391 protein-coding genes, 3 tRNA genes, 1 other RNA gene, 3 pseudogenes and 1 riboswitch (2 of these 399 cut by a window edge) are annotated in these 461373 nt (G+C 47.3%); of the genes and pseudogenes, 176 read left to right on the forward strand and 222 right to left on the reverse strand.

Features of this window, described 5'->3' with window-relative positions:
* The 26 genes from OCV29_RS10995 to OCV29_RS11120 form a co-directional block, all read right to left on the reverse strand.
* Positions 1 to 436: the 5' portion of a phage major tail tube protein gene (locus OCV29_RS10995; protein ID WP_245796960.1), read on the reverse strand. The gene continues 98 nt to the left of window position 1, outside the view; only the first 436 of its 534 coding nucleotides appear in the window; the start codon lies at positions 434 to 436; the stop codon falls past the left edge of the window.
* Between the two features lies 1 nt (position 437).
* On the reverse strand, positions 438 to 1613 hold the full coding sequence (locus OCV29_RS11000) for a phage tail sheath protein (RefSeq protein ID WP_073605355.1): 1176 nt from the start codon (positions 1611 to 1613) through the stop codon (positions 438 to 440).
* Between the two features lie 255 nt (positions 1614 to 1868).
* Positions 1869 to 2438 carry a hypothetical protein gene (locus OCV29_RS11005; protein ID WP_073605354.1) on the reverse strand — a complete coding sequence of 190 codons (570 nt, stop codon included), beginning with the start codon at positions 2436 to 2438 and terminating at the stop codon, positions 1869 to 1871.
* A 17-nt stretch (positions 2439 to 2455) separates the two neighbouring features.
* Positions 2456 to 3862, reverse strand: a complete 1407-nt coding sequence (locus tag OCV29_RS11010) for a hypothetical protein (RefSeq protein WP_073605353.1) — start codon at positions 3860 to 3862, stop codon at positions 2456 to 2458.
* Between the two features lie 66 nt (positions 3863 to 3928).
* Positions 3929 to 4480 (reverse strand): hypothetical protein, encoded by a 552-nt coding sequence (locus tag OCV29_RS11015; protein WP_073605352.1) that lies wholly within the window; start codon positions 4478 to 4480, stop codon positions 3929 to 3931.
* A gap of 17 nt (positions 4481 to 4497) precedes the next feature.
* Positions 4498 to 5877, reverse strand: coding sequence for a hypothetical protein (locus OCV29_RS11020; RefSeq protein ID WP_073605351.1), 1380 nt, complete (start codon positions 5875 to 5877; stop codon positions 4498 to 4500).
* A 77-nt stretch (positions 5878 to 5954) separates the two neighbouring features.
* Positions 5955 to 6143, reverse strand: a complete 189-nt coding sequence (locus OCV29_RS11025) for a restriction endonuclease subunit S domain-containing protein (protein WP_073605350.1) — start codon at positions 6141 to 6143, stop codon at positions 5955 to 5957.
* A gap of 13 nt (positions 6144 to 6156) precedes the next feature.
* Positions 6157 to 7350, reverse strand: a complete 1194-nt coding sequence (locus tag OCV29_RS11030; protein WP_073605349.1) for a hypothetical protein — start codon at positions 7348 to 7350, stop codon at positions 6157 to 6159.
* Entirely contained in the window at positions 7347 to 9413 is a 2067-nt protein-coding gene (locus OCV29_RS11035) for a DUF4815 domain-containing protein (protein WP_073605348.1), read from the reverse strand. Before OCV29_RS11035 ends, OCV29_RS11030 begins: the two co-directional genes overlap by 4 nt.
* Positions 9414 to 9424: 11 nt before the next feature.
* Positions 9425 to 9907: a hypothetical protein gene (locus OCV29_RS11040; RefSeq protein WP_073605347.1), complete on the reverse strand. Its 483-nt coding sequence runs from the start codon at positions 9905 to 9907 to the stop codon at positions 9425 to 9427.
* Between the two features lie 135 nt (positions 9908 to 10042).
* Positions 10043 to 11203: a phage tail protein gene (locus OCV29_RS11045; RefSeq protein WP_073605346.1), complete on the reverse strand. Its 1161-nt coding sequence runs from the start codon at positions 11201 to 11203 to the stop codon at positions 10043 to 10045.
* Positions 11203 to 12048, reverse strand: coding sequence for a baseplate assembly protein (locus OCV29_RS11050; RefSeq protein WP_073605345.1), 846 nt, complete (start codon positions 12046 to 12048; stop codon positions 11203 to 11205). The genes OCV29_RS11045 and OCV29_RS11050 overlap by 1 nt, the downstream gene beginning before the upstream one ends.
* Positions 12045 to 12386 (reverse strand): GPW/gp25 family protein, encoded by a 342-nt coding sequence (locus OCV29_RS11055; protein ID WP_073605344.1) that lies wholly within the window; start codon positions 12384 to 12386, stop codon positions 12045 to 12047. The genes OCV29_RS11050 and OCV29_RS11055 overlap by 4 nt, the downstream gene beginning before the upstream one ends.
* 7 nt (positions 12387 to 12393) lie before the next feature.
* Positions 12394 to 12579 (reverse strand): hypothetical protein, encoded by a 186-nt coding sequence (locus OCV29_RS11060; RefSeq protein WP_073605343.1) that lies wholly within the window; start codon positions 12577 to 12579, stop codon positions 12394 to 12396.
* 1 nt (position 12580) lies between these two features.
* The gene (locus OCV29_RS11065; RefSeq protein WP_073605342.1) at positions 12581 to 13183 is read right to left on the reverse strand and encodes a phage baseplate assembly protein V; all 603 of its coding nucleotides are present in this window, start codon (positions 13181 to 13183) and stop codon (positions 12581 to 12583) included.
* Positions 13161 to 13703, reverse strand: coding sequence for a hypothetical protein (locus OCV29_RS11070; protein ID WP_073605341.1), 543 nt, complete (start codon positions 13701 to 13703; stop codon positions 13161 to 13163). Before OCV29_RS11070 ends, OCV29_RS11065 begins: the two co-directional genes overlap by 23 nt.
* An 83-nt stretch (positions 13704 to 13786) precedes the next feature.
* Positions 13787 to 14023 carry a hypothetical protein gene (locus OCV29_RS11075; protein ID WP_073605340.1) on the reverse strand — a complete coding sequence of 79 codons (237 nt, stop codon included), beginning with the start codon at positions 14021 to 14023 and terminating at the stop codon, positions 13787 to 13789.
* Positions 13993 to 14196, reverse strand: a complete 204-nt coding sequence (gene lysC, locus OCV29_RS11080) for an Rz1-like lysis system protein LysC (protein WP_139281674.1) — start codon at positions 14194 to 14196, stop codon at positions 13993 to 13995. The genes OCV29_RS11075 and lysC overlap by 31 nt, the downstream gene beginning before the upstream one ends.
* A complete protein-coding gene (locus tag OCV29_RS11085; protein ID WP_139281673.1) occupies positions 14180 to 14581 on the reverse strand; it encodes a hypothetical protein in 402 nt (133 codons plus the stop codon). Before OCV29_RS11085 ends, lysC begins: the two co-directional genes overlap by 17 nt.
* 17 nt (positions 14582 to 14598) lie before the next feature.
* Entirely contained in the window at positions 14599 to 15156 is a 558-nt protein-coding gene (locus OCV29_RS11090; protein ID WP_084193468.1) for a transglycosylase SLT domain-containing protein, read from the reverse strand.
* On the reverse strand, positions 15080 to 15301 hold the full coding sequence (locus OCV29_RS11095; protein WP_139281672.1) for a hypothetical protein: 222 nt from the start codon (positions 15299 to 15301) through the stop codon (positions 15080 to 15082). Before OCV29_RS11095 ends, OCV29_RS11090 begins: the two co-directional genes overlap by 77 nt.
* A gap of 106 nt (positions 15302 to 15407) precedes the next feature.
* Entirely contained in the window at positions 15408 to 16094 is a 687-nt protein-coding gene (locus OCV29_RS11100; protein WP_073605338.1) for a hypothetical protein, read from the reverse strand.
* Between the two features lie 231 nt (positions 16095 to 16325).
* Entirely contained in the window at positions 16326 to 16541 is a 216-nt protein-coding gene (locus OCV29_RS11105; RefSeq protein WP_073605337.1) for a hypothetical protein, read from the reverse strand.
* Positions 16531 to 17256, reverse strand: a complete 726-nt coding sequence (locus OCV29_RS11110; protein ID WP_073605336.1) for a replication protein P — start codon at positions 17254 to 17256, stop codon at positions 16531 to 16533. The genes OCV29_RS11105 and OCV29_RS11110 overlap by 11 nt, the downstream gene beginning before the upstream one ends.
* Positions 17256 to 18059, reverse strand: coding sequence for a helix-turn-helix domain-containing protein (locus OCV29_RS11115; protein WP_073605335.1), 804 nt, complete (start codon positions 18057 to 18059; stop codon positions 17256 to 17258). Before OCV29_RS11115 ends, OCV29_RS11110 begins: the two co-directional genes overlap by 1 nt.
* 154 nt (positions 18060 to 18213) lie before the next feature.
* Entirely contained in the window at positions 18214 to 18492 is a 279-nt protein-coding gene (locus OCV29_RS11120; RefSeq protein ID WP_073605334.1) for a helix-turn-helix transcriptional regulator, read from the reverse strand.
* Positions 18493 to 18594: 102 nt separating this feature from the next.
* Between OCV29_RS11120 and OCV29_RS11125 the strand changes: the two genes are divergently transcribed.
* Positions 18595 to 19332: an XRE family transcriptional regulator gene (locus tag OCV29_RS11125; RefSeq protein ID WP_306345610.1), complete on the forward strand. Its 738-nt coding sequence runs from the start codon at positions 18595 to 18597 to the stop codon at positions 19330 to 19332.
* A gap of 781 nt (positions 19333 to 20113) precedes the next feature.
* Positions 20114 to 20713: a cob(I)yrinic acid a,c-diamide adenosyltransferase gene (gene cobO, locus OCV29_RS11130; RefSeq protein WP_073605333.1), complete on the forward strand. Its 600-nt coding sequence runs from the start codon at positions 20114 to 20116 to the stop codon at positions 20711 to 20713.
* Positions 20714 to 20884: 171 nt separating this feature from the next.
* On the opposite strand, the gene OCV29_RS11135 is transcribed toward cobO, so the two are convergent.
* The 6 genes from OCV29_RS11135 to OCV29_RS11160 form a co-directional block, all read right to left on the reverse strand.
* Entirely contained in the window at positions 20885 to 22828 is a 1944-nt protein-coding gene (locus OCV29_RS11135) for an AsmA family protein (protein ID WP_073605332.1), read from the reverse strand.
* 174 nt (positions 22829 to 23002) lie between these two features.
* Positions 23003 to 24154 carry a response regulator gene (locus tag OCV29_RS11140; RefSeq protein ID WP_073605331.1) on the reverse strand — a complete coding sequence of 384 codons (1152 nt, stop codon included), beginning with the start codon at positions 24152 to 24154 and terminating at the stop codon, positions 23003 to 23005.
* 55 nt (positions 24155 to 24209) lie between these two features.
* A complete protein-coding gene (locus tag OCV29_RS11145) occupies positions 24210 to 28982 on the reverse strand; it encodes a PAS domain S-box protein (protein WP_073605330.1) in 4773 nt (1590 codons plus the stop codon).
* A 31-nt stretch (positions 28983 to 29013) separates the two neighbouring features.
* On the reverse strand, positions 29014 to 30222 hold the full coding sequence (locus tag OCV29_RS11150) for an EAL domain-containing response regulator (RefSeq protein WP_084193467.1): 1209 nt from the start codon (positions 30220 to 30222) through the stop codon (positions 29014 to 29016).
* A gap of 365 nt (positions 30223 to 30587) precedes the next feature.
* On the reverse strand, positions 30588 to 31229 hold the full coding sequence (gene udk, locus OCV29_RS11155; protein WP_073605329.1) for a uridine kinase: 642 nt from the start codon (positions 31227 to 31229) through the stop codon (positions 30588 to 30590).
* Between the two features lie 202 nt (positions 31230 to 31431).
* The gene (locus OCV29_RS11160; protein ID WP_175561596.1) at positions 31432 to 31593 is read right to left on the reverse strand and encodes a hypothetical protein; all 162 of its coding nucleotides are present in this window, start codon (positions 31591 to 31593) and stop codon (positions 31432 to 31434) included.
* 148 nt (positions 31594 to 31741) lie between these two features.
* On the opposite strand from OCV29_RS11160, the gene OCV29_RS11165 reads away from it, so the two are divergent.
* From OCV29_RS11165 to OCV29_RS11185, 5 genes are all read left to right on the forward strand, one after another.
* Positions 31742 to 32407, forward strand: coding sequence for a Crp/Fnr family transcriptional regulator (locus OCV29_RS11165; protein ID WP_073605328.1), 666 nt, complete (start codon positions 31742 to 31744; stop codon positions 32405 to 32407).
* Positions 32408 to 33089: 682 nt separating this feature from the next.
* Complete coding sequence (locus OCV29_RS11170) at positions 33090 to 35051, forward strand: S8 family serine peptidase (RefSeq protein ID WP_073605327.1); 1962 nt, start codon at positions 33090 to 33092, stop codon at positions 35049 to 35051.
* Positions 35052 to 35304: 253 nt separating this feature from the next.
* Positions 35305 to 35685 carry a hypothetical protein gene (locus tag OCV29_RS11175; protein WP_073605326.1) on the forward strand — a complete coding sequence of 127 codons (381 nt, stop codon included), beginning with the start codon at positions 35305 to 35307 and terminating at the stop codon, positions 35683 to 35685.
* Between the two features lie 649 nt (positions 35686 to 36334).
* On the forward strand, positions 36335 to 37147 hold the full coding sequence (locus OCV29_RS11180) for an NPP1 family protein (protein WP_084193470.1): 813 nt from the start codon (positions 36335 to 36337) through the stop codon (positions 37145 to 37147).
* A gap of 224 nt (positions 37148 to 37371) precedes the next feature.
* Positions 37372 to 38370: a hypothetical protein gene (locus OCV29_RS11185; protein WP_073605325.1), complete on the forward strand. Its 999-nt coding sequence runs from the start codon at positions 37372 to 37374 to the stop codon at positions 38368 to 38370.
* Between the two features lie 604 nt (positions 38371 to 38974).
* Here OCV29_RS11185 and OCV29_RS11190 read toward each other — a convergent pair.
* The 4 genes from OCV29_RS11190 to OCV29_RS11205 all read right to left on the reverse strand — a co-directional run bounded on the left by OCV29_RS11190 (position 38975) and on the right by OCV29_RS11205 (position 44956).
* Positions 38975 to 39487 (reverse strand): hypothetical protein, encoded by a 513-nt coding sequence (locus OCV29_RS11190; RefSeq protein WP_139281671.1) that lies wholly within the window; start codon positions 39485 to 39487, stop codon positions 38975 to 38977.
* Positions 39488 to 39502: 15 nt separating this feature from the next.
* A complete protein-coding gene (locus OCV29_RS11195) occupies positions 39503 to 39937 on the reverse strand; it encodes a hypothetical protein (RefSeq protein WP_084193466.1) in 435 nt (144 codons plus the stop codon).
* Positions 39930 to 41741, reverse strand: a complete 1812-nt coding sequence (locus OCV29_RS11200) for an S-type pyocin domain-containing protein (RefSeq protein ID WP_073605321.1) — start codon at positions 41739 to 41741, stop codon at positions 39930 to 39932. Before OCV29_RS11200 ends, OCV29_RS11195 begins: the two co-directional genes overlap by 8 nt.
* 950 nt (positions 41742 to 42691) lie before the next feature.
* Entirely contained in the window at positions 42692 to 44956 is a 2265-nt protein-coding gene (locus tag OCV29_RS11205; protein ID WP_073605319.1) for a pyridoxal-dependent decarboxylase, read from the reverse strand.
* Between the two features lie 374 nt (positions 44957 to 45330).
* Between OCV29_RS11205 and OCV29_RS11210 the strand changes: the two genes are divergently transcribed.
* The 3 genes from OCV29_RS11210 to OCV29_RS11220 all read left to right on the forward strand — a co-directional run bounded on the left by OCV29_RS11210 (position 45331) and on the right by OCV29_RS11220 (position 47091).
* Positions 45331 to 46032, forward strand: a complete 702-nt coding sequence (locus OCV29_RS11210) for an SDR family NAD(P)-dependent oxidoreductase (protein ID WP_073605318.1) — start codon at positions 45331 to 45333, stop codon at positions 46030 to 46032.
* A 130-nt stretch (positions 46033 to 46162) separates the two neighbouring features.
* Positions 46163 to 46609: an MbcA/ParS/Xre antitoxin family protein gene (locus tag OCV29_RS11215; protein WP_084193465.1), complete on the forward strand. Its 447-nt coding sequence runs from the start codon at positions 46163 to 46165 to the stop codon at positions 46607 to 46609.
* Positions 46609 to 47091 (forward strand): RES family NAD+ phosphorylase, encoded by a 483-nt coding sequence (locus OCV29_RS11220; protein ID WP_073605317.1) that lies wholly within the window; start codon positions 46609 to 46611, stop codon positions 47089 to 47091. The genes OCV29_RS11215 and OCV29_RS11220 overlap by 1 nt, the downstream gene beginning before the upstream one ends.
* A 98-nt stretch (positions 47092 to 47189) precedes the next feature.
* Here the strand turns inward: OCV29_RS11220 and apbC are convergent, their stop codons facing one another.
* Positions 47190 to 48254 (reverse strand): iron-sulfur cluster carrier protein ApbC, encoded by a 1065-nt coding sequence (gene apbC, locus OCV29_RS11225; RefSeq protein ID WP_073605364.1) that lies wholly within the window; start codon positions 48252 to 48254, stop codon positions 47190 to 47192.
* 349 nt (positions 48255 to 48603) lie between these two features.
* On the opposite strand from apbC, the gene metG reads away from it, so the two are divergent.
* The 3 genes from metG to OCV29_RS11240 all read left to right on the forward strand — a co-directional run bounded on the left by metG (position 48604) and on the right by OCV29_RS11240 (position 51855).
* Positions 48604 to 50655, forward strand: a complete 2052-nt coding sequence (gene metG / locus OCV29_RS11230; RefSeq protein ID WP_073605363.1) for a methionine--tRNA ligase — start codon at positions 48604 to 48606, stop codon at positions 50653 to 50655.
* Positions 50656 to 50716: 61 nt separating this feature from the next.
* A complete protein-coding gene (locus OCV29_RS11235; RefSeq protein ID WP_261887322.1) occupies positions 50717 to 50842 on the forward strand; it encodes a hypothetical protein in 126 nt (41 codons plus the stop codon).
* Between the two features lie 206 nt (positions 50843 to 51048).
* A complete protein-coding gene (locus OCV29_RS11240; RefSeq protein WP_073605362.1) occupies positions 51049 to 51855 on the forward strand; it encodes a hypothetical protein in 807 nt (268 codons plus the stop codon).
* A 29-nt stretch (positions 51856 to 51884) separates the two neighbouring features.
* On the opposite strand, the gene udp is transcribed toward OCV29_RS11240, so the two are convergent.
* From udp to moaA, 7 genes are all read right to left on the reverse strand, one after another.
* Entirely contained in the window at positions 51885 to 52640 is a 756-nt protein-coding gene (gene udp / locus OCV29_RS11245) for a uridine phosphorylase (RefSeq protein WP_073605316.1), read from the reverse strand.
* A gap of 291 nt (positions 52641 to 52931) precedes the next feature.
* A complete protein-coding gene (locus tag OCV29_RS11250; RefSeq protein WP_073605315.1) occupies positions 52932 to 53354 on the reverse strand; it encodes a CBS domain-containing protein in 423 nt (140 codons plus the stop codon).
* Positions 53355 to 53560: 206 nt separating this feature from the next.
* On the reverse strand, positions 53561 to 54019 hold the full coding sequence (gene moaE / locus OCV29_RS11255) for a molybdopterin synthase catalytic subunit MoaE (protein WP_073605314.1): 459 nt from the start codon (positions 54017 to 54019) through the stop codon (positions 53561 to 53563).
* Between the two features lies 1 nt (position 54020).
* The gene (gene moaD / locus OCV29_RS11260) at positions 54021 to 54266 is read right to left on the reverse strand and encodes a molybdopterin synthase sulfur carrier subunit (protein ID WP_073605313.1); all 246 of its coding nucleotides are present in this window, start codon (positions 54264 to 54266) and stop codon (positions 54021 to 54023) included.
* A complete protein-coding gene (moaC, locus tag OCV29_RS11265) occupies positions 54263 to 54742 on the reverse strand; it encodes a cyclic pyranopterin monophosphate synthase MoaC (protein ID WP_073605312.1) in 480 nt (159 codons plus the stop codon). The genes moaD and moaC overlap by 4 nt, the downstream gene beginning before the upstream one ends.
* A 4-nt stretch (positions 54743 to 54746) precedes the next feature.
* Positions 54747 to 55259 carry a molybdenum cofactor biosynthesis protein B gene (gene moaB, locus OCV29_RS11270; protein ID WP_073605311.1) on the reverse strand — a complete coding sequence of 171 codons (513 nt, stop codon included), beginning with the start codon at positions 55257 to 55259 and terminating at the stop codon, positions 54747 to 54749.
* Positions 55260 to 55362: 103 nt separating this feature from the next.
* Positions 55363 to 56349 (reverse strand): GTP 3',8-cyclase MoaA, encoded by a 987-nt coding sequence (moaA, locus tag OCV29_RS11275; RefSeq protein ID WP_073605310.1) that lies wholly within the window; start codon positions 56347 to 56349, stop codon positions 55363 to 55365.
* Positions 56338 to 56525: riboswitch (molybdenum cofactor riboswitch) on the reverse strand. (Overlaps the previous gene by 12 nt.)
* Positions 56526 to 56794: 269 nt before the next feature.
* Here moaA and yvcK point away from each other — a divergent pair.
* Positions 56795 to 57694: a uridine diphosphate-N-acetylglucosamine-binding protein YvcK gene (gene yvcK, locus OCV29_RS11280; protein WP_073605361.1), complete on the forward strand. Its 900-nt coding sequence runs from the start codon at positions 56795 to 56797 to the stop codon at positions 57692 to 57694.
* Between the two features lie 127 nt (positions 57695 to 57821).
* Here yvcK and luxU read toward each other — a convergent pair whose 3' ends face one another.
* From luxU to uvrB, 3 genes are all read right to left on the reverse strand, one after another.
* On the reverse strand, positions 57822 to 58178 hold the full coding sequence (gene luxU / locus OCV29_RS11285; RefSeq protein WP_175561598.1) for a quorum-sensing phosphorelay protein LuxU: 357 nt from the start codon (positions 58176 to 58178) through the stop codon (positions 57822 to 57824).
* A 5-nt stretch (positions 58179 to 58183) separates the two neighbouring features.
* Positions 58184 to 59584: a quorum-sensing sigma-54 dependent transcriptional regulator LuxO gene (luxO, locus tag OCV29_RS11290; protein ID WP_073605359.1), complete on the reverse strand. Its 1401-nt coding sequence runs from the start codon at positions 59582 to 59584 to the stop codon at positions 58184 to 58186.
* A gap of 355 nt (positions 59585 to 59939) precedes the next feature.
* Positions 59940 to 61970, reverse strand: coding sequence for an excinuclease ABC subunit UvrB (gene uvrB, locus OCV29_RS11295; RefSeq protein WP_073605358.1), 2031 nt, complete (start codon positions 61968 to 61970; stop codon positions 59940 to 59942).
* A gap of 265 nt (positions 61971 to 62235) precedes the next feature.
* Here uvrB and OCV29_RS11300 point away from each other — a divergent pair, with 265 nt between their 5' ends.
* Complete coding sequence (locus OCV29_RS11300) at positions 62236 to 63351, forward strand: hypothetical protein (RefSeq protein ID WP_073605357.1); 1116 nt, start codon at positions 62236 to 62238, stop codon at positions 63349 to 63351.
* Between the two features lie 69 nt (positions 63352 to 63420).
* Here OCV29_RS11300 and OCV29_RS11305 read toward each other — a convergent pair whose 3' ends face one another.
* The gene (locus OCV29_RS11305) at positions 63421 to 64554 is read right to left on the reverse strand and encodes an ATP-binding protein (protein ID WP_073605309.1); all 1134 of its coding nucleotides are present in this window, start codon (positions 64552 to 64554) and stop codon (positions 63421 to 63423) included.
* Between the two features lie 362 nt (positions 64555 to 64916).
* Here OCV29_RS11305 and OCV29_RS11310 point away from each other — a divergent pair, with 362 nt between their 5' ends.
* From OCV29_RS11310 to OCV29_RS11320, 3 genes are all read left to right on the forward strand, one after another.
* Positions 64917 to 65366 (forward strand): hypothetical protein, encoded by a 450-nt coding sequence (locus OCV29_RS11310; protein ID WP_073605308.1) that lies wholly within the window; start codon positions 64917 to 64919, stop codon positions 65364 to 65366.
* A 78-nt stretch (positions 65367 to 65444) separates the two neighbouring features.
* A complete protein-coding gene (locus OCV29_RS11315) occupies positions 65445 to 66023 on the forward strand; it encodes a hypothetical protein (RefSeq protein ID WP_073605307.1) in 579 nt (192 codons plus the stop codon).
* A 352-nt stretch (positions 66024 to 66375) separates the two neighbouring features.
* Entirely contained in the window at positions 66376 to 66828 is a 453-nt protein-coding gene (locus tag OCV29_RS11320) for a hypothetical protein (RefSeq protein WP_073605306.1), read from the forward strand.
* Positions 66829 to 66900: 72 nt separating this feature from the next.
* On the opposite strand, the gene OCV29_RS11325 is transcribed toward OCV29_RS11320, so the two are convergent.
* Entirely contained in the window at positions 66901 to 67284 is a 384-nt protein-coding gene (locus OCV29_RS11325; RefSeq protein ID WP_073605305.1) for a DUF4405 domain-containing protein, read from the reverse strand.
* Positions 67285 to 67957: 673 nt separating this feature from the next.
* Here OCV29_RS11325 and OCV29_RS11330 point away from each other — a divergent pair.
* The 8 genes from OCV29_RS11330 to nth all read left to right on the forward strand — a co-directional run bounded on the left by OCV29_RS11330 (position 67958) and on the right by nth (position 74943).
* A tRNA-Asn gene (locus OCV29_RS11330) sits at positions 67958 to 68033 on the forward strand.
* Positions 68034 to 68214: 181 nt separating this feature from the next.
* Positions 68215 to 68796 (forward strand): electron transport complex subunit RsxA, encoded by a 582-nt coding sequence (rsxA, locus tag OCV29_RS11335; RefSeq protein ID WP_073584425.1) that lies wholly within the window; start codon positions 68215 to 68217, stop codon positions 68794 to 68796.
* Entirely contained in the window at positions 68796 to 69383 is a 588-nt protein-coding gene (gene rsxB, locus OCV29_RS11340) for an electron transport complex subunit RsxB (RefSeq protein ID WP_073605304.1), read from the forward strand. Before rsxA ends, rsxB begins: the two co-directional genes overlap by 1 nt.
* A gap of 8 nt (positions 69384 to 69391) precedes the next feature.
* Complete coding sequence (gene rsxC, locus OCV29_RS11345; protein WP_073605303.1) at positions 69392 to 71782, forward strand: electron transport complex subunit RsxC; 2391 nt, start codon at positions 69392 to 69394, stop codon at positions 71780 to 71782.
* The gene (rsxD, locus tag OCV29_RS11350) at positions 71782 to 72828 is read left to right on the forward strand and encodes an electron transport complex subunit RsxD (RefSeq protein WP_073605302.1); all 1047 of its coding nucleotides are present in this window, start codon (positions 71782 to 71784) and stop codon (positions 72826 to 72828) included. Before rsxC ends, rsxD begins: the two co-directional genes overlap by 1 nt.
* 11 nt (positions 72829 to 72839) lie before the next feature.
* The gene (gene rsxG / locus OCV29_RS11355; RefSeq protein ID WP_073605301.1) at positions 72840 to 73475 is read left to right on the forward strand and encodes an electron transport complex subunit RsxG; all 636 of its coding nucleotides are present in this window, start codon (positions 72840 to 72842) and stop codon (positions 73473 to 73475) included.
* On the forward strand, positions 73472 to 74185 hold the full coding sequence (locus tag OCV29_RS11360) for an electron transport complex subunit E (RefSeq protein ID WP_073605300.1): 714 nt from the start codon (positions 73472 to 73474) through the stop codon (positions 74183 to 74185). Before rsxG ends, OCV29_RS11360 begins: the two co-directional genes overlap by 4 nt.
* A 122-nt stretch (positions 74186 to 74307) precedes the next feature.
* A complete protein-coding gene (gene nth / locus OCV29_RS11365) occupies positions 74308 to 74943 on the forward strand; it encodes an endonuclease III (RefSeq protein WP_073605299.1) in 636 nt (211 codons plus the stop codon).
* 128 nt (positions 74944 to 75071) lie between these two features.
* Here the strand turns inward: nth and OCV29_RS11370 are convergent, their stop codons facing one another.
* The 4 genes from OCV29_RS11370 to OCV29_RS11385 are packed head-to-tail and all read right to left on the reverse strand — an operon-like array spanning position 75072 to position 79018.
* Complete coding sequence (locus OCV29_RS11370; protein WP_073605298.1) at positions 75072 to 75635, reverse strand: uracil phosphoribosyltransferase; 564 nt, start codon at positions 75633 to 75635, stop codon at positions 75072 to 75074.
* A gap of 13 nt (positions 75636 to 75648) precedes the next feature.
* The gene (locus tag OCV29_RS11375; RefSeq protein WP_073605297.1) at positions 75649 to 76899 is read right to left on the reverse strand and encodes a haloacid dehalogenase-like hydrolase; all 1251 of its coding nucleotides are present in this window, start codon (positions 76897 to 76899) and stop codon (positions 75649 to 75651) included.
* Positions 76896 to 77804 carry a radical SAM protein gene (locus tag OCV29_RS11380; RefSeq protein WP_073605296.1) on the reverse strand — a complete coding sequence of 303 codons (909 nt, stop codon included), beginning with the start codon at positions 77802 to 77804 and terminating at the stop codon, positions 76896 to 76898. The genes OCV29_RS11375 and OCV29_RS11380 overlap by 4 nt, the downstream gene beginning before the upstream one ends.
* Positions 77801 to 79018: an ankyrin repeat domain-containing protein gene (locus tag OCV29_RS11385; RefSeq protein ID WP_073605295.1), complete on the reverse strand. Its 1218-nt coding sequence runs from the start codon at positions 79016 to 79018 to the stop codon at positions 77801 to 77803. The genes OCV29_RS11380 and OCV29_RS11385 overlap by 4 nt, the downstream gene beginning before the upstream one ends.
* A gap of 495 nt (positions 79019 to 79513) precedes the next feature.
* Here OCV29_RS11385 and OCV29_RS11390 point away from each other — a divergent pair, with 495 nt between their 5' ends.
* Together OCV29_RS11390 and OCV29_RS11395 are read left to right on the forward strand one after the other, a co-directional pair.
* Positions 79514 to 80059: a pesticin C-terminus-like muramidase gene (locus OCV29_RS11390; RefSeq protein ID WP_073605294.1), complete on the forward strand. Its 546-nt coding sequence runs from the start codon at positions 79514 to 79516 to the stop codon at positions 80057 to 80059.
* 252 nt (positions 80060 to 80311) lie between these two features.
* A complete protein-coding gene (locus OCV29_RS11395; RefSeq protein ID WP_073605293.1) occupies positions 80312 to 81031 on the forward strand; it encodes an ester cyclase in 720 nt (239 codons plus the stop codon).
* A gap of 43 nt (positions 81032 to 81074) precedes the next feature.
* Here the strand turns inward: OCV29_RS11395 and OCV29_RS11400 are convergent, their stop codons facing one another.
* The 3 genes from OCV29_RS11400 to OCV29_RS11410 all read right to left on the reverse strand — a co-directional run bounded on the left by OCV29_RS11400 (position 81075) and on the right by OCV29_RS11410 (position 84355).
* On the reverse strand, positions 81075 to 81851 hold the full coding sequence (locus OCV29_RS11400) for a class I SAM-dependent methyltransferase (RefSeq protein WP_073605292.1): 777 nt from the start codon (positions 81849 to 81851) through the stop codon (positions 81075 to 81077).
* Between the two features lie 357 nt (positions 81852 to 82208).
* Complete coding sequence (locus tag OCV29_RS11405) at positions 82209 to 83636, reverse strand: sensor histidine kinase (protein ID WP_073605291.1); 1428 nt, start codon at positions 83634 to 83636, stop codon at positions 82209 to 82211.
* On the reverse strand, positions 83633 to 84355 hold the full coding sequence (locus OCV29_RS11410) for a response regulator (RefSeq protein ID WP_073605290.1): 723 nt from the start codon (positions 84353 to 84355) through the stop codon (positions 83633 to 83635). The genes OCV29_RS11405 and OCV29_RS11410 overlap by 4 nt, the downstream gene beginning before the upstream one ends.
* A 190-nt stretch (positions 84356 to 84545) precedes the next feature.
* On the opposite strand from OCV29_RS11410, the gene OCV29_RS11415 reads away from it, so the two are divergent.
* Positions 84546 to 85001: a hypothetical protein gene (locus OCV29_RS11415; RefSeq protein ID WP_073605289.1), complete on the forward strand. Its 456-nt coding sequence runs from the start codon at positions 84546 to 84548 to the stop codon at positions 84999 to 85001.
* Between the two features lie 111 nt (positions 85002 to 85112).
* Here the strand turns inward: OCV29_RS11415 and OCV29_RS11420 are convergent, their stop codons facing one another.
* From OCV29_RS11420 to OCV29_RS11435, 4 genes are all read right to left on the reverse strand, one after another.
* Positions 85113 to 85730, reverse strand: coding sequence for an outer membrane beta-barrel protein (locus tag OCV29_RS11420; protein ID WP_175561595.1), 618 nt, complete (start codon positions 85728 to 85730; stop codon positions 85113 to 85115).
* A gap of 124 nt (positions 85731 to 85854) precedes the next feature.
* A complete protein-coding gene (locus OCV29_RS11425; RefSeq protein ID WP_073605287.1) occupies positions 85855 to 86274 on the reverse strand; it encodes a TonB family protein in 420 nt (139 codons plus the stop codon).
* A gap of 352 nt (positions 86275 to 86626) precedes the next feature.
* Entirely contained in the window at positions 86627 to 87952 is a 1326-nt protein-coding gene (locus tag OCV29_RS11430; protein WP_261887323.1) for an IS4 family transposase, read from the reverse strand.
* 170 nt (positions 87953 to 88122) lie between these two features.
* Positions 88123 to 90402 (reverse strand): right-handed parallel beta-helix repeat-containing protein, encoded by a 2280-nt coding sequence (locus tag OCV29_RS11435; RefSeq protein ID WP_261887324.1) that lies wholly within the window; start codon positions 90400 to 90402, stop codon positions 88123 to 88125.
* Between the two features lie 661 nt (positions 90403 to 91063).
* Between OCV29_RS11435 and OCV29_RS11440 the strand changes: the two genes are divergently transcribed.
* Both OCV29_RS11440 and OCV29_RS11445 read left to right on the forward strand, forming a co-directional pair.
* Positions 91064 to 92983 (forward strand): methyl-accepting chemotaxis protein, encoded by a 1920-nt coding sequence (locus OCV29_RS11440; RefSeq protein WP_073604576.1) that lies wholly within the window; start codon positions 91064 to 91066, stop codon positions 92981 to 92983.
* A gap of 233 nt (positions 92984 to 93216) precedes the next feature.
* Positions 93217 to 93444, forward strand: a complete 228-nt coding sequence (locus OCV29_RS11445) for a SymE family type I addiction module toxin (protein ID WP_073604577.1) — start codon at positions 93217 to 93219, stop codon at positions 93442 to 93444.
* Between the two features lie 113 nt (positions 93445 to 93557).
* Here the strand turns inward: OCV29_RS11445 and OCV29_RS11450 are convergent, their stop codons facing one another.
* Positions 93558 to 95120, reverse strand: coding sequence for a pectate lyase family protein (locus OCV29_RS11450; protein ID WP_073604578.1), 1563 nt, complete (start codon positions 95118 to 95120; stop codon positions 93558 to 93560).
* Positions 95121 to 96128: 1008 nt separating this feature from the next.
* Between OCV29_RS11450 and pelA the strand changes: the two genes are divergently transcribed.
* Entirely contained in the window at positions 96129 to 97511 is a 1383-nt protein-coding gene (pelA, locus tag OCV29_RS11455) for a pectate lyase (protein ID WP_073604579.1), read from the forward strand.
* A gap of 115 nt (positions 97512 to 97626) precedes the next feature.
* On the opposite strand, the gene OCV29_RS11460 is transcribed toward pelA, so the two are convergent.
* Positions 97627 to 99048 carry a glycoside hydrolase family 5 protein gene (locus OCV29_RS11460; protein WP_073604580.1) on the reverse strand — a complete coding sequence of 474 codons (1422 nt, stop codon included), beginning with the start codon at positions 99046 to 99048 and terminating at the stop codon, positions 97627 to 97629.
* Positions 99049 to 99560: 512 nt separating this feature from the next.
* Here OCV29_RS11460 and OCV29_RS11465 point away from each other — a divergent pair.
* Together OCV29_RS11465 and OCV29_RS11470 are read left to right on the forward strand one after the other, a co-directional pair.
* On the forward strand, positions 99561 to 100922 hold the full coding sequence (locus OCV29_RS11465; RefSeq protein WP_217653310.1) for an MFS transporter: 1362 nt from the start codon (positions 99561 to 99563) through the stop codon (positions 100920 to 100922).
* Positions 100903 to 102237: an apiosidase-like domain-containing protein gene (locus OCV29_RS11470; RefSeq protein WP_073604582.1), complete on the forward strand. Its 1335-nt coding sequence runs from the start codon at positions 100903 to 100905 to the stop codon at positions 102235 to 102237. Before OCV29_RS11465 ends, OCV29_RS11470 begins: the two co-directional genes overlap by 20 nt.
* A 228-nt stretch (positions 102238 to 102465) precedes the next feature.
* On the opposite strand, the gene OCV29_RS11475 is transcribed toward OCV29_RS11470, so the two are convergent.
* Positions 102466 to 104085, reverse strand: a complete 1620-nt coding sequence (locus tag OCV29_RS11475) for a methyl-accepting chemotaxis protein (RefSeq protein ID WP_073604583.1) — start codon at positions 104083 to 104085, stop codon at positions 102466 to 102468.
* 664 nt (positions 104086 to 104749) lie between these two features.
* Between OCV29_RS11475 and OCV29_RS11480 the strand changes: the two genes are divergently transcribed.
* Complete coding sequence (locus OCV29_RS11480; protein WP_073604584.1) at positions 104750 to 105445, forward strand: helix-turn-helix domain-containing protein; 696 nt, start codon at positions 104750 to 104752, stop codon at positions 105443 to 105445.
* 133 nt (positions 105446 to 105578) lie between these two features.
* Here OCV29_RS11480 and OCV29_RS11485 read toward each other — a convergent pair whose 3' ends face one another.
* The 7 genes from OCV29_RS11485 to OCV29_RS11515 form a co-directional block, all read right to left on the reverse strand.
* Positions 105579 to 106394 carry a phosphodiesterase gene (locus tag OCV29_RS11485; protein ID WP_073604621.1) on the reverse strand — a complete coding sequence of 272 codons (816 nt, stop codon included), beginning with the start codon at positions 106392 to 106394 and terminating at the stop codon, positions 105579 to 105581.
* A 19-nt stretch (positions 106395 to 106413) separates the two neighbouring features.
* Positions 106414 to 107520, reverse strand: a complete 1107-nt coding sequence (locus OCV29_RS11490; RefSeq protein WP_073604585.1) for an ABC transporter ATP-binding protein — start codon at positions 107518 to 107520, stop codon at positions 106414 to 106416.
* A gap of 36 nt (positions 107521 to 107556) precedes the next feature.
* Positions 107557 to 108336: an ABC transporter permease gene (locus tag OCV29_RS11495; protein ID WP_073604586.1), complete on the reverse strand. Its 780-nt coding sequence runs from the start codon at positions 108334 to 108336 to the stop codon at positions 107557 to 107559.
* 4 nt (positions 108337 to 108340) lie between these two features.
* Positions 108341 to 109225 carry an ABC transporter permease gene (locus OCV29_RS11500; RefSeq protein WP_073604622.1) on the reverse strand — a complete coding sequence of 295 codons (885 nt, stop codon included), beginning with the start codon at positions 109223 to 109225 and terminating at the stop codon, positions 108341 to 108343.
* A gap of 84 nt (positions 109226 to 109309) precedes the next feature.
* Complete coding sequence (locus OCV29_RS11505) at positions 109310 to 110314, reverse strand: ABC transporter substrate-binding protein (protein WP_073604623.1); 1005 nt, start codon at positions 110312 to 110314, stop codon at positions 109310 to 109312.
* A 24-nt stretch (positions 110315 to 110338) separates the two neighbouring features.
* Complete coding sequence (locus OCV29_RS11510; RefSeq protein WP_073604587.1) at positions 110339 to 111349, reverse strand: substrate-binding domain-containing protein; 1011 nt, start codon at positions 111347 to 111349, stop codon at positions 110339 to 110341.
* Between the two features lie 600 nt (positions 111350 to 111949).
* On the reverse strand, positions 111950 to 112879 hold the full coding sequence (locus OCV29_RS11515; RefSeq protein ID WP_073604588.1) for a dioxygenase family protein: 930 nt from the start codon (positions 112877 to 112879) through the stop codon (positions 111950 to 111952).
* Positions 112880 to 113202: 323 nt separating this feature from the next.
* On the opposite strand from OCV29_RS11515, the gene OCV29_RS11520 reads away from it, so the two are divergent.
* The 5 genes from OCV29_RS11520 to pta all read left to right on the forward strand — a co-directional run bounded on the left by OCV29_RS11520 (position 113203) and on the right by pta (position 120224).
* Entirely contained in the window at positions 113203 to 113436 is a 234-nt protein-coding gene (locus OCV29_RS11520; protein ID WP_073604589.1) for a hypothetical protein, read from the forward strand.
* Between the two features lie 434 nt (positions 113437 to 113870).
* Complete coding sequence (locus OCV29_RS11525; RefSeq protein ID WP_073604590.1) at positions 113871 to 115244, forward strand: acetaldehyde dehydrogenase (acetylating); 1374 nt, start codon at positions 113871 to 113873, stop codon at positions 115242 to 115244.
* Between the two features lie 323 nt (positions 115245 to 115567).
* Complete coding sequence (gene yiaY / locus OCV29_RS11530; RefSeq protein WP_073604591.1) at positions 115568 to 116719, forward strand: L-threonine dehydrogenase; 1152 nt, start codon at positions 115568 to 115570, stop codon at positions 116717 to 116719.
* A gap of 75 nt (positions 116720 to 116794) precedes the next feature.
* A complete protein-coding gene (locus tag OCV29_RS11535; protein ID WP_073604592.1) occupies positions 116795 to 118021 on the forward strand; it encodes an acetate kinase in 1227 nt (408 codons plus the stop codon).
* 28 nt (positions 118022 to 118049) lie between these two features.
* Entirely contained in the window at positions 118050 to 120224 is a 2175-nt protein-coding gene (pta, locus tag OCV29_RS11540) for a phosphate acetyltransferase (protein WP_139281624.1), read from the forward strand.
* A 95-nt stretch (positions 120225 to 120319) separates the two neighbouring features.
* Here the strand turns inward: pta and OCV29_RS11545 are convergent, their stop codons facing one another.
* The 5 genes from OCV29_RS11545 to OCV29_RS11565 all read right to left on the reverse strand — a co-directional run bounded on the left by OCV29_RS11545 (position 120320) and on the right by OCV29_RS11565 (position 124407).
* Complete coding sequence (locus tag OCV29_RS11545; RefSeq protein ID WP_073604593.1) at positions 120320 to 120781, reverse strand: RES family NAD+ phosphorylase; 462 nt, start codon at positions 120779 to 120781, stop codon at positions 120320 to 120322.
* Positions 120781 to 121203 (reverse strand): antitoxin Xre-like helix-turn-helix domain-containing protein, encoded by a 423-nt coding sequence (locus OCV29_RS11550; RefSeq protein ID WP_073604594.1) that lies wholly within the window; start codon positions 121201 to 121203, stop codon positions 120781 to 120783. Before OCV29_RS11550 ends, OCV29_RS11545 begins: the two co-directional genes overlap by 1 nt.
* Before the next feature lie 266 nt (positions 121204 to 121469).
* Entirely contained in the window at positions 121470 to 122246 is a 777-nt protein-coding gene (locus OCV29_RS11555) for a complement resistance protein TraT (protein WP_073604595.1), read from the reverse strand.
* Positions 122247 to 122642: 396 nt separating this feature from the next.
* Entirely contained in the window at positions 122643 to 123779 is a 1137-nt protein-coding gene (locus OCV29_RS11560) for a helix-turn-helix transcriptional regulator (RefSeq protein WP_073604596.1), read from the reverse strand.
* A 43-nt stretch (positions 123780 to 123822) separates the two neighbouring features.
* Positions 123823 to 124407 carry a hypothetical protein gene (locus OCV29_RS11565; protein ID WP_073604597.1) on the reverse strand — a complete coding sequence of 195 codons (585 nt, stop codon included), beginning with the start codon at positions 124405 to 124407 and terminating at the stop codon, positions 123823 to 123825.
* A 222-nt stretch (positions 124408 to 124629) separates the two neighbouring features.
* On the opposite strand from OCV29_RS11565, the gene OCV29_RS11570 reads away from it, so the two are divergent.
* Complete coding sequence (locus tag OCV29_RS11570; RefSeq protein WP_073604598.1) at positions 124630 to 125682, forward strand: hypothetical protein; 1053 nt, start codon at positions 124630 to 124632, stop codon at positions 125680 to 125682.
* 111 nt (positions 125683 to 125793) lie between these two features.
* Here the strand turns inward: OCV29_RS11570 and OCV29_RS11575 are convergent, their stop codons facing one another.
* From OCV29_RS11575 to citC, 16 genes are all read right to left on the reverse strand, one after another.
* Entirely contained in the window at positions 125794 to 127212 is a 1419-nt protein-coding gene (locus OCV29_RS11575; RefSeq protein ID WP_139281622.1) for a hypothetical protein, read from the reverse strand.
* Between the two features lie 414 nt (positions 127213 to 127626).
* The gene (locus OCV29_RS11580) at positions 127627 to 129261 is read right to left on the reverse strand and encodes a phosphoethanolamine transferase (RefSeq protein ID WP_073604600.1); all 1635 of its coding nucleotides are present in this window, start codon (positions 129259 to 129261) and stop codon (positions 127627 to 127629) included.
* The gene (locus OCV29_RS11585) at positions 129258 to 129614 is read right to left on the reverse strand and encodes a diacylglycerol kinase (RefSeq protein ID WP_073604601.1); all 357 of its coding nucleotides are present in this window, start codon (positions 129612 to 129614) and stop codon (positions 129258 to 129260) included. Before OCV29_RS11585 ends, OCV29_RS11580 begins: the two co-directional genes overlap by 4 nt.
* Positions 129615 to 129747: 133 nt before the next feature.
* The gene (gene fhuB, locus OCV29_RS11590; protein ID WP_073604602.1) at positions 129748 to 131733 is read right to left on the reverse strand and encodes a Fe(3+)-hydroxamate ABC transporter permease FhuB; all 1986 of its coding nucleotides are present in this window, start codon (positions 131731 to 131733) and stop codon (positions 129748 to 129750) included.
* Positions 131730 to 132791 (reverse strand): iron-siderophore ABC transporter substrate-binding protein, encoded by a 1062-nt coding sequence (locus OCV29_RS11595; protein WP_245796911.1) that lies wholly within the window; start codon positions 132789 to 132791, stop codon positions 131730 to 131732. Before OCV29_RS11595 ends, fhuB begins: the two co-directional genes overlap by 4 nt.
* A complete protein-coding gene (locus tag OCV29_RS11600; protein WP_073604603.1) occupies positions 132782 to 133597 on the reverse strand; it encodes an ABC transporter ATP-binding protein in 816 nt (271 codons plus the stop codon). The genes OCV29_RS11595 and OCV29_RS11600 overlap by 10 nt, the downstream gene beginning before the upstream one ends.
* Before the next feature lie 276 nt (positions 133598 to 133873).
* On the reverse strand, positions 133874 to 134728 hold the full coding sequence (locus OCV29_RS11605; RefSeq protein WP_073604626.1) for a helix-turn-helix domain-containing protein: 855 nt from the start codon (positions 134726 to 134728) through the stop codon (positions 133874 to 133876).
* A 319-nt stretch (positions 134729 to 135047) separates the two neighbouring features.
* On the reverse strand, positions 135048 to 137042 hold the full coding sequence (locus OCV29_RS11610) for a methyl-accepting chemotaxis protein (RefSeq protein ID WP_073604604.1): 1995 nt from the start codon (positions 137040 to 137042) through the stop codon (positions 135048 to 135050).
* A gap of 253 nt (positions 137043 to 137295) precedes the next feature.
* Positions 137296 to 138936, reverse strand: a complete 1641-nt coding sequence (locus OCV29_RS11615) for a methyl-accepting chemotaxis protein (protein ID WP_073604605.1) — start codon at positions 138934 to 138936, stop codon at positions 137296 to 137298.
* Positions 138937 to 139299: 363 nt separating this feature from the next.
* On the reverse strand, positions 139300 to 140940 hold the full coding sequence (locus tag OCV29_RS11620) for a methyl-accepting chemotaxis protein (RefSeq protein WP_073604607.1): 1641 nt from the start codon (positions 140938 to 140940) through the stop codon (positions 139300 to 139302).
* A 257-nt stretch (positions 140941 to 141197) separates the two neighbouring features.
* Positions 141198 to 142160: a triphosphoribosyl-dephospho-CoA synthase CitG gene (citG, locus tag OCV29_RS11625; RefSeq protein ID WP_084193395.1), complete on the reverse strand. Its 963-nt coding sequence runs from the start codon at positions 142158 to 142160 to the stop codon at positions 141198 to 141200.
* On the reverse strand, positions 142141 to 142749 hold the full coding sequence (citX, locus tag OCV29_RS11630) for a citrate lyase holo-[acyl-carrier protein] synthase (protein ID WP_084193391.1): 609 nt from the start codon (positions 142747 to 142749) through the stop codon (positions 142141 to 142143). The genes citG and citX overlap by 20 nt, the downstream gene beginning before the upstream one ends.
* Positions 142746 to 144188, reverse strand: coding sequence for a citrate lyase subunit alpha (gene citF / locus OCV29_RS11635; RefSeq protein WP_073604629.1), 1443 nt, complete (start codon positions 144186 to 144188; stop codon positions 142746 to 142748). Before citF ends, citX begins: the two co-directional genes overlap by 4 nt.
* Before the next feature lie 109 nt (positions 144189 to 144297).
* Entirely contained in the window at positions 144298 to 145173 is an 876-nt protein-coding gene (citE, locus tag OCV29_RS11640; RefSeq protein ID WP_073604608.1) for a citrate (pro-3S)-lyase subunit beta, read from the reverse strand.
* Complete coding sequence (citD, locus tag OCV29_RS11645) at positions 145170 to 145466, reverse strand: citrate lyase acyl carrier protein (protein ID WP_073604609.1); 297 nt, start codon at positions 145464 to 145466, stop codon at positions 145170 to 145172. Before citD ends, citE begins: the two co-directional genes overlap by 4 nt.
* Positions 145467 to 145541: 75 nt before the next feature.
* On the reverse strand, positions 145542 to 146624 hold the full coding sequence (citC, locus tag OCV29_RS11650; protein WP_073604610.1) for a [citrate (pro-3S)-lyase] ligase: 1083 nt from the start codon (positions 146622 to 146624) through the stop codon (positions 145542 to 145544).
* A 246-nt stretch (positions 146625 to 146870) separates the two neighbouring features.
* Between citC and citS the strand changes: the two genes are divergently transcribed.
* The 6 genes from citS to OCV29_RS11680 all read left to right on the forward strand — a co-directional run bounded on the left by citS (position 146871) and on the right by OCV29_RS11680 (position 154213).
* On the forward strand, positions 146871 to 148214 hold the full coding sequence (gene citS / locus OCV29_RS11655) for a citrate/sodium symporter CitS (RefSeq protein ID WP_073604611.1): 1344 nt from the start codon (positions 146871 to 146873) through the stop codon (positions 148212 to 148214).
* Between the two features lie 73 nt (positions 148215 to 148287).
* Positions 148288 to 148536, forward strand: coding sequence for an OadG family protein (locus OCV29_RS11660; protein ID WP_073604612.1), 249 nt, complete (start codon positions 148288 to 148290; stop codon positions 148534 to 148536).
* Positions 148537 to 148574: 38 nt separating this feature from the next.
* Positions 148575 to 150395: a sodium-extruding oxaloacetate decarboxylase subunit alpha gene (gene oadA, locus OCV29_RS11665; protein WP_073604613.1), complete on the forward strand. Its 1821-nt coding sequence runs from the start codon at positions 148575 to 148577 to the stop codon at positions 150393 to 150395.
* 14 nt (positions 150396 to 150409) lie between these two features.
* Entirely contained in the window at positions 150410 to 151711 is a 1302-nt protein-coding gene (locus OCV29_RS11670) for a sodium ion-translocating decarboxylase subunit beta (protein ID WP_073604614.1), read from the forward strand.
* A 132-nt stretch (positions 151712 to 151843) separates the two neighbouring features.
* Entirely contained in the window at positions 151844 to 153496 is a 1653-nt protein-coding gene (locus OCV29_RS11675) for an ATP-binding protein (protein ID WP_073604615.1), read from the forward strand.
* A 39-nt stretch (positions 153497 to 153535) separates the two neighbouring features.
* On the forward strand, positions 153536 to 154213 hold the full coding sequence (locus OCV29_RS11680) for a response regulator (RefSeq protein ID WP_073604616.1): 678 nt from the start codon (positions 153536 to 153538) through the stop codon (positions 154211 to 154213).
* Between the two features lie 296 nt (positions 154214 to 154509).
* On the opposite strand, the gene OCV29_RS11685 is transcribed toward OCV29_RS11680, so the two are convergent.
* On the reverse strand, positions 154510 to 154788 hold the full coding sequence (locus OCV29_RS11685) for a hypothetical protein (protein WP_073604617.1): 279 nt from the start codon (positions 154786 to 154788) through the stop codon (positions 154510 to 154512).
* Positions 154789 to 155405: 617 nt separating this feature from the next.
* Here OCV29_RS11685 and OCV29_RS11690 point away from each other — a divergent pair.
* Positions 155406 to 157358, forward strand: coding sequence for a HAMP domain-containing methyl-accepting chemotaxis protein (locus tag OCV29_RS11690; RefSeq protein WP_073604619.1), 1953 nt, complete (start codon positions 155406 to 155408; stop codon positions 157356 to 157358).
* A gap of 184 nt (positions 157359 to 157542) precedes the next feature.
* Here the strand turns inward: OCV29_RS11690 and OCV29_RS11695 are convergent, their stop codons facing one another.
* Positions 157543 to 158373, reverse strand: coding sequence for a S1 family peptidase (locus OCV29_RS11695; RefSeq protein ID WP_073604620.1), 831 nt, complete (start codon positions 158371 to 158373; stop codon positions 157543 to 157545).
* Between the two features lie 945 nt (positions 158374 to 159318).
* On the opposite strand from OCV29_RS11695, the gene OCV29_RS11700 reads away from it, so the two are divergent.
* Entirely contained in the window at positions 159319 to 160464 is a 1146-nt protein-coding gene (locus OCV29_RS11700) for a 5-methyltetrahydropteroyltriglutamate--homocysteine S-methyltransferase (protein WP_261887325.1), read from the forward strand.
* Between the two features lie 70 nt (positions 160465 to 160534).
* On the opposite strand, the gene OCV29_RS11705 is transcribed toward OCV29_RS11700, so the two are convergent.
* A complete protein-coding gene (locus tag OCV29_RS11705; protein WP_073606014.1) occupies positions 160535 to 161020 on the reverse strand; it encodes a GNAT family N-acetyltransferase in 486 nt (161 codons plus the stop codon).
* Between the two features lie 202 nt (positions 161021 to 161222).
* Positions 161223 to 161837 carry a superoxide dismutase gene (locus OCV29_RS11710; protein ID WP_073606015.1) on the reverse strand — a complete coding sequence of 205 codons (615 nt, stop codon included), beginning with the start codon at positions 161835 to 161837 and terminating at the stop codon, positions 161223 to 161225.
* Positions 161838 to 162227: 390 nt separating this feature from the next.
* On the opposite strand from OCV29_RS11710, the gene OCV29_RS11715 reads away from it, so the two are divergent.
* Genes OCV29_RS11715 through OCV29_RS11725 form a run of 3 tightly spaced genes read left to right on the forward strand, consistent with a single transcriptional unit; the run spans position 162228 to position 164351 of the window.
* On the forward strand, positions 162228 to 162998 hold the full coding sequence (locus OCV29_RS11715) for a polysaccharide lyase (protein ID WP_073606016.1): 771 nt from the start codon (positions 162228 to 162230) through the stop codon (positions 162996 to 162998).
* Complete coding sequence (locus tag OCV29_RS11720) at positions 162999 to 163460, forward strand: DUF523 domain-containing protein (RefSeq protein ID WP_073606017.1); 462 nt, start codon at positions 162999 to 163001, stop codon at positions 163458 to 163460.
* Between the two features lie 9 nt (positions 163461 to 163469).
* Positions 163470 to 164351, forward strand: coding sequence for an AEC family transporter (locus tag OCV29_RS11725; RefSeq protein ID WP_073606018.1), 882 nt, complete (start codon positions 163470 to 163472; stop codon positions 164349 to 164351).
* Between the two features lies 1 nt (position 164352).
* On the opposite strand, the gene OCV29_RS11730 is transcribed toward OCV29_RS11725, so the two are convergent.
* The 3 genes from OCV29_RS11730 to OCV29_RS11740 all read right to left on the reverse strand — a co-directional run bounded on the left by OCV29_RS11730 (position 164353) and on the right by OCV29_RS11740 (position 166608).
* Positions 164353 to 165354, reverse strand: coding sequence for a Gfo/Idh/MocA family protein (locus OCV29_RS11730; RefSeq protein WP_073606019.1), 1002 nt, complete (start codon positions 165352 to 165354; stop codon positions 164353 to 164355).
* Positions 165355 to 165541: 187 nt separating this feature from the next.
* The gene (locus tag OCV29_RS11735; RefSeq protein ID WP_073606020.1) at positions 165542 to 166222 is read right to left on the reverse strand and encodes a hypothetical protein; all 681 of its coding nucleotides are present in this window, start codon (positions 166220 to 166222) and stop codon (positions 165542 to 165544) included.
* Positions 166223 to 166410: 188 nt separating this feature from the next.
* Positions 166411 to 166608 (reverse strand): hypothetical protein, encoded by a 198-nt coding sequence (locus tag OCV29_RS11740; protein ID WP_073606021.1) that lies wholly within the window; start codon positions 166606 to 166608, stop codon positions 166411 to 166413.
* Between the two features lie 540 nt (positions 166609 to 167148).
* Here OCV29_RS11740 and OCV29_RS11745 point away from each other — a divergent pair.
* On the forward strand, positions 167149 to 167370 hold the full coding sequence (locus OCV29_RS11745; RefSeq protein WP_073606022.1) for a hypothetical protein: 222 nt from the start codon (positions 167149 to 167151) through the stop codon (positions 167368 to 167370).
* Positions 167371 to 167467: 97 nt separating this feature from the next.
* Here the strand turns inward: OCV29_RS11745 and OCV29_RS11750 are convergent, their stop codons facing one another.
* Positions 167468 to 168058 carry a serine O-acetyltransferase gene (locus OCV29_RS11750; RefSeq protein ID WP_073606023.1) on the reverse strand — a complete coding sequence of 197 codons (591 nt, stop codon included), beginning with the start codon at positions 168056 to 168058 and terminating at the stop codon, positions 167468 to 167470.
* A 343-nt stretch (positions 168059 to 168401) separates the two neighbouring features.
* On the opposite strand from OCV29_RS11750, the gene norR reads away from it, so the two are divergent.
* On the forward strand, positions 168402 to 169913 hold the full coding sequence (norR, locus tag OCV29_RS11755) for a nitric oxide reductase transcriptional regulator NorR (protein ID WP_073606024.1): 1512 nt from the start codon (positions 168402 to 168404) through the stop codon (positions 169911 to 169913).
* 16 nt (positions 169914 to 169929) lie between these two features.
* Here the strand turns inward: norR and OCV29_RS11760 are convergent, their stop codons facing one another.
* Entirely contained in the window at positions 169930 to 170796 is an 867-nt protein-coding gene (locus tag OCV29_RS11760; RefSeq protein ID WP_073606044.1) for an AraC family transcriptional regulator, read from the reverse strand.
* A gap of 104 nt (positions 170797 to 170900) precedes the next feature.
* On the opposite strand from OCV29_RS11760, the gene OCV29_RS11765 reads away from it, so the two are divergent.
* Together OCV29_RS11765 and OCV29_RS11770 are read left to right on the forward strand one after the other, a co-directional pair.
* On the forward strand, positions 170901 to 172061 hold the full coding sequence (locus OCV29_RS11765) for an aminotransferase-like domain-containing protein (RefSeq protein ID WP_073606025.1): 1161 nt from the start codon (positions 170901 to 170903) through the stop codon (positions 172059 to 172061).
* Positions 172062 to 172267: 206 nt separating this feature from the next.
* Complete coding sequence (locus tag OCV29_RS11770; protein ID WP_073606026.1) at positions 172268 to 174148, forward strand: methyl-accepting chemotaxis protein; 1881 nt, start codon at positions 172268 to 172270, stop codon at positions 174146 to 174148.
* A 143-nt stretch (positions 174149 to 174291) separates the two neighbouring features.
* Here the strand turns inward: OCV29_RS11770 and OCV29_RS11775 are convergent, their stop codons facing one another.
* Positions 174292 to 174510: a VF530 family protein gene (locus tag OCV29_RS11775; RefSeq protein ID WP_073606027.1), complete on the reverse strand. Its 219-nt coding sequence runs from the start codon at positions 174508 to 174510 to the stop codon at positions 174292 to 174294.
* Between the two features lie 24 nt (positions 174511 to 174534).
* Entirely contained in the window at positions 174535 to 174915 is a 381-nt protein-coding gene (locus OCV29_RS11780; RefSeq protein WP_073606028.1) for a nuclear transport factor 2 family protein, read from the reverse strand.
* Between the two features lie 213 nt (positions 174916 to 175128).
* Here OCV29_RS11780 and hcp point away from each other — a divergent pair, with 213 nt between their 5' ends.
* Together hcp and OCV29_RS11790 are read left to right on the forward strand one after the other, a co-directional pair.
* Positions 175129 to 176790, forward strand: a complete 1662-nt coding sequence (gene hcp / locus OCV29_RS11785) for a hydroxylamine reductase (protein WP_073606029.1) — start codon at positions 175129 to 175131, stop codon at positions 176788 to 176790.
* Between the two features lie 303 nt (positions 176791 to 177093).
* The gene (locus OCV29_RS11790) at positions 177094 to 177927 is read left to right on the forward strand and encodes an NAD(P)-dependent oxidoreductase (RefSeq protein ID WP_073606030.1); all 834 of its coding nucleotides are present in this window, start codon (positions 177094 to 177096) and stop codon (positions 177925 to 177927) included.
* Between the two features lie 307 nt (positions 177928 to 178234).
* On the opposite strand, the gene OCV29_RS11795 is transcribed toward OCV29_RS11790, so the two are convergent.
* Both OCV29_RS11795 and OCV29_RS11800 read right to left on the reverse strand, forming a co-directional pair.
* A complete protein-coding gene (locus OCV29_RS11795) occupies positions 178235 to 178879 on the reverse strand; it encodes a TetR/AcrR family transcriptional regulator (protein WP_073606031.1) in 645 nt (214 codons plus the stop codon).
* 250 nt (positions 178880 to 179129) lie between these two features.
* On the reverse strand, positions 179130 to 179768 hold the full coding sequence (locus OCV29_RS11800) for a cache domain-containing protein (protein WP_073606032.1): 639 nt from the start codon (positions 179766 to 179768) through the stop codon (positions 179130 to 179132).
* A gap of 131 nt (positions 179769 to 179899) precedes the next feature.
* Between OCV29_RS11800 and OCV29_RS11805 the strand changes: the two genes are divergently transcribed.
* Together OCV29_RS11805 and OCV29_RS11810 are read left to right on the forward strand one after the other, a co-directional pair.
* A complete protein-coding gene (locus tag OCV29_RS11805; protein ID WP_073606033.1) occupies positions 179900 to 180274 on the forward strand; it encodes a hypothetical protein in 375 nt (124 codons plus the stop codon).
* Between the two features lie 57 nt (positions 180275 to 180331).
* Complete coding sequence (locus OCV29_RS11810) at positions 180332 to 181717, forward strand: class II fumarate hydratase (protein WP_073606034.1); 1386 nt, start codon at positions 180332 to 180334, stop codon at positions 181715 to 181717.
* Positions 181718 to 181759: 42 nt separating this feature from the next.
* Here the strand turns inward: OCV29_RS11810 and OCV29_RS11815 are convergent, their stop codons facing one another.
* A complete protein-coding gene (locus OCV29_RS11815) occupies positions 181760 to 182977 on the reverse strand; it encodes an MFS transporter (RefSeq protein ID WP_261887326.1) in 1218 nt (405 codons plus the stop codon).
* Between the two features lie 216 nt (positions 182978 to 183193).
* Between OCV29_RS11815 and OCV29_RS11820 the strand changes: the two genes are divergently transcribed.
* Entirely contained in the window at positions 183194 to 183889 is a 696-nt protein-coding gene (locus tag OCV29_RS11820; RefSeq protein ID WP_073606035.1) for a TetR/AcrR family transcriptional regulator, read from the forward strand.
* 194 nt (positions 183890 to 184083) lie between these two features.
* Here the strand turns inward: OCV29_RS11820 and OCV29_RS11825 are convergent, their stop codons facing one another.
* Complete coding sequence (locus OCV29_RS11825) at positions 184084 to 184701, reverse strand: HAD family hydrolase (protein WP_073606036.1); 618 nt, start codon at positions 184699 to 184701, stop codon at positions 184084 to 184086.
* 269 nt (positions 184702 to 184970) lie between these two features.
* Positions 184971 to 185696 (reverse strand): SDR family oxidoreductase, encoded by a 726-nt coding sequence (locus OCV29_RS11830; protein WP_073606037.1) that lies wholly within the window; start codon positions 185694 to 185696, stop codon positions 184971 to 184973.
* Between the two features lie 117 nt (positions 185697 to 185813).
* Between OCV29_RS11830 and OCV29_RS11835 the strand changes: the two genes are divergently transcribed.
* Positions 185814 to 186719 carry a LysR family transcriptional regulator gene (locus OCV29_RS11835; RefSeq protein WP_073606038.1) on the forward strand — a complete coding sequence of 302 codons (906 nt, stop codon included), beginning with the start codon at positions 185814 to 185816 and terminating at the stop codon, positions 186717 to 186719.
* A gap of 95 nt (positions 186720 to 186814) precedes the next feature.
* On the opposite strand, the gene OCV29_RS11840 is transcribed toward OCV29_RS11835, so the two are convergent.
* From OCV29_RS11840 to OCV29_RS11850, 3 genes are all read right to left on the reverse strand, one after another.
* Positions 186815 to 187537 (reverse strand): DJ-1/PfpI family protein, encoded by a 723-nt coding sequence (locus OCV29_RS11840; RefSeq protein WP_217653342.1) that lies wholly within the window; start codon positions 187535 to 187537, stop codon positions 186815 to 186817.
* Positions 187538 to 187562: 25 nt separating this feature from the next.
* Positions 187563 to 189494 carry an AGE family epimerase/isomerase gene (locus tag OCV29_RS11845; protein WP_217653343.1) on the reverse strand — a complete coding sequence of 644 codons (1932 nt, stop codon included), beginning with the start codon at positions 189492 to 189494 and terminating at the stop codon, positions 187563 to 187565.
* A 384-nt stretch (positions 189495 to 189878) separates the two neighbouring features.
* The gene (locus OCV29_RS11850) at positions 189879 to 190775 is read right to left on the reverse strand and encodes a LysR family transcriptional regulator (RefSeq protein WP_073606039.1); all 897 of its coding nucleotides are present in this window, start codon (positions 190773 to 190775) and stop codon (positions 189879 to 189881) included.
* A 161-nt stretch (positions 190776 to 190936) separates the two neighbouring features.
* Between OCV29_RS11850 and OCV29_RS11855 the strand changes: the two genes are divergently transcribed.
* Positions 190937 to 191455 (forward strand): lactoylglutathione lyase family protein, encoded by a 519-nt coding sequence (locus tag OCV29_RS11855; protein ID WP_073606040.1) that lies wholly within the window; start codon positions 190937 to 190939, stop codon positions 191453 to 191455.
* Between the two features lie 18 nt (positions 191456 to 191473).
* A complete protein-coding gene (locus OCV29_RS11860; protein ID WP_073606041.1) occupies positions 191474 to 192583 on the forward strand; it encodes an alkene reductase in 1110 nt (369 codons plus the stop codon).
* Positions 192584 to 192616: 33 nt separating this feature from the next.
* Here OCV29_RS11860 and OCV29_RS11865 read toward each other — a convergent pair whose 3' ends face one another.
* Complete coding sequence (locus OCV29_RS11865) at positions 192617 to 193003, reverse strand: MmcQ/YjbR family DNA-binding protein (RefSeq protein WP_073606042.1); 387 nt, start codon at positions 193001 to 193003, stop codon at positions 192617 to 192619.
* 227 nt (positions 193004 to 193230) lie between these two features.
* On the opposite strand from OCV29_RS11865, the gene ompW reads away from it, so the two are divergent.
* Complete coding sequence (gene ompW, locus OCV29_RS11870) at positions 193231 to 193887, forward strand: outer membrane protein OmpW (protein ID WP_073606043.1); 657 nt, start codon at positions 193231 to 193233, stop codon at positions 193885 to 193887.
* Between the two features lie 275 nt (positions 193888 to 194162).
* The gene (locus OCV29_RS11875; protein ID WP_261887323.1) at positions 194163 to 195488 is read left to right on the forward strand and encodes an IS4 family transposase; all 1326 of its coding nucleotides are present in this window, start codon (positions 194163 to 194165) and stop codon (positions 195486 to 195488) included.
* A gap of 208 nt (positions 195489 to 195696) precedes the next feature.
* On the opposite strand, the gene OCV29_RS11880 is transcribed toward OCV29_RS11875, so the two are convergent.
* The 3 genes from OCV29_RS11880 to OCV29_RS11890 form a co-directional block, all read right to left on the reverse strand.
* A complete protein-coding gene (locus OCV29_RS11880) occupies positions 195697 to 196062 on the reverse strand; it encodes a hypothetical protein (RefSeq protein ID WP_073603241.1) in 366 nt (121 codons plus the stop codon).
* A gap of 312 nt (positions 196063 to 196374) precedes the next feature.
* On the reverse strand, positions 196375 to 197064 hold the full coding sequence (locus tag OCV29_RS11885; protein WP_073603240.1) for a response regulator: 690 nt from the start codon (positions 197062 to 197064) through the stop codon (positions 196375 to 196377).
* A complete protein-coding gene (locus OCV29_RS11890) occupies positions 197057 to 198784 on the reverse strand; it encodes an ATP-binding protein (RefSeq protein ID WP_084193286.1) in 1728 nt (575 codons plus the stop codon). The genes OCV29_RS11885 and OCV29_RS11890 overlap by 8 nt, the downstream gene beginning before the upstream one ends.
* Positions 198785 to 199226: 442 nt before the next feature.
* Here OCV29_RS11890 and OCV29_RS11895 point away from each other — a divergent pair, with 442 nt between their 5' ends.
* The 24 genes from OCV29_RS11895 to OCV29_RS12010 all read left to right on the forward strand — a co-directional run bounded on the left by OCV29_RS11895 (position 199227) and on the right by OCV29_RS12010 (position 229161).
* Positions 199227 to 200216: a tripartite tricarboxylate transporter substrate binding protein gene (locus OCV29_RS11895; RefSeq protein ID WP_073603238.1), complete on the forward strand. Its 990-nt coding sequence runs from the start codon at positions 199227 to 199229 to the stop codon at positions 200214 to 200216.
* Positions 200217 to 200349: 133 nt separating this feature from the next.
* On the forward strand, positions 200350 to 200829 hold the full coding sequence (locus OCV29_RS11900) for a tripartite tricarboxylate transporter TctB family protein (protein ID WP_073603237.1): 480 nt from the start codon (positions 200350 to 200352) through the stop codon (positions 200827 to 200829).
* Positions 200829 to 202349: a tripartite tricarboxylate transporter permease gene (locus OCV29_RS11905; protein ID WP_073603236.1), complete on the forward strand. Its 1521-nt coding sequence runs from the start codon at positions 200829 to 200831 to the stop codon at positions 202347 to 202349. The genes OCV29_RS11900 and OCV29_RS11905 overlap by 1 nt, the downstream gene beginning before the upstream one ends.
* 273 nt (positions 202350 to 202622) lie before the next feature.
* Positions 202623 to 203117 carry an Hcp family type VI secretion system effector gene (locus OCV29_RS11910; protein WP_073603235.1) on the forward strand — a complete coding sequence of 165 codons (495 nt, stop codon included), beginning with the start codon at positions 202623 to 202625 and terminating at the stop codon, positions 203115 to 203117.
* A gap of 36 nt (positions 203118 to 203153) precedes the next feature.
* Complete coding sequence (locus OCV29_RS11915; RefSeq protein ID WP_073603234.1) at positions 203154 to 203837, forward strand: polymorphic toxin type 44 domain-containing protein; 684 nt, start codon at positions 203154 to 203156, stop codon at positions 203835 to 203837.
* On the forward strand, positions 203837 to 204310 hold the full coding sequence (locus OCV29_RS11920; protein ID WP_073603233.1) for a hypothetical protein: 474 nt from the start codon (positions 203837 to 203839) through the stop codon (positions 204308 to 204310). The genes OCV29_RS11915 and OCV29_RS11920 overlap by 1 nt, the downstream gene beginning before the upstream one ends.
* A 21-nt stretch (positions 204311 to 204331) precedes the next feature.
* The gene (locus OCV29_RS11925) at positions 204332 to 204799 is read left to right on the forward strand and encodes a hypothetical protein (protein WP_139281551.1); all 468 of its coding nucleotides are present in this window, start codon (positions 204332 to 204334) and stop codon (positions 204797 to 204799) included.
* A gap of 307 nt (positions 204800 to 205106) precedes the next feature.
* Entirely contained in the window at positions 205107 to 205448 is a 342-nt protein-coding gene (locus tag OCV29_RS11930) for a hypothetical protein (RefSeq protein ID WP_073603231.1), read from the forward strand.
* Positions 205414 to 205902 carry a hypothetical protein gene (locus OCV29_RS11935; RefSeq protein ID WP_073603230.1) on the forward strand — a complete coding sequence of 163 codons (489 nt, stop codon included), beginning with the start codon at positions 205414 to 205416 and terminating at the stop codon, positions 205900 to 205902. Before OCV29_RS11930 ends, OCV29_RS11935 begins: the two co-directional genes overlap by 35 nt.
* A gap of 239 nt (positions 205903 to 206141) precedes the next feature.
* Positions 206142 to 206726, forward strand: coding sequence for a DUF4255 domain-containing protein (locus OCV29_RS11940; RefSeq protein WP_073603229.1), 585 nt, complete (start codon positions 206142 to 206144; stop codon positions 206724 to 206726).
* Complete coding sequence (locus tag OCV29_RS11945; protein ID WP_073603228.1) at positions 206726 to 207529, forward strand: hypothetical protein; 804 nt, start codon at positions 206726 to 206728, stop codon at positions 207527 to 207529. Before OCV29_RS11940 ends, OCV29_RS11945 begins: the two co-directional genes overlap by 1 nt.
* A gap of 355 nt (positions 207530 to 207884) precedes the next feature.
* Positions 207885 to 209438, forward strand: a complete 1554-nt coding sequence (locus OCV29_RS11950) for a phage tail sheath family protein (RefSeq protein ID WP_073603227.1) — start codon at positions 207885 to 207887, stop codon at positions 209436 to 209438.
* A 63-nt stretch (positions 209439 to 209501) separates the two neighbouring features.
* Positions 209502 to 209972: a phage tail protein gene (locus OCV29_RS11955; RefSeq protein WP_073579661.1), complete on the forward strand. Its 471-nt coding sequence runs from the start codon at positions 209502 to 209504 to the stop codon at positions 209970 to 209972.
* Positions 209973 to 210127: 155 nt separating this feature from the next.
* Positions 210128 to 210571, forward strand: a complete 444-nt coding sequence (locus OCV29_RS11960; protein ID WP_073603226.1) for a phage tail protein — start codon at positions 210128 to 210130, stop codon at positions 210569 to 210571.
* Positions 210572 to 210712: 141 nt separating this feature from the next.
* On the forward strand, positions 210713 to 210907 hold the full coding sequence (locus OCV29_RS11965) for a hypothetical protein (protein ID WP_073603225.1): 195 nt from the start codon (positions 210713 to 210715) through the stop codon (positions 210905 to 210907).
* A 2-nt stretch (positions 210908 to 210909) separates the two neighbouring features.
* Positions 210910 to 211575, forward strand: coding sequence for a CIS tube protein (locus OCV29_RS11970; protein WP_073603224.1), 666 nt, complete (start codon positions 210910 to 210912; stop codon positions 211573 to 211575).
* Between the two features lie 9 nt (positions 211576 to 211584).
* A complete protein-coding gene (vgrG, locus tag OCV29_RS11975) occupies positions 211585 to 213378 on the forward strand; it encodes a type VI secretion system tip protein VgrG (protein WP_073603223.1) in 1794 nt (597 codons plus the stop codon).
* Between the two features lie 27 nt (positions 213379 to 213405).
* A complete protein-coding gene (locus OCV29_RS11980) occupies positions 213406 to 213705 on the forward strand; it encodes a PAAR domain-containing protein (RefSeq protein WP_073603222.1) in 300 nt (99 codons plus the stop codon).
* A gap of 66 nt (positions 213706 to 213771) precedes the next feature.
* Positions 213772 to 214218 carry a GPW/gp25 family protein gene (locus OCV29_RS11985; RefSeq protein WP_261887327.1) on the forward strand — a complete coding sequence of 149 codons (447 nt, stop codon included), beginning with the start codon at positions 213772 to 213774 and terminating at the stop codon, positions 214216 to 214218.
* Positions 214219 to 214221: 3 nt separating this feature from the next.
* Entirely contained in the window at positions 214222 to 218310 is a 4089-nt protein-coding gene (locus OCV29_RS11990; RefSeq protein ID WP_073603221.1) for a baseplate J/gp47 family protein, read from the forward strand.
* A 2-nt stretch (positions 218311 to 218312) separates the two neighbouring features.
* Entirely contained in the window at positions 218313 to 219254 is a 942-nt protein-coding gene (locus tag OCV29_RS11995; protein ID WP_073603220.1) for a hypothetical protein, read from the forward strand.
* A gap of 2 nt (positions 219255 to 219256) precedes the next feature.
* Entirely contained in the window at positions 219257 to 221689 is a 2433-nt protein-coding gene (locus tag OCV29_RS12000; RefSeq protein WP_073603219.1) for a hypothetical protein, read from the forward strand.
* A complete protein-coding gene (locus tag OCV29_RS12005) occupies positions 221686 to 226497 on the forward strand; it encodes a contractile injection system tape measure protein (protein ID WP_073603218.1) in 4812 nt (1603 codons plus the stop codon). Before OCV29_RS12000 ends, OCV29_RS12005 begins: the two co-directional genes overlap by 4 nt.
* Positions 226498 to 226509: 12 nt before the next feature.
* Positions 226510 to 229161: a hypothetical protein gene (locus OCV29_RS12010; RefSeq protein ID WP_073603217.1), complete on the forward strand. Its 2652-nt coding sequence runs from the start codon at positions 226510 to 226512 to the stop codon at positions 229159 to 229161.
* Positions 229162 to 229270: 109 nt separating this feature from the next.
* Here OCV29_RS12010 and OCV29_RS12015 read toward each other — a convergent pair whose 3' ends face one another.
* Both OCV29_RS12015 and ercA read right to left on the reverse strand, forming a co-directional pair.
* On the reverse strand, positions 229271 to 231433 hold the full coding sequence (locus tag OCV29_RS12015) for a putative bifunctional diguanylate cyclase/phosphodiesterase (protein WP_073603216.1): 2163 nt from the start codon (positions 231431 to 231433) through the stop codon (positions 229271 to 229273).
* 66 nt (positions 231434 to 231499) lie between these two features.
* Positions 231500 to 232657, reverse strand: coding sequence for an alcohol dehydrogenase-like regulatory protein ErcA (gene ercA / locus OCV29_RS12020; RefSeq protein ID WP_073603215.1), 1158 nt, complete (start codon positions 232655 to 232657; stop codon positions 231500 to 231502).
* Between the two features lie 226 nt (positions 232658 to 232883).
* Between ercA and OCV29_RS12025 the strand changes: the two genes are divergently transcribed.
* The 4 genes from OCV29_RS12025 to OCV29_RS12040 all read left to right on the forward strand — a co-directional run bounded on the left by OCV29_RS12025 (position 232884) and on the right by OCV29_RS12040 (position 237204).
* Complete coding sequence (locus OCV29_RS12025) at positions 232884 to 234293, forward strand: glycoside hydrolase family 140 protein (protein ID WP_084193284.1); 1410 nt, start codon at positions 232884 to 232886, stop codon at positions 234291 to 234293.
* 451 nt (positions 234294 to 234744) lie between these two features.
* Positions 234745 to 235122 (forward strand): thiol-disulfide oxidoreductase DCC family protein, encoded by a 378-nt coding sequence (locus OCV29_RS12030; protein WP_073603214.1) that lies wholly within the window; start codon positions 234745 to 234747, stop codon positions 235120 to 235122.
* Positions 235122 to 235880: an SDR family NAD(P)-dependent oxidoreductase gene (locus OCV29_RS12035; RefSeq protein WP_073603213.1), complete on the forward strand. Its 759-nt coding sequence runs from the start codon at positions 235122 to 235124 to the stop codon at positions 235878 to 235880. The genes OCV29_RS12030 and OCV29_RS12035 overlap by 1 nt, the downstream gene beginning before the upstream one ends.
* Before the next feature lie 370 nt (positions 235881 to 236250).
* Positions 236251 to 237204 (forward strand): transposase, encoded by a 954-nt coding sequence (locus OCV29_RS12040; protein ID WP_073603212.1) that lies wholly within the window; start codon positions 236251 to 236253, stop codon positions 237202 to 237204.
* Between the two features lie 234 nt (positions 237205 to 237438).
* Here OCV29_RS12040 and OCV29_RS12045 read toward each other — a convergent pair whose 3' ends face one another.
* The 6 genes from OCV29_RS12045 to OCV29_RS12070 all read right to left on the reverse strand — a co-directional run bounded on the left by OCV29_RS12045 (position 237439) and on the right by OCV29_RS12070 (position 243438).
* Complete coding sequence (locus OCV29_RS12045) at positions 237439 to 238608, reverse strand: hypothetical protein (protein ID WP_073603211.1); 1170 nt, start codon at positions 238606 to 238608, stop codon at positions 237439 to 237441.
* Positions 238609 to 238660: 52 nt separating this feature from the next.
* On the reverse strand, positions 238661 to 239104 hold the full coding sequence (locus tag OCV29_RS12050) for an eCIS core domain-containing protein (protein WP_073603210.1): 444 nt from the start codon (positions 239102 to 239104) through the stop codon (positions 238661 to 238663).
* 30 nt (positions 239105 to 239134) lie between these two features.
* Positions 239135 to 240583, reverse strand: a complete 1449-nt coding sequence (locus OCV29_RS12055; RefSeq protein WP_084193283.1) for an ATP-binding protein — start codon at positions 240581 to 240583, stop codon at positions 239135 to 239137.
* A 192-nt stretch (positions 240584 to 240775) separates the two neighbouring features.
* Positions 240776 to 241054 carry a helix-turn-helix domain-containing protein gene (locus tag OCV29_RS12060; protein WP_073603209.1) on the reverse strand — a complete coding sequence of 93 codons (279 nt, stop codon included), beginning with the start codon at positions 241052 to 241054 and terminating at the stop codon, positions 240776 to 240778.
* Positions 241051 to 241371, reverse strand: a complete 321-nt coding sequence (locus OCV29_RS12065) for a type II toxin-antitoxin system RelE/ParE family toxin (protein ID WP_073603208.1) — start codon at positions 241369 to 241371, stop codon at positions 241051 to 241053. Before OCV29_RS12065 ends, OCV29_RS12060 begins: the two co-directional genes overlap by 4 nt.
* Before the next feature lie 249 nt (positions 241372 to 241620).
* Positions 241621 to 243438, reverse strand: coding sequence for a sigma-54-dependent Fis family transcriptional regulator (locus tag OCV29_RS12070; RefSeq protein WP_073603207.1), 1818 nt, complete (start codon positions 243436 to 243438; stop codon positions 241621 to 241623).
* 291 nt (positions 243439 to 243729) lie between these two features.
* On the opposite strand from OCV29_RS12070, the gene exaC reads away from it, so the two are divergent.
* Complete coding sequence (gene exaC / locus OCV29_RS12075; protein WP_073603206.1) at positions 243730 to 245250, forward strand: acetaldehyde dehydrogenase ExaC; 1521 nt, start codon at positions 243730 to 243732, stop codon at positions 245248 to 245250.
* Positions 245251 to 245585: 335 nt separating this feature from the next.
* Here the strand turns inward: exaC and OCV29_RS12080 are convergent, their stop codons facing one another.
* The 3 genes from OCV29_RS12080 to OCV29_RS12090 form a co-directional block, all read right to left on the reverse strand.
* Positions 245586 to 246059: a peroxiredoxin gene (locus OCV29_RS12080; protein WP_073603205.1), complete on the reverse strand. Its 474-nt coding sequence runs from the start codon at positions 246057 to 246059 to the stop codon at positions 245586 to 245588.
* A 247-nt stretch (positions 246060 to 246306) separates the two neighbouring features.
* Positions 246307 to 249333, reverse strand: a complete 3027-nt coding sequence (locus tag OCV29_RS12085; protein ID WP_073603203.1) for a pyruvate formate lyase family protein — start codon at positions 249331 to 249333, stop codon at positions 246307 to 246309.
* A 79-nt stretch (positions 249334 to 249412) separates the two neighbouring features.
* Positions 249413 to 250528, reverse strand: coding sequence for a glycyl-radical enzyme activating protein (locus OCV29_RS12090; protein ID WP_084193281.1), 1116 nt, complete (start codon positions 250526 to 250528; stop codon positions 249413 to 249415).
* Between the two features lie 291 nt (positions 250529 to 250819).
* On the opposite strand from OCV29_RS12090, the gene OCV29_RS12095 reads away from it, so the two are divergent.
* Complete coding sequence (locus tag OCV29_RS12095) at positions 250820 to 251563, forward strand: methyltransferase domain-containing protein (RefSeq protein WP_073603202.1); 744 nt, start codon at positions 250820 to 250822, stop codon at positions 251561 to 251563.
* 185 nt (positions 251564 to 251748) lie between these two features.
* A complete protein-coding gene (locus OCV29_RS12100; RefSeq protein WP_073603201.1) occupies positions 251749 to 252630 on the forward strand; it encodes a LysR family transcriptional regulator in 882 nt (293 codons plus the stop codon).
* Here OCV29_RS12100 and OCV29_RS12105 read toward each other — a convergent pair.
* A complete protein-coding gene (locus OCV29_RS12105; protein WP_073603200.1) occupies positions 252627 to 254408 on the reverse strand; it encodes an FAD-binding protein in 1782 nt (593 codons plus the stop codon). The genes OCV29_RS12100 and OCV29_RS12105 overlap by 4 nt on opposite strands.
* The gene (locus tag OCV29_RS12110) at positions 254408 to 254674 is read right to left on the reverse strand and encodes a 4Fe-4S dicluster domain-containing protein (protein ID WP_073603199.1); all 267 of its coding nucleotides are present in this window, start codon (positions 254672 to 254674) and stop codon (positions 254408 to 254410) included. The genes OCV29_RS12105 and OCV29_RS12110 overlap by 1 nt, the downstream gene beginning before the upstream one ends.
* A gap of 294 nt (positions 254675 to 254968) precedes the next feature.
* Here OCV29_RS12110 and OCV29_RS12115 point away from each other — a divergent pair, with 294 nt between their 5' ends.
* Complete coding sequence (locus OCV29_RS12115; RefSeq protein WP_084193280.1) at positions 254969 to 255718, forward strand: 5'-nucleotidase, lipoprotein e(P4) family; 750 nt, start codon at positions 254969 to 254971, stop codon at positions 255716 to 255718.
* A 139-nt stretch (positions 255719 to 255857) separates the two neighbouring features.
* Here the strand turns inward: OCV29_RS12115 and OCV29_RS12120 are convergent, their stop codons facing one another.
* Positions 255858 to 256445: a CGNR zinc finger domain-containing protein gene (locus tag OCV29_RS12120; protein ID WP_073603253.1), complete on the reverse strand. Its 588-nt coding sequence runs from the start codon at positions 256443 to 256445 to the stop codon at positions 255858 to 255860.
* A 114-nt stretch (positions 256446 to 256559) separates the two neighbouring features.
* Here OCV29_RS12120 and OCV29_RS12125 point away from each other — a divergent pair, with 114 nt between their 5' ends.
* Positions 256560 to 257441 carry an alpha/beta fold hydrolase gene (locus OCV29_RS12125; protein WP_073603198.1) on the forward strand — a complete coding sequence of 294 codons (882 nt, stop codon included), beginning with the start codon at positions 256560 to 256562 and terminating at the stop codon, positions 257439 to 257441.
* A gap of 875 nt (positions 257442 to 258316) precedes the next feature.
* On the opposite strand, the gene OCV29_RS12130 is transcribed toward OCV29_RS12125, so the two are convergent.
* Positions 258317 to 258718 carry a hypothetical protein gene (locus OCV29_RS12130; protein ID WP_073603197.1) on the reverse strand — a complete coding sequence of 134 codons (402 nt, stop codon included), beginning with the start codon at positions 258716 to 258718 and terminating at the stop codon, positions 258317 to 258319.
* A 13-nt stretch (positions 258719 to 258731) separates the two neighbouring features.
* The gene (locus tag OCV29_RS12135) at positions 258732 to 259280 is read right to left on the reverse strand and encodes a carboxymuconolactone decarboxylase family protein (RefSeq protein WP_084193278.1); all 549 of its coding nucleotides are present in this window, start codon (positions 259278 to 259280) and stop codon (positions 258732 to 258734) included.
* A 74-nt stretch (positions 259281 to 259354) separates the two neighbouring features.
* On the opposite strand from OCV29_RS12135, the gene OCV29_RS12140 reads away from it, so the two are divergent.
* Together OCV29_RS12140 and OCV29_RS12145 are read left to right on the forward strand one after the other, a co-directional pair.
* Positions 259355 to 260221 carry an AraC family transcriptional regulator gene (locus OCV29_RS12140; protein ID WP_139281548.1) on the forward strand — a complete coding sequence of 289 codons (867 nt, stop codon included), beginning with the start codon at positions 259355 to 259357 and terminating at the stop codon, positions 260219 to 260221.
* Positions 260222 to 260524: 303 nt separating this feature from the next.
* Positions 260525 to 262522, forward strand: a complete 1998-nt coding sequence (locus OCV29_RS12145; protein WP_073603252.1) for a peptidase U32 family protein — start codon at positions 260525 to 260527, stop codon at positions 262520 to 262522.
* Between the two features lie 106 nt (positions 262523 to 262628).
* On the opposite strand, the gene OCV29_RS12150 is transcribed toward OCV29_RS12145, so the two are convergent.
* Positions 262629 to 263807, reverse strand: a complete 1179-nt coding sequence (locus OCV29_RS12150; RefSeq protein ID WP_073603194.1) for an ABC transporter substrate-binding protein — start codon at positions 263805 to 263807, stop codon at positions 262629 to 262631.
* Between the two features lie 435 nt (positions 263808 to 264242).
* Positions 264243 to 264974: a hypothetical protein gene (locus OCV29_RS12155; protein WP_139281547.1), complete on the reverse strand. Its 732-nt coding sequence runs from the start codon at positions 264972 to 264974 to the stop codon at positions 264243 to 264245.
* A gap of 399 nt (positions 264975 to 265373) precedes the next feature.
* On the opposite strand from OCV29_RS12155, the gene lepB reads away from it, so the two are divergent.
* Entirely contained in the window at positions 265374 to 266111 is a 738-nt protein-coding gene (gene lepB, locus OCV29_RS12160) for a signal peptidase I (protein WP_073603192.1), read from the forward strand.
* Positions 266112 to 266229: 118 nt separating this feature from the next.
* Here lepB and OCV29_RS12165 read toward each other — a convergent pair whose 3' ends face one another.
* Complete coding sequence (locus tag OCV29_RS12165; protein WP_073603191.1) at positions 266230 to 266865, reverse strand: TIGR04219 family outer membrane beta-barrel protein; 636 nt, start codon at positions 266863 to 266865, stop codon at positions 266230 to 266232.
* Between the two features lie 390 nt (positions 266866 to 267255).
* Here OCV29_RS12165 and OCV29_RS12170 point away from each other — a divergent pair, with 390 nt between their 5' ends.
* The 3 genes from OCV29_RS12170 (at position 267256) to OCV29_RS12180 (ending at position 270878) form a co-directional block, all read left to right on the forward strand.
* Positions 267256 to 269169: a M6 family metalloprotease domain-containing protein gene (locus tag OCV29_RS12170; RefSeq protein ID WP_084193276.1), complete on the forward strand. Its 1914-nt coding sequence runs from the start codon at positions 267256 to 267258 to the stop codon at positions 269167 to 269169.
* Positions 269170 to 269412: 243 nt separating this feature from the next.
* Positions 269413 to 269802: a hypothetical protein gene (locus OCV29_RS12175; RefSeq protein WP_073603190.1), complete on the forward strand. Its 390-nt coding sequence runs from the start codon at positions 269413 to 269415 to the stop codon at positions 269800 to 269802.
* Positions 269803 to 270062: 260 nt separating this feature from the next.
* A complete protein-coding gene (locus tag OCV29_RS12180) occupies positions 270063 to 270878 on the forward strand; it encodes a DAPG hydrolase family protein (RefSeq protein ID WP_217653292.1) in 816 nt (271 codons plus the stop codon).
* On the opposite strand, the gene OCV29_RS12185 is transcribed toward OCV29_RS12180, so the two are convergent.
* Positions 270860 to 270997 carry a hypothetical protein gene (locus OCV29_RS12185; protein WP_175561526.1) on the reverse strand — a complete coding sequence of 46 codons (138 nt, stop codon included), beginning with the start codon at positions 270995 to 270997 and terminating at the stop codon, positions 270860 to 270862. The two genes, OCV29_RS12180 and OCV29_RS12185, sit on opposite strands and share 19 nt — an antisense overlap.
* Before the next feature lie 171 nt (positions 270998 to 271168).
* On the opposite strand from OCV29_RS12185, the gene OCV29_RS12190 reads away from it, so the two are divergent.
* Positions 271169 to 271765 carry an ATP-dependent Clp protease proteolytic subunit gene (locus OCV29_RS12190; RefSeq protein ID WP_073603249.1) on the forward strand — a complete coding sequence of 199 codons (597 nt, stop codon included), beginning with the start codon at positions 271169 to 271171 and terminating at the stop codon, positions 271763 to 271765.
* Positions 271766 to 272179: 414 nt separating this feature from the next.
* Here OCV29_RS12190 and OCV29_RS12195 read toward each other — a convergent pair whose 3' ends face one another.
* From OCV29_RS12195 to OCV29_RS12205, 3 genes are read right to left on the reverse strand one after another with little or no spacing between them, the layout of a single operon-like run.
* Positions 272180 to 276088 carry a hypothetical protein gene (locus tag OCV29_RS12195; protein WP_073603189.1) on the reverse strand — a complete coding sequence of 1303 codons (3909 nt, stop codon included), beginning with the start codon at positions 276086 to 276088 and terminating at the stop codon, positions 272180 to 272182.
* The gene (locus tag OCV29_RS12200) at positions 276081 to 276890 is read right to left on the reverse strand and encodes a DUF4123 domain-containing protein (protein WP_073603188.1); all 810 of its coding nucleotides are present in this window, start codon (positions 276888 to 276890) and stop codon (positions 276081 to 276083) included. Before OCV29_RS12200 ends, OCV29_RS12195 begins: the two co-directional genes overlap by 8 nt.
* On the reverse strand, positions 276887 to 279040 hold the full coding sequence (locus OCV29_RS12205) for a type VI secretion system Vgr family protein (RefSeq protein ID WP_073603187.1): 2154 nt from the start codon (positions 279038 to 279040) through the stop codon (positions 276887 to 276889). The genes OCV29_RS12200 and OCV29_RS12205 overlap by 4 nt, the downstream gene beginning before the upstream one ends.
* A gap of 565 nt (positions 279041 to 279605) precedes the next feature.
* Between OCV29_RS12205 and OCV29_RS12210 the strand changes: the two genes are divergently transcribed.
* Entirely contained in the window at positions 279606 to 280433 is an 828-nt protein-coding gene (locus OCV29_RS12210; protein WP_073603186.1) for a mechanosensitive ion channel family protein, read from the forward strand.
* A 61-nt stretch (positions 280434 to 280494) separates the two neighbouring features.
* Here OCV29_RS12210 and OCV29_RS12215 read toward each other — a convergent pair whose 3' ends face one another.
* From OCV29_RS12215 to rimK, 4 genes are read right to left on the reverse strand one after another with little or no spacing between them, the layout of a single operon-like run.
* Positions 280495 to 281883: a magnesium transporter gene (locus tag OCV29_RS12215; RefSeq protein ID WP_084193275.1), complete on the reverse strand. Its 1389-nt coding sequence runs from the start codon at positions 281881 to 281883 to the stop codon at positions 280495 to 280497.
* Positions 281870 to 282340, reverse strand: a complete 471-nt coding sequence (locus OCV29_RS12220; protein WP_073603185.1) for an ATP-dependent zinc protease family protein — start codon at positions 282338 to 282340, stop codon at positions 281870 to 281872. The genes OCV29_RS12215 and OCV29_RS12220 overlap by 14 nt, the downstream gene beginning before the upstream one ends.
* The gene (locus OCV29_RS12225) at positions 282341 to 283363 is read right to left on the reverse strand and encodes a succinylglutamate desuccinylase/aspartoacylase family protein (protein WP_073603184.1); all 1023 of its coding nucleotides are present in this window, start codon (positions 283361 to 283363) and stop codon (positions 282341 to 282343) included. It lies immediately after the preceding gene.
* Positions 283363 to 284268: a 30S ribosomal protein S6--L-glutamate ligase gene (rimK, locus tag OCV29_RS12230; RefSeq protein WP_073603183.1), complete on the reverse strand. Its 906-nt coding sequence runs from the start codon at positions 284266 to 284268 to the stop codon at positions 283363 to 283365. Before rimK ends, OCV29_RS12225 begins: the two co-directional genes overlap by 1 nt.
* A 311-nt stretch (positions 284269 to 284579) precedes the next feature.
* On the opposite strand from rimK, the gene OCV29_RS12235 reads away from it, so the two are divergent.
* Positions 284580 to 285767: a type III PLP-dependent enzyme gene (locus OCV29_RS12235; protein ID WP_073603182.1), complete on the forward strand. Its 1188-nt coding sequence runs from the start codon at positions 284580 to 284582 to the stop codon at positions 285765 to 285767.
* A 118-nt stretch (positions 285768 to 285885) separates the two neighbouring features.
* On the opposite strand, the gene OCV29_RS12240 is transcribed toward OCV29_RS12235, so the two are convergent.
* Positions 285886 to 286773, reverse strand: coding sequence for an AraC family transcriptional regulator (locus OCV29_RS12240; protein ID WP_073603181.1), 888 nt, complete (start codon positions 286771 to 286773; stop codon positions 285886 to 285888).
* A 122-nt stretch (positions 286774 to 286895) separates the two neighbouring features.
* On the opposite strand from OCV29_RS12240, the gene OCV29_RS12245 reads away from it, so the two are divergent.
* From OCV29_RS12245 to OCV29_RS12255, 3 genes are all read left to right on the forward strand, one after another.
* A complete protein-coding gene (locus OCV29_RS12245) occupies positions 286896 to 288041 on the forward strand; it encodes an iron-containing alcohol dehydrogenase (protein WP_073603180.1) in 1146 nt (381 codons plus the stop codon).
* A gap of 69 nt (positions 288042 to 288110) precedes the next feature.
* A complete protein-coding gene (locus OCV29_RS12250; RefSeq protein ID WP_073603179.1) occupies positions 288111 to 288914 on the forward strand; it encodes a sterol desaturase family protein in 804 nt (267 codons plus the stop codon).
* 151 nt (positions 288915 to 289065) lie between these two features.
* Entirely contained in the window at positions 289066 to 289452 is a 387-nt protein-coding gene (locus OCV29_RS12255; protein WP_073603178.1) for a DUF2061 domain-containing protein, read from the forward strand.
* An 83-nt stretch (positions 289453 to 289535) separates the two neighbouring features.
* Here OCV29_RS12255 and OCV29_RS12260 read toward each other — a convergent pair whose 3' ends face one another.
* Together OCV29_RS12260 and OCV29_RS12265 are read right to left on the reverse strand one after the other, a co-directional pair.
* On the reverse strand, positions 289536 to 291176 hold the full coding sequence (locus OCV29_RS12260; RefSeq protein WP_261887328.1) for an FMN-binding glutamate synthase family protein: 1641 nt from the start codon (positions 291174 to 291176) through the stop codon (positions 289536 to 289538).
* Positions 291177 to 291426: 250 nt separating this feature from the next.
* Positions 291427 to 292302, reverse strand: coding sequence for a LysR family transcriptional regulator (locus tag OCV29_RS12265; RefSeq protein ID WP_073603176.1), 876 nt, complete (start codon positions 292300 to 292302; stop codon positions 291427 to 291429).
* A gap of 208 nt (positions 292303 to 292510) precedes the next feature.
* Here OCV29_RS12265 and OCV29_RS12270 point away from each other — a divergent pair, with 208 nt between their 5' ends.
* From OCV29_RS12270 to OCV29_RS12300, 7 genes are all read left to right on the forward strand, one after another.
* A complete protein-coding gene (locus OCV29_RS12270) occupies positions 292511 to 293308 on the forward strand; it encodes a DODA-type extradiol aromatic ring-opening family dioxygenase (RefSeq protein ID WP_073603175.1) in 798 nt (265 codons plus the stop codon).
* A 305-nt stretch (positions 293309 to 293613) separates the two neighbouring features.
* Positions 293614 to 293844 (forward strand): TA system antitoxin ParD family protein, encoded by a 231-nt coding sequence (locus OCV29_RS12275; RefSeq protein ID WP_073603174.1) that lies wholly within the window; start codon positions 293614 to 293616, stop codon positions 293842 to 293844.
* Positions 293819 to 294148 carry a type II toxin-antitoxin system RelE/ParE family toxin gene (locus OCV29_RS12280; RefSeq protein WP_073603173.1) on the forward strand — a complete coding sequence of 110 codons (330 nt, stop codon included), beginning with the start codon at positions 293819 to 293821 and terminating at the stop codon, positions 294146 to 294148. The genes OCV29_RS12275 and OCV29_RS12280 overlap by 26 nt, the downstream gene beginning before the upstream one ends.
* Positions 294149 to 294313: 165 nt before the next feature.
* Positions 294314 to 298480 (forward strand): protein kinase domain-containing protein, encoded by a 4167-nt coding sequence (locus tag OCV29_RS12285; RefSeq protein ID WP_073603172.1) that lies wholly within the window; start codon positions 294314 to 294316, stop codon positions 298478 to 298480.
* A 16-nt stretch (positions 298481 to 298496) separates the two neighbouring features.
* Positions 298497 to 299540 carry a hypothetical protein gene (locus OCV29_RS12290; protein WP_073603171.1) on the forward strand — a complete coding sequence of 348 codons (1044 nt, stop codon included), beginning with the start codon at positions 298497 to 298499 and terminating at the stop codon, positions 299538 to 299540.
* 10 nt (positions 299541 to 299550) lie between these two features.
* On the forward strand, positions 299551 to 300837 hold the full coding sequence (locus OCV29_RS12295) for a YcaO-like family protein (RefSeq protein ID WP_073603170.1): 1287 nt from the start codon (positions 299551 to 299553) through the stop codon (positions 300835 to 300837).
* Entirely contained in the window at positions 300834 to 302240 is a 1407-nt protein-coding gene (locus OCV29_RS12300; RefSeq protein ID WP_073603169.1) for a TfuA-like protein, read from the forward strand. Before OCV29_RS12295 ends, OCV29_RS12300 begins: the two co-directional genes overlap by 4 nt.
* 94 nt (positions 302241 to 302334) lie before the next feature.
* Here OCV29_RS12300 and OCV29_RS12305 read toward each other — a convergent pair whose 3' ends face one another.
* A complete protein-coding gene (locus OCV29_RS12305; RefSeq protein ID WP_073603168.1) occupies positions 302335 to 303795 on the reverse strand; it encodes a DUF3360 family protein in 1461 nt (486 codons plus the stop codon).
* A gap of 371 nt (positions 303796 to 304166) precedes the next feature.
* On the opposite strand from OCV29_RS12305, the gene OCV29_RS12310 reads away from it, so the two are divergent.
* From OCV29_RS12310 to OCV29_RS12320, 3 genes are all read left to right on the forward strand, one after another.
* Positions 304167 to 306749, forward strand: coding sequence for a DUF294 nucleotidyltransferase-like domain-containing protein (locus tag OCV29_RS12310; RefSeq protein WP_073603167.1), 2583 nt, complete (start codon positions 304167 to 304169; stop codon positions 306747 to 306749).
* A 248-nt stretch (positions 306750 to 306997) separates the two neighbouring features.
* Positions 306998 to 307957 (forward strand): transposase, encoded by a 960-nt coding sequence (locus OCV29_RS12315; RefSeq protein ID WP_073603247.1) that lies wholly within the window; start codon positions 306998 to 307000, stop codon positions 307955 to 307957.
* A 459-nt stretch (positions 307958 to 308416) separates the two neighbouring features.
* Complete coding sequence (locus tag OCV29_RS12320) at positions 308417 to 309988, forward strand: BCCT family transporter (RefSeq protein WP_073603166.1); 1572 nt, start codon at positions 308417 to 308419, stop codon at positions 309986 to 309988.
* A gap of 147 nt (positions 309989 to 310135) precedes the next feature.
* Here the strand turns inward: OCV29_RS12320 and OCV29_RS12325 are convergent, their stop codons facing one another.
* The 4 genes from OCV29_RS12325 to OCV29_RS12340 all read right to left on the reverse strand — a co-directional run bounded on the left by OCV29_RS12325 (position 310136) and on the right by OCV29_RS12340 (position 314830).
* The gene (locus OCV29_RS12325) at positions 310136 to 310855 is read right to left on the reverse strand and encodes a 3'-5' exonuclease (RefSeq protein WP_073603165.1); all 720 of its coding nucleotides are present in this window, start codon (positions 310853 to 310855) and stop codon (positions 310136 to 310138) included.
* A gap of 7 nt (positions 310856 to 310862) precedes the next feature.
* A complete protein-coding gene (locus OCV29_RS12330; protein WP_073603246.1) occupies positions 310863 to 312752 on the reverse strand; it encodes a DUF294 nucleotidyltransferase-like domain-containing protein in 1890 nt (629 codons plus the stop codon).
* Positions 312753 to 312851: 99 nt separating this feature from the next.
* Positions 312852 to 314147 (reverse strand): sensor histidine kinase, encoded by a 1296-nt coding sequence (locus tag OCV29_RS12335; protein WP_084193274.1) that lies wholly within the window; start codon positions 314145 to 314147, stop codon positions 312852 to 312854.
* Complete coding sequence (locus tag OCV29_RS12340) at positions 314132 to 314830, reverse strand: response regulator transcription factor (protein ID WP_073603163.1); 699 nt, start codon at positions 314828 to 314830, stop codon at positions 314132 to 314134. The genes OCV29_RS12335 and OCV29_RS12340 overlap by 16 nt, the downstream gene beginning before the upstream one ends.
* Before the next feature lie 292 nt (positions 314831 to 315122).
* On the opposite strand from OCV29_RS12340, the gene OCV29_RS12345 reads away from it, so the two are divergent.
* The gene (locus OCV29_RS12345) at positions 315123 to 316565 is read left to right on the forward strand and encodes a S41 family peptidase (protein WP_073603162.1); all 1443 of its coding nucleotides are present in this window, start codon (positions 315123 to 315125) and stop codon (positions 316563 to 316565) included.
* Between the two features lie 350 nt (positions 316566 to 316915).
* Here OCV29_RS12345 and OCV29_RS12350 read toward each other — a convergent pair whose 3' ends face one another.
* Complete coding sequence (locus tag OCV29_RS12350; RefSeq protein ID WP_073603161.1) at positions 316916 to 317761, reverse strand: carbon-nitrogen hydrolase family protein; 846 nt, start codon at positions 317759 to 317761, stop codon at positions 316916 to 316918.
* Between the two features lie 94 nt (positions 317762 to 317855).
* Here OCV29_RS12350 and OCV29_RS12355 point away from each other — a divergent pair, with 94 nt between their 5' ends.
* Together OCV29_RS12355 and OCV29_RS12360 are read left to right on the forward strand one after the other, a co-directional pair.
* Complete coding sequence (locus OCV29_RS12355) at positions 317856 to 318413, forward strand: GNAT family N-acetyltransferase (protein WP_245796793.1); 558 nt, start codon at positions 317856 to 317858, stop codon at positions 318411 to 318413.
* 92 nt (positions 318414 to 318505) lie between these two features.
* On the forward strand, positions 318506 to 319363 hold the full coding sequence (locus tag OCV29_RS12360) for an MmyB family transcriptional regulator (protein ID WP_073603160.1): 858 nt from the start codon (positions 318506 to 318508) through the stop codon (positions 319361 to 319363).
* Positions 319364 to 319409: 46 nt separating this feature from the next.
* Here the strand turns inward: OCV29_RS12360 and OCV29_RS12365 are convergent, their stop codons facing one another.
* Positions 319410 to 320612 carry a multidrug effflux MFS transporter gene (locus OCV29_RS12365; protein WP_073603159.1) on the reverse strand — a complete coding sequence of 401 codons (1203 nt, stop codon included), beginning with the start codon at positions 320610 to 320612 and terminating at the stop codon, positions 319410 to 319412.
* A 194-nt stretch (positions 320613 to 320806) separates the two neighbouring features.
* A complete protein-coding gene (locus OCV29_RS12370) occupies positions 320807 to 320965 on the reverse strand; it encodes a hypothetical protein (RefSeq protein ID WP_175561525.1) in 159 nt (52 codons plus the stop codon).
* A 324-nt stretch (positions 320966 to 321289) separates the two neighbouring features.
* Between OCV29_RS12370 and cspE the strand changes: the two genes are divergently transcribed.
* Both cspE and OCV29_RS12380 read left to right on the forward strand, forming a co-directional pair.
* Complete coding sequence (cspE, locus tag OCV29_RS12375; protein WP_073603244.1) at positions 321290 to 321502, forward strand: transcription antiterminator/RNA stability regulator CspE; 213 nt, start codon at positions 321290 to 321292, stop codon at positions 321500 to 321502.
* 379 nt (positions 321503 to 321881) lie between these two features.
* Positions 321882 to 322097 (forward strand): hypothetical protein, encoded by a 216-nt coding sequence (locus tag OCV29_RS12380; protein ID WP_073603158.1) that lies wholly within the window; start codon positions 321882 to 321884, stop codon positions 322095 to 322097.
* A gap of 260 nt (positions 322098 to 322357) precedes the next feature.
* Here the strand turns inward: OCV29_RS12380 and OCV29_RS12385 are convergent, their stop codons facing one another.
* The 3 genes from OCV29_RS12385 to OCV29_RS12395 all read right to left on the reverse strand — a co-directional run bounded on the left by OCV29_RS12385 (position 322358) and on the right by OCV29_RS12395 (position 324460).
* Positions 322358 to 323068: a hypothetical protein gene (locus tag OCV29_RS12385; protein ID WP_139281546.1), complete on the reverse strand. Its 711-nt coding sequence runs from the start codon at positions 323066 to 323068 to the stop codon at positions 322358 to 322360.
* Between the two features lie 162 nt (positions 323069 to 323230).
* Positions 323231 to 323327: signal recognition particle sRNA small type (gene ffs / locus OCV29_RS12390), an RNA gene on the reverse strand.
* A gap of 140 nt (positions 323328 to 323467) precedes the next feature.
* Positions 323468 to 324460 (reverse strand): glycosyl transferase family protein, encoded by a 993-nt coding sequence (locus OCV29_RS12395; RefSeq protein WP_073603156.1) that lies wholly within the window; start codon positions 324458 to 324460, stop codon positions 323468 to 323470.
* A gap of 132 nt (positions 324461 to 324592) precedes the next feature.
* On the opposite strand from OCV29_RS12395, the gene OCV29_RS12400 reads away from it, so the two are divergent.
* Both OCV29_RS12400 and tesB read left to right on the forward strand, forming a co-directional pair.
* A complete protein-coding gene (locus tag OCV29_RS12400) occupies positions 324593 to 324925 on the forward strand; it encodes an MGMT family protein (protein WP_261887329.1) in 333 nt (110 codons plus the stop codon).
* Positions 324926 to 325069: 144 nt separating this feature from the next.
* Complete coding sequence (gene tesB, locus OCV29_RS12405) at positions 325070 to 325945, forward strand: acyl-CoA thioesterase II (RefSeq protein WP_073603154.1); 876 nt, start codon at positions 325070 to 325072, stop codon at positions 325943 to 325945.
* A gap of 186 nt (positions 325946 to 326131) precedes the next feature.
* Here the strand turns inward: tesB and OCV29_RS12410 are convergent, their stop codons facing one another.
* Positions 326132 to 326590: an Lrp/AsnC family transcriptional regulator gene (locus OCV29_RS12410; RefSeq protein WP_073603153.1), complete on the reverse strand. Its 459-nt coding sequence runs from the start codon at positions 326588 to 326590 to the stop codon at positions 326132 to 326134.
* Between the two features lie 231 nt (positions 326591 to 326821).
* Positions 326822 to 327682 carry a Tim44 domain-containing protein gene (locus OCV29_RS12415; RefSeq protein WP_073603151.1) on the reverse strand — a complete coding sequence of 287 codons (861 nt, stop codon included), beginning with the start codon at positions 327680 to 327682 and terminating at the stop codon, positions 326822 to 326824.
* A 169-nt stretch (positions 327683 to 327851) separates the two neighbouring features.
* On the opposite strand from OCV29_RS12415, the gene OCV29_RS12420 reads away from it, so the two are divergent.
* The 3 genes and pseudogenes from OCV29_RS12420 to OCV29_RS12430 form a co-directional block, all read left to right on the forward strand.
* A complete protein-coding gene (locus tag OCV29_RS12420; protein WP_073603150.1) occupies positions 327852 to 328442 on the forward strand; it encodes a TetR/AcrR family transcriptional regulator in 591 nt (196 codons plus the stop codon).
* Between the two features lie 21 nt (positions 328443 to 328463).
* The gene (locus OCV29_RS12425) at positions 328464 to 330344 is read left to right on the forward strand and encodes an MFS transporter (RefSeq protein ID WP_073603149.1); all 1881 of its coding nucleotides are present in this window, start codon (positions 328464 to 328466) and stop codon (positions 330342 to 330344) included.
* A pseudogene (locus OCV29_RS12430) lies at positions 330345 to 330545 on the forward strand (putative sulfate exporter family transporter); the annotation flags it as partial.
* A 4-nt stretch (positions 330546 to 330549) separates the two neighbouring features.
* On the opposite strand, the gene menE reads toward OCV29_RS12430, so the two are convergent.
* From menE to OCV29_RS23585, 6 genes are all read right to left on the reverse strand, one after another.
* Positions 330550 to 332100, reverse strand: a complete 1551-nt coding sequence (menE, locus tag OCV29_RS12435) for an o-succinylbenzoate--CoA ligase (RefSeq protein ID WP_245796791.1) — start codon at positions 332098 to 332100, stop codon at positions 330550 to 330552.
* Positions 332088 to 333074, reverse strand: coding sequence for an o-succinylbenzoate synthase (menC, locus tag OCV29_RS12440; RefSeq protein WP_073603147.1), 987 nt, complete (start codon positions 333072 to 333074; stop codon positions 332088 to 332090). The genes menE and menC overlap by 13 nt, the downstream gene beginning before the upstream one ends.
* A gap of 134 nt (positions 333075 to 333208) precedes the next feature.
* Complete coding sequence (gene menB, locus OCV29_RS12445) at positions 333209 to 334075, reverse strand: 1,4-dihydroxy-2-naphthoyl-CoA synthase (protein ID WP_073603146.1); 867 nt, start codon at positions 334073 to 334075, stop codon at positions 333209 to 333211.
* Between the two features lie 16 nt (positions 334076 to 334091).
* Positions 334092 to 334931 carry a 2-succinyl-6-hydroxy-2,4-cyclohexadiene-1-carboxylate synthase gene (gene menH / locus OCV29_RS12450; protein ID WP_073603145.1) on the reverse strand — a complete coding sequence of 280 codons (840 nt, stop codon included), beginning with the start codon at positions 334929 to 334931 and terminating at the stop codon, positions 334092 to 334094.
* Positions 334915 to 336603, reverse strand: a complete 1689-nt coding sequence (menD, locus tag OCV29_RS12455; RefSeq protein WP_073603144.1) for a 2-succinyl-5-enolpyruvyl-6-hydroxy-3-cyclohexene-1-carboxylic-acid synthase — start codon at positions 336601 to 336603, stop codon at positions 334915 to 334917. Before menD ends, menH begins: the two co-directional genes overlap by 17 nt.
* Positions 336604 to 336658: 55 nt before the next feature.
* Complete coding sequence (locus OCV29_RS23585) at positions 336659 to 337936, reverse strand: isochorismate synthase (RefSeq protein ID WP_370737182.1); 1278 nt, start codon at positions 337934 to 337936, stop codon at positions 336659 to 336661.
* A gap of 1280 nt (positions 337937 to 339216) precedes the next feature.
* On the opposite strand from OCV29_RS23585, the gene OCV29_RS12465 reads away from it, so the two are divergent.
* From OCV29_RS12465 to OCV29_RS12480, 4 genes are all read left to right on the forward strand, one after another.
* Complete coding sequence (locus OCV29_RS12465; protein WP_073603140.1) at positions 339217 to 341010, forward strand: ABC transporter substrate-binding protein; 1794 nt, start codon at positions 339217 to 339219, stop codon at positions 341008 to 341010.
* Between the two features lie 92 nt (positions 341011 to 341102).
* The gene (locus OCV29_RS12470; protein ID WP_073603139.1) at positions 341103 to 342041 is read left to right on the forward strand and encodes an ABC transporter permease; all 939 of its coding nucleotides are present in this window, start codon (positions 341103 to 341105) and stop codon (positions 342039 to 342041) included.
* Between the two features lie 12 nt (positions 342042 to 342053).
* Entirely contained in the window at positions 342054 to 343118 is a 1065-nt protein-coding gene (locus OCV29_RS12475; RefSeq protein WP_084193273.1) for an ABC transporter permease, read from the forward strand.
* 13 nt (positions 343119 to 343131) lie between these two features.
* Positions 343132 to 344832 (forward strand): ABC transporter ATP-binding protein, encoded by a 1701-nt coding sequence (locus OCV29_RS12480; protein WP_073603138.1) that lies wholly within the window; start codon positions 343132 to 343134, stop codon positions 344830 to 344832.
* Between the two features lie 179 nt (positions 344833 to 345011).
* Here the strand turns inward: OCV29_RS12480 and OCV29_RS12485 are convergent, their stop codons facing one another.
* The gene (locus OCV29_RS12485) at positions 345012 to 345983 is read right to left on the reverse strand and encodes a GlxA family transcriptional regulator (protein WP_073603137.1); all 972 of its coding nucleotides are present in this window, start codon (positions 345981 to 345983) and stop codon (positions 345012 to 345014) included.
* Between the two features lie 149 nt (positions 345984 to 346132).
* Between OCV29_RS12485 and OCV29_RS12490 the strand changes: the two genes are divergently transcribed.
* Positions 346133 to 346603 carry a nuclear transport factor 2 family protein gene (locus OCV29_RS12490; protein WP_073603136.1) on the forward strand — a complete coding sequence of 157 codons (471 nt, stop codon included), beginning with the start codon at positions 346133 to 346135 and terminating at the stop codon, positions 346601 to 346603.
* Between the two features lie 61 nt (positions 346604 to 346664).
* Here the strand turns inward: OCV29_RS12490 and OCV29_RS12495 are convergent, their stop codons facing one another.
* Both OCV29_RS12495 and OCV29_RS12500 read right to left on the reverse strand, forming a co-directional pair.
* Positions 346665 to 347018 (reverse strand): hypothetical protein, encoded by a 354-nt coding sequence (locus OCV29_RS12495; protein WP_073603135.1) that lies wholly within the window; start codon positions 347016 to 347018, stop codon positions 346665 to 346667.
* Between the two features lie 137 nt (positions 347019 to 347155).
* Positions 347156 to 347875 (reverse strand): carbonic anhydrase, encoded by a 720-nt coding sequence (locus OCV29_RS12500; RefSeq protein ID WP_073603134.1) that lies wholly within the window; start codon positions 347873 to 347875, stop codon positions 347156 to 347158.
* A 751-nt stretch (positions 347876 to 348626) separates the two neighbouring features.
* On the opposite strand from OCV29_RS12500, the gene OCV29_RS12505 reads away from it, so the two are divergent.
* Positions 348627 to 349028, forward strand: a complete 402-nt coding sequence (locus OCV29_RS12505) for a C-GCAxxG-C-C family (seleno)protein (RefSeq protein WP_073603133.1) — start codon at positions 348627 to 348629, stop codon at positions 349026 to 349028.
* 39 nt (positions 349029 to 349067) lie between these two features.
* Complete coding sequence (locus tag OCV29_RS12510; protein WP_073603132.1) at positions 349068 to 349391, forward strand: hypothetical protein; 324 nt, start codon at positions 349068 to 349070, stop codon at positions 349389 to 349391.
* Positions 349392 to 349891: 500 nt separating this feature from the next.
* On the opposite strand, the gene OCV29_RS12515 is transcribed toward OCV29_RS12510, so the two are convergent.
* Together OCV29_RS12515 and OCV29_RS12520 are read right to left on the reverse strand one after the other, a co-directional pair.
* On the reverse strand, positions 349892 to 350893 hold the full coding sequence (locus OCV29_RS12515) for a hypothetical protein (RefSeq protein ID WP_073603131.1): 1002 nt from the start codon (positions 350891 to 350893) through the stop codon (positions 349892 to 349894).
* Positions 350894 to 351152: 259 nt separating this feature from the next.
* Complete coding sequence (locus OCV29_RS12520) at positions 351153 to 352139, reverse strand: hypothetical protein (protein ID WP_139281545.1); 987 nt, start codon at positions 352137 to 352139, stop codon at positions 351153 to 351155.
* A 736-nt stretch (positions 352140 to 352875) separates the two neighbouring features.
* Between OCV29_RS12520 and OCV29_RS12525 the strand changes: the two genes are divergently transcribed.
* Positions 352876 to 353076 (forward strand): hypothetical protein, encoded by a 201-nt coding sequence (locus OCV29_RS12525; RefSeq protein ID WP_139281544.1) that lies wholly within the window; start codon positions 352876 to 352878, stop codon positions 353074 to 353076.
* Between the two features lie 66 nt (positions 353077 to 353142).
* On the opposite strand, the gene OCV29_RS12530 is transcribed toward OCV29_RS12525, so the two are convergent.
* The 9 genes and pseudogenes from OCV29_RS12530 to OCV29_RS12570 all read right to left on the reverse strand — a co-directional run.
* Positions 353143 to 353319 carry a hypothetical protein gene (locus tag OCV29_RS12530; protein ID WP_175561524.1) on the reverse strand — a complete coding sequence of 59 codons (177 nt, stop codon included), beginning with the start codon at positions 353317 to 353319 and terminating at the stop codon, positions 353143 to 353145.
* A 180-nt stretch (positions 353320 to 353499) separates the two neighbouring features.
* Positions 353500 to 353862, reverse strand: coding sequence for a hypothetical protein (locus OCV29_RS12535; RefSeq protein WP_073603128.1), 363 nt, complete (start codon positions 353860 to 353862; stop codon positions 353500 to 353502).
* Positions 353863 to 353866: 4 nt separating this feature from the next.
* A complete protein-coding gene (locus OCV29_RS12540) occupies positions 353867 to 354991 on the reverse strand; it encodes a tetratricopeptide repeat protein (RefSeq protein WP_139281543.1) in 1125 nt (374 codons plus the stop codon).
* A gap of 95 nt (positions 354992 to 355086) precedes the next feature.
* A complete protein-coding gene (locus OCV29_RS12545) occupies positions 355087 to 356232 on the reverse strand; it encodes a tetratricopeptide repeat protein (RefSeq protein WP_073603126.1) in 1146 nt (381 codons plus the stop codon).
* Positions 356233 to 356301: 69 nt separating this feature from the next.
* Positions 356302 to 357456 carry a tetratricopeptide repeat protein gene (locus OCV29_RS12550; RefSeq protein ID WP_073603125.1) on the reverse strand — a complete coding sequence of 385 codons (1155 nt, stop codon included), beginning with the start codon at positions 357454 to 357456 and terminating at the stop codon, positions 356302 to 356304.
* Positions 357457 to 357554: 98 nt separating this feature from the next.
* On the reverse strand, positions 357555 to 358712 hold the full coding sequence (locus OCV29_RS12555; RefSeq protein WP_073603124.1) for a tetratricopeptide repeat protein: 1158 nt from the start codon (positions 358710 to 358712) through the stop codon (positions 357555 to 357557).
* The gene (locus tag OCV29_RS12560; protein ID WP_139281542.1) at positions 358709 to 362578 is read right to left on the reverse strand and encodes a LysM peptidoglycan-binding domain-containing protein; all 3870 of its coding nucleotides are present in this window, start codon (positions 362576 to 362578) and stop codon (positions 358709 to 358711) included. Before OCV29_RS12560 ends, OCV29_RS12555 begins: the two co-directional genes overlap by 4 nt.
* 4 nt (positions 362579 to 362582) lie before the next feature.
* Positions 362583 to 363137: a DUF4123 domain-containing protein gene (locus OCV29_RS12565; protein WP_073603122.1), complete on the reverse strand. Its 555-nt coding sequence runs from the start codon at positions 363135 to 363137 to the stop codon at positions 362583 to 362585.
* Positions 363134 to 364309: pseudogene (locus OCV29_RS12570) on the reverse strand (type VI secretion system Vgr family protein); the annotation flags it as partial. The gene OCV29_RS12565 and the pseudogene OCV29_RS12570, both read right to left, overlap by 4 nt.
* A 549-nt stretch (positions 364310 to 364858) precedes the next feature.
* On the opposite strand from OCV29_RS12570, the gene OCV29_RS12575 reads away from it, so the two are divergent.
* Entirely contained in the window at positions 364859 to 365059 is a 201-nt protein-coding gene (locus OCV29_RS12575) for a hypothetical protein (RefSeq protein WP_139281541.1), read from the forward strand.
* Between the two features lie 75 nt (positions 365060 to 365134).
* Here the strand turns inward: OCV29_RS12575 and OCV29_RS12580 are convergent, their stop codons facing one another.
* The 5 genes and pseudogenes from OCV29_RS12580 to OCV29_RS12600 all read right to left on the reverse strand — a co-directional run.
* Entirely contained in the window at positions 365135 to 366136 is a 1002-nt protein-coding gene (locus OCV29_RS12580) for a hypothetical protein (RefSeq protein WP_073603119.1), read from the reverse strand.
* Between the two features lie 259 nt (positions 366137 to 366395).
* Positions 366396 to 367397: a hypothetical protein gene (locus tag OCV29_RS12585; protein ID WP_073603118.1), complete on the reverse strand. Its 1002-nt coding sequence runs from the start codon at positions 367395 to 367397 to the stop codon at positions 366396 to 366398.
* Between the two features lie 4 nt (positions 367398 to 367401).
* On the reverse strand, positions 367402 to 370992 hold the full coding sequence (locus tag OCV29_RS12590) for a toxin VasX (RefSeq protein ID WP_073603117.1): 3591 nt from the start codon (positions 370990 to 370992) through the stop codon (positions 367402 to 367404).
* Positions 370989 to 371795: a DUF4123 domain-containing protein gene (locus OCV29_RS12595; RefSeq protein ID WP_073603116.1), complete on the reverse strand. Its 807-nt coding sequence runs from the start codon at positions 371793 to 371795 to the stop codon at positions 370989 to 370991. Before OCV29_RS12595 ends, OCV29_RS12590 begins: the two co-directional genes overlap by 4 nt.
* A pseudogene (locus OCV29_RS12600) lies at positions 371795 to 373006 on the reverse strand (type VI secretion system Vgr family protein); the annotation flags it as partial. The gene OCV29_RS12595 and the pseudogene OCV29_RS12600, both read right to left, overlap by 1 nt.
* Before the next feature lie 536 nt (positions 373007 to 373542).
* Between OCV29_RS12600 and OCV29_RS12605 the strand changes: the two are divergent.
* Positions 373543 to 373743: a hypothetical protein gene (locus tag OCV29_RS12605; protein WP_139281540.1), complete on the forward strand. Its 201-nt coding sequence runs from the start codon at positions 373543 to 373545 to the stop codon at positions 373741 to 373743.
* 78 nt (positions 373744 to 373821) lie between these two features.
* Here the strand turns inward: OCV29_RS12605 and OCV29_RS12610 are convergent, their stop codons facing one another.
* From OCV29_RS12610 to OCV29_RS12635, 6 genes are all read right to left on the reverse strand, one after another.
* Positions 373822 to 374946, reverse strand: a complete 1125-nt coding sequence (locus OCV29_RS12610; RefSeq protein WP_073603113.1) for a hypothetical protein — start codon at positions 374944 to 374946, stop codon at positions 373822 to 373824.
* 138 nt (positions 374947 to 375084) lie between these two features.
* The gene (locus OCV29_RS12615) at positions 375085 to 376203 is read right to left on the reverse strand and encodes a hypothetical protein (protein ID WP_261887330.1); all 1119 of its coding nucleotides are present in this window, start codon (positions 376201 to 376203) and stop codon (positions 375085 to 375087) included.
* A 141-nt stretch (positions 376204 to 376344) separates the two neighbouring features.
* A complete protein-coding gene (locus OCV29_RS12620; RefSeq protein ID WP_073606198.1) occupies positions 376345 to 377463 on the reverse strand; it encodes a hypothetical protein in 1119 nt (372 codons plus the stop codon).
* Positions 377463 to 380969, reverse strand: a complete 3507-nt coding sequence (locus OCV29_RS12625; protein ID WP_073606199.1) for a toxin VasX — start codon at positions 380967 to 380969, stop codon at positions 377463 to 377465. The genes OCV29_RS12620 and OCV29_RS12625 overlap by 1 nt, the downstream gene beginning before the upstream one ends.
* On the reverse strand, positions 380966 to 381841 hold the full coding sequence (locus OCV29_RS12630; protein WP_084193522.1) for a DUF4123 domain-containing protein: 876 nt from the start codon (positions 381839 to 381841) through the stop codon (positions 380966 to 380968). The genes OCV29_RS12625 and OCV29_RS12630 overlap by 4 nt, the downstream gene beginning before the upstream one ends.
* A complete protein-coding gene (locus OCV29_RS12635) occupies positions 381838 to 383991 on the reverse strand; it encodes a type VI secretion system Vgr family protein (RefSeq protein WP_261887331.1) in 2154 nt (717 codons plus the stop codon). The genes OCV29_RS12630 and OCV29_RS12635 overlap by 4 nt, the downstream gene beginning before the upstream one ends.
* Positions 383992 to 384590: 599 nt before the next feature.
* Between OCV29_RS12635 and OCV29_RS12640 the strand changes: the two genes are divergently transcribed.
* From OCV29_RS12640 to OCV29_RS12650, 3 genes are all read left to right on the forward strand, one after another.
* The gene (locus tag OCV29_RS12640; RefSeq protein ID WP_073605976.1) at positions 384591 to 385805 is read left to right on the forward strand and encodes a pyridoxal phosphate-dependent aminotransferase; all 1215 of its coding nucleotides are present in this window, start codon (positions 384591 to 384593) and stop codon (positions 385803 to 385805) included.
* A 182-nt stretch (positions 385806 to 385987) separates the two neighbouring features.
* Complete coding sequence (locus OCV29_RS12645) at positions 385988 to 386779, forward strand: SDR family NAD(P)-dependent oxidoreductase (RefSeq protein ID WP_073605786.1); 792 nt, start codon at positions 385988 to 385990, stop codon at positions 386777 to 386779.
* Between the two features lie 248 nt (positions 386780 to 387027).
* Positions 387028 to 387855, forward strand: a complete 828-nt coding sequence (locus tag OCV29_RS12650) for a S1 family peptidase (RefSeq protein ID WP_175561605.1) — start codon at positions 387028 to 387030, stop codon at positions 387853 to 387855.
* A gap of 178 nt (positions 387856 to 388033) precedes the next feature.
* Here OCV29_RS12650 and OCV29_RS12655 read toward each other — a convergent pair whose 3' ends face one another.
* From OCV29_RS12655 to OCV29_RS12670, 4 genes are read right to left on the reverse strand one after another with little or no spacing between them, the layout of a single operon-like run.
* Complete coding sequence (locus OCV29_RS12655) at positions 388034 to 389473, reverse strand: ABC transporter ATP-binding protein (RefSeq protein ID WP_073605784.1); 1440 nt, start codon at positions 389471 to 389473, stop codon at positions 388034 to 388036.
* Entirely contained in the window at positions 389470 to 390294 is an 825-nt protein-coding gene (locus tag OCV29_RS12660; protein ID WP_073605783.1) for an ABC transporter permease, read from the reverse strand. Before OCV29_RS12660 ends, OCV29_RS12655 begins: the two co-directional genes overlap by 4 nt.
* The gene (locus OCV29_RS12665; protein ID WP_073605782.1) at positions 390291 to 391241 is read right to left on the reverse strand and encodes an ABC transporter permease; all 951 of its coding nucleotides are present in this window, start codon (positions 391239 to 391241) and stop codon (positions 390291 to 390293) included. The genes OCV29_RS12660 and OCV29_RS12665 overlap by 4 nt, the downstream gene beginning before the upstream one ends.
* The gene (locus OCV29_RS12670) at positions 391234 to 392769 is read right to left on the reverse strand and encodes an ABC transporter substrate-binding protein (protein ID WP_073605781.1); all 1536 of its coding nucleotides are present in this window, start codon (positions 392767 to 392769) and stop codon (positions 391234 to 391236) included. Before OCV29_RS12670 ends, OCV29_RS12665 begins: the two co-directional genes overlap by 8 nt.
* A 356-nt stretch (positions 392770 to 393125) precedes the next feature.
* Between OCV29_RS12670 and yfbR the strand changes: the two genes are divergently transcribed.
* On the forward strand, positions 393126 to 393710 hold the full coding sequence (gene yfbR / locus OCV29_RS12675; RefSeq protein WP_073605780.1) for a 5'-deoxynucleotidase: 585 nt from the start codon (positions 393126 to 393128) through the stop codon (positions 393708 to 393710).
* A gap of 90 nt (positions 393711 to 393800) precedes the next feature.
* On the opposite strand, the gene OCV29_RS12680 is transcribed toward yfbR, so the two are convergent.
* Positions 393801 to 394409 carry a tRNA-uridine aminocarboxypropyltransferase gene (locus tag OCV29_RS12680; protein ID WP_073605779.1) on the reverse strand — a complete coding sequence of 203 codons (609 nt, stop codon included), beginning with the start codon at positions 394407 to 394409 and terminating at the stop codon, positions 393801 to 393803.
* On the opposite strand from OCV29_RS12680, the gene rrtA reads away from it, so the two are divergent.
* Positions 394371 to 394973: a rhombosortase gene (gene rrtA / locus OCV29_RS12685; protein WP_073605975.1), complete on the forward strand. Its 603-nt coding sequence runs from the start codon at positions 394371 to 394373 to the stop codon at positions 394971 to 394973. The two genes, OCV29_RS12680 and rrtA, sit on opposite strands and share 39 nt — an antisense overlap.
* Positions 394974 to 395031: 58 nt before the next feature.
* On the opposite strand, the gene OCV29_RS12690 is transcribed toward rrtA, so the two are convergent.
* The gene (locus OCV29_RS12690; RefSeq protein WP_073605778.1) at positions 395032 to 395496 is read right to left on the reverse strand and encodes a GyrI-like domain-containing protein; all 465 of its coding nucleotides are present in this window, start codon (positions 395494 to 395496) and stop codon (positions 395032 to 395034) included.
* Positions 395497 to 395577: 81 nt separating this feature from the next.
* On the reverse strand, positions 395578 to 396633 hold the full coding sequence (gene sohB, locus OCV29_RS12695) for a protease SohB (protein WP_073605777.1): 1056 nt from the start codon (positions 396631 to 396633) through the stop codon (positions 395578 to 395580).
* Positions 396634 to 396712: 79 nt separating this feature from the next.
* Here sohB and OCV29_RS12700 point away from each other — a divergent pair, with 79 nt between their 5' ends.
* Complete coding sequence (locus OCV29_RS12700; RefSeq protein WP_073605776.1) at positions 396713 to 397465, forward strand: YciK family oxidoreductase; 753 nt, start codon at positions 396713 to 396715, stop codon at positions 397463 to 397465.
* 165 nt (positions 397466 to 397630) lie between these two features.
* On the opposite strand, the gene OCV29_RS12705 is transcribed toward OCV29_RS12700, so the two are convergent.
* Positions 397631 to 398587: a chemotaxis protein CheV gene (locus tag OCV29_RS12705; protein ID WP_073605775.1), complete on the reverse strand. Its 957-nt coding sequence runs from the start codon at positions 398585 to 398587 to the stop codon at positions 397631 to 397633.
* Between the two features lie 63 nt (positions 398588 to 398650).
* Here OCV29_RS12705 and OCV29_RS12710 point away from each other — a divergent pair, with 63 nt between their 5' ends.
* Positions 398651 to 398860, forward strand: a complete 210-nt coding sequence (locus tag OCV29_RS12710) for a hypothetical protein (RefSeq protein WP_073605774.1) — start codon at positions 398651 to 398653, stop codon at positions 398858 to 398860.
* Between the two features lie 57 nt (positions 398861 to 398917).
* Here the strand turns inward: OCV29_RS12710 and mlc are convergent, their stop codons facing one another.
* Positions 398918 to 400135: a sugar metabolism global transcriptional regulator Mlc gene (gene mlc / locus OCV29_RS12715; protein WP_073605773.1), complete on the reverse strand. Its 1218-nt coding sequence runs from the start codon at positions 400133 to 400135 to the stop codon at positions 398918 to 398920.
* A 405-nt stretch (positions 400136 to 400540) separates the two neighbouring features.
* Here mlc and pyk point away from each other — a divergent pair, with 405 nt between their 5' ends.
* Positions 400541 to 401986 carry a pyruvate kinase gene (gene pyk, locus OCV29_RS12720; protein WP_073605772.1) on the forward strand — a complete coding sequence of 482 codons (1446 nt, stop codon included), beginning with the start codon at positions 400541 to 400543 and terminating at the stop codon, positions 401984 to 401986.
* A gap of 147 nt (positions 401987 to 402133) precedes the next feature.
* On the opposite strand, the gene OCV29_RS12725 is transcribed toward pyk, so the two are convergent.
* Both OCV29_RS12725 and cydH read right to left on the reverse strand, forming a co-directional pair.
* A complete protein-coding gene (locus tag OCV29_RS12725; protein ID WP_073605771.1) occupies positions 402134 to 403282 on the reverse strand; it encodes a patatin-like phospholipase family protein in 1149 nt (382 codons plus the stop codon).
* 62 nt (positions 403283 to 403344) lie between these two features.
* Positions 403345 to 403434: a cytochrome bd-I oxidase subunit CydH gene (cydH, locus tag OCV29_RS23670; RefSeq protein ID WP_139281695.1), complete on the reverse strand. Its 90-nt coding sequence runs from the start codon at positions 403432 to 403434 to the stop codon at positions 403345 to 403347.
* Positions 403435 to 404036: 602 nt separating this feature from the next.
* Between cydH and OCV29_RS12730 the strand changes: the two genes are divergently transcribed.
* A complete protein-coding gene (locus tag OCV29_RS12730; protein ID WP_073605770.1) occupies positions 404037 to 405497 on the forward strand; it encodes a sodium-dependent transporter in 1461 nt (486 codons plus the stop codon).
* 1 nt (position 405498) lies between these two features.
* Entirely contained in the window at positions 405499 to 405597 is a 99-nt protein-coding gene (locus OCV29_RS12735) for a MetS family NSS transporter small subunit (RefSeq protein WP_139281694.1), read from the forward strand.
* 395 nt (positions 405598 to 405992) lie between these two features.
* On the opposite strand, the gene ptsG is transcribed toward OCV29_RS12735, so the two are convergent.
* The 14 genes from ptsG to yceD all read right to left on the reverse strand — a co-directional run bounded on the left by ptsG (position 405993) and on the right by yceD (position 418419).
* Positions 405993 to 407423 carry a PTS glucose transporter subunit IIBC gene (gene ptsG, locus OCV29_RS12740; RefSeq protein ID WP_073605769.1) on the reverse strand — a complete coding sequence of 477 codons (1431 nt, stop codon included), beginning with the start codon at positions 407421 to 407423 and terminating at the stop codon, positions 405993 to 405995.
* Between the two features lie 452 nt (positions 407424 to 407875).
* A complete protein-coding gene (locus OCV29_RS12745; protein ID WP_073605768.1) occupies positions 407876 to 408643 on the reverse strand; it encodes a TatD family hydrolase in 768 nt (255 codons plus the stop codon).
* Positions 408616 to 409596, reverse strand: a complete 981-nt coding sequence (holB, locus tag OCV29_RS12750; RefSeq protein ID WP_073605767.1) for a DNA polymerase III subunit delta' — start codon at positions 409594 to 409596, stop codon at positions 408616 to 408618. The genes OCV29_RS12745 and holB overlap by 28 nt, the downstream gene beginning before the upstream one ends.
* Before the next feature lie 21 nt (positions 409597 to 409617).
* On the reverse strand, positions 409618 to 410247 hold the full coding sequence (gene tmk, locus OCV29_RS12755; RefSeq protein ID WP_073605766.1) for a dTMP kinase: 630 nt from the start codon (positions 410245 to 410247) through the stop codon (positions 409618 to 409620).
* Complete coding sequence (gene mltG, locus OCV29_RS12760; protein WP_073605765.1) at positions 410247 to 411260, reverse strand: endolytic transglycosylase MltG; 1014 nt, start codon at positions 411258 to 411260, stop codon at positions 410247 to 410249. The genes tmk and mltG overlap by 1 nt, the downstream gene beginning before the upstream one ends.
* Positions 411254 to 412060 carry an aminodeoxychorismate lyase gene (gene pabC / locus OCV29_RS12765; protein ID WP_073605764.1) on the reverse strand — a complete coding sequence of 269 codons (807 nt, stop codon included), beginning with the start codon at positions 412058 to 412060 and terminating at the stop codon, positions 411254 to 411256. Before pabC ends, mltG begins: the two co-directional genes overlap by 7 nt.
* An 83-nt stretch (positions 412061 to 412143) precedes the next feature.
* On the reverse strand, positions 412144 to 413388 hold the full coding sequence (gene fabF, locus OCV29_RS12770; protein ID WP_073605974.1) for a beta-ketoacyl-ACP synthase II: 1245 nt from the start codon (positions 413386 to 413388) through the stop codon (positions 412144 to 412146).
* A 93-nt stretch (positions 413389 to 413481) separates the two neighbouring features.
* Entirely contained in the window at positions 413482 to 413715 is a 234-nt protein-coding gene (acpP, locus tag OCV29_RS12775; RefSeq protein ID WP_073581537.1) for an acyl carrier protein, read from the reverse strand.
* 227 nt (positions 413716 to 413942) lie between these two features.
* Complete coding sequence (gene fabG, locus OCV29_RS12780) at positions 413943 to 414677, reverse strand: 3-oxoacyl-ACP reductase FabG (RefSeq protein ID WP_073605763.1); 735 nt, start codon at positions 414675 to 414677, stop codon at positions 413943 to 413945.
* Positions 414678 to 414700: 23 nt separating this feature from the next.
* On the reverse strand, positions 414701 to 415630 hold the full coding sequence (gene fabD, locus OCV29_RS12785) for an ACP S-malonyltransferase (protein WP_073605762.1): 930 nt from the start codon (positions 415628 to 415630) through the stop codon (positions 414701 to 414703).
* 71 nt (positions 415631 to 415701) lie between these two features.
* On the reverse strand, positions 415702 to 416652 hold the full coding sequence (locus tag OCV29_RS12790; protein ID WP_073605761.1) for a beta-ketoacyl-ACP synthase III: 951 nt from the start codon (positions 416650 to 416652) through the stop codon (positions 415702 to 415704).
* Positions 416653 to 416657: 5 nt separating this feature from the next.
* Positions 416658 to 417683, reverse strand: coding sequence for a phosphate acyltransferase PlsX (gene plsX / locus OCV29_RS12795; protein WP_073605760.1), 1026 nt, complete (start codon positions 417681 to 417683; stop codon positions 416658 to 416660).
* A 9-nt stretch (positions 417684 to 417692) separates the two neighbouring features.
* A complete protein-coding gene (gene rpmF, locus OCV29_RS12800; protein WP_021019534.1) occupies positions 417693 to 417863 on the reverse strand; it encodes a 50S ribosomal protein L32 in 171 nt (56 codons plus the stop codon).
* A gap of 37 nt (positions 417864 to 417900) precedes the next feature.
* Entirely contained in the window at positions 417901 to 418419 is a 519-nt protein-coding gene (gene yceD / locus OCV29_RS12805) for a 23S rRNA accumulation protein YceD (protein WP_073605759.1), read from the reverse strand.
* Between the two features lie 154 nt (positions 418420 to 418573).
* Between yceD and OCV29_RS12810 the strand changes: the two genes are divergently transcribed.
* Entirely contained in the window at positions 418574 to 419155 is a 582-nt protein-coding gene (locus OCV29_RS12810) for a Maf family protein (protein ID WP_073605758.1), read from the forward strand.
* A 2-nt stretch (positions 419156 to 419157) separates the two neighbouring features.
* On the opposite strand, the gene rluC is transcribed toward OCV29_RS12810, so the two are convergent.
* A complete protein-coding gene (gene rluC, locus OCV29_RS12815; RefSeq protein ID WP_073605757.1) occupies positions 419158 to 420111 on the reverse strand; it encodes a 23S rRNA pseudouridine(955/2504/2580) synthase RluC in 954 nt (317 codons plus the stop codon).
* Positions 420112 to 420735: 624 nt separating this feature from the next.
* On the opposite strand from rluC, the gene rne reads away from it, so the two are divergent.
* Both rne and OCV29_RS12825 read left to right on the forward strand, forming a co-directional pair.
* Positions 420736 to 423723, forward strand: coding sequence for a ribonuclease E (rne, locus tag OCV29_RS12820; protein WP_073605756.1), 2988 nt, complete (start codon positions 420736 to 420738; stop codon positions 423721 to 423723).
* 246 nt (positions 423724 to 423969) lie between these two features.
* A complete protein-coding gene (locus OCV29_RS12825) occupies positions 423970 to 425529 on the forward strand; it encodes a SulP family inorganic anion transporter (RefSeq protein ID WP_073605755.1) in 1560 nt (519 codons plus the stop codon).
* A 101-nt stretch (positions 425530 to 425630) separates the two neighbouring features.
* Here the strand turns inward: OCV29_RS12825 and adhE are convergent, their stop codons facing one another.
* Positions 425631 to 428336: a bifunctional acetaldehyde-CoA/alcohol dehydrogenase gene (gene adhE / locus OCV29_RS12830; protein ID WP_073605754.1), complete on the reverse strand. Its 2706-nt coding sequence runs from the start codon at positions 428334 to 428336 to the stop codon at positions 425631 to 425633.
* Between the two features lie 593 nt (positions 428337 to 428929).
* Here adhE and OCV29_RS12835 point away from each other — a divergent pair.
* Positions 428930 to 429784 carry an ion transporter gene (locus OCV29_RS12835; protein ID WP_073605753.1) on the forward strand — a complete coding sequence of 285 codons (855 nt, stop codon included), beginning with the start codon at positions 428930 to 428932 and terminating at the stop codon, positions 429782 to 429784.
* 102 nt (positions 429785 to 429886) lie between these two features.
* On the opposite strand, the gene asd is transcribed toward OCV29_RS12835, so the two are convergent.
* Both asd and yejK read right to left on the reverse strand, forming a co-directional pair.
* Positions 429887 to 430996, reverse strand: coding sequence for an aspartate-semialdehyde dehydrogenase (gene asd, locus OCV29_RS12840; protein ID WP_073605752.1), 1110 nt, complete (start codon positions 430994 to 430996; stop codon positions 429887 to 429889).
* Positions 430997 to 431205: 209 nt separating this feature from the next.
* On the reverse strand, positions 431206 to 432207 hold the full coding sequence (gene yejK, locus OCV29_RS12845) for a nucleoid-associated protein YejK (RefSeq protein ID WP_073605751.1): 1002 nt from the start codon (positions 432205 to 432207) through the stop codon (positions 431206 to 431208).
* 83 nt (positions 432208 to 432290) lie between these two features.
* On the opposite strand from yejK, the gene OCV29_RS12850 reads away from it, so the two are divergent.
* From OCV29_RS12850 to OCV29_RS12875, 6 genes are all read left to right on the forward strand, one after another.
* On the forward strand, positions 432291 to 432515 hold the full coding sequence (locus tag OCV29_RS12850; RefSeq protein WP_073605750.1) for a YejL family protein: 225 nt from the start codon (positions 432291 to 432293) through the stop codon (positions 432513 to 432515).
* 28 nt (positions 432516 to 432543) lie between these two features.
* Positions 432544 to 434349 (forward strand): DUF3413 domain-containing protein, encoded by a 1806-nt coding sequence (locus OCV29_RS12855; RefSeq protein WP_073605749.1) that lies wholly within the window; start codon positions 432544 to 432546, stop codon positions 434347 to 434349.
* A 50-nt stretch (positions 434350 to 434399) separates the two neighbouring features.
* Positions 434400 to 434476 (forward strand) — tRNA-Pro (locus tag OCV29_RS12860).
* A gap of 165 nt (positions 434477 to 434641) precedes the next feature.
* Positions 434642 to 434732 (forward strand) — tRNA-Ser (locus OCV29_RS12865).
* Between the two features lie 493 nt (positions 434733 to 435225).
* Positions 435226 to 435942: a tRNA-dependent cyclodipeptide synthase gene (locus OCV29_RS12870; protein WP_073605747.1), complete on the forward strand. Its 717-nt coding sequence runs from the start codon at positions 435226 to 435228 to the stop codon at positions 435940 to 435942.
* Between the two features lie 346 nt (positions 435943 to 436288).
* Positions 436289 to 436864, forward strand: a complete 576-nt coding sequence (locus OCV29_RS12875) for an RBBP9/YdeN family alpha/beta hydrolase (RefSeq protein ID WP_073605746.1) — start codon at positions 436289 to 436291, stop codon at positions 436862 to 436864.
* A 94-nt stretch (positions 436865 to 436958) separates the two neighbouring features.
* Here OCV29_RS12875 and OCV29_RS12880 read toward each other — a convergent pair whose 3' ends face one another.
* Positions 436959 to 437831 (reverse strand): GNAT family N-acetyltransferase, encoded by an 873-nt coding sequence (locus tag OCV29_RS12880; RefSeq protein ID WP_073605745.1) that lies wholly within the window; start codon positions 437829 to 437831, stop codon positions 436959 to 436961.
* A gap of 235 nt (positions 437832 to 438066) precedes the next feature.
* On the opposite strand from OCV29_RS12880, the gene OCV29_RS12885 reads away from it, so the two are divergent.
* The 15 genes from OCV29_RS12885 to OCV29_RS12955 all read left to right on the forward strand — a co-directional run bounded on the left by OCV29_RS12885 (position 438067) and on the right by OCV29_RS12955 (position 455932).
* On the forward strand, positions 438067 to 439533 hold the full coding sequence (locus OCV29_RS12885) for an aldehyde dehydrogenase family protein (protein WP_073605744.1): 1467 nt from the start codon (positions 438067 to 438069) through the stop codon (positions 439531 to 439533).
* A gap of 526 nt (positions 439534 to 440059) precedes the next feature.
* The gene (locus OCV29_RS12890; RefSeq protein ID WP_073605743.1) at positions 440060 to 440734 is read left to right on the forward strand and encodes a haloacid dehalogenase type II; all 675 of its coding nucleotides are present in this window, start codon (positions 440060 to 440062) and stop codon (positions 440732 to 440734) included.
* A 24-nt stretch (positions 440735 to 440758) separates the two neighbouring features.
* Entirely contained in the window at positions 440759 to 442033 is a 1275-nt protein-coding gene (locus OCV29_RS12895; RefSeq protein ID WP_073605742.1) for an NAD(P)/FAD-dependent oxidoreductase, read from the forward strand.
* A gap of 45 nt (positions 442034 to 442078) precedes the next feature.
* On the forward strand, positions 442079 to 443710 hold the full coding sequence (locus tag OCV29_RS12900; RefSeq protein ID WP_073605741.1) for an ABC transporter substrate-binding protein: 1632 nt from the start codon (positions 442079 to 442081) through the stop codon (positions 443708 to 443710).
* Between the two features lie 113 nt (positions 443711 to 443823).
* The gene (locus OCV29_RS12905; RefSeq protein WP_073605740.1) at positions 443824 to 444783 is read left to right on the forward strand and encodes an ABC transporter permease; all 960 of its coding nucleotides are present in this window, start codon (positions 443824 to 443826) and stop codon (positions 444781 to 444783) included.
* Positions 444780 to 445607, forward strand: a complete 828-nt coding sequence (locus tag OCV29_RS12910) for an ABC transporter permease (RefSeq protein WP_073605739.1) — start codon at positions 444780 to 444782, stop codon at positions 445605 to 445607. Before OCV29_RS12905 ends, OCV29_RS12910 begins: the two co-directional genes overlap by 4 nt.
* Before the next feature lie 9 nt (positions 445608 to 445616).
* Positions 445617 to 447530 (forward strand): ABC transporter ATP-binding protein, encoded by a 1914-nt coding sequence (locus OCV29_RS12915; RefSeq protein ID WP_073605738.1) that lies wholly within the window; start codon positions 445617 to 445619, stop codon positions 447528 to 447530.
* The gene (locus tag OCV29_RS12920) at positions 447527 to 447844 is read left to right on the forward strand and encodes a (2Fe-2S)-binding protein (protein ID WP_073605737.1); all 318 of its coding nucleotides are present in this window, start codon (positions 447527 to 447529) and stop codon (positions 447842 to 447844) included. The genes OCV29_RS12915 and OCV29_RS12920 overlap by 4 nt, the downstream gene beginning before the upstream one ends.
* A complete protein-coding gene (locus tag OCV29_RS12925) occupies positions 447817 to 449244 on the forward strand; it encodes an FAD/NAD(P)-dependent oxidoreductase (protein ID WP_073605736.1) in 1428 nt (475 codons plus the stop codon). Before OCV29_RS12920 ends, OCV29_RS12925 begins: the two co-directional genes overlap by 28 nt.
* Entirely contained in the window at positions 449241 to 450407 is a 1167-nt protein-coding gene (locus OCV29_RS12930; protein ID WP_073605735.1) for an NAD(P)/FAD-dependent oxidoreductase, read from the forward strand. Before OCV29_RS12925 ends, OCV29_RS12930 begins: the two co-directional genes overlap by 4 nt.
* On the forward strand, positions 450407 to 451582 hold the full coding sequence (argE, locus tag OCV29_RS12935) for an acetylornithine deacetylase (protein ID WP_073605734.1): 1176 nt from the start codon (positions 450407 to 450409) through the stop codon (positions 451580 to 451582). Before OCV29_RS12930 ends, argE begins: the two co-directional genes overlap by 1 nt.
* On the forward strand, positions 451575 to 453044 hold the full coding sequence (locus OCV29_RS12940; protein ID WP_073605733.1) for an NAD-dependent succinate-semialdehyde dehydrogenase: 1470 nt from the start codon (positions 451575 to 451577) through the stop codon (positions 453042 to 453044). The genes argE and OCV29_RS12940 overlap by 8 nt, the downstream gene beginning before the upstream one ends.
* Positions 453045 to 453313: 269 nt before the next feature.
* Complete coding sequence (locus OCV29_RS12945) at positions 453314 to 454609, forward strand: aspartate aminotransferase family protein (protein WP_073605732.1); 1296 nt, start codon at positions 453314 to 453316, stop codon at positions 454607 to 454609.
* A 104-nt stretch (positions 454610 to 454713) separates the two neighbouring features.
* Positions 454714 to 455373, forward strand: coding sequence for a hypothetical protein (locus OCV29_RS12950; RefSeq protein ID WP_073605731.1), 660 nt, complete (start codon positions 454714 to 454716; stop codon positions 455371 to 455373).
* Between the two features lie 49 nt (positions 455374 to 455422).
* Entirely contained in the window at positions 455423 to 455932 is a 510-nt protein-coding gene (locus OCV29_RS12955; protein WP_217653341.1) for an Lrp/AsnC family transcriptional regulator, read from the forward strand.
* A 61-nt stretch (positions 455933 to 455993) separates the two neighbouring features.
* Here the strand turns inward: OCV29_RS12955 and OCV29_RS12960 are convergent, their stop codons facing one another.
* The 4 genes in view from OCV29_RS12960 to OCV29_RS12975 are tightly spaced (each overlapping or abutting the next) and all read right to left on the reverse strand, a layout consistent with a single transcriptional unit that may run on beyond the window.
* Positions 455994 to 458615 carry a hypothetical protein gene (locus OCV29_RS12960; RefSeq protein WP_139281693.1) on the reverse strand — a complete coding sequence of 874 codons (2622 nt, stop codon included), beginning with the start codon at positions 458613 to 458615 and terminating at the stop codon, positions 455994 to 455996.
* Entirely contained in the window at positions 458602 to 459411 is an 810-nt protein-coding gene (locus tag OCV29_RS12965) for a glycosyltransferase family 2 protein (protein WP_073605728.1), read from the reverse strand. Before OCV29_RS12965 ends, OCV29_RS12960 begins: the two co-directional genes overlap by 14 nt.
* On the reverse strand, positions 459408 to 460412 hold the full coding sequence (locus OCV29_RS12970) for a glycosyltransferase (protein ID WP_073605727.1): 1005 nt from the start codon (positions 460410 to 460412) through the stop codon (positions 459408 to 459410). The genes OCV29_RS12965 and OCV29_RS12970 overlap by 4 nt, the downstream gene beginning before the upstream one ends.
* A protein-coding gene (locus tag OCV29_RS12975; RefSeq protein ID WP_073605973.1) for an FAD-dependent oxidoreductase crosses the window boundary here: on the reverse strand, positions 460412 to 461373 show its 3' portion. 163 nt of this gene lie beyond the right edge of the window; only the last 962 of its 1125 coding nucleotides appear in the window; the start codon falls outside the window, past its right edge; its stop codon occupies positions 460412 to 460414. Before OCV29_RS12975 ends, OCV29_RS12970 begins: the two co-directional genes overlap by 1 nt.

Below are 461373 nucleotides of genomic sequence, written 5' to 3' on the forward strand. Positions count from 1 at the left end.
TGTCACCAATGGTCAGCTTGTAATATTTGAGCGCAATCGCAACTTTCATCTGAACTTTCTGCCCTGATTTCCAGCTGCCAAAATCGACTTCTTTCCAGCTGCCGGTCATGGTCATTGCGACCGGAACCGTGGTGCCATTTTCTTCAATCGCACCACGTAAGGTACAAGTCACCATTTCGCCGGGAACCAGACCGTAAGCTTTAAACAGCGTCGGATCATAGTTTGCGATCGTGAAACTGCATTCGAGTTTGTTCATGCCCAGGTCGATCTCAAGCGGGGCATCCATGCCACCGGCCCTGAACTCCTCGGTTTTAATTGTCAGTTTCGGTGGTGTGACTTCTTCAACCACTCCGGCATAACCGCGGTTATTTGTTGTCGTACCAAGAAACAGGCTCATCGCCCGAATCGTTTGAGGCATCAGTGCTGTCTCTGCCATATTATAAAATCTCCGTTAAGTAACCATTTACCATGTGGCTGCGGAATGTAATATGTTCCGCTGGCGCATAGGCGCTGAAGTCAAAGTCAAAATAAATTTTACCGGCCTGAATCTGATCTGCGCTATTGAGCTCCGGATCCACCCAGCATTCGCCACCGGCAATCGCACCGATATATTTCAGATGGCGCAGGTAGTTGTTCACACCTTCAGTCACATCTTCAACATAAGTGGCGGTGATGTTACGGTCCATCGCCCAGAAGTGGTTTTTAATCAGGCTGTCTGAAATCATGTCGTTGGTAATCACGACGTTTTTAAATGCCCATTTGGCATCATCAGCACAAGTCCGGTCACCCCAGATACGGAAGCCGTTATGCTGAATCGTCGTCGTAACCTGCTTCGCATTCAGCAGGTTCGCACGACAGTTCGGATCGTCGAGTTTAAAATCAACCGGACGACACAGGCCCTGAATGCCGTTAATCGTCTGATTGGAGTTCGACCACCAGAAGCCCAGCGTATTGTGTACACGCGACATCACACCGGCATGGCGTGCTGATGGTGGCTGAATCACTTGTGTACTGGTCGTTGTATCCCAGACGGTATACCATGGGTCAACCACTTCACAACGGCGCTTATTGTAAAGTCCGCGATAAGCCTTCGCTGCTTCATCGGTGGTATTCGGGCCATCCAGAATTGCATAACCGCGCAGCTTCTCAGCGACTTCAGCTAATTTATCCCCGACGGCTTTATGGCAGGAATATCCTGGCGCAATTAAAATACGGGGCTGGACTTTCACCACCTGATTAGCACTCAATAGTGCTGCAATGCCCTGATAATGACCTGTCTCATCGACAGTATCACTTGCGATGTTCGACATCGTCTTCGCCTGATCCACGTAGCCATCTGTCATGACTTCTTCTACGCGAACCACCACCACCACGGCACCTGTCTGGTCAAAAATACCGTCAATCGCCTGAGGAAGTGTCCCTCTCGCTCCGAGCTTGGCAGCCTCACGGCGGCTCGCTGCAATCAGGACGGGTTTATTCAGCGGAAACTTAGCTGGGTCCGCATCCGGTGCCGTTCCCACAACACCAATTACGCCACTTTTTACAGTAGTAATCGGACGGGAACCATCATCAATTTCCACGACCTCAGCGCCGTGCATATAGTTTTCTGCCATATCGATATTACTCTCTCGGTTTATGCAAAAAAGGGCGCCTCAGATGAGGAGCCCCGATGGATTAAATAGATTAAGGAAGGACTAACTGACGGAAACGGTTTCTGTCTTCGTGGTCAGCCCGGTTAATGTGTCGTTGTCGTAAGTCAGTGTGGTGGTCTCGCAACTGCCACGGAAAACCACGTCAACCTGTGTGAGTTTGTGGGTCTCTGAATCGTATTGATACTGAGTGATGCGCTCAAGAAGGAAGCGGTGGAATTAACTGTCTGAAGCGGTCGTATCAGAAGCCGTGGTGTTTCGCATCACGTAAACCACCAGCGGTTTGGAGGTAAAGCGTGGCGTTGCCAGCTCTGCGTTGAGCAGATCGGTGTTGACTTCATAGCGGCCCGAGTCGCGAAAATTCAGCGTGGCCGAGAACTCACCATCCTTCACCTGTGCATTGAAATACACGATGTTCCCACTCTCCTGACGAAAAGGCACAATAAAAACTTCATCGTCAGTATCCAGCGTGCCTTTTAAAGTCATGTCCGTGTCTTCCATCACCGTAATCCGCACCACATCCTGCGCAGCAATATCTTCCGGCTTGCGCACGGTGCCGTTTATTTCAGTGACTGTGATGGCTTGGCGGGTATCTTCCGCTTCAGCGGTTTGTTCTGTTGTATCAGCCACCGGCTCGGGTTGGTTGGCCGGGTTCTCTTCGGCGGTTTCCCACCAGGCAAGCGCTTCGGCTTCGTTTTTCCACGGTTGCAAAGTTTCCGGAATCGCGACCAGATAACCGCCACCAATATCAATCCCGTTGAATTCAGGATTCCATGTACCTGTTGTCATTAGAAATTACCTCCTGATTAAAATGCCCGGACGACGGTTTTTTGTGAGTAATAACTGGTAGTACTAGTGTAATAATTACAATTCCCTAAAGACAGTATTGCTAAGCGATGATAAGGGGATACGGCAACAAGAACAGGCGTATAAATTGGCCTCATCGATGATTTATTACCATATAACCTTTGAGCCGCTCCGAACTGGCTATTAAATGATAAACACCTTGTATTTTGTGAATCCTCGTAATAGGCACTACACTGAAACACATGTGGAGCCGGAAAAGGCCGGGTACTTCCGTCAGTATTAGAATAAAAACTATTATTACTGGGCCCCCAGGCAATTACTTCTGCCGTTGTGCTTCCAACTTTACCTGAAACATATCGATTATTTATCAAGATTCGGTGACATGCGTCAGAAATGTAATTTGAGGAAAAAGGCTCTTCACTTCCACCATGAGGTGCTGATTTCAATGACTCCTGACCAGATTTTCCGCTGCATCCACCTCCCTGCAAGAAAAGAATAAAGTTTTGCTGTTCAGCCCAATCATTAAAATTCGCTTCTACCAGAAAATTCTTATCGGTATCAGGTTTTGTCAGATACTGTTTAGCTTCATCATCCCAGACCGTATGCTGAGCATGACCCTGAGAATAACTCCAGAAATTCAGTGTATCCGGCTCCTGATATATACGTCCACCAGAAAGAGGGATGCTCCCGTCAGCAAGAGTCAGTAAAGGCATCACATCAAAAAATTTCAGTGAGGTTGAGGTCATCTTCGCTAATCGAACACCAGCATATGTTTTCATGAATTGAAAAGACTCACTGGCATTTCCGGAGATTCGTTTCTTAGTTGCTTTAATACCGGAGCGATTACCCTGAGCATCAACTTTTACTGTGCAATCATGACTCAAGTAATCCGTACCTGAACCAAAACCGATATAAGCATAGAAACACTTTTCATCGTCATCAAACAATGAAACTACAGTTTGAGGCAATGACTGGCTTATGCCTTTAGTATCTGTTCTGCCGCCCTTAGTCAAATAAAACAAATCAGCTCCGTTCCAGTTAAACGCCAGTGCTGGCGTTGCCGGTGCCCCTTCCCGCATGACTGCCGGGAGATTCCCTAAGGTATTATCCAGCCCGGTTTTAATGTTGCCAAACGAAGTTTTAATCTCATTAATCTGCGGCAGCAGCTTGAGATAATCGGCATTCTCCTGCAATGAGACTTTGGCGCTATCCAGTGCGGATGTTGCGGTACCGAGATGTTTTTCGGCGACGGCGATCAGTGCCGTTTCCAGCTTGGTGCTTTTCGATAACAGCGCAATGGCTTCAGCCACCATGGATTGCTCTTCTGCGGTCAATGGCGCATCGCTGGCCATTTTAGCCACCAGATCATCGACCATGACCTGTACGGCATTTGAAATAGTTGACATAATATCTTTGAATACCTCTATCACCGCTGAATGTATAGATTCAGCCGTTCATCGTAGATATGAAAATTAACTGACAGACGCCGTTTGACGCATCACGTAAACCACCAACGGTTTGGAAGTAAAGCGTGGCGTTGCCAGCTCTGCGTTGAGCAGATCGGTGTTGACTTCATAGCGGCCCGAATCGCGGAAATTCAGCGTGGCCGAAAACTCGCCATCCTTCACCTGCGCATTGAAATATACCAAAGGTCCGCCATCCTGACGAAAAGGCACAATAAAGGCTTCATCATCAATATCCAGCGTACCTTTTAAAGTGATATCTGTGTCTTCCACCGCTGTAATCCGCACCACATCCTGCACAGCAATATCTTCCGGCTTGCGCACGGTGCCGTTTATTTCAGTGACTGTGATAGCTTTGCGGGTATCTTCCGCTTCAGCGGTTTCTTCTGTTGTATCAGCCACCGGCTCGGGTTGGTTAGCCGGGTTCTCTTCGGCAGTTTCCCACCAGGCGAGCGCTTCGGCTTCATTTTTCCACGGTTGCAGTGTTTCCGGGCTTGCGACCAGATAACCGCCACCAATATCAATCCCGTTGACTTCAGGATGCCATGTTCCAGTTGTCATTGATTATTTCCTCCTGATTAGAATGCCCGGACGACGGTTTTTTGGTTGCAAGATGACCCATTTCTACTCCCAAGGGATAAAAAGGCCACCCGGTGATATGGTGAAACAGCAATCAGTGCTGGCAAATAAATATCGACCATTGTAGTGCCATTCAAACCTTGAGCTGGTCCTATTTGACCAGAAAACGACATATAAGCACCGCTGGCACTATCCAGATAATGACTACTGCACTGCGCAATATGTGCCCTCGGATAATTAAATTTGGTAGAAGAACCTGCACCAATATTTATTACATTACTATTCCCTACCCCAAAAGAAATGGCTTCTCCGGATGTAATGCTTAACTGGTTAAATTGATACTGCCCATTCATTAAAGTCATGTGTTTATGGAACAGTGGCCTTGAGAACCCGTAGACGGACGATTGATTAAGAGCACCTAAGTGGGTTGAAGAGCTCCCATGACTCCCATAACTCACCGTGAACTGGGTATAACCTTGTTCTCCGGCCCATTGGTTAAACACCCCTTCATTCAGAAAGTCTTTACTGGTATCTGGTTTAGTCAGATAAACTTGTGCTTGCGCATCCCAGGTCGTATGTTGCGCGTGCCCCTGAGAATAACTCCAAAAGCTTAATGTATCCGGCTCCTGATAAATTTTTCCGCCGGTGAGCGGGATGCTCGCTGATTCTTCTGCCAGCGAAGGCATCACACCAAAAAACGTCAGTGCAGTATTGGTCATTTTAGCCAACTGCACACCCCGAATTGTTTTGATTAGCAGAAAGTATTCAGAGGAACTGGCAGAAATACGCTTCGATCCGGCATTCGCACTGGTGATATTGCCTTTGGCATCGACTTTTACAGCAAAATCTTTGCTGTAATACTTTGTTCCGTTGCCAAAACCAGCGTAAACATAAAAACACTTTTCAGCATCATCAAACAAAGACGTCACAGTCACAGGTGATGATTCCAGTAGTGAAGTATTTGCAGAATTAGAGGCATTTGTCAGCGTGGCAATCTCCGCTCCGTTCCAGTTAAACGCCAGTGCTGGCGTTGCTGGTGCGCCTTCCCGCATGACTGCCGGGAAATTCCCTAAGGTATTATCCAGCCCGGTTTTAATGTTGCCAAACGAAGTTTTAATCTCATTAATCTGCGGCAGCAGTTTGAGATAATCGGCATTCTCCTGCAATGAGACTTTAGCGCTATCCAGTGCGGATGTTGCGGTATCGAGATGTTTTTCGGCGACGGCGATCAGTGCCGTTTCCAGCGTGGTACTTTTTGACAAAAGCGCAACCGATTCTGCCACCATCGATTGCTCTTCCGGCGTCAACGGTGTATTGCTGGCCATTTTAGCCACCAGATTATCGACCATGACCTGCACGGCATTTGAAATAGTTGACATAATTTCCTCTGATGTACCCGTCACAGCTGAAGCAATCGCCTCAGCCGTCCCGGATATCCATTGAAAAGAAAAAAGAATTAACCCAGCAGCGCATCGAGACGCAGGCGTCTCACACGGTGCTTAAGCTTGTGAAGTTGCTGTTGGTGCTGGTCAACATCGGCATCGACGTCGGTGATGGCCTGAGCGATCCGCCCAACGTCATCCTGCAAAAAATTGTCCGGCACTGGCACCGGATAATTCCGGTGCGGGGTGCGTGAGTCTTGCATTGCTCACCTCAGTTTATTTGGTGGTGATCATCCGCAGAGAGCGGACTCTTGGCCGGTTTGCAGCATTGCCTTTCAGCACCAGTTTGGTGCGAATCGTCGGGCTGGTGACACCTTCCAAAATATACTGATGTGCCTGAAAACCATCATCTGCCGCGCTTGTGGCATGCAAGTCAACCTTTTGCCATTCACCATTGACTTCAATGTAAGTGTCCACGTCAGCATCCCCGGTAAGTAAGGCTTCAAAGGTGACAATCGCTTTGACATCCGTACCGCCGGGAATCGCGCGTGAAATATAGTCTGCTGTTTGCTGAACCGTTGCTGTCACGGCCTGGACATTTTCATACAGCACCGGGCTGCGCAACGCGGTACCCGATAGTTTTGCCTGTAATTTAATTTTTCCGGTTTGTTCAGATGCCAGACTCATTGACTCGCCTTCAAGCAATTGGTAAGTCACACCATTTGTATCTGTCATATTCAGAGAAAGATCAGTATCACTTGCCGGACGTTCAACCACAGAAATAGCTTTAAATTCCGTCATATTAGTGACATCAAATTCTCCCAGCTCAACGGTTTTGTCTGTTTCGGTGAATCTCGCACCTAATAAACGAAAAGTCAGATCTTTATTCTGATGTGACGTCCAGGTACTCGCGTTACTGGACGAGAGCAAAACACCGACCTGATAAGGCTGGCTGGTGACCCAGCTCTGATTGACTTTATCAAATTTGCCTAATTCGGAAATAGCCACTTCGTGGTCAGCGCCATCAGTCAATACCACAATGGCATATTCCTGATCAGCATCCAGATACACCGGCGTAAATGTAAATCGTGTTGCACTACCGTTTGTCAGAATGTCATCGCTGCTCATAATAGATTCAGCAACGACTGTCTGAGTCGGTAATCCGGTTGCTGTTTCACGAATTTGTACCCGGACTTCTTCCGGCCCCTTATTTTTGAACCAGAGGTCAACACCACCTATATGACGGGCAGTACTCAGGGTAAACGTTTGTGCCAGTGGATCAACGCGATAAGTGTAGTAGTTATAAACTCTGCGCAGCGTTTTGTATTCAATTGTGCCGGAGCCAGTGTATGTGGCACTGGCTGAACTACCACCTTTTCCTTTAAATTCAACCAGCTTAGTCCCGACTGGCACATTAGCCGGGATATAAAATCTGCCTGTAACTTTACCGTTACTGTCTGCCTTTATCATTTCAATACTCCAATTGCCGCCCCGTCAAAATAGACATGCTCAAGTTCTTCTCCCGGCCCAAACCCAGAGAGTTCGAACCGGACATAGCGTTGTCTCAAATATTGGCTACTAACTTTTTCATCGGATAAGACCTGGGTATATGAGGACGTCCAACCATTTCTCCAGCCACCAAACCACCGGCCCCGGTACCATCTCCAACCCCAGCCATTGCGCCAGAATCTGGACAGATAAACCCAGCGGGAAACGGAACTCTTCCATATATATTTCTTTTCAACCCAGTAATCGACACTTGGCGTCAGCTTCGCTTTCGCCGGAATTGGTTCAAATGCCTGATATGGGTTCACTTTCATCTGACCGGTTTGTATGATTTGCTCGATAACCGGCTCTAATTCATAGTCCAGTGTCAGAGCTGACTGACTTTCTGGCAGTACGAAGTCAAATACATTGACATTGTCAACTGGCAGAATCAGCTCGCCATCAATAATGGCTGCAGTCTGTGATTCGCCCTGATCCCTTAAATCATCATCAAGGAAAGGGTCAACAAATACACCGTATTTCGATGCGGACTCTTCTGCCGTTGCATTGTTACGTAAGCGTTCAAGTGCCAATAATTGATATAAATCGTCAATTTGTGACTGCATGTCGCCTAATTTTGCCATGGACACTGACCGGACAGCCTGATCAGTCACCGAAACATCCGTATTCGTATCTGTAGCTGTCGTCCAATTCTGTGTCACATGAGCCAACAGCAGCTGATTATCCGGAATCGCTGGTGCAGAGGGCGTGTAGGCATTTGGAATTCCCTTCACCCGGAGAATTGTGCCTGAACGATCCAAAGTCAATGCATCAATCCGCGGCATTTTCCACTGATAATTAACCCTGACAAGGGAATCAGACACCAGACCACTCACAGTAAAACCTGTATCATCAGCCGTTACAGGAATAGATTTTTCATATTGATAGACAACAGTATAGGTCGAACCTGTAGCTGGCTCAGAGCCTGGGCGGCTCCAGTCAATTTGATTACCTAACAAGGCAAAATCACCCGAGGTATCGGTTGGTTTTCCTTGGGTATATACCGTATCCCCTTGTTTTACTGATATTACTTTCAGTACGGAAGTGTTGCCTAATGCATCTCTCACCCCGACTGTTGTTCCATGTTTCACAGTTTCAGAAATTTCAACCGTTCCATAGACTTTATCAATGCTGTAAATAGGGCTCAGCGCGGTGTTAATCCGCATTTTGCCTTCCGGGTCAGGTGAAAAAATATGCGGTTCAGATTCTATGGTCTGCAAATCCGGATCAACCGGGAAGGTTTTTCGGATCGCTGTTGGGTATTCGATCTCATATCCGAGAATATGCGCTTTCCCTTCCGCAATACTGAAGACCTGTTTCTTACCGGCATCACCGAGATCTTCCTCGGTCCGGTAGGAAGCATACATTCCATCCACGACATAGTTACCACCGTTGGATTCACGGTCATAGCGTGCCAGCGCCACATTCACGCTATCGAGTTGCGGCGGTGTGGTGTTGACAACCAGTGCACCATTATCCACTTTATATACCGGGTAGAAGTTGCCTTCATTGCTGTCAGCCGCTAAACCCCAGGTACAGGTGACTTTCAATCGCGCTGAACCGGCTTCACCGTAGTTATGTGTGCCTTGTGCCGGGTCTCGCAATGCGGGGGCTTCGAGCTCCGTCACTACAGTTTCAGTGAACCGGGCGCCAATATCCAGAATCTGATCGACCGGAATGGTTAATGTTGCTGGTTGCAGGGTGCGAACCTGACCACGGAGATAGATCTTGGCTGCACCCAGCGTCACCTTGCCGTCTTCTCCGACGATGATTTCACCACCGGAAACCACATCGCCATCTTTTAAAATCGCGTCTGCCACGCCCTGGACATGGCTAAACACTTGCGCCTGCATGTCATTCAGCTCTGCAGACTGCAGGCCCTTCCCGGCCCGGAATAATAGTTTCTCGTAACCATCATCCGCGTCAAAGCGCCCATAATAATCCTGCAGGTAATCTGCCGGATTTAATCGTTCATTCTTATCTTGCATGTTCGCTCCCATCAGAACGTAATCACAAATTCAAAGGTTTCACGGACACCGATATCGCGGTACAGCGGTTTCCGGTATTCCAGCAATAACAAAGTGCCGTCTTTGTCCAGTTCTTCCGGTTTGAAATAAAACTGTCCGGCCGGGGTATCAGCCTTCGGCGTAGTTCCCACCATCACACCAACTTCGCGCAGCGTTTCACCCTGTGCGTCTTCAAAATCGAAACGGAATTCACAGAACAGGTGATTGGTTGGTGTATCCGAGAGTTTGAACCGGCCAGAGGTCACAACAATTTCTCCGTCCGGATCCGGTTCACAAAATAAAACCCGGGATGATTTCCGGAAGCCGACGGTATCAACAAGTGCCGTACTGGTTACCGGTTCTGATGGCGGGGTTTCTTCCCACGCGGATTCACCGCGTCCCCATGCCATGAATACAGGCTGAGCTGCAATTGACTGTGCAATCGCAGTCCGGCCTGATTTAGTTAAAATGGCCACTGTAATTTACTCCTATGGTTTCATCTTAAATACAGGTCAGGATTGACCGGATGGAAGCGAATGACCGGCATAAAAAAACCGCCGGATGGCGGTTGGTTTCATTTGTTTGGTTCAAAAACATTCACACCACTCATATTAATCTGATTTATTTTCATGACTGTAATTCACACCAACAAGCACATATCCGGCATTGGACCAGGTCCGTTGATCCCAGCGTCCAATCCAGCTCATGCCAGATAACTCTGGTGTTTTTAACGTAATCCGTGTCCGGCCCTGTTCAATGCTGAAGTCAGTGCTCAGACATACATTTTCCAGGCGGTTCTCAGCAACACTGGCGGTGACTGGCAAGGTTGCATTCAATTCACCCGGATGATTTTCCAGCTGCAGTGTGTGCACCGGCTGCCATTCAAATCTCCAGGCATCATCCAGCTTATCTTCTGACAGCATAATCGTGCCGCCTACTTCAATCTGCCGGCGTGCACCCAATAAGGAATGCAAGCTGCCCAAGGCTTCACTGTCTGACAACACCATCGCCGCCTGAGAGAAGCGATGCTGGTCTTGAATCACCGGTTGTGCATCATAAAACAGACCTTCAGACACCAGGCGCCCATGATGGACATAAATGCCAAAATCAAATTTATCATCCAGATGCATGTAGCTGAGCAATGGCCGGTCTTCGTAGGTTGCATTGTCAACCACGGTCCGGAAATGACTGCTTTCAATCCCCGGTTGTCCTATCGCGAGTTCACTTTGATAATCGCGGCGGAAAGAGAGTTTGGTTCCCTGATGGTCGACCCCCGAATAATCTGACAACAATTGTCCGAAATGACCTTCAGACAAAATCAGCGTCCGGACATCATAGCCATGATACATCCTGGATAAGCGGGAGCGGACCGGCGCAGAAAGCGCAGCGACACCAAACAAACGGGCGCGTTCTTCCTGCGTGGGGATTTTGCCGGGATCGACCTGATATTCATAAAAATGACGGCCGGGACTGTTTTCTTCGATGGTAATGTTATCCATCCCAATCCAGCCCAGTGCAATTTTCAGGCTTTCCGGGGTTCCCCGTAAACGCTGCCAGATCAAGCCTTCTTTGATCACTTTCCTCAAGTCAGGCACATAAAGCAGGACGTCTTCAAGACCGTATTCCCAGATCAGCCAGTACAGCAGGTTATCTGCCGGTTCCTGCTTAAATGTTTTCAGCTGCTGAACCGCCAGATTGACATCGTGATGAAGCCGGTTCGCCGTTTCGAGATCATACTGGAGCCTGGATGCATTTACGGGTAACAGTGTCATCAATACCCCCTGCCGTTCAGGCTGATATCCAGTTTTTCAATCACAGCATGCTGGTTTGCTCCAACCTGAATCACTTGTGTCGGTTCAAGGATATTGACTTCATACACACCACTTTTTTGCAGCTGCGCACTAATCCAGCTGGGCGTCACATCCCAGCCAAGACCAGCCTGCTGTTCCCACTGTTTCACCAGCCCTGATTTCAGCTCATCAATCACCGCTTCCGGCGTGGTATTCTGCAATACAATGGTCGCCGCAACCGGCACCTGAATCGTCTCGGCGGACACCACATTCACGGTATCAGTCAGCACTCTGACCTCGTCAGAATTTACCGCCTGTTCAACCTTTGCCAGCGTTTCATCCAAATCGAAACCATGACGAACCAGAACCGAAACCCGGACCAATCCACCTTCCGGTGAGTCAATACGCACATCACGAATAGCCAGCGGCGCCGCTTCAATTGCACGGCTCCGGTAATGGGCGATACTGCCTGCGGTACTCGACGCTTTGGTCCGCTCCCGGATGCGCTGACGATAGCTTTCATCATCTTCACCATCTGCACGGGGCAATCCGTAAAAATCGCCTAAATGATCGAGATCACCGCCAGTTGCAAAGGCGAGTAAGTTGGCTTTAACGCTTTCATTGATCCGCAGCCGGAGTAATGCTTCCCGGTAAGCTTCCGCTTCAATATTGATATTCAGCGGCTCACTTTCCAGCGCAAGCACATCCTGATAATCAGGGTTCAGCTCAATCAGCTTCTGCCGCCGGGCTTCGATAAGTTGCTCAGCATCAAGCTGTTCAATAATATCCGGATCAGGCAGGTTCAGCGTCTGGTTAATTTCACTCATATCGTTACCTGTATCCCATCCATGGTGATCGACTGACCATTGATCAGCATTTCACCATCAATATAAAGATTAATCTTTCCTGCATCGCCCCGTTCAGCCGTTAAATCTTTCAGACGAAACCGGGGTTCCCATTTCTCCAGCGCTTCCAGCGTGGCGGCATAAACATCCAGAAACCAGGCTTCATTGGTTGGATGATCAATCAGGTTAAATAAGTCAGACCCAAAATCACGCCGGAGAACCCTGCTGCCAACAGGCGTAGTCAGAATGGTAATGATGGACTGACGAACATGATCAGGGCCGGATAATGTCCGGCCGGTTTGTGCATTCATTCCCTTCATGATGCACCTACCTGACGGGGTAAGGCACAGAGTCAACAATCACAACCGCATTTTCCTGAATATGTAACACGATGGCTTTGGCAATGGCGTCGGCCAGTTCTGTCACTTGTGAATGCGTATTACTGGTGTTAAAACCTGCATTGTCTAAGTTCTCGACAATTAATTGTTCAAGCAAATCAGCATTAAGTGCCATGTTATTTCCCCGCTGTAACTGTCCGGGAACCATCACCATGTGGTTTCCCGGTAAAATGACAAATGTGTGCAGTCGTGACACAAGGCGAGCCACCGTTCAAAGCAATCTTCGAAGCGGAAACATTGACATGACCCTGTGCAGAAACTTTGGCATCGGCCGACGTCTGCACCTGAATATTTTTGCTGGTTTTTATGTTCAGTGTTCCGGCTGAAACCACGTCTACCGTCGCATCAGCACCTTTGATATCAATCAGATACTGGTGCGCGTTCCGGTCATAGCTGATCACAGAACCATCTTTAAAGACTTTGGATTCTAATTCTTTGTTACTGCTGGGTGCCGGATGTTTCTCCTGATACAGGCTGGCAATAATGATACCCAGCGTCAGGTCACCCGACGGACATAAGACCACCACCTGTTCGCCAACATCCAGCGGGTGCCACGAGCGGTTATCACCAGCACGGTCAACCGCTCTGTCCAGCCAGGTACTGTTGAGCTCACCATCCTGCACCTTCACCTGCCCGTTATCGCCCAGCTCAGTCACGGTACAGAGACGAATCAGGCCATGCAGCTGACGCTCCAGCTCAGAAATCCGGTAACTCTCCATCTCTCATCCTCATATATGATTCGATTGGGGGTGTTTCTCTTCCCGGTGCATAGCCCAGATAGGCTTCTTTGACCACAATGCCCTCTTTCACCGGTTTTGGCTCACCCAGATAAATCGTCTGCCGCCAGCTCACCACACGGGATTCATAATCAACCTGATCCTGATATCTGGGTTTATCTGCATGGGCTTTAAGCGTATGCGGCCGTTCCATCACGCCACCACTGACCCAGAAACCGTTGCTGTAAATCAGTTGCGCAACAGAAGCGGCCATCTCCCATAATTCAACCAATGGCTGATCTTTTTTCGTCACACAGTGAATCGTGAAACAGCAATCCGCCGGATAACGATAATCACCGGCATCTTTTGCCAGCGGAAAGGAATTCAGCTCCACCAACAGGGCGGGCGCTTTGGCCGCAAAATCAGTCGTCGGCGAATACGTTTCCACAGTTATTCCGGTAAATGCATCTTTCAGGCGATCGACAATCCCCTGATGCACTTCCGTCAGTGTTGTTTGAGTCATAAGCTTGATCTGTCTGGTATGAGTAGAAAATTCAGCAGCCGAAAAGGCTTACCATTGAAATTGTTGAATCGCTTTGGCACCGGTCAGTTGACTGACCGCCGTTTCTCCAGCCGGGTGAGTACAAAGTTACTCATCACAATGGCAGAGCAAGCCAGTGTGACCACATCAGACAACTGCCAGTGAAAATGCCCGCTCAAGACCTGCTCAAACGACGCACTCAGCAGCGACTGAGCAAAAGAGCTTTGTGTCACACCGCTGGTAATCGCAACGGTTGCAGCCGTATTGCTGACTATGGTGGTGGTTGAGTGTGGTTCTGCCATTGGCGAATACTCTTTTTATCGATGTTACAGTTGTTGAGTGCGTTTTCCATGCTGGCCATATACTCCACCAGCTGTGCATTTGTCGCACCTTGCTGCGGAATATTAGGAACAGCAGTATCCCGGATCAGAAATACCGGAATCACTTGTTTTTGATATTCAGTCTTGACGATCACCCTTGGCTCGGGTGTTGCGGAGCAGCCGGATAACAGCATCAGGGACATGAGCGTCAGACCACAATTTATATTCTTCATCAGTTTTTCTCAGCCCTCGCAGTTGTTCCGACAGCTCCGCCAGCTCTTTACGGCTGCGGGTAATCGCAGCATCCCGGCGTGCCAGTACGGCTTCCTGTTGTTTCAATTCTCTTGCCAGTGCCTGTTTCGACGCTTCTGAGTCTTTCAGTTCGAGTGCTAACTCGTCCCGGTTGTTTCTCAAAAACTCGGCTTTACGGTTTGCCAGCATGAGTTTGGATTCCAGAGAATGAATGGCGAAGCGTTGCCAGCCAAACAAACCTGCCATAAGTATGCTGACAACAATACCAATCATGATGCGGTTCATCATTCATTCCATTCTGTGGATTATTGATAAGTTAAACGTTGGTAGATACGCCGGATTCGCGGCGCGTAGTTAATCGTTTCAGTGGCGTATTTGCCTGTCACGAAAGGTAAACAAGCCATGATCGGCTTGTAGCGTGAAGGATTACCACAAAGCTTTTGGGCTTTGAGAATATTGCCACATCCTGCGTTATAGCAGGCTAATGCTAAGTTGTGCCTGTCCTCTTCGGGCCGCGGCCATTTCCAGACCCGGCGTAACTTCGCCATATAATAAGCACCAGCCGGAATGGCCAGTGACGGGTCTGTGCGTTTTCCGGATAAGTCCAGTTCCTGTGAGATTTGATGCCAGGTGCCGGGCATAAACTGCGCCAGCCCGGCAGCCCCGACCGGGCTGACAGCCTGCGGGTTTAATGCCGACTCCTGAATCAATTGTGCTTTATAGAGCTTCCAGGGAACAACCGGTAAATAGTGCCGGGCCGCCTTACGGATTTGCCAGTCGTATTGATTATGCCATGCAAATACTGAAGGCGAGGAAGACAGCAAAACAGCGAGCAGATAAATAAATCGCTTTCGAATGGCCATCGAGTTCACTCCACCATGTTTTGAAAACAAATCCCATCCGGTAGTCCAGCCAACGTAGTGTGAACCACGCTAAAGCCACTACAACAAATGAGCGGAACAGTGAGATCAGGAAACCAAACACAGCGACAAAGTTAATGTCTGTCATGATGTTTGCCTTGATTAAGATTCAGTGAAAGATGAATCATCGGAATTTCAGGTATAAAAAAACCGCCTGAGCGGCGGTTTTTATGTCCTAGGCGTAATTTACCAACCTAGTGATACGAAGTATATATTGCCCCGTTTTTATTTGCAAGCTCTTTTTTAAAAATTTTTCTCGCCGTCAAATCATAATTCATCAACAGGGTTCTCAGCGTTTCAACATGCGCTGCCCAGTCAGCCCAGTGATTCTGATAATAACGCTTCCGTTTATTCCGGAATGCATCACTGTCTTCTTCTTTTTCTTCACAGTCCACATCAACCAGGACATGAATCAAAAATGCTTTAGTGGATACCGGCTTATAACGCACTTCGCCGTCAATCACTTCGACACCGGCACCACGGGACTGTTCCAGTGCCAGTGCACCGGCGATCACTTCGATTAATGCTTTGATGCGCTTGAATGTCCGGTGTTGGATGAGCTTACCCTTTTCTGATTCAGCAATCACCCAGTCATTCAGCACATGCTCAAACAACCGCTCTTTATTACGGGCCGCATTCCACATCGGTGCCGCATAAGCAAACAAACTCCAGTCCGCCAGATGTGGCGCCTTTTCAGCCATCCGGTCAACAGCAGCCAGTATTTTCCCGCTATCCAGCTTCGCACCAATTTCTATATCTGAAGCGCCGTGACTCCGGCCGGTATTCACACCGGCGTCATTGCTCTTCCCGCGGACACCTTCTGTGGCTCTGCCTAATGCAAATGGTAATTCCCAACGCTCAAAGTTTGTGACTAATCCCATATTTGTTTCCTCGCAAATTTCATCACAATACTGTAATTATATACAGTATTTTTATTTCAAATCATAGAGCACCCAAACCGTTTTCTGGCCGGAAAACGATGCGCACATGATTTTTGTTGTTCAATGATTAAAAGATATTCTTAATTTATTCTGAAAAATGAGTGATCCAGAAGAGTGCCATACAGCATGTGATACCCAGCCAGAATCCCCAGTCTGGTTGTAAAAGTTCTGTCATGCCGGCAATCCAATCTCATCAAGTAAAATTTTACTGGTATTCGCGGTGTGCTCGCCTTGTTCGACTCTGATTTGCACCCCTTTCTTTCTCGCTTTCGCGACCAGACGAACCAGTTCGACGATATGAACATTGAGTGCTTCACATAATTCAGCCGGTGACCAGACCCGCGGCCGGGCAGTCATCAGTTGGTGTAGATCTTTTTCAGTTGCCATGGACGTTTCCTCCAAAATATTGTTGTTTTAATTGTTGAATTTTTGATAATCCCGCTTTTCTGCGGCGTTCTTTCTCTTCAAGTGTCAGCGTTCTTTCCCCCGGTTCAGGCAGCAGCACCGGACACAGCTGACTGATGTCCTCCCCGATGGCGACCTTGCGGATCAACCCGTCGTAATGGGACTGGAAGACCGGAAACAGCTTTTGCTGACTCAGATGGGTTAAATCCCAGTGACCAATCTGATGAAATGCAGCCTGTACCACCATCGGTAAATGCTGTCTGGTTTCTTCGTAGCGAAAATCACCAATCATCGCAAAGGCCTGTTCTGCCGTTGGCAAATTCAGCGCTTCACAGGTCGGCACACACCAGCGGATAAACTGCCCCACACTCGGAACATGCGGGGATCCAGACTGACGCGCCTTCTGCAAGCCCAGTTCAATCTGCCGGGTGTGATAGATCCGGCTTTCAAACAGGGCAATCGTCCAGGTCCGTTTGGCATTATTGAGTGACGATTTATCCGGGAAAGCCACCCGCCAGGCAGGAAAGATCACCTGCAACTCCGTAAAAATATGATTGACCAACCGGGCCGTCTGTGTGGAAACCACCGGCTGTCTGGTATTGGACTGCTGAGACTGTCCCGCCTGAGGCTGGTCGTAAGTCCCTGTAATTTCAGTCTGACGAACCTGTTGTGCCAGTTCAGCGATATTTCTCATCATCAGACTCCCAAAACCAGCCCGTCTGCCCAGCTGGTATCGCCACTATGAAAATCCGGCTGCTCTGCGCGCAGAGGTGCTTTGCGGCCCGGCACCTGAGACACTGAGTTTTGCAGCCACAACGCTTTAAAACTCCGCCAGCCACGGTATTCCCACTCATCCAGACAATCCTGCAAACTCAGTCCTGACTGCTGTCCGGCAAGGGCAAACTCTTTTGCCAGCATGCTCAACACTTTCTGTGTCACCGGTGCTTTACCTGCATTGGTTTTACGAATACGCAAAATATCTTTCACCTGCTGCTCAGAAATCTCCCCAAACACTGAAAAGTCCAGTGGCTGTCTGCGCGTTGTTATTTGATCATTTGATGGATCATTTAATGGATCCCTTGATGGTTTATCGCCGGATTCCGCCCTACCCCTGGCCGGGATCTGACTAACCCCGGCCAGTTGTTTGGTCTGGTCCGGATTTGAACAGTCGAAATTCGCCTGTTCATTGTCCAGTTGATCATTGACCATTTTTCTCAACCGCATCACCGGCAGCTGATATTGGTTACTTGCCCGTACCAGCTTGCCACTGTCAGCTTTTCTGAACTGGTTTTTCCGGGTAAGCCAGCCCGCCGTTTCCAGTTTTTTCAGGGTGGTTTTGACAGTCGTCGCCGATACACCCGACTTCCGGGCAATCGTATCAATGGACGGCCAGCAAAAACCGCTGTCATCGGCATGATCAGCCAGACACAGCATCACCAGCTTGTCGGATCCTCTGAATACCTGAATATCCCATACATAACTCATTACTTTGACAGACATCTTTTCCCCTTTTTCTGACGTTGACATACAGCTTTAATTGTTTGGAAAACCAAATCAGAACGGTTCTCTTGTTTTGCTTGTAGTGTTATTCTTGTCACTGGCCACTCCTTGTGGTTAGTGATTTTTCCTCGCAAGATTGATCACATGGCTTCAGTCAGTGGCCGCTGCCTGAAGCCGACTCATGTTCGATAGCCTGACCGGCCATCTCTGTGAAAACAGAATGCTTTGGCTGAGGTTCCGGAAACACATCTTCCAGTGAGCAATAAATTCCCCAGCGTTTAAATGCGCCGACAATTTTCCAGCACATGGTCAGACTGATATTGCGAATGCCTGACTCATAATTGCCGATTGTGGATGGCATCACGCCAACCGCTTTTGCCAGAATGGCCTGACTTACCTTTGCCTGACGTCGGTACTTTGCAATTTTATTCATTGTTTTCTCCTTGTTGGTGAGCAATATACACAAAACGTGTTTGCATGTAAACACAAAAAGTGTCTATACTTCACACACAGATCGTGTTAGATTCGGAACATTATGAGTATGACTAAAAAGAAAGAAGTCGGATCGCGACTAAAACGATTCCGTGAAGCAGCAGGATTAAGTCAACGCGCCCTCGCCGAAAAATGTGGCTGGGGAGCATCGCGTATCGGTAACTACGAAGCCGGTGTCCGGAGTATTGATCTTGATGATGCAGAAATCATTGCCACGGCACTTCATGTCAAAGCTCACCAGCTGTTCTTTGATGATATTGCCCCTCAGTCGCCTGAACCGCAGCATAAAGAAGGCAATGCGGAAGTGCTGGGAAATATGCAGGCCTGGGATAGCCAGACGCCTTTATCCGAGGATGAAGTCTCTATCGCCTTTTTGTCTGAAATCAACTTATCAGCCGGTAATGGTTTAATGTGTGATCAGGAACAGGACAACGGTTTTCGTCTGCGTTTTGCTAAATCAACCCTCAGGCGCTATAACGTTGCACCGGAAAATGCGGTCTGTGTTTCCGTGAAGGGAGACAGTATGGAGCCTGTCCTTCCTGATGGCTCAACGGTTGGCATTGATTGCGGCAACCGGAAGCTGGTAGACGGAAAAATATACGCGATTAACCACAATGGCGATTTGTTTATTAAGCGATTGTATAAACTTCCCGGCGGCGGTTTAAGAATTTACAGCTTCAATGAAATTGAATATCCGCCAAGAGAATATGAAGAACAGCAAGTCATTGACCAGAAAATCACCATCATCGGCCGTGTTTTCTGGTATTCCGTGCTTTTATAAATCTTCACCGGATACCCAAATGACCTGAAGGTGCTGTGTTCAGGTTGTGTGGGTATACAAGAAACCACTCACATTCCTGAATCACCAAAAACCCTGTCACCGCCATACATTCAATACGATGGCGGTTCCTGGCGCTTTCTCACCGGTCACATCAATCAGGCTGCAACCACAAATTGTATATCCCCAGACCAGATTCAGATGCTGGATTCAGCCATATAAACACATTTTGTGATTGGAAATAAAAACACAAATAGTGTATAATTACCCCTTCAGGCATTCACTTTTCGTGTACACAAATACGGCATGCAGTCATTGGTCAAAGCCCGGGGCGTGTTCGAAATCAAGAGGAACATTCATTCATTTGCGGCAGAAATAGACCAAAAGATCATAGCTGAAAATGAATCATGTCGCTTAAAATGAAACAATGAGCATATTTGCATGTCTATTATCAAAGGCGTGTTTATCTGAGGAGATATTTATGAAAATGCTGGCGCTTTACCTTGGCCTGTGCGGATTATTTCTGCTTGTTTACTGGATTTACAATCTGTACAAAGACAGAGACGGATAAGTTTCGTCTTCATTCTTCATCCGATGAACGTTACATATGTGACGCGGTCACAAAAATCACCCATGTGCCTCAAACCAACTCTGAGCTTAAAGCCTTAATCTTTTAGGTATTTTTACTGTGTGCTTCTTACACTATGATAAGAGCAGGCAGAAGCAAAGCCGACAAAACCTGAAATATTCATCCTCTACTGATAAAAACCAGGACCGTATTGACATGACAGAAGATAAGAAAAACCGTTACCAGGCACGCCAGCAACGGGTCAAAGAGAAAGTGGACAGCCGCATCGAAGCCGCACAGGAAGAAAAAGGTATTTTGCTGGTCATCACCGGTAACGGTAAAGGAAAAACAACGTCTGGCTTCGGTACGGTCGCCAGAGCCGTTGGTCACGGGCTAAAATGTGGTGTTGCCCAGTTCATCAAAGGCAACTGGGACAATGGCGAGCGCAACCTGCTTGAACAGCATGGCGTTCAGTTTCATGTCATGGCGACCGGATTTACCTGGGAAACCCAGAATAAAGAAACCGATACGATAGCCGCTCAGGGTGTGTGGCAACACTGTTTGCAGATGCTGCAGGATGAGTCTTTAAATCTGGTCTTACTCGATGAACTGACTTACATGATTACCTATGGATATATCGAACTGGACGAGGTTCTGGAGGCATTGAGCCGCCGTCCGGCCATGCAGACGGTTATCATCACCGGCCGGGCCGCACACCGTGAATTAATTGCAGCCGCAGACACCGTCTCTGAAGTCAAAAATGTTAAACATGCCTTCGAAGCTGGCATTAAAGCACAGCGGGGCGTGGACTGGTAATCCCCATGTCACTGATGGTCTGATCAGAAACCGGATGCGATTCGTATCAAATCCGGGACAGATAAACCGACAGACAATGAATGTGCCTGACCGGCAGAAGCCCCGGTCAGGCACATATTGACCATTTTGGTCTGTTGACCAGAAAAAGCCGGGTGAAAACACAAAACGAGATTAGAACAATTTTTTGAGAAGATTGTTCACCGCTTCGCGCGTTTTCTCATCTTTGATTTTTTCATCCAGCTTTTTCAGGCCACGGTTCAGTTCCTTCTTCGCTTTTTGTTTCAGCACATCATCAAAAACAACTTTATAATGTGGCTTCTGCCAGTTGCCGGTTACCTTCAGCGGTATTGTGATATCGCGCAATTCATCGATATCCTTGCCCCCTTGTCCCTGTAACGATCCGACAAACGATGTCCGCACCAGCATATCCTGGCTCTGATTCAGATAGTTCACCTGCCCTTCGCCATGCACACGCAGTAATGGCGACATCATGGATAAATCACGGGTTGCTGCAATCCCCTGCTTCAGATTAAATGTGCCGCTGAGTGCACTAAAGTCGGTTTTCTGCACGGCATTGTCCGGCAGTGAGCGACCTTTTATTTTGGCATAGCCACGACGAATCAGCTGAGCAATATTAATCCCGTTGATCGCACCATCGGCCAGCTCAACCCGAACCGTCCCATACAAGTTTTTCTTCAGCCGCGTCCCGCTCAATCCTTTTCCGGCCACGTTAACTTTCACTGTGCCTGTACCTTCAAACTGATCATTCTCCGCCAGCGCCTTCAACAGCGGCTGAATTTGCACGCCGGTCATTTGCTGATTCACCTGATAGGTCGCCGGTACCTGGCGACCATTCAGCTGAATATCTGCTTTTATTTTTCCCTGATAAAGCCCGGCATCAGTCACGATCAAACGGGCAATCCCTTGCTGAACGGAAGTTTTCAGCGCCACATCAGTCAGGACGACCTGCTTCACCTTCAGCCGGTCTATCCGGAGATCTCCGGACACGTCCAGTGTTTTCAGCCCGGTTAAATCCGGCTCCTGTGAAGATACCGTCTGTGCGGCTTGAGTTGACTGAACATTTTTATTTGATTGAAGACTTTGATTTACCTGAGCATCCGGATTTGCCGGTGATTTCGCGGCAGAAGCCGGTAACAGGCGGTCCAGATCAATATCCGGACTATGCAGGCTGAAGCGCACCTGAGGCATCGGTTTGTTCAGGGTAATCGTGGATTGACCGTCAATTTGCACATCATTGAACTTCAGATCCAGCCCTGTCAGCTGGATCACTTTCGCTACCAAATCCATGTCCATCTGACCTTTAAGCGCGATCTTGAGCGGATTCAGCGGCAATGACTCCCCATTCACGCTGGCCTGCAGATCCAGATCTTTGAGACTGAATTTCCCATAATCTGCTGCCAGCTGAAAATTGCCCAGCCCCTGCACCGAGAAAGAGCGTGAGTCCTGCCGGCCCTGACCAGAGAGCTCAAACCCGGTCCACTGACCCGGTAAAAACTCAGAAATATTCAGGTTTAAATCACTGAGAATTGTCTGTTTTCCGGCCGCCGCATCGCGGATTTCTGCGTGAGCATGGGTCACTGCAATACCCGCGACTGTCACCTGCCAGCCGTGGCCAGACGACTCACCTGCCGTATCAGATGACGATGAGGATGCCACTGCTGGTGCCTGCGTGGCCGGTTTGGATTGCGGCTCTGACACCTTGTTTTTCTTCAGTGAATCAAGATTCGAGACACCATCTTTGCGGGTTTCGATATCCAGCCGCATCCCGTCAAGGCGGATCTGGCCGATATGTAGTTGCTGGCTGAACAGCGGCATCACCGAGACATCCGCAGCCGCTTCTTTGACTTCCAGCAGGTTATCACGCTCAAATCCCGGTGGATTCTTCAGTGCAACCTGCCCGACATGAAGACCGACTGACGGGAAAAACTGCCATTTCAGATCACCCGTTACCACAAGGTCTAAGCCGGTTGCCCGCTTCGTCTGCTCAACAATCAGCGGCTTGTACTGATTCGGGTCAACCAGCGTCACCAGCAATATCATCGCCCCGATAACAACGACAAGCAGCCCCACAATCACATAAAGCAGTTTTTTCATTATTCTTCAGCCTCCGGTACATAAAATTTACCTGAGCCACCTCATGCCTTAACACCTGCATTCTCAGGTCACTCAGGCTTGTCAAAGTAGCATATCAGAACGGGGGAATAAAACCTCACATCCGGCTCTTTTCCGCCAACATCTGCGCTCATTATCCCCGGAACACTGCGCCACTTAAGCCTCCTCTTTTATCATGAGTTTCTGAATTTTTTTCACCAGAATGTCACCTTTGGTTGGTTTCACGATGTAATCTTTCGCGCCACACTGGATACATTTTTGAAAGATGGATTTATCAGTAAAACTGGTCAGCATAATCACAGCGACATGTTCCAGCTCCGGCAACGCCTGTAATGCTTTCAGTGTCCGGAAACCATCCATCACCGGCATATCGATATCCAGCAAAATCACATGTGGTATCATCACCTTCGCCTTGAGCAGGGCTTCGGCACCATTGCTGGCGGTTTCCACTTTAAATCCGCGGGGCTCCAGAATGGTGGATATAATTTTCAGCATCACCGGCTGATCATCTGCCGCCAGAATCAGTGGTGTGACTTCTTTTTTTACATCTTTATGCTGCACTTCCCGAATCGCAAAGCTCATTTCATCCATAAACTCGTCATGCAGGGTATGCAAGTCATGCAGATTCTTTTTCAGTGTGGACAATTGTACGCCCGATGCATCCGGATGGGCGTTGATCATCCGGCTCATCACCCGTTTCCACTCACCAGCCGGAATCTGTTCCAGAACCTGCTCCAGCGGCTTAATGACCTGCTTTAACGCTGTACTTTGTCGCTGTTTCTCCTGTTCTATCTTTGTTTCAATCACATCAAGTGCTTCATAGCTGGCGTTCAGTTCATCAGACATCTGATGGATACTCTGCGCCTCATCGTGCAGCTGAATCTGCGTCAGAATAAAGTCCTTTAACTGATACAGGGTCAGCTGGAATCTGAAAATGTCGTAAACAGGTTTAATCGTTTCATACGTGTAAAACTGATGATTCTCGCACAACAGATATGCTGATTTTCTGTGTTGTTTGTCGCAAACCAACATGGAAATACCGGGGATGGTTCTCAGCTTTTCCAGTTCAGGATAATGATCCAGCTGCTGTTTCAGCCTGAGAGAATCTCCCGGCTGATCAAAAGCAAAAATACATAAAATGCCGTGAAATTCTTTTTGCTGTAAATGGCGGATCAGTTCCTGTTCACTCTCAACCCCGAAACTATAAATCTGACTGAAACATGGCATCACAATATCTCTGACCTGATCTAACACTTCCAGTGAATCATAAAAAATGAAGACACTGACCGGAATCTCCTGCCCTTGCATTTTGTGTCACTCCCCATGTTGTTCTGGCTCAGCCAACAGTTTTCCAGCAACGGATTCAGATAATACCGTCGGCTTCCAGACTCTCTTTCAGGTAATTCATCTCTGACTTAATGTCCTGAATCAGAGTGCTCACCATCTCGATGTTATTACAATTCGCTTCGACTTGTTTGAAGTGACGACTGAGCGCCATCGCTCCGCTGGAAGCCGCTGCCCCTTTCGCGCCATGTGCTTTGCTGCGGATCAGTTCACTGTTTTGTTCTGCCAGTGCGGCTTCCAGCGCCGATAAATCTTTCGAGACACTTTCCCAGAACATCGCCAGTACCGCCCGTACCAGCGATTGGTCATCGGTGCCAATCACACTGCTCAGTTGTTCATAATCAATCCCCTGAATCTGCGATGAGCTGACGGATTCCTGCGGCAATCCCGTCACGGCAGATTGCAGGGAAATGCTCTTCATGCGCAGTGAAAGAATTTTCTTCAGCTTGCTCAGCTCAACCGGTTTGGCAATATAGTCATCCATTCCGGCTTTCAGACAATGCTCTGACTCACCGGCCATTGCATTGGCGGTTAATGCAATGACAACCGTGCGCTCGCGTCCTTCCTGCTCTTCGATCTGACGAATCTCAGAAGTCAGCTCATAACCGTCCATCTCTGGCATGTGGCAATCTGTCAGTACCAGACCAAACCGGCCGGAACGCCACATATCCAGTGCAATTTTCCCGTTATCAGCCATCTCATAAGCGTAGCCGAGCTTTTCCAGTTGCCGGGAGATCACCAGCTGATTCACCGGCTGATCTTCCGCACATAAAATCAAAGTACCGGCGGCAATCGCCGTCGTTTTATCCGGCACAATCACCTGATCCGGTTCACTGACTGAAGAGAAATCCCAGTCAATATCCGGGCTCTCCAGCCCACAGGAGACCGCCAGCCCGAAGATAAACTCGGTGGGTTTGAGCGGATGTGCGCCGACGACGTAAGATTGTTGCGATATGTAGCCCTGAGTACAAACAGGATCGCGGGTCAGGGATACCACCACGCTAAAGGCTTCCATGGCTTGACTGACTTCCTCATCCGTCACCGTGACCGGCAAATAACCATCGGGTATCACCTCCGGCTGCTGGTAGTAAACCTTTGCAAAATCAAGCTGCTCAATAATATTCAGACAAGCTTGTCTGAGCAGGACATCACTGACCCTGAGGACCAGCACATGCTGTGAAAAACGATAATCCGGCAGACTGACAGAGGCGTTTGGTGCAGCATCTGCCGGCACTTTGATGGTGAATGTACTGCCTTTTCCTTTCTGGCTTTCTGCCTGAATCGTGCCCCCCATCATGTCAACAAATGATTTGGTAATGCTCAGGCCAAGCCCGGTGCCACCATATTTCCGGGTCGTTGATGAATCCGCCTGAGAAAATGGCCGGAATAGCTTGCCAAGCTGTGCTTCACTCATGCCAATGCCATTATCTTCCACGCTGAGCGTCAGCGTCCCGGCGTCATAACTGATATGGATGATCACAAAACCCGGCCGGCCATTTCCACCGGTAAATTTAATCGAATTCCCCAGCAGGTTCAGGATAATCTGGCGGATACGGACGGAGTCCAGCAACAGCGGGTCCGGCGTCATAAAGTGATAATAAATAAAGATATCCACCCCTTTGTTACCGGCATTCACCCAAAGCGCTTCCGTGGTTTTTTCAATCAGTGTCAGCAGTGAGGTTTCCGTATATTCCAGTGCCATCTGCCCGGCCTCAATTTTTGAGAAATCCAGAATATCGTTAATAATTTCCAGCAACGAAAATGCAGAGTCCCGTACCGTATTCGCCATGCGTTTCTGATCCCGGGTCAGCGAGGTGTCCCGCAGCAGGTCAATCATACCGATCACCCCATTCATCGGCGTCCGGATTTCATGGCTCATGGTGGCCAGAAACCGCGACTTCGACTCACTGGCCTGACGGGCGGCAAAGGTCTCTTTCTCCAGCCTTATCTGCGCCTGACGCTCTTCGGTAATATCCAGATTGATACCGAACATCATTTCGGCAAAGTCATTTTCCCCGGCAATGACGTCCGCCGCTGCTTTGACCCAGTGCACCTGCTGCGTCTTCTCATTAATAATCCGGAACTCACAGTTAAAGGGTTTGAGGTTGTCAATACAGTCACGGAAGATAGCTTCAGCCATCCCGATATCTTCCGGATGAAGCCGGTTACGCCAACTCTCATAGACCAGAGCTTCATCTTCCGGCACGCCGTACAATGCGTACATATTGTCATCCCACTTCAGCGCACCGGTGCTGAGGTTGATTGACCAGTTACACACACCACCCGCTTCGGATGCCAGTGCCCGTCCTTTGAGCAGTTCGTCACGCTGTGCTTTCGACTCTCTCAGCGCTTCTTCAAATGCTTTGCGTTCAGAAATATCTTCAACCACAGAAATAAAATACTTCGGCGAATCATCCGGGTTACGGACCAGTGAAACAGACACCGTTGCCCACAGCACTTCACCATTTTTGCGCACATAACGCTTATCGATAGTAAATTCCTTACGGCGTCCGGCCTTCACATCCTCAATCAGCTGTACACCCCGGGCTGCATCATCACTGAACGTAATATCGGTGAAAGAAAGCTGGAGCAGCTCCGCTTCCGTATAACCAAAATCACTACACATCCGGTGATTGACTTCGAGAAACCGGCCTTCAGGCGATAATCTTGCAATCCCGACGGCCGCATTACTGAAGGCGGCCCGGTAAATGATTTCCCGCTCAGTCAACTCGTCTTTCAGTGCCTGCTCCCGCAGCCAGTTTTCCACCTGCATGGTAATATCCCGCACCACCCCGACAAATGCAGGGCGATTATCCAGCCAGGTTTCACCGATGGAAATTTCGACCGGAAAAATCCGCCCGGATGCATGAATCCCCGCCATTTTTCCGGGAGCTCCGACCCGGTTCCGGCAACTGACCAGTAAAGACTGAAGTGTTAACCCTTCCGGCAAATCGCCATCCTCCGGTTTCATCAGTTCAATCAGCGGCTTATCCAGCAATACTTTTTTGCTCTGGCCGAAAATCGTTTCAAAAGCGTAATTCACATCCAGAATGATCCCTTCATCATTCAAGACAACAATCCCGTCCAGTGCGGTGTTAAATATTGCTCTCAGCCGGTTTTCGGACTCTTTAAAATCGCGGTTCTGCGCTTCGATCTCTTTCTCCAGTTCAACCCGGTCCAGCGCCCGCTGGTGTTCCTGTTCTGTGACATCGGTTAACAACGCCAGATAATGGCTGAGCGCCCCCTGCTCCGTAAATACCGGGTCCAGCCTCAGATGATTCATAAACGAGACACCACTTTTCTTAAAGCTTTTCACCGTCACCGAGCAAGATCGGTGTGTCCGCATTTCATGGTGGAGCTGTTCCCACACCTGCTGCACACTTTCCGGATCCTGTAAAAACTTCAGATTTTTCCCCAGCGCTTCCATCGAGGTGTATCCGGTCAGGTGTTCAAATGCAGGATTGACATAAATAACCGGCGTTTCCTCCTGCGTCATGTCGATCACCGCGATGCCCGTGGTCATGGCATGAATGGACCGGTGGGGAATATCCATTGTCTGTAATTTAGCGTGATCATCACGCAGCTGCAGATGATGCGCATTGAGTGTGTCACGCAATTGGTTGACTGCACCCGCCATCCGGCCTATTTCATCTTTGCGTGCCTCCGGCAACAGCGGGACATCGGTATGACCGCGGGACAGTTGCCACAAAGCATCATGGATACTTCGGATTGGCTTTATCATTCTCATCGCATGATAAAACCCGACACACCAGATCAACAGAATAAACCCGGTCAGCAGAAGCGACTGACTCATATAACCCGGCAGCAGCAGCGCCTGTTCTGCCGGCACCCGGATGAGTACCGACCAGCCCAGCCCCGGGTAAGTGCTGGTGCCCTGTGAATGGGTATACCCGCTGATGAGTTGCTGCTGCGTGGCTTTATCGGTAAAAATACCGGCTCCGGTCAGGCCGGCGATCGCACGTTTTGCATCCTCAAAACCAGATTTCGCCAGATTCAGCTTTCCCAGTTTGCTGAAATTTCTCTGGTAATTCGCAGCGCTTTGCACCAGCGGATTCATATCAATGATGACATGACCCGCTTCATCGAGCAGCAAAATTTCTGCCTGATGCTGCTGGTGCGTACCTGCCTGCATTTCGTAAGCATCTCTGACCATCTGTTCCACAACCTGAAAATCGATCAGATTGACCCAGACTCCGGCAATCGCTCCGGTTTCATCCCGGATCAGCTTCGCCAGCAGCAAATCATAAGCATTGGCTTCCCCACTGAGAATGCCGCGCACCGGCCCTTCAATATAAACACCTTCAGGGCGCTCCGGTGTGAGTGTCTCTCCCGACAATACGTTGTGGAACCAGTGTGACAACCTGATCTTGCCGGCATCCACCATCACGTTAGCGACCGTTTTACCAAAGCTATTTTGGCTGTTCGCCGCCAGCACCTCACCATTCGTGTCAAAAATAATAATCCGCCGGTAAATCTGATAGGTGCGGACAAAGTCATTCAGCCGGTCAGTCAGCTCGCTGCCAGCCGTAATATATGCCAACTGTCCCTCACCAACATGACCCAGCACCAGCGGAAACAGCTGTGTATCATTGTATCGCTCAGCCAAATGCTCATCGATATGGCGACTGAGTATCGTCGCTTCCCGTCTGATATGGTTTAACGTATTTTTTTCCAGCAAACTGTTTTCCCGCAGGGAGAACAAAAATACAGATGAAATAATCAGTAATCCGGTCAGTAAAAAAAGCCAGATCAGTTTGGCAGAAAGCTTCATCGCTATCCCCTTTTATTCCCGAGTTGCAAACTCAGTTTTCTGAGCAATCCGGCAGACAGCGCCGCATTGAAATATGAATGGCTTTGGCGAGCGATTCCCGCGCGACGGCTTCTGAATACAAAAAGCCCTGACAGATATCACAACCCAGATCATCGAGATACCGTTCCACTGCCTTATTCTCAACCCCTTCAGCAACTACGGTTAAATTCATCGCCTTGGCCATATTCAGCGTTTGTTCCACCACAGCCTTGGACTTTAAGTTGGTCAGACAATCACGGATAAAGGTTTTATCAATTTTCAGCTCATTAAAAGGTAAAGCATGTAGCTGTTCTATCGAGGCATAACCCGTTCCGAAATCATCAATCGATAAATAAAAGCGCATCATACGTAACCGCAGCATGGAGGTGGTAATCGAGTACGGTTCATCACTGAGTATGGTCTCCGTCAGTTCACAAATGATGGATTCAGGATCGACCTGAGCATTGCGGCACTGATGCTGAAACCAGGCAGGAAATTCATTGTCTTTCATCATCCGGCCCGACACATTGACAGACAACGTCAGCCCCGGCGCTTTAGCCTGCAAAGTTGTAAATTTTTTCAACGCATCCTGAATGGTTGTTTTGGTCAACAGCTCAATCAGCTCATCCGAGCTTTCTGCCAGGGTAATAAAGCGGTCAGGGTAAATCAGGCCGCCATCCGGTGCGACAATCCGTGCCAGCGCCTCAAATCCTTTGACAGCGTAGGGATGCATTGAAATCTGCGGCTGGAAATAGGTAATCAGCCGCCCCTGATCAATCGCCTGCCTGAATTCCGCTTCCGTTAACGGCACACGCAGTGGCGCTTCCGGTTGAATACGATGCCGGGCGTCATCCAGAAATGAGGCGGCAATATCAACACTGATGGGCTTGCGGGCCACGCCCAGAATGGTGAGGTTATACTGATTCGCCAGCAGGGAACTGGTTCGGAGAATTTCTTCTTCCTCTGCACTAATCAGGACAATGGGATGACGGAATTTTAAACCAGCCAGATACTGCAGCACTGCCAGTCCATCTTCAACCGGCATGTTCAGATCGCAAAAAATCAGGTCAATCCGCTCCTGATTGAGAATCTTCCTTGCTTCAGCGCCATTTGCTGCTTCAAACACCTGATAATCACCCAGTTGGGAAAGACAGGTCCGCAACGTAAAGCGGATAATGTCCTGATCGTCCACAACCAGTATGTTATGAATTGTTTCTGCCACAATGAAACTCCCGACCTTCCTGTTCTTTCATCCAAACTGGCACTAGAGCGTGTTTATCTTTCATCACACGTAATTTGTTTCACACTCTGTAATCATAGTGCAAGTTGTCTCTGTGCAGCGCGAATTATCCGTGATCCTTCCGGTGGAAAGCGGGGATTTCATAAAATATTGAGAGAAACACCAGATTTATGAAAAATTATTGTGCAATTTTATGATTTAGCCGATAAGACAATTTTTCTTTTTGATTGACGGACTTGATACCCAAATCACCCGATAACTCCGGTGATTTGAGCAGATTTGAATACCAGGCAAGCAGAAGGAACGAAGCCAGGTGAGCAGAAAAGCCGGACTCAGGTCATCCGGACTCAGGCATTTAACAAACGTGCGATATGGGCTTTCAGTACATCAATCGCAATCCGGTTTTTACCGCCACGCGGCACAATAATATCCGCATATTGTTTGGAAGGCTCAATGAACTGCAAAAACATCGGACGCACTGTGTTCTGATACTGCTTGAGAACTGATTCCAGCGTCCGGCCCCGCTCTTCGACATCCCGGCGGATACGACGCATCAAACACACATCCAGCGGTGTATCCATAAAGATAGTGGCATGCATCAGTTCACGCAGGCGGGGATCCGTCAGCAGCAAAATTCCCTCTAAAATAATCACCTTCTTGGGTGTCATGCTGGTGGTATTGTTGGTCCGGGTATGTTCCGAATAACTATATTCAGGCACATCAACGGCATTGCCCAGGGTCAGCTGCTGCAGATGCTCGCACAGGAGATCATGGTCCAGTGCATTCGGGTGATCATAGTTGGTTTTCACCCGCTGCTCCATATTCAGATGGCTCTGATCTTTGTAGTAACAATCTTCGGTAATCACCCCAATCTGGTGGTCCCCCACCTTGGCCCGCAACTCCTGATAAATGGTGGTCGCAATAAGACTTTTACCTGAAGCAGAAGCGCCCGCGATTCCGATGATGACACAATGACTATGATCAGACATATTTGAAGTACCCGATAACAAACGATGGTAAAGAAATGACTAGCGGCGTGATTATAGAGATAAGCCGCCTGAGATACCAGCACGGATTCCGGAAAAGTTGAACAACTTCAGTCAATAGCATTGACAGGATGAATAATTCAGCTTATCAGCAAAGACAAATGATTCCTTGACAGAGACATTTACAAAATTACTGACAGGTCAGTCAGTTGTCTCCATCCATATCATCTGCATCGTCGCAGAGGCGATTCAAATCGTTAGGGCACGAACGATCCGGCCAGACAGCAGCCCGGACTTTCTGCGATCTTTCCCCGTGTTTTTTTGTTTCCCGGAACATCGCTCTGTAAAACACCTCAAAACCCGCCATATCTGGCTTGCGGGCGAATTGACGGCGATTTCTTCCGCTTTTACAGGTGATATTTTCAGCAATTTACTAATAATTTTGTTAAATAAGTCGATTCTATCTGTATAATAAGCGGCGTGAATTTATTTATATATGAAATGAAAGGTCAGCTGTGCATAGTTTTTTTAATGAATCATCGCCTTTTCACGGTATCTCAGAGAGAGCGGAAAACTTTTTACTGATTAATGGCACTTACCGGTCACTTGAGCCCGGTGAATGTCTTTATCAGGCAGGACAGTTTTTAGACGGATACTATGTGATTGCAGAAGGCGCGATTCATCTGAAACGTAAAACCGGCAATCACAGCCAGCATATTTTACTCCGCAGCACCGATGAGTGGCTGGGTTATGTGCATTACTTTGCGGGTTTACCGGCATCAGCGAATGCGATTGCACATAAAAGGACCAAGATATTTCATATCTCCGGTGCATTATCAGAACGCTTTTTCGACAGATATCCGATGTTTTATCAACGAATGCTGAAAGATATCACCAGAGAATACGTCGACTTTGCAGAACACCACTTGTGTGAAGTGAGCTGCGATCTTCAGTTTCGCATCGCCCGGCAACTGCTGATGAAAGCGATTAAATCCAGTACCCATGAAATCTCGCTGACTCAGGCCGATTTGGCAGGCGTGATTGGCGCACCTCAGGAAGATGTCGACACACAACTGAGAGTCATGGAAAAGCTTGGGCTGATTCAAACCCGCTACAGTAAAATCATCATCAAAAACACCGATCAAATTAACACCATGGTCTTTGGTGCTGCCGGGTCTTAAAGCCGGCTTTCTGCCGTCCGCAATTTTTTCTTCAGTTTATGCCTTCCCGTGTTATTCCTTCCCGTGGTTTCACTCCCCAGCGCGGTTATGCTCAAATGACTTCAGATACTGATGATAATACCATTAATATAATCAAATTATATTGGGGTTAATCTCTTATTATTATATCACCGGCTAGTCACAGAATGAATATACAATAAAACATATCACAATAAATAACTGACAAATAATAATCCTATGAAAGTAAAAGCAAATATTTAATTCAATTGATTTATTCAAATTAATTCTTGCAAATCATAATATTTGTAATTATATTCTGACTTGTCTTTACATGTACATTAGCGAATCATTACTCAATATTTATGAGTGAAACGATCAGTTTTTTGGTGTTATTAAACAATTTTGAAATAAAAATTTAAATAAAAAATCACAATAAAATCAATAAATTACTCCAATGATACCGCTTTCATTAAATATAATACAATTTTGAATGATGATGACACAAATAAAAATATTATCAGGATTAATATTTTTATAATTAATAATCATAAGCGTTTAAATGAAGTATTTTGATGTCATTTATAACTAGAGTAATCATTCAAAAATAAGATAACGTCAAATAAAACAACGTGATAATAATAAAACCCTTTAACTTAAATTATCCCCCTAATGAGGTTAAAAAATGAAAAACAACATCAGTAAGCCATTATTCTGGTCAAATACGTTTTTAGCATGTGTATTTAGTCTGCATTTACCCGCGGTTCATGCCAGTGAAACCAATCAGGCTGTTTTACCAGCTCCGCTTGTGAGCCCAAAACAAGACAGCAAACTGGATATGAAAATTCAGAATGCTCTGAATCAAAATACGAACGGTGTCCGATCACTACTTTCAGTGACTGCGAATATCCAGCTGAGCAGTGTTCCGGACGATTTAAAGCAGCAACTGGAAGCCATGCATGTTGAAGTCCTGCAAATCTCAAAGCAGTATCATCTGGTCACCGTCCGGTTAACCCCAAAGTCTGACCTGGAGGCATTAAAAAAACTCTCGGTTGTTCTGTATGTTTCTCAGGCTTCACCGTCGAGTCATTATGTCGGTAAAGCGACCGACCACAGTGTCAGCGCACTGAATGTCGATCAGGTGCAAAAAACGCTGCCCGGTCTGACTGGTAAAGGCGTGCGTGTCGGCATCATTTCAGACAGTTTCGCCCATTCTTCCGGTGTGCGCGGTGATAAAACCACACCAGCCCTGAGAAAAGCCGGCATCCTGAAAAATGCCAAAAACCAGATTTCCGGAGATTTACCCGCATCCGTTGAATTACGCGATGATGCCAATACCTACAGTGATACAGACGAAGGCGCAGCCATGGCTGAAAATATCCATGACATCGCACCGGATGCAGATATCTCTTTCTATTCAGATCAGGCCTCAATGCTTGGTTTCGTGGCCGCGGTCAAAGACCTGTGTAAACCCCGTTCAGAAGGCGGTGCAGGTGCTGATATCATCGTCGACGATACCATGTATTCCTCGGCTCCGTTTTATCAGCCGGGCATCATTAATGAAGCGATTAAGGAATGTGTGGCAAGCGGTGTGATGTTCTTCACGATCGCCGGAAATGACAGCGAACGCAGCTATGAATTCACTTATCAGGATATCGATACCAGCACTTACGATAATCACTCATCATCGTCTGATGGCAAAGTCGCGTATGGTTATGACTTCCATAAATGGCCAAACGGCAGTGCATATTTGCCGGTGACGATTCCTGCCGGCAGTCATTTCCGGGCCGTTCTGAACTGGAACCAGCCTTATATCAGTTATCAGGAAAACAAAATCAACTTCCCGCTGATTGATTTTGATATGTACCTGCTTGAAAAAGACTCAAATAACAATGTCAGTGTTGTCTACTCCAGTTTATCCGAGCAGGGTGACAAGAAGTACAACGACCCGTATGAGCAAATCTGGTATACCAATAACTCCGGCTCGTCCAAAACATTTTATCTGGCCGTCAATCACTGGTCAGGAAATACGGATGTCATTCCGCAAAATCTCAATGTGCCGGTAAAACTGAACCTTCGCTTCCCGATGTCCAGTGACAATATCAAAGTAGGTGTGGATTATAACAGCTCGATGATGTACGGACACGCGTACTCGGAAGGCGCGATTACGGTCGCTGCCATGCCGTGGTACGGCAGCCACCCTTATGTCAACAGTGACGCGGATATTTTTGTTGAATCCCAAAGTTCGAAAGGATCAGCCAGCCACCCTTTCTATTTTGATATCGACGGAAATTATGCTTATTCAACCATGAAAAGACCGTCAATCACGTCAACAGATGGTGGAGACACCTCATTCTTCGGCAGTGATATTCCTTCTTCATGGAATGTGATCAATGAGCCGGATGGCCTGCCAAACTTCTTTGGTACATCTTCAGCTGCACCAACGCTGGCTGGTGTTGCCGCACTGCTAAAACAGTATGCTGGCTCAGATGCTTCCGGCGAAATGATTAAGGAAGCCCTGCTGTCTACCGCTCGTGATATCAAAACCGACCGTGGCAGTGAAGGCTGGGATCCGGTGACGGGCGCTGGTGAAGCCGATGCTCAGGCAGCCCTGAATTATCTGAAAAAGATGATTGGCAAAGACTGAGCATTTTGCGGTGAATTTCTTTCTTTGAGCTAAATAACTGCCGCCTCTATGTGACGGGCGGCAGTCTCATTTCTCTAACCGGGTCAGAATAAATCCACAGAGGCAACCCAACATTCATGAAGTGCGTGCGACTTCAAAGATCCAAGCCAAAGATGATACAAGGTGCACATAAAGATGTCTTGCATATTTACAATAACAAGAAACTAAGATAGATCATCAGGCAATAAAAGCAGCGACTAACCCACATATTAATATGGATTGCAGAATACCCATTACCCCGTTTATTACCTCATTTGCTATTGTGATTTCTTGTTTTATTTATTGTATTCATTCTGAAAATCATCTGTACACTGCCAATAGCATTGAAGATTTTCTGTTCACCCCCGGTGAAATGATGCAACTGGAAAAACTCTGTCAGACCATGCCCAAGCTTTCTTATCACTCTGCAACGGCAACTAAACCTGTGGTGATTCATCTGCACTGTCAAATTCCCCGGACTGAGATGAATGACTTCCTGTTCCGCCACCAGTTCCAGCCCATTGATCAAGGCATTTATCAAAAAAGGACGATCCAGCTCCGGTTATCTGATGCCCGGCACGATGTCATTCCATCCGTAGAATTAATCCAGTATTGATCAAAAACGTCTTTTCAGACTCAAACAGTTTTATGGTGCAGGTTTCGGATTTCGCTGATACCTGCATCAGCTGTGACAGAGCAACACGCCGGACTGCCGCCATTTAACCATATTCATCACGCGATACTGATTCAGGTATTTCTGACATCACTCTCAAAATATAAACGATATTTCATATAAATAAAAATAATATTTTAATTCTGTTTAAATTTTTTGATTAAGAAAACATCATTTATTTAAATTTTCCTGAAAAATCAAGATAAAGTTAATAACCTCTTGATGATTAACTTTATTTAAAACAGACAGAAACACTGAAAACCTCAAATAAAAACCAATAATTTCATTTAGTTACAGAAAATCACCAGATATATCAGAGAACAAAACCAATCTGATAACCTTTGAGTTTTTACTTTAAATACTGCATTTAAAATTCCATCAAAATATATTTACCAACTGTAAAGTAATGTAAATTCATTAATTAACAATTAAGTAAAGAATATGAAATATTACGAAAATAGAATGCAGCCCAGTAAATTAAATATCTATTGGTAAGTAATTTACGCATTAGCGAGTCAGGGATTTGTCGCAATGGACGAATGACAACCCACTCATATTTTTGGTGTTTTTTATTTTATATTTTGGGATATATATGAACAGGAAAAGTACCCCGTCATTCTGGGGCGTGATCGCCCTGCTGTTTGGAATGACTGTTTTTTCAATCAATGCACATGCGCATTTTTTCAAGCGTCTGAATGAAGCGAAACCGCGGTACGCAAAGGCCGTCTGGTTTGCACCTGATTTCGACTTTGATAAAGATGGCTGCCTGCCGGATGCAGGTATTTCACGGAAAGGACAGCAGAATGGTGGTCTGAAGCCATCAGGTTCACTCGGTGGCCACTGCCGTCACGGTGGTTTTATGGGGCTGTCTAATACCTATCACCGCTACGTGTGTAAAAAAAGCGGTCGTAATAACTATTGTGCACACGTTTATGCGCTGTACTTTCAGAAAGACATGGCAGCACAGGGCGGTATTGGCGGTTTCGGACACCGTCATGACTGGGAAAATGTGGTTGTCTGGACCCGGAATGGCCGCCCGACGCACAGTAGTGTCAGTGCGCACGGTAAGCTGAGCACCCGCGCATGGCGTGACACCAACAAGTGGGGTAATCACCCGCATGTTGTGTATCACAAAGGCGTTGCAACACACTCTTTCCGGATGGCGAAATCCGGCGAATGGACCGCTGAAAACCCAACACACAAATGGGTTCGTCCTGCGCTTGCCAGCTGGTACACCATGAAAGGCGATGTCAGCAATGCAACCCTGACCAATAACCTGCATCGCTTCAACTACGGCAACGCTAACCTGCCGGTCAAGCATGAAAGAATGCTCCGTGATGTCAACCGCTTCAAACCTTCCGGTTATCCAAGTTATTCAAGCCAGGACATGTGGCGTACAAAATAATGTCATCATTGTCATTCACAATGGCATACAAACCTGAGCGGCTTGCGCCGCTCTTTTTCAGGCCCGGCTTTTCGGGCCCGACAGACCAGATCCGGTGTTTTCAAACTCTCGTCGTCTGTTTCCGGATTGGATGAAAACCGAACACGCTGTTATGGCGCGGTTCATACCAGACAACGCTCTGATATTTATCAAGGTATCAGACAGATATCAGACAAGGTATCCGTATGTATAGAAAATTGATTTTGCTTGTTGGCGGCGCAGCTGTTGCGTCATATGGACTGATGACATGGCTGCAACCCGAAACGCATTCAGCCACGCTCTCACTCCGGTGGTCAAAAGCCGACACGCATCATGCAGCTGAAACGCCAGCCAGTGCTCAGCCAGCAGTGGCGCTGAAACGCCAGTCCACACCGGACACTTCAGGTTCAGCCATGACCCCGAACACGCAACTGGATATCACGGCTACGGCAATCAACCCGGACATGCCGGTCATGTTATCGATTCAGGATCTGTTTGCCAGAATTGACGCATCAGGCCGGGTGCCCGATGACCTGTTTCAGGCATTACAGAAAAGACTTGAGACGGATGATCATGCGTTGAATGACATCATGACCATGATTGAATCAACCGATTTGGGCTACGAAGAAAAATATCTGCTGGCCGAGCTGCTCTCAACCCGCAAAGACAGCGCCCCGATTGATTTCACCCTGTCGCTGATGCAGAGCGCTTCGGCGCAATCCCTGTCAGTCGGCGCGGAACTCGCGACCAGTCTGATGATGAACGGCCGGCCTGCCGATATTCTGGCCCCACTCGTTCAGGGCAGTTACTCACAGGATGCACAGGCGCAGATCGATCAGGTCATCAGCCGGGTCCCGAATGCTTCAATGGATGAGACACAACGCACGGAAGTTGAGCATTTACTGACCGGTTATATTGATAGCACCAGCGGAAAAATGAAATCTGTCGCGATTGAAAGCTTAGCCGGAGTCGTCGCCGGTGATGCACAGAAGCTGAAATCGCTGTTTCATGAGTACGCAGATGATGGCAATGACGCCGTCAGATACAGCGCTATAGAAGCCTTATACCAACTGGAACCGGCACAGTTTGATTCCGGTATCGCAAAGGACTTGCAGACCATTGCCAACAACAGCAGTGAGTCGATGTCTGTCCGCGCCAGTGCCATGGAACTGCTGGCCAGTTATCAGGAAAGTCCCGGCAGTTGATTGTTATCAATCAAAGCGATGTAAGGGAATCACATTACAGTGACCTGTTTGGTGCGCTGTTGAGATAATCGAAATTGAATTGTTCCCACGCTCCTGCGTGGGAATACATATCAGACTCAACACCATCACAGCGATGTAAGTGGTCACATCATCGGAAGCTTTCTGCTTCAGTGACCTGTTTGGTGCGCTATTGAGTCCATCGATCCAAGCGGCTTTGGGTGCCTGCGCCCCAGACGGTTTTTGAAAGACCAAAAACCGCCGAAAAAGTCTTTTTATCTTTGGCTTAAACGCGCGCCGGACAGGACCAATTTTTATCGCCATCCGTGGCGAGAAAAATTTTGAACAGACATCGTGTCTGTTCATCCTTTGGTTGTTCGTTGATTTGAGCTCATCGGGATTGATTGTTCCCACGCTCCCGCGTGGGAATACATATCAGACTCAACACAATCACAGCGATGTAAGTGGTCACATCATCGGAAGTTTTCTGCATCAGTGGCCTGTTTGGTGCGCTGTTGGATTCATCGGTCCAAGCGGCTTTGGGTGCCGCGCCCCAGACGGTTTTTGAAAGACCAAAAACCGCCGAAAAAGTCTTTTTATCTTTGACTTAAACGCGCGCGGGACAGGACCAGTTTTTATCGCCATCCGTGGCGATAAAAATTTTGAACAGACGTCGTGTCTGCTCATCCTTTGGTTGTTCGTTGATTTGAGATGTTTTATACGACGACGAATTGTTCCCACGCTCCCGCGTGGGAATACATACCAGACTCGATACAATCACAGCGATGTAAGAGGTCACATTACCGGAAGCTTTCCGCTTCTGTGACCTGTTTGGTGCACTATTGAATCCATCGATCCAAGCGGCTTTGAGTGCCTGCGCCCCAGACGGTTTTTGAAAGACCAAAAACCGCCGAAAAAGTCTTTTTATCTTTGGCTTAAACGCGCGCGGGACAGGACCAATTTTTATCGCCATCCGTGGCGAGAAAAATTTTGAACAGACGTCGTGTCTGTTCATCCTTTGATTGGTCGTTGATTTGAAATTTTTTGAATTGTTCCCACGCTCCTGCGTGGGAATACATACCAGACTCGACACCATCACAGCGATGTAGCTGTATTTCATGCACTTCGCTGCTCTTCATACTCGAAAACGGATATCTGCAATTATGTCTGAATCAAGGTTATCAATGGAAAAAGTAACTTTGTATGTTTCCCGGTTGTATCTTATCCAGCCTTTTTGGACCAATCCGGGAAGCTTTCTGGCTTCTCCCTTTTCATCGGGATCACCAAGAATTTTGATTACATCAGAAATAGATAAAGGTTGCTTAAAAAAATCTAACTCCATCGCAATATAGCGTTTACTTAAAGAGCTATGCGGGGACAAAAAAATAATATTTCTCAATCGATAATCTTCAAATATCAAATTAACCTGATCATCACAGCAAATAATATCATGCCGTCCGGATAAATCTTTATCAAATTGTGGAACATTCCCACCGATGAAAGAAGCGAAAGAAGAGTCCTTAATCAGGTCTTGGTATTTTTTTTGTAGCCATTCGGTAGGTTTACTCATATAACCCCCCATCTCTGTTTAGTTTATTTAATCTATCAAAAGCATCATTGATATCTTTGTTACTATAACCATGTTCTTTCAGGCAACCACGGATTACACTCATATCTTTCTTAGCTGCTGATTCTAAATCCATCGAATCGATAGTACTTTGCCGATCAGAGTTTCTTCCTCCATAAGTCCGGGAGCACTTTCTGTGAACTTCTGTAGGAATAGCTAACCCATTAGTTGCATTTTTTAAAGCTTTTATTTCCTCTGAAGTCAAATCTTCTCCATTTGATGCCCATTTTTCTATTGCTTTAAACGAAGGAATATGATCAATATCCATCCCATCTTTTACACTTCGGGGAGCTAAATCGCCATAAGTCCCGACTTCCAACGGCCTGACTTTCGGCTTTTTGGTTTGGTTATACACCACATAAAGCGGCTTCAGCCCCGTCTCAGCCGGGAAGACCAGAATATAATCACTCAGTTCTGACTCTGCAATTGGAGTGATATAAGTATTGTCGAATTCTCTGCCCTGCCCGGCCTGTGGATGAATCCAGATATCGTGGGTTTCCAGATCCGGAACTGGATTGACCAGAATCGGTTGACCGCCAAAATCGCCGGTGATCGGGATCCATTCAATCGTTAAACCTTCTTCAAGCGTCACTTCGAACTTGTTGCCATTTTGTGTCACTGTGCGCCTGGGAATGGCATCACCATCCACACGATAACCGTAGAGCTGGCCGGACTCGTCAACCCGTAAACGGATATTGGTTTCGACCATGTCACGTTGACGAATATCATCTTCACTGTAAAGCGTGCCGTCGCTCATTTGAGTTGGGGCAAATGCGGCCAGTATGCCGACCCGGCCAATGATTTTCATCGCCATACCGGGAAGCTCTGCCAGTGCCTGACCGGCGATTCTGGATAACATCAGCTCATCACTTCCCTGTGCAATGGCTGCCGCGTAAGCACCATACTGACCGAGAGAAGATAAAGATTCACACTGTGTTCCCATCTCGCAGGTACCAGCCGGAACCTGAGCGGATTTGGCAAAGATTTGTGGAACCGTTTTTTCTTCCGGTTGCTCTTCCGTTTGTTCTGCTTCGGCTTGTTTAGCGGCTGCTTTTTCTGCGGCTTCACGGGCCAGCACTGTCGCGAATGCCTGATCAGATTCACGCAGATTCTGTTTTCTCTGTTTGGCAAGCTTTTCTTTCACCGTCAGTGGCCTTGCTTCCGGTGCGGGTTTGGGTTGCGGGGATGCTTCCGGTTGTGGCGCTGCGGCAGATGATAACCCGCCACCACCAGAGCCGCCGCCACTTGTCCGGCGCTGACTGTGTTGCAGTTCATCGACATAAATTTCTGCCACATGTCTGAGTAACAGATTTTTCCGGGCATGTGGCGCATATTGCCAGCGTGTGATTTCTGCCCGGTGGCTGAGTTGTGGTTTTTCTTTACTGTGAGCGTAGCGATATACCGAGGCTCTGCTGAAACTGCCGCTACCGTGGTGATGTTGCATCATCAGCGTGATGGTTTCAGGACCAAAACGGGTGACTAAATCTGCCTGTTGTCTGAGTTCCCACTCAAGCTGTGACAAGGTGTTCATCGTGGTTTCAAAGCTGGCGCTGCCCTGTTGATATTGCCGGTAAATCTTACCGGACATCTCACCAGCTTCTCTTGCAAACCGCAATGAAGCCCTATTTGAAAACGAAGAAGCAGAAGAAAAACACCGGGAAGCCATGATTGACACGGAGGCAGAAAAGCGCTGCATAGCACTGTCGACCTCCCAGCTTTGATACAGTTCGGGACGTTGTTTGTTCATTGTGATATGACTTTGCGTTAAATAAATTCAATAGAGATTAAAATTAACCTCAAAAACGCATTTTATGGTTTTTACACAGCAAAATATACACTTGATTGCATTTTATTGTGCGCAGGGTGGATGATCAGAGGGCATATGGATTTGAGAATTGTTCAGCACGAGAGGTTCAGAATTTGAATTGTTCCCACGCTCCCGCGTGGGAATACATACCAGACTCGATACAACCACAGCGATGTAAGAGGTCACATCATCGGAAGTTTTCTGCATCAGTGGACTATTTGGTGCGCTATTGGATTCATCGATCCAAGCGGCTTTGGGTGCCTGCGCCCCAGACGGTTTTTGAAAGACCAAAAACCGCCGAAAAAGTCTTTTTATCTTTGGCTTAAACGCGCGCCGGACAGGACCAATTTTTATCGCCATCCGTGGCGAGAAAAATTTTGAACAGACGTCGTGTCTGTTCATCCTTGGATTTTCTTTTAATTGAACGTTTTTGTGGTGAAAAATCAGGGTTCATCCCCGTACATACGGGGAACACTGAGTGGTAATACAAATATCATTTCAGTTGATCGGTTCATCCCCGTACATACGGGGAACACTCTAATTGTAGATCACTGATTTCAATAAAGAAAATCAGCACTGCAAAATCTACCAACTTTTTTACACCCAAATACAGCCACTTTTTACCACCAATATTCATCCGCAAAAGCCAAATAATCCAATATCCTGCGGATAAAAAACCCGGACGGTTTTTTAAGGATTTCTGAGCAGGATGCGAATAAATCCGTTCCGCATAACGCGCACAAAAGTCTGACTAAAAAAGGATTTTGGGATACTTTTCATCCCTGAAAAGTATCTGGGGCGCGTGCACCAAATGCCGCTTGAATCAACCAAACGAATCAGCGCACCAAATATTCCACCAAAGCCAAAATCTGCCAGATGAGTGAACCCAGTCACCCGACACACAATCCATTCACCGCATCCCGCAGTTTCGGGAAGAAAATATCCGTGAAGAAGTTAAACGGGCTGGTTTGACCGGGGGTATGTGTGTAGATCGCCCACGGGTCGAGAATCACAGAACGGATACACGGCACCGCATCGACAGAGACGCCCGCAGGATAAACCCGGTTCGCCAGCGAATCGATAAAGGTATTACCATAGTCCGACCGGTGGAAAGTGGTCATAGAAACAAAGATCTGATCCGCGCCTACTTCCACGCCCGGCTGAACACTCAGTTGTTCAAACAACTGAGTGTTCAGTGCTAACGTTCTGGCTTCTGAGTCATCCTGCTTGTCGATAAATACATAATCGACAATGTTTTGATCGCCGGAGATTGCCCGCAGGCATTCAATCACTTCTGCCGAATTCATCAACATCTCTTTGCCGGCCTGTGCTTCCCACAGCAAGCGGATCAGTTCGGACTTATGTTCTTCCGGCACCTGCGGCAACGGATGCAACAGCTCAACGCGGAACTTATCATCAGGGAAAACACTGCCCAGCGTTGCCATATAAAGGTAGAACAGCTTCGAGTTCAGCATGCTCTGATTAATCAAATCTCCATAACCCCGCTGATCCGGACGAATCACCTGATGGCTGAGAAAGACCGCCGAAGCGGCCGCGCCGGGTTTGGATCCTTCAATGCCGGAATCCCCGATATTGCGGGTGCTGATGCCTTTCTCCTGACCTCCGGATGAAATATACGGCGCGGTAAATCCAAGCAGATTAATCACATTTTCATTGCGGTAAGTCAGGCTGCCTGCCGGATAAGGGATATAACCCATTTTATGCGGGTCGATGGTCACGCTGTCACACTGGTGAATCCGGCACATGCTCTGATAAACACTGTCACGGAACCAGCTGCTCTGATTGGTGAACATCTCTGTGGGCTGTGTCGCTTCATTCATCTCAAACGGCCTGCGGATACAGGCCATAAAGTAACCGCCCCACGCCGCATCGGTATGAATCGCATATTCAAACGGAGATGTCGTGTCCTGACGATACGCTTCACGGATTGCCAGCAAACTTTCCACCGGATCGACCGCCCCTTCTTCCGTACTCCCGACAACTGCAACATTCAGCAAGATCGGTTTTTTATGCGCCTTACAGGTATCCAGTACCCGCTGTAAGAGCGTTGTATCCACCCGGCCTTCGTGATCGACATAAATATTAAGCAACGCATCATCCTGAATCACATTGATATCGGTGAGCTGGGCTTCACTCAGCCCGGACTGCCCGCCCCCCATGCCAAGCAATGAGGTAGATTTGACCCACGAATAATGTTTACTCGATGGCACCACAATCGCTGGCGTATGAATCTTTTCCGGTTGCAGATACTGATGACTGAAGAAACTCATTCCTTTGGCATTGAGTGAATACTTACTGCCCAACAGTTTCCAGACGGCACTTTCTTCCTCACCGGTAAGCTGCGCTATTTGGCCCGGCAGTGCCAGACTTTCGTCCTGAGTCAGATTCATCAGCTGCCATGCGCTCGCCCGTGCCAGTAACTGACCATCTTTCAGCTTTAGTTTGCCACTCAGAGGCTGCCACGCCGGATTCACACCTAACGCATATTTGATGCCCAGCGGCATATATTTCAGCTCCCGCGCCGCCCAGACACTTTCGATGTTTGCCACCGTTCCGTCACAGGTGATATGGCTCCAGGCATGTAACTGGTCATCGTCGTTTTCCTCCGTCAAAGGGCGAATCGAAAAACCCGCCATCTGCGCGATATCGTTGGCTGCCAGAATCTCCAGCAAGGTGGTCGCTGGTGCAGCCTGTGGCGTCACATTATTCTGATTTTGCAGCATCCCCGCCAGATAACCGAGCACAGAAGGTAAAGTCACATCCCAGGTCATATGCCCCTGATAACGCAGGCTGGAAAATGGCACTGAATAGCGGGTCAGAATATCCAGTAAGCTGTTACTTTTTTCAGCAATATCCAGTTTCGCCTGCTGATAAGGTGCCGAAGCTTTCACTTCCTGCGTAATATAAGCCGGGTCACCGGGAAACAGCTCAGCCCGGCTGTATAAGGTCTCTTCAATCACCCGGGTGACCAGATTTTTCACCATATCCAGATTTTCGCCTTTCGTGCCCATAAACCAGGCGGCAATGGCTCTGTCATCCTGAACCTGCACTTTGTCCAGCCCCTGGCTGAGAAACTGTTTTAACTCAGACAATACGCTGCCTGAAACCACAGGGCGGCCGATGGTTTTCTCCATGAGAGTTCTCCTCATTCGATCACTGTTATCCATGGCCGGAATAAAACAGGTACTTCCTTAAAATGACACCCAACCAAACGGTGGAAGACCTGAACATCTGGCCGTACAGATACATCACGCCTGCCTGACGGACAACCGGCGAATCCCCGGTAAGAATAGTACATAAATGAAACCAGATGACTATTTATACCTGAAGTTATACCTGAACCTATACCTGTACTTATTCCTGAACGACCGGACGTTTGGGTGTATGCTGGGGGCCCTGCCCTCCCAGGCACGGAAGGTCTGCTTCCCGATATCTGCCCCGTGACCAAAAGTGGCGTATATTTACATATGGGTTCAATTCAGAAAACATCGTATAAAGGACACATACCATGAAAAGATCAGTGCTGATCACCGGTGGAAACAAAGGAATCGGGCTTGAAGTCACCCGGCTGTTTTTGAAGCAGAGTTATCAGGTGCATGTGCTGGCGCGTGATTTCAGCAATTTTGAATTCTCTGGCGTACCCGATGTGCACGAGATTGAGTTCGACTTAGCCGAAACCAATGAGATTGCGGATGTGGTGGAAGAGATAGGTGATATCGATGTTCTGATTAACAATGCCGGTATGATGTTAACCCGCACTTATGATGATTACCCTGATGAAGCCATCAGCCAGACCATGAAAGTGAATCTGGAAGCACCGGTGAAGCTGATGACGGAAGTGTCCAAATCGATGATCAAAAATCAGTACGGCAGAATCGTCAACAATGCCTCTGTGGCAGGTCAGATCGGGCACCCTGACGTGTGGTATGGTATCACCAAAGCCGGGCTGATCAACGCAACCAAGAGCTTTGCTAAACTGCTCGGGCCGCAGGGAATTCTCGTTAACTGCGTCGCACCCAGCCCGGTCGAAACGGACATGCTGCACTGCATTCCCGAAGCCCGTCAGGCACAATTTAAGTCCGGCACCATTCTCAACCGGTTTGCCACCGACACCGAAGTCGCAGAAGCGATTCGCTGGCTGGGAATCGACGCACCGGACTACATGAACGGCATGTGTCTTGATATTAATAACGGGTCTTACATGCGCTGATGAACATACAAGCCTGCACTCTGAGTTTCGCCTGAGAAAATCGTCACACGAACGAGTTAATCTCGTCATATTGACGTAATACAGGCGGATAGATTACACTCAATCTAAGCAGAACAAGCGGAGATGCAGAATGATGAATCATGTGGCTCACCGGTCCGAACACAAGGCTTCCGACCAGCTTAATGCTATTTTCCCGGATGTTGATTTACTGACAACCTCCGGGTATTTCAAAGCGGTTTCCAACGGCGTGAGCGGCACCAATCTGAAAGACATTATTGCCGTGATTTCTGACCGGGATATTTTTGCCCGGGTGATGGGCAAAGATAAGTCCAACCTGAGCAAGAGCTACCGGCTGGTCAAACTCCCGGCTTTGGTTGGCGATAATGTGATTGATACGGTGCGGGTGTATATGCAGGCCAGCGACGTTTATGGCTCATTAGCGCTGGCAAAAGAGTGGCTGAACACACCGATTCCGGCACTGGGCGGTGAAGTGCCGCTGGATATAATGGACACGCCCGCCGGACGCGAACTGGTACGACAAATATTACGTAAGATCGAATACGGCGAATATTCATAATGAAGCTCTACCGGGTCACAAACAAGTGCTTTGCCGATGTTTACTCTGGCCGCGGAGCCAGTTTTGATGATGGTGCCCGCTGGAACAGCGCCGGTCATCCGGTGATCTATTTCGCGCTGGATATGGGCACCGCGCTGGTAGAAGCCGCGAATTATCACCCCACCCCACGGCTGGTGCCCGCATCGCACTGCAAAGCGATTTACAACGTCTCACCGGAGATCGCCATCAAACGGCTGGATCAGCAACAACTGCCCGAAGACTGGCAAACCATGCCTTACCCGCAAAGCACCCAACAGATTGGCGATGAATTTTTACAATCGCAGCAAGCCCTGCTGTTGTTGGTGCCGAGCGTTGCGGTTGGCATCGGTGAACTCTCCGTTGCCGTCGCCAACCCGCTCCATCCGCAAATCAGTCACATCACACTGGAAGAGATCATTCAGCCGGTGTATTCACCGCGGATGTTCAGCGGGCTCAGATCTTAAGCTTCTGTCGCCTGACTTTGTGATCTGCCGGGCGTTATCTCATTCTTTTTTCATACTTGTTTTAACCTGAAGCCTGTTAATCTGAAGGCTATTGGCAATCACCCAACAACCGCAATATCAATACTTTCCGGCTTCACTTTTCCGGTCCAGTACATCCGGCTGGCGATTTGCTCTGCCAGTTGCAGATAAAGTTGTGTGTGCTCGCTATCCGGCCTTGCGACAACAGTCGGGCGACCGGCGTCGATGTCTTCCCGCACATGCAGGTGCAGCGGAATTTGTGCCAGCAGCGATAAACCATAGGTTTGCGCCATCTTCTCTGCGCCGCCGGTACCGAAGATATATTCTTTATGACCGCAGGCACTGCAACGGTGATAACTCATATTTTCCACCAGCCCGACCACCGGAACTTCCACCTGATTGAACATGGTCACCCCTTTGCGGGCATCGGCCAGCGCTAAATCCTGCGGCGTGGTCACCACAATTGCGCCGGTCACCGGAATCTGCTGTGACAGCGTCAGCTGAATATCACCGGTGCCTGGTGGCATGTCGATCACCAGATAATCCAGGTCCGGCCATAAGGTGTCATTGACCAGCTGACCCAACGCTTTGGAAGCCATCGGCCCACGCCAGATCGCCGCATCATTTTTATCGATCAAATAACCAATCGAGTGATTATAAAGACCGTGTGCTTCCACCGGCAGCATCCACTTACCATCTTTGACAGAAATATCCGCATCCATCGTGCCCAGCATCATTGGCACTGACGGCCCGTAAATATCCGCATCCAGTAATCCGGTTTTCGCCCCGGATGCTGCCAGTGCCAGCGCCAGGTTCACCGCCGTGGTCGATTTCCCGACCCCGCCTTTGGCTGAGGTGACCGCAATAATGTTTTTCACCCCTTTCAGCGGCTGCTCAACATGCGTCACCAGAGCTTTGGGTGCCACATGAACATTGATTTCATACTGCGCAGGTGGCTGATTGACCGCCAGCCACTGACGCAGTTCCTGTTGCAGGGATGTCGCCGCAAACGGCAGGTCAATATGAAAAACAGTCTCGCTTTGAGCACGAATGATACCGGGCTGTGAGGCCCAGTCTGCAATGAGGCTTGTATGGGAAAATTGATTGAGCCAGGCCACCAGCTCGCCCGGAATGGGATACGCCATAAATATATCTCCCGAAAAGATTTTTGGCATATGCTACCACTCTGCTACCTGAAGCTAAAGTCTGAAAGCCATACGTCAGGCTATCTTTCAAGCTATTTTTCAATCTATCTATCAAACTATCTTTCAAATTATCCGGGGCAAACAACCGGAAAAAGTGGTGATGAATCCAGATGACTCTTTGCGTAATCCCTGACATCAGGTACTATTAACGGCTATTGATTTTGTGTGGTTTTTCACATATCTCATCAATATCCAAGATTCCTTTAAAATTTTTGTATCACCGCAGGCAGCAGGTAAAGGATTTTCCGGCTGTAACGGGGATATTTCAGACAGAGCGAAGAAATTGAGTATGGCAACTGAACCGAGAAAAATTCTGGTAACCTGCGCCCTTCCATATGCTAACGGTCCGATTCATTTAGGCCACATGTTAGAGCATATTCAGGCGGATATCTGGGTACGTTACCAGCGCCTGAAAGGCAATGAGATCCATTTTATTTGTGCGGATGATGCTCACGGCACGCCGATTATGCTCAGAGCACAACAAATGGGAATCACGCCTGAAGCGATGATTGCATCGGCCAGTGAAGAGCACCAGAAAGATTTCGCCGGATTTAACATCAGCTATGATAATTATCACAGCACCCACAGCGAAGAGAACCGCGAAATCTCTTCTTATATTTACCAGCAGTTAAAAGCCAATGGCTTTATCTCCAGCCGGACGATTTCTCAGCTGTATGATCCGGAAAAAGAGATGTTTCTGCCGGACCGTTTTGTCAAGGGCACCTGTCCGAAATGTAAGTCAGAAGATCAATACGGCGATAACTGCGATGCCTGTGGTGAAACTTACAGCCCGACTGATCTGATTAATCCGAAATCTGCCGTTTCCGGCGCGACGCCGGTGATGAAAGATTCCGAACACTTCTTCTTTGATTTACCACAGTTTGAAAGCATGCTCAAAGAATGGACCCGCTCCGGCTCACTGCAAACCGAAACCGCCAACAAAATGCAGGAATGGTTTGAATCCGGCCTGCAGCAGTGGGATATCTCCCGCGATGCACCTTATTTCGGCTTTGAAATTCCGGGTGAAGAAGGCAAATATTTCTATGTTTGGCTGGATGCCCCGATTGGTTACATGGGCTCATTTAAAAACCTGTGTGACAAACGCGGCGATTTAAACTTTGACGAGTACTGGAATAAAGACAGCAAAACAGAGCTGTATCATTTCATCGGTAAAGACATCGTTTACTTCCACAGCCTGTTCTGGCCTGCAATGCTGGAAGGTTCAGGCTTCCGCAAGCCTGACAATGTGTTTGTTCACGGCTATGTCACGGTCAACGGCGCGAAAATGTCGAAGTCCAAAGGGACATTCGTCAAAGCGGCGACGTATCTGAATCATATGGATCCCGAGTGTCTGCGCTATTACTATGCTGCCAAACTGAACAGCCGCATTGATGATCTGGATCTGAATCTGGAAGACTTCAGTCAGCGGGTGAACTCAGATATCGTCAACAAGATTGTCAATCTGGCATCGAGAAACGCAGGTTTTATCACCAAACGTTTTGGCGGTCAGCTTTCTGCCAATGTTGCCGAACCTGCCCTGTATCAATCATTCATCGATACCGCAGAAAAAATCGGTGAATATTTTGAAACCCGTGAGTTTGGCCGGGCCATCCGTGAAATTACGGCTCTGGCAGATAAAGCCAACCAGTATGTCGATGAAAAAGCGCCGTGGGTGATTGCCAAAGAAGCAGGCAAAGATCAGGAATTGCAGGATATCTGCTCAATGGGCATCAACCTGTTCCGTGTGCTCATCACTTATCTGAAACCGGTGATGCCAGAACTGGCGGCCCGTAGTGAAGCCTTCCTCAATGAAACGCTGGACTGGAATGTGATTGCCAAACCACTGGTCAGCCATGAAATCAGCAAGTTCAAAGCGCTGTTCAGCCGGATCGAGCCAAAGACAATCGAAGCCATGATTGAAGCCTCGAAAGAAGATGCGGCGGCAGAAAAAGCCATCACTCAAAAAAAACCGGCAGCAGAAGCGGAAACAGAGCTGTCCAAAGACCCGATCGCGGATGAAATCGAATTTGATGATTTTGCCAAAGTTGATCTGCGGATTGCGAAAATCATTTCCTGCGAAGAAGTGCCAAAAGCCAACAAGCTGCTGAAACTGGAACTGGATATCGGTGGTGAAACCCGTCAGGTATTCTCCGGCATCAAATCGGCTTATAAAGCCGAAGAGCTGGTGGGCAAATATACCGTGATGGTGGCCAACCTGAAGCCGCGTAAAATGAAATTCGGCATGTCTGAAGGCATGGTTTTAGCCGCTGGCCCTGGTGGCAGTGATATCTGGCTGCTTGAACCTCATGAAGGTGCGCAGCCGGGTATGCGCGTGATGTAAGACAACCGGAATTTTCAATCTCCGTGTCAGCTTCAAATCCCGGTCTCAGCCGGGATTTTTATTGGCTTTCACCCCTGAAGGGACAATTTCTCCAAAACGCTTTTCTCCGGCGACGTTTCCTGAAACAGTTTCCGTCCCCTCCCCAAAACAACAACAAACGCATCATATTGGTGCACTGCAAATGTAAAATATTTGTTAAGCCAATGATTTTCATCATAAAAAAAACTGGCACTATCTCTGCTTTGATCAGAAAAAGAAATCCAGATGCGTGTTCAGACACAACCTGCGGAGTATATTCAGCTTCTCGTCATTCCTTCCTGCCGCATAAGTCAACCCATCCGGTATCAGCGCAATAAATGGATTGTTGCGCCATCACTTCAGAGGAGTTTGGTTATGTTCGTCGTGATTTCAATGATCATTTCTGTAGGGATTCTCGGACTGATGTTCTGGCTCGCCAGACAGCGTGAATCGGGCCTGAAACACAAATATGCCTTACTGAGCGACCTCCGGCAGGTACTGTATACTTGTCGGCAACACCGCCATATCACCCACATGGCATTGATGTCGGGTGAAATTCGCCGGACTGAAAGCGCTCCCCTGTCAGATCTGCTTATCAAGAAATCACAGCACTTAATCACGATTGCCCGGTCAGACAACAAACCTATGTATCGGGTGCTGCAGATGAAACTGCGCGGCTTAATCAAAAACTGGCCGGATTATTCAGTCGCCCGCAACCAGATGGTGCACGGAAAAGCCATCCGACATTGTATGTTTCTGATGGATGAGATCATTTTGTCCTGGCTGGTGGAAGTGAACCGGGAAGATTTAACAACGGAATATCACATGAACTGGCAACAGATTGTTGATGCCATGGATGCCCTGACGCAGCTCAGGATTTGTATTCAGGATATGGAGAAAGAAGACGGGAAAATCCGGATTCAACACAGTGCGGATATGGTGTGCAGAAAAATCAATCAGCTGGCCGTCATCAGCCCGCTGTCGGTGGCAGCTCCGGATTGTGTTCGCTCATTACAACAGCTGGAGAAAATCAGTCAGGGGGAAGAATATCAACTGGATGCAGAAGCGATGTATCAACTGACCGCAGACGTGTCACTGAATATTTCGCATGTTTATGACCAAATGCTGGGAGAGCTGACTGAAAGTCTGTATGTGCCTCTCCCAAAGTCACTACCGGCCTGACGGATAAAGACTCCTGACCGATAAAAAAATCAGAGTAAGCGACGGGCCGCACCAACGACAGCACGAATCGATCTGGCTTCAATATCCTTGATGATGGCGTGATCAGGAATTTCTTTTTGTGTCCGGTTAATAATCACACCGGCAATACATCCACCTCGCAGACCTGAACTGCTGCACATGGTAAACAGGGTGGCAGCTTCCATTTCAAAGTTCAGCACTCCCATTGACTGCCACTCAGCCACTGAGCCCTGAAAGCGTTTGACAACCCGGCCTGAGAATGTGTCATAGCGCTCCTGTCCCGGATAGAAAGTATCACTGGACGCTGTGATCCCGGTATGAACCGTCCCTTCTTCTTCAGCCGCTGCTTTAAGAGCAACCATGGCATCAAAGTCGGCAACCGCCGGAAATTCCATCGGCGCAAAATGCTGGCTGGCACCATCCAGACGCACCGCACCGGTGGTCACAATCAGGTCACCTACATTCACATCAGGCTGAATCGCCCCGGTTGTGCCGACCCGCAGAAAAGTTCTGACACCAAGCTGAGCCAGCTCTTCCACAGCAATAGATGTCGATGGTCCACCAATCCCGGTTGAGCAAACGATCACCGGCTTATTATCAATCAGGGCCCGGTAAATCGTAAATTCACGATGGCTGGCCAGAAAGACCGGTTCATCCATCTGATCCGCAATTTTCTTTACCCGCTCCGGATCACCCGGCAAAATTGCGACTGTTGCGCCACCCAGATCGGCTTGCGTCACTCCAAGATGAAAAACAGCATCAGACATGATTTATTTCCTCGTTTCTTTATTGGTTCGGTAATGTCGGTTAAACAGACCCAAGTCATCTCAGGCTTAACCTGATTTGACAACTTTAACGAAGACCGGCGTTCAAGTTCAGATTGCAGATCACAAAAATCATATGTTTGTTTTATTGTTTTTCATGAAAATAAAATATTGATCACAATTGAGATGAAGTAATGCTTAAACCGATCACATTTCGTCATTCATAAAAAAGCCCCGTCAATTCAGACAGGGCCGAAAATCAGTCCAGGTTCCCCCCTGAAGGGCGAACCACAGCTAAACCTGATGTTGAAAACAGGCAACGAGAGATTTTTCAATCGCTTTGAGCACAGAGCGACGGGTGATAAGTCCGACCAGACGGTTGTCTTCTTCTTCAATCACCGGATACACTTTTGGCCGGCCCACTTTCATCATATGTGCCAGTTCAATAATCGATAACTCAGGAGAGACAGCACACACTTCCCGATTCATACAATCACCAACCACATGGGTATCCTGACAGTGATAACCCACTTTCACCAGTTTATCCAGCAAGTCCTGCTCAGACAGGAAGCCAATCACCTTACCGGATTCATCCACAACCGGACCGCCAAAGTGTTCGGAGTGAATCACTTTTTCCAGTGCAATAGACAACGTCATTCCGGAATCAAACGTCACCGGGTGACGCGTCATATAATCTTTAACTTTCAGTGAGTCCATCGCAATCTCCCTCAGATATCACTTTTCATCCGTTCAGGATACTTTTCATCCATTCAGGAAACTTTTTATCCGTTCAGGATAAGTGTCGTCTAATTTCTGATAATTGCTAAATGAATCTGACCAAATTTATTGATTAAATCTATATATTGATTGAATAATATATATACCCAAGCAACCGGAATCATTTCTCTTCTGACAGATCGGGCTCAGTTTTCTTCCCACCGCTGTGCCGCCTGATGATCGCTCTCCCGCGAATCCAGCCAGCGGTCACCGGTATCAGCCCACTCTTTTTTCCAGAAGGGTACTTTGGTTTTCAGAATATCCATAATGAACTCACAGGCAGCAAATGCAGCGTTGCGGTGCGCACTACTGACACCGACAAAAACAATTTGCTCTCCGGTCCGGATGCGTCCTACCCGGTGAATCACACAAATTTGCAGCAGAGGCCATTTACTGGCCGCCTGATCACAGATGTCCTCCAGCACTTTTTCGGTCATGCCGGGATAATGCTCAAGCGCCAGACCTGACACTGGCTCACCCAGATTGTGATTACGGACTTTTCCGACAAAAGTGGCGACAGCCCCGGCTGCCGGATCCTGAGATAATCGCTCATATTCTTCACCAACAGAGAAATCTTCCTGCTGAACCCGGATTATATGCGCCATTTCAACCTCCTGTGACCGGCGGAAAGAAAGCAACTTCATCCCCGTCAGCCACTGAAGCTTCAGGCTGTACAATCGTCTGGTTCACTGCCATCAAAAGTCTCTCGGGTTCCATCGCCAGTGCCCATTTATCTGACCGTGTTGCCAGTGAGTCCCGCAGCGCCTGAACTGTTGCAAAATGTCCTTCCACTTCAATTTCATCCAGACCCAGTATTTCTCTGGTCTGCGCAAAGAATAAAACTTTAATCATAATGCCACCTTAAAATCACCTGATTTCCCGCCGGATTTTTCCAGCAAACGAACCTGACTGATCACCATATCTTTCTGGATGGCTTTACACATGTCGTAAACGGTTAATGCGGCGACCGATGCCGCAGTCAGCGCTTCCATTTCCACGCCGGTTTTTCCTGTCAGGCGACATACAGATTCGATCCGCACCGCTGATTTTTCTTCACAGGCTTCCAGCCGGACTTCTGCTTTAGACAGCAACAGCGGATGGCACAAAGGGATCAAATCCCACGTGCGTTTTGCGGCCTGAATACCGGCAATCCGTGCGGTGGCGAACACGTCCCCTTTATGATGGCCACCGGAAATAATCAGTGTCAGCGTTTCTGCAGACATATGTACCCAGGCTTCAGCTCTGGCTTCCCTGACGGTTTCAGCTTTCGCAGAAACATCGACCATGTTGGCTTCACCGGCAGTATTGACATGAGTCAGTTCAGACATGTGTTTATTTCCCCAGATGCGGCATAAAGTTACACGGACGATGAGAGGCATCCATCTGCTGTTCAATCACTCTTGTCCAGGCCGTTTTACAGGCATTGGTTGAACCCGGCATCGCAAATATGACGGTATGGTTGGCAAACCCGGCAAATGCCCGCGACTGAATGGTTGATGTACCAATTTCTTCATAAGACACCATCCGGAACAATTCACCAAACCCTTCCACTTCTTTATCAAACAGTGGCAATACAGCTTCCGGTGTACTGTCGCGGCTGGTGAAGCCGGTACCACCGGTGATCAGAACAGCCTGAACATTGTCATCGGCAATCCAGTTTGAAATGACTGCGCGGATTTTATATTTATCGTCAATCACAATTTGCTTGTCTGCCAGTTGATGTCCGGCATCTTTCAGCGCTTGTGCCAGATACTGCCCTGAAGTATCGTTTTCTTCGGTGCGTGTGTCAGAAACGGTTAATACCGCAATTTTTGCTGGTTTGAACTCTGATTGTGCATGACCCATGATATTCACCTGTCATTAGAGGGTTGAAAACCGGTTAAACCGGGATAATGAAATAGTTGGGAGAATGGCTCTGCTCCGCCTGAAACCGGCAGGAATGCCGCCATTATCCTCCGATAGATGCAAGATGAGGCGTCGCGCCCGTATCACCCTGATGTAAAAAGTGTCCGGATGCTTTCTGCCCGAGACCTGACTGAATCCGCGCCATTAACGCCGCTTGCTGATTGTCCTGCTGAAGCAGATCGCGCAGATCGACACCGGATTCACCAAACAGACACAAATGCAATTTGCCGGTTGCCGAAACACGCAGCCGGTTGCAGGTCTCACAAAAGCCGTCTTCGTAGGGCATGATCAGGCCAATTTCACCCTGATAATCCGGATGCCAGAACACCTTGGCCGGGCCATCATTACTGGCGCGGACTTTTCTTTGCCAGCCCTGCTCCTGCAGCGCACGACACAGCACCTGACCTGAAGAATGATAGCGATCAAAGTAGTGGTCCATTGCTCCGGTCTGCATCAGTTCAATAAACCGAAGCTGAACCGGACGATGTTTAATCCACTCTAAAAAAGCCGGTAGCTGGTGGTCATTCTGGCCCTTCAGCAAAACGGCATTGACTTTCACCTGAGTAAAACCGACTTCCAGTGCCCGTTCAATGCCACGCATCACCTGATCAAATTTGTTCTCACCGGTGATTTGATGAAACATTCTCGGATCAAGGCTGTCCAGGCTGACGTTAATATTGGTCAGTCCGGCCTGTTGCCACTGTGCAACGGATTTTTCCATCCGGAAGCCATTGGTTGTCATCGCCACTTTTTCGATTCCCGGCGTCGCCGCAACCTGCCGGATGATTTCGGTAAAATCACGCCGTAAGCTGGGCTCTCCACCGGTCAGGCGAACTTTTGTCGTGCCACAAAGGGCAAATGCCTGAACCACCCGGCGAATTTCGGGCAATGAGAGGAAACAGGGACGTTCTTTCCCTGCCTGATACCCATCGGGTAAACAATAGGTACACTTAAAATTACAGACGTCCGTCAGCGACAGACGTAAATAGTAGAATTTACGCTGAAAATTATCTTCAAATTGTAGAGCCATGGAACACCTTTCCAAACACGGGAGGCAAGATCATTTCCAACCTTACCCTTGGGCCAAAATTCGGCCACTGGTCTGAAGTGCCTATCTTCTTCCGCTCTGTTCTTGTGCCGAACACACCTGAACGGCACCGGCAGAGTGAGTGACTTAGCTCATCAGACTCGGAGCTATGGCAATCATAAAAACAGTCTTATATCAACCAGATGCATTCACCGGGATATTAAAACATTCTCACAATCAACATCGGTTCACATGTTTACAAATTTTTTTGAATCGATCTAGCGATCAATGACAAAAAAATAGCTAAAAGTTATAAAATCTCTGAAAAATTTTATTTATTATCAATAATTTTTATTAATGAATTATAATTATTTAGTTGTAGTTATATATACCGAAGCGATATGTTGCAGATGCTTGGGTATATACACATGCGATTGAACGAGACATGATGGATATTCATAAAGAAAAAAAAGTTGTCGCCATTGGTGGCGGACATGGTCTTGGGCGTGTTTTAGCCGCATTACGTCATTTTGAAGAGAATGCGACTGGCATTGTGACAACCACAGACAACGGTGGTTCCACCGGCCGGATCCGGTTATGCCAGGGCGGTATTGCCTGGGGCGACATGCGAAACTGTATCAATCAGTTGATCACCACCCCTTCGATTGCATCCATGATGTTTGAGCACCGCTTTCGCGGTCAGGGAGAGCTGGACGGACACAATCTGGGGAACCTGATGCTGACAGCACTCGATAATCTGTCTGTTCGTCCTTTAGATGCAATCCAGCTGATCCGGACGATGCTGGATGTGTCGGTCAATATTGTACCAATGTCTGAATATCCAGCAGATCTGAGTGCACTGACGACCGAAGGCGAGGTTGTTACAGGAGAAACCAGTGTTGATAAAATGGATGCAGAACTGACGCGGATCGATATCTCACCGCAAGTCCCTGCCACGCACGAAGCGATCAGCGCGATCCGGGCAACAGATGCGATTATTCTTGGCCCCGGTAGTTTTCTGACCAGTGTCATGCCCCCGCTGCTGCTGTCTGAAATCGGTAATGCGATTGCCAAAAATACCGCCGCAAAACTTATCTATATTGAAAACTTATCTCCGGAGTTCGGCCCGGCCAGTAAAATGGATTTAAATCAGAAGCTCGAATGGTGTGAAAGGGCTTGCGAAGGACGGCCGGTCGACGTTGTGCTCTGCCATCAACAGCTCGAACACTTCAGCCACCGGCAAACCCGGCTGGTGATTCGCGATCTGGCCTCGCCGAATAAAGAGTGGCGTCATGAGCGGGAAAAACTCAGAATGGCGCTGGAAGAACAGCTGACAGATGATCAGTAAATTCGCCGCTTCCCGGCCGGGAAATGGTGACAGGAGTGTGCTGAGAGCACCCTACAGGAGCGTTTGACAGATTCCGGCGCATTGGTCGCCGGAACCATGCTGAAAAATGCGCCAGTGAAAGAAAAAGTCAGACGGTGACAGATTCAGGACTGAAAGCCGCATATGTTTCATGCGTTTCATGCAGCATTTCCATAAAGATTTGCGTCTCCTGATCAATCTCTCCCAGCTGTTGTTGTTTAGCCCGCATATCAATATCGATTGCCAGTGCACACAGCCTGTCCGCACCGAAGCTGGCTGCGCTGCTTTTGAGCGCGTGACTGATTTCTTTTAAATGATCCACCCGTGCCGGTGTATCTGCTGCAGATAACGTTTCCTGATACGTTGTCAGTTCATTCAAAAAAATATCCAGCAGGACAGGAACATTTTCCTGACCGATTTCCTTTGCCAGTGTTGCAATTTTTTCCTTATTGAGTAAATCCATCATCATATCTAAGCTTTCTCTTCTGCATTCCAGGACTGAAGTTTCCGGTAAATTGTTGAAGGACTGACTTCAAGATGGCCAGCCGCTTTGGGAATATTGCCTTCACAGGCTTCAATCGCCCTTTCTATCGCCATTTTCTCTGTCATCCATAACGGATAAATATCCTGTACCGACAGTTTGTTGTCTTCTTCCTGCGGATGAATTAAGCGCAAATGTGTTTCTTTTGGTTTGTTCAGTGGCGGGGGCAACATATTCAGCGTAATTTCCCGGCCGGCATTGAGCACGACGACATTACGCAAAACATTCTGTAACTGGCGGACATTGCCCGGCCATTCATAATGGATAAACCGTTCTGTCACTTCTGATGACAACCGGACGAAATCCTTTCCTTCTTCCTTGGACATATAGCCCAGAAGTGAGTAAGCAATTTCAATCACATCATTTTCCCGCTCACGTAGTGGTGGCAGATGTAGCGGAATCACATATAACCGGTAGTATAAATCTTCCCGGAACCGGCCTTCCTGCACTTCTTTCCACGGGTCACGGTTGGTGGCGCAGACAAACCGGACATCCACGCTTTTCATACGTGAAGAGCCGACTTTCTGGAAAGTACCGGTCTGAATAAACCGTAACAGTTTTGTTTGCAGGTCAAGATCCATTTCACAGAGTTCGTCCAGAAACAGCGTGCCGCCATCGGCAAGCTCAGCGGCACCCTGCCGATCGGTTGCTGCGCCGGTAAACGCACCTTTCACATGACCAAACAGTTCACTCTCAATTAAATCTTTCGGGATTGCTGCACAGTTAATCGCGATAAAAGGTTTATCACCCCGTTTACTGGCAGCATGAATCGCTTCAGCGCACACCTCTTTACCGGTGCCGCTTTCGCCGGTAATAAAAATACTGGCTTTACTGGATGCTGCTGAATCGATAGTCCGGTAAACATCCTGCATCATCTGGCTGCTGCCGATGAACCCCTGATAATTTTGGCTTGTCGCATCAGGCGTTGCTTTAATTTTGCTGGCTTTGCGAATCGCATTATTGACCGTGACACGAAGCCGGTTCGCTTCACATGGCTTAATCAAAAAGTCCTGCGCACCATGACGCATCGCCTCCACGGCTGTTTCAATTGAACCATGCGCCGTCATGAAAATCACCGGTACGTCCGGATAGATAACTTTCACTTCTCGCAAAACATCCATTCCGGTCATATCCGGTAAACGGAGATCCAGCAGAATTAAATCCGGCTCCCGTTTTTGCAAACTATCCAGAGCTTCTTTCCCTGTGCCCACGATGGTGATGTCGATATCATCCAGCGGCATCAGATAAGAACGGTAAAGTACAGCAACAGATGCCGTATCTTCAACCATCAGCAGATATCTGCTTTTTTGTGTCGGTTTTACTGATTGCATATCCCAGCCAGGTCCATTGATTTTTCTTTGCATTTTGCATTATTTTTGCATTTGAAATTGCAAAATGCAAATCAGTTTTCACCGATTCTCTGTCTTTTGTTAAGAAAGTGCTCTCAAGACACAAAATCACCGGATTTTATTCTGGCACAAATACTGCAAAAGATTATTATGACCCATTTGGGTCACCTAGCCAACTGACGTTGTTAGTGAATATCATATTCACATTCTGACAGCCAATAGACTCAATGCTATTGGCTTTTTTTTATCTGTTACCTGATGCGGTATACATGTCAGTTTTTTTACCTTTCGGGTTCTGCGCCACCGTGAACGAATTTTTTACAACTGTGCTTTTAGTTTAGCTGTTTACAATGAATTGCTGGCGTAGTTTTTCAATTTCATCGCGTTTTTTGGCAGCCTCCTCAAATTCCAGATTCTGGGCATACTGATACATCTGTGATTCGAGCTTTTTAATCTCTTTCTCAAGCTGCTGTGGTGACAACGCGGCATAACCAGCATCAGACTCAGCCACTTCAGACAATTTCACTTGTGGGCGTTTGCGCTGATTTCGGGTTTTGGCAATATCACCAATTTCCATAATATCTTTCACGTCACGGTGCAATGCCTGCGGCTGAATACCCAGTTTCTCGTTATGGGCCTGCTGTTTTTCACGACGCCGGTTGGTTTCATCCATCGCCCGCTTCATCGACCCCGTCACTTTGTCTGCGTACAGAATCGCCTTGCCCTGAATATTCCGGGCCGCCCGGCCAATGGTCTGAATCAGTGATCGCTCTGAGCGCAGGAAGCCTTCTTTATCTGCATCCAGAATCGCCACCAGCGAGACTTCAGGCATATCGAGTCCTTCCCGAAGCAGGTTGATTCCAACCAGCACATCGAATTCGCCCAAACGGAGATCGCGGATAATTTCAACCCGTTCCACTGTATCAATATCCGAGTGAAGATAACGCACCCGCACACCGTGCTCATGCAGATATTCCGTTAAATCTTCGGCCATTCGTTTGGTCAGCGTCGTCACCAGCACCCGTTCATCTTTCTTCGCCCGGATACGCACTTCTGACAGCAAATCATCCACCTGCGTTGCAACCGGACGCACTTCCAGCTCCGGATCCAGCAAACCGGTCGGCCTGACGACCTGTTCAACCACCTCACCGGCTGATTTTTCCATTTCATAAGCGCCCGGAGTTGCCGAAATAAAGATCGTCTGCGGCGCCAGCGATTCGAACTCATCAAATTTCAGCGGGCGGTTATCCAGTGCCGAAGGCAGGCGGAATCCGAATTCAACCAGTGTCTCTTTTCGCGAGCGGTCACCTTTATACATCGCGCCAATTTGAGGCACGGTCACATGGGATTCATCGATAATCAAAATGCCATCATGCGGCAGATAGTCGAACAGGGTCGGCGGCGGCTCGCCAGGATTTCGTCCACTCAGATATCGGGAGTAGTTTTCAATTCCGGAGCAAAAACCCAGCTCATTCATCATTTCAATATCAAACTGAGTCCGCTGACTGATCCGCTGCTCTTCCAGAAGCTTATTTTCTTTAGTAAACCAGCCCTGACGTTCTTTCAGCTCAGCTTTAATCTCCTCAATCGCATCAAGAATCCGCTCACGGGGCGTCACATAGTGCGTTTTGGGATACACGGTAAACCGGGGCAAATCACGCTGAACAATCGCACCGGTCAGCGGGTCGAACAGACTGATGACTTCAATCTCATCATCAAACATTTCCACCCGGACCGCTTCCTGCTCTGACTCTGCCGGAAAAATATCAATCACTTCACCACGGACCCGGAACTGACCCCGTTCAAAACCCACATCATTGCGGGTATATTGCAGCTCGGCCAGCCTTCTGAGCATTGCCCGTTGATCAGCGACATCACCACGGCGCAGATGCAACATCATTTTGAGATAGGAATCGGGATCCCCCAAACCATATATTGCGGATACAGACGCCACAATGACCGCATCTTTACGCTCCAGTAGTGCTTTGGTGGCGGAAAGACGCATCTGCTCGATATGTGCGTTCACCGAAGCGTCTTTCTCGATAAAGGTGTCCGTTGTCGGCACATAAGCTTCAGGCTGATAGTAATCATAATAAGAGACGAAATACTCGACGGCATTGTTCGGGAAAAACGATTTCATTTCACCATAAAGCTGCGCCGCCAGGGTTTTATTCGGTGCCAGCAAAATCGCCGGTCTTTTTGCCTGAGCGATCACATTGGCCATGGTGAATGTTTTACCGGAACCCGTTACCCCCAGCAGTGTCTGGTGTGCCAGACCAGAATCCAGCCCGTCAAGCAATTTGTCAATCGCCTCTGGCTGGTCCCCGGATGGCTGATAAGCGGAAACCAGTTCGAACGCTTTACTCATGTTTATCCTCTGAATGTTCACCTCATCTGAATCACAATTTACCTGAATGGTCAGGATAAACAAGGCAGCACACCCTTGATTGATGCACTTTCCTGAATACATCCTGTTCCTGATGAAATTCCAGATATGAGTATGATGATGAACATAAATCACTTATATTACAAAAATTAAATGATTCATTTATAAAATGTCACACAACTATCTGAAAATAGTCTATTTTTTAATATGCCACTCTCTGCATTGACATAAAAAGGAGCAACGCTTGGTGTTTGAGAACAAAAATATTATTGTGGGTAAGTCCAATCATGTTTTTACAAATCTGTATATTGATATGCTCATTCACAACTGTCATATCCACCCGGACAACCTTGGCTTAATCACTTTAGACGATGAGAAAAATACCTGTCTGCCCGCTGAACATGATATTTTTATTGATTATTATAAAAATTATCAACTACAAGAACTTTCAACAGCCAAAACTATCACCTTTATTTCCTTAAATGCCTATAACAGCTTTTTGATTCAGGCATTACTGGATTTCTCCGGTGTGAATGCTGATAAAATATATATCCATTTAACTGAAGATGAGCTGAGCCGATGGAAAGAAACCCATGAGCAGTATGGTGAAATTCGGGAGACAAAAAAGAATAGTGTCAGTTCTTGCTGCCTTTCTGTATTACCACGGATCAAACATTTCATCGCATCAGAGCAAGCATTCAGGCCGGAAATGGAAATCCTTCTCAAACGAACTGATTTTACTATTGTTGATGCCAGGGACGCTTTTTCTGTGATGCCGGTACAACTACTTAACAAATTCAGGGAATTATACTCTGAACAAACCCAGCATACCCAACCGGAAAATAAAATTCTGATTGGTGCTAAACGCGGTGTTTTCAAATATCTTGAAATCATTTCTTTTTTGCGGGCATTAGACAAGGCGGGAATCCTGCGGGATTATAAATATATGATCTTCACTTATGAAAAAAGAAAGTTTTTCAGAGTGATGATCGATCTTTATTGCCTTTATTTAAGACATATCAGAAAAACAATCATTGATATCAGCTATCCGACAGTAACCAACAGCGTCACATATAATGCATTGCTCGTCTCATGTTCTCATATCATTTTACAGCCAAGAGGCAGTATGACCAGTGTCAAAGAGTTCATTAAAATGGGACGGGGCGTGGTTCACGTTGAAAAAGATACCCGTAATCATCTGGAGTTAACATTAAGTGTAGGTGTGGACGTTGCAGCATACTCTGACCCGGCAGAGCTGGCCGAAAATATCAAGAATAACCACATTGATATTCATGCAAATCAACTTAAAGTCACCCAACGATTTAAAGATAGCTTTGCAAAACTAAACGCACTTTATAAATAAGGCTCCTGACTAACTGACCGCAATTCACGACGTCCTCATGTGATTTGCGGCTATTCTGAAGTAAAAAAATTATTCCTCCCCAAGAAAAGACGGCAAGCCGGGGATTTCATTAAAATAGGAATGTCCGGCTTTGGTCAGCAGCCTTTTATTCAGCAATTTCGTCACCGATTTCTGGACGGCACTTTTCGTCACCCGCTTGCGGCCGGTGAGCTGGACTGCCTGTTCAAAAAAGCTTTGTGTATATACCGGCAGGTTATTACACAGCCGCAGATACACCTGAACATCCAGCGGCCTGAGCTGCCGGGCGATGCCATCAAAATCGCCATCCAGCTTCATCCGCTCCTGCACAATCTCCAAAGCTGCAAACGGGTGAAGCCGCAGGGTAATCAGCTCCGCCATCACCATCCGGAACCAGAACGGTGATTCACCGACTTTACGGAAAACATAAGAAAGCTCAGCCTGCGGATAATCAAGGGCAAATTCGGCAATCAGCAGCGCATAAAAATGATGCACGAAGTCTTCATCCAGCAGCGGAAAATCAATCAACATTGCCGATTGAAAAAACGGCATCGGTTTAATTATACTGCCGCACAGTGATTCCTGCGTATTAAACATCGCGTTGATCCCCCCCCGGCTGCTGCCGGCGAAAATCACACAGGTCTGCGGAAACGAATCAAACTGAGTCCGGAGTGTGCCCTGTATATCCCAAAAACTATCGGCTGTATTCAGATGCTGTACTTCATCAATGACGATCAAAGGACGAAAACCAGCCTGACCCGCTCTGGAGACCAGTTTGCGAAATAAGCTACTGATTTTTTTCAAAGAGGCAGGGCTGACAGACGCAACACTACCGGTTTCAACCGCGCTGTGCAGAATACCAAAGTTAATATCCAGCTTCGTGATTTCCGAAGACAACAATTCCTGAACCGCTTCAATCCCCTTATCATCCAGCGCAGTGAGATAGCGTTGCAGCGTCTCCGTAATCACTTCCTGAGGCGCTTGCGGGTTCTCCCATAAATTGAGATAAACCGGCATGAATTTCAGTTCAACCGCATGAGCACACACATCATGCAACAGAAACGCCGTTTTACCGATCCGCCGGGCGCCGAGCAATACCAGCCGGGAAACCGGGCCGCGGCCCACAGTGGTCAGGTAATGACGAGCCAGCTCAGTGCGTGGATAATGCCAGTTAATGGGTTTCATCGACGGGTATCCTCTGTTGTTTTTTTGTCCTGATTAATAAGCATAGGATAAAAGTATCCATTCGTATACTTTTTGTGGATACTTTTTACACAAAATGAAGCTTCCTGATAAACCTCAATCGCACATAAGCAACCCTGCGATATCAAACAAAATTTTTTAGTGTATAGGATTATCATTATCATTCACAAGGTTTGTATCGTGATTTAATGAACGATATTCAATTTATAAGCATTCATTTCTGTATAGTACTATTTTGTCTTTTTTATGACATATATATCTTATAGATTAGTGCGGCTTTTAAATAAGCATTCGTAAATTTAAAATAAATGAAAAAATAAAATATTTTCAAGGAATATGACCAAATGAAATTCATTCAATTCGCGGCACCGTTATTGTTGTTACCCTCTTTGGCTTTCGCAAACTCATCCACCAGTGTGACAGTTGGCCTTCCGGATACCAATTGTATAAATGAAGCTATAACTTTGGCTACTATCAGGCTCAGTCTGAACCTGACTGATCTTAACGGCAGCTCGGCCAACACGAATACGATCGGTATCTCTGCTTATGACCAGTACGGTCACACCCTAAAAGGCTATGGTTCCATCAGTATTAATGGTAAGTACACAAAGACATTTGAGAAAAATTTCGAATTTGCAAGTTGCGATGAGGTACCCAAATATCTGGTGATCAAAAATGCCCAAGGAGCCACTCATCCTGTTCTGGCGACTGGATATATAACTGTGCGCGAAGAAAGTAACGGTATGGATTTCTACCCCGTCCCACTAAATATCAATCAGGGAAATGCATTCTAAGCTGAATATTGAATAATTATATTAAACAACAATTGTGGTGCTGTTTTTTCAGCACCACTTTTATGAGGGTACCATCAGATGAAATTAACTCACATCGCCGCATCTCTGTTATTATTACCAGCGTTGTCATCGTTTGCTTCTACAGAAACACAATATCTCGATTTATCGGCGAACATCGCAATTCCCAAACCTTACTGTAGCAGTACAACAAAAGCTTTCATTCAGCTTAATTTCCGTAATTCATCAACGATTCCTGCCCATATGGCCCTTCAGTTTACGAATCAAAATGGAGAGCCATATACCTTGATGTTAAAAGATGCACCTGAAGGTATTCAGGATATTCAGCTTGACTCTGAAACGGTGTTACCCATCAATTCAAAGCTCAAAACACTGAGAATGGTATTTTCGGATCAGAACGGAGATAGCTATAATAAATGTAGTGAAATACCATCCATCATTACCGTGATTCATAAAAGTGACGGCGCCCCCCGTGAAGATAATATAGACCCTGTCACGGGTGTCCCATATGCATTTAGCGAAATTAATATCACCGGGTATGTCTCCACGATTTCCCAGGATGCGATCATTCCACTCGAAACAAATTCAGCGAATTTAGTGTTCGATCAATGGAACTACATATGGCCACCACAGTATTGATTTTATCCTGAGTAGCACCAACAAAATACTGAGCTAATCACCGGTATAGTATTCAATTCTCCCGGCACCCGCCGGGAGTTTTTTGCTTAAAATTTGATCTGAAAATCAGAATAAAATACATTGATTACAAGAAAAACCTCTCAGTATATAAAACTATCATTACGTTTCATATAACCCCGAAGCACTTTCATTCACTTGCATTTCAATAATGGAATCAATCAGTTAAATAAAATCAAATTCGCTTTTCCCTGACACATTCCCACAGTAAATTAAAACGGCTTTTAATCCGGTGATTTTAAATCACCACCCATTTTAAAATTGATAAATAAGTTGACTGTAAGGAACCCGTCAGATGAAATTCACTAAATTTGTGGCACCATTATTGTTATTACCTTCTTTGGCTTTTGCGCATTCGACTGAGATGATGTTTAGTGTGCCAGTCCCTGAATGTGGGAGTACTACTGCTAGATTTGACCTTAATCTGTCAAATCTAAGTGATCATGCCGCTAATGTGAAAGTAGAATTTTATAGCAGAAGTGGACAATCAGTAACTCCGGACATTGTTTTAAATAGTAATTACAAAGATTTTATTCCTGGGGAAGAAGTCAGCATTCCAGCAAATAATACCTTTGCCTACCAAGGAAGTTTTTATAATTTAAATAGTTCTCACAACAAGTGCAGTGAATTCCCTGCAATCGTAAAGATCATTAAAGATAAAAACAGTGAAATCATGGCAAATGGCTGGTCTACTCTGGACTCAGGCAACATAATGGCTTATCACGTCAACCAAGGCAAAGCATTCTAAGCCAACTCAACAGCAAACATTCCAGCTCCCGGTACCCGCCGGGAGTTTTTCGTCCTAAGGACAGACTGAACTTCACAATTCAACGCCCACACTTAACGCCAGCCAGACGACCACAACCACACCAACCACCGACCAGATCGCCGGATGACGCCACAGCTGATGGCGCTGATTTTTCAGATAAACAGATAATGGCCTGAGATTCAGGTAGCCGTGCAGCAGTATCAGCGCTACCGCAAAAAAACCAAGATATAAGTGAATATCCTTCAGTTCATGTTTGGTCAGCCCCAGCCACTGCCAATAACCGGAGCCCGGCCCATGCGGTGCCAGAAACAGCACAAAACCGGTGATCGCAATCAATATAAATGACAACAGCAGCATCAACGTCGTATAAGGGCGAAATTTATTGGGATTCATCACCACCTCCATCCGGGCTAACCGGGCTAACGATCCAGCCATATCAATTGATTATATTATAAGCAACTCATTGATAAGAGTGACCCCGGATACAAAACACGATTGACGCATGCTGATTTTTCAAAAATGAAAGCATAAAATCTTCTTTCCTCAAATAAACAGAAGATTAGCGGTTATTCACTGTGTATCACAGCTCATCCGGTGCCAAAATCTCCGCTGAATCACAGAAAAAGTTACGGGATTTTTTTGCTTTCTCAAACGGGCTGTCTATACTCAAAATCTCGCTTGAATGAATGTCATGTTTTTTGCTATATTACTGCCCCTCCTTTGTGCTTTTCCTGTTTTTTTGCAAAAAAATAATCCACTGCTTTTCCCCAAAATCACTCTAAAACAGACCATTTATTGAGCAGACTAATAGTTGAGCTATTTTATCCCTGCTTCACAAATAAATCACAATCCCTTTCAATTCATACAGATAAACTAACAACCAACGTTTCATCACCCAAGTTATCCCCATATTCATTCTATCATTAATTTTTAATCAGATTTCACTCACACACTTATCCACAAATTTAGTGGATAAGTAAATACAGCGCACAAACGGCAAGGGCTACAGAAAAGTAAAGTTTTTTTTATGCTTTTTTTATGCTTTTTTTACGGCGAAAAGATTGACACCGGATAGACAGCCAGTTACTATGCGCCCCGCTTTAGCGATTCCCCCTTAGTTCAGTTGGTAGAACGGCGGACTGTTAATCCGTATGTCGCAGGTTCGAGTCCCGCAGGGGGAGCCATATTTGAGAAAACCGCACTGATTTCAGTGCGGTTTTTTTCGTTTCAGGCGCAACAGATTTTTCTGCCCATCTCCGGCTTTTTCTGGCCATAAAGCATAAAAACCGCATGTTCTGCCGGTTGTTATTCAGCTCACAAATCAGGATAATAACCAGATCATCATAAATATAAGTAGTGTGAGTCATGACCGAATATATTCTGTTGTTAATCGGCACAGTATTGGTCAACAATTTTGTTCTGGTTAAATTTCTTGGATTATGTCCGTTTATGGGTGTATCCAAAAAACTGGAAACGGCCATTGGTATGGGGCTGGCAACCACATTTGTCCTAACCCTTGCTTCTGTGTGTTCCTATCTGGTTGAAAGTTATATTCTGCGGCCCTTTGGCATCGACTATCTGCGTACCATGAGTTTCATCCTGGTGATCGCAGTCGTCGTACAGTTCACTGAAATGGTGGTGCATAAAACCAGCCCGACCCTGTACCGCTTGCTGGGAATCTTCCTGCCCTTAATCACCACCAACTGCGCCGTATTGGGGGTTGCGCTGCTGAACATTAATGAGAACCATAATTTCATCGAGTCGGTGATCTATGGCTTCGGGGCTGCCGTCGGTTTTGCGCTGGTCCTGATCTTGTTTGCATCAATCAGAGAACGAATTCACGTTGCGGATGTGCCCGCTCCGTTTAAAGGCGCATCGATTGCAATGATCACGGCTGGCCTGATGTCGCTGGCTTTCATGGGTTTCACCGGACTGGTTAAAATATAATGAGCGCCATCCTAATCGCAATTATCGCGCTGGTGGCGCTTGCTGCCGTTTTTGGCGCTATCCTTGGGTTTGCATCGGTACGCTTTAAAGTCGAAGGCGACCCGATTGTGGAACAAATCGATGCTATTCTGCCACAAACCCAGTGTGGGCAGTGTGGTTACCCCGGTTGCCGCCCGTATGCGGAAGCCATCGCAAACGGGGACGAAATTAATAAATGCCCGCCCGGTGGTCAGCCCACCATCGAAAAGCTGGCGGACCTGATGGGCGTTGATGTGCCGGAACCGGCGCATGACCTGTCGGATAAAGTCAAACGCGTCGCGTTCATTCACGAAGATATGTGTATCGGTTGCACCAAATGTATTCAGGCTTGTCCGGTCGATGCCATTGTTGGCGGCACCAAAGCGCTGCATACCGTGATTAAAGATGAATGTACCGGTTGCGATCTGTGTGTTGCACCCTGTCCGACGGACTGTATTGAAATGATCCCGGTCACGGCCACACCAGACACCTGGAAGTGGCAGATGAACGCCATTCCGGTGACCAACATCCCGTCAGACACGGCTTTATCCAACCACGGAGCGGATTAAGAACAGAGATGCATTCACTTATCGAACAAATCAAATCAGGCCATATCTGGGATTTTCCCGGCGGGATTCATCCGCCGGAAAATAAAGTCCAGTCGAATAAATGTTCTCCGGCAATGTCACCAATTCCTGCTGAGCTGGTGATTCCGCTGAAACAGCACATTGGAAAACCGGGCGACCTGCTGGTCAAACCGGGGGATACGGTACTGAAAGGTCAGCAGCTGACACAAACCGCATCGCCGGTGATGCTGCCGGTTCATGCTCCGACATCCGGTACTGTCAAGGCCATCGAACAACGCACCATCGCCCATCCCTCCGGACTGACAGAACTCTGTGTGGTGATAACGCCCGATCATCGCGGCAAATGGTGTGACCGAATCGTGATCGAAGATTTTAAAACCTGCCAGCCGGAGCACCTGATTGAAGTCATCCGTCAGGCCGGCATTTCCGGTATGGGCGGCGCCGGGTTCCCGACAGCGAGAAAAATACAGGCCGGGCTGGCCCGGACCGAAGTACTGATGATTAATGCGGCCGAATGTGAGCCCTACATCACTGCCGATGATGTGCTGATGCAGTATTACGCAGAAGAAATTATTCAGGGGATTGAAATTACTGAGCACATTCTCAAGCCTCAGACGGTCATTATCGGTATTGAAGACAACAAACCAGAAGCTATACGGGCTCTGGAAAAAGCGGCTGTGGACAAAGACTATATTATCCGGGTGATCCCAACCAAATACCCTTCCGGTGGTGAAAAACAGCTGATTAAAGTCCTGACGAACAAAGAAGTTCCCGCGGGCAAAATCCCGGCAGATATTGGTATCTCGGTGCAAAACGTCGGCACCATGTATGCAATCCAGCAAGCCATCATCAAAGGCCAGCCACTGATTCATCGTCTGGTGACGCTGACGGGAAATACCTTCCAGCAACCACGCAACGTCTGGGCGCTTATCGGTACGCCGGTTGCGCATCTGCTGAAAGAGTTTGATTACACCGCAGATAAAAAACAGCCCCGCTTAATCATGGGCGGTCCGATGATGGGTTTTACCCTGCCCCATGCGCAGGTGCCGGTGACCAAAACCACCAACTGTATTCTGGCCCCTTCGGTCAAAGAAATTGCGCCACAACAACATGAATTATCCTGTATCCGCTGTGGTCAGTGCGCCGAAGTTTGCCCGGTCTCTTTACTGCCGCAACAACTCTACTGGCACAGTAAAGCCGAAGAATACGATAAATGTCAGGAACTGAATTTAAAAGACTGTATTGAGTGTGGCGCGTGCGCCTATGTTTGTCCCAGCCACATTCCGCTGGTGCAGTACTACCGTCAGGCAAAAGCTGAAATCAAAACACGTGATAATGATGCCGCGGCGGCTGAACGGGCACGTCTCCGGTTTGAAGCCAAACAAGCCCGGCATGAGCGGGAGAAACAGGAAAGAGAGCAACGCTTTAAAAAAGCTGCGGATAACCGCCGTCAGGAAATGGTCAGGCAGCAAGGGGGGCAGGATGCAATTCAGGCCGCCATTGAACGGGTGAAAGCTCAAAAACAACCGGAGCAACCAGACAGTCAGGCAGTCAAACCTGCTGTTGCCGCTGCGATTGCCCGCGCCAAAGCGAAGCAGGAAGCAGCCCGCCAGGCGGGTGCATCTGAGCCGGATAATCAGGAAATGATGCGCCTGCGTGAAGAACGCAAGCAGCAGGCCCGGGAAAGAAAAGCCGCCAGAACCGGGGCCGAAGCCACAGCAACCACCGCATCTCAGGCCGCCCCTGAAGATAAAAAAGCCGCCGTCGCTGCCGCCATTGCCCGCGCCAAAGCGCGCAAGGCGCAGCAACAAGCTGAAACTCAGAACACCGCCGCAGACACACCGGCAGCACCCGTGCAAGCAAACGCTAAAAGCGATGCTGCAATTGACGCTGAAACCGGCGCTGAAACCAAAGCCGATGCGCAAGACCCGAAAAAAGCCGCCGTCGCTGCTGCGATTGCCCGCGCCAAAGCGCGCAAGGCCCAGCAACAGGCTGAAGCTCAGGACACCGCCGCGGACACACCGGCAGCACCCGCGCAAACAGACGCTGAAAGCGATGCTGCAATTGACGCTGAAACCGCCCCTGAAAACAAAGCCGATGCGCAAGACCCGAAAAAAGCCGCCGTCGCGGCTGCGATTGCCCGCGCCAAAGCGCGCAAGGCGCAGCAACAGGCTGAAGCTCAGGACACCGCCGCGGACACACCGGCAGCACCCGCGCAAACAGACGCTGCAACCAATGCTGCAATTGACGCTGAAACTGCCCCTGAAAGCAAAGCCGATGCGCAAGACCCGAAAAAAGCCGCCGTCGCGGCTGCGATTGCCCGCGCCAAAGCGCGCAAGGCGCAGCAACAGGCTGAAGCAGAACGCAAGGAGAAACCATAGTGGCCTTTTTTATTGCCAGTTCACCCCATGTCCATCAGAAACGCAGTACCTCTGATTTGATGAAGTGGGTGATGATTGCGGCCTGCCCCGGATTGATAGCTCAAATCTGGTTTTTCGGCTGGGGAACACTCATTCAGCTTGTACTGGGCCTGTTACTGGCCGTCCTGCTGGAAGGCGTGGTCATGAAGCTGCGCAAGCGCCCGGTGGGTGCTGCAATTGACGACTACAGCGGTCTGGTTACCGCCTGGCTGCTGGCGGTCGCAATTCCGCCGCTGGCGCCCTGGTGGGTTCTGTTCACCGGCATGTTCTTTGCGATTATTATTGCCAAACAGCTTTACGGTGGGATGGGACAAAATCCGTTCAACCCGGCGATGATTGGCTATGTCGTGCTGTTGATCTCTTTCCCGCTGCAAATGACCAGCTGGATGCCACCCCATTCACTGATGGGTGACCCACAGTCATTCCGCGATGCGTTGCATGTCATTTTTACCGGCTTTAACACACACGGCCAGTCGCTGCAACAGGTCCGGGACAGCATTGACGGCGTCACCATGGCGACGCCGCTGGATGCGGTAAAAACCACGATTCGGGCAGGAGGCACCGCCGCTGAAGCTGTGCGGCAAAAACAGTTCGGACTGGTCGCCGGCCTCGGCTGGGAAATGATCAACCTGGCTTATCTGCTGGGCGGATTACTGCTGATCAGGCTTCGCATTATCCAGTGGTATATTCCGGTTGCATTTTTAGGCGGTCTGCTGGTGATGAGTCTTACCGGACGTCTGATTTCTCCGGAAACCGTCGCGTCTCCGCTGATGCATCTGTTTTCCGGGGCGACCATGCTGGGGGCATTCTTCATTGCGACCGATCCGGTCAGTGCATCCACAACAGTCAAGGGCCGCTTGATCTTCGGTGCCTTCATTGGGGTGATGGTGGTGATTATCCGTACCTGGGGCGGCTATCCGGATGGTGTGGCATTTGCTGTCCTGCTTGCCAATATGTGCGTACCGCTGATTGATTATTACACCAAGCCCCGAACTTACGGTCATTAAGGAGTGTTCTCATGTTGACGGCTATCCGTAATAACGGCCTTATTCTTGCTGTGTTTGCCTGTTTGTCTACCGGGCTGGTTGCACTGACTTACGCACTGACTGCGTCACGGATTCAGGTGCAGGAAGACGCGCAGCTGATGTCGGTGCTCAATCAGGTCATTCCGCCCACAGCGCATGATAACGATTTACACAAAGCCTGTGTGCTGGTCACGCAGCCCTGGCTGACCAATCAGCCGCCATTCCATGCTTATGTTGCAAAAAAACAGGGCAAACCCAACGGGCTGGCGATTGAAACCGTTGCACCAGATGGCTATAACGGCGCGATCAAACTGATTGCCGGTATCGATAATCAGGGTGTCATCACAGGTGTCCGGGTGCTGGCGCATCATGAAACACCCGGCCTCGGTGACCGGATTGACTTACGGATCACTGACTGGATTCTCGGCTTTACCGGTAAACAGGTCACGCCTGAAAACGAATCAAACTGGCAGGTCCGAAAAGATGGTGGCGGGTTTGACCAGTTTACCGGCGCGACGATCACCCCGCGGGCGGTTGTGAAAGCCGTGAAGAAAATCACGCAGTTTGTTGATCAAAACCGCGAAGCCATTTATCGTCAACCTTACCAATGTCAGGGAGAATCGAGATGAATCCGGAAACCAAAGCCCTAAACCGAAAGCTGATGAAAGACGGTTTGTGGTCAAATAACCCGGCACTGGTTCAGTTGCTGGGGCTGTGCCCGCTTCTGGCCGTGTCTTCGACCATCACCAATGCACTCGGATTAGGCATTGCCACCATGATGGTACTGATTGGCTCAAATGTTACAGTCTCTCTGGTACGGGATTATGTACCGAAGGAAGTGCGGATCCCGGTATTTGTGATGATTATTGCAGCACTGGTCACCTGTGTTCAGCTGTTGATGAATGCTTTTGCCTACGGTTTATATCTGTCACTGGGCATTTTTATTCCGTTGATTGTCACGAACTGTATCATCATTGGCCGTGCAGAAGCGTTTGCTTCAAAAAACCAGGTGGTCCCCGCCATGCTGGACGGGATCTGGATGGGCATGGGTATGACCAGTGCACTGACCGTTTTAGGCGCAATCCGTGAATTACTCGGTAAAGGGACGCTGTTTGACGGCGCGGATTTGCTGCTGGGTGAGTGGGCGAAAGTGCTGCGGATTGAAGTGGTCCATATTGATAACAGCTTCCTGCTGGCACTGCTGCCACCGGGCGCATTTATCTGTGTCGGGTTCCTGATCGCACTGAAATATGTGATCGATCGCTTTATTGCTGCACGGCAGCCGGAACCAGACAAACCCGTCATTGAACGGGCGCGGGTGACCAAAGTTTCCCAGTAAAAAAAGTTTCTCAGTAAAAAATAGAAAATGAAGCGTAAACCAGAACCAGAACAACAAAAATAACATAGGCCCGACTCTCAGTCAGGGCCTGCAGAAGCAAACATTGAGCAGCCGGAAGTCTTATGAACAATCAAAAACGTGTCGAAATTTTAACGCGCCTGCGGGAACAGAACCCGCATCCGCAAACTGAACTGGAATGGCGCAGTCCGTTTGAGCTGCTTATTTCTGTCCTTCTGTCTGCGCAGGCAACCGATGTCAGTGTCAATAAAGCCACGGCGAAGCTGTATCCGGTCGCCAACACCCCACAGGCGATATTGGATCTGGGCGTTGAAGGCGTAAAAGAATATATCAAAACCATTGGCCTGTTTAATTCCAAAGCAGAAAATGTCATCAAAACCTGCCGGATACTGATTGAGAAGCATAATGGTGAAGTACCGGAAGACAGAGCGGCTCTGGAGGCACTGCCCGGTGTCGGCAGAAAAACCGCCAACGTCGTGCTCAACACCGCATTCGGCTGGCCAACGATAGCCGTCGATACCCATATTTTCCGTGTCTCGAACCGCACCAAATTTGCGATGGGAAAAAATGTCGATGAAGTCGAGCAGAAGCTGCTCAAAGTCGTCCCCAAAGAATTCAAAGTTGATGTGCACCACTGGCTGATTCTGCATGGCCGCTACACCTGCGTGGCCCGTAAACCGCGCTGCGGCAGCTGCATTATTGAAGATTTATGTGAATTTAAAGAGAAACTCAGTGATTAAGAAATCTTGCTCTCATTGTATCCGGGTAGCCTGACGATTCAGGTTACCCGGTTCGAGACCGTTCATATTTCTGTGTTGCGATCATTTTCACAAATCCAGATGCTTATTCAGCCGGGCTGGTAAATATCTCAGTTATATGTATTAAACAGTCTATCACCTGTATCTGGTCCCATTCCAGCTGAAATGAATTGCACCTTTGCTCCTTCATACTTGTTATTTGATACTCGTACAGTGTATAAATCGTAGCCCTCAAATAGCTCAGTCGAAGAACTTGGGATCACTGTTGTAGCAAGTTTTATAGAGTTAACGTCTGGGATTTGGTCTATCAGACCAAAAACACTTTTACCAGAATTTATTACTGCATCAACAATGATGACATCTTTGTCCTTAGTAAGCTCGAGGTCTTCGCTAGAAACCTTATCATCATTGACGAAAATTATTGAGACATTGCTTCCTAGCTGTTCAAGCTTGTCTGCAATGCCAATACCAAAACATAAACCTGCCCGCATTAAAATCAGTACAGCATAGTTTTTTTGTTGATTTGAAGATTTTGATATTGGCTCTGCGATGATCTCTCCTAACTGACAATGTGCAGTTCGAAGTTTATAGCCCATCGACATTGAACTGCTTTTACAAATCTCAATCAGTTGTTCGACTTCATGGTTTTGGCAGTTTTTATTTAATATATACATAATTATACTTCTTCTAGTTCATAGAATTTTTAAGGTTATAAGACACTCCAACATCAAAAATTTGTTTAATATTTGTACACACCACTCCAGCTAAATAAGATTCCACAGCTTTGTTTAATTTTTCGTGGGCAATCAAATACCCTTGATTTGCTGCTTCTAACATTGGAATGTCAATCATCGAATCACCAATCGCAACTACGTGTTTGCCTTTTTCTCTTAGTAAATTCGCTATTTCTTTCTTGAACAATGGAGTGACAAGATATTCAATTTCTGAGTTACATGTATTGCCTAACAAAACATCAAAAATTTCATATTCTTCATTAACTAAACTCCAAATATCGAATACACCTGACGTAATACCTACAACAGCAGAGTCTTTCTGATTCGCTAAATAGTCAAATACACTCTGGCTCAGGTTTATCTTTTGCAAAGTTTGAGTAGCTGATTCTCCCACTTTTATAGGATTTTGTTTTTTGTATAGATTCCATACCTTAAAAAATTGATATGAGGTATACCTGTCATTTCGAAATACAGATTTTAACTCTTCTTTTTTTATCCCTAAATATCTACAAAAATCATAAGTCCCATCATTAATTGAAACTGTCTTATCACAGTCAACAAGGATAACCTTATTTGATTTTTCCAGTAAACTTTTATGTTTGTTATAAAAATTTAGCGCTAAGGTTTGATTACAAAGCTTTGAGGAATAAAATTCAAACCAGAAATAAATAAATTTAATACTAGACTTAGTATCTTCATCTAAGATCACTAGTTCTTTTCTGTGATTTTTACATATTTTATCTAATTCACATTTTTCATAATTTTTCCAATTTCGAACTTGTTCTACAGTAATATTTAAATTTCTTTTATCTCTTGTGCTTTTTTTTGAAAAATCCACAATCATTTCTGATGGAGTATCCAAATAGAAGAAGTGGTCGTAAACATTTTCATCCTGTTCAGTGAAGACTACTTTGTGAGAATAACCATCTATAAAAGAATAATGACCATCTACTAGCACGAGATCGTATTCCGAATCTTTTTCACTCACGATCTCTGTAAATTTTTCTCGTAATACTTTTTTTCTTGATTCTTCGAGACTTTTAAAGGATTGCTGGAACATATCTTGAGCAAGAGTATTTAATGTCTTTGAACCCTCAATATGAATAACAGTTAACAGCGTTGTTTCCTTTAAATAGGCTATTACATTTTTGATTAAATAATCTTTACCAGATCTAGATACCCCATAGATAGCTAACTTCATCATCTAATCTCAACATATTTGTCGTAGTAACATTCACCGTCCTCTAGAGACTTCATTTTACCCATTTGAAACTCTAAATTTTCAAGATCCATATCGAATGCACCATAATTGTAATTTTCATTTCCATAAAACCTGCCACACGGATAAATACCACGTTTAGTGATAAAAATATTGGTTCGACCAACTCCGCAGAGTGTGCCATACATCGTACAGTCATATTTCTTTTTGTTATTTTCATCAAGTTGACGTACTTCGAACTGGCTACCTCTAAAATATTCAAGCAAAGATTGATATTGGTCCTTTGATATTGTCATACTTAGATCATGAGAATCAAAAAGACGTGAGAACGTGACATCCTTAAAATTGTTATCTTCAAGGTATGCTCTGAGTTTAGTTTTATTCAAAATGGTTTGGCTATGCACTGTACAGTTTATAGGTGGCTTATATCCAAATTTAGACTCATACTCTTTCACTCCATTAAAAACGACATTATATTTCTCTCGACCTAAATTATGAAGCTCTTCATAACCATCCAATGAGAAGCACATTTTTATCGCATTTTTGTGCTCCAAGAAAAAATTTAACATTTTATCTTTTAATATAGTTCCATTTGTAATGGTATAAAATGCTAATCGATCTAGATTATTATTCTTTACATACTCGATAAGGCCAACAATTTTTCTATATTGTAATGTAGGCTCACCAGAACCAACTATCCCAATTTTGAAAATACTTAAATTATTAGTTTTTGCATAATCATTTAGGTTTTTTGCTATTTTTATTAATTCATCAGTAGTAAATTCTTGTGGTATTCCACTTAACTTGCCATTGTTTTCATTATGAAAATGGCAGTAAGCACATTTTAAGTTACATTTCTCTCCAAGAGATATACAAGCTCGATCAATCACTTCAACTTTCCTTTGAACAGTTCAAATATCTCACTACTTTTCGGATTGTTAGCATCTAAATAGTCAATTGCTGTTTTGTTATTTCTACACCGAATCATCAAATCAGTTCTTTCAATTAGCACTCTGACCATTTTTATATCGTGCTTAATACACGCTTTCATCAAAGGTGTGCAACCGTTATTATCTTGTTGATTTGTAGACAAAAAGTAATCTGCCGCTTGTAGAAACCCGCTCCACGCAGCAATCATTAGAGGTGTATTGCCAACATTCTTACCTCCACTCCCATAGTCAAGATCGGCGCCGTTTTCGCCCAACAGCTTTATTATTTCCAATTTTTTAATCTGTGTTGCGTGATGGATAGCTGAGAATCGGTATTTGTGTTTATCCCTTACATCAAGGTTGATTTCTTTTAATGTGAGAAGGTATTTGAGCATCGGTAGGTCACGATTTCTTACAGCACAAATCAATGGTGTTAAGCCACTATCAGGACTATGAAAATTGACATCAACGCCCCGCATATCAAAATCCATAGCTTGTTGAAGTTTCATTGATTTGACTAAAGAGCCAAACTCTATAGAGCGCACAACATCATAATCGTTGTCTGAGGTATGGAACTTCTCTATGTAAATCTTGGGAGTTATTGCTGTGAGATTTCTTGGTTCTCTGGTCAAGAACTGAAAGTAGATATCATCACTTAGTAAATATACATCATCGTAAGGGCAAGCTTTCGCTCGCTTGATTGCTACATCAGCGATCTTTTCATCATTGTTTCCATCTGTTTTGATGCTTTTTTCTATACAAAATTTTACTTGCTTCTCAGTAATGGATTTCATTATCAACCAAGCTTTTTGTTTTGCAGAAGAGTTGCCTCGGTCTTTCAGATTATTCAATTCCGAAACGACTACTTCTGGAATCACGATTTCTTCAAAGAATTCTTCAAGTTCATCAATGATCGATGGTCTTTTGATCAACGCCGAGGTATCAACAACGATAACCTTTCTCTTGATTGAAGTATTACCGACTAACTCATCAGTCGAAGTTTTGAATATTTTCGATAGTTTTAGTAGTTGAGACGAAGACGGCTCGTTTTTCCCGTTTTCCCAATTTGATATCACTGGTCTGGTAACGTTAAGTTGCTCAGCAAGTTCTTTTTGAGACAGCTTTTGTTCATCTCTAAATGTTTTGATGTTCTTTCCGATTAGCTCTGTCAGCATAATTTACACTCATATCCTTTTATTATGCAATCACAATCTCATGTGTATTGAAACATATCAGGACGTTAACGGAGACACAAGAAACAGGTTACTAATGTATAAATACTTTACAGCGCGTAACGATACGTAACACTCATTCTGTGTGAGCTATCTATGGTGATTTCTGGGGGGTGAGTAAGAGATCTTGCTCTCATTGCATCCGGGTAGCCTGACGATTCAGGTTACCCGGTTCTGTACTTAACGTTTAGGCGCAGGAAAATGATAAATCAGGCCGACAAACCGACTTTCACCTGCAACCTGAGCGCTCCGGATATTTCATGTGTGTTCAATCACATATAGATACATTCGCAACATTTTCTTTACACAACAAACTACACTAAAACATATATGCAGCACGTTTATGCCAATAAGAAAGATATTCGTATCCGGAGAACCTTCGGGTTCAGTCTTTACCGGGGTAATCAATGAACAAAGTCAGCAGGAAAGGTAAACGATATGATTGATTTCAACTTTATCGAACAATGTGAAGGCTTACATTGTCAGGGCTATATACCAGAACATCACCATGAAGCAGGCGTCCATATTGCCTGTGGTCTGGATCTGAGTGTCTACAGAAAGCATGATTTACTCACCCACGGACTGCCGGAAATACTGGTTGCAAAGTTATCCCCCTATCTGGGACTGAAAAACCATGCTGCTGCTGAAGCGCTGCGAAATAAACCGCTGCACATCAGCGAGAAAGAGGCTCAGTTAATCAACCAGTTATTCCATCATCAGGTATCATCGCGGCTGAAAAGACAATGGCCGAAATCATACCGCACAGTGCCTTTTGAAAATCTTCCCGATGCATGTCAGACCGTTGTCGCTTCCGTTGCCCACCAGTACGGGAATCTGTCGACACGCACACCTCACTTCTGGCATCAGTGCACGACCGGTGACTGGCATGATGTTTATAATAATCTGATGCACTTTGGAGATCATTATCCGGAACGCAGACAGCGTGAAGCCCGTTTGCTGAGCCAATGCCTCGATAATCAGTGATCTGTTGATCCTGAATCCACAGCGGGAAGACAGCTATCATGACGGCATCTTCCCGCTCTCACCTGCTGTGCCACAGCCTTTACTCACCGCATAAATCACTGAGTTACCGGTCATAAAAATGCATTGTCATTGAATTCATATGCATATAAACTGATTTTTCGGACCATGACCGCCAGAGCCGGTTGAACGATATACACAAGTGAACTCAAAATACGCTCTAACCTGACTCACCGGTAACGGAGGGAAAATCACATGAAGCACCGGGATAAAAATATCGCATTCGTCCAGCGCTTTATGCACCATGTCTGGCAGGATAAAAGATACCACGAAGTCGGAGAGTTCCTGAGCCCGCAACTGATTGTTGAGTCGCCACTGAGAACCTGTGTTGGCTCGCAAAATCTCTCCAATGCCTTTTCTGTCTGGTTACAGGCTTTTCCTGATTTGCAATACCATGAGCAAGATGTCAGCTTATACGGCGACTGGGTCAAGATTAACTGGATGTGTGACGGAGACCATCTCGGAGAGTTTTTCGGCCTGTCGGCCACCGGTAAAAAAATCACTTATTGCGGTTCAACGATGGTGCTGATGTCAGATGGGATCATCCATTCATACCGTGCCGATGTATCTCTTCCGGATGTGCTTGAGCGCATCTCAGGTGTACCGCAAAACGGGCCATCTATGGCATCACAGCCCTCAGACGATATGTTTGCTCACTTCAACCGAATCACCGGCGCTCAGCTCAGCCGCAGACAAATCGAATGTCTGTCACTGGTTTGCCTTGGTAACAACAACAAAACCATTGCCGCCATGCTGGGCATTCAATACAGTACCTTCAGAACACATATAGAAAGAGCCCTGCCGCTGCTTGGTCTTTCATCACCCAAACAGGTCTTTGACTGGGCTTTTTCCACACATGTTTTAGAGCTGTTAATTCATATTGGCTTGCGCCGGATCCGGCCGGTTCATCCCTGAGCATTCACAGCAATACCAGAGGGCTTTGCGGGTTAAAGTTTGCTCACTCTGAACACACATCGGTCGCAGTACAGGACGCTGTGAAATAGATAATGTCATACGCCATGGTTATCGTCTCACTCTCCGTCTGATCAGTCAGCACCATATAACGCGCGAGCCAGTCGTCAATAAAAGAGGCCTGATAATGGGCACAATGGGGTAACCAGCCAGCGATATAGTTTTTGAACTGTTCCCGGCTGGCAAAGGTGGCTTGCTTGGATTCCTGCCAAAGCATCGTCTGAGCAAAACCAGCCTGAATTAACCTCTCTTCAAATATATCACGGGTATAAAAATGATACGGGTTCGAAAATGTCGCTGAGCCGGTCTGATAGGCTGGCAGTGTTTCAACCCATGTTGCTGCATCCCACAAGTCATGGCACCTTGGATAAATCAGGCCAAAAAATATACCATCTGTCTTCAGTCTGTTTCTGGCCGCCGCAAGCGCGGTATCAATTCCTTTCACCCAGTGCAGGCAATTAAAACTGGTTATCACATCAAAACGGCCGCGGATCTCAGCCAGCCGCTCTGCGGCTAAATGCTGAAAGCGGCACTCCGGGAAATGTTGCCGGGCAAAAGCAATCATCTCCTCTGATACATCAATCCCATAAACTGCCGCGCCCTGTGCAGACATCGCGGCAGAAATTTTTCCGTCGCCACACCCGACATCAAGCAGTTTTTTATATTTTAAATCCAGATTGAGTCTTTTGATAAGATAATCAGCTTCAGTCGTCTGAACTGATGAATTATTATTATAGTGACACGCATCACGAAAAATTGTCATTCGTTCCTCTTTTGTCCTCATTTTTTGCCGACACCTCTCAGGTGCAGCCATATTATGATGTCTGTATTGTATTTCACTGTTGCATATTGTTGTCAACAGACCGGATAAAGCAAAAGAGAGAACAACCAATACGTTAAATTTTTATTTTAGCTAACGGCAGGTGTCATGGTTTTCCCCTCATGCAAGCATGACACCTTCCGCTAAGCTCAGGGCTGTGAACAAGTTCTGTACACGGATTTGATCAGAACCGGCCCTTTTTCTTTTATACCTTCATACCTTCATACCTTCATACCTTCATACCTTCATGTTTTGACAACGCAGACAACGCAACTCATCAGTGAATGTCCCTGATTGGTTTTATTTTTCCCGGCCAATTAAAACCGTAAATGTTGCTTTCAGGCCGTGAGGCTGGTTGGTTGTCAGGCGTAGTGTCCCACCATGTGCAACCGCCAGAGAACGGGTAATAGAAAGGCCTAATCCGACACTGGCACTTTCGGTATCCCGCGCCTGATTCAGACGGGTAAACGGCTTCATCATATCGTCAAACTTTGCGGCATCGATGCCCGGGCCGTTATCCGCCACAGTAACAGACAGGTATTGATTTTCCCGGCGGACTTCCAGAGAAATATGACATCCCTGACCGCCGTATTGGATCGCGTTATTCACAAGGTTTTCGGTCATACGCCGGATACTCAGCGGCGGTACAGACCAAATACCCAAATCCCCCGGCTGATAATCAATGACAATCTGTTTTTCTGCATATTCATCGACAATTGTTTGCATCAGCGTATCAACCGCCGTCGGGCAACGTGGTTCAGGTTCAACATCATCGCGGGAAAAACGCATCGTCGCCTGAAGCATATTTTCCATCACAGTCAGTGTGCGCAGCATCTGTTGTTTATCTTCACCCTCTTCAATAAATTCCAGCCGGAGCCGCAAGCTGGTCAGCGGGGTCCGTAAGTCATGGGAAATTGCGGCCAGCAATTTGGTGCGATCATCAATATACCCGGTCAGCCGGACCTGCATCTCATTAAACGCCTGAATGGTCGGATATAAATCCTGCGGACAATCCGTGCTGATCTGTGTTACCGATTTATGTGTGGCAAAATCTTCAGCGGCTTTTTCAAGTGCCCTGACCGGCCTGAGTGCATTGCGGATAATCAGCAAACAAATCAGAATGGTCCCTGCCACCACCAGCGACAAGGAGATCAGCACACCCGCCGACCAGTGCGTTATCTCCGGGTTGACGCCGGATGAAAAATTGAGCCAGCCACCATCGGGCAACCGGACCGACCCAGCCATGGTCGCCACAAATCTCAATCTGCGGTTACGGTACTCTTTGTTACTGAACTCTTTGCTGCGGCCATTCCCGGCCATCATACCGTGATGCATCTCAGGCAGCGGCTGCTCCTGTTGCATCCGGGGTGTCAGAGTTAAATAGGCTTCGCTGATCCCGGCCGCTGCAATCCGGTTAAGTAACAGGGTTGATTCGCTGCTGACCGGCCGGGTTTCCTCAATCTGCGGCGTCGCAGAAACAGACAGGTGAAGGTCTGAACTATTACTGGCCTGAATCATCGCCAAATGCAACGATGGTGGCGTTTGAGCAAGAATACTGACGACAGAAATGACCCGCTGCACCGCACCAGACACGGATAAACGGTTCAGCCGCTCCGCCTTTTCTGCGGATAACAAGTAAAAAGAGAGTAAAAAACTGATGCAAAACCCAGCCAGAACCACCACAGCAATCTGATGAATTAACTTTTGATGGCGAAACCAGCGAATCATGTCGATACCTCACAACTGAACTGATAACCGCCACCCCAGATTGTTTTAATCAGGCGGGGAGATTTCGGGTCGGATTCAATCTTTTTCCGCAACCGGCTGATGAGTGTGTCGACTGCCCGGTCATACACATCCGCGCCCCGCCCTTGCACCAACCGGAGCAAGTCTTCTCTGGACAACACCACACCGGGATGAGACAAAAATGCAACCAGTAACTCAAACTCTGTCGAGGTCAGCGCAATTAAGGTTCCCTGTGGATCTTTCAGTTCGCGGGAAGCCGAATCAAGCGTCCAGCCATCAAACTGATACACAAAGTGCTGCCCGGCAAGCTGATCATGCACCTGAGGGATGGTGAAATGTCGTCTCAGGACAGCCCGGATTCGTGCCAGCAGTTCTCTGGGATTAAATGGCTTGGGCATATAATCATCGGCTCCGACTTCAAGCCCGACGATTTTATCGATCTCTTCTCCCAGAGCGGTCAGCATAATCACCGGAATATCCGATTTGGCGCGGATTTCCCGGCAAAGCGTCACGCCGTCTTTTCCCGGCAGCATCAGATCTAAAATCAGTAAATCAAAGTGACTGTGATTCATCTGCTGTACCATCTCTTCCCCATCGGCAGCCACGGCAACCACCATACCATGCTGCATGAGAAAACGTTTCAGCAGCTCTCTGATATCACGGTGATCATCCACCACAAGGATTCTGTAAGATTTATCCATCGGCTTTTCCGTTTTGTATGAAGTCTTTACATCATTCACTATATACCGCCGATCACGGAATGTGTGACAAAGTTTGTCAATCCCGGCGGTTTGTCATTCATTGTCAGAAACAAAAGGGTTTGCGACACACATTCATGTCCGTTTGCTGATGTAATTAAGATGAATCACAAATCATGCGAAGGAGCACATTATGAACACATTCACAAAAACCTTATTGATCATCATGGGTGTTTCACTGTCGGCCGGCGTTCTGGCTCACTATAATGGTCAGGGAAATAATGGTCAGGGACAGCAGCAGGGAAAAGGGCATTATGGCTGGATGTCACAACAAAACATGCAGGGACAAAACATGCAGCAGCGAATGAATCAAATGCAGCGCAACAGTCAGGGACAACAACAGGCTGCGGGTCATGCTCAAGGCCGTGGTCAGTGGATGCATATGAATCATGCCCGCCGCCATGCAAACGGCAACCCGGATTGCCCCTATTTCCGCAATCAGACGAATCAGAAAAACCAGCCCGGACTACAAAATAATTCAGGTAAAAACCAGCAGGGACAACCAATGAAAAACGGGGCTTTGCGCCGGGGGAACGGCAATCAGTCCGGACAAAACAGCCCTGTAATCCCTAATAACAGTAAACAGTAACCAATAGCCAGAACTAAATCCCTGTTCCTGATTGCAGGTGACTCAGGCAAATATCGGACACAGATACGTATGAAAAGCCGCACGATTGCTGCGGCTTCATCAGGTATTTAGTTAATGCCCCGGCGACGGGAAATGATAAATCAGATTCAGGTGAAAAGTACCGACGGTATCTTTACCATGATAAGTTGTTCCGGAAACCACCTGAGAAAAGTTGTGATCATAAATCCGCATCCACTCAACTTCCAGTTCTACCGGATTGCCGTTATTGACCGCAAAACCAATTCCGTAAATAAAATCATTCTCCGTGTTGGCAAGTCCGCCAACCGAAAACTTTGTCCGGCCGGCTCCGGCAATGATATAAGGCCTGAACGATTCATCCAGTGGAATAATCCCTTTTGCTAACAGCGCGTAATGCCGGTCAACAGAGACTGAAATACCAGCCAGCGCATCGTCTTCAGCATTACCATATCCACGCGCTTCAACCGCAAAATTCTCATGGAACTGATATCCGAGATGCACGCCAATCAGAATATTGTCAAAACTCGCTTCTCCGACCCCGGATACTTTTTCTTTCATATCTGCCAGTGCAAATCCCATCCCCATGTACATGTGCCGCTGATAACCATCAGAAAACGAGTTATCCTGCTGCTCTTCTGCGGCCAGCACAGTGCCTGCCATCAGGAAGAGCAATAAACCGGTGATTAACCGCCGGCAGTGATATCCCTTCATTGAAACCTCTCTGTTTATACCCATATGCATCAAGATACATTTAAGTATAGGCAAATATCACCCGGTCACCGGATAAAGATCCGAAGCACACCAATCAGGCACAGTTCAATGAAGAAGACAGCCATTATTCCGGCTTAATCATCACATTCAGGTTGGTAAAATGCTGATAGGTTTGTTTATCCAGACGCAACAAATCCGCCATCGGAAAACTTTGTCTGACCGCGCGAATCGCTGCCTGATCAAACTGCTTTTCCCCGCTGCTTTGTACCAGCCGGACAGCAATCACTTCTGCTTTATCATTCAGCTGAAAGTTCACCTTGGCTAACAGCTTTTTATCATAGGGCCCTTGTGTGACATGATCGGCAATCCGGGCCCGAATCTTCAGGGCACAGGTATAGAGCGTATGGCAGGTGTCAGCCGGCGCAGAGACCGTCGGCATCGGCACCGAAGAGGCGAGTTCGCCCCCCGGCTGACGCGGTTTCACCGGCACCATACAGCCGCTGAGAAAAAACAGAGACATCAAAACAATCAGCACATATTTCATAGCATGGATTTTTCCTGTAAACCCTTTTCTGTGGCGCTTTTTCTGCTGACTTTTTTCTGTAAAGGAAGAATAAAGAAAACGAACAACAGCAGCACCCGATAAAATACAAATTTCCCTTGTTTATCTCAAGCACTGATCTGAAAAAGGCAGGTTTCCCCGCCTCAGACAAATCACGCTCAATCCTCTGTCTTTTTCTGAGATCCGTCAGACAAGCGGGCACTGATTGATATTGATTTTTTGCAATCTGTTATTTTCCGGCCTGACTTTTCCCTGATACCAATCTGGAAAATAAACTGATCATCCGGATGTGTCTGGTGGAGCAAGCATACAAGGGCATGGATGCTAATGCCGTTCACTTAACGTGAGCGGCCCTGCTTTTTCTGGGATATTTACATGGCTTGGGCTTAACAACTCTGGGGAAGGATCTCTGTCTTCGGGGCTCCAGGATTAAGCTTTCACATATTGAGTAGAAGTTTTTCAACTGCCCCGGGATAGCGCCTGGAGATGAATAAGGGAGCCCAACTAATAAGCGCATTATATGGGCTAAAGCGCCGTTGAAGCTCAACTGATAAGGTAAGTAGTCTCCTTTCAGATTCATGCACATTTGCACCATTTGGTATCTCACGAGATTGTAAGTCAGCAGAATACCCCATAGCTCTTGCCTAACGAGTTCGGGCAACCGACTGCGAAGCGTGAGTCTGTTACCCAGCATATATTGCTTTTGCTCCCGGTAGCCAAGCTCTATTTCCCATCGGTATTCATACAGACCAACAATATCTGATTTTGGGTATAACATTGGATCCGTCATGGAGGTTAAGACATCATATTGCTTACCGTCTTTTACTCTCGTGATTAAACGGACGGTGACCTCATGTGCAAGCTCAGGCCAGAGCTTACGGGATTTTGGGTTACTTTTCAGTTTAACCAGTTTATCGTGTCGGCCTAAAGACTGAGCAACTTGATACTTAAGCCCTTTTTTTAAAGGGATAAGCCAGTGCCTGTTTGTTCCTGTGGCATTCCATTGATGTAACAGACCAAGAGAGTGAAAGCCTTTATCGAAGAGCGTTAAGCTGTTGTCCGGTGTGCTTTCGATTAACTGCTCAGCCAGCTTCATTTCATTGACAGCATAAGAGTCGAAGGCACTCCCTGTAATCAGATGACTGCTGAGCTCCATCTGACAGACCATGCGAACCTGAGGATATTGCATTTCCTGTCCATCCCGGTAAGTCGGCTTGGCAAAAGCCTGAGCGTTTTCTTCAGAATCCTCCGTTCGCCATATTACACCGTCCACCCCTAAAAGGGTCAGACCATTCCAGTCAGGAAAGTTAGCGCAGTCAGTCCAGTGTTTTTGAGTACATTCAAACAGAGCTTTGGCGGCAGATTCTCCAAGATCTTTTCTTCTCCTCGTTAATGCACTGGGGGCAACAAAGGGTTTACCGGTTCGATCAACAATGTCGAGCATATTGACGATGTCAGCCATCGACTTATCATTATATATTGCCATCCCAACGAGCAGCCATGCCATTGACTCCAGAGTGAGTTTTCGTTTTCTGAGGGTAACTGTATCGGTGAGTTGGTAAGCCTCTTCAATGAGTTCTGTTGGCAGTAAGTCAGCCAGAGTTTCTACTTGGTTGGGTTTCCAGTGATTGATGATGTCGAGCGCTTGAGAAACGTGCATAAAAGAATCCGGTAAACAGTGTCTACCGGATTTTTACATACTGTCAGGATCATTCAACTGATCGACGATTAAAGTCTAAAGTGATCGGCATTAGGGCATGGATGCCCTTGTTTAAGCGCCCATGGAGGGCTTGAGCGGTTTGCGGAACCAGATATATTCAGATCAGACAATTACTTAGAATGGTATGAGTTATTTCTGGCATCATTCAGCGCCTTCAGTGCCAGTGCTGCCTGACGCTGCCCTTCGGCTGTACCGTCATCATGCGCCACGGCCGCCTGAATCTCTGCTGCCAGCGCCTGATCCAACCCTTCACCACTATCACTGAGGGATTGACCATCTTCCATCAACCAGTTATCACTGGTGTGGTGCGCATAGACCACATCGTTGTAGCTGCTGCTCCGGTTCACCCGTGCCGACACGTTATGTTCAAAGGTTCGCTCACTCGCTGCACTGTCATCGTACGGACTTTTACGGATTAAGAAATTAAACCGCGCATTATCCACAGACAACACATGCTGAATCTTCAGGGAACCAGAGTTAAAGTTATCCGTGACCCCATCCATATTGTTGTTATAGGAAACATTATTTTCCAGGACATGGGCAACCGGTAATCCTTCCCCACCAAGTTTAAAACCATTACCGATGGTATTACCGTTGTTATCATCATCCAGCGTGCGCCCGTTGCTGTATGACACAGAGTCTTTAATGGTCACCACGCCGTCTTCCCCGTCTTCAACCTTATTAAACAGATCCCAGCCATCATCAATGTTGTGGTGAGAAATACAGTTGATGAACGTATTCCCGTCCCCGACCCGCATTTTGGCGGCAAAGCCGTCGGCATTAATTCGTGAACTGTCCATATTGTTATAGCTTTCAACATTGATCACCTGGTTATCACTGGCCCAAAGCGCCCGCCCGCTGTCACCGGAGCTGATCTGGAATCCGGTATCCGGAGAATCATGCACTTTCATATCTTCAAAGATGTTGTGACTGCCTTTAATACGCAAGCGCGCTTGTGCCACTTCCATTCCTTTAAAATGCCAGTAATTTGCGTCCATCGACACCCGGCTGGTGAATACCACATCATCGCCGTCAGCCACCAGACTTTTCAGCGCACCTTCCGAACCACTGACTGACTGCGACAGCGAGACGGAAGCATACTCACCATCCAGCAGATGGATCGTGCCACCCGGTGCGACAAGCTGAAGCGCTTCTTTCAGTGTCAGCGGGTCTGATGCTGTGCCTTGTGCCGTGCTGCTGCCTTCGGGCGAGACATAAATTGCTGCCGGGTCGGCGACAGTATGCCGCGTCACGGTGAAAGATTTGCTGCTGGTCCCGGTCATTCCGCTTTCGGTGCCGGTATAACTCACAACAAAATCGCTGCTGTCACCACTGATGGTGGTTTTCACCGCCAGCAGATCGCCCGCAGCGACTGCTTTATTCACGGCAATTTGCTGGTCATCCTGAATCACCGAAAACACCCCGCTGTAATTGGCCCGGGCCTGCACGGTATATTCATTTTGTGCGGTTTTTGTGGGTGATGACATCTCAACCCGCAATGTCGCTGGTGTGGCGACAAAACGTGGCGCATCGACGGTTTGTGCTGCTTCGGCATCAATGTCCAGTGTTGCATTGGTCACATGCATCTTCACATTCCGCGCTGCCGCAAAACCAACATACTGATAATCCGGCTCGATCATCTGTACGATATTCGCATAAGCACCATCGATGTCCCGGACGATTTCACCATCTGCCGTCGTGACAGAGACCTGAAAACCGCTGTTATTACGGCTCAGCGTCATATGGTACTGGCTGCCCACCAGCAGATGATCGGCATACGATTTAACCGTCCGCTTATTCCCCGCTGTCCCCCACGGCTCATAAATCCCTTCCCGATAGCTGGTGGACATCTGAATTTCCGTCTCATCGCTGCCTTTGTAGGTCCGGATCTGGTTAAACGCCATATTCGATGCCGCAGGAAATTCCTCATGGCCTTCAGGTTGCGGATTTTGCCGGGCGGTGCCAATCACATCACGAACCATCAATCCGGCCCCTTCCTGCAAATTCGGCGAGGCATCGGTTTCCGGACCGATCTGCTCAACCACGACATCAGCACTCAAAGTGAAGTTTTTGCCGGTACTGAGTTTGGTATAATAAAAGGTGATGCCATCATGGGAATTGGCCAGTTTTCCCCCGCGGCTTTCGATGGTAAAGTCCTGTGCCAGCGCACCCGGCTGGACTGGCAGACCATTGACTAACACTTCATTGGTGCCGACCTTCTGTGGCAAAATGGTGGATGCAAAGTTCAGATCGGTGGACTGACCGAAGGTGATCGCCTGCCAGATCACTGTCTCCGAATCCGCCTGCCCGTCTCCTGAGCGGCATCCGGCAACTGCCAGAACGCCGATAGATAAACCAACTGCAACCCATGGTTTGGCATAGTAAGACACATTGTTCTCCTCTTGTTGTTTATTTCGTCATTTCGATCGCATTTTTGTTACTTTTTGTATTGAATATTGATGTGTGCGATTGGCCTGACCGGTCATTACCCTGAATCATCACTTGATATGAATTCAGTTTTGATCTGAATTCAATGGAGGGAACTTTATCGGCTAACTGTATCTTTGTTTTCAGTAACGATCACAAACTGAAACAATGTATCTTAATTTTTAAAATACTATTACATAAATCACATCAGCATATGAATATATTCCGGACAAAAAACAAAAGTAACATAAATATTTCAACATACTGATTTTTATCATTTATTTTTCAAACACAAATATCCAAAAGACATAAAAAACCGATTGTATTTCTCTGAGTGAAATAAAAACACAGAGAATAAAATCCGCATATAATCCGGTATCAGCGATTTCTCATCAGAATAATTCATCACTCATGTGTTTACGCATTCAGCAGAAATATTGCACCGGAAAATTTAAATGAATAACAACATGATGAATCTGCACCACTGAGCGGATGAAAAACAGCCCATCAAAAAGCAATCAGTCTCATATTGATTTCTCTGTCAGTTGTATTCAGAATGCGCAGGTTCAACGGAATGACATCACTTTCAAACCCCGCAGTAATCTTGAATAAAAGGCACATATCATGTCGAAATTTAGTTCATTCAGTATCAGAAAAAAGATGGTACTTGGATTGACCTTTGCCGTTCTTGCATCAACGATGATCGTTGGCGCCATCACACAATATCAGTCCAGAGAAGCGCTCAGGCACCGCCTTGTGGATATCGAATTTCCGTCATTCCTCGATCAAATCCGTCAACAGGTGGATCATCAGGTCCAGACTTTATTACAGGCTGCCAGACAGATTGCCCACAATGAATTTGTGAAATCAGCCATCAGCAAAAATCCGATTGATGCTGACAGCGAGCGCATGCTGGTCCGTCAGCTGAACAACCTCAAACAGCAATACCACTTAAACGATGCTTCTGTCGCCAATAAAGAAACGGCCCACTACTGGAATCAAAATGGTTTTCTGCGCCAGCTGAAACCCGGTGACGCCTCCTGGTTCTTTGATTTTATTGCGTCCGGTAAACCAACGATGATCAGCCTGTATCAGGAGAAGAACGGTGACATCAAGATGTTTGCCAATTATCAGGATACCGGTGGTTTCACGCTGTCCGGCATGTCTAAATCACTCGATGATATGGTCAGCCTGCTGAACAGCTTTAAGATTGAAGAATCTGGTTTTGTCTTCTTAACCGATGCCAAAGGGCAAATCAAAATCCACAAAGACAAGCAGGATTCGGGCAAGAGTCTGACGGCACTGTTTGGTCAAAAGGCGGCCGGTACATTACTGGATCAGTCCGGTTTCCATCTGACTGAAGCAGAATACCACGGCGAGAAAGTCTTTCTTGCCAGTGAATATATTGCGTCCATGGACTGGTTTATTGTCGCCGCCGTACCGGAAAGCGAAGTTTACGCCGATCTGGATCAGCAGGCCGTCATGATGATGGTCTGGACGACGGTGATCGCTGCTGTCTTTATTCTGCTGAGTGTCTGGCTGGCGGGTGGCATCACCCGGCCTATCCGTCAGATTGCAGAAAGATTCGAGCAACTTGGTCAGGGCAACGGTGATTTGTCACAGCGGATTGAGGTCAATGGTCAGGATGAAATCGCCCGCTTATCGTGCGGATTTAATGCGTTTATTGAAACCATTCATCAGTCAATGATCGAAGTCTCTTCAACCAGCCGGACACTGGCTGAAGAAGCACAGCTTGTCTCGGAAAAAGCCCACCACACCCATAATAACAGTCAGGACCAACGCGACCAGACCATTCAGGTGGTGACGGCAATGAATGAAATGGGCGCGACCATTCACGAAATTGCATCGAATGCCGGCATGGCAGCTCAAACCGCAACCGACGCCAGCGCGCTGAGCGATGTGGGTTACGATGTTGTGAATCAAACCCGCAGCGCTATCAATCTGCTGGCAGAAGATATGGCGAACAATGCCAAAGCAATTGAAAAACTGGCGACCACAACACAGGATATCGGCTCGATTCTGAATGTGATCCGCGATATTTCAGAGCAGACGAACCTGCTGGCACTGAATGCAGCGATTGAAGCCGCCCGTGCCGGAGATCAGGGCCGCGGTTTTGCCGTTGTCGCGGATGAAGTGCGTCAGCTCGCTGGCCGCACAGCATCATCGACCGATGAAATTCAGACCATCATCAGTCAGTTACAAAATGATGCGCAACTCGCGGTTACAGCGATTGAGAATGGCCGTCAGGTCACTCAGCACGGTGTCGAATTGTCTGAAAGTGCCGCCACACAGCTGAGTCAGATCACCGAAAGTATTCATGAAATTTCTGACCGGAACACACAAGTGGCAACCGCAACCGAAGAGCAGTCCACCACGGTCCAGAGCATTAATCAGAATATCGAAGAGATTAATACGATTAATGAAACCACCACAGCCACAGCGCAGGAGCTTGCGACAGCCAGTATCGATTTGAAACAGCTTTCTGAGCGTTTGGATCAGCTGGTGGGTCAGTTTAAGCTGTAACGGGTTGAACCAGCGATACACCGGCTGCTTCTCTGCCAGAGCAGGAGCCGGTGCGATCAACATCTCAGAAGCAACGACTCACTGCTTCGCTGAATCATGACAGCTTTATCACTTAAATCTCAAATTCATATGTTTTTGCTTGAAATTCAACATCTCACCCATTAACCTTCTTTCTGATTAACTCCTTTTTGTGAAAGCAGTTTGGCACAGGTTTATCCGGGAGCGGAAACATAATGACAATAAACCATAATTATAATACAGGGACGCATACGCGTTATATCCACGTCCATTCGCATGATGGCAACGACGGACCGGATTCAATTCCTCAACTGAGTTTAACCGGTGGCTGGTTAAATCAATTCGGCTTTGAAATTGGACAACGTTTGAAAATGACACTTTGTGAAGGGAAAATGGTGCTTGAAGTCGAAACAAAAAAAGATGACAGCGCTTCACTTCTGTAAACACAAGTGACAATGAAATATCTCTGGTTGTAAAACATCCCCGTTTTTATTGACACCAGTCATAAAGAAGAGCCTCTGCTGAGGCTCTTGGTTTATGTCTCAGTGACTTGTGATTATTGATACACTTCAAACTCAGCGATTTTCGGCGTATCCGCAGCGGAAACGACTTCAAAATCTACTTTACCCAGTGAGACCGGTGAGAATGAGATCACACCCGGCGCTGAAGAACCGGAAGCCAGTGTATCCCCGGTGTCATGGTTGACGACTTTCCAGCTGGTAATAGTGCCTTCCGTGCCCGGTAATTCAACAATTTTCACGGTACTGATGGTCGTGTTCAGTTTCTTGACGCTGAGACGGCCGGTTGTTCCTTTCGGTGACCAGTACGTGCTGGTATCGCCGTCAATCGCCTTGCCGTAGCTGGTGTTGCTGTCAGCTTTTGAACTGCCGTCAGCCGATGCACTCAACGCCAGATTTGTTCCTGAAGTATCACCGGAGTTATCGTTGCCGCTGTTATCTGAACCGCTATCTGAGCCGCTACCTGTGTCGTCAGAACCATTGTCATCAGAACCATTGTCATCAGAACCACCACTGGTCGTCCCGCAGCTGCCATCAGAAACAGCCAGACCTTTATTTGCACCTGCCGTTGCCAGCACGATGGAAGGAATACAGCTGGCGTCATCTGCTGTATAGCTGTACGGAATGCTGATCGACGTGGTTGATGTCGGGTTTGGCCCGGCCGGGTGCGACTTGGAAGCGTCTGAAGACCAGGTAATATTATCCCAGATATTACCACTGACATCCCAGTAGCCCATATCATTGGTATAAAAAGTTCCCAAAGGATCTTTTGAGTCTTTCACGTAGTTGTTTTCAGCTTTGATTTTACCGCCGATACGTGGGTTCATGCCGGATGAAATCAAACCATTGTAATAGTTGTTGTACGAGTGTGCAGTTGCGTGACGCAGCAGCGGTGTACGGGAATTGATGTTCAGATAGTAGTTATGGTGGAATGTTACTGGTCCGTTTGCATCATCGGAATCACTGGAACCCACCAGACCACCCCGGCCTGAATTTTTCAGAATACTGTAAGACAACGTCACATATTTCGTGTTGTTTTTCATATCAAACAACGCATCATAACCGTCTTTTTCACCGCCACTGGCTTCCAGTGTGACGTGGTCAACCCAGATGTTGTGCACATCTTTTTCCATGCCAATCGCATCACCACCGTTGGAGGTTGGCGAACCGGATTTTTTCACATTACGCACATGAACGTTACGGATAATGATGTTTGAAGAACTGCGGATATGAATGCCCAGTTCATCAAATAATGCGCCGCCACCCACACCAATCAGTGTGACGTTGCTGACATCTTTCAGCTCGATTTTATCATCAGCGGTGTTACAGCTGTCGCCCGACACCTTGCTGGTATTGCCATGATTAATCGTTCCTTCCACCTGAATAATAATCGGTGTATCACTTGAGGCCCGGCTGCAAAGCGCCTCATGAATTTGTGTGCCTGTGGTCGCTTTCACCACCTGACCACCCTGACCGCCGGTTGTACCGCCGTTCTGTGTGTGGAAGCCGGAAGCCAGCGCAGGCGCTGAACAAAGTGCTAACAGCACCGCTGACGTTAATAAGCGCACTTTGTTACGCTTATTATTAGTAAGATTTATCATAATATAATTCCCTGACATCTTCTGCCCGAAAGATAAAACAACAGACAGAAAGACTTATTTAAATAATGAACATACCCATTCTTTATCTGAGTCAGATATTTATAAAACACCCTGCAATTTAACAATATCAGGATTCAACACAATAACTGACTGAAACAAATATAAATAAAAATATAAACAGCATTTCATTTAAGAGAAAACACCATATCGAATTCTCATTTACATTTTGGACAATAGTATCGATCAAATTCAAGTCAAGAATAAAAAACATGGGAAATATATCACAGTTCAATAACAAAAATGACGCAAAAGGACAAAACTATCAATTTAAATATATGAATTAATTAAGTTTTATTGAAATCCATCAAATTATTAAAACTTTACAAGATTTTACAATTTAAGAATAATCTGATGACGAACTCTCTCTTACGGTATGGTATTCCAGAATGGAGATTTAATTCATTAAATGCACAACCATAAATTTTATAATTATCTGACATTTATCGAATAAATTGCGGTTAAATTAAATCAATCTTTGATAAAAATGATGAGGCTATAATAATATCAGCCAGATAAGTGAAGGAAAAATATATCAATCCGTCAAGAATGACATGGGATATAATATACCCGACACCTTCTGTAATAACAGAATAAGCCGGAGGAGTTTTATATTGATTATATTTTCAGATTGATACCTGAAAGGTTTCAATCAATTACACAAGACGACATAAAAAAGGTGTCTGAATCACAGTTTGGCCATATTTGCAACTCAGCTCATAGATTCAGAAAATGACAATATTGATTCACAAATATCTATGGTAAACATAAAAAACCTGATTCATATACCATCCTAATCATTGGTGAAATGATTAATTGGTGAAATGCCTGGCAAAATAACCGGCATGTCATTCAGGTTTTTTTATTGTGTTCAGGTCACGGCGATCAGGTCGCTGTGAACAGGAAATGATACAAAACTTCTGATTAAAAAAATAAATAGTTGGTTAACTTATGAAAAAGACAAGAAATACCTTAGCTTTTGCCGTTGCCCTGTGCTGCGGTTCTCTGGCTTCCGCATCATCGATGGCAGCCTCATGCAGCGTTTCCTCCAATGTCTGGAGTAATGGATATACGCTGACTGTGACTGTTGACAGCGAAACCGCAGCTGTAGACAGCTGGCAGGCACAGTTAAAATTTGCGCAAACGCCGGATATCACCAACAGCTGGAATGCTGAGATTCAGTCATCCGGTAAAACTGTGACCGCATCGTCACTGGACTGGAACAGCCATATCGAAGCCGGTAACAACGTCACTTTTGGATTACAGGGCTCTTATGATGGCAGCTTTACCGCCCCTGACTGTGTGCTGGCCAGCAGCGGCAGCTCATCATCCGGTAATGACACCGGCAACACTGGCGGTGATTCATCAGACTCGTCTGCCACAGTCCTGTCTCAGGATGGTAACCCGGTGCACCAGCGTTATAAATCCCAGAGAACAGAATGGAGCCAGAGCAAAGCAGATATTGTGCTTTCCTATCAGTATGACAATGGCGGCTGGCCAAAGAATCAGAAGTATGACAGTAAAGGCAGTGGCGGCAGTGGTAAAGGCACCTTTGATAACGGTGCGACCACAACAGAAATGATTTATCTGGCTCAGGTTTACCGTGATGGTAAAAATACCAAATACCGTGACGCCGTCCGCAAAGGGATGGATTATACTCTGGAAGCTCAGTACAGCAGCGGTGGCTGGCCTCAGTTTTACCCACTCAAAGGCGGCTACCATGATCATGTGACGTATAACGATAATGCCATGAGCAGCGTCCTGACCATGCTTTATCATGCCAGCCGTAAAGATGCGCCTTTTGATACCGATATTTTCTCTGACAGTGACCGGGAAAAAATGAAAAAAGCCATCACGAAAGGCGTGGAATATATCCTCAAGTCGCAGTGGAAACAGAATGGTCAGCTGACCGTCTGGTGTGCTCAGCACGGCAAAGACGACTATCAACCGAAAAAAGCCCGTGCATACGAGCTGAAATCGCTCAGCGGCAGTGAATCGGTTGAAGTGCTTGGCTTTTTGATGACCCAGCCTCAGACCGATGAAGTGAAAAAAGCCGTCAAAGCAGGTCTGGCCTGGTTCAGCAGCCCAAATACTTATCTGGCCGATCATACGTATGATAAGTCTGTCGAAGAGAAAATTGTCTATAAAAAAGGCAGCCGGATGTGGTATCGCTTCTATGATCTGGACACCAACAAAGGCTTCTTCAGTGACCGGGATGGTAAAAAATATTATGACCTGATGGATATTTCTTCCGAGCGTCGCAACGGCTACAGCTGGGGCGGTAGCTATGGCGAGAAGATCATCTCTTATGCGAAAAAAGTCGGTTATTTATAATGGCATTCAGCGTCTGTTGAACTCGTTCAAATCCTTCAGGGGCACATCATGTGCCCCTTTTTTAGATGGATAAGCATTGTTTTACCGACATGGGCTTTTAACCCATATAAAAATGCTATACATGGCGTCCCGGAGTGGATGACGGATTGTCCAGCATATGTAAATCCTTACCCGGATCGATGACCGAGTTTTGTGGTTCAGAGTAGCCTTTTCTGAGCAGCAGCCGCTCCTCAATGATACCACCCGATTTCGTCAGTACATCACCCGTCCACGGCACGTTGAGCGGGGTATCGTGAACAAACATAGCTGAAGACTCTTCTTTATCACTGATCGCCCAGTGGCACATCGATAATCCAAGCCGGTCGACAATCTCATACCAGTCTTCGTTATTCTCCCCACATACTTCACCATCACCACTCGGCTCTGAATGGCCGTATTCAGAAATAAAGATCGGCACATCCTGCGCCCACGTTTCTAGTTTCGCTTTCAGATGATCGTGGCAGTTGGTTGGATCGGAGCATGAACCATAATAGTGGAAAACATACATCACATTAAATGCATTCTCCCCTTCCAGTGGCTGATCAACGGCTTCATCGACTTCCTGAGAATAATAGCCGGTCCCCACCAGAATCAGGGCATTTTCATCATTGTTCCGGATAACCGGAATAACTTCTTCGGCATAGGCTTTGATGGTGTCCCATGACTGATCAACCGGTTCATTAAAAATTTCGTAAATCACATTGGTATGGCCACTGTATTTCTCTGACACATCGCCGAAAAATGTTTTCGCTTCTTCAAGATATTCATTGGCATCATGGGAATGGAAATCAATCACCACATATTGTCCTTTAGCGGTGGCAGCCTGCACAATTTTATCTACCTGATTCATACACAACGCCGGATTATCATAGTATGAATTCTCATAATTCCAGGTTTCTGTATTATCGGCAGCTATCGCCGCACGAATAATCGGGGCTTCCAGCTCAGTCGCAACTTTGTCACAAACATCAATACCTGCAACACCTTCAGTATCCCAGTAGTCGGATAAATCGACCTGACTATAGCTATGATTGGACCAAAACAAGCTTAGGCCACAGAGTTGGATTTGCTCATCATGCTGGTTATAAATCATTCGTGGGTTCTCTTCGTGGCTGGCATCTCCCAAACGTAATGCACCATGATACGCATGCGGTGTTTCCCCGGTTGAGCCACCACTCAACGGCTCGCCATTGAAGTAAATTTCAACCGGCTCACCCTCAAATGAGGCTGCAATGATTTCACTGGGGTCCATACTGAGCGTCGAAAGCGTGAAACCAAAATCTCGTTCGGAAGTCGGAATACCGACCAGTTCATGAATAATCGTTTTATCATCATCTTCCAGATCGACATTCACCCAGCCACCTTCAATGGTTACGGAGGTTTCTGTTCTTAAACTGCCTTCAGTTACACTCGTATCAAAAGCGGTATATTCAATCAAAACCGAGTAATCTTCATCCGTGACATAATTTACTTTACCAACATAATTTGTTTTCTTCATACCTTGTCTCCAACAGACGTTCAGTTAAGCGGTTACAAGGGATCCCATGCACCAAAAAAACGGCAATGTGGAGAAACAGAACGGGATCCCAAGCGGTACATCGTCATCATCGACAACCACACCTTCAAAGAAAGCGCAGAATCCGGATATTGCCCAATCTGTTTGACATAAAACCCAATCTATTTGACATAAAAAAAGCACCTTTGTGAGACAAAAACCGAAAACCGGCATCATTATTGTGCTGATTGTCACTGCGAATGACGTACAGCGAAGCCCGGAAAAATTCCAGCAAACGGTGGACAACATTGATTCAAATCAATTTTCAGGCTCTAAATATCCCTGCAAATTTTTGGCTTTGTTCACAAATTGACCTCATCACAAGTGATGATTCTCGCATTTGATGCCCCTCTGTATCGCCACATGTCCCCCGGAAGAGATAAAATACATCCTGAATATTGTTTCATCGATGAATATATATTCAAAACAATCATCATCTGACGAGGATAATAAAAATGAACCCTACACATGGAATGACACTCAGAGAAAAATTTTCCTACGGATTAGGTGATACATCGGCCAATATTTTTATGGGCATGACCATGATGTTCCTGACCATCTATTATACCGATGTCTTCAAACTCAATCCCGCCACGATGGGAACCCTGTTCCTGATCACCCGTATTATTGATGCGGTTTCAGATCCGTTAATCGGCATGATTGCTGATAAAACCAAACATAAATACGGCCGTTACCGCCCCTGGCTGCTCTGGTTCGCGGTTCCGTATGGCTTGTCCTGCGCGGCCGTGTTTTTTACACCCGATCTGTCTGAATCCATGAAGACGGTCTATGCTTATGTCACTTATATCAGCCTGGTACTGACCTTCTCTTTTGTGGTTGTTCCCTATGTTTCATTGTTGGGGGCAATCTCCAATGACCATGATGAACGCATCGCGATCAATGCCATCCGTTTTTCTCTGGCAAAATGTGCTTATGTCATCTGTGCCTTGTTTGTTCCGACGCTTCTCGCACTGTTTGATAATAAAGTGGTGGGTTACCGGTTCATCATGTGTGGAATTGGTTTACTGTGTACCGTGCTTGTCCTGATCTGCTTTTTTAATACCGAAGAACGCTATACCCCGGCGCAGGAGGATATCCCCTTTCCGGATCAACTCCGCGCATTAATCAAAAATGATCAGGCATTGTGTATTTTCAGTGCGCAGGTTTTCAATATGATCATGAATACCCTGAAGTTCGGCGCGCTGGCCTATTATGTCAAATACGCTTTAGGCGGTTCTGACGGCAATGTTTCTTTTCTTCTGACCGCAGCATCCATCTGTGGCATTCTGGCACCGCAACTGACCAACTATCTTCTGAAAAACCGGATTATCGGACGATTGCGCTTATTGGTCTGGAGTCAGGTCATTGGTGGTGCCATCCTGCTGGCCGGACTCTCCGGCAAGGATTCATTTGCTTTCATTTGTGTCGTATTCCTGATCTCAACCGTCTGCGTTGAATTAATTGCAGCCATTGTCTGGGCCACCATTCCCGACTGTGCCGATTATGGGTATCAAAAGGATAAAGTACACATCAGCGGCATTATCGGCGGCGGATTGCTGTTCTCAACCAAACTCGGCATGGCCATCGGTGGTGCGCTGATGGGGTATGTGCTGGCTTTCTATCATTACGATCCGGCCACAGCCACCCACTCCACTCCGGAGCAGGTTTTTGGCTTTGAGCTTCTATTTATCTGGTTACCGGCCATATCCATGATGATATCCGGTGCCATCTTCCGTTTTTATCACCTGGACGAGCATTCAAGTGAACAATTCAAGTCAGAGCTAAGCGAGATACATCATGAAAAAACTGTTGGTTAAAAAACGTCAATTCATCACCGAAGATCAGGAGCCGTTCTTTTTTACTGCCTGCACCGCATGGGAGTTATTCCATAAGCTGACTTTTGCAGAAGCGAAGCGTTATCTTGATAACCGGGCGGCGAAAGGATTTAACGTGATTCAGGCAGTGGCTGTCGCCGAGCTTGACGGGCTGAATACACCCAGCTACGAAGGGCAGCACGTCCCTTTTCACTGCATTGAAACCCTTTCAGTCAATGAGGCTTATTTTGATCATGTGGTCAATGTAGTGAACTACGCCAACTCAAAAGGACTCTACGTGGCACTGGTGCCGATGTGGGGGTCCTATATTGTCCCGACAGCGCAATGGGGCAATGATGTGCAGCCGATCTTTCATCAGGATAATGTGGTGCCATTTATCTCATATCTTGCAGACAAAATGCAAAATTGTGATGTGATTTGGATGATCGGGGGCGACCGGAGCTATCTCAAAGCAGAGCACAGAAAAGTGATGCGGCTGATGGCAGACAGTATCCGGGCAGTCTGCGGGACTTCACAGCTGATTACGGCTCACACTCAGGGCGGCAGAAGCCTCTACGACATGCTTGAACAACCGGACTGGCTTGACTTTCTCACCTGGCAAACCGGCCATATGGGTGCGGCTTATCCGTCATGGTATCCGGTTGAACATGACTATAACCGGCATGACATGCCCATCATCAATGCCGAGCCCTGCTATGAAGCACACCCGATCATGAATGAGTATACGTTTACCCGCTCGGATGGCGCATCACGGCATACCGATGCACAAATACGGCGGGCATCCTACTGGAGTGTGTTTGCCGGCAGTGCCGGGATCACCTATGGCTGTTATTCCCTGTGGCAGATGCGCCGTGAAGAAGATGATGCGATTGAGGTGCCGGAAAGTGCCGCCGTCGCTTACCGGGGAGATACCATTCCATACTGGCATCAGGTACTCGATTATCCCGGTGCTTTTCAGATCGGTATCCTGCGGCGTTTTATCGACGGGTTGTATCAGCCAGAAAAACGGGTGCCGGCCAATGAACTGCTGCTCAGTGATAACCCGGCGGGTGAATCTCATGTCAGGGTGATGAAGCATGAAGCGGGAGAATGGGTAGCAGCCTATATTCCTGAAAACCAGAAAATCATCCTTGATGTCTCAGAATTTGGTGTGAACGGGTTTGAAATTTACTGGTTTAATCCGATTTACGGCATTACCAATAAAATGAGTGACGATATTACTGAAAGCCTGATCCTCAATATCACGACACCACTGAACCAGCATGACTGGGTGTTACTGCTTCAGGCCAAACCCTGAAATCACTTTTTTTAAAATAGAATGCTATGAAATAGAGCGCTCTAAAATAGAATATTGTGAAAAAGAACGCTCTTAAAGAGAAGGTGCAAAAAAGCAGGTTCTGAATCTACCCGAATACCTGAAGATCAATCATTCAGGTATTCGGGTTTATATCACATGGTCAAAGCTGCACAGTAAAAGCGATAGGTTAAAAACTACACCGTAAAAGCTACACCGTAAAATAAGCAACTACACGGTAAAATAAGCAAGCAGCTTTCTTTGCTCATCGGCTTCGGATTCCAGATCATGACTAATCTTGGTGCCATCCTGAATCGCGGTGACATTCTGATTAATCATGTCTACAGACATCGCAATATTTCTCGAAATTTCATCCGTGACACTGGTTTGTTCATCGGAAGCCGCAGCAACCTGAGTATTAAAATCAGAGATTTGGCTCATGCCGGACTTAATTTTTTCAAAGGCATCCATCACCTGCTCTGAAGTCTGCTCCGATTCCTGCACCAGCTCTAAATTCGCATTCATGAACTGATCCGCCTGTTCCGCCTGGGTTTGCAGCTTCAGGATAATTTCCTGAATATCGACCGTTGAATCCTTGGTTTTGGTGGCCAGATTACGGACTTCATCTGCAACAACAGCGAATCCGCGTCCCTGCTCTCCGGCACGGGCGGCTTCAATCGCCGCATTCAGTGCCAGCAGATTGGTCTGCTCTGAGATCCCATGGATCACTTCAATCACAGTACCAATATCTGTCGAGTAATTTTTCAGCTGATTCACAATATCAGCCGATTCAGTCACGGACTCAGTGATCCGCTCTGAAATCGTTTTTGCCTGAATCAGGGCCAGATTTCCCTCGTCCACATAAGCTGTCGCCTGACCGGCAAAGTCTTTTGCCTGCGATGCATTCTGGCTGATTTCCTGCGCCGCACTTGCCATTTCGGTACTGGCTGTCGCGATCATTTCCGCCTGACTGAGGATATGTTCCGCATTATCACGGGACTGTGTCATGTTCGCAGCCGGAGATTCGGAGTTGTGACTGACCAGATTGGCGACCTGAGTCAGTTTTGTCGTCATGGTATTAAACTGATCCGAAGAACGGTTCAGGCTATCAGCCAGCACACCAAGTTCATTGCTGCCCATCTCATCAACCTGCGTGGTTAAATCACCATCGGCCATCCGGGTAATGGCTTCTTTCAGCTGATAGATGGTCCGGGTCATATAACGTGAAATCATCAGTGCAATCACCGCCATGACCAGCGCCGCAATCACCAGTGTCAGAATCAGCATTTTAATCGCCCGGCTGTGGATAACGTCAGCATATTCGCTGGCTTTTTCCGCCGATGCCTTTTCCAGCTCAGACAAATGAGTTAACAGGCCGGAATAATGCACGTAAGCCTGCAGAGAATCCCCGATAAAACGTTGTTTGGCTTGATCATGTTGCCCTGATGAAGACAGCTTTAACAGTTCGTCCTGCACCACCAGATAATCCTGATAACGATGCTCAAATTCTGTCATCAGTTTTTCTTCTTCCTCGTCTGTACTGAATTGTTTGTATTCCTCCAGTGTGTCTGTGATTTGCTGCTTCTTCTGTGCAAGCAGCTCATCAGCCTTCCTGACTTCTTTGGGATCAGTCAGTATCATATGAACAGCTTCCAGATTTCTCAGATCTGCCGCCAGGCTTTTTAAACGCTCAACATTCTGAACGGCCGGCAACCAGTTGTCAGAAATGACCGTTGACTGCTGATTGATGGTACTCATCTGGGAGAGGGAAATGAGGGTAATGATAATGAAAACCACAACAGGTACAGAGAACCCGGCGGTGAGTAAGTGGCTGATTTTTATATTCTTCATGCGTAAATCCATCCTTCCAATGTGTCATATTCCACGGCTGGCGGGGAACATAAACAGGCTTCATCCTGAATTATTGTGTGCAGCAGTGCTGCGTATTGTAGACCGAAGCCCTTTCCATTTAAAACAGTGTTGCGCTCTATGTGACAGAATTTATTAATATTTATTAGAATTTATGATTATCAACTGACGGATTTATCAAATCGCGGGTTATTTTAACCTTATATGCGTCCTTTTTCGAACCATGATAAAGTAAAATTATTGTTTGTTGGAACCCTTCTCTCATTTATAACCATTTTCTGCTTTCCGGGTACCTGCTAAAAAACATACAAATTTCATACCGGCAGACTGAATAAAAAACATGACATTTTTATGATGGAAATACTGCAAACAACGGTCCGGTAAGAGGACCGGATAAAGCTTTGCAGCGGGTCAAAAACCGTTTGCCGGCGCATCATCCCATGCATCATCCTATGCAACTTCCATGGCAGACTCATATGTGAGACACTTATTCGAATCTGGTGTATTGACATCGGATAAAATGCATATATACAAATTAATACCACACGCAAGAATCATAATAAAAGCACGCACTTTGCTCCAATATGCGTGCTTTTGTTTTCTTTCGTCTGGTCTGCTGTTAATGAGTATTAAATTGAGTAACTCCATGGATACAAATCAAGAGATAACGCCGCTTTTGCTGACGTACAGAGAACAAATTGATCAGTTTAAAGATCGGTTAAAAGCAGTGATGGGAAATGAATCCGTGCGCTCTTTTTCAAAGCGGTGCGGTATTTCAGAAAGCGTGATCAGAAAATATTTAAAAGGCTCTTACCCGGTCATGGACAAACTGCCCAAAATTGCGGTCGCCACCGGCATGAGCATGGGCTGGTTAATCTCCGGTTGCGAATCCGACTGTATTGCCGAAACATCCGGCGCAGGTCAGTTGTTGCCGCAGCGACTCAGGGCCCTGATGGGAAACCGGGATTTAAAAACGACAGCATCAGACTGGGATATCAGTGTCTCCACACTGCAAGCCTGTCTCGATGGTGCCGTTCCCAGCTTATATATCGCCAGCCGGATTGCCGCCGCAGAGCGAATTTCTCTGCAGTGGCTGGCGACAGATAATGACGACACAAATCCCCTGTCTGCCGCTGTCACGACTGAGCAGACAGCTCAGGCCGTCAATACCACCGTGCTGTCCCGCGCCATCACGAAAGTGGATTGTCTGTGTCAACAGCACCATTTCACGCTGGAACAGGAGAAAAAAGCTCAGGTCATCGCTCTGGTATACCAAATGCTGCTGAACCCGGAAAAAATTGATGAATCGGTCTATTTTGAAATCATAAAACTGGCATCCTGACAAAAATCAGCGCCACACAACGGGAACCGGCTTGTCCTGCCACCCGGTGCACATCTTTTTCTCTTCCGGGCGACGCTGTATCGCACCTCTTTAATGTACACTGTTCTGTAAACGAATACATTGTTCCTCACCATCAACAAATCAACTGATGGTGCTCATCAAAGAAAGGAAAGGGTCCTTCACTGGCGTGAATATAGCTGAGATGACTGACGACAGAGTCAGGTGTCAGCGTCAGCAACTGAATGGCTTCAGGCTCCAGAGAAAAAGAAGAAGGGGCCCGCGGGTCCAAATCCAGTGTCACAGCATGGCTGTGGGACGGCCCGACCCAGACTGGTATATCATGCCAGAGCGCAAACACCGGCCGGTGTAAATGGCCGGTGACAATCCCTTTAACATGCTTATATCCCAATAATACCTCATGCAGCTGGTCATCATTTTGTAGTTTTTGAATATCCATATGATGTAACCCAACAGCCAGCGGCGGATGGTGCATAAACAGCAGTACAGGCCGGTCCGTGTTGCTTTTCAGCACATCATCCAGCCAGCGCAATGTCTCTTCTGTCAGATATCCATGTGGCTCGCCAATCACGGAGGTATCCAGACCAATCAATACATACGCACCACATTCGCGAATGAAATGGCAATAGTGCGGGTGATCAAATGTCGTCAGCGTTGCCAGCGATTCCCGCAGACATCCCCGGTGATCATGATTGCCCGGTATCACCTGAACCGGTGGCAGTAGCCGATTCAGTTCCGGCAAAACGACCGCATACTCTTCCGGCGTGCCGTAATCTCCCAGATCGCCGGTGATGACGACCAGATCGGGGCGAGGTATTAATCCGTTAATATGGTTGACTGCCGCACGCAGGCAGGCCAGTGTATCCACCTGACGATAAGCGGGTTGCCCGCCCTCCCGGATATGTAAATCAGTCAGTTGTGCGATTAACATTGCATTTTCCACAAGGCAGTTACTCCTTTTCAGCGTTGAGCCAGATGAGCCGGGATGCATCGGGGATAATAAAAACAGTCTGTCCGGGACCATAAATCCGGCGGGAAAAACAATCGATACAAATGTGCGGGTGACCACCGCCGATATCGACAATCACCCGGGTCCGGTCGCCGAGAAAAACATCCGAGACCACTGTTGCCGGAATCGCTGTATTATCCGCAGTTTCAGTCGCCAGCCGGATATCCTCCGGACGAATCATCAACGTCACCTCCCCCGCCTGTGGCCAGGCATCAGGTAAACGACATTCAGGGAGTTCCCACACACTGCCCCCCGGCAGACGCAGCACCGGCGGATGGGATGAACCGGCTTTGATATGCACATGAAGATAATTCATCCGTCCGATAAAATCGGCCACAAACCGGCTTTCCGGGTTCAGATAAATCGCTTCAGCCGTGCCGGTTTGTGCGATCTGGCCCTGTTCAAGCACCACGATCCGGTCCCCCATTTCCATCGCTTCTTCCTGATCATGCGTCACATAAACCGCCGTAATCCCCAGACTTTTCAGCAAGAGATGGATTTCTCCCCGCAACCTTTTTTTCAGTTGAGCATCCAGTGCAGACAGTGGCTCATCCAGCAGCAATACCTGAGGCCGGGTAATAATCGCCCGTGCAAGCGCAACCCGCTGACGCTGTCCGCCGGACAACTGATCCACAGGCCGGTGCGCGCAGGCCTGCAAATCAAACATCGTCAGCATTTCATCCACTTTCTGCTTTCGCTGTGCAGGTTTTTCGCCTCTGACCCGCAGCCCGTAGCCGATGTTTTCAGCCACATTCATGTTCGGAAACAGCGCATAAGACTGAAACACCATGCCGACATTGCGTTTTTCGATGGGTAACGCCGTCACATCCTGCGAACCGAAACTGATGTGACCGCCCGGATCGGCAAACTCCAGCCCGGCAATCAGGCGCAGTGTTGTGGTTTTTCCGCAACCGGAAGGACCAAGCAACACCAGAATTTCTCCGGCGTGAATCTCTAAATCCAGCGGTTTCAGCGCCAGAGTGCCATCGGCAAAGGTTTTCTGAATCTGTTTCAGGTGAATTGATACACTTGAATCTGATAATTTCATCTCTTTTCCACTTCACAATCATCGGTCAGACACGGGTTATACCGGTCTGCGGTTCAGCCACTGTGCCATGATCAACAGCGGTAAAATCAGGCACAGAAAAATCAGCGTATAAGCAGAGCTGATCTCCAGCCGCATGGATGCATAAGCATCGGCCAGCCCAACCGGTAAGGTTTTGGTCAGCGGCGTGTGCAGCATCCAGGTCAGATTGAATTCCCCGACCGACAACGTCAGAGTCATCAGCATCCCGTTCATGATGCCGGTTTTGCAGTTCGGCACAATGACATCCATAAAACGTTGCCGGAACGAAGCACCCAGACTGGCAGCACCTTCCTCCAGTACCCGGAAGTTGATGCTGTTGAGCACAGCCAGTACCGCTTTGACCATAAATGGCAGGGTAAAAATGACATGCCCGGTCAGAATAAACAGCCAGCTTGACCGGAAAGCGGTCAGGTCACCATAAACAGACAGCAGCCCCAGCGCAATCGCCATACCGGGAATCGCCACGGGCAGTGTCAGGCATTCTTCAAACCCTACGGCAAAGCGCGATGGATACCGGGCCAGATAATACGCACACGGCACACCGGCCAGCACATTGATCACCGTGGTCGTCAGTGCAATTTGTAAAGTCAGCCACACCGTATCTGCGTACATATCCCAGACTTCCGCGACCCAACGCAGCGTGAAACCACTGCGGATACCGGTAAAATAATTCACCGTCAAACCAGCGGTGACTGACATCAGCACCGGCACAATTAAAAAAGCACACACCAGCAATGTAAAAGCGAGCTGAAGATAAAAGAAACCATCTCTTTTCACTGGCTTATCCTCCCATATTCACTGAACCTGCCCCTTTCATCCGTGCCATCACCAGACACAGCCAGGTGATCCCACCAAGCACAAGGCTCAGGGTTGCGGCCATCGCAAAATTAGCATTCAGGGTAAATTCGGTATAAATCGTCATGGGTAACACGTCGATTTGTGTAGCCAGCGTGAAGGCCGTACCAAATGCGCCCATGGACGTCGCAAAGCAGACCGACCCCGAAGAGATCAGGCCCGGCATCAATGCCGGTAGCGTAATATCGCGTAAAATCTGCCAGCGACTGGCTCCGAGAGAGCGCCCGGCTTCCGGTAAACCGGGATCAAGTTTCTCAGCCGCTCCCATCACCGTCAGGACGACTCTGGGAATCGAAAAGTACAGATAACCCAAAAACAGCCCGGCTATCGAGTAAGCAAACACCCAGCGCTCTCCGCTCAGCGCTAAACTCAGCTGAGCCACCAGCCCTTGTCTGCCACCGAGCATAATGATGAAAAAGCCAATCACCACACCGGGAAAAGCCAGCGGAAAACTCAGCATCGCAATCAGCAGGGTTTTCCCCCGAAACGCCTTCCCCTGAGACGGTTTACCCTGAGACAGTTGGCCCTGAGACGATTTCCCTTGAGACGATTGCCCCTCAAGCCGGGAATCCGTGAGAAAGAGTCCGGTCACCGTGGCAATCACCAGACTGATCACAGTCACCGTCACCGATAAAACCACGGTAGAGAGCAGGCTCCGGTAATAGACAGGGTCGGTGATAATCGCCAGATATCCGGCTCCGCCCCCGGAAGCTGACAACCAAACCAGCCGGGTCAGCGGTAACAGAAAAAACGCCAGACAGATGATACCGGCAGGCAAAATCAACAGCCGGTGATTGAATCGAACATTCATAGCAACTTCATCCGGAAAATAATGAGACGAAAGCACAGGATAAATCCGGCGGTATCCGCCGCCGGAGCTTACGGCCTGTAAAGATCAATTCACATGCTGACGATAATTTTGTGTAAACGCTTGCTGCACCCCGGCCATTTTTCCGAAGTCAACGGTTCCTGCCCGTTGATATTCAGAAGCAGGCAGGAACTTCGCCTTCGCCTGCGGGCTCATTGCAGACGCAATCACAGGCCTTAAATAAGCGTCCGCCCACAAGCGCTGTCCTTTGTCAGATAAGACAAAATCGAGAATTTTATGCCCATTACGCGGATGCGGTGCACCTTTGACACTACTCATCACATAAGGCACCACAATCGTCCCTTCCTGCGGAATCACAAACCGGACATTGGCTTTATCTTTGTACTTTGCCCGGTAAGCATTGAAGTCATAATCGAGCAGAATCGGGATTTCTCCGGAAATCACTCTGGCATAAGAGGTTTGTTTGGGGACGACCGGTTTGTTTTTCGCCAGCTGCTGAAAATAATGGATTGCCGGTGAGAAATCGTCCAGATTTCCGCCCATCGCCTGATTCACTGCAACGGCACTGGCATAACCGACAAATGCACTGGTCGGATCAAGATAGCCAACCATGCCCCGGTATTCAGGCTTGAGTAAGTCCTGCCATGACTGCGGCACCGGTTTACCATCGAGTGCATCCACATTGACGAAAAAACCAATCGTGCCGGAATGAATCGCGAACCAGTATCCCTGCGGGTCTTTCAGTCCGGCCGGAATTTTATCCCAGTTCTTCGGCTTATAAGCTTCCGTCACACCTTGTTTCTTCGCATTGATACCAAACGACACCCCATAATAGACAACATCCGCCACCGGGTTATTTTTCTCGGCCACCAGTTGCGACAGAGACTGACCCGAGTTTTTATTATCCATCGGCACACGAATGCCCAACTCATGTTTGATCTGTTTCAGTTGCCCGCCCCAGTTCGCCCATTCCGGCGGACAGTTATAACAAATTGCATCTGCAGCCTGCGCCACAGAAACCATCATTCCGGCACTGATAACTGCCAGTTTTGCCCAGTGTTTTAACTTCATTCTCAACATAACTTTCTACCTGTATCAGGAACAATATAAAGGTGATTGACGTTTCATGACTGAACCACGCAGGCTCATTTCATAATCCAGTTGTCGTTGCAGGGTTAACCCGGTCTGATGCCGGGAGTTAAACAATAAATCCACCGCACAATTTCCCATTGTCCGGTGCGGCACCCGGACGGTTGCTAAGGGCGGAGAAACCAGCTGCCCGAAAGACATGCCATCAAATCCAACCACAGATACCGCTTCAGGCACCCGGATGCCGCGGCGGGAAAAGTAATGCATCAGCTTCATCGCCAGCAAATCGTTGCTGCAAAACCATGCGGTGACCTGACGGTGCATGGTCAGCAGACAACTGTGATCAAAAGGCGCATCGTCACACGGGTCGACTTCGATCAGTGCTTCAGACAGCGCTGAATCATCCGCATCAATCCGGCTCAGAAATCCCGCATACCGCTGTCTGGCCCGGTCTGAAACCTGAAACTGCCCGGCCACCATGCCCAGCCGGGTGTGGCCTGATGCAATCAGTTGCGAGGCCACATCATGACCGGCCTGATAGTTATCGACAAAGACAGATGGCTCATTTCCCTCTGAGCGGTTATGGACCAGACAAAAAGGAAAACGGAATTCCCGGAGCAGCGACAGCGCTTCGTTGTTTTCCACGCTGGCCACCGTCAAAATGACGCCTGCGACCCGCTGACGAATCAGGTCGACCACGGCCTGACGCTCGCGTTCCCGTTCATAACCGGTATCGGCAATCATGACCGAGAAGCCAAAATGTCTGGCCCGTGCCTGAATGCCGGAGACAATCTCCGAAAAAACCGGATTCAGCAGGCTCGGAATGACCACCCCAATTGTCGGATTGTGGTTCACTTCAATGCGTCCTGATTTCCGGCCGGGGTCATAGTCGGTGGTTTGAATCACTTTTTCGATCCGTTCACGGGCAACGGCACTGACCCTGCCGGTCTGATTCAGTAACCGGGAGACGGTGGCCGGAGAGACACCGGCAAGGGCTGCAACATCCCGAATATTCATGGCTGACCTCTCTATCCGCTTTCCCGGCAGTCCGGTGATGAAAAACTGAACCCAGCATAGGCAGATGAAATGAAGGTTTTGTGACAGGTTTTTGGAACGTTACTGAGAATTGAGCGCAATTTATCTCAAGATAACCACAAGATACCGGAAGATAGCACGATGAAACATTTTTGTTTCATGCAGATACACACTAAAGCTGATGTTTTTTTAAACAAAAAATCGTGATAAATATCACATAAAATAGTTAGGTCGTGAAAGAAAGAGGGATTATCACCGATGGGCAAAGGATGGACATATGGACAAAGGACAGAAGAGAAGCGGGCGTGATTTTAAGAGATCTGATGCATTTAAATCAAGCACAGTAACCGGACATGCATTTCAATATACATCATGACTATCAATTGCTTATCGCTGTTTTTTTATTACAGTTTTTTATTGCATAAACCGGATTTATTCTCATAAATGAGACAGCATAACCCCGGAGTTTAAGCTTTAATAGTTAGTGAGATTCATCTTCATTGTAAACCTTAATAAGCAAGGTCCCGGCGCTCTCCTGCCGGGACCTGTTTTATTTTTCAGATTAGTATTAGCGGATATTGCTTAACTAATAATAATGCGTTTATAAGCAACCAGCGATCCATCATCGTTCTGCTGTGTATTGAAAATATATCCACTGGCGCCGCTGCTGAAGACCGTATCTGAGGCAATCAGAGTATCCGGTGCCCCACGGCTGGCATAATCTGTGTGCGTCGTGCATATTTCAGTACAAAAATCATCGGTAAAGGTAAACTGAGAAATAACTTCGTCACTATTGTTATTGCGCACCCGGAAGTGAATATGGATCACCCGGCTTGAATACCAGCCCGGAAAACAGGATTTAAAGTTCACCCGGCCGCTGCTGTCGGTCACCTGAATCCCCCGGAACCAACGGGAAGCAAGCGCTTCACTGTCATTGTCGGTACAAAAACCACTGCTGAACCCGCTGGTGTCACTGCTGCCGGTTGTGTCACCGGAATAGAGGCCATCGACGTTACAGTGCCACACTTCAATCTCATAACCAGATAATGGCTCACAATTCTGGTCGATCAACTGTAAACACAGCATCATTGGCAAACCAGTCTGCGCTTCTGAAATATCTTCCAGATAATCCCCGTCAAAGTAGCACGGTCCTTCGGTCAGTGCGCCTGTCAGCGAGACAGCACAAGTCCCTGCGGTTTCAAACAGGCTGTCCTCCGGGAAGTTAGCCGTCATATTTTTCGTCCCGCCCGATGCCCAGCTCACCTCAGATGAATCGGTTGAATCGCTTGAATCCGTGCTCCCGTCTGTCCCTGTATCGGTGTCGCTATCCGTGGTCGAGCTATCCGTTGTTGAACTATCTGTCGTTGAACTGTCTGTCGTTGAGCTTCCGGAAGCCGCTGTGGTTGATCCCTCACTGTTACACCCGGCAGCAACAGCGGCAACTGCAACAGACAGGATGGACTTTAATACCTTTCTCCGGTTGGTATCTGACTCTTGCTTATTACTTTCCATGATTCATATTTCCTGTATATTTTCTGTTTATTTTTTACGTTGAGATCATTGATTATATAAATGCAAATCTGTGTATAAAGCCGATTTACTCAGGTTTACATTGGTGAAACCCCTGTTGAGGATGAAATACAGACTTCAATCATCATTTTAGTGCTCTGATGGCGCTTCTTTAGAACATTTAATTATTTATCGACGATTCAGGCAGATAGCACTGCAATTCATCAAATACCGGCGATGTATCGGTTTTCAGGTTCATACAACCAGAAGGCACATTTGACGGCCTGTTTGCCTATTCGTGCATCGTTGATGATGTCGATACCGAAATGTTAGCCTTTGGCTCCTGTACCGGTATGGTGACAGGTCTGGATGATGCCATTATGGATGCCGTCAATGCACAACTGGCCGATCTGGTTGAAGATCCTGAAAACTATGCTTATGAAGACTATTCTCTGACCGGCGTAGGGATTAAAGCCATGAACCCCGGAACCGGAGCAAAAAAACAAAATTACCCTAAAACCAATATTTGTGATGTGCCAGAACCTGATCCGGAAGTTTAATCATTCACATCGTGAACTTCTGTTCAGTGTAAACAACGCCGGTCTGTAAATTTATATACCGGCGTTTTATCGTCAGAATAATATTAAATTTAAATCGATTCAGTCACATCCGGTTATTTTATTATTTCAGATAAACCTACCGTCACTCAAATCTATATGTATGACCAACATCTGACGACGCATTGATTATATGTACGTTGCTCTAAATATCGGCAAATTTAAAAACATAGCAAAAATGTGACCTCAGATACTGTTATTTCAGCCCCTGATTTAAAAAAGAGCTATTTTTTTAAAAGCTGAATTAGTTGTCGATCCCGCCTGTTGATATGCTACATCCCATAGAGAGCTCATTACCCTTAACGTTCAAATATGAACATCCCCCCAACCGGAAATCCCCGGCAGTGCGGGATAAAACAACAAACCAGGAGGTTCCAATGAGACGTGAAACCCTACACAATGAATCCGTCGCAGAAGCGATCGATTTGATTCAGCAAGCGAAAGCCGCACAAAGCCAGTTAAAAACTTTTTCACAGGAAAAAATCGATGCGATCGTGTTAAGCATGGTTGAAGCCGCGCAACGTGAATCAGCCCGTCTGGCAAAAATGGCCGTATTCGAAACCGGTTTTGGTAATATTGAAGATAAAATCACGAAAAATGATTTTGCCACCAATGACCTGTACCGTTACATCAAAGATCAAAAAACAGTCGGAATTTTACGTAAAGACACCGAAACACGGACACTGGATATCGCCGTACCCATGGGCGTACTGGGCGCGTTAATTCCGTCAACCAATCCGACTTCCACGACCATTTACAAAACCCTGATTGCGGTGAAATCCGGTAACGGTATTGTGATTTCGCCTCATCCTTCGGCGAAAAACTGTATTCTGGAAACAGCCCGGATCGTCCTTGAAGCCGCAGTCGCAGCCGGCGCACCACAAGGCATTATCGGCTGTATGACCCAGCTGTCGCTGGAAGGTACACAAGCGCTGATGCACAACCCGGACACGGCACTGATTCTGGCAACCGGTGGTGAAGCGATGGTCAGAGCAGCTTACAGTTCAGGCAATCCCGCCATTGGCGTTGGCCCAGGTAACTGTCCGGCCTTTATCGAAAAAACAGCCAATGTGAAAGAAGCGGTCAAGAAAGTCGTGCTGAGTAAAACCTTCGACAACGGTGTGATTTGTGCGTCCGAGCAGTCACTGGTCGTGGAACGGACCATTGAAGCTCAGGTGAAAAAAGAAATTGCACAGCAAGGTGGCTACATTTTGTCGGCGGAAGAGTCTGAACAGCTCAGCAAAGTGATTTTGCGCGAAAATGGCACCATGAATCCGAAAATCGTTGGAAAACCAGCCAGTTATGTGGCTGACATGGCAGGTCTGAGTGTACCGGATGATGTGAAGGTATTGGTGTCACAGCAGTATTCCGTGTCTAAAACCAACCCTTATTCGCGGGAAAAACTCACGCCAATTCTGGCACTGTATGTCGAAAAAGACAGTAAAGCGGCCATCGATCGTTGCGTGGAACTTCTGGAAAACGAAGGCAGCGGCCATACGGCTTCAATACACTCTGATGATGATCAGGTCATTCAGGATTTTTCTCTGCGCGTACCGGTCTCACGCTGTCTCGTGAACACGCCAAGTGCGCTGGGCGCGATTGGTGCGACCACAGAACTGATTCCCTCTCTGACCTTAGGCTGCGGTGCCATCGGTGGCAGTTCTGTTTCAGATAATGTCGGTCCGGAGCATTTAATTAATATCAAGAAAGTTGTGTATGACTTTGATTGCTGTGTTAGTAAGGCGGCTTAATTAAGCAAGAAGCAGAAAAATATAAGCAAATCCTGTGATTTAATATGCACTAAACTTCGCTCTTCGAATAGCCATGAAAATAGTCTGAAACATGATTTAAACAATAAGTTTAATATTATTATTTATATTCAAATCTTTTCAGAAACATATTTAATGCAGCGATTTGCTTATTTCAACTTAATTATTTCTGTTTGCTAATTTCGGCTTACTTATAAAAACAAACATCAATATAAGAGAGAAAATAAAAATAGCCATCAGGCAGGTTAAGTTTATATATGAATATAAAAAAATAATCAACATTAATTCAATTTTGGAGTTTTATTATGTCGAGTGCGTTTTTTATTCCTTCGGTGAATCTCATGGGTGCTGGTTGTCTGGCGGATGCAGTCAATCAGATCAAATCATCCGGTTTTAAAAGAAGTCTGATCGTCACGGATGCCGTACTCAGTCAAATTGGTGTCGTCGGAAAAATTCAGACCCTGCTGAAAGAAGCCGGTCTGGAGGTGGTCGTTTACGATCAAACCAAACCGAATCCAACGACAGAAAATGTCAAAGATGGTCTGGCCCTGTTGCAACAGTCAGCATGTGACTGTGTGATCTCGCTGGGTGGTGGTTCACCCCATGACTGTGCTAAAGGCATTGCTCTGCTGGCGACCAACGGCGGCCACATTGCTGATTATGAAGGCGTTGATCAGTCCGGCAAGCCTCAGTTACCGCTGATTGCCATTAATACCACGGCGGGCACCGCATCGGAAATGACCCGCTTCTGCATCATCACCGATGAAGCCCGTCATATTAAAATGGCGATTGTTGACAAACACGTCACGCCGCTGATGTCGGTCAATGATCCGGAGCTGATGCTGGGTAAACCGGCTTCGCTGACAGCAGCAACCGGTATGGACGCACTCACTCACGCCATTGAAGCTTATGTTTCCACGGCAGCAACACCGGTCACCGATGCACTGGCCATCAAAGCCATTGAACTGATCCATCAGAACCTGCGAACTGCCGTTCATCAGGGCGATAACCTCACGGCACGGGAAAACATGGCCAATGCCCAGTTTATGGCGGGCATGGCATTTAATAACGCGTCACTGGGCTATGTGCACGCTATCGCACACCAGTTGGGCGGTTTTTATGACCTGCCGCATGGTGTCTGTAACGCGGTGTTACTGCCGCACGTCCAGCAGTTCAATGCCCATGTCTCGGCAGAGCGCTTATCTGATGTCGCCAAAGCAATGGGCGTCGATATCTCCGGGCTGAATACCGCCGAACAGGCGGCACAGGCAGCACTGGATGCGATTCGCCAGCTCTCGCAGGACGTGAATATTCCCGCCGGATTGTCTGATTTAGGTGTCAAAGCCTCCGACTTTGATTTGCTGGCTGAAAATGCACTCGAAGATGCATGCGGGCTGACCAATCCAAGACCGGCAACGCACGGACAGATTGTCGATATTCTGGTTGCAGCCATGTAATCCCGTGCATCAGGTCGCCGGTCATCGGGGGGCCTGATTCCTTTCTCTTAATTTTTATAATGAGGTGGTCTCGTTATGGCAAAGTTTGTTCTTATTCTCAACTGCGGCAGCTCTTCTCTCAAATTCGCCGTGGTTGATCCGACATCCGGAAGGTCTTATCTGACAGGGCTGGCAGAGTGTCTGTCCCTGCCGGAAGCACGTATCAGCTGGCATCTGGATGGCAGTCAGTACAGTGCCCCGCTGTGTCACTGCGCCGATCATGAGAAAGCACTGACTTTCATGGCTGAGACCATCCTCGCCTCAACCCGGGAAATTGCACAAAGCATCGCTGCAATTGGTCACCGTGTCGTCCATGGCGGGGAGCAGTTTACCGACTCAGTTTTGATTGATGACGAGGTGCTCAAAGGAATTGAAGGCTGCGCAACCCTCGCCCCCCTGCACAACCCGGCGGCAATCACCGGAATTCATGCCGCCCGCAAAGCATTTCCCGGCCTGAGCAACGTGGCGGTATTCGATACCGCCTTCCATCAGACGATGCCGGAAGCGGCCTATTTGTATGCTTTGCCTTATTCACTGTATCAACAACATGGCATCCGGCGATACGGAATGCACGGCACTTCTCACCGTTACATTACCCGCCGGACTGCCACCTTACTCAATCTCCCGCTGCATCAGATCAATCTGATCAGCTGCCACCTTGGTAATGGTGCATCTGTTTGTGCGGTGAAACAGGGCTGTTCAGTCGATACCTCGATGGGCCTGACACCGCTGGAAGGATTAGTCATGGGCACCCGCTGCGGCGATATCGACCCGGCGATTATTTTTCACCTGCATGACAGCCTCGGTTATTCCATTGCACAGATAAATACCCTGCTGACCAAAGAATCCGGCCTTGCAGGACTGACAGAAGAAACCTCTGACTGCCGGTTTGTGACCGATCACTATGGCAGCAACGACAAAGCAACCCGTGCGATGGATGTGTTCTGTCACCGGCTGGCAAAGTACATCGCCGGATATATCACAACACTGGAAAGCCATCCGGATGCCATTGTCTTCACCGGCGGTATCGGTGAAAACGCCGCCCTGATCCGTGAAAAAGTCATTCAACGCCTGACATTTCTGGGCATGAATGTCAGTCAGGAGGCCAATGCAGCCGCCTGTGGCGGAGCGGAAGCTGTCATCACCACACCGGGCAGCCGGGTGCAGGCCTGGGTGATTCCAACCAACGAAGAACTGGTCATTGCAGAAGACACTGCGCGGCTGACAACACTTGAACCGGCCCTTGTCGCAGACCTGTTTTAAAACGCTGAAGTAAGCGGAGGAATGAATGATGTCCAGAATAATCATGCTGATCCCTGTCGGTACCGATGTGGGCTTAACCAGCGTCAGCCTTGGCGTTTTAAGAGCCATGGAACATAAAAGAATCAATGTCTCCTTTTTTAAACCGATTGCCCAGCCACGGCAGGACAATCAGCAGCAGGACCTGACCACGGCGATTCTGCAAGCCAGCAGCACGCCGCAAATTCCCGAACCTTTGTCGATCAACGAAGCAGAAGCCCTGATCTGTCAGGGTCAGGAAGACACGCTGCTGGAACAGGTCGTCGCCCGAAGCAAAGCAGTCACCGCGGGTGCAGAAGTCACTTTGATTGAAGGGCTGGTGCCGACCCGTCAGCACCCGTTTGCCGATCAGCTTAATGCGCGGATTGCCGACACGCTGGATGCTGAAATCATCTTTGTCATTGCCGCGTGCAATGATTCTCCCACACATCTGAAAGAACGGATTGAAGTCGCCTGTGCCGGCTATGGTGGTGTCACGAATCCACAGATTTCCGGCGTCGTGATCAATAAAGTCAACGCACCGGTCGATGCGCAGGGACGAACCCGGCCTGATTTGTCAGATTTATTTGAACATCAGGGAGAAACCAGTCAGCCGCGGATGGAACGGTTGCAGGCACTCAATGCCAGCCCGATCCGGGTGTTGGGCTGCGTGCCATGGCATGAAGAGATGATTGCAACCCGTGTTGCTGATGTCGCAACTCACCTGAAAGCCAGCATCATTAACGAAGGCGATCTGCAAACCCGTCGCATCCGTAAAATTGTATTCTGTGCCCGCAGTGTGCCCAATATGGTTGAGCATTTTCGTCCGGGGGCGCTGCTGGTCACCACGGCGGACCGGCCGGATATGATTGTGTCGGCCTGTCTGGCAGCCATGAACGGGATTGAAATCGGCGCACTGCTGCTGACAGGCAATGGCGATCTGCCGTTATCTGTCGCGGGTTTGTGTCAACAGGCGCTGGATAGCGGTCTGCCGATACTCAGTGTGCCCGGTAACACCTGGCAAACTTCCCTGAATCTGCAAAATTTCGGTCTGGAAACGCCTGCAGATGATGCGCCACGCATCGAGCTGGTGAGTGAGTATATTGCCACACATATTGATAAAGCATGGGCAGAATCACTGACTCAGGGAATAAGCCGCAAACGCCGGATGAGTCCGCCCGCTTTCCGCTATGAACTGACAGAACTGGCACGCAAAGCCGCGAAGAAGATCATCCTGCCAGAAGGGGATGAACCGCGAACAATCAAAGCGGCGGCAATATGCGCTGAACGGCGGATTGCAGAGTGTGTGCTGCTGGGCGATCAGGAGAAGATTCTGCGGGTGGCTGAGCAACAGGGCGTCACCCTGGGTGCGGGTGTCACGATTCTCGATGCCGACACGGTACGGGAAGATTATGTCGCCCGGCTGGTGGCGCTGCGCAAAGACAAAGGTATGACCGATATCATCGCCCGCGAAAAACTTCAGGACAGCGTATGGCTTGGCACCATGATGCTGGAAAATGATGAAGTGGACGGGCTGGTTTCCGGCGCCGTACACACCACGGCCAATACGATTGTTCCGCCGTTTCAGGTCATCAAAACGGCACCGGATGTTTCTATTGTTTCTTCCGTATTTTTCATGCTCCTGCCGGATCAGGTGCTGGTGTACGGTGATTGTGCGATCAACCCGGATCCGACGGCTGAGCAGCTGGCTGAAATTGCGATTCAGTCCGCTGATTCTGCACAAGCCTTCGGCATCGAGCCACGGGTCGCCATGATCTCGTATTCAACCGGCACCTCCGGTCAGGGTGCTGATGTAGAGAAAGTCCGCGAAGCCACCCGGCTGGCCAAAGAAAAACGCCCGGACTTAATCATCGATGGGCCGCTGCAATATGATGCGGCCATTATGGAAAATGTGGCTGCGTCCAAAGCACCCGACTCGCCGGTTGCCGGGAAAGCCACGGTGTTTATCTTCCCGGATTTAAACACCGGTAACACCACTTATAAAGCAGTCCAGCGTTCTGCTGATTTGGTATCCATCGGCCCGATGCTTCAGGGCATGCGTAAACCGGTGAATGATTTGTCACGCGGCGCACTCGTAGACGACATCGTGTATACCATCGCTCTGACAGCCATTCAGGCAAAACAGGCTGACGATACCACCCGGCTGACACATCCGGCAGCAGCATAAATCAATGTGTCCGGGTCTGTTGGTTGGCCCGAAGCAATCCTCCGGCCAATTCCCCCGGCCGGGGGATTTGTTTATTCGGGTTTGTTCGTTCGGGTTTAGCGCATCATTGTCTGCAGACGTGAATCGTAATAATACGGGCTGGTTTCAACGATTTGAATCTTGCCTGAGTCAGGATGTTGTGGATTAATCATATAATTAAATTCATCCCGGACAATGACACTCGGCACCTGAAGTAACAGCGCCTGATTCTCCTCCAGAAAGGCTTGCCCAACGGCTCTGGCCGTTCCGTTCTCCGGCATGGCGTCCCAGCCTGCGGGAAGCTGTTGGACTGACCGGCGAAGAACAGAGACATCATCCGGTATCCAGATTGTCATCATCATCAATGAAGGCATATCCGCCATGGATTCATGCACCAGCCGCTCCAGTACACACAGTGATCTTGAAGACGCGGTATAACAGATCAGGCTCCCTTTCTCATGCCACCGCCCGGCACCGTATAGCCCACCCCGCCCGGATAAATCAACATAATCAGTGTGAGATAACCTGAATAACTCCATTACGCCGTCAGACCATATTTGAGCTTATTGATCTCTTCCATCGCCAGATGAATCCCGGTGTAAGTATCACAAACAGAAAGTGGCGAGACATTCCCCAAAGCAACAACAGGCTGATTTAACCAGCGCAGTGTCGCTTTACGTTGTGCAAAATAACCATCCGCGACTCTGACCAACTCTGCCAGCAGCAACGCATGTTCGCTCGCTGCCGGGCTCAGACAGCCGCTCGTCTGTTGTTTGCGTTGCAAACTCCGCAAATTCACCCCGATCAAGCGGGCATATTCTGTTTTCGTCACACCAAGCAGCCGGGTACCATGCTCTAACGCAGACACCGGTAATCCGTTGCGGATCAGCGCAATACTTTTTTCTACGGTCGCCATCTCTGATTGTTCTCCACCTAACATTTGATAAGCACTTGCATACATGTCGAACCTCCGGTTGTTATTTTTCTTACCATAGGCGACAAAATGCAAATTTACAAGCGACAAATGACATCAACATCATCTCACTGAGTTTACTTTACGCAAAAAATGCAGAATAAAAGTATGACTTTTGTATGAGAGATTGTGAGCGGTGTTGCGAATTGGCTTACTTTATACGAAAGCGTGACAAATCCAGGCTTAAAAAGACCCCCCAATCGTGACGTCATACGATTGAGGGGTTCACTTGAATTTAAAGTTCAGATACAAACCTACATCATCATTTCAACCAAGGTTTCTGCGGTCTTTTTCTCCACCTCAGGAATCGCTTCTTGAATTTCTAAATTCATTTTATTCGCGGTGGTCACAATCCGGGTTTCGTAAACGATCCAGTTGTATTTGTCACCACGCTTCACAGAACTTTTTTTCGCCACACCCATCCGGGTATGCCTGTCCCCTGTTGTGCGCAGACTGCCGCTTTTTGACTCATTGACAAACTGGTCGCCTTCCATCGGTCTCTCTCTGAGTTCAACATCCATCACAAAGGTGTAGTACACATCATCCACCAGTGTATCAGCTAAAAATCCGGCAGCAGCACCAAGTAGTCCTGCCGTGACCGTTTGTCTGCCATCTGAACCACTTACAGCAGCGATACCAGCCGCGGCTACACCGCCTTCAACGCCACCTTTATAACCGGATGACAAATATTTATTGGCATCGTCTTCTGTCATTTTATCCGCGGAAATAATTGATGCAGTTACCATCAAGTTGGCTTTTTTAGGATTTCTGGTCACCTGAAAGCCTTCCTGACGAAACAACTGTTCGATCTGTTTTTGCATCTCTTTGCGCATTGAGTTACCACTCAGATCTCTGACTTTTGCGTAAACAATTCGCTCAGAAGGTGCAACCGGCTCTAAAACAACGGCATAAGAGGTTTTAGACTCAACTGTTAAGTCTCTTTTTTTAATCATCGTCTGAGCGGCAGAACACCCAAGTAATATTGTGGATACCACCACAACCAACATGATTTTTATTTTTGTAAAATTCATTTTCATTTCCTTTTTTTATCCATACCCAAATGACAGGACTATCCACAAATAATGATGACGTATTGAACGAGCATCATATTAAATCAATATAAAAGGAACTGACGGAGCGGATAAATAGTAACTTGTTACTATATTCATCCGAATATAAATCAAATGTTTTATAAGGTGATAAAAATAATACAGGGATTAATAAACCTCTGTGTTTTTATTTACATAAAACTCAACTAAACACAGATAGTTTCAAGAGAATAACTTTAGTTCCTAATTGCTGGTCACTCAGGCAGATATTGAACACAGACACGCATGAACCCATCTTTGGGGATCTGCCACGCCCTCCCTGATGCGGAAGGTCTGCTTATCGATATCTGCCTCGTGACAAAAAGTGGCGCATATTATTTAGCGGCGATCAAGAAATCGCTGATGGCAGGCAACGATTTCAGACCGATCTTTAACTTTCAGTTTCTTTTTCACATGGCTCCAGTGTGTATGAGAAGTACTTTTTGCCATATGATATTTCTTCATGAAATCAACGACCCGGCCTCCGGTCGCCAGTATTTCAACCAGCTCTTTCTCTCGCCGGGTCAGTCCAGGGGTTTCCCATATCGGATAGGGCGAAGGTTTCGTCCTGATATTATTGGGCTGAATTGAGATAAACCGGACTGCGGTATCCAGCCCGACAACATCCCGCCCATGCCCCAGCAAGACACAGGTCAACACCAGCTCATCCAATTCAATCTGAACTTCGGGCATTTGATTATTCTCTGCAAATCTATCTGCGACTACGACTATTTTCTGTTTCAACTCCGCCATTTTCTGCTTGTTGGCGACCAATAAAATATTATTTTTAATCATGATTCCATATTTATTCAGGCGAAAGAAAGACGCAGCACTCTGATTCATTGCCAATAGATTTAACTGACGGTCAACCAGCAAAGACGGGCTTTTTTGTTGCTCCAGAAAATAGCGAAAACTCTCCGGAGCATGTGCGAGAGCCCTGAATTGCTGACCCAGTTTCCAATAATCACCCAACAGATCCTGATACTCCTTCAGGAACTCAACACATGCATTTTTCACTTTGCCATTGATATCGCAATAAAATAAAAGATTTATAGATATCCAGCTATCAGGCGCACTGAAGATTTCGACCACAGCAGAATCATTGATTTGAAGCGGCTCGAGCCAATGCCAAAATGCTGTTTGCCGAAGCTCTTCAACCGGCAAATAGGAAGACATCGCATAAGGAATGACAGGATGATATTGACGCTCAATCTCGGTCCAGGGATCCTGTTGATAATAGTGAGTGAGATAATCGTCTATTTCATCCACTGAAAATCCACATAGCATCGGACTTTTTAATTCCGCGTAGAGATCATTGGGGATATATAATTGCGCTGAATATTTGTCTCTCAGCATAATCATCCCTTTCTTTGCACCGGTACAATGAATAATATGCTGTAAAACATCATGCCATAAACTGACATCAGTAATTGTTTTTTTCAGTAACTGCTCAAATTTTAAAGTATGTTTCATCATTCAGGCTCAGGCCGGAATCCATGCCGGCCTGCCATTTTAATTTTCAACGTTTTACAATGAATGCGCCATAATCAAGACTATCCTGACAAGGGAAATAATCTTCAATTTCAAATAAAAGCTCAAAGCCATGTTTTTGATATAACATTAATTCCGGATCAACAGAAAAACCATCTTGTCTTCTTGACCGAATATATTCCGTGATATTTCCTCCGGTTTTGTGCTTCCATGACGCAAACCCCGGAACCCGGCTGCCTAAAACCAGCATATAACACAGACCGGATGCGATAAATTTCTGGTAGACATAGTCAATAATCAGGTCTGAGACACCGTAGCTGTCGCCTGACATACCTATCCCGTAAAGTATATGTCCTTTTTCATCATGTGTATGCGTAATATAGCCGTTATCTGTTTGAATAAACCAACTATCATTACTGGCACGGGTTACCCGCTGCACAGCTGCATACCCGACAATCTGCCCGTCATCGTTTGTAACAACCACACTTCCTTCGGGAAAAATTTGATGTCGTGAGCGGATAATCTCATAACCGGCACCTTCTCTTCCCCACACTTTCTGCTCCAGTTCAACCACACTTTCATAGTCACTTTTTATCATGTCACGTACTTTCATTGTTTTCTCCGTTTATTGTGTTAATGACAAGATTCACTATGATTCAACCGGAAAAGAAAAACAGGATAAACCATTGTTATAAATGGAATTTTATCCTTTTATTATCCTTGTTTTATCCTTTTATACTTCTTTGATTACCTTTGAATTACCCGCGATTTACCCCGACTTTTTGCCTGCCCTGCCGGACAATAATGACAGGTTAAACAAAAAGGAGTTCATCCCATGACACAGCTTATTTGCGGGTATCCATGTCATACAGGTAACGACATCAGGTATTCTTTTTCCCTCGGCAAACAAATTGTTCAGCAAACCCTTGTTATTCCCGGTGGCGGCTGCAGTTATTACCGGTCAAAAAAAGGCAAAGCCTGCACATTCTGCGCTTTTCCGGGACTGACCCGGGCCGTGACCAAAGGCAATGGACACGAGGATTTTTTTGGGAGCTGGCGGCTGGAAACAAAGATTTATCAAATGATGTTTGACACGCTGACAAGAGGGACAAAACAGGTGGACAGACTGGCTATTTTTAACGGGGGCAGCTTTTTCCCTAAAGCAGAGATCCCGGATGATTTTCAGCAATATGTTTGTCGTCAGGTTGCCCGGCGATCTGATATCCGGCAATTGCTGGTTGAGTGTTACCCACGCTTTATCACCCGGCATAAATTACTACAAACTTTGGACTGGCTGGCAGGGAAACAGCTTGTTGTGGCTGTCGGGCTCGAAAGCCGCGACGATCGGGTTCGTAATCAACTTCTCAATAAAGGGATAGATATCCGCATTTTTGAGCAGAAGGTCAAAATGATGCAGGCCATGGGGGTGAAAGTTGCCGTTTATGTCTTTCTTAAGGCTCCGCAACTCACGGAGAAAGAAGCATTTGATGATGTGATGAACACCCTGAGTTATCTGCACCAGCTTGGTGTAGATGAAATGATGCTCTCCTGCGCTTTTGTTCAGGAAAATACACCACTTGAATCTATGTACAAAGCGGGAACATTTCGTCCGCCCTGGTTGTGGACGATTCTGCATATTATCCGCGAAGCACAGGAGAAAAGCTGGCCGCTGATTGTGGGTGGTTTTAACGATACACCACCGCCGGTGGCCGGGCCATCCAATTGCACCCATTGCGACCAAATCCTGCTTGATATGATCGAATCCAGTCGCAGAAATGGCGTCTTACCGGAAGTGATGCCACCAATGTGTGACTGTTTTAATGAGTGGGACAAATTGATGGGCGAATCACAACCCGGCGGCCAGAAGACAGAATGTTTATCCGTTTGACATGAATCTCACGTCAGATAAAGAAAGGAACAATGCCTTTCTTTATCTGAATATACCCACATATGGGTATATACTATCTGCCTGAAAAACAGATGAACAAATTCAGAAGAACTATGGTGAATAAAACAGCTGATCCGCATTGAGTAAAGCTGCTTTTGATTCGCTCAGCTTACGCACTTTGACGGCAACCGTCGTCTTTTGATAAATATGTTTCACATTCCACAGAGGTAAATTCAGCAGATGGTTACAACTGAACCACAGGCTGAAATCATTTAAGCCCCCCTTTACACTGGTGGTAAACACACCTTTTCCATGCTGACTCAGCAGCAGACGAACGGTATCATTCAGCCTTTCTCTATGGTTGAAGTTCAACGTCACTCTGCATTTTTTTGTGGCCTGCATGACCCCCGGTTCACCCGAATTAAAGTCCAGACTGAATACATACATTCCCGGAGAAGAAAAGAAAATATAACCATGATAGTACAGCCCGGAATCCCGGCCTGATGTGGCCTGATACACCCCCGGATTCAACGTATGGTCCGCATAAGTAAACAGCCCGCCTTTATGATAAGTCAGGCTACCCACCAGATATTTATCAAAGGAATACATCAAATCTCTGTTTTTTCCTTTAAATACATACACATCCAGCTTTAGCCCTTGTTTTAAATCAACATAGGAAGAAGGCTCAAAGGTCTCTTCATCTTCCTGCGGAGCATTTTTGACTTTTTCCGGGGTTGCATGCGCTTTTTCTGCAGCAGGCAAACTCTGCGAAGAAACAGGGGGAAAAGCCGGCGAAGATGTTGAGGGATGAACCGGTGTGACGTGGGGTGATACAACAGATCGGCTGGCCGGAAAAACCGTTTTTTGAGGCTGGAGATACGGCTCAGATACAGGAGTATGCTGAAAGTCCGCACTTTCATCCTGGCCCATATTTAATGTATTGGTTTGTTGGTTCTGCTGATTGTCCAGATGAATATTATTATTGATAATCACCGGCTTGTTCTCACCCAAAAAACTGGACGTAAAAAGAATAATAAAGATGAAAAACAGGCCAATGATCAAATGAAACTGATGCGTGACACACCACTCATAAAGTGGTGCCCTGCTGAAAAGTACTGATTTAGAACCGGATGAATCATCCGTCATCGCAGACTCATCCGCATTGGTGCTTTCAGGGGATTCATCAGCTTTGCTGGTTTTCCTGCTCTGCCGGCGCCTGTTTGCTTTCTGATCTAAATTTTCCAGCTCAAACTGACGATATTTATCACACCAGGCTTTAGCGATTTCTTCTGTTTCACAGACCTGACTGAAAATATACAAAATCGTTCTTTTTGCACCCGGATTTGGAAACGACCCCTTATTGATCCAGGATTTTAAATTTCTGTCATCAAAGGGATGAAAGCCTCTTTGTTCGGATAACTGGCAAAACTGAGATTGCGTCAAATTACCCAGCTTCATAAACTGCCGAAGCAATGCAGGAAAAGTTTCCGCTTCCGGTAATACAGAGATTTTGTCGAATAGAACAGGCAATGAAAATATCCCCTGCGATGCAATTTTTTGACTGTATGTATCATTATATCCAGCGCTGGCGGCTAAAAAAATTAACATATATCATATTAAGCACATATTTGTTCAGTCCGAATGGAAACACAATCGTGGTGGTAGCTGGCGTTGTGGGCATTATATGGGGGACAGACGCCTCAAATATTCCATAGCCTGCAACATTATTGGTGACAGAAACAAAAATGGGATGCCGTCGCACCAGACGATCGCCTCGATTAAAAATTCCCACGAAGCCGGATTGAGACACATTTCAGGTAAGCGATATACCCTCAGCATCATCAAGATCTGACGCTGCCGAGGGTGTACCGGACAGTAAACTATGGGTAACTCATAAACTATAGGTCACTCATAAACTATTGGTAGTTCATAAACTATAGTTGGCTAAGAATGCCGGCAGGCTGCAAAGATATCCATCGGCTTCCGGTAAAGGCGGGTGGAAATATCCAGCATGCCCAGCATGGAATCGAACAGGTTATCATGGGAAAAATGCCCCTGCTTCGCTTCTGATTTCAGGCAGGTTTCGTCAATCTGCTTATCTGCTTTGAAATCATCAGACAACCACATCATCAACGGTACTTTCTTTTGATAATCCGGGGCCAGCGAGTAAGGCATACCATGCAGGTAGAGTCCGCTTTCACCTAATGATTCACCGTGATCCGACAGATAAACCAGCGCAGTATCATACTGTTTTTCAAGTTTTTTCAGTTGATTGATGGTCTGCGACACCACGTAATCTGTATAGCGAATTGTATTATCATAAGAATTCACCAACTGTTCATGGGTGCAGTTCTCGATATCCGCCCGCGGACAATCCGGAGTGAAGAAATTGAATTTCTCCGGATAACGCCGGTAATAAGTCGGACCATGGCTGCCAATCAAATGTAATACCACCAGTTTGTTACCCGACAAGTCATGTACATTCTCAGAAAAACCATCCAGTAAAGCCATATCCAGACAGCTCTGATGATCACACATCGGATGTTTCGGGCTGCGCTCCAGATTCTGATATTTCACATGATCCGGCACCCCTTTGGGTGCGCCATCATTTTCCCGCCACAACACATCAACACCGGCACGTTGAATCACATCCAGCAGGTTATCCTGATGATAAGCACGCTGCTGGTCATAATCACGCCGATCCAGCCGGGAGAACATACACGGTAAAGACACCGCTGTAGCCGTGCCACAAGAGTGAACATCCTGAAATGAAATCACATCCTGCTGACGGGTATAAGGATTGGTGGGACGTGCATAGCCATTGCTCTGATAATTCTGACTTCTCGCCGTTTCTCCCACGATGAGCACCACCAGCGACGGCTTCTTTGCACTGCCAGGTTTTTGTGTCGCATCTGTCCCGATATGGGTAAAAGGCATCGGTTTGGAAAAATAAGTCTGCCGGACAAATTTATCCACACTGTGCACATAATAAGTCGGGATCAGAATCTTTCTCAGATAACTATTGTTGCGCCCGACAGACACATAATCCTGAAACCAGAAGGAACCAATCACAACCAGTCCGGCGGCAGCAAGTATCATCAGTCCGCCTTTCTTTAATACAAACGGCAGCACAGATTCAGATTTCAGGGGCACCATCACCAGTAAAATCGCGGGAAAAATACCCAGCCCGGTGACCCAGAGAACCGATGCGATACTCAGGTACGAACTTGCTTCACCGGGATTGGTTCCCACCAGATTGCGGATCATGTCCACATCAAAAATCGCCCCGTAATTATAGGTCGCGTAACAAACAACCGCAGAGCTGATCAGCAATACAGAAAAGAAGACTTTGGTTATTTTCGGCCAGCTAAACAGGCTGAAAAGGCAAATAAATGCGAAGAAAAAGGCAAAAGGAATGGAAATAATAAATCCGGTGTCGACGGCTGACATGCCGGAAAAAATATGTTTCAGGTCTTTATACAGTGGCAGGTTCAGTACCAAAGCATAGTATGCTGCCAATAGCAGCGTTACCGAATGAAAGGACAGACGGATGGATTTGAATTGGCTGATTAATTTCATAGTAATACCCAGCTCCAGATGAATACAGCAAGAAAAATGGAGACAAGGACAGCCGCCGAACCAATATCTTTGGCTCTGCCGCTTAATTCATGCAGCTCATCACTGATTCTGTCAACCACCGCTTCGATCGATGAATTAAACAGCTCAGTAATCAACACCAGAAACAGTGAGGACACTAAAAAAAGCTGCTCAATGGCAGAGACAGGCAGCAGCAGTGCGGTAATAAACAAAGGAACCACAATACAAACTTCCTGACGAAATGCCGCTTCGTTGCGCCACGCAGCTTTCAGCCCTTTTGCCGAGTAAATTCCTGCATAGTAGAGTCTTTTCAGACCCGTTCTTCCCGGTTTCATGGTGAATCAAGTCTCCTGTAATCAAATCTGGTCTGACTATAAAAGCCAAGACTTAAGACTTTCTTAAGAAGTGAGAACTTACTGAATAAGCAGCATGATTCGGGTCGGTCGCAGGAAAAAACCCACCCGATAGCTAAACCAGCCCGGAGCGCTGTGTCATCCGGTTATAGATCAGCAAACCGAGGAAATAGAGCGCTCCCAGAATCGCCACCAGCGTTCCGGCAGCGATTTGCGCCGGGTAGACCAGTACCTGCCCGAGCCAGTTCGCCCATACCATGGCAACCCCGCCAATCAGGCTGCCCAGCAGGAGTTGTTGTTTCACCCGGTGCGCTCCCAGCAAACCGGCCAGATGCGGCGCAATTAAACCAACAAAGGCGACCGGTCCCATGGTCGCAGTTGTCACGGCACACAACATGGCGACCAGTGAGAGCAGCAGCAGCGACATCAACGCTGTGTTCAGCCCGCGGGCCTGGGCAAATCCCCGGCTGACCGTCAGTAATGTCAGTCCGCGTGATGAGGCCAGGCTGAGGATCAACATCAGTGAAACCAGCGCACATAACCACAATGCCTGTTCAGGCTGTACCCGGTAAGTCGAACCCGCCAGCCACTGCAAAATGCTGTAACTGTCCTGATTACCGCCCGCGAGACAAAACTGCACGAATGCCTGAAGCAACGCACTGAGTGCAATCCCGGTCAGAATCACACCTGACGGTGCAAAATGATGTTTTTTGCTGAAGATGATTAACAGGCCCAGCACAATCAGGCTGCCGGTCATCGCGGTTCCCCACTGCCCGGCCAGTAGTGACTGCCCCATAAACAGGCTGGCAAACACCAGCGCGAATGTTGCCCCGGCAGAGACCCCCAGAATATCCGGGCTGGCCAGTGGATTATTGATCATCCGTTGCAAGATCACACCAGCCAGCGCCAGTCCTGTCCCGGTCGATAATGCGGTCAGTACGCGCGGCCAGCGCAACAGCCACTGATAGTGATCCGGCATTGCCAGATGCAGTCCGGGTTGGTCTGGCTGTGAAAAAAAGCTGACCATAATGCCCAGCCCCAACAGGAAAATCAGAACCGTCACCGCAGACAAACCAACCGAGTGACGCGAACCGGGCAGCCGGACAGCGAGATTGTCCTGCGCTTTCAGACGGCGGCGGCTGAACCCGATCAGTGCCGGAGCACCGATCGCAGCGGCGGTCACGCCGGAAGGCACCACCTGCCCAAACCACACGGTGAGCACTTGTGCCAGCATATCGGTCAGCAACAGCAATAATGCGCCAAATACCAGACTGGCCAGTAACTCTGTGCGTGGTGTTCTTGCTCCCAGCGCCCGGACAATATTGGGCGTCAGTAAGCCGATAAACCCAATCAGTCCGACCATCGTCACGGCAGCCGACACCAGCCAGATGGTCAGCGTCATCAGAAAGAAGAAAGCGGGAATCACTGACAGCCCGCGGGCCTGGGCGTTTTCATGTCCCAGCCGGAACAGGGTTAAAATCCGGGGTGCGACAACTAAAATCAGCACCACCGGGGACAGACGCGGCAAGAGCCACTGCACCTGCTCCCAGCCATTTTGTGCCAGCGAGCCCGCCCCCCAAATGAACACATTTTGTGCATAATCCTGATGCAGTAAGATCATTGCCCCGGCAACGGCGCCGAGCAAGATATTCACCACCATCCCGGAAATCACAACCGGCATTCCCGTCATGTGGTTCAGCCCGGCGATGAACAAAATCAGGGCAAATGCGCCCAATGCACCTCCCATCGCAGCAAGCGCACTGTAATCGGCGATCGCATCCGGCCACCAGAGGCTCATCACCACCAGCGCCAGCCAGGCGCCGGATGAGGTGCCCATCGTCAGCGGAGAAGTCAGCGGATTTTGGGTCAGCTGCTGCATCAGGCTGCCGGACAGCCCGAGCATCGCTCCCACGACCAGCGTCATCACCAGACGCGGTAACTGCGCATAGGCGAAATTGAATGCATCAAACGACTCCGCCAGCTGTGGATGAAAAATCAAATGCCACTGCGCAGTCAGTGTCAAAGGCTGCTGAAACTGCAGACTGGCCAAAGCGGCCACACCCAGCAAACCCAGCGCTGAAATCAGGGTTGTCCGTGTCATGATGCAGGAGCAACCTCAAGCAGACTCTGTGTAATCGCTTCCGCCATATACCGAAGTGACATCGCACCGCCATAAGTCCAGACAGGTGCCACTGAGTTGACCCGGTGATGACGCACAAAAGGCATCGCCTGCCACAACACCGAGCGTTGTAATTTTTTCTCTTCGTAGAGTGGCAGAAGATACAGCACATATCCCTCACGGATATTTTTCAGGGTTGTGATGGGCCGGCGAACAATGCCCCACTTTGCTGGCGGTGCTGAAAATCCGGGCTTCAGGCCAAGTTGATGCAGAACGTAGTCAGCCATTGAGTCGCGCGTGTAAAGGAAGGTTGATGTGGTATCGGCAAAGCGCATCACAACCGCTTCCGGCAGCGGTGTTCCGAAACTGGCCTGAAGCTGCTGCTTGAGTTCGGTAAAACGTTGTGTCATCTGCTTTAGCTTCTCTCTGGCCACCTGCGTTTTACCAAACACCTGCGCCAGTTGCTGAAATTCGCGAATCGCGACTTCAGCCTGCTTATCCGTGGCACGGAAGTTGGTATAGAGTAAAACCGGCGCAATTTGTGTCAGACGGGGAATTAAATCCTGCTGCGTTTCAGTGATCAGAATCAGGTCCGGATGAAGCGCCGCTATTTTTTCCAGATTAGGTTCGCCACGGGTGCCGACATTCTGTGTACCGGGTGGAATGGCCGGTTTGACCACCCATTCCCGGTAAGCCGGTGCATCTGTAATGGTCAGCGGCTTAACGCCTAATTCAACCACCTGCTCAAACAGATTCCAGTCCAGAACCGCTGGCCGGACAGGAATACCCGGTAAAGTGTGCTCTCCGCGGGAGTCAGTTACAACCCGCCCTTCACCTGCCGTCTTGATTGTTGTATCTGAAGACGAGAGGGCTGTATCTGAAGATGTGATGGCAGTGTCTGAAGACGAGATGGCAGTGTCTGAAGACGTGATTGAGGTCGCTGAAAATGCCGGAACAGCCATCCACAGACTGCCCTGAACCAGTATCAGCGTCAGGCAGTACATGATCATTTGGCAAACGTTTTTTTTATCTATACACATACAACAGCAACCTTATGGGCAGTCAGGTCTCCGGAAACCGCGTGATGGCCCGGGTATTCAGGAATCTCCTGAGGATGGTCAATCAGCCGGATAGGGGTTTGATACAACTCAGACAGGCGTCTTTCATCAGCCAGAACCGACACCGGACCATCAAATGCGATCTGCCCTTGTTTGAGCGCCACAATATGTGTGGCATAACGTAACGCCAGATTCAGATCATGCAGGATAACAATGGCTCCGCACCCCGCCTCGCTGGTCAGTTCTGATAACAGCGCCATCAGCTGATACTGATGCTGCACATCCAGTGCAGAGGTTGGTTCATCCAAAATCAGTACCGGTGATTCCTGCGCCAGAAGCATGGCGACCCACGCCCGCTGACGTTCACCGCCGGAGAGTTCATCAACATACGCCTCTGCCAGCGCGCTGATGCCGGTTTTTTCCATCGCAGTGGCAATGATGTCTGAATCCTGTCGCTGCCAGAGCCCCAGTGCGCCCCGCCACGGGTAACGCCCGAGTCGCACCAGCTCGCGGACGGTCAGACCGGCGCTGGCCGGCAGTTTTTGCGGCAGAAAGGCAACAGATTTTGCCAGTGTCCGGGCGCTGAGCTGATGAATATCACGCTGATTCAGCCGCACCGCACCGCGGTCCGGTGCCTGTTGTCCGGATAACAGACTCACCAGCGTTGATTTCCCGGAACCATTATGACCAAGAATCACGGTCAACTGGTCTGTCGGTACTGAAAGCTCAGCCACGGAGAGTATCTTCCGCCCGGCACGGATCATCTCAATGTCGGATAACGTAAACATGAATGGGACTCCGGTTTGTATCATCACCCCGATTCAATCGAATGGGGATAATAGTGAGAATTATTTTAATTATCATTATTAACTGAGCGCACTATTGTACTGATAATTCCTGACATGAAAATAAGCAACTGATTGGATTTGGCAGATTTCGCAACAGGACTGAATCATGGTTGAATAAAAAACAACCACAAGCAGGATGGCTCTGGTGCTGAGCCTCTTTCAATCCGGGATGAGGATTGCGTGCCGTGTTTTACCTCATTGATTGATCTGACTGATTTATCTGACTGATTTACCTAACTGATATTGCTTCGGGGTCACACCGTACTCTTTTCTGAACAGACGGATGTAGTGAGAGATATTCTCAAATCCAACTTCATAAGCGGTATCAGTCACCGACAGGTTTCTCAGATGCTGTTTCGATTTTTTCAGCCGCAGGCGGGTCAGATAATCTTTCGGGCTCTGATCGGTAATCAGTTTGAATTTCTGACTGAAGCCCGACAGCGACATATGCACTTCTTCCGCAATATGAGAAATCGTCATCGCATGACCATCAGGCGAGTTCATCATCCGGATCGCCTGATTAATCGGGTGATTCTGATGGTGATAAATAATGTCGTAACAGCCCTTAATTTTCATCAGCTCATAAATAATTTCCTGACAGGTTAAATCCAGCAGAAAATGAATATTGGCATCTTCCTCGACAATAATTTCCTGAATCCGGCGATGAAGTGTGCCTAACCGGTCAGGAATCCGCTCACGTAAAAAGGTCGAATATTCGATATCTTTAGCGACCGTAATCTGTAAATGCTCCGAGACTTTCTGGCTGACTTTGTCAATCAGACAATCACTGAACTCATACACCAGTGCTTTGGTATATTCCGTCATTGACATGTACACATTGGAATGCGGCGGCAGCAGAACAAAATCATTGCAGTTATACACAAACCGCTCAGACTGATTAATGCTGACTTCTTTAACACCTTCAATAATTGTGCACAGACGTGGGGAGTCATAAGAACGGTAATCATCACTGAAATGTTTTGGCAAATCGTAATACAACAAATTAATGTTGTCGGTCGGCAAGGAATATTCTGTCTCATCCACCCGGCTGAAATTCTGAATTTTATACATTTGCTGCCTCAGCTGACTCAATTGCGGAACACCAGAAATGGTCAATTAATAGACTTATTGACAGTTATATTACCAACCTTCACCAGAACAAGTTTGATCTCAGCCATGAAGCTATTATTTTTTAAATCAATTCGGTTTTTTTGTTGGTATTTTGCAAAATAAAGTGACTTCAGGGTTAACAGCCTGTCATTCAAATCACCTCAATTTCTGTTTCAGCGACGAGTTATGCCTGTTCGGGTATAAAAATCCCGCATGACTGAAATGAAAAATCTCTCCGGTGCAGACCAGAGAGATCCTGTTCGTCCGGCAGGTCTGCCCGTTATCCGGCCAGATGATAGGTCGCAATTTCTCCCAATACCCCACTGACATGCTCATGGGCAATCTTCGCCCGGTTATCCGTCTCTGAGACGGAATCAAGCACGTGCCGGGCCTGGTCGTTCACATCCTGAATATTACGGTTTATTTCTTCAGAGACCTGAGATTGCTCCTCAGCAGCCGTTGCGACCCGTTCAATAGTCTGATTAATCCGTTCAACAGAGGAGAACAGCGTTTCCATCATCCCGACATTTTCTTTCACGATACCGCTTGTGGTGGCTGTCTTGCCGGAGCAGGATTCCATGGAATGTAGCGCAGACTGACTGGCACTGATTAAAGACTCAATCATGGTGCGGATATTTTCCGTGGATCCCTGAGTCCGCTGTGCGAGACTCCGGACCTCATCGGCGACAACGGCAAATCCGCGCCCCTGCTCGCCAGCTCTGGCAGCTTCTATCGCGGCATTCAGCGCCAGCAGATTCGTCTGTTCAGCGATAGACTCAATTTCCTGTAATATCGAACTAATCAGCGCTGTCTGGTCCGTCATCTGTTTTACTGCGCTAAATCCCAGCCCGACCTCGTGATCCAGCTCAGAAATAGAGTTCAGAATATGGTTCATCCGCTGACGTCCCTGTTCCCCCCGCTGCTGCATCGTTTCTGTTTCATGGGAGGCCGTCTGCATATCACCGGAAATATTGTGGCTGGTCAGCGACATCTGCTCGACGGCACTGGCAATTTGCTCCAGCTTATCAAACTGAATCTGTGTCGACCGGAGTGCACTCTGGACTTTCCGGAATAATTCATCCATACCGGACTTCGACTCACCAGACTTATCCGCCAGAATCGTAAAAGATTCCGACAAATGTTGCAGATGCATGTTGAGTGCACCAATGATTTCTCCCAGTTCATCCTCTGCATGTTCCGGAATCCGTATGGAGATGTCCCGCTCCCGCGAGACCATATCCAGCGTCTGATGAATCATACTCACCCGGCTGGAAACAGAACGAATCACCAGCCTGATGAGCCAGAGCACCGGCAAAGTCACAAACAGAAACACACCGGCAAGGCCCATCAGATGCTGTTGGCTCACAGCAGACCGCTGATCAGCCATCACATGAATCTGCTGACTGATATTATCCGCCAGTCCTTTCACCTGCATAATTTTGTGCGTGGCCAGCTGAAACCAGTTCTCAGGCCCCTGAACAGACTGTAAGTCTCTGAGCTGCACAAATGCTTTGGTATATCTTTCGACATTTTGCCAGTTCTGTGACAAACGGGCATGGTTGAACTGTGCTTTCAATGCCGGAGAAGCCAGCGCATGAAACTCCTTTTCCCAGTGTGCTTCATCACTGATAAATCCAATAATTTCAGCCTGACGTTTGCCGGTCGTCTTCCCGGCAGCAAAAACGCCATTTAAAGCACCCCGGTATTGTCCGATGCGTTCCTTCATCCAGAGCAGACTCAGGCGCGAACCCAGCATTTTAGTTAATTCATGATCATCGATTTCAAACACTAAGAACCGGACTTCATCCAGCGCCGCTGTATTTAACGCTGAATAAAAGGCAAATGCGCCGTTATCCGGTGCCAGCGAGTCAACCTGACGGCGAATCCGGGTTTTATCCGCCATCTTACTGAACACATCGGCAGTCATCACCCGCAGCTGTTCTGGTGTAATTTCCTGAAAGTCATCAGCACTTAACCGGCGTAATGCGCTTTCCGCCTGATCCGCAATCTGCCGCTGCCTGAGCATCTCAGCCTGCCCCCTGGTCCCTTTGGCGCCAAGGAAGCCCGCTGTCAGGCCCCGCTCGACAGCAAACTGATGCGCGACGTCATCCAGTGCATCAGAAAGCCGGGTAATATCCTGAATCATTCTTCCCTGATGCCACTCCTTTAAAACGCCGTTTGCCAGCAGACAAACCGATATAAAGAAAAAAGCCACAGGCAACAAGCCAACCACACCGATCGCATGTGATACTTTCAGTTTTTTTAATAAAGACATTTTGGTTCTCCATGCCAACTGAGAATACTATGCTTCAGTTATCTAACGCCGATGTACCCGAACAACCCGAAAAATCCCTGTTCTGTTGATTTGGGTACTGTCATTTATATTTTTATTTATATGAAAGCGTAGCAGCTGTGTCCGGAATGTATAAATCTGAAGGGCTGGCATCTTGCGGGTATCAATCCTCTTATACAAAAATCCCCGGCCATCGGTCCGGGGATTTGTCAGCCAAAAGACGTCTCATGCGACATTACAGCTGAAATGTACTGACCAGTTTTTTCAGCTCAGAAGATAAGGATTGTAGCCGGGAGCTGTCCTCGCTCATTTTCCGGGCAATATCGGTTGTTTCTGACGTGAACTCATTGATTTCGGTTGCATTGCGGTTAATATCTTCAACCACAGTGGACTGCTCCTCTGTCGCGACCGCAATCTGGGTATTCTGATCGCTGAGATGATCAATATGCTGGTTAATCTGTTCCAGCGCGCCCTGCACGACACCGGCATTACTGACCACTTCTTCATTCAGGGATTGTCCGGACTGCATGCTGGTCACCGCTTTGTGAGATTCAGTTTGCAGCCGGTCAATGATTGCCTGAATTTCTTCAGTAGAAGCAGATGAACTGTTCGCCAGTTTGCGGACTTCATCAGCAACCACGGCGAATCCGCGTCCCTGTTCTCCGGCCCGTGCCGCTTCAATTGCTGCATTGAGTGCCAGTAAATTGGTCTGCTCTGAGATTCCCCGAATCGTATTCAGCGTTTCACTGATTTCTTCCACCTGACTGGCCAGTGTGCTCACAATGCCGGAGGTTTGGGTCAGCTCATTAGACAATTCACCAATTTGCCCCTGAGCAGAATGCACCATCTGACTCCCGTTACCAGATAATTCAGCCGCCTCTTTGGCTACGCTCGCAGCATTCGCTGCGTTGGAGGCAATTTCAGAAACTGTTGCCCCTAATTCATTGATCGCCGTGGCCACCTGTACTGTGCGATCCTGCTGCTCAGAACAGTTCGACTGGGTTTGCCGGGCGCGCTGTGCGGTCTGGTCAGCCACCGTAGCCAGCTCCTGCGCATCCTGTGCGACCCGCATAATGGCTTCATGAACCCGGCCGATGAACTGGTTAAAACTATCCCCGATGTCGGTCAGCTCATCTTTACCATCCAGCTTGACCCGCAACACCAGTGACATCGACTGCGCCGACTCTCTCATTGTTGTTTGTAATGCCTGCACCCGTTTTCGCATATTGGCAATAATCAGCCATGCGATACCGGCTGAAATTACCAGCGCCAGCGCAATCACAATCAGCTGATTCTGACGCCCGGATTCATATTTTACCTTACTGGTATGGTTATATTGATCAGCTTGTTTTAACAGATCATCCAGAATTTTATTGGTCTCTTTACGCATTTTTCCGTATGTTTTGGCATATTGATGACGGTAGATATGCTTAGCCGTATCAATATCACCGCTGTCAAATGCTTTCAGCATTGGCTCAAGCTCTTCTCTGACCATACGTTCAAATTCATCCAGTACGCCCTGAGCCTGCCTTTTCATTTCAGGATCAATCTGCGCAGCAACCGCATCTTTCATTGCTTTACGCATTTCAGGAATGTCTTCATTCCGGGCTTCCTGCACACGCGTTTTCACCCCTTTTTGATCCCGCAGAGAGGTTTCCTGAAGCAGCATCATGTCAATTCCGACACGCATCCGGGGTATCCGTGATAAAGCCTCCGCAACGGATCGCATCGGGGCCGCGGTATTGACATAAAGTTGTGACGCCTGAGTCTGCATCGAAGATGTGGTAGAAAGACTAAACAACCCCACAGCAATCAAAGCAATACACGGGATAAGAACGGCCAGAATCAACCGGCTTTTTAATGTCAGGTTATTCATGACAAAACTAACTCCTAATCATAAGGTATAAAGCCATTTATTTGAGGACAACTCATCGATCCTTTCATCCAAAAAGCTGAACATTCCATGGATTCCCGGCATCAGTTCCATCAAAGTCCCACAGCAAAAACGATATGTGAGCAACCGGGCATACTTTATTATCATGCACACAGCGAATAATTACAAAAATATCATCAGGATATTTTTGGTATCAGGGGATTTACAGAGAAAACTTCGGGGCTGGACAAAATTTGCACCCGAAAAGTCATCACGGCCGGATAAAAAAATCCCCGGTCAAACCGGGGTTCTTTATTATCAAAGAAAAGGGTAATCAAACTTTTTAAAATCAACCGTCAAAAATCACTACAACCGGAACACGCCCACCAGCATTTTGAGCTCAGCGGATAACGCCTGCAGGCGCACACTGTCTTCATTCAGCAGTTTGGCGATTTGTGTGGTTTGCGCGGTAAAGTGGTTAATTTCTGTCGCATTGCGGTTGATATCCTCAACCACGGTTGACTGTTCTTCAGTAGCCACAGCAATCTGAACGCTCTGTTCACTGAGATAATCAATATGCTCATTCATCTGAACCAGAGCGTCATTGGTGCTGCCGGCATGACTCACCACCTGCGCATTCAGAGCCTGGCCGGATGCCATGCTCGATACCGCTTTGCGCGACTCAGCCTGTAACCGGTCAATCACCACCTGAATTTCTTCGGTTGAAGTCGATGAATGATTCGCCAGCTGGCGGACTTCATCGGCAACCACAGCAAATCCGCGGCCCTGATTACCGGCCCGTGCCGCTTCAATTGCCGCATTCAGTGCCAGCAGATTTGTCTGCTCTGAAATACTACGAATGGTATCCAGCGTTGAACTGATTTCGTCAACCTGAGTCGCCAGCGAAGAGACCACATCTGAGCTTTTGGTCAGCTCATCCGATAACTCGCCGACATGTACCTGAGCTGCACTGACGATCTGCCGGCCATTGCCTGACAAACTGGCAGCTTCTTTAGCGACATCAGCAGCTCTGGCTGCATTCGATGCAATCTCGCCCACGGTTGCTCCCAGCTGGTTGATCGCTGTTGCGACCTGTACTGTCCGGTCCTGCTGCTCGGTACAATTCGTTTGTGTCTGTTGTGCCCGTTGTGCGGTTTCAGCTGCAACGACAGCCAGCTCCTGAGCATCCTGTGTCACCTGCTGAATAGATTCATGCACACTGCCGATAAACTGATTGAAGCTTTCCCCGATTTGGGTCAGCTCATCTTTTCCTTCAAGACGGACTCTCAGGAACAGCGATTTTGACTGTGCCGCCTCCTGCATTGTTGACTGAAGAACATTCACACGCTGACGCAGGCGGGCAATAATTAACCAGGAAATGGCCGTGCAAATGACGAGCGCCAGAACAATCATCAGCCACTGATTACGCCAGCCCGACTGGTAATTTTCCTGACTGTGCTGATAATGCTCACTGGCCTGGCGTAACAAATCATCCATCATACTGTTCGCTTCTTTACGCATCCTGCCATAGGTTTTTGCGTAGTGCTGACGATAGATTTGTTTCGCCGTATCAATATCGTTCTGCTCAAAAGCACGCAGCATCGGGGTCAGCTCTTCACTGACCATACGCTCAAAATCATCCTGCAGACGGGTAGCACGCTGCCGGAGTGCCGGATTTGTTTGTGCCGAGACCACGGCCTGCATCGCTTTACGCATTTCCGGAATATCTTCTTTTCTGGCTTCCCGGACGCGGGTTTGGACCCCTTTTTCATCCCGTAATGAGGTTTCCTGAAGCAGCATCATGTCGATACCGACCCGCATGCGGGGAATACGGGATAATACCTCGGCCACAGACCGCATTGGTGCAGCCGTATTGACATATAAACGAGTCGCCTGATCCTGCATGAAAGACATACTTACCAGGCTGGAGATACCAATGATAATCAGGGCAAGACATGGCACTAAAACGGCAATAATCAGCCGGGTTCTTAACGTCAGGTTATTCATCACTAAAATGCACTCCTTTTACAGGTCTGTATTTGCTACAGCCCTCTTTCAGCCCATACTTACAAAGCCGTTTTCCAGACTAATATTTGGTCAAACCAAAATTTGCTATCATTTTTATTCACTTAAATGAATATACGCCGTGTTTTATACGCTTTTTGTGCTGACAGAGCAATCATTTACACAAAACGTCATGATCAGAAATGGAACGATTCTCACCTTATGAGAAAACGGAACAGAAAAACGCCAGTCAATACGGATTAATATGTACCGGTTCTGTCCAGAATATCGATCTGTGACAATAACCAGGTCATGGCCAGTAAGTCCGCGCTGCCGCCGGGACTTAATCGCTTCTCAGTAAAGATTTTATCTAACTGAATGAGTGAAGCTTCCAAGTCCGGGGAAGCACACCCGCCCTGAGACAACAGGGATTGCGCTGCCGTTCTGACAAACCGCAACCCGTGCATCCCGCCACGCGAGACCACATTGGTATCTTCATTGTTTGCCATCAGGACCAGCATTGTTTGCCACAATGCCTGCTCAACGGAATAACCGTCAGCAATCGCCTGTTCATAAGCCGGGAGGCTGTGACTGATAATGGTATGATAACCGGATGCAGCTTCACCACGGGCACCGGTCAGGCCATATTCGCGGTAAAGAAATTCGCCATGCGTTTCCGCAGCGGCAGGCTTGTTTGTGGATTGATGACAACGACGTTTCAACTCGTCCATCACCAGACAGTCGCAACAACGCTTGATGGTGCGGCTGATATAAAGCGCATTCACCGTTAACCCTTTGCCCCGTAACCAGCCAATAGCACCACAAATCAGGCCGAGACCAAAAATCATGCCTTTGTGTGTATTCACGCCATTTGTCGCAGCAAACATCGCCTGTTCAGCCTCAAGTCCGACAGGACGAAGCACGCTCAGCAAACCATCTGCTGCCTGAGAGGAAAATTGTAAACCGGCATCCAGAAACCTCATCAGATAAGGCCGGATAGCTGTTGCGCTGGCTTCAAACAACGGCACGTCCATATCGTTATGTGCGCCATTGGTCAACAGATCAACTAACCCCGGCTTGGGTGTCAGATGAACTTCAACGAACATGGCATGATAAGCCAGCTCAGCAACCAGTGAAAAGTATCTGTCACCCGCAGCATCCACCGGTACAGACTGTCCGGATACAGCCGGATTTGTTAACAGATTAACCGCAACACTGCTCATCATTGACTATCTCTTTAATCCGCAGCATTAACTCATCCAGCGGGTGTTTTCGGGAGCGGGCGCAAACAACCGCATCGTCATCACAGATCAGGCACTTACGTCGTGGCATCTGTTGCCCTTTACGGGAAATAATTTTGCCGGATTCATCCAGTACATCCAGATCCATCAGGCGGCCCAGCGGGTGACTTCTTTCAATCGTGATCATCAGCTTCTTCAGCATCATGGCGCTGCGGCAATCAATCGCAAAAATGCCTTCCGGCCCTGTTTCCTGCAACAGAATCTGTTCACCGGCAACCAGCCAACCCTGTTCTTTACAGGATGATTCAATCGCTTTGACACCTTGCTGAAAAACCTGTTTGGAAATACCGGTCATCTTTTCCGGACCCGGCATATTCACAGAAAATGAAACCAACGGCAGACCATGACGTTTCAGCCAGTCCCGTTGTCGTTTCACTCTGGCTTCTTTATTCGCCAGCACTGCTTCAAGCCCGACGACCGGCCCGTGATCACGGGCCGGTGTAGCGAGGCTGGCAGTGGCATGATCGTCAGCCTTCAGGCTGACGGTCTGTTCATTGCGAGCATCTGTCATTCTTTCACCTTTTTAATCACATCAATGACCGAGCCATCGCGGTAACGTACATAGGCGACAATCTGATCATCAAATTCAATCGGCGCTGGTTTTCCGGTCAGCATCGTTGCACGCTCTGCCAGAGCTTCGATATCAAAGACAGGCAGACCCGCTTTTTCCAGAAGCGCTTTCACTTCAGGACGATTCGGGTTCACAGCAATGCCATGGTCTGTAACCAGTACATCAACGGACTGGCCCGGAGTCACAACATTCAGGACTTTGTCAACGACCGTCGGAATCCGTCCGCGAACCAGTGGTGCAACAATGATTGCCAGGTTTGCACCAGCAGCTGTGTCACAGTGGCCGCCAGAAGCACCACGAATCACACCGTCAGAGCCGGTGATAACGTTGACGTTAAACTGGGTATCAATTTCCAGTGCACTGAGGATGACCACATCCAGACGATCAACGGCCACACCTTTTGACGATGGGTTCGCATATTCATTGGCAGAAATTTCAATATGATTCGGATTGCGTGACAGTGAATCCACTGCGCCGCCATCAAAACACTGCACATCAAGCAGATTTTTAATTAACCCTTTTTCGTGAAGTGCAACCATGGTTGAAGTGATACCGCCCAGGCCAAATTCTGCTGTAATGCCCTGACGTACCATTTCATCTTCAAGGAAACGGGTCACGGCAAGAGACGCACCGCCTGAACCGGTCTGCAGTGTGAAATCCTGTTTGAAGAAACCGGAGTTGATAATCACATCCGCTGCTCTTCTGGCAATCAGCAGTTCACGCGGATTAGATGTCAGACGAGTTTCACCGCCACCAATCTTCGCCGGATCACCCACTTCTTCAACCTGAACAACTGCATCCACATAATCCTGAGTAATCGACGCAGGATGATTCGGATAAGCCGCCAGTGATTCAGTCAGCATCACAACGTGCTTCGCGTGCTGTGCATCGACTTTGGCATAACCCAGAGAACCACAACGTGATTTACCCTGAGTGCCATTCGCATTACCGAACTCATCGCAGCAAGGCACACCGATAAACGCAACATCAATGCTCAGTTCACCACTTTGGACCAGATGAACCCGGCCACCGTGAGAGTGAATATGAGCCGGCTCTTTCAGTAAACCGGCTGAAATGGCTTCACCCAGTTCGCCACGAATACCAGAAGTATAAATTTTACCAACCACACCATTTTTAATATGACCGACGATGGGCGAGTGGATTGAAGTCAGCGAACTGGATGCCAGCGTCAGGTTTTTAATCCCCATCTCTGCAATCACATCCATGACCATGTTGATCACTTTATCACCGCCACGGAACGAGTGGTGGAAAGAGACCGTCATCCCATCTTTCAGACCCGCATCGATGATGGCCTGCTTCAGGGTTGGTTTCAGTTTACGCTGAAGCTTTTGCTCTGCATCAGCTAAGTGAGGTGTCATGGCATTCGCATCGCTGAAAGGACGTAATGATGCAGGAAGCACACAATGAAGATGCGCTGCATGACCTGTTTTTTGCTCTGATTCAAATTCTTTCATGTGAGAGACTGCCTTATTGCTTAATTCCAGTTTTTGCTTTCTCAAGTGTCCAGCGTGCCCGTTCAATGACCGGTGTATCAATCATCTTACCGTTCAGCGAAGCCACACCAAGCCCCTGTTCCAGTGCTTCGTCAGCCGCTTCAATCACGCGTTTGGCAAAATCAACTTCTTTTTGAGTCGGTGCAAAAACGTTATGAATCATTTCAATCTGGCGCGGGTTAATCAGTGATTTACCATCAAAACCAAGTTGCTTGATATGCTCAGCTTCACGCAGGAAGCCTTCTTCATTATTTGCATCAGAATAAACGGTATCAAATGCCATAATGCCAGCACCACGGGCTGCCTGAAGAATTGTGCAGCGGGCAAAGAGTAATTCAGTGCCTTCCGGTGAGCGCTGTGTGCGCAGGTTACGTACGTAATCTTCTGCACCCAGAGCAATCCCGATCAGACGCGGACAACAGCCAGCAATCTCAACGGCGTTGTTCACACCCATTGCACTTTCAATCGCAGCCATCATTTTGGTACTGCCCACTTCACGGCCACAGGCACGCTCGATATCACGGATATGACGTTCCATTTCCAGCACGTCTTCTGCCGTATCGGTTTTTGGCAAACGTACAACGTCTACCCCGGCACGAACGACTGCGCGTAAATCATGCAAACCAAATTCAGATTCCAGCGGGTTCACCCGGACAACGGTTTCAACAGACTGATAAAGCGGATGCTGAAGAGCATGAAAAACTAAAAGACGGGCCGTATCTTTTTCACGCAAAGATACCGAGTCTTCAAGGTCAAACATAATTGCATCAGGTTTGTAGATAAAAGTGTTGCTGAGCATCGCTGCATTCGCGCCCGGAACAAACAGCATGCTACGACGTAATTGACTCATGATAATGTACTCCACTGAATATCATTGCTGTCTGCTGCACGCATAATGGCAGCCTGCACCCTGGCTTTGATCACACAATCCAAAGCACCTTTATCTTCTACTTCCAGAGTCGCAGCACTGACACCCATATGGCTCAGCACTTCACGGATAACACGTTCGATTTCTGCACCAAACTGCTTCTGTACTGTGCTGTCTAAAGAGATCTCAATATCTCCTTCAGGGTTCGGCGTAATCCGGACCTGTAAATCACTGGACTCCAGTGTCCCGGCATAGGCGGGTCGTATTATCTTCATTGAAAAACCTTTTCTTCACTCATTTGTTTCAGAACAAACTGAACTTGTTTCAGAACAGCCCGGGGTTATCCGGCCTCAGGCTGCTACAATTGCACCACGACGATGTATCTTCTGAGGAAGATTTTCGCGGATGTAATCAATCGACGTCCGGGGTAAAAATGAGGCAAGACCATCATTATCCCCCTTATCCAATAATTTGCGCACGGTGGAAGCAGAGATCGGCTGGTCGTTGACAGAACGGCGCAAAATTTCAACCACATCAATCTGCGGCGCGCTGATCTCAGTGCAGAATAACCAGTGTTTCATCTGCTGATTGTAATGACGGGTCACCACACATTCAGGTTCCGTACCCACATAGCGATGTGTAATACCCAGTGCAGGTGCGATATATTTCCGGAATATTTGTAAATCGATAGCTGTATAACAAAAATCAATCAAACCCTGAGACTTAATAAAGTAAGTCGGGAATGTTGCTTTTGAAATAATATAATTCGAACCAGGATGAATCGTAATATTTGGAATATGTGCTGTTCCCTGTTTAATCATTTCTAAACGATCTGAATAGGAAAATTCACAATCTTCTTTTACAACGAATAAATGCAACCAGTCACAATCACCTGCAGCCTGTTCAATTAAATATTGATGGCCCAATGTAAATGGATTGGCATTCATCACAATGCTGCCTATTTTATTCCCACTTACTTTTTTCTGATTTAATTTTCGACAGTAATTTTTCAGACTACATTGACTGTTTTCTAATAAAACCAGTTTATCATCAGCTTGCTCAACAGGAAAAAAGCCGGACTGACGAAACAACTTCACATTCTGAGGCTTGGTAAACAGGAACAAATGGTAACGTCCCATCTCATAAGCAAGACTCGTCAGCTCAGTCATTAACGTCAGTGAAAAACCCGTGCCATGCAATTCGGGGGAGATGGCAATGGATTTCAGAATATTACCGGCAATACCACCACAAGCGACAATTTTATCCTTTGAACCAGCAGATTCTCCGGCATATGTAGTGTCTCTGGAATAAGCAACAACAAAAAACTCAACATCCTTGTCGATAAGGAGATCAAAGCCATCCAGAAAGTCGGCTATCTCCGACAACTTATCCTGTTGTCTGTTGTTGACCCTACTAAGAAGTAAGTCAGGCATCAAACTATCTCCGTCTCTCAATGAGTGCATAATGAGTCAAACAAGGATGAAATGTAATGATCAATGTCAACTATTTTTTCTCACTAAAAAACCTTTATGAATTTAATGTTTTTAACTCTGGACAATTAAATTCATTAAGTTCATAAATCTATTTTTATTCCACAAATTTCGATGATCACACTCACAGTAGGGATATTTTTAAAATTATAAATTAGGTCTGGTTACATCAACTTGGAAATAAATACGATGAATCAAAAAACGCTAACGATGAACGAAGGTCAAAATGCCGGTTCTAATAGTCTGTTAAATATTAAAATATTCGGACTTTCATTACCTGTATTTTTCTTCCTGCTTTTAATCACATTTATTGTACATATTACTGACACCCTGCCTAAAAATATTGTCGGTGGTTTTGGTTTTATGTTTGTAATTGGTGCTCTGTTTGGTGAAATAGGAAAACGTTTACCGATATTTAATAAATATATCGGTGGTGCACCTGTGATGATCTTTTTAGTCGCTGCCTGGTTTGTTCACGCAGGCTTATTGACACAACGAGAAATATCTACCGTAAGTTCTGTGATGAAGAAAACAGATTTTCTGGATCTTTTCATTGCGGTTCTGATTACAGGTTCTATACTGGCGGTCAACCGTAAATTACTGCTGAAATCTCTGGTTGGTTATATTCCAACGATTCTGGCCGCTGTTGCAGGTGCGTCAATTCTGGGGATTATCGGCGGCATGATTTTCGGCATTCCGTTGGATCGCATCATGATGCTGTATGTACTGCCTATTATGGGTGGCGGTAACGGTGCCGGTGCAATTCCACTGTCTGAAATCTACGAAGCGGTGACAGGCGGTTCGAAAGAACAGTATTACTCAATTGCTATTGCAATTCTGACCATTGCTAACATTGTCGCGATTGTTGCAGCTGCCGTTCTGAACGGTATCGGCGATAAGATGCCTGCACTGACAGGTAACGGTGAGCTTCTGCGTAAATCATCTTTTGATGTGGAAGAGCATGAAACGCCTAAAATCACGCCTCGTGAAATTGCAATTGGCCTGATGCTGACAGCTTCTGTCTATAGCCTGGCTTACGCACTGTCAAAACACATTCTGCCTGGCTTCGGCAACGTGAAGATTCACACATTCGCTTACATGGTGATTCTGATTGCTATCATCAACGCAAGTGGCATCTGTACTGAAGAAATGAAAGAAGGCGCAAAACGTCTGGCAAACTTCTTCTCTAAACAGATGTTGTGGATGCTGATGGTGGGTGTAGGGATTGCTTATACCGATTTGGGTGAAATCATTAATGCACTGAATTTCACCAACCTGATCATTGCGTCTCTGATTGTTTGTGGTGCAATTTTCGGTGCGGCACTTGGTGGCTGGGTGATGGGCTTCTACCCGATTGAATCTTCAATCACCGCGGGTCTGTGTATGGCAAACCGTGGCGGTTCTGGTGACCTTGAAGTACTGGCTGCTTCAAACCGGATGAGCCTGCTGTCTTATGCACAAATCTCATCCCGTTTGGGTGGCGGTATTGTTTTGGTTATCGCAAGTATCGTATTCGGTATGTTAGGCGGTTAAACCACTTTTATTTGACGGAGAGCAGAACCTCTGGGGGCTGCTCTCTTTTGGCTTTTATCTACGGGAGAATTCAATGAATACCAATTTATTCGCTGAAGGACTGAACCTGCTCGTACTTGGGATGGGGTTTGTTTTTACTTTTCTGGTCTTTCTGGTTTTTGCTATGAGAGGGATGTCTGGCGTGCTGGCCAGGTTTGAGCCTGCTCCGACACCGCCGCCTGCATCTGCTGGCTCCCGGCAAAAAGCACAACCTAAAGCCAACGATGAACAGCTGGTTGCTGTGATTGCTGCTGCGGTCCATCACAAAAAAATGACTTCATAAGAAATTCGAAAAATTTGCTGTAAAAGGAAAAAGAATTCATGTCTGAATCAGTAAAAAAAATTGGCATTACCGACGTCGTATTACGTGATGCACACCAATCTTTATTTGCCACCCGTTTGCGCATCGACGATATGCTGCCAATCGCAGAACAACTGGATAACATCGGTTACTGGTCGCTGGAATGTTGGGGTGGCGCAACATTTGACAGCTGCATCCGCTTTTTGGGTGAAGACCCATGGGAAAGACTGCGTCTGCTGAAACAAGCGATGCCAAAAACACCACTGCAAATGTTATTACGTGGTCAGAACCTGCTGGGTTACCGTCACTATGCTGACGATGTGGTCGATAGTTTTGTAGAGCGTGCCGTCGCAAACGGAATGGATGTATTCCGGGTATTCGATGCGATGAACGACCCCCGCAACATGCAACAGGCAATTGCCGCAGTGAAAAAACAGGGCGCACATGCACAGGGAACCCTGTGTTACACCACCAGCCCGGTACACGACCTGAACACCTGGATTGACGTGGCTCAGCAACTGGCTGAACTGGGCGTTGACTCTATTGCAATAAAAGATATGGCCGGAATCCTGACGCCGTATCAAGCCTCTGAACTGGTTTCTACCCTGAAGAAACAAGTCGATGTTGACCTGCACCTGCACTGCCACTCAACAGCTGGCATGGCAGATATGACAATTCTGAAAGCGATTGAAGCCGGTGTTGACCGGGTCGACACAGCGATTTCTTCCATGAGTGGCACTTACGGTCACCCGGCGACTGAATCGATTGTTGCAACGCTGAAAGAAACACCTTATGACACCGGATTAAATATCACTGCGCTGGAATCAATTGCAGCTTATTTCCGTGAAGTCCGTAAAAAATACGCTGCTTTCGAAGGTCAGCTCAAAGGTTCCGATTCCCGCATTATCGTCGCTCAGGTTCCGGGTGGCATGCTGACCAATATGGAAAGCCAGCTGAAGCAGCAAAATGCAGCCGATAAACTGGACGAAGTTTTACTGGAAATCCCACGGGTGCGTGAAGAACTGGGGAACTTACCTCTGGTCACACCCACCTCACAAATTGTCGGCACTCAGGCCGTTGTGAACGTGCTGATGGGTGAGCGTTACAAGACCATCACCAAAGAAACCGCGGGTGTTCTGAAAGGTGAATACGGCCGCACACCTGCGCCGGTCAATCAGGCATTGCAGGAACGCGTTCTGGAAGGTGCAGAAGCCATTACCTGTCGTCCGGCAGATCTGATTGCGCCGGAAATGGAACAATTAATCACTCAGGTGACTGAAGAAGCGGCTCAGAAGCAGGTCAAACTGGCTAAAGATCAAATTGATGACGTGCTGACCGTTGCCCTGTTCCCACAGGTCGGCTGGAAGTTCCTTGAAAATCGTGGCAACCCGGATGCATTTGAGCCGGTACCGCAAGCTGAATCAGCAAATTCACAGTCAAAAACTAACAAGAAATCAGAGAAAAAACAGATGAATACAGAAAACGCAACTTACACCATCACAGTCAATAACCAGAGCTATGTTGTTCAGGTCAGCGAAGGCGGTGACGTCACACAGGTTGCTCCACAGGCTGCTGCCGGCTCCTCCTCTCTGCCGGCAGCGCCTACCCCTGCGCCAGCTGCAGCTGATGCTGAAACTATGAGTGCGCCACTGGCCGGTAACATCTGGAAAGTCCATGCAAAACCAGGCGAAGCCGTTGAAGAAGGCGATGTGCTTCTGATTCTGGAAGCGATGAAAATGGAAACTGAAATCCGTGCACCACGTGCAGGAACTATTGCAGGTATTGATGTCTCTGAAGGCGATGCGGTTGAAGTTGGCGCACCATTACTTCAACTGGCATAAGGAACACATGGGACATGGATAAAATTACTGCATTAATCAATGACTTTGGCTTGTTCCACCTCCAGTGGGGACAAGCGATTATGCTCATTGTCGGCCTGATTCTGCTGTATCTGGCCATTGTCAAACAATTCGAACCTTTGCTGCTTGTGCCAATTGGTTTTGGTGGTATTCTTGCGAACCTGCCGGATGCAGGACTGGCACTGTCTGCGGTCGAAAGTGCCCTGCATGCTGCAAAACCGGAAGTGATGAGTGCTTTTGCAAATGTGCTGCAAATTGACACCACATCGGCACTGGATATCAAACATGCACTTGCACTGGCGACGCCAACGCAGCTGGCCAATATTCACCTGCTGGCTGAACAGTATCAGTACACTGATGGCATGATGTATCAGTTCTACAGCGTGGTTATTGCATCGGGTGCGGGTCCGCTGGTGATCTTTATGGGTGTTGGCGCAATGACGGACTTCGGACCGTTGCTGGCAAACCCGAAAACCCTGCTGTTGGGTGCAGCGGCTCAGTTTGGTATCTTTGCAACCGTTCTGGGTGCGCTCGGCCTGAGCTCCATGGGTTTGATGGACTTCAGCGTGGCTCAGGCTGCTGCCGTAGGTATCATCGGGGGTGCTGACGGCCCGACTGCAATTTACGTGTCCAGCCTGCTGGCACCTGAATTGCTGGGCGCAATCGCTGTTGCAGCATACTCTTACATGGCGCTGGTTCCGTTGATTCAGCCACCGATTATGCGTGCGTTAACCACTGAAAGTGAACGTCAGATTACCATGCAGCAACTGCGTAAAGTCAGCAAACTGGAAAAGGTCTGCTTCCCGTTGATGCTCTTGCTGTTGATCGCGATGTTACTGCCTTCAGCAACACCATTGCTGGGCATGTTCTGCTTCGGTAACCTGATGCGTGAATGTGGTGTGGTTGAGCGTCTTTCTGACACAGCACAGAATGGATTGATCAACATTGTGACAATTTTCCTCGGCATGTCGGTTGGCTCCAAGCTGGTCGCAGATAAATTCCTGCAACCACAAACCATCGGAATTCTGGCACTGGGCATTGTCGCATTCTGTATCGGTACAGCGGCTGGTGTATTGATGGCCAAACTGATGAACCGCTTCAGTACACAGAAAGTGAATCCGCTGATTGGTTCGGCGGGTGTATCAGCCGTACCCATGGCGGCACGGGTCTCGAATAAGATCGGTCTGGAAGCAAACTCACAAAACTTCCTGCTGATGCATGCGATGGGACCAAATGTTGCCGGTGTTATCGGTTCAGCTGTCGCAGCCGGTGTTATGATTAAATACGTACTCGGCTAATGAAAATGAAGGAAGAAACTGAAAACGGCAAACGGAATAGATCCGGATCAGTGTTCTTCCTTCATATTTTTGATAGTTTTATCAGGCAATGTGTAATATTTAAGAAAACTCAGGGACGTCGTGTTTTATCCAATGTCATTAGTAATCCATCGAATCTGTCATAACCTCTCCTTCCGCCAGCGTGTCTGGGCGTTGCTTTTTATCGTCGTTACTTTTCAACTTCTTCTGATTGCCGGTTTTTTCCACTTTATTCTCTCTGACACACTGAATCATCAGGTCAGCACCCGGGCCGTGATTCAGGCCAGGGAAATTGCCAGTGATCCACAATTGATTGAATCCATCAGCAAACATGATATTCCGTCAATTCAACGGGAAATTAAACGCCTGCAAAAAATCTCTGATGCCAGTTTTATTGTCGTCGGAGACAAAAAAGGCATTCGCCTCGCCCACCCGGATGCATCCAAAATCGGTCTTCCGATGCAGGGCGGTGACAGTGCCAAAGCCCTGAAGCAGGGATTACATTATTATTCGATTCAAAAAGGCAGCCTTGGCTTCTCTATCCGGGGTAAATCGCCGGTCTTTGCCGCTAACGGAGATATTATCGGGGTCATTTCCGTCGGTTATCTGCTGGAAACCGTCAGTAACTGGCTGCTGTTGTATTCTTACCCCTTCTTTTTTGCGCTGCTGATTATTTTTTGTTTTTCATCACTCGGTGCCTGGGTCTTTTCCCGTCATATCAAAAGTCAGATGTATGGGATGGAACCAGAAGAAATCGCCCTGTCACTCCGGGTGCAAAATTCTGTATTTGAAGCGGTGTATGAGGGCATCCTTGCCGTGGATAAGCGTGGACGCATTTTGTCTGCCAACCAGCAGGCACTGAAAATTCTCGGCATTGCCCGTCATGTTGACAACCTGCGGGGTCAGCTGATCAATCAGTACATCACCCCATCCGGTTTTTTTGTCGGCCGTAAGGTGAATGGCGATGCAGACCCGGAAGAGCGGCGTCATGAAGTGATTACCTGTAATGGTGAAACGCTGGTCGCGACCCGTGTGCAAATCTGGGAAAATACCGAACACGCAGGTTGGGTGGTCAGTTTCCGGCGACGTAACGATCTCAATACGCTGACCTCACAACTGGCTCAGGAGCGCTATCAAACCGATAACCTGCGGGTACTGAGTCACGAATATGCCAATAAGCTTTCAACAGTCAGCGGACTGATTCAGATTGGCGCGTACGATCAGGCACTACAAGCCATTCGTAAAGAGACAGAAACACACCAGAAGCTGATCGATTTTATCTCCCGAACATTCAATTCAAGGGTGATCGCCGGTTTATTACTGGGAAAATACAGCCGCGCCAGAGAACTCGGGCTGACACTGGTATTTGACCCTTATTGCTGTTTGCACCAGCCGCCCGTGCAGCTTTCAGAAGATGAACTGGCCGCGATTCTCGGCAACCTGCTTGATAATGCCTATGAAGCGACGCTGAAAAATCCTGACAGTAATAAATCGGTCTCAATTCTCATTTCAGATGATAATCCGGAAGAGCTCGTCGTTGAAGTTGCCGATAATGGTAACGGGATTCCTCCGGAAATAGCGGACTCTCTGTTCCATAAAGGGAGCAGTAGTAAAACACAGCCAGGACATGGTATCGGCCTGTGGCTGGTGCATCAGTTTGTCACCCGTATCGGTGGAGAAATACTCATCGATGAAGCGGAACCGGCCGGCACTATTTTTTCGCTGTTTATTCCGAATAAGAGATTCCAAACAGAAGATTCCGAATAAGAGATTCCAAATAAGTTATTCCAGACAAGGGTTTGAACCATGGAAAATTATGATGTACTGATTGTTGAAGATGAAGCGAATATTGCTGAGTTTCATACAGATTATCTTCAGCAAACACAACGATTCAGGCCAATCGGTATTGCAAGAACACTGGCTGAAACACGGAAGATGATTCAACTGCTGAAGCCCAGACTTATTTTGCTGGACAACTATCTTCCGGATGGTAAAGGCATCGATTTGCTCAAAGAAATGGCTACCAACAAAAATGCACCGGATGTCATTTTTATCACTGCAGCCAATGATATGGAAACCGTACGTGAAGGCATGCGATGCGGTGTTTTCGATTATTTGCTGAAGCCAATTTCCTATGATCGCCTGTCCGACTCTCTGGAACGCTATCTGAAATACACCAGCTCATTGAAAGCGAACGATAGCATCAGTCAGCGGCATGTCGATGAACTGTTTAACTTTCAGTCCAAGTCTGCTCATTTGCAACAACTGCCAAAAGGCATTGATGAACTGACTCTGGATAAGGTCACGTTTGCTTTTAGCACGAAAGAAATTATTTATACCGCAGAAACACTGGGCAAAGAGATCGGCATCAGTAAAACAACCGCCCGCCGCTATCTGGAATTTCTCACCGCGAAAGGCTTTTTACATGCTGTGATTCAGCATGGACGGGTCGGCAGACCTGAACGTGTTTACCAGAAAAAGTAGCCAAAAGTGACGGGAAAAACCGCAACGAATGAATCAGAGAATGACAAGAAATGCGGTTAAACCGCTGTCGTATGCTGCTAAAACAGCTTCAATTTAATTAAAACGGATAAACGTAGTTAAAGCCGGTAATACGTATTTAAAACCGATAAAAAGCAGGAAAGAGATTCGAAAAATTAAATTTGCAAAAAGAAAACAGCGGTCAGGCAGGTTCTGCACTGCTGTCAGATGAAAGTTTGCTGCCAGGAAAAACTGAGAACGCTTCGTCATCCCTCCCGAAAGCGTTCTTTTCCTTCGGACTATAGCGTCAGATTCGCCGGAATCACTTCTGTGCTATCTTCAATTTCCAGTTGACGTTTGAAGTTGTCACTGTGCGCTTTGCACAATGGCACAACAAAAATCTGTGTATTATCCGGGCTGGAAGATTTGTTAATCAGGACGCCATGTTCATGGTTTTCAATACAGTTCACTTCACTACAAAACTTATTCTTGTTGGTACTAAAGTGCATCCAGTATGCAAGCCATTCTCTTTTGGACTTCTCACTGATAAGTTCATCAGAAACGTTATTGACTATCATGATATTACCTGTGTTGTGGAATCATTATCCCCGGACAACAGAAGAGGAATGACTCACATCGTCAGGGGATACAGTGATTAAATACGATTCTGACCCGTTAAATTCCGTCTCAAATCATAAAAAAATATATTTTTTATACCCTATTTGCGGTTAATGGTTTTTATTTGAAAATGAGCCGGAATTTGCACACAAATCACTATAATTCAGCCACTTCTGCTCATAAAACAACCAGACTATACCATACGGGAAACCGTTTAGATGAATATTCACCCATTTGTATGTCAGGAATTTCACATCAACATCGACTAGATTTACAGATATATCCAAACAATCTGGTTGAAATGGCATGACCCGGATTGTCAGGATACATACCGGTGAAGACATAACCCTGCTTATCTCAGGGTGCATTGATGTATGAACCCCGGACGTTGCAATAAATAGCTGACGTTGCAATAAACAGCTGACAATGCAACAGCCAGGCTGGTGTAATGGCTGAGACTTCAGATATACCGGGGAAAATGCTGCGGACAACACATGCCCGATAACTCAGGCACAAGTCAGGTTATGAAAACGGTTCATCTCCCCCTGTCAGACAGTCAACTCAGATAGGTGACACTATGTTAAAGGATATGAGACTTGGATTAAAAATCGGCGCAGGATTCGGCATTATCCTGATTCTTCTGTCAATCACACTGGGTGCAGGTATTTACGCACTCAGATACACAAACGACGGCATTGCCCAATACCGGGAACTTGCCAAAGAAACCATTCTGGCCAGCAGATTACAGGCAAATATGCTGATGGTCAGGATGAATGTGAAAGACTACATCAACAACAAAAATCCACAAAACCTGACGGATTATAATCAATATTTATCCTCGATGATGGATGAACTGAATCAGTCAAGACAGCAGATCTCCCATCCGGAACGGGCATCGCTGGCGAACCAGATTAATACTGAAGTAACCAACTATCGCAGTGCTTTCGATCAGGTCATCCGGCTGATGGAAAAAAGAGAAACCGTCGGTGAACAACAGCTGACACCCAACGGGCAAAAAATGGATGAAACCATCTCTAAAATCATCAGCAGGGCCCGTGAAGATAATCAGCAGACTCTGATTTATTATGCCAGTCAGGTTCAGGAAAAGATGCTCACAGGTCGTTTATTCGTCCTCAAGTTTCTTCAGTCAAACAGCAGTAAAGATTTTAATATTGCCCTCAAGAATATGGGGCAATCCCTGATGAGTGATATCGAGCTGATGGACCGCTATATCCAAACGGACCAGTCCCGGCGTCTGTTCTCTGTGTTTAAAACTGCACATACAGATTATCTCCGGGATATGCAAAATATCTATCAGATTATCGGACAGAGAAACGACATTATTCATGGCACACTGAACAAAATCGGCCCGGTCATTGCCGCTGATGCTGAGAAAATCAAGTCATCTGTCATGAGCGAGCAGGAAATACTGGGGCCCGCACTAAAAAATAACACCACTAAAAGTATCAGAATCACCGTGCTTTTATCCGTGATTGCCGTTGTACTTGGCGTGGCCGCAGCTTACCTGCTGACAGTGACCATAACCAAACCGATTCACCGGGCCGTGGATGCAGCCAATCAGCTGGCGCAAGGCGACTTAACGATTCAGATTGGTCAAACCAGCCGTGATGAAACCGGCCTGTTACTGAATGCCGTGCAGAATACCGCCAACCATCTGAAGCAGATGATGTCGACGATATCCGGAGCCAGTGCAGAGCTGGCCTCCGCATCAGAAGAGCTGGCCGCCGTGACCGAACAGACGTCTAAAGGCATCGTCCAGCAGGAATCAGAAACTGAGATGGTTGCAACAGCCATGAATGAAATGACAGCCACCGTCCATGATGTTGCGGATAATGCAGCCAAAGCGGCCGATGCGGCCAGAGACGCAGATCAGGAGGCAAAATCCGGTGCCAGCGTGGTTGGCAGAACAATCGAATCAATTAATGCGCTTTCTGAAAACGTGAATCATTCTTCTCAGAAACTTCATGAAGTCGAGCAGGAAGTGCTGAATATCAGCAAAATTCTCGATGTGATTCGTGAAATAGCCGATCAAACCAACCTGCTGGCTCTGAATGCTGCCATTGAAGCTGCCCGTGCCGGTGAACAGGGCCGGGGCTTTGCCGTCGTAGCCGATGAAGTCCGGAGTCTGGCCTCGCGCACGCAGGACTCAACCTGTGAAATACAAAATATTATTGAAGAACTGCAATCCGGCACCAAGGGGACGGTTGAAGCGATGAGTCAGGGAAAAGAACAAGCGAAACTCTGTGTGGAACAAGCCGCGGAAACCACAGAATCTCTTCATACCATCATTCATGCTATCAGTGTGATTAATGACATGAACATTCAGATTGCCAGTGCCGCAGAAGAGCAGAGTTCGGTCGCTGAAAGCATCAATGAGAATGTCGTCAATGTAAAACAAATTGCCGAAGAGAACGCCGTTGCGTCCAATCAGACGCAAAGCTCAAGCAATGAAATTGCCCGTCTCGCCGACCAGCTCCATCAGCTCGTCGCTCAGTTTAAGGTCGCCTGATTCACCTCATCTTTTCAGGATGAATGGCACGCCTCATCACAGAACAGAAAAAAGGCATCCACCAGCGCAGATGCCTTTTTCTTGCTTAAGTTCTTGTTTGCGAATGTACCAATTCCACTCATTGTCTGATGTTCAGGTAAGGAATGGGGTTGGTATGACACATTTTTATCTTAAGTGCCCCGGATTAATAGAGATCTAAACCCGGTGTATGTTTTTCAATCCAGCCGGTTGAATCAAAGTAACCGACATTTGAGTAAACACCATAAGCGTTTGGCTGTGCACAACCAATCCCCCAGCTGACCACACCAAACTGTTTGTAAACACCATCGACTTTACGAACCAGCGGACCGCCGCTGTCACCCTGACAGGAGTCTTTGCCACCCTGTTTCAGGCCTGCACAGATGTTGTCATATGAGACATTATCGTATTCATCGCCCGGGCTTTGACAGGTCCCCATTTCAACAAACGGCACAGTCACCTGATAAAGCGCATCAGGGAATGAGCTCCCGCTGGTTGACTGGTTTCCCCACCCCATCACGATCATATTATCACCCGCGGACAATGCTGCAGCTTCAGAAGCCGAAGCCAGTTTCACCGGTGTGGCATCCACATCTTTTTTCAGCTTCAGGATGGCCATATCATTACGCATTGTACTTGAATTGTAGCCACTGTGGACTGCGATAGACTTCACGCCAACCCGCACCCCTTCACTACTTTCCTTACTCAGATGGTTCAGCCCAATCACAACTTCAATTCTGCTGGCCGTTGTATCAACCACACAGTGTGCGGCGGTTAAGACATACCCGCCACCAAGATAACTTGCACCACAGAACTGGCCGTAATAAGCACTGCTGCCTTTAGATACAACAGCAGTCATGAAAGGCCACTGGCCCTGTGGCGATTTAGTTCCGTTAATAATTTTAGAGACATCTGACGAAGCTGCGCTGGCAAGCGGATATGCGGCAATCGCGGATAACGCAAGACAGGCAGAAATTTTTTTTATATTCAGTTGCATTTGAACGTCCTTTGTTTGGAATCGATAATCAATGAACAAGTGCATTTTATTTCATATGCACTATCTATAATTATCATCAAGTTCAAGATGTGTAAAATATTAATTAAACATTTTTTAAATGGATTTTCTGAATGATGAATATTAAAAAGAGGATTATGGTAAAAAAAAACAATACAAAAACAGATTTAGTTAAATATAAAACAAATTAACACATGTAAACAAAATGTAAATAAATGTCAATAAAAATCATCGAAATTCATCGTATGAATGATTTTGCCCAACAGATCTGAACAAAATTTGTACTGAAAAAGTCAGCTCAATGCACTCATACCCATCTGGAAATTCACTGATCATCTGGATGTGTCTGGTGGAGCAAACAGATAAGGGATGGATGGCTCGAGCGGTTTGAGGAACCAGATATATTCAGATCAGAAGTTGATTCAGGAAGAACTTGTGGCAGCCAAGAGAGAAAGTTAAGGGGTAAACCGAAGATCATAGTTTTGCGCACTTCGGAACCGGTTTACCCCTTGGGGGTCAAAAACGCTGAATCAGCGTTCATTCCTGGGACAAATTTATCAGAAAACCTATGCATGAAACAACGTTTTTTTATGAATTTAACAAAGTAAACAGAAACGGCGTTTTATTTTTATATATAAAACAAAATAATATGATGTTAAATACATTAATAACAACTTTATTCATATCTCAATGGGACAAAAATAATACACGCTTGAGACGAAATAGTTGTTCCTGAATATGGCTACTTTTAGGCAGATATCACAGTCACAGGATAAATGTGAACATAAATCATTTTGCCACAACACATGATAGTGCAGAAATCATGAATTAATTTCATGATCAAGATGAAATTAATCTTATTATCAGATCTCCGGACATCCCATAAGATAACCGCTTAATATTATATGTGTTCATAAGAGGTTTTCCATGGCAACTCATGCTCCATTTCATGCTGATATTGTTGGCAGCTATCTTCGTCCCGCTTTTCTTCATCAGGCCCGCCGTGAATTTGCATCAGGAAAACTGACCCAGGCAGAGTTAACCGAAATTGAAAATCAGGCGATTACTCAACTGGTCAGACAGCAAAAAGCAGCCGGACTCAAAGTCATCACCGATGGTGAATTCCGCCGCGGCTTCTGGCATCTCGATTTTCTGGAAAACCTCAATGGTGTGGAAGGTTATGTGCCGGAAACCGGCTACAATCAACACTTTCACGGCAAAGCAGCACCGGCATACAATATCCGGGTGATCGACCATATTTCCTTTGACAGCACTCATCCATTCATTGAGCACTTTGTTTTTCTGAAAAATCTGGCTGAAACCGGGGATGGCTGTGTTGCCAAAGCCACGATTCCCAGCCCGACGATGATCCTGCGTCAGGAAATCCTGGCAGATAACGGGAGTTCCGGATTAGCCACCATTTATCCTTCTCCGGATGACTTTTACCGCGACCTGTCGCGGACCTACCGTGATGCGATTCAGGCCTTTTATGCAGCGGGGTGTCGCTATCTTCAGTTTGATGATACGAACTGGGCGTTTTTAATTGATTCAGGGAAAAGAGAGCAACTCAGAGAGAGGGGCATTGATCCGGATGAAATTGCTGCAATCTGTACCCGGATTCTCAACGCATCGCTGGAAGGAAAACCGGAGGATATGGTGATCACAACACATATCTGTCGCGGTAATCATGCGTCTTCATGGTTATTCTCGGGTGGTTACGAGCCGGTGGCTGAAGCACTGTTCGCAACCCGCTTTGATGGTTTTTTCCTTGAATACGATAATGACCGGGCCGGAGATTTTTCCCCGCTGCGTCACTGGCAAAACAATGGCAATCCTCAAAGTAAAATTGTACTTGGCCTGATTACCTCCAAATTCCCTGAGCCGGAAGCGCCGGAGGCGATCAAAGCACGGATTCAGGAAGCAACTGAATATGTGCCGCTGGAGCTGCTGTGTCTCAGCCCGCAGTGCGGATTTGCTTCCACGGAAGAAGGCAATAAACTGACTGAAGCAGAACAGTGGCAAAAAATCCGCTTAGTCTGTGACGTAGCAACGCAGGTATGGGGGCGTGATTAGTAGGGCGCGTGATTGTTAGGGCGAGTGATTGATATAACGCCCCATTCAACCGCTTAAGTCAGTGGCAAATTTAGGTCAGTAGCAGATTTTTTGCCCGGATTTCTGATTGTGGCCGGTAACCGAGCCGGTCATAGAAAGATTTAGCCGACGCATTGAAGCTCATCACTTCAAGGCGGATCTGAAAAGCATTGTGTGATTGTGCCCACTGTTCACAGTCAAGGATCAGCGCCCGGCCAATCCCCATCTGGCGACATGCTTCATCGACCACAATGGTCCCTATCCGGCAAAGAGGTGAACGGGTGATAAAAGGAATGGTTTCATTGACGTCGATTCTTGCCGTAATCAACCCGGCTATTTTTTCTTTCCCCTGTTCCTGAATCACAGCAACACGAAATAGCCGGCCTTCCTCTTCCAACGCTTTAAGCCAGAATGCTTTATGGTCACCTGAAGGTGCCGTAAAGACCAAAGGCTCATGTTCATGGTGCAATTGTCCGATTTGATTGAGCAACCGGATTAAACTATCAATATCCTCTTGAGTCGCTGGTCTGATTTTCATATTTTCTCCCTGACAGCCATTCCCGGTTGAGAGTCAGTGACTGATATCTCATTAACATCTGAATTTCAGAACACCATAAACAACCGGGAACGACCTGTCTATCACAACATCAGCCTGTTACTGCGTTTGTATGTGACAACATTGGCCTGTGATAACAGCGACAAACGCAGGTGAAACAGCGGCAGTGCGTTGCACAATTCAATCAGTTTGCTGACTGAGCCGCTGCGAAATGCTCACCGACGGCTTTCCAGTCGACCACATGCCACCAGGCTTCAATATAGTCCGGACGACGATTCTGGTAACTGATATAGTAGGCATGTTCCCAGACATCCAAAGCCAGAATGGGCTGGCCCTGCACCGCAGCAACATCCATCAGCGGGTTATCCTGATTGCTGGTGGATGTGATTTGCAACCCGCCATCTTTCACCACCAGCCAGACGAACCCTGAGCCAAAAGTGTTCACTGCCGCCTGAGAAAATTCCTCTTTAAACGCTTCCAGGCTGCCAAATGTGGCATCGATGGCTTCGGCAAGCGCACCATCCGGCTCAGCCTGTGCATCTTTCGCCATACAATTCCAGTACAGGATATGATTGTAATAGCCACCACCATTGTTTCTGATCGCAGATGACAGTGTTGAAATGCTGGCAAAGATGGCTTCAAGTGATTCATCTTCAAGCTTACTGCCGGCAATTGCCGCACAGAATTTGTCGTAATAAGTCCGGTGGTGCTTGCTGTAATGCACCTCCATCGTTTTGGCGTCGATATAGGGCTCTAATGCATCATAGGCATAAGGTAATTCAGGGAATTGATGGGACATGACTTTTCTCCTCGTTATTAAATTTATAATGCGAATCATTATCATTTTTATTTAATAACCATTGGCAGGTCAACCTTTTTCTTACCTGTCCCCGGCCCTCTCAGACAATATCAATTTAAATAATTTGGTTGTGCATGTCCCGATAACCTACCGTTACTGATTTTCAACGTAGAATAACTATGTTTTCCCTCTTTCGTTATAAAGAAGGAGTGCCTTGTTTCAAGCCCGAACAAATCTCACTGAACAGAGCATCTTCAGGTTGCTTGGGTATAGCGTGTCTGTGTTCGGTATCTGTCTGAGTGAACTGCAATCAGGAACAAGTATTTAAAGTGACCACAAAACACACATGTTGAGGTATAATCCTGCTTTCTATACAAAAGATTAAAAATCATGTTTTTGTATCCCCGAAATGCCATCCTGTTCATTGCGTGTGTGCTGATTATCAGCGCCTGTGCCGTCTCAGGCATTGAGCGCGGCAACTTCGGCCACTTTAAGCGTTCTCTCAATACCACAGACTATGGTTATCAGGTAATCCCCGATCCAACGGGCCTCGCCCCGGTCAGCCAGGCAGAAAAATTTGAGGTCCGGCCCGGTGATTGTGGTGAAAGCACACACTGGAGCGACTGTGCAAATGACCGGGAACGGAGTGAATTATCTGAATATGGCAAAGACAATTACCCCGGCGATGAATACTGGTATGGCTGGTCTGTGTATCTTCCGGCGGATTATCCGAATGTCTTCCCGACTAAAACTGCACTGGGGCAATTCCACCAGAAAAACTCGCATCCGGTCTGGATGTTTCATCACGTCAAAGCCGGTTTGGTGCTTGACGATCATGTTTTTGGCAGAAGCCGTCACGACTATCCGCTGATCTCCGAAGCTGCACTGAGGGGAAAATGGCACCGGATTGAAGTGCATGCCAAATGGAGCAAAGACCCCGGCGGCTTTTTTCAGGTATGGGTGAACGGGCAACAGAAAGTGAATTACCACGGGCAAACGATGGACGCACAGCAGGTCTATTTTAAATATGGGATTTACCGTGCTTTTGTCTCCCGCTATCAGCGCCAGTACAATGAAAACGAAGTTCCCCCGCAAACGGTTTACTATGCCAATGTAAAGCGGGGACTAACCCGGGAAGATTTACAGCCGGAGCAGCCCTGAATGGAAAAAATATTGATCAGTGCATGTTTGTATGGTGAAGCAGTCCGGTATGACGGGCACCATAACCAGCTCACCCATCCGGTTCTGAAACAGTGGCAGGCACAAAACCGGCTGATCGTTTTCTGTCCCGAAGTCAGTGCCGGTTTACCCACACCGCGCGCCCCTGCTGAAATTCAGCCGGAGGGTCGCATCACAGACAGTACCGGAGCTGATGTAACAGCCGCTTTTGAGACAGGCTCGGCTCAGGCGCTGGCATTATGTCAACACCATCAGATTCAGCTGGCGTTACTGAAAGAAGGCAGCCCATCCTGCGGTAGTCAGCTGATTTATAATGGCCGGTTTGAAGGGAAGAAGATTCCCGGACAAGGCCAGACAACCGCAGTCTTGCGGGCACATGGCATCCGGGTTTTCAGTGAAAACCAGATAGATCAACTCGTCGCCCACATCGTTGCGACACAATAAAGGTTCAATATGTCAGAACAAGTTGTCGGGATTCTTTTCCCTATGTTTGCCATTGCACTGGTGGGCTATATTGTTGGCCGCTGGATTAAAACCGATTTTCGTCCGGTGAACCGCCTGAATATGGATGTGTTTGCGCCGGCACTGGTTTTTTCATCTCTGGCAACCATGCCGCTGGGAACCGCACAATTACCCTTGCTGGGCGCTGCGGCGATCGCCGTCCTGCTGCCCGGTTTACTGATGCTGCCGGTTTGTTACCTGTTCAGGCTCAATTATCAGACCTGGGCGCCTTCCACCATGTTCCGTAACAGTGGTAATCTCGCCATTCCGCTGTTCACGTATACCTTTGGCCAGACAGCGATGGCTCCCGCCGTGTTGCTGTTTGTATTCTCATCCTGCGCACAGGTCAGTATTGGTCTGGCGATGCTCAGTAAAGGCAATCCGCTCAAGGTGATGCTGCGAATGCCGGTCTTTTTGGCCAGCGTGCTGGCACTGATGATGAATCTGTGTCATCTCCCGGTCTGGAAGCCACTGCTGGATGCCACCAGTCTGCTCGGTCAACCGGCTGTACCGGTGATGTTACTGTCGCTGGGCGCCCAAATGTGTCACATCCGGCTGGACGGGCTGAAAACCGGTGTTTTATGCACCTTGCTTTCTCTGCTCACCGGTGCGATTTGCTTTACCGTGATCCATCTGTTCATCCCACTGCCCGCAATGCAGCTACAAATGATGGTGCTGTTTACTATGTTGCCCCCGGCGGTGATGAATTATCTGTTTGCCGAGCGGTTTAATACAGAGCCACAGAAAGTCGCATCCATGGTCTTGTTCAGCAACTTTTTCACGGTATTTACCCTGCCGTTGTTGCTGACTTTTGCATTATCGGTGATATCTTAATTCAGCTCGCCGGACGGGTCAGATGCCCAAAGCCATTCTCTGCTAAACAAGATTCCATGATTGAAATGACTTTTCGGCTGGTTCCGGCAGGAATGACATCTGACAGAGATTTCTGATTAAGAATCAATTCGGAAACATGTGCAATCTCGTATTCAAATCCACCGCCTTTCACCGTTGAGTTGATGGTATGGTTTTCGCCCTGATAAAAAATATCGATGGCTGCCGGATTCCACCACTTTTCATGGATGATGATCTCAAGGTCCGGTCCTCTGATCACCGCTTCACGTACCAAATGACGCGTCACAGAAGCGCGGATGGTACCGGAAATCTCTCCCTCAAAAACAAATTCAACATTTTCATCCACTTCAGATTCAGCATGATCGTTAACACAGGTGACCAAGGGCCTGGGGACCATACTTTTCGTGAGCTGACATAAGTCAACATACAACCATAAACCGTAGACTCCGACATCTAAAGTCGCACCACCACATAAATCAGGGTTAAAGATTTGCTGGCTGGGGTCAAACTCATGCCAGTTACCAAAAGCCGCTTCCACTGAGTCAATTTTCACATTGCTGTCTTGAATAAACCGTCTTAATGCCTGATAAGCCGGAAAAGCGACTGACTTCATGGCCTCGGCCAAAAGTAACCCTTGCGCTTCAGCCAGCAAGGACATGGCATCCCAGTCTTTGGTGTTGGTAAAAGCAGGCTTTTCAACCAAAACATGTTTACCGTGTTGTAAAAACAGTTCCACCATGCTTTTGTGAAAAGGGTGGATGGTTGCAATATAGACCGCGTCAACATTGGGATCTTGTGCCATTGCCAGATATGAACCATAACTTCGACAGCAGTATGTGTCAGCAAACAGATCAGCCCGTGCCTGATCTCTTGCAGCGACTGCGTATAACACCCCATTGTCAACCTGCGTCGTTAGATCCTTTACAAACCGATGGGCAATTTTCCCCAACCCAGCGATTCCCCAGCATACTTTCCGATGATTCATATGGATACCTGATGAATTTAAAAAACAGTACTATCATAAACCTTTCACTCAGAAAATCAGTGAAGTGACAATTGTCGTGAATGTTAAATCAATCTGGAAAATTAACTGATGTCTGGTGAAGCAAACATACAAGGACATTGATACCTGTGTTTTGAAGCTTTTTTGAATCTGAAAAATATAGCCTCAGTTAACGCTTCTCCAACTGAATTTTGAGTATATTTGCATCCGTTGCGAGTGTGGCTTTACAACCAAACTGAGTAAACAGATAAAGTGCAATATCTGTTTCATTCTTTCCCTTCAATTCATCAGGGATTCTGTAAGGCCACACCCGGCCAAGGACATGTGTTAACATCATTGAATGGATATTTTGCGCATGCAACTCGCCTGACCCCGGATTGGCAGTAACAATGCGGTCAAAGATTAACTCATTGCCCATGTTTTGATAATGGACTTTATATACCAGCTCAGATGTCCAGCTTCTGACAAAATAAAACCACGCCCCATAAGCATAGATATCCCACTTCACATCCATGGAATCTGACTTAAAAACAACGCCTTCCAGCGTAGCACCATTATGCGGATAGTGAATATCGCAGGGGAACGCTGTCGCTTCATCAATTTCGCTGTCCGTATACTTTTCTCCATTATCACTGCGGCTTTGGGTAAAGTTTTCAGAAATCCACTTCTCCTTTGTCGTAGCCATCATATTTAGCGTAATCGTTCGAATATCCAATATACGTTCGTTGAAGGGGTTCCCGACTCCAGCCTCATACCATTGTGGTTCATTCAAACCTTCAGCACTGACCTGTTCTGCTTCATCTTTTTCAGCAGGCTTGTTTTGGTTTTTCTTCTTAAAAATGCCAAACATGTTATTGCTCTCTACATACTTTAAAAATTGAGGCGATCTGAAATACGCTGTCTTCTGAGAGTTGCTCAACAATACTCTCAGATTAGGTATATTTTTTACTCAAAAGGAAAATAACGCCTCAGTTACCGGTAAAAAAGAGCCACTTTCGCAAAAGTGACTCCGGTCAGACTTAATTTTGAACAAAGGTTTTATTTTGCAGTATCAACTTTCATCGTAGTTACTTTACTAATAGAAGCATGAATAGTAATCAACTTATTCAGGTAAAGTAACACATCACGAACCTCCTGATTGTTTTGGTTCATCTCACCGAGATGCTCCTCAAGCTGAATCAGATATTCGCGGGATTGTTGTGAAAGATTTGGATCGTAAACGATTGTTGCAGGCATAAGTGCCTCCGTGTGAAAGTAAAAAGAAAATCCACCACCCAGAGGTCTCAGGAATGGGTGGTGAACCGGACAAGGTTGAGACTACCGCACACACGGACACGGCCTGACCGAAGTCAGCCTTATCCAGCTCACCATGAACTGATGCAGTTTCGTTTATAAATTCAACAAAATCACAAAATTCAGGTGCGAAGGAGCGCCATATAAAAAAACCAGCAAAAGCTGGCATCTATATGCCGTGTGTCATGAACGGGGTCTCAAACCCGTCACCGGATTTTACCGGTGAGCGGGTAGCATAATGTTGGCGTAAGTTGGTGTCAATTGTTGGTAGCCACCGGCTTCTTCGTCCTGAAGAGCAACAGATGGATCAGGACAAACGTAATAGCTCAGACCTGGTTACCTGAAATGTAAACAACGCCACTTGTCAAATCAAGGCTATACTTCAGGTGATTAACTACCTGCCTGAAATCTTACTGAAACCGGCATTCGGTGATAGAATAGACGCTTTGAGTCCGGGCCAGATAATCTCAGGGAGCTGTGAAAATGAGCCGCTTTATAAAAATATTCTTGATTGTGTTGTTTGCTGTTTCCGGGATTTCATCGGTCGTGGTGATGGCAAAACTGATGCTGAATGTTGCGGATCCCCGTGAAAAAATTGAGCACCAACAGCAAATGAAACAAGCACAGGCGGTTCGTCAAGAGATATCCCCGGAGACGATTCAGCCCGATAAGGCTCAACCATCTGAGCCCTCAGCAGAAAATTGATTTCGTATAAGTATAATTCGTATAAGTATAAATAGCCGGGCGCAGAGGTTACGCCCGGAATATCAGCGGAACTGCCCGCTGTTTAACGGTGTTCCTTCTAAGGTGCCGGGTTAAAGACATCCGGGATACAATTTTCACGGACGATCCGGGCCGGATTTCCCATGACCGTTGAATACGGAGGAACATCATCAAGCACCAGAGAACCACCGGCAATACGACTGCCTTTACCAATGGAAACCCCGCCAACGATGACAGAATTCGGCCCAATCCACACCTCATCTTCGATGGTAGGATAAGTCGATGTTCGTTCATTATCCGGTGATATTTTATCCCGGCGGCCCAGCGTCACCCCCTGCATGATTGTGACATTCTTACCAATCTTTGCGCCTTCATTGATCACCATCCCCCAGCCATGTGTGATGGCAAAACCGGCCCCAACATCGGTTTTCCAGTGGCAATCAACCCCGGCCAGACCCGTCGATATTTTGTGCATCACCTTAAACAGTGGCAACAACAATCTGACCGGCGTGCGGCTCCCGGCTACCATCTGACAAAGTCTCATCGTCACAACGACCCTGAAAGTTCTGCTCAGGATAGATCTTTTCACTAACCCCAAAAAACTGAAACAACCGAGCTGACGATATGTATCACCTTTCAGTGCCTTCCAATGCTGATATTTTGTTGCCATATATATCCTATAATCAATGAGTTATGTGTATAACATCATCGCTGCTCAGATAAATTCAAGCCATGTCACGCGCACAGAATGACTGGTGAATTTCAACTGTCATTGCTGCTGATGATGTTGAATCACTCATTATAATGCATAAGCATCCTGTAGACCAAAGCCTGTTCACCTGTCAACTCAAAACTGTAACGGCAGACAAAAAATCCGGAGTTCTGGCTTAAGGAACAGAAATAAAAAATACCAAACCTGACCTGAATCAATGAAACCCGACTCCCGGATTGCCCGGCTTACCAGATGATGTAAATATGACATCATCTTGTATCTGTACCGGGATTCACTTTTCATGTCTCAGGCAATTGACCACCTGCTGCTCGAAATATCACTGATGCTCAGCCAGGCGCTGACCAGCGATATCCACCACCAAAAGCTGATTGAATCTATCCAGCGTGTTTTTCCGTGTGATGCCTGCGCGCTGTTTATCTTCAATGAAAAACAAGCACTGGTGCCGGTTGCGGTCAGCGGACTGTCCCCACAGCTCACCAGCCGCCGCTTTAACGTGGCCGAACATCCCCGTTTGCAAGCGATTCTCGCCAGCCGCCAGTGTGTGCGGTTTGCAGCCGACTGCGAACTGCCGGACCCGTTTGATGGCTTATTGCTCAGCGCTGGTCAGCAGGATCATGTTCACTCCTGCATGGGATGCAGCCTGTATGTGGAGCAAACCCTGGTCGGTGCGCTGACGCTGGATGCCAGTGAACCCGGCCGGTTTGATGGCATCAGCGATGTGACTGTTGAAACCGTTGCCGCGCTCGCCGCAGCAACACTGCGTAACCGCCAGCAATGGGAACAGCTGCAACAGGCCAACTCACATCAGCGCAAACTGACAAAAATGCTGCTCAAAGAAGCACAGGCTCAAACGCCGCGGATGACTGGACAAAGTCCGGCTATCTGTGAACTCAAAGCCAATATCGATCTGGTGGCGATGAGCGATCTCACGGTATTGATCAGCGGTGAAACCGGCACCGGGAAAGAACTGGTCGCCAACCGGATTCATGAAAAATCACAGCGTAATGATCACCCGATGATTCGCGTCAACTGTGCTGCCCTGCCGGAACATCTGGCAGAGAGTGAACTGTTCGGCCATGTGAAAGGGGCATTTACCGGGGCAACATCAGAACGCAGCGGTAAATTTGAGCTGGCCGATCAGGGCACGCTGTTTTTAGATGAAATCGGCGAGCTGCCGCTCAGTTTACAAGCCAAACTCCTGCGCGTGATTCAGCAGGGAGAATTACAACGCGTTGGCAGCGATCGCAGTAAAATTGTCAATGTCCGCCTGATTGCAGCAACCAACCGAAACCTGCAACAAGCCGTGGAAACCGGTCAGTTCCGGGCCGACTTATTCCACCGGCTGAACATATTCCCGCTGCATGTTCCGCCCCTGCGGGACAGAAAAGGCGATACAGAACTGCTATGTCATCACTTTCTTACTCTCCTGAGTCAGCAGTTTCACAGCCCGGCCCTGCAGTTATCGGCAGAAGCACTGGCGGTACTGAACCAATACCACTGGCCGGGGAATATCCGCCAGCTGGAACATACTTTAACCCGCGCAGCTCTCAAAACTGTCGGCCGGAGCCAAAGTATGATTACGCTGTCTGAGCTGGATGAAAGCCTGCATGTGCAGATTGAAAATCACACGGATGATTCACCGTCGTTAAATGATGCGATGAACCGTTATCAGAAACAGCTGATTCAGCAGGCACTGGCGGAAAATCAGGGCGTTTGGGCACAAGCGGCCCGCAGTCTCAAGGTCGACCGGGGCAATCTGTACCGTCTGGGGAAAAAGCTGGGACTGACCTGAGCAGGTCAACCGGAATTCAAAACTGCAACGGCAGACAAAAATCCAGTTCAAACAGTTCATCTGCGGCCAGAAAATGGTTTTGCAGATAATGCACATAAGCCGGGGTTGCGGCCATTTTCAGCCCGGATGCCGGCAGCCACTGTTCCAGAATCAAACTGATTTGTGGCAGTAATTCTCCGTACCGGCCATGCAAACGAAACACCGCATGGGGGCCACCGGGAATGGTCAGCTGGTTCACGACACTCCGGCACTGTACCGGCCGGTCGATTTCAATACAGGCCACGTAGCGGCATTTCTCCAGTGCCACCCAGGCCGGGTTGGAATGGTGCAGGCCATACTGCACCGAAAAACTCCGCTGCTCAGCATTCGCCCATGTTTTGAGCAGCAGCCAGGCATTTTTTATTGAACGGTCATATCCGGTATGGCGAACATAAGCCACCTGCCTCGGCTGAAGATCAAGCACTTTGGGAGACGGAATGCCCCGTTTTGCCACACGGGTATAACCCTCCGCAATTTCGGCATTCTTCAGATAAGGCCTCTGATTGTGCTGAATATCATGTTTGCGCCACGCTCCCGGCGACATACCAAAAGTCGCCTTAAATGCACGGCTGAACGAAGACAGAGAGTTAAATCCACACTGGTGCCCAATGTCCAGCACCGGGGACGTGATATCAAACATCAGCTGGTTAGCGGCATATTCCATCCGTGTACGGCGAATATACTGATGGACGGACTCCCCCACCGTCTGTTTAAAAATCCGGTGAAAATGCTGCTCAGAATAAGCGGCTATTTCAGCCAGTTTTGCTGCGGGCAGCTCACGGCTGATATCCTGATGGATATAAAAGATCACATCGTTAATCCGTGAAGTATGCTGTGAGTTCATGAGCGAAAAAGCATAAATGGACAATTTTATCAGCATAAACGGACAAACATTTTCATGCAACCCGCGATATGCTCGTATGAATACATCAAACAAACGAGCACAACATGAAAACCGCAACTTCGCTTCAACAAATGCAGTCCTCTTACATCCGGGAAATACTCAGCGCTGCCAGTGACAGCAATGTCATTTCACTGGCGGGTGGTTTGCCTGATCAGGCAACCTTTCCGATCGATTTAATGCAACCGACCCTGATCAAGCTGGCAGAGATGCCCGAAGTATTTCAGTATGAACAAACCGCCGGTTATGCGCCGCTGCTGACGTTTTTATCCGGCTATTTTTCTCTTCCGGAAAATCATGACGCACTGGTCTGCACCGGCTCTCAGCAAGGGCTGGATCTACTGGCACGGGCGTATATCAACCCCGGCGATTCAATTGTGATGGAATCACCCGGCTATCTGGGTGCCATGCAGGTGTTCGGGCTGGTACAGGCCAATATTCTGACCGTCAGCCAGACAAAAAACGGGCCGGATCTGGAAGCACTCGAACATCACTTTGCCACGCAATCACCCAAACTGTTTTACGCCGTGCCGGATTTTCATAATCCAACCGGGGTTTGCTGGTCTCTGGAAACCCGGAAGAAAGTTGCAGCGCTGTGTCTCCAATATCAGGTCACGCTGGTTGAAGACGCACCTTACCGCGAGCTCCGCTTCAGCGGGGACACACAGCCTTACGTGTCTCAGTTCTGCCCGGACTGCTCGATTGTGCTGCGTTCTTTTTCCAAAATCGCCTCGCCGGGCATGCGCCTTGGCGTTGTCACCGGTCAAAGTCAATTCATCCAGCCGATGATCAAAGTCAAACAGGGGGCCGACCTGCATACCAGTGTACCAATGCAGGTATTGCTCCTTGGCCTGTTGCAACATGAGGGGTTCGCGAAACATCTGGCGCGGATGCGTCAGCTCTATCAGTCCCGCTATGAGGTTTTATATACACAGTTACGGGAACAACTGCCGGCAGGCTGCACGGTCAGCCCCGTCAATGGCGGCATGTTCGTCTGGGTCACGCTACCGGCATGCGACCCGTTTGCGCTGGCAGCGCAAATGCTCGCCCATGGTGTCGCCGTGGTCCCAAGCCCGGTGTTTTATCCGGCGAATTCAGATCAGATCCAACCGGGCCTGCGGCTGAATTTCACCAATTCAACTGAAGAAGCGCTAATCCGCGCGGTTAGTTGCCTGTCCCAAACACTGAAAGCATTTTTAACCGTATAAACAAAACCACGTCCTGTTTATTCCCATGTGAAGCATGGGAATAAGTTCCAAAGTCCGGATCTTTTTCATCGAAATAAAGGGATTCCGGCAGTGATCCCACCTATTACCGGAAAACGATCAGTGAAAAGCTTAAGCAAACAATAGTCACAACCAGTTGAGTTCCCCGTCAGGATCAAAAACTCAACCACTTTTCGGGAAGGTGTAAGATGAACAAATTTAAATTTCAGGTCGCCGGGATGATGAGCGCAGTGATTGTCATCGTTGTCGCCCTTTTAACGGTATTTAATTATCAGGACTACCAATCCAACAGTGTCAGGCTGAATAAAGCCATTTTGAGACAGCAAAATGAGCTGATTGATATCCGGTTAACGGCAAGGCTGGAAGAGATTAAAAGTCAGTTGTCTGCAGTCGATATTCACCTGAATGATATCCGGGACGGCCAGCTTTCTGCACGTGCAACCGAGCAGCTGAATGTACTCTATCGCGAACAACATGGCACAGCAGATACCATTGGCCTGTTTACCGAAGATGGCTCTTTTTATGCGCAGAACGGAAAAAAAATACCGGCCAATGTCAGATTGCTCGGGCGCGGGTATTACAAGGCACTGTATGAAGACGGCCAGCCTTATTTTATCAGTCCTCCGTTTAGCTCATCCCGCAGCGGTAAACAGGTGATTGCCGTTGCCTACCGGCTCAATCCACACATTGCGGTGCTGACCGCCGTTTATGCTTACGCCATACTGGGAGAGATTTCAAAAAATGAGAATCAGTTTGTGTACACACAAACCGGCACCATTCTGGCTTCCCCTTACCCTGAGTATACCGGTAAAAATATGTTCGAAGTGCGCCCGTTTTACCGCAACTTCAGTCAGGATAAACCGGAGATGTCTTATACCATCGATATCAGCGGTCAACCGGTAGATTTTACCGCCTTTTGGGGCAAGCTGCATATCGCACAATGGAATTACGTTTCTTTTATCTACGATGAAGACATCTATAAAGATGCCAACCGACAGTTGATCAGTTCAATGACTATCGGCCTGAGCGCTGTGATCATTTCTATCATGCTGATGCTATATACCCTGCAAAAAACAGTACTTCATCCGGTTGGTGGTGCACCGAAAGATATTGCAGCTTATATGGAAATCATGGCGCAGGGGGATCTGAGACAAGCGTTTCCCGGCACCAGTCATGCCACAGGTATTTACAGCTCGCTGACCAATCTATCCCGGCATATCCGCAGCCTGATTCAAAACTCATATGTCATCTCTGAACAGGTGGCAAGCTCCTCTGCCCAACTCAATCAGGTGATTGCCAACACGCAGGAAAATGCCCGCGCTGAGCTGGTTCAGGTCGAGCAGATTTCCACGGCCATTAATCAGCTGTCATCCACATCTCAGGAGGTCAGCCAGCAAGCGAGTGCTGCAGAAATTGAGGCGAAAAAAGCCCTCGGCTATGTGGCCCACGGGCAGAAAATGCTGGCACAGAATATCGAAATGAATCATCAGGTGAATCGCTCAGCGACTGAAACCGCGCAGCTGATGGAAGAACTGAAGCAGTTTGCCGGTGAGATCGGTTCGATTACCGATGTGATTAATAAAATTTCAGAACAGACGAATTTGCTGGCACTAAACGCGGCGATTGAAGCTGCCCGCGCAGGGGAACAAGGCCGCGGATTTGCCGTGGTCGCCGATGAAGTCAGAGACCTTGCGTCCAAGACACAGGCGTCAACAGATGATATCCGCCACCTGATTGAGAAGTTACAGCATCAGTCGGGTCAGGCCTGTCAGAATATGGCGCAAAATGTTGCCCTGATTCAAAAGTCGGTCGACATCGTGGATCAGGTCAAAGCATCATTCAGTGATATTTCCGATGTGGTACATTCCATGTCAGATATTAATACGATCATGGCCACCGCCGCACTGGAGCAGGTCAGTGTGACCAATGATATTTCACATGTGACGGAAGCGACCTTCATATCGGTGAATGAAAATGTGGATGCGATGAAAGAAACACTGGCGGCAGCGACCGATTTGTCTGCAATGGCAAGTCAGCAGCGCCAGGAACTGGCAGTGTTTCAGTTATAATTTTTCACTATTCATATAACTGTTCGCTGTTTATATAGCGTCTCACTATTAATATAGCTTTTCGCTGTTTATATAGCTTTTCGCTATTGATATAACCTTTCGCGGTTAAAGCAGCGAGACCCACGCTGAGCGGGATCCGGTATTCAGCAAAACGTCTGAATATACAGGGATTCAACCTGATCCCGCGCCCATTGAGTTCTGCGCAGGAACTTTAAAGATGATTTAATCGAAGGATGATTCCCGAAGCAGTTAACCCGGATCTCCTCATATAAACCGGACCAGCTATAGTGCTCTACTAAACGGGTCAGAATTTTTTCAAGCGTCAGGCCATGTAACGGGTTATTCGGCTGCTCTTGGCTCATGCAACGGTTTCCTTCATCAAATGCTCAATCATGACAAACTTTCACCCATTTGGCTCTCCAGTCAGGTGCTGTAAAATCGTCCGGCCAGAACTCTTTTTGCCGGCGAATCAGGCCATTTTCTACGGTATGGAAGGTGATTGCACGCGCTTTTTGCACGCCATCGGTCACAGAGACATCGGTCACAACCGTTGAGCCCTCACAAACGATTGAATTGATATCAAATATCCATGTGCCATGGGCCGGATAAAATGCATTGATAGCAGTAAAGTTATCCCGCCCGATCGTCAGTTCACCTGACTGTGGCCAGAATCCTTCAAAGTCAGGACTCAGCCACTGCGCCGCTGCTGCAAAATCATTGGTTTTCATGGCGTCCCAAAACGCCAGCACAATGTCCTTTGGTGTCATGATTTCTCCTTGGTTCAATGATGTCATTTGTACATCACAGTGATGTACAAATGACATCACTCTATCGGTCAAACAGAATTAAAACCATTATAAATCAGTCAGATATAAAATGGCACAAATCCTGTAACTCAGCATGTCAATGTATTCGACACCGCCGTCGTCACAACCGCCGATGAGCGGACAACCGTTCAACAAAAAACCAGGGAGTACTCAATGTTTTGTGCACAATGTGAACAAACAATCCGCAGACCAGATGCCAATGGCTGTGCTTATGCCGCAGGTCTGTGCGGAAAAACGGCTGAAGTTTCTGATTTGCAGGATGTATTGGTCTTTTTACTGGAAGGTTTATCGTTCTGGGCCACTCAGGGCCGTCGCTATCAGATAATTGATGATGAAATAGACCAGTGGGCACCGAAGGCGTTCTTCTCCACCCTGACCAATGTCAACTTTGATCCGGCCCGGATTCTTGAATTTGCCCGTCAGACTCAGGCTTATCGTGACCGGCTGGCCTGCGCGGTTGAAAAAGCCGCAACGGCCCGTGGCGAGCTCATTGAAACCGTCAGCAAAGCCGCCCTGTTCCGTCTGCCGGATAACTATCAGGACATTTTGCGCATTGCAGAGCAAACCGCGGTCAACCGGGGCAAGCAGACCGTCAGTGAAGACACCATCGGCCTGCGCCTGCTGTGTCTTTATGGTATCAAAGGGGTTGCAGCTTATATGGAACATGCCCGTGTACTGGGCCAGACCGATCGGGAAATCTATCATGAATATCATCAAATCATGGCCTGGCTCGGCACAGATCCAAAAGACAATGACCGGCTGTTTGAAACGGCCATGCAGATCGGCCAGCTAAACTTTAAAATTATGGTACTGCTGGATAAAGGAGAAACTGAAACGTTCGGCCATCCACAACCGACTCAGGTGAACGTCAACCCCATCGCCGGAAAATGTATTCTGGTGTCAGGCCATGACCTGCATGACCTGCAAAAGATTCTCGAACAGACGCAGGGCAGCGGCATTCACGTTTACACCAATGGTGAAATGCTGCCTGCACATGCTTATCCCGAACTGAAAAAATACCCGCATCTGGCGGGGAATTACGGCGGTGCATGGCAAAACCAGCAGGAAGAGTTTGCACAGTTCCCCGGTGCGATTGTGATGACATCCAATTGCCTGCTCGATCCAAATACCGGCGAATATGCTGACCGTCTTTTTACCCGCAGCATCGTTGGCTGGCCGGGTGTCCAACATATTGAGGGCGATGATTTCAGTGCGGTGATCGCATGTGCGCTGCAACAACCGGGCTTTACTGCGGATGAACCGGAGCATCTGATCACCACCGGCTTCGGCCATGATGCACTGATGCAGGCAGCCCCGGCAGTGATTGAACAGATTCAGGCGGGTAATATCCGTCATTTCTTCCTGATCGGCGGCTGTGACGGAGACAAATCAGAGCGCAGTTACTGCACCGATTTTGCCCGTCAGGCACCGGATGATTCCGTGATTCTGACGCTGGCCTGCGGGAAGTATCGCTTTAATAAATTTGATTTCGGTGACATTCACGGTATTCCGCGCCTGCTGGATGTGGGTCAGTGTAACGACGCTTATTCAGCCATCCGGCTCGCACTGGCACTGGCAGAAACTTTCGACTGTGGGGTAAACGATCTGCCACTGACACTGGTCCTGTCGTGGTTTGAACAGAAAGCGATTGCGATTCTGCTGACGCTGTTTTCGCTGGATATCCGCGGCATTTATGCCGGTCCGACCGCCCCGCCATTCTTAACCGATAACCTGCTGCAGGCACTGCAGGACCGGTTTGATTTACGCTTGATTGGTGATGTGCAAACCGACATGGAGACAATGCTCTCCGCCTGATTGAAATACAGAAAACAGGCAGTGACGCCCCTGTCACTGCCTGAAAATCAATGTCAACCGCTTCTCCATTGCCCGCCCGTCAGGTTCTGAAATCACTTCCCGGTTTATCCCGCTCAACAAATGAGTTTGCTTTGCAAATCAAACTCCCCGGTACTTTTTATTGACTTTTACCCGCTGATCCCTGACAATTTAAATAATGATACCCATTGGTACTATTATTAACAAAATCCATAATAAAAAGATAGTTGCTTAAAAAGTTCAGTCTTTCATCTTCGATCTGACAATAAAAAACGGCAGTAAGTGATGGCTAAAAAAAATATGAAAGTCGCTGTGATCGGACACAGCGGAATGGGTGGACAGGCAGTCGTTGAGCAGTTACTTCAACGTGGTCACGCTGTCACAGGTATTTCAATCGACGCAGATAAAGTGCCGGCTCAGTCTGGGCTGAGCAATGTTCAGCTCGATATTTTACACACGTCAGAATTAACCAATGTACTTCAGGGACACGATGTCGTGGTCTCTGTTTTTTCCGGCGGACATGCCGTTGATCTCAGTGTCTATTATCTGCAAATTGAAGGCACGCGCTCGATGATTAAAGCCGTGCGCGACGCTGAAGTGCCTTACTTCATCTATGTCGGCGGCGCAGCCAGCCTGTATGTCAAACCGGGCTTACAAATGTTTGATGATCCCCGTTTCCCGACCTGGTATTTCGGCGTTCAGCCGCCAGCACATTTACGCTGGCTGGGCGAGATTACCGGTGAAACTTTCTTCTTTGAAGCCGCAGACAGAAAAGAAAACGGAAGTATTGCTCCCGGAGCAAGTGACCCGTTTCTGGAAGAATGTATCAAAGACTGGCGCAAGGTTCCCTTACTGGAGGGTTGCCGGATTGCTCTGGAACTGTTTGAAGATAAGAGCAGTTTTCAGTGGAGCTTTCTTTCACCACCATGGATGTATCGTCCGGGGCCGGGAACCGGTCAGTATGAGCTCGGTGTCGATTTTATGATCTTCAAAAACGGGATTCCGTCCGGGATTGACCTGCCAGATTTAGCACTGGCAATCGTCGATGAAACGGAAAACCAGCGGCTGATCCACAAACACTGGACCGTCTCAGGCGAGCAAAATAACTACGGCGTTTGAGGTAAAAGTCCCTTCGAGGTAAAAGTATCGCCGAGATCGTGATCAGTTGGTCGATACTGCCACCTGCTTTTCAGGGCTGATTCAACTTTTGTATCCCCCCCGGTATAATGACTGAATCAGCCCTGACTCTTACATGACGCAGGCCGGTGAATCTTTTCCCTGCAGTGAACATTTTATATCCGGTGCATCTTTTATAGCCATTTCACCTTTTATAAATCGATGGCACCCAAAGTGAACACAACATACCAACGCACCTTTTAGCCTATATACCTCTGTAACCATATACCGCCGCAAAAATAAACACGCCCTAGCCAACAGAGGTATAAACCGAGGTGAAGATATCAATCGCATGATTTAAACGGGTGTGAATTTCCTCCTCAGAGAAAATAAAATCCGGTCTCAGATTTGCCTTAAGCAGTGGTGTTCCGATACACATGGAGATAAAAAAGTCAGCGGCCTGAACGGAATTGTCGGCGGTAAAATCTTGATTGTCACTGAGTACAGCCGCAAGTGCATACACCGTATATTTAGGTCCGGCCTGCCAAAAGTTTTCTGCCAGTTCCGGAAAAGAAGATGCTTCTGAAATCACGACCTTAAATAAGGATCGCAGTTCCAGACTAAACACGGTTTCAAACAAGCTCAGACCAAAACTTTTGAGCATAACAGGAATAGACTGACTGGAAGATAAACTGTCGGCCATTTGCTGATCGAGCTGTGTGATTTTTCTTGAAATAACGGCTTCAAACAGTGCTTTTTTGGTTGGATACCGGGAATAGATCGAACTCTTCGACGCCCCGGCCCGCCGGACAATATCGGCAACCTTTGCCCGTTCAAATCCGGACTCAAGAAACACTTCAGTGGCAACATCCAGCAATTTTTCTGCCCGGGCCTGAACTTCATCCGCTCTCGGACGGCCTTTAGGTGCCCTCTTGGTGCAATTTTTGACACTCATATAACGATGGGTATGTAAAAGAAAGAGGACACTAATATATCATTTCTCCTATATTGGCTAAAGGCTGAACAAGTCAATATTTCCCGAAATAACATAAAGATGCGACTTTCAGTGAGATTTGTCCGGCGCACAAACAGCGCAGTATGCATTGTCGCATCATCAAATCACCTTAGCAGTTACAAAGTGACTGACCATGCTGAATGAACATAAAATTAAAATTGAAAAAATCCATCATGACTGGTCAGAGATTTCAGTCAGTGAGACTGTCATCCCGTTTACGAAATAACCACCAGAACATCAGAATTAACGCAAAAATAACACCAGCAAATGCAAGAATAATCCGTCCGGCATGATGCCAGTACCCGGTGTTGAATTCGTCCATATAAATGCCAAACCCCACGGTCCAGTTCCAGACAGGGATTCGGGTGACCCCGTTAATTTTAAGCACACGCACATCATCACCCGGCTTAACGTTTGTCGTCACAATAAAAACCGGGTCCTGTTCCTGTAGTAAAGACATATCCCTTGTGTAAGATTTTTGAAACCGCCCCAAAACATGTGGCCTGACATGCACACGGGCAAACGCATTGCCGTCATTTGCCCACACATATCTGGATTTTCCGTCACGGAGCCCGGATAAAAAATCAACCAGCTGTTGTTCGGCTTCTTCAAGAGTCAGCTCTCCGGCCTGCTCCTGACTGATCACCCCTGCACTGTAGTGTTTTGCCATTGACAACACGGTATTCACTTCATGTTTTCTGGCTTCAATCAGCGAAACACGCAATATATGCAAGGTATAAAAGCAGACCAACATCAACAAAAGAACCAGAGAAATGGCGAATAACGGGGTCGTTTTGGGGAGATGATTCCATTGCAATCGATTGACCATATCAGCACATCTCTGTTGAAATCAGATACATTGATGATAGGCGGTATTTCGCAATATGCGAGTTGAATAAATTGTAAATGATAATGATTTTCATTATTATCCTAATCAGGATTTTACAGAGAGTGCGCGCCATGTCTGACCAAACCTCACTTTACAATGCCTTCTTTAAGTCGCAGTCCCGCTTTTTGCAACAGCGGTGTCCAGAGGGCTACGAAGCCGATATCGTGAGCGATTATGCGCATTGGGGAAAACAGCTTGCAAATTATCATGATCAGGATTCCTTTGCAGAAAACACACTGTTATGTGAACTGTTTTTAAAGCAGGTCTATCTGCACATGATCAGCGCGATTTCTGACCCGGACAGAAGCCCGGTCTTTCGTCAGGCCTGCCTTGACACCATCTATATTCCTCTTTCCGGTTTACAACGCTTTTATATCGGGTTTGAACATGGCATGGATAAGTATTTCGCCCTGAAAAGAATCCTGCAATCCTGCCAGCTTCCATAAATCCAACTTTTTACCTGAATAACAAAAACAGCTGATAAGAAACAAAAGGACAATACCATGACTCAATCATACAGAACCGAAACCGATAGTATGGGCACCATTCAGGTCCCTGAAGACGCGCTGTATCAGGCACAAACACAACGGGCAGCCGATAATTTTCATCTCAGTCATCATGTGATGCCCGAAGATTTTATACAGGCATTGGCCCTGATTAAGCAGGCGGCAGCAACAACCAATACACAACTTGGGTTATTAGAGGGGGATATTGCCGTCGCTATCTGTGACGCCGCACAGGAAATTATCGATGGCAGGCACCTGAGTCATTTCCCGGTCAGTGTTTTTCAGACCGGTTCAGGCACCAGCTCAAACATGAATATGAATGAAGTACTGGCTACACTCGCGAGCCGCGCATCAGGCGCCACGGTCAGTCCCAATGATCATGTCAACATGGGACAGAGCAGTAATGATGTCATCCCCACGGCAATTCAGGTCAGCGCAACATTATCTGTTGAACAACAGTTACTACCGGCATTGCAACACCTGAGTGAAATCATCGGAGCCAAACAGCGAACACTCACATCTGTGATCAAAACCGGCAGAACACACCTGATGGATGCCATGCCTATCAGCTTTGCCCAGGAACTCAGCGGATGGCAACATCAAATTGACCACGCAGCACAGGCTATCCGTCAGCAATTACCTGCTATCAAAGCGCTGGCTCAGGGGGGGACTGCCGTTGGTACCGGCATTAATGCCCATCCGGAATTTGCCGGTCAGTTTGCCAGCCAGTTATCACAAATCACCGGCACAGATTTTACCACCAGCAATAACTACTTTTTTAATCTCAGTAGTCAGGACACCACAGTCGCCCTGTCCGGACAATTAAAAACCACGGCTGTTGCCATGATGAAAATCGCAAACGATCTGCGCTGGATGAATTCCGGACCACTGGCCGGATTAGGAGAGATAGAGTTGCAGGCTCTACAGCCCGGCTCTTCCATCATGCCGGGGAAAGTGAACCCGGTGATTCCTGAAGCTGTTGCGATGGCGGCAGCACAGGTGATCGGCAATGACACCACGGTCACCATCGCCGGACAATCCGGAAACTTTCAGCTGAACGTGATGCTGCCGGTCATCGCGTACAATATTTCTGAGAGCATTCATTTGTTAAGCCAGAGTGCAATCGCGCTGGCAGATCAGGCGATTGCCACTTTTCAGGTCAGGCATGAACAGGTTGAAGCGCCTCTGAAAAAAAATCCGATACTGGTCACCGCACTGAACCCGGTGATTGGTTATCTGAAAGCGGCTGCTATTGCGAAAAAAGCCTATCAGGAAGGCCGGGCGATTCTCGATGTTGCGGAAGAAGAGACCGATCTGCCAAGAGAGACACTCGAAGCACTACTGGATCCGGAAAAACTGACTCACGGTGGTCTGGCTGAATAAAACGGCTTGGTTCTTTCTCTCCGGGGAAGGCTCTTGATCCATTCAAAGGGCCTTTTCCGTCAATTTTCGTTCCTGACGCATCAGCAGCAACACAGTCAGAATCAGGGTAGCACCACCGGATAACATGAGATAACCCGTGGTGAGGGATGTTTGTTCAATCAGGGCCCCCAGAAGGACGGGGGAAAGAAACTGCCCGAGAAACATGCAGGTACTGAACACCGCCATGGCCCGGCCCAACACTTTTTCCGGCACGAAATCCGCGACCATCACCGAGGTAGTGGAAAAAGCCAGTGCATTACTGATCCCAGTGATGGCACTACCCACCGCAAGCAGCCATAAATCACCGGATAAACCCAGCAGCAGAAATGCCCCAACCCACGCGACAGCAGTCCAACGCAATAAAGCCAGATAAGACCAGCGTTGCCGCAACCTGCCAAAATAAGCACCGATGACACTCGACGTGCCAGACATCAGCGCCATATAAAGAGAAGCGACAACAGGCATCTGATAACCGAGCTCTGCCAGACGCTGCGGCAGAAAAACGGCCAGTGCATACAACATGACAGCCTGAACAATCACCAAAAAGAAAATGCCGGTCAATGCCGGTTGTCGTAACAGAGTTAGCATGGCGTCACCCTGTTGACGGGTACTTTTCTGCGCTTTCTCCTGAGAAGCCGGCATCATCGCCAGCACCGCAATCCCAATCGGCAAACCGATCAGGTAAACACCAAAGGCAGCATGCCATGACATTAAGGTCGCCAGCCCGCCGCCAATCAACGGAAAAATCACCCCGCCAATACTGGTTGCGGTGGTTCGCCATCCCATCACACGATCCCGCAGTGTCCCCCGGTAAAGCGCCAGCATCGCGACCGTGGTCCCGGTGAAAACCAGTGCCGCACCCAGGCCAAAGATGATCCGGCTGGCAATCAATGCCTGATAACTTTCAGCAAACACCCCAGCCCCTCCGGCAAGACCATACATCACCAACCCGGCTGCCAGCGGAACACACCTCCCCCACCGATCAATCAGCCAGCCTGCCAGTGGGCTGCTGACCGCAATAACCAAACCATGCATCGTCAGAATCAGCCCGGCAGCCGTCCCGTCGATTTTAAGATCACCCCGCATCACTTCCACGACTGGCGTAATGATTGCGCCAGCCATAACGGTGAGCATGGAAGCGAGTAACAGCAATACCAGCACAGTGCGATAAGGCAACGGCCCTTTATCGCAGCTGGTTTCATTAACAATTATTTTTGACACGACATCTCTCCCGGAAATACAAACACGGGAAACAGTGTATATGGATAGCTCACAAAATGTCAATTAGTGGCATTTTTCATTTAGAGGCTATTTTCACTTGGAGTTGTTTTCATTTAAGAGCAAGTCCCACGTGAAGACACATTACATCTGATGTCACTTCATTCCAGGATATTTAATGCTATCATTGCGCTTCTGATCCTGAACTTGTGATGAAATATGTCGCCTGAAGCTAAACACTCCGCAGATAAGCAATCCACAGATAAGCAATCCACAGATTTGCTGCCACTCAGAGAAAGAAAAAAACAGAGAACTCAGCGCGCCCTTGCGGATGCCGCACTACAACTGTTTTCTGAAAAGGGCTATTCAGCCACGACACTGGATGAACTAGTCGATCAGGTTGAGGTTTCCAAACGAACATTTTTCCGCTACTTCGCTTCGAAAGAGGACGTGGCGATTGCTGCCGAAACAGAGCTTTGGCTGACTTATATCGCACAGGTTGAAGCTCTGGATATTCAGGGCAATCTGCTGACTTTTCTCCGGGAAACACTGATCACTTCACTGCACCATATGCCGCCGGACTGGACAGCAAGGTATCTGCTCACCCGCTATGTGGTCGCACATGCCGGCGGCTCTGTATTGTACGATCATTCCGAAGCTGCATCACTCAAAGCACAGCGTCAACTGCTCGAAACGCTGAGCGAAAAACTGGTCCGGGACTGCCGGGAAGATGTGCGTTTCCGGATGCTGGGGGAGTTGGTCCTCAGTGCCTGGCGGTGTGGTGCCAGCAACTGGGTCGCAGGCAGAGGAGCAGGCAAAGATGCAGACCGTGGTGAGGGTGGTCTGGAAAGGCTGATCATTCGGATTGAGGAAGCGTTTGATGCGATTCCGTCAAGTTTGGCGTTGGCGGTTTAGCGCTGGCAGCTGAGAACAGCATTTGTCGTAACCAGAGATGACCGGGATCGCGGTTTGAACGGGCATGCCAGTCAGCTGAAAGAGAAAATGCAGGTTGCTCATCCGCGCCTTTGGCATCAATGGCAAAGACTTTGCCGCCTTGCCAGAGTAAAAAATAGCCTCCAGCAGGAACGGCGATGAAAAATAAACACGTTCTAGAAAGACAGCCCGAGCATCTTTAAGTCTTGCTCACACTGAGTAGCATTTTCAAACTGAATTGCTGAAATTCCAGCAGCTCTGGCACCGGCAACGTTGTGTGGCATATCATCAATAAATACCGTTTCAGCTGCAACCAGGCCATACTGTGACAGCAGCAACTGATAGATTTCAGGCTGAGGCTTCAAAAGCCCGACACTGGCAGACACCGTTGTACCGTCAAACAGTTCCCAAAAGTCATATGTCATTTTCAGGTAACTGACAATTTCTTTCACATTATCGGTCAGTGCGTAAACGCCATATCCGGCATTTTTCACACGTTTAAGTAAGTCTGTGGAACCGTAGATCAGCAGTTGGGTATGCTTCACATAGTAAAACAGCCGCTCACACTCTTCAGCCGACAAGTAATGCGCCTGCTGATACTGAAGTTTTGCTTCTGTTTCAGAAATAAGCCCCTTGTTCAGGTTTAACCAGACAGGGCTTTGAAATATGGATTGAGCCATTGATTCAGGAGATACGGCAGACCCAAATGTCAGCCGGATGATCTCAACCGGAGACCAGCGGACAATAACATTACCGATATCAAACACAACATTCTTAATCTGCTCTGACGCCATCACAACTCCTTACCCGCCACAGTAATCTGACAAAAACCTATCGTTCAAGTCTCTGACGATAAGTCAAAATATCAACAAAAACTCATACATATGTATAAAAACCAAGATGTAGCTGAATTGCCAGAGCAGACGCAAAATACAGCTGAATTATCGGACACCCATTAATATCAGCCAGACAAGAGAGAACCGCGCGCTGATATTGATGGGTTATAGCGCCAGCTGTTCTCTCATTGACTGTCCTGTGTCGTACCCTTTACGACAAGCGAATCTTACAAAACGTATCCGCCATCGACCTGAATCACTGCATGACGCATTGCAATGGATGCATCTGAAAGCAGATATGAAATCGTACCGGCATGGTCGCTGGCCGTCAGCACCCGGCCTAATGCCATCGTTTCCATGTGATTAAATAAGGCTTGTTTGTCGGAATCACTGATACCGGCCTTGTCCTGAATCGGTGTGGCCGTCACCCCCGGACGCAACACATTTATCCGGATACCACGGGGAGCGAGTTCAATATTCGCCACCCGGACAAATGCTTCGGCAGCGGCTTTGCTGGCCGCATAACTGGCGCATCCCGTAAATCCTTTATCCACCGCAATCGTCGAGACAAACACCACTGCACAAGGATTTTCAAGACAAGGAAGCAGCGCCTGCAAGGTAAAAAATGGCCCCTTGGTATTCACTGCAAATGTCTCGTCATAACTGGCTTCGGTTGTCTCTTCAAAACCAGCCGGGATAAATACGCCAGCATTTAACACCAAACCGTTTAAGCGAATATTGTCGTCACGGAGCTGCTTTGCCAGTGCTCTGACTGAATCTGTATCACCACTATTTGCCACCACTCCCATACAACCCAGCTTTTCAGCAGCGGCTTCCAGCCGGGCGCGATTCTGTCCGGTAATAATGACCTGACGGCCTTCCTCAATCAGTTTTTCTGCGGCAGCAAAGCCAATACCGCTGGTTCCGCCTGTCACCAATGTATACGCATTCATGATTAATACTCCGTTTCTGATGCATGTTTCTTTTGAACACAGACAGATTAGCGCGATTTTTTACTTTCAATTAGTCTACAATAAGTGAATTTATTGTTTCCAAAAGAGAACCAATTAATGAACCCGGTTTATCAGTCATTACCACAGATTCAGATTTTTCTGGTTGTGGTTGAAAAAGGCAGTTTTCAGGCAGCGGCCAGTCAGCTCAACCTGCCGAGATCCTCTGTCAGCAAGAAAATTCAGCAACTCGAAGAAACCTTAGGTCAGGCATTATTTAAGCGCTCGACCCGCCGGTTGACCATCACAGAATTCGGGTTAGCACTGGCAGAACAGACCCGCACACTGCCGGACATCGTAACCCGTGTGGACCGCCTGAAAGAACAGGTGCATGCCCAGCCCGCCGGTAAAGTCCGGATCAGCACCGGCATCATGCTGGGACAATCCTGCCTGGTGCCACTACTGGCGGAAATTCGCCTGCGCATGCCAGCCATTGAACTGGACATCAGCTTCAATGACGAACCAGTGGATATGCTGGCTGAAGGCGTGGATATCGCATTAAGGACAGGCACTCTGCCTGACTCCTCACTGATCGCGAAACAGATCGGTCAAATTACGTGGTGCTGGTATGCCTCACCGGAATACCTGACGCGTTATGGTCAGCCGAAAACACCGGATGATTTGAGTCAGCACCAATGTCTGGCTTTTAAAAACAGCCACATAGCCGGTCATCACTGGGCCTTTTATCAACCGGAAAAAGAGACATACTCAGTTCAGGTCAAAGCTGCAATTACCACGGATAACAGCCGGGCTCTGACGGATATGGCATGTGCCGGTTTAGGGATCATGATGATCACGCCACAGGTTGTCCGGGAAGAAATTGCATCGGGCCGTTTGGTTCAGGTACTGACGGACTGGCAGCACCCGGATAGTGCACCGATTCATCTGATCGGTTTCAGAAAATCACAACGCAGCCGGGCTGTCGAAAGTGTCTGGCAATATTTGGTCAAACATCTGAAGGCATAAATCAGTTGCTGTACACTTCTGCAGAAGCTGTGACACAGGTATCCTCAGCAAAGGATACCTTTATACAATGGTGAATTACCGCTTCAACGACTGAATCAATGGCGACGATTTAATTCATTCAAAAATGTGGTCATAAACAAATTTAACACTGCCGGATGTTTTGCAGAAATTAAATTGCCATCCACATAAATATCTACCGGCTGGTGATCATGAACCTGCAATACCCCCCCGGCATTCCGGACATCAGATACAATATTCAAGGCTGATGTCACCTTTTTCCCTTTCAGTAAATCTGGCGCGGCCGTAAACAGCCATAAAGAGTGACAAATGGTACCGATTTTAATTCTGTCTGTTTGCACAACCTGTCGTAAAAACCGGACTGCGGGTGCCGTTGAACGGCCATCATCATCCAGATGAGTTTCATATCTCAACCGGTCCATTGCATATCCACCAATCAGGATAATTCCGTCATATTCATCCAGATTAATTTTTGTAATATCCGTACTCACAATGACCTGAGCCCGGTGATCATTCCCGGTAAATGTGAGTTTATCGTGCCCCCATAAATAAGAAATAAACTCAACCTGATAACCATTTTCAGGAAAAAACTGCTGAAATCCGGCCAGTTCAGCTTCATCGAAATGTTCTTCGATCAATACACCGATTTTCCCTTTGACCATACCCTGTACGCCCGGAACATTCTCCGTGACGGTTATTTCACCAGCCGGATCAACACATTTCTGAGCAATAGCACGGCTCTGGGTGAGACAGAAACCAAACAGCAGACAGCTACATAATAAAAACGATAATTTATTCATGATATAGACTCTGAGTTATTGTGATTTAAATATTAGTGGGAACAAGTCTTACTTTGACCTGAATATCATGCAGTCCCTGAGGAAGGCTGACCGTTAGCTGGGTTGGATTGAAATCATGATAAGGCACACCATTGAGCCAGACATTTTCTATTTTCACACGATCCTTGGGTAATATATCTGGCTGAACACGGAGCAGAGCATGATTTAAACCATCAGACTGTGGTTTAAAATATAAATCCATTGGTTGTTTTAATATCAGTAATTTATTATATACAGCAGAAAGATATGCCAATTCAAAGGCATGATAACCAGACATAGAATGGCTACCTTTATTCCGCTCAGCACCTAAAAGATAAGGGTTTCCGTCCGCCAGAACATTAAAATAAACACCCCCATTTTCTTTATCCAGGAACCAGGCATTATAAAAAGATAAGGACTCACGGGCTAATTTTAAATAATCAGAACTTCCGGTCGTTCCGGCTAAAATTAAATAAGCCAGGATCCCCTGCTCTTGCTGCCACCATGCTTTTCTGTCATGAAATGCAAAACGGTGAAATTTTTCTTGCCCCTTCAGTTCTCTGTCAATCACATCGTACCAGCCACCCCGTAGTTTATCTAATCCATATACCGGCATTTTGTCTGCGATATTTTCAGCCAGACGTTTATATTCTGGTTTAGCATTTAAAGAGTTCATCCGCATTAAATTCCAGGCTATTTTTAAATTATGCCCGACCACAGCTGAGTCTTTTTGCCATTTATACGTTTTATCAACATGCCAGTCTTCATCAAACCGTTCATTCACAAACGGACTCTGGGTATTCGATGGAAAATGTTTAACAATGGTATCGAACGTATCTTCCAGCATATCCGCGTATTTTTTCTCTCCGGTAGCAAGCCAGAGGTTAATCAGATATGCAGGTGCATGATCACCGACTGAATTCCAGTTTTTCTTATTTTGGTTATCGCCAAGAGACTTCGCATGCGGACTGAAAGTCTGTGAATCAATATGAGAAAAATAACCGCCTTTCTGGCTATGATCTTTGAATTTTTGATCAAATAATTCCAGTGTCTCTTTTACATCCTGCAGAATAGCCGGATCGCCACTAATACGGTATGTCTGAACTAAACCGGCTAAATCATAAATCTGTTCATATGCAGGAATGGCATCATAATCATCAGAAAAAGCTGAACTCACCATTTTTTGGTGCTGGTTCACATCGATGGCATGATACCAAAAGGTATTGCCATTCTTTTCAGATTTAAAGTGCTGCCTCAGATAGAGGCTTCCTTTCTTCGCCGCCTGCCAGTATTTATCGTGACCTGTCATCATATATGCGGTAGCAAAACCATAAACTAACCGGGATAATGTCGCGGCTTCCTGAATACCATCGCCTTTTTTTCTGCCTTCAAGAGATAGATTCGTCCGGTACTTACTGTAATCAATGACGCCGTTAGCAAATTGAGCGTCAAGATAGAAGTCAGCCAACTGACTGATTTGATGTTGCCACCAGTCCGGACGTTCAAAGACATATTGATTATCTTGATCGGCTGAAAAAACGATATGTTTGGCTGCTAAATTATATCTCTTACCTTGTGGATAACATATTCCGTAAGCATACATAAACCGGCCATTTGTCAACATTTTTTCCAAATATGGTGTTGCATTATTAAATTTATCCCCGAGATTATGCACTATTTCTGCATACGCATTTTCATCAATTAAAACTTTATAGACTATCCCCTGTTCAGTTTGAATCGATATAATTTTATTACTTTGATCATAATGTGTAATATATCCTGAAATTAATTCAGAGAAAGCCGAATACTGATGAATCTCCGGTTGATGAATTGTATATCCAGAAGAATGATTCGTTAATTTTTCATGAGGACTATCAGCTAAACTCAGAGAAGAAAATGAAATAGCCATAAAAAATAAAGAAATTTTATTCCTTAACATTCGTAAATTTCCTTTAAATATATTAATTAAATATAGAATAATGATAAACTTCTATATTCTCTGGATAAAATGACCCCACACATATTACAGACATGTCAATATCAACATATTTCAGAATCAGAAAAATACAACTGAATAACATCCAGATAATTTAAGAAGCCAGAAATGAAAAAATTCAGCCACTAAAAAATAAAACAACTCAGATGATTTTTATAATTATCATCTCACGCTAAGTAATTTTATTTAATGTAACCGGCACAATAATAAATTACACAATTTAAATATTAAAATAATTATTTATTATTATGATGATAATTAATTTTTATAACATCAACAGATTGATACTGAACAACCTGTTGAGGCATGATTTAAGATTGTTGGCGTCTATTCTTCTGTTGCCAGAATCCGGGAAAATAATTCATAGATTGTTTGATAGCGGCGAGGTAAATTCCGGTTACGCAGATGGACCAGATAAAGTGTTTCCAGAACTGGTTTTCTGGTTGAAACCACGTAAATTTCATCTTTCCCCGGAAAATTTTCTACCGCGCTTTGCGGTAAAACCGTAAACCCGAGTCCTTTAGCCACTGGCAACAATATCTGATTCAGTTGGTTAATATAACCCGACTTCAGCAGCATTTCGGGGTTAATCTCTGCCAGTTCCGGTTCTCCGCACATATCAAGAAAAACTGTCAGATAATGCATGGCATCCGGGTGATCAATCAAACCACAACGGCATAAGATTTCAGCCGTCAACGGCTGCCCCTGATAACATCTGGGTAAAACAAGACAGAGAGCGTCTTCGCCTATCAGCTCACTTTGAAAAAAGCTGCTGTTCGGCATATATGTCACCACACCCAGATCAGTGATACCGGCTTGAATATCGTGCAAAATTTTATGGTTTGGTGCGGCTTCAAGATAGATCTGTAACTCCGGAGAATGCTGCTGCATTGCGAGGAGATGCGGATACAGAGACAGCACCAGAGAGCCGGAACAGGATAAAATACACTTTCCGGCTGTAGGATTATCAAAACTCAGACACTCAATCAAATCTGCCTCATCCCGGGCCGTTTTTAACGCATATTCGTAGACCATTCGTCCCTGCTCAGTCAGTTCAAAGCTCTTATTTTCCCGACGGATTAATGAATGACCACATGCACTTTCCAGTTTCTTCACATGCTGACTCACACCGGGCTGAGTCATATGGAGTTTTTTTGCAGTTTGAGTGAAGTGACCTGTTTCTATCAAGGTCTTGAATGTATGGAGCCAGAGCGGATTCAACATGGCAGATGATACTTTTCATAACAAAAAATTATCATAATGAGAAATAATGATAATTTCAAGCACATCAAAGACTCCCTTATGATAGCTCCGTTTCCGGGCTTGCCGTCTGATGTGACTTTTATGACCCGGAAGAAAGATGTATTTCAACCAGAAGGACAACCATGATGGTCACTGTATCTGAAACATACCCAAAAACCTTTTCTCATATTGGTATCTCGGTTCCGGATCTTGATGCAGCTGTTAAGTTTTATACGAAAGTGCTTGGCTGGTATTTAATTATGCCAGCGACAGAAATCACTGAAGACAATTCAGCAATTGGCGAGATGTGCTCCGATGTATTCGGAGTAAACTGGAGAAAATTTCGTATCGCCCATTTATCAACCGGCGATCGGATCGGGATTGAACTGTTTGAGTTCAACAATCAGCAACAACCCGAAAATAATTTTGAATACTGGAAAACCGGCGTCTTTCACTTCTCTGTTCAGGATCCGAATCTGGAAGAACTGGCAGAAAAAATTGTTGCCGCTGGCGGGAAAAAGCGGATGAAAGCCCCCCGCTATTATTACCCCGGAGAAAAGCCATACCGTATGATTTATATGGAAGACCCATTTGGTAATATCATAGAGATATACAGCCACAGCTACGAGCTTCATTATTCCAGCGGTGCATATGGCGCCTGATTTTCAGAGGAAAAACTTATGACACATGCGCTTTTTCAACCCATTCAACTGGGCCATGTTACACTCAAAAACCGGATAGTCATGCCGCCGATGACACGGTCGCGGGCCTCACAACCCGGAAATATAGCCAATGACATGATGGCAAAATATTATGCACAACGAGCCAGCGCCGGATTAATTATTGCCGAAGGCACTCAGATTTCCGCCCTTGGTCAGGGGTATGCGTGGACACCCGGAATCTATACTGCACAACAGATTGAGGGATGGAAAAAGGTGACCAAAGCCGTTCATGACAAAGGTGGGGTTATCTTCGCTCAGCTCTGGCATGTTGGCCGCGTTACTCATCCGGATAATACCGGTGGTGAACAACCCATTTCGGCTTCTGCTATCAAGGCAGAAAATGTTCAGGTCTTTGTCGACAACGGCACTCAAGCCCCCGGTTTTGTGGACGTCGTGACGCCGAGAGAAATGAAAAAAAATGATATAAAGCAAGTCATTGAAGAGTATAGGCAAGCCGCCCTTAATGCAGTGGATGCAGGCTTTGATGGCATAGAATTGCACGCCGCCAATGGCTATCTGATTAATCAGTTCATCGACTCAGGTTCCAATCAGCGTCATGATGAATATGGCGGCTCACTGGAAAACCGGCTGCGCTTTCTGGCGGAAGTTGTGACCGCCGTAACCCGTGCGATTGGTGCTGACAGGGTTGGTGTTCGCCTGGCTCCGTTTACCTCTCTGAATGGCACGATTGACAGTAATCCCGCGCTGACATATACAGAGGCTGCGAAACTGATGAACACCTGTCAGATTGCTTATCTTCATATTGCGGAAGTTGATTGGGATGATGCACCGGAAACACCATTGTCATTCAGGATCGCTGTCAGGGACGCTTATGAAGGCACTTTAATTTATGCGGGCCGTTATACTGCGGAAAAAGCAGAAGCGACGCTCAAAGCAGGGCATGCCGATATGATTGGCTTCGGACGTCCGTTTATTGCCAATCCGGACTTACCAGACCGGCTTAAACACAACTTTCCGTTAGCTACCCACGATGCCGGGACACTCTTCGGTGGCGGAGAACATGGTCTGACTGATTATCCACCGTACAATCCGTCACACAACATGTAATACGATGAGCCCGGGTTCAGGAGGGTAAACAAATTATCCCCGAACGTCTGAAGCAGACACCTGAAATACGCCCAGCGCCCGCTGTTTTGTTTTCGACAACCCGGACGCAACAATACGGTAAGACTCGCGCAGATAATAGCGGAGTTCTTCATCGTACGCTGCGTTGCCGTCAGGCTGCTGAATCCACTTCATTCCCCGGCTGGCAAAATATGGAGCCGGGCGATACCCTTCATGGTCACTTAAAAACTCAAAATTTAAGCCGGACGCTTTAAAGGTTACCGCAGGTAAACCTTCCGGCCCCTGAGCGCCAATGGCGAAGACTTTCCCGCCGATTTTCCAGACATGGGCACCCCGCCATTGCACCACATGCGTGGTTGCCGGGAGTTCACTGCAAAACTGATTGAATTCGTCGTAGGTCATCTGGCTTCCCTTGAGTGACATCTGGTGTGACAAAATTCACATATTTTCTGATACATCCACACCATATTACATTCAAATTACAAAAAATAATGATTCTAATTAAAGTTTAAGATCAATTATTTAACTATTTTTTTCAAATTGATTTCCATCAAAACTATGGGGTTTTTATGTGTTACATTCCGTGACCAGTAAAGTAGCTTATTCGCCCCAAAAAAAGGAAATCTATAATGAAAAAAACACTTTACGGTCTTACACTCCTTGCCTCGCTCATCTCTGCAAATGTCATGGCACATCAGGAAGGTGATTTCTTTATGCGAGCAGGACTCGCTTCAGTTATTCCCAATGACAGCAGTGACAAAATTCTCGGGTCAGATAAGGAACTTCAGGTCAATACAAATACTCAGCTGGGTCTGACCTTCGGTTATATGGTCACGGATAACATCAGTGTGGAACTCCTTGCAGCAACCCCTTTCTCCCATGATGTGTCCACCAATCTTGCAGGTCTGGGAGATATTGGCAAAACCAAGCATCTGCCACCCACGCTGATGGCTGAATACTATTTTGGCGAACCTGATGCAACATTTCGTCCTTACGCCGGCCTCGGTCTGAATTATACCGTATTCTTTGACGAAAAATTCAACGGAACGGGATCTGCGGCAGGGTTATCTGATTTGTCTCTGGATGATTCACTGGGACTGGCTGCAAACATTGGTTTCGACTACCAGCTGGATGAAACCTGGTCTGTCAATGCGTCACTCTGGTATGCAGATATTGATACCACCGCGACTTATAAATTCACTTCGGGCGGTGTCACCACAAGTCATTCCACTGATATCAGCATTGATCCCGTGGTCCTGATGGTTTCTGTCGGATATAAGTTCTGATGTTTCCGCAATCAGATTGTCTGACTTCTGATGATTTTACTGACTTCTGATGATAAAAAAGCAAAGGCCACCGATTTTCAGTGGCCTTTCTCAATATTCAAAAGCAGACTTTATACCAATCTGGAAAATAAACTGATCATCTGGATGTATCTGGTGGAGCAAACATACAAGGGCATGGATGCTAATGCCGATCACTTTAGACTTTAATCGTCGATCAGTTGAATGATCCTGACAGTATGTAAAAATCCGGTAGACACTGTTTACCGGATTCTTTTATGCACGTTTCTCAAGCGCTCGACATCATCAATCACTGGAAACCCAACCAAGTAGAAACTCTGGCTGACTTACTGCCAACAGAACTCATTGAAGAGGCTTACCAACTCACCGATACAGTTACCCTCAGAAAACGAAAACTCACTCTGGAGTCAATGGCATGGCTGCTCGTTGGGATGGCAATATATAATGATAAGTCGATGGCTGACATCGTCAATATGCTCGACATTGTTGATCGAACCGGTAAACCCTTTGTTGCCCCCAGTGCATTAACGAGGAGAAGAAAAGATCTTGGAGAATCTGCCGCCAAAGCTCTGTTTGAATGTACTCAAAAACACTGGACTGACTGCGCTAACTTTCCTGACTGGAATGGTCTGACCCTTTTAGGGGTGGACGGTGTAATATGGCGAACGGAGGATTCTGAAGAAAACGCTCAGGCTTTTGCCAAGCCGACTTACCGGGATGGACAGGAAATGCAATATCCTCAGGTTCGCATGGTCTGTCAGATGGAGCTCAGCAGTCATCTGATTACAGGGAGTGCCTTCGACTCTTATGCTGTCAATGAAATGAAGCTGGCTGAGCAGTTAATCGAAAGCACACCGGACAACAGCTTAACGCTCTTCGATAAAGGCTTTCACTCTCTTGGTCTGTTACATCAATGGAATGCCACAGGAACAAACAGGCACTGGCTTATCCCTTTAAAAAAAGGGCTTAAGTATCAAGTTGCTCAGTCTTTAGGCCGACACGATAAACTGGTTAAACTGAAAAGTAACCCAAAATCCCGTAAGCTCTGGCCTGAGCTTGCACATGAGGTCACCGTCCGTTTAATCACGAGAGTAAAAGACGGTAAGCAATATGATGTCTTAACCTCCATGACGGATCCAATGTTATACCCAAAATCAGATATTGTTGGTCTGTATGAATACCGATGGGAAATAGAGCTTGGCTACCGGGAGCAAAAGCAATATATGCTGGGTAACAGACTCACGCTTCGCAGTCGGTTGCCCGAACTCGTTAGGCAAGAGCTATGGGGTATTCTGCTGACTTACAATCTCGTGAGATACCAAATGGTGCAAATGTGCATGAATCTGAAAGGAGACTACTTACCTTATCAGTTGAGCTTCAACGGCGCTTTAGCCCATATAATGCGCTTATTAGTTGGGCTCCCTTATTCATCTCCAGGCGCTATCCCGGGGCAGTTGAAAAACTTCTACTCAATATGTGAAAGCTTAATCCTGGAGCCCCGAAGACAGAGATCCTTCCCCAGAGTTGTTAAGCCCAAGCCATGTAAATATCCCAGAAAAAGCAGGGCCGCTCACGTTAAGTGAACGGCATTAGGGCATGGATGCCCTTGTTTAAACGTCCATGGATGGCTTGAGCGGTTTGCGGAACCAGATATATCCAGATCAGAAAATGACTTAGAATGGTATTCAAAAACAGGCCAGTTCAAAAACATACTTTCAGAATTCATCCCGCCAAAAGAAAGATTTCAAACATTTGGTTCCGGAACATAAATAATGCCGGATGACGGGCCGGTTAAACTTCCACAAAGCTTGTTTTTTTCGGGAACAGACCCGGATGATTCTGACGCAGGAAGCGCTGTTCTTCAATCATCTGTTTGAAAGTCGGCCCTTCACTGAGCACGAAAACCATTTCGTTCTTTTCCTGACGAAGAATATGACCTTTGATGTAAATTTTACCTGTGGTATGAAGTTCGATATAGCCGGTAATTGTCCGCTGCGCTGTAATCGCTGATTCTCCCATCAGCACACGAATACCACCTTCTGAGAGTTCACTCACTCTGAAGACTTTGCCAAACATATACAAATCCGGCATCAGTTCTTTCACACCGTACCTCAGGCGAAAGTACTTTCTCTTCTGCTGAGACTCCTGATCACTCATTATTAATTACTCCACTTTTTCAAACTGTGAAATTCCCTCTTCGAAGTCATTGTATTTACTGTTATTGCAGACTTGAAGACAGCATGGCGTAAGTTCATTCTGAGATTAAGCGACTCCATCAGATTATGGAAGGAATGTCGCAAAAATACTGTACAAACTTTAGACAATACAACACTAACCGGGACACAAATCAACTCGCGGCAGTATATCGAAAAGCACGGATACCAACAATAGTTGCCAAGTAACATAATGTTAAGGCGGCCTGTCATACCATGGTGTCTTCTGTCCAGTTCAGCTTATGCTGCATGGAATTTACGCCCCATTTAACTTGCGTAAGTATTGACGCTCGGGTCGACCGACACTGCCGTAAGAGACTTCTGCATGCACTTCACCGGTCGACACCAGATGCTCCAGATACCGTCTTGCTGTGGTCCGGCTGGCACCAATCCGCTGCCCCAGCGCTTCAGCCGTAATCTGATGATCCCACGAGGTGAGCACCTGTCTGATTTTATCCAGCGTCAACCCGTCAATGCCTTTCGGCAAACGGGACACTGAGGTCTGCGCGCTTCCGCTTGCCGGATGAAATAGTCCATCGACATCACTTTGCATCAGAGCCGTCATCTGTTGCAGCTTGTCATGGTGAGCCGAATAACCTTCCAGCGCTCGTTTTAACCGCTCAAATACCAGTGGTTTGAGAATATAGTCAAACACCCCACAGGCCATCGCGGACTTCAGGGTACTGACTTCCGTTGACGCCGTAATCATAATGATGTCGGTACGGATATCCTGCGCCCGCCAGGACTTCAGCAGTTCTATCCCGGTCCCTGTCGGAAAGTGATTGTCCAGCAAAACCAGATCCGGCTGAAACACGTCCATTAAATCGTGTAATTCATCCAGACTGTGGGCCACGCCACGGGTTTCAAAACCATCGACACGCTCGACAAAGCGTCGCTGAATCTCCGCATTTTGTTGATCATCATCTGCGATAAGTAATTCAATCATGAGGGTTCTCCCTGGATGTATTCTGTTGCCGGGGATTCCCGGATAACGGTTTTTCTGCAAAATCGTGACAGGTTGATTCATCGCCGTCTTTAGGTAAATAAACCGTAAACCGGCTGCCCTGGCCGTCCCCGACCGGAGACTCAATCGTAATCAGTCCCTGAAAACGGGTGACCAGTGTTTTCACCAGATGCAGGCCAATCCCGTGGCCGGGCTGATGTTTCGTGGTGTAACCATGGTCAAAAATACGTTGCTGCTGCGAATCACTGATGCCCGGCCCTTCATCTTCCACTTCCAGAATCAGTTCGTGCCCTAAATCTGTCATACTGAGTCGCACCTCTCCCTGCTCTCCCCGGTGATGAAATGTGGCTTCGAAAGCATTATCGATAAGATTACTGACAATACTGATGAGCTGACCACGGGGAATCGCAGCCGGAATATCATGGCACTGGCTGTCCGGGTCTATCACCAGCCGCAGGCCCAGTTCCCGTGCCCGGTTAAATTTTCCTAACAGACAGCCCGCCAGCATTTTGTCATCCGTCAGTGCCATGACCTGATGAATAAAACTCTGGTGCAGCTGGGTTTCATGACCAATCAGCGCTAATGCCTTGTCGTAAGACTGAATCTGAATTAATCCGGCAATGGTATTGAGCTTATTGTTATATTCGTGCGACTGGCTTCTCAGCGTTTCGGCGTACTGGCGGATCCGGGTCAGCTTGCGGCTGACCAAATCCACTTCATTCTTCAGGCGAAAGCTGGAAACCACCCCCATGACCTGCCCGTTTTGGCGGAGCGGAATCCGGTTGACTATCAGGTGATGATCGGCCAGCCAGATCTCTTCATCATAATGCGGCTCTCCGGATTGCAGCACATCCAGCATCTCACTGTGCGGGATCACATCCAGAATATGCCGGCCCTGATAACTGACATTTTCATCCAGCTGCAATGCCCGCAAAGCCGCAGAATTAATCAACGAGACTTCCCCTTTTTGATTCACGGCAACGATGCCTTCCCGCATGGTTTCAAGAATGATTTTCTGCTCATGAAACATCCGGCCAATTTGCTCGGGTTCGAGATGAAAAATCGCTTTTTTGAAATGATGGCTGAAACCAAGTGCTGTCAGCACACTGAAAATAAAAAACAGCCCGATGGCCACAAACATGCTGCTCTGATAGGTTTGTACAGTCTGATGAACGGTATCGAGTAAATAGCCAACCGAAACAATACCGGTCACCTGTCCCTGTACATTTTTCACCGGTGCTTTGCCGCGTACAGATAAACCGAGGCTCCCTTCAACCCTTGAAACCGACGGCTGTCCCTGCTGCAACACCAGATCATCGGTCTCACCATCATCATCCCACATTGGATGGCCGACTTTGGCCGCGTTCGGGTGCGCTAAACGAATCCCATGCTGGTCCCCAATCACCACAAAACTCACCTTCGCAACGTCTGCCAGTTCAAGGCTGAACGGCTGCAACTGGTCTGGTTCACCTCCGGCAACGGCCTCACGAATCAGCGGCATATGCGCAATCGTCTGCGCCAGCTGAACCGCCTGACGCCCCATCTGCTCATTAAGCGCCTGATCCAGATAATGCAGGGCAAAATAGCCAAGTCCCACCGTCTGAATCAGAGTAATCGCCCCGAGAATCATAATCATCCGGGTTTTAAATCTGAGCTGACGCAGAGAAAAATGGCGGGGTAAGGCGCGAAAAAACGAAACCATCAACGCAAAATCCATTATCAAAAATGTAACACAAATATTACAAAAACCCGCTTCATCACACTGTGAGCCAGTGAAAGATTCCGCCTGCTTTTTCCGGGGAAAATCCGATCAATCACACACTCTGCTCAATCCCGCCACATTCAACCACTGATACCGGGTGGTGCCTGTCCCTACTATCCCGTTCGGTGTCTGTCCTCAGTATCCATCCACACTATCTCGTCTGTCCCGACAACTCTCTCCGGTGTCTGTCCTCAGTATCTTTATCTCCGGTGCCTGTCCTCACTATCTCTTTTCTTTCACGGTTCAATCTGTGCCGTGAACAATATGAACAAAATACGCAATATCTTTTTTATTCACTTTAGATTTACAAACTATTCACATTCCAAATCTCAAGCTAACTTGTCAGATGAAAACTAAAACAAAGCTGAACAAGGAAGAATGTATGTTGAATCAACTCCGGAGAAAGACCCGTGCCGTGATGTATACGGCCGCTTTATGCTGTGGTGCAATGTCTGCTGCGCATGCCGCGACACACACCATTGATGATGTTCACTTTCTGATCCCGGGCGGCGCTGGCGGCGGATGGGACAGCACCGCGCGCGGGCTGGGTGAAGCCCTGATGAAATCGAAGATTGCCCACACCGTCTCTTTCGAAAATATGTCCGGTGGTGGCGGTGGTAAAGCCATTGCGCACCTGATCAAAGCCGGTAAGCAGGCAGAAGATACCCTGATGATCAACTCAACACCGATCATTATCCGCGCGTTATCCAAAGTTTTTCCGCAATCTTTTCATGATTTAACCCCGGTTGCTGCGGTTGTCGGTGATTACGCTGCATTTGTTGTTTCTAAAAATTCACCCTATCAAAACTTTCAGCAAGTTGTGGAAGCCTACCTGAAAAACCCCCGTTCGGTGACGATTGGCGGCGGTTCTGCCAAAGGCAGCATGGACCATCTGGTGGCGGCAATGGCATTTCAGGCGGCTGGCGGCGATCCGCGCCGGGTGAAGTACATTCCGTATGATGCCGGTGGTAAAGCGATGGCGGCCCTGCTGTCCGGAGAAACGCAGGTGCTCTCAACCGGCCTCAGCGAAGCAATCAATCTGGCTCAGGCAGGCGAAGTCCGCATTCTGGCGATGACCGGTGACACGCGTTCAGCCGTCGCTTCAGAGGTACCAACACTGAAAGAACTCGGTTACGACGCCACTTTTGTCAACTGGCGGGGTGTTTTTGGTCCGCCGGGACTCAGTGACGCTCAGGTGAAACATTATGATGATGCCCTTGCAGCGATGTTTCAAACCCCGGAATGGAAAACCGTCCGTGATCGTTATGGCTGGGTAGACCTGTACAAACCCGGCCCGGAATTTCTGGCGTTCCTCAATGAGCAGGAAACTCAGATTGGTCAGCTGATGAAAACACTGGGCTTCCTGCGTTAACAGGCAGTCCGGCCTTCACTGACCAGGTGTCCGGGGCGGTTGTCAAACAACCCCGGTCACCCCGTTTTACTTTTCCTGTTTTACCGCCTGTCTGGTCCGGAGACGCCCGGACAGGCATGATGAGGAGTCTCATATGACAATCACAAAAGATCATGCAGGCGGACTGTTGTTTCTCTGCTTTTCCCTGTTATACGGATACTACACCCGTGAAATTGCGCTTTTTCCCGGCGATGAATTCGAACCTTTTACCGCACGTTCAATGCCGACGGTGCTTGCCGGACTCGGCATCGTGCTCTCTTTCTTACAACTCATCACGGTGAAGCGTCAGCCTCAGTCCGGTCAGAATCCATGGGCAGGTATTCAGTACACCCAGGCGGTACAGTTACTGGTCCTGATGCTGGTCTTTTCACTGGCACTGCCCTGGGTTGGTTTCCTGATTGCCACCATTGGTTTTCTGATCGCCGGTTACCGGATACTGGGCGAACGTCGTCCCCGGATATTACTGATCGCGTCTGTCCCCTTTGCACTCGGCTTCTGGGTCCTGCTGACTCAGCTGCTGGATATTTATCTTGCACCGGGATGGCTGGCTGAACAATTCATGGGAGGTGTGTGATGTTTGAAGGATTATCCATTGGTTTATCCACGGCCGTGATGCCATTTAATCTGTTAATGGTGGTCATCGGATGTTTTGCCGGAACCTTCATCGGTATGTTACCGGGGCTCGGTCCAATCTCTGCCATCGCACTGATGGTGCCAATCACATATGGCCTCGAACCTTCTTCCGGCATCATTTTGATGGCTGGTGTTTACTACGGGGCCATTTTCGGTGGTTCCACCTCTTCGATTCTGATCAACGCACCGGGTTGTGCGAGTACCGTCGTGACTGCTTTTGACGGCTATCCGATGACCCGCAACAATCAGGCGGGTAAAGCACTGGCACTGGCGGCTTATTCGTCTTTTACCGGCGGTACTGTCGGTGCCATTGTCTTGCTGTTTGCTGCGCCGGCTCTGGCTCAGGTGTCTCTCAGTTTTCAGTCCAGTGACTATTTTGCCCTGATGGTGCTGGGCCTGACCGCAGTCGCCGCATTTTCCGGTAAAGGACAGGTGATCAAAGCCCTGATGATGACGGTGTTTGGTCTGATGATTTCAACCGTCGGTAACGATGTGATGACCGGCATTCCGCGCTTCACCTTCGGCCAGACAGACCTGATTGACGGCATCAGCTTCCTGCTGCTGGCGATGGCTACTTTTGCACTGACTGAAGTCATTTTAGCCGTGATGCGCGGTGAACACCGGCAGAAAGATACGCAAATCAAAATGAGCGATCTGGGCAGTATGAAGCTGTCCAAAGATGAGATCAAACAGGTGATACCGACCATTTCCCGCTCTTCTGTGTTTGGCTTTTTAATCGGTGTTCTGCCCGGAGCGGGCGCAACCATCGCCTCTTTCCTGAGTTACGGTATGGAAAGACACTTCGCCTCAGACAAAGAGAAAGAAAAATTTGGTCATGGCTCACTGCGCGGTCTGGCAGCACCGGAGTCGGCGAATAACGCCGCGTCAACCGGGTCGTTCGTGCCGCTGCTGACGCTGGGTATCCCCGGTTCAGGTACAACTGCGGTGATGCTGGGAGCCCTGATTGCATATGGTATTCAGCCGGGGCCACGTCTGTTTGCCGATAACCCGGATGTATTCTGGTCAGTGATTGTCTCTATGTATTTCGGCAATCTGGTCCTGCTGATTCTGAACCTCCCGCTGATTCCGTATATTGCGAGACTGCTGGTCATTCCAAGACCGATTCTGATTCCGCTGATCCTGTTCTTCTCGATCACCGGCGTCTATCTGGTCAGCTTCAATACGTTCGATATCCAGATGATGGTCCTGATCACGGCGGTAGCGATGCTGTTGCGGTTACTTAATTTCCCGATGGCGCCGATGCTGCTGGGTTTTGTACTCGGAGATATTATGGAGAAAAACCTCAGCCGGGCTTTATCACTGCACGACGGTGGTGTCAGCTTCCTCTGGGAACGCCCGTTAACACTGGCGATCATCTCTCTGGCTGTCGTTGCACTGCTTTATCCGCTGGTCAAACATCTGCTCTCATTCCGGCGGGCGAAGTTGTCGTCCGCGCATTAACTCCCCCTCGGGTCTGCGCAACCGCAGGCCCACCATGCCTGCCCGCCACTCCTGACGGGCGGGCGCTCTCAGCAAAAGAAACCAGCCACATTCATATTCCGTCTGACAATCAAACCACCGGCAGAAACACATCAAACTAATATGCAGTCTGACAATAAAACAACCGTTATTCTGGCTGAATCTCCGTTTTATGCGCAATATATTTTTATGCAATAGACAGCAAATCAAATGAGCAATAAAATATTCTCATTTGAGCGATAAGGAAGATATCAGATGGCACATGTGGCATATATAACAATAAACGGCGAGAAACAAGGGATGATCTCAAGTGGTTGTAATACCAAGGATTCAATGGGTAATAAATTTCAGGAAACCCACACCGATGAAATCACGGTGTTAGCCTGTAAACACCATATGGCCAAGAGCCCTGCACAGCATGGCAAAAGTCATCAGCCAATCATGATTATCAAAAATATCGACAAAGCCAGCCCACTCCTTGCCACAGCATTCGCGAAGCAAGAGCACCTTGACTGCACCATCAATTTCTACCGTACCAATGAACAAGGCTACAACGAAAAATTTTATTCTATTGAACTGAAAAAAGCGCTGATTTCCGGCCTGACTTTTTCTCTGCCCCACACCGTTCAGGCTCATGATCAGGAAATGAATGAAATACTTGAACTGAGTTATAAAGAAATTATCTGGAATCACAATGTATCCGGCACCATGGGCTACGATAACTGGGATCAGGCCGGCTGGCTCGAATAATCCGTTTCCACAGAAAGATTTCAGTCAGGAGGAATCATGTCCGACCCATTTGCCAATATGCAGGAAAATTTTCCATTTTTTCAAAAAATGAATACCAGCCTCGGAACCTGTTCACACCCGGACCGCGCACTTGATGTTGCCAAATATATAATTGGAGAAATGCAGCGAAATGTGAAAAGTACTCAGGCTTACTCGATTAAATTGAGCAATATAGAAGCTACATTTTTACCAGCAGCAAAAATTGCAGCTTATGCTATATGGGCCGAGCGTGTCGGTCCTGGCCAACCATGGGATCACAAGAATAAAATTTCTGGTAATCATGATCTTGATACACATGGTGAATCTACACAGTTTCATCATAAGTATAGAGAGTTTGAATACTTCTATGATATCTGGTCCAATATTCACTATGGCTATGTCGGCAAAGCCTGCCGGTTTTCTGATGCCGAATTACTGGATGGCGCCGGGCTTGCTCAGTTACTCGATGATGCAGTCAAAAAAAATAAATCTATTCAATACAGCCCGTCAATTCCCGGTTTTGGATTCAGAAAATTTGACGACATCACCGACTCGATTTCAGTCAGACTCGGGATTGCGTTATTTCATGACTACCCCGACCCAAACCAAATTACACCGGATATATTGATGAGCTATATTGAAAAAGCCCCTTACCCAATTCGAAAATATTCAAAACTACCCCACCAGTGTAAGGGTCAATAATGAAAAAATATCTGTTACTGATTCTTTGTACCGGATTGCTTTGGGTTTATTACTTTTTTCCGGCTCCCCCTCAGCCGGGCACGAAATTGCCTGAATCATTACTGAACTTAAATAAACAAATGCTCGTTCAGGCAGAAAATACATCTTTAACATTTGGTGATTATTGGATCAATGACCTTAGAAATAAGAAATCTCTGACAAATAATGAAAGACAAATAATTAAGTTGGCCAATCATGCAAATGTTCGTCAGATCATTTTTGATTTCAGGGATCCGATTAGATTCTCTTATTATCCTGATTACTACTATTTTCTGACCGACAAGTTCTATATTTATGCAGCCGATGACTATACCGAAGAAACACAGGTCCCATCGATTAAACAGGCAATAGAGCAATTACAGGATAAAAGTATTTACCATTTCTGTGAACCCGCGGATCATCCGCATTGGTTCCTTTGTGTCAGGCAAGACTAATACACCTCAGTGATGATTTATATGAAGAAAAAAAAGCTGTTACTGATTGCCGGTGCTTTCATACTGTGGGCTTATTATTTTTTTCCGGTTCCTGAACCAAATCCAGAGTTGCCAAAACCACTGCTCAAACTCAATCAGCTACTGTTAAATAAAATAGCAAATTCACCAAAAGCATATGAAGATTATTGGATCAATGATCTCAGTCGTAAAAGAAAGCTGACAGATGTTGAATTTAAAATGATTGAGTTGGCTGATCAGGCTGATATTCATCGGATCCTTTTGTCATCTGCCTCAGCCGTATATTTCACTGATTATTTCTACTACTACTTTACTAACCGTTACTATGTCTATTCCGCTAACGACTATACCGAAGCAACACAGGTTCCATCGATTGATCAAGCCATTGAACAACTGGAAGATAAAAGCATTTACCATTTCTGTGAACCCGCAGATCATCCGCACTGGTTTGTATGTGTCAGTGAGGATTAAGTTGTCTGATTTTACGCAGGTTACCACCCGATGAAAAAATATCTGTTACTGATTCTTACACATTTCTGAAAGCAATAATCATTGGGGGTTGATCACAATTTAATTATATGAAAAGAAATTTCCGAAATATATACCAAGATATTTTCGAGTAATTCAAACATAAAATGTCATGGACTGATTCAGTAAGCTATCAGGTAATTTTTACCTATCAGTGACATTCATCCCAAAAAATACGTGTAGTTTGATAGCAATAAGTTGATCATGGCATTATATATGAGACTAATTTTACTAAAATGAGTGTTGTTACATGAAGTATGACTTTTGTGCGATTCGGGATTATCGTCCTTCAACAAGGACGATTGCTGCAATCAAAGAAATAAATAATACCGTTAAAATGTCTAAATATTTAGCTGGAGTAATTTCTATTACTCCTGTATTTGCCATTTTTGCAGGCCGTGGGCCTATAGAAGCAGGTGCAATATCCAGTGGTTATAATTTATACAACTATAACTGGAATGATTTCAGTGATGCCCTCTCAGGTATTCCTGATATCGAAAGAAGAACGATTGAAACCATTGCTTTAAACGAATCTATGTATCAAATGGGTAAAGACTATGAATTTTGGAAATGCGTCTATAACGCTCTTTAAAATACTCATATTACTGGCTGTTTCCGGGACATCTTTTGCTGATATTATTCAGACAAAAGAGAGCTTAGAGTCCCGGTTACAACAGCAATATGGGATTTTAAACGCAAAAATAAAAGTATGCCGCACCTACCAGTCAAGACAAATCAAAATCACGGACAAATGGTTGCTTGCGCAGACAAAACAGGTTCAGCGCGTTGTGATTGGTGAACTCTATAAACACGCAATGAACCAATGTTCCCGCGAAGAAGAACGGGATTACGTCAACACCCTGATTCAATTAGCCGCAATTGGTGAAAAAGAACCACTGGATCAATACATTATGCTGAAAGGTAAGGACACGACAGATAGCCGTGGATTAGAACTATTCCGTCAACAACATGTGAATCTGAAAGAGATCGACAGGCTTGCAACCCTTCCAAAATATCAGATCCCTTTTTATCCATTACCCGATTAATTCATTGTCCTGAATTCTGGATGAAAAATCAGCCGGGTTCTGCCCGGCTTTCACTTTTCCTGGCCAATTCCGGGCTATTTATATCCCGGACAACCTGACTTCCCTTCCTCACACAAATCAATACAAAACCAGATGCACTGCATGTGAATCTTGAGATAGCTCAGGTATGGATATATCTTTAATAATCACAGGGTGTTGAAACCCACCTGAAACCCCATTCACCATGACCGGAGGAAAGCATGCTTGATCACTGCCTGAATTACCTCTGTGAACGAATGAATCAATCACTCAGACCCGCCTTTGATCTGACAGAAGATATGGTGGTGGTCTCGCCCCCCGCAGACAAGGAAACCAACGGCCAGCTCACGACGGAAAACCGGGTGCTGGTCTTTCTCAGTAATCTGGAGCGGGATCCGTTTTCCAAACCGGGGGGAATACCGGGCGGCGGCCATCAACAGCGTGTCGCCCTGACCAATAAACCCTTGTATCTGACGCTGTCTGTCGTGATTGCCGCAAATTTTTCCGGTGCAGGCTATACGGACGGGCTGAAGATTTTGTCTCATTTGTTTGCCTTCTTTCACCGCAATCCGGTCCTGAATCATCAGAATGCGCCCGATCTGCCGGCACACATCGAACAAATTGCCATGGAAATGGAAAGCATTCCCGGTAACGAACTCAGCCATATGTGGAGCATGCTCGGCTCGAAGTATCTGCCCTCCGCTGTCTACCGGGTGCGGCTGGTAGTTCCGGACAGCGAAACCATTCTGACTCAAACCGGTCGTCTGGGCACCACAGACCCGACACTCAACAGAAAGGACGGATAATGGCCTTCTATCAACCTTACTTATCCATCATGGTCGCGCACAGTTATTTTGCCTCCGGGATTGCCCAGCCAGTCACGGTCACACCCACCGAAGCGACACTGAAATGGCTGGATCAACATCAGATGTGTCTGAAAGCGGCGCCTGGCGGGCTGAATATCTTTGCAGACAGAGGCACGCTGGCCGATGTACCGCCACCACGTGCAGCGGTGCCACTGCAGTTCAAACTGTTCAGCAGCGATCCCTATTTTCGCCATTACACCGATATGCCGTTGTCCTTATCACTTGCCGCCGCGCAGTTTGAGGCAGTGATCGCCGATCAGGAACCGCTGTTTCTCACGCCACAGCAGTGGCTGTCACCGGAACAAATGCAGCAACCGGAAGCACTGGTCAGGGTCAGCCAGCAGGATCTCAGCCAGCACTTAACCGGGCTGGTCAGCCTGCAAATACCACCGGCACAGTTCGCTGAGCCGGGCAAAGAAGTCACCCTCACCTTCACGCATTGTGAGGCGTACTGGAAATACTATTTTCTGTCGCTGCAATCCAGCGCAAAGCCGGAAGTTTTCGACCAGAAGCAGATCTTCCTGTTTGAAGCACCGGCCCCGACACAACTCAATCACCGCCCGGTGATGACGTGTCTCTCTCAGACACCGGTGCCGGTATTACAACATTCTCCGTTTACCTTTCAGCTGAAAAGCCAGCATCAGACCATTTACCGGCGGCTTCCTGCGGCAGATCCGCATCAGCTTGAAATCATCCATCAGGGGGAAACAGCGCAGCGACTTTGTCACCTGTATGTGAGCTGAACCGGCTTTTCGGACCTGAATCACATTCCTGAATACAATTCACACCCAGGGAAAACTCATCGCCTTCCCGCTGCCGCACCGCACCAGAGAAGGTGTGATGGTGCCCCATGGGCAGCGCATGCGTGACGGTGCATGATTTCTTCCCTAATCACCTATGAAAAACAAGGACTTGGCGCTGGCAGCCTTTCTTGACACAAAAAGTAGTAACAACTATACCTTAACTAAATACCTGCATGAATGCATAGCAACCAGTTTTATTCATGCAATTTATCTTGCTTTGAGAACGACGTGAATATCGTTTCTCACGATGTAAGGCATGAGGCAGCAATTCATCTCAGACCAAAAGGATTTTATTATGGGTGTCATGAAAACCCCCGGCGTGTATATCGTCGAAAAAAATGCCTTTCCCAATTCAGTTGTCGAGGTTGCCACTGCGGTTCCCGCATTTATCGGGTATACACAAAAAGCAGACAATGGCGGGAAATCCCTTCTCAACCAACCGTGGCGGATTACATCGATGTCCGAGTTCCGCCAGTATTTTGGTGGCCCGCCACAACATCAGTATGAGCTGAGTGAGGTCGGTGACGACGCTGCCGCCCGGCCAGTCTTCAAACAGGGCGAGACCAGCTACCAAATCAAGCAGCCCGATATCCGTCATCTGCTGTACTACAGCATGATGTTCTTCTTCCAGAACGGCGGAGGACCCTGCTATATCGTCTCTGTCGGGGACTATACAAAAGCGCCGGATGCGGGTGAGCTGAAAGGCGGTATTACCCCGCTGATCAAAGAGCAGGAACCCACCATGCTGGTGATTCCGGATGTGGTTCTGCTGGCAGAAGATGACTGCATTAACGTTCAGCAGGCCATGCTGCAACATTGTGGCGGCAAGATGAAAAACCGGGTCGCTATTTTAGACGTCTGGGAAGGTTTTAAAGACCGCCAGCACCCGGATGGCGACTGCGTTGAAAATTTCCGCTCCAAGCTGGGTATCAACTACCTCGACTTCTCTGCTGCCTATTATCCGTGGCTGAACACATCGATTGTTCAGGACAGTGACCTCGACTTCCACAACATCAGCAACCCGGACAAACTGACCGAACTGCTGACAGCCGAAGTCAACAGTGCGTTTAAAGATCTGGAAGGCTTATCTGAAGACGAGCTGAACACCGGCAGCAACAAACTCAGGGCAACCCGCAAACAACAGATGCTGGATGAAATCGCCAAGCTGGGCGGTGACCTGCCGGATCAGGAACAGGTCCTGCTCAATAAAGTCCTGCTCACCATGAGCCCGCTGTATCAGGCCATCATGGAAGATATCAAACTTCAGCACAATATTTTACCACCGGCTGCTGCGATGGCTGGCGTGTATACCATGGTTGATAATGCCCGCGGCGTCTGGAAAGCACCGGCCAATGTCAGCCTGAATGCCGTGGTTTCACCGACCGTCAATATCAGTGATGACGAACAGGAAGACCTGAACGTCACCACACAAGGGAAATCTATCAACGCCATCCGGCCTTTTGTCGGCGAAGGCACGCTGGTCTGGGGTGCGCGGACACTGGACGGCAACAGTCTTGACTGGCGCTATGTCAACGTGCGCCGCACCATGATCATGCTGGAAGAATCCATCCGGCTGGCTTCCAAAGCCTATGTGTTTGAGCCCAATGTCGCCAATACCTGGGTCTCGATGGAAAGTATGATTGGTAACTTCCTCTATGGCATCTGGAAACGTGGCGGACTGGCCGGTTCATCACCGGATGAAGCCTACAGCGTCAGCGTCGGGCTGGGGAAAACCATGACACCGGAAGATATTCTGGAAGGCATTCTGAGAATCACCGTTCTGGTTGCGGTCAGCCGTCCGGCTGAGTTTATCGAAATTACCTTCCAGCAAAAAATGCAGGAATCCTAGATTTTGCCAGACCTGCTCAGCTGAGAAAGGCAAAACAAGACAGACTATGAAAAGGAGAATCCCATGGCAGATGATGGCTCAGCACAATCCCAAACCGTCTGGCCTATGCCTAAGTTCCACTTCGAAGTGAAGTGGGATGGTGGAGCCGGTGCGGATATGGTGGCTGCATTTCAGGAAATATCCGGGCTCGATACCGAGGCACAACCGATTGAATACCGTGCGGGCAATAGCCCGGTATTTTCGACGATAAAAATGCCGGGTATCGTCAAAACCAGTAACGTCACGCTGAAGAAAGGCATCTTCAAAAGTGATAACAAATTCTATGACTGGTACTCAAAAATCAAGATGAATACCATCGCCCGGACGGCAGTCACCATCAACTTACTGGACGAATCCGGTGCGCCGGTCATGAGCTGGAAACTCAAAAATGCCTGGCCGACCAAAGTCACCGGCACCGACCTGAAGTCGGATGGCAATGAAGTCGCTGTCGAGACGATTGAGCTGGCCCATGAAGGGCTGGAAATTTCAGTCTGATCGTTGCCGGTATCAGCCACACACCGGCGGTGTGGATGGAACGCCCGCCGCGGATGACTGATACCGGCTGATATCAATCACAAACCCGGTTTGCGGAGCCAGATATATCCAGATCAGAAAGTTACTCAGAATGGTATAAACAGGGCGGAACCAATATGGCAGAACAGTGGCCGCTTCCGGCATTTTATTTCACGGTGGTGATTGATAACAACACCGACGATTCAGCCTTTCAGGAGGTCTCTGGTATCGAATCTCAGATCGAAACGGAGGAATATCGCGAAGGCGGGAATAACCTGGTGTATTACCTGCCTAAAGCGATTAAACACAGCAATCTTTCACTCAAGCGCGGGATTGCCGGCGCTGACTCAGCTTTGGTGAAGTGGTGTCAGGGCATCATGGAATCACAGCTGTCGAAACCGGTTCAGCCCAAAACCGTTTCTGTCCGGCTGCTGAACGAAAAGGGCGCACCGTGTTGTGTGTGGGTGTTTTATAACGCCTACCCGATCAAATGGAAAGTGGATGGCTTTCAGGCCACGAAAAACGAAGTCGCCATCGAAGAAGTTGAGCTGTGTTACAGCAGAGCACGACGGGCGAAATAGGCCACATAACGAAATCATGGCGTTCAAAGACATTCAATCACAGCAATATTCAAAGACACAACAATAAGATTCAATGACAAAACAACAAGATTCAAAGACAAAATAACAAGATTCAACCACAACAACGCAGAGCAGAAAACGATGCCAATAGAAGTCAAACAGATGACCATTCAGTCCAGTGTCACCTCCGCACAGAGTGACCAGCCGAAGCAGGAAGCTGCCAGACCATCGTGTCAAAACAATGGTTTCTCTCACCTTTCTCCCCATGAAGGTGAAGACTATCAGGCGATAAAAACCATGTTTCATAAGCTCGAACAGGACCGACGGGAGCGCTGAGTATGGTCGATAAACTCAAAATTTCATCGATTGCAGAATCGGGCAATGCATCTGCAACCTTTCAGGCGTTGCTCAATCCGGAGTCGCTGTCCCATGAAGTCGGCATCACCTATACCGATGACCCGTGCAAGAATCAGCAGACTCAGGGCAACAATGGCAAAAAAGTTGAATTAAGCGGCTATGAAAGTGAAACGCTTAAATTTGATATTCTCATGGACGCCACCGGCGTCGTTGAACAGAAAAAAGCCAAATCCATTGGCGACCAGCTCAAATCACTCAAAAAGGTGACTTACGATTACAGTGGCAAGCAGCACGAACCCAATAAAGTCAAAATCTTCTGGGGAACGCTGACCTTTCAGGGGCGTCTGTCCTCAATGAGTGTCAGCTACACCCTGTTTGACACCTCCGGCACGCCGCTCCGGGCCAAAGTAAACTTAAGCTTTAAAGGCTATCTTTCAGAAGAAGAAAGAGAAGCACAGGCGAAAAAATCCTCGCCGGACCTGACACATCTGGTTGAATTTAAGGCCGGAGACACGCTGCCGCAGCTGTGCGAAAAAATTTACCGGGACAGTCGCTACTACCCGGACGTGGCGCGGGTCAATAAACTGGCAAGTGTACGCCATATCCGGCCGGGAACCCGGCTGTATTTTCCGCCACTGGTCAGGTGAGGCAAGCATATGGCTGAATCTCCGGAAAAAAACAGTTCGGGTGTCACATCCCTGACCATCAAAGCCGATGGCAACACCATTGACAGTACAACCGGTATCATCGCCGTTCATATCTATTATCAGGTCAATCAGGTTGCTTCTGCCGAACTGACCCTCAGCGACGGCAATGTGGCTGAGCAGACCTTTGAAGTCAGTCAGGGTGACGCCTTTAAACCCGGCGCAAAAATCACCATCAGTGCCGGTTATGCCGGTGACGAAGAAACGATTTTTGAAGGCATTGTGATAACCCATGCCATCCGGATCACGGGCAATAATCAGTCCAGTCTGCATGTCACCTGTAAAGATCAGGCACTCGGCATGACGATTGCCCGGCGCAGTCAGAGTTTTCTGAAACAATCGGACAGTGACATTATCAGCACCCTGATTGGCAACTGTGCCGGTGTGAGTGCTGAAAAAGTTGAAAGTATTGCAGAAAAGCATGATGAACTGGTTCAGTTTCACTGCAGCGACTGGGATTTTATGCTCACCCGCGCAGAAGCCAACGGCTTTGTGGTGTGTAATCAGTCGGGAAAAATCTCTGTCGCCCCGCCGGGCGTCGATAAATCACCAGTGCTCGAAGTCACCTACGGGACCGACTTAATCGATCTCTCGGCTGCCATCGATGCCCGTCATCAGCTCAAACAGGTCACCGGCACCGGCTGGGATCCCGGCCAGCAAAAAATGCTGACCGGCCAGACCGCTGCCCAGTCAATTGCCGATCAGGGCAATCTGAGCGACAGCGAGTTGGCCAGCGTACTCGGCATCGGGGATTTTCGCCTGCAAACCTCCGCCACACTCACGCAAGACATGCTGACCAGCTGGGCCAAAGGACAGCGGGTAAAATCCATGCTGGCAAAAGTTCGCGGCTCAGTGACTTTTCAGGGCACTGCCGATGCAAAAATCGACACATTAATTCAGCTGACAGGTGTTGGTGAACGCTTTAACGGCAGCCACTATATCGGCGGCGTGCATCACCGTATCGAAAACGGACAGTGGCTGACCACCGTTGATTTGGGGCTCTCTCCCATGTGGTCGGCAGAACACCGGGATCTGGGCGCACCGCAGGCGGCTGGCTGGCTGCCACCGGTGGACGGGCTGCAAATCGGGCTGGTAACCAAACTGGATGAAGACCCGGCATCACAAAACCGGATTCAGGTTCAGATGCCGGCACTCGGCGATGACAACAATCTGGTGTGGGCCCGGCTGAGCAGTTACTACGCCACCCAGACCAGCGGCAACTTTTTTATTCCGGAAGCCGGCGACGAAGTGGTTCTGGGCTATATCAATCAGGATCCGGGCCAGCCGATTGTTCTGGGCAGTCTCTACAGCAGCCAGCATACGCCGCCCTACTCACTGACTGCTGAAAATAATACCAAGGCGATTGTGACCAAAAGCCAGTTAAAAATTGAGTTTAATGAAGAAGATAAAGTCACCACAATTCTTACTCCCGGCGGTCAAAGCATTACCCTCAGCGATAAGGAAAAATCAATCACACTCGCTGATCAGAACAGCAATACCGTGACACTGAACGACAGTGGTATTTCGCTGGAAAGCCCGAAAGATATCAAGCTCTCAGCCAAAGGAGAAATCTCTCTCGAATCGACCAACAACTCCAGTATCAAGGCTCAGATGGACGTGAAGATTCAGGGCATGAACGTTGATGTACAAGCGCAAACCGGACTGACAGCCAAAGGTTCGGCCACCGCAGAGCTTTCAGCCTCCGGCATGACCACGATTAAAGGCGGACTGGTCAAAATCAATTAACCCGGCAACAGAGAAGGAAAGAAAACCATGCCATTTGCTGCACGAATTACAGACATGCATGTTTGCCCGATGACCACTCCCGGTCTGCCACCGGTGCCGCATGTGGGCGGTCCGGTGATTGGTCCGGGCGTCCCGACAGTGCTCATCGGCAGCATTCCGGCTGCTGTTGTCGGCGATATGTGTACCTGCGTCGGCCCGCCCTCCACGATTGTACAGGGCTCGGCAACGGTCATGATCGGCGGTAAACCCGCAGCCAGAATGGGCGACACCACCAACCACGGCGGTAATGTTGCCATCGGCTGCCCGACCGTATTGATCGGTGGTTAGGGTCTGTTGATCAAACATAAACCGATAGTTCCGGTGTGAACAAAAATAAATAAAAAGGAATCAACCATGAGCGAACACAACGCATTTCTCGGCACCGGCTGGGCTTTCCCCCCGGATTTTGCCCCGGCCAGCCAGACAGTGACACTCAGCCGCGATGAGCAGGATATTCACCAGAGCCTGACGATTCTTCTCTCCACCTCGCCCGGAGAACGTATCATGCATCCGCACTATGGCTGCCGGCTCAACCGGTATATGTTTGCCGAGCTGACCCAAACCACGCTCACCGAAGTTGAGTATGAAATCCGTCAGGCGATCTTATTTTTTGAATCACGCATTGATCTGCTGGCTGTTAACTTTATCCCGGAACCGATGCAGGGCAAGCTGATGGTCGAGCTGGAATACCGGATTGTCACCACCAACACCCGTGGCAATATGGTTTACCCGTTTTATCTGCAGGAAGGGACGCTCGTCGATCCGGCGCTGCTGCCCGCCTGTGAGATTCAGGACGGCTAAAAGATGACAACGCGTCAGGAGAGAGCCATTCCAGCCCTGTCCCCCGGCTTTTTTCAGCTGCATGAACTCAGCTTTGAGCAGTTGTTAGTCTGGGCCAGACAGTTTGCCCGGATGCTGCCCTATCGTGACTCAGACGATCAGGAAGCAGGCAACTGGGAAGGCATGTTCGCACAAAGTGAACTGGTGGTTTGTGCCACCATTCTCAGCATTGACCTGCATGACTGTCAGCATCATTTCAGGCAGGCAAAACAGCTGGGCGCACAACCGGCACTGACGTATCTGCTTCATCTCTGCCAGCAAATGAACCAATGGTATACCTGGCTGCCGGATGCTCCGGCGCTGGCTTTTGAACTGAAATCAGTCTTGTTACACAGCTATCAGACCCGGCTGACAACCCCGCTTCAGCAGCTGATCGGCAGCCTGCCAGCGGAAACCTGCCCGGATTTAAGCCGGTTTGATCCCCTCTGGGGGCTGACAGAAGTCGCTGCAACCGCAGGTCAGGCCGATCACCTGCAACACTGCTTTTCCAGAGTAATACTGACGCTTGCCGCGCTGCAACAAGAGTGCAGGGATTTACTCAAACGGGCTCAGACACATGGCGAAACACCGCCTCAGCTGGCGCTTTATGCCAGTTTTCTCAAACTGTTTCAGCGCGCTCAGCAGAAAATTAACCAACTGACGCAAAACCACCTGACCTTCTATTACCGGGATGTCCTGAAACAGGCAGCGAAACCCGCACCCGGTGATCGGGTCTGGCTTAAATTATCACTGCCTTCCAACCGTCATACACCGATCGGTGTGGAACCGGGAGATATTTTCAGTCCGGGACTGGATGCACAGTTCCACCGGATTGATTATCAGGCAACCCAGCCACTGCTGGTGACAAATGCAGAAGTCACCCAGGCCTTTCATCTGACGTTCAGGCGCGATCCACTGGTGTCCCCGGAACGGGTCACCGGATTTGTATGCGGGGTTCACGGAAGCCGGACAACCATCAATCCGGCTTCAACAGGGGCGGCGTTGCCCCAAACACAGGCTTTCCCGTTGTTTAGCAGTGATCAACAAGCGCCCCGGCATTCAGGCGTTCATCAGGAGGTGACCAGCCAACAGGATGCGCCCCGTCAAAATGCTGTGCTCAGTCAGGATGAGAGCGGGCTGCAAACCATGGGACTGGTGATTGCCGATCCGGTGTTTTTAATGGCCGAAGGAGAGCGACAGGTCACGCTGCACTTTCGCCTGCACGAAATCCGCAGCAATCTGATTGTTCAGCTGGTACAGATGCTTGGTCACGAACCGGGCAACACAGCGCCAGACGAAGCCGTAATCCGCCACACCCTGACCCTGATTTTTGAGCAGTTGCTCCTCACCCACGGGCACCTGCTGGGCGATGAACGCAGGCACATCGATCCTGTCCGGCTGGTGGCGCTGCTCAGCCATGATGACATCAATGCCCTGTACCGGCATTCCCCTGCTGAGCAGTTTGATGATGTTTACCGCTGTTTTTTTCTTACCCTGCTTTACCAGACCCGCGATCAGGAGACGTTCTTCCGCTTGTTTGGTCAGCTTATCTGCCGCCATACCCTGAGCAGCCGTCACTGGCTGAGCCGTCAGGAAAAACGGCTCATCTGGAGAAAAGCCAAAACACTGCACAGAACTGCGCGTATCGATACCATTGCCCTTGAAACACTTCAGGGACTGCTGCGCCATGCCAAAGTCACGGTGTTTTATCAGCTGTTCAGCAAGATTTTTGACTTTCAGATCACCACGACCGAAGGTTGGGAAACTATCAAAGATACTCAGATTCACCCGCTCAAAAGCAGCCTGTCCCGGCAGAAAGGATTCGTGTTGACCTTCAATCTCAGTCCCGGCTTTTCAGCCACTATCCCGCCGGAACCCGCATTGCATGGTGCACACTGGCACCTGAAGCATCCGGCACTGAAACTGACCCTCAAAGCACAGGCAAACTGTTTTCCCTACTCGATCTTCCGGGATTTTGAACTGGCAACCGTCAACATCACCAGCGAGGTGCAGGGGGTGGCCCGGTTTAAATTATTTAATCCCGACGGTCAGGCCGACCCCGGCCAGCCATTTTTCATGTTCGGCGTCCAGCCGACTGATGAATCAGCGCTGGTTATCGCCAGCGAAGAGCTGGCGCGCAAACAGCTTCAGGCGCTCACTTTTCATCTGAACTGGTCAGGTCTGCCCCGCGGCAGCGATGGATTCAGACAGCATTATCACGGTTACCCGTTTGCTTACCACAACCATAGTTTTCAGGTTGCAACCGAAGTGTTAAGCAACGGACGCTGGCAACCTCTCGGTCAGCATCGCCAGCCCCTGTTCGGGCCAGCCCGTGGCCAGCTAAACAAAGCGACGCAATTACACATTGCCACCATGCAACAGGCATTTACGCCGGTGACTCACGCCTGGCCACAGGCACCATTCAGTCACCAGAGCGGTTTGCGTAACGGACTGTTTAAAATCCGGCTGATTCAACCACAGACGGCTTTCGGTCATCATCTCTATGGCCCGCTGTTCAGTCAGGTTCTGACTGACAATGCCCGGCGGAAAAAATGGCTGCCCGAAAAAGCGTTATCCGGCAAGGTACTGCCCGGCACTTTATTGGTAAACACAGTATTGCCTGTCCCCAATGCACCTTACACACCGGTCGTCAACCAGCTGAGTATTGACTACCGTGCGCATAGCCGGGTTGATCTGACCAGCCTGCACCGCCACCATCCGGCGCAGGTAATTCATCTGCATCCTTTCGGACAGGAACAGGTTTACCCGCCGGCCGACCCGCAACGTTATCAACCTCCCAGACTGCTGCCGGATTATCAGCATGACAGTCACCTGTTTATCGGCATTGATGCCACTGAGCTGTCCGGTTATCTGAACCTGTATTTTCTGCTTGGTGATCAATCCGGGCTGCTGACTCCCTTTGCGTCCACCTGTTACCACTGGCAATATCTGGTGGGAGATGAATGGCGCACCCTCCCGGCCAAACATATGATTGAAGATACCACGCAGGGCTTTCTGACCAGCGGACTGATCACGCTGGATATTCCGGATGCAATCAATACCACACACCGGGTGATGCCCGATGGCCATTTCTGGCTGCGCGTCAGTACCAGCGACGGGATTGGCTTGTATCCCCGCTGCCGCCATATTGCCACGCACGTGATCGCGGTCGACGGTACCTGTGAGCCCCGGCGGGAAAACCTGTTCAGTGACTGGCAGCGCTTCCCCGGCCAGTCCGGGACAGGCCCTCTGATTCAGCTCACCCCAATGGGACAGTTACCGGCACAGGAAACCCGCCCGCAGTGGATCACCCGCGTCAGCGAACAACTGCGCCATAAAGGACAGGCCATCACCCCATGGGATTACGAACATCTGGTGCTGGAAGCATTTGACACCATCGGCGCAGCAGACTGTTTTCCCCACAGCCGGTTTGACAGCCACCAGCCGCAGGCAGGCCATGTGCTGATGATTGTCCGCCCGGCAAAAACAGCGTGTGACCATATGCCATGCCAGCCCAAAGTACTCGATGCAGCCACTTTACTGGCTATCCGCGATTACCTGCGTTCCGTCAGCCGGCCTGGCTGTCAGATTGAGGTTCGTAATCCCGGTTTTGAAACCATTCAGGTCCGCTGTTTTGTCTGTTTTCATTCTGGTGTTCATCACGGACTGGCACAGCGCGAGCTCAATCACAAGCTAAACCATACGCTTTGCCCATGGCACACAGACAGTATGAACACCGGACTGGGCTGGCAGCTGTCACTGAACAAACTGGCCGCTTTTATCGGTCAGCAACCCGATGTTGCCAGTGTCAGCGGTGTCTCTGTACTCAAAATCAGCCAACAGCAACAAACCGGGTACACCTTGCAGGACAGTGCGGTGACTCAGCAGCCGGTGACGGCCGGATATCCGTGGAATCTGCTGATTCCTGCTGCCCATCATTCCCTGCAGATTATCAGCAAACCGGCCCAACACGCACCACAACCGGCAGGTATCGGGGAACTGGTGATTGGTGAGCAACTGATTATTGATTCATCCGTACATCCATTCCGGGGAACAACGAAGGGAGCAGACTAGTTATGCCAAAACGCAACCGGAGTACACTGAAAAATTATTTTCGTCAGGGGATGATGCCGTCTGCAGAGCACTTTGGCGATCTAATCGATTCATGTGTTAACGAAGTCGATGAAGGTTTTTCCAAACCACCGGCCAGCGGACTCCAGCTGACGGCGCTCGACCAGCAACACCTGCTGAGCTTTTATCAGAAAAGTCAGCCAAACACGCCGCTGTGGCATGTCCGCTTTACCAACCAGTCTGCCACCGCTCACGCACCTCATCTCAGCATGCCCGCTCATGATACGGCCGAACCATCCCGGCCGGCGTTAAATCCCCCCCTGAATACGTTCAGTCCCCCCAAAGATAACGGGGACCAACCCGGTGTCAGCCCACAGGCCGGGCTGCAGTTCGTCGCCGGAGAAGGCGAAACCATTCGCCCGCATGTCACCTTCACCGCCACGGGTCAGGTCGGTATTCAAACCGAAACACCCCAGCATACTCTGGATGTCCGGGGCACCATCGCATCCAGAAGCCGTCAGGGCTATCAGCCCGTATCTGATGCAATTCCGGCTGATGGCGAATGGCACGATATTACCGGCAGACTGGAAGGATGTCAGATGTTTGAAGTGGTCGCCGGGATCGGGATCCGTCACAGCGGGCGTTATGCTCTGCTGCATGCGATTGCGACCAATACCTGCGCACCGGTGCACTGGTGGTGGCAGTTCTGGCGGCGGAAAAACCCGATCAAAACCCAGCATGCTTATTTTGGGTCGATGGCGGACAGGCTGGCATTGCGCTGGAAGCAAACCACCGAACAGGGTGCAATTCGCCCCTATGTACTGCAAATCCGTACCAATACCAGTTATGGCGCCAATCAGTTTATCCGCTATCACCTCACGCAACTCTGGGATGACGCGTACATGGTACGTTGTGAAAATAAACCTCAGACCACACAGGACAGCTGACGATGCCGGTGACTATCTCAAAACGCGGTAACCGCGACAATCCGGATAGTTTTGAGCAACTGTTTCAGTTGGGGCTGACGTATATTCAGCAGCTCAGTGGTCATATCTGGACGGACTACAACACGCACGATCCGGGCGTGACGATACTGGAGCAGGTCTGCTTCGCCCTGACCGACCTGATTTACCGCAGTGACTTTACGGTCGCTGACTATCTGACCGGGCCGGATGGCACCATTGATTACCCCCGGCAAGGGCTGGCGCACCCGGCGGAGATTTTACCGGCCATGCCGCAACAGGGCGAAGATTACCGGCGCTGGCTGCTGGCTGCCCTGCCAGAGCTGGCACACATCTCGGTACAGCCCGATCCGGCACAAAACGGCATCTGGCATATCAACGCGCGGCTCAATCCGGTTCATCAGCAAAACCTCAGTGACACTGAGCGCGCGGCTCAGGCAGCAACCGCCATTGCCGCGGCTTATCAGCAGGTCAGGCAGACCGGAGAAGATCTCGGACAAATTCAGATCATCACAGACATCCCGCTGACCCTGAATGCAACCATCGACATCAGTGATGAGATTCATGATCCGAACGCTCTGGCTGCAATGATTTATCATCAGGCCAGCCAATGGCTGCTCAAGGATGCTCAGGCAGCTCACCTGACGGCCCTGAGCGCCCGCTTACTGGCGATGACAGACATTCACCACATCACAGATTTTTCACTGTCTGCTGCAGAAAATCACCCGGCTCAACCCAACAGCGCTGAGAATGAAAACCAGACCTTACCTGAACATGCCTGCCTGTTCATTCCGGAGCACCCCTCAGACCTGAAACTGACCCTGCGGCAACACGGTAATGCAGTAATGCTTGATACCGCCGACATTCGTCTGTATTACCAGCAACTGGAGGACAAAACACGCCCTGCGGCGCAAAATGATGCGATGCAAACGCTGCCTGCGGGCACTTTTTATGACCTTGCACAGTATGAATCGGTACAAGATTTATTTCCGCGCACTTATCACCTGTCTGCGGGTCATCCGGTTCGCTATCATCCCCGGCAACAGGCAGAACGGCACCAGCTGCGCAGTTATCTGCTGTTATTCGATCAGCTGATGGCAAATTTCTGCGCCGATCTCAGCCAGATTCGTGACCTGTTTTCCACACAAATCAACACCACACACAGCTATCAGACACAATTGCTGAACGACCAGCAGTTCAGCCATATCACACAGCACTACCCGACCGATATCCGCCAGCGGCTGCGCCGGTTACAGGACCAGTTCGATGACTATCCGGAACGCAAAGGACGGATTTTTGATTATCTGCTGGCGCTGTACGGTGAATCTTATCCGGATGCATTTCATCAACAGTTCAATATTTACGGTTCAGCCAAAACGCTTCAATGGCAGCTGCTTCACCATAAACAGAAGTTTCTTTGTCAGATAGTCCCGCTGACCGCCAGACGCGGCCAGGGACCAAACCTGCACCAACCGCACGATCCGGGCGGCTATGCCCGGCGGCTGTCTCTGCTGCTGGGCCTGAGAGCCGATGAAAAAGAGACTTACAGCCGGACCATTACCCAGTATTTACTGAACGTCGTCAGTGATGAACATTATGCAGACAGCCCGGCAGGGAAAAAAATGCTGTTTCAGTTACAGGAACCGCTGTTATCCGCCATGACACCTTTACCGGAACGTCCGGACAATCTCCGGCTAACCGGACAGCAAACCCGGCAAATCCGCGCGTCAGTGATGGCATTTGGTGATCAAACGATTGCCGAGACTTTGCTGCGTAAAGGGATCACGCACCATGAATACCGGATTTTGCAGCGCACCCAGAACGGCGAATATCAGCTGTTCCTGCATTTTTCCGGGACGCAATGGCTGTACATCGGCCGCCAGCGGAAGAAAAGCAAACTGATTGAGTTTTGTCATTATCTGCAACAGTGGCTGATGCGCCTCAACCGGGAAAGTGAAGGCCTGTATGTCGTGGAACATCTGTTACTTCGTCCCGCCGACACCACAGATCCGGGCCCTTATGCCCATCAGATCAGTGTCGTGCTGCCCGGTTTCACCGCCCGTCACCAGCAGCCCCTTTTCCGGCAACAGGCCGAAGCTCTGATTCGCAGCAACAGCCCGGCACATTTGCTGATACATGTTCACTGGCTGTCATTTTATCCTTTTAAAGCCTTTGAAGCCCTGTATCTCGAATGGCGGACGCACAAAGCCCGGTGCAGCGGTCAATCTCAGGGCGGCGATCCGTTTCCTCAAGGACAGCAGTCTCCTCAAGGACAACAGTCTCCTCAAGGACGGCAGTCTGCTCAGGCACCTCAATCTGACGCCGCGCAGCAAGAACAATCTTACTGTGATGCGCTGGCAAAACGTTTGCTTGAATGTCTTCATCAGCCGGACAGTGAGGAAGGAGGACTGATCTTATGACAGCATCCCGGCCTCATCAGATCCGCCATGCCCGGCTTGCCCTGAATTTTGATTCTGCGCCAGTGGCCGAAGCTTTTGAACAGCAGGCGCATCAATGGGTCATGCAACGGTTATTACCCCATATCGAACACCTGTTTGACCAGCTCTGCCCGCCCGGAGAAGTGATCACGATTGATCAGCTGCTGCTGGATACCGGCACCATCCCGGCGGACACCATGTATGAGGCACTGCTGGCCGCCATCGAAACACAACTCATTGACCAGCTCCGGCCTCATTTGCAACCAGCCGGGAGACAGCAGCCACATGTGCAACACAGCGGGCCGGAACAAGAAAAATTAAACGGATTCACGGAAGTCACAGGACTCAAGGGACTGACCCGCCGGACATCCGCTGAGGATGCGTGGGCGCAGGCACGCTGCTTTCTCGAAACAGGACAGTTACACTGGTCAGCCGATTTGCAAGATCCCACCACAATGGACCATCTGGTCCGGACATGGCAACAGCACCCGGCACAGCTCACTCAACTGCTCACCCATAGTGCAGAGTCAACACAGCTGCTGAATCGTCTGCTCGAACAAACACCGGAGGAATCTCTGGCTGATTTGCTGGCGACTCTGCCACCCGCGATACAACACCGGGCGATGCAGAGATTAACCCGTCATCCCAAACGCCATCATCCGCGTCTGCAAAACGCACTGAATCAATTCTGGCAAAACCGGCTGACAGAGGCCTTCAGCCACCATCAGCTTAACGGGATTTTGCCAGACTGGGACCTGTTAACACAGGCATATCAAACGCCACTTCTGACGGCACTCCGGCGCCATGCTCAGGACAGTGCGCTTCCTTTTGTGCTGATCAGTGCGCTCCGGGAAACACACCGTTTGTCGCTGCTCGCGTGTCTGGAACCGGCAGAATATCCGTTCCTGTGCCGGATACTGAAAGCGCCATCCCTGTGGCAGAACAGTATGCCTTCAGCCGCAGAGAAGACAGAGACAGACAACATCACTCGTCTGTCCTCACAGAACATCACGCATCTGTCCTCACAACGTGCGGAACGGCGTCTGTCCCTGCAAAACCGCCACTTACATCACCGGGGAGAGAGAGGGGAAAGGTGTCTCTCCTCACAAAATCTGTCGCGTCTGTCCTTACAAAATCAGTCCACACAAAATAAAGCTTTGTCCCCTGATTTATTTTCAGAAAAAACATTACCTTCTTCCCCCCGGCCTCAGCCCACACAGGTTTCCCGGCCAGTGCCCCACCTGTCACAACAGCTCTGGTGCTTCACTCTGCATTATCTGCTGACAGAACGCGGCAGCCAGTTTAACCGCCGGCAATTTCTGATGATGCTGATCGTCCGGATGGCCGCCGCAAATAACCAGAAACCGGCCGACCTGTTAAGTGGCCTGCAAGATGGCCTGAACACACAAACGTCAGACACCACACTTCAGGCACAGATGCGTCAGTTACTGACAACCATCGCCCGACAATGGGCAAAACCAGAAACGCTTCAGCCTCAACCCGGTCTGAACCCGCCGAAATCCGGGTCATCTGCATGGCAACAACCGGCGCCACAAGCGATGTCCGTTTCCTGGCTTGAAGCTGCTGCGCAAGTCGCCGGGCAATCCGCGCAAACGGCAAGTCAATCCGGAGTAACCCCGGTAAAAATTCCGGTGAACACAGTCAGTGCGCTGACGCCGGCAGAAAAGGTCAACCAGACCCCGGCTGATGATATCCATGCCTTGCTTGAAGCCCTGAAATACGGCAGTGAAGCCACGCTGAAGCGCTTATGGCCGGATCACCCGGACATACTGACAGCACTGCTGCGACAGGCCGGACAGCTGGCGGCCGTCCGCCAGCACTGGGCCGAACATTTTACCGACCCGACCCTGCTGGATTTCTCCGGACTGATTGCGCCGGATGCCCGCGGATTTATCCGGCATGTCATCGAAAACCGGCGGATTTTTATGGCGTTTGTCCCTGCTAAGATTGTTGCGCCTGTCCCTGCAAAATCCGGGAATGCATCTGAAGTGTCTGTCCCCATAAAAGCGTCTGTCCCCATAAAATCCACGAAAGCATCTGAAGTGCCTGTCCCCACAAAAGCGTCTGTCCCTGACACATCCTCCACCACGTCAACGGTCATGACCGGAGAAACACTGCGGATTAGCCTGTGGCAATTTACACTGGGTTATCTGCTGACCGAACGAGGCAGTGAATTTAACCGTCGCAGCTATCTGCAATCTCTTGTGCGTCAGATGGCGGCCCGGCGGAATATCAGCCAGAGCGCGCTGATTCAGGCCATGATTGCCGTTCTGACTGGTGAGCCACCTCATGAGCTGCTGACCCTGTTACTGAGCCTGCAACATAACCCGCCGTCTCAAATGACGGCACCAGCCAGTGAAGCGGCCACGGATGCCCTGATGAAAATCGCCGGCTGGTGGCAACACCCGTCCGACATGCCGGAACTTGCCGGGGACACAGGCCCGCGCATGCATATCCGCCAGCTGATTCAGGTATTGCTGCATCCGGCCCCGGACCAGTGGCGCACTCTCCCGGCGGCATTGCTGGACACACATCAGACGCAGATACAATCACTATTACATCAGCTGGGCAGCAGTGCCGCTGTGCGCCAGCAGTGGGCGGAACGGTTCGATCTCCCGTCCCGGCTGGCACTGGTTACACTCATCGATCCCGCGGCAGCGCCTGTCCTAACAACGCTTGTTCACGCCATACCGGCTCTGTCACGCAAGCTGGCAGTCACGCCACCACTTCAGGAACAACCGCTGCAAACCAGCCTCTGGACGATCAGCCTGACCTATTTGCTGGTGGAACGAGGCAGTGAATTTAACCGCCGGAGTTATCTGTCCTCGCTGATGACTCAGTTAGCCGCACGACATAATCTGGATTTGCGTCAGCTGATTGAGACATTGCGAAGTCTCGACCCTGCACCCGTCCGGTTTCAGGATGATTTGACCTGGATGCTCAGTCAACTCGATCCCGCTGGCGGTTTAACCGCCAGCCAGTGGCTGAATCAGCTGAACGGGCATCCACAGCACATCATGCTCACTGAATCACAGCAGCGCCATTTTCGCCGGTTTCTCTGTCACCTTAACCCCACCGATGCAGCACACTATGCGATCGGACAGTTTGCCCCGGATGCTCAGCAGCAACTGATCACAACACTGGCACCGTCAGTGTGGCAGGATGTGGGCCCGCTATTACCGGTGCTGACAGTGCTGTTTCAGGTCAGCACACTGCCCGCATATTTGTTTTACCGGCTTCTCTTCAGCGCCGGAACGCCCAAAACGATCGCCGACTGGAGCCATGTACTACTTCGGGAACTACAAAAAATTAATACCGCACAATCGATGGCTGAGATCAGCGAACATCTGCAACAACAGCTCAAACAAGCGTTCAGCAAAAACACGTTTTCCCGCACACAACAGTCAGCGTGGCTATCAGCTTTGCAGGAACCCGTCAGACTGACGCAATGGCTGAACAGCGATACACGCTCACGGCCTGAAGCCATCTCAGCAACCATTCCTGAACAGCTGACCCATAGTGCAGCCCGATCTCTCATTGCTCATCAGCATGCGTCCCTCTGGCGGCAGCTCACTCAGGTATTGCAATCCCGGCAACAATGTAATCACTGGATTACCCGGCTGGACGATGCGTCTCACATGGCACTGTTCGCGACACAGTATCCGCAGCGGCAGCCTTATCTCATCACGCTTTATCACACGCTGATGCTGCTTACCGGCGGCGCGATGCCGGTTCGTCAGGCGTTCTGGCAAATCATCTATCACCGTTGGTTAATCACTGACGTTCAAGGCCCCCTCAACGCCCTTTTCAGCCAGCTACTGGCCGAACTGATGGCTGACGTCCGGATTCAATCCTGTCTGAATCTGCAACCACAGAAAGACAGGCGGTCTCAGGAGGAGACGAATGAGGACAGACACCATCTCCTCATTCGGCAACTGGCACAACAACTGCCCGTGGAAGCGGCATGGCTGAAAGCGCTGGCGGATCAATTCAAAGCTTGCGATGCGCAGACCCAACCGGATAAGGCAGTCAATGAAGCTCAAACAAGAAAAGAGAAAGAAACAGAAAGCGTAGAAACAGAAAGGACAGACACTCTGGGTGATCTTGCGGGGACAGGCACCCCTGCCCCTGCTGCGCTTACCAAACATCTTACAGGGACAGACGCCCATCTTACAGGGACAGACGCCCCGCTTCAGGCTGAACATCCGGCGAGCGACCCTGTGTTATGGCAGGCACAGGATGCTCAGGATGAGAATGAAGCCACCGGAGAACCCATTCAGATCATCAATGCCGGACTGGTGCTGGCTTCAACCTACATTCCCATGCTGTTGCAACGGCTTGAACTGACCGACGGGCAACAGTTCATCAGTCCCCAAACCCGTCAACAGGCGGTTTTTTGTCTGCAATGGCTGACCCATGGCACCGATGAAGCGCCGGAATATTTGCTGCCCCTGAATAAAGTGCTGTGTGGTATGCCGCTGCATGAGCCGGTGCCTTTCAAGACACCGCTGCCACAAGGCGCAATCGCACTGACTGAAGGTTTGCTTCAGGCCATCATCGATCACTGGAAAGCATTGGGCGCGACTTCGGTCGCCGGATTACAGACCACCTTTTTGCAGCGCGGCGGCAACCTGACTGAAACAGAAAAACAGTGGCAACTGGCAGTATTTCCCGGTCCGTTTGATATGTTACTCGACCAGCTGCCCTGGACTTTTCAAACCATCAAATACCCATGGATGGACAAACCCTTGTTTGTCTCCTGGCGTTAAGGAAGGTACATCATGATCCAATTCCTGTTCCGATGTCTGAAAAACCGGTCTTCAGGCCCGGTTTCATTACTTCCGTGGTTGTTATTTTTCGTCCTGATTGTGTGGGGATTTATCCTGTCTGTCCCTGCAACACCCGCGACGGCTCAGGAAGCCCCCACCAGCCAGTCTGCAGCCGGCCCGGTCCTGAGCAGCAGCAACTATCAAACATGCAATCTGCGGTTAAGAGACGGCAAAGCACCTGGTGATATCCGGACCATTCAATATCAACTCAATGCGCTGTATCAGGATAATTCTCAGTTCCCGCAGGATGATAAATACCTCAATGATGGTCGCTGGGGCCCGGTCACCCGTCGCTGGCTGGCTTATTTCTGTGCTGAATTTGATGTTGTTCAGCCAGCCGCTTATCAGGCATTTATGGAATCCATTCTGATTGATTTAGACCGGGCAACTTACTTAAATGCCTTATATCCAAACTGGCGTGGCTACATTGCGCCAAAAAACTTGCTGCATCTGAAAAACAGCGATATCGCCAATAAGATCATTGCCGGCATTGTGGAGAAAACCTCACAACCAGCCCTCCAGACAGAGGTCAATACTCCAGATTCAACGGACTATTATCAGCTCACGACAGCCGATTTCACACAACTCAGCCAGCGTCAGTCTACGCTGGCCGCACTCAAAAAACTGGCGTCACAACAGTTTGAACAACGCAGTGAATTGTATAATTCACTGCGGGCTGCGTTTACCAAACTGGGAAAAAGCGTCGATATCGACGCCCTGATCACCTCTCAAATTCTGAACTTACCCGCAGCACCGGCCCAGAGCCTGAATATTCAATCCGGTGATTCAGCCAACAGCACCAGGAGTCAGGCTGACAGTGGTCAGGCAAAAAACAGCGACCAACAAACCACCATCAAATTTCAGTCAGCCACACCGCAACAAATCAGCTGGCAAATGAAGCCGGGCGCGTTACAGGATACCCTGAATCAGGAAAATCTCGTGCCGGTCGACAAAGCACTGCTGAAAAAGCTGGCACCACTGCAAAATCAGGTATTTGCCAGTGACTTACTCATCGCCATGGCGTTTAAACTGGCCGGACTGCCCACCTCCGGTGAAGCAGTGGAAAGTATTCTGAATCTGGCTAAAAAAACCGGCGACATGCCCCAAAGTGATTCACCGATGTTGTGGCAGGCACCGGATAATTGTGGCTGTCAGGACAGTAAGCCAGCAATTCAGAGTGATGGCACATTTTATGGTTTTGCGCCTTACTGGTCTTTGGCAGGCCAACATAAGAAAAAAGACCAACCCGCTTATGAGACGATTCGCTTCAGTCAGCTGGACCGGATTGGTTACACAGCCGCCGTCATCAAACCAGACGGTGACGATATTGCGCTGATACTTCCCCCGAACTGGCAAAACCGGACTGAATATACCCGGTTTATTCAAATGGCTGAACGTTACCGCAGTGCCGTGGATTTGGTGGTCACGACCCCCAAACATATGACGAAGTCACAGCTGATTCAGATACTGACAAAAAGGACAGGCAAAACCGATGATCTGGTCTCAATGCTGGTGGCAGCGGTCAAACAACCACTCGATAAACGTTTCGTCAACCGGATGAAACCCATCCTCTCTTTCGGTCTGTCCCCGGTACCGACAATGGGGGATGGCGTGACATTGTATCTGGATTTATCCCCGCTCAACGATGAGGCCAGCCAGCAGGTTTTTGTTGATTTTATCCGTCGTCTGAAGGCCGCACTGCAAGGTGTGCCTGTCTCTGAACAGCTCACGGCAACGCCCGGCGACCGGTACTTTCTGAACCTTGTGATTCCGGTCAGGACCATCACCAGTCACACGTATGGCGATCCGCAAAATATCTATCGGCTGGGTAACCTGAAGCAGTTAGCCCGGCTGACCAATCTGATCATTACCCTGCCCGGCGATCCAGCCAGCAACCCGCCGTCACATGTTGCTGACAATTCTCAAACATCCAGTTCTCAAACACCTGGTTCTCAAACAACCAGTTCTCAAAAAACTAAGCAGAACACCGCATCTGACAATGGGTATGAGCTGGATGAAATCAGTCAAATCAGAGAATTACAGGCGTGGCTTGGCGGTCAGCCGGATCAGGAAACGGTCGCCAGAATATTTCCGGATATTGTGCCGGTACTGGTCACGGCAGACAGCCGGGAACAGCAAACCGCGCTTAACCGGCTGGTCCGGTTATCAAGCTGGAATTTTGCTGGTGCCGCATATTGGCCGGTGCCTTTAAGTGAAGCCAACCAAACTCTGGTCAGTGAGACCTTTTTTCCTGAAACGCCGTCAGTTTATCCACTGATGAGCGAGCTCAGGCAATCATTCTCCCGGCTGATGAATGTTGTCTGTCCAAACCGCTGGTTGCTGCGGGTGGCACTGGCCGGTGTTTTCACCATTCTTATCGTTCTGCTGGTCAGCAGTGTGTGGATTTATCCGCTGCGTCGCCACCTGAACAGTCTGCCGTTTGTTGCTGTGTGTTGTGCAGCCGTCCTGTCACTGATGCTGGTGTTCATTGCCGATCCGTTTTTCATGCATTATAAGATTGAAATTGTTTTCGCATTTATGCTGCTGACGGGGCTGATTCTGGCAACCGCCTGGCTGGTCAACCGCGAGGGGGAAAAGCCTTAAATCAGGCAGGCATGTCGTTCTCAAGGGTCTGTTGAGCCTGATAAACCGGCTATATACCCATATATGGGTATAAACACGAACAAATTGCGGCAAAAATGAACATGAATGGTCACGAACCAAAACACTGCTTCAGATATGCCAGAAACCCGGCGGCTGGCATCGGACGACCGGTGAAATACCCCTGTGCTTCGTCGCACTGGTAGACTTTGAGCAGTTCCAGAACCTCTTCGGTTTCAATTCCCTCGGCAATGGTTTTCAGGCCCAGGCTTTTTGCCATGTGAATCACGGTCCGCACGATCACCGCATCATCGGGGTTCTGTGTCAGTTCCTGAATAAACACCTGATCAATTTTTAATTTATCGACTGCAAAACGTTTGAGGTAAGCCAGGCTGGAATAACCAGTTCCGAAATCATCAATCGACAGTTTGCATCCCATCAGTTTCAGGCGTTTTACCGTCGCCAGCACATTGTCTGTATCACGCAGCATGATCGATTCCGTCAGCTCCAGTTCCAGCATTTCCGGGAAGATGCCGGAAGATTTGATCGCCCGGTAAACCGCGTCTTCAATATTTCCCTGCGCAAACTGAACCGCGGACAGGTTGACGGCAACAACAGAATGATCAAAACCATGCTGACGCCAGCTGTCTGCTGCATGGCAGGCTTGCTGCAAGACCCATTCACCAATGGGTACAATCAGGCCGGTTTCTTCAGCAACCGGAATAAACTGGCCCGGAGAAACCAAACCCAGCGTCGGGTGATGCCAGCGGATCAGCGCTTCAGCACCAATCAGCCGCCCGGTTGCGATATCAATCTGAGGCTGGTAATAAAGCTCGAACTGATCCAGCTCCAGTGCTTTTCGTAAGTCAAAGGCAATGGTCAGCTGCTGACTGGCCAGCTCATTCATTTCTGCACTGAAAAACCGATAGGTATTTCTGCCGGCATCTTTGGCCTGATACATCGCCATATCCGCTTTACTGAGTAACTCCTCAAAGCTCTCACCATCCTGCGGGTAAAAAGCGACGCCCAGCGAACAGCTTAATAACAACTCATGTTCATTGACGATAAATTCTTGTTCAAATTCAACAAAAATCTGGCTTAATACCGGGAAACAGCCATCCGTGTCAGATAACTCAGGCAGCAGTATCAAAAATTCATCCCCACCCTGCCGGAAGAGCGTGCCCTGTCCCCCGAGACAGGATGACAGCCGCTTTGCCACCTGAACCAGTAGCTGATTGCTGTCATGATAGCCCAGCAGTTCATTAATGTGCTTGAATCTGTCCAGATCTAAATTAATCAGCCCGACAACTTTCCCTTTCTGAGCAGCCGCAGTGACGGCCTGATTCAGCCGGTCTTCCAGCAAACGGTGATTCGGCAGCTGTGTCAGCGCATCATGATGAGAAAGAAATACCGCCTTCTCCTGAGTCAGCCTCAGCTGGTGAATATCTGAAATAATCCACACACTGCCATTTTCCTGATGACAGGCATCAATTGAATTGCCGGTTAATTCACACCAGATAGGTTTGCCGTTAGCCCGACAGAGCTGCGTGGCACCGGTAAAGGCTTCGCCACTTGACAGCGCCCGGTAAGCATCTGTCCCGAAGTCACTGAAAGTCTCATCGCTTTCATACAGAATCCGGGTCGATTTCCCCACCATCGACCCAGGCGCATAGCCCAGCATCTCTTCAAGACGCCGGTTGCAGGCAATGATCATCCGGTCACGAACCCAGGCAAGACCTACAATCGCGTTATCTAATATCGCTTCTTTCTCTGCCAGCAAACGCTCCAGCAGCTCATGCTGATGCTTGCGTTCGGTAATATCACGCCCCACCATCACGGCATAATACTGTCTTTCGAGCCGGGCAACCCGATAGGAAAGATCTAACCATACCGGGCGCTGCTCCCGGATTAACTTCAGCTCAGAGAAATGTGTTTCGATCGAGGCCTGCTTTTTTGCCCTCAACAGATCACTTTTTAACGTCGTGACCATGGCATCAATATCATCCAGGGGAAGTGAATTCAGTGAATGCCCTGTCAAACGGCCCGGTCTGGCATCAAATAACAGCTCTGTCGCGCGATTTACATCCGTAATCAGTAAATCCGGCAGGGAGACTAGCATGACAAAGTCAGACGTCTGATCAAGCAGGGTTTTAAATCGTTCGAGACGCTCGGTATTGCGCTTAAACTGCGGATAATAACTTTTACGGAAAGAGCGCTCACCCAACCCGATGATCTGCTCACGCTGCTTACTTCTCTCGTCTTTGTCATCTGTCATCTTGGTCACATAGCTTCTTGATCATGGTTTTCTTGATCACGGTTTTCTTGATCACAGTTTTCTTGATCACATAGCTTCACCATAAATCGTCTTGATATCCGCAATGGATGCCTGTCTCGGGTTGGTAATAATACATGCGTCATGAAAGGCATGTTTCGCCAGCTCCGGGATATCTGATGAGTGCACCCCTACCCGCGACAGCTGGCTCATGATATGAACGCGTTCCCGCATTTCCCCGATCGAGAGCGCCACTTTTTCCGTACAGTCCTGCAGGGTCATCCCTTTGGTTCTGATACCAATCGCCTCCGCGATTTGCTGATATTTATCACTGCTCTTATTCATGTTGAAGCGAATCACATGGTCAAGCAGCATGGCATTACACTCGCCATGGGGCAGATCCAGATAACCACCGAGTGCGTGTGCCATCGCGTGTACCGCCCCCAGACTGGCATTAGAAAAAGCCAGACCAGCCTGCAGCGATCCCAGCATCATATTTTCTCTGGCCTCGATTTGGTCCGGATGCGTCACGGCCAGTTCAAGATTGTTCCAGATGAGTTTCATGGCTGTGATTGCATGTACATCGACAATCGGAGAACTTGCCGTCGACACATAGGCTTCAATGGCATGCGTGAGCGCATCGATACCTGTTGCGGCGGTTAATCCCGGATCGACCGTGGTGGTGGTCACCGGATCAACCAGCGCCACATCCGGCACCACACTTTTACTGATAATCGCCATTTTGTATCGTTCCGGTGAATTCAGAATGATACAAAACTGGGAAATATCAGCCGCAGTACCTGCGGTGGTCGGAATACAGATCAGCGGAGGCCCCGGCACTTCAATCCGGTCCACGCCTTCATAGTCCCGGATATCCCGGCCATTGGTATGCACAATGCCTATCGCCTTCGCGCAGTCCATCACACTGCCGCCACCGACGGCGACAATCACATCACATTCATTTTCCCGGTAAACTGTCACACCGGCCATCACTTCATGATCTTTGGGATTTGAGGTTAAACCGTGGAAAACGACGGATTCGATACCGGACTCGGTTAAATCGTCCCGAGCCTGCTGCGTCCAGCCAGCATTCATCACCCCGGCATCAGAGACAATCAACACCCGCCGGGCAGCCATGTTACGGGCATAAAAACCCACCCGGTGACGTGCGCCAACGCCAAAGATAAATTCAGGAGCAACAAATTTCCTCATCTCATAAAGCGCCATGGCGACTTCTCCATTACAACCAGTAACTCATCATTAAAACAGATCAAAAATAACAAAAACATTCATTTTAATTATATCTATATCTAAAGGTTTAGTTCATATTGATCACCGGAGCAATCCGGCAGATGATCCGCGATGTCCTTTTGATCCGCAATGTGCCTTTGATCATAGAATCTCATACCTTTATGATTGATGATGCATATAAATCAATCATCATGGATTTCTTATGAAAATAATCAAAACCACTTTCATGCTGACAGTCACGCTCGGGCTGCTTACCAGTACTCTTACATCATTTGCATCAGGTTGTGTACCTCAGCGGCTGAAAATATCTGATAACCATCGTTTTTTACAATATGAATACGGACAACCCTTCTTCTGGCTGGCAGATACCGGCTGGTTATTGTTCAGTAAACTCAGCCGGGAAGAAGCGGCAGAATATTTACAGAACCGTCATGACAAAGGATTTAATGTCATACAGGTGATGGTTGTTCATGATCTGGCGGAAAAAAATTATTACGGTGATACGCCGTTTGCCAACGAAGATCCGACCCAGCCAGCAGTCACACCGGGTCATTCACCGGATGATGCACAAGCCTATGACTACTGGGATCATGTTGATTACATCGTCAGTCTGGCTGCGGAAAAAGGGATATATATGGCGATGGTTCCGGTATGGGGAAGTGCCGCCGGGCAGGTGAAAACTCAGGGGAATTGGGCGAAGACCTATGCCACCTGGCTGGCACGGCGCTACCAGCAAAACCGCAATATTATCTGGATGAATGGCGGGGATAAGAAAGGCACATATCTGCCACAGGTCTGGCAACAAATCGGACAGGCGCTGGATAAAGAAACCCCGGATAATCTGATTACTTTTCATCCGTTTGGCGGCACTCAGTCCTCGACCTGGTTCCATCAGGCTTCGTGGCTGGATTTTAATATGTTTCAGTCCGGACATCGTCGCTACGATCAAAAACGGGATGATGTGCCCGCCGCAGAATGGAAAGGGGAAGACAACTGGCGCTATGTTGAGGAAGATTATGCGCGAACACCTGTCAAACCAACGCTTGACGGTGAACCCTCCTATGAAAATATTCCGCAGGGTTTACATGACTCAAATCAGCCTTACTGGAAAGCTGCCGATGTCAGACGTTATGCTTACTGGTCTGTATTCGCTGGCGCGTTTGGTCATACTTATGGTAACAATGCCGTGATGCAGATGCATAAGCCTGATTCTGGAGAAGGTTCTTACGGCGTTCGTGATTACTGGGATCATGCGATGAACGATGAAGGTGCCGGGGAAATGAAATATCTCAAGCAGCTGATGCTTTCCCGGCCTTTCTTCGAACGGCGGCCGGATCAGTCACTACTGGCGGGTGACAATGGCCTGAAATACAATTATGTGATTGCGACCCGCGGAAATAACTATGCTTTTTTCTATACCTATACCGGCCGTTCGTTTGACGTCAATCTGAGCAAAATGCCGGGAGAAAAAGTTAAAGCCAGCTGGTACAGTCCGCGCAACGGCACCAGTCGTCCGGCAGGTGTGTATGATACATCCGGAACGCAGGCTTTTCAGCCACCGGGAAGTGAAGCTCCGGGCAATGACTGGGTGCTGATTCTTGATCGCATCTGATCAGGTGATTGCTCGTTTTCAGCAAGACTGTCCGGGACCGGTTTTCTTTGGTTCATTATAAGGTCAATAGTCGTCAATGATGTAAACTGACGGCCTTAGCACTCATCCAACACGCCGGGCTGATGGCACTTTACCGCACATTCAGTACGCGAATCTGAAATCCGGCAGTGATTTAATCGATGCCGGAACTTATGTGGGCTATCAATATCACGGCGCATCACCCGATCTGGGTGCTTTCGAGTCAAAGTAACCGGTTGAATTCCCGATCTTTTCAGCTTCGGATATGGTCCGTTTTAATCTGTTTCACACAACAGGAAAACGGACCAGACACCACAGACAATGAGGTAACGCAAAGCCGGAGGCCGCATTGAAATAAAAATCACCGCCACACTGATCCAAAACAGCAGTTTCACCGTAAATATCTCAGTTGAAAAAAATCAGGAGAAACCGAATGATTACCGTTTGGTATGACGCACAGTGCGGGTTATGTTCCAGAGAAATCAATCACTACCGTCGCATTGCACCCGCAGGTATTTTTCACTGGCGGGATGTGATGGCTTCAGAAACGGAGCTGCAACAACACGGCATCACGGTGGCTCAGGGGTTACTGGCCTTACATGCAAGGGATGACGCCGGCACAATTCATCAGGGCGTGGATGCATTTATTTTAATCTGGCGACAACTCAAACGATGGCGTCTGCTGGCCGTTTTGATCGCATTACCGGGCATTCGTCAGGCAGCTGGTCTCGCCTATCGGTTTTTTGCCAACTGGCGATTTCAGAAACTGACACACTGTCAGGTGGCTGCACAACAGGAGAAATGTGATTGATGACACCGGATTTTCACAGGCCTCATTCCTTTCAGCATGTGGCGGTGTTTGGCAGCTCTGGTGCCATCGGTCAAGCGCTGATTAAGAAGTTGCTTCAATCACATCCGGACGTGCACATTCATTGCTTCTCGCGGCGTTCGTCGCAGGTTTCCCTGATGCAAGCGTCTTTATCTAATGTCACCTGCTATCAACTCGCAGGTTATGATGAGGACGATATCGCTCAGGCAGCAAAGCAAACGGGTGATACTCACTTTGATTTGATCGTCATTGCAACCGGTATGCTTCATGATGAACACATCCGGCCGGAGAAATCACTACGCGAGGTCTCTGCGGATAAATTTCATCAGCTATTTACTGTCAATACGATTATTCCGGCAATGATCGCCAAACATTTTTTGCCGCGTTTACACAGAAAAAAACCAGCAGTTTTTGCTGTCTTGTCCGCCCGTGTCGGCAGTATTACCGATAACCGGCTCGGGGGCTGGTATGCTTACCGGGCATCAAAAGCAGCCCTGAATATGGTGATAAAAAATGCAGCGATAGAGACCGGCAGAACCCATCAACAGGCTATCGTCGCAGGGCTACATCCGGGTACGGTGGACAGTCAATTGTCCAAGCCATTTCAGGACAATGTTCCTCCGGGTCAGTTGTTTAGCCCTGAGCAGTCGGCCGGACATCTGTTATCTGTGATTGACCGGCTTACCCCGGAAGACAGCGGTAAGTGCTTTGCGTGGGATGGCAAAGAAATTGCGCCCTGAGGCAAGCCTGACTGAATGGGCCAGGTCTCTTTGGTCTCTCGCCTGTCCTTGGTACTTTGTCCTTATAAACTGTCTTTTGTAGAGCTCCCTTTTTCTGGTGACTGTCCTTAATCGCATTAATCGCATCTTTCTGGTGAATGTCCTCGCATCTATAAACTGTCTGTCCTTATAAACTTAAATAACTTAAATGACTGTCCTTATAAACTAAACTGCGCCCAAACACCCAAATGTCTGTCCTCATAAACGTTAGTCTTTTATCAACATCATATTTCACGGTAAATGTTTCCTGACCCGCACATCAAACAGCTGCACTTTTCATCCTCCCAAATTTATTGCATTCTCTGCTTATTCAGTCTTTGCCTTAACTGTTATGACCATACCACGCGCCCAACAAATCGATCTTGCGATCACACCTTATTATCACTGTGTCTCCCGCTGTGTCAGACGGTCGTTTTTGTGTGGTGAGGATGAAATATCCGGGCGCTCTTACGAACACCGGCGGGGCTGGCTGGAGAAACGGATCCTCAAATTAGCTGGTATATATTGTATTGATATCTGCGCTTATGCAGTCATGCCCAATCACTATCATTTAGTTGTCCATATCAACCGCCCGAAAGCCGAATGTCTGACTAACGCTCAGGTCATTGAACGCTGGCAGAAAGAACATCAACTACCTTTATTGCTTCAGCAATATATGAAACGTCAGCTGACCTGCAAAGCTGAATTTAAACGCTGCGAATTAATCATTCAGCAATGGCGGGAGCGACTTTACTCTTTAAGCTGGATGATGAAAGAGCTGAATTTCGATATCGCTCTTCAAGCCAATCGGGAAGATGGCTGCACTGGTCATTTCTGGGAGTCCCGATTTAAGTCACAAGCACTGCTGGATGAAGCTGCTCTGCTGGCCGCAATGGCCTATACCGATCTCAACCCTGTACGCGCCAACACGGCTAAAACACTGGAAGATTCGGCATATACATCTCTCAAAAAACGGCTGGAAGCATTGGAACAAGGCCAGCCAACGCCACACAAATTATTCCCTTTTACCGGCTATGAGCAGCAATATCAGCCAGATGGTATTCCATTCCGGTTAATGGATTATATAGCGTGGGTCGACTATGTTGGCAGACAAATCCGGGCTGGCAAACGCGGATTTATCGATGACCGCCAACCCGAAATACTTACCCGCTTGTCACTGAACCAAACCGAATGCCTGAAGCTCGTAACACATCTGGAGCGAAGGCGATACCTGTGGGTTGGGCGCGCCGGACCACTCTCGGTAGTCAAACAATATTTCAACAAATCACGCATTGATGGGGTTTAGATTGAAAGCTCAGGATTCGTTTGCCTGAAAAATGGTTTTTCCCGGTCAGCCCTTCTCTTTTAGTTCAATATCTCCCCTTCTCTGGTTATTTTTCCAAACAATTAAATAAATATCAGGATGAGTTGATGGAGATTTGTGGCTTTCTTTTTGGTCGTGACTGTCCTTGGTCTATTTTGGTCCTTGGTCTATTATCAATACGCCTGTCCTCTCAGTTCTCTTTTTATTGTTCTACATTTATAGAATCTGATTGTTTCGCTCTGCTTTTAAATTGGTAACTTGCGGAGCGATTTTATTATTTATGGTATTGGTAAGGGCATGACTTAAAGCAAGCTCTGTATTTGCCACAGTTATTCCGGCTTCAGTAAGTTTATCCCGGCATTGTTGATTAAAAGTCGGCTGATCACCATTAGATGCATTAGAAGGCATTTTGAGGCCTTCACCTTTAAAGAAATGAGGGTTTTTGGGATCATTTTTACCAAAGAGTTCCAGAGTGGTATGAGCTCCCATCCAGCCAACTGAATCAGGGAACAACTTGTTAATTACTGCATTATTATGTTCATCTATAGTAGCCACTCCATTCACGTTATCTTTGTGATTGGTAAAGTGAATTGGAAATCCGCCATGATTACCCGCACTAATAATAATAATATGTGATCCGGAATCTTCAGTATCAATGGCTTTCATCCAACCTTTAAGGCCAGGGCGTTTGAAAGAATGAATTCTGTCTGTCACGTGTTGTGCAACATCGTCTCTGTCTATGGGCTGGTTATTAAAACTCAGCACTCTTGTCGCCAGATCCGAGTCAGCTAAAACTCTCGTGGTGAAGGTTGTCATTCTTCTTACCTGCGTACGTAAGAAGTCATTCACATCTCTGTTTACAAATTCCATCCAAAGCGCATTAATATCAAGTTTGTAACCAATTAATCTATTCTCTAAAAACTCCAACCGTCTTGCATTACCGCTATTGAAATGATTATCTGTAGAAAAATGATCTTGATTGGTTTCTGTCAGATAACGACCAATATGAATACCTACCTGAGTAATTTTAGTTTGGTGACGAAGATTCAGATATGTCTTTCTGAAGTCATCCATATCTCTTAGTTCGTTTAAACGAAGCTGAATTTCAGGAATTAATTTTCGGATCCATTTGACATGAGATTTACATTTATTTCCGTTTTGGTCTAAGTTAAATTGGACTACAGGTTGTCTTTGAAGAAGACTATCAGTCTGTTCTCCCTGTGTAACACAATTGAAAATATTGTTTTGCAATTTCCTCTGCTCAACCATTTCCCTCCGATTATCCACAAGACCAACACCCTGTTTCCTATTACTTTTTTTCTGAACAACAGAACTGATGGCCATCCGGTTTTTATTCTCTTTTGATTTCTCTGTTTGAGTATACATAGTGCCAACCTTTTCAAATTGAACCTGAAGCTACACTAATAGTTTTTTCTTATCAGCTATCCGATCTCATCTGCATCGCCCTTGCCCCCATCGCCGTCGCCTCACTTTCAAGTGCCGGATTATCATTCACCGCCATGCCGCTCACAGATGTCGTTGGCTGCACTCTTCCCTGCATTTGCTGCACCACATGACCCAGTTCATGGGGAAGATGTTTTTCCTGTCCGGAAGCAAGATGGATGTCGCTGCCCTGCGCATAAGCGTGGGCCTGCACGGCGGCGGGTTTAGCAGAGTGATAATGCACTTTGACGTGATCAAGGCTCATTCCGCTGAGGTTTTCCATTCCGCTTTTGAGGTTATCCGGTAAGCCGGTGTTGTTCGGTTGCCGCTGGACCGGCGTGCGGTTATCCTCAAGCACCATGCCATCACCTTGTCCGGTGTGACGTTGCACCGGGGCTTGCTGCCGGTGGCTGGTTTTATCTTTTAAGTCCGCATACATGATCTTTTCTCCTGACCCTGCTCACTGGTTTCAGACAATCAACTTATTCTCTTTACGAAATTCCTGACGAATACTGTCCAGAATATCGTCCTGATACACCACACGTTCACCCCGGCGAATCGCCGTCAATGCACACTGGCGCAATACATTAATGATCTGCCCGCCTGCCATTTCAAACTTCTCCGCAACCTCAGTGAAATCTACCGACGCATCCAGTTCACACACACCCCGGAATGCGTTGTGCCACAGTTGTAACCGCTCCTCCGGGCCGGGTATGGTGAACTGCACCATGCTTTGAAACCGACGGGTGAAGGCTTCATCCATATTGCTTTTTAAGTTAGTCGCGATGATCACGGTGCCGGGAAAGTCTTCGATTTTTTGCAATAAATAACCGGTCAGCTGATTGGCGTGGCGATCATTCGACGAGCTGGCTTCAGTACGCTTACCGAATAGCGCATCGCCTTCATCAAAAAATAAAATCCACTCCTTGTAGCTGGCGGCATCAAACAACCGGGAGAGATTTTTCTCGGTTTCCCCGATATATTTGGAGACCACCATCGATAGATCCACCCGGTACACGTCGCGTCCGGTCGATTTTCCCAACAGAGCGGCGGTCAGCGTCTTGCCTGTCCCCGGTGGGCCGGAAAACACCGCACGATAGCCGGGTTTCACCTTGTGACTGAGCTGCCACTCCTCCATCAGCGTCTTGCCGTGCGCCAGCCAGGCGCGGATCTCTTCGATTTTGTCCATCACACGATAATCAAGCACCAGCTCCTCCCAGCTCAAAGGCGTTTCCAGCAAATGGGCTGGAAAGCTGGTACTGTGTTCCGGCCTTTTCCGTTCGCCGGTAATGAAGTAATTCAGCCATTGATCACTCAGCTGATAGACGCCGGACCAGCGTGGCAAACCAGCCTCCACCGGCAGCAGTTCGGTCACCTGTTCAGCCATCAGACGGTGTTTTGAACAGAGAATATTACGGGTATGAAGATGCCATTCGGGATTATTGGCACTGAGCAAAAAATTGAGGGTTTGTCCGGTGGGAAGAAAACCACCAAAGGCTTTATCCGTCACACCACCAAACTCGGTAAATGGCCGGTCAATCATCCCGTTCAGACCAAAGAAATAATCCAGCGCATCGGGCCGAATCGTTGGGGCAATGACAAGCGCCAGCGCCAGCCGTTCAAAGGTGTTCAACTGCCACTCGATCAAACAATCAGCATACAGGCTGCTGCCGGGCTCAAGAGATGGCGGCTCAATCTCCAGCCAGTGATGTTCGTGTCCTTCCTGCTTCAGGTAACTGCAGATGACCTGGCTGATCACTTGCATCAGCCACCCAGTTTCCAGATACAATGCCAGGATGTTTTGTTCTGCGGAGGAACAGCCTGACGGATCGCTCGTCGGCCGCAAATCTGCGACAACATGACTCTCATTCAGAACATGACTCTCAGTCAGAGCATTGCTTTCAGCCAGACCCCGCATACCGATTCCTTATACCAGTCATACAAATATGCACTTAATTGATATAAATAAGTGTAGTCGGCTATTTCAGGAACAGTTGATTTGTGGTGAAATTTTGCATGTTCGGTGAGAATAAACGGAAACCGGCACGAATACAGACATAAAAGTACCAAGTACCGGCATGAATACATCGATTAAAATACCTGTCTCGCTTCAGAGACGCCTGAACATAAACTCCAGCTCACATCCACAGGCATGAGCGTATTTCGCCAGCGTCTTCAGGGTCGGGTTGCCATTACCTTTCTCAAGCCTTGATATATTTGCTTCTTTCGTACCCATCCGTTCTGCAACCTGCAATTGAGTCAGACCAGCGGTTTCACGCATGGCAAGCAGAGTTTTGATTAATCTGAATTCAGGCGCTAAAGCATCATATTCAGCCTTCACCGCCGGATCTGAAAGCGCTTTGTTTTTTAACGACCGTAACGGGTTCATTGGGTTACCTCTCTCATCCGTTGATAAGCCAGTTGAATTTCTTTTTTGGGGACTTTTTGACTTTTCTTAACAAAAGTATGAAGCACAATGATATTGGTTCCCCTCAGATAGCAAAACAGTACACGCCCAATTCCTTCTCTGGCTTTTGCACGAATTTCAAACAACCCATTACCCATAGCTTTAGTATGAGGCTCTCCAAGATGTGCACCATATTGCTCAATCAACTCCAGTAACCTGATTATTCTGGCCTGAAGCTTTGGTGGCATCCCCAGAATGGTTTCCTCAACGCCATCATAAAACTCAATATTCCAACTCATCAGTTTGATTATCTCATAAAACTTATCTTATATGATAAGTTCAGATTGTCCAATATTTGCCATCATTCATTATCAATAAGATGCAAACACCAATATTCAGGCAACCAGCAAGGTCATCTGGATCATTCTGACAAACACTTCAGAGAAAAAAATGAGTTAAAAAGTTTTCAGGATTTAACGTCACTCAATATCACACTCGTACAACATGATTTTTCATAAACGGATCAGTTCAGGTGCAATGACATCACCTCAGTTCATCACCCCCAATGCTTTGAGTTTCCGGTACACGGTGTTTCTGCTGATGCCCAGCAATCTTGAGGTCTGGCTGATATTTCCCTGTGTGGCCTGATACGTTTGCACCAGCTGATTATCCAGCATTGTTTTGAGGTCAGACGGATTTTTGCCAGAGCCGGACATCGCTTTGTCGGACACATCTTTGTCGGGCATAGATTTTTCAGATATCGCTTTGAGCACAGACACCGGTTTAGCAATCAGGGAGCGGAGGATATGATCAGGTATATGTCCAAGCTGCAACATTTGTTCATCACCGGCCAGTAAACAGGAAACTTTCAGCACATTATCCAGTTCTCTGAGATTGCCGGGCCAGTGGTAATCTTGCAGAATCCGCTTCAGATTCACTTCGAGAGACTGATGATTCCGGCTGTACTTTTGATGTATTTGCTCGATCAGAGCAGCTTTATCCTGACGTTGACGCAGTGGCGGCAATTCAATGACCAGTCCGTTGAGCCGGTAATACAGATCCTGCCGGAATGCGCCGGTTTCAACCAACCGGGCAATATTCTTATGGGTCGCAGCAATGACCTGAATGTCTACCTGATGGCTTTGGTTTGAGCCGACGGGAATCACTTCCCGCTCTTGCAATACGTGTAGTAAACGACATTGTGCTTCTGTCGGCATATCCGCAATTTCATCAAGGAATAAGATCCCGCCACTGGCCTGACGGATTTTGCCCTGATAACCTTTCGCGCCCGCACCGGTAAAAGCACCGGGCGCATAGCCAAACAGCTCAGATTCAATTAAATCTTTGGGAATGGCACCACAGTTCACCACCACCAGCGGATGCTGACTGCGGTGACTTTGCTGATGCAGTAATTTGACGAATTCATTTTTGCCGACCCCGGTCTCTCCGCTGATAAACATGGGGACATCCTGATGAATGACTTTCATAGCCTGCTGCCAGGCTTTTTCAATGCTTGTGTCTCCCAAATGCAGATGACCTCCGCCAGAAGCCGGGCGCGAGTAACGTCGTCTGGCAGAAAATTGTTTCAGCCGGTTTTTTTCATGGACCAGATTATTCGCCTCAAGCAGTAATGGCTCAGCCAAAAGGCCAACCATGTCTGTCCGGTGAAGTAACTGAGCAGCAATCTGATTATGTGCCAGAATATGGCCCTGTTTATCAGTCACTAACACGCCCTGCCAGCCACTGTGTAACAGCTTCTGTTCACAGGCCAGATGAATTTTGACCTCGCTGCGTGGCAGACTGCATAACAGATGGTTTTCGATCATCTGCACCATACTCTGGAGCAGCATCTGAGTTGGCATATCATGGTGTTGCTGTTCACTGGAAATGTCCAGAATACCGATGAGCTCGCCATCCGGGCTCATCACCGGACTGGCAGAGCAGCTGATAAACTGATGCTGGTGGATGTAATGTTGCTTTCCGTTGATCGTCAAAGGCTTGGCTTCAATAATCGCCGTTCCGATGGCATTCGTTCCCTTCAGGGTTTCCTGCCAGCAAACGCCGGTACTCAAGGCGATTTGATTCAAACGTTCCCGGAACCGGGGTTGTCCCCAGGTGGCAAGAATAACACCCTCTTTATCCGTCAGCACCAGACGACTGTCACTGGAAGCGAACATCTGATTAAACAGCGGCAGCGCATCCGTTTCAATCGCCTGTATCAAATGAGAAACCATCCAGCGGCGCTCTTTTAATTCCGCTGAAGGTAATGTTACATGCTCAGGAAGGCGGCGTTGTTTTAAGCCTGCCTGAGAACACCGATCCCAGGATAAGGTCAGCCAGTCATTGTGTGGATATTGTATATGCATCAGCTATGTCACTTCTCTACGTCGACTGTGTCACTTTGTAACACCAACCATGTGTCAAATTGAAACACATGAACAGTTCACTTTTCTCAGCACTGCATACCGCAGACAGACATTCAATCGTCTTGTAACCATTCTTTAATCATATGTTTACATTTAAACAACACAAGATTTTCGCTTCTGGCCTGTGATTTGCGTATCACAGTCTGTGAGCCAGGGAAAATAAATCCGCGGACCACAATACACAAAAATTCTAAAAAAATGAAACAAAGGTCATATCAAGAGGAACGTATTATGATTTATGCCCAACCCGGAACGAAAGATGCCATTGTTCAGTTTAAATCGCACTACGAAAACTTTATCGGCGGCGAATGGATCAAGCCCGTCGATGGTCAATACTTTGATAATGTGTCCCCGGTGAACGGGAAAAGCTATTGTAAAGTCGCCCGATCAGGGGAAAAAGATATTGAGCTTGCACTGGATGCAGCCCATGCCATCAGGGCCGAATGGGCAGCAACCAGCGTGACCGAACGCTCGAATATACTACTCAGGATTGCTTCACGGATTGAGGAAAATCTGGAACAGCTGGCGGTCGTGGAATCATGGGAAAATGGTAAGCCGGTGCGTGAAACACTGGGGGCCGATCTGCCGCTGGTGGTCGATCATTTCAGATACTTTGCCGGATGTATCCGGGCACAGGAAGGTAGTGCTGCAGAACTCGACAGCACGACGGTCAGTTACCATTTTCCGGAGCCTCTCGGCGTTGTCGGACAAATTATCCCGTGGAATTTTCCGATGCTGATGGCCGCCTGGAAGCTGGCGCCAGCATTGGCTGCCGGATGTTGTGTAGTAATGAAACCCGCAGAGCAGACCCCCGTGTCTATTCTGGTTTTAATGGAAAAAATCAGTGACTTACTTCCACCCGGTGTGATTAATATCGTCAACGGCTATGGTCAGGAAGCCGGACAAGCGCTGGCGACCAGCAACCGGATCGCCAAGCTCGCATTTACCGGTTCAACACAGGTCGGTACACACATTCTTAAATGTGCCGCCGACAACCTGATCCCGTCGACAGTGGAGCTTGGCGGGAAGTCTCCGAATGTTTATTTTCCTGATATTTTTGATCACGAAGATGACTATCTTGATAAATGTATTGAAGGCGTATTACTGGGCTTTTTCAATCAGGGGGAAGTCTGTACCTGTCCTTCCCGCGTGCTGGTTCATGAGTCGATTTACGATCGGTTTGTCGAAGAAGTGGTGAAACGAGCCAGCCAGATTCAGCAGGGAAATCCGCTGGATACTGAAACGCAGGTCGGCGCACAGGCCTCGATGGAGCAGTTTAACAAGATACTGAGCTATCTTGATATCGGCAAAGAAGAAGGAGCACAAATCCTCTTTGGTGGAGAAGCCGCCATCCAGCAGGGTGAAATTCACAGCGGTTATTACATTCAGCCGACGATGATGTTTGGTCACAACAAAATGCGGGTATTCCAGGAAGAAATCTTTGGCCCGGTAATTGCTATTACTACCTTTAAAGATGAGGCTGAAGCGCTGGAAATCGCCAATGACACCGAATACGGTTTAGGTGCCGGGGTTTGGACAAGGGATATGAATCAGGCCTACCGGATGTCACGCAATATTGAAGCCGGTCGGGTCTGGGTGAATTGTTATCATGCTTACCCGGCTCATGCAGCATTTGGCGGGTATAAAAAGTCCGGTATTGGCCGGGAAACCCATAAAATGATGCTCAGCCATTATCAAAATACCAAGAACATGCTGGTCAGTTACAGTACGAACCCATTAGGTTTCTTCTGACAACAGGTATCCCCCTTCCCCCCTTCACATGCATATGCGGCCGGCTGGCTGCTATGCATGTGACCCCCTTGTGGGGACAGACACCAAAAAGCAGTCACCTTGCAGGGACAGACACTAAAAAACATGTCACACCCTTGTAGGGACAGGCACCCAAAAAACATGTCACTCCCTTGCAGGGACAGGCACCCAAAAAACATGTCACTCCCTTGCAGGGACAGGCACCCAAAAAACATATCACGCCCTTATAGGGACAGACACACAAAATACAAAACGCCGGACATAAAAAACGGAAGCACCAGCTTCCGTCGATTGTTTTCAATGCTCAGGCGATTGGTTTACAACAGCGCCAGAATCGTTTCTGCCTTACTGGCTTCAAACGATTTCCCTTCTTCAACATTCAGCGTTGTGACCACACCATTTTCAATAATCATCGCGTACCGCTGTGAACGGATGCCACCGAATGTGGCCGTATCCATTTCCAGTCCCAGCGCTTTGGTAAAGCTGCCGTCACCATCGGCCAGCATCATCAGCTCAGAAGCATTCTGTGTTTCTCCCCAGGCTTTCATCACAAAAGCATCATTGACCGCAACACAGGCAATCAGGTCCACGCCTTTCGCTTTGATCTGATCAGCAAGTACCACATAGCCGGGCAAATGCGCTTCTGAGCAGGTCGGTGTGAAGGCGCCTGGTACGGCAAACAGAACGACTTTTTTGCCTGCAAATAATTCAGAAACCTGGTGCTGTTGCATGCCATCAGCCGTGAGCTGGCTGAGTGTGGCTTCAGGAAGTGAGTTTCCTTGTTCGATCATGACTTTTCTCCGGTTTTTTATAATGATAAATATGCCTGTGTATCCATCTTTGCAAATACACAGGATATCTGACAGCTTAATCCGGAATTTATTCAATGAAAACTATTTAGAGCGTGTTTATCTTTCGGGTACAAATTTTGTTCAATTTAAAAGCATTTTGAGCAAGGCAGCGAAAATGAACCCCGGGCTGACCGGGATTCATCAACAGTAAACGACTCAGGCTTTGCCGCCTGAAGCTGTTTCATATTTACTCGGTCTCCTCACCGGACACTTCAGTTTCCGCTTTAATGGGCCGGTCGATGTAATTTTCCATATGCGAGACGGGCAACGTGATAAACGGTGTTTGCCAGCCACCAATCCGTACATTGACCCCGGCATATTTCTTCAGCAGTTTTTCCGTTTCTTCACGGGGTTTTTCCTGCGCATAATGAACTTCCTCATAAATCCGGGTATACAGGCTTTTATCGCCAATCGTTAACGTCATCATCGGCATTTTCTCCCGGATAAAACATTCCAGCACCGCTAACAACTCATTTTCACGATCGGTCGGCGGTTCAATACACACATCGGTAATCACCCCGCCTGCAAACCGGTGTAACGCCAGTTTACTCATGGTGCCGGCAATCCCGGCAAAGCCGTTTTTGACTGTTCCCGGCATGGGTGAAAAATTCGGGATTAACGGCGCCCCTTTTGCTCTGCCCGCAGATGCCGCATTATTCTGACCAGACCAGTTATACTGCTCAAAAGTGCCCAGTCCGGCAGAGATCATCATATTGAAATAGCCAAACCGTTCTTCAAGAGATTTACCGTAAAATCCGGCGATACATCGCAGTTCTCTTTTCTTCATCTCTTCTTCTTTGGTCACTGGCTGTTTCTGGAAGGTATCGATGGCAAACGTTGCGGCACGTTGCATCGATGCTTCATACGCATCAAGGACCTTGATACAGATTGCATCCACATCCACGCCGTCCCGGTCGCCGCTGTTGTTGCCGAACGTGGGCGAATTGGTATTAAAATCTGTCTTGATTTGGTTATATAACGACTGCACCGGGTCATTTGGATTATCCGGACTGGCCGATTTAAAATCTTTTGCCAGCGCTTCAATCACCACATCATAATCGTATTTCTGCTGCTTGAGTTCACCCCGGCTGAATGCTTCCCGGTCATCCTCAAAAATCACCCATTTTTTAAACGCTGCCAGTGTATTCACCACATCCGGCACACCCGACATAATCACGCCGCCAATATTGTATTCAGCACCCGCCCAGGATTTGTCCCGGCCATATTTCATACAGCCGTCCAGATAGGCGGACAGTAACGGAGACGGCGTCGAAAACTCGTCAATCAGATAATACCGGAACAGGGACGTCACCGACTGATGAATAAAGAAATCCAGATGCTCTGCAAACGTCGACAACAGGGCTGAAAAATTCTTTGGTTTGGCACTTCTGGGCGCCACTTTTGACCCGATTAATAATTCCGGGTTATCAGAAAGTAATGCCCCCTGATTGAGCGCACATTCCATCGGAGTTAATGCGCAGAACATAGCGAAGGTCCAGTCACTGCAACCATTTAAGATCGGCTCCCAGCACCCGTCCACACAGTAATCATTGGCCAGCGCATCTATTTTTTTCTGATAGAACCGGCTGATCATCTCATGTGGATTATGACCTAATACTTTCTCTAAACCATCAAGCGCTTTTTCCCGGAGCGGACCTTTCAGTGCTGCGGGTGCCCCGGCAGCGTGGTCAACATCCTCAATGAGGCTTTCCAGCACATGGAAAAGATGATTCTGCTCCGCTACGGTTAAGTTTCTGACACTGCGCTCCGCCAGCCGGATCAGGTAATCCTGTGTCACTTTCAGCCCGTTTTCCAGCGTGCGTTTCATCGCCGGAATCATGACTTCATCATTAATGATGGCCGGGTTGTTCCGGGTCGCATCCCAAACGGAGGCTATCGCCTCTTCCAGCCCTTCCGGTGTATGGCGGCCAACCCGGATATAAAGCCCCGGTGTGGACAAATTCACCTGAGCATAAGCTTTGAGAATCAGATACGTACAGTCATTGGTCGCATCACTGCCATCAGGTTTGACCCCGCCGATAATGATGTTTTGCAGGAAGTTATTAATCCCGGCCTTCTGATCAATCAGATAAGGATTAATGCCCAGCACGGTGTTGTTATCCACATGATCCTGCTTATTAATATTGGCCGGGGTCAGGTCAAGGTTCAGACGCCAGGCCGCTTTGATCATAAAACATTCAAAGATTTCCAGACAGCGGGGATACTGGTCTTTTCCGGCTTTGATTAAAAACGGATTGAGCACCTGATCCAGCCGGCCAAGAGAGATAAAGTTCATCCCGGTATGCAGCGCCAGATGGAAGAACCAGATACTTTGCATCGCTTCATGAAAAGTGTCTGCTTTCTGGCCGGGCACCTTACGGGCAATGCGGGCCATTTCAACCAGCTCGGCTTTTCTCTGTACAGAAATATCCGGACGGGAAGCCTCTTGCTCCGCAATCACCGCAAAGCGTCCGGCATAATCAATCACCGCCTGACAGGCAATTCTGACTGACTTATAAAAATCTTTCTGCTGGCCAAGTTCCGCATCCTTACGATGATATTTGTCCAGCAAAACCGCAACCTCATCCATCATACCGGAGACTGACTGAGATTCAGGCACAGACGATTCTTTCAACGCCGCACGCCTGTCCTGACTCTGCGTTATTTCTGTCTGTACCTCGCGGATATGCGCATCACACGCTTCAATCACGGCTTTCAGGCCCTTGTTAACCAGATCTTCATAGTTAATCGTGTTATGACCAAATAAAGACAGCGATCCGCGATTGGTGGCTGAACCCGCTTTTTGCTCCGCTTCAGTCAGATAGGACGGGAAAACTTTTCCCAGACCATTCGACCCCATAGTCATATTTCCCAACAGTAATTCACCGTCGTGGATCCGGTCCGTGTAGCGGTGTTGGGCTAACGTTTCATCGGTCAGTGCATGCATCATCGCATCGATCGCTTTTGCACGGCGAAGAATCACACTGTCGTTTGCATATTTGCCCACAATGTCGAATTTCTGGTCCAGTTCCTGTTGGTCAAACCACTCTCCAGAGCGATCCGTTAACGCCAGATCAATCAAGGTTTGATGCAGGTTTTTTATCCGCTCTGAGGCTTCTTCCTGCGCCAGCCCCTGCTGCTTCCATACCGAACTAAAAAGCACGCGGTCCTGTTTCTGCTGCTGTTTCTCTTTGATGCTATATTCGTCTGACATTGTTCTTCTCCTTGCCATCTGTTTGTTGTCTGTACAAAGCAGATATGACGTTGATGAAAACGGTGCTTGCCGGGTGAAATCAGCAGGTGGAGATATCTGCGATTTCTATCTGATGATGCTGAAAAAAGTCCCGGATTTTTTGCTCACTTTGACGACACTGTTCCGCATCCGGCAGGGGCATTTTTTCCCGGATACCGGAAGCCTGATAATAATGACTGGTGTGGACATTCCACGGGCTGAGAAATATCCGCTCACTTTGATATTGAGTTAACAACCCCAGACATTTGTTCAGATACCAGTCGGTGTCCGTGTGACCGGGCACCACAGGTATCCGGTACAGAATGTCAGTGTGATATTTCGCAATTTCAGCCATCGAACGCTCAATCAGCCGGGTATGGTCTTTGTGCGGATAGTTGGTAGTAAACCGCATACCGTACAGCCAGCAATCCACCAGCTCATCCAGATCCCGGTATAACTTCGCCGGTAGTAAACCTGAAGTTTCGATGGCGGTATGAATCCCGGCAGCTTTACACAAAGACAATAACTGAATCGCCGCTTTTTTCTGCAATAAAGCTTCTCCGCCACTCAGGGTGATACCGCCAAATCGTTTGATCATATTCAGATGCGGAGAAATATTCTGAAACAGCAAGCCAACCGGCATTTGGGTTGTTGGCAGAGATAAAGTACTGACAGACTGATAGGCTGAAGATTGGGGGCAAGCCTCAATACACTGGCCGCACTGAATGCAATTCTCCCGGTTTAACACATGCCTGTTCTCCTGAAACTTGTGCACATAACCGGGACAGACCGCTTCGCACCGGCGGCATGACGTGCAGCGCTGCTCAAAAAACAACACCGGCGATGACGCTGGCCGCGCATGGGGAGAATGGCACCAGACACAGTCGGCATGACATCCCTGCATAAACACCACCACCCGAACACCAGGACCGTCGTATACCGACTGAAAAGAAAGATCAAAGTAAGAAATGATTTCATCACTCTCATGGCGGAGGGTTGCCAGAATCACCTCATCACGGGTGCTGGTTTTATCTGGTGACAGCAGCCCGGCTCCGGAATAGTTATCGGTTTCTTCGGCCAGACACTCCTCTGAGCAGACACCCTGAGAAAATTCACGACGCTTGTTTTCAATATCGCTCACCGGAAGCGCCACATCAGTTTGGGACAAACGGCACATACATTCCACAAATATGCAATTGATAGATATTAACAAGTGTAATGAGTCTTTTCAGATCGTGTTGATTATTCCTCCACAATGGAGAGAATTTGTGAGGACAGGCGATAATTTATCAGAAATTTATCAGGACAGGCACGCCTGACTTGTTTTACTGCTTCCATATTTCCGGATTTTAATCTCCCCGGAGTCAACCATGATGAATTTTCCGTCATGCAGACTGTCTCTATATCCGAACCACCTGAAGATGGTTTGAGTACAGTCTCATTCAGTTGAAATTATGAGGAAATACCGATGACCGAACATATCACTGACTACGACGCCCTGTCCGCAGAAATGTATGATATTTTGAGCGAAGCGCACTGGCAGCAAAGGCAACCATCATTTACAGAGACCCTCCGGCAGATGAACGCCCCGAGCGGAAACTGGCTGAATATCGGGACCGGAACCGGACTGGAACTGAGCATGATAGCCAAAACCATACCAGACATTCATCTGTTTGCCATCGAACCTTCTGCAGCAATGCGGGTCGGGCTGATGACCCGGCTAATGATGCAACCAGAAATTCAGCACAGAGTCACCGTTATTGCCGATAGCTTTCAGGATGCTGATCTTCCCTCTTCATTCTCAGCTGCGACGGTCTGCGGTTGCATCGGATTTTTTGATGAAACGGACAGAGCTGCGCTCTGGCAGCGACTTGCCCGCAATATTTGTCATGACGGCGCCATTCTGGTTGATACCATGATGGTCGATCATCCTCAGCGGGTAGAAACCATGAAAGTTGGCAGCAAACAGATTGGTCAGCAGACTTATGAAGTCTATTTGCAGGGTGAACCGGGCAGTCAAACGATGATGCACTGGACAATGACGTATAAAGTCATCCGCAATCATCAGGTTCAGCGCGAGTTTAAAATTGAGAGAGACTGGCGCGCCTTTGGCATCGGACAGGTCATCGATGAAGCCGCACGGGAAGGCTTCTCCGGGGAGATCATTCCTTCAAGCCCGGTGCCAACAGCAATTCTTCGCTATTCGTCCTGAAAGCCTGGAAAAATCTTTGGTTGCTTCTGGTTCTTCGCCGCTTCTGGTTTTTAGCCAGATCTGGTCTTTCAGGTCGAGATTGCTCTTCGGGAAACCAAAGTCTTCGGGAAACCAAAGGATACCGGGTATTCAATCCATTGAGTATAGGTATAGAATAGGCTGATGTCGCCTATGGAGCCCTGCTTATGTATCTGCGCTATCTCCAATATTTTATTACTGTGGCTGAATACCGGAATTTTTCCAGAGCCGCACAACAGCTCAACACCGTTCAGCCTTCAATCAGCCGTCAAATTAAACGGCTGGAAAGTATCGTCGGCACCCGGTTGCTGAACCGCTCGCCGCATGAGCTGGCACTGACACCTGCGGGGGAAGTGTTTCTGATCCATGCAAAAATTATCCTTGAAGAATTTGAACGTGCCAAATCACTGGCATTAAAAGCGGCCTCAATCACAGAGAATGAACTGAGCGCCGGGCTGGTCTTTGGTTCTGAGCCACCTTTTTTCGATAAAGTGCTCAAACCAGCCAAAGCCAGATACCCGGACTTAACCATCAGTCTGACATCCGGTAAAGAGTGCGAATTAGTCAAAGGGGTAAAAGATGGCAGCTTAGATGCCGGGTTTCTGATCGGCCCGGTTGAAGACCCGGATCTGGATACTTATCCGGTCAGCCGGCAACGGATTATGGTTGCTATTTCAAAACACACACCACTGGCCGACAAATCCAGTCTGCGCCTTTGTGATCTGGCGGGTTTTCCGCTCTGCCTGCCGAAAAAAACTGACTCCCCTTTTTATCAGGCAGCCATCAGACAATTACTGGACCAGTCAGAGACTGAGCTCATGACCGCCGCTATCTGCTGTGATAATGTCATGTCAGCCATCCAGTCTGTATCCATCGGTGGCGGCTGCTGTTTCATCTCTGATTTTCAATCTGAACTGGTACCCGGACATGTCGTCATCAAACCACTGGAACCGGATATGAATTGTGAGCTGGTCTTGATCACATCCCGTCATCATCCTTCACCAGCAACACAAAAACTGACCCGTATTTTTACCGCCAAAAACGGCTAACCGGACAGCATCGGTGAGCTTTTTATCGTCCTGTCGCCGGGATGATAGCGATACTCATGCAATGGCAACTGTTCAAAACTCACTGACATCTCACCGGACCGGTGCTGCAACACCACCCATTGACAAAAGGCCTGATCGTCCCGGTCCGGATAATCTTCACGGATAAACCAGCCCCGGCTCTCTTTTCTTGCCAGTGCCGCCCGGAAAAACATTTCAGAACACAGCACCATACTGGTCACTTCATTCGCTGCTGACAAATAATGTGCGTCTTCAACCTTCATCTCCGGTAGTTTTTCTTTCAGCGCCAGCACTTCAGCTAACGCACGATTCATCCGGCTTTCATGTTTCCATGCGGATAAATCAATCGCACTCATGATATGTTGCAGTGGTTTTAAAATCTCATCCACCGTAATGCCGTCTGTCCTTACAAGCGGCGCCATAAAGCGGGCTTTCAATGCACTGGCCTGATTGTAATCAACCGCACAGTGCCGGGAAGTGGCAGCAGCAAAATCAGCCGCTGATTCACCGGCCCGCAGTCCCATAAACCACGACCACATCAGCCCCGTGCCACGGTTACGCCCCGGTGGGGATGGGACTGCACCTGTCGCTGCATTACCGCAGGCACAAATATCACCGGCAGCGTACAAGCCTTTCATGCTGGTTGCCATATCCCGGCCTACATACACCGGACTACACTCACCGATAAATCCCGGTACAATTTCTTTCATCACTTGATTGTCCCGGTAACCCTGTATTTTTTTCTGATACAGCCCATGCCAGAACTTATGCGCAACCGGCCGATACCAACCGGGATCGGCCTGCCCGACCTCCGGTGCCAGATTCCGCCCGGCCGGAGAAACCACAAATCCATTTTCACGACTGTTCTGATAAATCGGGCCATTGCCTTTTTTGACTTCCCAATGCATTAACAAAGCATGATTGCCGCCCAGATCGATACCGCCCAGAGTACCGAGATTCGGATTGTCTTTGAGAAACGGACGGGCAAATTCAGAGATGCTCTCGCCTCTGGCGTTATATAAGGCATCCTCAGCACCATATGCCATATGTCCATGGTCAACACTGGTCATGCCAACGAATGAGCCAAACTCGGCATTGCGCATTTTCGCTCCGGCCCGGTAAGCCGCAGCAATACCATCTCCCCGGCCACTGGCCCACATCCGCATAATCCGCCAGTTTTGATTACCATTCGCCAAAATGACCGCTTTAGCCCTGATAAGAATCGTTTCACCGGTCAACAGGCTAAATCCTATCGCCCCCACCACCCGGTTCCCGTTGGTCAGCAGATCGACAATTGAGACTTTTTCCAGAAATTTCACGCCCGCAGCTTTGGCCCTTCTGGCCAGACGCTGCATAAAATCGAGATCGACCGTCATCACTTTCCACGGAATCACCGGATGCCCGCTGAACGGTTTTTTCTGACCGTAGAACTGTACACCGTACGTCATCATCCGGTTGATCACCTGTCGGGTCGCATTGGCATAATCCCGCAACAAGTGCTGCTCACTGAGATAATCGCCCAGATTGCGCACCTGATATTCAACATAAGCTTCTTCCCCGCCTTCAGGGATAAAGGCGCAGTGACCACCGCCTTTATTCGCTTTGCCACCAAAGCCGGGACAGGCTTTATCAGCCGCCAGCACCGCCAGCCGGGGATGCGCATCTTTTGCTGCCAGCGCAGCCGCCAGCCCCGCTGAGCCGTACCCCACCACCAGGATATCCGTTTGATACATGTTGTCATCTGAAGCGATTGTCTTCATCACTGCACCGCCTTTGTGACAACACCAGACTGAGTCAGATAGCGCGACTGATAAATATCCGGCCAGTCACGATCAAAAGACGGAACCACCTCAATGGCCTGTGGAAAGCAGTTAATTTCACACAACCCACATTCGACGCAATCTTCCGGGTATGCGATCAAAGGACAGTCGTTTTCCTCATCCCAGCGAATGACATCGACCCAACAAGCCCGGTAGCAAGACTTGCATCCGGTACACCGTACTTTATCAATTTTTATGACATTCACTCTGCTTACTCCCTGATGCTTCCGCTGTGTCAGACGGCTTATCCGCCCGCACTCAATGGCGGCCTGTGGATGAAGGTATTGATGAAATTAAGCGCTAATCACTTTTTTGGGAAATACTTTATATCACCGGTGCAATACCTGAGAGGTATTGTCCCCCGACAGGATCAGCAACCACCCCAGGCAATTAACAGAAATATCAATGTAACCTAAGTGTGTTAATCTCTTTCGCCGAAAGCTCAACCTGAGTGCCATACTCAATTTTCTCATTGATTTTTAAATAAAAAGTAATTACTTATGAAAAAAATATACACTTTATGTGGTCTGGCGTTCCTGTCCGGACTCACCAGCCAGCCATCTTTTGCCGCAAATTCAGAGCAACTTTGTCAGCCCAAAGCTTATGAAATGGCACTACGTTATCAACAACGTTCCGCTGAAATCAAAGCGCTTCAGCGCCAGACTTATCAGCTGGCACAACTTCGTTTCGGGCAGCTCGTTCAAGAAAATCAATCACAGAAAAAGCCGCTGGCAGTTGTCTTCGATCTGGATGAAACCGTGCTGGATAATACACCGATGATGGTTCGTGACATGAACAACTGTCTGGACTACACCACTTGGGATCACTGGAAAGACTGGGAAAGACAGGGCCACCCGACATTAATTCCCGGCGCAAAACAGTTCCTTGATACAGTTGACCAGAAAAAAATCAGCATTTATTACGTGTCTAACCGATATGATGAAACCAAAGCTTCAACAATCAAGACATTAAAAGCACTCGGACTGCCACAGGTCAGCCCCCAAACCGTGTTACTCTACAAAGATTCCAAAGAAGCACGCCGTCAGCACATTCGCCAGACACACCACATCATCATGTTGCTTGGGGATTCACTGCCTGATTTTGCTCCACAGTATAAGAACAAAAAACCGGTCGGATATAACCAGAAACTGGTTGAAAAAGATGCCGCTCACTTTGGCTATGACTGGATTGTCTTCCCGAACGCCGCTTATGGTTCATGGACAAAAGCATCGCTGAACAGCTGGAAGTAATCTTTCAGGTGACGGCTTCATCCCGAACAGTCATTCAGGGATAATAACCTGTGTCACGGCAAAACAGAGTCTGATGATTTGGGGTGAGGATTTTTGCAGTGGCGGTATCAACCGCCACTGCCATCTGAGAGTACGGCACTCATAATTTTTGCTTTTGTCTGAATTTTGCCACTTTATGCCGGTTCCCGCAGAGCTTCATGCTGCACCACCTTCTCCTGTGGGATTTGGTTTTATCGAAAAACCAAAGAATACAGTCACTGTGCTCACATTGTTTTACCTTGCTGAAATCAACTTCCGCGACCAAATGTGCTGCCGCTTCAGAAATGGGAGCCAGTATTTGTTTTGGCGACTGACGGCCATAGTGTTTTATCAGTGACCAGTCACCAGAATCCTGTTCAACCAACCCCGTCCAGCTGATACCTTCAAGTAAAAACGTTTGCAACGCTGATACATCATTCAGGCAATCATTTTTTTTCTCAGTGACCAGCTTGCCAATCACCTGCCGCAATTGTCTGGCTTCCTGAAGTAAAACGCCGGGTTCGTCACAGGGTGTCCCTGTATCATCCTCATTGATACCTTGCTGTCTCAACCAGGCAAGCACATCTTCATCCGTATGAAAGTAATCAATCAAACTGCCATCAATCATCGCTTTCGTATTCAGAAAGTTAAGAGCTAAATGGTCACCTGACATCAGAACTTCAACCGGGAAACGGGGGGAATCAGTCATAACGGTCTCACTCATCATAGAAGGCGAAAAATTGTAACCTTTAAAAATAACTTTGACAAGTTACAAGCACACTGCTAGTTTGTAACCTTTAAAAATACAAATAAAAGGTTACACATGACAATCAATCAACATTACCCGGTCAGGCATCAATTTGTTTCCGTTGAAAATACAGATGTTTTTTACAGGGAAGCAGGCCCTGCTGACGCGCCGGTTATCCTGTTGCTGCACGGATTCCCCAGTGCCAGCCACATGTTTCGTGATTTAATCCCGTTACTTGCAGATCGCTACCGGTTAATCGCTCCGGATTTGCCCGGCTTTGGTCAAACAAAAGCACCATCGCGCACAGTGTTCAGCTACACTTTTGACAATCTGGCGAATGTGCTTGAGAAACTGACTCAAAAGCTGGCACTGGATAGCTACGCACTTTATATCTTTGATTACGGTGCCCCGGTCGGGCTCAGGCTGGCGATGCGTCATCCTGAAAAAGTAACGGCTATCATCTCTCAAAATGGCAATGCATACCTTGATGGTTTCAGTGAGGATGGCTGGACTCCATGGCAGGCTTACTGGGTTGATGAAAGTGAAGAGAACCGGGAAGCCTGCCGGGAAACACTGGCTCCGGAAGTGATTCGCGACTGGCAATACGGAACAGGCGTCAATCCTGCTCAGTTATCACCAGACGGCTATGAACTCGATATTGCTTATATGTCCCGGCCTGAAGCGGAAGACATCCAGCTCGACTTAATTCTGGATTATCGCAGCAACGTGCAGCGCTATCCGGAATTCCAGGCATACTTCCGCACTCAACAGCCTCCTCTTCTGGCGACCTGGGGAAAATTTGACCCGGCATTTATTCCCGCCGGAGCAAAAGCCTATCAACGGGATCTGCCAAACGCAGAAATTCATCTGCTGGAAACAGGCCACTTCGCGCTGGAAACACATTGTGGTGAAATTGCCGCACTCATGCGGGATTTCCTGACAAGAGTTTTGGATTAAGCGTTACGTCTTCGTTTTTTCTCCGGCAGGAACAGGCGTTTCTCCCGACGTCTGTCCCTGCAAATTTTATTTCACTAACTGAGTGAGGTTTCGAAGAGACAGGAGAGACAGGTGCCTGTCCCCATAAAATTCTGAAGACAGTTTATTCAAAGAAATAATGCACATAAAAAATAAATGACAGCCCTCGCACTCTTCAAAACCAGAGAAATCCAATACCCTGCGGATAAAAACCCCGGATGGGTTTTTAAGGATTTTTGAGCAGGACGCGAATAAATCCGTTCCGCATTACCCCACAAAAGTCTGACCCAAAAGGAGTTTTGGTGACTTTTCCTCCGTGAAAAGTCACTGGGGCGCAAGCAAAACAGCTGCTTGGAGCAACAAAACAAACCAGCGCACCAAACCACCACCACAGCCAAAATCTTCCAGGGACAGGCGCCTGTCCCCATAAAATTGCCATAAATTTCTGACGACAATTTATTCAAAGGAATAATGCACATAAAAAATAAAGGACAGCCCTCACACTCTTCAAAGCCAGAGAAATCCAATACCCTGCGGATAAAAACCCCGGATGGGTTTTTAAGGATTTTTGAGCAGGACGCGAATAAATCCGTTCCGCATTACCCCACAATAGTCTGACCCAAAAGGAGTTTTGGTGACTTTTCCTCCGTGAAAAGTCACTGGGGCGCAAGCAAAGCAGCCGCTTGGTTCAACAAAACAAACCAGCGCACCAAACCCCCACACAGCCAAAATCTTCCCGGCTAAAAAGGGACTGACTTGGTGTCTGTTTCCACAAGACCAGGTCAAGTTCAAAACATCCGATGCCTGTCCCCACAAAATGCCAGACGGGGCATCACCCTCAGCCCCGTCTGCTGAAGCTAAGCCTCCAGCCTGGTCTTCAGTGTTTTCAACTCCTGCGCCAGAATCTCCGACTGTGCCGACAATGCACCTTCCAGTGCTTCCAGCGGTACCGGTGGTGGGGTCAGGGTAAAGCTGTAAGCACAGGTTTCACCGGTCAGCGCCACCAGCCGGGAATAAGCCGTGCCCACACTGTCATCCGGAAAATACATCTTCCAGTCAACCGTACCGGCATCCGGATCGGCGATTACTTCCAGAAAAATCTCCACTTCACCCTCTGGCGTTGCCAATGTGGCATGGCCATCGCTGTCAGTGCGGGCAAAAGCATTGGTCCATTCCGGCAGTGTTAGCGGGTCCGCAATATAACTAAATGCCTGCGCAAAGGGGACATTCAGACCAATATGTTTCACGTCATAAAGCATGATTATTCTCCTGTTATTGATTCAGCAATGCCTGTAGTTCCGGGTTTACTTCCGGTTTCGTCAGGTGATTACTGTAGTTGGACAGGGTTTTGATCGCGGCAATCAAAATAATTTCGAACACATGTTTTTGTTCAAATCCGGCAGCAAAAAATGCATCTAAGTCCTGCGCATCAAGCCAGCCTCGCTTTTCAATCAGTTGCCGTGAGAACTGAACCAACGCCCGATCTTTCTCATCGGTCACGGTTTCGCCATTCACAATTTCGCTGGCGGTTTGCGGCGACATGCCTTTCATTTTGCCAATGGCATGATGAGCGACGGTACAAAAATCGCAACCATTGGCCTGACTGATCGCCAGCAGCGCCGTTTGGGACTGAGCCGGTGTCAGCGATAAGCTTTCAAGCAGTTTGGTTAAACTCAGATAGGCCTGAACCGTCACCGGAGATTCGGCCATATAAGCGAACAGATTCGGGACAAAGCCATAGTTGTTCTGCACCTGCGTCAGAATTGCTTTCCCTGCCTCAGATGAATCGGTTGGGGTATGAAATTTAAAATCGGTCATCATGTACTCCTGAACTCTTACTATAAAAAAGACAGGTACACTTTATAACCCGTAGCTTGTATGATGAATGCTTAATCGTGCCAATTATCTGCTCAATCGTACATATGGAAGCTTTCTCAGAACTTATCCAACAATTTCAGTTTCATACCGAGGTGTATCACAATGCCCGCTTGTGCGGAAACTGGAAACTTGAACAGACACAAACCGGAAAAACCTGTTTTCATCTGGTCACCGGCGGTCAGTGCCACTTATCCATTCCGGACTACGGTGACACTGTGCTCGGCTATGGTGATCTGATCCTGTTCCCCAAAGAACTGCATCATGCCATGGCGTCATCTGCATCATCCCGGCCAGACACCATGACAGATACAGACCTGCTGTGTGCCAAAGTAGACTTCGGCCACGCGGGTGTTGATATGCTGCTGAAATCGCTGCCGGAGGTGCTGATTCTGAAAAATGAACAAACCGGTATCTGGCTTGAGCCCTTGCTGAAGCTGATCGTGACGGAGAATGCCACACACCGGAGCGGCACCAGTGCAATTCTTGACCGGCTTTCGGAGCTGATATTTATCTATGCACTGCGACATTTTCTTGAACACCATCCGGCCCGGACATCTTTGCTGGCACTGTATGCCGATGCCCGTCTGTCTGCGGCGATGAATGCGATGCATACCAACCCGGAACAACCCTGGACCATTGAACAACTGGCACGGATCAGTGCGATGTCCCGGACCAGCTTTGCCAGTCACTTCAAGGCGACCAGCGGCTGGACCGTGATGCAATATCTGACCTGGTGGCGAATGCAGATGGCCCTGGGGCTGTTGAAAAAGGGCCAAAGTGTCAGCGCTGTCTCTTATCGGGTCGGCTATCAGTCAGAATCGGCATTTTCACGGGTATTTATGAAACATTTTGGTTTTAATCCGGGCAAAACGAATCAGCAGTGATCATCAGGGACAGCCGCTCATGCCTGTCCCGACAAATATCAACGATGAATGAGCCCCGATAGTGATGTCCGATGTGATGTCTGTCCTCTCAAGTATCATATAATTGTGCCTGTCCCCATAAACGTGTCGATAGTTATGTCTGTCCCCACAAAACATGTCTGTCCCCACAAAACATAAATGGTGTCTGTCCCCATAAACGCCTCCCCATAAAAGATAAGCGTCAGCCCTCCGGAAACAAACTCGATCAATATGACCGGGGTCGTTATAATCCCCGGCTACGATTCAAAATACAGGGTGGAAGGTTTGGGGTTTCAAAAAAAGCAATTTGAATTACTGGCACCGGGCGGAGATTTGGATTCAATTAAAGCTGCTATTGCTGCAGGTGCCGATGCGGTTTACTGTGGACTGGACCGGTTTAATGCCCGAAACCGGGCGGCCAACATTACTTTTGATGTTCTGGATGGCGTATTAAAGCTGGCTCACCAGCATGATTGCAAAATATTTTTAACCCTGAATATTGTCGTGCTGGAAAATGAAATCCCGGCCATCATCCGGCTGTTGAAACAACTGACCGAAACAGCCATCGATGGTGTGATTGTGCAGGATCTGGGGCTGGCTTACCTGATCAAGCATCACTTCCCGCAATCAGAGATGCACGCTTCAACCCAGATGAACACCCATAATGAAGGTCAGATACTGTTATTGAGCCGGTTGGGTGCCGGTCGGGTCAACTTGTCACGGGAACTGAACCTGGAAGAAATCACCCAGTTGGCCCAATTTGGCCGCCGGCACAACGTCCTGACGGAAGTCTTCGTCCACGGCTCCTATTGCATTGGATTTTCCGGGGTATGTTATTTCAGCTCGGTGCGCAATGGCGCTTCGGGTAACCGCGGACGATGCAGTCAGCCCTGCAGGGATCAGTATCAAACGACCGATGCCGGGAAAAACTATCCGCTGAACCTGAAAGACAACGCCGCATTTTCTGATATAGAAGCGCTGGCAAACGCCGGGGTGTATTCACTCAAAGTAGAAGGCCGGATCAAAAAACCGCATTACGTTTATACCGTGGTGGATAACTGGCGTCAGCAGATTGACCACTTCTGCTCCACCGGCGAAATGCTGACGGATATGACCGAACTCTATTCCGTCTTTAACCGTGATTTTTCCAATGGCTATTTGCGCGGCGACATTCACCGAAATATGTATATTGATAATCCGCGCAACCACGCTGCGACACATTTTACTGAAGTATATCAATGTCATACACCTGAAGAAGCCCGACAGGTAAAACAGTCTTTATATGACAAGACCACCCGTATCATGAACCATGTGGAAAAGATCACACAAGCCATGCCGGTTGAGGTCAGCACCGGCCGAAGCCTGAAAAACAATGGCCGGGCGATTGATATTCCGCTCCCGCAAGCATCACCTGAATCATCCGCCAATGGTTGTCCCAAACTGTCTGTTCTGATCGCTGAGCACAAGGATCTCAACCTGTTGAATGATTACCCGGAAGCCGGTTTTTTCTGGCAAATCCCGGATGCCCTGAGTTATCAGATGGATGAGATGGTCGCATTGTTTCAGCATCATCCGGCGCTGAGTCCATTTTTCCCGGCCATTATGATCGGAGAGCACTATCAGGCAGCACAGGAACTCTTGACGCAAACCCGACCTCCCATGCTGATCACCAATAATCTCGGCATTGCAGAACTGGCCAATACACTGAATATACCCTGGGTTGCCGGGCCACAACTCAATATCACCAATTCGCTTGCTGTAAAATGCCTCGCTGATGAACTCAGCAGCAGCGGCGCATTTATTTCCGGTGAACTTAATGCGCTGCAAATGAGAAAAATCGTGAGACCGGAACAATTCCGGCTGTTTTACAGCCTGTATCATCCGGTTGAGCTGCTCATCAGCCGTCAGTGCCTGTTCATTCAAAGCATCGGCTGCCGGAAGCAACGCATGAACACCGGATGCATGAAACGATGTGAAAAAACGGCTTCAATTATTAACCTGAAAGACACCCCCTTTGTCATCAATAAACAGAGAGGCAGCCATAATCGTTTATACAGTGAGGTGAATTTCTTCAATCCCTCGCTGCTTCATGATTTGCCGGCTTTATATACGGATATCATGATTGATCTGCGCCATATCCCGACCCAAACCCGGATACATGTGGAAAAACCAGCGTTGGTTGGTCTGTTTTTGCAAATGATTCAGGGAAATGATGATGCGATGCGTGAGCTGACTGCATCGGTGATGAATACGACCGATCGGCAATACCGGAAAGGATTATAAACACCCGGTATACCCGCATGAATCCCGATACTGTCCGGTCGTCATAAACCGACACCGGCTGCAAACCAGAAATGGTTTGCAGCCGGGCTGAATCAACGTTTGGTTATCAGGCGCCCGGATGTAATCCAAGCCATCCCGGAGACGGATCACCAGTCACTTCACCAAAATAGAGCGAGAAGGTTTGCCGCCAAAGCTCGACTTCCATCCGGTTTCTCATAAATTCAGGAAACTGCGGGAAGTTCGCATTCGGATATTCCCAGATATGCTTCAAACCGCCACGGGGTGAGATATCCTGACGGATAGTCCATCCGGAGAAAGTGAAACTCTGCACTTCATCAGAAATCACCCAGTTCATGTATAGCTTCGCCGCTTCAGGGTGGCTGGCATCTTTCATGATCCCTGCCCGTTGGCCCCATGCCATAAACGGTTCACTTTCCGGCAGCACCCATTGAGTGGTACTTCCTTCCGCCGTTACAGCAGAGCCACCCACACCCAGTGCGATCGGTTTTTCTTTATTTGCCAAAGCTTCAGAGGCAGAGTTCGTACCGCGTTTGAACTGGAGATCCTGCTCGGCCAGCGCTGCCAGCCAGTCCCAGCCATATGCTTCGGTATACATTTTGAATAAGAATTCAACAGCATCATCATCATTCGGATAAGAAGAGGCAATTTGTCCCTTCCATTCACTATTGATCAAATCCTTCGGGCTCATCGGTGCATTGTCACCCAGAACTTCCAGATCAACGGCAAAACTGAACGGAATAATACCAACAGCACACCAGGCACCATCGCGATCACGCAGGCCGGGATAGACATTTTCAAAGTCCAGCGGCTTGTAATTCAGCAACCGGTTATCGCACTTCCAGCGTTCAAAATCCTGTAATGTTTGCAACTGAACCACATCCGGAACCAGCGTATTGGTCTCTAGCTGATTGTCCACCCGGACATCATGGTATTTACTGTAATCCACCACAATTTCCAGCTCAATTTCCGGGAAACGGGCCTGAAAAGCCTGCCGGACCGGATCCTGCTGGCTGTCGATGTCTCCACCGGCATAGATCACCAGTTTGCCACCTTCAGCAATCGCTGCCTGATAGATTTCATCCAGCGTCCGGCTTTCCTGTTCAAAATCCTGACTGACAAAATTATTTGAGTTATAAGAATGATGATGCCCGCCAAATGCATTCGCACCAAATGCACTTGAAGCACCAAATGCGACCGATGCACTGGCAGAAGACAGTAAAAACTGCCGGCGGCTGGGCTTAAATGCTGACTTACCTTTTTTCATGTTGACCTCATTGTTATTATCACTGGTGTTGTACTGCAAAGCGCAAATATCAACAGTTCCAGGTTAATATTTGCTCGTATTCTGTCTTACCGGCATGATTTGAAATGCGTATTATTCAGGCCATTGATTTTTCTTTACAAATATGTAAATGGAATTAATTGAATTGTTCAACCGAAATAATTGACGCTATTCATCGAAATAACTGACTAAGTTATATACAGTGATTTTTATGACAGAATGTTTGTTCCGGGCAGGAAAGAATTACGGCTGAAACCGTGACAGCGCAGGGAATGAATACAGGAACAGGCAATCCGTATGCATAAAGCAGCAAGACAAAAAACAGGATGTGCCTGTCCCTGTAAATAATGAGTCAGGATTTATCTGGCATCACTGAAGTGATGTTGATAACTCCTCATGTTGTAATACTGACAGGAACTATTCCTTATCAGAATCAATCTTTGATAAAGTCACCGGAATAACACAAGACAACATTTGCCCTTCCCAGATCACCGGCGGCTTTTTATTATCTGAAGTCACATGATTAACACCGAATTTTTTCAGGTCATCAAGTGTATATGTCCACCCTTGTAATTCTTTTCTCTGGTGTGCTTTGATACACCCATCCGTTGTCTGAAGAAGTGAAAAATCATCCAGCTGACCATAATCAGTAATTCTTTGGTTTACCCCGATATCCCTGAAAAATACTTTCTCCATATCAATCGAATGTTGGAAATACGGAATATCGGCCAGAGACAGAGCTTCTCCCCTGAGTGTTGCACCACCATGCCAGTAGACAATTGCATTTTTGTTGATGTGAACGGATTGAGCAGCAGTCAGCAGGTAATTTGCACAAGATGACATGCAAAACCGATCTATTGTCAGGTCAATATGATTGTCAAATACCCATCTGCCTAATTTCATTGCGGACTGAACTTCTCCCCCCGTGCTGTTGACTGTCATTTTGTGCACTGGCTCCTGATAATCTTTAACCGCTGCGAATATCTGACGGACAGATAACTCAGTAATTTCCCCCCTGAAATAGAGACGGCCATGATCAAGATGAATATATGTCTCTTCGGTATCGGTATCAGTCCCACTATTTAAACTACAAGCCTGTAACAGAACCAAACAAACCCAAAATACGAATAACCACCGCTTTATTTTCACTTTATAAAACCTATGAATATTTTGTAGTGGGCTATATTACGTATTATGGACAGAATGTTCCATCATCTTTCTTAATTCATTCGCCTTGTTTATTTTTCTTTCATTTAACATTAATTATATAAATAATAAAATCATTTACAAAGAAATAATATGACGACTCATCATAAAAAATTAATATTTAATCAGATAAGTATCATTGTAAGTAAGTGTAAATTAATGTAATTTATTTCTAATCATAAATACTTAATAAAATATTACTACAAAAGGTTTAACCATATTAAAACCATCGAGAAAGCGCTGTGTTGTAAACAATAATAACCAACAGATATGGTGAAACCATGACTTCAGTTATTAACAGAAGTCCTTCATTTTTTCATTCAGATTAACCAGGATGCCCCCTTGAACTTCAAAAATATCTTACGCGCTTTTATCAACCTCTTTACACTGGGATTCGCTGATGCGATTCAATCGAAACCTGTTGCCCTGTTATGGTGTATTCCACCACTTTTTTTTACAGTCAGTAGTCTTAATAATGATTTCTTATCACCAGCTATTTTCGAAATGAAGTACTGGCTGTTTTTTGTTCTTTTTATTGCGCTTCTTGGTTCATCATTTTTCTCTCATTATTCAAAGAAAATAAGCTATCTTATCCTGGTTCCATTGCTGATAGCATCTTATGTCAGTGCTTACTATGTTCCCAAAAAATTAGGTATAACCTTAGGAATAGGAACGAGTATGCTCCCTACAATAAAATCGGGAGAATTTGTAATCTACAAGGATATTGATGCTCAAGAACCAATCGACCGGGGAGATATCATCCTATTCAAACTGAAAAGTAAAAATATCGAAGTAGAAAAAAGGGTATTTGCGCTTGGTGGTAGCACCGTCTATGCCAAAGATAAACAATATTGTATTGCAGTTAAAAATATATGTATCAAAGATAACTTGTTATCAGATGACTATATCCGTATTTTTAACATCCCCAAAAATACTTTTTTTGTATTAGGAGATAATATTCCCCTCTCTTCGGACTCCAGACACTGGAAAAATCCTTATGTGAAGCGACAGGATATCTACGGTAAATATATAGGCAAATCATATATTCTGAATCGATTCATGCATTATTTCTTTGATTAAGAATTATAAAATTAACTGTGCATTAACCAGTTGGGTTGGTTAAAATTTTTACAGTGATAAAAAACAGCCAAAGTTAAATCTGGCTGTTTTCTTTACTCTCAATAAAGCCTCACTGACATCACAGGTCAATATTTACACCTGCATAATAACCGGATGCATCGGCATCCAGTGTTGTGGGCAGGTCATCAAAACTTTTTAAATTAAATGACTGCGTCCGGTAGCCGACCTGTAACTCGAGATCGAAAATCCCCATACCAATCGAATATTGAATCCCTGCTGACGCATCAAACATCTTATAATCGGAATATGAAATGCCGGAGCCCTTGCCAAAGATAAACAGTGGCGTGCCCGGAATTCCTATTTCAGCCGCAGCATAAGCATTCGGGACATAACCTTCAAAGGACTGACCATCGAGTTCACCGTCTGACAGATAGGTCAAACCAGCCCCGACATCAAAAGAAACCAGATCATTATCCAGTATTTCATAATAAAGTGTGACGTCCTGCTTGGTATATTTAAAACTATCTGCATCAACCGATGAATGCGCATATCTGATATTGGGAATCAAAGGAACCGGATGCTCAATTGACGCTTCCAGCGTATAACTGACATCATCACCATCGCCCTGCCCGTCACGTTCATAATCCTGACTCCAGGCATTGACTTCAATATCTCCGCCCAAAAGTACATCGGCATTCGCAGAACATACCGGCAGTGCAGCGAGTAAAAGACATAGTTGGGTGTGTTTCATCATCGTTTTCTAATTCCGGATCAGTATAAAGATAAGTTCTTTATAACATACAGAGTCAGATGATGCTTGTTCTTGTCCTTTTCTTTCGGATAATTCGGATCAGGTGCCACACTATTTTTGAAATTCACAGCATTGAAATCCGGGCAGGAAGATCACGATCATATTCACCCCAGATTTTTTGACTTTAAATATAAAATTTATTGATGATTCATCCATTTTTGATCATAAAAAATTATTATTTATACACAAAAGTCAACAATATATGTCTATTTTTGAAACATTGCTTCCTGAAAAAATAATCAATAATAGATCTCCATTCAATAATTTGTCATTTTGCGCCCCACATTGCAGTGCAATGTGTTTTTTAATTTCGAATAATAATTGGATAAAAGAATGAAAATAAAAGCAGGAAAGTTATTGATTGGTGTAGGGTTCGGCATTTTATGCCATACGTCACAGGCAGCAATACCATTTCACAACACAACCTATCAGTACACACAACCGAATGGTGACGAGATCACGTTAACCTTAGACGGAAACAACTATTACGCGGAGCAACGGACAGAAAATGGCCGCCTGGTGATTTACGATGAACAACTCAAAGGGATGGCATACGCCAGAGTTGCTGACGATGGATCACAGCTGGAGTCAACGGGAAAACTCGTGACCCGGACCAGTATTCAGACATTTGCCAACACAGCAGCCAAAAGCAAACCGGAAGCAGGGTTAGCGCGTGGGGCAAAAGCAAAACTGGCCAAAGAAATGCATGATCGCTTAATGCATATTGAAACCAGTGAGGCGGATCAAAAAATGCGTGCAGCCAAGGCACGTACAACAAAGCCTGCACCGGCCCAGCATGTCAAACTTTCCGGCAGTATGAAGGGATTAACGGTGTTAATCCAGTTTCCGGACGACAAAGGAACAATCTCCATTGATCAGGTTAACCGATTCCTGAACGATTTAAATTATCATGAGTTTGGAAACTTCCAGTCCATCCGTGGATACTGGCGCAGTGTTTCAGGAGGCAAACTCGACTACACCAATGAAGTCACCCCTTACTACACAGCGAAGCACAACAAGTCTTATTACACCGATACATCTGTTCAGTTTGGCGTTCGTGCACAGGAACTGATTCACGAAGCTTTAAACTGGCTCGAACAACAAAGAGGATATGACTTCTCCCGGTTAACCACCAATGGAAACAGAGAAATTCGTGGTCTGAACTTCTTTTACGCCGGTAAAGCGGACAGTCCATGGTCGAAAGGCCTGTGGCCACATATGGGTGGTGTGAACCCACGTTTTTGTGCTGACGGCGTTTGTACCAATGCGATGCAAATGTCTGATATGGGCAGCGAACTGGCCATCGGTACTTTTGCCCATGAGTCTGGTCATCTGATTGCTGACTGGCCTGATTTGTATGACTACGATGGTAGCTCAGCGGGATCCGTGGCTGCTTTTGGTTTGATGGGATATGGTGCCGTGGGTACGAATTCAGGACACCGGCCTGTCCCGCCCGTTGCACCACTGCGCGATTTGGTTGGATGGGAAACCGTGACAGAACTCAACCCGGATGTAAACTCAGGTGCACCAAGCGGACGCTTATCCAATACATCCGGTGACAATAAAGTTTACAAATGGTCCAATCCGAAGAACACCAGCGAAGCATTTTACATTGAAACCATCCATCAATCAGGTCAAAACACCTACCAGCCCGATTCAGGCCTTGCGATCTGGCACGTTGATCCAAGCGGCAATAATTCTGATGAATGGCACCCGTATATTCAGATGGAACATGCAGATGGCAAACGTGACCCGGAAAATAACCGCAATGGTGGCGATGATAAAGATTTGTATGATCAATATGGTGAATTTACAGCAACACTACCCAATGCATTGACGTCAAAAGGAACCAATTCGCTGTGGTGGAATGGTTCGCAATCCGGTCTGAGCATCACAGACGTATCACAGCCAGCCCAAACCGTCTCATTTACCGTTCCGGCAAGTAAGACGGTAGGCTATTATCATGGGTCGATTAAGCAGGGAGAAACAAAAATTGAGCCCAATGACAAGTTCTTTAATTATAAAGGCGGGACAATAGACATTTGGCTGGATGGTCCTAAAGGAACAGATTTCAATATGACATTGTTCAAATTTGACTGGAATAAAGATGACTGGGTCAAGGTTGCGGCCTCAACATACAGTGGTTCCGAAGAGTTTATCCGTTATCAGGCGGATGAAGCCTACTACTATGTCGAAGTCAGCGCGAAGACTGGCTCCGGAAATTACGAACTGATCATCCGTAAGTAATCACTCTGGTGTACTACAGTAGCGGGATACCAGAAAATTCCGCATGAAAGCACCCCGTGAAACGGGGTGTTTTTTTATGGCACAGATCTCTTATTCAACCCCTGAAGCCAGATAAGTTTCACCACAACAAAACACTATTCACATAACTATCAATATTTGCAAAATATGCAACCAGATTAATTAAAATCATGACTAAATTATGAATGAAGCATGTGCTTCATTCACTAACAAAGGAACGTCACTATGAAAGTTTCAATGATAAAGTCAGTTGCTTTAGTTTGTTCTCTGGTTATTGCCGGTATGGTATCAGCGGCCGTTCCGACCGTCGGTACCTATTCACTGAATTATGACTGGGGATGTGATGGCAGCTATAGTACATCCAGCATTACACTAAGCGCTGACGGCACATTTAATACATCCAGTTACTCCGGCACCTGGACTGAAAATAACCAGACCCTGACTTTCGTATTTCAATCCGGCACCTATTATACCGGCTATCACACCAGCAAAGCGGTGGTCGGTGTACAGAAAGCCAATAGTCTGGACGGCTGCTTTTATATGCTTCAAACCAGCACAACCACACTGAAACAGGCTCAGGAATCACTTGATGCTGATGGTATGAAAGCGGAATAATCCTCTCTGTCCGGGTGCAGTCTGTCCGGGCGCAATCTGTCCGGACGAAAAAAACAAAGTGAGCCCTTTCCAAAAGACAACAGCCGGAGAAGCGGCTCCGGCTGTTTTTATCCCATAAATCATCTCAACCGGAGCGGTAAATTTTTACAGACTTATATGCATTTTGTGACATTACCAAAGGATATAACCGGCAGCAGACAGGTAGGATGAAGATGTCGCTCTGACAGATGTGGAGTGACTGAATTGACAGAGGTTATGCCATGAAAAATCAAAATGAAATCCTGAATAAAGAAGCTGTTGATCCTCACATGATTCCGGATCAGAAAACAAATCCCGGTGAATGGACTGCCCCGCCAACCCTGACACCACAAGAAGCGCAGCTGTCTTATGCCAGTTATTTCAACCGAACAATGATAAAACCGGATCAAGCGCTGGTTTCGCGGGTCGAAGCCGGACCACTTGACCCGGATATCGCTTTAAAAAATGAACACTTAAATGACCTGCTCAAACCCGGATATCTGGCCTCTGAATGCGGCTACACACAGATGACCGATGGCACCGGTTATGTCTCTTCTATCGTGCAGATGCCGGACGTCACGGCAGAAATGCTGGACTGGTGGTTTGCGTGGCATCCGCTTGAGCCCGTCCGCTATAAAATCTGGGATCCGCTGGCACATTATTCCGTATCCGTCTCCCCACAAGACAGAAGACGACTGACAAACCCCGCCATTCCCTGCAATGAGAGACTTTGGGGAACCACACATCACGTGGTTGAAGATGTCGGCTCGGGTATCGAAGAAATCGCGATCAGCTTCGTCTCACCGGCAGAGTTCGGATTCGACATGCAGCAATATGAAGCATCCGGCACCGGTACGGCGATTTGTGCCAAAGGATTTGCCAATATGGTTCATATTTTCCGTCCCACAGCAACCGGCGCAGAGCTGAGAACACGCTTCTGGTTTACTCCCAAAGCCCGGGTGCCTCTGGCTTTCCTGAAGGGACTCAACCTGCATGCACTGGAAGAATATTCAAATTTAGCTGGTTTTTTACCTGAGCTTTATGCTGAATTTTCCTGAACAGACTTTTTCCGGACAGGCTTTCCCTGAACTCTTTTGATAAACAGCTTTCCCTGAACAGAAAGCCACTGAACAGAAAGCCCCTCCGGAAACCAACCCGGCACCATCAGTCCGGTCATTTGGGCACAGTAAAAATGTATGATACGATTTGATTAATTGCATATAAGAAACATATGCTTTACTTCACAATACAGATTTTTCAAATCAAAAGCAGATATGTCCGGTCAAGGCCTGTTTTACCGACAGACCGACATGATAATTTCTCTGAGAATATTAAGGATATCATTGTTATGTATCAAAACGACAAACAAGACGATACTGAACATCAAAAAGATACAGCCAAGGGCGCGGCTCTGGAAGAAAAACTGATCAAAACCCGTTCTATATTTATCTCTGGTGAAGTCAATCAGGAGTTAGCACAAAGAGTGTCAACGCAACTGCTGGTTTTACAGGAAATCAATGATGATCCGATTTATCTGTACATTAACAGTCAGGGTGGCCATGTTGAAGCCGGCGATACAATCCATGACATGATCAAATTTGTCAGGCCGGAAGTTGTTGTGATTGGCACCGGCTGGGTCGCCAGTGCTGGTGTGACGATTTATATCGCGGCTGAAAAAGAAAATCGTTTTTGTCTGCCAAATACCCGCTTTATGATTCACCAGCCACTGGGTCAGGTGAACGGTAAAGCATCAAGCATCGAAATTGAGGCAAATGAACTGCTGCGAATCCGCTCACGGGTCAATAAGCTGATCAGTGACGCGACAGGAAAACCTCTGGAACAGGTTGAGAAAGATACAGACAATAATTATTGGATGGACCCGAATCAGGCCATTGAGTACGGGCTGGTGAACAAAGTCATCTCAAAGATCACCGATATCCGTTAAGCGCTGATCAAATCATCTATACACTAGAGCATGTTTCATCTGTAAAACGGACTGAATCAAAGGCCAGACAAATCGCCCTCGTTCAGTCCGTTTTTTTAGGGTCTGTTGATCTTTTGAGTACGAATTTTGTTCAATCTAAAAGTATTTTGAGCAAGGCATGAGAAGAGAAGCATAGTGATTCTATGCGAACGACGAATAACGCAGCGCAAGATACTTTTAGATGAACCCAAAGGGCAGCATTTGTTCGGGCTTTCTACGGCGTTATCGCCTGCTTATGTAGAATAACTACACCGCACAGGCTCTGCCTTGTATAAAGCCCGAACAAATTGCTGCAAAAATGTACTCAACAGGTCAACAGACCCTAGCAACGACATCATGACAGTCTTCTGAATATAATCACTTTGATGAACGGCACTAATCGATTTGATCTGTCGATATTTTCCAGTAATAGTTCTCTTTGCATCCCTCTTGAAAAACCGGAGACATATGACATGAATTCAGTACGGCATCTTTTTCTTCAATGAGTTCTTCCATTTGATCCAAAGAGGGCTGAGGAAATATATAGTCCCCCCACCGTACCTGAGCAAATGACCAGATGATATGCTGGTGCTCAATCTTTGTTTGATCCGGGAAGCGACCTTTGTAGAAAGTCCTGGCTGAGTGTTTATACCGAAAATGTTTTTCTTTGAAAAAATATAACCTGCCTTTTCCCTGAGACAAGTTAATCTCATGATCCGGCATTATTCTGTGTCCTTTTATTATATTATCTGAGCGATAAAAATCTTTCGTTTTGATTTCCCTGACAGCCTCAACAAAATAAATGCTTAATTTTAACTCATCATCACCCGGATTCAAAAGCTGTGCAATCCCGGAAGATACATACACGTAATGTGAGTATTTTTGACTCATTAACGCGATGACATCGTCATAGGGCAAAAGGTCAGACTGAATAACGTCGGGAGTGGTTGGGTTACGCCAAACCACTCTGGGTAATAGGTTTTGTATGTTACCTGCTTTGATATTAATTGAAGCAAACAAACTCAGTAACTGGAGGTAAGCATCATCAGGAGAAGTTCTTAAAAAAGCATAGTCGTTTGGGTCATCTCTGGTAAATGGCCCATGTTTAATCCAGATCTCAATCGGTTCATCTTTAAAACAGACGTAGATAATAAATCCGATTAATACCACTAAACCGGTAATCCACCCAACCGGCCCCAGTCCGAGGAAAGTAGCCGATGTTTCTATCAGCATACCGCCGACCGCCCCAGCCAGCGTACCGAGCGCCATAATACCACAGCCAATTGCAGCATCGTAATCCATACGGGACCACATATGACAGGCATCCCACGCTAATAGTCCTGCAGTGACAATACCCGCAAGGCAAGATAGTGCTCCCATCACTGTTATTTGGTTGACTAACCGGAATGACACCAGTTTGGAGCATGAAAAGCGTTGAATTGCTGCTTTAGAAAACGTACAAACACTCTTTTCAGACATGTTGTACAACATCCCTGTATTTGAACATAAACGGTTAATATGATTCACCCCGGCCAGAGAAATATCCAATGTTGCACTGAATACATTCGTCAGAGCATAAGCTGTATCTTTTTTATAATTGTTAATCAGATAACTATATGCATAAAAACAATTGATAGCTTCTATTGCCATAAAAAAGGCCGGTAAACCAATATGCTGCCACTTTTTCGGATTGATCGCCTTCTTATTTCCATTCATATAACGTGTGACAGTGCTTTTATGATCTGTGAGCATCCTGGCAACCTCTGCATCTTTCGCCATCACAACTTCAACGTTATTGAAATGTTGTTTACCGGCAGAAGCCCGCTTTCCGTTTTTCTGAATCTGTATGGTTTCATTCACTTTGCTTTTTGCTGTTGCTGCAAGTACATCCCCTGCTTCATTTTCAAAATGACCATGTGCTCTGAGGACTTTCGGGTCAGCACCACCATATTTGGTGGGTTCAATATCAAAATCAATCCCTTCCATCTTGCCATTAATACCTATGCCTATTACGTGACATTCAAAGCCGGCTATATTTTTATTGGCTGGTCGGAAGTGCATAGATTTCGTTGCGTCTCTGCCAAAAAATTTCATGTTCACAAATGATTTAGCATGCAATTTATTGAATTTTAATTTAACAATATGGTTCGATGTATTTTGCATCACATGATGTAATGTTTGAGCAGTATTAAATAAGCATCCTATCGCTGAGTCGATCAAATTAATCATTCTACGCGCCTGAGGAAACAGATCCGGACTCTCTCCCTGATTATTGTTCATTAAATGTAGTAAGGCCGTTTCAGGGACTTTCAGTTTTTCGGGGGCTAAGTGGCTGATTTCCTGCCAGGTCATTTCATCGATATTGAGAATACCCGAACCATTATTTTCTCTTGATATTTCCTGATTCACCGGTATAGCAGTCTTGTGTTTATCGGTTTCAAATTGATGCATTGCCTGCATTAAAGAATTCCCGGTTTGTTTACTACCACACAATGCTTCAAACAAAGATCCGGGACTATCGTCCAAACATAGATTTGCGACTTCAAGAATCACATCATCATTCTTAATACAGTAATCATGCTTTGGTAATAATTTATCAGCTATATCCGGGCAAAGAAGCAAATTATTAATGCAGTTATTGACCAGAATATATCCACCATAGCGGTTGGTATCGTCGAGGCTGAGAATATCTTTCAGTGCATGGGTGAACTCAGGCTCTTTTAACAAAGCCAGTACTTTTTTCTGAAGTGAGAACATTGCACTGCGGGTTTGCTTGCGGGGATTGAGCCGCAAGGTTTTAGCAAAAACACCATAGGGACTTAGATCAACCAAATCTTTGTGCTCATAAGCCGGGTTTTCCATATCTCCTAACTCAGGCGAAAAAACCATGATTTGCAACAAATGAGCACTCTTATAAAACGGCTGATTCATTGCATCCATCTGCAATTGATTCAGATAATTAGAACAAGACTGAAGCACAGTCGCCTGATGCCTTAAGTTATAGAGAGGATCAGGCAGAATAACCCCTGTTAATTTGCGTGTCCTGGCATCCGCAAAATAGTCCGGCAACGCTGATGCCTGCCATTCTCCCGGTGCATCATAGGATACAACTTTCCCCGGAAAACCTTTTTCCTTATCTAACCGGTACTTCTCTCCAAGAACCGCGCATCGCGCACAATATTCATACTGGTTCAATTGAGGAGAGTATTTATCAAAAATACAGAAATTAAATAGTTCCCACTTCGCTTCATTAAACACCTGCTCCAGGATTTTTCCGGAAAGATCCCGGCTGAGCATGACCGGTTCACAAAGCTGCAATTCCAGTTCAGGCTCACGGGCACGAACGGCGGGCATCTCATCGATTTTCCGAATTTGGTCCAGAGGCGAAATCATCCTTTTCTTCATTTCATCCAGGTTACCTTCCAGAAAATTCAACCTGGAACCACTCCACTGAACTTCAGAAAATGCAATTAAAACATTAGTTTGAGCTCCATTCTCTCGGGATGGATACCAAATCTCCTGCAGCTTACTCCCCGTAGCTTTCCGGTCGACATTTGTTTGAAATCTATCCTTATTGCCTCTGTAGGCAAATAAATTTATATCACGAAAACAAGGTGCCCCCTCTTCTGAAGTCACCTCAAGCTCACGCCAGATTCTGTTTTTGTAAGCAATATAAACGTAACCATTACGTACCGGTACGGTACGGTTTTCCTCCTCATTCATATTGATACTCTGATTCTCTGAATCCATATCATTTGGCTCCCCAAATGCATCATATGCGAAGCCATCCACGCTCGTATTGTCATTGACAACAATCGGAAGGGTTCCGTCGGAGTTTTTCCACGGCAGGATGACCGTCCCCTTTTCTGAAGGCAAAACAGAGAGCGGGATAAATGACTGCATTTGATACAGTTGTTCTTCAACCTGACGTTCGGTAGCCGACACATGGCCAAACAATGGCAGACGAATGGGTTCTCCTGATTCAGTATCGACTTTCAGCCATACATTGCGTGCTTCTGATTCTTCACGCCAGTCCCAGCTGTAAATGGTATGATTCAACAACTTCTTATCGGTCTTTTTTTTCTGTTCCAATGGCAAATGCCGGAGTTCTTCAACAGGTTCAAAAGTCCATGAACAACTCATTTGTTGTTCAGTATGACGCAAGTGACACCCCAGATATTCCTGCTCATACATATTATCCAGGCTGTAAAACAGAAAATCCTGGGTTGTCGGATGATCAAATCCGGTCACACCGATAAAAAACATTTTGCCATCACAGGCCGGAGCAGAAGCATATTTAATCATGTTGATGTTCTCTCAAAATCATTGACTCAATGTGGCTGACTTTCGCATCCATTGTCAGGCGGGCAAATTTTTCCGGGTCATACTGATGCAGTGATAGCGGCTGACCCGTCTTGTCAGCCAGATCGCGCAGCCGGTCAATGAGAAGTTGTTGGTCTATCTTCCAGTCGGCACAAAACCGGGTCACCGCTATCTGCACTGACCAGTCCGGGACGGTTTGATTCGCTTGAGCCCATGCCAGAACTTCCCGTTCCTCATAGAAGCGGTTCAGGGCTTCTTCCTGCGAAGAATGCAGGTGCCAGACAGACATATCCGGTGTACTGGTGAAATCTCCGGTCTCTGTCCAGCAGGCGGGCTCTCTCAGGGACTGACGCAAAAAAACGACAGAACAAAAAATGCCCAGCCATTGACTGGTTACTTCCTGATCTGCTGCGGAAAAAAAGCAGGAAGCGACCTGTGGATGATAATAATGCAGTAACCCACGTAATTTTCCGGAGAAGTACACCAGCATTCTCCAGCGAAGCTGAGTACTCACCTGTTGAAAATCCACAGTAGCGGGCGCAGAGAAAAACAGCGTGCGTTCAGGCGGTAAACGCGCCATGAGGGAATCATCACTGCCATATTTCAGTGCAATCAGCAAAGGGCTTTGCGCCAGAAGCGACTCCAGTGGCGATGTCAGATATAGAGGCTCACACTGATGTCCATCCAGCCACTGGTATACCTGTTCCCGCATTTCCGGTGCATAACTGACTAATGCATACCAGGCAAGCCCGGTTCCCTGATATTGGTTTTTCAGTTTGATCATGACTGACTCCCCTTACACGGACAGTCATCCCCTAACAGACAAATGTCTCCTGTCTTCTGACAGGTTTGTGTAATCGCCATCCCTTCCTGAATATCTGTCAGGGCCTGCTGAATCACCGGCAATGTGACCGGAAAAAGCTCAGGCGTCATGGTTTCCATACCGGCAGTCATTTCAGGAGAAACGATCGCTTCCGGCACCTTCACAGATTCAGGCGTTTTGGGCATACCCGGCTCCTGACCACACCAGCCGGAACCACTGCCCGCACTTCCCCCGGAGTTGAGATTGATCGCCGGACCAACGACATGAACACCGGCCGGGTCGAGCTTGAGAAAGGTTCCCCCAACTTTGACCGTCAGTTCTGATCCAGCCTGAAGAACAACTGAGCTACCGCCTTTCAGGTGCACTTCCGAACCCGATTCAAGCGTTTGTTTCCCTTTTACTTTTTGATGAAATTCCTGCCCGGCAATCATCACCCGGTTTTTACTGATTTTGCTGCACTGAATGCCTTCAATCATTTGATGATCGATCTTTCCGACAGATGTAAACCGATCATTTTCAATCGTTTCATGGCGATGATGCCCAATCTCAGTGATAGCATTGTTTTCAATCAGGGTTTCATAATCTCTCTGTGCATGCAGATAAATTTTCTCAGTGCCGGCCTGATCCTCAAAACTCAGTTCGTTATATCCCTGCCCCTGATGCGTCTGGCTTCTGAGAACGGTTTTTGTTTTGTGTGCCGGCAACGAATAAGGTGGCGTATTGCTGATATCAAAAGTTCTGCCGGTCACAATGGGCTGATCCGGATCGCCATGCAAGAAGGAAACAATCACTTCATTTCCGACCCGCGGAACGGTCACCATACCTTGCTGAGCGCCCGCCCATCCCTGTGAAACACGCACCCAGCAAGAACTTTTATCATCCTGATGGCTATACCGATCCCAGAAAAAATGCAGTTTTACCCGGCCGGACTCATCCATAAAAATTTCCCCGTTTTCAGGCCCTGTCACCCTGGCGATGACCGGCCCGTCGACCCGGGGTTTTGTCAGAGTCTCAGCTCGCCAGACCTGGTCTCCGGGAATGAAAGTAAACTCATTCCTGTAATCCGTACTGCCACCGGTTCCTTCTTCTTCCAGTGCCCGTGGCTGGGAACCCGTGTGCCTGACTTTGACTGCCAGCCATAACCGGTTGAGACGCTCGTCATGATGATCCGTCACCTCACATTTCAGCCCTGCCTGAATCTGGGTTGCATTACTTTTTCCCTGAGCGGTGTGCGCCTCACGCCGAAAATACTCAAGACGAATCCGGGCGAAAGCCTTTCCGGCAGCTGCATCTTTGTAACGTCCGGGAAACTCAAAATACTCAGGAAACGTTTCCTGATAACCGGTATCCACACCATCAGAACACTGAGAAAAATCGTAGTCAGGTTTTTTGAAACTGTAGTCCCGCATCTCAATGGTAGTCATTTCTGACTGCTGCCTTTCGGTCATTGACGCAATATAACGCTCCGGAGCACTCCCGCCAGACAGCGCGTTATACGGAATTTGACCTTCCAGAACCGGAAAACCCCGTTCATGATCGGTGATGACGAGTCCATGTTTATCCGCTTCATGGATGAACATGTACATGAGTCCCTCTTCAGCAGCGAGCCGGTGAAAGAAAGTCAGATCACTTTCCCGGTATTGAACACAATATTCACGCACCGCCAGCGTGCGCCGGATATCAAAACAGAAGTCCGTGATTCCAGCTTCTTCAAGCAGTATCATCAGAATATCCTGTGCGCTCTTGTGCTGAAAAATACGGCAGTTTACCCGGAGAGATAAGCGCTCCAGTGAAGGCACCAGTGTGATGGTGTAAAAGGTATGATGGTGACCGGTGTCACCTCTGGTAAATGACCGTATCACTCCATGGACTTTCCGGATCACTTTTCCATGATTGACGATTTCCAGCAATGCTTTGCTGTCGAGCACTTTTTCAACCGGAAGGGAGAAACGGCTCCGACTGGCTAACTGAATGGTGTACCGATAGCCTAAAAGTGGTTGATCATCGCTGTCAGTTGCATCTGAAACAGATTCATCACCATCAAAGCTGGTGACAACCAGAGTCTCATCATTCACGCCATCGATAGTCAGCTGAAAATTGATATTTTTCATTATTAAGCCTGTAATTATGTGGACTTCACAGCGCTTTAAATTAAGTCAAAATACTTGTTTCTCAGACAATGGCTTTATTTTTTAAGCTCCGTTTGTAAACCACACATCCATTATGCGTAAAAATTTATATAAAAAAATATCATATAAATATATCGATACAGGTTTTATTTACTGAACAAGCATCACATTCATCAATAATATTCATGAAATTTAATATTTAATAAATATATTCATTTTATATATAAAACAAATGCCTTAATGAACCTCAGATTTGAAATTTCAGTCTGAATTCAGAAGACAAGATTTGCACCCGAAAGGTCAACAGATCCTAATCACCATGCGGATTGGTATCGCCGACACAAAATATCATATGCCTGATGATTGATATCCCCACCCCCCAAAAAAGCACCGGAGAAACAGAGCAGGATGAAGCTCCCCATCATTTGTCGTCACCATAAAAAAAATCTTTGTTCTGCTGTCATTTTCTGTAATGACAGGAGACTATATTTATATATAATCGCCGATTCTTTATACGCATTGACGACACACGCAAGAGCAGCCTGACATGTTAATTTACGATGTTTTTATTCCACCAAAAGTGTTGATTACTCTGGCCCTTTTCTTTGGGATCTGGGTCATCCGTTTTTTGTGGCTCTCAGCCCTGAAAAGAACCAGCCGCCGGTTTGAAGAAAAGCAGAAAAACTGGATCAGCGTGGTCAAAAATCTGAGTAATCTGGCACTGCTGATCGGGATTGCAGTCATCTGGCTTTCCGAGTTACAGAACTTTGCGATTTCTGTAGCGGCTTTTACGGTAGCAATAGTGCTGGCAACCAAAGAGGTATTGCAGTGCTTCCTCGGTTTTTTTACCTGGTTCATGAACCGCCCGTTCCGGGTCGGGGACTGGATTCAGATTAATGACCAATACGGAGAAGTTGCAGATATTGACTGGATTAAGTTCCGGATGCTGGAAGTCGACTTTGAAAATGGTTACACCTATACCGGCCGCTCAATTACGGTGATGAATAGTGTTTTGTTAACACAGCATGTCATCAGCCTGAATTTCATGCGTCGTTATGTGATGCATAAATTCTCCATTTACAGAGATGATAGTGTGAATTTATTTGAGCTGCGCGAACCGATTGCAGATGTGATTAATGAACTGATCCTGCCTTTTCAGGAAGTGGCATCACGCTACTCCAGCCTGATCAGTAAACGACTGGAAATAGAAGCTACATCGATTGAGCCATTTATTGATATTCACACCACGGATCAAACGCATCAGGTGATTTCTGTTACGATTTTCTGCCCGACAGAAGAAGCGCATGAACTGGAGCAGAAAATCACTGAGCGCTTTATGGCTCTCTGGTATGCACAAAAGAAAAAAACAAATTGAGGAATCACTTCCTGACGAACCTTGCAGGTTCGTCAGGAATTCAAAATGGTGTCAAAAAATTTCAAATCAGAAACAAAGCCCCCAGCCCTAAAAAGACCAGAAAGCCAACCACATCCGTCACCGTCGTCAATACCACAGCACCGGCAACGGCCGGGTCAATATTAAATTTTTTCAGCGTGAACGGAATCAATGTACCGGATAACGCTGCAGCCAGGCTGTTGACACCGATTGCACAGCAGATAATCAGCCCGAGTGCGAGGGAATCAAACACATACCACACAATCGCAGCAATCGCGCCGCCCATCACAAAACCGTTAATCGCTGCAATTTTCAGCTCTTTGTGCACCAGCAGTTTCAGGTTACTCTGATGCAGGTGATTCAACGCAATCCCGCGCAGCGACACCGCCAGCGTCTGGCTGCCGGCAATCCCGCCCATACTGGCCACCACCGGCATTAAAACTGCCAGAGCAACGACCTGTTGTACCACGTTATCAAACAGACCAATAATCGCGGAAGCAGCAAAGGCGGTCATCAGATTAATGACCAGCCAGACGCCTCTGAGACGGGTAGCCACTTTGAGCGGGGTAAACAAATCCTCTTCACTTTTCACATTCTCAGGCACAATCGTTTTCAGGCTCAGTTCCCGAAGCGTCACTGCAATCGTGGTTAACGACATAATCCCCATCACTTTTTCCCCGCAAAGTACCGGGAAAAAATGTGCGTTACCATCCAGAGGAATTTGATTGCTTATCTCGTAAATATCCTGCGTATCATTCAGGACAGGCGTGGATACAGCGAGCGAACCAAGCTTGACATTGTTTTCATGATTCAGCAGTTTTTCTGGCGCAACGGTCCCGACAATCCCGGCCGCATCACGGACAATCACCAACCGGACAGGTATCTCTGCCCGCTTCAGAATCTCATTTCTGATCCGGCCAACACTGTTTTTAGCATTCGCGACCAGAAAAGCGGGTTCGGCATAACGGCCCGCTTTGTGATCCTCATAAGACAGAGCCTGCTGGATATGGGCAACCGTCTCGGCACTCTGCGATAACAGGAACTCTTCGACAAAATCTGCCGGAAGAAAATCGGCAAAAGTGATAATGTCACCTTCAGCAATCTGCGCCAGTCGCTCTGTGGCTAAGGCTTCTGATAAGCTGGTATGGATATTTTTTGCAGTTTCATATTGCAGCAGATTCAGCACCTGCCAGTATTGCTTTGCAGGCAGGCTGGTAATCACTGACAGCCGGCGCGGCACATCGACAGATTCCAGCAAATGGGCAATTTCAATATCCTGCCGTTCACGAAGGAATCCCAAATCTTCACTGGTTTCAATCGCCTGAAAGACGTTCGCCAGCAACTCCGGACTGTTTTCAGTCACCGTATTTTCGGTCACCGTATTTCCAGTTACAGTCTTTCCGGTTACAGATTGTGTCTCAGGTTCTGTCATCCTTTCTGTCTCCTTCATTCGCTCCTGAAGATTCATTCACCAGCTTAAATGCTTTACATGGGTCAATATACACCCGGTCACCCATTCCTTCTCTGCCCAGCAGCATCATATAACTCATATCTTTGCGGTTCGTCAGGGTAATTTCGATCGGCCAGCCCTGACCGCCAATTTCAAACTGCGTCTGAATCACATATCGTTGCTCCGACTCACCGTTGGATGACTTAATCTTTCTGGAATCAACCACGGGGGCTGCACACTTCACGGTTTGCTCCAGATTATAAATATCCGGGTGAAGGTCAAATTCAACATACAATTTGCCTTTTTTCCTGAAACGGCGAATATTATCGACATGCAGGGAAGAAGTTTTTGCGCCGGTATCGACACGGACTTCCAGATCATAAATCCCCAAATCCGGTAAATTGCACAATTCCAGATTACCAATAATCAACCGATCCATTCAGCCCCCAGTCAAATTTGTTATCACCGATTCATGCATCAGACCAATATGCTCTGCCACATCATCTTCATCTTTGCCAAAATAAGCAATGTGAAACATTGCATCTCCTTCCTGAACCAGCGGGATATTTTGCTTGCCAATCACAATACCGGACCGGGTCGACACGACTTTCTGAATCAACTCTCCCAGAGGCGAATTAATATCAGCCAGTGCCTGTCCTTTTTCGACCTGTTCACCCAGTTTGACGTACTCGTGAACAAAACCACTGCCTGCTGCACGAATCCAGTCACTCCGGTTGGCGACAAAAGGTTCAATCCTGCGTTTGCTGCTCCGCCGTTTCCGCAGCAACCCCAGCGCCCTTAAGACATTTTTCACGCCTTTCAGCCCGGCCTGAATCGATAGTTCATCAAATCGCAGTGCCTCACCCGCCTCATAAAGTAAAATCCGGGTGTCGTTTTCTGTGGCCGCTTCACGCAGTGAACCATCGCGGAGGTTCGCATTCAGCAAAACCGGCACCCCGAATGCTTCTGCCAGCATCCGGGTTTCATCATCACTTAAATCAGCTCTGATTTGCGGTAAATTTGAGCGATGGATGGCACCGGTATGCAAGTCAATCCCATAGTCACAATGCTGAACGATATTGTGCATAAAATTATGTGCCAGCCGTGCAGCCAGAGAGCCTTTGGCCGAACCGGGAAAACTCCGGTTCAGATCTCTGCGGTCCGGCAGATAACGGCTCTGATTCAGCACACCATACACATTGACCATCGGCACCAAAATCAATGTTCCTCTGATGAGTTGCAAATCTGAATCAATCAAGCGCCGGATGATTTCGATCCCGTTCAGTTCATCTCCGTGAACCGCAGCACTGACAAAGATAGTCGGCCCACGCCTGAGTGCCCTTTCCACATGAACCGGAATTGATAGTTCAGTGTCGGTATAGAGCCGGGCAACCGGGATATCAAGCTGACATTTTTCTCCGGGCATAATCTCATGACCGGCAATCAACAATGCCCGTGTCATCAGCCTTTCCCCCGCGTCCGGTTCGCGTGTGGCCGGGCTGATTTCTCAATAAAATCATAAATCATTCCTGCCACATCTTTTCCTGTGGCCGTTTCTATTCCTTCCAGACCGGGCGATGAATTGACTTCCATCACCACTGGTCCCCGGTTGGACTGCAAAATATCCACGCCACAGAGATTTAATCCCATCGCCTTCGCTGCATTCACGGCAGTCAGGCGTTCTTCTTTGGTTAAACGAACCAGTGTTGCACTGCCACCCCGGTGCAGATTCGAGCGGAACTCGCCTTCTTCTGCCTGACGTTTCATGGCGGCAATGACTTTATTGCCCACCACAAAACAGCGGATATCTGCCCCACCGGCTTCCTTAATAAACTCCTGCACCAAAATATTGGCTTTGAGCCCCATAAAAGCTTCGATGACACTCTCAGCGGCTTTACTGGTTTCCGCCAGCACAACACCAATGCCCTGAGTCCCTTCAAGCAGTTTAATCACCACAGGGGCACCACCGACATTCTTAATTAAGTCCCGGATATTATCCGGCTTACTGGCGAACCCGGTCCGGGGCAGACCAATCCCTTTACGGGACAATAACTGCAAAGATCTCAGCTTGTCACGCGAACGGCTGATCGCAATCGACTCATTGACGCAAAAGGTGCCCATCATTTCAAACTGCCGGACGACCGCTGTTCCGTAGAATGTAATCGATGAACCGATTCTTGGAATCACCGCATCATATTGGGGTAACTCTTCCCCACGATACCGGACTCTGGGATTACTGCTGGTGATATCCATATAGCAATGCAGGGTATCAATGATATCGACCTGATGCCCTTTGGCTTCTCCGGCTTCTTTCAGACGGCGGGTTGAATACAGTGATTCATTACGGGATAAGATGGCAATACGCATAGTTTTTTCTCAACAATGTATGAGGCTCATATCGCGCGAACTTAAATGCTTTGGACTGCTTTTAAAAACAAATAATATTTATCCGGACGATTAAAACTTTTTGATTGTACAAATATATATCCGGAACTAATATTTTTCCGCTTCTTGATGATAGCCAATCCGAGTACATCACAGCTTTTGATAAGGCAATAAGGTCTGTGACAAGGCGATAGAGCAACTATCCAAGAGTGACTTTGACTGCGGAAATCCGCACTTATTGGCGCTCAACTTTTCAAAATTCCCTGAAAAGTGGCCTGTTACGGAGATTGGTTATGAAAGCAATATCAAATATTTCCTCTGTGTCTGCTTCAGCACTGTGTATTGAAGAAATCCAGCAAATTGAATCATCTGTGGCTCAGTTTGGCTCCCCTTTACTCATGCTCGACTGTGATATCGTCAGACAGCAATATCAATCACTTCAGGCTGCTTTGCCGGGTGTGATTCTGCACTTTGCACTCAAGCCTCTGCCTCATCCGGATGTCGTCACCACATTACTGGCTGAAGGGGCCTGTTTTGATCTGGCAACCTCCGGCGAAGTTGATTTGGTCGCATCTCAGGGCGTACCGGCAGATCAAACGATTTATACCCATCCGATCAAGCGTGATCAGGATATCCGGGATGCGCTCGATTATGGCTGTACTGTGTTTGTCGTTGATAACCTCAACGAACTCAATAAATTCATCCCATACAAAGACCGTGCAGAAATTTTAGTGCGCCTGAGTTTCAGAAATGCCGAAGCCTTTGCGGACTTGTCCAAAAAATTCGGCTGTAGCCCTGAAGCCGCAATTGAGATCATCGCCTGTGCGCAAGAAGCTGGTATTTATGTGAAAGGGCTGTCATTCCATGTCGGTTCTCAAACGATGAACCCACAAAAATATGTCGATGCGATTGATGTCTGCAATCAATTAATGCGGGATGTAGTTGCGCTGGGATTGCCTGCACTGAGTACGCTGGATATCGGGGGCGGTTTCCCTGTCAGCTACTCACATACCGTGATGCCAATCGACCAATTTTGTGAGCCTGTGAATGCGGCTTTAGCAAAATTACCGGACACCACAACTGTACTGGCAGAACCGGGACGCTTTATCGTGGCACCCGCGGTGACCAGCGTTGCTTCGGTGATGGGACAAGCCGAACGGGACGGTCAAATCTGGTATTACCTCGATGATGGGATCTACGGTTCATTCAGTGGTCTGATGTTTGATGAAGCGCACTATCCGCTGACTCCGCTCCGGCAGGACAATCAGTGCTATCCGAGTGTGTTAGCCGGACCAACCTGTGACAGTATTGATGTGATTGCGCAAAATATCCTGTTACCCAAACTGGAAAACGGTGATCTGATTGTGGCTAAAATGATGGGCGCTTATACCAGTGCCACAGCGACCGACTTTAACTTCTTTAAGCGGGCAACCACCATCGTAATGAATCAGCATATCAGCGATGAGCTGCGGGTGGTGTAAGGCGACATGTCCGTATAAATAAGCCACATAACCCGGCTGAAAGACAACTCAGCCGGTATCAATTGTTTTAAGGAATAGTTTTAAGGAATGGTTTTCAGGCGAACTGGCCATGATCAGATCAAGGCACATACTTATCCTCTCCCGGTGTTTCCTGAAACAGACGTTTATACTCCCGGTGAAACTGAGAAGCACTGCTGTAACCCACCATCCGGGCTGCCTCATTGACTTTTCGGCCGTCGAGATGAATTAATTCCCTGGCGCGGCTGAGCCTGACTTTCTTGATATACTGCACCGGCGATTCCAGCGTGACACTGCGAAATGCATTGTAAAACGCAGACACACTCATATTTGCTTCGCTGGCTAAATCGTTCACACTTAAATGCTGGCTGTAATCCCGGTGAACCCGGTTCAGCACCGCAGCGACCCGTGAGTAATATCCCTCTTTATGTGCCAGTTCAAACAATACCCGGCCCTCATCGTTAATTAACACCCGGTAAATCAGCTCTTCCAGAATAGATTGACCAATCACTTTTGTATCCAGTTCATCACACAAGGCTTTGACCAGCCGGATACAGGTCTCTTCCATCACCGCGTTCATCGCCACAGAGCGGATACCACAGGTTTCTTTACAAGCTTTCTGCCCGGCACGATAACCGGCAGATTCGATCCGGTGAACCAGTTTTTGCAGCACTCCCGGAGCAATGCGGATCGAAATACCTAAAATCGGCTTTCCCGGTTCAGCAATCGCTTCACATTCCAGAGGCAAAGGCACACCAACCACCAGATAATCATTCGGGCCATACAACACCTGATTTTGATTGAGATGTATACGTTTCTTCCCCTGCGCTAAAATCAGAATCCCGGACTGATACAACATCGGCTGCCTTGGGTTACCGGACTGGCTCCGGAAAAACCAAACACCGGAAATGGCGGTCTCCACCGCACCATCCAAATCCTGAAGATCCTGCTGAGCCACATATTGGTTTAACCACTGTATTAACGACATATCACCTCACAGAAAAATAGAATCAGGCACTATTTATAGAGAAATTGCTCTATATTAAGGGAAGCTTCAGTACTAATATGCACATCACACAGAAGCAAATCAAGTCAGAGAGAGGGAATACAATGCAATTTACTTATTCAAATCCGACCACTATTTTCTTTGGTCAGGGACAAATTGCTGCAATAAAAAATGCCATTCCGGCTGATAAAAAAGTCCTGATGATTTATGGCGGTGGCTCAATTAAGAAAAATGGGGTTTATGAGCAGACAAAAACGGCTCTGGACGCACACACATGGCTCGAATTCTCCGGTGTCGAACCGAATCCGACCAAAGAAACACTGGATAAAGCAGTCGCTATCGTGAAAGCTGAAAATATCGACTTTATCCTTGCTGTCGGCGGTGGCTCCGTGATTGATGGCTCTAAATATGTTGCAGCCGCCGCAAAATATGACGGTGATGGCTGGGATATTATGACCAGAAAACACACAGTGACAGATGCCGTGCCTCTTGGTGCGGTGCTGACCCTGCCAGCAACCGGTTCTGAGTCAAATTCAGGCGCCGTCATCACCAAAGCAGAAACTCATGACAAACTGGCCTTTATGACCCCGCATGTTCATCCGCGCTTTGCCGTGATGGACCCGGATGTGATGAAAACCCTGCCGGAACATCAGCTGCTCAATGGCTTAGTTGATGCATGGGTGCATACCTGTGAGCAATATATCACCCGCAATACCAACGCTTATGTTCAGGACGCCTACGCAGAAGGCCTGCTTCGCAGCCTGAAAACGCTGGGTGAACAGTTCGCCAGCCGGGACAATGACGAATGGCGCGCGAACCTGATGTGGTCAGCAAATCAGGCGCTCAACGGCCTGATTGGTGTCGGTGTGCCACAAGACTGGGCGACGCATATGCTGGGTCATGAATTCACCGCTTTATGGGGTGTGGCTCATGCCCGTTCACTGGCAATCGTTCAGCCATCACTGCTGAGAAACCAGATTGAAGCCAAGCGTGAAAAACTGGAACAGATGGGCAAAAACGTATTTTTCCTTGGGGAAAACGCCACTGCTGAAGCCACCATTGATGCGATTGAAGCGTTTTATCATCAGCTGGGTGTTGAGACTCACTTCAGTGAATATGAAAACACCAAAGCAGACGCTGTCAGTGCCGTTGTGAAGCAACTGGACAAACATGGCATGACAGCACTGGGTGAAAACGGCGCGATTACGCTGGAAGCATCTGAAAAGATTCTTGAGAGTGCGATTCAGTAACCCTTCATCTCCGGCCCAACACCCACGCGCCTGCGTGGGTGTAAGCTATTTTGTGCCGGAGCTTGCCCAATGACAGATTTTTCAATCCGGATGGGTGTTTTTCTTGGCGCTTTTCTCCTGTTGCTCTGGTGGCAAAAGCAAAAGCCATACAGAAAGCATTCCCCCTCACATAGCCGGATATGGCACAATTTGCTGCTGTTTATCTCTGGCGCTGGTGTCGTCCGGCTGCTTCAGCCCCTGTTTCTTGCAGTGATCAGCTTTCATTCAGAACAGGGTTTATTACAGATGACCTGGCTGCCTGATGTAGTGGTTATCACCCTCAGTCTGGTCATCCTTGATGGTGTCATTTACTGGCAACACCGACTGTTTCATACCCTGCCATGGCTATGGCGGCTACACCGTGTTCACCACTCCGATCCGGCGCTGGACACGACATCAGCCCTGCGCTTTCATCCGGTTGAGATTTTACTGTCCCTGACGGTGAAATCGACAGTGATTTTGCTGTGCGGTATACCGTTTGAAGCCGTTCTGCTGTTTGATATTCTCCTCAATACCAGTGCTATGTTTAATCACACCAATGTCCGGATTCCGGAACCATTTGAAAGTACACTGCGTCTGATCATCGTTACACCCGACTATCACCGGATTCATCATTCACGTACCACCACAGAAGCAAACAGTAATTACGGATTCTGTTTGAGTCTCTGGGATCGGCTCTTTGGCAGTTATACCCGCCAGCCACATTCAGGGGATGCAGCGCTGACCATCGGGCTGCCGGGAACCCGGCGTTATATGCCCGCCGGTATAGTGACATTACTGACCATGCCTTTCTGGTCAAAGCGCAAAGAAAAACGAGAATTCGGTTCATCGTGAGCATGATCATTGGCTGATACCTATCGATTAGCTGATACCTATCGATTGGCTGATGCCTATCGCACCCATAGAAAATAACGCCTTTCATGAATGGTAATAATTCTCAATAATATTTCCATACAGACAGAACACAGTTCACGGGGAAAGCACGATGATCAAGACCATGACTTTTGCAGCGATTCACTTTTCTATTGCCACTTTAGTTGCATTTGCGCTGACAGGCGATTTTTTACTGGGCAGCTTAATTGCCATGATTGAACCTTCAATCAATACAGGGGCCTTTTACGCGCACGAAAAAATCTGGCAAAACATCCCGTTTCTGAAACGTCATGAAGCAAAGACACAAGTGAAAACCGCCAGTTTTGCCATGATTCATTTCAGCGTAGCATTCACTGTGACTTACCTGCTGACCGGCGATGCATTCATTGGGGGACTGATGGCAACGATTGAACCCGCGATTAACTCTGTTGCTTATTTCTTCCACGAAAAAGTATGGCTAAGAAAAACCAAAGAGACCGGCAATTTAGCTTACGCATAATCCAGCTCAAGTTAGTTTTCTCCCGGACATTTTAGTTTTCTCCCCTCACACAAAGCAGGCACCAGCCTGCTTTTTCATTTTCTTTAACCACAATCTGCCGGCGGCAAAATATAAATATCACCGGTTTCTGCATACTGCTCTGCACTGCTCTTTTGCCACCATGTGCGCCATTCAGGACTTAATAACGAAGCATCGTTAATCAGCGCCCCCGGTGCGAGTGATGTCAGATTAGTCACGATCGATTTCAGCTCACCATTCCCGGCACACTGTTTGAGCATATGCGGCTTCAGCTGACACGGTGAATTCAGCCCCATGCTGCCCACCAGCTCATAAAAACTTTCCAGCGTGTTGTGGTGGAAGTTTTTCACCCGTTCGCTCTTTTTCTCCACATCAACCGCTTTCGAACGGGTTGGATCCTGTGTGGCAATGCCCGTCGGACAGTTGTTGGTATTACAGTGACGCGACTGAATACACCCCAGAGCAAACATCATGGTTCGTGCAGCATTCACTGTATCTGCACCCATGGCGATTTTGGACAATAATTCAAAACTTGATGCGGTTTTGCCCGAAGCAATGATCCGCACCTGGTCACGCAGGCCAATACCGGTCAGCGCATTATGAACAAAAGCCACGCCTTCCAGACACAGCATTCCCAGCCGGTTACTGAATTCGACCGGCGCGGCACCGGTGCCGCCTTCTGCGCCATCAACTGTAATAAAATCTGGCGTGATACCGGTTTGCAGCATGGCCTTACAAATTCCCAAAAACTCGACCGGATTGCCAAGACAAAGTTTGAAGCCGACCGGCTTGCCGCCACTCAGCTCACGCAACTTTTGTACAAATGACAGCAGAGCCAGCGGCGTGGTGCATTCAGGATTGACAGCCGGGGAGACGCAGTCCCTGTCCATTGGCACCTGACGGATTTGGGCGATTTCCTGAGTAATTTTTGACTTGGGCAGCACACCGCCATGGCCCGGTTTGGCCCCCTGGCTGAGTTTAATCTCAATCATTTTGATCTGCTCCCGGCCTGCCGTTGCCTGAAACGCGGCTTCATCAAAGTTGCCATCCTGATCGCGGCAGCCAAATAAGCCCGAGCCTATCTGCCAGACTAAATCACCACCATGCTTCACATGATATGGGCTGACTCCTCCTTCACCGGTATTATGAAAACAACCTGCTTTTTTTGCGCCGAGATTGAGCGCTTCAATCGCATTCTGACTCAGCGCACCAAAACTCATCGCTGAGATATTCAGATAAGATGCCTCGTAAGGCTGCCGGCAATCCGGACCACCAATGCTAACCCGTTTCTCTGTTGCCTGTACTTTTTGGGGAGCCAGTGAATGCCACAGGCTCAGATAATTTTCTTCCAGCAGATTACGTTGTGTGCCGAAAGCAATAGTATCGCGGACATTCTTCGCCCGCTGATACACCAAAGAGCGCTGTTCACGGTTAAATGGTCGCTCTTCGGTATCGCTGGCAATGAAGTATTGCTGAATTTCAACCCGGAATGACTCAAGAAAATAGCGAAGATAAGCCACCACAGGATAAAGACGGTTCAGGCTGTGATGGCCAAAAAAGAGATCATAAAATCCAACCAGTGTATACGTCAGTGTGATACACGCCAGTGTCAGGGCAAACAGGCTGTCAGTCAGAAAATAAAGGGAAAAGAAAACCAGGTTTCCCAGCGTTGCAATGAGCCAGTAAACCTTTTGCATGATGGTCATAGCATGTCCTTTCAGTCATTCGGGCAAGTGAGAATCATTCGTGTAACACGCCGGTAAAAAGACAAACCGGCATTTTGCAAAGTGTGACCGAACGATCGTTAAAAGTCTATGACATAAAAGTGAATGGAATGTTCCAAAGGGTTGAATAAACAGGTCTCGGATACGCCGGAAAAAACCGACGTGATATTACCTGTTCTGCTCAATCTCTGTTCTGCCCAATCCCTGTTCTGCCCAATCCCTGTTCTGCCAATCAATCAGACAGAGCTAAATCAATGAACTTGCGAACCGTTTGCGGCACAAACTGTTGAGAAGGCCAGACAAAGTAAACACTAAAAGTGTCACTGACCAGTTCAGGCAGGACACGCACCAGTGTCGGGCTCATTCCGGCATTCTGACCAATAAAGTCGGGTAAAAAGCCAATACCAGCCCCGCTTTCAATAAATTTCCGGCAATTTTGCACATCATCCGTGATCACCGCCCCGGACAAACGAATATCAACCGCTCTTCCGGACGGATGATAGAGTGTCAGGTCTCTGCCGACAGGCAACAGCTGAATCATCTGGTGATCCGCAAGGTCGTCTTCATGGTCTGGTGTACCATACTTTTCCAGATAAGCTGACGAAGCCCATAAGCCGACTCTGGAATCTATATATTTCCGGGCAATCATTGCTGAATCAGACAATGGACCAATCCGCACTGCCAGATCAACATTCTCACCAATCAGGTCAACCTGCCGGTTGGTGACCATCAGCTCAATCTGCACGGCCGTATAGGTTTGTGTATACGTATGGATCAAAGGTACCAGCAGTGAATCAGCAATATCCGCAGGCGCAGTAATCACCAGTTTACCGGACGGTTGCTGTGTGATCGACGATAACTCCTGCTCGGCAGAAGCCACTTCAGACAGTGCCCGTACACAATGTTCATAGTAACGACGGCCCGCGGCTGTCACGCTCAGCTGACGGGTGGTTCGCTGAATCAGCGTGACGCCCAGCCGCTGTTCGAGACGCGCAATTCTGGCACTGACCGTCGAGGTGGGCATCCCCAGCCGGGCTGCCGCCCGTGTAAAGCTTTGTGCATCGACAACTTCGACAAACACATCAATATGTTCCAGGTTCACAGCCATTCTCTCCGTTTATTATCCATAAATCAGGATAGTTAATTCAGTTTTTACAGTCTAGTGAATAAATCACTTTTGCCGTAGGATTACCCTCATCAACTGACTGGTATCGCCGTTTTGCTATCGCAACCGGCATCAATGAAAACCATCAGCAAGAATGAACGCATCAGCGAACAAACACTTTATATTCTGCGAAGCATTTCAGGAGGCGAGCATGAAAAAATTTCCGACTTACTTTATCTCACACGGTGGCGGCCCATGGCCCTGGATTCCTGATATGCGCGCGGCTTTTTCGAATCTGGAAACGTCCTTAAAAGAGATGGTTGCAGCGTGGGACACACCACCCAAAGCGATTTTGATGATTTCCGGTCACTGGGAAGAAAAAAGTGTTGCGATCATGGCTTCTCCAAAGCCCCCGATGGTTTATGACTATTACGGTTTCCCGGCTGAGACTTATCAAATCAGTTATCCGGCACCCGGTGCGCCCGAACTGGCAGAAAAGACACTGTCACTACTGACCGAAGCAGGTATTCCGGCTCATCTGGATCACAAACGGGGATTTGACCACGGCACATTTGCCCCGCTGGCGGTGATGTATCCTGAAGCCAATATTCCGGTATTTCAGATCTCACTGATGAAATCTTATGATCCGGCAATCCATATGGCGATCGGTCGTGCACTGGCATCACTGAGAGAAGAAGGTGTGGCGATCATCGGCTCCGGACTGAGTTATCACAACCTGAGACTATTCGGACCACAGGCAAAAGAGCCTTCAACTGTATTCGACCACTGGCTGAATGACACACTGACTCAGGCACCAGAAAGCCGGACACCTTCCGTCATCGACTGGACCAGCGCGCCTTACGCCCGGATTTGTCATCAGCATGAAGATCATCTGATGCCTCTGTTCGTCGCACTGGGTGCTGCTGAGGAAGATACGGCGACCCGGATTTATCATGATGAAGGATTATTCGGCGGAGTGACGGCTTCGAGCTACCAGTTTGGGTCATAGTACGATGAAAGCGCGTTGTTAACTTAACCGTCCCGGATTTGATAAATCCGGGACGGATTGTTTCTTACCTGCAAACGAGCCACTTTATCGGTTTGTCATCCTTCCCTGACATCAAAATTTCACTTTTTTATGTGGTAACCCGCATAACAAACGTCCGGGCTTTACTGAGACCCAAATACCGGTTTACCGGGCTTTATTCACTGGATACGATAACCCGGAGTAAATGAGATTACAGGTTGCAAAAAGCAACAAATTGTCGCATTGTTTGATTATAAGGTCATGAAATATGAAAAAGGTGAACTCTTATGGCAACCAGTGTCCGGCTGGATGATGCATTCGTCAAACATGTCAAAATCCATGCTGAAGCAGAAAGCCGCTCTGTCCCCAAACAGATAGAGTATTGGGCAAAAATCGGACAGATTATGATTGATAATCCTGACTTACCTTACGAGTTTGTCCGGGAAGCGCTGCTGGCTTCTGAGGAAGTGAAATCAGGAAACATGACGCGTTATGAGCGAAAAACAAAAAGAAAATAAACTCTCCGTCTATCAAACAAACCGCTTTGAAAAACAACTGAAAAGGCTTTCTGAAACACAACTTCAGCGGATTGAAGATGAAATTGATTTAATCATTGAAAACCCCAAACTGGGGACACGCAAGAAAGGAGATTTATCTCATCTTTGGGTACATAAATTTAATTTGGAAAGAAAACAGATACTTTTGGGGTATTCATGGGTTGAAGACCGCCTTGAGCTCTATCTGCTGAACATCGGACCGCACGAAAATTATTACGAAACCATGAAAAAAAGTCGCAGGCTGGATCTGAAGACGATTGGATAGATAATTCAGTTCCGGATTTGATAAATCCGGGAGAATAACCCTTCATCCGTTGGATAAAAATCCATCTTCACTACTTTACAAACCGGTCATCATAAACAATATTTTAATATAAAATATGTTGAATATTAAGTTTCAGAACATTCTCTGATTCCCCCGGGTAAATACATGGAGCATGAAATATCTGATGTCGTCGCACCAGATGTGCGCTTTCGATCTTCTGAGTACCAGCTACTCGAAAAAATTGGTGAAGGCGGTTTCGGACAAGTTTTTAAAGCCATTCATAACCGTACCCGGAAAAACGTCGCCATCAAATTTCTGACGTTCAATTCAAAAGAACCGGCAGAAAAGCGACAACGGAATATTGCCCGCTTTCACCGCGAGTGTGACCTGATTCGCCGCCTGAATCATCCCAACATTGTCTCGTTGATTGATAAAGGTCAGCAAGGCAGCGATCTGCTCTACGCGGTTTATGAATTTGTCGATGGCGTCACCCTGAAAGACTACCTTGCCAGCCACGGTCCGATACCGCCAACCGAAGCGGCTGAAATCATGGCCTGTGTACTGGATGCGCTGGCACACGCCCATGAGCAGGGGGTGATTCACCGGGATATCAAACCGGCCAATATCATGCTCTATCACGTGGGTGCCAAACGCCACGTCAAAGTGCTGGATTTCGGAATCGGCACGTTCAGGCTTGACGCCCGGCAAGAAAATTATCAAACCCTGACCCTGACACAGGAAACGCTTGGCACGCCCACCTATAGTGCCCCGGAACAACTACGGGGAGAACCGGCCCTGCCCCAGACCGATCTCTATATCTGGGGACTGGTGTTTCTGGAATGCTTAACCGGCGTCCCCACGATTCAGGGCCGGAGTGTCGCCGCGGTGTTTCATCAACAGTTAAGTACCGCAAATGTACCACTGGGGCCACTGGCCGGTCATCACTCTGCGCTGTTCTTCCGGCGTATTCTCAATAAAAAACCACTGGAGCGCCCCGGTAATACGGTGGAAGTCTATCAGGAGTTTTGTCAGCTTCATTTCGCAGATTTAGAGCCCGGCCATACGGTTTCGCGCCCTGCAGACATCAGCCAGGAGATGACGGAGATCAACCCGGTTCAGCGATCCTATTCTCAGCTCACAGAAAGAAAACAGATCGCCGTGCTGAGTATCATTTTAACCCATCACCGGATTAAATCGCCTGAAGTCAGTGACTTATCACCAGCCTCACTGGACATTCCGGACATGATGCATACCGATCAAATGCATCAGTGTATTGATATTGCCGTCCGTTACGGCGCCACCCATGTTGGCACATTAGGTGATACCCTGCTGTTTTACTTTGGTTATCCGGTTGCAGGAGACAATGACAGCCGGCTTTGTGCCCGTGCAGCTCTGGATTTGCTATCAAACCTGAATGCAAAGCAGGCGCAGCTCTCGGCCCGGCATGGTCTGATCTGTGAGATCAAAAGCGGACTTCATACCGGCATGATGTGCAGTATTGATGGCGGATTACCTGAAGGTCATGTGGCCAGCCATGCGATGCATCTCGCCCGTAGCGCCGCACCCGGCAAGATTGTGTGTTCAAAACAGATACAGGTGTTACTGGAAAACCAGCTGATTTTTGAACCACTCTCTGCCAGCCCCGCGCCAGAAACTTCGCCTCTGTATTTATTACAGGGAGAGCAGCTATCGGAAGCGTTTGGTTTTCTGCGCAGCACCCACAGACACCGGGCTTTCTTTGGCCGGGAAACGCTCCTCAGCCAGCTGATCGCATCTGTTGAGGCCGTTGACCAGCCGTGTACTACCCAACAGCGGCTTATCCATCTTCGTGGTGAAGCCGGGATTGGTAAATCCCGGTTGCTGTCTGAACTCAACGAAAGACGACCTGACCAGACACAACTGATCCTGCAATGCCTGCCTGAATATCAAAATAATTCACTGTATCCGGTACTGAACCTGCTGATCTTTCGTTATCAGCTGGATAGCCCGGATGGTTACCAACGGCTGTGCCGGGCGATCGAAACATTGCCCTTCGAACCTGACAGCAAACGTCAGAGTCTGGCGGTGCTCTGGATCTGGTGTCATCCGCAATCGCACGCTTTAGCCGCAATCAGCCTCACCGATGAAAAGCAGCATCGTCAGCAACTGGCTTCTATGCCACTCCAGCAACAGCGGGCATGTTTATTTTTGTCTCTCGGTCATCTTTTGTGTCCGTCAACGCGCCGGTCCTCTTCTTCCGGACAGCAACACTGCCTGTTTATCTGTGAAGATTTACACTGGGCAGACCCAGCCACAATTGCATTTATCCGGGATTTCACAGAATCAGCCCCCTTTATTGAAGGACATTGTTGCTGGATCAACACCTCCAGAGAAACGATACCGCCCGTATTAGACGGTCAGTCAACCACGACACTGACACTGGACAAACTCAGCCATCAGGAATGCCGGCATTTTATTGATTACCTGTTTGACGGTCAGCCGGTCAGTGACAAAGTAATTGCGTTGCTTATCGGACGCAGCGACGGCAACCCATTGTTTTTAGAAGAACTCATCAGTTACATCCGTCACCGGGAGCTGGTTCGTCAGGTCAATGGCCGGATTGAATTTGTTGTGAATGATCCGGGCATTCATGTACCGGAAACCTTAAGGGAATCATTACAATATCAACTCGATCAGCTGACCTTTGCCAAAGATACCGCATTACTGGGCGCTGCGATTGGCCGCTCTTTCAGTAAATCCCTGCTCTTTTGCGCTTCCGGTAAAGAAAAAACCCAGATTCAGGCTGATCTGGACGAACTGCAACGGGCAGAACTGATCTTGATTCAGCGCAACGTGGACGACAATCAGTACGTATTTCAGCATGCATTAATCCGGGATGCGATTTATGAAAGTGCGCCCCGTCATCAGGCGGTTCACCGGCAAATTGCCCGGGCACTTGAATCGATGGCAACTGACGCCACAATGGCGCCGCAGGCCGCGCTGCTGGCGCACCATTGGGCGCTCACTGAAACACCGGAGCAGGCCATTCCCTATTATCTTCAGGCGGGAGAAGTCTCTTCCGGCGCTTTTGCTGTCGATGACGCAATTCATTATTTCAGTCAGGCTCTGGCGCTGATACAGACGATAAATAAGGCCGACCCCCAAACAGAAACCGCCGGTAAAAGCGCGTGTTTCAGCCAGCAACCGTTTGTCAGTAAGCAACCATGTATCAGCAAGCAAAAATGCAGCGCCGATACCGGACTGGCGGACAACTACATCAAACTGGGCCGCCATGAACAGGCAAGGCAACATTACCGGTCCGCGATTCAGGAAGCAGAAAAGTATGACCCGCTGACCTGTGCGAAACTCTGTATCAAATACGGCAAGTCGTGGGAAACACTGCACGATCATACTCAGGCACTGGCAGCACATGATCAGGCTGAGCAGCAGCTCAACCGCCAGACACAACATGGCCGGGAATGGTGGCAGGTCTGGCTTCATCTTCAGGTTGCCCGGCTGGATGTCTATTACTGGCGAAATGATGTTGCAGCAATGCGGCGGCTGACGGAGGTCATAGCGCCGGAAATCGAACACATCAATGACCCCCTGTCCAAAGCCTTTTTTTATGATGCGCAGTTGCAGCTTCAGTTCAGACAAACCCGTTACAAAATGACAGAGGATGATGTTGAGATCGCGCAGAAGGCTTATCAAACCTCGCTCGAAACCAGCCATAACGGGCAACAGATCCACAGTCTGTTCAGCCTCGGCGTCTGTTGCCTGTTCAGTCAGCACTATGATGAAGCCGATATCTATCTCCATCAGGCATTAACGCGGGCGAATAAAGAATCAGATGCCACTCAAAAAACCCGCTGTCTGTCCTATCTGGCATTGCTGTGCCGGATAAACGGCAACTGCGAAGCCACCAGAGATTTTGCCACTCAGGCGCTGACCTGTGCAGAAAAGTCTGACATGCAGGATTATATCGCGCTGGCCAGTGCCAATCTGGCATGGGTCGCTTACAAACACCAGGCGTATTCACAGGCCCGGACACTGCTGCAAACCAGCCATCACATCTGGCAGGCTTTATCCGGTGAATTCCCGTTCCCGCTGCAATGGGTCGCGCTGCTGGTTGAACTGGATCTGCTGATGATTTCAGGCGATCCCGCTACGGCGCCCCCGGAATCACGTGTTGATGAAATCGTGGCGATGCTGACCGATGTCAGTCAGCACGACTTACCCGATCTCATCATCGCACCACTGAAAACTGCCCTCAGGCAAACACAACACTCCCCGCATAACGCTCCGTTCGTTCATCAGGCCTTAGATGGGGCAAAAAAGCTGGGTTATCTTTAATAGTTAAGGAAAAATCATGAAAGTAACCAGTTCAGATTACGAACCCTATGTAGGTCCAGACGGCCATTTAACCGAGCGTTCACAGGAGTTATTCATCATTCGCAAGAATGGTCAGGGTGCGGTTTTACTCAGATATAATGATTATGTCAACAAAGAGCAAGTTCATGATCGAAAGTACGGAAAAGAGGATAAGCAAGTTTCAACAACAGAAGGAAACAATGAATCTGGCGCTCAACTGATCGAATGGTGCTACAACGAGTCCAACCATCACTTTTTCTTTGAAACAGAGTTACAACTTCATCCGATAAATCTGACCGGCCCGGCCCTGACAAAAGTCACTCAGTGGAATCTGGACAATGCCATTTACCCGGAAGGGGTTTCCCCGCAAGCGCTGAATCTCCAGCCCGGATACCTGCTTGACCTGCGTATCCTGCAGATGAACCGGATTCTCCTGCCCACACAGGAACAGGAGACAAAGCAACAGGAAACGGACGATCATTATCTCGATACACCGATTGAAATAATAGAGCTGAGTGAAAAAGAGAAAGGAAGAGGATTCCGGTATGGTATCTCATTTCCACCTGCCGATATTAAGCCGCAGCTGACGGATACTCATATCAATGAAAATCTGTACATTGTGTCGTTTGCCAATCCGCTGAAAGGCCGGGAAGCACATAAGTTTTACCCATATCACATCCACTATGTCAGCGCCGAACAGCTTGATAAACCGGATGTGATTGACTTTGAAGAAGACCAAGAGACCGATCTGAATACCTTACTTCCGTCCCTTTCAAAAGAGAAAAAGCACTGGACTAAAGACGAGGTCATCATTAATACCAAAAGAGTCGCAGCGCAAACACTCGCCCGTTATTACCGGGATGCCGGTGTTCAGACGGGTGCAATCAATCCGCTGGATGTCAAAGGAGAGAAAACGCCAGACTCTGATTCTGGTTTGAAATCATACATATCCCTGGTTGACACGACCGGTGACTCTGACATTGACAGAAGCCGCAATGGCACCATCTGTATGATTGCGAATTTGCATAGCTTCCTGAAATAAAGGGAACCTGATGACACGCAAAACCTACCAGCGGGGAACCCACCGGGCCTGTTCCCCGCAGGCAACCTATGAAAAAATCGCCCCATGGCTTCTGGATATGGGCATTACCCGTGTCGCCAATATCACTGGCCTTGACCGGATTGGCGTGCCTGTAGTGACGGTCTGCCGGCCGGATTCCTGTGCTATTTCCGTGGCGCAGGGCAAAGGGCTGGACCTGATTTCTGCCAAAGTGTCCGGCATCATGGAGGCCATCGAAAGCTATCACGGTGAACATATTGACCTGCCATTAAGACGGGCCAGCTATCATGAGTTGCGCCAGAAACAGGCGGTGGTTGATGTGGATACGCTGCCAAAACTCGCCTTCAGTCAGTTCAGTGAGCACGCCCGGATACTCTGGGTGGAAGGTCAGGATCTGCAAACCAGCCAGCCGTTGTATGTCCCCTATGAAATCGTCCATTGTGATTACACGCTCCCCCTGCCCACCGGCAGTGGCGCACTGGTGATGAGCACCAATGGACTGGCTTCCGGCAATACGGTTGAAGAAGCCATTGTCCACGGTTTATGTGAAGTGATTGAGCGCGATGCGCTCACCCTCTGGGCGATTGAACAGCAGTGGCTGGCAGACCGGCAGAAAACATCAGCGATGCATACACGCCGGCTGGATCCTGCTTCTGTCGATGATATCGCCTGCCGTCAGGTGCTTGACCAGCTCTTTCAGGCAGAGATGCAGGTACAGGTGTGGGATATTCGCGCGGATACCGGGCTGCCGACCTTCTTCTGCCGCATTGCCCCAGGCGATAGCCGTGACACAAAAAACCATCTCCGGCCCGGTCCGGCCTTTTCGTCTTCGGGCTCCGGCACACATCCCTGCAAAGGCATTGCATTACTGAGAGCCTTAACCGAAGCGGCACAAACCCGGCTCACCATGATATCCGGTTCAAGAGACGACATCGAAGCCAATGATTACCGGCACGGTGAACCCGAATACCTGCCAGATTCCCCCATAGATGGCTGCTGTAGTTTTACGGACATTCCTTCCTGGTCACTCGGCAGCTTTGAGGATGATATCGCCCTGATTCTTGACAAACTCAACCAGATTGGCATCCCGCAGACAGCTGTAATCAATCTGGAAAAAGCACCCTATCATATTCCGGTAGTCAGGGTGGTCGTGCCGGGGCTGGAAGGTATTCATGGCACGCCCGGTTATGTGATGGGCAAACGGGCAATCGCTTACAGAAACACACTGGAAAGCTCCCGGAATCAGGGTCATATGGTCACAGGAGACGAACACCGATGAGTATCATTGTATTTAGCGGTCCAACCCTTTCTCCGCAGGAAGCCAGGCCGATACTTCAGGCGGATTATCGCCCGCCCGCCAAACAGGGTGATATTTATCTCGCCACTCTGGAACGGCCCACCATCATCGTGTTGATTGATGGCTATTTTGAAAGCGTGCCCGCGGTATGGCACAAAGAAATTCTTTATGCCATGTCAGAAGGTATTCATGTTTACGGATGCGCAAGTATGGGCGCGCTGCGGGCAGCTGAGCTGGCACACTTTGGCATGAATGGGTTCGGCTCTGTATTTGAGCTCTATCAGCAGCAGGTGCTGGAAGATGATGATGAAGTGGCGCTGGTGCACGGCCCGGCTGCACTGGGATATCCGGCCGCCTCGGAACCGATGGTCAACATCAGGGCAACACTGAACAATGCGGTCACCCGCGAGGTCATCACCCCGGACACTGCCTCGCAGTTAATCATCCTCCTCAAACAGTTGTGGTATCCGGATCGCAGCTATGCCAGGCTGCTTGCCTGTGCAGAGCCACTGTTAGATCCGCTGGCATGGCAACAACTCAAGCAGCTGACCGAATCAGAGACCATTGATGTGAAAAAGCAGGATGCCCGGCAGTTACTGGCACAATTGGCTCTGATTCCGGATCCCGCTCAGCTCCCGGCCAAACAGGTGACTTATCATTTTTCCCCGACCGATGCCTGGGAAAGGCTAACGGCAGAGCTCAATCACAAGCGAAAAATGCAACAGCATGCGTTCAGTGCAGCAGAACTGTGGCGGGAACTCAAACTTGACGGCTGTTTCTATCAACGCAGACAACAGGCACTCTGTCGCAAATCTACCCTGCGGGCTGCACAACGGTATCACCCGGTGCTGGAAGGATCTCCCAAACAAACGGCATTGCTTGAGCTGGCTTGTCAGCAGTCTGCCTGTTGCGGAGGTGAAGTCGATTTCAACCAGCTCAGCCAGTGGCTGCAAACCCAGCAAATCGGGCTTTCAGAATTCGATACACTGGTCCATCAACAGGCGCTGTTCACCTGGCTGTATCAGATCGATCATCAAATAGAAGAAGAGATGCTCGACATACTTAAACTGGAACAATCTTTTGCAGATTATCACGCCAGAATTCTCAGTAAACAAGAGGCACCAGCGGCCTCACTTTCAGCATTGGGCCTCAATGAGAAGGAGTTATGGCAGTGGTTCTTTACGGTTCGTCATTCACAACATCATCAGCAAACACATCATCAGTATAATCAGGACAGTCCCCAAAATACGAACAGCATCAGTCCCGAACAAAATAACAGGGACAGTCCCGAAAACTGTTGGGCGGCATTTGGCTTTGCTTCTCAGGAAGAGATGAAAGCAGCGGTGCTGCAAGACTATCAGTATCATCACTGCCGGAAATCATGAAATCAAAAAAACAGAGGGTCATCGGCTTTACCCTGAAAGCAAATGACCCTCACGCACATTCAAACCAGCCGGAATGAGTGCAGTTCAGCCTGTCTTACTGGCCGATCAAGGCTGGAATCCCCGGCAACTGCCCCACCGCTGCCAGTGAGCCGACACAAACTACAAATGCAATGCCCGGAATCAGGTATTTGTCTTTCGCTGAAAGCGATTCAGCACGCTCACGATCGCCAATCAACCCCATATTATCGAGCAGCATCGTGGTCGCCCAGCCAAATACCGGATTGACGAATGCGCAGGCAAAAATACAGATACCGGCACTCAGTGAATCTTTATGCTTGTGAATCATTTGCATCCCGGCTTCCAGCAAAGGCAGGAATACGCCAACAATCAACGCAACACGCAGGACCGGCTCCCACATTGCCAAATCCATCGGATAGCCTAAAACCGATGCCAGAATACACATCACCCCGGTCAGAATCGCTCCGCCGGGAATCGGCCGTTTGGCAATCGCCGCCGGGATCATATAGGTTCCCCAGGAAGACGCTAAGTTGCCGCCCCCCAGCAAAGAGCCCACGCCCTGCCGAACCGAAGCACCAACCATGGTGTCATCGACATCCATCAGCACGCCTTTCGCTTCTTTCGGATAATTGAGTTCCTGAAAGACCCGGTGGCCGAGATAATCCGGTGACCACATCGCCACAGCCAGCAGTGCAAACGGTATCACCGCGATAAAATGCGCCATATTTGGCCAGCCTAACTGCCAGCCGGTCTCTTCTCCCCACCAGTAAAACGGACTGAAATGCGGCAGACCCGGCCCGGTGGTAAACGCAAAATCAGCGCCCATGATATAAGCAACAATCCCGGCAATGGCCGAGCACAGAGGAATCGCCAGCCAGCGCTTATTGACCTTGGCCAGATAAGCATAAACCAACACGGTCACACCTATCACCGCAAACGAAATATAAGCATGATCACTGCCCGCAGCCCAGGCCTCTGTTTTATTGATCTGACCAATCAGCCCGACGGCCCCTAAATAGATGAGCAACCCGCCCCGCACCCCGACGCCGGTGAGCGTCATCAGCTTTGATCCGCCTTTGGTGAAGGCCAGTATTAACCCGAACACACACACCATCAGCCCCAGAGCCAGCGGGTGTCCGCCCGCCGCTGCGATCAGCGGAATCAGCGGAATCATCGGCCCGTGCGTTCCGGCCAGATTCGCGTTTGGATTTAAGATAGCGGAGAACAGAATGACAAACAGCGCCCCCGCAATCAGTAATTCATACCGGACATTTTCTGCGACAAATTCCGGGGACAGACCAAACTGTGCTGCAAATGCAGCAACCATGGCCGTCACCATCACCACTTTACCAATCGTGGCAGCCAGTGCCGGTACCCAGTCTTCAATTTCGATGCTGTAATCACGGAACGGCAAGTGAACACCCCAGCGCCGGAAACTCATGATCTTCAGATCATGATTTAAAAACTCCTCCCGGTTTTCAAACTCCTGCGCCTTGCGACGCATATCTTTATAAAACGTCTTGCTTTTTTTAGACATGTAGTCCTTCCTTATTGGAGATCGGGTTTTGCCAGGTTCAGTCTGGTTCCGCTTACTGCCTGGTATACCGGCCTTCGACCAGTACAAGACGCCATCCCAGACGCTACCTACATCTCTATTGTAGTAATAAAGAGGGAAAAAAGACTGCGGCCTGACCCGATGATGAGTCACCGAAAGGCAAATACCTTCCGGACAGAACAAAATGACAACACCTGACCGAGTCTAGAAAAATCATTCACATGAATTATTGATTTAAATTAATTCATACGCCCAACTTCGGTTGTAGGGTGATATTTTCAAACAGACTTGTAATGACGCGCACAGTTTTTGAGTAATTTATCAATAGTTACAACCAATCTGGTGATAACCGAATGAAACTATCTGAACATGCTGACCATACGGAACAACTCTTTGGCATTCGCGCAGAAGAGATTCATCAGTGGATTGACGAATTTTTTGATCACAATGGCCAGGATCATTTCCGGACAATGGCAGGCAAGCTGGACTATAACCCTTACGATCACCGCCGTTTCCGCCATTGTAAAGAAGCACTGGCTGAAGCCATTCAAACCTTTGGTGACCGGTATACTCACCAACAAATCAAAGACGTGTTTGAAACTCATATCCGGGATGATTACGACGGCTATCTGCCCTCACGCTCAGACTTCAGGAATGATACTTTTCTTGCCCGGTTTCATGATGAGGCAGACAAAGGGACGCCGGACGAGGTACTGGATGCCAGCGAATTAGCAGACTATTTTGAAGGATTACATGATACAGATCCGGACCATGCCCCGTCTCTGAACCGTTTCAGTTTGCGCATCGTCCTGCCTACCGTTGCCGCCATTGTGCTGTTTATCACCGCCATTATCTATGTGATTGTGCCACTCGCCGAAGACGCCATGCTGGGGCAAAAACGCCAGATGCTGAAAGCACTGACCTCAACAGCGGTGAGTATCGTCACGAACTATGTGGCACTGGAACAGCAAGGCATTTTGAGCACGGAAAAAGCACAACAACAGGCCGCCGCAGAAATTCAGGCTATGCGCTACGGTCCGGACAACAAGGATTACTTTTTCATTACGGACATGCACCCGAGAATGGTCATGCATCCTTACCGCAGCGATCTGAAAGGTAAAGATCTCACCCATTATACCGACAGTAAAAACACCAGCGGCGTGCCGGTGTTTACCGAGATCACCCGGCTGGTCAAAGCTTCACAGCACGGATTTCTCGAATATCAGTGGCAATGGAAAGACGATCCAACAGTGACCGCAGCCAAAATGACATATGTGGAAGGTGTCACAGCGTGGCACTGGATTATAGGGACAGGCGTCTATCTGGATGATGTTCAACAAGAAATCGACCGGCTTGAAAACACCCTCTACCGGGTATTTCTTGCCATTACACTCGGGCTGACCGGTATCATGGGGTATGTGATATCCCAGTCCAAGGTGATTGAAAACCGTAAAAAGCGGGCAGAAATGGCACTGCACGAAGCAAAAAATCGTTATCGTGCTTTGGTTGAGTCTTCGAATGAGGGGTATATTCTTGAAGCTGACGGGCAGATCCTGTTTTCCAACTCGCGGTTGCATCAGTTACTCGGCTATACCGACACTGAACTCAAATCTCAGTCAATCTGGGAAGCTTTATTTCCCGACAGCCCTCAAAACAGCAAGGCGTTGACCCATCTGTTACAACTATTTGAACAGGCTACCGAACCCGGAGAGTTTGAGGCCCGGCTTCAAGCCAAAAGCGGCCAGCAAATCGACATCATTTTAAGTACATCCAGAATCTTTTTGTCCGAAAAGCCCGGACATGTTATCTCATTCCGGCCCATCATCCGCAAAATTTATGGCGGGCGTTTCGGCACAATCAAACGTGGCACGGATTATCAGAGAATCAGTGCCGGTATCGTGACAGACATCGAGCAGGGGAAAAGCCACGGGAATGTCGTCGAGTCTCTGAACCAGCTCCCGGATTTGATCCGGGAAATGATTGAAACCGGTGCCCGGCCGGACTACTTGCGTCGCCTGATCGGCAGTACGTATGATGCCGCCATCTGCCGGTTTATTGAACTGACGATTGAGGATATTGGTCAGCCACCGGTCCCCTTTTCGTTTATCTCTTTTGGCAGCAATGCCCGACATGATATGACACTATTCTCTGATCAGGATAATGCGATTGTGTTTGCAACCCCGGAAGATTCTGATCTGAAGTCGATCCGGCGCTATTTTCTGCATCTGGCAGAAAAGGTATGCGCCATGCTTGATCAGGCCGGTTACAGTTATTGTGAGGGGTTAATCATGGCTTCGAATCATCAGTGGTGCCTGAGCCAGAAAGAGTGGGAAGCCAATTTCAGCCACTGGATCGCACAGGCGTCACCGGCATCGATTCTGGAGCTCAATGTATTTTTCGATATCCGTTCGACTTACGGGGAAGCATCGCTGGTTGACGGGATTCAGTCTCACATTCAGCACCTGCTGCACCAGCATCCGGAATTTTTGCCGATCTATGCACAGAACTGCCTGTCTTACGAAGTTCCGCTGAATACCGCCGATGAGATCAAAACAGAAAACTATGAAGGAAAAGCCTCGCTGAACTTAAAAGACTGTTTAAGGCCAATGGAAATCTTCTGCCGGATTTATGCACTGAAACATGATATCCGTGAAAGTAACACGATGGCACGACTAAAACAGTTACATGCAGCTGCAGAGCTTGATAGTAAAACATTCCGGGAAATGGTGTATATCTTCGATCATATCTGGCATCTGCGCTTTATGAATCAGATCATCGAATATACGGATCTGCGTCAGGTCAATGATGTTTTGGCTATCAATGATTTGACCTGGCTTGAACAGGAGAATCTGAAAAATGTGCTGAGCCGGATTTCATTTTTGCATGAGAAAGCAGAGCGGGACTTTTTGCAGGCCGGAGGACAGAACTTTCTGTAAGCAGGCTCTTTTTTACCTCTGGTAGTGTCTGTCCTTACAAAATTAATAGAAAATTAATAGGGACAGGCACTGAAAAACTTAATTATTGATTTGATCATGTATTGACTCCTGTCACAAAATTTAAGTTTCATTTTACATGAATTTTGCAGTTTCAATGCCAAATCAGTCGCAACCTGAATACTATGACTTTTCATCTATATTTATTTGCTGCAAGCTCTTGCTATTCATCCACAATTTCACCGGATCAGATGACCATAGCCCGCTCACAACTGATATCTCTCGATGTCACGCCTTATTATCACTGCGTGTCCCGCTGTGTCCGGCGTTCATTTCTATGTGGAGAAGATTCTGTCACTGGAAAATCTTATGAACATCGCCGGGACTGGCTGGAAAGCCGGATTTTAAAACTGGCGACCATCTACTGCATTGATATTTGTGCCTATGCTGTCATGACAAATCACTATCACTTAGTCGCGCATGTGAACCGCTCAAAAGCGGAGTCTTTGAGTACATTTGAAGTGATCGAACGCTGGCAACAGGAGCATCATTTACCCTGGTTAATTCAGCGGTTTGTGAAACGACAGCTCTCCTGCAAAGCAGAAATCAAACGCTGTCATCAAATCATTCAGCAATGGCGGGAAAGGTTATATTCTCTGAGCTGGATGATGAAGGAGCTCAATTTTAACATCGCATTACAAGCCAACCGGGAAGACCACTGCACCGGGCACTTCTGGGAAGGACGGTTCAAATCTTATGCGCTTTTAGATGAAGCGGCCTTACTCGCGGCGATGACGTACACAGATCTCAATCCTGTCCGGGCAAAAATAGCTGAGACGCCGGAAACATCACAATACACATCACTAAAAAAGCGACTGGATGCGCTGGAAGAACATCAACCAACACCACACGGCTTGTATCCATTTATTGGAGATAGACACCCGGAGCAGCCAGCAGGTATCCCTTTCCGGCTCTCCGATTATATTGAATGGGTTGATTTCACCGGACGACAGCTCCGTCAAGACAAATGTGGATATATCAGCCAAGATCAACCCGCCATTCTCACCCGTTTGTCACTCAGTCAAACCAAAGCGCTGGAACTCGTCACTCATCTTGAACGAAGAAGAAAACGATGGATTGGCAGCCCCGGGCATCTGCTCCTTGCAAAACAACGCCTGAATAAAAAACGAATCGATGGGTTAGCAATATAATCCATCAATATTTCATGCCAGACAACCTGACATTTCTGTTGACCTTCAATGAAGGCACTTCAATCTTCGTTTAAAATAGCGGATTTTTATCACCAAACCTATAAACCGGATAAAACTGAATTGCATGTGTCAGCATTTCTGATCATCAGGTATGTCCTTTTTATCTTCTTTTCGGGTCTGTCCCTTTTATCTTCCCTCTGTCTTCTATGAACAGTCCTCTATGAACAAGGTCTGTCCCTATTCATAAAGGACTGTCCCCATTCATTTCTATTCCTTTCCTAAGCAATGCCGGAAAATTACGCTCAAAATAATCATATCACTGAAATATCATCGTGAGTTGGGTACAATTATGTAACATATATTCAATTGCTATTGATCAAACAGATTGAATAATGGCTGGCAGTTTTGGACAAACAGCCAGTGAACAACCCAATAGGTTCAAAAACAACGAGAGGAATGATGACTAAAGGTATAGATAAGTACAGTATTGACAGTACTGACTACACCATCGGCCAGGATAATGTGCAGAAGTGGGGATTTGATGTACACAATCCGGTGTTTGGTATCAGTGCAGGTTTAATTATTTTATTTCTGGTCGCGGTGTTGGTTGTCGATCCCGCATCCGCCAAAGCGGCTTTAGATGGCGTGAAATGGCAAATTATCGGCAGTTTTGACTGGCTGTTCATCTGGTCCGGTAACATTTTCGTTATTTTCTGTCTGGGACTGATTATCTCGCCACTGGGAAAAATCCGCCTTGGCGGGACTGATGCAACAGCCGATTACTCTTATATTTCCTGGCTTTCAATGCTGTTTGCTGCCGGCATGGGGATTGGCCTGATGTTCTGGAGTGTCGCAGAACCAGTTGCCTATTATACCGGCTGGTATAAAACGCCGCTGAACGTTGCTGCGCATACACCAGAAGCAGCAAAGCTGGCGCTTGGTGCCACTATGTATCACTGGGGGCTGCACCCATGGGCAATTTATGGCGTCGTCGCACTGTCACTCGCTTTCTTTGCATACAACAAAGGTCTGCCACTTTCCATGCGCTCTATTTTCTACCCGATTCTGGGGGATCGCGCCTGGGGATGGGCCGGAAATATTGTTGATACTCTTGCCGTTGTTGCAACATTATTTGGTCTGGCGACCTCTCTCGGGCTTGGCGCACAGCAAGCTGCCAGCGGGATTCATCATGTATTCGGACTCGATTCAGGGATTGGGCTGCAAATCACCGTAATTATTGGTGTTACATTACTGGCGACGGTTTCAGTCGTCCGCGGGATTGATGGTGGTGTCAAAACCATCAGTAACATCAACATGGTGATTGCTTTTCTGCTGCTGATTCTGGTCGCACTGATCGGTTATGCGATTGTACTGGGTAATATCGGCACTACAATCTCAGCTTATATTGAAAACTTTATTCCGCTCAGCAACCCTCATGGCCGGGAAGACGAAGCATGGTTCCAGGGCTGGACTGTTTTCTACTGGGCATGGTGGATTTCCTGGTCACCATTTGTCGGCATGTTCATTGCGCGTGTTTCGAAGGGACGTACCGTTCGTGAGTTTATGACCGCCGTCTTACTGGTTCCAACCGCTGTCACTGTCGTGTGGATGTCCACTTTTGGTGGGATGGCGATTGATCAGGTGGTTCATCATATTGGTGAGCTGGGTAATCAGGGACTGACCGATGTGTCTCTGGCCATGTTCCAGATGTTTGATGTACTTTCCTATGGATCAGTTTTATCCATCATCGCCGTTGTGCTGGTGCTGGTTTTCTTTATTACTTCGTCAGATTCCGGCTCTCTGGTTATCGACAGTATTACTGCAGGCGGGAAAATGGATGCACCGGTTGCCCAGCGTATTTTTTGGGCATTAATGGAAGGTGCCATTGCCATGACGCTGTTGTGGGTCGGTGGCACTGAGTCGGTTCAGGCACTTCAGGCCGGAGCCATCTCAACAGCCCTGCCATTTACGTTTGTTCTGCTGCTGATGTGTGTCAGCCTGCTGATGGGCATGCGGACAGAGCGTCGTTAACCTGTTCATATAGCGTTTTCACTGAATCAAATCCCCTTCCCTGACGGTGGGGGATTTTTATACAGGATCAAAAGTTTCAACTGGATCTGAAAAATTAATCCGGCGGTCCGGGCTATCATTATCACAGGCTATTATTCTCACAGGCTATCATTCCCAAAACTGCCGGATCGGGATTGTGCGATCATAATGATGTGCAATCTGCGCCTGAAACAATTCTGCTGTTGCCACAGCATCGGTAAGCGCATGGTGTGGGGTATACAGTGGCAGGCCATAACGGGAACGACTGAGCCCCAGCCTGACAGATTCGGGTTTATACCCCCGAAGCCGCTTAAGAATGCCACCATTCCGTTTTTGCTGAATTTGGGTTTCTACCCGCATCGTGTCAATCAGCGGGAACTCAATACCTTCAGCAATACGGAGTTGCAAAGCCCGGTCAAAGAATTCCCGTTCGATTTTCTGATAATGCACCACCATAATTTTTCCAGCCATCTGCGCCAACACCTCCTGATAAACCAGCGATAAATCGGGCGCATGCAGAATATCAGAATGTGTAATCCCATGAATGACAACAGACTCTTCCTCAAGCTGCTTGCGGGGATTCACGATCCACTGCTTTGCCTGACCGATCCATATCCGGTTGAGATTAAATGGCACCGTTCCGATCGTGATAATGTCGTTGTCCTGCGGGTCCAGACCTGTGGTTTCAAAATCCATCGCCAGAAACGTCACATCTTCAACCGGAGTGTCCGGTTCAGGAATACCCGCCGCGTAATAGCGTTTTAAAGCCTCATTTTGAACCAATTCGAGCCTGCGCCTGAACTTGGATTGCCAGTCAATTGCCGGCGGAGACATAATTTTACTGAGCATAAATGCCTCATGTGAGATTCTTGTTGGCTACATAACGGAATTTCAGGAAATTCTGCGCATTACTCAAAATCTGAAATGCATCTTTGAGGTTCCGCCGTTCGAAATCAGACAGCTTTTCAGGCTCGATATTGTTGTCCGGTTCAATACCATTTTCGACATCATCTGCCTGATGACGGATACGAACCATAGAAATAAATTCAAGCGCATCACGCAGATCCCGTGCTTTTCCTCCGGGTAAAATACCTGCCTCATGAATGTCATCCAGTCGTTCAAATGAGTTTTTCGAACGCGACCCAACCGCAAGCGCATGCACCCGGATCAAATCTGCCAGCGGTGCCGTACCGCGACGTTTCAGGTTGATGGAGTTCTTATGTTGCCCATCTTTTTCCACCACAAAATCCTTGAAAAAACCCAGAGGTGGCGTCCTGTTGATCGCGTTACGGGCCAGACAGGCCAGAAAACGGTTATTCTTCCGTGCACGCCGGACAATAAACCCGTTCAGCTGTTCCGCCCATTTCAGTCGCCCGTAAACCCCGTCAAGGTCAAAGAAGATCGAAGCATTCAGCAAGGCTTTCGGATTCGGATCATCGATCCAATCGGCAAAACATGCTTCCCATTCCGCTCTGGTCATCCGCCAGTCCGGATTGGTTGCCATGATGTCCCCGGTGCAATATGCGTAACCACACTGATCAAGGCCATCACACACACGCTTTGCCAGTTCAGCAAAGTAGCGGTCATGTTTTTCCCGGTTAAACGTATTATCCACAATAATGGCGTTATCCTGATCGGTCACAAGAATCTGTTCATCGCGTCCCATCGAGCCTAAAGCAACAAAGCAGTAAGGCACCGGCGGCTCACCCAGCGCTTCTTCAGCCAGTTCAATAATCCGCTGTTTAAAACTCCGTCCAATCACAGACATCGCACTACCAACCATATGAGAGTTGGCATCTTCATTCACCAGACGTACAAAACTGTCTTTCACCTGCCCGGCGAGGGCAGCCAGTTCTTCAATGCTTTGCTGCTGGAAAATACGGCTGACCAGCAACAATGAGTTCTGGGATTCATAACGAACGATATCTGTCGCTTCAATAATGCCGATCGGCTGTTTATTTTTCAGCACCGGCAGGTGGTGCACGTTATATCGCAGCATCGTCAGCATCGCTTCATACACATAGGCGTTATGATCGAGTGAAATCACTTCGGTTGTCATCACCGCAGCGACTTCAGTTTCCGGGCTCACCCCGGCAGCCAGCACACGGGTACACAGATCCCGGTCCGTAATAATACCGACCAGCGGATTCGTCTCATCGTCATCATCTGCTGTGATTTCCGGATCAACCACCAACAATGCAGAAATATTCTCTTCCGCCATTTTGATCGCAACTTGCTGTACCGGCTCAGTTTTCGCGACAAAAGGTGCGGTACTGGTCAGCAGCGTCCGGAGTTTAGATGTGGTCAAATCATTTTGTTCGTGACTGATTGATACTGCCTGACGCAAGCGGGCGGTATCTTCGAGTTCAACAAAATCTGCGAAACTTTCATGATGATCATAGAGCTGTTGAAACACGGTTTCGGGAATACAGTAAAGCAACGTGTCTCTTACTGCTTTAGCGGGAAAGCGGACTTTATTATTGGTTAATAATCCCATCTGGCCGAAGAGTGCGCCTTCACCAAGGCGATTGTATAGTTCACCTTTACGGCGATAAATTTCCACGACACCACTTCGCACCACGTACAGATCACGGATGACATCACCAAAATGAATAATCGGCGTATCTTCGCGATAATAAGAAATTTCAATATGCCGGGTGATGTCCTGCAGTACATCATCTTCCAGCTCATCAAATGGCGGGTATTGGGCAAGAAAGTTTTTAATTTCCAGTAACTCTGCTTCCATGAAAAATCCGGGGCCGGGTAAACGGTGAAACATCATCGCACGGGCGTCTTCTGGCTTCAACACACGAAAGCCCGACCTGATGTGCAGTCCGTGCGTATTTTAAGAAAGACATGCCGGCAATACCAGCCGGGCAATCATTCCGCCATGATTTTCTTCAATATCCAGTTGCCAGCCTAACCTTTTACAAACCTGCTGAGTCAGGTCCAGTCCAAAACCAAAACTGATCGCCTGTTGCTGAGTTTCCGTACCGGTATCACAATTATGAATCACAACAGCACGATGATCGGCAGAACAATGTATCCAGCCTTCCTGCGTATACTGGAAAGCATTTCGAATCAAATTACTCAGAACGATATGAAAAGGCATCACAGGTAACTCAATTTCAATGTCGGCATCACATTTGAGAGTCACCTCAACATCATTTTCATGAGTTAAATAATCCAGGTCAGACATGATTCCGGCAACAACTTGTCTGAGATTGAATCTTTCCAACGCAGGGTCTTGTGCATTTTTCCGGTTCAGCCATAGCAAAGTTTCGATAATCAATTGCATCTTTTCCCCGGACATATCCAGTCTTTCTATCACATCATGAGAGAGAGCCGGCAATGGAAGACGTTTCAGGTATTCTACATTGACACGCATGACGGCAAGCGGGGTCCTCAATTCATGACTAGCGTGAGACAAAAAGGCCTTTTCCCGCTCCACCAATGCAGCATTCTGCCGAAGCGAACCGGCCATACTATCAGCCACCAATTCGAATTCCCGGTAAACGAACCCCGGTCTCTTTTCATTCAGATTTTCGACGGTCAAACGACTGACCCATTCAGATAATTTCTGGGTCAGGCCTCCCAGTCGCCAGGAATAAAGGCCAAATCCGGCCAGAATCAAAAACAGATAACCCATCCCGGCATAAAACATCTGTTTTTCTGTATCCGCCAGATCCGCGTAATCTTCAGGCTGACTCAATTCTGAATCAAAATTAGAAACCACATACAGTTTTCTGCCATCATGCAACACCAAGTGGTAAATCACATAGTAATAACTGCCATCATCATCCGGGGGCTCAAAAAAAGCGTATTCTCCGGGCTTAAGGTCGGTTCCGGCAAACAGATCACCATACTTGTTTCTGGTTTGTTCAAGGCTATCGAAGTAAAAGTCAGTCAGAAACGAAGACGGCTGAACATCAGGATTCTTTTCGTATTCATGAGCAAATTTCCGGGCATTCAGCACCATGGAAAAATTAATGGCAGTATCCACTCCCCGATCAAAAAAAGTCACCAGCAAAGTGCTATAAAACACAACCGAGAACAAGGCAACCAGCATAAAACAAATTGCTAATTCCCTTTTCAGTGAGTAGCCGGCTCCTTTCCGGAACATCTTTATTCTGCCGGACATGATGCTCCATCCCCTATTCTGACCCCCAGCTTTTGCACCGTATGAATTAACGGCACAGCAAAAGGCTTATCGATTTGTTGCCTTAACTGATATACCTGCACCCGGAGATTACTTGTTTCAGGCAATTCATCAGGCCATAAAATGTTTTCCAGCGCTTCCCGGCTGACAACAGCGGGACTTTTTCGCATCAGTGCTTCTAACAATAACTGGTTAGCAGGCGTCAGGCGGATCAATTGCCCGGACCGGGTAATCCGTTTTGCTTTGACATCATAAATCAGGTCAGCGACGACCAGCTTGTGTGTTTGTCCGCTCTTGCGCCGGGATAATGATTTGGTTCGCACCACCAACTCTTTCATGGCAAAGGGTTTTACCAGATAATCATCGGTACCGGCATCAAATCCGGCTACTTTATCATCCAGCGTATCTTTCGCGGTCAGCATCAGAATGGGTGTGTCATTTCCATGGGATCTGAGTTGCTGACAAACATTCAGACCATTCACGCGCGGAAGCATCAAATCAAGCAAAATCACGTCATAGTGATTGGATTTTGCCAGATTGAGCCCGGTATGACCGTTGTAAGCAAAGTCACAAATGATATCATCGAGCTTCAAATAATCGGCAATCGATTGTGAAAGATGTCTGTCATCCTCAATCAGCAGGACATGAATCTGCTTTTCTTTCATCACTCTGTCTCCGGGCTGCCTATATCGTCATTATCCGTCAACAAGATAGCATTTCCAACCCTGAAGGATTTATATGACAAAGCGTCATTGTGACCGGCCAGTCGTGAATAAAGCGTGAATTAACGCCAGACTCAAAACATTTCAATACATCGTCATCAACCCAAAATCCATGTATCCGACATCAGATGACAATAAATTCACTTCCCCATCGTTTTTACGCTTCTTTCACATCGTCTGGTTTAACTTACGCCACACCTTATCAACATGTGATGAAAATTTATCGGAGTGAAATATGCGGTCTCACCCAAAATGTCTGCGCTGGCTGCTCTGCGCCTCAGTGTCAATCTCAGTCTCTGCCTGTGGAGACAACAATTCAGAAACAAGCAATAGCTATTACTATGGCCTGTGGCAACATACCGGTTATGGCGATATCTACCGGCTGAATGAAAACAAAGCCCAAATTTACCAGTTCAATAGTGAAGGCTGTCTGATCGCTGAATCCATGTCCCCTGAAACAATGAAGCAGAAATATTTTCCCGGTGCCACACTGTCATCCGACAATATGACCATCACCTCACAGGGGGCGGGTCATCCTTTCACCAGCACATATGAGCGGTTATTCTTCCTGCCCGACATTTGTCAGTCCCAAAACTTACTGGACAAGAGCAGTTCGCCGGTCCGTGTTTACAACTTTTTCTGGGCCAATATGAATGATTACTATGCTTTCTTTTCGGAGCGCGGAGTCGACTGGAATGAAGTTTATCAGCAAGCCCAGACCAGACTGAGCGACGACATGACAGACGAAGCGCTGTTTGAGGTCATACAAACATCTCTCAGTGGTTTCTCGGATGATCATATTTTTCTGTCTTCCGGTGACGACAGTTTCTCTCCGGCCGCGCCCAAAGGGGTGCTACAGGTTCTGATACAAGGGTTTCTCAACCAAACCCAGTTCACAACGGTTGAAGCTTACGCAGCAGATGCGCTGACGAAAATCACGGCAATTCAACAGCAAATGATGGATTCAGGCAGTGTTCATGTCATCCATGGGGCCACCACCGATCCCATCTACGGCACCGAACGCATGGTCTGGGGCACATTCAATCAGGGAAGTATCGGCTATTTTCGCCCAAATGTGATGCAGCTGGAACTTAGTGAAACCGACACAGACTCAGAACAGCTGGTGAATCATGTGGTTTCGGCGATGGATCAGGTCATGCAGGATCTGACCGACACCGACGCCATCATCATTGATATGCGATTCAATGGTGGCGGTGAAGATGGTGCCTCGCAGGAAATCGCCAGCCGGTTTAATGCTGCCAAACAGCAGGTTCTGGGCCGGTTTACCCGAACAATCACCGGAGAAGGTGACTTGTACTGGATTGATCTGCCCGAATCATCCCGAACAACCGCCTATACCAAACCCGTGATGATTCTCACCAGCGGCAGCACCGTCAGTGCTGGTGAAACTTTCATGATCATGATGAAGTCTCTGCCCCAGGTCACCATCATGGGCGAATCAACCAGTGGATCTCTGTCTGATGCACTGCATAAAACACTGCCCAATGGCTGGGAAATGAGTCTGTCAAATGAAGTCTATATCGACCCTCAATATCAGGCTTATGAAGTTACCGGTGTCCCGCCGGATATTGCAATCGTGCCATTCCGTCTGAGCGATATCACCGAAAATAAAGACACAGCGTTAAGTGCAGCGATTGTGCGGGCTGAAGCGATGTAATGCTTTTATCATAAGTTGTAATTCTCTTATCACAAATAATGACACGACAACTGAAAAAGCGGACAAAAAGAAATATTAAATACACTGTCATTTGAATTGAATAGTTTTATGTTTATACCTGCAAATACGGGGAACACAGTGTCCTGAAACCGTATCACCTTATTTAGCTGACTTCATCAAGGATGAGGGTGTGGCGCAGCTTAAGTTCTGCTGAAGTCAGCTATCTTCGAAACATGTCCTGTTCAATTTAACCAGCCAACGCATGTGAATGAGGACAGGCGAATGTGAATGAGGACAGGCACAAGTTCTTTGCTCAAGTTCCTTTTTATATTTCAGTTCCGCACTGATGATCAATAATCCCCACCGGCTCCCAAACAAGCATACCGGACTTTAAAATCACTCAGCATGGATTCTTTAGAGCGGATCTGTTGCAAGACGACTGGATCAAGTTCCGCCGTCACAACATCCGGCTTATTTTCTGCTGCCTCAGTGAGCAAATGACCATCAGGCCCCCAGATACCGCTGGCCCCGCACGCCAGCCAGCCGCCGGTTGTCCCAACATGATTCGACATCAAAACATACATCGTATTATCCAGTGCCCGTGCCGGCATCCAGATACGGGATTCGTGGAAACCATTTCCCCGGCTAAACATGGCACTGACTAAATAAGCATCGCACCCGGCAACAGCCGCTGAACGCGCGTGTTCGCCAAACCCGGAGTCATAGCAAATAGCCAGACCGAATTTCCAGCCATCGACATCAAAGCTGCCGGATGTTGAGCCGGGCGTAAACAAACCGGTTTCTGTACAGAAAAGAGCACGTTTATGATAGGTCATAAAGTGCTCACCCTGATCGTTAAAGCACAGTGAACTGATATAAATGTGCTCTCCTTCGCTGGTTGCAGCGCCTACCACCGCATAAATGCCCAGCTCACGGCAAACCTCAGCAACAGGTGCGAGCCTGTCGTCACCACAATGAATGGTATATTCTGCCGGATCAGATTGAATTAAATCCGGCTCGTAGCCACTGAGAAATTTCTCTGGCAGCACAACAACTCTGGCACCTTGCTCAGCAGCCTGACGGATCAACGCCACAGACTGACGGACATTAGCGGCAATATCTCCGGCGACCGGCTGTGCCTGCGCAGCTGCGACACGTAATATTTGACCGGGGCCATCTTTCAATTCAGATGTCATATTTTTATTCCTGTCTGGTCATCACAATCCGGTCTCTGAAGATACCGGATTTCTGAATTGAACGCTTTATATAAAACATGTATCGTCGTATTTCTTGCGTCATATATACCGATACCGGAATGGTCCGGATGACAAGCTGATTCAGTATGGCGATAATCTGGCACAAATGATTGAGCACAGAAAACAGATGAAAATTTCGTTATTAGCCGACTGCCCGGCAGCCACACCGCAGCTGGCTCAATGGTACTTTGATGAATGGGCACACAAAGACCCGGAGACGACACTGGCGAGTGTGACGGAAAAAGTCGCATTAGGTGCGCTCAACAGAGACCAGCTTCCTGTTGCTTTTGTGGTCCAGCTGGAGAATCAACCCGTCGGCGCGGGGGAACTGAAATACCGGGAATTAGCCGAATATCCGGGAATGCATGACTGGCTGGATGGTATTTATGTCCCGGCGGCACATCGCGGCAAAGGCATCTCAACCCTGTTAATTGAGTTTGCCAAACAAAAAGCGACTGAACTTGCCCTGCCCGCTCTGTATCTGCGCTGTGAAGCTCATAATGTCAAACTTTATGAAAAACATGGTTTTCATATCATTTGTGCCAGGCAGCATAAATTGATTATGGGCTGTGAATTAGCGGACCAGTATTGAAAAAACGTCCGTTTAGGTATGTCGGTCCAGGTAAGATTCAATGATATAAGCAATGATTTAAACATCGGTCAGTTGTATAGGATAACTCATCAATGCATCAGGATAACCTCAAGTTATTAGGCGATTTCTTACGGGCTAAGAGAGAAAGTATTCAGCCTGAAACGATTGGTCTGCCAAAGCCATCAAGATCAAGAACCAGAGGATTAAGAAGAGATGATGTCGCATATAACTCCGGCATCAGTACCATTTGGTACAGTAAGATTGAACGGGGTCAGGTAACAGGAATTTCACCCCAGGTGCTGACTGCAATCTCAGACACACTCAAGTTAACCAAATCAGAGTATGAGTATATCTGTAATTTAGTTTCCCTCCGGATAAGCGCCACCAATGATCCATGTAGTACGATTTCTGATCATACGTCTCATCTGCTTTCTCAGCTGAATCCATTTCCTGCACTGGTGATGAATGACTACCTGAATATTGTCTCATGTAACGAAGCCTTTAATCTGATGATAGGTTTTTCTTTTGACTCTCTGATTCCGGAAGAAAAAAACTACTTACATTTAACGATTAAAAATTCTCAGTGGCAAAAATTTCTGCATATTGAAGATCAGGAAAAATTAACAACACAAATTACCCGGATGGCTGGCTTTCTCCGTAATGCCCTGGCAAAACGTCCTCATGATTTAATTCTAAATCAAAAAATAGATAGTTTTATCGAGCTTTCGCCTGCATTTGAGCAAGCCTGGCTGGATAATACGGTTTTGAAGCCGGAAGAACTCTCATATATCTATAAACATGCTTTGCTTGGCTCCATAACATTAGATAAGCAGTTATGGTGGAATATGCATGGAGACTCAAGCAGCAGGATTAATATCTATCACCCACAAAATGATGCAGATAAAAAGCGATTGACAGACATCCTGAAAAATATGAATGAATCAGAATAAAAAAATGCCTTTTTCTGGCGGCCTTTTCACCTGTGACAGTGAGTCTTCAAAGGCCGGAATGGGCAGCCTCACCGGCACTCGTTGATTTAGCGCGATACAGAAGCATGACAACACTTGCAAAAGCGAAAACTAACATGATCCACGCCATCGTCCACGGTGTACCATCGCGAAAAAACGCCAGTAACAGTGAAGAGACAATGCCACTGCCATACTGCAACGAACCAATCAGCGCCGACGCGGATCCCGCCATCGAGGGAGCGGCTTCCATTGCTGCAGTCGTTGAGTTTGCAGCAATAATGCCATTCATTGAAAAGAACATAAATATGCTCACCACAACAGCAACAACCCCACCAACCTGCATTTTCACCACCAAAGCCAGTATCAGTGTGGCAAATGCCGCCACGCCCACGGCAATTTTCAGCAAGCTCTCCAGTGAATAATGCAACACCAGACGCCGGTTCAACAGACTCATCACCATCACCCCAACAATATTGAGGGCAAACAGCCAACCGAAGTACTGCGGGTCAACACCAAAAAAGCTGATATAAACAAACGGCGATCCGGTCATAAAGGCGTACGCAGCAACATAGAAAAAAGTCAGACATAGCGTGTAACGCATAAACTCCCGGTTGCTGAGCAGCATGAAGTAATTCCGGAATGCCCCCGATAATGAGACTTTCACGCGTTTTTCCGGTGGCAATGTTTCCGGCAGGATAAACAGTGAAAGAAACATCAGCCCGCCAATCACCACCAACAACCAAAACACAGCATGCCAGCTGGTCACCCTGATGATTTGTCCGCCAGCCAACGGCCCTGCAATCGGGGCAATCGCCATAATAAAGAGCAAAGTCGAAAGCATTTGCGCCGCGCGGGTGCGGGTGAAAGAATCACGGATCATCGCCCTTGCCAACATCGGCCCGGTACAGGCACCAAATGCCTGAAACACCCGCCAGAAAACGATTTGCTGAATATCCGTTGACAATGCACACCCGGCCGAGCCAATCGTAAACATCACCATACCAATAAACAGGGGGAGGCGGCGGCCCAGTGCATCACTGATCGGCCCCCAAACCAGTTGTGCTAATGCAAAACCAATGAGAAAACCGGTGACTGTCAGTTCTGCATCACCTTGTAAATCTTTTGCCATCACAGGCATCGCAGGTAAATATATATCCGTTGATAAAGATGCGAACGCCATCAACGTACTGAGGATCGCCAAAAATAGCGGCCCATGTAGCTTATTGTTCATAATCTGATAAAACCCGAATGTGATTGTTTTAGTTTCTGAAGGCCGTCATGAAATGCATGTCCTTATGCAACAATCGTCCTTATGCAATCATAAGATTTTAACGTGTGTGTCATACCTAACAAGGAAGTATTTAAACACGTATAAATTGTATACTTAACCTCAAGATGCGGATTCAGACATCAATCTCATCATGCTTATTCAGGTATTGAACGATGCATCACCGTACCCGCTTTAATTTGAAAAACTGCATCATTTTTCGCAATGACGAACCGTTCTGCCGGTCCGGATTCATTGCACCCACACAAAAAGAAAAGCACAAGATGACAACAGGCTTTGACCATTTTATTACCCATAGATTCTCCATATTTCAGCCGTTACGGGCTCTTAAAGCCACAGGCAAACGCCTCTCTTCAGCTAAGAAGATAAACACGCAATTCAATTTAACCATCTGTTTTATATATAAAATAAAAATAAAATCAAAAATAGCTATCTATCTTGCGAGCATCATGTATAGTGGTCCCGGCTCAAACAATCGAGCTATTAATAAAACATTTAGTTCAAGATTTTCTCAGTTTCTTTTCGAATTCATTCGACATGTACATCCTGCGATAGCTTTTTCTTAATACCCAATGTTAGTAGCTTCGGTGTTGACTTTTTCAATAATTATCGAGGTATATATGTCTAATAAAACAACTGGTTCAGTAAAATGGTTTAACGAAACAAAAGGTTTCGGTTTTATCACTCCGGATAACGGCGGCGCAGATGTCTTCGTTCACTTTAATGCGATTGCTGCAGACGGTTTCAAAACTCTTGCAGAAGGCCAACAAGTGAGCTTTGACGTCGAGCAAGGTGCCAAAGGCCCTCAAGCTGCGAACGTGACTCCCGTTTAATTGCGGTTCCCGGAGATGGATGATTCGTCCGTCTCCTTTTCATAACGATGAGACACTGTATGGCCCAAAAAACGAGCCGACGATTATTCTGGTATCACCTGCTTCGGGATCAAAAGCATTCAAAAGGAAAGCCGCCATTTGTTCATAATCAACAATAATCAAGACTTTAACGACAGTTCATTGTCCACCACCATTTATCAACTCAACAGCGACGTAATAAAACGCCACCAGCAGTTCAAAGCTATCTCTATCCGTCTGGTACTGAAACCCAACCGGTATCGTTGAATCACCCTCAGTTAATGATATGAACTCAATCTGTTTAGAATTCACACACCATCTATAACTTTACACACTATCTATAAAAAGCCGGGGAAATGACATGAAAAAATCACGGACAAATATTAAGAAAAAAACACCCAAAACCAACGCCAACTATGAAGCAAAATTCGAACAAATGGTGGGTGAATATCATGCAGCTAAAGCGTTACTTGATTCAATGACAGCAGGTACGCCCGAACACAGCCAGCAGAAAAAACACTGTGATTCACTTTTTGCAAGTGCAGAGCGTTTCTTTAACAGAAATAACAGCCAATGACGCTCAGTGTCGTGGTCACATAAAAATGACTACAACCCTGTATCGATTCCGCAGTTTCATACCGAAAAAATACCATGTTTCAGACATTAATCATGTCATTGAGCAAATGCCTTGTGTATGAAAACAAACGTTAAAACCATTATCAGTGACTTGTCATTCTTTTGAGCGGGATGTACTCATTGCAGGAGCAAACTTATTTCAGTATAGAAGCAAAGATCGCACTCCTGCTCTTACGGCTGTGTTCCGGAAAGAGTGACAGCTCAAAAGATATCGCTCAATTCAAAATGATACAGATAAGACAGTTGGAGCGTCATCTCATCAAGTGCCGGGTTCACCTCAAGCACCGGATAATAAGCATTTAAAGAAAAAGAGTGATTTCCTTTATTCAGCTCAATAAATACATTGGAAGAAACCCCCACCTCACTGATTTTTACTTCCTTCACTTCAGAAAAATCCGGTTGTGACTCTCTGGTTACTTTGTAATTCCCTTTTGCATAAAGATAGCCAACACCAAGACCACCCCCGATTTTTGTGTTCCACTCATCTGGATGATGTCGGTTGAAATGATAAATAAACGCAGGTACCGCAGACACATTATAACCGGAGATTGAAGTCCCTAAATCACTGATACTATCTAAGTTTGTCGGGTCATCATAAAGCTCTCCCTGTTTATCCAGCTTTAAACGGCTCCAGCGTAATTGTAGCTGAACGCCATAATGACTTTCTTCACCAAAATAGTATGCATCAGAGACGATAGAAAGGGTCGGATTCAGGCTGAAATCACTCACCATTTGTGCCACAGTCGTATGACTGTCTTTGGCATCATAAATATTGATATAGTGATTAGACAGTTCGACACCTACCGCCAGTTCAAGAGCTGAACTATGCAGGGGGAAAATCAGACTGGCAGAGAGAGCAGGTATTCTGACAAGAGATTTCATTGACTGGAGTGTAGTGAAGCTATAATACATTTCCCCATCTTATCTTAAAAGCACACAAAAACAACCGGTTGTATAATTAAAACCGTAGCAAGCCTGTGCAGATGGTGACTATTGAAGTCAGTGAACTATCTGATTTTTAAGAATTCCAGACACAAAAAAGCCGCTGTTCAAGCGGCTTTTTTTAATGGGCGGAGACCCCAGCCGCATCCCGGCACACGCGTCGCCTGCTGTGGCTGCTACCTTCCGGTCCTGACCAAGTTCACAAGTTAGCGTTGCGGGAGGACCAAGGCCTCCATAGATTCTGTGGTTTCAGCGTTGGCTGAAAGCGGGGGTGATTATTCATCATCAGCACCAACATTGCAAGTGCCATGATGTGAAAACGCAGTCTGCTCCCTTCAACCGTACAGGGTTTATACAATTTTTCGTGATTTAGTCCAGTTGCGGCCAGTCACGAATCCGGTTTTCCCAAACCTGTTGCGCTTTCCTGAGCGACTCCGGAACCGATAATTGCTCTGTCAACCGTAACATCACGGCGATTGTACCTGTCACAGCAGCCTCACCATATTGATTTTCTGCCTCACCGCGCCAAACCGGTCTCATCTCTTGCGGCTCAAGCGCTCTGGGTTTGACTTGTGTCCGCGACAGAAGTGCCGGAAATTCATCCGTCACCAGCTGGCCATCAAAACAGCTGTACAGCTCAAATCCCCGTTCAGGGTTGACTTCCACCTCCCCGCCATCACCACGAAAACAAGCGACACCAGAATCTCCGGTCAGTTGTGCGACTTCAGCATGCCGGGCATCAAATTCCCGGTGAAACACACCATGCAAACTATAAGGTGCACCTGCCGGATTCAGCATCCGGCTCAGGGTATTAGCGCAGGAGCGTAAACCAAACAACCGCCGGAGCTGAATTAAGTCATAGAGAGCCGGGTGAATGTGGTGTAAATCCATGTAGCAGAAACCACGCTCAGCCAGTTGTTGATTCGCCTGACTGACAGAAGTGGCCACCGACCATCCAAAAGCCTGCCAGACTTCACTCAGGTATAACCGCTGCGACTGTGGCTCCTGCGTGCCGTGCAAAAAGATTTTATACCCTTGCTGCGCCAGTGCCATTACCGCCAGAACCAGCCACGGTAAATGTCGCCGTTTACCAGCGTAGCAGCCTAAATCCAGATCAACATGACTGATGGAGTCAAACTCTGGTATCACATGCTCCCGGCAGGCGGCGAGAAAACCTGCCAGCTCTTCTGATGATTCTTCCCGAACCCGCAACAGCATCAAAAATGCGCCAGTCTGTTCGGGTGTCACTTCACCATTCAAGACCTGACTCATGGCTTGCCGGGCTTGTTCCCTGGTTAGATATTGTCCGGCTTTTTTGCCTTTGCCGATCAATTGAATGATTTCACTGAAGGTTGCAGACATGTCTCTGAACTCATTTCAACAAGATAATTCGTTTATGTTCCGGAGATACACATCCGGAGTCAACTTCGTTATTTGAATAAGACATGTTTTTTTGTAGTATTTCAGGCGTGTTCGCCACAGGAAACCTTCAATATGGATGCATTTCTGACACAAATTTATACAGTTATCCGGCAAATCCCGGCACGAAAAGTCAGCACTTACGGTGATATTGCCCGTATGGCAGGTTACCCCGGTTATGCCCGCCATGTTGGTAAAGCGCTTGGTCATTTACCCAAAGGCTCAAACCTGCCCTGGTTCAGAGTGATAAACAGCAAAGGGGAAATCTCTTTAACCGGCCCCGATTATGAGCGCCAGCGTCAGAACTTACTGACCGATGGCGTTGAGTTTACTGCTGGCGGAAAAATTTCACTTCGGCGTTATCGCTGGCATCCGGAGCTGGATCCAAGCCCGCAACCACCAAAATAATCGCGTCTGTCCGGCTTAGGATATTGCTTCTGCGGGATAAAACATATTATCCTCGTTGACTGCGACTTCTTGTCCGGCAAGCTCGTCATTCATCCAGCCGTCAGCAGATAACAGCGACCGGCACCCATCTTAGTGAGGTCTCACATGACTCAGGCACTCGATAATCTGTTAACACTTCTTGAACTCACTCCGCTACAGGATGGCCGGTATCAGGGCGAATGCGAACACCTTGGGCTTCCTCAGGTCTATGGCGGTCAGGTGATTGGACAGGCACTTTCAGCAGCACGGTACACCGTGCCTAATGACCGGATAGTCCATTCATTTCACAGCTATTTTTTATATCCGGGAGATTCTGACCAGCCCATTATTTATGATATCGAAAACTTAAGGGACGGGAAAAGTTTCAGTACCCGCCGGGTAAAAGCTATACAAAATGGCCGGCCAATATTCTTCCTGACCGCATCTTACCAACAGTGTGATGACCCGGGGTTTGAACATCAAAACACCATGCCTGACATTCCGGGGCCGGAGAATTATCTGTCTGAATCAGCATTGTTCGCAAAATTTGCCGATAAAATGCCACCTGCTGCTCAAAAACTGTTTGGCGGGGAAAAACCGATAGAAATACGCCCGGTTCATGTCATTAACCCTCTCAAACCGGAAAAAATGGCACCCAGACAATACCTGTGGATACGTTCGAACGGTCAGCTGCCGGATAATCAGTTATTGCATCAGTATTTACTCGGCTATGCATCTGACTGGGGATTTATTACGACCGCGCTTCAACCTCATGGTGTCACGCTGATGACCCCCGGTTTTCAGGTCGCGACGATTGATCACTCCATCTGGTTTCATCGTCCGGTCAAAATGGATGAATGGTTATTGTTTGCGACCGAAAGTCCGAATGCAACCAATGGCCGCGGACTGGTCCGTGGAGAAATCTACAATCAAAAAGGCGAGTTGATTGCCAGTGCGATGCAGGAAGGCGTGATGCGATTCAGTAAAAAAAGTAAAGAATAAGCTTTACCTTTCCCCAGGGGAAGGCCTTATCGTTTCCTGAATGTTGAACCAAGGCATACAGAAAAGGAAATGATCAATGGGATGTTGCAACCAGCCACCACCCGGTGGCACTAAAAATCTGGGGCTCCTGCTCAAATATCTGGGTGTATTTCTGGCGATTATTTTGCTTATTGCCTTCTTTTTTGGTTAAAGCGGCAATTCTGTCGTGTATTTGAGCGATTCCATCGCAAAAGTCGATGTAACATCGGTGAGCCCTTCAATCCGGTTCACCAGTTCTTTATAGAATGTATCGAAGCTGCGCATATCCTGCACCAGTACTTTTAACATGTAATCGTACTCTCCAGCCATACGGTAAAATTCCATTACCTGGGGAAAGTCGGCAACGATATCAACGAACCGGATATACCATTCATGAGAGTGATCGCTGATCTTTATCATCATAAAAGCTGTAAAACTCAGACCCACTTTTTCCGGATCCAGCAGTGCCACCTTCTTTTTGATAACACCGGACTCTTCAAGCTTTTTCAAACGCTTCCAACATGGCGTTGTCGTCAGATGAACCGTTTCTGCCAGTTCATTCAGTGACAAACCGGCATCCTGTTGTAATAAATGCAATAACTGGCGGTCGGTTTTATCTAATTCCATAGTGCCTCCGGCTTACTGTTTATCCTATGGCTGCACACGCTCAAACGTGAAAAAATTTTCTCTATAAAGACACATTCAGGAGAAAAAATCAAAATACTTTCATCGCAGTTATATAAATCATTTTCCTGCGGCAGAAAAAAACCCGGTATTAAACCGGGTTTCAGACAGTCTGATAAATCATGGCCAACGTCACCGATATCTGTACCGGAAACCATGACCCTGAATTACAGATTAGCCCTGAATTCCAATAATCAGCCATGGCGCACCCTGCCGGGTTAAATCACGCTCCAGATGCCAGATATCATGAATCTCTTCTTCAATGCCCTCTCGCTCATCACGATAACGGCCAGAGAATTGTAAGCTCAATTGTGCCCGGTTCTCATCATAATCCGCCCGGACAATTTCAGCGTCCACATACATCACATCAGTGTGCTGCTCTGTGGATAATTTTTCCCGCTCGGCTTTCAGGTCCTGATATAAATCTTCAGATACATATTCACGAATCGTTTCCAGCTCATTATGATTCCAGGCCCCCTGCAAAATCCGGTAATGCTCGCGTGACCCGGAGATAAAAGCAGCCTGATCGAACCCCGGCGGATAACGATGCGGTACATCACTTCCGGCAGCGCCGAAACCCGAAGCCGGCTGTGGTTGTTCAAAATTATGTGTTTGTGTCTGTTCAAAATTCTGACGATTTGAATAGTCACCCCCATATGCGGGCTGCTGTGAAGCCATCGACTGTTGTTTTGCCATCAGTAATCCGCGAATCAACCTGAATCCGATAAACAACAAAACTCCCATGATCAGAATGTCGAAAAACTGGATGCCTTCAAATGCACCTCCGAACATAGCTGCAATGAGTCCCCCGGCAAGCAATCCGCCTAATAGCCCGCCCATCAGACCTCTTTTCGCAGGTGTCGTCGTCCCGTTTTTATTCAGCGTCGAAGTATCTTTCATTTGCTGTTTCGGAGCCGGAGCTGTTTTAAAGCTTTTTCCGAAGGAGCGACCACCGCCAAACTTTTTTGCATCTGCAACAGGTACAATAGCTACAGAGACAAAGAAGATTGTCAGCAATGTAAAGAGACGTTTCATATTTACACCCTCAATGTTTCGACATGTGATTAATTATCATATTGATAGTTTAACAGAAAAAAAACTGGTGCTGACCTCAAACATGTATCAGAATATTGCGAACAAGCATTGACGCTAAAGCGACGAACTCATAGTATATTGAACGTTGTACAGGACTGGTTAGGAAATTATGGCAAGAAGAAATGATCACACGCGGGAAGAATTAATTCAGCTGACTTTGGAACAGGTAAAGGAATTCTTAAATCACCGGCCCCACCACGATCTGAGCCTGAGAAAGATCGCCACCATGATTGGCTATGTCCCCAGTACTCTGGTCAACATCTTTGGCAGTTATAATATATTGCTGCTTCACGCCGTGTCACAGACCCTCGATGAACTCGCGGCTGAATCATCTGAAGTCATTGAAAAAAGTGAAAATACCAGAGAATCACTATTTCAGCTGGCTTATTGCTATCATGATTTTGCTCAAAAGCACCCTTTTCGCTGGCAGCTGATTTTTCAGCACAACATGCATGGCGATCCATTACCTGAATGGCATGCAAAACGAATTGAAGGCATGACAAGTATGCTCGAGTCAATTCTCCAAACACTTGCCCCCCAACGTTCCCGTGACGAAATACTTAGAATCAGCCGGGTATTATGGGCTGGAGTACACGGTATCACTTTATTAAGTGTCGATGATAAATTCTTCACAGAACAACCCATCGATGGCAAAGATTTAATAGATAACCTGATTAACCAGTATCTTCGTGACTGGTAAAATGCAGGTAAGGATTTAATCATGCCGAATCCGGTTGCGTCACTGCTTTCCAGTCGGCGATTTTTTCCTTACTTCATGACCCAGTTTTTTGGTGCCTTTAATGATAACGTGTTTAAAAACACGTTACTTTTATTGGTTGCTTACGCAGGTACAGATGAACTGGCAATTTCCAGTTCGCTCTTTATCAACCTTGCTGCCGGATTATTTATCCTGCCCTTTTTTCTCTTTTCTGCCTCTTCCGGCGTTCTGGCCGATCAACTCGAAAAGAGTGCCCTGATTCGCAAAATCAAATTACTTGAAATTCTGATTATGGTCATGGCTGCCATTGGTTTTATGACTCAGAGTTACTTTGTCCTGCTCCTGTTGTTATTTTTGATGGGAACCCAGTCTGCACTGTTTGGCCCGGTCAAATACGCGTTATTACCGCAACAACTTCGCTCTGAAGAGCTGGTCACCGGTAATGCACTGGTCGAAACAGGCACCTTTCTGGCTATTTTGCTGGGAACATTATTATCCGGGCTTATCGCTTCGGCCGATCAGGCCCGGTTGATTGCTGCTGCATGCGTGCTGTCTTTTGCTCTGTTCGGATATGTTGCCAGCCGCTATATTCCCAGAGCAGAATCCTCTTTGAAAGCACCGGATGCATTTCGCTGGCGTCCGGTCAGGCAAACCCGGCACACCCTGTCAATTGCAGGCAAAGATCCGGTGATCTGGCTGACTATCCTGACGATCAGCTGGTTCTGGTTTCTGGGAGCCACTTACCTGACGCAATTTCCAAATTTCACCAGGGAATATTTACATGGCAGCGAAAGTGCCGTGTCTTTCCTGCTCGCCCTGTTTTCGGTTGGTATTGCTCTGGGCTCCATGCTGTGTGAACGTCTCTCCCGTTACCGGCTGGAACTTGGCATTGTGCCTGTCGGATGTCTGGGAATTTCCATCTTTGGTTTTGGGTTCAGTACACTCATCCCGGCACAACTCCCCCGGTTTGAAACACTGACAGCATTTGTCTCTGCCTCTGAATTATGGCCTCTGTTTATTCACCTGCTGTTGTTAGGCGCCAGTGGCGGCGTGTTTATCGTGCCGCTGTATACCCTGCTGCAACGCCGGGCAAAACCTGAAGAACGGGCGCAGGTGATTGCTGCCCTGAACATCTACAATGCCTTACTGATGGTTTGTAGCGCTATCACCGGTATCGTCTGTCTGACGATATTTCATTTTTCGATTCCGCAACTCTTTATGCTGTTGTCCATCGTGAATACCGTCATCTTCATCTACCTGACCTGGAAAATCCCGGTGTACGTGATCCGTTTTCTGCTGACAATCGTTCTGCGGTTATGCTACAGAATCCGTTTTAAAAACCTCAGTCACATCCCGAATCAGGGCGGGGCTTTGATTGTGTGTAACCATGTCAGTTATATCGATGCTCTGCTGCTCATTATTGCTTCACCACGTTTGATCCGGTTTGTGATGGAATCAGACTATGCGAAATTTCCGGCCATCCGTCCGCTGATGAAACGTGCTGGCGTCATTCCGATAGATGGCAGGCGTCCCTCAGAGATGAAAAACGCTTTTACTCAGATTCAGGATGCGTTAGATATGGGCGATTTGGTGTGCATATTTCCGGAAGGCCGGTTGACCTCTGACGGCAAAATCGGCTCGTTTATGCGGGGAATTAACCTGATTCTCTATCGTGCCCCTGAAGTCCCCGTCATCCCTGTTGCACTGAAAGGTTTATGGGGCAGTTTTTTCAGCAGATATCATCAAGGCAGGGCCTGCAGCCGCTTTCCACGCCGTTTTTTCAGCCGGGTTGAACTGGAAGCAGGTGAAGCCATTCCAGCCAAAGAAGTCAATCACCAGATTCTGGCAAACAAAGTTGCAGCACTCAGAGGAGACACACTGTAAATGTCACAGGTATTGAAGAACCTGCCTTTTTTTGCCGGTATTGCGTTGTGTGCAACACCTTATATTTCATCTCCGACTGCCCTGGTGATCGGTTTTTTTCTGGCCAGCCTCGGGGCTGTCCCACACGCCTTTCCCTTAGCGAAAATCACGAAAAAACTACTCTCGTATTCGATTATCGGCCTTGGATTCGAAATTCAGTTTTGGACTATCTCATAACCGTCCGTTGTGGATCGTATCCGGTCAGCCATTGTTTGATTTCAAAACGGGACACCTTAATACCCGTGCTCATCAATTCCTCTGGCATCAGGTACCACGCCAGCGGCCATTTGAATTTTTCCAGCCGGTTTTGCAGCCATATGTCCAGGCTGTCAGCGTCCGGCAGCTCACCTGAGTTCGTTGACACCACAGCGACAGGCCGTGCACCGTAGGTCTCATCTTTCACCGGAATCACAACCGCCTGTTCAATCTGCGGATGCATTAGCAGCACCTGCTCAATTTCTTCACAGTGAATATTCTCTCCACCAGAAATAAACTGATTATCCGCCCGACCGTTTATATGCAGCCCGCCTTCTGTCCAGTATCCAAGATCTTTGGTATCAAACCAGCCCTCGTCATCAGTCACAGCACGCAACAACCCTTGATGATAATATCCGGCGGCAAGCGTTTCTCCCCGTATATAAATCCGTTGCTCTCTCAGCAAAACTTCACGGCCGGGTAAGGTATGGCCGCACCCGCTTTGACCATCCGTCAGCTTTGCCGTTACCGTTGATGCCGCCTCTGTCATCCCATATCCGACCCAGGTCTGAATTCCCCGCTCACTGGCCTGCTGTGTCAGCGGAAGCGGAATATCGCCCCCACCCAGAAGAACATGAGTCAGATCCAACGTCACTTGCGGGTTATCCAGCAGCCGCTGCAATTGTACCGGTACCAGAGAAGCGTGTGAGACCCCCTGAATCGACGTGGCCAGCTCATCCCCCATTTTCAGCTGACCGCCACCCAGTAACCAGCGATAAATGACAGACAACCCTGAAACATGATAAAGCGGGAGACTGAGCAGCCAGCAGTCCTGCTCACCGAAAGGCAAAAATGACAGTAATCCGCGGGCTGAAGCCAGATGTTGACAGCTGGTATGTGCGACGGCTTTGGGTATACCGGTTGAACCTGAAGTGAAAATCAGTGAACTGATATGATCCGGATGATAAAGCGTGACATCAGGATCAGACCTTTGTTTATCAGCTGAAGGTTTATCAGGCATAGATTCATCATGCACAGCTTCATCTGATACAGGTTCACATGATAGTGGTTTATCCGATAACGGTTGATCTGATAAAGGCCCGTCAGCCTGGAGGACTTCTCTGAACCAGCGGATACCGGTTTGAGATTCACTGAACATCTGGATTTCGGGTGATGCCTCTGCAATCAGCCAGACCGGATTTCCGGGCGCATAGATAGTCTGCAGCTTCTGCCGGAGTTTTTCTAAAGGCTGTGGGGCCAGAAAAGCCGTGGTGATACCCGCAGCCATTGCCCCTAAAAAGCACCAAATCCATTCAGGCCGGTTCCTGCCAGCCAGTGTAATCACTTCTCCCGGCTGTATCCCCTGCTGACGGAACCAATCCGCGTAGCGGCTGGCCTGACGGCTGACATCCTGCCAGGTGTATGTCTGTTGCTCAGTGATGAATGCAACAGCACCGGGCTGTTTAAAAGCCCGGTGCTGCCAGAGTGGTGTCTTCATACCGGTTAAATTTATGCCGACCAAATCAGCTCCTGAGTCTCTAAACCAACCACAGGTAAATCGCATCCCGGCCATGAGACTTCCAGCTGTTGCTGATATAAACCGATGGTATCGAGTCCCGGTACTTCATCCGGCAGCCATAATTTTGCCAGACGCGCCAGCTGACACAAACCCAGACTCGATTCAATACCGGAGCTAATCACCGGCTGCATCCCGAGTGACTTTGCTTTCTCAACCAGATAACGGCAGCGTTCCACCGAACCAATCATTGTCGGCTTAATAATCAAAGCCTTCACACCCGTCAGCTCTTCCAGACGAAAATCAGGATTATCCAGTGACTGCTGCAACGTTTCATCCCACGCAACAGCAATACCGGTTTCAATCGCAAACACAATACTGTCACTGGGCTCTGCACACGGTTCTTCAACGTAAGCAATCCGCTGACGGTATGAAGGCTGGATTTTACGGCCAAACGCCATCGCCTGTTCCAGATTCCATACCCGGTTCACATCCAGCCTTAAAGACAATTCCGGAATACTCTCCAGCAACAGATTCACCAGTAAACCATCTCTGATCGGTTCATATAAACCGACCTTGATTTTTGCGACTTTTTTACCGGGCAGGGTTTGCAGCCGCTCAATCAACGCATCCGGATCGCCGTATCCCAGCGGTGCAGCAAAATAATTACCCTCAGCAGGAAAATCTCCGGAACGTTCAAATTCAGCAGCAGAAAGGCCAAAGGCAACAGAAGGATAGAGCGAATTGTAATCGATTTCACCACCGTTACACCACAACGCTAACTGCTGCTGAACCTGTACACCAGCCTGCTCTGTGGATTCTTCATTGAATTTGATCAACGGGGCAACTTCTCCACGTCCCGTCTTGCCGTTCTCTGTCATCTCGACAATGAAACCAACACGTTCAGATAACTTTTCATCCCGGAGTATCACTCCGCTGTCCATTGGTAACCGATACCGGTACAGTTTTGCACTACGCATCCTGATTCACCTTTCTCTGAGCCATCTCTTCATCCGGTGAAGAGATGATAAAATACAAATCATACAACAATGATCTTGTTGTCCTGTCCCCATGGTGATCTGATTCACCGGCAATGACCCGGTGAATTCAATGTTTATGGGTTACGGGGGAACTTTTTAAAGTCCGGACGGCGTTTCTCATTGAACGCATTCCGTCCTTCCTGACCTTCATCAGTCATGTAAAACATCATAGTGGCGTTACCGGCAAGTTCCTGTAATCCGGCCTGTCCGTCACAATCTGCATTCAATGCAGCTTTCAGGCAACGCAAAGCCATCGGGCTATGCTGCAAGACTTCACGACACCAGCGAATCGTTTCTTTTTCCAGATCAGCCAAAGGAACAACTGTATTCACCAGCCCCATGTCAGACGCTTCCTGAGCATCATAAAAACGGCAAAGAAACCAGATTTCACGGGCTTTTTTCTGCCCCACAATCCGGGACATATACGAAGCGCCCCACCCCCCGTCAAACGAACCGACTTTTGGCCCGGTCTGGCCAAATTTCGCATTATCCGCTGCAATGGTTAAATCACACATCATATGCAGTACATGCCCGCCACCAACGGCCCATCCGGCAACAGAAGCAATCACAGGTTTGGGACAGGTGCGGATCTGACGCTGAAAATCCAGTACGTTCAGATGATGTGTACCTTCATCATCCCGGTAACCGCCATAATCCCCGCGGATTTTCTGGTCACCACCAGAGCAGAAAGCATCTTCTCCCAGTCCGGTCAGAATAATCACGCCAACGTTTTCGTCATACCGGGCATCAGCTAATGCATGAATCATTTCTTTGACCGTCTGAGGGCGGAAAGCGTTCCGTACCTGTGGACGGGCAATGACAATTTTTGCAATGCCGTCAACAGACTTGCAATACTGAATATCCTGATAGTCATTGGTGCAATCGTTCCACACAATTGGTGCATAAAGTTCTTCTTCACTGATACCGACTGTAATTGTCATAACTTTCCTATCTTCATCATTGATTCTGTTTTTCAGGACGGGTAAAAGAGCAAATACACTCCCGGAGCGCATGGGTAAATGCACCGGACTTCTCTTTATGAACGTTATGTCCTGCCTGCTTTATCGCATAAACGGACAACCGGCTGTTCCCGGCCAGTTGCCTGAATTTTTGATCCTCTTCACCGCAAATATAACGCACGGGTAAGGGTTGTTTGTAAAGCTCAGCCAGCAAATCCGGCTGACGGGCTAATGATGTGGCCAGCATCATCTCTGCAATCCGGGTGCCAAGATTATCACGACGCTGAGAAATCAGTTGTTGCCTTTGCGCATCATTTAGTGTGGAAAAAACCGGTTGCTGATACCAATCGTCTAAAACCTGCTCAACCGGCTCATCACGAAATCTCGCAGCCCACTGCATATCATGCTGCCAGCGCTGCTGCCGGGCCGCTTCATCACCCAAACCAAAATGACCACCTTCGATAATCAGCCCTTTCAGATTCAGCGATGACCAGCGACCTTTGACACATCCATACATTGCAATGCGTCCGCCAAGTGAATACCCGGTCAGAATTAAAGGATGCGCCTGACTCATTCCCTCTTTTTGCAACGCCGCTTTTATTGCAAAGACAATCTGCTCACAGCAATCGTCCATATCAACACACCCGTTGCCCCGGCTCTGGCCATGACCGGGCAAATCAAGACTTAAACGGGGAAAATCTGTCAGACGCGATCGCACCTCTGCCCAGTCCTGATGCTGTCCAAGCAACCCATGCAAAAACACCAGGACCGGGGAATCCGGATCCGGCTCACCCTGCCTGTGTTCTGTTGCTTCAAATAAACTATAAAGTTTTAACATGACGCACGATTTGCCGGATATGTCCGGCAACCTGTTCCGGTGGGGTCACCACTTCAATCAATAGTCCACCCTTGCTGCTGTTGAGATGCGTTTCTATCGCGCGGGTATAATCTGTCAGCTTTTGCGGCTGTTGGTACGCCCAGCCAAATTGCGCCGCGGCATGACGAAACTGATAGCCGTGAGGCATCTGATACAATGCGGTTTTTCTGTCAGCAGGCACCGGCAACAAATCAAAAATCACCCCGCCATCATTATTCAGGACCACAATCACAAACGGTACATCACTCTGACCGAGCAACGCCATCGAATTGATATCATAGAGAAAGGAAGTGTCGCCCATCAACAGAATCAGTGGCTTCTTCCTGTAACGCTGAACTCCGGTTGCAGTTGCAATCACCCCATCAATGCCCGAAGCGCCCCGGTTAGAAAAAACAGCCCGGTTTTGGTGCCGGACAAACATATCAACCAGACGAACGATGAGACTATTACCGATAAATAAGTCCGCTTTTGGGGTCAGTTCAGCCAGTGTTGCAGCCACTGCGGTTTCAGACAGATGTTCACTCTGTTCCGCCACCTGCCGGATCACCGGAGGTATCAGACGAATCACCGGCAAAAGATGATCAGCCCATCCGGCACCGGAACCCGGTAATAAATGCCGGTTCATATTGTCTGCCCACTGGCAGATATCAGCGATCACTTGTTGCTGTGGCAGATGAAACTGATTGTCACGGTGCTTATCCGGTGAAACGTAAATATACTGGCATCCTCCCGACACCTGTTGCTGCAACCAGTCATTAAGCCGTCTGGATACCAGCCGGGAGCCAAACTGAATCACCACCTCACATTCAGATAATTTTTGTGCCAGCAACGGATGCTGGAGCCACACATCATAATACGCCCAGTCACTGCCGACCCCGCTTTGCGAATCACACAGCACCGGCCAGCCCAGTTGCTGGGCAAACTGTTCAGCCCGGTATGAAGACGCAAGATCCAGCGAACCGATAATCACCAGTCCCCTGAGTTGCAGCATCTCCGGATCAATCGTTGCCGTCATCACCTCCGGCGGCATTGCCTGAGAACTATAGGGAGAAGCGCAAGACAGCCAGTCCTGAACGCTGGCAAAATACGGATTATCTGATGAAGGGTGCGAGTCACTATAAAGCGGTTCAGGGAAAGGACAGTTAAAGTGAATGGCTCCGCCAGACAACTTCTGACCGAACATCGCCTGATCAACTGTCGTCAGCAACCAGCCCGGCGGGATGGAAGCGGATGGTGACGGCAGGTCAACAAACCGGGTCACATGCTGTGAGAAAATCCCGCGCTGTTCAATGGCCTGATTCGCACCACAGTCGATCAGCTCCACCGGGCGATCAGCCGTCAGCACCACCAGTTTTTCCCCCGTCAGACGTGATTCTGCAATCGCCGGAAGTAAATTAGCAACCGCTGTCCCGGAGGTCACAATAATCACCACAGGCTGCTGGCTGGCCTTTGCCAGTCCGAGTGCCAGATATCCGAGCCCGCGTTCATCAAAATGGGTATGAAGGTTTAGTTTTGGGTTATCATCCGCTTCCAGTGTCAGCGGCGTTGAGCGTGAGCCGGGAGCCAGACAGACTTCAGTCACACCCAAACGGGATAATTCTTCCAGTAAAATCCGGCTCCACAGACGGTTCATTATAGCCTGATCCACAATCTTTTATCTCCGTTGTTTCATTCGGGTTCATGGCAGATTACTGCTCGTCATCTGCCATTAAACTCAGTAAAGTTGACATTTTCCTGTTCAGTTCCTGCCACTCTTCCTTCGCAACAGATCCGGGCACAATACCTGCCCCTGCGTATAATCTGATTTGTTCTCCGACAATCAGAGCACTGCGGATAGCCACACAAAACTCTGCTTTTTCATGACTGATATAACCAATCGCCCCGGCATACCAGCCACGGGAGAATGGCTCTTCCTGTGCAATAAATGCCTGCGCAGCCGGACGCGGATATCCGGCAACGGCAGCCGTTGGCTGCAGGCTGCTGAGCAAGTGAACACCGTTAACACCAGCCTTCAACCGGGCATGAATACGGCGCTTCAGATGCTGAACCCGGCTTAATTTTATCAGCCGGGGCTGTTCTACGGTGTCAATCTCCAGAGAAAGCGGCGTCAGATGATCCACAATATCATCCACCACATATTGATTTTCCTGAATATTCTTATCATCGTGTATCAGCCAGTCGGCCAACTCTTGATCCTGTACCGGGGTTTGTCCGCGGCCCGTTGTTCCGGCCAGCGCTTCCGTCTCTAATGATTGCCCGACCCTCAGATAAAGACGCTCAGGCGTTGAACCTGTGAAGCTTCGCTGCCCATCCACAGCCAGCAAAAAATGAAAGCTGTGATGATTCTGCCGGCAGCTGGCTTTCAATAATTGAGCGGCCCGGACCGGCGTTTTCAAACCGTATGAAGATTGCCTGGCCAGCACGACTTTATCAAAGGCACCCTGCTGTATCTTTGATAAAGCTTTATCCATTAAATCACACCACTGCTGTTCATCCGGCTGATGCACAACAGACTGAATACCTGTTTTCACCGGTTTCAGTTCCGGAACATTCATCACCAGCTGTTCCAGTGCATCAATCGCCCGCGACTGATTCAAAGCAAACTGGCTTTCAGCGCTGTTATTTTTGCAGCATTGATTTTCAGGCACTTGATTTTCACAAAATTGGTTTTCAGAACATTGCTCACCGGGAGACTGATTGCCTGAACACTGATTACCTGGAAACTGATTATCTGAAAACTGATCAGAGGACAAAGGATTTCCCGACAGATTCACAGCGAGAATCCAGACATCGCCATCACGAATCAGTTCCACCAATGGCATGAAAAAGAAAGATTCCGGACAACCCGGCGATTTATCTGTTCCGCCGTCAAATGAACGACCTCCCCAGATTCTCTGTCCGGCAGAGATCACTGAATAGGCAGGCGCCGGATCATCAAACCGATAACACTGTCCCAAAGCGACCACTTCTTCCTGACCTTCCCGGTCCTGCCAGTAAAATTTAGGGAACAGTGTCTGACATTCAAGCCAGTCCGGTAAACCAAATGACGGTGGTGCAGAAAGAGTCAGCGTGCACCGCAGTGTTTTATCTGAAGAGTGTTGAACCTGATTTATCAGTTGGCGAACAGCTTGATGAAAATGAACCAAAACGACCTCAATACGCAGAAGACAACAGCCTGTTTATTGATAATATTATTTTCAATCAACAGAACTGACCGGCATTTTAAGCCAGTGGCATGAAAAGCTCCAGAGGATTCCTTGCCGGAAGCATCAGATTCCCTCCGGTCAACCGTGATTTTCTGACTCATTCCGCAAAAACCGGGATCCGCTTTCCGGCTTCTTTCATTTTCAGGCTCAAATTCAGCAACCGTCATTCAAACCATCATGCATGAGATAGTAAACTTATCCCGGATATCACTCACAACAACCTGATTTACACCTGATTTACATCTGAGTGTCATAGAGACCAACATGAATAAAAGACAACACGACAACGCACAAAATCAGTGCACCCCGTCAAAGATGCACCATAAGAATGCAAAAATGTGCCATATAGACTTTCATACAAATTCAAGGGTAAAATGGCTCAAGCGAAGGCGAAAACCTCTTTAAATCATTTAAAATCATAATCTTATAATAATTCCACAACGCGCCTGACCGAACAAATATGCAACGAAGATATTAAACTCACTTGTCTACATTTTTTCATTATCTGAAAATTATTTTATTATTTGAGATTTTTTCCCGAAAAAATTCAGCCTTCCGCAAAAAGACATTTGCCCCAATAAAAAAATTATGATTAAAAATCATCAGGTTAACATGAAAAGCTGACAAATTTCACCAAAATGAATCTCATCTGAAATCAATTCCATCATCTCAATCAAGGCTCGCATCTTGAGCTGAGATATGATATCAAGAAAAAAACCATGAAAAGTGCTTACAATACAACATATTATATATGGAATATGTTTATCTTTTTATCCATATTGATAAATAGATAATATGGTTATTTTTTAGACGAGTTGTATAGACATATTAACAGGACCGCGAAGAAAAACCATGCAATGGCGTATCTTTTGCAACTGTATATCAGTCATTTATCCACTCATGTGCAATGAATCATCCGATGATCATCCGGATATCACTGAAGAGATACACATTAAAATGCATGTTGGAAAGCTGGTTATCCGCGGGAAACAAGATAGTCGGAAACGTATATATCCAAAACTTAGAATGGAGAAGTTTTAATGATAATTAAGGACAAGTTTTTTAAAGCCGCTTTACTTGCAGCAGCAATCACCACCTCAGGTTCGCTTTATGCGGCAGGGCCACACGGCACACTCAATGTTGATATCGACGGACCAGCAACCGGGTTTGATCCTGCAAAAGTCGGTGACAACTATTCAATGCAGGTCGTAGGAAATGTTTATGACACCTTATTAACCTATGACTATCTGGCGCGTCCGGTCAAACTTGTTCCCAATGTCATTGAATCTATGCCTCAGATTACGAATGGCGGTAAAACATACACATTCAAAATTAAACCCGGTATTTATTTTGCTGATGATCCGGCATTTAAAGGAAAAAAGCGCGAACTGGTCGCAGCTGACTATGTTTACTCACTGAAACGAATTCTGGATAAAACCATCAACTCTCCAACCAACTATCTGTTGGCTGGCAAATTTGTTGGCGCAGATAAGCTGGTGAAAGCTGCTGGTAATGGCCCTTTGAATTACGATACAAAGATTGAAGGGATCAAAGCATTAGATAAATACACATTGCAGCTCAATCTGAAAGAGCCAAACTTCAACTTCTCAGTCATTATGGCAATGCCTTCTTTCGGCGCTGTCGCACGGGAAGTCATTGAAGCGAATGCAGCAAATACCAATGCGCACCCGGTCGGAACCGGCCCTTATACGCTATCAGACTGGAAACCCGGTAATCTCATTTCGCTGACTGCCAATCCAAACTTCCGTCATAAAGTGTTTGATTTCAAACCCGATCCATCGGATCCGGTTTCGGTCAAAGTTGCCAAAGAAATGCATGGCAAAACCATCCCGCAGATTAAGAACATCAACATTCATATCATTGAAGAAGAGCAACCGGCATGGCTGGCTTTCCTGAACAAACAGCTGGACTTATCCGGTATCCCGCAGCCAGCATACAAAGAAGCGCTGGTGATGAACCCGGACAACCCGCAAGACGTCAAACTGGCGAAAAAATTTGTTGATCAGGGCATCAGCCTCCAGCGTACCAAGCTCTTGGAAATCACCTTCTATTTCTTCAATATGGAAGATCCGGTTGTCGGCGGCTATACACCGAAGAAAATCGCTCTGCGTCGGGCGATTGCCATGGCTTATCCGCGTGCAGAAACCATCGCCCGTATCCGCCGTGGTCAGGCAACGCCGGTCAACTACATCATTCCTGAAGGTGTGGCAGGCCATAATCCGAATGTGACAAGTGCAGTTCAATATAACCCGGCCAAAGCCAATGCACTGCTCGATGCAGCCGGTTATAAAATCGGTGCGGATGGTTTCCGTACCCAGCCTGATGGTTCACCGTTATCGGTTGAAATGGGAACCGGAACCGCAGCAATTGACCGGGAATGGAACGAATTCTGGCAACAGACGTTTGATGCCGTCAAAATTAAGCTGACGTTTAAAACCGGCAAATGGAACGAACTGGCGAAAATGAACCGGGAAGGCAAACTCCAGATGTGGGGACTGGCCTGGTTTGCCGATTATCCGGACGGTGACAACTTCATGCAGATGTTCTACGGCCCGAATACCGGAGATTCCAACTGGTCAGGGTTTAACCTGCCAGCCGTCAATAAAGAGTACGAAGCCAGCCTGAAGCTGCCAGACGGACCTGAACGTCAGAAACTGTATGACAAAATTAACAAACAGGTCGCGCAATATCAGCCTTTTATCATGGGGGATACCCGGATTTCCAGCTCTGTCACTCACGATTATGTTCATGGGTACAAAAAACATCCGATCATCGGCTCCTGGCGTTATATGTCACTGGATGAGAAAAAATAAATTCATCCTTAATCGTTATATCTAGCTGTATATCATTCGATACGACCCGGTTCCATTGCGTCGTATCGAATGTTGTTGTACCAGGAGAATTCATGCTTTCTTATATTATCCGCAGAAGCTGGCAAATGATTCCGACCCTGCTTGGCGTTATGTTGCTGCTGTTTATACTTTATTCGTTAGTTGGTGGTGACCCATCCTACATTCTGGCCGGTAAAAGCCTGAACGCTGAAATGCTCGCCAGTATCCGGGCACAACTGGGGCTGGATAAGAGCCTGCCGGAACAGTTTCTTATCTTTATCAAACAGGTGCTGACGATGGATTTCGGCACTTCATGGTCAACTCAACAGCCGGTGTCCGAAATTATCGGCAACCGGGTCGGCCCTTCGGTCATGTTACTGCTGACCTGGCAAATCTTCTCGCTGTTTTTCTCACTGCTGATAGCTGCATCCGTTGCTTACTATAACGGCAGTATTTATGATCGCACTGTCACTATTCTTTCCACGTTTGCGATGTCTATCAGTATTCTGGTTTATATTATCGCCGGGCAATATTTTCTCGCTTATAAGCTCCATTGGTTTCCGGTCTTTGGCTGGGGTGACGACCTGTGGGAAAACCTCCTGATTTATATTCCGCTGCCACTACTGATCGGACTGACGGTCAGCATCGCGCCCGACACCCGGTTTTACCGCACCTGTTTTGTCGAAGAGATTAACCATGACTATGTGCGCACAGCACGGGCGAAAGGTTTACCGGAACGAAAAGTCATCTTAAAACACGTGATGCGTAACGCATTGATTCCGATTGTCACCGGTGTGATGTCTTCTCTGCCTTATATGATTACCGGCTCAGTCCTGATGGAACGTTTTTTTGGAATTCCGGGGCTGGGTAATGAAATACTCAAGGCGGTGAACAACAGTGATTTCCCGGTCATTAAGGCCATTACGATTTATCTGGTGATTGCCATTATGATTTTTAATCTGCTTGCAGATCTGATCTATAAGCTGGTTGATCCACGCGTGAAACTGAAATAGGAAGGACAGACCGTGAATTCTCAAACCAATGAACTCAGTCTGGACGCAGAATCAACCGTATCAGACGCACCAGCCCGCAGTCTATGGCGCCTTGGCTGGCAACGATTAAAGAAAGATAAAGTCGGCTATATCAGCCTGTTTATTGTCATCTTCTATTTATTATTATCTCTGGCCGGATGGATGAACCTGATCGGTTCTGACTGGCGGGAAGAAATTGCACTGCCGTATGCGCCACCCACCTTTGCCAGCTGGGAAAAACGCGGCACGGAAGTCAAAGCCAGCAGCATTCAGGGGGTTGAACAGGAAACCCTTGAAGCAGATGCAGATGATCCGCTGGCTGCTTTAATGGCGGAAGCGGATACCAATGAAGATCAGTATGAAACAGAAACGGTACAAAAAGCCGATTCGCTGATTCTGGGCGCAGATGGTCGCGGACGCGACATTCTGCAAAAAACCTTAAAAGGTACTTCAGTATCGGTCACAGTGGCTCTGTTCGGCTCTCTCTGTGCGATTATTATCGGAACCATTTTAGGCGCACTGGCTGGTTATTTCGGCAAATGGGTCGATGACCTGCTGATGTGGTTTTACAGCATTTTCACCTCCATTCCGGACATGCTACTGCTGCTCTCTTTCGCCGTCGTATTTTCCCGCGGCATTGACACGCTGATTATCATCTTCGGTCTGACCTCATGGACTTATGTTTTCCGGATTATGCGGGCAGAATTTATGAAGCATAAAGACCGGGAATATATTCAGGCCGCCGATGCGATTGGTGCCGGACACGCCCGCAAGATGTTCCTGCATATTCTGCCGAACGTCAGTCATTTGCTCCTGGTGCAATTCTCTATTCTGACTGTCGGTATGATCAAATCAGAGGTGGTGCTTTCTTTTCTCGGATTCGGGGTCAGTATTACCCAGACCAGCTGGGGCTCGATGCTGGCAGAAGTGCCGTCCGAACTGCTTCAGGGCTATTGGTGGCAGATGGTCACAGTCACTGTGTTTATGTCCATTCTGGTCACCGCCTTCAGTCTGCTGACAGACAGTATGCGTGACGCGTTAGACCCGAAAGTGAAGTGATGAGGGAAGCATAATGAACAAACCTTTATTATCCGTGAAGAATTTAAAGGTCGACTTCAGACTGGAAGATGGCGACCTGTTTCACGCATTAAAAACCATTAGTTTTACCGTACCGGAAAACACTACTGTAGCGCTTGTAGGAGAATCCGGTTCCGGCAAGTCCGTGACTTCCATGGCATTGATGGGCTTACTCCCGGTATCAAATACACTCATCTCTGAGCAAAGTCAGATTGAGTTTGATGGCCGGGATGTACTCAAGATGTCGAAAAAAGAGTTGCAAACCCTGCGTGGCAGCGATGTTGCGATGATTTTTCAAGAGCCCATGAGCTCGCTAAATCCGGTATTCAGTATTGGTGATCAAATTATTGAAACCCTGCTGGAACATAAAAAGATCAGTAAAAAAGCCGCCAGAGAGAGGGCGATTGAACTGCTGACGGAAGTCGGTCTGCCTGATCCGGCCAACCGGCTCAAAGCTTATCCGCATGAGCTGTCTGGCGGGCAGCAACAGCGGGTCATGATTGCCATGGCAATCGCCTGTGAGCCTAAATTGCTGATTGCAGACGAACCCACCACCGCGCTGGACGTGACCATTCAGAAACAGATTCTGGAACTGATCGCAGACATGCAGAAAAAGCATCAAATGTCGGTGTTATTTATCACCCACGATCTGGGTGTTGTGGCTGAATTTGCCGATCAGGTCGTGGTGATGCGCCATGGTCATATCTGTGAACAAGGGGATATCAAAACCATTTTCACGCAACCGGAGCATCCTTATACCAAGGCGTTGTTAAACTGCCGTCCGACACTCGATTACCGCCCTGAACGACTGGCAGTAATTGACGACTTTCTTCAGGAAGGCAACTATCAGATGCCGGCAGAACGCTCACGTGGCTACAAGTCCGACGGCGATATCGTTCTGGATGTCAAAGACCTGCGTAAATATTTCCAAATCAGAACCGGGTTGTTCAGCCACCGGGATTTAAAAGCGGTCGATGGCGTCTCCTTTCAGCTGCAGCGTGGTAAAACACTCGGGATTGTCGGGGAATCAGGTTCAGGTAAATCCACTGTCGGACATACCATTATGCGTCTGTTTGAGCCCACATCCGGCCAGGCCTTTTACCGGGGTGATGATCTGCTGAGTATGACCGATGAGGAATTTAAACCCCTCAAACGCCGTGTGCAGATTATCTTCCAGAATCCTTATGCTTCACTCAATCCGCGCTTTACGGTCGGGCAAATCCTGACAGAGCCGATGATGCTTCACAACATCGGTGCGAATCAGGCAGAACGGCGCAAAATGGCTGAAGCGTTGCTGGAACGGGTCAGCCTGCCGAAAGGCGCATACAATAAATATCCTCATGAGTTCTCCGGCGGCCAGCGACAGCGGATTGCCATTGCCCGCTGTCTGACGCTGAAACCGGAAGTACTGATCTGTGATGAATCGGTCTCCGCACTGGATGTGTCCGTCCAGGCGCAGGTGCTGAATTTGCTTCAGGATTTACAGGATGAATATCAGCTCTCTTATCTGTTTATTTCGCATGACCTGTCTGTGGTGAAACATATCTCAGATCAGATTATGGTGATGCAAAAAGGCAAAGTGATTGAGATAGGCGATGCCGATGCGATTTACGCCAACCCGCAGGACGAATACACCCGGAATCTGATCAACGCCATTCCTCGGGATCCAATGCGTGGTAAAGCCTTACTTATTTAAAAATAATTTGGGTTTAAAAATCAGCTGGTTTGAAAATCTCTGTTTATTTCAATCGAACAGTGAAACAGATCAGTGAAACAAGATCAGATTGTCAGGTTAAAGCGGCTGAAATCCGATGAAGCCGCTCATCTGGATGTGTCTGGTGGCGCAAACAGACAAGGGCATTCAGGTTTCAGGTTTCAGGTATAGAAGCGTTGCCGGTAATCACTCGGATTGATCCCGATTCGCCGGATAAATGCCCGCCGCATTAAATCCACATTGGTAAAACCACATTGAGAGGCAATTCGCTGTAGCTGAGTTTCACTGTCTTCCAGCATTCTCCGGGCTGCATCCACGCGGGCCAGTTCCACAAAATCAGCGGGGGTGCCACCAGTTTCCCGGCGAAACAAACGGCTGAAATTACGCACACTCATCGCCGCTCTGTCTGCCAGAACCGGCAGGGACAAATCCTGTGCCAGATTAGCAAGAACCCAGCGTTGCACCGCTTCAATACGGCTCTCTGCTGCCATCTGTGCAGCAAGGTGTGCACTGAACTGAGACTGTCCGCCGGGTCTGCGCAGAAAAACCACTAACCGGCGGGCAATCTTCAACGCCAGCTCGCGGCCGTAATCATCTTCAATCAGTTTGAGTGACAAGTCGATACCGGCCGTAATCCCGGCGGAAGTACACAATGCGCCATCCTGCACGTACACAGAATCCGGAAAGACTTCAGCCTGCGGATAACGTGCCGCCAGTTCTTTGGCCTGCTGCCAGTGTGTTGTCACCTGTTTCCCATTCAGCAAACCAGCCGCCCCCAGAAAAAAGGCGCCGGTGCATACCGACCCATAACGTCTGATCCCGGGTGTCCGGCGCCGGAGCCATGTATGAAATGCCGCCATCGAAAAAGCCTGATGGTAATCATGCGTTCCCGCAACCAGCAGGGTATCAATGGGAAAATCCGGGTCAGACAATGCATGATCAGCAATCATAGTCATGCCATCAATATCGATTTGTTGATGCACTCCGGCTGCAAGGGTCCGTACATCATATTGAATCTCACCATTCGTCTGCCGGTAAGCTTCCCGGAAAGCCGCCAGTGGCCCGGAGACATCAAGAGGCTGTGCCTTCGGCGGCACGACAATCACAATGGTCCGCTGTTTTTTATCTGTCATTTGTATCGCCCACATCCGTTCGTTTTATGTCTGGCTGAAATCGCCGTCACTATGTCTTAATAAGACGTTAACTGCTTATTGAGACAAAACATCATACCGATAGAATAGAGACAAGCAATATGACCGACCCGACATAATGGAGAAAAGACATGACTGAAATCAGACCCCCTTTGCCACCTTTTGATTCAAAAACAGCAGCAGAGAAAGTACGCCTGGCAGAAGATGGCTGGAACAGCCGCGATGCCGCTAAAGTTGCCCTCGCCTACTCAACCGGCACAAAGTGGCGCAACCGGACTTATTTCGTCAGTAACCGGGCAGAAGCACAGGTATTTCTGACGCAAAAATGGCAAAAAGAGCATGAATACCGGCTGATTAAAGAGCTGTTTGCTTTTCGTGATAACCGCATTTCTGTTCGTTATGCGTATGAATGGCGGGATGACAGCGGACAATGGTTCCGGTCTTATGGTAATGAAAACTGGATATTTGATGAAACCGGGCTGATGAAGGAGCGCCACGCCAGTATCAATGATCTGCCTCTGAAGGAATCAGAACGAAAATTTCACTGGCCACTTGGAAGAAGGCCCGATGACCATCCGGGACTGAGTGATTTGGGATTATAATTGACATCATGCTCAGCAGAATGACCCACACCAGATCACGCTGAACAAACCGCGGCTTTATTTACCCTAATAAATTGCCGCGAATCCCCTGATAGATGTTCAGCACCCGATCATGAGCAGGTTTGTGTTCCGCAAAAAAATGTAAACAAATCCGCGCGCTGTCTTCATAGCCTTCCGGCAATTCGAGGTTTAAATCACTCGCCATCCGGCGGGCATAAGCCAGCTGCTTTTCTGTCGGTAGTTTCAGTTCATCGGGAATGGCAGACTGAATGGCATCGGTCAGTTGCTGTTCAAACTCCGGCCACTCACTGAGATCCAGTGTGGTTTTTTCTGTCAGCGATGCGAGTTTTATTTGCTCTGGGGTGAGACGGTAAGAAAAAGTAACCTGACCAACAGTAAATTGCACTTTATCCATTGAAAATCTTTGCCTGACGTGATTTTTGCTTTCTGGCTATGATATCAGCAGCGATCAGAATAAGCTACCGATGCAGGTGGTTGAGCCCGGCGGAATCATATCACCGGGCTATCATCAGACTGCTGAGAAACAGTGCATTAATTTGAAGTGACCAGACGGGCATTCAATGGCTGTAACGGGCGGTTGTTATGGCCCATCACACCCATCATCGCCTGTTGCTGGCTGCCAGAGAGTGTTTTGGTATCTTTCAGCACAAACCATCGCACCCCTTCACTACATGGCGGAGTGGTCAGAGAACCATTGAAACGATAGTAAGTTTGCGTTGAGTCCGGCAGTAGATCCTTCACTTTCAACGGGTGTGCGAATTTTTCACTATGACCCGTTTTTGGCAGGTTCGCCGTCAATTTATCCATAAACTGGCTTTTTTGCCCTTTGTCGAACATCACAGCAATCACTGCAAGGTTGCCATCTTTATCCTGATTTACAAAATGAGCTTCCATTGCAAACTGGTGATTATTGATATAGTTTTCTGATGGCGTATGAAAATGGAACTGCGCCAGTTTAAATGTTTTACCGTCTACCGTCAGTGTATTATCACCGGCAACTTTGGCCTGAATTGTGTGCCCGTTGTTCACAATACCAAGAACGGTACCATTATAATGAATTTCAAGCGGCTTAATACTTGCCTTCACCGCCTGATTAATATCGATTGGGCTCTGGTTATTTCCCGCCTGACAGGTTTCAGACACTTCTCCCCAGTTTTCCGGGTTATGCTTGCCCGAATATCCCCATTCAGATGCTGTCGCATTTCCCATCATCGCGACCGAAGCCGACAGAGCCAGCAGATAATACTTCATAAAAATCTCCCGTTGTATTTTGCAAAATAGTTATTATAAAAACAGCTTATATAGCGATTAGTGATAATAACAGCCCGCAATGTACAAATAACGATCGAATTTTTTATTTTCATACCTGGCGCACATTATAATATCCTTATGATTTGTAAGGAAAATATCTCATTATTTATGTATACACATTTAATGTGCAACAAACATATTTATTTAATGTATGACTTATCAATAGCTTAAGTTCAAATATAAAACTTTAAGCATATAAAAATATACAGATAACTCAGAGAAGAAACGGGTGATGATCCATGAAAAATTCAGACGAAAACGGGGGTGATTCAGATGTAACAGAAGGTTACAGCGTAAAAACCGGACTCAGTGAAAATGTCATCAGGACAATCAGGCTTATCACACTGAGTCTGGTTGGGTATATACCCATTTGGATATAAGTTAAGAGAGGGCGATGAGTAATCCCACACCTAGTAAAACTGCCATAATAAATTCCATAAGCGACTCCAACTCCATGCTGATAAACAGACTTCATCCTGTCTCAAAACTTATTCATGAAAAGTCTGAGATTTATACTACTCATACTTAAAAGTATATGTAAAAGGTAGCAATTACACAGAAAAGTTTAAATAAGCAGCAGGAAGTAATTTCAGGCCAGATCACATTTTTAAATCAATAAACAACGTAAAAACCATTAAAACCACAATTAAAATAACCTCTTCAGGTGGTTAAAAACAGGAAGAAAAAAGCAATGAAATTACAAAATCTTATTGAACAGGGATATCAAACCCGGAACGACCTCAATTGTGCTGAGGCCATATTGAAGGGAGCTAACGACGCATACGATTTAGGCCTGAATGAGCAGACCATCCGGCTCGCAGCAGGCTTCGGAGGTGGTATGGGGGTTGAAAAGGCCTGTGGCGTCGTGACCGGTATGGCGATGGTACTCAGCTCGATGTATGCCAAAGAAAGAGGACACACCAGCCCGGAAATGAAAGAGAAAATAAAACGGGCGATCGAAAAGTTTGAATCTCAATATCAGTCAACCGATTGTCGTTGTCTGAAAGCAAAACACCGGGACGAAAAAACAGGATGCCACGGGCTGATTCTTGCTGGCGGGAAGATTCTGGATGAGATCGTTGAAGCCGAATAGTGCGCTTCCGGGAAGGTAATACAGATATCCGGATCAGATATGTTGCGCGTCGGCCTTTTTCACGCTCTTCAACAAAGCCGAACGCGCACCAGCCTCTTTTTGAAGGAACAAAAAGAGACGAAAAATTCCTTTTTTATTCAGCTTCTGTGCGCGGGACAGGACCGGTTTTTACCGTCTTCCATGGCGGGAAAAACCTTCAACAGATGTCGTGTCTGTTACTCCTTTGTTTTGACGGGGAATTTGAATTTGGATGGAAGAACCCTCATAAGCCTCGTTACCATGCTCCAGCGTGGTAATGAATACCTGACCCAAAGAATATTTGAAGATCTGTCCCTGTTAGATTCCGGCTCTGGCTTCCTTTAGTTCTTTGGCATCCGGACCAAGTGTTGCGCAGCGAAAATATTACCCAATGCGAAACTAGAGAAAATTCAATGCGCCGGTCATCTGTGTCTGATGGACAGGCCTGAAGCGTTTAATCAAGCTATTCTCATGTTTTTACTGGTTGATTGATCTTACAAAACTTCAGCGCAGCTTTATGGATGCGCTGAAAAGTTTTTCAATTTCAGTAACATCACCGTTCGCGTATCAGTGACTCTTTTTGCTCTACCACAAACACTCACGGGAAGAAGATTCTGGCAATGAAGCTGGTTTGGTACGCTCATACATCCAACGATCCAAGCGGCTTATGGTGCATGCGTCCCAGCCCATTTTCACGGCGGAAAACGGGCGAAAACGCCTTTTTACCACGCGCTGGCCGGATCGGGACTGGAAGCGCATCCCTGCGCCCAATCCCTGAAATTCATCCTGAATTTCCCTGAATCATTGCTCAATGAAACTATAGTGAAGAGACTCAAAATAACGCCTTAAGCTGGTTCAAAAATATTCAGCTCAGGCCCGGTAGCCGGAATATGCTCTTCCCGCTGCCAGACAATGATTTCATCCAGCTTCTTCGCGTAGTCCTCATCACTCATCTCCCGCCAGTAGGTCGGATTACGGCCGGTTTTTTTATCATGGGCGGCGGTGGTTTCATCCTGCTCACGGAAAGGCTCCAGTATCGGGATATCCGGCAGGGGCTGGCTCACATCCATATATTGCTGAATCATATTCCACACCCGCAGGTACTCTTCCTGCGACAGATGCATCCCACACATCGAACCCAGCCCGATGGCGCCTTCATTGTAATCATGATAACGGTGCACCAGTTTCAGGTGATGACTCAGCAATCCCTGATGGTTCGGGTTACTCATCAGAATACAGTCAAACTCAATAAACGGATGACTGAATATCACCCGGTTTCCTTTACCGTATAACGTCACCATCCCGGTTTCCCGGCTCAGGGTAAAACGTTTACGGGCAAAAAGAGAAAGGTGCTCGATTTTAAAAAACTTATCTACAACACCATTGACTAGCCATTTGGGACCGTTAAAGAGACACATCGGGGCATAGATTACTATAGCTGGCAGAGCAATATACAATATAAAAGTCGATAAAATATAAATAGTTCCATCTAACCCGGCTTTTCCAGTTAAAGGAATAAGTGAAACTAAACTGACTAAAGGAAAAATAAACTGGAGTATAAATTTTGCACACGCAGCCATAAAAAAATAAAACCCCAGCCATCTTACAAAAGTATAAGGTTCTAATCTGTTCTGATTCCAGTATAAATCGATCCCTACTTCAGCACTGTTCTCATGTACCGATGATTTGTATCCTCTGATCACGGAGGTCGCAATACTGTTGTGATCTGCCCGAGTGAAAGCAAACCTCTTTCCCCGCCGGTACAGACTTTCATACCAGCTGCTTTTACCGGGTCTGGGCTGTGGGGTGAAATCTCGGCTGTTATAGGCGCCGGGTTGATAAGCCATTGAGTTTTCGTTTATTTAGAAGAGGATTCAGGCATTGAAGCAGGTTTGGTACGCTCATACATCCAACGCTCCAAGCGGCTTATGGTGCATGTGTCCCAGCCCATTTTCACGGCGGAAAACGGGCGAAAACGCCTTTTTACCACGCGCTGGCCGGATCGGGACTGGAAGCGCATCCCTGCGCCCAATCCCTGAAATTCATCCTGAATTTCCCTGGGTCATTGCTCAATGAAACCACAGTGAAGAGACTCAAAATAACGCCTTAAGCTGGCTCAAAAATATTCAGCTCAGGCCCGGTTGGCGGTAAATCTTCTTCCCGCTGGATTCTGGCAATTTCCGTGATTTTTTGCTCAAACGCTTCATCGGTCATCTCACGCCAGTAACGGGGATTGCGCCCGGTTTGCTTATCATAAGCTACTGTCGTTTCATCCTGCTCACGAAAAGGTTCCAGCATCGGGATATCCGGCAGGGGCTGGCTCACATCCATATACTGCTGAATCATATTCCACAAGCGTCTGTACTCGGCCCGTGGCATATTCACGCCAGACATCACCCCGATATTAATCCCCTGTCCATAATCATGATAACGGTGCATTAACATCAGCTGATAACTTAATAATCCCTGATGGTTCGGGTTGCTGGCCAGAATACAGTCAAATTCAATAAATGGATGAGTAAAAATAACCCGGTTCTTTTCCCCGTATAATGTCACCATGCCGGTTTCACGGTTCATGGTGTATCGCTTGCGGGCAAATAAAGACACCTTCTCTTTATCGATTTGCGGATCACGCCAGTTAAGCCAGAGAATTGGGCTGTAGATAATTATCGCAGGAAGGGCAATATACAGATTAATTTCTATAAAAAAATCAAATACATCCCATAAAGTCCATGCATCACTAAATGATATAATAACACATAAAAAAACAAAAAAGGGGTAAGCAAACTGTAAAGCAACTTTTGCCATAGAAGCAATAAAAAAATAAAATCCAGCCCAGCGAACAAACGTATATGGCTCTAAGCGCTGATGAGTCCAAAATTGTCCCAAACAGTTATCATCACCATTGACTAATGAAGGCGTTTGCTCCCTGATGGCGGAAGTCGCAATACTGTCATTCACCTGTGAATAGCCAAATTTTTCACCGCGCCGGTGCATTCGCTCTGACCAGCCCGGGTTTTCAGCCGGACGGGGCTGACGTTTAAAATCGCGGCTATTATAAGCCGTTGGTTGATAAGTACGGTTCATTCTCATGTTTTTTCTGGTTGATTGATCCCACAGGCTCTAACGCATCAGTGACTCTTTTTGCGCTGCCACAAAGACTCACGGGAAGAAGATTTTAGCATTGAAGCAAGTTTGGTACGCTCATACATCCAACGATCCAAGCGGCTTATGGTGCATGCGTCCCAGCCCATTTTCACGGCGGAAAACGGGCGAAAACGCCTTTTTACCACGCGCTGGCCGGATCGGAATTGGAAGCGCATCCTTGCGCCCAATCCCTGAAATTCATCCTGAATTTCCCTCGGTCATTGCTCAAATCATCCACTGTTTACTGTGAAAAGACACCAATCCTTCTGTTAAGAAGCAATCAACAATAATCTTATATGAGATATATTTAAATCTTATTTATGACTTTCCTGAGGATTATATCGATGAAGATCACACTTTTTTGTCTGCTAAAAACCATACTTTCAATCCATTGACTTCATTGTCACCCCAACCGTAAACTACTGCCTTCACTGGCAAAATCCAGTGAATGGGATTGGCCTCTCAAACTGAAACCACTAGACATATAGAAGCTGGCATTTATATTAGTTTCTGTGTGGAGCCTTGGCACACCTGTACTTTTTCAGAATGACGGTGAGCTGAGCAGGGGCGCTTCGGCGCGCCGTTTCCTAGTGGGCGGTAAGGCCAACCTTGTTCAGTTCACCACCATATAGTTTGGCCTCTGTATGGTGGTGAGTTACCTGTCATAACCATTAGGAAAAGAATGATGCTTGAAATGCTTCCCTACAAACCCGACATTGCCCTGAAAGCACGGGAACTTATCCTCGAATTCAGTCAGACAATCGATGATCATCATGCCGATGCTCAGATGATTGATCAGATACAAAACTATCTGAATAACCTGATCACCTTACATGCTCTGCGACATCAGGCGCTGGAGGATTCCGTTTCCGGAATATCGTGAACTGGCAGGCTGGCTTAAAATGAACGGAGAAACAGAAAGGGGCGTTCAAGTGCCGCCCCTGATTGATTAGGAAGCTGACAATGGTTCAAAAATATTCAGCTCTGGCCCGGTGGCCGGAATATGCGCTTCCCGCTGCCAGACAATGATTTCATCCAGCTCCTGATCTTCTTTTATTTTGCCTGAATTCGCAGATCGATCCCACAGGCTCTGGCGCAGTTTTTGATGCGCTAAAAGGTCTTTCAATTTCAGTCACATCTCCGTTCGCGTATCAGTGACTCTTTTTGCGCTGCCAAAAAGACTCACGGGAAGAAGATATTAGCATTGAAGCAGGTTTGGAACGCTCATACATCCAACGATCCAAGCGGCTTAAGGTGCATGCGTCCCAGCCCATTTTCACGGCGGAAAACGGGCGAAAACGCCTTTTTACCACGCGCTGGCCGGATCGGGATTGGAAGCGCATCCTTGCGCCCAATCCCTGAAATTCATCCTGAATTTCCCTGGATCATTGCTCAATGAAACCACAGTGAAGAGACTCAAAATTTTGCTCTGTTCAGCTATGTGCAGCAATTCAGTTAACACCTTGGGTCCTTCAGCATGGCGGGACTGAAAACCAGATGGAATAATGTGATACAGCACATAACTGCCAAAACCTAATGCAGCAATCGCACACAGGCTTAACACGAAGAGCATAATTAGCTTCAGATTGATTTTTTTTATCATAAGAAAAATAGTAAATTTAAAAATCAGAGCTGCAATAAAGACAAGCTCTGATTCTTTATTAGTCAATAAACTATGGGCTTGGTGGATTCATTTCATCGATGTAAATAACTGGAGTCATTTCACTGATTGTTTTTTGGGATAATTTTTTTGCTTCAGATAATTCCTTATTATTTAACACATCTAAATTCTCATATTTCATTTTTATCTTTAATGTCATGAGATTGCTATTCCTGTTTGACAGTTCATCACTAGTAATAGCACATGATGCAACCTTAATTAGATTATCCCTTGTTTTATTTCCTCTCAAAAAGAAGTAATCCAAACATGTATAATAGTCGCTATCAATTTTTTCAACCTGTTTTATAACCTTACCAATATATTGAGATGAAAACATTTCTCGATCATCAAGAATAACTGTAGATAAAGCCAAAGGATAATTATTATTGGCTAGCAAAGTCAGAATTTTATTTACCAGTACTATATCTTGCTTATCGACCGGACTATCCTTATCAAGATAGGGGCCATAATAACCATGTCGTACATACCCCCCAAGTAAACTCATTAAAGGCTGATAATAATGCTGTTTAGCATTCTCTGTCACCAGTTGTTCCAGCTTTTTATGGACTTCGGCTGAATCACTGTATACATCAATATCCAGCTTCAGCAAATAATAAGCTGCTTTCAAATCGCCATTGTCAGCCCGCTGTTTCAGTAATTTCCGGCCTAACTTGCCCCATTTTTCCTTACAATAACCGAACATAAAACGCTGACAATCAGAATTATCCGCATCCAGTCGTAGTGCCGCATACGGATTCCCCAGCTCCGCAGATTTCTGGTATAAATGTGCTGCTCTTGATGAACGATAAGGACTACCGTAAGTGATTTCTGCCAGCCAGAACATCGCATCGGCATTACCTTTTTCTGCCAGTGGCTCAAGGAGTTTTTCAGCAATATCCCAGCGGTGACGCTGGATCTCCAACACCGGCTGATAGAGCGGATTCTCCGGCCGGTAAGTACTGGCGATATACGGATCCGGGTTAAAAGGCTTACTCTGTTCAGCCATGTGCAGCAATTCAGTTAACACCTTCGGCCCTTCAGCATGGCGGGACTGAAAACCAGATGGAATAATGTAATACAGCACATAACTGCCAAAACCTAATGCAGCAATCGCACACAGGCTTAACACGAAGAGCATAATTAGCTTCAGATTGATTTTTTTTATCATAAATAATAGTGAATTAGGTATCTGAGCAGCAATCCCTGCTGCCCTGATTTTTGTTAACAGAACAACTATAGGTTCACTGAGTTCATTTCATCGATATAAATAACAGGAGTCATATTTTTAATAATATTATCAGCTATATGCTTTGCCTGAGATAGTTCGGCCTCAGATAACGGTGGATAGTCATTATATTTTAAATTCGATTTAACCATATTAAAGTCATGATATCTATTAACTTCTTGATCGCTGGCAATAGCACATCCTGCAAGTTTAATCACATTGATACGTGGTTTATCTTCACCAACGGGATAAAATTCTCTACAGACTGTGACACTAATATCAAGTTCATTTCTTTTGTTAATCATTTTCTCCATATATTCAGATGTAACTGAAATATCATCATCGAATATAATCTCAGACATGAGTGGCACATAGTTATTATTTACAGCAAGTTTCATTAGCTGAATAACTAGTCTTTTATTTTCAGAAGACAGTGGTTCTTTACGATCAAAATAATACCCTTTAAGATAGCGTTTTAATAAATCAGCAAGCGGTCGGTAATAGTGATTTTTAGCATTCGCTGTGACTAAACTTTCAAGCTTTTTATGTTCTTCTTCAGTTGTTAGCAACTTATCTCTTAATAAATAATACCCAGCTTTTACATCACCTTTATCTGCTCGTTCTTTGAGTAGCTTTCGTCCTAACTTACCCCATTTTTCTTTGCAATAACCGGACATAAAACGCTGACAATCAGAATTATCCACGTCCAGCCTTAATGCCGCATAAGGATTGCCAAGCTCTGCTGATTTCTGATATAAATGTGCAGCTTTGGATGAGCGATAAGGACTACCGTAAGTGATTTCTGCCAGCCAGAACATCGCATCGGCATTACCTTTTTCTGCCAGTGGCTCAAGTAGTTTTTCAGCAATATCCCAGCGGTGACGCTGAATTGCCAATACAGGTTGATATAACGGATTCTCCGGCCGGTAAGTACTGGCAATATACGGGTCTGGATTAAATGGTTTACTCTGCTCTGCCATGTGCAGCAGTTCCGTTAACACCTTAGGCCCTTCATTATGACGGGCAGTAAAACCATCAGGAAATAACCATAAATAGCCAAACACTAAAAAGACAATCAAGACTAAGCTGACAAAAGCTATAGCGAGCCATTTGATAATATTTTTAAATAATGTTCTAAATTTGATTCTACTCATTGTAAAAAATTATTTTTAAAAAGCCAAATCCATAATATTTCTAAGCTATCATTTCTATCATAAAATAAACTATGGACTTGGTGGGTTTATTTCATCGATGTAAATAACTGGTGTCATCTTACTGATCATTTTTTCTGAAATCTCTTTTGCTTGACTTATTTCATCTTCTGTTAGAGCATCTATATTTTCATCTTTCAAAACCATTTCTAATAAAGAAAGATTATGATTCCTATATGAAATTTTATCACTAGCGATAGCACAAGATGCAAGATTAACTATATTATCTCTACTTTTATCTTCCCTCAAAAATAAATAGTCCAGACACGAATAATAATTAATACCTAATTTTTCAAGTTGACTCATTACTTTATCAATATATTGAGATGAAAACATATCTCCATCATCGATAACTGTAGATAAAGCCAAAGGATAATTATTATTGGCTAGCAAAGTCAGAATTTTATTTACCAGTGCTATATCTTGCTTATCGACCGGACTATCCTTATCAAGATAGGGACCATAATAACCATGTCGTACATACCCCCCAAGTAAACTCATTAAAGGCTGATAATAATGCTGTTTAGCACTCTCAGTGACCAACTGTTCCAGCTTTTTATGAACTTCGGCTGAATCACTGTATACATCAATATCCAGCTTCAACAAATAATAAGCTGCTTTCACATCACCATTGTCAGCCCTCTGTTTCAGTAGTTTTCTCCCCAACTTACCCCATTTATCATCACAATAACCGGACATAAAACGCTGACAATCAGAATTATCCACGTCCAGCCTTAATGCCGCATAAGGGTTACCTAACTCAGCTGCTTTCTGAAATAATTTTGCAGCCGGTCCTGCTGAATATAACCCACTGCCGTATGTGATCTCCCCAAGCCAAAACATGGCCTCCGCATTACCTTGTTCAACCAATGGCTTGAGTAATTTTTCAGCCTGCGCTAGCTTACCACGCTGTATCGCCAACACCGGCTGATAGAGCGGATTCTCCGGCCGGTAAGTACTGGCAATATACGGGTCTGGATTAAATGGTTTGCTCTGCTCTGCCATGTGCAGTAGTTCCGTTAACACCTTCGGCCCTTCAGCATGGCGGGACTGAAAACCAGATGGAATAATGTGATACAGCACATAACCGCCAAAACCTAATACTGCAATCACACACAAGCTTAAAACGAAGAGCATAATTAGCTTCAGATTGATTTTTTTTATCATAATTTCCAGCCAGACTCTTCTAACGGCTTATTTATCAATCCATAAAAATTTTTATAATTATTCATTCATTAGTTTTATACAATAGTTGCATATTAATTTTACATCCTTTCAGAATTCATCTCATCAATATAAATAACGGGGGTTTGTTCTTCTATAATTTTTTCCGACAATGTTTTAGCCTGATTGATTTCATCAGCACTCAGGGGCGTAATTTTTTTTCGACTCAATATAGATTGGAATAAATCAAAATTTGTAAAATTCCTTTTTTCAAAATGTGTAACCGCCAATGCACAAGCTCCACCTAAAATTAGATTTGATCGTTTTTTATTTTCAATTTCATTATAATATGACGCACACGTATAAGGTTTACCTTCTAATAAAATACTTTGACCAATCACTTTAGACAAATATCCTTTCGGTGTCATATTATCATTTGAATATATATATTTTGCTACTGCCGGAGGAAAATTATTATTAGCAGCTAACATAGCAAACTGCATCAATATCTTCCACTGCTCAGTCGATATTTCCTTATTTCTATCCAAATAAGGGCTATAGCTACTTCCTCCCAAGTAAGTTCTAATCAAACGAATTAAAGGATGATAATAGTATTGTTTCGCATTTTCGGTCACCAATTTTTCCAGTTTTTTATGCACTTCGGCTGAATTACTAAACTCATTCATATCTAGCTTCAACAAATAATAAGCCGCTTTCACATCGCTATTGTCAGCCCGCTGTTTCAGTAATTTCCGGCCTAACTTGCCCCATTTTTCCTTACAATAACCGAACATAAAACGCTGACAATCAGAATTATCCACATCCAGTCGTAGTGCCGCATACGGATTCCCCAGCTCCGCAGATTTCTGATATAAATGTGCAGCTCTGGACGCGCGATAAGGACTACCGTAAGTGATTTCTGCCAGCCAGAACATCGCATCGGCATTACCTTTTTCTGCCAGTGGCTCAAGTAGTTTTTCAGCAATATCCCAGCGGTGACGCTGGATCTCCAACACCGGCTGATAGAGCGGATTCTCCGGCCGGTAAGTACTGGCGATATACGGATCCGGGTTAAAGGGCTTACTCTGTTCAGCCATGTGCAGCAATTCTGTTAACACCTTGGGTCCTTCAGCATGTCGGGACTGAAAACCAGATGGAATAATGTAATACAGCACATAACTGCCAAAACCTAATGCAGCAATCGCACACAGGCTTAAAACGGAGAGCATAATTAGCTTCAGATTGATTTTTTTTATCATAATTCCCAGTTAAACTCCTTCCAATACTCTTTACTCTCTTCCACCATCTCTTTAACCCGCTGACGATCTGCGACAATATCACTATTATCACTATCTTTATCAACCCGGTAAGCCATAAAACGATTTACAAATTTATTTATACTGGGTGTATATAAACGATAGCATCTAATGTTCCCACACAATTGCAAACTCAACCCTGTAAATAGTCTTCTAATACGTGCAATTTCACTATTTCTTTCTTTACTTCGGGTTAACTCTAGCCTATCAATAAAATGGGCTATCTGATACCAGCTTTCAGCAAAACGCTGCCACTGTGCATAGGGGTTACGTACATTTTCCAGATTTCCGCCCATACGAATTAAACTTTCTTCAAACTGACGACGACGTTGCTCAAGTATTTCTTCTTTTTTTGTTGACTGAGTCAACCAATCCATAATCTGAATTATCGCTTGAGCCTTTTCGATCTCCTGATTCTTACGCTGTTCTTCCTCATCATCACTTTCCCACCAACCACTAGCCCGCTGACTCAAACAATCCAGCAGCTTACACATCGATTCCGGCGGCATATTTTTCACCCAACTCTGTACTTTTTGCTTATCACTTCGTTCAAGAATATTTCGCGCAACCGTCGGCGCATAGTCTTTTTTCAACGCGTTGGATTTAAAATCGGCATAAGCCGTGGTTGGCATCAACAGAATATCACCGAAACTCAGACCTAATACAATCGCAAGGGTTAAACGCTCATTGAGGGCTTCATAGTCCTGATTCACGCCGTTTTCATCCACTTCCCCGAACACCGCGATTCGGCGGAACCCAGATTCTTTGAGAATGTTCAGCAGGTGCTCGATAAACCGGTCGGCGTTGATCGGATTGACCGAAACCGAGATTTTACCCGACACCCCCGGACCGCACACCACTTTCGCAGCGGCAACCAGATACAAAGTGCCGTTCTGGAAGGCGATTCTGAGCTCACCGGAAAAACCAATTCCCGCATTCGCTGCCAGCTTGCTGGTGACACCGCCCAGCTCCAGCAGATCAGCAGTAATTTTATTGCCGTTAATTGTGGTTGCCGGTGGCCGCCAGTAAACCTTGGCTCCGATTTCTCCGCCAGCTTCCACACCGGCAAAGGCATCCACTTTTGCTACGCCCTGCCCGGCAAGCGCCAGACCGGTCGGATTTCCGTTATCAGAGCCATTATCCCCGGCTGAAGATTCCGGAATATTTTGATCTGCTCCGTTGACCCGGTAACCCAGTGTCCGGCTGTTCACACCCTGATTGTAATCCTGATAGCAGGTGGCTTTCCCTTTTACACCGATTTTACCGTCCGTCGCCGACGGCCCGAAGCTGACATTCCCGGAGATGCTACAGGTAGCCGCCGCCAGACCATACACAACGGCCGACATTTCAAGGAAAAAATCACCACATTCATAGGTTTTCGGCACTTCTTTCTGCTGTGTTTCATCCCATGCCATGTAAGTGATATCCGGCTGCATACCCTTTGCCGGACCTTTGGTCGGATCACCCTGATCGCCCTGCGGGAACCAGGTTTTGAAGGATAACTGACCGCTAAGCAGCGTCAGGTTCACACTGGCCGAAACGCCACTGGTCAGATCCATATTGGGTTTGAGTTTATCGTGTTCACTGGCTGGCAGGTTCACCGTGCCGTTCACACTGGCAGAAAGACGCATAAACTGTGCCTGCGCATCCACCACATACAGTGATTTTCCGTCAGGCCCGAAACCATCTTCCCAGTGATAGTTGTCTTCCCAAAATGCGGATGTTTCCCCCTTGGCTTCTTTGGCAATATTGAACACACTCAGGGCGAATTTGCCTTTCACCAAATCATTGGCCGCATCCCCCGCCGCACTTTTTGCCGTTTTATACACAGCATTCAGGTTATCCATCGTACTCTGTAAATCACTGAACTTTGTCAGCGCCTGTTTCTGGGAATCGACCATCGTCCCCGGCCCGACCGGCACCACTTTCTGAGTAATATTTTTGATATGGCCTCTGGCTTTACTTTCATCGCCGGAAGACTGAGGCAAATACCAGGCAGGCCCGCGAACCCAGCCAACCTCACCGCTGGAAAGCAGCACACATTCAACCACCTGTAAGTCAGCTTCGCCGGTTTTTTTATGAAAAAGTTTGCGGCTTTTCTTCTGTGGTTTGAATTTCTCTTCATCCCAGACCAACTGATAAGCGGCTTTTTTCTTGTCTTCCGGCAGATAAAAGCGTTGTAAATTCTCGGCTTTCTTTGCCCGATCCGCAGCCAGCTCTTTTAAAAAATCAATCCGCGCCAGTGCCAGCTTTTTCACCCAAATCATGTGACTGAACATTTGCGGGGCTGGCATGGCAGAGCCCAGCACCTTTTTTAAATCTCCCGTCCATTGGCTCAGCGTCGCATCAATCAGCTTCACAATCGCCAGAGACGGGTAATAACCCCATTCCACAAATCCTTTGGTATTGATGATTCGTTTCATCTGGCTTTGTGCGGGCTCTTTGGAATCAGTTTGGACGCCAAGCTCCTGTATCAGTTTTTCAGCAATCTCTTGTCCGTCTTCAATATCAATCTTACGGCTGGATTTACCTGATAAGAATTCATTACTGCGCCAGAAATCAAACATGCCGAAATGCTGGCGTAAAGTCTCCGGTCCGAGATGGTTATCGGCTTCGCCTTCCAGCTCAGCAAAGGTCAGGCATTGCTCTTTGAGCAAAATCCCCATCCGGTTCAGGTTGAGCAGATGCGCAGCAAAATCAAATGCAGCCCCCTGATATTCATCACCGCTTTCAGCCTCATAGGATAAGATTTTTTCCGAGGACCGCTTCACGTAGTCCCAGAACAAGCGAATGCTTCGGCTGGCATCTTCATGAGAATTCAGAGCAGTTTCTGTGTCATGATATGTCCGGCCCAGAAAAGCAGCTTTCAGGGTCGCTTCAATGTTTTTCTGCTTACTGCTGGTAAAGTACTGATGATTTTTATCATAAACAAATTTTGACCCATCATCGGTGGTCAGCGTCCGGGCAAACTGCTCAGCGCGGCGTTCTATCTCTTTGCGCTCACGTTCCAGATGCTGGAGCACTTTATGACGGAGTTTCATTCTTGCTTTTGCCAGATGATTCTTCGTGTCACTGATTTGCTCAAACTGCTTGATCGTCATATCAACCGAGGTCATACCGGGACCGTAAGTCTGAACCATCAGGGAATAAGTCAGGTAACCTTTGACCTTCTCCCACATGACATATTTGTCAATCAGTTCTTTTACATCTAATCCTTCCTGAGTAGCAACAGATTCGATAAAGCTGTCTTCCCCATGCTCAAATTGTTTTGCTGCACCGGTTTTGATTGTTAATAACAGGTAAAGCATCAGACGATAGCGATCAATATCCGTTTTTGATTCGAGAAATGCTTCATGCGGGGTATTCTGAAATTTAGATAACAACCCGAGACTATTCAGCTTTTGCAGGGTTGCTTCATGGTCCTCGATAACAGATTCAGCAACCAGCTTTTGTTCATCCTCAATGATTTTCTTCGCATCCTGACTGATGGCATACCAGACTTTTTTATTCGATTTCGGATGCGCAGGGACGTAAAGAATATCCACCAGCTCAGGCCCGGAACTGCCACAATAATCATTTTTACATTTTGGTGGTTTAGGCAGCGGAATGCGGGTTCCCGGATCATTATTAAATGCAGCGCCTTCCTGCCCCGGCAAGACAAGCGTATTACCGGCATAAATCAGATCAATGTCCTTAATTTGGTCACTATTCAGTGCCTGCAACTGAGCGACATCAAGATTAAACCGTTCGGCGATCAGACTTAAGCAATCACCTTCCTGAATTTTATATGTTTTTGGATAATCAGCCATCACGTTATACCCATGCTTTAAATACTGGTGAAATCAATTCATAAGGCCGTGCCACAACCTCCGGCACACAGGCCGGGTGACGTAAGGTACGGAACTGCTGGTTATTGTCTGTCCAGCTCATCGAACAACAAGGCCCGAGAATCGTCCTGATATCTTTTTCTGCGAGCTGAGTAATAATCTCTTCCCACAGTGGACTGCCGTAATACCTGAAAAACAACGGCGCTCCCTCGATCTGCACATCAAACAACGCTTGTAAATGTTCAATCAGGGTCTCTTCAGCCAGTGAGCGCTCACAGGAAAAAAGCACACAACTGGTGCGCAGGGCATAGTCATCCACCATTTGTGCAGCAATTTCTCCGGTCCCGCTAAAGCGAAAAGCGACCGGACTCTGTTCAATCAGGTTTTCATATTCCGTCCCGGAAAACAGCTTTTGCATCGCCGGATTTTCCTCATGCTGATAAGCCAGCTGAGCAATATCCGGTACTCTGACTGTATCCACCACCAGCCAGTGATCCATCCCCGGCGTGGTCAGTAATTTCTTTAATGCTTTGTTCATCATGCATTCCCCCGGCACGGACAATCAGAGCGCGGGCAGGAGCCATCCGGCTGTTTCTGACATTTTTTCACCAGTGGCAGGTTATCAAGCGCAATCTCGATAAATGCTTGTGGTGAAATCGGTGTTGGCTGATGTGTCTTCGGCGTTTGCTTCGCCGCTGGCTTCTCCTTCTCCACATAATCCACAATCACCGCTTCCGCGCCAGTCATACCGGTGATGTCTGGCGGCACCAGCTCTTCGGGGGGCTCCAGGGCTTCGAGGATTTTTGGCATCACCGCATCTTCGCCGCCGTAGCCGCTGCCGCTGCCTGCGCTGCCGCCGGAGTTGAGGTTTATCGCCGGGCCGACCACGCTCACGCCGCCCGGATCGAGTTTGACGAAGGTGCCGCCGACTTTGATGGTGATTTCGCTGCCCGCCTGAAGCACCACCGAGTTGCCGCCTTTGAGGTGCACTTCGGAGCCCGCATCGAGGGTTTGTTTACCCGCGACTTTCTGGTGGAATGCTTTATCGACGCTGACGGTGCGGTTTTTGGTGATCTTGATCCGCTGCTCGCCTTCAATCACCAGATGATCGGCTTTTTTGACATTGCCGGACTGGTTGTTTTCGATCGTCTCGTGGCGGTCGTGTTTAATGTCGGTGGTCGAGTCGTTTTCGATCAGGGTTTCGACATCTTTCTGCGCGTGCAGGTAGATTTTTTCACTGCCGGACTGATCTTCAAAACTCAGCTCGTTGTAGCCTTTGCCCTGATGCGTCTGGGTGCGCAGCACGGTTTTGGTTTTATTGGCTGGCAAGGCATACGGCGGGGTGTTGCTGGCATCATACGTCCGGCCGGTGACAATCGGTTGGTCCGGGTCGCCGTGCAGGAAGGAGACAATCACTTCGTTGCCAATCCGCGGCACCGTCACCATCCCCTGCTGGCCACCAGCCCAGCCCTGTGAAACGCGGATCCAGGCACTGCTTTTATCGTCCGAGCCATCGTAGCGATCCCACGGGAAATGCTGTTTCACCCGGCCATGTTCGTCGGTGTAAATCTCTTCTCCCGGCGGGCCGACCACCAGCGCAATGCTGGGGCCATCGACGCGGGGCTTTGGTTGCGGATGCGCACGCCAGACACTGTCACCGGGGATTAAGGTGAACTGGTTGCTGTAGTCGGCCGCACCGCCGGAGCTGTCTTCAGACTGCTTGCGCTCGGTCATCGACGAGATGAACATTTTCGCGGTACTGGACGCACGACGAGGGTATCGTCACTGATCCCGTCGATGGTCAGCTTAAAATTTAGTCTTCTCATGGGGTAGAGTCATCAGTATCGCTGTTAAGAAGCAATCAACATAATCTCATATGAGATATATTAAAATCTTATTTATGACTTCTCTGAGGGATATATCGATGAAGATCACACTTTTTTGTATGCTAAAAACCATACTTTCAATCCATTGACTTCATTGTCACCCCAACCGTAAACTACTGCCTTCACTGGCAAAATCCAGTGAATGGGATTGGCCTCTCAAACTGAAACCACTAGACATATAGAAGCTGGCATTTATATTAGTTTCTGTGTGGAGCCTTGGCACACCTGTACTTTTTCAGAATAACGGTGAGCTGAGCAGGGGCGCTTCGGCGCGCCGTTTCCTAGTGGGCGGTAAGGCCAACCTTGTTCAGTTCACCACCATATAGTTTGGCCTCTGTATGGTGGTGAGTTACCTGTCATAACCATTAGGAAAAGAATGATGCTTGAAATGCTTCCCTACAAACCCGAAATTGCCCTGAAAGCACGGGAACTTATCCTCGAATTCAGTCAGACAATCGATGATCATCATGCCGATGCTAAGATGATTGATCAGATACAAAACTATCTGAATAACCTGATCACCTTACATGCTCTGCGACATCAGGCGCTGGAGGATTCCGTTTCCGGAATATCGTGAACTGGCAGGCTGGCTTGAAATGAACGGAGAAACAGAAAGGGGCGTTCAAGTGCCGCCCCTGATTGATTAGGAAACTTAAGCCGACTCAAAAATATTCAGCTCTGGCCCGGTGGCCGGAATATGCTCTTCACGCTGCCAGACAATGATTTCATCCAGCTTCTTCGCGTAATCCTCATCACTCATCTCCCGCCAGTAGGTCGGATTACGGCCGGTTTTTTTATCATGGGTGGCGGTGGTTTCATCCTGCTCACGGAAAGGCTCCAGTATCGGGATATCCGGCAGGGGCTGGCTCACATCCATATATTGCTGAATCATATTCCACACCCGCAGGTACTCTTCCTGCGACAGATGCATCCCACACATCGAACCCAACCCGATGGCGCCTTCACTGTAATTATGATAACGGTGCACCAGTTTCAGGTGATGACTCAGCAATCCCTGATGGTTCGGGTTACTCATCAGAATACAGTCAAACTCAATAAACGGATGACTGAAAATCACCCGGTTTCCTTTGCCGTATAACGTCACCATCCCGGTTTCCCGGCTCAGGATAAAACGTTTACGGGCAAAAAGAGAAAGGTGCTCGATTTTAAAAAACTTATCTACGACACCATTGACCAGCCATTTAGGGCCGTTAAAGAGACACATCGGTGTATAAATCACCAATGCAGGTAATGTTACATATAGTAAGACATTGGAAAATATATAAATAACACCTCCCCATCCATGATCACCAAGTAAGGGAAGCAGTGATATTAAAAACAATAGAGGAGTAGCGAACCACAATGTAAACTTCGCTAATCCTGCCATAAATAAATAAAAGCCCAGCCAACTGGTAAAAGTGTACGGTTCTAATCTGTTCTGATTCCAGTATAAATCGATCCCTACTTCAGCACTGTTCTCATGTACCGATGATTTGTATCCTCTGATCACGGAGGTCGCAATACTGTTGTGATCTGCCCGTGTGTAAGCAAACCTCTTTCCCCGCCGGTACAGGCTTTCATGCCAGCTGTTTTTACCGGGTCTCGGCTGTGGGGTGAAATCTCGGCTGTTATAGGCGCCGGGGTGATAAGCCATTGGGTTTTCCTTTATTAAGAAGAAGATTCAGGCATTGAAGCAGGTTTGGTACGCTCATATATCCAACGATCCAAGCAGCTTAAGGTGTATGCGTCCCAGCCCATTTTCACGGCGGAAAACGGGCGAAAACGCCTTTTTACCACGCGCTGGCCGGATCGGGACTGGAAGCGCATCCCTGCGCCCAATCCCTGAAATTCATCCTGAATTTCCCTGGAGTATTGCTCAATGAAACCACAGTGAAGAGACTCAAAATAACGCCTTAAGCCGACTCAAAAATATTCAGCTCTGGCCCGGTGGCCGGAATATGCTCTTCACGCTGCCAGACAATGATTTCATCCAGCTTCTTCGCGTAATCCTCATCACTCATCTCCCGCCAGTAGGTCGGATTACGGCCGGTTTTTTTATCATGGGCGGCGGTGGTTTCATCCTGCTCACGGAAAGGCTCCAGTATCGGGATATCCGGCAGGGGCTGGCTCACATCCATATATTGCTGAATCATATTCCACACCCGCAGGTACTCTTCCTGCGACAGATGCATCCCACACATCGAACCCAGCCCGATGGCTCCTTCATTGTAATCATGATAACGGTGCACCAGTTTCAGGTGATGACTCAGCAATCCCTGATGGTTGGGGTTACTCATCAGAATACAGTCAAACTCAATAAACGGATGACTGAAAATCACCCGGTTTCCTTTGCCGTATAACGTCACCATCCCGGTTTCCCGGCTCAGGGTAAAACGTTTACGGGCAAATAATGAAAGATTATCTTTTTTGAAAAACTTTGCTCCAACTCCCTTAACCAGCCAGTCAGGTCCGTTGATGAGAGACATCGGACTGTAAACAATAAGGGCAGGCAGAGTGACATAGAGTAAAAAGTGTGAGACTAAGTAAATTGCCCCCTCTAGTCCGGGTGTACCAAATAAAGGGAGCATAGAAAGTACAACGCCTATAGGGGTAATAAAATACATAGCTGTCTTCGCTAATCCTGCCATGAAAAAATAAAATCCCAGCCAACTCACAAAGGTATAAGGTTCTAATCTGTTCTGATCCCAGAACAGTTCCATGCCTGAATCATCATCGTCATCGTGTATGGATGGTTTGTAATTTCTGATCATTGAAGTCGCAATACTCTTATGATCTGCCCGTGTGAAAGCAAACCTCTTTCCCCGCCGGTACAGACTTTCATACCAGCTGCTTTTACCGGGTCTCGGCTGTGGGGTGAAATCTCGGCTGTTATAGGCGCCGGGGTGATAAGCCATTGGGTTACTCCTGATCTTCTTTTATTTTAGGCAGCTGGCAGTGAATCCAGCTCTGATCGCCTTTGTCTCTGAAATCCGGCTCTCCGGCCGGGTCATCCTGAGGTTCCGCTTCATCCAGTGGCGGCAGCGGGAAACAGGTATCATTGATCACAAACTGCGCCCGGGCAACAAAGCCGGGTTCGTAGTGATACAGTTCCAGCTTCATCCCCGGGATCCCCATCACCCTGGTCTCTTTCCGCTCTGGCGGAATGGTTTTGCTGTGCCGGTAACCATACAGCACGCCGTCTTCAGAGTTCAGTGTTTTTAACGGGGTATCATTAAAACTATCAATATTTTGCAGGGTATGTGTTCTGACAAATTCCGTCCGGCTGGAAGTATCCTGCAAGCGGCTTTTGTGCTCCATTATCCCCTGACGAACATAAAGCCGGGTATGCTCTTTCTGCTGATTAAACAGCCGGGACAGGTTGGAGCGCGCCCACAGCACATGAGTCACACCGGCCTGTTGCCATTCTGCCTGCACTTCCGGTGCTATATTGGTCTCTTTCCCGAGCGTGTACATACTGATATCAAAGCGGATCAGCACCCCCAGTAAACGCTCAAAAGCCGTATCCGGATCTGCCAGATACTGATAGTCATCTCCCGGCGTGTCGGTTGCAAACGGGCCATTAGCCAGCCAGGTTTCGATCGGGGTATCTTTGAGGAAGATATAAAGCACCCCGCCAACAATCGCAATCGCAAAAGCCCACGGGCAGGCTACGGATAAAAAGCTACCCTCTGCTGCAAGACCGCCAAAGGCTGCAAAGGTTGATCCCACACCAAAGGTCATTAAGGCCGCTGCGGCATCCATATCATTGTTACCCGCAAGCTGAACAGCCTCATAAATGGCGATTGCACCAGTCAGAACATCAGCCCAAAAACTGGCGAACATTAATTTAGTTAATGTCAGTTCTAAACCTGCCTTGGTAAAGAGTTTCCCTAACAATTTAGATGCTGATATCTCAAATAATGGTTTTTTTGCAATTGACTGAGCAAACCGGGATTCAGCCCCCAGAGCCATATTCGCACTGTGCGCCAGGGCAATTGAAAAATCTAACACTGCACTCATTGCATTAGCAAATGAATGACCAATATCTTTCAATTCAAAGAGATTTTCAAAATACTGCTTATTCGCCATCAGATTCAGTATTTCAATCCCGACCATCAGACGCGGAATATTCAGGGCTTCATAAGCATCTGCAATGGATTTGCTTTTAGCATAATCTGCCAGCGTGCGCTGGGTGCTGGGTTTGCTGTAAAGCGTAACCACCCCGGCTTCGGCCGGGGCAACAATCAGGGTAAAGGCACCTTTTTTACCCAGAACTTCAGCTCCCTCAGAGGCCTGACCCTGCATGGTTTTCAGCGCCGCTTTGCGGTTGGACGTGACCACCAGCTTCCCTTTGGCATCAAACAACCGGACGGATTTGCTTTTGTTGGTGTCGATATTGTGTAAAAACCTGCGATCAGCTTCTGTCAGGCCGTTTTTCAGGCCACCACCATCGACCCCAATCACAACGTAATTCTTTTTCACCTCGCCGACCTCAGCCAGCTCAAGCTGACCGAAAGCAGTGGGGCCTGTCACCTTCAGGGTGGATAACATGGGCACATACACACTTTTCAGTGACACACTCGCGGTCGTGGTCTTACTCAGGGTCAGCGCGATATCCGTCACCGCACTGTAATAATCTTTGAGAAAACCATTGATCATACCGGCAATCCGGCGCACCGTCGCAAATTCACCTTCTCCGTTCTCCCCGGCACCTTCGGCGTAAAGCTGGCCCATTTCAAATACTTCCAGCTGCTCTGGCTGAATCAGCAGATTCTCATCACCCCAGCGCGCCAACCCTGCGACTGTACACAAACCAGAGCCATCGTTCTCACCTGACACCGCCGTATAAGCCTCATCTACCGGGACTTCACCGTTTTCCGGAAACAACACTTCGTGCAACGGGTGACTCCGGTCATTGTTCAGCAAACTGACTAACTGAGAAAAATAAGGATTCTTGCGTTTGTAACCTTTTTCACCAATCCCCAGTGTATCGACGGCACTCAGTTCCATTCGCAGGGCACTGATCGCATTACCAACAATCTTATAAGCCGCTGCGGCATTGGCATCATCCATCGAGGTGATATCTTTCAGCCACACCGCCAGTTCCTTATTATTTAGCACACGGGAGAGCTTTTTCTGTAACTCATTCATCCGGGTAAACAGCAGCATTCGCTCGGTCAGCCGGGTGGTCCGGCGGAAAACGCCACCGGGACTGGCATCAAAGGAACGGTTCCCCATGAATTGATGATATTCGTTTTTGGTGTCTCCCCACTTCTCAGGGATGATAAAACGCTGCACCAGCTCTGCGGCTTTAAAATACTTCTGGGAAGCGGCATCATTGAGCAGCACACTCATCTCACCCATGCCAGACTGAACCAGATAGGTGAAATGACGCAGTTCAAACAAAGGATCATCAAAGATGATGCCACGCAGTTTCCGGGTTTTACCATCTTCAAGATAATCCCCGACACCCGTAATCTGATCCCATTGCGGTGATTCAGCTGGCCCCTCGGTGATCAATTCGTTACGCGCAGTCATCCGCAACATAAAATCATAGCGGTGTGGGTCAAGTTTATTGACAAGATCATTTCTATACTGACTGACCGCCGTCGCGCCATCATCCATCGCTGCCTGAATATCCGATTTTATCTGCTCATATTCACCTGACAGCCAGCTGCCCGCCAAATCCTGGCTGAAATCTTTCGGCTCACCCAGCAGCATTTCCAGCTCTGGCTCACGCGCCCGCACTTCTTTCAGCTCATCAAGCAGCATCGGCTCATAATCCGGCTTTTGCATCCGGGCTTTGAGGGCGTCCGGGTTGGCTTCCAGATAGTTCAGCCGTGAACCACTCCACTGCACTTCCGAAAAGGCAATCTGCACATCGGTGGTTTTACCGTTATCTTTCGACGGATACCAAATCTCTTTCAGAGGATTGCCGGTCGGCTCGCGCCGGGTTTGTGTCAGAAAAGGTTTATCCCGGCCTTCGCGGTAGCTGAAGAGGTAAATATCTTTAAAACAGGGCAGGCCATCGTCAGTGGCCGTGACTTCCACTTCCCGCCAGAATTTGCCGTTATACGCAATATAGATATACCCGTTACGGACCGGTGCGGTGCGCTCTTTATCTTTCTGACGGCTGCCTGCGATGTTTTTATCGAAGGTCGGCAGCAGCGTCAGCGGCAGAAAAGCCTGCACCATATATTTCTGGTGTTTCATCTGCCGTTTGGTGTGGGTCACATCTTCAAACAGCGGCAGGTGCAGCTGACCTTTTTCACCCTCGACTTTCAGCCAAACATTGCGGTTTTCTGTCTCATCACACCAGTCCCAGCTGTAAATCGTGCTGTCTGCCAGCTCTTTGTCGGTCTTCTTTTTCTTTTCCAGCGCAAACTGCTCTGCATTGTCGGTTAAATCATAAAACAGAAAATCCTGCGTGGTTGCATGAGACAGGCCGGTCACTTCAATTAAAAACAGTTTGCCGTCGCAGGCTGGCCCTTTTCCTCCGTCAATACTCACAGTGACACTCCTTTTAATGCTATGGATTCTAACTGGTTCACTTTCTCTGCCTCATTCAGGCGGGCGAACCCGGTTTCATCGGTATGGGTCAGCACCGGCGGCTGGCCGGTTTTGGCGGATAAATTCCGTAACCGGTATTTCAGTGCTTTTTCTTCAATATGGTGATGGTGACAAAAACGGGTCACAGCATGCTGAACCGGCCAGTCAATCGGGGCCCGGCTGTGTTGCGCCCACTGCACGATTTCACGCTCCTGAAACATCACTTCCAGCGCCTGCTCCTGAGAGGGCTGCAACACCCGGATATCCTGATCCGGATGGCTGGTGTAATCTCCGGCTTCCTGCCAGCACTGTGGCTCACTCAGGGTCTGACGGTAATACACCACCGAATATAAGCCGCCCAGCCAGCTGCTGGTCACCGCATCATCCGTGCGCGAGAAAAAGTAACCGGCAATTTGCGGCTGGTAATAATGCAGCAGCCCGCGGGTCTGGCCGTGGTAATAAACCAGCATCCGCCAGCGCAGTTGATCGGCCACCTCATCGGCAGAAAGCGAGTCCGGCGCTGAAAAATACAGGGTGTAAGCCGGGGGTAACTGCGTCATTAATGCATCGCCGCCACCATATTTCAGGGTAATAAGCAGCGGGCTTTGCGCCATTAACGGCTCCAGCGGCGTTGAGAGATACAGAGGCTCACAGTCATGGCCGTCCAGCCACTGATAAACCTGCTGGCGCAGATCCGGCGCGTCACTGACCAGTGCATACCAGCGCACCGGCTGGCCCTGATGTTCAGCTTTCAGTTTCAGCATCAGGCATTCCCCTTACACGGACATTTGTCGCCCAGCGGGCAGTTTTCACTGTCGCCCGGCTTCTGGCAGGTTTGGGTCACCGGGGTGCCCTGCTGAATATCTGTCGCGGCCTGTTGCACCATCGCAGGCGTCACCGGGATCACCGCTGGCGTCATCACTTTCGCCGGGGGCTTGGGTTTCTCCACATAATCCACAATCACCGCTTCCGCGCCGGTCATACCGGTGATGTCTGGCGGCACCAGCGCTTCGGGGGGCTCCAGGGCTTCGAGGATTTTGGGCATCACCGCATCTTCGCCGCCGTAGCCGCTGCCGCTGCCGCTGCCGCTGCCTGCGCTGCCGCCGGAGTTGAGGTTAATCGCTGGGCCGACCACACTCACGCCGCCCGGATCGAGCTTGACGAAGCTGCCGCCGACTTTGATGGTGATTTCACTACCCGCCTGAAGCACCACCGAGTTGCCGCCTTTGAGGTGCACTTCTGAGCCCGCATCAAGGGTTTGTTTACCCGCGACTTTCTGATGAAATTCTTTATCGACACTGACGGTACGGTTTTTGGCGATCTTGATCCGCTGCTCGCCTTCGATCACCAGATGATCGGCTTTTTTGACATTGCCGGAGTGGTTATTTTCGATTGTCTCGTGGCGGTCGTGTTTGATGTCGGTGGTCGAGTCGTTTTCGATCAGGGTTTCGACATCTTTCTGCGCGTGCAGATAAATCTTCTCGCTGCAGGACTGATCTTCAAAACTCAGCTCGTTGTAACCCTTGCCCTGATGGGTCTGGGTGCGCAGCACGGTCTTGGTTTTATTGGCTGGCAAGGCATACGGCGGAGTGTTGCTGGCATCATATGTCCGGCCGGTGACAATCGGTTGGTCCGGGTCGCCGTGCAGGAAAGACACAATCACTTCGTTGCCAATCCGCGGCACAGTCACCATCCCCTGCTGGCCGCCAGCCCAGCCCTGTGAAACACGGATCCATGCACTGCTTTTATCGTCCGAGCCGTCGTAGCGATCCCACGGGAAATGCAGTTTCACCCGGCCATGTTCGTCGGTGTAAATCTCTTCTCCCGGCGGGCCGACCACCAGCGCAATGCTGGGGCCATCAACGCGGGGCTTCGGTTGCGGATGCGCGCGCCAGACACTGTCGCCGGGAATTAAGGTGAACTGGTTGCTGTAGTCGGTCGCACCGCCGGAGCTGTCTTCTTCCAGCGCCTGCGTTCGGTCATCGACGAGATGAACGTTTTCGCGGTACTGGACGCACGACGAGGGTATCGTCACTGATCCCGTCGATGGTCAGCTTAAAATTTAGTCTTCTCATGGGGTAGAGTCATCAGTATCGCTGTTAAGAAGCAATCAATATAATCTCATATGAGATATATTTAAATCTTATTTATGAACTTTCTAAAAGTTATATCGATGAAGATCACACTTTTTTGTCTGCTAAAAACCCTACTTTCAATCCATTGACTTCATTGTCACCCCAACCGTAAACTACTGCCTTCACTGGCAAAATCCAGTGAATGGGATTGGCCTCTCAAACTGAAACCACTAGACATATAGAAGCTGGCATTTATATTAGTTTCTGTGTGGAGCCTTGGCACACCTGTACTTTTTCAGAATAACGGTGAGCTGAGCAGGGGCGCTTCGGCGCGCCGTTTCCTAGTGGGCGGTAAGGCCAACCTTGTTCAGTTCACCACCATATAGTTTGGCCTCTTTATGGTGGTGAGTTACCTGTCATAACCATTAGGAAAAGAATGATGCTTGAAATGCTTCCCTACAAACCCGACATTGCCCTGAAAGCACGGGAACTTATCCTCGAATTCAGTCAGACAATCGATGATCATCATACCGATGCTAAGATGATTGATCAGATACAAAACTATATGAATAACCTGATCACCTTACATGCTCTGCGGCATCAGGCGCTGGAGGATTCCGTTTCAGGGTTATCGTAGACAAAGCAAGGGGCATGTTGCCCCTTTAGAAGAATGATTTGCTGGCTTGGCTTATCGTGAAGCACGCCTTTATCCGGATCAGGCGTTCAAACTTTCCGCAGCCTGCTTTTTCTCTTTGCGTCGCTGCTGCGATTCTTCCCACGCCGGGCCATAAGTTTCCCTCAGATCATTGACTGTCAAAATCGTCTTGCCGCGTTGGTATTCATTTTCTGCCAGCTTGCGGTTAAAAAAGTTCAGTGCTTCACTGGGTTTGGCCCATTCTTCTTTGGGGAGCGGCTTGCTCCACTCCGCCACTTGCGGAAACTTCTCTGCCTTTTTCTGTAACTTGCGGATCACCCAGTTCATCCGCCAGATCGCGACCATCCGGCCACTGAGATACCACCAGTTTTTGATGTGATCAGGAAAATGCTTCCGCTTGATCCCCTGCTCATCGCAGTACTGCTGCACCATACCCTCCATCGTGACCGGCTGTGATTCACCAATCGCTTTGGGGCCGTCTTCCATAAAACTGCGGATCATCTCCCATTTCATCGCAGCATGAGTGCGGTCTAATGCGCTAATGCGCATGGAAGCCCAGAAATAACCGGATGCCACGTCATCATAAGCACCGATAAACAGGCTGCCCTCCCGCATCACCATATTTGGGGCCACAGCGGTGCCTTCCCCGGCCATCGCACACACCGACTCCCACGGGAAGAATTTTATTTCTGTCCGTTGTTTCCTTTTATTCCAGCGGCTCATCATCACTTCCCGCCGCTGACGGTGAAAACGAATCGGTAAGGCACGGGCGAGATCGCGGTGGGTATGAATCATAGCCAAAAATGCTGGGCCAAATGAGAGAGGGCCTATAGATAAAAGTCCAATTCCCATAAAAAGCTGAAAATAACTTAGCTCAGTGATAGGTTTTCCGTTCACAAACCAAGTTTCATAACTACGCTCTATAAGTCCACTAATACCTCCCATCAAGTTATAAATATATATGTATATTATCAATGAGACCGTGAAATTAATTATCAACATCTGAGTTTGCAGAATTAAACCACCATAGCTTCCCAGCTCAATATAACTCTCGGTTTTTGCTGTCAGCACCGCATCGGTTTCAGCCGGTTTCAGTCTGGTTTTGACCGGCAAGGGAGCCAGCACCGTATTGCGGCCCAGGTTTTTCTCGGTTTGCTGACCAGCAAAATAAGGGAATAATTTCATCAGTGGTTTCCTGCGGGAGTAAGCTAAATCATCTGTTCAACCATACAATTGTTTGATGATGGATTGAGGACGCTGAACCATGTCACCGAATCAGGCGGCCTGATTCGCCCGCGTCCCATTCTTTTTTACAGAGACAAATTACAAACTTTCCGCAGCCTGCTTTTTCTCTTTGCGACGCTGCTGCGATTCTTCCCACGCCGGGCCATAAGTTTCCCGCAGGTCATTGACTGTCAAAATCGTCTTGCCACGTTGGTATTCATTTTCTGCCAGCTTGTGGTTAAAAAAGTTCAGTGCTTCACTGGGTTTAGCCCATTCTTCTTTAGGGAGCGGCTTGCTCCACTCCGCCACTTGCGGAAACTTCTCTGCCTTTTTCTGTAACTTACGGATCACCCAGTTCATCCGCCAGATCGCGACCATCCGGCCACTGAGATACCACCAGTTTTTGATGTGATCAGGAAAATGCTTCCGCTTGATCCCCTGCTCATCGCAGTACTGCTGCACCATGCCCTCCATCGTGACCGGCTGTGATTCACCAATCGCTTTGGGGCCCTCTTCCATAAAGCTGCGGATCATCTCCCATTTCATCGCGGCATGAGTGCGGTCTAATGCGCTAATGCGCATCGAAGCCCAGAAATAACCGGATGCCACGTCATCATAAGCACCGATAAACAGGCTGCCCTCCCGCATCACCATATTTGGGGCCACAGCGGTGCCTTCCCCGGCCATCGCACACACCGACTCCCACGGGAAGAATTTTATTTCTGTCTGTTGTTTCCTTTTATTCCAGCGGCTCATCATCACTTCCCGCCGCTGACGGTGAAAGCGAATCGGTAAGGCACGGGCGAGATCGCGGTGAGTGTGAATCATAGCCAGAAATGCCGGACCAAATGAGAGTGGGCCCAAAGATAAAAGTCCAATTCCCATAAACACTAGAAAATAACTTAGTTCAGATACCCACTGCCCATTAATAAATACTCTTTCATAACTTCTTCCCACAACCCCACTGATTCCACCTAGATCAGTATATATATAAAGAAATGCTATGAATGAAACCAAAAAATTAATCAATAGCATCTGTGTTTGCAAAATTAAACCACCATAACTGCCCAGCTCAATATAACTCTCGGTTTTTGCTGTCAGCACCGCATCGGTTTCAGCCGGTTTCAGTCTGGTTTTGACCGGCAAGGGAGCCAGCACCGTATTGCGGCCCAGGTTTTTCTCGGTTTGCTGACCGGCAAAATAAGGAAATAATTTCATCAGTGGTTTCCTGCGGGAGTAAGCTAAATCATCTGTTCAACAATACAAATGTTTGATGATGATGGATTGAGGACGCTGAACCATGTCACCGAATCAGGTAGCCTGATTCGCCCGCGTCCCATTCTTTTTTACAGAGACAAATTACAAACTTTCCGCAGCCTGCTTTTTCTCTTTGCGTCGCTGCTGCGATTCTTCCCACGCAGGGCCATAAGTTTCCCGCAGGTCATTGACTGTCAAAATCGTCTTGCCGCGTTGGTATTCATTTTCTGCCAGCTTGCGGTTAAAAAAGTTCAGTGCTTCACTGGGTTTGGCCCATTCTTCTTTGGGGAGCGGCTTGCTCCACTCCGCCACTTGCGGAAACTTCTCTGCCTTTTTCTGTAACTTGCGGATCACCCAGTTCATCCGCCAGATCGCCACCATCCGGCCACTGAGATACCACCAGTTTTTGATGTGATCAGGAAAATGCTTCCGCTTGATCCCCTGCTCATCGCAGTACTGCTGCACCATGCCCTCCATCGTGACCGGCTGTGATTCACCAATCGCTTTGGGGCCGTCTTCCATAAAGCTGCGGATCATCTCCCATTTCATCGCGGCATGAGTGCGGTCTAATGCGCTAATGCGCATGGAAGCCCAGAAATAACCGGATGCCACGTCATCATAAGCACCAATAAACAGGCTGCCCTCCCGCATCACCATATTTGGGGCCACAGCGGTGCCTTCCCCGGCCATCGCACACACCGACTCCCACGGGAAGAATTTTATTTCTGTCTGTTGTTTCCTTTTATTCCAGCGGCTCATCATCACTTCCCGCCGTTGACGGTGAAAGCGAATCGGTAAGGCACGGGCGAGATCGCGGTGGGTATGAATCATAGCCAGAAATGCAGGAGTAAATGAGAGAGGGCCAGCAAGTAACAGTAAAATCCCAGCGACCAAATAAAAATAATTCAACTCAACAACCCATTGCTCATTAATAAACCTACCTTCATAGATACCTTCAACGAAACCACTGAGACCACCCATTAAATCATATAGATATATAAAGCCAATCAATGAAACAATAAAATTGATTAACAGCATCTGTGTTTGCAGAATTAATCCACCATAACTGCCCAGCTCAATATAACTCTCGGTTTTTGCTGTCAGCACCGCATCGGTTTCAGCCGGTTTCAGTCTGGTTTTGACCGGCAAGGGAGCCAGCACCGTATTGCGTCCCAGCTTTTTCTCGGTTTGCTGACCGGCAAAATAAGGGAATAATTTCATCAGTGGTTTCCTTTGGAAGTCGTCAGTTGCAATGTTGTTAAGGCAGCTTTCAGGGTCGTTTCTTTTACTACCTGTTCATCTCCGTCACCAAGTACTGACGCAGTAAAATGATGTGGATTGCCATCAACCGGTTTGGAAGTTTTTTCCGGATGCATCAGGTTAATGGTAAAACGAGCCCCCCCATGATCGGCAAACAGAATATTGCCCTGTGGCGTGGTAATTTCCACCAGCAAATCAAGATAACGCAAAGCGCTATATTTCTTACGACTAAGCGGCAGGGTAAATTCATACACAGTTTTTAACCCGTCATAACCGAGCTGGTGATATTTCAGCAGATTACTGGTAGTGATATCTTCCGGGGTTTTCTGCCCGGCAATAGTCATCATCCCGGCAAGTTTGACCTGCGCGGGAGCCGCCATCGGGATGATCAGGCGAAAACGTTTCAACTGATGCAATTCAACCTCGACCTGATAAGCATTATTGCCGTGACACACCCACTGTTTTTCCTTCACTGAGTCGGTTTCCAGCAGCAACTGTGGCGCCTGAATCACCTCCTGCCAGTGGCGTAACTGCGTCTTGTAATCCCAGCCCTGGTATTCATAACCGGGCCACCAGCCTTTTTTACCCCATTCACAGCGGCTGACCCAGTGTAGCAACGCGGTGGACTGCAAATAGTTATGCACCAGCTCCCCGCCGACAATCAACACCGTCGCCAGCAGCATCCACGGATTAAACTCCGCGGCATAGCGCATGGTAATTTCACCAGCCATACGAAAGGTAATTTTCTCGGCAATGGCATCGCTCACCACCCGGAAACCAATATATGTCAGCTGACCGGTTTTCCACAGCTGAATCCCATCCCCGGCCAACGCAAATGCGGATCCGGTCATGGCCGGTAAATCACGTTGTTTCCAGTCATGGTAAACCCTACCTATTTGCTTAGCACTATCACCAAGAGTGGCAAGAAAATTTATCGGTGCAATGGTTGCATTCCCGACAGCCACCACGCCACCGGCAATATTTTGTAATGGTTTGGTCGCCCCCTGTTTAATAATTGCCATAATGGAGATGGTCCGTGCAATCTCTACCCCGAATGCCACCCCTGCTGAAGCATAGCCAAGCATTGCTGCCGCATATTCCCCCATCTGAGGTATGGTTAGTTCAGATCGTTTTTCCATATCACTCCGGGTACTGATCCAGTTAAAATAACTGGCGACCAGCATCACAAACGACAGACTGCCACTGACAATGGCTCCGTTTGGCAGGGCTTTCACTGTTTTTATATCGGTGAGATCGACCTCAGCCTTGCCGAAGATCACCTCATTGGTTAACAGTTTACGTTGCCTTTCCAGAATGGCTTCTGCCTGCTCCTGCACTTCCCCGGCTTCGACCGAAATATGAGACGGCGGATGCTTCTGGTTGGGGCCGACAATCGGCTCATTGATTGCTCCCAGTTTCTGAAACTGTGCTTCACATTCCGCCGAAAGCTGATTCATCTCTTGTGTATAGCCGGCCCGTATCGCATCGGCTTTTTCCCGGCTTAGTCCTTTCATGTCATGAACGCCATTATATTTCGTTTTCAGCGCTTCCAGCCGGGCACGTTTTTCAAACAGATCGTCAAAGACTTTATTGATGACGGGTATATTTTCCGCAGAACCGGCCTTGAGTTTGACATTGGCATTTTTCTTCTGCCCGACCATCAGCGCCAGAATTCCCGGACGCGCCCGCCAGAGTAATTCATCTGCCCGTGCCTGAAGTGATTTCGCCGAACTCAATAATGCCGACAGTTCACCCACCGCTAAACCAGCCAGATAAGCGCCGTGTTTGCTCAGTTCATTCTGAACCTTCGGGCTCAGCTCGCCCAGCTCAACCAGATTTAAGCCCTGTAAAAATTCACGAAATTCTGTCAGCGCTGCGATACCGGTCAATACATCGTCCACATTTCCTTTGAGGGTTACTCCCTGAATAAACTCAGTTGGACCGACCTGATGCGCTTCCAGTGTCGCAATGTTTGTTGCATTGCCGATAAAGATTTGTAAATTCTGTTCACCAATGGATTTAAAGTAGAAATCCATTAACTTATGCAATTCAGGATCGAGCTTATCGATAGTTGAAAGCCAGTGATTTTCTGTTTGCAGCCGCGCAATCAGTGCTTCCTGATTTTCTTTATCAAACACCGGGATCACATCATAAGCTGCAAACATGGTTTGATTCCGGTCTTTGGCAATCTGATCGGTCAGCTTGCTCCAGTGCTGAATTTTCTGTTGTGCGTCAAAAAACCAGGCTTCCATCTCATCTTCACGAATCCGATCCAGCACGCCGCGATCCGTAAATTTAAGCGGGTCACCGTGCATGGTTTTTTCCTGCTCCAGGATGATCCGGTGAAACAGGGATTTTAATGCATCAGCAGGAACACCAATCTCATCCTCTGCAAATGATTTGTTCAGTGCGATTTCAGAATGATATTGAACAGTTGCCGGGTTTTCCTGTATCTCTTCAATATCAGTGGTATAGACGCTGTGACTCAGCGTGTAATTCCGGATATAAGTTTGATATTCATCATACGCATCGGCATATTGCTGATAACGTGCTTTCAGCTTGTCCGGATTCGCATCGGCATATGCCTTAATTTTTTCATCCTGTGCCAGCAGTTTAAAATGTTTTTTATCGACGGCGATTAACGCCTTAATCTGAGTGGCTGCAAAATGTTTCGCCCGGTTATTGTCTTCTTCGTACCAGTCATTCTGCATGTTAACAATGCTGATATAAGCACTTGCCAGCTGGGTTGTAATCCCTATCGGGTCTTCCAGAATCAGTATCGCTGCATCATCTTTATAAGTACTGAGAATATTCGCTTTCAGCGTATCGGCCTGAACCGCTTCCACCGGGTCAGTTTGCCAGCACCAGCGATAAGCTTCTTCATGGTCACTGTCATCCGGGTGTGCATCCGCAAGGTGATCCGCTAACTCTGCTGGTGGCAACAAATGTTTTGCGCCAGTCGTCGCTTTAAAACTTCCCACCGGGCAGCGTTGCATCATCCGGCTGCGAAGTTTGGAAGACATCAGCAGTTGTCCCTGCAATTTGGGGGAAATTGGCATCGGGCTGTACAGGACCTCGATTGAGCCACAGTAATCCACGACCAGTGCTTTTTCAGAATCAGTGTATACATACTCCTGATCGCCTGATTTTTTGGTCTGAATCTCTTTTTGTTCAAGCTTTTGTACTGAACCATCCGGCATCGCCTTAAAAGCATACATAATATCCGTGCGTCGGCTGTGAATCACATAAATATAACTTTCCACAGCCAGAGGACGTACCCCGATATGGCGGAATTTCACTTTACTTTTCAGCTGGCTGCTGATGGCTTTATGTTCTGTTTTCTTTTCGGTCAGTGCATAACGCACCGGTATTAGCTGAAGTTTATGTTTTTTATACGGGCATGTACCGACAGGACTCATTACATCCTGAGTACTTCCGTTACTGGCTCTGTCTGTAGACGTTGTCATAAAATCTGATTCTCCTGTGCCGCCGGGGTCTGAGAATAATGTTGCGCAAGTTGGCTTGCTGTTTCGATACGTTGTGCCGGAGTTTTCTCTGAGATCTGATGAATCAATGTGCCAATATCCGGCCACGGACTCTCCGCTGTAACCGCCCGTTCACCCAGTAAGCCGATAACATTGAAGTAATGCAGTTGATCACACTCAGTGGTAAAACCGAGTTGATAAGCAACGTTTGCAGCCTGCCCCAGCCAGAGGTCAAAGTCATCATGTTGCATTTTCAGGTGAGGAAACTCTTCAGTGATAAATATATCCAGCGATTCAAGCAGGTTTCGCCACATAATCTGACCAAATTGTTCCCACTGTAAGTCATTCAGCTTATAAGGAAATGGATGTGTTATTTCTTCCATTTCAGGACGTTCCAGAACCTTCCAGCCCAGACGGGTTGGCAGCCATGCTTTTTGCATGGGGTGCCAAAAACACCACGCCTGTGATTCCAGTAATACCCATGCCACTTCCGAATGTGCCATCTTCAGATAAACGTCACTGCCGTAAGGACTTAACACCTGAATCAGCTGATGAAACCAGTCGCCGATATCCGTTAAAGAAAATGAAGAGCTGAAAAAGAATCCGGCTGTCGGATTATCCTGTGCCCAAAACCAACGCTTGACATCATCGGTTGCTGTGACCAGATAAGGGGAAACATCTTTCAGCTCATCATGGGGTGCATGAATATAAACCGGCTCTAAAGGTGGCACCTCTGGAATTTGGTACAGGGACTGAGCGATGTTTTTAATCTGTCCGCCATCGACCAACAAATACAGCGTTTGCTGATCGGGCGCGTAGATATCCGGAATCTGAGTATTAAACCGACTCATCATGATTGTTTTTTCGCCTCTTCACAGACTTCACAGACAGGGGCTTTGGTACTTAATGTACTGAGCTGGCGGCTAACCAGTTGAGGAGAGCGCTTCGGCGTTTGCTTCGCCGCTGGCTTCTCCTTCTCCACATAATCCACAATCACCGCCTCCGCGCCGGTCATGCCGGTGATGTCTGGCGGCACCAGCTCTTCGGGGGGCTCCAGGGCTTCGAGGATTTTTGGCATCACCGCATCTTCGCCGCCGTAGCCGCTGCCGCTGCCTGCGCTGCCGCCGGAGTTGAGGTTAATCGCCGGGCCGACCACACTCACGCCGCCCGGATCGAGCTTGACGAAGCTGCCGCCGACTTTGATGGTGATTTCACTACCCGCCTGAAGCACCACCGAGTTGCCGCCTTTGAGGTGCACTTCTGAGCCCGCATCGAGGGTTTGTTTACCGGCGACTTTCTGGTGGAATGCTTTATCGACGCTGACGGTGCGGTTTTTGGTGATCTTGATCCGCTGCTCGCCCTCAATCACCAGATGATCGGCTTTTTTGACATTGCCGGACTGGTTGTTTTCGATCGTCTCGTGGCGGTCGTGTTTGATATCGGTGGTTGAGTCGTTTTCGATCAGGGTTTCGACATCTTTCTGCGCGTGCAGATAAATCTTCTCGCTGCCGGACTGGTCTTCAAAACTCAGCTCGTTGTAACCCTTGCCCTGATGGGTCTGGGTGCGCAGCACGGTTTTGGTTTTATTGGCTGGCAAGGCATACGGCGGGGTGTTGCTGGCATCATACGTCCGGCCGGTAACAATCGGTTGGTCCGGGTCGCCGTGCAGGAAGGAGACAATCACTTCGTTGCCAATCCGCGGCACCGTCACCATGCCCTGCTGGCCGCCAGCCCAGCCCTGTGAAACTCGGATCCAGGCACTGCTTTTATCGTCCGAGCCATCGTAGCGATCCCACGGGAAATGCAGTTTCACCCGGCCATGTTCGTCGGTGTAAATCTCTTCTCCCGGCGGACCGACCACCAGCGCAATGCTGGGACCATCAACTCTTGGTTTGGGCTGTGGATGCGCGCGCCAGACGCTGTCGCCGGGAATTAAGGTGAACTGGTTGCTGTAGTCGGTCGCACCGCCGGCGCTGTCTTCTTCCAGCGCCTGCGGCTGACTGCCGGTGTGCGACACCTGAACCGCCAGCCAGAGCCGGTTCATCGCATCATCGTCGTGCTCTTTGACTTCAAACCGCTGCCCGGCCTGAATTTTGGTTTCATCACTTTTACCTGTAACCGTGTGCGCGGCGCGGCGCAAATATTCCAATCGAATTTTATTGAAAGCTTTGCCGTTACCGTCGTCTTTGAAGCGGCCGGGGAAGTCGAAATGCTCGTACATCTCTTCCTGATAATCCATCGCCGTGCCGTCTTCTTTTTGTGAGAAGTTGTAGTCGGGCTTTTTAAAGCTGTAATCGCGCATCTCAATCGAGCTGACTTCAGAGCGTTTGCGTTCGGTCATCGACGAGATATAACCGTCCGGATTCGCACCACCGGAGAGGCAGTTATACGGCGCTTTGCCGCCGAGTTTCGGGAAGCCTTTGTCGTGGTCGGTGATCACCAACATATGTTTGCTGTCTTCGTGGGTAAACATGTACATCATGCCTTCTTCGGCCGCGAGACGGTGGAAGAAAGCCAGATCATTTTCCCGGTACTGGACGCAGTATTCGCGCACGGCTGGCGTGCGTTTGAGGTCAAAGCAGAAATCGGAAATGCCCATTTCACCGAGGATGATTGAAATGATGTCCTGAGCATTTTTCTGCTGGAAGATCCGGCTGTTGCGCCGCAAAGCCAGGCGTTCCAAAGACGGCACCAAAGTGATCGAATAAAAAGTGTGGTGGTGGCCGGTGTCGTGTTTGTCCAGTGCGCGGATCACGCCGTGAACCTTCTGCACCACTTTGCCGTTGCGGATCACTTCCAGCAGCGCTTTGCTGTCGATGATTTTCTTCGCGGGCAGGCTGGAACTGCTGCGGCTGGCTAAATCAATGTGATAACGGTAGCCGAAATAAGGGTTGCCACTGCTGTCGACTGCGTCTGAAATGGACTCGTCCCCGTGAAAACCACGCACGACGAGGGTATCGTCACTGATCCCGTCGATGGTCAGCTTAAAATTTAGTCTTCTCATTGATTAGCCTGTACGTTGTGATGATTTATACACCCGAATTCCATCTGTATCTGTTGATGTCAGATACAAACTTATTTGTATATAAAAAAATTTGCTCTGGTATTTTTTATATCAATACATTCTGTATACAAAGCAACCAAAGCGTTGATTTTACGCATCAATAAAGCCGGATATGCGAAATTTACAAAAATTGTTTGTATTCTACACATTTGAGTGAACCTTCATCATAATGAGAGATATCTTTTTATCACTCGTTGAATAGATTGGGGTAAATATCACATTTAAAAAAATATTCAGTTGCAATTCATCAAATTGCACAAAATCTAATAGTCAAGAAAACTGCTTAAAATACATCCGGTTCACGTCATCTTATTTCCCGGAAAATCTCCCTGACAAACAACATTTAATCAGCATGAAAATTTACCATTATTAAACCAGCCAGCACACCTGTTCACTTTATCGAATCAGTTCAGATAATTACACTGACACAGATTTCTCTGTTGTAACCGACATAAAAGATATTTTTAGATTTTTATACTTTTAAACGGGGATTTAGTGTAACTTAATAAAAAAAATCAATGTTTTTCGGGGAATCAACAATGCAAAATATCGGGATGTCATCAAAATTAGACAATGTATGCTACGACATCAGAGGACCGGTCTTAAAACATGCCAAGCGTATGGAAGAAGAAGGCCATAAAATTCTGAAGCTGAATATCGGCAACCCGGCCCCGTTTGGTTTTGATGCCCCGGATGAAATTCTGGTGGATGTCATTCGCAATTTGCCGACGTCTCAGGGCTATGCGGATTCCAAGGGCATTTACTCTGCCCGCAAAGCCGTCGTTCAGCATTACCAGAAAAAGGGATTACGCAGTCTGGATGTGGAAGATGTATATGTCGGTAACGGGGTTTCCGAGCTGATTGTCATGGCGATGCAGGCATTGCTGAATAATGGCGATGAAATGTTGGTACCGGCACCGGATTATCCGCTGTGGACAGCTTCAGTTGCACTTTCCGGCGGCAATGCGGTGCATTATCTGTGTGATGAGTCGGCAGACTGGTTTCCGGATCTCGATGACATCAGAAAGAAAATTACCCCGAAAACCCGCGGCATTGTGCTGATCAACCCGAACAACCCAACCGGTGCCGTCTACAGCCGGGACTTTCTGCTGGAAGTGATTGAGATTGCCCGCAAGCATAAGCTGATTATTTTTGCCGATGAGATCTACGATAAGATCTTATATGACGGCGCCACACATACCTCGATTGCCACACTGGCCGACGACGTGTTGATGGTCACATTCAATGGTCTGTCAAAAGCATACCGGGTGTGCGGCTTCCGCAGTGGCTGGATGTTCCTGTCCGGGCCGAAACATCTGGCGCAGGAATATGTTGCCGGGCTGGATATTCTGGCATCCATGCGCTTGTGCGCCAATGTGCCGATGCAGCATGCGATCCAGACAGCACTGGGTGGGTATCAAAGTGTCAATGAGCTGATTCTGCCCGGCGGACGACTGCTGGAGCAGCGGGATCGGGCCTGGGAGATGATTAATGATATTCCCGGTGTGTCCTGTGTTAAACCGAAAGGTGCGATGTATCTGTTCCCGAAAATTGATACCAAAAAATTTAATATTAAAGACGACCAGCAAATGGTGCAGGACTTTCTGATTCAGGAAAAGGTGTTACTGGTGCAAGGCACCGGCTTTAACTGGCCGAAACCGGATCACTTCCGGATCGTCACCCTGCCTCATGTCGAAGAGCTGGAAATTGCGATTGGCCGTCTGGAGCGTTTCCTCAGTACTTACCGGCAATAGTCGTTATTAAAGCAGTATGGATAAGCAGCGGCACTTATCGACACCGACCGACAAAAATATTGATGAAATGCTGCACTTATCAGCGGTTACTCACGCTTCAGGCCCGGCCTCTGCGCCGGGCTTGACTGCACCAGCCACATCAAGCAATCTACTGCGTTATCAACGGATAACGGAACCTGTTTATGAATTCTCAACACCGGGCACTGATCACCGGCGCTTCCGGCGGTATCGGTATGGCGCTGGCTCGTATTCATGCGGCTCAGGGCGGAGATTTGGTCCTTGTAGCGCGCTCTGAAGATAAGCTCAACCAACTGAAAGCAGAGCTGACCACACAATATGCGGTCGATGTGGTTGTGATTGTTGCTGACCTCTCTCAGCCCGGTGCGGCAGCGGCTATTTACAGTCAAACCCAGGCCGCTGATCTGCAAATCGATATTCTGATCAATAATGCCGGATTTGGCGGACACGGTTATTTCCATCAGCGGGATGCAGCAACCGAGATGGCCATGATTCAGGTCAATATCGCCAGCCTGACGCAACTGACGCACTGCTATTTGCCGGACATGGTGGCTCGCGGCCAAGGCCGGGTTCTCAATGTCTCTTCTGTTGCATCTTTCTTTCCCGGCCCGCTGATGGCGGTTTACTATGCGACCAAAGCTTATGTCACGTCTTTTTCTCTCGCACTGGCAGAGGAATTGACCGGGAAAGGCGTCACCGTGACTGCGCTGTGTCCCGGCCCGGTGGATACCGGCTTTATCCGCACCGGACAGCTGGAAAATGTTGCGGTATTCCAGCAGGCACGCTCAGCTGAGTCAGTCGCCCGGACCGGCTATCGGGCGATGATCCGCGGCCAGTTGATTGCCTTTGATCATATCAAATACAAATGCCTGGTGAACTGGATTGCCCCGCTGCTGCCACGCAGACTGACGCTGAAGTTGTCCCGGCTGGTCATGGCGCGGAGCAAGCATCAATGAGATGACTATCGTAAATTTGTTCTCTTCAATTCATAAATATTCATTCAATATCAGACATTGATCTCACTTTTTTAAGTCTGGTTATTCCTTCACCAGATACATCTCCTTATACTGGATATGCATCTGGTTTTATTTATACAAAAACCATTATTAATCAGACAGATATATTCAAAATTCATATACCCAATTCATCTCAATGGCTGTCCCGGCCTGATTGGATGACCATGAACAAAAAAAAGGATGATTCAATGCAGAAGATTATTCCGTCTTTACTGACTGTCACGGGTCTGTTGCTGACCCCGTACATGTCGCATGCTTCGGCAGACTTTGCCGGTTCCAGAATTATTAACGGCAATACATCAGCAAAAAACCAATGGCCGTTTATGGCTGCCATTGTGACGAAAGGGAGTGGCAGTGTGTATGACCGACAGATTTGTGGTGGCACATTTCTGGGTGGACGCTATGTGCTGACCGCGGAACACTGTGTCGTCGATGAAAATTCTGGTAAGAAAACTTCAGCCAGCAAACTGCAGGTCGCCGTTGGCGTGTACGATCTGAGCAGTTCATCGGCACAGAAAAAACTGGTCAATGTATCGAAGATCTATATCCATCCAAAGTATGATGGGTATACCGGTGATCTGGCGATTTTAAAATTGTCCAAAACAGTATCAGGAACCAAGGTTCAGCTGGCCAGCAAAACTCTGACTGAATCGCTGCGGGATGGTGATACAACCACCGCTATCGGCTGGGGGTCAACTTCAGCGACAGATGATATTTATCCGGAAAAACTTCGTCAGGTCAATATGCCGTATGTCGAGTGGCAAACCTGTCAGAATTTAGGCGGCTATTATAATGGTGTCGATGAGTCCACGGTTTGTGCCGGTTACCTGAAAGGCGGAAAAGCGACGTGTTATGGCGATAGCGGCGGCCCGCTGGTATACAAGGATAATGGCGTGTACAAACAGATCGGCATCGATAGCTGGACAGGTGGTGACTGCGCTCAGGCGAATGCCTATGACGTTTTTACCAACGTGGCTTATTACACAGACTGGATTAATAACATCATTGATAACTAAATGAAGTTTTCTGGTTTGCAGAACCCGATATATCCGGGTCAGAAACTGACTTATACCAATTCCACTTACTTTTTGATCAAGTATTGAATGGGATTGGTATGATTCAGCGCAATAAAAAAACAGGTGCAATCCATGTGCACCTGTTTGTTTACAAACCAAATTTCAGCGTTTTCTTCTTTCAGGCATAACTCAGGTTTACCCCTTCACTGACCGGGGCTGGCTTCTTTGATGAAAAGTCCATCACCCGGTGGCACAGGCGGCTCAGCAGATCTTTTTTATGGCTGACCAGTATCATGGTACAACCAATCTCCTGCACCACTTCCATCAATAATGCCAGCGTTTCTTTGGCTGTCAGCGGATCCAGCCGGGTGGCCGGTTCATCCGCGATCAATAACTTCGGTTTCAACAGCAGCACCCGCAGCATGGCAAAACGTTGCAACTCTCCGCCTGAGACCTGCCGGGGTGTGCGGGCCAGCAGATCCGGATGCAGGTTAAGACGTTGCATCATCTGCAAAACGGCTGAATGACGAATGGCGAACTGCTTGCAGATGTCATTCATCAGTGTCCCCAATGTACATTGCGGCGCAAATGCGCCGGGCGGATCCTGATAAAGCTTCAGTTTTTCACCCGGCCGGAATGATTCGAAATATTCAATCTCACCCGACTGCTGTGGGATTAATCCCAGAATCACCTGACACAGAGTCGATTTACCGCAGCCACTTGGACCACTGATCCCAAGGATTTCACCTTTGTGCAGCGTAAATGACAAATCTTCCAGCAAGGTCCGGTTACCGGCAGCAACGGTCAGCTGATGTGCACTCAGCAAAGGTTGCTGCATATGTGGCTGCGGACGGTCGGGCCAGTACTGCGGATGTGTTGCTTCTATCAATTGACGGGTATAGTCATGCTGCGGATGGCTGAGAATATCTGCCGCCTGTCCTTGTTCCAGCACTTCGCCGTCCCGTAAGACAATCAATTGCCCGCCCAGCTGCTCTGCGACCTGTGTATCGTGAGTAATCGTGATCAGCGTTTCTTTCTCCCGGTGCTGAGCCAGCATTTCAACCAAACGATCCCGGTGGTCATTATCCAGCCCCTTTGTCGGTTCATCGGCAATCAGTACCTGACCGCCAGCACTGGTTGCACAGAGGTAAGCACTGCGCTGCGCCATCCCGCCGGAAAGCTGTGACGGATATTTCTCACCATGTCCGCTCAGGCCAATCTCTTCGAGCTGCGCCTGAAATGACTGCTCAGCCTGATCAGCACTCTGCTGACACACCAGTTCATGGACTTCTGTCACCTGTCCGCTGATTTTCATCAGCGGATCCAGCGCAAGCGAAGGTTCCTGCGGTAAAATGGAGAAATCTTTCCCCCAGCATTGCTCGCGTTCTGCCGCTGGCAGAGCATGCAATGCTTTTCCGGAAAGCCAGATTTCTCCCTTTGCATGAAACCCCGGAGGCAAATCCCCAATCACAGATTTGACCAGCAGACTTTTCCCTGCACCGGTTTCTCCCAGTATTGTCAGAGATTCACGCCGGTCCAGCGCAAAACTGACAGGGCCAACAATGCGTTGATCACCATGGAAGACTTCCAGATGAGAGACTTGAATTAATGAGGTCATACAAACTCCTCAGCATGCTTTCCCTGTGAGAGTAAATGACAGGACAAAATAATCACAGACACCACAATAATCGGCTGAATTAACACCCAAAATGCCTGGTGATAGTAACGGAACAGTTCAACCATCATCATACCAAGTTCAGCTTTGGGTGGCTTCAGGCCGACATAGAGAAAACCAAGTGCCGCCAGTGCGAGTACGGCATTGCCGGCACCAAAACAAGACAGTGTGTACACATCGGTTTTCATCACCGGCCAGATATGACGACGAAACAGATACCACGGACCAAAGCCGAATAAGCAGGAAGATTCAAAAGCATCTGAGCGGACCGCAAGCATGGTCCGGCTGCGAATCACCCGGAAAAAATCTGCCCACATGGTGATTGAAATTGCGATAAACAAAAGCACAAATGAACCGGGGAAAATCGCGCCAAACAACAGCACAATCACCAGTCCCGGCAATGCCATCACAATATTAACCAGCACAGAGAATCCCCGATCAACCCAACCGCCTTTCCAGCCAGCCCAGACACCGGTAAACAAACCTGTGACAACCGCGGTGGAAACACAAAGAACAGCCATCATCAGTGAGTTCAGAATGGCATCTGCCAGCCGGGCTGAATTACTCCGGCCCAGATGATCAGCGCCCAAAGGCATGCCATCAACCGGCGCAGAGAATACCAAATCCAGATGCTGCTCAGAGGTGCTGCCCTGAATCAGCAGTTTTTCAAACAGGACAAACACGAGCAGAGAGCAGAGCATACCAATCCCACCCCACTGAGCGCGGGACAACGGGGAACAAAGCAGAGAAATACGCGCTATCATGCGGCGACCTCCATATCCTGACGGTAGCGGGGATCAAGCTGATACTGAATCATATCAATCAGCGTGTTTATCGCGACAAACAGCAGGCCCATCAAAAGTGCAGCTCCCTGAATCACCGGTACATCCCGGCTGAACACAGCATGAGATAAAGCATGACCAATTCCCGGCCAGGAAAACAGAGATTCAATCATCACAATCCCTTCAATCAGGCCTACCGCCTGAACACCAATAAACGCCATCACCGGCAGCGCAATGTTCAGTCGCCCGTGACGCTGGTAGGTTTGTGCATCGGTCAGTCCTTTGAAGCGGGCAAAACGGTAGAAAGGTGCACGGAAAACGGTTCTGGCGGTGTTACGGACCATTCGGTTAGACAGCGCAGCAAGCGATAAGGCCAGCGCAACAGCAGGCAAAATCACGTGCTCGGGACTGCCAAAGCCAGCAACAGGCAGCCAGTGCAGATGAAGTGCAAACAGCAGGATCAGAATCAAACCAATCAGAAAAACCGGCTGTGCACGCATAAATCCGGAGAAAAACAGTGCCGCCTTATCGCTGGCAGATCCGGCATGCCGGCCACAGTAAACCCCCACAGGAAATGCAATCAGCAATGAGACCAGCACGGCAATCAGCGCCAGCCACAGCGAATAACCCAAATGGTGAAATACTTTTTCTGCGACCGATTCTCCGCTCAGCAGTGAATTCCCCAGATGGAAATGGCATAAATCCCACAGCCAGCTGAAATATTGAGATATCGCAGATTGTTCGAGTCCGAGCTCTTTTGAAACAGCTTTGGCCGCATCCAGGTTAACGTAATCATAACCATAGCGACCGGCAGCAATCCGGAATGCCATATCGCCAGGCAGCATTTTCATCATAATGAATGTAATGGTGCCGACAGACCAGGCGACAAAAACCGCCTGATACAACCGGTGAATCAATAACTTAATCATCAGTTTTTAACTCTGTCAGATGGTAATCTATTTCATAAGGGTCAAACCGGAAGCCGGAAACCCGGCTGCTGATACCAACTAACTGCTGGCTGTAGGCGATGGGGATGACCGGCAATTCATCGGCCAGAATACGCGCGACTTCCTGCGACATGTCGACAGCCTGATCCGGTTCTTTTCCGCTAATCAGCAGCGCAAGCAAGTGATGAATCCGCGGCGAATACCAGTTCATATGTCCCCAGTCACTTCCTTTCGGAGAAGAGAAGTCATCAAATAATGCCGGCAGCGGGCTGCCGAGCGTTCCGAAGTTACGGGCGATCAGTGCCAGATTCAGCGTATTATCGTGGTGTTTCACCGGAATCACACTGGAGTTATCGATATTCACATTAATCATAATGCCGATTCTGGACAATTGATCCTGAATCGTCGTTGCCAGTACAGGCAGTTCAGGCCGGTCAGCGTAAGTTGAGAGTGTCAGTGAGAACAACTGACCATCACGTACAAGCCAGCCTTTGTCATTTTTTCTCCAGCCTAAGTGGTACAGGAGCGACGCTGCAGTATCCAGATTTTGTTTTGGCTGATAATTATTGATGTGCCAGTCAGCCTGTGCATCAGAAAACAGCTGATAAGCCTCTGAACCCGGTGCATGCAGGATTGAAGAAGCAATTGCCTTACGGTCCAGTGCCAGACTGATTGCCTGTCGTGCCTGTTTTTCTGACAGGAACGGATGCGTATTATTCACTTTGAGCAGAATGGTGCGCGGCAGGTTGTACGACTGGACGGACACGTCAGGATTGTTTTCAAACATGGTCCGGCTGTTCGGATCAATCGAGAATGCAATCTGCGCCTGACCACTTTCTACCATCAGTGCACGGCTTTCACTCCGGTGGCCGGCCAGATAGCTGATTTCATCAATTTCACCCTGAGTGCCCCAATAGCCCTCAAAGCGACGGACATTGGCTTTGTGAGGCGCAATCAACTGATTCACCTGATAAGGCCCGGTGCCGTAAAGTTGCGTAATCTGACCTTGTTCATCATAAGCCGCCGGAGACACGATACCCAGACTGTAGTGCGCCAGTACCGTTAGCAATGGGACATAAGGGCGACTGAGGTTCAGTGTGAATGTTTGCCCGTCAGCTGACATCGACTTGATCGGAATTTGTTTAATCACACCTGGTTTTTCACGGGCATACGTCAAAGTCTTCAGCACTGCTTTTCCGTCCAGTGGCGTACCATCATGGAAGCTGACATTATCACGTATTTTGAATTGCCAGGTCAGCCCATCCTCACTCTGCTGCCATTCAGTTGCCAGACGTGGGAAGACATGGCCATCCCCCTGAATACCGGTCAATGACTCCGTCACACCGAGCCGGCTGAAAGTAAATCCATTTTTAGACAAATCCAGCCCATGAAATTCAAAGGGACCAGAGATTGTAATCTGCGAAATCTGTGGTTCACTGTCTCGCTGATACAGGCTAAAAGCAATCAGTCCGACAACAAATAAAACGACCAGAAGGAATATTTTTTTCATATAAATTACAAGATCATCAATTAGTATACGTTATAACATAACAACAAAGTTATGCAGTATTCAATATAATTTGATTAAAATCAATATATAATAGTAGTTCAAATTCTCGCATATTGAGGACTGGCCGAAATCAATTTTCAGAGTCATCTTCCCCTGACAGGACAGTCCCCAGAGCGCTGGTGGTATGCGTATCACCAGAGGCTGTTCACCTCTCGGGGACAACTTTTGTTCAATCAAACATCATTTTGAGCAAGACATGAGCAGAGAAGGATATCCTGTGGAACCTTTGAGATAGGCCAGGATTTTTGTTATTTTCAATTCACACGTTCAGCTTAACGGACTCATTGATCTGTCTTATGAAACAAAGTCATTTTTTTGCCTATCTGGCCCGAATGAAGCTCATCCAGCGCTGGCCGCTGATGCGTTCGGTTTCCACAGAAAACATTTCAGAACATAGTCTTCAGGTTGCCTTTGTTGCGCATGCGCTGGCACTGATTAAAAATAAGAAATTTGGCGGGCAACTCAACCCGGAACGCATTGCGATTCAGGCGATGTATCACGATTCCAGTGAAGTACTGACCGGCGACTTACCCACACCGGTGAAGTACTATAACCCCGAGATTTCAAGAGAGTACAAGAAAATCGAAGCCGCGGCTGAACATCAGTTGTTACAAATGCTGCCACAAGAGTTCCACGATGACTTTGCGCCATTTATCCTTTCAAATGCAGCAAATCCGGAAGATACCGCCATTGTCAAACAAGCCGATTGTATCTGTGCTTATCTGAAATGCCTTGAAGAAATCAGTGCCGGAAACCATGAGTTTTCCCGTGCCAAAAAGCGTCTGGAGGTGACCCTTGAGGAAAGAAAATCTCCGGAAATGGATTATTTTCTATCGGTGTTTGCCCCAAGTTTTGAACTAACGCTGGATGAAATCAGCTGAATGCCAGATGTTGAATGACAGATGTTGAGTAACAGATATTGAGTGCTGCCGGGGGTTCATGAAGAAAACGGGGTCATGAAAAAAACGGGTTCATAAAAAAATGTAGCGGCGACGAACCTCGGGTGACATATGTGCCACCTGAAATTGTATCATCTGTTCAAAACAGGTCAGCAAAGGGGTGAAATCCTGTCCGGGCTGCCAGTAAGACAGCAGATGATACCCGGCTTCAACCGTTGATAAGCACCCCTCCCGCGGCGCTTTACGAATCTGATAATTACTTTTCAGGTTCTCAGGCAAAGCCAAACGTGGCAGCTCATGTAAGTTTTCTGAAAGCTGCCACATCTTATAGGCTTTCTTCCATGTGCCATCGAGTAAAATCACCCTGACTTTTTGCTGTGGGTGTGGCACCGGCACCGCGGAGATACAGGTCGCCCCTTCTCCGGGATATAAAACAAAATGACTCGTATCCGGCTCAGACAACAGCTGATTCAGCTGCGGGTGAGTGGTAAAGTTTTCCCCGGTAAAGCAGTGGGAATTCGGTAAAGACAGCTGGAGAATCCGGGCCGTTCCCAATGGTCTTCTGACTTCAGTCGGATGCTGAAGAATGATAAGCTCAACCTCAGACGCTAACGAAACAATCAATGGGCAGATACAAGCTTTATGCGCTTTCCCACATGTCGGACAATCACGACGACTCATTTATATTTATACCTTATTCCGGCGCTTATCAGCCTGATTTGCGTTTGTGCTCAGTTTTCACCGCTGGCAGGATATTTTATCTGGGACAGACATGCAATCATCCAGGGGCAGTGGTGGCGGATTCTGACCGGTAATCTCACCCACACCAACTTTTATCATCTGGCGATGAACCTTGCTGCGCTATGGTTGATCACACTGATATTCAGGCCAATGCCACGCTTCACTCTCATTCTCATGGTGATCTGTAGTCTCAGTATCGGCATCGGTCTGTTCTGGACCGATATCATCCGCTATGTCGGATTGTCCGGCGTATTACATGGTTTATTTGCCGGCTATGCTTTGCAGGAAATTCTGGCCGGGCGACGCAGCAGCTGGTTATTACTCGCGGGAGTCGCCGGTAAGGTGGGCTGGGAACAGTGCTTTGGAGCCCCCGCAACCACGGCGGCATTAATTCAGGCACCGGTTGCCATTCAGGCTCATCTGGCCGGATTTATCTCCGGCGTCGTGACTGTGATTATCATTAATCGGTGGATACGGTTCAAAACCCAGCCGGCAGATCAATGATATTCACCGGCCTGGTGTGCCGGTTCACCACACATGATGAATCGGCACACCTGCCAGCTTAAAGGCGTTTTACCGGTACATAAATAAAATCCTGACCGGTTTTCTGGCAATTAAAATCATGAGCGGCGCCAGCAAGTTCCATATTATTTTCAGCCAGATACTGGCGAACTTCAGCAAACTTATTTTTGCTGTTATTCCGGACATAAATATATTCATAACCCGGAATCGTCCACTTCACCCATCCTTGTGGTGCCTGAGCATCATCATGAACTTCAGCACCAGCCAGATAAAGTCCGCTGGAAAAATTATTTTCCCACGGCAGAAACGCGCGGGAAAAATCAGACATGACTCCCCAGATACCGCAAAGTCTGCCATTTGGTTCTCTTTTCACGCATGGATCAATTTGTTTAAACTGCGTTTGCACATCCCGCCACAGTAACTGAATAAACCCCTGACCGTCTTCAGTTGAACCTTCTTTGCCAATGACAGAAAACGATTCTTTCACACAGGTATGGATATCCATGTGTTCTCCTTATTATGATTTTTGCCCGTGACACCAGAAACCACAGCTCTGGTGATTCAGGGCATCTGTTTTCATCTGATTTCAGACAATCGGACGCTGACCACGGCTGGCAAGCTTGAGTAAAACACTGTCTGCCGCTTCCCCCATGGCACCCGATAATTTTTCTGCCAGTTTTTTCTTCTGTACATAATGCACAGAAAGTACCGTCTTATTCTGGCAAGCTGCAGTGACCAGATCGTCGGAAGTTATAATTTCATCAACCAGACCCAGCCCTTTCGCCTGTGTACCAAACCAGTGTTCTCCGGTTGCCACGGAATCCACATCCAGTTCAGGACGATGGTCACGGATAAAGTCTTTGAACAGACCATGTGTTTCTTCCAGCTCCTGCCGGAATTTTTCACGCGCCTTGTCGGTATTTTCACCAAACATGGTTAAAGTCCGTTTGAATTCACCCGCGGTCAGCTGTTCAAATTCAATATCATTTTTCTTCAGTAACTTATTAAAGTTAGGTAATTGTGCAATCACACCAATTGAGCCAACAATAGCAAAGGGTGCAGAGACCAGTTTGTCAGCGATACAGGCCATCATATAACCGCCGCTTGCTGCGACTTTGTCGACAGCAATGGTGAGTTTCAGACCTGCCGATTTCACACGGTCGAGCTGCGATGCTGCCAGTCCGTAACCATGAACCATGCCACCACCGGATTCCAGACGCAGCAGCACTTCATCACCTTCTTTGGCAACCGCAAGAATTGCCGTAATCTCTTCCCGCAAAGAAGCCACTTCTTTGGCATCGATGCTGCCATGAAAGTCCAGTACGAATAAATGAGGTTCACGCTTCGCTTCAAGGATCCCTTCTTTCGCTGCTTTCTTAATTTCTTTCTCCGCAGACTTATGCTTCGATTTTTCGCTTTTCTTCTCCGCTTTGTGACGTGCCTTCAAAAATGCATCGTCATACATCCGGGATTCAAGTTGCTCAATGGTTTCTTTGTGCTTTTCCGTCAGGTTAACAATTTCAAGTTCCCCTTTTGATCCCGTGTCTTTTGATGCCTTCACCAGAAGTAAAACCGCAATGATTGCGGCTACCACGGTCACAATCTTCGCTAAAAACAGGCCGTAGTCTAATAAAAATTCCAATGTTCTTATCCTCTTCAATACGAATTGATGTATTGTAGCGAATCTTTGCAACCAAATCATAATCATAAGAGGACCGGGAATGACATATTCTGTAAAAGCGGACACGTTAAAAGACCGGATTATCCTGATTACAGGCGCCAGTGACGGGATTGGCAAACAGGCTGCGATCAGCTACGCACAACATGGCGCGACTGTCATATTAACTGGCCGCAGTATGATGAAGCTTGAAGACACAGCACGGAAGATTCATGATGCCTGTGATCCGCAAGCGTCGGTGATTACGCTGGACATGATGAAAGCAACCCGGCAGGACTATCTCAGCCTGGCGAAAGTGATTGAATCTGAATACGGCCGGTTGGATGGCTTACTTCACAGTGCAGGTCAGCTAGGTGATATCTGTCCTTTCGAATCGATTGAAGAGCAGGTGTATGACGAAGTCATGCAGGTGAATGTGAAAGCCCAGTTTCTGCTGACACAGGCGTTATTACCCTTATTGAAACAATCAGAAGACAGCCGTTTAATCTTTACTTCCTCAACCGTTGGCCATGAAGGACGGGCGCACTGGGGAACCTATGCTGTGTCGAAATTTGCCACAGAAGGCATGATGCAGGTTCTGGCTGATGAGCTGAAGGAAACAAAAGTGCGGGTCAATGCGATCAATCCGGGTGGCACCCGGACCGGGATGCGCGCCAAAGCATTTCCGCAGGAAAATCCGGGCACGCTGAAAACACCGCTGGATATTATTCCGCTTTATCTTTATCTGATGGCTCCCGAGGGTATTGAGGTTCACGGGCAGTGTATTGATGCACAGAAACGTAAACCCGCTTCTTAAAACCATCCGGAAAGTAAACTGACCATCTGAATATATCTGGCGGAACAAACATACAAGGGCATGGATGTTTTGAGTGGTTTGTATACCCAAACAGCCTGAAGATGCATGATTCAGGTTGCTTGGGTGCAGAGCCAGATATATTTTGATCAGAAACTTATTCAGAATTTATTTTGTTGCAGACAGTAACTGACGCAACCGGTCCTGCGCCACTTCCACCAGCAAATCTGGCTGGAACTTGGAGATAAAGCGATCACAACCTACTTTTTTCACCATGGCTTCATTAAAGCTGCCGCTGAGTGATGTATTCAACGTGATATACAGATCACTCATCCTTGCATCATTACGAATTTCATAAGTTAACCGGTAACCATCCATTTCAGGCATTTCTGCATCGGTAATCATCAATAATATTTCGTCGGTGACCTTTTTGCCCTGATCACACCAGGACTTCAGCAGGTTATGCGCTTCCATCCCATCCCTGCATTCAATAATTTCAAGTCCCAGCTGCGATAAAGTCCCTTTGACCTGATTCCGGGCCGTTGTAGAGTCATCAACAATCAAGACCTTACGACCATGCATATTATCCAGTAACTCACGATCCAGAACTTCTTCCGAGATTGAAACGTCGTAATCAATGATTTCAGCCAGCACTTTCTCGACGTCAATAATTTCAACAATCTGAATTTGTTCCTGCTCTTTAATGTGGGTAATTGCAGTGAGGTAATTGGCACGGCCTGCGGTCTTTGGTGGTGGCTGGATTTCAGTCCAGGCGGTATTAATGATATTCCTGACCTGTCCGACCAGAAATCCCTGTGTTGTCCGGTTATATTCGGTCACAATCAGGTTTTGTTCTTCCTCTTCATGACCGCGGGATGGCGGAAAACCAATCGCTCTTCTCAAATCAATCACAGGAACGGGCTCACCTCTCAATGACGCAACACCGGTAATGTGATTATGAGAACCTGGCATTTTGGTCAAAGTCGGCATTTTAATGACTTCTTTCACTTTAAAGACATTAATCGCAAAAATCTGCCTGCTGTTCAGCTTGAAAAGTAACAACTCAAGGCGATTTTCTCCCACCAGATTTGTGCGTTGATCGACCGTATTTAATACACCTGTCATACGAGATTCCACCAGTAAAAACAATTAACAGTATATACTCAATCAAATGAGAAGGAGCATTTGATGCCACAGTTCTTTGAGTATATCAATAAATATCCACCCTATATACCCAAACAACCTGAAGATGCTGTGTTCAGGGAAAGAGATGCAGGTGTATACCTGCTTTTAACTATTTCGACTGGTTCAGGTAAATATGAAATAAAAACTGAAAACCACGCAATAGATTTGAATCAGCCCCGAATAAATGATTCGGGCACACCCTCAAAACAATGAGTGATTCTCTGCAATAAGTCCAGAATGACGCACTCAAACAGAGAAAACGCATCCTGTTTAACGATCGACAATCGCCATCAGCAAACTGCCATCATAAAGCGCCTGCTTGATTAGTGCAGCACCCGGCATAGTGGATTGTTTGTAGAAACGGGACTCCATAATCCGGACCTGTTTCCAGTACATCGGATGGGTTTGGTGCTCAATACATTCAAACATGGGCGGATACAACACTTCTTTTGCCAGATTAATAATACCGCCCAGAAGTACTTTTTCAGGGTTGAAAATATTAATCACGATTGCAATCGCCTGCCCGAGGTATTTTCCCAGCTCTGCCATCACTTCGCAGGACAGCGGATCACCATCAGATGCAGCCATACAGATATCTTCAATAGAAATATCTTCCAAAGCGCTTAATGAGGACTCTGCGCCCTGCTCTATCCGGCTTAGCACCTGCCGGCGAAGCGCATGAGAACTGGCGACAGTTTCAAGACATCCCTGATGACCACAGTGACACGGCAAACCATCCGGATCAATCCTGATGTGTCCCAAATCCCCGATATGACCCAGTCTTCCCTGCAACACCCGGCCATTGACAATCACACCGGCACTCAAACCATTATGGATAGAAATCAGAACTGAGTTATTGTTTTCCTGAGAGTGACCAAACAATTTTTCAGCCAGCGCCCAGGCCCGGGTATCATTCGCAATAAAAACCGGAATCCGGGTCACCCGGTAGATTTCTGAACTTAACTCAAAATTACGCACATTATAATGTGGCATTTCAAGCACAACGCCACGTTCAGCATCCACCAGCCCCGGCAGGGTAAGTGCAATGCTGGTGATGCGCTCGATCTGAGAAATATAAGTCAGGAAAAACTCTTCAATTTCATGTAACAACCGCGCCAGTAAATCGTCCTGATCAATTTCATGAATATCAATCTTGGTATCGATCAAGACATCGCCACCTAATTCATGCAGTGCGATCGTTAAATATCCCCGGCCAAGACGAATCGATAAAAACTGCCAGCCCTGATTTCTGGTCTGCAGACCCACAGCAGGTCTGCCGCGGCTAATGGCTTCCTGAACCGTTGTTTCATGAATCAGTTGTGCATCGATTAACTCACGGGTTATTTTGGTAATACTCGCTGGCGCGAGTTCACTTTCTTTCGATAAATCGATCCGGGATATCGGACCTTTTTGATCAATCAGCTTATAAACACGTCCCGCATTAATCTGCTTTATATGATCAATGTGGCCTGGCTGAGCCATATACATGGTGCACTCCCAAAATCAACAACATGCTAATTTTTTTACTTTGCAAAGAAATTGTGAAGCGCTTTAACAGATGAGCGTGACCAGCATCACGCAGATTCATTGAAGTTTGTGTCAGGCGTCAAATGTTCATTCCTGACCTGACCGGCTTCAGGCCTTTCCTGAAATACTCAAACAACCAGAACACCTTATATTCACGTTGCTTAGAGGGTTAAACCGGAAAATTCTAGTCGGGATAAAATGAAAGTCAATAAAGTATCCACAATCTTTCTCCGGATAACGCTTTCGTACAGAAACAGATTAATCCGGCATTTTTCAGGTTCTCTCATATACTTATATCTGAGCAGCCTCATGAGGCTGCTCAGATATAATGGTAATCACCCCATTATCGTAATTCAGGAGCATAGCATGACGAAGATAGTGCGAAAGACCAAAATAGTAACGACACTGGGCCCTTCAACCGATCAGGATAGTGTGCTTGAAGAACTTATTCTGAGTGGTGTCAATGTCGTCCGTATGAATTTCTCGCATGGCACAGCCGAAGCGCACAAGCAGAGAACCAGAAAAATACGTGAAATTGCGGCAAAGCATAACCTGAATGTCGCTATTTTAGGGGATTTACAAGGCCCTAAAATCAGGGTGTCTACATTTGAGAATGGAAAAATCACACTGAATGTCGGCGATCGTTTCATCTTAGATGCAGAACTTCCCCCGGGTGCAGGAACACAGGAAGCTGTCGGTATCGATTACAAACAGTTGCCGGGCGATGTGCAGAGAGAGGATATTCTGTTACTGGACGATGGCCGGATACAACTGGAAGTGCTGATGGTTGAAGGTCATAAAATATTTACCACAGTCACAGTTGGCGGAAAGCTATCGAATAATAAAGGGATTAACAGGAAAGGCGGCGGACTTTCTGCGCAGGCACTGACCGAGAAGGACAAACAGGACATCCTGTTAGCTGCTGAACTCGAAGTCGACTATCTGGCTGTTTCTTTCCCCCGCAATGGCGACGATATGGAGTACGCAAGACGGCTGGCAAGAGATGCCGGTATGAACACAAAGCTGGTTGCAAAAGTTGAACGTGCGGAAACCGTCTCTTCTGATGCCAATATTGACGATATTATCATGGCATCTGATGCCATTATGGTTGCACGGGGAGACCTTGGTGTTGAAATCGGGGATCCGGAATTGGTTGGCGTCCAGAAAAAGTTAATTCACCGGGCAAGAGAGTTAAACCGGGTCATCATCACAGCAACACAGATGATGGAGTCCATGATCGAGAATCCAATGCCAACCCGGGCTGAAGTGATGGATGTTGCCAATGCAGTGATCGACGGAACAGATGCCGTGATGCTTTCCGGAGAAACTGCTGTCGGTAAATATCCGGTTGAAACCGTAAAATCGATGGCCAATGTTTGTCTTGGTGCCGAAAAAATGATGTCTGTAAATACACAAAATTACAGACTCAACGGCAGCTTTGCGACAGCGGGAGAAACAGTATCGATGTCTGCTGTCTATGCGGCAAACCATATGGAAGGTATAAAAGCCATCGTCACACTGACAGAATCCGGCCGTACGGCACTGATGACTTCAAGACTCAACTCAGAGCTGCCGATTTTTGCCCTCTCCAGAAATGAAACAACACTTAACCGTTGTGCACTGTACCGGGGAGTGATTGCTCACTATTTTGATTCAAAGCAGGAATCCAGTTACGATGCCGCACTTGAAGCACTGCAAATGCTGAAAGAGAAAAAACTACTCGATTTCGGGGATATTGTAATTATTGCACAAGGCGACATGATGGGCGTTGAAGGAACGACGAACTGTCTGAGAATCCTGCCGGTATTTTGATCACAGCGAATACCATATCAAGGATCGTATTTATCAAAGGTCATATTTATCAAAGGTTATCGATATCCTGATAAATATGATCCTTGCTGAATCAATGATTGTTCTCAAAAGGCATCATTGTTTCATCAGAGCTTTCCTGCACTGTAGTTAACGAAATTCTGAATCCTGCATATTGAGGTCATCTGAATACAATACTCTTTTAGCCGACTCCCAGCTTTCAATGAAATTATATCCAGCCTCAAGCCCCAGAGCATAATCATGTAATAAATCCTCTTTGTTACTCAGTAACGGCCCTGAGCGCAGAGTCATTGAGGGGGCAATCTGAATAATGAACACATCATCCGGAGGGGACTCCAGAAACTTAAGCGTTAACTCATATGTCTGAAAATGAATCATCAGCATATCAGCCAGACGGGAATCAAATTTTCTGCCAAGCAAATCCCCCAGCCGAAAAAGATTATCTGCACCAAATAACCACCGGCCACCATTGAGTATATGTGCAGGGGGATTTTTTGAATGGGCTGACATTTTCTTTTTCAGGGAGCTTCGCCACTGTTCAGACAATAGCTGCCATTGATTTTGTACATAATCGAGTGGCAGTTTAAAGCCTGCCGGACTGCTTTCTCCGACCTCTGGAAGCACAGAGGAAGTCTCAGGACATTCTGTACGGATAACCGCAATAAAACGGGCCCCCTGCCGCCATGCTTCCTGAACCGGAATAGCGGCTGAAATCCCGCCATCCACATAAGGCTGGTCTCTGACTTCAACGGGTTGATCACAAAGGGCGGGAATCGCGCAGGTTGCCAGTAAAACTTCCCGCCAGTCAGATTCCAGCACGGGTAAATAATCATCTTTCAGTGTATTCACCTGAGTCACGGCGGCATAAGCCTTCTTTTGCTGCAAAACACATCTTCCCATATCTACATCAAGCCTGTATGGAAAATCCATAATCCGGTCCAGTGCCCAGGATAAATTGAGATATTGTTTTTTCCGGATATAAGAAAATAAATTAAAAAACTCATTCCGGGTGGTCAGTTCAGTAATAAATGATTTGCCTAAACCACATTGCCTGCACAAGAAGGCACACAGGTTCATCGCTCCGGCTGAGGTACCGAAATAGAGTTCAAAAGGGTCGAAACTGGATAAATTGAAGGCATCAAGCACACCGGCAGTGAAAATACTTTTCTGACCCCCACCTTGTAAGACCAGAGCATTTTTACCACTGATATATTTTGATAACTGATCGTAGTCTCCGATAGTATTGCGCTCAGAGACTACTTTGATGTTTTCCGTCATAGAGTAACAACAGACTCAGTGAATCTGTCATGATTGTCTGCTTGTTTGACTGTGAGTCTGTATTAATGTGCCAGGACAATGATTCCGTAAGCAATTAACACCGCAAAGACTACAGCTGTAATGACCAATGCATACTTTAAATCAAGTTCCATAACTTTCTCCGGTACAGGTGATGTATTCAGGCGTTATTCATGATGTCAGTTCCAAATCCTGTTTGTCTATTCTTTTACGCTGAAATACAGAGATGGATCTTGTTTAGTATATACCCAGAGGGCGTGTTCATCTTTCCATCGCTGTCAAACCGGAAAATCGTCTGATTCCTGAAAAAAAATCAGAGGATGAACCTGAAAAAACATTCAGGCCATTCATTCATAAAAATGCAATTTAACCTCAACTTATAACCACAATAAAAACAAAAACCAAAATAATCCTTCAAAATTAATTCAATTACAAGAATTTACCACCAAAACAAAATACATACATTGTATTTACAATCTATTGCCTTTTTATTTGGATGTATGTAACCTCAAACTCATGCGTAGTTATAGATTTCAACTAACGCAAACACACATCACAACAAATAGAATAATATTCTGAGATAAAAGTTCGTTAAAAAATATAATTCCAAATATAACCCTATGTGACAGCAATGAAATCGTGTGTATTCAACACATCACTCATGTAATTACACTATAATTATTAACGACATGGATGACATAAACATCTCTCAGATAATTCAGGAAAGGAGTATCTAATGAAGCGAGAACAATGGGGCTCTCGTGCCGGATTCATTTTAGCAGCTGTCGGGTCTGCGATTGGATTAGGCAACATCTGGCGTTTTCCGTATATGGCCTATGAAAACGGTGGCGGCGCATTTTTTATCCCCTATATTTTTGCCATGCTGACGGCCGGCATCCCATTTATGATTTTAGAATTCAGTATGGGACAACGTTACCGGGGCTCTGCACCGAAAACATTATCCCGGATCCATGCCAAATTTGAATGGCTTGGCTGGTTCCAGGTCGGGGTTGCTGCGGTCATTGGCGTCTACTATGTGGCCGTTATCGGGTGGGCAATTTCTTATTTTGGCCTGTCATTTACCCAAGGCTGGGGCAGTGATCCAAACAGCTATTTCTTTAGTGAATATTTAGGGCTCGGAGATAACTCGCCAACGAACTTAGGCGGAATTCGCTGGGGAATCGCTCTGACAGTCACCATTGCGTGGGCAATTACGTACGTTGCTATCGTCAGTGGCGTGAAATCAGGGATTGAAAGAGCATCCAAAATTATGATGCCCATTCTCTTCTTCATGGTGTTAATGCTTATTGCAAGAATGGCAGTATTGCCCGGTGCAATCGATGGCATTAATTACATGTTTAAACCTGATTTCAGCAAAATCTGGGACGTCAAAGTCTGGGCGGCAGCATATGGGCAGATATTCTTCACTCTGAGTATCGGATTTGCCATCATGCTCGCTTACTCAAGCTACCTTCCGGAGAAATCCGATATTACTAACAATGCCTTTATGACGGTTCTGATTAACTGTGGTTTCTCTATTCTGGCTGGCATCATGATTTTCTCAGTACTCGGCTATATGGCTGAAGCACAAAGCAAACCTTTGACAGAAGTTGTTTCTGCCGGTGTTGGATTAGCTTTTGTGACTTTACCAACAGCAATTAATCTGCTGCCTGCACCTTATATTCTCGGCCCTGTTCTGTTCTTTGCACTGGTTATTGCCGGGCTGAGTTCTCATATTTCAATTATGGAAGCCGTCACTTCTGCGGTCATTGATAAAACCAAGTGGAGACGGAATAAAGCAGCAACGGTCGTGATTGGCAGTAGCTTTATCGTTTCAATGGCATTTGTCACCAACGGCGGATTGCTGTTACTGGATTTGGTGGATCATTTTGCGAATAACATCGGCATTATGGTCGGCTGCTTTGTGGAAATCGTCATTATGACCTGGCTGTTCAAAATTGCTGATGTCCGTCAGTATGTGAATTCAGTGTCCGATTTTTCCGTCAAAGAATGGTTCGATATTTGTCTGAAATTCATCACACCAGTCATTCTGGCGATCATTTTGGTCACCAAACTAAAAACCTTGCTCACTGATGGGTATGGCGGCTATGACTTAACAATTGGCTGGATTATGATCGCAGCACTCTTTGTTATTGGTGTAACCATTAATCTGACCACGAAACAGCAGGAGGCGTAACATGGATACCAGCGCAATTTTCATGATGGTTCTTGGCCTGGGACTGACCTGGGGCGGTGCCGCTATCTGTATCAGAAAAGCAATGAATAAACACGATTAAATCTTGCTGACAGACTGACACAAACAGAGAACCTGAATACCGGTGAGAAATCACCGGTATTTTTTTATCTCCCGTCTTGTCTGTAGTTCTGATCACCAAGTCATGCCAATCTGGAAAATAAACTGATCATCTGGATGTGTCTGGCGGAGCAAACAGACAAGGGCATGGATATCCTTGTTTAAGCCCTTTTTTATCAACGAAAAGGGGCTAGCTTGAGCGGTTTGCGGAACCAGATATATCCAGATCAGAAAATGACTCAGAATGGTATCTTGCTCATTCCAATGATTTCCTGAACAATAAAAAAACCTCCGGACTTCACGCCCGGAGGTTTCAATGTCATGACCAATATGAGTACTCAGGTATGACTGAACTGAAATTGTATTTGGCCGGTGAACTTAATGTCCGCTCCGCATCCATTCATCCATTTCAGTTCTCAGCACATCAGAACGAGTACCAAAAATAGCCTGAACACCACCCTGGACAACCACGACACCCGCAGCACCCAGAGCTTTTAATTTATCCTGATCAACATTTTCAGTCTCTTTTACTGAGACACGAAGCCGAGTAATACACGCATCCAGGTTTGTGATGTTGTCTTTACCACCGAACGCAGCAACCAGAGATTCAGCCATTTCAGAGCCAGATGATTGTACTTCATCGATAGTTTCGTCTTCGCGACCAGGCGTTTTAATATCCAAAGCACGAATCACAACAGTAAATACGATGTAGTAAACAACTGCGTATACTGCGCCTAAGCCAACCAGCAACAACATTTTCTGAGCGTGAGGAGCCTGAACCACAAAATCAATGAAACCATTTGAGAATGTGTGACCGTGAACAACCCCCAGAGAGTTTGTCAGAACATATGCTAAACCAGCAAGTAAAGCGTGAATTCCGTATAGCAGTGGAGAAATAAACAGGAATGAGAACTCAATTGGTTCTGTAATCCCGGTCAGGAAAGAAGTCAGTGCAGCAGATGCCATGATACCCATGATTTTCGCACGGTTTTCAGGCTTCGCACAGTGTGCAATCGCAAAAGCCGCCGCAGGTAAACCAAACATTTTGAACAAGTATCCACCAGCAAGCTGACCAAAACCATTCCCGGCAGCACGCGAAGCATCATCAGCAGTCAGGAAGCAAGTCATAATACCGTGAGCAATTTCACCCGCAGCATTGGTACAGGTACCTGCTTCATAGAAGAATGGTACGTTCCAGATGTGGTGTAAACCAAATGGGATAAGAGAACGTTCAACAACACCATAAATACCAAATGCTAATACCGGATTTTGATGTGCTGCCCAATCAGAGAATGCCGCAATTGCTGAACCAATAGGAGGCCAGATAAACGACAATACCACACCAAGAATGATTGCCAGAAAACCGGTAATAATAGGCACAGCACGTTTACCGGCAAAGAAACCAAGGTAATCAGGCAACTGAATTTTGTAAAACCGGTTAAATGCCCAGGCCGCAACAGCACCCGCAAGAATGCCCCCCAGAACCCCGGTTTCAATTCCATCAACGCCCATGACTTTTGCCATCACTTTCAGCGTCGCAACCATAATGCCATAACCGACAATAGCCGACAGGCCTGACACACCATCATTATTCGTAAAACCCAGCGCAACACCCACAGCAAAAAGAAGTGCCATCTGTCCGAAGACCGAGCCACCCGCTTGCGCCATTAAATTTGATACAACTTCCGGTAACCAACTGAAATTAGCGGCACCGACCCCGAGTAAGATACCTGCAACAGGTAAGACTGATACGGGAAGCATCAGCGATTTACCTACTTTTTGCAGTTCAGCAAAAAGGTGCTTAGACATATTTTATGCTCCTGATTAAGTTTATTTGTTTTATTTTTTCGGGAACGCTACAGCCACCCCCGTCGCTGTATTTTTAGGCTCCCGTGAAAATATAGCCACATTTGGCATTATATTTTCCAGCTCTAAATATATATTGATGGCTCTCAAACTTTCTATATCGTTAACAACTTTAGTTTCAAAGTAATAGGTAGATCACAATCAAAACACGTATAAAAAGGAAGCAAACACATCATTAAGTATTTTATTTTCAGTGGCTTATCTATTTTAAAATCTAATTTTTCACCAAAAATAAACAAACAGTAAAAGTTAATTCCCTTTATGAATTAACTTTTATCTGATTTTTGTTGACAGAATCAATAAAAAAACTTGACCTGTTGCTATTTTTTTCGCTTCGAATTAAATCAAAGTTATATTTTGAATCAGACTGACAGTTTAAAGAGCAAACTTATTAATCAAAGAAAAAAAAGATTAGCAAAATTCTGTGATGTATGATGCGCAACTTCAGACACATCAATCCCCTTCAGTTGAGCTATATAACTGGCTACTTCGGCTACATAAGCTGGTTGGTTCTCTTTGCCGCGATGAGGAACCGGCGCAAGATAAGGTGAATCAGTCTCGATTAACAAACGCTCCAGAGGCAAAGCTTTGACAACTTCTTTCAATTCAGTTGCCTGACGGAAGGTTACAATGCCTGAAATTGATATATAAAAGCCCAAGTCCATAGCAGCTTGCGCAAAAGGCATATCCTCAGTAAAACAATGAATAACACCACCGCAACGTTCTGCTCCGCCATTTTTCAGCAATGCTAATGTATCTTCGCGGGCATTCCGGGTATGGATAATTAATGGCTTATTGACTTCAACAGCGACTTCAATTTGCTGGGCAAATCTGAGTTTTTGTAATTCAGCGGTTTCAGGCTGGTAATGGTAATCCAGCCCGGTTTCACCAACAGCGACGACTCTGGGATGCTGAACATACTCACAAAAAGTATCCAGTGTAAACTCACTTTCAACGTCTAATGGGTGAACACCACAAGATGCATGGACAAACTCAAAGGGTGAGATCATTTCCAGCATATCAGGAAACGAGTCCAGAGTGACGCCGACAGACAGTAGCTGCTCAACACCAGCAGCCTTGGCCTTTTTAAGTACATCAGTAACATCCTGATGTAAATTATCGTAGTCAAGTTTATCTAAATGGCAGTGGGAATCGACGAACATGAAACCTCATCAAATTTTAGTAACCAATCCAGGATTAACAGCTCAGAGTTTAAACTGCTTTGTACTGTCACCTGCTCCAGTAAAACAGACAATGATTGAAACTGCTGATAAAGCAGTTCGTAAGAAACTTTCTGAGCAATCATAGCACTCTCAGGTAAAAAAGATTCATCTTTTAGCTGAAACTGACATTTTTGCGAATCTGCAAGTAAATACCATAACCAGGCTAAATACTCTGCCGGAGATTTTTCAATCAGGGCGGACAAGGATGTGATGTGATGTGTGGGCTGCTCAAGAAACCGACAAAACTGTGCGGCCAACTGCTGGTAGTCATGAAGTCTTTCGTGGCGGATAAAATCAAGCACACGCAAAGGGGCATGACTATTTAACGTCAGTATATACGGCGGAACTTGTTGGCTGGTTTCTTCACCGAGCCAATTTAAAATAACCTGATGAGTGGGTGGTTCAACAACCAGACGACGGCAACGACTCAAGATAGTCGGCAGCATCCGATCCACATGAGCTGTCACCAAAATAAACCGGCACTGTTCAGACGAATCTTCCAGTGTCTTCAACAGAGCATTTCCGGCGGATGGATTTAATGAATCAGCTGGACGGATGATCATGACCCGGAAACCAGCAAACTGGGAGGATTCCTGAGCACGCTGATTCATCTGCCGGATTTGATCAACAGTTATCTGTTTTCCGGCTTTCTCTGGCTCAATCACATGAAAATCCGGATGTGCTTTATTTTCCATTAACTGACAACTATGGCATTTCCCGCAAGGCTTCTGTCCCCCTGAGCACAATAATGAGCTGGCTAACAAATTAACAAACTCATCCTCACCCATTCCTTCTTTCACTACAAACAGAGAAGCAAGGGACATCAAATTATGATTCCGGGAAAAATGCCACTGCTCCCAGACGTCTTTAAACCAAGGATATAATACACTCACAACGTCAGGATCCTTACTGAATCAAAGAGAAGAAAACCAGTCATTCAGAACACGTCTGATATCAGCCTGAACTTGTTGTAATGATTGTCCGGCATCGATTGTCCGGATACTTTGATCATGTCTGGCAAAATCCATATAACACTCACGGGTTCGTTCAAAGAAGCCCAGGTCCATCTTCTCGATTCTGTCTAATTCTCCCCGGCCACGAGCCCGCTCAAGTCCTAATTTAGGATCAATATCAAGATACAGGGTTAAATCAGGCGAAAAATTTTTCAGAGCCATTTGCCTGAGCTGGGTGAGAACATGTCTGTCGATGCCTCTGCCACCGCCCTGATATGCCTGTGCAGATAAGTCATGCCGATCGCCAATGACCCAGGTCCCTTTGAGTAAGGATGGCTTAATCACCGTTTCTACCAGCTGAACCCTTGCTGCATAGATTAAAAACAGTTCTGACATATCCTGAAGCGTTTCATGATCATGCTCTTGTTTAAAAATCGCACGCAGCTTCTCAGCAATTGGTGTACCACCTGGCTCTCTTGTCTGGGTCACTGACGTCACACCTGATTCCCTCAGGAAGTCAACAACTGTCTGAATTGCCGTAGTTTTACCGGCCCCTTCTAATCCTTCAACAACAATAAATTTAGCTTTCATTATTTATTTCTTAACTGTTTGAGGTAATTGCGTACAGCCCGATTATGCTCAGATAAAGACTTTGAAAATACATGTCCACCCTGACCACTTGCCACAAAATATAAGTAATTTGTTTTTTCAGGATTCATCACAGCCTGCAAAGAGGCAACGCCAACCGTTGCAATGGGTGTCGGGGGAAGTCCCCGGATCACATAGGTATTATACGGCGTTGGTGTTCTTAAATCTTTCTTTCTGATGTTGCCATTGTATTGATCGCCCATCCCGTAAATCACGGTTGGATCGGTTTGCAAGCGCATCTTCTTATTCAAACGATTCACAAAAACTGAAGCGATCCGTTTTCTTTCGGCATCAACCGATGTTTCTTTCTCTATAATCGATGCAAGAATTAATGCTTCGTATGGTGACTTCAATGGCAAATGCTCAGCTTTATTCTGCCAGGCCTGGTTTAAAACCTGATTTAGTTTGACATGAGCACGTTGCAAAATATCTAAGTCGCTGGTGCCATCAGTAAAATGATAGGTTTCAGCCAGAAATAAACCTTCCAGTTTTTTATGAGAAATTCCTAATTTTTCAGCAATTTCAGGCTCCGTTAAACCAGACAGAGTATGTTGAAGATGAGGTGATTGAGATAACTTATTGAGCCAGTCTTTAAAGCGGCTCCCTTCGATCATTGTTATTGAAAACTGAAATTCATCCCCTGCGACGAACCGGGACAATATGACTTTGAATGATTCTCCGGGATGAATCTGATAGGTTCCGGCTTTAATATGCGTCAGCTGAGGATAGAAACGATGGATAAAGTGGCTGCCAATTGCATCATCTAACCAGTGTTTTTGCTGAAATATCACTAACAAAGCTCTGAGTGATTGCCCGTGTTTAACTGAAAATAATTCAGCATTGGTCACATTCACCGGTTGGGAAAGAAAGGCATCAACCCTTTGGTGCAATAATGAATAACATCCCCAAATAAGTACAGCAATCAAGCCACAACTCAGACTTATCTTCTTTAACACAAATTCACTCTCTTCTGGATTTCTTTGGTATATTCACCTACTGAGAATTCAGATGCCATCATCCGGATAACCGGTGCAACCCCTAATACAGAATTGGTTATAAACACTTCATCAGCGGCCAGCAGAGCATCGACAGAAAAAGATCCGACCGATAAGCTCTTCCCTTCTTCCTGAACCCACTCAGTAACAACACGACGAACCACACCAGCGACACCAGCTTGATCAAGTGCCGGGGTAAAAAAACGATCATTTTTCACCCAAAAAATATTCGCCATCGTCGTTTCTATCACATTGTCATAAATATCTAACACGACACCATCAATATATCCAAGTTGAGTCACTTCATTTTTTAATAAAATTTGTTCCAGGCGGTTATTATGTTTGTGACCAGCCAACATCGGATTCAGCCCCAGCCTTTGCCTGCAAAGACCAAGTTCAATACCGTCGGTAATCAAATCACTATAATATCCGGGATAAGCAAAGGAGGAAATCATCACCCTTGGCGATGTTTTTTCAGGAAATGCATATCCCCGGCCGCCGCTCCCGCGGCTGATATGAATTTTAATTCCGGCTTTTGCCTCTGGTTTGATGACCCTGCTCATCCATGCCAGCACCTCATCCCAATCTGGATAAGGTATGCACAAAACTTTCAGGCAGGATTCTAACCGCTGTCGATGATAATCCCAGTACTGAACCTGACCATTTAAAGTGAGAATCGTCGAAAAGCATCCATCACCATACTGATAAGAACGATCATCTGCCGGGACTACATCTGCTGACTTTCCATCAATAAGAATCATGCTTTCACACCATCTTTAAAAAAAACGGCTCAATGCAATGCACTAAGCCGTATCTGTTCATCATAACTTGACTGTATCAGTGATCAGACTTTCCTGAATACCAGTGAGCCATTCGTACCGCCAAATCCAAATGAATTACAAACCGCATATTCCATACCAGAAACCTTGCGTGCAGTGTGTGGCACTAAATCAATGCCAAAGCTGTCTTCTGGGTCATCAAGGTTAATTGTTGGCGGAACTATTTGGTCAACCAAAGTCATGACCGTCACGATAGCTTCGACAGAACCAGCAGCGCCAAGAAGATGGCCGGTCATAGACTTAGTCGAAGACACAAGGACCTGCGCAGCACCATCATCACCCAATGCACGCTTAACGCCCCGGAGTTCAGCAATATCACCCGTTGGTGTTGATGTGCCATGCGCGTTAATATAGCCAATCTGAGTTCCATCAATACCAGCATCACGCATTGCCGCTTCCATAGCTAAAGCACCGCCTGAGCCATCTTCGCTGGGTGCTGTCATATGATAAGCATCACCTGACATGCCAAAACCAACCAGTTCGGCGTAAATTTTCGCACCACGGGCTTTCGCATGTTCATATTCTTCAAGAACCATCATGCCTGCGCCATCTCCAAGAACAAAACCATCCCGGTCTTTGTCCCATGGTCTGGACGCTTTTTGAGGTTCATCATTACGGGTTGACAACGCTTTTGCAGCACCAAAACCAGCAATACCGAGTGGGGTCGATGCTTTCTCTGCACCACCTGCAACCATGGCATCTGCATCACCATATGCAATCATGCGGGCGGCATGACCAATATTGTGCAAACCTGTTGTACATGCGGTTGAGATAGCGATATTAGGACCACGTAATCCTTTCATTATCGACAGGTTGCCAGCAACCATATTAACAATTGTAGAAGGTACAAAAAACGGACTTACCTTACGGGGACCTTTATCAACTAAAGCCTGATGACCATTTTCAATTAAATCAAGGCCGCCTATGCCTGAACCAATTGCAACTCCGACTCTCGGTGCGTTTTCTTCAGTGATGACAAGACCAGAATCGTCTAATGCCTGTATACCAGCAACTACACCATACTGGATAAACAGATCCATCTTACGGGCATCTTTCTTTGATATATAATCTTCGCAGTTGAAATCTTTAACCAAACCTGCAAAACGAGTTGAAAAGCCTGTTGCATCAAAATGCTCTATGTCAACAATACCGCTCTGACCAGCAAGTAAGGCTTTCCATGAAGACTCTACTGTGTTGCCTACCGGCGTTAACATCCCCATACCAGTAACAACAACGCGACGCTTGGACACAATCATATCTCCGGAATTGAAAAGTTGTGAAGAAGTAAAAATATGAAGAGAATTTAAAACTCAGGCGGCCAGATAGCCGCCTGGAGAGATAGATTACTGAGCGCTATTAACGTAGTCGATTGCAGCTTGAACAGTAGTGATCTTCTCAGCTTCTTCATCAGGAATTTCAGTGTCAAATTCTTCTTCCAGAGCCATAACCAGCTCTACAGTATCAAGAGAATCGGCACCAAGATCTTCAACAAAAGAAGCTTCATTTCTGACTTCTGCTTCGTCTACACCTAGCTGTTCAACAATGATTTTCTTTACGCGTTCTTCGATGTTGCTCATTTTTCTTTTCCTTTACAGATTTCGCTTAATGCGATGTCCCGTAGTTTATTAGAACTAGGGAAAGTTGCAAGAGGGTCATCGCTGGTCAAACCACAAATTTTGCGATTTTAACCGAAATTCAGACCATATTTGATATAAATCATGCACAATTCTTGCGCTTTTCGTGATGAATAAAAAAATACTTGTCAATTTAGTGAAGTTAACAAGATATTTACCAAATTTCATCACTAGACCATACACATTCCACCATTTACATGCAGCGTTTCCCCAGTGATATAAGCTGCCTCTGAGGAGGCAAGAAACGCAACAGCTGAAGCAATTTCTTTGGGAGAGCCCAACCTTTCAGCCGGAACCTGAGCTAGTGTAGCAGCCCTTTGCTCATCATTCATTGCTTTTGTCATATCAGTTTCAATAAATCCTGGCGCGACAGTATTGACGGTAATTCCGCGGGAAGCAACCTCCCGGGCCATCGATTTACTGAACCCGATAACACCTGCTTTTGCTGCAGCATAATTTGCTTGTCCTGGGTTACCCAACGTTCCGATAACAGAACCGATATTAATGATTCGGCCACAACGCTTTTTCATCATGCCGCGCAATACTGCTTTTGACAAACGGAAAACAGAAGTCAGATTCGTATTCATAATATCTGACCACTCATCATCTTTCATCCGCATCAGCAAATTATCGCGGGTAATCCCTGCGTTATTCACTAACACATCAATGACTCCAAATTCATCATTGATACTTTTTAAAACTGAACTTACAGAATCAGGATCAGTCACGTTCAAAACAAAACCTTTCCCTTTATCGCCAAGATAGTCACTGATTGCATCGGCACCACTCTGGCTTGTTGCTGTCCCGATGACAGTAGCACCACGTTCAGCCAGCAATTCCGCAATTGCCCGGCCAATTCCCCGGCTTGCCCCGGTGACCAATGTAATTTTACCGTCGAGATTCATGAAATGACTCATGTTTCTTTTTCCTATGATGACTGAATTGCATCTAAAGACGCAATATCGTTTACTGCAGCTGCAGTAAGTGTTTTAACAATTCGCTTGGTCAAACCGGTCAAAACCTTACCCGGTCCGGCCTCTATCAGTTTGTCGACACCTTCCGCGTTCATTTTCTGAACAGTTTCTGTCCAGCGAACAGGACTATACAACTGCCGGACAAGTGCATCTTTAATTTTTTCTGGTTGAGTCTCAGCCAGAACATCCACATTATTAAGTACAGGTATTTGAGGCGTTTGAAAATCAACAGATTCAAGTGCCTTAGCCAGCTTGTCAGCGGCAGGCTTCATCAATGCACAATGAGATGGAACCGAAACAGGTAATGGCAAGGCACGCTTCGCGCCCGCTTCCTTACATAAAGCACCTGCACGTTCAACGGCTTCCTTCTGCCCGGCAATGACGACCTGTCCGGGAGAATTAAAGTTCACAGGAGAAACGATTTGGCCCTGGGCTGCATCCTCACAAGCTTTCGCTATTGCATCATCATTGAGTCCGATAATTGCGTACATCGCACCAGTCCCTGCGGGAACAGCTTCCTGCATCGCCTGTCCACGCAATTCAACTAATTTAATCGCTTCTTTAAAATCAATGACTCCGGCACAAACAAGCGCTGAATATTCACCAAGGCTATGTCCGGCAAAAAAAGCTGGCGTTTCCAAATCCAGAGATTGCCATACCCGCCAGACAGCCACAGAAGAAGCAAGCAATGCCGGTTGTGTCCGGAAGGTTTGATTCAGGTCTTCTGCCGGTCCATCCTGAACTAAAGACCATAAATCGTATCCAAGGACTTCAGATGCTTCAGCAAATGTTTTTTTTACTACATCATATTGCTCACCGAGTTCGGCAAGCATTCCCACGGTTTGAGAGCCCTGACCTGGAAATACGATAGCAAAACTGCCCATTGTCTTCTTCCTTAAGTTAATCAATAAATAGTAAGACGCAAAAAAACGCCTTGAGATACAAACAGATAAAATCAATATACGACCAGAGCAGAACCCCAGGTAAAGCCGCCACCAAATGCTTCAAGCAATAGTGTTTGTCCCCGTTGAATTCTGCCATCACGCACTGCTTCATCTAAAGCAGAAGGCACCGACGCCGCGGATGTATTACCATGCTTATCCAGAGTAACAACAACCTGCTCCATCGGAAGGGACAATCTTTTCGCTGTCGCTGAGATAATTCTCAGATTTGCCTGATGGGGAATCAGCCAGTCTAACTGAGATTTATCCATGTTGTTTGCAGCTAAAGTATCTTTGACTAATCTGGCCAATTGTGTGACCGCAACTTTGAAAACTTCGTTTCCGGCCATGTGTAACCATTTATCTGAATCACCACCATTTTGCGGTACTTCTAAAGTCAGTAACGGCCCGTATTCTCCATCGGCATAGATATGCGTCGATAAAATGCCCGGCTCTTCACTTCTGCCCAACACAACAGCGCCGGCACCATCACCAAAAATGATAACCGTTGAGCGGTCTGTCGGTTCACAAGCTTTTGATAATGCATCAGAGCCGATGACTAACACGTTTTTACACATCCCGGATTTAATATGCTGATCAGCAACCGATAAAGCGTACATAAAACCGGAACAGGCAGCAGCGATATCAAAAGCAGGACAACCTTTGATATTCAGCTTATCCTGGACCTCACAGGCAGAAGAAGGGAATGTATGACGACTACTGGTTGTAGCAACAATGATCATGTCAATATCATCTTTGGAAATACCTGACATCTCAATCGCATTCTCAGCCGCAATGTAAGCCATATCAGCAACAGTTTCATCTTCCGCTGCAATACGCCTCTCTTTTATTCCGGTGCGAGTTACAATCCATTCATCACTTGTTTCTACCATTTTCTCTAAATCAGCGTTTGTACGCACATGAGATGGCAGGTAGCTGCCCGTACCTAAAATTTTGCTATACATGAAGACTAATAATGCCTCTCGAGTAAAACTGTTTCTAATCGTTCACTAATCCGGCTGGGTACTTGTCTCTTTATCTCAAGGACCGCCTCTTTGATTGCATGGGAAAAGGCAACTACATCAGCACTACCATGACTTTTTACTACAATGCCCCGCAATCCTAACAAACTTGCACCGTTATACTGGTCGGGGTTCATTGTTTCGAGTTCAATAAATAAGTCAGAAAAGAATTTTTTTGCGATCCAACCCTTTATTGATGAACCAAAAACCTTACGCTTTAATTTATCAAGAAAGAACTGGGCGGTTCCTTCACACGTTTTTAAACAAACATTTCCAACAAAGCCATCACAAACGACGACATCAGCGATATCATGAAAAAGCTGATTTCCTTCAATATTACCAATAAAGTGAAGTGATGATGTCTGCTTTAGCATATCCGCGCAATACTTTACACAATCATTCCCTTTAATATCTTCTTCACCGATATTTAATATCGCGACTCTGGCCGGGCGTCCCAGATGTTCTTGTGCTAATGCACTTCCCATGACGGCAAACTGAAATAAGGTTTCAGCATCACAGGAAACATTCGCACCCAGATCCAATATCCATGTTTTGCTGCCAGAGGCAGTCGGCAAAGCAGAAATCAGTGCAGGCCTGTTGATGCCCGGAAGAGATTTCAGCCTGTATCGGGACAGTGCCATTAACGCACCAGTATTTCCTGAACTGACACAAGCCTGAGCTTCTCCTTCCGCAACTAATCCAATCGCAAGACTCATCGAACTATCAAGATGATGACGAAGCGCCAAGGAAGGTTTTTCAGAATTAGAAATAACTTGATCACTGTGAACAATTCTCAAACGAGAATGATCAGAGTAACCTAACTGAGACAATTGAGAGGTGATAATGTTCCGATCACCCACCAAAATCACTTTTAGCTCCGGGAAATGCAACAATGCCTGCACGGCGGCAGGCACTGTGACGCGAGGTCCAACGTCCCCGCCCATTGCATCAAGTGCAACGGTTAAATTTTGCAAAGGTAAACCTTACTTATTGATTACCTTTTTGCCACGATAGTAACCGTCAGCAGTTACATTGTGACGCAGGTGAGTTTCACCAGAAGTTGCATCAACAGACAAAGCTGCTGTTGTCAACGCATCGTGTGAACGACGCATACCACGCTTTGAACGTGTTTTACGGTTTTGTTGTACGGCCATTGACCCTACTCCTTTATTGAATGCTCAGCGATAAAAACTAGCGCTTCAAGCTCTTTAAAACGTCGAACGGATTCGGTTTATCTTCCTTTTCTTCAGGAATATCACCAAAAACCATATTATCTGAATTAACATGACAATCAGCTTCATCATGCATTGCTATCTGGGGTAAGTTTATAATGAACTCATCTTCGATCAACTGAATCAGGTCTACCTCACCATACTCGTTTCGATCTACCAAATCGTACGATTCCGGTGCGTTCTCACTCTTCTCTCCCAAATAAGGGGTGTAAAGAAACTCTACACGACAAGAATGCTCAAACTTTTCATTACAACGCTGACACTGCAAATCAACTGTGATGTTAGCTTTACCAGAGATAACAACCAGTTTTTGTTCATCAAACCCAAATGACAATGATACCTCAGCATCATGTTTAACGCCTTCGACTGACTCGGCCAAGCGTTTAAAAAGACTCACCTGGATAATACCATTGTAATCCAGTCTTTTTTGGGCAGCTTTTATCGGGTCAACCGTTCGCGGGATTTTTACCTTTTGCATAGGGCGCGAATATTATCTTCCAAAACAAATTTAGTCAAAGAAAAAGGGAAAAAATTGTCATTTTTTCTGATCTGATATGAGTATCGTGATATTCACATCAATCTTCGATATCCTTCTCACTCACATCTGAATGAGAATGATATAAGTAAAGAAAATGAACCAATATCAGCTGGTCCTGGCCTCAACGTCCATTTACAGACGTCAATTGTTAGAAAAATTAAAAATCCCGTTTATCACTGCGTCTCCATTTTTTGATGAAACCCCCAAAGCACATGAGTCTCCGGAAGATCTTGTCAAACGACTTGCAGAAGGAAAAGCCCGCTCTTGTCACATTGATACTCCCAGTCTGATTATCGGTTCAGATCAAGTGTGTGTCGTAAACAACAAAATCACAGGGAAACCGGGCACAAGAGAACATGCAATCACTCAACTCTCTGAACAAAGCGGTCAGCGCGTATCTTTCTACACAGGACTTACACTATTCAACAATGAATCACAAACCTTTCATACTCATGTTGATATTTTTCACGTTCATTTTCGAACACTGACAATACAACAAATTGAAAATTATGTTGACAGAGAGCAGCCTCTGGACTGCGCAGGAAGTTTTAAAAGTGAAGGACTGGGTATTGCATTATTCGAGCGTCTTGAAGGCGATGATCCTAATGCACTTATCGGCCTGCCTCTGATTAAATTAGTCCGTATGCTGGAACAGGCAGGCATTCCCGTACTTTAAAATTACAGTTTATCAGCACGCAGCCCGGACAAAACTCTCTCAAGCTCCGGGGACATCGGAGCCTGAATGCTCATAGTTTGCTCCTCCCGTGGGTGAACAAACCGGATATGCGCCGCATGCAAAAATAACCGGTTGAGACCAAATCGTCTTGTATAAGCGTCAAATCTGGGATCGCCATATCGGTCATCCCAGGCTATGGGGTGACCCATATATTGGGTATGCACCCTGATCTGATGTGTTCTTCCGGTAACCGGACTCGCCTGAATGAGTGTTGCCTGCTTAAAAGTCTCAATAATTTTAAAGCGGGTTTCCGAAGCTTTTCCCTGCGCATTCACTCTGACAATACTGTTTTGTTCATTCTTCAACAGAGGTGCAGTCACAGATTTACATCCAGGTTTCCAATTCCCCATGACCAGAGCATAGTAATACTTTTGAACTGTTTTATCTCTGAACTGAGCCTGCAAATAACGCAGTGCCGAACGTTTTTTGGCGACCAGCAAAATCCCGGAGGTATCCCGGTCAATCCGGTGAACCAGCTCAAGAAAACGCGCCTGTGGCCTGAGCACTCTTAATGCTTCAATGACACCAAACTTTAACCCGCTCCCACCATGTACGGCAGTACCTGAAGGCTTATTCAGAACCAGTAAATGATCGTCTTCATGTAAAATACAATGTTCCAGCTCCGCAACTTTATCAAGCTTTGCACTGACAGGCGCAACACCGGACTCCTGCTGTTCAACCGTCACAGGCGGAATACGGACTACATCACCAGCTGACAACTTATACTCAGGCTTAATTCGCTTTTTGTTGACCCGGACTTCACCCTTTCTGAGTATCCGGTATACGACGCTCTTAGGGACGCTTTTCAGCTGATTACGCAGGAAGTTATCGATACGCTGTCCAGACATATCGTCATCGATATCAACAAACCGGACTTGTGTTTTCATTTCACTCATTAAAATACTTTTTCTGCTAAAGTTCACCAGAAGTAATTATTATGGAATAAAAAATAGTCATTTCATCCGCATATACAGAATAAAAATGGTGAATTATATTTATTGACGAAGTCTTATTGTACCTGTAAATGCGAATGAATTCATTATGAAGAACATCGTACCAGCATCAATTCTGCTGAAAGCAACAAATTCTTAAGGAATCTCAGCTGATTCCTTCTGAGTTTCGCATTTATTTTTTATCAAGCAGATTGCTGAAATCTGTAGCCACTGCTATAGTTCATAGCTGCAATAGAAAAACTGGAGGCAGATCATTTTATGTCGCCGTTTTTCTGAGCAGTTTATGAGTAGATAACCAGAATTTCATGTATGCAGCAAATGGCGTAAGACATACAATACCGGTATTGCCTGTTGCCTGGCAATTCTGTCTTTCATGTTGAGTATTCACCGTTATTACGGTTCATGAATAATGATAATTGACGTTATTTGTGAAGACTGATGTGTCTTTTGGAGCATCCCTTCCAGCCGAGAGGCTGTATTTACAGTCATGGGATCAGACACCATGAAAGATATCCGGCAACAGAAAAGTGGTAAAACATTACAAAAAATACAACGAGATTTTTATAAATGAAAAGAATGTTAATTAACGCAACTCAGAAAGAAGAGTTGCGTGTTGCGCTGGTCGATGGCCAGCGACTTTTCGATTTGGACATCGAAAGCCCTGGATATGAGTCAAAAAAAGCAAACATCTATAAAGGCCGGATTACAAGAGTTGAACCGAGTCTTGAAGCTGCTTTTGTTGACTATGGTGCAGAAAGACACGGATTTCTTCCTCTTAAAGAAGTTTCAAAAGAATATTTCCCTGAAGGTTATACCTATCAGGGTCGTCCAAGTATTAAAGAAGTCCTGAGTGAAGGACAAGAAGTCATCATTCAGATAGAGAAAGAAGAACGGGGCAGCAAAGGAGCCGCTCTGACGACTTTTATTTCTCTTGCCGGTAGCTATCTTGTTTTGATGCCAAATAATCCACGGGCGGGAGGAATTTCACGCAGGATTGAAGGCGATGAACGCACGCAGCTAAAAGAAGCACTCAGCTCTCTCGATTTACCTCAGGGTATGGGATTAATTGTCAGGACAGCCGGTGTTGGAAAAAGTGCTGAAGAACTCGACTGGGACCTGAATGTCCTGCTCAATCACTGGAATGCAATTAAGCAGGCAGCAAATTCTAATCCTGCACCATTTCTTATCCATCAGGAAAGTAACGTCATTGTCAGAGCCATCCGCGACTACCTGCGGCGTGATATTGGTGAAATTCTGATTGATAGTAATACCATCTATGAGCGGGCTTTAAGCCATATACGTCTTGTCCGTCCTGATTTTATCAACAGAGTTAAGCGGTATGAAGGTGAAGTACCGCTGTTCAGTCATTATCAAATCGAAAGCCAGATTGAATCTGCTTTTCAGCGTGAAGTCCGGTTACCTTCCGGTGGTTCCATCGTGATTGATCCCACCGAAGCACTGACTTCAATCGATATCAACTCAGCCCGTTCAACCAAAGGCGGAGATATCGAAGAAACAGCACTCAATACAAACCTGGAAGCTGCGGATGAAATTGCAAGACAGCTCCGCCTGCGTGATTTAGGTGGATTAGTCGTTATCGATTTTATTGATATGACGCCTGTTCGCCATCAGCGAGAAGTAGAAAACAGATTACGCGATGCCGTCCGTATGGACAGAGCCAGAGTTCAGATTGGCCGGATTTCCAGGTTTGGGCTGCTGGAAATGTCACGTCAGCGTTTAAGTCCATCACTCGCTGAGGCCAGCCACCATATCTGTCCCCGCTGTTCAGGAACCGGAGTAGTCAGGGATAATGAGTCACTGGCTCTTTCTGTTTTGCGTCTCATTGAAGAGGAAGCGCTGAAAGATAACACATCACAGGTGCTGGCTGTTGTTCCTGTTTCTATCGCGTCTTATCTTCTGAACGAAAAACGACGCTCAGTCAATCATATTGAACGCATTCAGGATGTAAAAATCACTGTTGTACCAAACTCTGATATGGAAACGCCTCATTTTGAAGTGATTCGGATCAGAGAAGGCGAAGAGCAGGATATCTTGTCTTATCTTGTTCCCAAGCGACTGGATGACATCCGGGAAACCGAAAACAAAGAAATTACAGAAGTTGAAGTAAAACCTAAACGTATTGAAGAACCGGTATTGAAAGGTTTTGCAGCATCACCAGCGTCTGCCTCGAGCGCTACTCCTGTCGCACCACAGCCGTCTCAGCCAGAACAACAACCTGGATTTATCAGCCGGGCTCTGAAAGCAATTGGCCGCTTCTTCTCAGGCTCATCTGATGTTCCTGAAACAAAAGAAGAGAATGATAAAAAGCCAGAGCAAAAACGACAGACTGAACAACCAGAAGGTCATAATAAACCCCGGAGAAACCGGGACAGAAATAACCAGCGTAAAAAAACACGTCAACCTCAGACTAATGCCAATAATAAGTCTGAGACTGATGGCAAAAAACAGTCCCAGCCGCAACCTGTAACTGAGAAAAAGCAAAAACCTCGTCGCGCAAAAGATGATAAGCAGAACAAACGTAATGCTTCTCCTCAGCTTGCCGAAGAAGGCCAAAAGATTGCACAGGAAGCCCAGGCAGAAAAGCCCGAACAGAAGAACAAATCTTCTGTTGCGAAAGAACGAAGAAAGCAAAGAAAGCTGACGAAGAAAGTTCGTCTTCAAACTCAGGAAGACTTGCCATCTGAAACAAATGAAGTGCAATCATTACCTGAACAAGCTGTCCCTGCAGTAAATCAGGCGGAGGCTGATGTTACACCAGCCGTTGAGACGCCAGCGACTCCGGTGAAGCCTGAAGCAGATAAAGATAAAGAAGAGGGTGTAAAACAGCGCCGGAATCGCCGGTCTCCACGACACTTACGTGCAAATGGACAAAGACGTCGACGAGGTCGTGAACGCAGACCAAATCCATTCCGGTTAAGAAAAGGTGGGGTTGCATCCCCGGAAATGGCAATGGGTAAAGTGATGCCAAGATATGGTTTGCAAACCAATTCCCGGCCTTCCGCTGTAGAGGAGCATTCATCCGAAAAAGCTAAAGCATATTCTGCAGTCAGGAGTGGTGTTGCCTTCCCTGAAATGGCAATGGGTAAAATTGTTATCCGAAACAGCTATGCTGAAACAGAACAACCTGCTGCTGAAAAACCTGTCTTGCAGGCCACAGCACTTTCACCAGCTTCTGTCACCGAATCAGAGAGTTTAGTGAAGGAAGTGCCGCTTGAGACTGTTGCCGATGTGACATTGCCTGAAAAAACAGTCAGTTCAACATCATCTGCTCAGGTGAAAGCAGAGGAAAAACTTTCTGAAGAAGTGACCAAACCGGTTGAACAGGAAAAGCTTTTAGTCAAAGCAGTCAAAGGCCATGCCTATTCACCAATGACGAAAGCCCCGGGTAATGGTGAGATGAGCCCAATATCGCTAGAAGCAGCACCGTTCAGGCAGTCTCGCTATCAGCCAAAAGGTGGGGGCAGCCATGCTGCAACAAACCAGGCAGGCTCAGATATGACGAAACCTTTTCTGAGTGATGCATCTTTGTCATAGACAAATGATTGTTATCCCTAAAAAGGAGCTGTCACAATGGCAGCTCCTTTTTTTATGGCTTACAGACAGAATTTCACTGCAATAAAAATGTTACTGTTTCATTCTTGAACTTAATCACACTTTTCTGTAGCATTCGCCAACTTATGCCGATCTCTGACTATCGTTAATACTGTTATTCATTAGTCATACAGTGGTTTAACCCGAAAGTGTCGGTCTTTAGCCTAGTTATCATCAAAAGTAATTATCATGCTTGAATTCCCGAATTCTTCAAAATTTTCAGTAAAAAATGACGTATTGTCCGGCCTGACAGTTGCCCTGGCACTGGTCCCAGAAGCTGTCGCTTTTGCATTTGTTGCCGGGGTTGATCCCATGGTTGGGCTGTATGCCGCGTTTATCGTCGGATTAATCACTTCTGTTTTTGGTGGCCGGCCAGGCATGATTTCTGGTGCAACTGGCGCTATGGCTGTGGTTATGGTCAGCCTTGTCTCTGCTCATGGCGTAGAATATCTGTTTGCCACCATATTCTTTGCAGGCATCCTGCAAATCACTGCGGGATTGCTCCGTTTGGGGAAATTTATCCGGATGGTCCCCTCCCCGGTTATGATTGGTTTTGTTAATGGGTTGGCAATTGTCATTTTTCTTGCTCAGTTAGGTCAGTTTAAAATGCCTCAGATCGATGGCACCCTGAACTGGCTTCCGGGTGATCAAATGCTGCTCATGCTGGGTTTAGTTGCCTTGACAATGGCTATCATTTTCTTTCTCCCTAAACTAACAACAGCGGTGCCTTCATCGTTAGCTGCCATTGTTATCGTTACTTTGCTGGTGCAGGGGCTGGATTTAGAAACAAGAACTGTGGTCGATTTTCTGCACACAATGTCAAATGATGCTTCAGCAACCTTAGCTGGCACATTACCTACATTTTCGATTCCTCAGGTCCCTGTCAATCTGGAAACACTCAAGATTATCCTGCCATACGCTGCAATTCTGGCCGCAATCGGACTGATTGAATCGCTGTTGACCCTGACGGTTTTGGATGAAATGACCAATACCCGTGGACAATCAAATCGTGAATGTGTCGGACAGGGACTAGCTAATATTACCTGTTCCGTATTTGGTGCAATGGGTGGCTGTGCCATGATTGGACAATCAATGATTAACATTAATTCGGGTGGCCGGGGCCGCTTGTCCGGTATTACCGCAGCCACTATGTTACTTGTATTTATCCTTTTTGCTTCTTCCCTGATTGAAATGATCCCATTAGCAGCTCTGGTTGGTGTGATGTTTATGGTCGTTATCGGAACATTCGAATGGGCAACCTTTAAACTTGCCCGCAGAGTGCCAAAGAAAGACTTCTTTGTGATTATTCTCGTCACTGTAGTCACTGTCTTCACAGATCTCGCTATTGCAGTCGCCATCGGTGTCATCGCATCCGCACTTATGTTTGCATGGGACCATGCCAAACATATTTACGCAACGAGCAAGACAAACGAGGATGGCTCTAAAGAGTATATGGTACACGGCCCAATATTCTTTGGTTCTGCTGCAAATTTCCTTGAGTTGTTTGACGCTTATAACGATCCTGAACATGTCATCGTCGATTTTGCTCAATCAAGGGTCACGGATCATTCTGCGATTGAAGCAATTGAAACTCTGGCAGACAGATACAACAATGTTGGTAAAACTCTACACCTCAAACACCTGAGTCAGGATTGCCGGAAATTGCTCCATAAAGCAGGCAGCCTGGTAGAAATTAACGTCAAAGAAGATCCAACATATAAAGTTGCAACTGATGTCCTTGCCGGATAATAAATTGAGTTGTTTATTTTAGAGAAATGTATAATCGAATCCCGGTGATAAAAAAAACCTCCAACATACGGTTGGAGGTTTTTTTATATTCAACTAAAAACTTAGCTTACAGCTTTTTGTTTTTTAGATGGAGCCTTTTTATCCGCTGACTTCATCTGATCAGATTTCTTCTTTATAACAGTTGTCCCCTCAAATGTTTCACCTTCAACAAAGGCATCACCGTAATAAGAAGTTCTCAGCACCTCTTTCAGTTCACTGATTAAAGGATAACGTGGGTTTGCACCAGTACACTGATCATCAAACGCATCGACAGAAAGTTGATCCAGCTGGGCTTCAAAATCAGCTTCAGATACACCAGCTTCTTTAATTGATTTTGGAATATCTAAATCAGTTTTCAGCTCATCCAACCATGTCAGTAAACGCTCAATTTTCTGTGCTGTATGATCGCCTGGTTGCGTCAGTTCAAGATGGTCAGCAACTTCAGCATAACGGCGACGCGCCTGAGGACGGTCATACTGAGAGAATGCAGTTTGCTTCGTTGGGTTATCATTTGCATTGTAACGAACAACGTTTGAGATAAGCAGAGCATTTGCCAAACCATGCGGCAGATGGAACGCATTACCAATTTTGTGAGCCATTGAGTGACATACACCCAGGAATGCATTCGCAAATGCAATACCAGCAATTGTCGCTGCATTGTGAACTTTTTCACGGGCAATCGGATCATTCGCACCATTGGCGTAACTTGATGGCAGGTACTCTTTCAGTAATTTCAAAGCCTGAAGTGCCTGACCATCAGAATACTCGTTCGCAAGCACCGAAACATAAGCTTCAAGTGCGTGTGTCACCGCGTCATATCCACCAAATGCAGTCAGAGACTTCGGCATATTCATGACAAGGTTTGCATCAACAATGGCCATTTGAGGTGTTAACTCATAATCAGCTAGTGGGTACTTGGCACCGGTATTATCATCAGTCACAACGGCAAATGGCGTGACTTCAGAGCCTGTACCTGAAGTTGTTGTAATACATACCAACTCAGCTTTTTGACCCATTTTAGGGAACTTATAGATACGCTTACGAATATCCATAAAGCGCATTGCCAGCTCTTCAAAGTGAGTTTCAGGATGCTCATACATCACCCACATGATTTTTGCAGCATCCATTGGTGAACCACCACCAAGCGCGAGAATCACATCTGGCTGGTAACTGCGCATGATCTCAGCACCTTTTTGCACAATAGACAGCGTTGGGTCAGCTTCCACATCGAAGAAAGTCTGAACTTCCATTCCCAGAGATTTCAGTAAATCAACGATTTCATCAGCATAGCCGTTGTTGAACAGGAAGCGGTCAGTCACAAGGAATGCACGTTTTTTACCTTCTAAATCACCCAAAGCAACAGGGAGACTACCACGACGGAAGTAAATTGATTTAGGTAATTTATGCCATAACATATTTTCAGCTCGCTTAGCTACAATCTTTTTATTGATAAGATGTTTAGGACCAACGTTCTCAGAGATAGAGTTACCACCCCATGAACCACAACCCAGAGTCAAAGACGGCGCAACGTTAAAGTTGTACAGGTCTCCGATACCACCATGTGTTGTTGGAATATTGATCAGGATACGAGCTGTTTTCAGTTTATCGCCAAAATAGCGGATACGATCTTTGTTTTTGTCCTGGTCAGTATAAAGACCTGAAGTATGGCCGATACCACCAATTTCAACCATTGTCACAGCCTGTGCGACTGCATCTTCGAAATCATCAGCACAGAACATGCCTAATGTAGGAGAAAGTTTTTCATGAGCAAATGCATCATCGTAAGCAACTTTGCCAAGACCTTCACCAATTAATACTTTTGTGTCTGCCGGCACATTCACACCTGCCATTTCAGCAATCGCAGTTGCTGGCTGGCCAACAATTTTAGCATTCAGTGCGCCATCAATTAACAGCACATTACGAACTTTATTGGCTTCTGCTTTTGAAAGTACATAGCCTTTGTGAGACGCGAAGCGTTTTTTCACTTCTTCATACACATCTTTTACAACAATAACTGCCTGTTCAGAGGCACAAACAACACCATTATCGAATGTTTTAGACATCAACACAGATGCAACTGCACGCTTAATATCTGCGGTTTCATCAATCACAACAGGAACGTTACCTGCACCGACCCCAATGGCTGGCTTACCTGATGAATAAGCGGCTTTCACCATACCAGGCCCGCCCGTTGCCAGAATCAAAGCAATGTCGTCATGTCTCATCAAAGCGTTAGAAAGCTCAACTGACGGTTGGTCAATCCAGCCGATAATGTCTTTTGGTGCACCTGCAGCGATTGCCGCTTCAAGAACCAGTTTTGCAGCATCATTCGTTGAGTTTTTTGCACGTGGGTGTGGAGAGAAAATAATACCGTTGCGTGTTTTCAAAGAAATAAGAGACTTAAAGATCGCAGTTGACGTTGGATTCGTTGTTGGCACGATACCACAGATAATACCGACAGGTTCTGCAATCGTCATCGTACCCATGTTTTCATCTTCATCCAGTACACCGCAAGTCTGTTCATCTTTATACTTGTTGTAGATATACTCTGAAGCAAAATGGTTTTTGATTACTTTATCCTCAACAATCCCCATTCCAGACTCCTCAACCGCTTGCTGGGCAAGAGGAATACGGGCCTGGTTCGCTGCCAAAGATGCTGCACGGAAGATTTTGTCAACTTTCTCCTGAGAGAAGGTTGCAAACTCAGCCTGAGCAGCCTTTACACGAAGGATGAGGGCATCAAGTTCAGCCAGATTAGTTACAGGCATAATGAATCTCCTAAATTAATAAAATGTTAAAAACTCTTTATTAAGGTTGTATCTCATGCCAAGTTGTAAAAAAAAACAAGTTAGCTAGTAACAAGCTTAGTAAACAGCTTTCATCGATGAGTATAATCTTTCAAGTTTTGAAAACATTGACTCAGATCAGTTATAAAAAATTAATTCACCCCTCTAAAAAATTAATCATTTAGCAGTAACAAAAACTAACACATTGATATATTTAATAAAAATATTCTTACTGTCTATTTTGTAACAATAATAAGAAAACTAAGCAGCAGAAGTTATTCTTACAGATAACAAAAACATACCCGATACAAATATTCAATAGTGAGACATAAATCACGTGCCACTCAAATTGCATCCATATTCAAATATAATCCCACAAACATCCATGTTTTTTACAGGCGTAATTTTCATTTTTTTGATATGAATTCATGACATTTAACACAGCTCTGACCTGATTCAGGAGTCTCTCCTGTGTAACGCTCTGACAATAAAAACTGAATCAGATATGTTGACTCAATTCGTCTGATACATGAAGCTATTGAAAAACTGATCGCAAACTGTAATAACGACAAAACATGGGTACTTCATCAATTAAGACACACCTGTACGTAATTATTTTCGGAACACATACGAAAGGTGGTAAGCTGTTTGATCTTTGTCTGATCATCACCATATTGAGTTCCTTGCTCGTTCTGATACTGGAATCTATTCCGGATATGGATGTAAGCTGGCACAGAGAGCTTCGTTATCTGGAATATATTTTCACCGCATTATTTACAGCGGAATACCTGCTAAGGTTATATTGCTCTCCCCGCCCCATGGCTTACGCAAAAAGCTTTTATGGTGTTATCGATTTGCTTGCTATTTTGCCAACTTATCTGTCTTTTCTGTTTCCGGGCATTTCTTTCATGGGCGTCATTCGTCTGCTGAGGGTGATGAGAATATTCCGGATCCTGAAACTGGTCCGCTACCTGCAGGATTCAAATATATTATTAAAGTCATTATTAATGGCGAGACGAAAAATCTTAATATTTTTCAGTACGGTCAGTATTCTGGTCACAATATTTGGGGCAATGATCTACGTTATTGAAGGGCCTGAGCATGGCTTTACCAGCATTCCGACCAGTATCTACTGGGCAATCGTGACGATCACAACCGTTGGTTATGGTGATGTTGTACCACAAACACCATTAGGTCAGGCTGTTGCTTCACTTACCATGCTGTTGGGATATTCAATCATTGCAGTTCCGACCGGAATCATTACAGCTGAATTGAACAGAGAAATGAATACCCATCGACAGTTAGTCAAATGTCCCAACTGCTCTCTCGCAGGTCATGAGTCTGACGCACTCTATTGTAAACATTGTGGGAGTCAGTTAGCAGATCCGGACAAGCGGATTGTACCAGCGGCTTCTCAACATCAGATATAACAGATATATCCAGTGGTGATATCAAGTTCAGGTAAAACAAAAAAGGTATCTTTAACAAGATACCTTTCTCTTCTTAATTGATATACTGAAAACAGCTTCTCATTACTTATCTAAAATAATCCGGAGTGTCCGGCGCAATGGTTCTGCCGCTCCCCATAACAGCTGATCACCAACCGTAAACGCATTCAGGAAATCATTCCCCATCGCCATTTTCCGCAAACGGCCGACCGGTACAGAAAGTGTTCCGGTAATTTTAGTTGGCGTCAGTTCCTGCGCAGTAATCTCTCTTTCATTCGGAATGACTTTTACCCAGTCATTATGAGAAGCGATAATATCTTCGATTTCATCAAGAGGCACATCCTGTTTCAGCTTGATGGTTAGCGCCTGAGAGTGGCAGCGCATAGAACCAATCCGGACACACGTTCCGTCAACAGGAACCGGTGAATCCTGGGTTCCCAGAATCTTATTGGCTTCAACGCCAGCCTTCCATTCTTCTTTACTTTGTCCATTATCCCGTTTTACATCAATCCATGGAATTAATGAACCTGCCAGCGGTACACCAAACTGATCAACAGGGAATGAAGGTGACCGGATTGTCTCTGCGACCTTACGATCGATATCCAGAATTGAGCTGGCCGGATTTGCCAGCTCAGAACTGACACTATCGTTAATGACTCCCATCTGGGAAATCAGCTCACGCATGTTTTTAGCACCGGCACCCGATGCCGCCTGATAAGTCATGGCGCTCATCCACTCAACCAGACCTTTTTCAAACAGACCCCCCAAAGCCATTAACATTAAGCTTACAGTACAGTTTCCACCAACAAATGTTTTCGTTCCGGAATGTATATTTTGCTGAATCTGTTTTAAATTGACCGGATCGAGAGTGATAATAGAATCTGAAGCCATGCGAAGTGTGGATGCCGCATCAATCCAGTATCCTTTCCACCCGGCTTCCCGAAGCGCCGGATAAACTTTTTCCGTATAACTACCGCCCTGACATGTCACGATTGCATCTAATTGTTTTAAGCTATCAATGTCGAAAGCATCCTGAAGTAATCCGGCATCTTTACCAAAATCAGGGGCAGAAATACCTACCTGAGAGGTACTGTAAAACACAGGCTCAAGATAATTAAAATCTCCTTCTTCAACCATTCGTTGCATGAGCACAGATCCAACCATGCCACGCCATCCAACAAAACCTACTCTCATCTTGTTAAGTCTCCCTCTTGTTCCTGTATAAAAAATGTAAGCCATCCCATCTATAAGCGGTTCAGCTCAAAATCTCAAGCTAAAATTTATATTTCCGGTCTTTTTTTGTCATCATCCCGGTTCAGTATGAAACCGGGCAGGAACGTGGGGAATAAAAACACCAAAAGTGGCTGATAAATGCCACTTTTGTCTGAATGAAAATGAAAAGATTATCGTTGACGGGTTAGCTGATCTTTCAGGTTTGGCGGTGTTCCTTTAATAGTTAAAGTATCTGTTTCCGGGTCATAAAAAATCCGCTCTCCGAGTAATAAACTATCAAAGCTAACGCTCAACCCACCACCAGAGCCAACATACTTTGTCAGCTTTCTCACTGTTGAGCGGTCTGCCGGAAAACTATCTTCAAGCTCATAACCATGGCTTTGTGTATAATCCCATAAACTGGCACCATCTTCATTATCCGGTAACTCCCCGGATAACTCTTTAACATACACTTCATCGCCTGATTTTATCTGCCCGTTGCAATAGTCAGAAACCTGCTTTTTGTACTGGATCGCTTCATCTTTTTCAAACTTAGCATCCGTACAAAAATCTTCGACGGCTTGCATAAAGACTAAATTCTGCTGCTTGGTATCTAAACCAACATCAGCCTGAAGAAAATCGAGGAAAAAATCCGCAATTTTCCGGCCAACCCGGCCTTTAATGTAAGATAAATAACGATTTGAATCTGGATCGGTCCTGTAAGCAGACAAATCCAGCCGGGCAGCTATATCCATCTGACGAATATCCAGATAATCGGTCGCGCTGATATCCAGACCTTCCGTCACTTTCAGGCTTTGGTTCGATGATAAAATACCGATGAACAGATATTCAGTGGCCAGAGACTGATATTCCGCCATCACCAAAATACCTTCTTCAGCGAACGGATATTTAATCAGCTCCTCTTTTAACTTTTCCGCACTCTTTTGGGAAAAATCATAAAAATTCAGCTTTCCATCACTCAAATCACGTAACCAGTGACTAAATTCACTCTCTGGTTTAAAAATGCCAAATCCTTTTGAAGGTTTTGAATTGAACACCCGGTGCAGCTCTCCAACCAAACTGGCTGTCGAAGAATTATTCTCTAAAGATTGACTCCGGTAATTCACTACCAACTCATCTGCATCATTTTTATGCAGTTGGTGCAAAATAACGTTAAAAAGATCAAGACTCATGATGAATTTATTATCGCTCTGGTTTCAGTTGACAGGTATAGTAGGGTATCATAAGCCGTTTTTCTATCATTGTCAGAGTCCTTATGCCTATTACATCCAAATATAGTGATCAAAAAATTGAAACTATTCTGGCAGAAATTGCCGCTGTTTTTGATAAACATGACGCCTCACCAGAGCTGGTATTAATGATCGCAGGAAATATTGTTACGAATGTGCTAAACCAAAATATTGCAGAGAATCAAAGAAAAGCAATTGCTGAAAAATTTGCGCAGGCACTGATGTCATCGATCGAAAGTACAATCCACTAATTCATCATATGGATCATATACAGAAACAATGGTAGATAACGATAACACTTATGGAGAGCGCGTCTCCCGTCTGGTTGGCTGGGGGCATTGGTTTGCTTTCTTCAACATTGTTGCCGCCATGTTAATCGGGACGCGATATATTTCTCAGTCTCCCTGGCCGGAAACATTACTTGGACAATTCTATCTCGCTGTTTCGTGGGTTGGACATTTTGGTTTTTTAGTTTTTTCCCTGTATTTACTGGTTCTGTTTCCCCTGACTTTTTTAATGCCGGTCAGGAAGCTGTTTCGGTTCTTTGCTGTGTGCTTTGCCACCATCGGTTTAACCGTTCTGCTTATCGATACCCAAACCTATCACAAGCTCAATCTTCACCTGACCCCGGTTGTCTGGGAAGTGTTATTTAGTGATGATTCAAAAGCAATTACCAAAGACTTACAACATCTGTTCGTTTTGCTGCCTCTGATATTTGCACTGGAAATCGGCTTGTCGGAATGGGTTTGGCGCAAACAAAGACGTTTATCTCATAAGCATGTCGGCCGTCCGCTCAGTACCGTATTTTTTATCTGTTTCATCAGTAGTCATCTGATTTATGTCTGGTCTGATGCCTCACTGTATACTCCCGTTACCAGTCAGAAATCCAACTTCCCCCTTTCTTATCCAATGACAGCAAAGTCATTTATGGAAAGACATGGATTATTTAACCGGGAAGAATACCGGAAACGCCTTCAGGAAAAACAATCCCATGATACGATCCTGGTTAACTACCCCCTTGAGCCCATCCGGTTTGATCGTCGGCCTAACCCTTTAAATATATTGATCGTCAGCGTTAATAATTTAAGAGCAGATATGTTAGATAGTGAACATATGCCCCGGACAACCCTGTTTGCGCAAAATAACCTTAACTTTGTCAACCATTACAGTTCCAGTAACGATATGCTGGGAACATTTGGTCTGCTTTATGGTTTACCAAGCAGCTATGAACAAAGCATCAAAGTGCAGGGAACGCCACCACTACTGATCGATGTATTAAAAGACAATCAGTACCGGTTTGGATTATTTAGTGGCAGTAACTTCCATGATCCCATTTATGAAGAAACAGTATTTCGCGGGCTGGACCTCAATACCATCAAATTCACTGACAGCACCAGTCATGACGAACAGACTGTCGATGCCTGGTCCCGCTGGGTCTCAGAAAAGACAGACTCCCGCTGGTTCAGTTATCTGGAGTTTGTGACTGTCCAAAGTTATGACGCACCTCAAAACACCGGAAATAACCCACCAGGAGAGTGGCTCAAGAAAAATTATGAGCAGTCTGTCCTGACAGCCGACAGAGAACTTGGCTATCTGTTTGATAAACTGAAAAAAATGGATCTGCTTCAATCAACAATTGTTGTTGTCACATCAAATCACGGGACTGAGTTTAATGAAACAAAATCGAATAGCTGGGGAGCGAATTCGAATTACAGCCAGTATCAGTTAAAGGTTCCTTTGATCATGCACTGGCCGGGGAAAATTGCAGCAGAATATACACAACGTTCAAGCCATTTAGACTTCTCAGTCACACTGTTACAAGATTTACTGGGCGTTTCATCAAACCCTGGAGATTACAGCAGTGGTAAGAATTTGTTTGATGAACGGAAGAGACGCTGGATTCTCGCTGGGGATGCCAGAGAGTTAGCGCTTATTACAGATAAACAAACAACGGTCATCGACAAATTTGGTAATTTTAAGGTGTACGATAAAGATTATCACCGACTGCCGGATGTGAATCCAACATTGCCGATTTTGATGCAAGGGCTGACAGAGTTAAAACGTTTTTACAGCAAAGAAAATTGAGCCAGTGAAGTCTTGACTCAATCGCCTGAAAGGGTTAGAGTACGGCCCATCGGACTGTAGCGCAGCTTGGTAGCGCACCGTCATGGGGTGTCGGGGGTCGGAGGTTCAAATCCTCTCAGTCCGACCATACAGAAAAGGAAGTTTTCAGCAATGAAAACTTCCTTTTTTACGTAATAAGATGTACATAAATATAAGCTTCACGGCATACACTGCCTTTATTGCTCAAAAATCACCCAAACTCACTTTTTTATCTTTACAAACAGAAATTAAGTAATTATTATCGAAAAAATTCGGAGAGATGGCTGAGTGGTTGAAAGCACCGGTCTTGAAAACCGGCATACGTTAATAGCGTATCTAGGGTTCAAATCCCTATCTCTCCGCCACACATATGAAAAAAGCTGTTGAGATTCAACAGCTTTTTTTGTCTTTATCAAATGGTAAATCATTCAATTATACCATTCTAAGTAGCTTTCTGATCTGGATATATCTGGTTCCGCAAACCGCTCAAACCATCCATGCCCTTGTATGTTTGCTCCACCAGACACATCCAGATGATCAGTTTATTTTCCAGATTGGTATTATCCCTGAGCAATAAAAGTTGATATGTGTACTCAAGGTCACACATCCTTCTGATATCAGCTGTATTCATACTGAAATATCTTAATCTTTCGGACATACATAAAAATACTTCATGCGAAAGTCAGTGTTCACTTAACGACATAGAATGAACCATCAGGATAAATATGATATCAGGCTCATTTTCATTGTATTCTGTTTACTGCCTGTCTCACCCATAAACTGGCCCCAAACGCCTTTAATCAAGTATCTGGATGCTCCGTTTTTATTATTTTCTGTTTTAACTTTTAAGGGATCAATATGAATCAAAAACCTCAATATAAAGGAGAAATACAACAGGTTTCACCAAAAACTGAAAGGGATTTTCTGAAATGTAAGCCCCGCTGTTTTGTTGGGGTAAGCCTTGGTAACCCAAGTTTTACCGGTGCTAAACTCGAAGGTTTAATCCGGTTTATTTCAAAACGGTTTGGTGCATGTACTTTTTTATTAGGCGATCATATCCATCGGTTAACATTACAAATCAGGCTTGGGGTTGACGAGGCGCAAGCCACAAAGATCGCATTAAATATGGGGCGGGAATATACACAGCTCTACCATCCTTTATGGGAAAAAGTTTTCAAAGAGTCATCCTTCAATTTCATCAAAGGTTCAGATATTTATAATGATGAAAGAGTTTCTTGCTATTTGATGAATATACAGACCCTCTATCAGGATAATCCGGAGTTTATGGCGGCAGTTGATAGGTTTGCACGAACGTTTATTTCCAGAGCTTTGAATCACAATGAATTCACGGAAAATGCGATCGCACTGTCTTCGCAATATGTACTTGAAGAACTGGCTGAGACATGTCTGATGATTGATGAAGGCCATCAGGTACTGGTATATCCGGGATCACTTGCTATTTTTGAACAAATAGCCGAAGGAAATTTTCCTGCGCTGCCGAAGGAACTGAAATCTCTTGTGAATGTGAGCGTACGGCTGAAGAAACGTAAGTTAGCAAATTTATCACTCGTTTAAATGCACATGAAATATTTGTCCGGGAAAATGCGTGAATCACGAATCGTTTCCCCATAAACGGCCGCTTTCAGTCTTATTCAGAGAAGTGGCTCCCCCGGAAAAGGAATCAATTGAAAAGGATCAATAAGAAACCTGTTGTTTACACATGTCAGATTTTAGGCGATGATTAATTTTTCCGAACTATTTGGAAATATGCATTTCTAAATATCCACATCCTTTCGAATCATAGTCAGGAGAACCAATATAGCCTGAATGACTCAGGTTCAGGAACAGGGACCGTCATTCAATCAGGCCAAATCATTTATAAAAACGAGACTGTATCAAAACACAACTCTAAGGAGAGAGTATGCATTTACTTTTTTTAGCAGGAATCGGCAACTCAGGTCCGGGGCACTGGCAATATCAATGGTATATGGCATCTGAGAATGTTTCATGGCTGGAACATTCTGACTGGGATAATCCGGTGATGGAAGCGTGGCTCAGTGATTTAGAAAGCTTTCTGGAAAAAAGAGATGAGCCTGTCGTCGTTGTGGCCCATAGTTTAGGCTGCGTCCTGTTTACAGAGTGGTTACAACGCACCCAAAACAAAGAAAAAATTGCGGGTGCATTCCTGGTGGCTATGCCGGACGTCCTTGACCCGAAATTTCCCGCTCAGGTGCATAACTTCAGAAACCTGAGTGAAACTCAGCAATGCTGTCCGGCAGTCGTGATTACCAGCGACAATGATCCTTTTGGCACCGCAGAACATGCACAGCATCAGGCAAAAAAACTCAATGTACCACTGCTCAACATCGGTCCGGTGGGTCATATTAATGCGCAGTCCGGATTAAATGGCTGGGCTGAAGGAAAAGCGCTCCTCGCTGATTTAATTGCACGCATCGAATGCATCACATCATCACCGGAAAATCAAACGGTGTCGTAATCACACAGCTTTGTTGATCAAACTTTCTCTGCTCAAACAACGGGGCTATCCGTAGCGGATGCCCCGTTTTAAAAATATATTGAATCAGCTCTGATTATCCCATTGCCTGACTCACCAGACAAAACTGGATCAAATCCCCTTCAGCCCGGGGGACCTCACCTTTGACCATCTGGCTGACGGTATCCACTTTGTTGAGCCCCCAAGCTGAGAGTTGTGTACCGATTTCACGATATTGATTGACGATATCCAGCCGGACAAACTGTTGATCACACGCCAGCAACTGATGAGAAATCAATGCTAATGCATGCTGCGGATTTTCTGCAATGACAGGCCCAATACAGCATCCCCGGCCAAAGTCACGACAAACGGCAAAGCCGGTAATTTTCCCTTCGTCCTCAATCACCAGCGTCTGGTTCGAAGTATTCAGAACCAGATCACCGATCGCACCACGGTCCATACCACATGACGCATTCATCATCTGCTTCAGTGTTTGCTCCTCACCAACATCCATCTTACGAATCCCTGCATCAGCCTTTGGATGAACCAAAGTCACTTTTTCAGTTTCAACCACATTCTGATATTGCTCAATCACCGCATATTCTTCAAAACCAATTTTTTGATACAGCGGTTTCCCCATCTCTGTCGCAGTCAGATACAGATAACTACCCGGCTCAGCACACGACATAATGTCATTCATGATCTGCCGGCCGAGTCCCCGCCCCTGAAAATCATCTGAAATGACAATTAAACCGACACTGGCATATTTTCCCTGTGGTACCAGGCACGCCGTACCGATGAGCCGCCCTTCAGCTTCCATCACCAGAGCGTGGCCAACCGATACGATCTGTTGCCAGTCCTGAAGTGTATGCGGCCAGTGTAACGCTTGTGTCATCACATGAGCGTCAGCCATATCTTTTTCATCCATCGGTCTGATGATGACATCTTCCTGAGCCGTTTTTGTATTCATATTCATTCCTTAAATGATAAAGATACATCAGCGTTGTATCGGGGTTATGTTGAGTCTGTTGTTATTCCATTAGTTATTCAAAAAGACAATAGTTATCATTTAAAACGGCAGATCACGCTGTTTTATCCGCACTAAAATGATACGAATGCTGAATCATCAGCAGATGTCGGCAGCACATACCGCCCGAGTTTATTTAATATAATCATTCGGAAAACATCATTCAGGATGAAACGCTATGGACTGGTATAACCCATCTGACACAGATATTCCCAAAGGTCACTTTATTGATGGTCGCTTTATGTCATTCAATGATGATACTTCTGTGGATGTCATTTGTCCGTCAACCGGACAGGCATATGCCGCTTTAAATTACGCTTCACCCGACACTGTCGAATTCGCCGTCTCTCAGGCTTATCAGGCATACCGGACTAACTCATGGGCCTCAATGGCACCGCGGGAACGGGCAAAATATTTATTTCAATGGGCAGAACTGATAGAAAAACATCAGGCCAGTCTGGCACAGCTGGAATCTTTAGGCTCCAGTCGTCCGTATCATGAAGTATTGCAATGGGATATTCCATATGTGGTCGATTGTCTGAGGTTTTTCGCCGAGCTGGCCGATAAACATGGTGGCTATGTGGGCGCCACTCAGCAAGATCGGCTGGGTATGGTGATCAGCCAGCCTTATGGTGTTATCGGCGCAATTACGCCATGGAACTTTCCGATGAGCATGTTGATGTGGAAAGTTGGTCCGGCACTGGCAGCAGGCAATGCTGTCGTTCTGAAACCTTCAGAAATGACGCCATTTACCAGTGTTTATCTGGCAAAACTGGCCGTCGATGCCGGTATTCCGGCGAACCAGTTTAATGTGGTTCAGGGCGATGGAAAAACTGTAGGACAGGCGATTTGTGAGCATTCACTGATTGGTAAAGTGACATTCACCGGCTCAACGGCAACCGGAGCCGCGATTATGTCAACCTGTGCGCTGAAAGGGCCGAAGCCATCCACGCTTGAGTTAGGTGGTAAAAGCCCTCAGGTGGTGTTTGCGGATGCTGATATTGACAAAACAGCGCTGACGGTTGCGAAGGCGATTACCGGCAATGCCGGACAGGTCTGTGTTTCCGGTTCAAGACTGATTATTCATCAGGATATTGCTGAAACATTTTCTCAAAAAGTCCTCTCACACTTCAGTCAGCTCCGGATGGGCCCGACATGGAATAAGAGTACCACCCTGCCCCCCATTATCTCAGCAGGACAGGCACAAAGAATCAATTCCATCGTCAATCAGAGTATTGCGCAAGGCGCAGAGCGGCTTTGTGGCGGAGAGTTAATCAACGACGGTGGTTCCTTCTTTACCCCAACATTACTGGCTATCACTGACAACAATAACTGCGCAGTTCAGCAGGAAATCTTCGGACCGGTTCTGACCATGCAAACTTTTGACTCAGATGAGCAAGCCTGGGCGCTGGCAAGTCATGAAACATACGGTTTAGCTGCCGGGATTCATACACAAAATTTACAGCGTGCGTTGACCGGTATGAGACAAATAGAAGCCGGTTCTGTCTGGATTAACCGGTACGGCCGTTCTTTTGATCATATTATGCCAACCGGAGGATTTAAACAGTCCGGTATTGGAAAAGATATCGGAGTTGAGGCTTTTCAGGCAAACCTGAAAACCAAAAGTGTGCTGATTGATTTTTAAACATTCGTCCTGAATGACCCTGAGATGCAGAGCTTGGTAAGATTTGAAAATATTTCTCCGTAAAATGCTTATTTACAAAAAAATTACCCGCAACAATAGAATTACAAATAATTAACAAATGAGTTCATAATACAAGCACTTCAGGCAGATTCATGATACATCGTGAATCTGCTCTTTCATCAGCAAATAATTTCGTCACTGACAGAAAATGTATGCGATGTACACAGCCACACGATCGCCAACAACAACCAGAAGAAAACACACTGGAACAAATAAAAAATTAACTTACTGTTATTTAATAACTATTTTAATTCATTCATGTATCACCTCTCTCTGATAACCCATCCCTGCCCAGCAAAATCAGCACCGTATTAACTGCTGTATGCTTGTTGAAAAAAGTTTATTTCTGCTTCTGAACCCCTGAATTAAATGTTATCTGCTGTGTCATTGTGATGTAATAATTTATAGAAACAAATGATAAATAAATGTTTTTAAATTGTTACCTCTAGTTTTAAGGATGAATTCGATGAGTACACTTCGCCCCAAATACATCACCTTTGACTGCTATGGCACACTGACTAATTTTCAGATGGCAACCATGACACGGGAAATCTTTAAAAACCGTATTTCTCCAGAAAGAATGGATGCTTTCGTCAAAGACTTTGCGAGTTATCGTCTTGATGAAGTTATGGGGGCATGGCAACCCTACGATCAGGTTGTGAAAAGTTCACTGGAAAGAACCTGTAAAAAATGGGGCATCGCATATATCGATGCGGAAGGTCAGCAATATTATGATGCAGTGCCAACCTGGGGGCCACACGCTGATGTACCGTCAGGCCTTTCCCGGCTGGCGAAAGAATTCCCGCTGGTCATTTATTCCAATGCCAGTGACAGCCAGATCATGAGTAACGTCGAAAAACTGGGCGCACCGTTTCACCGGGTATTTACGGCTGAAGAGGCCAAAGTCTATAAACCCCGGCTCGCTGCATTCGAATATATGATCGATAACTTAGGGTGCAGTCCGGAAGAAATTCTGCATGTCTCTTCCAGTTTCCGCTATGACCTGTTTTCCGCCGATGATATGGGCATCAAAAATAAAGCATTTATTGCCCGCGGTCATGAGCAACCCGCCAACACAATTTATTCTTATCATCAAGTCCCCGACATCAATGCACTCGCTGACTTGCTGGGCCTCGATTAATGATACTCACATCAGGAGTCAGCTATGATCAATCAATCCTATTGGATCGATACCAAACCCCGGTTTACGCGTGGTGCAGAAACTCTGGGGAACTCTCACTATGATGTGGCCATTGTCGGCGGCGGACTGACCGGATTAACTGCTGCACATACACTGGCAAAACAGGGCGTATCAGTTGCCCTGTTTGAGGCCACTGCAATTATGGAGCAGGCATCCGGACAAAATGGCGGCCAGTGCAGTACCGGCGTTGCCCAGGATTTTTCGGCGCTGTCTGCCACTCTCGGGCTTGATAAGGCGAAACGTTATTACACCGCTTATTCAAATGCTGTCGATGCACTGCGCAACATCATCACTGAAGAGCAAATTGAATGCGAATTCCGTGAAAGCGGCAAACTCAAACTGGCTGCCAAGCCTCAGCATGCTGAAAAGATCTTCAACACCTGCGAACTCATTCAGCGTGAAGTCGATCCAAATGTCAGATTTCTTGATGCTGAAGGGCTGAAAACCGAAATTACCTCCGGACAGTTTTACGGCGGAATGGTACAGGACAATGCCTTTCAGATTCATGTCGGCAAGCTGGGCGTCGGCATTGCAGACAAGGCTGCGGAATACGGTGCTCATATCTATGAAAACAGCCCGGTCGTCCAACTGAAAAAGCAGGGTAAACAATTCTCGGTCGAAACACCCAAAGGAAAAATCACAGCAAACGATGTCATTATCGCCAGTGGTATCAGCCAACACGGTCCGCTTGGCTGGTTCAGAAGACGGATTGTACCGGTCGGCAGTTTTATTCTGGTCACAGAAAAACTGGATCCGGCGCTGATTGAACGGCTCATGCCAAATAAACGCTCTTATGTCACCAGTAAAATTATCGGTAATTATTTCAGGGTCATGGGCGATGACCGCCTGCTGTTTGGTGGCCGGGCACGCTTTGCCATGACCAGTCCTGAATCCGATGCCATCAGCGGCAGAATCTTACTGAAAACCATGGGGGAAATGTTCCCGGAATTACAGGGAGTTCAGGCGACACACTGCTGGGGCGGCTTAGTCGATATCACTCCGAACCGTCTCCCGCGGGCCGGACAACACAACGGCATGTTCTATGCCATGGGCTACAGCGGACACGGCGTACAAATGGCTGCTTATATGGGCCAGCAACTGGCACACATGCTCGGTGGCCATCCGGAAGCAAACCCGTGGAAAGATGAATCCTGGTATGCCATCCCCGGATATTTTGGCAAGCCATGGTTTTTACCCGCAGTCGGTGCTTACTACAAATTGCAGGATTATCTGCATTAAGCCCGCATCATCAGATGAATCGTAATATAGAAAGGATGCAATATTATGAAAGATAAAAAGATTATCACCGGTCAGGCATGTATGAATGAATTTGAGCGATTAACAAAAGAAGGTCGCTCAAGACGCTCTGTCCTGAAATCACTGGGAGCTGCGGGGGTGTTGATGGCCGCTTCAGGTACATCACTGAGCCCGCTGAATGTGTTTGCCGGTAACGAATCGTCTGCATCATCGCAGAAAGGAAAACCGGGGGGGAAAATCAAAGTTGCGAGCCTGTCCGCTTCAACATCGGATACCCTTGACCCGGCAAAAGGTGCGCTTTCAACAGACTACGCCCGCCACTTCATGGTCTATAACGGCCTGACAAAGTTTGATGAACATTTAGTCCCGCATCTGGAACTGGCCGAAAGTATCGATAATGAAAATGCGACGGTCTGGCATATTAAACTGCGGCAGGGCGTGTTATTCCATGACGGCAAAGAACTCACTGCAGAAGACGTGGTCTTTTCCCTGAACCGGCACAAAGATCCGGCGACAGCCTCAAAAGTTATGGGACTGGCAAAACAACTGAAATCTGTGAAAGCCACTGGCAAGTATGACGTCAAGATTATCCTCGAAGGACCGAATGCTGAACTTCCGTCAATTTTTGCGGTGTCACATATGCTGATTGTGCCGGCGCACGTCAGCGACCTGAACAAAGGTATTGGTACAGGACCATTTGAAGTTTCCAGATTCAAACCGGGCATGATCACCGTCGTGAAGAAGAACAAAAATTACTGGAAGCCGGGCTTACCTTACCTGGATGAGATTGAATTATTTGCGATTCCCGATGAGCCTTCACGGGTCAATGCCCTGCTTTCCGGTGAGGTTCATGTGATCAACGAAGTGAATCCACGATCGACCTCCCGGATTCAGGCCAGCGAAGGACACAACTTCGTGAATGCGCCATCCGGTAATTATACCGATCTGATCATCCGTCAGGATCTGATGCCGGGTAAAAGTGCTGAGTTCACTGAAGCCATGAAACTGCTGATGGATCGGGAACAGATTAAATCAGCTATTTTTCAGGACTTTGCTGTCATCGGTAACGATACACCAATCGCGCCCGGCGCCCGTTATTTTAACTCAGAACTTCCTCAGACAACCTTTGATCCTGAAAAGGCCAGGCATCTGATTAAGAAGGCCGGTTTTGCCGATGCAACCATTCCTTTAGTCGCATCTGCTGCAGCAACAGGCTCGGTGGAAATTGCCGTCCTGATGCAGCAATCAGCAGCGAAGCATGGCATTAAAATTGATGTTCAGACCAAACCAGCTGATGGATACTGGTCAAATCACTGGGCAAAACATCCGCTGAGTTTCGGCAACATCAACCCCCGCCCGAATGCGGATATTATTTTCTCGCAGTTTTTCCTTTCCGGCGCATCATGGAACGAATCACACTGGAAAAACAGCCAGTTTGACAAGCTGCTGTTCGATGCCCGCAGCGAAACCGATGACAACAAACGTGCCGGAATGTACGCAGAAATGCAAACGCTGGTGCATGAAAAATGTGGCATTGGCGTCCCGGTCTTTATCAGTAATATCGATGGTGTGGATTCAAGACTGAAAGGCTACGGTACGAACCCGCTCGGCGGCTTCATGGGCTATATGTTTGCCGAAAAAGTCTGGCTGGATGCCTGATATCGCCGGATACATATACCCGCTCAAACGGACGTATATACCCGCTCAAACGGACGCCCGATTAATAAGCAACGGCACATTGTGCTGTTGCTATCGCCCCCGAGGATAACCTGATGAATAACGTTTTAATGTCTTTAGTTGTACGTCGGTTCTTAAGTGCCATACTGACGCTGTTTCTGGTTTCGGTTGTTGTGTTTGCAATTACCAATATTCTGCCCGGCGATGCTGCCCAGCAGATACTGGGACAATTTGCCATGCCGGAACAGGTTGCTGCGCTCCGGGCACAACTCGGTCTGGATCAACCGGCAATCGCCCGTTATTTTCACTGGCTGTTCAGCTTGCTGAGCGGCGACCCTGGTCAGTCTTTCGCGAATAATATGCCGGTCAGTAAACTGATGGATGAACGGCTGCAGAATACCTTAATGCTGGCAGCAGCAACCTCGGTTATCTCTGTTCCTGTTGCTCTGTTTCTGGGCATTTTCTCCGCCATCTACAGAAATGGTCGCGTCGATAAATGCCTGAACACCCTGACACTGGCGCTGGTGGCTGTCCCGGAATTTCTGGTTGCAACCATTGCAGTGCTGATCTTTGCAGTCAAATTACACTGGTTTTCAGCCATTTCATATGGCGGCGCCGGAGACGGCATTCTGGATTTCTTACGCGCTTATACACTGCCGGTCATGACGCTCTGCTTTGTGATTACGGCACAAATGGCAAGAATGACCCGTGCAGCCATGGTCGATGAACTCAGCACCAGTTATGTCGAGATGGCGTACCTGAAAGGTCTGTCAACACTCCGGATTGCGATTGTTCATGCACTACCGAATGCCATCGGACCCATCGCTAATGCGGTTGCACTCAGTTTGTCTTATTTGTTCGGTGGCGTTGTCATCGTTGAAGCGATTTTCAATTTTCCCGGTATTGCCGGACTGATGGTCGATGCAGTCACCAACCGGGATATTGCGCTGGTACAAGCCTGTACCATGCTTTTTTGCAGTGGTTATCTGGGCCTCATTCTGATTGCAGACATCTGCGCAATTGTATTCAATCCAAGACTGAGGAATAAAGTATGACTGTCCCCTCTTCACAATTTTCACCTTTATGGCAGGCGCTGAAAAAAATCAGTTCACTGATCTGTCTGCTGTGCCTGTTCCTGGCTGTTTTCGGTCCATCACTCGCCCCTTACAACGTGGGTGAAGTGGTCTCCAAAAACATCTTTGCGCCTGTCAGCGAACAATTCCTGCTGGGCACCGATTATCTCGGACGTGATAATCTGAGCCGGATTTTAAATGCTATCAGGTACACCGTCGGTTTATCTTTGACCGCATCCGTGCTGGCTTCCTGCACCGGCACGCTGATCGCACTGACCGCAGTCATGTCTCCCAAATGGCTGGAAGAAATTATCATCCGTCTGGTCGACGCCCTGATCTCTATCCCCAGCAAAATGCTGGCACTGGTCATTGTGGCCGGATTCGGCTCTTCCATTCATCTGCTGATTATCACGGCTGTGATTGGTTATGCACCGGGCGCGTTCCGCATCGCATACAGTCTGGCCCTGAGTCAACACGAGCTTGAATATGTACAGGCCGCTAAAATCCGCGGAGAAAGCCCGGTTTATATTGCTGTCAGGGAGATTCTGCCCAATATTCTCAACCCGGTTCTGGCTGATTTTGGTTTACGGTTTGTCTTTATCGTTTTGCTGCTTAGTGGGCTGAGCTTTCTTGGCCTTGGTATTCAGCCACCAAACGCCGATCTGGGCTCACTGGTGCGGGAAAACATTGGTGGTTTAAGTCAGGGAGCCGTCGCACTGATTGCCCCCGCGATCACCATCGGCATGATGACCGTTGCTGTCAATTTGGTGATAGACCGGATTGCAGAGCAACGAAACCAGCATTAAGGAGGCGCTGTGAGAGATTTTATTGAAGTAAAAGGGCTTTGTATCAGCGCAGAACAGGACCACAGACAAGTTCAGATTGTCAGTGATGTCAGTTTTTCACTGGAAAAAGGCAAAGTACTGGCACTGATTGGAGAATCCGGTTCAGGAAAAACCACCATCGCTCTCTCTTTGATGGGATATACCAAACCAGGCTGTTCAATTACTCAGGGCGAAGTCTGGCTGGGAGATGATGACTTATTAACTGCAACCCCGGAACAACTTTGCAACTGGCGCGGAAAACGCGTTGCTTATATCGCGCAAAGTGCAGCGGCGGCTTTTAATCCGGGCAAACGTCTGATTGATCAGGTGATTGAATCAGCACTGCGCCATCGTGACGGCACCCGGGAACAACTCAAAGAAAAAGCGATTCAGCTATTCAAAGAGCTGGTGTTGCCTGAGCCCGAAACGATCGGTCAACGTTATCCGCACGAAGTATCCGGCGGTCAGCTGCAACGCATTATGGCTGCAATGGCACTGATTGCTGAGCCGGAACTGGTCATTCTGGACGAACCAACAACCGCACTGGATGTGACAACTCAGGTCGGCGTTTTGCAGGTATTTCGTCAGATAGTCAAACAGCGTCAGGTCACCGCAGTTTATGTGTCGCACGATTTAGCCGTAGTCGCACAGGTTGCAGATAAAGTTGTGGTGTTAAACCATGGTGAAATTCAGGAAACCAGCGACATTGAAACCATTCTCGATGCACCGGCCCACCCTTATACCCGTGAATTGATGCAGGCTGCATCTCCGGTTCAGAAAAGCAAACCCGTCACACTGGCACAAACACAGCATCAGAATGAATCCAAACCATCACCGCTGTTATCCGTACGCAAACTGGTTGCAGGTTACGGCCCACGCAATAAAATGGGCATGCCTGAATTCCCGGTACTCGATGATATCCGTTTCAAGCTCTGGCCGGGACAGGCTATTGGTATTATTGGTGAGTCAGGCTCAGGCAAATCAACACTGGCAAAAACACTGGTGGGCATGCTTCCGGCAGCCCTCGGTAATGTAAAATACCGGGACACAGATCTGCCTGCCAAGTTAAATCAGAGAAGTAAAGAACAGTGCCGGAAAATACAGTTAGTCTTTCAGAATGCAGAGACGGCACTGAATCCGAAACATACCGTGCGTCAGTTATTGGAACGTCCGCTGAAAACTTACTTTAAAATGTCCGGCCGGGCACGTCATGCAAGAATAGAAGAGCTGCTCAGGCTGGTTCAGCTTCCTGAAGAAGTGATTGACCGCAAACCATCTGCACTCTCCGGCGGGCAAAAACAACGGGTCAATTTAGCCAGAGCACTGGCGGCTGAACCCGATATTATTATCTGCGATGAAGTCACTTCTGCTCTCGATACTGTTGTTGGCGCGGCAATACTGGAACTCCTGAATGATCTCAAAGACCGGCTGGGTTTTGCATATCTGTTTATCAGCCACGATATGAACAGTGTCAAAGCATTATGTGATGATGTCATCGTGCTTTATAAAGGCACACAAGTTCAGTCTTCACCGGTTAACGGCTTATACCACGGTCCGCTTCATCCATACACAGCTCTCCTGATGGATTCAGTTCCTCAACTGAGAACGGACTGGATTCATGAACCCAGAATCGCGACCCGGGTCAGCGGATTTCAGGCTGCTGCCGGACAGCCGGAAATGTGCGCGTTTGTGGAACGGTGCCCGCAGCGTATTGCCGGCGTCTGTGCGAATGTTTCGCCCAGCCACAGAAAAATCCATCAACGCAGCCATATTTTATGCCATCTGCAGGATAACAAACTCCAGACTCTGGCCACATTATCTGACCCGGAACCAGAGGCAACCGAACAGAATAAAGCCAATATCCATCCTCTGGCAAAATTTCACAATAAGGAACATTACGCATGAATGGCAGATTTATCCGGCTGGATGAAACCGACAGGAACACCGTCACTTTGTGGATCAATGGTCAGCAGCATCAGGCCCTTGAAGGGGATACCCTGATGATGGCGATTCTGTGCAACCAGCAAGGACTGAGAAGCAATGAATTCGGAGATCACGACCGGGCAGGATTTTGTCTGATGGGTGCCTGTCAGGATTGCTGGGTCTGGACTGAATCCGGCCAGAGAATCCGTTCCTGTTCCACCTATGTCACTGAAGGCATGAAAATCGTCACTCAAGAACCGGAGGCTGTATGGAACGTCCACGAATTGTCATTATAGGGGCAGGCCCCGCGGGTATCCGCTGTGCCGAAACTCTGGTGCAACAGGGCATCAGACCAGTTGTTATCGATGAGCAGCCGCAATCCGGTGGCCAGATTTATAAGCGCCAGCCGACACCTTTTCAGCGTTCTTATCAGAAGCTTTATGGCAGTGAATACAAAAAAGCGGAATCAGTGCATCAAACCTTCGACCACCTGATCAACGACATTGACTATTATCCGGGAACCAGTGTCTGGGCGATAGAAACTCAAACCCTCTATGCGCATCAGAACGAAAGCCCGGTAGAAATCCGTTTTGACTATCTGATTTTATGTACCGGTGCAACTGACCGGGTTCTGCCGGTCGAAGGGTGGGAGCAGGCAGGCACCTACTCTTTGGGAGGCGCTCAAATCGCGCTGAAACATCAGGCCTGTGCCATCGGCCACAAAATTGCTTTTACCGGTACCGGTCCGCTGCTTTACCTTGTCGCCTGGCAATACCTCAAAGCCGGTGCAACCGTCGCCGGTGTTTATGATACATCAGGCTTTATTTCCCGGCTGAAAGCGATGGACAAACTGCTGATGAAGCCAGCGGCACTCTGGCAGGGACTGAAGATGATCGGTGCACTCAAGCGGGCCGGAATACCGGTTCATACCGGTGTTGTTCCCCGGAAAATTACGGGTGAAGGCGAAGTGTCCGGGTTGGACATCATCCTGAAAAACGGGACATGCACACACGTTGACTGTGACGCAGTCGCACTTGGTTTCCATATCAAACCCGAAACACAGCTGGCGGATTTAGCGGGTTGTGAATTCAGTTTTGACCGTCAAAGTGAGCTGTGGCTGCCTGTTGTTGACTCACAGGGCAGAACCTCTGTTCCTCATGTTTTTTGTGCCGGTGATGGCTGCCGGATTCTGGGAGCCGATGCTGCGGAGCTGTCCGGTCAGATCGTTGCCCTGACAGTACTGGCAAAAATCCGCGATCTGAATAACCAGCTGGAAAAAACACAATCCACGCTGCTTGCCCGGTTTAGCCGGATGAAGCGCTTCGGAGAAGGCTTGCTGACAGCCTTCCCCTGGCCGGCACATTTAATTGATCAACTCAGCGATGGCGCCGTGGTGTGCCGGTGTGAAGCCATCACCAAGGCTGAAATAAAATTAAGTGTCCGGGAAAAAGAAGCCACGGAAGTCAATCGTTCCAAGTCATTCAGCCGTGCCGGGATGGGGCGTTGTCAGGGGCGTTACTGTGCCCATGTGAATGCAACAATCATTGCCGGAGAGCGTCATCAATCGCCTGAAACAAGCGGCCGTCAACGCTCTCAGGCGCCGGTCAAACCGATTCCTGTCAATGTATATACAAAGACACCCGGTCAGTCGTCACATAATCATCCGTCACAGAAAGTAAGCGGGAAAGCGATATGAACAGACAGTTAAAGCCATCAATACCACAATTCGATGTCATCGTGACCGGAGGTGGATTTATGGGGGCTTCAAGTGCTTTCTTTCTGGCAAAAAGAGGGCTGAAGGTTTTATTACTCGAAAGAGATCGTATCGGACAATACGCCAGCGGGGTCAATTTCGGTAACGTCCGGCGTCAGGGACGTCACCTGCTGCAACTTGAACTGGCAAACCGTTCACGTCGTCTCTGGAATCAACTTCCTGAATTGATTGGCGATGACCTGGAGTTTATCCCCAGCGGCCATATGCGGATCTGTTACGAAACATCCCGGATCGAAGCACTTGAAGACTATGCAAATGCACCGGAGGCCAAAGAACTGGGACTGGAAATCCTGACCGGAGAGAAACTCCGTCAGCGCTTTCCTTATTTGGGACCGGAAGTTGTTGCAGGCTCTTATGCGCCTTATGACGGACATGCCAATCCAAGGCTTGCCGCCCCTGCATTTGCCAGAGCAGCAAAGCGGGAAGGCGCGGTGATCATGGAAAATACAGAAGTCAGATTAATCGAAAAAACCCCCTCTGGCTTTAGTGTCCTGACAAAAGAAGGTGTAGAGTATCGCGCACAACAGCTTCTGGTTTCTGCCGGAGCCTGGGGAGAAAAATTATCCGCTCAGATGGGCGAGCCCATCCCTTTGTATACCAGAGGACCACAAATGAGTGTGACGGAACCCCTTCCCTACCGTTTCAAAACGGTCATTGGTGTTTCCTCATCCACAGAAGAGGAAATTCTCTACTTCCGGCAGATCCCCAGAGGCAACATCATTATCGGGGGCTGTCACCGGTCACTGCCGGATATGGAAAAACGCACAGCTCAGTTTGAACCCAAGGCATTGATTTACCAAATGCAGCAGCTGCATCGCGTTGTTCCGCAAATTGGCAATATTCATATCATTCGCAGCTGGAGCGGGATTGAAAGTTATCTCCCTGATTCTCTGCCGGTCATGGGACCCAGTTCGACAACAGAAGGGCTTTATTACGCCTTCGGATTCTGCGGACATGGTTTTCAGCTGGGGCCGGCCGTTGGTGATGTCATGGCAGAGCTCATCGCGACGGGTTCAACAGACACACTGATTGAACCATTTGATATCAAACGGTTTACCCGGAAAACAATCAAAAGAAGTGCATAATGGAAACCAAAGAACTCCTCAAACGTTTAATTGCTTTTGCAACTGTGTCATCAGATTCAAATCTGGAATTGATTGATTTTGTACAAAGCTTGCTGGCAACAAAAGGGATCCGATCAGAACTGGTATTCAATGCTGACCATAGTAAAGCAGCGATGTTTGCCTCCATCGGTCCCGCGGGTAAACCCGGACTGCTGCTTTCAGGCCATTCCGATGTTGTACCGGTCAAAGGACAGAACTGGACCACAGATCCATTTACCGGCACAGAAAAAGACGGAAAAATCTATGGCCGTGGCAGCTGTGACATGAAAGGCTTTATCGCCAGTGCTATTCAGATCATGCTGGCATTTGCCGACAAACCACTCGACCGTCCTGTTCATCTCGCGATCAGTTTTGATGAAGAGCTTGGCTGCCTTGGTATCAAAGACTTACTTTTGCAGTTACAGCACCTGAAAGTGGAACCCTATCTGTGTATTGTCGGTGAACCCACCAGCATGAATATAGCGACCGGGCATAAAGGAAAAACTTCATTCCGGACCCATTGCTGCGGTGATGAAGCACACTCTTCACAGGCTCCATTACATACAAACGCCATTTATCTGGCCTGTGATGTCATTGCACATCTGCGAAACCTTCAGGCAGAACTGATGACATCCGGTGCCAGAGATGAAGCCTACAATATCCCACACTCCACCGTGCATGTCGGCACGATCGAAGGCGGCCGGTCTCTGAACATTGTGCCGGGAGAATGCCAGTTTGTTTTCGAAATACGCTATTTGCCCGGCGACGATATAGATACATATCTGGACAACCTGTTCAAACAGGCAGAAATGTTAGTTCAACAGGCACAACAAGCGCACCCGGCGACAAAAGCAGCGATAACATTTGACTGTCTGACACGTTATCCGGGACTCGACACGCCGGCTGATCATCTATCAGTCCGGCAGTTGCAGGCCCTTCTTCCTGATGAAACGAAAACCCTGAAAGTCGCTTTCGGTTCAGAAGGCGGGCTGTTTGCAGAGTACTTATCAGCACCGGTGGTGGTATGCGGTCCGGGTTCGATTGATCAGGCCCATAAGCCCAATGAATTTATCTCTCTTGCCCAATTACAACAATGCGATGACTTATTAAATAAGCTCGTCCCCGAAATCTGTTTCAACCGGAGTGAACATGATTAATTCATCCATACAACAACAACTCAGTTATCCGGGTCTGCTGACCGACCAGGCTTATATCAATGGCCAATGGCTGTCATCTGAAGACCATGCCACGATCGAGGTGGTCAATCCGTCCACACAAGAAGTGGTTGCCACAGTGCCGGATCTCACCAGAGCTCAGGTCGTATCTTCCGTTGAACTGGCTCATCAAGCCTGGAAAGACTGGAAAAAAACAACTGCTGCAGAGCGTGCAACCATGCTGATGAACTGGTATCAGCTCATGATGGAAAACCAACATGATTTAGGCCTTATCATGACGCTGGAACAGGGGAAACCACTGGCCGAAGCGATCGGTGAAATTGCCTACGCAGCGGGTTTTATCAAGTGGTTTGCCGAAGAAGCCCGCCGGATACATGGCGAGACCATGCAAAATCCATCACCCGATCGCCGTTTAATGACCATCAAACAACCGGTCGGCGTCTGTGCGGCAATTACTCCATGGAACTTTCCGGCGGCCATGATCACCAGAAAATGTGCACCAGCAATAGCCGCAGGCTGCCCGGTGATAGTCAAACCCGCGGATCTGACGCCGCTTTCTGCGCTGGCACTGGCAGTTCTGGCGGAGAAAGCAGGCATTCCGGCTGGCATTTTTAATGTCATTACCGGTCATGCTGCGCGCATAGGTGAAGTGCTGACGGAAAGTCCGGAGGTCAGAAAAATCACGTTCACCGGCTCGACCCGTGTTGGCAGTCTGCTGATGGCTCAAAGTGCCCCTACCATCAAACGGTTGAGTCTGGAACTGGGTGGCAATGCCCCATTCATCGTATTCGAAGACGCAGATATTCAACAAGCCGTCGAAGGCTTAATGACCAGCAAATTCCGTAATGCAGGACAAACCTGCGTGTGTGCCAACCGGATATTAGTGCACGATGCCATCTATGATGAATTTGCCCGGGCGTTGACTCAGGCCGTGATTCAGCTGAAAACCGGCGATGGCCTGGAAGAAGGTGTCACCATAGGCCCGCTTATCAACACTTCGGCTGTCGAAAAAGTTAAACGACATATTGATGATGCCATCAGCAAAGGCGCCAAAATAATCTGCGGAGAAATCCCGGATCCACAATCTCTGTTTGTCACACCAACCATATTAACCGGCGTGACAACAGAAATGCAGGTCGCACACGAAGAAACATTCGGCCCGCTGGCACCTCTGTTCCGTTTCAGCACCGACGAAGAAGCGATCGATATTGCCAACAGTACTCCCTACGGATTAGGCGCTTACTACTATACACAAAACCTTCAGCGGGCATGGCATGTGGGTGAAGCGCTCGAATTTGGTATGGTCGGCCTCAACTCAGGCGTCATTTCCATGGATGCAGCCCCATTTGGCGGTATCAAGCAATCAGGTCTTGGCCGGGAAGGTTCCGGATTGGGTATTGAAGAGTACCTCGAGGTGAAAGCGTGGCATATGGGCGGACTCTGACGCCTGAGTGTCCACACCGTCAACAGCGTCTTTACCGCCACGTTTTTCAGCACACATTAATTGAACACACGTTTGTGTATTGAACACACGTTTTTTCAACACGCGTTTTTTCAACACACGTCGTTTTTTCAACACAAGAGAAACCTGCTGTCTGCGCCATAAAAAACAGTGGAATGTGTATTGAATCACCAGCAATAAAGCGCCCGGTACTGAGCAAACATGATAATTTTTATACGATTCAACAGTTTTCATTACTAAGGAAAGGTCATATGAACATAGCTACTTCACGCACAGCAGACTTGTTAGCAGAAAAACAAAAACATGTACCAAGAGGTCTGGTGAATGCCCACCCTATCGTGCTGGACAGAGCCTCAGGAGCGGAACTATGGGATATTGATGGTCACCGATATCTGGATTTTGTGGGTGGGATTGGTGTGCTGAATGTCGGTCATAACCACCCGGCGGTGACAAAAGCTGTCCTTGAGCAGCTGACCAAAGTCTCACACCCCTGCGCGCAGGTTACCGTGTATGAACCCTATCTTGAAGTCGCCAGTCAACTGAATCAGCTGGTGGGCCAGGGCGAACATTATAAAACCGTACTGCTGTCTTCCGGCGCTGAAGCGGTCGAGAATGCGGTAAAGATTGCCCGCGGATACACCAACCGCCCTGCGGTGATTTCATTCAAGGGGGGATTTCATGGCAGGACTCTGCTTGGCAGCACGCTGACAGGAATGAGCGAGCCCTACAAGCAAAACTTTGGTCCGATGGCCGGAGAAATCTACCACGCAACTTACCCGAATGCATTCCGGCATATCAGTGTTGAAGATGCTCTCAACTCAGTTGAAGCCATCTTCAATGCTCAGGTCACGCCGGATCGGGTCGCTGCAATCATTGTGGAATCTGTTCAGGGTGACGGTGGATTCTTGTCTGCCCCTGCATCATTTCTCCAACAGCTCAGAGCACTGGCGACCCAACACGGTATTGTACTCATTCTCGATGAAATTCAGGCCGGATTTGGCCGGACAGGAAAAATGTTCGGCTATGAGCACTCAGGTATTCAGCCTGATTTAGTTACCACAGCGAAAAGTCTGGCGGGCGGTTTTCCACTTTCTGCGGTTGTTGGAAAGGCAGACATCATGGATGGGCCGAAACCCGGCGGACTGGGTGGGACCTATGGAGGAAATGCAATTGCATGCGCAGCAGCATCTGCTGTCCTTGATTTATATACCAAAGATGACTCCCTTTTAACGCTGGCACGTCAGCGGGGGCACTTTTTTGAAGAAGGATTGAATGTACTGAAACAACAATTTGATCAAATCGCTGATGTCAGAGGAACTGGTTTTATGCTGGCGATCGAACTGGTTACCGAAAACGATATCCCGGAAGACAACGCCGCTCTGACTCAAGCGCTGATTGATGCGTGTCGTAAACAGGGTTTACTGGTGATCAAGTGCGGTACACAAAGGAATGTCGTCCGCTTCCTGCCTCCGGTGAACATCTCTGAATCACTGCTGGAAGAAGCGTTAAATATGCTGAAAAAAGCGTGTCTTCAGGTCTTCTCATAACCTGCATTCCGGTCTTACTGAGTCAAAATAATACAGGCTCAGTAAGCACCGAAATGGTGCAAATGCCACATTATTGTGCAAATTTTGAGCGGAGGGAATCGCTGATGGATATCACGAAATATAAGACGCTTATCATTGATTGTGACGGGATATTAGTCAACCACTTTCATGGAATTCTGACGAAACTATACGAGTTGCAGCAGAATCTGCCGCAGGATATTTCATATCAAACGAACTTGATACAACGCTATCTGGATCACTACTATCACTTATCAGATGCATTGGATCAAAATGGCTTCTGTGCCTCTCACTGCTTTACATTCCAGAGTCTGATGAAGCAGGATCAGCAGAATCAGGACTGGAGAATGACTTTCCGCTTCGGACGAACTATCAAGCACTGGCCACTCTATGAAGATGCATATGGCGCACTTCATTATCTGAAAAAATTTTTCCGCGTCTTTATCCGCTGCGACAGAGAACCGGAAGACATTCCCTATCTGATTGAAAACCTTGGTATCACACAGAAGGATTTAATTATCCGCGGTAGTCAGGCAAATGATCTGCACAATGTGCTAGCAACACAGGGACATGATATTGAATCAGCATTACTGCTGACCACTCCTCATCTGGCCCATATGACTTCATTCCCCAATACCCGGGTTATTCACAGATACAGGATTCCTTCATCTGATCAACCCACCGGAGAGTCTCTGGCTGATCTGGTGATCGAGCATCAGAATATTCTGAGGAACTCATGGCATTAATTATGCTTGTAAGCATATCGTCCTACCACAATTAAATAATAAGGATAATATGATGGATTCAGATTTAAGGCTCGACCGTATCGATATAAATATACTGACACAGCTACAGAAAAACGGGCGAATGACCAATGTCAAACTGGCTGATGCTGTCGGCTTATCAGCCAGTCCTTGTCTGCAAAGGGTGAAAAGACTGGAGCGTAGTGGATTCATCCAAAATTATAAAGCGTTCCTGAATCTGGCAAAAATTACTGAGTATGTCACTGTTTATACAGAAATATATATCAACGGCCACAAGCGGGAAGATTTCATTAAATTTGAAAACAGCATGAAAAAAGTCGATGAGGTCATGGAGTGTCACCTGATCAGTGGCGGATATGACTATCTGGTACGCTTTGTCACCCGGAACATTGCCCATTACCAGGAAGTCGTTGAAAAATTGGTGGACAGTAATATTGGGATCTCCAAATATTTCAGCTACATTGTCATCAAATCGCCGGTGATGAAAGAAGATATGCCACTGCAGACATTGCTGGAACACCAGCCTCATGCTGCTGTGTAATTCCTGATAAATAAGGGGAGCCTGTTATATACAGGCTCCCCTTAGCTCATCCGGACTTAGGTTATGGATTGCCATAAAATGCAAAATCCAGTGCATTGAACTTCATCGTTGCGCCCGGGCAAAAGTTCACCCTCACTTCTGTTTTCCGGATCTGATCCGCCTGGAACCATAGATAATTATTACTCAGGGGAATCACGTTGATTCCGGAACGGGCTTTGAATTTAATACTCCGGTGATTATCAAACGAACCATCTGTCGTATCACTCCAGAGCAATTTCAGATCACACTCTTTTTTACCTTCCAGTGATAAGTCAATGAACAGAAAATCCGCCTGAGTAATCCCCGCCTGTGTTTGGGCAAATGTAAACCGGCCATTATCATCCAGCAGGTAATGATTATCACCGGATTGACTGGCACGAACCACCTTGACAGGTTTTGTCTCTGTATGAATCAATCGACTGATATTTTCATTCTGAACAGCACTACCCCACTTCACGGGCAAATAGCTGATGTCATGCATAATCAGAGGAAGCTCTGAAAGATTTGCCTTCTGAACCATACCTTCCTGAATTAACTGATGGTATAAATTGTTTTCTATCAGATACTTTCTTCCTGCATAAGCAGCCAGACTGTAATCACCATTCAGAAAATATTTATAAAATAGCTGGTAACGTAATAACCCTTCAGAAACCCGGACAAGCTTGACGTTCGAGGATTTAATTTTTTCTAATTCCCTCAGCTGTTCCTTCATACTGGAGATATTCAGTACTGAATGGGATATCGTAGGAATCTTTTTATTAAATATCGAATACCTTGCAGACTGACTGATGTAAGGATCAACAATTAAAAAAGTCTCATCATCTCCTAATTTTTTTATCAGCTGATACTCAGATTTCAGTTCTTTATAATTGGCTGGGCCGATAAACCCCCGACCTAAAAGAGGGATCTCAGAGCTATCTACAAATAAAAAATTCGGGTTAAGCTGAATATTTTTATAACTTTCCAATGCATGCGGTGGTATAAACCTCAGATAAAACTTATGATAAGCCAATAAAAACACCATTGATATCAATAGCATGAATGCTTTATGCCGATATTCCAGTTTTGAATGACGATACAAAATTAAGCAAATACTGACTATAGAGTAGAATGCGGAGAAATCACGAGCCCTGACAAAATTTCCATCAGCTCGACCTTCCATATAACTTAATATTACAATCGGGAATATCAGTAAGAAAGTAATCCAAACCTTATCATTATTAGATAATTTTCGATAATGAACAACAGCAATGTACAACCAGCATAAGTGGGCAATGACCCAGTAATTAGACCGAATTAACTTACTTCCACTTCCATAATTGCCCCAGTAAAACAGATTAAATTTAGCACTATCCAGACAATATATCACTGAATTATATATATAGTCATAATTATATAGCGCTATAGAAATAACCAAGAAAAACAAAACGATATGCAAACTTCCAGGTTTTATTTTTTTATCATATATTTCATATATCGAGACTAATGCAAGCGGCAATAAAGATATTCCAAATGCCATACCAAATGCATCGTAGTAAATAAAGTAGGCAAAACTAAAAGAAATATAGAGAAGCAGGAAGTGGTAATAATTTCTCCATGCAAACATAGAAGATAATATAAACAAACCAATAAGTACAGGGTAATACTGATCTCCGGTATGAAACGCTGAGCACGTAGCCATGAAGAGTATATATATGTTTGGAATAAAATAACCGGAGACTAACAGAAGGACTGTAATAAATAATAAACTTAATATTCGGTGGGACACAACATAGTTTAGGTATGTGCCATCGAAAAAAATATTATTAAACAGACCAGAAATCATATGTGACCATCCCTTAGTTGGAATAATATCAACATAAGATTGCTGTCCCAGCTGGAAAAGTTGGTGATATGGTGTAAACATCTCACCAACATGGTATTCATCCGGCACATAAATTCTGGCAATGTCACCAACAGACAGAAGTAAAATAAAAAATATTGAACAAATAAGAATAGCCTGACGACTTTCTGCATTTTTTACGGATACAATAAGCAGGGTAAGACAAATCCCCCAAATATATATATATAACCAAACAGAACCAGTAATAAATATTTCATGGCCCTGATAATGTTGAATATTGTTGGTCATAAAAAGAGGAGAAAAAGCCAGCATTAACTGAGACAAAGATAAAAGAGTAAGACTCCTTTTCTTCATCAGATACAGTGCTGATAAAATGACCAATCCAATAGCTAATAAATTCCATACACTGATGGCATATATAATATTAAAAATCCGATATGAAAAATAAAAACTGACTAGTGAAACAAATAATTTAGTCCCAGCCAGCAAATATTTAGACAATGAATTGAATATAGAAGGTTTACATAATGTCAAACGATAACATTTTAAAACCTTATCATCTAAATATCGATATGCAACAATAAATATTAACACATAAACAGAAGACAATAAATAAAATATATTTAAATCTATTTTTTTATTTCTTGTTGAGAATAAAGTATCACCAAAAACAAAATATTTATAACTATCAAGTTGATGAGACTGATAGTTATATACTATAACAGAGAGAATTAACGAGATTAAAAAAGATATAGCTAATAATATATGCCGTTTTCTTAAATCAAAATTAATTTCCATCATGACCACGCTTCAAAGAAAAAGATCCAGAACAAACATCATATAATGTTTTTATTATTTTCAGGTTCCCTCTGATTGGACTGATTTTTGTCGGAACCTTCCCTTTTGGATAAACCCGGGTTACCGGTATCTCAATACATTGATAGCCACAACGGTTCGCCTCAATCGCCAGATAATAGTGGAGTTCATAACTGGTAAACTCTGGCCGGAACAGCGCGACGTCATCAGATAACAGTAATTTGGCACTATAAGCTCTGAAACCATTGGTCGTATCGGTATATTTAAATCCTGAAGCATAGCGCATCATAGGGACATGAATGAGTTTCAAACCAGCCAGGCGTGAGAAAGGTGTATTAATCGCCTGTCCCCCCGGAATAAAACGAGAGCCCTGAATATGATCGTATCCGGCTTCCAGCTTTTCTACAAAATCATGAATATTTTCAACACTATCTTTGTTATTACCATCAATGACAACCACACCTTTGTAACCTTGTTCTAAAGCCCAGGAAAATGCAATTCTCATCTGGCTTCCCAGCTTTCCTGTCGCTTCTTTGACCAGCAGCGTGTTGACGCCAAGTGCCTTTAACTGTTTGGTTTCTGTCGAGCCATCAGTACTGCCCCCATCAGAAATAATTACATCAACATTTTTTAAATCAGCCTGCTGCATACGGGCTAACTGTTTATGGAGTTTTTCTCCTTCATTGATAACGAAAATTGCAACACAATAGTCATTCTGCTTTCCCTGATGGAAAACTTCACGATATCGGGGTACATCATAATATTTTGGTGGATTGATCATCTGTCCCGGCCTGTCTGACTTAAATTTTGAGTTTCATTGGTTGAACTGAATAACACATTACTGCGATTTTCATCCAGCATCACTGAACTGTTCTTCTCATAGATCACGTTATATTCTTTATGGTCACTTCTGTCATTTAATAAACGGGCAATATATTCACCAAAAAATGACATCATGGTAAACAATAAAGCAAACATGAATGACATAAATAATATTGTTGTTGTCCAGCCAGGGGCAACTTCATCATTAATAAAATGGACAATCAAACTATAACAGGAGAATAGCATTGCCATTAAGCTACCAATCACCCCGAGGGAACTCATCCAGCGCAGTGGCTTGGTTGAGTTAAAAATCATATGGTGCAGCGTTTCTTTGATCCCATTGAATACGCTTTTATGATGAACATTACTGACATAGTCATCACAGGGAAACGATTGGAGAGAATAACCGGTATTCGCCATTTTCATATGCAGCTTGCAATAGAAACGCCCGGTCTCAGTAATCGCATTCACCGCTCTGCGACTCAGACATAATGAGCCTGTTGAATTCTCAGGTAATGTATAACCAATGGAACGTAACAGATAATTCGACCATTTTCTCAAAAGCCGGTATGCCGATGTTGTCACCTTACCTGTCGTGCAAATAACAATATCGCTGCCGGCTTTACCGCTTTCAACCAAAGCTTCGATCATTGAACACTGGTCCGTCTCAATATTGAGGTGAACGATAAAATCACCAATTGCATTTTCAATCCCGGCAGCAAGCGCGACATCATCCGTAACAACCTGAGACAGGCGAATATGCCTGATGGATTGATATTGAGATAAAGGCTGAGCCAGTTTATTTTCAATCCCATCCGTTGACCGCTGATCGATAATCACGATCTCATAGTCGCTATAGTGCTCATTCAGATACGGACTCAGTTCAGATAAATAATTGATCAACGCATCCGTTTGATTATTCACAACTAAAACAACTGAAACAAAAGTTTCACTCTTCATTACGCATCTAATCCTAATTCATGAATTGTTTTGATCACGTCATAAACGTTATCAATCTTGCCACCCATCACACAATGTAAGCCGGGTAAGCCATAATTTGCTTTGAATAAAATAGGCCGGGAATCATCGGTATCACTCCGGGGTAAAATGGTTTTCACCTCCCAAAGAGATTCCTTATATTTCATTTCACTCAAAACCGGAATATAACGCTGAGCATCTTTTTGCATTTTTCTCCAGGCACTTTGTTTCTCACTTTGGTCAAAATGTTGATGCGCATCCAGATAAGAGAACTGATGATTATCATCCCATTCGTAATGAGGTGTATAACGGACGTGACTGAACGAGTGAGCCTGTTTAGAAGGAAATGGCATGACAGAAAAAAACGGCCCACACATCACTGTAATTCCCATCTGTTTGAGTTCATCCGGCACATCAACAATACACATTTCAGTCATTTCATGACGCAAAGGGATGAGCTCTATTGAGGATTCATGCAACACCGAATTCAACAATGAGTAGGTACAGTTAAAAACCTGCTTACAACAAACTTCTGACGGCTCTGTCTGCGAACCAATCTTTAAATTCAGGCCGGTACCTGATTCATTTTGCGTAATTTTTTCCACCCGGTGGTCAAATAAAATGTGAACACCCAGATTCTGTATCCGATCCATCATGACTTGTTTTAACAAAGTGGCATTAAAGGCGAATTCCTTTACCTTAAAAACACCATCAATCATATTTGGACAAACCAGCTTTTTCACCGCTGACGGTGCCGGCTCGCAACTTGCGCCAATGCGCTCACAAAATTTACTGAATTGATTGGATGTGACCTTACCCAGGCGATTTGCGATCATGTAGTATTTATCAAAATCACTATCGACACAGGCTTCAAACTCATCCACAAAACGTGGAAATGAGATACGTGACCGTAGTGCTGTCAATACACTTCTGGGATAGTGAT

It is taken from the genome of Vibrio aerogenes (assembly GCF_024346755.1).
In the GTDB taxonomy this organism is placed as follows: Bacteria; Pseudomonadota; Gammaproteobacteria; order Enterobacterales; family Vibrionaceae; genus Vibrio; species Vibrio aerogenes.

What these genes read in the sequence shown, in the direction of transcription:
- OCV29_RS11000 (WP_073605355.1), bottom strand. Translation starts at nt 1,613, where the DNA reads ATGGCAGAAAACTATATGCACGGCGCTGAGGTCGTGGAAATTGATGAT.
- OCV29_RS11005 (WP_073605354.1), bottom strand. Translation starts at nt 2,438, where the DNA reads ATGACAACAGGTACATGGAATCCTGAATTCAACGGGATTGATATTGGT.
- OCV29_RS11010 (WP_073605353.1), bottom strand. Translation starts at nt 3,862, where the DNA reads ATGTCAACTATTTCAAATGCCGTACAGGTCATGGTCGATGATCTGGTG.
- OCV29_RS11015 (WP_073605352.1), bottom strand. Translation starts at nt 4,480, where the DNA reads ATGACAACTGGAACATGGCATCCTGAAGTCAACGGGATTGATATTGGT.
- OCV29_RS11020 (WP_073605351.1), bottom strand. Translation starts at nt 5,877, where the DNA reads ATGTCAACTATTTCAAATGCCGTGCAGGTCATGGTCGATAATCTGGTG.
- OCV29_RS11025 (WP_073605350.1), bottom strand. Translation starts at nt 6,143, where the DNA reads ATGCAAGACTCACGCACCCCGCACCGGAATTATCCGGTGCCAGTGCCG.
- OCV29_RS11030 (WP_073605349.1), bottom strand. Translation starts at nt 7,350, where the DNA reads ATGATAAAGGCAGACAGTAACGGTAAAGTTACAGGCAGATTTTATATC.
- OCV29_RS11035 (WP_073605348.1), bottom strand. Translation starts at nt 9,413, where the DNA reads ATGCAAGATAAGAATGAACGATTAAATCCGGCAGATTACCTGCAGGAT.
- OCV29_RS11045 (WP_073605346.1), bottom strand. Translation starts at nt 11,203, where the DNA reads ATGACACTGTTACCCGTAAATGCATCCAGGCTCCAGTATGATCTCGAA.
- OCV29_RS11050 (WP_073605345.1), bottom strand. Translation starts at nt 12,048, where the DNA reads ATGAGTGAAATTAACCAGACGCTGAACCTGCCTGATCCGGATATTATT.
- OCV29_RS11055 (WP_073605344.1), bottom strand. Translation starts at nt 12,386, where the DNA reads ATGAAGGGAATGAATGCACAAACCGGCCGGACATTATCCGGCCCTGAT.
- OCV29_RS11060 (WP_073605343.1), bottom strand. Translation starts at nt 12,579, where the DNA reads ATGGCACTTAATGCTGATTTGCTTGAACAATTAATTGTCGAGAACTTA.
- OCV29_RS11065 (WP_073605342.1), bottom strand. Translation starts at nt 13,183, where the DNA reads ATGGAGAGTTACCGGATTTCTGAGCTGGAGCGTCAGCTGCATGGCCTG.
- OCV29_RS11070 (WP_073605341.1), bottom strand. Translation starts at nt 13,703, where the DNA reads ATGACTCAAACAACACTGACGGAAGTGCATCAGGGGATTGTCGATCGC.
- OCV29_RS11075 (WP_073605340.1), bottom strand. Translation starts at nt 14,023, where the DNA reads ATGGCAGAACCACACTCAACCACCACCATAGTCAGCAATACGGCTGCA.
- OCV29_RS11085 (WP_139281673.1), bottom strand. Translation starts at nt 14,581, where the DNA reads ATGATGAACCGCATCATGATTGGTATTGTTGTCAGCATACTTATGGCA.
- OCV29_RS11090 (WP_084193468.1), bottom strand. Translation starts at nt 15,156, where the DNA reads ATGGCCATTCGAAAGCGATTTATTTATCTGCTCGCTGTTTTGCTGTCT.
- OCV29_RS11095 (WP_139281672.1), bottom strand. Translation starts at nt 15,301, where the DNA reads ATGACAGACATTAACTTTGTCGCTGTGTTTGGTTTCCTGATCTCACTG.
- OCV29_RS11100 (WP_073605338.1), bottom strand. Translation starts at nt 16,094, where the DNA reads ATGGGATTAGTCACAAACTTTGAGCGTTGGGAATTACCATTTGCATTA.
- OCV29_RS11105 (WP_073605337.1), bottom strand. Translation starts at nt 16,541, where the DNA reads ATGGCAACTGAAAAAGATCTACACCAACTGATGACTGCCCGGCCGCGG.
- OCV29_RS11110 (WP_073605336.1), bottom strand. Translation starts at nt 17,256, where the DNA reads ATGATGAGAAATATCGCTGAACTGGCACAACAGGTTCGTCAGACTGAA.
- OCV29_RS11115 (WP_073605335.1), bottom strand. Translation starts at nt 18,059, where the DNA reads ATGTCTGTCAAAGTAATGAGTTATGTATGGGATATTCAGGTATTCAGA.
- OCV29_RS11120 (WP_073605334.1), bottom strand. Translation starts at nt 18,492, where the DNA reads ATGAATAAAATTGCAAAGTACCGACGTCAGGCAAAGGTAAGTCAGGCC.
- OCV29_RS11125 (WP_306345610.1), top strand. Translation starts at nt 18,595, where the DNA reads ATGAGTATGACTAAAAAGAAAGAAGTCGGATCGCGACTAAAACGATTC.
- cobO (WP_073605333.1), top strand. Translation starts at nt 20,114, where the DNA reads ATGACAGAAGATAAGAAAAACCGTTACCAGGCACGCCAGCAACGGGTC.
- OCV29_RS11135 (WP_073605332.1), bottom strand. Translation starts at nt 22,828, where the DNA reads ATGAAAAAACTGCTTTATGTGATTGTGGGGCTGCTTGTCGTTGTTATC.
- OCV29_RS11140 (WP_073605331.1), bottom strand. Translation starts at nt 24,154, where the DNA reads ATGCAAGGGCAGGAGATTCCGGTCAGTGTCTTCATTTTTTATGATTCA.
- OCV29_RS11145 (WP_073605330.1), bottom strand. Translation starts at nt 28,982, where the DNA reads ATGAAGCTTTCTGCCAAACTGATCTGGCTTTTTTTACTGACCGGATTA.
- udk (WP_073605329.1), bottom strand. Translation starts at nt 31,229, where the DNA reads ATGTCTGATCATAGTCATTGTGTCATCATCGGAATCGCGGGCGCTTCT.
- OCV29_RS11160 (WP_175561596.1), bottom strand. Translation starts at nt 31,593, where the DNA reads ATGGCGGGTTTTGAGGTGTTTTACAGAGCGATGTTCCGGGAAACAAAA.
- OCV29_RS11170 (WP_073605327.1), top strand. Translation starts at nt 33,090, where the DNA reads ATGAAAAACAACATCAGTAAGCCATTATTCTGGTCAAATACGTTTTTA.
- OCV29_RS11175 (WP_073605326.1), top strand. Translation starts at nt 35,305, where the DNA reads ATGGATTGCAGAATACCCATTACCCCGTTTATTACCTCATTTGCTATT.
- OCV29_RS11180 (WP_084193470.1), top strand. Translation starts at nt 36,335, where the DNA reads ATGAACAGGAAAAGTACCCCGTCATTCTGGGGCGTGATCGCCCTGCTG.
- OCV29_RS11185 (WP_073605325.1), top strand. Translation starts at nt 37,372, where the DNA reads ATGTATAGAAAATTGATTTTGCTTGTTGGCGGCGCAGCTGTTGCGTCA.
- OCV29_RS11190 (WP_139281671.1), bottom strand. Translation starts at nt 39,487, where the DNA reads ATGAAATACAGCTACATCGCTGTGATGGTGTCGAGTCTGGTATGTATT.
- OCV29_RS11195 (WP_084193466.1), bottom strand. Translation starts at nt 39,937, where the DNA reads ATGAGTAAACCTACCGAATGGCTACAAAAAAAATACCAAGACCTGATT.
- OCV29_RS11200 (WP_073605321.1), bottom strand. Translation starts at nt 41,741, where the DNA reads ATGAACAAACAACGTCCCGAACTGTATCAAAGCTGGGAGGTCGACAGT.
- OCV29_RS11205 (WP_073605319.1), bottom strand. Translation starts at nt 44,956, where the DNA reads ATGGAGAAAACCATCGGCCGCCCTGTGGTTTCAGGCAGCGTATTGTCT.
- OCV29_RS11210 (WP_073605318.1), top strand. Translation starts at nt 45,331, where the DNA reads ATGAAAAGATCAGTGCTGATCACCGGTGGAAACAAAGGAATCGGGCTT.
- OCV29_RS11215 (WP_084193465.1), top strand. Translation starts at nt 46,163, where the DNA reads ATGATGAATCATGTGGCTCACCGGTCCGAACACAAGGCTTCCGACCAG.
- OCV29_RS11220 (WP_073605317.1), top strand. Translation starts at nt 46,609, where the DNA reads ATGAAGCTCTACCGGGTCACAAACAAGTGCTTTGCCGATGTTTACTCT.
- apbC (WP_073605364.1), bottom strand. Translation starts at nt 48,254, where the DNA reads ATGGCGTATCCCATTCCGGGCGAGCTGGTGGCCTGGCTCAATCAATTT.
- metG (WP_073605363.1), top strand. Translation starts at nt 48,604, where the DNA reads ATGGCAACTGAACCGAGAAAAATTCTGGTAACCTGCGCCCTTCCATAT.
- OCV29_RS11240 (WP_073605362.1), top strand. Translation starts at nt 51,049, where the DNA reads ATGTTCGTCGTGATTTCAATGATCATTTCTGTAGGGATTCTCGGACTG.
- udp (WP_073605316.1), bottom strand. Translation starts at nt 52,640, where the DNA reads ATGTCTGATGCTGTTTTTCATCTTGGAGTGACGCAAGCCGATCTGGGT.
- OCV29_RS11250 (WP_073605315.1), bottom strand. Translation starts at nt 53,354, where the DNA reads ATGGACTCACTGAAAGTTAAAGATTATATGACGCGTCACCCGGTGACG.
- moaE (WP_073605314.1), bottom strand. Translation starts at nt 54,019, where the DNA reads ATGGCGCATATAATCCGGGTTCAGCAGGAAGATTTCTCTGTTGGTGAA.
- moaD (WP_073605313.1), bottom strand. Translation starts at nt 54,266, where the DNA reads ATGATTAAAGTTTTATTCTTTGCGCAGACCAGAGAAATACTGGGTCTG.
- moaC (WP_073605312.1), bottom strand. Translation starts at nt 54,742, where the DNA reads ATGTCTGAACTGACTCATGTCAATACTGCCGGTGAAGCCAACATGGTC.
- moaB (WP_073605311.1), bottom strand. Translation starts at nt 55,259, where the DNA reads ATGGGTCATGCACAATCAGAGTTCAAACCAGCAAAAATTGCGGTATTA.
- moaA (WP_073605310.1), bottom strand. Translation starts at nt 56,349, where the DNA reads ATGGCTCTACAATTTGAAGATAATTTTCAGCGTAAATTCTACTATTTA.
- yvcK (WP_073605361.1), top strand. Translation starts at nt 56,795, where the DNA reads ATGGATATTCATAAAGAAAAAAAAGTTGTCGCCATTGGTGGCGGACAT.
- luxU (WP_175561598.1), bottom strand. Translation starts at nt 58,178, where the DNA reads ATGATGGATTTACTCAATAAGGAAAAAATTGCAACACTGGCAAAGGAA.
- luxO (WP_073605359.1), bottom strand. Translation starts at nt 59,584, where the DNA reads ATGCAATCAGTAAAACCGACACAAAAAAGCAGATATCTGCTGATGGTT.
- uvrB (WP_073605358.1), bottom strand. Translation starts at nt 61,970, where the DNA reads ATGAGTAAAGCGTTCGAACTGGTTTCCGCTTATCAGCCATCCGGGGAC.
- OCV29_RS11305 (WP_073605309.1), bottom strand. Translation starts at nt 64,554, where the DNA reads ATGAAACCCATTAACTGGCATTATCCACGCACTGAGCTGGCTCGTCAT.
- OCV29_RS11310 (WP_073605308.1), top strand. Translation starts at nt 64,917, where the DNA reads ATGAAATTCATTCAATTCGCGGCACCGTTATTGTTGTTACCCTCTTTG.
- OCV29_RS11315 (WP_073605307.1), top strand. Translation starts at nt 65,445, where the DNA reads ATGAAATTAACTCACATCGCCGCATCTCTGTTATTATTACCAGCGTTG.
- OCV29_RS11320 (WP_073605306.1), top strand. Translation starts at nt 66,376, where the DNA reads ATGAAATTCACTAAATTTGTGGCACCATTATTGTTATTACCTTCTTTG.
- OCV29_RS11325 (WP_073605305.1), bottom strand. Translation starts at nt 67,284, where the DNA reads ATGGCTGGATCGTTAGCCCGGTTAGCCCGGATGGAGGTGGTGATGAAT.
- rsxA (WP_073584425.1), top strand. Translation starts at nt 68,215, where the DNA reads ATGACCGAATATATTCTGTTGTTAATCGGCACAGTATTGGTCAACAAT.
- rsxB (WP_073605304.1), top strand. Translation starts at nt 68,796, where the DNA reads ATGAGCGCCATCCTAATCGCAATTATCGCGCTGGTGGCGCTTGCTGCC.
- rsxC (WP_073605303.1), top strand. Translation starts at nt 69,392, where the DNA reads ATGCATTCACTTATCGAACAAATCAAATCAGGCCATATCTGGGATTTT.
- rsxG (WP_073605301.1), top strand. Translation starts at nt 72,840, where the DNA reads ATGTTGACGGCTATCCGTAATAACGGCCTTATTCTTGCTGTGTTTGCC.
- OCV29_RS11360 (WP_073605300.1), top strand. Translation starts at nt 73,472, where the DNA reads ATGAATCCGGAAACCAAAGCCCTAAACCGAAAGCTGATGAAAGACGGT.
- nth (WP_073605299.1), top strand. Translation starts at nt 74,308, where the DNA reads ATGAACAATCAAAAACGTGTCGAAATTTTAACGCGCCTGCGGGAACAG.
- OCV29_RS11370 (WP_073605298.1), bottom strand. Translation starts at nt 75,635, where the DNA reads ATGTATATATTAAATAAAAACTGCCAAAACCATGAAGTCGAACAACTG.
- OCV29_RS11375 (WP_073605297.1), bottom strand. Translation starts at nt 76,899, where the DNA reads ATGATGAAGTTAGCTATCTATGGGGTATCTAGATCTGGTAAAGATTAT.
- OCV29_RS11385 (WP_073605295.1), bottom strand. Translation starts at nt 79,018, where the DNA reads ATGCTGACAGAGCTAATCGGAAAGAACATCAAAACATTTAGAGATGAA.
- OCV29_RS11390 (WP_073605294.1), top strand. Translation starts at nt 79,514, where the DNA reads ATGATTGATTTCAACTTTATCGAACAATGTGAAGGCTTACATTGTCAG.
- OCV29_RS11395 (WP_073605293.1), top strand. Translation starts at nt 80,312, where the DNA reads ATGAAGCACCGGGATAAAAATATCGCATTCGTCCAGCGCTTTATGCAC.
- OCV29_RS11400 (WP_073605292.1), bottom strand. Translation starts at nt 81,851, where the DNA reads ATGACAATTTTTCGTGATGCGTGTCACTATAATAATAATTCATCAGTT.
- OCV29_RS11405 (WP_073605291.1), bottom strand. Translation starts at nt 83,636, where the DNA reads ATGATTCGCTGGTTTCGCCATCAAAAGTTAATTCATCAGATTGCTGTG.
- OCV29_RS11410 (WP_073605290.1), bottom strand. Translation starts at nt 84,355, where the DNA reads ATGGATAAATCTTACAGAATCCTTGTGGTGGATGATCACCGTGATATC.
- OCV29_RS11415 (WP_073605289.1), top strand. Translation starts at nt 84,546, where the DNA reads ATGAACACATTCACAAAAACCTTATTGATCATCATGGGTGTTTCACTG.
- OCV29_RS11420 (WP_175561595.1), bottom strand. Translation starts at nt 85,730, where the DNA reads ATGAAGGGATATCACTGCCGGCGGTTAATCACCGGTTTATTGCTCTTC.
- OCV29_RS11425 (WP_073605287.1), bottom strand. Translation starts at nt 86,274, where the DNA reads ATGAAATATGTGCTGATTGTTTTGATGTCTCTGTTTTTTCTCAGCGGC.
- OCV29_RS11430 (WP_261887323.1), bottom strand. Translation starts at nt 87,952, where the DNA reads ATGCACGTTTCTCAAGCGCTCGACATCATCAATCACTGGAAACCCAAC.
- OCV29_RS11440 (WP_073604576.1), top strand. Translation starts at nt 91,064, where the DNA reads ATGTCGAAATTTAGTTCATTCAGTATCAGAAAAAAGATGGTACTTGGA.
- OCV29_RS11445 (WP_073604577.1), top strand. Translation starts at nt 93,217, where the DNA reads ATGACAATAAACCATAATTATAATACAGGGACGCATACGCGTTATATC.
- OCV29_RS11450 (WP_073604578.1), bottom strand. Translation starts at nt 95,120, where the DNA reads ATGATAAATCTTACTAATAATAAGCGTAACAAAGTGCGCTTATTAACG.
- pelA (WP_073604579.1), top strand. Translation starts at nt 96,129, where the DNA reads ATGAAAAAGACAAGAAATACCTTAGCTTTTGCCGTTGCCCTGTGCTGC.
- OCV29_RS11460 (WP_073604580.1), bottom strand. Translation starts at nt 99,048, where the DNA reads ATGAAGAAAACAAATTATGTTGGTAAAGTAAATTATGTCACGGATGAA.
- OCV29_RS11465 (WP_217653310.1), top strand. Translation starts at nt 99,561, where the DNA reads ATGAACCCTACACATGGAATGACACTCAGAGAAAAATTTTCCTACGGA.
- OCV29_RS11470 (WP_073604582.1), top strand. Translation starts at nt 100,903, where the DNA reads ATGAAAAAACTGTTGGTTAAAAAACGTCAATTCATCACCGAAGATCAG.
- OCV29_RS11475 (WP_073604583.1), bottom strand. Translation starts at nt 104,085, where the DNA reads ATGAAGAATATAAAAATCAGCCACTTACTCACCGCCGGGTTCTCTGTA.
- OCV29_RS11480 (WP_073604584.1), top strand. Translation starts at nt 104,750, where the DNA reads ATGGATACAAATCAAGAGATAACGCCGCTTTTGCTGACGTACAGAGAA.
- OCV29_RS11485 (WP_073604621.1), bottom strand. Translation starts at nt 106,394, where the DNA reads ATGTTAATCGCACAACTGACTGATTTACATATCCGGGAGGGCGGGCAA.
- OCV29_RS11490 (WP_073604585.1), bottom strand. Translation starts at nt 107,520, where the DNA reads ATGAAATTATCAGATTCAAGTGTATCAATTCACCTGAAACAGATTCAG.
- OCV29_RS11500 (WP_073604622.1), bottom strand. Translation starts at nt 109,225, where the DNA reads ATGAATGTTCGATTCAATCACCGGCTGTTGATTTTGCCTGCCGGTATC.
- OCV29_RS11505 (WP_073604623.1), bottom strand. Translation starts at nt 110,314, where the DNA reads ATGAAGTTAAAACACTGGGCAAAACTGGCAGTTATCAGTGCCGGAATG.
- OCV29_RS11510 (WP_073604587.1), bottom strand. Translation starts at nt 111,349, where the DNA reads ATGAATATTCGGGATGTTGCAGCCCTTGCCGGTGTCTCTCCGGCCACC.
- OCV29_RS11515 (WP_073604588.1), bottom strand. Translation starts at nt 112,879, where the DNA reads ATGGAAAGTAATAAGCAAGAGTCAGATACCAACCGGAGAAAGGTATTA.
- OCV29_RS11520 (WP_073604589.1), top strand. Translation starts at nt 113,203, where the DNA reads ATGTTAGCCTTTGGCTCCTGTACCGGTATGGTGACAGGTCTGGATGAT.
- OCV29_RS11525 (WP_073604590.1), top strand. Translation starts at nt 113,871, where the DNA reads ATGAGACGTGAAACCCTACACAATGAATCCGTCGCAGAAGCGATCGAT.
- yiaY (WP_073604591.1), top strand. Translation starts at nt 115,568, where the DNA reads ATGTCGAGTGCGTTTTTTATTCCTTCGGTGAATCTCATGGGTGCTGGT.
- OCV29_RS11535 (WP_073604592.1), top strand. Translation starts at nt 116,795, where the DNA reads ATGGCAAAGTTTGTTCTTATTCTCAACTGCGGCAGCTCTTCTCTCAAA.
- pta (WP_139281624.1), top strand. Translation starts at nt 118,050, where the DNA reads ATGTCCAGAATAATCATGCTGATCCCTGTCGGTACCGATGTGGGCTTA.
- OCV29_RS11545 (WP_073604593.1), bottom strand. Translation starts at nt 120,781, where the DNA reads ATGGAGTTATTCAGGTTATCTCACACTGATTATGTTGATTTATCCGGG.
- OCV29_RS11550 (WP_073604594.1), bottom strand. Translation starts at nt 121,203, where the DNA reads ATGTATGCAAGTGCTTATCAAATGTTAGGTGGAGAACAATCAGAGATG.
- OCV29_RS11555 (WP_073604595.1), bottom strand. Translation starts at nt 122,246, where the DNA reads ATGAATTTTACAAAAATAAAAATCATGTTGGTTGTGGTGGTATCCACA.
- OCV29_RS11560 (WP_073604596.1), bottom strand. Translation starts at nt 123,779, where the DNA reads ATGATGAAACATACTTTAAAATTTGAGCAGTTACTGAAAAAAACAATT.
- OCV29_RS11565 (WP_073604597.1), bottom strand. Translation starts at nt 124,407, where the DNA reads ATGAAAGTACGTGACATGATAAAAAGTGACTATGAAAGTGTGGTTGAA.
- OCV29_RS11570 (WP_073604598.1), top strand. Translation starts at nt 124,630, where the DNA reads ATGACACAGCTTATTTGCGGGTATCCATGTCATACAGGTAACGACATC.
- OCV29_RS11580 (WP_073604600.1), bottom strand. Translation starts at nt 129,261, where the DNA reads ATGAAATTAATCAGCCAATTCAAATCCATCCGTCTGTCCTTTCATTCG.
- OCV29_RS11585 (WP_073604601.1), bottom strand. Translation starts at nt 129,614, where the DNA reads ATGAAACCGGGAAGAACGGGTCTGAAAAGACTCTACTATGCAGGAATT.
- fhuB (WP_073604602.1), bottom strand. Translation starts at nt 131,733, where the DNA reads ATGACACGGACAACCCTGATTTCAGCGCTGGGTTTGCTGGGTGTGGCC.
- OCV29_RS11595 (WP_245796911.1), bottom strand. Translation starts at nt 132,791, where the DNA reads ATGTGTATAGATAAAAAAAACGTTTGCCAAATGATCATGTACTGCCTG.
- OCV29_RS11600 (WP_073604603.1), bottom strand. Translation starts at nt 133,597, where the DNA reads ATGTTTACGTTATCCGACATTGAGATGATCCGTGCCGGGCGGAAGATA.
- OCV29_RS11605 (WP_073604626.1), bottom strand. Translation starts at nt 134,728, where the DNA reads ATGTATAAAATTCAGAATTTCAGCCGGGTGGATGAGACAGAATATTCC.
- OCV29_RS11610 (WP_073604604.1), bottom strand. Translation starts at nt 137,042, where the DNA reads ATGTCTTTATTAAAAAAACTGAAAGTATCACATGCGATCGGTGTGGTT.
- OCV29_RS11615 (WP_073604605.1), bottom strand. Translation starts at nt 138,936, where the DNA reads ATGAATAACCTGACATTAAAAAGCCGGTTGATTCTGGCCGTTCTTATC.
- OCV29_RS11620 (WP_073604607.1), bottom strand. Translation starts at nt 140,940, where the DNA reads ATGAATAACCTGACGTTAAGAACCCGGCTGATTATTGCCGTTTTAGTG.
- citG (WP_084193395.1), bottom strand. Translation starts at nt 142,160, where the DNA reads ATGAGCAGTGTTGCGGTTAATCTGTTAACAAATCCGGCTGTATCCGGA.
- citX (WP_084193391.1), bottom strand. Translation starts at nt 142,749, where the DNA reads ATGACAGATGCTCGCAATGAACAGACCGTCAGCCTGAAGGCTGACGAT.
- citF (WP_073604629.1), bottom strand. Translation starts at nt 144,188, where the DNA reads ATGACACCTCACTTAGCTGATGCAGAGCAAAAGCTTCAGCGTAAACTG.
- citE (WP_073604608.1), bottom strand. Translation starts at nt 145,173, where the DNA reads ATGAGTCAATTACGTCGTAGCATGCTGTTTGTTCCGGGCGCGAATGCA.
- citD (WP_073604609.1), bottom strand. Translation starts at nt 145,466, where the DNA reads ATGAAGATAATACGACCCGCCTATGCCGGGACACTGGAGTCCAGTGAT.
- citC (WP_073604610.1), bottom strand. Translation starts at nt 146,624, where the DNA reads ATGCCTGACTTACTTCTTAGTAGGGTCAACAACAGACAACAGGATAAG.
- citS (WP_073604611.1), top strand. Translation starts at nt 146,871, where the DNA reads ATGAATCAAAAAACGCTAACGATGAACGAAGGTCAAAATGCCGGTTCT.
- OCV29_RS11660 (WP_073604612.1), top strand. Translation starts at nt 148,288, where the DNA reads ATGAATACCAATTTATTCGCTGAAGGACTGAACCTGCTCGTACTTGGG.
- oadA (WP_073604613.1), top strand. Translation starts at nt 148,575, where the DNA reads ATGTCTGAATCAGTAAAAAAAATTGGCATTACCGACGTCGTATTACGT.
- OCV29_RS11670 (WP_073604614.1), top strand. Translation starts at nt 150,410, where the DNA reads ATGGATAAAATTACTGCATTAATCAATGACTTTGGCTTGTTCCACCTC.
- OCV29_RS11675 (WP_073604615.1), top strand. Translation starts at nt 151,844, where the DNA reads ATGTCATTAGTAATCCATCGAATCTGTCATAACCTCTCCTTCCGCCAG.
- OCV29_RS11680 (WP_073604616.1), top strand. Translation starts at nt 153,536, where the DNA reads ATGGAAAATTATGATGTACTGATTGTTGAAGATGAAGCGAATATTGCT.
- OCV29_RS11685 (WP_073604617.1), bottom strand. Translation starts at nt 154,788, where the DNA reads ATGATAGTCAATAACGTTTCTGATGAACTTATCAGTGAGAAGTCCAAA.
- OCV29_RS11690 (WP_073604619.1), top strand. Translation starts at nt 155,406, where the DNA reads ATGTTAAAGGATATGAGACTTGGATTAAAAATCGGCGCAGGATTCGGC.
- OCV29_RS11695 (WP_073604620.1), bottom strand. Translation starts at nt 158,373, where the DNA reads ATGCAACTGAATATAAAAAAAATTTCTGCCTGTCTTGCGTTATCCGCG.
- OCV29_RS11700 (WP_261887325.1), top strand. Translation starts at nt 159,319, where the DNA reads ATGGCAACTCATGCTCCATTTCATGCTGATATTGTTGGCAGCTATCTT.
- OCV29_RS11705 (WP_073606014.1), bottom strand. Translation starts at nt 161,020, where the DNA reads ATGAAAATCAGACCAGCGACTCAAGAGGATATTGATAGTTTAATCCGG.
- OCV29_RS11710 (WP_073606015.1), bottom strand. Translation starts at nt 161,837, where the DNA reads ATGTCCCATCAATTCCCTGAATTACCTTATGCCTATGATGCATTAGAG.
- OCV29_RS11715 (WP_073606016.1), top strand. Translation starts at nt 162,228, where the DNA reads ATGTTTTTGTATCCCCGAAATGCCATCCTGTTCATTGCGTGTGTGCTG.
- OCV29_RS11720 (WP_073606017.1), top strand. Translation starts at nt 162,999, where the DNA reads ATGGAAAAAATATTGATCAGTGCATGTTTGTATGGTGAAGCAGTCCGG.
- OCV29_RS11725 (WP_073606018.1), top strand. Translation starts at nt 163,470, where the DNA reads ATGTCAGAACAAGTTGTCGGGATTCTTTTCCCTATGTTTGCCATTGCA.
- OCV29_RS11730 (WP_073606019.1), bottom strand. Translation starts at nt 165,354, where the DNA reads ATGAATCATCGGAAAGTATGCTGGGGAATCGCTGGGTTGGGGAAAATT.
- OCV29_RS11735 (WP_073606020.1), bottom strand. Translation starts at nt 166,222, where the DNA reads ATGTTTGGCATTTTTAAGAAGAAAAACCAAAACAAGCCTGCTGAAAAA.
- OCV29_RS11740 (WP_073606021.1), bottom strand. Translation starts at nt 166,608, where the DNA reads ATGCCTGCAACAATCGTTTACGATCCAAATCTTTCACAACAATCCCGC.
- OCV29_RS11745 (WP_073606022.1), top strand. Translation starts at nt 167,149, where the DNA reads ATGAGCCGCTTTATAAAAATATTCTTGATTGTGTTGTTTGCTGTTTCC.
- OCV29_RS11750 (WP_073606023.1), bottom strand. Translation starts at nt 168,058, where the DNA reads ATGGCAACAAAATATCAGCATTGGAAGGCACTGAAAGGTGATACATAT.
- norR (WP_073606024.1), top strand. Translation starts at nt 168,402, where the DNA reads ATGTCTCAGGCAATTGACCACCTGCTGCTCGAAATATCACTGATGCTC.
- OCV29_RS11760 (WP_073606044.1), bottom strand. Translation starts at nt 170,796, where the DNA reads ATGAACTCACAGCATACTTCACGGATTAACGATGTGATCTTTTATATC.
- OCV29_RS11765 (WP_073606025.1), top strand. Translation starts at nt 170,901, where the DNA reads ATGAAAACCGCAACTTCGCTTCAACAAATGCAGTCCTCTTACATCCGG.
- OCV29_RS11770 (WP_073606026.1), top strand. Translation starts at nt 172,268, where the DNA reads ATGAACAAATTTAAATTTCAGGTCGCCGGGATGATGAGCGCAGTGATT.
- OCV29_RS11775 (WP_073606027.1), bottom strand. Translation starts at nt 174,510, where the DNA reads ATGAGCCAAGAGCAGCCGAATAACCCGTTACATGGCCTGACGCTTGAA.
- OCV29_RS11780 (WP_073606028.1), bottom strand. Translation starts at nt 174,915, where the DNA reads ATGACACCAAAGGACATTGTGCTGGCGTTTTGGGACGCCATGAAAACC.
- hcp (WP_073606029.1), top strand. Translation starts at nt 175,129, where the DNA reads ATGTTTTGTGCACAATGTGAACAAACAATCCGCAGACCAGATGCCAAT.
- OCV29_RS11790 (WP_073606030.1), top strand. Translation starts at nt 177,094, where the DNA reads ATGGCTAAAAAAAATATGAAAGTCGCTGTGATCGGACACAGCGGAATG.
- OCV29_RS11795 (WP_073606031.1), bottom strand. Translation starts at nt 178,879, where the DNA reads ATGAGTGTCAAAAATTGCACCAAGAGGGCACCTAAAGGCCGTCCGAGA.
- OCV29_RS11800 (WP_073606032.1), bottom strand. Translation starts at nt 179,768, where the DNA reads ATGGTCAATCGATTGCAATGGAATCATCTCCCCAAAACGACCCCGTTA.
- OCV29_RS11805 (WP_073606033.1), top strand. Translation starts at nt 179,900, where the DNA reads ATGTCTGACCAAACCTCACTTTACAATGCCTTCTTTAAGTCGCAGTCC.
- OCV29_RS11810 (WP_073606034.1), top strand. Translation starts at nt 180,332, where the DNA reads ATGACTCAATCATACAGAACCGAAACCGATAGTATGGGCACCATTCAG.
- OCV29_RS11820 (WP_073606035.1), top strand. Translation starts at nt 183,194, where the DNA reads ATGTCGCCTGAAGCTAAACACTCCGCAGATAAGCAATCCACAGATAAG.
- OCV29_RS11825 (WP_073606036.1), bottom strand. Translation starts at nt 184,701, where the DNA reads ATGGCGTCAGAGCAGATTAAGAATGTTGTGTTTGATATCGGTAATGTT.
- OCV29_RS11830 (WP_073606037.1), bottom strand. Translation starts at nt 185,696, where the DNA reads ATGAATGCGTATACATTGGTGACAGGCGGAACCAGCGGTATTGGCTTT.
- OCV29_RS11835 (WP_073606038.1), top strand. Translation starts at nt 185,814, where the DNA reads ATGAACCCGGTTTATCAGTCATTACCACAGATTCAGATTTTTCTGGTT.
- OCV29_RS11840 (WP_217653342.1), bottom strand. Translation starts at nt 187,537, where the DNA reads ATGAATAAATTATCGTTTTTATTATGTAGCTGTCTGCTGTTTGGTTTC.
- OCV29_RS11845 (WP_217653343.1), bottom strand. Translation starts at nt 189,494, where the DNA reads ATGTTAAGGAATAAAATTTCTTTATTTTTTATGGCTATTTCATTTTCT.
- OCV29_RS11850 (WP_073606039.1), bottom strand. Translation starts at nt 190,775, where the DNA reads ATGTTGAATCCGCTCTGGCTCCATACATTCAAGACCTTGATAGAAACA.
- OCV29_RS11855 (WP_073606040.1), top strand. Translation starts at nt 190,937, where the DNA reads ATGATGGTCACTGTATCTGAAACATACCCAAAAACCTTTTCTCATATT.
- OCV29_RS11860 (WP_073606041.1), top strand. Translation starts at nt 191,474, where the DNA reads ATGACACATGCGCTTTTTCAACCCATTCAACTGGGCCATGTTACACTC.
- OCV29_RS11865 (WP_073606042.1), bottom strand. Translation starts at nt 193,003, where the DNA reads ATGACCTACGACGAATTCAATCAGTTTTGCAGTGAACTCCCGGCAACC.
- ompW (WP_073606043.1), top strand. Translation starts at nt 193,231, where the DNA reads ATGAAAAAAACACTTTACGGTCTTACACTCCTTGCCTCGCTCATCTCT.
- OCV29_RS11875 (WP_261887323.1), top strand. Translation starts at nt 194,163, where the DNA reads ATGCACGTTTCTCAAGCGCTCGACATCATCAATCACTGGAAACCCAAC.
- OCV29_RS11880 (WP_073603241.1), bottom strand. Translation starts at nt 196,062, where the DNA reads ATGAGTGATCAGGAGTCTCAGCAGAAGAGAAAGTACTTTCGCCTGAGG.
- OCV29_RS11885 (WP_073603240.1), bottom strand. Translation starts at nt 197,064, where the DNA reads ATGATTGAATTACTTATCGCAGATGATGATCAACAAAATGCGGAGATT.
- OCV29_RS11890 (WP_084193286.1), bottom strand. Translation starts at nt 198,784, where the DNA reads ATGGTTTCGTTTTTTCGCGCCTTACCCCGCCATTTTTCTCTGCGTCAG.
- OCV29_RS11895 (WP_073603238.1), top strand. Translation starts at nt 199,227, where the DNA reads ATGTTGAATCAACTCCGGAGAAAGACCCGTGCCGTGATGTATACGGCC.
- OCV29_RS11900 (WP_073603237.1), top strand. Translation starts at nt 200,350, where the DNA reads ATGACAATCACAAAAGATCATGCAGGCGGACTGTTGTTTCTCTGCTTT.
- OCV29_RS11905 (WP_073603236.1), top strand. Translation starts at nt 200,829, where the DNA reads ATGTTTGAAGGATTATCCATTGGTTTATCCACGGCCGTGATGCCATTT.
- OCV29_RS11910 (WP_073603235.1), top strand. Translation starts at nt 202,623, where the DNA reads ATGGCACATGTGGCATATATAACAATAAACGGCGAGAAACAAGGGATG.
- OCV29_RS11915 (WP_073603234.1), top strand. Translation starts at nt 203,154, where the DNA reads ATGTCCGACCCATTTGCCAATATGCAGGAAAATTTTCCATTTTTTCAA.
- OCV29_RS11920 (WP_073603233.1), top strand. Translation starts at nt 203,837, where the DNA reads ATGAAAAAATATCTGTTACTGATTCTTTGTACCGGATTGCTTTGGGTT.
- OCV29_RS11925 (WP_139281551.1), top strand. Translation starts at nt 204,332, where the DNA reads ATGAAGAAAAAAAAGCTGTTACTGATTGCCGGTGCTTTCATACTGTGG.
- OCV29_RS11930 (WP_073603231.1), top strand. Translation starts at nt 205,107, where the DNA reads ATGAAGTATGACTTTTGTGCGATTCGGGATTATCGTCCTTCAACAAGG.
- OCV29_RS11935 (WP_073603230.1), top strand. Translation starts at nt 205,414, where the DNA reads ATGAATTTTGGAAATGCGTCTATAACGCTCTTTAAAATACTCATATTA.
- OCV29_RS11940 (WP_073603229.1), top strand. Translation starts at nt 206,142, where the DNA reads ATGCTTGATCACTGCCTGAATTACCTCTGTGAACGAATGAATCAATCA.
- OCV29_RS11945 (WP_073603228.1), top strand. Translation starts at nt 206,726, where the DNA reads ATGGCCTTCTATCAACCTTACTTATCCATCATGGTCGCGCACAGTTAT.
- OCV29_RS11950 (WP_073603227.1), top strand. Translation starts at nt 207,885, where the DNA reads ATGGGTGTCATGAAAACCCCCGGCGTGTATATCGTCGAAAAAAATGCC.
- OCV29_RS11955 (WP_073579661.1), top strand. Translation starts at nt 209,502, where the DNA reads ATGGCAGATGATGGCTCAGCACAATCCCAAACCGTCTGGCCTATGCCT.
- OCV29_RS11960 (WP_073603226.1), top strand. Translation starts at nt 210,128, where the DNA reads ATGGCAGAACAGTGGCCGCTTCCGGCATTTTATTTCACGGTGGTGATT.
- OCV29_RS11965 (WP_073603225.1), top strand. Translation starts at nt 210,713, where the DNA reads ATGCCAATAGAAGTCAAACAGATGACCATTCAGTCCAGTGTCACCTCC.
- OCV29_RS11970 (WP_073603224.1), top strand. Translation starts at nt 210,910, where the DNA reads ATGGTCGATAAACTCAAAATTTCATCGATTGCAGAATCGGGCAATGCA.
- vgrG (WP_073603223.1), top strand. Translation starts at nt 211,585, where the DNA reads ATGGCTGAATCTCCGGAAAAAAACAGTTCGGGTGTCACATCCCTGACC.
- OCV29_RS11980 (WP_073603222.1), top strand. Translation starts at nt 213,406, where the DNA reads ATGCCATTTGCTGCACGAATTACAGACATGCATGTTTGCCCGATGACC.
- OCV29_RS11985 (WP_261887327.1), top strand. Translation starts at nt 213,772, where the DNA reads ATGAGCGAACACAACGCATTTCTCGGCACCGGCTGGGCTTTCCCCCCG.
- OCV29_RS11990 (WP_073603221.1), top strand. Translation starts at nt 214,222, where the DNA reads ATGACAACGCGTCAGGAGAGAGCCATTCCAGCCCTGTCCCCCGGCTTT.
- OCV29_RS11995 (WP_073603220.1), top strand. Translation starts at nt 218,313, where the DNA reads ATGCCAAAACGCAACCGGAGTACACTGAAAAATTATTTTCGTCAGGGG.
- OCV29_RS12000 (WP_073603219.1), top strand. Translation starts at nt 219,257, where the DNA reads ATGCCGGTGACTATCTCAAAACGCGGTAACCGCGACAATCCGGATAGT.
- OCV29_RS12005 (WP_073603218.1), top strand. Translation starts at nt 221,686, where the DNA reads ATGACAGCATCCCGGCCTCATCAGATCCGCCATGCCCGGCTTGCCCTG.
- OCV29_RS12010 (WP_073603217.1), top strand. Translation starts at nt 226,510, where the DNA reads ATGATCCAATTCCTGTTCCGATGTCTGAAAAACCGGTCTTCAGGCCCG.
- OCV29_RS12015 (WP_073603216.1), bottom strand. Translation starts at nt 231,433, where the DNA reads ATGACAGATGACAAAGACGAGAGAAGTAAGCAGCGTGAGCAGATCATC.
- ercA (WP_073603215.1), bottom strand. Translation starts at nt 232,657, where the DNA reads ATGGCGCTTTATGAGATGAGGAAATTTGTTGCTCCTGAATTTATCTTT.
- OCV29_RS12025 (WP_084193284.1), top strand. Translation starts at nt 232,884, where the DNA reads ATGAAAATAATCAAAACCACTTTCATGCTGACAGTCACGCTCGGGCTG.
- OCV29_RS12030 (WP_073603214.1), top strand. Translation starts at nt 234,745, where the DNA reads ATGATTACCGTTTGGTATGACGCACAGTGCGGGTTATGTTCCAGAGAA.
- OCV29_RS12035 (WP_073603213.1), top strand. Translation starts at nt 235,122, where the DNA reads ATGACACCGGATTTTCACAGGCCTCATTCCTTTCAGCATGTGGCGGTG.
- OCV29_RS12040 (WP_073603212.1), top strand. Translation starts at nt 236,251, where the DNA reads ATGACCATACCACGCGCCCAACAAATCGATCTTGCGATCACACCTTAT.
- OCV29_RS12045 (WP_073603211.1), bottom strand. Translation starts at nt 238,608, where the DNA reads ATGTATACTCAAACAGAGAAATCAAAAGAGAATAAAAACCGGATGGCC.
- OCV29_RS12050 (WP_073603210.1), bottom strand. Translation starts at nt 239,104, where the DNA reads ATGTATGCGGACTTAAAAGATAAAACCAGCCACCGGCAGCAAGCCCCG.
- OCV29_RS12055 (WP_084193283.1), bottom strand. Translation starts at nt 240,583, where the DNA reads ATGCGGGGTCTGGCTGAAAGCAATGCTCTGACTGAGAGTCATGTTCTG.
- OCV29_RS12060 (WP_073603209.1), bottom strand. Translation starts at nt 241,054, where the DNA reads ATGAACCCGTTACGGTCGTTAAAAAACAAAGCGCTTTCAGATCCGGCG.
- OCV29_RS12065 (WP_073603208.1), bottom strand. Translation starts at nt 241,371, where the DNA reads ATGAGTTGGAATATTGAGTTTTATGATGGCGTTGAGGAAACCATTCTG.
- OCV29_RS12070 (WP_073603207.1), bottom strand. Translation starts at nt 243,438, where the DNA reads ATGCATATACAATATCCACACAATGACTGGCTGACCTTATCCTGGGAT.
- exaC (WP_073603206.1), top strand. Translation starts at nt 243,730, where the DNA reads ATGATTTATGCCCAACCCGGAACGAAAGATGCCATTGTTCAGTTTAAA.
- OCV29_RS12080 (WP_073603205.1), bottom strand. Translation starts at nt 246,059, where the DNA reads ATGATCGAACAAGGAAACTCACTTCCTGAAGCCACACTCAGCCAGCTC.
- OCV29_RS12085 (WP_073603203.1), bottom strand. Translation starts at nt 249,333, where the DNA reads ATGTCAGACGAATATAGCATCAAAGAGAAACAGCAGCAGAAACAGGAC.
- OCV29_RS12090 (WP_084193281.1), bottom strand. Translation starts at nt 250,528, where the DNA reads ATGTGCCGTTTGTCCCAAACTGATGTGGCGCTTCCGGTGAGCGATATT.
- OCV29_RS12095 (WP_073603202.1), top strand. Translation starts at nt 250,820, where the DNA reads ATGACCGAACATATCACTGACTACGACGCCCTGTCCGCAGAAATGTAT.
- OCV29_RS12100 (WP_073603201.1), top strand. Translation starts at nt 251,749, where the DNA reads ATGTATCTGCGCTATCTCCAATATTTTATTACTGTGGCTGAATACCGG.
- OCV29_RS12105 (WP_073603200.1), bottom strand. Translation starts at nt 254,408, where the DNA reads ATGAAGACAATCGCTTCAGATGACAACATGTATCAAACGGATATCCTG.
- OCV29_RS12115 (WP_084193280.1), top strand. Translation starts at nt 254,969, where the DNA reads ATGAAAAAAATATACACTTTATGTGGTCTGGCGTTCCTGTCCGGACTC.
- OCV29_RS12120 (WP_073603253.1), bottom strand. Translation starts at nt 256,445, where the DNA reads ATGACTGATTCCCCCCGTTTCCCGGTTGAAGTTCTGATGTCAGGTGAC.
- OCV29_RS12125 (WP_073603198.1), top strand. Translation starts at nt 256,560, where the DNA reads ATGACAATCAATCAACATTACCCGGTCAGGCATCAATTTGTTTCCGTT.
- OCV29_RS12130 (WP_073603197.1), bottom strand. Translation starts at nt 258,718, where the DNA reads ATGCTTTATGACGTGAAACATATTGGTCTGAATGTCCCCTTTGCGCAG.
- OCV29_RS12135 (WP_084193278.1), bottom strand. Translation starts at nt 259,280, where the DNA reads ATGATGACCGATTTTAAATTTCATACCCCAACCGATTCATCTGAGGCA.
- OCV29_RS12150 (WP_073603194.1), bottom strand. Translation starts at nt 263,807, where the DNA reads ATGAAAAAAGGTAAGTCAGCATTTAAGCCCAGCCGCCGGCAGTTTTTA.
- OCV29_RS12165 (WP_073603191.1), bottom strand. Translation starts at nt 266,865, where the DNA reads ATGATGAAACACACCCAACTATGTCTTTTACTCGCTGCACTGCCGGTA.
- OCV29_RS12170 (WP_084193276.1), top strand. Translation starts at nt 267,256, where the DNA reads ATGAAAATAAAAGCAGGAAAGTTATTGATTGGTGTAGGGTTCGGCATT.
- OCV29_RS12175 (WP_073603190.1), top strand. Translation starts at nt 269,413, where the DNA reads ATGAAAGTTTCAATGATAAAGTCAGTTGCTTTAGTTTGTTCTCTGGTT.
- OCV29_RS12180 (WP_217653292.1), top strand. Translation starts at nt 270,063, where the DNA reads ATGAAAAATCAAAATGAAATCCTGAATAAAGAAGCTGTTGATCCTCAC.
- OCV29_RS12185 (WP_175561526.1), bottom strand. Translation starts at nt 270,997, where the DNA reads ATGACCGGACTGATGGTGCCGGGTTGGTTTCCGGAGGGGCTTTCTGTT.
- OCV29_RS12190 (WP_073603249.1), top strand. Translation starts at nt 271,169, where the DNA reads ATGTATCAAAACGACAAACAAGACGATACTGAACATCAAAAAGATACA.
- OCV29_RS12195 (WP_073603189.1), bottom strand. Translation starts at nt 276,088, where the DNA reads ATGATTAAATATGCTTCTGCTCCGGCCTGTGATGGCAAAATGTTTTTT.
- OCV29_RS12200 (WP_073603188.1), bottom strand. Translation starts at nt 276,890, where the DNA reads ATGATCAAACTGAAAAACCAATATCAGGGAACCGGGCTTGCCTGGTAT.
- OCV29_RS12205 (WP_073603187.1), bottom strand. Translation starts at nt 279,040, where the DNA reads ATGAAAAATATCAATTTTCAGCTGACTATCGATGGCGTGAATGATGAG.
- OCV29_RS12210 (WP_073603186.1), top strand. Translation starts at nt 279,606, where the DNA reads ATGTTAATTTACGATGTTTTTATTCCACCAAAAGTGTTGATTACTCTG.
- OCV29_RS12215 (WP_084193275.1), bottom strand. Translation starts at nt 281,883, where the DNA reads ATGACAGAACCTGAGACACAATCTGTAACCGGAAAGACTGTAACTGGA.
- OCV29_RS12220 (WP_073603185.1), bottom strand. Translation starts at nt 282,340, where the DNA reads ATGGATCGGTTGATTATTGGTAATCTGGAATTGTGCAATTTACCGGAT.
- OCV29_RS12225 (WP_073603184.1), bottom strand. Translation starts at nt 283,363, where the DNA reads ATGACACGGGCATTGTTGATTGCCGGTCATGAGATTATGCCCGGAGAA.
- rimK (WP_073603183.1), bottom strand. Translation starts at nt 284,268, where the DNA reads ATGCGTATTGCCATCTTATCCCGTAATGAATCACTGTATTCAACCCGC.
- OCV29_RS12235 (WP_073603182.1), top strand. Translation starts at nt 284,580, where the DNA reads ATGAAAGCAATATCAAATATTTCCTCTGTGTCTGCTTCAGCACTGTGT.
- OCV29_RS12240 (WP_073603181.1), bottom strand. Translation starts at nt 286,773, where the DNA reads ATGTCGTTAATACAGTGGTTAAACCAATATGTGGCTCAGCAGGATCTT.
- OCV29_RS12245 (WP_073603180.1), top strand. Translation starts at nt 286,896, where the DNA reads ATGCAATTTACTTATTCAAATCCGACCACTATTTTCTTTGGTCAGGGA.
- OCV29_RS12250 (WP_073603179.1), top strand. Translation starts at nt 288,111, where the DNA reads ATGACAGATTTTTCAATCCGGATGGGTGTTTTTCTTGGCGCTTTTCTC.
- OCV29_RS12255 (WP_073603178.1), top strand. Translation starts at nt 289,066, where the DNA reads ATGATCAAGACCATGACTTTTGCAGCGATTCACTTTTCTATTGCCACT.
- OCV29_RS12260 (WP_261887328.1), bottom strand. Translation starts at nt 291,176, where the DNA reads ATGACCATCATGCAAAAGGTTTACTGGCTCATTGCAACGCTGGGAAAC.
- OCV29_RS12265 (WP_073603176.1), bottom strand. Translation starts at nt 292,302, where the DNA reads ATGGCTGTGAACCTGGAACATATTGATGTGTTTGTCGAAGTTGTCGAT.
- OCV29_RS12270 (WP_073603175.1), top strand. Translation starts at nt 292,511, where the DNA reads ATGAAAAAATTTCCGACTTACTTTATCTCACACGGTGGCGGCCCATGG.
- OCV29_RS12275 (WP_073603174.1), top strand. Translation starts at nt 293,614, where the DNA reads ATGGCAACCAGTGTCCGGCTGGATGATGCATTCGTCAAACATGTCAAA.
- OCV29_RS12280 (WP_073603173.1), top strand. Translation starts at nt 293,819, where the DNA reads ATGAGCGAAAAACAAAAAGAAAATAAACTCTCCGTCTATCAAACAAAC.
- OCV29_RS12285 (WP_073603172.1), top strand. Translation starts at nt 294,314, where the DNA reads ATGGAGCATGAAATATCTGATGTCGTCGCACCAGATGTGCGCTTTCGA.
- OCV29_RS12290 (WP_073603171.1), top strand. Translation starts at nt 298,497, where the DNA reads ATGAAAGTAACCAGTTCAGATTACGAACCCTATGTAGGTCCAGACGGC.
- OCV29_RS12295 (WP_073603170.1), top strand. Translation starts at nt 299,551, where the DNA reads ATGACACGCAAAACCTACCAGCGGGGAACCCACCGGGCCTGTTCCCCG.
- OCV29_RS12300 (WP_073603169.1), top strand. Translation starts at nt 300,834, where the DNA reads ATGAGTATCATTGTATTTAGCGGTCCAACCCTTTCTCCGCAGGAAGCC.
- OCV29_RS12305 (WP_073603168.1), bottom strand. Translation starts at nt 303,795, where the DNA reads ATGTCTAAAAAAAGCAAGACGTTTTATAAAGATATGCGTCGCAAGGCG.
- OCV29_RS12310 (WP_073603167.1), top strand. Translation starts at nt 304,167, where the DNA reads ATGAAACTATCTGAACATGCTGACCATACGGAACAACTCTTTGGCATT.
- OCV29_RS12315 (WP_073603247.1), top strand. Translation starts at nt 306,998, where the DNA reads ATGACCATAGCCCGCTCACAACTGATATCTCTCGATGTCACGCCTTAT.
- OCV29_RS12320 (WP_073603166.1), top strand. Translation starts at nt 308,417, where the DNA reads ATGACTAAAGGTATAGATAAGTACAGTATTGACAGTACTGACTACACC.
- OCV29_RS12325 (WP_073603165.1), bottom strand. Translation starts at nt 310,855, where the DNA reads ATGCTCAGTAAAATTATGTCTCCGCCGGCAATTGACTGGCAATCCAAG.
- OCV29_RS12330 (WP_073603246.1), bottom strand. Translation starts at nt 312,752, where the DNA reads ATGGAAGCAGAGTTACTGGAAATTAAAAACTTTCTTGCCCAATACCCG.
- OCV29_RS12335 (WP_084193274.1), bottom strand. Translation starts at nt 314,147, where the DNA reads ATGTCCGGCAGAATAAAGATGTTCCGGAAAGGAGCCGGCTACTCACTG.
- OCV29_RS12340 (WP_073603163.1), bottom strand. Translation starts at nt 314,830, where the DNA reads ATGAAAGAAAAGCAGATTCATGTCCTGCTGATTGAGGATGACAGACAT.
- OCV29_RS12345 (WP_073603162.1), top strand. Translation starts at nt 315,123, where the DNA reads ATGCGGTCTCACCCAAAATGTCTGCGCTGGCTGCTCTGCGCCTCAGTG.
- OCV29_RS12350 (WP_073603161.1), bottom strand. Translation starts at nt 317,761, where the DNA reads ATGACATCTGAATTGAAAGATGGCCCCGGTCAAATATTACGTGTCGCA.
- OCV29_RS12360 (WP_073603160.1), top strand. Translation starts at nt 318,506, where the DNA reads ATGCATCAGGATAACCTCAAGTTATTAGGCGATTTCTTACGGGCTAAG.
- OCV29_RS12365 (WP_073603159.1), bottom strand. Translation starts at nt 320,612, where the DNA reads ATGAACAATAAGCTACATGGGCCGCTATTTTTGGCGATCCTCAGTACG.
- OCV29_RS12370 (WP_175561525.1), bottom strand. Translation starts at nt 320,965, where the DNA reads ATGGGTAATAAAATGGTCAAAGCCTGTTGTCATCTTGTGCTTTTCTTT.
- cspE (WP_073603244.1), top strand. Translation starts at nt 321,290, where the DNA reads ATGTCTAATAAAACAACTGGTTCAGTAAAATGGTTTAACGAAACAAAA.
- OCV29_RS12380 (WP_073603158.1), top strand. Translation starts at nt 321,882, where the DNA reads ATGAAAAAATCACGGACAAATATTAAGAAAAAAACACCCAAAACCAAC.
- OCV29_RS12385 (WP_139281546.1), bottom strand. Translation starts at nt 323,068, where the DNA reads ATGTATTATAGCTTCACTACACTCCAGTCAATGAAATCTCTTGTCAGA.
- OCV29_RS12395 (WP_073603156.1), bottom strand. Translation starts at nt 324,460, where the DNA reads ATGTCTGCAACCTTCAGTGAAATCATTCAATTGATCGGCAAAGGCAAA.
- OCV29_RS12400 (WP_261887329.1), top strand. Translation starts at nt 324,593, where the DNA reads ATGGATGCATTTCTGACACAAATTTATACAGTTATCCGGCAAATCCCG.
- tesB (WP_073603154.1), top strand. Translation starts at nt 325,070, where the DNA reads ATGACTCAGGCACTCGATAATCTGTTAACACTTCTTGAACTCACTCCG.
- OCV29_RS12410 (WP_073603153.1), bottom strand. Translation starts at nt 326,590, where the DNA reads ATGGAATTAGATAAAACCGACCGCCAGTTATTGCATTTATTACAACAG.
- OCV29_RS12415 (WP_073603151.1), bottom strand. Translation starts at nt 327,682, where the DNA reads ATGAAACGTCTCTTTACATTGCTGACAATCTTCTTTGTCTCTGTAGCT.
- OCV29_RS12420 (WP_073603150.1), top strand. Translation starts at nt 327,852, where the DNA reads ATGGCAAGAAGAAATGATCACACGCGGGAAGAATTAATTCAGCTGACT.
- OCV29_RS12425 (WP_073603149.1), top strand. Translation starts at nt 328,464, where the DNA reads ATGCCGAATCCGGTTGCGTCACTGCTTTCCAGTCGGCGATTTTTTCCT.
- menC (WP_073603147.1), bottom strand. Translation starts at nt 333,074, where the DNA reads ATGCGTAGTGCAAAACTGTACCGGTATCGGTTACCAATGGACAGCGGA.
- menB (WP_073603146.1), bottom strand. Translation starts at nt 334,075, where the DNA reads ATGACAATTACAGTCGGTATCAGTGAAGAAGAACTTTATGCACCAATT.
- menH (WP_073603145.1), bottom strand. Translation starts at nt 334,931, where the DNA reads ATGTTAAAACTTTATAGTTTATTTGAAGCAACAGAACACAGGCAGGGT.
- menD (WP_073603144.1), bottom strand. Translation starts at nt 336,603, where the DNA reads ATGAACCGTCTGTGGAGCCGGATTTTACTGGAAGAATTATCCCGTTTG.
- OCV29_RS12465 (WP_073603140.1), top strand. Translation starts at nt 339,217, where the DNA reads ATGATAATTAAGGACAAGTTTTTTAAAGCCGCTTTACTTGCAGCAGCA.
- OCV29_RS12470 (WP_073603139.1), top strand. Translation starts at nt 341,103, where the DNA reads ATGCTTTCTTATATTATCCGCAGAAGCTGGCAAATGATTCCGACCCTG.
- OCV29_RS12480 (WP_073603138.1), top strand. Translation starts at nt 343,132, where the DNA reads ATGAACAAACCTTTATTATCCGTGAAGAATTTAAAGGTCGACTTCAGA.
- OCV29_RS12485 (WP_073603137.1), bottom strand. Translation starts at nt 345,983, where the DNA reads ATGACAGATAAAAAACAGCGGACCATTGTGATTGTCGTGCCGCCGAAG.
- OCV29_RS12490 (WP_073603136.1), top strand. Translation starts at nt 346,133, where the DNA reads ATGACTGAAATCAGACCCCCTTTGCCACCTTTTGATTCAAAAACAGCA.
- OCV29_RS12495 (WP_073603135.1), bottom strand. Translation starts at nt 347,018, where the DNA reads ATGGATAAAGTGCAATTTACTGTTGGTCAGGTTACTTTTTCTTACCGT.
- OCV29_RS12500 (WP_073603134.1), bottom strand. Translation starts at nt 347,875, where the DNA reads ATGAAGTATTATCTGCTGGCTCTGTCGGCTTCGGTCGCGATGATGGGA.
- OCV29_RS12505 (WP_073603133.1), top strand. Translation starts at nt 348,627, where the DNA reads ATGAAATTACAAAATCTTATTGAACAGGGATATCAAACCCGGAACGAC.
- OCV29_RS12510 (WP_073603132.1), top strand. Translation starts at nt 349,068, where the DNA reads ATGTTGCGCGTCGGCCTTTTTCACGCTCTTCAACAAAGCCGAACGCGC.
- OCV29_RS12515 (WP_073603131.1), bottom strand. Translation starts at nt 350,893, where the DNA reads ATGGCTTATCAACCCGGCGCCTATAACAGCCGAGATTTCACCCCACAG.
- OCV29_RS12520 (WP_139281545.1), bottom strand. Translation starts at nt 352,139, where the DNA reads ATGAGAATGAACCGTACTTATCAACCAACGGCTTATAATAGCCGCGAT.
- OCV29_RS12525 (WP_139281544.1), top strand. Translation starts at nt 352,876, where the DNA reads ATGATGCTTGAAATGCTTCCCTACAAACCCGACATTGCCCTGAAAGCA.
- OCV29_RS12540 (WP_139281543.1), bottom strand. Translation starts at nt 354,991, where the DNA reads ATGCTCTTCGTGTTAAGCCTGTGTGCGATTGCTGCATTAGGTTTTGGC.
- OCV29_RS12545 (WP_073603126.1), bottom strand. Translation starts at nt 356,232, where the DNA reads ATGAGTAGAATCAAATTTAGAACATTATTTAAAAATATTATCAAATGG.
- OCV29_RS12550 (WP_073603125.1), bottom strand. Translation starts at nt 357,456, where the DNA reads ATGATAAAAAAAATCAATCTGAAGCTAATTATGCTCTTCGTTTTAAGC.
- OCV29_RS12555 (WP_073603124.1), bottom strand. Translation starts at nt 358,712, where the DNA reads ATGATAAAAAAAATCAATCTGAAGCTAATTATGCTCTCCGTTTTAAGC.
- OCV29_RS12560 (WP_139281542.1), bottom strand. Translation starts at nt 362,578, where the DNA reads ATGGCTGATTATCCAAAAACATATAAAATTCAGGAAGGTGATTGCTTA.
- OCV29_RS12565 (WP_073603122.1), bottom strand. Translation starts at nt 363,137, where the DNA reads ATGATGAACAAAGCATTAAAGAAATTACTGACCACGCCGGGGATGGAT.
- OCV29_RS12575 (WP_139281541.1), top strand. Translation starts at nt 364,859, where the DNA reads ATGATGCTTGAAATGCTTCCCTACAAACCCGAAATTGCCCTGAAAGCA.
- OCV29_RS12580 (WP_073603119.1), bottom strand. Translation starts at nt 366,136, where the DNA reads ATGGCTTATCACCCCGGCGCCTATAACAGCCGAGATTTCACCCCACAG.
- OCV29_RS12585 (WP_073603118.1), bottom strand. Translation starts at nt 367,397, where the DNA reads ATGGCTTATCACCCCGGCGCCTATAACAGCCGAGATTTCACCCCACAG.
- OCV29_RS12595 (WP_073603116.1), bottom strand. Translation starts at nt 371,795, where the DNA reads ATGCTGAAACTGAAAGCTGAACATCAGGGCCAGCCGGTGCGCTGGTAT.
- OCV29_RS12605 (WP_139281540.1), top strand. Translation starts at nt 373,543, where the DNA reads ATGATGCTTGAAATGCTTCCCTACAAACCCGACATTGCCCTGAAAGCA.
- OCV29_RS12610 (WP_073603113.1), bottom strand. Translation starts at nt 374,946, where the DNA reads ATGAAATTATTCCCTTATTTTGCTGGTCAGCAAACCGAGAAAAACCTG.
- OCV29_RS12615 (WP_261887330.1), bottom strand. Translation starts at nt 376,203, where the DNA reads ATGAAATTATTTCCTTATTTTGCCGGTCAGCAAACCGAGAAAAACCTG.
- OCV29_RS12620 (WP_073606198.1), bottom strand. Translation starts at nt 377,463, where the DNA reads ATGAAATTATTCCCTTATTTTGCCGGTCAGCAAACCGAGAAAAAGCTG.
- OCV29_RS12625 (WP_073606199.1), bottom strand. Translation starts at nt 380,969, where the DNA reads ATGACAACGTCTACAGACAGAGCCAGTAACGGAAGTACTCAGGATGTA.
- OCV29_RS12630 (WP_084193522.1), bottom strand. Translation starts at nt 381,841, where the DNA reads ATGATGAGTCGGTTTAATACTCAGATTCCGGATATCTACGCGCCCGAT.
- OCV29_RS12635 (WP_261887331.1), bottom strand. Translation starts at nt 383,991, where the DNA reads ATGAGAAGACTAAATTTTAAGCTGACCATCGACGGGATCAGTGACGAT.
- OCV29_RS12640 (WP_073605976.1), top strand. Translation starts at nt 384,591, where the DNA reads ATGCAAAATATCGGGATGTCATCAAAATTAGACAATGTATGCTACGAC.
- OCV29_RS12645 (WP_073605786.1), top strand. Translation starts at nt 385,988, where the DNA reads ATGAATTCTCAACACCGGGCACTGATCACCGGCGCTTCCGGCGGTATC.
- OCV29_RS12650 (WP_175561605.1), top strand. Translation starts at nt 387,028, where the DNA reads ATGCAGAAGATTATTCCGTCTTTACTGACTGTCACGGGTCTGTTGCTG.
- OCV29_RS12655 (WP_073605784.1), bottom strand. Translation starts at nt 389,473, where the DNA reads ATGACCTCATTAATTCAAGTCTCTCATCTGGAAGTCTTCCATGGTGAT.
- OCV29_RS12660 (WP_073605783.1), bottom strand. Translation starts at nt 390,294, where the DNA reads ATGATAGCGCGTATTTCTCTGCTTTGTTCCCCGTTGTCCCGCGCTCAG.
- OCV29_RS12665 (WP_073605782.1), bottom strand. Translation starts at nt 391,241, where the DNA reads ATGATTAAGTTATTGATTCACCGGTTGTATCAGGCGGTTTTTGTCGCC.
- OCV29_RS12670 (WP_073605781.1), bottom strand. Translation starts at nt 392,769, where the DNA reads ATGAAAAAAATATTCCTTCTGGTCGTTTTATTTGTTGTCGGACTGATT.
- yfbR (WP_073605780.1), top strand. Translation starts at nt 393,126, where the DNA reads ATGAAACAAAGTCATTTTTTTGCCTATCTGGCCCGAATGAAGCTCATC.
- rrtA (WP_073605975.1), top strand. Translation starts at nt 394,371, where the DNA reads ATGCGCTTTCCCACATGTCGGACAATCACGACGACTCATTTATATTTA.
- OCV29_RS12680 (WP_073605779.1), bottom strand. Translation starts at nt 394,409, where the DNA reads ATGAGTCGTCGTGATTGTCCGACATGTGGGAAAGCGCATAAAGCTTGT.
- OCV29_RS12690 (WP_073605778.1), bottom strand. Translation starts at nt 395,496, where the DNA reads ATGGATATCCATACCTGTGTGAAAGAATCGTTTTCTGTCATTGGCAAA.
- OCV29_RS12700 (WP_073605776.1), top strand. Translation starts at nt 396,713, where the DNA reads ATGACATATTCTGTAAAAGCGGACACGTTAAAAGACCGGATTATCCTG.
- OCV29_RS12705 (WP_073605775.1), bottom strand. Translation starts at nt 398,587, where the DNA reads ATGACAGGTGTATTAAATACGGTCGATCAACGCACAAATCTGGTGGGA.
- OCV29_RS12710 (WP_073605774.1), top strand. Translation starts at nt 398,651, where the DNA reads ATGCCACAGTTCTTTGAGTATATCAATAAATATCCACCCTATATACCC.
- mlc (WP_073605773.1), bottom strand. Translation starts at nt 400,135, where the DNA reads ATGTATATGGCTCAGCCAGGCCACATTGATCATATAAAGCAGATTAAT.
- pyk (WP_073605772.1), top strand. Translation starts at nt 400,541, where the DNA reads ATGACGAAGATAGTGCGAAAGACCAAAATAGTAACGACACTGGGCCCT.
- OCV29_RS12725 (WP_073605771.1), bottom strand. Translation starts at nt 403,282, where the DNA reads ATGACGGAAAACATCAAAGTAGTCTCTGAGCGCAATACTATCGGAGAC.
- cydH (WP_139281695.1), bottom strand. Translation starts at nt 403,434, where the DNA reads ATGGAACTTGATTTAAAGTATGCATTGGTCATTACAGCTGTAGTCTTT.
- OCV29_RS12730 (WP_073605770.1), top strand. Translation starts at nt 404,037, where the DNA reads ATGAAGCGAGAACAATGGGGCTCTCGTGCCGGATTCATTTTAGCAGCT.
- OCV29_RS12735 (WP_139281694.1), top strand. Translation starts at nt 405,499, where the DNA reads ATGGATACCAGCGCAATTTTCATGATGGTTCTTGGCCTGGGACTGACC.
- ptsG (WP_073605769.1), bottom strand. Translation starts at nt 407,423, where the DNA reads ATGTCTAAGCACCTTTTTGCTGAACTGCAAAAAGTAGGTAAATCGCTG.
- OCV29_RS12745 (WP_073605768.1), bottom strand. Translation starts at nt 408,643, where the DNA reads ATGTTCGTCGATTCCCACTGCCATTTAGATAAACTTGACTACGATAAT.
- tmk (WP_073605766.1), bottom strand. Translation starts at nt 410,247, where the DNA reads ATGAAAGCTAAATTTATTGTTGTTGAAGGATTAGAAGGGGCCGGTAAA.
- pabC (WP_073605764.1), bottom strand. Translation starts at nt 412,060, where the DNA reads ATGATTCTTATTGATGGAAAGTCAGCAGATGTAGTCCCGGCAGATGAT.
- acpP (WP_073581537.1), bottom strand. Translation starts at nt 413,715, where the DNA reads ATGAGCAACATCGAAGAACGCGTAAAGAAAATCATTGTTGAACAGCTA.
- fabG (WP_073605763.1), bottom strand. Translation starts at nt 414,677, where the DNA reads ATGAATCTCGACGGTAAAATTACATTGGTCACCGGGGCAAGCCGGGGA.
- fabD (WP_073605762.1), bottom strand. Translation starts at nt 415,630, where the DNA reads ATGGGCAGTTTTGCTATCGTATTTCCAGGTCAGGGCTCTCAAACCGTG.
- OCV29_RS12790 (WP_073605761.1), bottom strand. Translation starts at nt 416,652, where the DNA reads ATGTATAGCAAAATTTTAGGTACGGGCAGCTACCTGCCATCTCATGTG.
- rpmF (WP_021019534.1), bottom strand. Translation starts at nt 417,863, where the DNA reads ATGGCCGTACAACAAAACCGTAAAACACGTTCAAAGCGTGGTATGCGT.
- yceD (WP_073605759.1), bottom strand. Translation starts at nt 418,419, where the DNA reads ATGCAAAAGGTAAAAATCCCGCGAACGGTTGACCCGATAAAAGCTGCC.
- OCV29_RS12810 (WP_073605758.1), top strand. Translation starts at nt 418,574, where the DNA reads ATGAACCAATATCAGCTGGTCCTGGCCTCAACGTCCATTTACAGACGT.
- rluC (WP_073605757.1), bottom strand. Translation starts at nt 420,111, where the DNA reads ATGAGTGAAATGAAAACACAAGTCCGGTTTGTTGATATCGATGACGAT.
- rne (WP_073605756.1), top strand. Translation starts at nt 420,736, where the DNA reads ATGAAAAGAATGTTAATTAACGCAACTCAGAAAGAAGAGTTGCGTGTT.
- OCV29_RS12825 (WP_073605755.1), top strand. Translation starts at nt 423,970, where the DNA reads ATGCTTGAATTCCCGAATTCTTCAAAATTTTCAGTAAAAAATGACGTA.
- adhE (WP_073605754.1), bottom strand. Translation starts at nt 428,336, where the DNA reads ATGCCTGTAACTAATCTGGCTGAACTTGATGCCCTCATCCTTCGTGTA.
- OCV29_RS12835 (WP_073605753.1), top strand. Translation starts at nt 428,930, where the DNA reads ATGGGTACTTCATCAATTAAGACACACCTGTACGTAATTATTTTCGGA.
- asd (WP_073605752.1), bottom strand. Translation starts at nt 430,996, where the DNA reads ATGAGAGTAGGTTTTGTTGGATGGCGTGGCATGGTTGGATCTGTGCTC.
- yejK (WP_073605751.1), bottom strand. Translation starts at nt 432,207, where the DNA reads ATGAGTCTTGATCTTTTTAACGTTATTTTGCACCAACTGCATAAAAAT.
- OCV29_RS12850 (WP_073605750.1), top strand. Translation starts at nt 432,291, where the DNA reads ATGCCTATTACATCCAAATATAGTGATCAAAAAATTGAAACTATTCTG.
- OCV29_RS12855 (WP_073605749.1), top strand. Translation starts at nt 432,544, where the DNA reads ATGGTAGATAACGATAACACTTATGGAGAGCGCGTCTCCCGTCTGGTT.
- OCV29_RS12870 (WP_073605747.1), top strand. Translation starts at nt 435,226, where the DNA reads ATGAATCAAAAACCTCAATATAAAGGAGAAATACAACAGGTTTCACCA.
- OCV29_RS12875 (WP_073605746.1), top strand. Translation starts at nt 436,289, where the DNA reads ATGCATTTACTTTTTTTAGCAGGAATCGGCAACTCAGGTCCGGGGCAC.
- OCV29_RS12880 (WP_073605745.1), bottom strand. Translation starts at nt 437,831, where the DNA reads ATGAATACAAAAACGGCTCAGGAAGATGTCATCATCAGACCGATGGAT.
- OCV29_RS12885 (WP_073605744.1), top strand. Translation starts at nt 438,067, where the DNA reads ATGGACTGGTATAACCCATCTGACACAGATATTCCCAAAGGTCACTTT.
- OCV29_RS12890 (WP_073605743.1), top strand. Translation starts at nt 440,060, where the DNA reads ATGAGTACACTTCGCCCCAAATACATCACCTTTGACTGCTATGGCACA.
- OCV29_RS12895 (WP_073605742.1), top strand. Translation starts at nt 440,759, where the DNA reads ATGATCAATCAATCCTATTGGATCGATACCAAACCCCGGTTTACGCGT.
- OCV29_RS12900 (WP_073605741.1), top strand. Translation starts at nt 442,079, where the DNA reads ATGAAAGATAAAAAGATTATCACCGGTCAGGCATGTATGAATGAATTT.
- OCV29_RS12905 (WP_073605740.1), top strand. Translation starts at nt 443,824, where the DNA reads ATGAATAACGTTTTAATGTCTTTAGTTGTACGTCGGTTCTTAAGTGCC.
- OCV29_RS12910 (WP_073605739.1), top strand. Translation starts at nt 444,780, where the DNA reads ATGACTGTCCCCTCTTCACAATTTTCACCTTTATGGCAGGCGCTGAAA.
- OCV29_RS12920 (WP_073605737.1), top strand. Translation starts at nt 447,527, where the DNA reads ATGAATGGCAGATTTATCCGGCTGGATGAAACCGACAGGAACACCGTC.
- OCV29_RS12925 (WP_073605736.1), top strand. Translation starts at nt 447,817, where the DNA reads ATGGAACGTCCACGAATTGTCATTATAGGGGCAGGCCCCGCGGGTATC.
- OCV29_RS12930 (WP_073605735.1), top strand. Translation starts at nt 449,241, where the DNA reads ATGAACAGACAGTTAAAGCCATCAATACCACAATTCGATGTCATCGTG.
- argE (WP_073605734.1), top strand. Translation starts at nt 450,407, where the DNA reads ATGGAAACCAAAGAACTCCTCAAACGTTTAATTGCTTTTGCAACTGTG.
- OCV29_RS12940 (WP_073605733.1), top strand. Translation starts at nt 451,575, where the DNA reads ATGATTAATTCATCCATACAACAACAACTCAGTTATCCGGGTCTGCTG.
- OCV29_RS12945 (WP_073605732.1), top strand. Translation starts at nt 453,314, where the DNA reads ATGAACATAGCTACTTCACGCACAGCAGACTTGTTAGCAGAAAAACAA.
- OCV29_RS12950 (WP_073605731.1), top strand. Translation starts at nt 454,714, where the DNA reads ATGGATATCACGAAATATAAGACGCTTATCATTGATTGTGACGGGATA.
- OCV29_RS12955 (WP_217653341.1), top strand. Translation starts at nt 455,423, where the DNA reads ATGATGGATTCAGATTTAAGGCTCGACCGTATCGATATAAATATACTG.
- OCV29_RS12960 (WP_139281693.1), bottom strand. Translation starts at nt 458,615, where the DNA reads ATGATGGAAATTAATTTTGATTTAAGAAAACGGCATATATTATTAGCT.
- OCV29_RS12965 (WP_073605728.1), bottom strand. Translation starts at nt 459,411, where the DNA reads ATGATCAATCCACCAAAATATTATGATGTACCCCGATATCGTGAAGTT.
- OCV29_RS12970 (WP_073605727.1), bottom strand. Translation starts at nt 460,412, where the DNA reads ATGAAGAGTGAAACTTTTGTTTCAGTTGTTTTAGTTGTGAATAATCAA.